Origin of the sequence: Kibdelosporangium banguiense (assembly GCF_017876405.1) — a bacterium.
Lineage (GTDB): Bacteria > Actinomycetota > Actinomycetes > Mycobacteriales > Pseudonocardiaceae > Kibdelosporangium > Kibdelosporangium banguiense.
In genome coordinates this window covers 10,505,944-10,967,316 of sequence record NZ_JAGINW010000001.1, presented here as the reverse complement: position 1 = coordinate 10,967,316, position 461,373 = coordinate 10,505,944, and the positions used below count along the sequence as shown (strand labels likewise).

Annotated in this window: 412 protein-coding genes and 17 pseudogenes (2 of these 429 cut by a window edge); 205 read left to right on the top strand and 224 right to left on the bottom strand. The window is 66.0% G+C overall.

Translation table 11 applies throughout. The annotated features are described in order from the left end of the window. Positions 1-320, top strand: a pseudogene (locus JOF56_RS49130) (IS1634 family transposase) (its annotated part extends 704 nt beyond the left edge of the window); the annotation flags it as partial. Positions 321-672: 352 nt separating this feature from the next. Here JOF56_RS49130 and JOF56_RS49125 read toward each other — a convergent pair. From JOF56_RS49125 to JOF56_RS49120, 4 genes are all read right to left on the bottom strand, one after another. After that, a complete protein-coding gene (locus tag JOF56_RS49125) occupies positions 673-870 on the bottom strand; it encodes a hypothetical protein (RefSeq protein ID WP_209646334.1) in 198 nt (65 codons plus the stop codon). A 610-nt stretch (positions 871-1,480) separates the two neighbouring features. Then, positions 1,481-1,609, bottom strand: coding sequence for a hypothetical protein (locus JOF56_RS59850; protein ID WP_281065603.1), 129 nt, complete (start codon positions 1,607-1,609; stop codon positions 1,481-1,483). Between the two features lie 943 nt (positions 1,610-2,552). After that, positions 2,553-2,822: an nSTAND1 domain-containing NTPase gene (locus JOF56_RS61020; protein WP_372448406.1), complete on the bottom strand. Its 270-nt coding sequence runs from the start codon at positions 2,820-2,822 to the stop codon at positions 2,553-2,555. Continuing rightward, positions 2,759-2,989: a hypothetical protein gene (locus JOF56_RS49120; protein WP_209646333.1), complete on the bottom strand. Its 231-nt coding sequence runs from the start codon at positions 2,987-2,989 to the stop codon at positions 2,759-2,761. Before JOF56_RS49120 ends, JOF56_RS61020 begins: the two co-directional genes overlap by 64 nt. Positions 2,990-3,588: 599 nt before the next feature. Here JOF56_RS49120 and JOF56_RS49115 point away from each other — a divergent pair. From JOF56_RS49115 to JOF56_RS49105, 3 genes are all read left to right on the top strand, one after another. Beyond that, complete coding sequence (locus JOF56_RS49115; RefSeq protein ID WP_209646332.1) at positions 3,589-5,493, top strand: hypothetical protein; 1,905 nt, start codon at positions 3,589-3,591, stop codon at positions 5,491-5,493. 123 nt (positions 5,494-5,616) lie between these two features. Beyond that, positions 5,617-5,841 carry a hypothetical protein gene (locus tag JOF56_RS49110; RefSeq protein ID WP_209646331.1) on the top strand — a complete coding sequence of 75 codons (225 nt, stop codon included), beginning with the start codon at positions 5,617-5,619 and terminating at the stop codon, positions 5,839-5,841. A gap of 280 nt (positions 5,842-6,121) precedes the next feature. Then, positions 6,122-7,060, top strand: a complete 939-nt coding sequence (locus JOF56_RS49105) for a hypothetical protein (RefSeq protein ID WP_209646330.1) — start codon at positions 6,122-6,124, stop codon at positions 7,058-7,060. A gap of 159 nt (positions 7,061-7,219) precedes the next feature. Here the strand turns inward: JOF56_RS49105 and JOF56_RS49100 are convergent, their stop codons facing one another. The 3 genes from JOF56_RS49100 to JOF56_RS49090 all read right to left on the bottom strand — a co-directional run bounded on the left by JOF56_RS49100 (position 7,220) and on the right by JOF56_RS49090 (position 11,536). Continuing rightward, positions 7,220-7,708, bottom strand: a complete 489-nt coding sequence (locus JOF56_RS49100) for a LuxR C-terminal-related transcriptional regulator (RefSeq protein ID WP_209646329.1) — start codon at positions 7,706-7,708, stop codon at positions 7,220-7,222. Then, complete coding sequence (locus JOF56_RS49095) at positions 7,606-8,514, bottom strand: alpha/beta fold hydrolase (RefSeq protein WP_209646328.1); 909 nt, start codon at positions 8,512-8,514, stop codon at positions 7,606-7,608. Before JOF56_RS49095 ends, JOF56_RS49100 begins: the two co-directional genes overlap by 103 nt. A 133-nt stretch (positions 8,515-8,647) precedes the next feature. Further along, on the bottom strand, positions 8,648-11,536 hold the full coding sequence (locus JOF56_RS49090; protein ID WP_209646327.1) for an AfsR/SARP family transcriptional regulator: 2,889 nt from the start codon (positions 11,534-11,536) through the stop codon (positions 8,648-8,650). Positions 11,537-12,054: 518 nt separating this feature from the next. On the opposite strand from JOF56_RS49090, the gene JOF56_RS49085 reads away from it, so the two are divergent. Then, entirely contained in the window at positions 12,055-12,588 is a 534-nt protein-coding gene (locus JOF56_RS49085) for a hypothetical protein (RefSeq protein WP_209646326.1), read from the top strand. Positions 12,589-12,840: 252 nt separating this feature from the next. Here JOF56_RS49085 and JOF56_RS49080 read toward each other — a convergent pair whose 3' ends face one another. Beyond that, positions 12,841-14,052: a hypothetical protein gene (locus JOF56_RS49080; protein ID WP_209646325.1), complete on the bottom strand. Its 1,212-nt coding sequence runs from the start codon at positions 14,050-14,052 to the stop codon at positions 12,841-12,843. A 605-nt stretch (positions 14,053-14,657) separates the two neighbouring features. Between JOF56_RS49080 and JOF56_RS49075 the strand changes: the two genes are divergently transcribed. The 3 genes from JOF56_RS49075 (at position 14,658) to JOF56_RS49060 (ending at position 19,199) form a co-directional block, all read left to right on the top strand. After that, positions 14,658-15,158, top strand: coding sequence for a tyrosine-type recombinase/integrase (locus JOF56_RS49075; protein ID WP_209646324.1), 501 nt, complete (start codon positions 14,658-14,660; stop codon positions 15,156-15,158). A 657-nt stretch (positions 15,159-15,815) separates the two neighbouring features. Next, positions 15,816-17,522, top strand: coding sequence for an alpha/beta hydrolase (locus JOF56_RS49065; RefSeq protein ID WP_209646323.1), 1,707 nt, complete (start codon positions 15,816-15,818; stop codon positions 17,520-17,522). 138 nt (positions 17,523-17,660) lie between these two features. After that, positions 17,661-19,199 carry a sialidase family protein gene (locus tag JOF56_RS49060; protein WP_209646322.1) on the top strand — a complete coding sequence of 513 codons (1,539 nt, stop codon included), beginning with the start codon at positions 17,661-17,663 and terminating at the stop codon, positions 19,197-19,199. Between the two features lie 98 nt (positions 19,200-19,297). On the opposite strand, the gene JOF56_RS49055 is transcribed toward JOF56_RS49060, so the two are convergent. Further along, the gene (locus JOF56_RS49055; protein ID WP_209646321.1) at positions 19,298-19,885 is read right to left on the bottom strand and encodes a GrpB family protein; all 588 of its coding nucleotides are present in this window, start codon (positions 19,883-19,885) and stop codon (positions 19,298-19,300) included. A gap of 260 nt (positions 19,886-20,145) precedes the next feature. Next, the gene (locus JOF56_RS49050; protein WP_209646320.1) at positions 20,146-20,847 is read right to left on the bottom strand and encodes a response regulator; all 702 of its coding nucleotides are present in this window, start codon (positions 20,845-20,847) and stop codon (positions 20,146-20,148) included. Between the two features lie 205 nt (positions 20,848-21,052). Here JOF56_RS49050 and JOF56_RS49045 point away from each other — a divergent pair, with 205 nt between their 5' ends. Continuing rightward, a complete protein-coding gene (locus tag JOF56_RS49045) occupies positions 21,053-21,343 on the top strand; it encodes a hypothetical protein (protein WP_209646319.1) in 291 nt (96 codons plus the stop codon). Further along, positions 21,340-21,570 (top strand): hypothetical protein, encoded by a 231-nt coding sequence (locus JOF56_RS49040; protein ID WP_209646318.1) that lies wholly within the window; start codon positions 21,340-21,342, stop codon positions 21,568-21,570. The genes JOF56_RS49045 and JOF56_RS49040 overlap by 4 nt, the downstream gene beginning before the upstream one ends. A gap of 691 nt (positions 21,571-22,261) precedes the next feature. Here JOF56_RS49040 and JOF56_RS49035 read toward each other — a convergent pair. The 3 genes from JOF56_RS49035 to JOF56_RS49025 all read right to left on the bottom strand — a co-directional run bounded on the left by JOF56_RS49035 (position 22,262) and on the right by JOF56_RS49025 (position 26,228). Then, the gene (locus JOF56_RS49035) at positions 22,262-25,273 is read right to left on the bottom strand and encodes a helix-turn-helix transcriptional regulator (RefSeq protein WP_245378735.1); all 3,012 of its coding nucleotides are present in this window, start codon (positions 25,271-25,273) and stop codon (positions 22,262-22,264) included. Positions 25,274-25,544: 271 nt separating this feature from the next. Then, entirely contained in the window at positions 25,545-25,817 is a 273-nt protein-coding gene (locus tag JOF56_RS49030) for a hypothetical protein (RefSeq protein ID WP_245378734.1), read from the bottom strand. Positions 25,818-26,033: 216 nt separating this feature from the next. Then, on the bottom strand, positions 26,034-26,228 hold the full coding sequence (locus JOF56_RS49025) for a hypothetical protein (RefSeq protein ID WP_209646316.1): 195 nt from the start codon (positions 26,226-26,228) through the stop codon (positions 26,034-26,036). Positions 26,229-26,944: 716 nt separating this feature from the next. On the opposite strand from JOF56_RS49025, the gene JOF56_RS49020 reads away from it, so the two are divergent. The 7 genes from JOF56_RS49020 (at position 26,945) to JOF56_RS59125 (ending at position 34,632) form a co-directional block, all read left to right on the top strand. Further along, positions 26,945-30,676: an nSTAND1 domain-containing NTPase gene (locus JOF56_RS49020; RefSeq protein WP_209646315.1), complete on the top strand. Its 3,732-nt coding sequence runs from the start codon at positions 26,945-26,947 to the stop codon at positions 30,674-30,676. 217 nt (positions 30,677-30,893) lie between these two features. Then, positions 30,894-30,998: a keywimysin-related RiPP gene (locus tag JOF56_RS61015; protein WP_372448329.1), complete on the top strand. Its 105-nt coding sequence runs from the start codon at positions 30,894-30,896 to the stop codon at positions 30,996-30,998. Positions 30,999-31,267: 269 nt separating this feature from the next. Then, entirely contained in the window at positions 31,268-32,935 is a 1,668-nt protein-coding gene (locus tag JOF56_RS49015; protein WP_209646314.1) for an asparagine synthase-related protein, read from the top strand. 12 nt (positions 32,936-32,947) lie between these two features. Then, positions 32,948-33,211 (top strand): lasso peptide biosynthesis PqqD family chaperone, encoded by a 264-nt coding sequence (locus JOF56_RS49010; protein ID WP_209646313.1) that lies wholly within the window; start codon positions 32,948-32,950, stop codon positions 33,209-33,211. A 66-nt stretch (positions 33,212-33,277) separates the two neighbouring features. After that, the gene (locus JOF56_RS49005; RefSeq protein ID WP_209646312.1) at positions 33,278-33,721 is read left to right on the top strand and encodes a lasso peptide biosynthesis B2 protein; all 444 of its coding nucleotides are present in this window, start codon (positions 33,278-33,280) and stop codon (positions 33,719-33,721) included. Positions 33,722-34,082: 361 nt separating this feature from the next. Continuing rightward, positions 34,083-34,352 (top strand): hypothetical protein, encoded by a 270-nt coding sequence (locus tag JOF56_RS49000; RefSeq protein WP_209646311.1) that lies wholly within the window; start codon positions 34,083-34,085, stop codon positions 34,350-34,352. A 124-nt stretch (positions 34,353-34,476) separates the two neighbouring features. Then, complete coding sequence (locus JOF56_RS59125; RefSeq protein ID WP_245378733.1) at positions 34,477-34,632, top strand: hypothetical protein; 156 nt, start codon at positions 34,477-34,479, stop codon at positions 34,630-34,632. Between the two features lie 312 nt (positions 34,633-34,944). Here JOF56_RS59125 and JOF56_RS48990 read toward each other — a convergent pair whose 3' ends face one another. The 3 genes from JOF56_RS48990 to JOF56_RS48980 form a co-directional block, all read right to left on the bottom strand. Beyond that, positions 34,945-35,805 carry an alkaline phosphatase family protein gene (locus JOF56_RS48990; RefSeq protein WP_209646310.1) on the bottom strand — a complete coding sequence of 287 codons (861 nt, stop codon included), beginning with the start codon at positions 35,803-35,805 and terminating at the stop codon, positions 34,945-34,947. A 701-nt stretch (positions 35,806-36,506) separates the two neighbouring features. Continuing rightward, the gene (locus JOF56_RS48985) at positions 36,507-36,869 is read right to left on the bottom strand and encodes a histone-like nucleoid-structuring protein Lsr2 (protein WP_209646309.1); all 363 of its coding nucleotides are present in this window, start codon (positions 36,867-36,869) and stop codon (positions 36,507-36,509) included. Positions 36,870-37,917: 1,048 nt separating this feature from the next. Continuing rightward, complete coding sequence (locus tag JOF56_RS48980; protein WP_209646308.1) at positions 37,918-38,574, bottom strand: hypothetical protein; 657 nt, start codon at positions 38,572-38,574, stop codon at positions 37,918-37,920. 426 nt (positions 38,575-39,000) lie between these two features. Here JOF56_RS48980 and JOF56_RS48975 point away from each other — a divergent pair, with 426 nt between their 5' ends. The 3 genes and pseudogenes from JOF56_RS48975 (at position 39,001) to JOF56_RS48965 (ending at position 41,071) form a co-directional block, all read left to right on the top strand. Then, entirely contained in the window at positions 39,001-39,606 is a 606-nt protein-coding gene (locus JOF56_RS48975) for an RCC1 domain-containing protein (RefSeq protein ID WP_209646307.1), read from the top strand. Between the two features lie 375 nt (positions 39,607-39,981). Further along, positions 39,982-40,470 (top strand): annotated as a pseudogene (locus tag JOF56_RS61010) (IS110 family transposase); the annotation flags it as partial. A 40-nt stretch (positions 40,471-40,510) separates the two neighbouring features. Then, entirely contained in the window at positions 40,511-41,071 is a 561-nt protein-coding gene (locus JOF56_RS48965; protein WP_209646306.1) for a transposase, read from the top strand. Between the two features lie 512 nt (positions 41,072-41,583). Here JOF56_RS48965 and JOF56_RS48960 read toward each other — a convergent pair. The 4 genes from JOF56_RS48960 to JOF56_RS59845 all read right to left on the bottom strand — a co-directional run bounded on the left by JOF56_RS48960 (position 41,584) and on the right by JOF56_RS59845 (position 44,829). Beyond that, positions 41,584-43,665 carry a recombinase family protein gene (locus JOF56_RS48960; protein WP_209646305.1) on the bottom strand — a complete coding sequence of 694 codons (2,082 nt, stop codon included), beginning with the start codon at positions 43,663-43,665 and terminating at the stop codon, positions 41,584-41,586. After that, on the bottom strand, positions 43,662-43,850 hold the full coding sequence (locus JOF56_RS48955; RefSeq protein WP_209646304.1) for a hypothetical protein: 189 nt from the start codon (positions 43,848-43,850) through the stop codon (positions 43,662-43,664). Before JOF56_RS48955 ends, JOF56_RS48960 begins: the two co-directional genes overlap by 4 nt. Before the next feature lie 102 nt (positions 43,851-43,952). Further along, positions 43,953-44,453, bottom strand: coding sequence for an XF1762 family protein (locus JOF56_RS48950; RefSeq protein ID WP_209646303.1), 501 nt, complete (start codon positions 44,451-44,453; stop codon positions 43,953-43,955). Positions 44,454-44,706: 253 nt separating this feature from the next. Then, complete coding sequence (locus JOF56_RS59845) at positions 44,707-44,829, bottom strand: hypothetical protein (RefSeq protein ID WP_281065602.1); 123 nt, start codon at positions 44,827-44,829, stop codon at positions 44,707-44,709. A 21-nt stretch (positions 44,830-44,850) separates the two neighbouring features. Here JOF56_RS59845 and JOF56_RS48945 point away from each other — a divergent pair, with 21 nt between their 5' ends. From JOF56_RS48945 to JOF56_RS48915, 7 genes and pseudogenes are all read left to right on the top strand, one after another. Continuing rightward, a complete protein-coding gene (locus tag JOF56_RS48945) occupies positions 44,851-45,141 on the top strand; it encodes a transposase (protein WP_209646296.1) in 291 nt (96 codons plus the stop codon). Then, positions 45,138-45,842, top strand: coding sequence for an IS3 family transposase (locus JOF56_RS48940; RefSeq protein WP_209646302.1), 705 nt, complete (start codon positions 45,138-45,140; stop codon positions 45,840-45,842). Before JOF56_RS48945 ends, JOF56_RS48940 begins: the two co-directional genes overlap by 4 nt. A gap of 85 nt (positions 45,843-45,927) precedes the next feature. Next, positions 45,928-47,022 carry a tyrosine-type recombinase/integrase gene (locus tag JOF56_RS48935; RefSeq protein ID WP_209646301.1) on the top strand — a complete coding sequence of 365 codons (1,095 nt, stop codon included), beginning with the start codon at positions 45,928-45,930 and terminating at the stop codon, positions 47,020-47,022. Continuing rightward, positions 46,982-48,892 carry a tyrosine-type recombinase/integrase gene (locus JOF56_RS48930; RefSeq protein ID WP_209646300.1) on the top strand — a complete coding sequence of 637 codons (1,911 nt, stop codon included), beginning with the start codon at positions 46,982-46,984 and terminating at the stop codon, positions 48,890-48,892. Before JOF56_RS48935 ends, JOF56_RS48930 begins: the two co-directional genes overlap by 41 nt. Next, positions 48,889-49,188, top strand: coding sequence for a DUF6262 family protein (locus JOF56_RS48925; RefSeq protein WP_209646299.1), 300 nt, complete (start codon positions 48,889-48,891; stop codon positions 49,186-49,188). The genes JOF56_RS48930 and JOF56_RS48925 overlap by 4 nt, the downstream gene beginning before the upstream one ends. A gap of 65 nt (positions 49,189-49,253) precedes the next feature. Then, positions 49,254-49,442 (top strand): annotated as a pseudogene (locus JOF56_RS61005) (integrase core domain-containing protein); the annotation flags it as partial. 32 nt (positions 49,443-49,474) lie between these two features. Beyond that, positions 49,475-49,796 (top strand): annotated as a pseudogene (locus JOF56_RS48915) (transposase family protein); the annotation flags it as partial. 32 nt (positions 49,797-49,828) lie between these two features. Here JOF56_RS48915 and JOF56_RS48910 read toward each other — a convergent pair. Together JOF56_RS48910 and JOF56_RS48905 are read right to left on the bottom strand one after the other, a co-directional pair. Then, complete coding sequence (locus JOF56_RS48910; RefSeq protein ID WP_209646297.1) at positions 49,829-50,722, bottom strand: IS3 family transposase; 894 nt, start codon at positions 50,720-50,722, stop codon at positions 49,829-49,831. Beyond that, positions 50,719-51,009 (bottom strand): transposase, encoded by a 291-nt coding sequence (locus JOF56_RS48905; RefSeq protein WP_209646296.1) that lies wholly within the window; start codon positions 51,007-51,009, stop codon positions 50,719-50,721. The genes JOF56_RS48910 and JOF56_RS48905 overlap by 4 nt, the downstream gene beginning before the upstream one ends. Before the next feature lie 461 nt (positions 51,010-51,470). On the opposite strand from JOF56_RS48905, the pseudogene JOF56_RS48900 reads away from it, so the two are divergent. Together JOF56_RS48900 and JOF56_RS48895 are read left to right on the top strand one after the other, a co-directional pair. Next, a pseudogene (locus tag JOF56_RS48900) lies at positions 51,471-52,228 on the top strand (amino acid transporter); the annotation flags it as partial. 892 nt (positions 52,229-53,120) lie between these two features. Continuing rightward, a complete protein-coding gene (locus JOF56_RS48895) occupies positions 53,121-54,416 on the top strand; it encodes a toll/interleukin-1 receptor domain-containing protein (protein WP_209646295.1) in 1,296 nt (431 codons plus the stop codon). A gap of 6 nt (positions 54,417-54,422) precedes the next feature. On the opposite strand, the gene JOF56_RS48890 is transcribed toward JOF56_RS48895, so the two are convergent. The 4 genes from JOF56_RS48890 to JOF56_RS48875 all read right to left on the bottom strand — a co-directional run bounded on the left by JOF56_RS48890 (position 54,423) and on the right by JOF56_RS48875 (position 61,613). After that, on the bottom strand, positions 54,423-56,738 hold the full coding sequence (locus JOF56_RS48890) for a PKD domain-containing protein (protein ID WP_209646294.1): 2,316 nt from the start codon (positions 56,736-56,738) through the stop codon (positions 54,423-54,425). Between the two features lie 538 nt (positions 56,739-57,276). Further along, positions 57,277-59,496: a transglutaminase TgpA family protein gene (locus JOF56_RS48885; protein ID WP_209646293.1), complete on the bottom strand. Its 2,220-nt coding sequence runs from the start codon at positions 59,494-59,496 to the stop codon at positions 57,277-57,279. Further along, positions 59,472-60,641 carry a DUF58 domain-containing protein gene (locus JOF56_RS48880; protein WP_209646292.1) on the bottom strand — a complete coding sequence of 390 codons (1,170 nt, stop codon included), beginning with the start codon at positions 60,639-60,641 and terminating at the stop codon, positions 59,472-59,474. The genes JOF56_RS48885 and JOF56_RS48880 overlap by 25 nt, the downstream gene beginning before the upstream one ends. 6 nt (positions 60,642-60,647) lie before the next feature. After that, positions 60,648-61,613, bottom strand: a complete 966-nt coding sequence (locus JOF56_RS48875; protein ID WP_307855613.1) for an AAA family ATPase — start codon at positions 61,611-61,613, stop codon at positions 60,648-60,650. A 554-nt stretch (positions 61,614-62,167) separates the two neighbouring features. Here JOF56_RS48875 and JOF56_RS59840 point away from each other — a divergent pair. Then, a complete protein-coding gene (locus JOF56_RS59840) occupies positions 62,168-62,293 on the top strand; it encodes a hypothetical protein (protein WP_281065601.1) in 126 nt (41 codons plus the stop codon). A gap of 476 nt (positions 62,294-62,769) precedes the next feature. Further along, positions 62,770-63,006 (top strand): hypothetical protein, encoded by a 237-nt coding sequence (locus JOF56_RS48870; protein WP_245378731.1) that lies wholly within the window; start codon positions 62,770-62,772, stop codon positions 63,004-63,006. Between the two features lie 30 nt (positions 63,007-63,036). Here the strand turns inward: JOF56_RS48870 and JOF56_RS59835 are convergent, their stop codons facing one another. Then, positions 63,037-63,171 (bottom strand): hypothetical protein, encoded by a 135-nt coding sequence (locus tag JOF56_RS59835; protein ID WP_281065600.1) that lies wholly within the window; start codon positions 63,169-63,171, stop codon positions 63,037-63,039. On the opposite strand from JOF56_RS59835, the gene JOF56_RS48865 reads away from it, so the two are divergent. Together JOF56_RS48865 and JOF56_RS48860 are read left to right on the top strand one after the other, a co-directional pair. Further along, a complete protein-coding gene (locus JOF56_RS48865) occupies positions 63,170-63,355 on the top strand; it encodes a hypothetical protein (RefSeq protein WP_209646291.1) in 186 nt (61 codons plus the stop codon). The genes JOF56_RS59835 and JOF56_RS48865 overlap by 2 nt on opposite strands. Beyond that, complete coding sequence (locus JOF56_RS48860) at positions 63,316-64,527, top strand: effector-associated domain 2-containing protein (RefSeq protein WP_209646290.1); 1,212 nt, start codon at positions 63,316-63,318, stop codon at positions 64,525-64,527. Before JOF56_RS48865 ends, JOF56_RS48860 begins: the two co-directional genes overlap by 40 nt. Here JOF56_RS48860 and JOF56_RS48855 read toward each other — a convergent pair. From JOF56_RS48855 to JOF56_RS48805, 11 genes are all read right to left on the bottom strand, one after another. Next, the gene (locus JOF56_RS48855) at positions 64,498-65,277 is read right to left on the bottom strand and encodes a transposase family protein (protein WP_209642021.1); all 780 of its coding nucleotides are present in this window, start codon (positions 65,275-65,277) and stop codon (positions 64,498-64,500) included. The genes JOF56_RS48860 and JOF56_RS48855 overlap by 30 nt on opposite strands. 404 nt (positions 65,278-65,681) lie before the next feature. Then, positions 65,682-66,440, bottom strand: coding sequence for a class I SAM-dependent methyltransferase (locus tag JOF56_RS48850; protein WP_209646289.1), 759 nt, complete (start codon positions 66,438-66,440; stop codon positions 65,682-65,684). Next, positions 66,437-67,243 (bottom strand): phytanoyl-CoA dioxygenase family protein, encoded by an 807-nt coding sequence (locus JOF56_RS48845; protein ID WP_209646288.1) that lies wholly within the window; start codon positions 67,241-67,243, stop codon positions 66,437-66,439. The genes JOF56_RS48850 and JOF56_RS48845 overlap by 4 nt, the downstream gene beginning before the upstream one ends. After that, positions 67,240-68,415, bottom strand: coding sequence for an amidohydrolase family protein (locus JOF56_RS48840; protein WP_209646287.1), 1,176 nt, complete (start codon positions 68,413-68,415; stop codon positions 67,240-67,242). The genes JOF56_RS48845 and JOF56_RS48840 overlap by 4 nt, the downstream gene beginning before the upstream one ends. After that, complete coding sequence (locus JOF56_RS48835; protein ID WP_209646286.1) at positions 68,412-68,939, bottom strand: hypothetical protein; 528 nt, start codon at positions 68,937-68,939, stop codon at positions 68,412-68,414. Before JOF56_RS48835 ends, JOF56_RS48840 begins: the two co-directional genes overlap by 4 nt. Then, entirely contained in the window at positions 68,902-69,993 is a 1,092-nt protein-coding gene (locus JOF56_RS59830) for an integrase core domain-containing protein (RefSeq protein ID WP_307855612.1), read from the bottom strand. Before JOF56_RS59830 ends, JOF56_RS48835 begins: the two co-directional genes overlap by 38 nt. Positions 69,994-70,296: 303 nt before the next feature. After that, on the bottom strand, positions 70,297-70,968 hold the full coding sequence (locus tag JOF56_RS48825) for a hypothetical protein (protein ID WP_209646285.1): 672 nt from the start codon (positions 70,966-70,968) through the stop codon (positions 70,297-70,299). A gap of 63 nt (positions 70,969-71,031) precedes the next feature. Further along, positions 71,032-79,431, bottom strand: coding sequence for a SpvB/TcaC N-terminal domain-containing protein (locus tag JOF56_RS48820; protein ID WP_209646284.1), 8,400 nt, complete (start codon positions 79,429-79,431; stop codon positions 71,032-71,034). Positions 79,432-79,904: 473 nt separating this feature from the next. Further along, entirely contained in the window at positions 79,905-80,078 is a 174-nt protein-coding gene (locus tag JOF56_RS48815) for a hypothetical protein (protein ID WP_209646283.1), read from the bottom strand. A 24-nt stretch (positions 80,079-80,102) separates the two neighbouring features. After that, positions 80,103-80,474 carry a family 43 glycosylhydrolase gene (locus JOF56_RS59115; RefSeq protein ID WP_245378730.1) on the bottom strand — a complete coding sequence of 124 codons (372 nt, stop codon included), beginning with the start codon at positions 80,472-80,474 and terminating at the stop codon, positions 80,103-80,105. Between the two features lie 152 nt (positions 80,475-80,626). Continuing rightward, complete coding sequence (locus JOF56_RS48805; protein WP_307855836.1) at positions 80,627-80,971, bottom strand: hypothetical protein; 345 nt, start codon at positions 80,969-80,971, stop codon at positions 80,627-80,629. A gap of 469 nt (positions 80,972-81,440) precedes the next feature. On the opposite strand from JOF56_RS48805, the gene JOF56_RS48800 reads away from it, so the two are divergent. After that, entirely contained in the window at positions 81,441-82,682 is a 1,242-nt protein-coding gene (locus JOF56_RS48800; RefSeq protein WP_307855611.1) for an IS4 family transposase, read from the top strand. 95 nt (positions 82,683-82,777) lie between these two features. On the opposite strand, the gene JOF56_RS48795 is transcribed toward JOF56_RS48800, so the two are convergent. The 3 genes from JOF56_RS48795 to JOF56_RS48785 are packed head-to-tail and all read right to left on the bottom strand — an operon-like array spanning position 82,778 to position 84,189. After that, positions 82,778-83,470: an IS3 family transposase gene (locus tag JOF56_RS48795; protein ID WP_209648941.1), complete on the bottom strand. Its 693-nt coding sequence runs from the start codon at positions 83,468-83,470 to the stop codon at positions 82,778-82,780. Between the two features lie 5 nt (positions 83,471-83,475). Next, positions 83,476-83,796: a transposase gene (locus JOF56_RS48790; RefSeq protein WP_209646281.1), complete on the bottom strand. Its 321-nt coding sequence runs from the start codon at positions 83,794-83,796 to the stop codon at positions 83,476-83,478. A 33-nt stretch (positions 83,797-83,829) separates the two neighbouring features. Next, complete coding sequence (locus JOF56_RS48785; protein WP_245378729.1) at positions 83,830-84,189, bottom strand: hypothetical protein; 360 nt, start codon at positions 84,187-84,189, stop codon at positions 83,830-83,832. 13 nt (positions 84,190-84,202) lie between these two features. Between JOF56_RS48785 and JOF56_RS48780 the strand changes: the two genes are divergently transcribed. Beyond that, positions 84,203-85,437, top strand: a protein-coding gene (locus JOF56_RS48780) for an IS3 family transposase (RefSeq protein ID WP_372448287.1) whose coding sequence is annotated in 2 segments (ribosomal slippage) — positions 84,203-84,488 and positions 84,488-85,437 — 1,236 coding nt in all. Because the reading frame shifts where the segments join, the coding sequence is not laid out codon by codon here. A gap of 35 nt (positions 85,438-85,472) precedes the next feature. Here JOF56_RS48780 and JOF56_RS48775 read toward each other — a convergent pair. Continuing rightward, positions 85,473-85,703, bottom strand: a complete 231-nt coding sequence (locus JOF56_RS48775; protein WP_209646280.1) for a helix-turn-helix domain-containing protein — start codon at positions 85,701-85,703, stop codon at positions 85,473-85,475. A 43-nt stretch (positions 85,704-85,746) separates the two neighbouring features. On the opposite strand from JOF56_RS48775, the gene JOF56_RS48770 reads away from it, so the two are divergent. Beyond that, entirely contained in the window at positions 85,747-85,890 is a 144-nt protein-coding gene (locus JOF56_RS48770) for a hypothetical protein (protein WP_209646279.1), read from the top strand. 598 nt (positions 85,891-86,488) lie between these two features. On the opposite strand, the gene JOF56_RS48765 is transcribed toward JOF56_RS48770, so the two are convergent. Further along, positions 86,489-87,553, bottom strand: a complete 1,065-nt coding sequence (locus JOF56_RS48765; RefSeq protein WP_209646278.1) for a DUF3644 domain-containing protein — start codon at positions 87,551-87,553, stop codon at positions 86,489-86,491. Positions 87,554-88,223: 670 nt separating this feature from the next. On the opposite strand from JOF56_RS48765, the gene JOF56_RS48760 reads away from it, so the two are divergent. The 5 genes and pseudogenes from JOF56_RS48760 to JOF56_RS59825 all read left to right on the top strand — a co-directional run. Further along, complete coding sequence (locus JOF56_RS48760; protein ID WP_209646277.1) at positions 88,224-90,137, top strand: trypsin-like peptidase domain-containing protein; 1,914 nt, start codon at positions 88,224-88,226, stop codon at positions 90,135-90,137. After that, the gene (locus JOF56_RS48755; RefSeq protein WP_209646276.1) at positions 90,134-91,393 is read left to right on the top strand and encodes a hypothetical protein; all 1,260 of its coding nucleotides are present in this window, start codon (positions 90,134-90,136) and stop codon (positions 91,391-91,393) included. Before JOF56_RS48760 ends, JOF56_RS48755 begins: the two co-directional genes overlap by 4 nt. Next, entirely contained in the window at positions 91,381-92,349 is a 969-nt protein-coding gene (locus tag JOF56_RS48750) for an alpha/beta hydrolase (RefSeq protein ID WP_209646275.1), read from the top strand. Before JOF56_RS48755 ends, JOF56_RS48750 begins: the two co-directional genes overlap by 13 nt. Before the next feature lie 100 nt (positions 92,350-92,449). Further along, positions 92,450-92,773, top strand: a complete 324-nt coding sequence (locus JOF56_RS59105) for an Lsr2 dimerization domain-containing protein (RefSeq protein WP_245378728.1) — start codon at positions 92,450-92,452, stop codon at positions 92,771-92,773. 48 nt (positions 92,774-92,821) lie between these two features. Continuing rightward, positions 92,822-92,905 (top strand): annotated as a pseudogene (locus JOF56_RS59825) (Lsr2 family DNA-binding protein); the annotation flags it as partial. A gap of 182 nt (positions 92,906-93,087) precedes the next feature. Here the strand turns inward: JOF56_RS59825 and JOF56_RS59095 are convergent. Then, positions 93,088-93,510 (bottom strand): hypothetical protein, encoded by a 423-nt coding sequence (locus JOF56_RS59095; RefSeq protein ID WP_245378727.1) that lies wholly within the window; start codon positions 93,508-93,510, stop codon positions 93,088-93,090. Positions 93,511-93,702: 192 nt separating this feature from the next. On the opposite strand from JOF56_RS59095, the gene JOF56_RS48740 reads away from it, so the two are divergent. Next, positions 93,703-93,972: a helix-turn-helix domain-containing protein gene (locus JOF56_RS48740; RefSeq protein WP_209646274.1), complete on the top strand. Its 270-nt coding sequence runs from the start codon at positions 93,703-93,705 to the stop codon at positions 93,970-93,972. Positions 93,973-94,152: 180 nt separating this feature from the next. Here the strand turns inward: JOF56_RS48740 and JOF56_RS48735 are convergent, their stop codons facing one another. From JOF56_RS48735 to JOF56_RS61000, 3 genes are all read right to left on the bottom strand, one after another. Beyond that, complete coding sequence (locus JOF56_RS48735; RefSeq protein WP_504739851.1) at positions 94,153-95,391, bottom strand: hypothetical protein; 1,239 nt, start codon at positions 95,389-95,391, stop codon at positions 94,153-94,155. 139 nt (positions 95,392-95,530) lie between these two features. Next, positions 95,531-96,403, bottom strand: coding sequence for a tetratricopeptide repeat protein (locus JOF56_RS48730; RefSeq protein WP_209646272.1), 873 nt, complete (start codon positions 96,401-96,403; stop codon positions 95,531-95,533). Between the two features lie 9 nt (positions 96,404-96,412). Then, positions 96,413-96,676, bottom strand: a complete 264-nt coding sequence (locus JOF56_RS61000) for an integrase core domain-containing protein (protein ID WP_209646271.1) — start codon at positions 96,674-96,676, stop codon at positions 96,413-96,415. Positions 96,677-97,499: 823 nt separating this feature from the next. Between JOF56_RS61000 and JOF56_RS60995 the strand changes: the two are divergent. Both JOF56_RS60995 and JOF56_RS59085 read left to right on the top strand, forming a co-directional pair. Next, positions 97,500-98,171: pseudogene (locus JOF56_RS60995) on the top strand (glycoside hydrolase family 68 protein); the annotation flags it as partial. A gap of 76 nt (positions 98,172-98,247) precedes the next feature. Continuing rightward, complete coding sequence (locus tag JOF56_RS59085) at positions 98,248-98,430, top strand: hypothetical protein (protein WP_245378725.1); 183 nt, start codon at positions 98,248-98,250, stop codon at positions 98,428-98,430. Here the strand turns inward: JOF56_RS59085 and JOF56_RS59080 are convergent. From JOF56_RS59080 to JOF56_RS59075, 5 genes are all read right to left on the bottom strand, one after another. Continuing rightward, positions 98,427-99,053 carry a TetR/AcrR family transcriptional regulator gene (locus JOF56_RS59080; RefSeq protein ID WP_245378724.1) on the bottom strand — a complete coding sequence of 209 codons (627 nt, stop codon included), beginning with the start codon at positions 99,051-99,053 and terminating at the stop codon, positions 98,427-98,429. The two genes, JOF56_RS59085 and JOF56_RS59080, sit on opposite strands and share 4 nt — an antisense overlap. Before the next feature lie 95 nt (positions 99,054-99,148). Continuing rightward, on the bottom strand, positions 99,149-100,819 hold the full coding sequence (locus JOF56_RS48715; protein WP_209646269.1) for a substrate-binding and VWA domain-containing protein: 1,671 nt from the start codon (positions 100,817-100,819) through the stop codon (positions 99,149-99,151). Between the two features lie 361 nt (positions 100,820-101,180). Then, entirely contained in the window at positions 101,181-101,927 is a 747-nt protein-coding gene (locus JOF56_RS48710; RefSeq protein ID WP_209646268.1) for a carboxylesterase family protein, read from the bottom strand. 105 nt (positions 101,928-102,032) lie between these two features. Further along, positions 102,033-102,482: a hypothetical protein gene (locus JOF56_RS48705; protein WP_209646267.1), complete on the bottom strand. Its 450-nt coding sequence runs from the start codon at positions 102,480-102,482 to the stop codon at positions 102,033-102,035. Between the two features lie 98 nt (positions 102,483-102,580). Then, entirely contained in the window at positions 102,581-103,675 is a 1,095-nt protein-coding gene (locus JOF56_RS59075; RefSeq protein ID WP_307855610.1) for an integrase core domain-containing protein, read from the bottom strand. 339 nt (positions 103,676-104,014) lie between these two features. On the opposite strand from JOF56_RS59075, the pseudogene trxA reads away from it, so the two are divergent. Next, positions 104,015-104,352: pseudogene (gene trxA, locus JOF56_RS48690) on the top strand (thioredoxin); the annotation flags it as partial. A 54-nt stretch (positions 104,353-104,406) separates the two neighbouring features. Then, positions 104,407-104,670: a metal-sensitive transcriptional regulator gene (locus tag JOF56_RS48685; protein ID WP_209648938.1), complete on the top strand. Its 264-nt coding sequence runs from the start codon at positions 104,407-104,409 to the stop codon at positions 104,668-104,670. Here JOF56_RS48685 and JOF56_RS48680 read toward each other — a convergent pair. From JOF56_RS48680 to JOF56_RS48665, 4 genes are all read right to left on the bottom strand, one after another. Then, entirely contained in the window at positions 104,667-104,981 is a 315-nt protein-coding gene (locus tag JOF56_RS48680; RefSeq protein ID WP_209646266.1) for a hypothetical protein, read from the bottom strand. The two genes, JOF56_RS48685 and JOF56_RS48680, sit on opposite strands and share 4 nt — an antisense overlap. A gap of 76 nt (positions 104,982-105,057) precedes the next feature. Continuing rightward, positions 105,058-105,330, bottom strand: coding sequence for a hypothetical protein (locus tag JOF56_RS48675; RefSeq protein ID WP_209646265.1), 273 nt, complete (start codon positions 105,328-105,330; stop codon positions 105,058-105,060). 9 nt (positions 105,331-105,339) lie between these two features. Continuing rightward, complete coding sequence (locus JOF56_RS48670; protein WP_209646264.1) at positions 105,340-106,029, bottom strand: aminotransferase class V-fold PLP-dependent enzyme; 690 nt, start codon at positions 106,027-106,029, stop codon at positions 105,340-105,342. After that, entirely contained in the window at positions 106,026-106,244 is a 219-nt protein-coding gene (locus JOF56_RS48665; protein WP_209646263.1) for a hypothetical protein, read from the bottom strand. The genes JOF56_RS48670 and JOF56_RS48665 overlap by 4 nt, the downstream gene beginning before the upstream one ends. Positions 106,245-106,738: 494 nt before the next feature. Between JOF56_RS48665 and JOF56_RS48660 the strand changes: the two genes are divergently transcribed. The 6 genes from JOF56_RS48660 (at position 106,739) to JOF56_RS48635 (ending at position 113,287) form a co-directional block, all read left to right on the top strand. Further along, positions 106,739-108,139, top strand: coding sequence for an MBL fold metallo-hydrolase (locus JOF56_RS48660; protein WP_209646262.1), 1,401 nt, complete (start codon positions 106,739-106,741; stop codon positions 108,137-108,139). Next, positions 108,136-108,711 (top strand): rhodanese-like domain-containing protein, encoded by a 576-nt coding sequence (locus tag JOF56_RS48655; protein ID WP_307855609.1) that lies wholly within the window; start codon positions 108,136-108,138, stop codon positions 108,709-108,711. The genes JOF56_RS48660 and JOF56_RS48655 overlap by 4 nt, the downstream gene beginning before the upstream one ends. A gap of 5 nt (positions 108,712-108,716) precedes the next feature. Beyond that, positions 108,717-109,583 carry a sulfite exporter TauE/SafE family protein gene (locus JOF56_RS48650; RefSeq protein WP_209648936.1) on the top strand — a complete coding sequence of 289 codons (867 nt, stop codon included), beginning with the start codon at positions 108,717-108,719 and terminating at the stop codon, positions 109,581-109,583. A 186-nt stretch (positions 109,584-109,769) separates the two neighbouring features. Further along, on the top strand, positions 109,770-111,176 hold the full coding sequence (locus JOF56_RS48645; RefSeq protein WP_209646261.1) for an MBL fold metallo-hydrolase RNA specificity domain-containing protein: 1,407 nt from the start codon (positions 109,770-109,772) through the stop codon (positions 111,174-111,176). Between the two features lie 3 nt (positions 111,177-111,179). Beyond that, entirely contained in the window at positions 111,180-112,418 is a 1,239-nt protein-coding gene (locus JOF56_RS48640) for an MgtC/SapB family protein (protein ID WP_209646260.1), read from the top strand. A 119-nt stretch (positions 112,419-112,537) separates the two neighbouring features. After that, a complete protein-coding gene (locus JOF56_RS48635) occupies positions 112,538-113,287 on the top strand; it encodes a P-type ATPase actuator domain-containing protein (protein WP_209646259.1) in 750 nt (249 codons plus the stop codon). Here the strand turns inward: JOF56_RS48635 and JOF56_RS59070 are convergent. Next, a complete protein-coding gene (locus tag JOF56_RS59070; protein ID WP_307855608.1) occupies positions 113,262-114,359 on the bottom strand; it encodes an integrase core domain-containing protein in 1,098 nt (365 codons plus the stop codon). The genes JOF56_RS48635 and JOF56_RS59070 overlap by 26 nt on opposite strands. 447 nt (positions 114,360-114,806) lie before the next feature. Here JOF56_RS59070 and JOF56_RS48620 point away from each other — a divergent pair, with 447 nt between their 5' ends. Further along, a complete protein-coding gene (locus tag JOF56_RS48620; protein ID WP_209646258.1) occupies positions 114,807-115,019 on the top strand; it encodes a hypothetical protein in 213 nt (70 codons plus the stop codon). A gap of 373 nt (positions 115,020-115,392) precedes the next feature. Here JOF56_RS48620 and JOF56_RS48615 read toward each other — a convergent pair whose 3' ends face one another. Next, positions 115,393-116,583: an aldo/keto reductase gene (locus JOF56_RS48615; protein ID WP_209646257.1), complete on the bottom strand. Its 1,191-nt coding sequence runs from the start codon at positions 116,581-116,583 to the stop codon at positions 115,393-115,395. A gap of 407 nt (positions 116,584-116,990) precedes the next feature. On the opposite strand from JOF56_RS48615, the gene JOF56_RS48610 reads away from it, so the two are divergent. Next, positions 116,991-117,890: an alpha/beta hydrolase gene (locus JOF56_RS48610; RefSeq protein ID WP_209646256.1), complete on the top strand. Its 900-nt coding sequence runs from the start codon at positions 116,991-116,993 to the stop codon at positions 117,888-117,890. A 215-nt stretch (positions 117,891-118,105) separates the two neighbouring features. Here the strand turns inward: JOF56_RS48610 and JOF56_RS59065 are convergent, their stop codons facing one another. Both JOF56_RS59065 and JOF56_RS48605 read right to left on the bottom strand, forming a co-directional pair. Further along, the gene (locus JOF56_RS59065; RefSeq protein ID WP_245378722.1) at positions 118,106-118,303 is read right to left on the bottom strand and encodes a hypothetical protein; all 198 of its coding nucleotides are present in this window, start codon (positions 118,301-118,303) and stop codon (positions 118,106-118,108) included. After that, complete coding sequence (locus JOF56_RS48605) at positions 118,300-119,247, bottom strand: MFS transporter (protein WP_307855607.1); 948 nt, start codon at positions 119,245-119,247, stop codon at positions 118,300-118,302. Before JOF56_RS48605 ends, JOF56_RS59065 begins: the two co-directional genes overlap by 4 nt. 195 nt (positions 119,248-119,442) lie before the next feature. On the opposite strand from JOF56_RS48605, the gene JOF56_RS48600 reads away from it, so the two are divergent. The 4 genes and pseudogenes from JOF56_RS48600 to JOF56_RS60990 form a co-directional block, all read left to right on the top strand. Then, entirely contained in the window at positions 119,443-120,333 is an 891-nt protein-coding gene (locus tag JOF56_RS48600; RefSeq protein ID WP_209646255.1) for an aldo/keto reductase, read from the top strand. A gap of 40 nt (positions 120,334-120,373) precedes the next feature. Continuing rightward, complete coding sequence (locus tag JOF56_RS48595) at positions 120,374-121,243, top strand: helix-turn-helix transcriptional regulator (RefSeq protein WP_209646254.1); 870 nt, start codon at positions 120,374-120,376, stop codon at positions 121,241-121,243. Positions 121,244-121,480: 237 nt separating this feature from the next. After that, positions 121,481-122,077 (top strand): annotated as a pseudogene (locus JOF56_RS61180) (ATP-binding protein); the annotation flags it as partial. A 652-nt stretch (positions 122,078-122,729) separates the two neighbouring features. Beyond that, positions 122,730-122,933 (top strand): annotated as a pseudogene (locus tag JOF56_RS60990) (LuxR C-terminal-related transcriptional regulator); the annotation flags it as partial. A 373-nt stretch (positions 122,934-123,306) separates the two neighbouring features. On the opposite strand, the gene JOF56_RS60985 reads toward JOF56_RS60990, so the two are convergent. The 3 genes from JOF56_RS60985 to JOF56_RS48575 all read right to left on the bottom strand — a co-directional run bounded on the left by JOF56_RS60985 (position 123,307) and on the right by JOF56_RS48575 (position 125,065). Further along, a complete protein-coding gene (locus JOF56_RS60985) occupies positions 123,307-123,393 on the bottom strand; it encodes a hypothetical protein (protein WP_372448405.1) in 87 nt (28 codons plus the stop codon). Positions 123,394-123,428: 35 nt separating this feature from the next. After that, on the bottom strand, positions 123,429-124,049 hold the full coding sequence (locus JOF56_RS48580) for an SDR family NAD(P)-dependent oxidoreductase (RefSeq protein WP_209646251.1): 621 nt from the start codon (positions 124,047-124,049) through the stop codon (positions 123,429-123,431). A gap of 176 nt (positions 124,050-124,225) precedes the next feature. Further along, entirely contained in the window at positions 124,226-125,065 is an 840-nt protein-coding gene (locus JOF56_RS48575; RefSeq protein ID WP_307855606.1) for an NmrA family NAD(P)-binding protein, read from the bottom strand. Between the two features lie 124 nt (positions 125,066-125,189). Between JOF56_RS48575 and JOF56_RS48570 the strand changes: the two genes are divergently transcribed. Then, positions 125,190-125,906 carry a TetR/AcrR family transcriptional regulator gene (locus JOF56_RS48570; RefSeq protein ID WP_209646249.1) on the top strand — a complete coding sequence of 239 codons (717 nt, stop codon included), beginning with the start codon at positions 125,190-125,192 and terminating at the stop codon, positions 125,904-125,906. A gap of 432 nt (positions 125,907-126,338) precedes the next feature. Here JOF56_RS48570 and JOF56_RS48565 read toward each other — a convergent pair whose 3' ends face one another. From JOF56_RS48565 to JOF56_RS48535, 7 genes are all read right to left on the bottom strand, one after another. After that, complete coding sequence (locus tag JOF56_RS48565; RefSeq protein ID WP_209646248.1) at positions 126,339-126,944, bottom strand: dihydrofolate reductase family protein; 606 nt, start codon at positions 126,942-126,944, stop codon at positions 126,339-126,341. Positions 126,945-127,307: 363 nt separating this feature from the next. Continuing rightward, positions 127,308-128,297 (bottom strand): NADP-dependent oxidoreductase, encoded by a 990-nt coding sequence (locus JOF56_RS48560; protein WP_245378719.1) that lies wholly within the window; start codon positions 128,295-128,297, stop codon positions 127,308-127,310. A gap of 145 nt (positions 128,298-128,442) precedes the next feature. Beyond that, positions 128,443-129,513 (bottom strand): alpha/beta hydrolase, encoded by a 1,071-nt coding sequence (locus JOF56_RS48555; protein WP_209646247.1) that lies wholly within the window; start codon positions 129,511-129,513, stop codon positions 128,443-128,445. A 469-nt stretch (positions 129,514-129,982) separates the two neighbouring features. After that, positions 129,983-130,810, bottom strand: coding sequence for an NAD(P)H-binding protein (locus tag JOF56_RS48550; protein WP_209646246.1), 828 nt, complete (start codon positions 130,808-130,810; stop codon positions 129,983-129,985). After that, a complete protein-coding gene (locus tag JOF56_RS48545; RefSeq protein ID WP_209646245.1) occupies positions 130,807-131,103 on the bottom strand; it encodes a hypothetical protein in 297 nt (98 codons plus the stop codon). Before JOF56_RS48545 ends, JOF56_RS48550 begins: the two co-directional genes overlap by 4 nt. A 290-nt stretch (positions 131,104-131,393) precedes the next feature. Further along, positions 131,394-132,008, bottom strand: a complete 615-nt coding sequence (locus JOF56_RS48540; protein ID WP_209646244.1) for a TetR/AcrR family transcriptional regulator — start codon at positions 132,006-132,008, stop codon at positions 131,394-131,396. 36 nt (positions 132,009-132,044) lie between these two features. Continuing rightward, positions 132,045-132,992 (bottom strand): alpha/beta hydrolase, encoded by a 948-nt coding sequence (locus tag JOF56_RS48535; RefSeq protein ID WP_209646243.1) that lies wholly within the window; start codon positions 132,990-132,992, stop codon positions 132,045-132,047. 511 nt (positions 132,993-133,503) lie between these two features. On the opposite strand from JOF56_RS48535, the gene JOF56_RS48530 reads away from it, so the two are divergent. Further along, positions 133,504-133,710 carry a hypothetical protein gene (locus JOF56_RS48530; protein ID WP_209646242.1) on the top strand — a complete coding sequence of 69 codons (207 nt, stop codon included), beginning with the start codon at positions 133,504-133,506 and terminating at the stop codon, positions 133,708-133,710. Positions 133,711-134,006: 296 nt separating this feature from the next. On the opposite strand, the gene JOF56_RS48525 is transcribed toward JOF56_RS48530, so the two are convergent. The 3 genes from JOF56_RS48525 to JOF56_RS48515 form a co-directional block, all read right to left on the bottom strand. Beyond that, positions 134,007-134,390, bottom strand: coding sequence for a hypothetical protein (locus JOF56_RS48525; RefSeq protein WP_209646241.1), 384 nt, complete (start codon positions 134,388-134,390; stop codon positions 134,007-134,009). A 247-nt stretch (positions 134,391-134,637) separates the two neighbouring features. After that, on the bottom strand, positions 134,638-135,207 hold the full coding sequence (locus JOF56_RS48520) for a GNAT family N-acetyltransferase (RefSeq protein WP_209646240.1): 570 nt from the start codon (positions 135,205-135,207) through the stop codon (positions 134,638-134,640). Positions 135,208-135,230: 23 nt separating this feature from the next. Next, positions 135,231-135,932 (bottom strand): alpha/beta fold hydrolase, encoded by a 702-nt coding sequence (locus JOF56_RS48515; protein ID WP_245378718.1) that lies wholly within the window; start codon positions 135,930-135,932, stop codon positions 135,231-135,233. 69 nt (positions 135,933-136,001) lie between these two features. On the opposite strand from JOF56_RS48515, the gene JOF56_RS48510 reads away from it, so the two are divergent. Further along, positions 136,002-136,967: a helix-turn-helix transcriptional regulator gene (locus JOF56_RS48510; protein WP_209646239.1), complete on the top strand. Its 966-nt coding sequence runs from the start codon at positions 136,002-136,004 to the stop codon at positions 136,965-136,967. Between the two features lie 507 nt (positions 136,968-137,474). Next, entirely contained in the window at positions 137,475-139,079 is a 1,605-nt protein-coding gene (locus JOF56_RS48505; RefSeq protein WP_209646238.1) for a hypothetical protein, read from the top strand. 109 nt (positions 139,080-139,188) lie between these two features. Here JOF56_RS48505 and JOF56_RS48500 read toward each other — a convergent pair whose 3' ends face one another. After that, positions 139,189-140,076 carry a tyrosine-type recombinase/integrase gene (locus JOF56_RS48500; RefSeq protein ID WP_209646237.1) on the bottom strand — a complete coding sequence of 296 codons (888 nt, stop codon included), beginning with the start codon at positions 140,074-140,076 and terminating at the stop codon, positions 139,189-139,191. A gap of 99 nt (positions 140,077-140,175) precedes the next feature. Here JOF56_RS48500 and JOF56_RS48495 point away from each other — a divergent pair, with 99 nt between their 5' ends. After that, positions 140,176-140,322 (top strand): hypothetical protein, encoded by a 147-nt coding sequence (locus tag JOF56_RS48495; RefSeq protein WP_209646236.1) that lies wholly within the window; start codon positions 140,176-140,178, stop codon positions 140,320-140,322. Positions 140,323-140,496: 174 nt separating this feature from the next. On the opposite strand, the gene JOF56_RS48490 is transcribed toward JOF56_RS48495, so the two are convergent. Further along, positions 140,497-141,630 (bottom strand): DUF6236 family protein, encoded by a 1,134-nt coding sequence (locus JOF56_RS48490; RefSeq protein ID WP_209646235.1) that lies wholly within the window; start codon positions 141,628-141,630, stop codon positions 140,497-140,499. A 52-nt stretch (positions 141,631-141,682) separates the two neighbouring features. Then, entirely contained in the window at positions 141,683-141,850 is a 168-nt protein-coding gene (locus JOF56_RS48485) for a hypothetical protein (protein ID WP_209646234.1), read from the bottom strand. A gap of 363 nt (positions 141,851-142,213) precedes the next feature. Between JOF56_RS48485 and JOF56_RS48480 the strand changes: the two genes are divergently transcribed. The 3 genes from JOF56_RS48480 (at position 142,214) to JOF56_RS48470 (ending at position 145,678) form a co-directional block, all read left to right on the top strand. After that, positions 142,214-143,353: a sensor histidine kinase gene (locus JOF56_RS48480; protein WP_209646233.1), complete on the top strand. Its 1,140-nt coding sequence runs from the start codon at positions 142,214-142,216 to the stop codon at positions 143,351-143,353. After that, positions 143,350-144,015 carry a response regulator transcription factor gene (locus tag JOF56_RS48475; RefSeq protein WP_209646232.1) on the top strand — a complete coding sequence of 222 codons (666 nt, stop codon included), beginning with the start codon at positions 143,350-143,352 and terminating at the stop codon, positions 144,013-144,015. Before JOF56_RS48480 ends, JOF56_RS48475 begins: the two co-directional genes overlap by 4 nt. An 82-nt stretch (positions 144,016-144,097) precedes the next feature. After that, the gene (locus JOF56_RS48470) at positions 144,098-145,678 is read left to right on the top strand and encodes an MDR family MFS transporter (protein ID WP_209646231.1); all 1,581 of its coding nucleotides are present in this window, start codon (positions 144,098-144,100) and stop codon (positions 145,676-145,678) included. 38 nt (positions 145,679-145,716) lie between these two features. On the opposite strand, the gene JOF56_RS48465 is transcribed toward JOF56_RS48470, so the two are convergent. Both JOF56_RS48465 and JOF56_RS60980 read right to left on the bottom strand, forming a co-directional pair. Further along, the gene (locus tag JOF56_RS48465; protein WP_209646230.1) at positions 145,717-146,232 is read right to left on the bottom strand and encodes a TetR-like C-terminal domain-containing protein; all 516 of its coding nucleotides are present in this window, start codon (positions 146,230-146,232) and stop codon (positions 145,717-145,719) included. Positions 146,233-146,300: 68 nt separating this feature from the next. Beyond that, a pseudogene (locus JOF56_RS60980) lies at positions 146,301-146,357 on the bottom strand (hypothetical protein); the annotation flags it as partial. A gap of 190 nt (positions 146,358-146,547) precedes the next feature. On the opposite strand from JOF56_RS60980, the gene JOF56_RS48460 reads away from it, so the two are divergent. Together JOF56_RS48460 and JOF56_RS48455 are read left to right on the top strand one after the other, a co-directional pair. After that, complete coding sequence (locus JOF56_RS48460; RefSeq protein WP_307855605.1) at positions 146,548-147,375, top strand: NAD(P)H-binding protein; 828 nt, start codon at positions 146,548-146,550, stop codon at positions 147,373-147,375. A gap of 45 nt (positions 147,376-147,420) precedes the next feature. Further along, complete coding sequence (locus tag JOF56_RS48455; RefSeq protein ID WP_209646229.1) at positions 147,421-148,200, top strand: glucose 1-dehydrogenase; 780 nt, start codon at positions 147,421-147,423, stop codon at positions 148,198-148,200. 299 nt (positions 148,201-148,499) lie between these two features. On the opposite strand, the gene JOF56_RS48450 is transcribed toward JOF56_RS48455, so the two are convergent. The 3 genes from JOF56_RS48450 to JOF56_RS48440 form a co-directional block, all read right to left on the bottom strand. Further along, positions 148,500-149,369, bottom strand: coding sequence for a S1 family peptidase (locus tag JOF56_RS48450; protein WP_209646228.1), 870 nt, complete (start codon positions 149,367-149,369; stop codon positions 148,500-148,502). Next, positions 149,366-150,040 carry a poly-gamma-glutamate biosynthesis protein PgsC/CapC gene (locus tag JOF56_RS59055; protein ID WP_245378717.1) on the bottom strand — a complete coding sequence of 225 codons (675 nt, stop codon included), beginning with the start codon at positions 150,038-150,040 and terminating at the stop codon, positions 149,366-149,368. The genes JOF56_RS48450 and JOF56_RS59055 overlap by 4 nt, the downstream gene beginning before the upstream one ends. Before the next feature lie 787 nt (positions 150,041-150,827). Continuing rightward, complete coding sequence (locus JOF56_RS48440; protein ID WP_209646227.1) at positions 150,828-151,418, bottom strand: TetR/AcrR family transcriptional regulator; 591 nt, start codon at positions 151,416-151,418, stop codon at positions 150,828-150,830. Between the two features lie 126 nt (positions 151,419-151,544). Between JOF56_RS48440 and JOF56_RS48435 the strand changes: the two genes are divergently transcribed. The 5 genes from JOF56_RS48435 (at position 151,545) to JOF56_RS48415 (ending at position 154,558) form a co-directional block, all read left to right on the top strand. Next, positions 151,545-152,054 carry a pyridoxamine 5'-phosphate oxidase family protein gene (locus JOF56_RS48435; protein WP_209646226.1) on the top strand — a complete coding sequence of 170 codons (510 nt, stop codon included), beginning with the start codon at positions 151,545-151,547 and terminating at the stop codon, positions 152,052-152,054. A gap of 174 nt (positions 152,055-152,228) precedes the next feature. Further along, entirely contained in the window at positions 152,229-152,951 is a 723-nt protein-coding gene (locus JOF56_RS48430; protein WP_209646225.1) for an alpha/beta fold hydrolase, read from the top strand. Between the two features lie 345 nt (positions 152,952-153,296). Further along, complete coding sequence (locus JOF56_RS48425) at positions 153,297-153,464, top strand: hypothetical protein (RefSeq protein WP_209646224.1); 168 nt, start codon at positions 153,297-153,299, stop codon at positions 153,462-153,464. Between the two features lie 76 nt (positions 153,465-153,540). Continuing rightward, positions 153,541-153,822, top strand: coding sequence for a hypothetical protein (locus JOF56_RS48420; RefSeq protein WP_209646223.1), 282 nt, complete (start codon positions 153,541-153,543; stop codon positions 153,820-153,822). Positions 153,823-154,045: 223 nt separating this feature from the next. Further along, a complete protein-coding gene (locus JOF56_RS48415; protein ID WP_307855604.1) occupies positions 154,046-154,558 on the top strand; it encodes a response regulator transcription factor in 513 nt (170 codons plus the stop codon). A gap of 272 nt (positions 154,559-154,830) precedes the next feature. Here JOF56_RS48415 and JOF56_RS48410 read toward each other — a convergent pair whose 3' ends face one another. Both JOF56_RS48410 and JOF56_RS48405 read right to left on the bottom strand, forming a co-directional pair. Continuing rightward, positions 154,831-155,244 (bottom strand): tyrosine-type recombinase/integrase, encoded by a 414-nt coding sequence (locus JOF56_RS48410; protein WP_209648931.1) that lies wholly within the window; start codon positions 155,242-155,244, stop codon positions 154,831-154,833. A gap of 153 nt (positions 155,245-155,397) precedes the next feature. Then, entirely contained in the window at positions 155,398-155,676 is a 279-nt protein-coding gene (locus JOF56_RS48405) for an integrase core domain-containing protein (protein ID WP_209648930.1), read from the bottom strand. On the opposite strand from JOF56_RS48405, the gene JOF56_RS59820 reads away from it, so the two are divergent. Continuing rightward, on the top strand, positions 155,658-155,783 hold the full coding sequence (locus JOF56_RS59820) for a hypothetical protein (protein WP_281065990.1): 126 nt from the start codon (positions 155,658-155,660) through the stop codon (positions 155,781-155,783). The two genes, JOF56_RS48405 and JOF56_RS59820, sit on opposite strands and share 19 nt — an antisense overlap. Before the next feature lie 110 nt (positions 155,784-155,893). Here the strand turns inward: JOF56_RS59820 and JOF56_RS59050 are convergent, their stop codons facing one another. The 4 genes from JOF56_RS59050 to JOF56_RS48385 form a co-directional block, all read right to left on the bottom strand. After that, the gene (locus JOF56_RS59050; RefSeq protein ID WP_209646222.1) at positions 155,894-156,121 is read right to left on the bottom strand and encodes a transposase domain-containing protein; all 228 of its coding nucleotides are present in this window, start codon (positions 156,119-156,121) and stop codon (positions 155,894-155,896) included. A 170-nt stretch (positions 156,122-156,291) separates the two neighbouring features. Then, on the bottom strand, positions 156,292-156,447 hold the full coding sequence (locus tag JOF56_RS59045; protein WP_245378716.1) for a hypothetical protein: 156 nt from the start codon (positions 156,445-156,447) through the stop codon (positions 156,292-156,294). Positions 156,448-156,783: 336 nt separating this feature from the next. Beyond that, positions 156,784-156,966: a hypothetical protein gene (locus tag JOF56_RS48390; RefSeq protein ID WP_209646221.1), complete on the bottom strand. Its 183-nt coding sequence runs from the start codon at positions 156,964-156,966 to the stop codon at positions 156,784-156,786. 100 nt (positions 156,967-157,066) lie between these two features. Continuing rightward, the gene (locus JOF56_RS48385; protein WP_209646220.1) at positions 157,067-157,681 is read right to left on the bottom strand and encodes a TetR/AcrR family transcriptional regulator; all 615 of its coding nucleotides are present in this window, start codon (positions 157,679-157,681) and stop codon (positions 157,067-157,069) included. Between the two features lie 174 nt (positions 157,682-157,855). Between JOF56_RS48385 and JOF56_RS48380 the strand changes: the two genes are divergently transcribed. The 4 genes and pseudogenes from JOF56_RS48380 to JOF56_RS48365 all read left to right on the top strand — a co-directional run. Then, positions 157,856-159,097, top strand: a complete 1,242-nt coding sequence (locus JOF56_RS48380) for a cytochrome P450 (protein WP_209646219.1) — start codon at positions 157,856-157,858, stop codon at positions 159,095-159,097. A gap of 24 nt (positions 159,098-159,121) precedes the next feature. Continuing rightward, positions 159,122-159,319, top strand: coding sequence for a ferredoxin (locus JOF56_RS48375; protein WP_209646218.1), 198 nt, complete (start codon positions 159,122-159,124; stop codon positions 159,317-159,319). Then, the gene (locus JOF56_RS48370) at positions 159,316-160,500 is read left to right on the top strand and encodes an NAD(P)/FAD-dependent oxidoreductase (RefSeq protein WP_209646217.1); all 1,185 of its coding nucleotides are present in this window, start codon (positions 159,316-159,318) and stop codon (positions 160,498-160,500) included. The genes JOF56_RS48375 and JOF56_RS48370 overlap by 4 nt, the downstream gene beginning before the upstream one ends. Next, positions 160,497-161,708, top strand: a pseudogene (locus JOF56_RS48365) (CocE/NonD family hydrolase); the annotation flags it as partial. The gene JOF56_RS48370 and the pseudogene JOF56_RS48365, both read left to right, overlap by 4 nt. Here the strand turns inward: JOF56_RS48365 and JOF56_RS48360 are convergent. Continuing rightward, positions 161,707-162,050 (bottom strand): annotated as a pseudogene (locus tag JOF56_RS48360) (transposase); the annotation flags it as partial. The pseudogenes JOF56_RS48365 and JOF56_RS48360 sit on opposite strands and share 2 nt — an antisense overlap. 79 nt (positions 162,051-162,129) lie before the next feature. After that, the gene (locus JOF56_RS48355; RefSeq protein ID WP_307855603.1) at positions 162,130-163,935 is read right to left on the bottom strand and encodes an ABC transporter ATP-binding protein; all 1,806 of its coding nucleotides are present in this window, start codon (positions 163,933-163,935) and stop codon (positions 162,130-162,132) included. 380 nt (positions 163,936-164,315) lie between these two features. On the opposite strand from JOF56_RS48355, the gene JOF56_RS48350 reads away from it, so the two are divergent. The 3 genes from JOF56_RS48350 to JOF56_RS48340 all read left to right on the top strand — a co-directional run bounded on the left by JOF56_RS48350 (position 164,316) and on the right by JOF56_RS48340 (position 167,539). After that, positions 164,316-166,073 carry a protein-arginine deiminase domain-containing protein gene (locus tag JOF56_RS48350; protein WP_307855835.1) on the top strand — a complete coding sequence of 586 codons (1,758 nt, stop codon included), beginning with the start codon at positions 164,316-164,318 and terminating at the stop codon, positions 166,071-166,073. A gap of 246 nt (positions 166,074-166,319) precedes the next feature. Beyond that, the gene (locus JOF56_RS48345) at positions 166,320-167,144 is read left to right on the top strand and encodes an MEDS domain-containing protein (RefSeq protein WP_209646213.1); all 825 of its coding nucleotides are present in this window, start codon (positions 166,320-166,322) and stop codon (positions 167,142-167,144) included. Next, positions 167,141-167,539, top strand: coding sequence for an ATP-binding protein (locus tag JOF56_RS48340; RefSeq protein WP_209646212.1), 399 nt, complete (start codon positions 167,141-167,143; stop codon positions 167,537-167,539). Before JOF56_RS48345 ends, JOF56_RS48340 begins: the two co-directional genes overlap by 4 nt. Here the strand turns inward: JOF56_RS48340 and JOF56_RS48335 are convergent. The 4 genes from JOF56_RS48335 to JOF56_RS48320 form a co-directional block, all read right to left on the bottom strand. After that, on the bottom strand, positions 167,502-168,221 hold the full coding sequence (locus tag JOF56_RS48335) for a helix-turn-helix transcriptional regulator (protein ID WP_209646211.1): 720 nt from the start codon (positions 168,219-168,221) through the stop codon (positions 167,502-167,504). The genes JOF56_RS48340 and JOF56_RS48335 overlap by 38 nt on opposite strands. Before the next feature lie 19 nt (positions 168,222-168,240). Further along, entirely contained in the window at positions 168,241-169,530 is a 1,290-nt protein-coding gene (locus JOF56_RS48330) for an IS256 family transposase (RefSeq protein ID WP_245378459.1), read from the bottom strand. A gap of 124 nt (positions 169,531-169,654) precedes the next feature. Further along, entirely contained in the window at positions 169,655-171,283 is a 1,629-nt protein-coding gene (locus tag JOF56_RS48325) for an ATP-binding protein (RefSeq protein ID WP_209646210.1), read from the bottom strand. 207 nt (positions 171,284-171,490) lie between these two features. Further along, positions 171,491-171,745 carry a hypothetical protein gene (locus JOF56_RS48320; RefSeq protein ID WP_209646209.1) on the bottom strand — a complete coding sequence of 85 codons (255 nt, stop codon included), beginning with the start codon at positions 171,743-171,745 and terminating at the stop codon, positions 171,491-171,493. Positions 171,746-171,891: 146 nt separating this feature from the next. On the opposite strand from JOF56_RS48320, the gene JOF56_RS48315 reads away from it, so the two are divergent. After that, positions 171,892-172,374 carry a MarR family winged helix-turn-helix transcriptional regulator gene (locus tag JOF56_RS48315; protein WP_209646208.1) on the top strand — a complete coding sequence of 161 codons (483 nt, stop codon included), beginning with the start codon at positions 171,892-171,894 and terminating at the stop codon, positions 172,372-172,374. Positions 172,375-172,835: 461 nt separating this feature from the next. Here the strand turns inward: JOF56_RS48315 and ahcY are convergent, their stop codons facing one another. The 5 genes from ahcY to JOF56_RS48290 are packed head-to-tail and all read right to left on the bottom strand — an operon-like array spanning position 172,836 to position 181,479. After that, on the bottom strand, positions 172,836-174,299 hold the full coding sequence (ahcY, locus tag JOF56_RS48310; RefSeq protein WP_209646207.1) for an adenosylhomocysteinase: 1,464 nt from the start codon (positions 174,297-174,299) through the stop codon (positions 172,836-172,838). A 21-nt stretch (positions 174,300-174,320) separates the two neighbouring features. Continuing rightward, positions 174,321-177,857, bottom strand: coding sequence for a methionine synthase (metH, locus tag JOF56_RS48305; protein ID WP_209646206.1), 3,537 nt, complete (start codon positions 177,855-177,857; stop codon positions 174,321-174,323). Next, positions 177,854-178,825, bottom strand: a complete 972-nt coding sequence (locus tag JOF56_RS48300) for a carbohydrate kinase family protein (RefSeq protein WP_209646205.1) — start codon at positions 178,823-178,825, stop codon at positions 177,854-177,856. The genes metH and JOF56_RS48300 overlap by 4 nt, the downstream gene beginning before the upstream one ends. 30 nt (positions 178,826-178,855) lie before the next feature. Next, positions 178,856-180,049, bottom strand: a complete 1,194-nt coding sequence (gene metK, locus JOF56_RS48295) for a methionine adenosyltransferase (protein WP_209646204.1) — start codon at positions 180,047-180,049, stop codon at positions 178,856-178,858. A gap of 11 nt (positions 180,050-180,060) precedes the next feature. Then, positions 180,061-181,479: a cytochrome P450 gene (locus JOF56_RS48290; protein WP_209646203.1), complete on the bottom strand. Its 1,419-nt coding sequence runs from the start codon at positions 181,477-181,479 to the stop codon at positions 180,061-180,063. Positions 181,480-181,652: 173 nt separating this feature from the next. Between JOF56_RS48290 and JOF56_RS48285 the strand changes: the two genes are divergently transcribed. The 12 genes from JOF56_RS48285 (at position 181,653) to JOF56_RS48230 (ending at position 202,686) form a co-directional block, all read left to right on the top strand. Further along, positions 181,653-184,982, top strand: coding sequence for a non-ribosomal peptide synthetase (locus JOF56_RS48285; RefSeq protein ID WP_209646202.1), 3,330 nt, complete (start codon positions 181,653-181,655; stop codon positions 184,980-184,982). Beyond that, a complete protein-coding gene (locus JOF56_RS48280; protein ID WP_209646201.1) occupies positions 184,982-188,257 on the top strand; it encodes a non-ribosomal peptide synthetase in 3,276 nt (1,091 codons plus the stop codon). Before JOF56_RS48285 ends, JOF56_RS48280 begins: the two co-directional genes overlap by 1 nt. After that, a complete protein-coding gene (locus JOF56_RS48275; protein WP_209646200.1) occupies positions 188,254-192,585 on the top strand; it encodes a non-ribosomal peptide synthetase in 4,332 nt (1,443 codons plus the stop codon). The genes JOF56_RS48280 and JOF56_RS48275 overlap by 4 nt, the downstream gene beginning before the upstream one ends. A 43-nt stretch (positions 192,586-192,628) precedes the next feature. Continuing rightward, the gene (locus tag JOF56_RS48270; RefSeq protein WP_209646199.1) at positions 192,629-193,696 is read left to right on the top strand and encodes a 3-methyl-L-tyrosine peroxygenase-related protein; all 1,068 of its coding nucleotides are present in this window, start codon (positions 192,629-192,631) and stop codon (positions 193,694-193,696) included. Further along, positions 193,693-194,352 carry a class I SAM-dependent methyltransferase gene (locus JOF56_RS48265; RefSeq protein WP_209646198.1) on the top strand — a complete coding sequence of 220 codons (660 nt, stop codon included), beginning with the start codon at positions 193,693-193,695 and terminating at the stop codon, positions 194,350-194,352. The genes JOF56_RS48270 and JOF56_RS48265 overlap by 4 nt, the downstream gene beginning before the upstream one ends. Positions 194,353-194,411: 59 nt before the next feature. Next, positions 194,412-196,616, top strand: coding sequence for a M28 family peptidase (locus tag JOF56_RS48260; protein WP_209646197.1), 2,205 nt, complete (start codon positions 194,412-194,414; stop codon positions 196,614-196,616). Between the two features lie 25 nt (positions 196,617-196,641). Beyond that, positions 196,642-196,851, top strand: a complete 210-nt coding sequence (locus JOF56_RS48255) for an MbtH family protein (RefSeq protein WP_209646196.1) — start codon at positions 196,642-196,644, stop codon at positions 196,849-196,851. Between the two features lie 29 nt (positions 196,852-196,880). Continuing rightward, positions 196,881-197,969, top strand: coding sequence for a methyltransferase (locus JOF56_RS48250; RefSeq protein WP_281065599.1), 1,089 nt, complete (start codon positions 196,881-196,883; stop codon positions 197,967-197,969). A 429-nt stretch (positions 197,970-198,398) separates the two neighbouring features. After that, on the top strand, positions 198,399-198,935 hold the full coding sequence (locus JOF56_RS48245; protein ID WP_209646195.1) for a winged helix-turn-helix domain-containing protein: 537 nt from the start codon (positions 198,399-198,401) through the stop codon (positions 198,933-198,935). A gap of 59 nt (positions 198,936-198,994) precedes the next feature. Next, complete coding sequence (locus JOF56_RS48240; RefSeq protein WP_209646194.1) at positions 198,995-200,164, top strand: NAD(P)-dependent oxidoreductase; 1,170 nt, start codon at positions 198,995-198,997, stop codon at positions 200,162-200,164. 139 nt (positions 200,165-200,303) lie between these two features. Further along, the gene (locus JOF56_RS48235; RefSeq protein WP_209646193.1) at positions 200,304-201,188 is read left to right on the top strand and encodes an SDR family oxidoreductase; all 885 of its coding nucleotides are present in this window, start codon (positions 200,304-200,306) and stop codon (positions 201,186-201,188) included. Positions 201,189-201,234: 46 nt separating this feature from the next. Beyond that, positions 201,235-202,686, top strand: a complete 1,452-nt coding sequence (locus tag JOF56_RS48230; protein WP_209646192.1) for a DHA2 family efflux MFS transporter permease subunit — start codon at positions 201,235-201,237, stop codon at positions 202,684-202,686. A 41-nt stretch (positions 202,687-202,727) separates the two neighbouring features. Here the strand turns inward: JOF56_RS48230 and JOF56_RS48225 are convergent, their stop codons facing one another. The 4 genes from JOF56_RS48225 to JOF56_RS48210 all read right to left on the bottom strand — a co-directional run bounded on the left by JOF56_RS48225 (position 202,728) and on the right by JOF56_RS48210 (position 207,850). Then, positions 202,728-205,154, bottom strand: a complete 2,427-nt coding sequence (locus JOF56_RS48225) for an excinuclease ABC subunit UvrA (protein WP_245378715.1) — start codon at positions 205,152-205,154, stop codon at positions 202,728-202,730. Then, complete coding sequence (locus JOF56_RS48220) at positions 205,151-205,642, bottom strand: pyridoxamine 5'-phosphate oxidase family protein (protein WP_209646191.1); 492 nt, start codon at positions 205,640-205,642, stop codon at positions 205,151-205,153. The genes JOF56_RS48225 and JOF56_RS48220 overlap by 4 nt, the downstream gene beginning before the upstream one ends. 73 nt (positions 205,643-205,715) lie before the next feature. Continuing rightward, positions 205,716-207,233 carry an FAD-dependent monooxygenase gene (locus JOF56_RS48215; RefSeq protein ID WP_209646190.1) on the bottom strand — a complete coding sequence of 506 codons (1,518 nt, stop codon included), beginning with the start codon at positions 207,231-207,233 and terminating at the stop codon, positions 205,716-205,718. After that, a complete protein-coding gene (locus tag JOF56_RS48210; protein WP_209646189.1) occupies positions 207,233-207,850 on the bottom strand; it encodes a class I SAM-dependent methyltransferase in 618 nt (205 codons plus the stop codon). The genes JOF56_RS48215 and JOF56_RS48210 overlap by 1 nt, the downstream gene beginning before the upstream one ends. Before the next feature lie 140 nt (positions 207,851-207,990). Between JOF56_RS48210 and JOF56_RS48205 the strand changes: the two genes are divergently transcribed. The 3 genes from JOF56_RS48205 to JOF56_RS48195 all read left to right on the top strand — a co-directional run bounded on the left by JOF56_RS48205 (position 207,991) and on the right by JOF56_RS48195 (position 211,250). Beyond that, positions 207,991-208,536: a TetR/AcrR family transcriptional regulator gene (locus JOF56_RS48205; RefSeq protein WP_209646188.1), complete on the top strand. Its 546-nt coding sequence runs from the start codon at positions 207,991-207,993 to the stop codon at positions 208,534-208,536. Positions 208,537-208,637: 101 nt separating this feature from the next. Then, positions 208,638-210,185, top strand: coding sequence for a fused MFS/spermidine synthase (locus JOF56_RS48200; RefSeq protein ID WP_209646187.1), 1,548 nt, complete (start codon positions 208,638-208,640; stop codon positions 210,183-210,185). A gap of 81 nt (positions 210,186-210,266) precedes the next feature. Further along, positions 210,267-211,250, top strand: a complete 984-nt coding sequence (locus JOF56_RS48195) for a LacI family DNA-binding transcriptional regulator (RefSeq protein WP_209646186.1) — start codon at positions 210,267-210,269, stop codon at positions 211,248-211,250. 9 nt (positions 211,251-211,259) lie between these two features. Here JOF56_RS48195 and JOF56_RS48190 read toward each other — a convergent pair whose 3' ends face one another. Both JOF56_RS48190 and JOF56_RS48185 read right to left on the bottom strand, forming a co-directional pair. Next, positions 211,260-211,784: a helix-turn-helix domain-containing protein gene (locus JOF56_RS48190; RefSeq protein ID WP_307855602.1), complete on the bottom strand. Its 525-nt coding sequence runs from the start codon at positions 211,782-211,784 to the stop codon at positions 211,260-211,262. Positions 211,785-211,828: 44 nt separating this feature from the next. Further along, the gene (locus tag JOF56_RS48185; RefSeq protein ID WP_209646185.1) at positions 211,829-213,019 is read right to left on the bottom strand and encodes a cytochrome P450; all 1,191 of its coding nucleotides are present in this window, start codon (positions 213,017-213,019) and stop codon (positions 211,829-211,831) included. Between the two features lie 188 nt (positions 213,020-213,207). Here JOF56_RS48185 and JOF56_RS48180 point away from each other — a divergent pair, with 188 nt between their 5' ends. The 3 genes from JOF56_RS48180 to JOF56_RS48170 all read left to right on the top strand — a co-directional run bounded on the left by JOF56_RS48180 (position 213,208) and on the right by JOF56_RS48170 (position 215,639). Continuing rightward, positions 213,208-213,702, top strand: coding sequence for a pyridoxamine 5'-phosphate oxidase family protein (locus JOF56_RS48180; protein ID WP_209646184.1), 495 nt, complete (start codon positions 213,208-213,210; stop codon positions 213,700-213,702). Then, positions 213,699-214,169: a hypothetical protein gene (locus JOF56_RS48175; RefSeq protein ID WP_209646183.1), complete on the top strand. Its 471-nt coding sequence runs from the start codon at positions 213,699-213,701 to the stop codon at positions 214,167-214,169. Before JOF56_RS48180 ends, JOF56_RS48175 begins: the two co-directional genes overlap by 4 nt. 235 nt (positions 214,170-214,404) lie before the next feature. Then, positions 214,405-215,639 (top strand): IS3 family transposase gene (locus JOF56_RS48170; RefSeq protein ID WP_372448287.1). Its coding sequence is split into 2 segments (ribosomal slippage): positions 214,405-214,690 and positions 214,690-215,639, totalling 1,236 coding nucleotides; the frame shifts between segments, so codons are not numbered across the junction. Here the strand turns inward: JOF56_RS48170 and JOF56_RS59040 are convergent. The 10 genes from JOF56_RS59040 to JOF56_RS48115 all read right to left on the bottom strand — a co-directional run bounded on the left by JOF56_RS59040 (position 215,610) and on the right by JOF56_RS48115 (position 225,667). After that, positions 215,610-216,719 (bottom strand): integrase core domain-containing protein, encoded by a 1,110-nt coding sequence (locus JOF56_RS59040; RefSeq protein ID WP_307855601.1) that lies wholly within the window; start codon positions 216,717-216,719, stop codon positions 215,610-215,612. The two genes, JOF56_RS48170 and JOF56_RS59040, sit on opposite strands and share 30 nt — an antisense overlap. Positions 216,720-216,769: 50 nt before the next feature. Next, a complete protein-coding gene (locus JOF56_RS48155) occupies positions 216,770-217,720 on the bottom strand; it encodes a DDE-type integrase/transposase/recombinase (protein WP_209646182.1) in 951 nt (316 codons plus the stop codon). Between the two features lie 4 nt (positions 217,721-217,724). Beyond that, positions 217,725-217,964 carry a hypothetical protein gene (locus JOF56_RS59035; RefSeq protein WP_245378714.1) on the bottom strand — a complete coding sequence of 80 codons (240 nt, stop codon included), beginning with the start codon at positions 217,962-217,964 and terminating at the stop codon, positions 217,725-217,727. Between the two features lie 98 nt (positions 217,965-218,062). Then, positions 218,063-218,785 (bottom strand): IclR family transcriptional regulator, encoded by a 723-nt coding sequence (locus tag JOF56_RS48145; RefSeq protein ID WP_245378713.1) that lies wholly within the window; start codon positions 218,783-218,785, stop codon positions 218,063-218,065. A gap of 474 nt (positions 218,786-219,259) precedes the next feature. After that, on the bottom strand, positions 219,260-220,687 hold the full coding sequence (locus JOF56_RS48140; RefSeq protein WP_209646180.1) for an MFS transporter: 1,428 nt from the start codon (positions 220,685-220,687) through the stop codon (positions 219,260-219,262). Positions 220,688-220,691: 4 nt separating this feature from the next. After that, positions 220,692-221,900, bottom strand: a complete 1,209-nt coding sequence (locus JOF56_RS48135; protein ID WP_209646179.1) for a cytochrome P450 — start codon at positions 221,898-221,900, stop codon at positions 220,692-220,694. A 133-nt stretch (positions 221,901-222,033) separates the two neighbouring features. Then, on the bottom strand, positions 222,034-223,008 hold the full coding sequence (locus tag JOF56_RS48130) for an SDR family NAD(P)-dependent oxidoreductase (RefSeq protein ID WP_209646178.1): 975 nt from the start codon (positions 223,006-223,008) through the stop codon (positions 222,034-222,036). 29 nt (positions 223,009-223,037) lie between these two features. Next, the gene (locus JOF56_RS48125) at positions 223,038-224,255 is read right to left on the bottom strand and encodes a cytochrome P450 (protein WP_209646177.1); all 1,218 of its coding nucleotides are present in this window, start codon (positions 224,253-224,255) and stop codon (positions 223,038-223,040) included. A 15-nt stretch (positions 224,256-224,270) separates the two neighbouring features. Then, a complete protein-coding gene (locus tag JOF56_RS48120) occupies positions 224,271-225,473 on the bottom strand; it encodes an NAD(P)/FAD-dependent oxidoreductase (protein WP_209646176.1) in 1,203 nt (400 codons plus the stop codon). Continuing rightward, entirely contained in the window at positions 225,470-225,667 is a 198-nt protein-coding gene (locus JOF56_RS48115) for a ferredoxin (RefSeq protein ID WP_209646175.1), read from the bottom strand. The genes JOF56_RS48120 and JOF56_RS48115 overlap by 4 nt, the downstream gene beginning before the upstream one ends. A 101-nt stretch (positions 225,668-225,768) precedes the next feature. Between JOF56_RS48115 and JOF56_RS48110 the strand changes: the two genes are divergently transcribed. The 4 genes from JOF56_RS48110 (at position 225,769) to JOF56_RS59030 (ending at position 229,258) form a co-directional block, all read left to right on the top strand. Beyond that, the gene (locus tag JOF56_RS48110) at positions 225,769-226,398 is read left to right on the top strand and encodes a TetR/AcrR family transcriptional regulator (protein ID WP_209646174.1); all 630 of its coding nucleotides are present in this window, start codon (positions 225,769-225,771) and stop codon (positions 226,396-226,398) included. A 408-nt stretch (positions 226,399-226,806) separates the two neighbouring features. Further along, the gene (locus tag JOF56_RS48105) at positions 226,807-227,466 is read left to right on the top strand and encodes a DedA family protein (RefSeq protein ID WP_209646173.1); all 660 of its coding nucleotides are present in this window, start codon (positions 226,807-226,809) and stop codon (positions 227,464-227,466) included. A 94-nt stretch (positions 227,467-227,560) separates the two neighbouring features. Further along, positions 227,561-228,052 carry a carotenoid oxygenase family protein gene (locus tag JOF56_RS48100; protein ID WP_209646172.1) on the top strand — a complete coding sequence of 164 codons (492 nt, stop codon included), beginning with the start codon at positions 227,561-227,563 and terminating at the stop codon, positions 228,050-228,052. Between the two features lie 51 nt (positions 228,053-228,103). Then, positions 228,104-229,258 carry an integrase core domain-containing protein gene (locus JOF56_RS59030; RefSeq protein WP_307855600.1) on the top strand — a complete coding sequence of 385 codons (1,155 nt, stop codon included), beginning with the start codon at positions 228,104-228,106 and terminating at the stop codon, positions 229,256-229,258. Here JOF56_RS59030 and JOF56_RS48085 read toward each other — a convergent pair. From JOF56_RS48085 to JOF56_RS48075, 3 genes are all read right to left on the bottom strand, one after another. Further along, on the bottom strand, positions 229,233-230,039 hold the full coding sequence (locus JOF56_RS48085; RefSeq protein WP_209646171.1) for an SAM-dependent methyltransferase: 807 nt from the start codon (positions 230,037-230,039) through the stop codon (positions 229,233-229,235). The two genes, JOF56_RS59030 and JOF56_RS48085, sit on opposite strands and share 26 nt — an antisense overlap. A gap of 172 nt (positions 230,040-230,211) precedes the next feature. Then, complete coding sequence (locus tag JOF56_RS48080; RefSeq protein WP_209646170.1) at positions 230,212-230,967, bottom strand: peptidoglycan-binding protein; 756 nt, start codon at positions 230,965-230,967, stop codon at positions 230,212-230,214. A 10-nt stretch (positions 230,968-230,977) separates the two neighbouring features. Next, the gene (locus tag JOF56_RS48075) at positions 230,978-232,873 is read right to left on the bottom strand and encodes a hypothetical protein (RefSeq protein ID WP_209646169.1); all 1,896 of its coding nucleotides are present in this window, start codon (positions 232,871-232,873) and stop codon (positions 230,978-230,980) included. A 507-nt stretch (positions 232,874-233,380) separates the two neighbouring features. Here JOF56_RS48075 and JOF56_RS48070 point away from each other — a divergent pair. Both JOF56_RS48070 and JOF56_RS48065 read left to right on the top strand, forming a co-directional pair. Beyond that, complete coding sequence (locus JOF56_RS48070) at positions 233,381-234,184, top strand: hypothetical protein (protein WP_209646168.1); 804 nt, start codon at positions 233,381-233,383, stop codon at positions 234,182-234,184. Further along, entirely contained in the window at positions 234,148-234,627 is a 480-nt protein-coding gene (locus JOF56_RS48065; RefSeq protein WP_209646167.1) for a prolyl oligopeptidase family serine peptidase, read from the top strand. Before JOF56_RS48070 ends, JOF56_RS48065 begins: the two co-directional genes overlap by 37 nt. Positions 234,628-234,783: 156 nt before the next feature. On the opposite strand, the gene JOF56_RS60975 is transcribed toward JOF56_RS48065, so the two are convergent. From JOF56_RS60975 to JOF56_RS48020, 9 genes are all read right to left on the bottom strand, one after another. Next, positions 234,784-235,050: a substrate-binding domain-containing protein gene (locus JOF56_RS60975; RefSeq protein WP_209648926.1), complete on the bottom strand. Its 267-nt coding sequence runs from the start codon at positions 235,048-235,050 to the stop codon at positions 234,784-234,786. 49 nt (positions 235,051-235,099) lie between these two features. Continuing rightward, entirely contained in the window at positions 235,100-235,642 is a 543-nt protein-coding gene (locus tag JOF56_RS48055) for a hypothetical protein (protein WP_209646166.1), read from the bottom strand. A gap of 13 nt (positions 235,643-235,655) precedes the next feature. Further along, positions 235,656-236,759: a hypothetical protein gene (locus JOF56_RS48050; protein ID WP_209646165.1), complete on the bottom strand. Its 1,104-nt coding sequence runs from the start codon at positions 236,757-236,759 to the stop codon at positions 235,656-235,658. Positions 236,760-236,769: 10 nt separating this feature from the next. Next, entirely contained in the window at positions 236,770-237,105 is a 336-nt protein-coding gene (locus tag JOF56_RS48045; RefSeq protein WP_209646164.1) for a hypothetical protein, read from the bottom strand. Positions 237,106-237,122: 17 nt separating this feature from the next. Beyond that, positions 237,123-237,608, bottom strand: coding sequence for a YbaB/EbfC family nucleoid-associated protein (locus JOF56_RS48040; protein WP_209646163.1), 486 nt, complete (start codon positions 237,606-237,608; stop codon positions 237,123-237,125). Positions 237,609-237,781: 173 nt separating this feature from the next. Then, positions 237,782-238,483, bottom strand: coding sequence for a DUF2637 domain-containing protein (locus JOF56_RS60970; protein ID WP_372448327.1), 702 nt, complete (start codon positions 238,481-238,483; stop codon positions 237,782-237,784). A gap of 154 nt (positions 238,484-238,637) precedes the next feature. Continuing rightward, the gene (locus tag JOF56_RS60965) at positions 238,638-239,015 is read right to left on the bottom strand and encodes a hypothetical protein (RefSeq protein ID WP_209646161.1); all 378 of its coding nucleotides are present in this window, start codon (positions 239,013-239,015) and stop codon (positions 238,638-238,640) included. 26 nt (positions 239,016-239,041) lie between these two features. Then, positions 239,042-240,133 carry a recombinase family protein gene (locus JOF56_RS48025; protein ID WP_209646160.1) on the bottom strand — a complete coding sequence of 364 codons (1,092 nt, stop codon included), beginning with the start codon at positions 240,131-240,133 and terminating at the stop codon, positions 239,042-239,044. A 1,143-nt stretch (positions 240,134-241,276) separates the two neighbouring features. Next, the gene (locus JOF56_RS48020; protein ID WP_209646159.1) at positions 241,277-242,491 is read right to left on the bottom strand and encodes a glycosyltransferase family 4 protein; all 1,215 of its coding nucleotides are present in this window, start codon (positions 242,489-242,491) and stop codon (positions 241,277-241,279) included. A 61-nt stretch (positions 242,492-242,552) separates the two neighbouring features. Between JOF56_RS48020 and JOF56_RS48015 the strand changes: the two genes are divergently transcribed. After that, positions 242,553-243,563, top strand: coding sequence for an NBR1-Ig-like domain-containing protein (locus JOF56_RS48015; protein ID WP_209646158.1), 1,011 nt, complete (start codon positions 242,553-242,555; stop codon positions 243,561-243,563). Further along, complete coding sequence (locus JOF56_RS48010) at positions 243,560-244,399, top strand: helix-turn-helix domain-containing protein (RefSeq protein ID WP_209646157.1); 840 nt, start codon at positions 243,560-243,562, stop codon at positions 244,397-244,399. The genes JOF56_RS48015 and JOF56_RS48010 overlap by 4 nt, the downstream gene beginning before the upstream one ends. Positions 244,400-244,485: 86 nt before the next feature. On the opposite strand, the gene JOF56_RS48005 is transcribed toward JOF56_RS48010, so the two are convergent. The 3 genes from JOF56_RS48005 to JOF56_RS47995 all read right to left on the bottom strand — a co-directional run bounded on the left by JOF56_RS48005 (position 244,486) and on the right by JOF56_RS47995 (position 247,393). Then, the gene (locus JOF56_RS48005; protein ID WP_209646156.1) at positions 244,486-245,391 is read right to left on the bottom strand and encodes a hypothetical protein; all 906 of its coding nucleotides are present in this window, start codon (positions 245,389-245,391) and stop codon (positions 244,486-244,488) included. Between the two features lie 29 nt (positions 245,392-245,420). Continuing rightward, positions 245,421-246,506: an integrase core domain-containing protein gene (locus tag JOF56_RS48000; RefSeq protein WP_209646155.1), complete on the bottom strand. Its 1,086-nt coding sequence runs from the start codon at positions 246,504-246,506 to the stop codon at positions 245,421-245,423. 293 nt (positions 246,507-246,799) lie between these two features. Then, positions 246,800-247,393, bottom strand: a complete 594-nt coding sequence (locus JOF56_RS47995) for a Uma2 family endonuclease (protein WP_209646154.1) — start codon at positions 247,391-247,393, stop codon at positions 246,800-246,802. Between the two features lie 558 nt (positions 247,394-247,951). Between JOF56_RS47995 and JOF56_RS47990 the strand changes: the two genes are divergently transcribed. Beyond that, the gene (locus JOF56_RS47990) at positions 247,952-248,278 is read left to right on the top strand and encodes a DUF6247 family protein (RefSeq protein WP_209646153.1); all 327 of its coding nucleotides are present in this window, start codon (positions 247,952-247,954) and stop codon (positions 248,276-248,278) included. Positions 248,279-248,286: 8 nt separating this feature from the next. Then, positions 248,287-248,541 carry a hypothetical protein gene (locus tag JOF56_RS47985; protein ID WP_209649143.1) on the top strand — a complete coding sequence of 85 codons (255 nt, stop codon included), beginning with the start codon at positions 248,287-248,289 and terminating at the stop codon, positions 248,539-248,541. 114 nt (positions 248,542-248,655) lie between these two features. On the opposite strand, the gene JOF56_RS47980 is transcribed toward JOF56_RS47985, so the two are convergent. After that, on the bottom strand, positions 248,656-248,856 hold the full coding sequence (locus tag JOF56_RS47980) for a hypothetical protein (RefSeq protein ID WP_209646152.1): 201 nt from the start codon (positions 248,854-248,856) through the stop codon (positions 248,656-248,658). A gap of 256 nt (positions 248,857-249,112) precedes the next feature. Here JOF56_RS47980 and JOF56_RS47975 point away from each other — a divergent pair, with 256 nt between their 5' ends. Next, positions 249,113-251,344 (top strand): tetratricopeptide repeat protein, encoded by a 2,232-nt coding sequence (locus JOF56_RS47975; RefSeq protein WP_209646151.1) that lies wholly within the window; start codon positions 249,113-249,115, stop codon positions 251,342-251,344. A 377-nt stretch (positions 251,345-251,721) separates the two neighbouring features. Here JOF56_RS47975 and JOF56_RS47970 read toward each other — a convergent pair whose 3' ends face one another. Further along, positions 251,722-251,889 carry a hypothetical protein gene (locus JOF56_RS47970; RefSeq protein ID WP_209646150.1) on the bottom strand — a complete coding sequence of 56 codons (168 nt, stop codon included), beginning with the start codon at positions 251,887-251,889 and terminating at the stop codon, positions 251,722-251,724. Positions 251,890-251,942: 53 nt separating this feature from the next. On the opposite strand from JOF56_RS47970, the gene JOF56_RS47965 reads away from it, so the two are divergent. Continuing rightward, positions 251,943-253,259 (top strand): hypothetical protein, encoded by a 1,317-nt coding sequence (locus tag JOF56_RS47965; protein ID WP_209646149.1) that lies wholly within the window; start codon positions 251,943-251,945, stop codon positions 253,257-253,259. A gap of 162 nt (positions 253,260-253,421) precedes the next feature. Next, on the top strand, positions 253,422-254,225 hold the full coding sequence (locus JOF56_RS47960; protein ID WP_245380886.1) for an RNA polymerase sigma factor: 804 nt from the start codon (positions 253,422-253,424) through the stop codon (positions 254,223-254,225). A 94-nt stretch (positions 254,226-254,319) separates the two neighbouring features. Here JOF56_RS47960 and JOF56_RS47955 read toward each other — a convergent pair whose 3' ends face one another. Further along, complete coding sequence (locus tag JOF56_RS47955) at positions 254,320-254,526, bottom strand: hypothetical protein (RefSeq protein WP_209646147.1); 207 nt, start codon at positions 254,524-254,526, stop codon at positions 254,320-254,322. 266 nt (positions 254,527-254,792) lie between these two features. Between JOF56_RS47955 and JOF56_RS47950 the strand changes: the two genes are divergently transcribed. Beyond that, positions 254,793-255,026 (top strand): hypothetical protein, encoded by a 234-nt coding sequence (locus tag JOF56_RS47950; RefSeq protein WP_209646146.1) that lies wholly within the window; start codon positions 254,793-254,795, stop codon positions 255,024-255,026. A gap of 380 nt (positions 255,027-255,406) precedes the next feature. Here JOF56_RS47950 and JOF56_RS47945 read toward each other — a convergent pair whose 3' ends face one another. Further along, a complete protein-coding gene (locus JOF56_RS47945; RefSeq protein WP_209646145.1) occupies positions 255,407-255,661 on the bottom strand; it encodes a hypothetical protein in 255 nt (84 codons plus the stop codon). Positions 255,662-255,756: 95 nt separating this feature from the next. Then, a complete protein-coding gene (locus JOF56_RS47940) occupies positions 255,757-256,509 on the bottom strand; it encodes an integrase core domain-containing protein (protein ID WP_307855599.1) in 753 nt (250 codons plus the stop codon). A 577-nt stretch (positions 256,510-257,086) separates the two neighbouring features. Between JOF56_RS47940 and JOF56_RS47935 the strand changes: the two genes are divergently transcribed. Continuing rightward, positions 257,087-257,413 carry a hypothetical protein gene (locus tag JOF56_RS47935; protein ID WP_209646144.1) on the top strand — a complete coding sequence of 109 codons (327 nt, stop codon included), beginning with the start codon at positions 257,087-257,089 and terminating at the stop codon, positions 257,411-257,413. Positions 257,414-257,482: 69 nt separating this feature from the next. Here the strand turns inward: JOF56_RS47935 and JOF56_RS47930 are convergent, their stop codons facing one another. Next, positions 257,483-257,644, bottom strand: a complete 162-nt coding sequence (locus tag JOF56_RS47930; protein ID WP_209646143.1) for a hypothetical protein — start codon at positions 257,642-257,644, stop codon at positions 257,483-257,485. A gap of 105 nt (positions 257,645-257,749) precedes the next feature. Between JOF56_RS47930 and JOF56_RS47925 the strand changes: the two genes are divergently transcribed. Beyond that, the gene (locus JOF56_RS47925) at positions 257,750-258,001 is read left to right on the top strand and encodes a hypothetical protein (protein WP_209646142.1); all 252 of its coding nucleotides are present in this window, start codon (positions 257,750-257,752) and stop codon (positions 257,999-258,001) included. 442 nt (positions 258,002-258,443) lie between these two features. On the opposite strand, the gene JOF56_RS47920 is transcribed toward JOF56_RS47925, so the two are convergent. After that, positions 258,444-258,701, bottom strand: a complete 258-nt coding sequence (locus JOF56_RS47920) for an integrase core domain-containing protein (RefSeq protein WP_245380884.1) — start codon at positions 258,699-258,701, stop codon at positions 258,444-258,446. 56 nt (positions 258,702-258,757) lie between these two features. Here JOF56_RS47920 and JOF56_RS60960 point away from each other — a divergent pair, with 56 nt between their 5' ends. Beyond that, a complete protein-coding gene (locus tag JOF56_RS60960; RefSeq protein ID WP_372448326.1) occupies positions 258,758-258,916 on the top strand; it encodes a DUF5372 family protein in 159 nt (52 codons plus the stop codon). Here JOF56_RS60960 and JOF56_RS60520 read toward each other — a convergent pair. The 5 genes from JOF56_RS60520 to JOF56_RS47895 all read right to left on the bottom strand — a co-directional run bounded on the left by JOF56_RS60520 (position 258,875) and on the right by JOF56_RS47895 (position 261,336). After that, entirely contained in the window at positions 258,875-259,093 is a 219-nt protein-coding gene (locus JOF56_RS60520; RefSeq protein ID WP_307855834.1) for a transposase, read from the bottom strand. The two genes, JOF56_RS60960 and JOF56_RS60520, sit on opposite strands and share 42 nt — an antisense overlap. Then, entirely contained in the window at positions 259,075-259,641 is a 567-nt protein-coding gene (locus tag JOF56_RS60515) for an integrase (RefSeq protein ID WP_307855855.1), read from the bottom strand. The genes JOF56_RS60520 and JOF56_RS60515 overlap by 19 nt, the downstream gene beginning before the upstream one ends. Further along, the gene (locus JOF56_RS47905; RefSeq protein ID WP_209646138.1) at positions 259,638-259,958 is read right to left on the bottom strand and encodes a hypothetical protein; all 321 of its coding nucleotides are present in this window, start codon (positions 259,956-259,958) and stop codon (positions 259,638-259,640) included. The genes JOF56_RS60515 and JOF56_RS47905 overlap by 4 nt, the downstream gene beginning before the upstream one ends. Before the next feature lie 706 nt (positions 259,959-260,664). Then, positions 260,665-261,000 carry a sigma factor gene (locus tag JOF56_RS47900; protein WP_209646137.1) on the bottom strand — a complete coding sequence of 112 codons (336 nt, stop codon included), beginning with the start codon at positions 260,998-261,000 and terminating at the stop codon, positions 260,665-260,667. 15 nt (positions 261,001-261,015) lie between these two features. Beyond that, positions 261,016-261,336, bottom strand: coding sequence for a YciI family protein (locus JOF56_RS47895; protein WP_307855598.1), 321 nt, complete (start codon positions 261,334-261,336; stop codon positions 261,016-261,018). A 150-nt stretch (positions 261,337-261,486) separates the two neighbouring features. On the opposite strand from JOF56_RS47895, the pseudogene JOF56_RS60955 reads away from it, so the two are divergent. Then, a pseudogene (locus JOF56_RS60955) lies at positions 261,487-261,971 on the top strand (DUF998 domain-containing protein). 51 nt (positions 261,972-262,022) lie between these two features. Here the strand turns inward: JOF56_RS60955 and JOF56_RS47885 are convergent. After that, on the bottom strand, positions 262,023-262,346 hold the full coding sequence (locus JOF56_RS47885; protein WP_209646136.1) for an ArsR/SmtB family transcription factor: 324 nt from the start codon (positions 262,344-262,346) through the stop codon (positions 262,023-262,025). Between the two features lie 656 nt (positions 262,347-263,002). After that, entirely contained in the window at positions 263,003-263,509 is a 507-nt protein-coding gene (locus JOF56_RS47880; protein WP_209646135.1) for an integrase core domain-containing protein, read from the bottom strand. A 763-nt stretch (positions 263,510-264,272) separates the two neighbouring features. Here JOF56_RS47880 and JOF56_RS47875 point away from each other — a divergent pair. Next, positions 264,273-267,641, top strand: coding sequence for an NB-ARC domain-containing protein (locus JOF56_RS47875; protein ID WP_209646134.1), 3,369 nt, complete (start codon positions 264,273-264,275; stop codon positions 267,639-267,641). A gap of 399 nt (positions 267,642-268,040) precedes the next feature. Here JOF56_RS47875 and JOF56_RS47870 read toward each other — a convergent pair whose 3' ends face one another. After that, a complete protein-coding gene (locus tag JOF56_RS47870) occupies positions 268,041-268,325 on the bottom strand; it encodes an integrase core domain-containing protein (RefSeq protein WP_209646133.1) in 285 nt (94 codons plus the stop codon). A gap of 32 nt (positions 268,326-268,357) precedes the next feature. Between JOF56_RS47870 and JOF56_RS47865 the strand changes: the two genes are divergently transcribed. Both JOF56_RS47865 and JOF56_RS47860 read left to right on the top strand, forming a co-directional pair. After that, the gene (locus tag JOF56_RS47865) at positions 268,358-268,597 is read left to right on the top strand and encodes a DUF5372 family protein (protein ID WP_209646132.1); all 240 of its coding nucleotides are present in this window, start codon (positions 268,358-268,360) and stop codon (positions 268,595-268,597) included. Positions 268,598-269,225: 628 nt separating this feature from the next. After that, a complete protein-coding gene (locus JOF56_RS47860; RefSeq protein WP_209646131.1) occupies positions 269,226-269,777 on the top strand; it encodes an integrase core domain-containing protein in 552 nt (183 codons plus the stop codon). Positions 269,778-269,785: 8 nt separating this feature from the next. On the opposite strand, the gene JOF56_RS59020 is transcribed toward JOF56_RS47860, so the two are convergent. The 5 genes from JOF56_RS59020 to JOF56_RS47835 all read right to left on the bottom strand — a co-directional run bounded on the left by JOF56_RS59020 (position 269,786) and on the right by JOF56_RS47835 (position 273,217). Next, the gene (locus tag JOF56_RS59020; RefSeq protein ID WP_245378711.1) at positions 269,786-269,980 is read right to left on the bottom strand and encodes a hypothetical protein; all 195 of its coding nucleotides are present in this window, start codon (positions 269,978-269,980) and stop codon (positions 269,786-269,788) included. A gap of 203 nt (positions 269,981-270,183) precedes the next feature. Continuing rightward, positions 270,184-270,504: a hypothetical protein gene (locus JOF56_RS47850; protein ID WP_209646130.1), complete on the bottom strand. Its 321-nt coding sequence runs from the start codon at positions 270,502-270,504 to the stop codon at positions 270,184-270,186. Between the two features lie 185 nt (positions 270,505-270,689). Further along, positions 270,690-271,061: a MarR family winged helix-turn-helix transcriptional regulator gene (locus JOF56_RS47845; RefSeq protein WP_307855596.1), complete on the bottom strand. Its 372-nt coding sequence runs from the start codon at positions 271,059-271,061 to the stop codon at positions 270,690-270,692. An 897-nt stretch (positions 271,062-271,958) separates the two neighbouring features. Beyond that, complete coding sequence (locus JOF56_RS47840; RefSeq protein ID WP_245378710.1) at positions 271,959-272,852, bottom strand: integrase core domain-containing protein; 894 nt, start codon at positions 272,850-272,852, stop codon at positions 271,959-271,961. Positions 272,853-273,067: 215 nt separating this feature from the next. Beyond that, complete coding sequence (locus tag JOF56_RS47835) at positions 273,068-273,217, bottom strand: hypothetical protein (RefSeq protein WP_209646128.1); 150 nt, start codon at positions 273,215-273,217, stop codon at positions 273,068-273,070. Positions 273,218-273,273: 56 nt separating this feature from the next. Here JOF56_RS47835 and JOF56_RS60950 point away from each other — a divergent pair. The 3 genes and pseudogenes from JOF56_RS60950 to JOF56_RS47825 form a co-directional block, all read left to right on the top strand. Beyond that, positions 273,274-273,477 (top strand): annotated as a pseudogene (locus tag JOF56_RS60950) (hypothetical protein); the annotation flags it as partial. A gap of 711 nt (positions 273,478-274,188) precedes the next feature. Beyond that, positions 274,189-274,803, top strand: a complete 615-nt coding sequence (locus tag JOF56_RS47830) for an alpha/beta fold hydrolase (protein WP_209646127.1) — start codon at positions 274,189-274,191, stop codon at positions 274,801-274,803. Continuing rightward, positions 274,800-275,216 (top strand): hypothetical protein, encoded by a 417-nt coding sequence (locus JOF56_RS47825; protein ID WP_209646126.1) that lies wholly within the window; start codon positions 274,800-274,802, stop codon positions 275,214-275,216. Before JOF56_RS47830 ends, JOF56_RS47825 begins: the two co-directional genes overlap by 4 nt. Before the next feature lie 282 nt (positions 275,217-275,498). Here JOF56_RS47825 and JOF56_RS47820 read toward each other — a convergent pair whose 3' ends face one another. After that, entirely contained in the window at positions 275,499-275,648 is a 150-nt protein-coding gene (locus tag JOF56_RS47820; RefSeq protein ID WP_209646125.1) for a hypothetical protein, read from the bottom strand. Positions 275,649-275,796: 148 nt separating this feature from the next. Here JOF56_RS47820 and JOF56_RS47815 point away from each other — a divergent pair, with 148 nt between their 5' ends. Next, complete coding sequence (locus tag JOF56_RS47815) at positions 275,797-276,549, top strand: integrase core domain-containing protein (RefSeq protein ID WP_307855595.1); 753 nt, start codon at positions 275,797-275,799, stop codon at positions 276,547-276,549. Between the two features lie 171 nt (positions 276,550-276,720). Here the strand turns inward: JOF56_RS47815 and JOF56_RS47810 are convergent, their stop codons facing one another. The 4 genes from JOF56_RS47810 to JOF56_RS47795 form a co-directional block, all read right to left on the bottom strand. Continuing rightward, entirely contained in the window at positions 276,721-276,897 is a 177-nt protein-coding gene (locus JOF56_RS47810; protein WP_209646124.1) for a hypothetical protein, read from the bottom strand. A gap of 103 nt (positions 276,898-277,000) precedes the next feature. Next, on the bottom strand, positions 277,001-277,621 hold the full coding sequence (locus JOF56_RS47805) for a DUF4360 domain-containing protein (protein ID WP_209646123.1): 621 nt from the start codon (positions 277,619-277,621) through the stop codon (positions 277,001-277,003). Between the two features lie 54 nt (positions 277,622-277,675). Then, the gene (locus JOF56_RS47800) at positions 277,676-277,984 is read right to left on the bottom strand and encodes a DUF4360 domain-containing protein (protein ID WP_245378709.1); all 309 of its coding nucleotides are present in this window, start codon (positions 277,982-277,984) and stop codon (positions 277,676-277,678) included. Between the two features lie 142 nt (positions 277,985-278,126). After that, on the bottom strand, positions 278,127-278,555 hold the full coding sequence (locus tag JOF56_RS47795) for a peptidoglycan-binding domain-containing protein (RefSeq protein ID WP_209646122.1): 429 nt from the start codon (positions 278,553-278,555) through the stop codon (positions 278,127-278,129). 213 nt (positions 278,556-278,768) lie between these two features. Between JOF56_RS47795 and JOF56_RS47790 the strand changes: the two genes are divergently transcribed. Then, entirely contained in the window at positions 278,769-279,761 is a 993-nt protein-coding gene (locus tag JOF56_RS47790; RefSeq protein WP_209646121.1) for an ArsR/SmtB family transcription factor, read from the top strand. Between the two features lie 429 nt (positions 279,762-280,190). Here JOF56_RS47790 and JOF56_RS59015 read toward each other — a convergent pair whose 3' ends face one another. Beyond that, positions 280,191-280,460, bottom strand: coding sequence for an integrase core domain-containing protein (locus tag JOF56_RS59015; protein WP_245380878.1), 270 nt, complete (start codon positions 280,458-280,460; stop codon positions 280,191-280,193). Continuing rightward, a complete protein-coding gene (locus JOF56_RS59010; RefSeq protein WP_245381311.1) occupies positions 280,408-281,286 on the bottom strand; it encodes a helix-turn-helix domain-containing protein in 879 nt (292 codons plus the stop codon). The genes JOF56_RS59015 and JOF56_RS59010 overlap by 53 nt, the downstream gene beginning before the upstream one ends. A gap of 509 nt (positions 281,287-281,795) precedes the next feature. Here JOF56_RS59010 and JOF56_RS47775 point away from each other — a divergent pair. Further along, the gene (locus tag JOF56_RS47775; protein WP_209646120.1) at positions 281,796-282,218 is read left to right on the top strand and encodes a hypothetical protein; all 423 of its coding nucleotides are present in this window, start codon (positions 281,796-281,798) and stop codon (positions 282,216-282,218) included. A 572-nt stretch (positions 282,219-282,790) separates the two neighbouring features. Here JOF56_RS47775 and JOF56_RS47770 read toward each other — a convergent pair. Beyond that, positions 282,791-283,861 carry an integrase core domain-containing protein gene (locus JOF56_RS47770; RefSeq protein ID WP_209646119.1) on the bottom strand — a complete coding sequence of 357 codons (1,071 nt, stop codon included), beginning with the start codon at positions 283,859-283,861 and terminating at the stop codon, positions 282,791-282,793. A 34-nt stretch (positions 283,862-283,895) separates the two neighbouring features. Further along, complete coding sequence (locus JOF56_RS47765) at positions 283,896-284,363, bottom strand: helix-turn-helix domain-containing protein (protein WP_209646118.1); 468 nt, start codon at positions 284,361-284,363, stop codon at positions 283,896-283,898. A gap of 65 nt (positions 284,364-284,428) precedes the next feature. Here JOF56_RS47765 and JOF56_RS47760 point away from each other — a divergent pair, with 65 nt between their 5' ends. Further along, complete coding sequence (locus JOF56_RS47760) at positions 284,429-284,614, top strand: DUF4873 domain-containing protein (RefSeq protein WP_307855833.1); 186 nt, start codon at positions 284,429-284,431, stop codon at positions 284,612-284,614. On the opposite strand, the gene JOF56_RS47755 is transcribed toward JOF56_RS47760, so the two are convergent. The 7 genes from JOF56_RS47755 to JOF56_RS47720 form a co-directional block, all read right to left on the bottom strand. Then, entirely contained in the window at positions 284,605-285,534 is a 930-nt protein-coding gene (locus JOF56_RS47755; protein WP_209646116.1) for a hypothetical protein, read from the bottom strand. The two genes, JOF56_RS47760 and JOF56_RS47755, sit on opposite strands and share 10 nt — an antisense overlap. Before the next feature lie 139 nt (positions 285,535-285,673). Continuing rightward, complete coding sequence (locus JOF56_RS47750) at positions 285,674-285,892, bottom strand: hypothetical protein (RefSeq protein WP_209646115.1); 219 nt, start codon at positions 285,890-285,892, stop codon at positions 285,674-285,676. 63 nt (positions 285,893-285,955) lie between these two features. Further along, positions 285,956-287,026 carry an integrase core domain-containing protein gene (locus JOF56_RS59005; RefSeq protein ID WP_307855594.1) on the bottom strand — a complete coding sequence of 357 codons (1,071 nt, stop codon included), beginning with the start codon at positions 287,024-287,026 and terminating at the stop codon, positions 285,956-285,958. Positions 287,027-287,303: 277 nt separating this feature from the next. After that, a complete protein-coding gene (locus JOF56_RS47735) occupies positions 287,304-287,525 on the bottom strand; it encodes an AMED_5909 family protein (RefSeq protein WP_209646114.1) in 222 nt (73 codons plus the stop codon). A 1,856-nt stretch (positions 287,526-289,381) separates the two neighbouring features. Further along, positions 289,382-289,783: a transposase gene (locus tag JOF56_RS47730; RefSeq protein ID WP_209646113.1), complete on the bottom strand. Its 402-nt coding sequence runs from the start codon at positions 289,781-289,783 to the stop codon at positions 289,382-289,384. Next, positions 289,780-290,859 (bottom strand): integrase core domain-containing protein, encoded by a 1,080-nt coding sequence (locus JOF56_RS47725; protein WP_307855593.1) that lies wholly within the window; start codon positions 290,857-290,859, stop codon positions 289,780-289,782. The genes JOF56_RS47730 and JOF56_RS47725 overlap by 4 nt, the downstream gene beginning before the upstream one ends. A 994-nt stretch (positions 290,860-291,853) precedes the next feature. Then, complete coding sequence (locus tag JOF56_RS47720) at positions 291,854-292,222, bottom strand: histone-like nucleoid-structuring protein Lsr2 (RefSeq protein ID WP_209646112.1); 369 nt, start codon at positions 292,220-292,222, stop codon at positions 291,854-291,856. Between the two features lie 151 nt (positions 292,223-292,373). Here JOF56_RS47720 and JOF56_RS47715 point away from each other — a divergent pair, with 151 nt between their 5' ends. Then, positions 292,374-292,775: a DUF6308 family protein gene (locus JOF56_RS47715; protein ID WP_209646111.1), complete on the top strand. Its 402-nt coding sequence runs from the start codon at positions 292,374-292,376 to the stop codon at positions 292,773-292,775. A 621-nt stretch (positions 292,776-293,396) separates the two neighbouring features. On the opposite strand, the gene JOF56_RS59000 is transcribed toward JOF56_RS47715, so the two are convergent. Next, positions 293,397-294,791, bottom strand: a complete 1,395-nt coding sequence (locus tag JOF56_RS59000; protein ID WP_245378708.1) for a hypothetical protein — start codon at positions 294,789-294,791, stop codon at positions 293,397-293,399. Positions 294,792-295,063: 272 nt separating this feature from the next. Between JOF56_RS59000 and JOF56_RS47705 the strand changes: the two genes are divergently transcribed. Beyond that, positions 295,064-295,732: an alpha/beta fold hydrolase gene (locus JOF56_RS47705; protein WP_372448325.1), complete on the top strand. Its 669-nt coding sequence runs from the start codon at positions 295,064-295,066 to the stop codon at positions 295,730-295,732. Between the two features lie 120 nt (positions 295,733-295,852). Here JOF56_RS47705 and JOF56_RS47700 read toward each other — a convergent pair whose 3' ends face one another. Beyond that, entirely contained in the window at positions 295,853-296,695 is an 843-nt protein-coding gene (locus JOF56_RS47700; protein ID WP_209646110.1) for an IclR family transcriptional regulator, read from the bottom strand. 81 nt (positions 296,696-296,776) lie between these two features. Between JOF56_RS47700 and JOF56_RS47695 the strand changes: the two genes are divergently transcribed. The 3 genes from JOF56_RS47695 to JOF56_RS47690 all read left to right on the top strand — a co-directional run bounded on the left by JOF56_RS47695 (position 296,777) and on the right by JOF56_RS47690 (position 299,362). Next, positions 296,777-297,538 carry an NADP-dependent oxidoreductase gene (locus JOF56_RS47695; protein ID WP_307855592.1) on the top strand — a complete coding sequence of 254 codons (762 nt, stop codon included), beginning with the start codon at positions 296,777-296,779 and terminating at the stop codon, positions 297,536-297,538. After that, the gene (locus tag JOF56_RS58995) at positions 297,532-297,675 is read left to right on the top strand and encodes a zinc-binding dehydrogenase (RefSeq protein WP_307855591.1); all 144 of its coding nucleotides are present in this window, start codon (positions 297,532-297,534) and stop codon (positions 297,673-297,675) included. The genes JOF56_RS47695 and JOF56_RS58995 overlap by 7 nt, the downstream gene beginning before the upstream one ends. Positions 297,676-297,790: 115 nt before the next feature. Beyond that, positions 297,791-299,362 (top strand): carboxylesterase/lipase family protein, encoded by a 1,572-nt coding sequence (locus JOF56_RS47690; RefSeq protein WP_209646109.1) that lies wholly within the window; start codon positions 297,791-297,793, stop codon positions 299,360-299,362. A 7-nt stretch (positions 299,363-299,369) separates the two neighbouring features. Here the strand turns inward: JOF56_RS47690 and JOF56_RS47685 are convergent, their stop codons facing one another. Continuing rightward, positions 299,370-300,278 carry a cyclase family protein gene (locus JOF56_RS47685; RefSeq protein WP_209646108.1) on the bottom strand — a complete coding sequence of 303 codons (909 nt, stop codon included), beginning with the start codon at positions 300,276-300,278 and terminating at the stop codon, positions 299,370-299,372. 223 nt (positions 300,279-300,501) lie between these two features. On the opposite strand from JOF56_RS47685, the gene JOF56_RS47680 reads away from it, so the two are divergent. The 11 genes from JOF56_RS47680 to JOF56_RS47630 all read left to right on the top strand — a co-directional run bounded on the left by JOF56_RS47680 (position 300,502) and on the right by JOF56_RS47630 (position 313,500). Beyond that, positions 300,502-301,515, top strand: coding sequence for an agmatine deiminase family protein (locus JOF56_RS47680; RefSeq protein WP_245378706.1), 1,014 nt, complete (start codon positions 300,502-300,504; stop codon positions 301,513-301,515). 96 nt (positions 301,516-301,611) lie between these two features. Next, the gene (locus JOF56_RS47675) at positions 301,612-302,463 is read left to right on the top strand and encodes a nitrilase-related carbon-nitrogen hydrolase (RefSeq protein WP_307855590.1); all 852 of its coding nucleotides are present in this window, start codon (positions 301,612-301,614) and stop codon (positions 302,461-302,463) included. A gap of 219 nt (positions 302,464-302,682) precedes the next feature. Beyond that, positions 302,683-304,272: an ABC transporter substrate-binding protein gene (locus tag JOF56_RS47670; protein WP_209646105.1), complete on the top strand. Its 1,590-nt coding sequence runs from the start codon at positions 302,683-302,685 to the stop codon at positions 304,270-304,272. Beyond that, positions 304,273-305,229 (top strand): ABC transporter permease, encoded by a 957-nt coding sequence (locus JOF56_RS47665; RefSeq protein WP_209646104.1) that lies wholly within the window; start codon positions 304,273-304,275, stop codon positions 305,227-305,229. It begins immediately after the preceding gene. Beyond that, positions 305,226-306,098, top strand: a complete 873-nt coding sequence (locus JOF56_RS47660; protein WP_209646103.1) for an ABC transporter permease — start codon at positions 305,226-305,228, stop codon at positions 306,096-306,098. Before JOF56_RS47665 ends, JOF56_RS47660 begins: the two co-directional genes overlap by 4 nt. Then, on the top strand, positions 306,095-307,096 hold the full coding sequence (locus tag JOF56_RS47655; RefSeq protein WP_209646102.1) for an ABC transporter ATP-binding protein: 1,002 nt from the start codon (positions 306,095-306,097) through the stop codon (positions 307,094-307,096). Before JOF56_RS47660 ends, JOF56_RS47655 begins: the two co-directional genes overlap by 4 nt. Then, positions 307,089-307,922, top strand: a complete 834-nt coding sequence (locus JOF56_RS47650; protein ID WP_209646101.1) for an ABC transporter ATP-binding protein — start codon at positions 307,089-307,091, stop codon at positions 307,920-307,922. Before JOF56_RS47655 ends, JOF56_RS47650 begins: the two co-directional genes overlap by 8 nt. 37 nt (positions 307,923-307,959) lie before the next feature. After that, on the top strand, positions 307,960-310,032 hold the full coding sequence (locus tag JOF56_RS47645; protein WP_209646100.1) for a hydantoinase/oxoprolinase family protein: 2,073 nt from the start codon (positions 307,960-307,962) through the stop codon (positions 310,030-310,032). A gap of 49 nt (positions 310,033-310,081) precedes the next feature. Continuing rightward, positions 310,082-311,875, top strand: coding sequence for a hydantoinase B/oxoprolinase family protein (locus tag JOF56_RS47640; RefSeq protein ID WP_209646099.1), 1,794 nt, complete (start codon positions 310,082-310,084; stop codon positions 311,873-311,875). Further along, complete coding sequence (locus JOF56_RS47635) at positions 311,872-312,672, top strand: IclR family transcriptional regulator (RefSeq protein ID WP_209646098.1); 801 nt, start codon at positions 311,872-311,874, stop codon at positions 312,670-312,672. The genes JOF56_RS47640 and JOF56_RS47635 overlap by 4 nt, the downstream gene beginning before the upstream one ends. 6 nt (positions 312,673-312,678) lie before the next feature. After that, positions 312,679-313,500 carry a thioesterase family protein gene (locus JOF56_RS47630; RefSeq protein ID WP_209646097.1) on the top strand — a complete coding sequence of 274 codons (822 nt, stop codon included), beginning with the start codon at positions 312,679-312,681 and terminating at the stop codon, positions 313,498-313,500. Here JOF56_RS47630 and JOF56_RS47625 read toward each other — a convergent pair. The 8 genes from JOF56_RS47625 to JOF56_RS47590 all read right to left on the bottom strand — a co-directional run bounded on the left by JOF56_RS47625 (position 313,497) and on the right by JOF56_RS47590 (position 321,327). Continuing rightward, the gene (locus tag JOF56_RS47625; RefSeq protein WP_209646096.1) at positions 313,497-314,981 is read right to left on the bottom strand and encodes a hypothetical protein; all 1,485 of its coding nucleotides are present in this window, start codon (positions 314,979-314,981) and stop codon (positions 313,497-313,499) included. The genes JOF56_RS47630 and JOF56_RS47625 overlap by 4 nt on opposite strands. Positions 314,982-315,016: 35 nt before the next feature. Then, positions 315,017-316,336 (bottom strand): MFS transporter, encoded by a 1,320-nt coding sequence (locus JOF56_RS47620; RefSeq protein WP_209646095.1) that lies wholly within the window; start codon positions 316,334-316,336, stop codon positions 315,017-315,019. Positions 316,337-316,452: 116 nt separating this feature from the next. Next, positions 316,453-317,136 (bottom strand): GntR family transcriptional regulator, encoded by a 684-nt coding sequence (locus JOF56_RS47615; RefSeq protein ID WP_209646094.1) that lies wholly within the window; start codon positions 317,134-317,136, stop codon positions 316,453-316,455. Positions 317,137-317,169: 33 nt separating this feature from the next. Then, the gene (locus JOF56_RS47610) at positions 317,170-317,376 is read right to left on the bottom strand and encodes a muconolactone Delta-isomerase family protein (RefSeq protein WP_209649142.1); all 207 of its coding nucleotides are present in this window, start codon (positions 317,374-317,376) and stop codon (positions 317,170-317,172) included. Beyond that, a complete protein-coding gene (locus JOF56_RS47605) occupies positions 317,373-318,182 on the bottom strand; it encodes an HpcH/HpaI aldolase/citrate lyase family protein (protein ID WP_209646093.1) in 810 nt (269 codons plus the stop codon). The genes JOF56_RS47610 and JOF56_RS47605 overlap by 4 nt, the downstream gene beginning before the upstream one ends. Further along, entirely contained in the window at positions 318,179-319,015 is an 837-nt protein-coding gene (locus tag JOF56_RS47600) for an FAS1-like dehydratase domain-containing protein (RefSeq protein ID WP_307855589.1), read from the bottom strand. Before JOF56_RS47600 ends, JOF56_RS47605 begins: the two co-directional genes overlap by 4 nt. Beyond that, positions 318,994-320,148: a CaiB/BaiF CoA transferase family protein gene (locus JOF56_RS47595; protein WP_209646092.1), complete on the bottom strand. Its 1,155-nt coding sequence runs from the start codon at positions 320,146-320,148 to the stop codon at positions 318,994-318,996. Before JOF56_RS47595 ends, JOF56_RS47600 begins: the two co-directional genes overlap by 22 nt. 21 nt (positions 320,149-320,169) lie before the next feature. Then, positions 320,170-321,327 carry an acyl-CoA dehydrogenase family protein gene (locus tag JOF56_RS47590; RefSeq protein ID WP_209648918.1) on the bottom strand — a complete coding sequence of 386 codons (1,158 nt, stop codon included), beginning with the start codon at positions 321,325-321,327 and terminating at the stop codon, positions 320,170-320,172. Between the two features lie 223 nt (positions 321,328-321,550). Between JOF56_RS47590 and JOF56_RS47585 the strand changes: the two genes are divergently transcribed. The 3 genes from JOF56_RS47585 to JOF56_RS47575 are packed head-to-tail and all read left to right on the top strand — an operon-like array spanning position 321,551 to position 324,149. Next, the gene (locus JOF56_RS47585) at positions 321,551-322,087 is read left to right on the top strand and encodes a thiamine pyrophosphate-binding protein (RefSeq protein ID WP_209646091.1); all 537 of its coding nucleotides are present in this window, start codon (positions 321,551-321,553) and stop codon (positions 322,085-322,087) included. Then, the gene (locus JOF56_RS47580; RefSeq protein WP_245378704.1) at positions 322,088-322,669 is read left to right on the top strand and encodes a thiamine pyrophosphate-dependent enzyme; all 582 of its coding nucleotides are present in this window, start codon (positions 322,088-322,090) and stop codon (positions 322,667-322,669) included. A gap of 13 nt (positions 322,670-322,682) precedes the next feature. After that, positions 322,683-324,149: an aldehyde dehydrogenase gene (locus tag JOF56_RS47575; RefSeq protein WP_209646090.1), complete on the top strand. Its 1,467-nt coding sequence runs from the start codon at positions 322,683-322,685 to the stop codon at positions 324,147-324,149. 31 nt (positions 324,150-324,180) lie between these two features. Here JOF56_RS47575 and JOF56_RS47570 read toward each other — a convergent pair whose 3' ends face one another. Both JOF56_RS47570 and JOF56_RS47565 read right to left on the bottom strand, forming a co-directional pair. Then, positions 324,181-325,209, bottom strand: coding sequence for a TauD/TfdA family dioxygenase (locus JOF56_RS47570; protein ID WP_209646089.1), 1,029 nt, complete (start codon positions 325,207-325,209; stop codon positions 324,181-324,183). Between the two features lie 155 nt (positions 325,210-325,364). Beyond that, positions 325,365-327,017: an amidase family protein gene (locus JOF56_RS47565; RefSeq protein ID WP_209646088.1), complete on the bottom strand. Its 1,653-nt coding sequence runs from the start codon at positions 327,015-327,017 to the stop codon at positions 325,365-325,367. Positions 327,018-327,123: 106 nt separating this feature from the next. On the opposite strand from JOF56_RS47565, the gene JOF56_RS47560 reads away from it, so the two are divergent. The 6 genes from JOF56_RS47560 to JOF56_RS47535 all read left to right on the top strand — a co-directional run bounded on the left by JOF56_RS47560 (position 327,124) and on the right by JOF56_RS47535 (position 332,774). Next, positions 327,124-327,954 (top strand): IclR family transcriptional regulator, encoded by an 831-nt coding sequence (locus tag JOF56_RS47560; RefSeq protein ID WP_245378703.1) that lies wholly within the window; start codon positions 327,124-327,126, stop codon positions 327,952-327,954. A gap of 246 nt (positions 327,955-328,200) precedes the next feature. After that, positions 328,201-329,034, top strand: a complete 834-nt coding sequence (locus JOF56_RS47555; protein WP_209646087.1) for an ABC transporter substrate-binding protein — start codon at positions 328,201-328,203, stop codon at positions 329,032-329,034. After that, positions 329,031-329,858 (top strand): amino acid ABC transporter permease, encoded by an 828-nt coding sequence (locus JOF56_RS47550; RefSeq protein ID WP_307855588.1) that lies wholly within the window; start codon positions 329,031-329,033, stop codon positions 329,856-329,858. The genes JOF56_RS47555 and JOF56_RS47550 overlap by 4 nt, the downstream gene beginning before the upstream one ends. Beyond that, positions 329,858-330,625, top strand: coding sequence for an amino acid ABC transporter ATP-binding protein (locus JOF56_RS47545; protein WP_281065597.1), 768 nt, complete (start codon positions 329,858-329,860; stop codon positions 330,623-330,625). Before JOF56_RS47550 ends, JOF56_RS47545 begins: the two co-directional genes overlap by 1 nt. Positions 330,626-330,798: 173 nt before the next feature. After that, entirely contained in the window at positions 330,799-331,905 is a 1,107-nt protein-coding gene (locus JOF56_RS60505) for a 7TM domain-containing protein (RefSeq protein WP_209646086.1), read from the top strand. Next, positions 331,902-332,774 (top strand): sugar-transfer associated ATP-grasp domain-containing protein, encoded by an 873-nt coding sequence (locus JOF56_RS47535; protein ID WP_209646085.1) that lies wholly within the window; start codon positions 331,902-331,904, stop codon positions 332,772-332,774. The genes JOF56_RS60505 and JOF56_RS47535 overlap by 4 nt, the downstream gene beginning before the upstream one ends. A gap of 76 nt (positions 332,775-332,850) precedes the next feature. On the opposite strand, the gene JOF56_RS47530 is transcribed toward JOF56_RS47535, so the two are convergent. From JOF56_RS47530 to JOF56_RS47520, 3 genes are all read right to left on the bottom strand, one after another. Beyond that, entirely contained in the window at positions 332,851-333,057 is a 207-nt protein-coding gene (locus JOF56_RS47530) for a hypothetical protein (protein WP_209646084.1), read from the bottom strand. A gap of 330 nt (positions 333,058-333,387) precedes the next feature. Further along, positions 333,388-334,941: a M61 family metallopeptidase gene (locus JOF56_RS60500; protein WP_209646083.1), complete on the bottom strand. Its 1,554-nt coding sequence runs from the start codon at positions 334,939-334,941 to the stop codon at positions 333,388-333,390. Continuing rightward, on the bottom strand, positions 334,938-336,314 hold the full coding sequence (locus JOF56_RS47520; RefSeq protein WP_209646082.1) for a S10 family serine carboxypeptidase-like protein: 1,377 nt from the start codon (positions 336,312-336,314) through the stop codon (positions 334,938-334,940). Before JOF56_RS47520 ends, JOF56_RS60500 begins: the two co-directional genes overlap by 4 nt. Positions 336,315-336,430: 116 nt before the next feature. Between JOF56_RS47520 and JOF56_RS47515 the strand changes: the two genes are divergently transcribed. The 5 genes from JOF56_RS47515 to JOF56_RS47495 are packed head-to-tail and all read left to right on the top strand — an operon-like array spanning position 336,431 to position 343,056. After that, positions 336,431-337,174, top strand: a complete 744-nt coding sequence (locus tag JOF56_RS47515) for a helix-turn-helix transcriptional regulator (protein ID WP_209646081.1) — start codon at positions 336,431-336,433, stop codon at positions 337,172-337,174. Positions 337,175-337,233: 59 nt separating this feature from the next. Then, positions 337,234-338,301 carry an aminotransferase class V-fold PLP-dependent enzyme gene (locus tag JOF56_RS47510; RefSeq protein ID WP_209646080.1) on the top strand — a complete coding sequence of 356 codons (1,068 nt, stop codon included), beginning with the start codon at positions 337,234-337,236 and terminating at the stop codon, positions 338,299-338,301. Further along, the gene (locus tag JOF56_RS60495; protein ID WP_209646079.1) at positions 338,298-340,262 is read left to right on the top strand and encodes an amidohydrolase family protein; all 1,965 of its coding nucleotides are present in this window, start codon (positions 338,298-338,300) and stop codon (positions 340,260-340,262) included. The genes JOF56_RS47510 and JOF56_RS60495 overlap by 4 nt, the downstream gene beginning before the upstream one ends. Next, positions 340,259-341,650, top strand: a complete 1,392-nt coding sequence (locus JOF56_RS47500; protein WP_209646078.1) for a S10 family peptidase — start codon at positions 340,259-340,261, stop codon at positions 341,648-341,650. The genes JOF56_RS60495 and JOF56_RS47500 overlap by 4 nt, the downstream gene beginning before the upstream one ends. Continuing rightward, on the top strand, positions 341,635-343,056 hold the full coding sequence (locus tag JOF56_RS47495) for a S10 family peptidase (RefSeq protein ID WP_209646077.1): 1,422 nt from the start codon (positions 341,635-341,637) through the stop codon (positions 343,054-343,056). The genes JOF56_RS47500 and JOF56_RS47495 overlap by 16 nt, the downstream gene beginning before the upstream one ends. Here the strand turns inward: JOF56_RS47495 and JOF56_RS47490 are convergent. After that, positions 343,037-343,750 carry a helix-turn-helix transcriptional regulator gene (locus JOF56_RS47490; protein WP_209646076.1) on the bottom strand — a complete coding sequence of 238 codons (714 nt, stop codon included), beginning with the start codon at positions 343,748-343,750 and terminating at the stop codon, positions 343,037-343,039. The two genes, JOF56_RS47495 and JOF56_RS47490, sit on opposite strands and share 20 nt — an antisense overlap. A gap of 142 nt (positions 343,751-343,892) precedes the next feature. Here JOF56_RS47490 and JOF56_RS47485 point away from each other — a divergent pair, with 142 nt between their 5' ends. The 7 genes from JOF56_RS47485 to JOF56_RS47455 all read left to right on the top strand — a co-directional run bounded on the left by JOF56_RS47485 (position 343,893) and on the right by JOF56_RS47455 (position 352,836). Further along, entirely contained in the window at positions 343,893-345,467 is a 1,575-nt protein-coding gene (locus JOF56_RS47485) for an ABC transporter substrate-binding protein (protein WP_209646075.1), read from the top strand. Continuing rightward, positions 345,464-346,459 (top strand): ABC transporter permease, encoded by a 996-nt coding sequence (locus tag JOF56_RS47480; RefSeq protein WP_209646074.1) that lies wholly within the window; start codon positions 345,464-345,466, stop codon positions 346,457-346,459. Before JOF56_RS47485 ends, JOF56_RS47480 begins: the two co-directional genes overlap by 4 nt. Positions 346,460-346,467: 8 nt before the next feature. Next, the gene (locus JOF56_RS47475) at positions 346,468-348,393 is read left to right on the top strand and encodes a dipeptide/oligopeptide/nickel ABC transporter permease/ATP-binding protein (protein WP_209646073.1); all 1,926 of its coding nucleotides are present in this window, start codon (positions 346,468-346,470) and stop codon (positions 348,391-348,393) included. Further along, a complete protein-coding gene (locus tag JOF56_RS47470; protein ID WP_209646072.1) occupies positions 348,390-349,151 on the top strand; it encodes an ABC transporter ATP-binding protein in 762 nt (253 codons plus the stop codon). Before JOF56_RS47475 ends, JOF56_RS47470 begins: the two co-directional genes overlap by 4 nt. 16 nt (positions 349,152-349,167) lie before the next feature. Then, positions 349,168-349,551, top strand: coding sequence for a RidA family protein (locus tag JOF56_RS47465; RefSeq protein WP_209646071.1), 384 nt, complete (start codon positions 349,168-349,170; stop codon positions 349,549-349,551). Beyond that, positions 349,548-351,161: a M61 metallopeptidase family protein gene (locus JOF56_RS47460; RefSeq protein WP_209646070.1), complete on the top strand. Its 1,614-nt coding sequence runs from the start codon at positions 349,548-349,550 to the stop codon at positions 351,159-351,161. Before JOF56_RS47465 ends, JOF56_RS47460 begins: the two co-directional genes overlap by 4 nt. Positions 351,162-351,300: 139 nt before the next feature. Continuing rightward, positions 351,301-352,836 carry an alpha/beta hydrolase gene (locus JOF56_RS47455; protein WP_209646069.1) on the top strand — a complete coding sequence of 512 codons (1,536 nt, stop codon included), beginning with the start codon at positions 351,301-351,303 and terminating at the stop codon, positions 352,834-352,836. A gap of 79 nt (positions 352,837-352,915) precedes the next feature. On the opposite strand, the gene JOF56_RS47450 is transcribed toward JOF56_RS47455, so the two are convergent. The 5 genes from JOF56_RS47450 to JOF56_RS47430 all read right to left on the bottom strand — a co-directional run bounded on the left by JOF56_RS47450 (position 352,916) and on the right by JOF56_RS47430 (position 358,364). Continuing rightward, complete coding sequence (locus JOF56_RS47450; protein WP_209646068.1) at positions 352,916-354,250, bottom strand: MFS transporter; 1,335 nt, start codon at positions 354,248-354,250, stop codon at positions 352,916-352,918. A 43-nt stretch (positions 354,251-354,293) separates the two neighbouring features. After that, complete coding sequence (locus tag JOF56_RS47445; protein WP_209646067.1) at positions 354,294-355,106, bottom strand: IclR family transcriptional regulator; 813 nt, start codon at positions 355,104-355,106, stop codon at positions 354,294-354,296. Between the two features lie 105 nt (positions 355,107-355,211). Continuing rightward, positions 355,212-356,405 (bottom strand): NAD(P)-binding domain-containing protein, encoded by a 1,194-nt coding sequence (locus tag JOF56_RS47440; protein WP_209646066.1) that lies wholly within the window; start codon positions 356,403-356,405, stop codon positions 355,212-355,214. A 7-nt stretch (positions 356,406-356,412) separates the two neighbouring features. Continuing rightward, positions 356,413-357,009, bottom strand: coding sequence for a 3-phenylpropionate/cinnamic acid dioxygenase subunit beta (locus JOF56_RS47435; protein WP_209646065.1), 597 nt, complete (start codon positions 357,007-357,009; stop codon positions 356,413-356,415). Positions 357,010-357,011: 2 nt separating this feature from the next. Beyond that, positions 357,012-358,364 carry a Rieske 2Fe-2S domain-containing protein gene (locus JOF56_RS47430; RefSeq protein ID WP_209646064.1) on the bottom strand — a complete coding sequence of 451 codons (1,353 nt, stop codon included), beginning with the start codon at positions 358,362-358,364 and terminating at the stop codon, positions 357,012-357,014. Between the two features lie 167 nt (positions 358,365-358,531). Between JOF56_RS47430 and JOF56_RS47425 the strand changes: the two genes are divergently transcribed. Together JOF56_RS47425 and lhgD are read left to right on the top strand one after the other, a co-directional pair. Continuing rightward, positions 358,532-359,380, top strand: a complete 849-nt coding sequence (locus tag JOF56_RS47425) for an alpha/beta fold hydrolase (protein WP_307855587.1) — start codon at positions 358,532-358,534, stop codon at positions 359,378-359,380. Next, on the top strand, positions 359,377-360,570 hold the full coding sequence (gene lhgD, locus JOF56_RS47420) for an L-2-hydroxyglutarate dehydrogenase (RefSeq protein ID WP_209646063.1): 1,194 nt from the start codon (positions 359,377-359,379) through the stop codon (positions 360,568-360,570). The genes JOF56_RS47425 and lhgD overlap by 4 nt, the downstream gene beginning before the upstream one ends. A 51-nt stretch (positions 360,571-360,621) precedes the next feature. Here lhgD and JOF56_RS47415 read toward each other — a convergent pair whose 3' ends face one another. Continuing rightward, the gene (locus tag JOF56_RS47415) at positions 360,622-361,560 is read right to left on the bottom strand and encodes a 3-carboxyethylcatechol 2,3-dioxygenase (RefSeq protein ID WP_209646062.1); all 939 of its coding nucleotides are present in this window, start codon (positions 361,558-361,560) and stop codon (positions 360,622-360,624) included. A 22-nt stretch (positions 361,561-361,582) separates the two neighbouring features. Next, positions 361,583-362,446 carry an IclR family transcriptional regulator gene (locus JOF56_RS47410; RefSeq protein WP_209646061.1) on the bottom strand — a complete coding sequence of 288 codons (864 nt, stop codon included), beginning with the start codon at positions 362,444-362,446 and terminating at the stop codon, positions 361,583-361,585. Positions 362,447-362,672: 226 nt separating this feature from the next. Here JOF56_RS47410 and JOF56_RS47405 point away from each other — a divergent pair, with 226 nt between their 5' ends. The 3 genes from JOF56_RS47405 to JOF56_RS58975 all read left to right on the top strand — a co-directional run bounded on the left by JOF56_RS47405 (position 362,673) and on the right by JOF56_RS58975 (position 365,030). Beyond that, positions 362,673-363,014: a bifunctional 3-phenylpropionate/cinnamic acid dioxygenase ferredoxin subunit gene (locus tag JOF56_RS47405; protein WP_307855586.1), complete on the top strand. Its 342-nt coding sequence runs from the start codon at positions 362,673-362,675 to the stop codon at positions 363,012-363,014. Further along, positions 363,011-364,207: an NAD(P)/FAD-dependent oxidoreductase gene (locus tag JOF56_RS47400; protein ID WP_209646059.1), complete on the top strand. Its 1,197-nt coding sequence runs from the start codon at positions 363,011-363,013 to the stop codon at positions 364,205-364,207. Before JOF56_RS47405 ends, JOF56_RS47400 begins: the two co-directional genes overlap by 4 nt. Before the next feature lie 94 nt (positions 364,208-364,301). After that, a complete protein-coding gene (locus tag JOF56_RS58975; RefSeq protein WP_307855585.1) occupies positions 364,302-365,030 on the top strand; it encodes a 2-keto-4-pentenoate hydratase in 729 nt (242 codons plus the stop codon). A gap of 18 nt (positions 365,031-365,048) precedes the next feature. Here the strand turns inward: JOF56_RS58975 and JOF56_RS58970 are convergent. From JOF56_RS58970 to JOF56_RS47380, 4 genes and pseudogenes are all read right to left on the bottom strand, one after another. After that, positions 365,049-365,516: pseudogene (locus JOF56_RS58970) on the bottom strand (nitrilase-related carbon-nitrogen hydrolase); the annotation flags it as partial. Between the two features lie 130 nt (positions 365,517-365,646). Next, on the bottom strand, positions 365,647-366,687 hold the full coding sequence (locus JOF56_RS47390; protein ID WP_209646057.1) for an agmatine deiminase family protein: 1,041 nt from the start codon (positions 366,685-366,687) through the stop codon (positions 365,647-365,649). Then, a complete protein-coding gene (locus tag JOF56_RS47385) occupies positions 366,684-368,339 on the bottom strand; it encodes an amidohydrolase (RefSeq protein ID WP_307855584.1) in 1,656 nt (551 codons plus the stop codon). The genes JOF56_RS47390 and JOF56_RS47385 overlap by 4 nt, the downstream gene beginning before the upstream one ends. After that, positions 368,336-369,829 carry an APC family permease gene (locus tag JOF56_RS47380; RefSeq protein ID WP_307855583.1) on the bottom strand — a complete coding sequence of 498 codons (1,494 nt, stop codon included), beginning with the start codon at positions 369,827-369,829 and terminating at the stop codon, positions 368,336-368,338. The genes JOF56_RS47385 and JOF56_RS47380 overlap by 4 nt, the downstream gene beginning before the upstream one ends. A gap of 429 nt (positions 369,830-370,258) precedes the next feature. Here JOF56_RS47380 and JOF56_RS47375 point away from each other — a divergent pair, with 429 nt between their 5' ends. Further along, the gene (locus tag JOF56_RS47375) at positions 370,259-371,632 is read left to right on the top strand and encodes an APC family permease (protein WP_209646056.1); all 1,374 of its coding nucleotides are present in this window, start codon (positions 370,259-370,261) and stop codon (positions 371,630-371,632) included. Positions 371,633-371,679: 47 nt separating this feature from the next. On the opposite strand, the gene JOF56_RS47370 is transcribed toward JOF56_RS47375, so the two are convergent. Both JOF56_RS47370 and JOF56_RS47365 read right to left on the bottom strand, forming a co-directional pair. Next, positions 371,680-372,972: a flavin monoamine oxidase family protein gene (locus JOF56_RS47370; RefSeq protein ID WP_209646055.1), complete on the bottom strand. Its 1,293-nt coding sequence runs from the start codon at positions 372,970-372,972 to the stop codon at positions 371,680-371,682. A gap of 33 nt (positions 372,973-373,005) precedes the next feature. After that, positions 373,006-374,601: a zinc-binding metallopeptidase family protein gene (locus JOF56_RS47365; RefSeq protein ID WP_209646054.1), complete on the bottom strand. Its 1,596-nt coding sequence runs from the start codon at positions 374,599-374,601 to the stop codon at positions 373,006-373,008. Between the two features lie 172 nt (positions 374,602-374,773). Here JOF56_RS47365 and JOF56_RS60490 point away from each other — a divergent pair, with 172 nt between their 5' ends. Continuing rightward, positions 374,774-375,673: an AsnC family transcriptional regulator gene (locus tag JOF56_RS60490; protein WP_209646053.1), complete on the top strand. Its 900-nt coding sequence runs from the start codon at positions 374,774-374,776 to the stop codon at positions 375,671-375,673. A 226-nt stretch (positions 375,674-375,899) separates the two neighbouring features. Here the strand turns inward: JOF56_RS60490 and JOF56_RS60485 are convergent, their stop codons facing one another. Next, the gene (locus JOF56_RS60485) at positions 375,900-377,441 is read right to left on the bottom strand and encodes an FCD domain-containing protein (RefSeq protein ID WP_372448324.1); all 1,542 of its coding nucleotides are present in this window, start codon (positions 377,439-377,441) and stop codon (positions 375,900-375,902) included. A gap of 143 nt (positions 377,442-377,584) precedes the next feature. On the opposite strand from JOF56_RS60485, the gene JOF56_RS47350 reads away from it, so the two are divergent. Further along, on the top strand, positions 377,585-379,615 hold the full coding sequence (locus JOF56_RS47350; protein ID WP_209646051.1) for an NADH:flavin oxidoreductase: 2,031 nt from the start codon (positions 377,585-377,587) through the stop codon (positions 379,613-379,615). Between the two features lie 32 nt (positions 379,616-379,647). After that, positions 379,648-381,006, top strand: a complete 1,359-nt coding sequence (locus JOF56_RS47345; RefSeq protein ID WP_209646050.1) for an MFS transporter — start codon at positions 379,648-379,650, stop codon at positions 381,004-381,006. A gap of 16 nt (positions 381,007-381,022) precedes the next feature. Here JOF56_RS47345 and JOF56_RS47340 read toward each other — a convergent pair whose 3' ends face one another. Beyond that, complete coding sequence (locus JOF56_RS47340) at positions 381,023-382,381, bottom strand: NAD(P)/FAD-dependent oxidoreductase (protein ID WP_209646049.1); 1,359 nt, start codon at positions 382,379-382,381, stop codon at positions 381,023-381,025. 57 nt (positions 382,382-382,438) lie between these two features. On the opposite strand from JOF56_RS47340, the gene JOF56_RS47335 reads away from it, so the two are divergent. After that, positions 382,439-382,897: an Lrp/AsnC family transcriptional regulator gene (locus tag JOF56_RS47335; protein WP_209646048.1), complete on the top strand. Its 459-nt coding sequence runs from the start codon at positions 382,439-382,441 to the stop codon at positions 382,895-382,897. Here the strand turns inward: JOF56_RS47335 and JOF56_RS47330 are convergent. After that, the gene (locus tag JOF56_RS47330) at positions 382,885-384,330 is read right to left on the bottom strand and encodes an amidase (RefSeq protein ID WP_209646047.1); all 1,446 of its coding nucleotides are present in this window, start codon (positions 384,328-384,330) and stop codon (positions 382,885-382,887) included. The genes JOF56_RS47335 and JOF56_RS47330 overlap by 13 nt on opposite strands. Before the next feature lie 126 nt (positions 384,331-384,456). Here JOF56_RS47330 and JOF56_RS47325 point away from each other — a divergent pair, with 126 nt between their 5' ends. Beyond that, positions 384,457-385,857: an NAD(P)/FAD-dependent oxidoreductase gene (locus JOF56_RS47325; RefSeq protein WP_307855582.1), complete on the top strand. Its 1,401-nt coding sequence runs from the start codon at positions 384,457-384,459 to the stop codon at positions 385,855-385,857. Between the two features lie 6 nt (positions 385,858-385,863). Here JOF56_RS47325 and JOF56_RS47320 read toward each other — a convergent pair whose 3' ends face one another. After that, a complete protein-coding gene (locus tag JOF56_RS47320) occupies positions 385,864-386,502 on the bottom strand; it encodes a TetR/AcrR family transcriptional regulator (protein WP_209646045.1) in 639 nt (212 codons plus the stop codon). Between the two features lie 117 nt (positions 386,503-386,619). On the opposite strand from JOF56_RS47320, the gene JOF56_RS47315 reads away from it, so the two are divergent. The 6 genes from JOF56_RS47315 to JOF56_RS47290 are packed head-to-tail and all read left to right on the top strand — an operon-like array spanning position 386,620 to position 393,606. Next, positions 386,620-388,293 (top strand): ABC transporter substrate-binding protein, encoded by a 1,674-nt coding sequence (locus JOF56_RS47315; RefSeq protein WP_209646044.1) that lies wholly within the window; start codon positions 386,620-386,622, stop codon positions 388,291-388,293. Continuing rightward, positions 388,293-389,246 carry an ABC transporter permease gene (locus tag JOF56_RS47310; protein ID WP_209646043.1) on the top strand — a complete coding sequence of 318 codons (954 nt, stop codon included), beginning with the start codon at positions 388,293-388,295 and terminating at the stop codon, positions 389,244-389,246. The genes JOF56_RS47315 and JOF56_RS47310 overlap by 1 nt, the downstream gene beginning before the upstream one ends. Then, entirely contained in the window at positions 389,243-390,106 is an 864-nt protein-coding gene (locus JOF56_RS47305) for an ABC transporter permease (protein ID WP_209646042.1), read from the top strand. Before JOF56_RS47310 ends, JOF56_RS47305 begins: the two co-directional genes overlap by 4 nt. Next, positions 390,103-391,092, top strand: coding sequence for an ABC transporter ATP-binding protein (locus JOF56_RS47300; protein WP_209646041.1), 990 nt, complete (start codon positions 390,103-390,105; stop codon positions 391,090-391,092). The genes JOF56_RS47305 and JOF56_RS47300 overlap by 4 nt, the downstream gene beginning before the upstream one ends. Further along, a complete protein-coding gene (locus JOF56_RS47295; RefSeq protein WP_209646040.1) occupies positions 391,085-391,933 on the top strand; it encodes an ABC transporter ATP-binding protein in 849 nt (282 codons plus the stop codon). The genes JOF56_RS47300 and JOF56_RS47295 overlap by 8 nt, the downstream gene beginning before the upstream one ends. Beyond that, entirely contained in the window at positions 391,930-393,606 is a 1,677-nt protein-coding gene (locus JOF56_RS47290; RefSeq protein ID WP_209646039.1) for a CocE/NonD family hydrolase, read from the top strand. Before JOF56_RS47295 ends, JOF56_RS47290 begins: the two co-directional genes overlap by 4 nt. Before the next feature lie 10 nt (positions 393,607-393,616). Here JOF56_RS47290 and JOF56_RS58955 read toward each other — a convergent pair whose 3' ends face one another. From JOF56_RS58955 to JOF56_RS47280, 3 genes and pseudogenes are all read right to left on the bottom strand, one after another. Then, on the bottom strand, positions 393,617-394,060 hold the full coding sequence (locus JOF56_RS58955; protein ID WP_281065915.1) for an NAD-binding protein: 444 nt from the start codon (positions 394,058-394,060) through the stop codon (positions 393,617-393,619). After that, positions 394,034-394,438 (bottom strand): annotated as a pseudogene (locus JOF56_RS58950) (NAD(P)-dependent oxidoreductase); the annotation flags it as partial. The gene JOF56_RS58955 and the pseudogene JOF56_RS58950, both read right to left, overlap by 27 nt. A gap of 453 nt (positions 394,439-394,891) precedes the next feature. Next, positions 394,892-395,686 (bottom strand): HesA/MoeB/ThiF family protein, encoded by a 795-nt coding sequence (locus JOF56_RS47280; protein WP_209646037.1) that lies wholly within the window; start codon positions 395,684-395,686, stop codon positions 394,892-394,894. A gap of 226 nt (positions 395,687-395,912) precedes the next feature. Between JOF56_RS47280 and JOF56_RS47275 the strand changes: the two genes are divergently transcribed. Beyond that, positions 395,913-397,304 (top strand): alpha/beta hydrolase family protein, encoded by a 1,392-nt coding sequence (locus JOF56_RS47275; protein WP_209646036.1) that lies wholly within the window; start codon positions 395,913-395,915, stop codon positions 397,302-397,304. A gap of 77 nt (positions 397,305-397,381) precedes the next feature. Here JOF56_RS47275 and JOF56_RS47270 read toward each other — a convergent pair whose 3' ends face one another. The 6 genes from JOF56_RS47270 to JOF56_RS47245 all read right to left on the bottom strand — a co-directional run bounded on the left by JOF56_RS47270 (position 397,382) and on the right by JOF56_RS47245 (position 401,300). Next, positions 397,382-398,080: an EndoU domain-containing protein gene (locus tag JOF56_RS47270; protein ID WP_209646035.1), complete on the bottom strand. Its 699-nt coding sequence runs from the start codon at positions 398,078-398,080 to the stop codon at positions 397,382-397,384. Further along, positions 398,077-398,367 carry a hypothetical protein gene (locus JOF56_RS47265; RefSeq protein WP_209646034.1) on the bottom strand — a complete coding sequence of 97 codons (291 nt, stop codon included), beginning with the start codon at positions 398,365-398,367 and terminating at the stop codon, positions 398,077-398,079. Before JOF56_RS47265 ends, JOF56_RS47270 begins: the two co-directional genes overlap by 4 nt. Before the next feature lie 22 nt (positions 398,368-398,389). Further along, positions 398,390-399,091 carry a WXG100 family type VII secretion target gene (locus JOF56_RS47260; RefSeq protein ID WP_209646033.1) on the bottom strand — a complete coding sequence of 234 codons (702 nt, stop codon included), beginning with the start codon at positions 399,089-399,091 and terminating at the stop codon, positions 398,390-398,392. After that, positions 399,091-399,405 carry a type VII secretion target gene (locus JOF56_RS47255; protein WP_209646032.1) on the bottom strand — a complete coding sequence of 105 codons (315 nt, stop codon included), beginning with the start codon at positions 399,403-399,405 and terminating at the stop codon, positions 399,091-399,093. Before JOF56_RS47255 ends, JOF56_RS47260 begins: the two co-directional genes overlap by 1 nt. A gap of 4 nt (positions 399,406-399,409) precedes the next feature. Further along, positions 399,410-399,856 (bottom strand): YbaB/EbfC family nucleoid-associated protein, encoded by a 447-nt coding sequence (locus JOF56_RS47250; RefSeq protein WP_209646031.1) that lies wholly within the window; start codon positions 399,854-399,856, stop codon positions 399,410-399,412. Between the two features lie 130 nt (positions 399,857-399,986). Next, positions 399,987-401,300, bottom strand: coding sequence for a hypothetical protein (locus JOF56_RS47245; protein ID WP_209646030.1), 1,314 nt, complete (start codon positions 401,298-401,300; stop codon positions 399,987-399,989). A 148-nt stretch (positions 401,301-401,448) separates the two neighbouring features. Between JOF56_RS47245 and JOF56_RS47240 the strand changes: the two genes are divergently transcribed. The 3 genes from JOF56_RS47240 to JOF56_RS47230 all read left to right on the top strand — a co-directional run bounded on the left by JOF56_RS47240 (position 401,449) and on the right by JOF56_RS47230 (position 403,184). Further along, on the top strand, positions 401,449-401,709 hold the full coding sequence (locus tag JOF56_RS47240; protein ID WP_209646029.1) for a hypothetical protein: 261 nt from the start codon (positions 401,449-401,451) through the stop codon (positions 401,707-401,709). Positions 401,710-401,958: 249 nt separating this feature from the next. Beyond that, on the top strand, positions 401,959-402,657 hold the full coding sequence (locus tag JOF56_RS47235; RefSeq protein WP_209646028.1) for a hypothetical protein: 699 nt from the start codon (positions 401,959-401,961) through the stop codon (positions 402,655-402,657). Beyond that, positions 402,654-403,184: a hypothetical protein gene (locus JOF56_RS47230; RefSeq protein ID WP_209646027.1), complete on the top strand. Its 531-nt coding sequence runs from the start codon at positions 402,654-402,656 to the stop codon at positions 403,182-403,184. The genes JOF56_RS47235 and JOF56_RS47230 overlap by 4 nt, the downstream gene beginning before the upstream one ends. 1 nt (position 403,185) lies before the next feature. Here JOF56_RS47230 and JOF56_RS47225 read toward each other — a convergent pair whose 3' ends face one another. Then, positions 403,186-404,889, bottom strand: a complete 1,704-nt coding sequence (locus tag JOF56_RS47225) for a serine/threonine-protein kinase (protein WP_209646026.1) — start codon at positions 404,887-404,889, stop codon at positions 403,186-403,188. A gap of 108 nt (positions 404,890-404,997) precedes the next feature. Here JOF56_RS47225 and JOF56_RS47220 point away from each other — a divergent pair, with 108 nt between their 5' ends. The 5 genes from JOF56_RS47220 (at position 404,998) to JOF56_RS47200 (ending at position 410,902) form a co-directional block, all read left to right on the top strand. Then, positions 404,998-405,357, top strand: coding sequence for a DinB family protein (locus JOF56_RS47220; RefSeq protein WP_209646025.1), 360 nt, complete (start codon positions 404,998-405,000; stop codon positions 405,355-405,357). A 1,418-nt stretch (positions 405,358-406,775) separates the two neighbouring features. After that, a complete protein-coding gene (locus tag JOF56_RS47215; RefSeq protein ID WP_209646013.1) occupies positions 406,776-407,147 on the top strand; it encodes a hypothetical protein in 372 nt (123 codons plus the stop codon). Next, the gene (locus JOF56_RS47210; RefSeq protein WP_245378699.1) at positions 407,144-407,761 is read left to right on the top strand and encodes a roadblock/LC7 domain-containing protein; all 618 of its coding nucleotides are present in this window, start codon (positions 407,144-407,146) and stop codon (positions 407,759-407,761) included. Before JOF56_RS47215 ends, JOF56_RS47210 begins: the two co-directional genes overlap by 4 nt. A gap of 947 nt (positions 407,762-408,708) precedes the next feature. Continuing rightward, the gene (locus JOF56_RS47205; protein ID WP_209646024.1) at positions 408,709-409,350 is read left to right on the top strand and encodes a GOLPH3/VPS74 family protein; all 642 of its coding nucleotides are present in this window, start codon (positions 408,709-408,711) and stop codon (positions 409,348-409,350) included. Positions 409,351-409,453: 103 nt separating this feature from the next. Beyond that, positions 409,454-410,902, top strand: coding sequence for an APC family permease (locus JOF56_RS47200; protein WP_245378698.1), 1,449 nt, complete (start codon positions 409,454-409,456; stop codon positions 410,900-410,902). A 308-nt stretch (positions 410,903-411,210) separates the two neighbouring features. On the opposite strand, the gene JOF56_RS47195 is transcribed toward JOF56_RS47200, so the two are convergent. From JOF56_RS47195 to JOF56_RS47185, 3 genes are read right to left on the bottom strand one after another with little or no spacing between them, the layout of a single operon-like run. Further along, positions 411,211-412,560, bottom strand: a complete 1,350-nt coding sequence (locus tag JOF56_RS47195) for a glucose/sorbosone family PQQ-dependent dehydrogenase (protein ID WP_209646022.1) — start codon at positions 412,558-412,560, stop codon at positions 411,211-411,213. A gap of 34 nt (positions 412,561-412,594) precedes the next feature. Beyond that, positions 412,595-412,765, bottom strand: coding sequence for a hypothetical protein (locus JOF56_RS47190; RefSeq protein WP_209646021.1), 171 nt, complete (start codon positions 412,763-412,765; stop codon positions 412,595-412,597). Positions 412,766-412,822: 57 nt separating this feature from the next. Next, positions 412,823-413,308: a DUF6292 family protein gene (locus tag JOF56_RS47185; RefSeq protein ID WP_209646020.1), complete on the bottom strand. Its 486-nt coding sequence runs from the start codon at positions 413,306-413,308 to the stop codon at positions 412,823-412,825. A gap of 468 nt (positions 413,309-413,776) precedes the next feature. Here JOF56_RS47185 and JOF56_RS58945 point away from each other — a divergent pair, with 468 nt between their 5' ends. Next, complete coding sequence (locus JOF56_RS58945) at positions 413,777-414,085, top strand: hypothetical protein (protein ID WP_307855581.1); 309 nt, start codon at positions 413,777-413,779, stop codon at positions 414,083-414,085. Between the two features lie 173 nt (positions 414,086-414,258). Here the strand turns inward: JOF56_RS58945 and JOF56_RS47175 are convergent, their stop codons facing one another. The 3 genes from JOF56_RS47175 to JOF56_RS47165 form a co-directional block, all read right to left on the bottom strand. Beyond that, complete coding sequence (locus tag JOF56_RS47175; protein WP_209646019.1) at positions 414,259-414,951, bottom strand: winged helix-turn-helix transcriptional regulator; 693 nt, start codon at positions 414,949-414,951, stop codon at positions 414,259-414,261. A 54-nt stretch (positions 414,952-415,005) separates the two neighbouring features. Further along, complete coding sequence (locus JOF56_RS47170; protein ID WP_307855832.1) at positions 415,006-415,353, bottom strand: zf-HC2 domain-containing protein; 348 nt, start codon at positions 415,351-415,353, stop codon at positions 415,006-415,008. A gap of 254 nt (positions 415,354-415,607) precedes the next feature. After that, positions 415,608-416,393: a hypothetical protein gene (locus JOF56_RS47165; protein WP_209646017.1), complete on the bottom strand. Its 786-nt coding sequence runs from the start codon at positions 416,391-416,393 to the stop codon at positions 415,608-415,610. 450 nt (positions 416,394-416,843) lie between these two features. Here JOF56_RS47165 and JOF56_RS47160 point away from each other — a divergent pair, with 450 nt between their 5' ends. The 7 genes from JOF56_RS47160 to JOF56_RS47130 all read left to right on the top strand — a co-directional run bounded on the left by JOF56_RS47160 (position 416,844) and on the right by JOF56_RS47130 (position 421,677). Beyond that, positions 416,844-417,539 (top strand): RNA polymerase sigma factor, encoded by a 696-nt coding sequence (locus JOF56_RS47160; RefSeq protein ID WP_209646016.1) that lies wholly within the window; start codon positions 416,844-416,846, stop codon positions 417,537-417,539. Positions 417,540-417,588: 49 nt separating this feature from the next. Then, positions 417,589-418,389, top strand: coding sequence for a hypothetical protein (locus JOF56_RS47155; RefSeq protein WP_209646015.1), 801 nt, complete (start codon positions 417,589-417,591; stop codon positions 418,387-418,389). A gap of 212 nt (positions 418,390-418,601) precedes the next feature. Next, entirely contained in the window at positions 418,602-418,802 is a 201-nt protein-coding gene (locus JOF56_RS60480) for a zf-HC2 domain-containing protein (RefSeq protein WP_209646014.1), read from the top strand. Between the two features lie 109 nt (positions 418,803-418,911). After that, the gene (locus JOF56_RS47145; protein WP_209646013.1) at positions 418,912-419,283 is read left to right on the top strand and encodes a hypothetical protein; all 372 of its coding nucleotides are present in this window, start codon (positions 418,912-418,914) and stop codon (positions 419,281-419,283) included. Next, positions 419,280-419,939 carry a roadblock/LC7 domain-containing protein gene (locus JOF56_RS47140; protein WP_245378697.1) on the top strand — a complete coding sequence of 220 codons (660 nt, stop codon included), beginning with the start codon at positions 419,280-419,282 and terminating at the stop codon, positions 419,937-419,939. Before JOF56_RS47145 ends, JOF56_RS47140 begins: the two co-directional genes overlap by 4 nt. A 129-nt stretch (positions 419,940-420,068) precedes the next feature. Further along, on the top strand, positions 420,069-420,395 hold the full coding sequence (locus JOF56_RS47135) for a hypothetical protein (RefSeq protein WP_307855580.1): 327 nt from the start codon (positions 420,069-420,071) through the stop codon (positions 420,393-420,395). 640 nt (positions 420,396-421,035) lie between these two features. Then, on the top strand, positions 421,036-421,677 hold the full coding sequence (locus JOF56_RS47130; protein ID WP_209646012.1) for a hypothetical protein: 642 nt from the start codon (positions 421,036-421,038) through the stop codon (positions 421,675-421,677). A gap of 409 nt (positions 421,678-422,086) precedes the next feature. On the opposite strand, the gene JOF56_RS47125 is transcribed toward JOF56_RS47130, so the two are convergent. After that, positions 422,087-422,728: an LPXTG cell wall anchor domain-containing protein gene (locus JOF56_RS47125; protein WP_209646011.1), complete on the bottom strand. Its 642-nt coding sequence runs from the start codon at positions 422,726-422,728 to the stop codon at positions 422,087-422,089. A 339-nt stretch (positions 422,729-423,067) separates the two neighbouring features. On the opposite strand from JOF56_RS47125, the gene JOF56_RS59810 reads away from it, so the two are divergent. After that, a complete protein-coding gene (locus JOF56_RS59810) occupies positions 423,068-423,190 on the top strand; it encodes a hypothetical protein (RefSeq protein ID WP_281065596.1) in 123 nt (40 codons plus the stop codon). 241 nt (positions 423,191-423,431) lie between these two features. Here JOF56_RS59810 and JOF56_RS47120 read toward each other — a convergent pair whose 3' ends face one another. From JOF56_RS47120 to JOF56_RS58935, 3 genes are all read right to left on the bottom strand, one after another. Further along, positions 423,432-423,683, bottom strand: coding sequence for a hypothetical protein (locus JOF56_RS47120; protein ID WP_209646010.1), 252 nt, complete (start codon positions 423,681-423,683; stop codon positions 423,432-423,434). A gap of 589 nt (positions 423,684-424,272) precedes the next feature. Beyond that, positions 424,273-424,593, bottom strand: coding sequence for an integrase core domain-containing protein (locus JOF56_RS58940; RefSeq protein ID WP_307855831.1), 321 nt, complete (start codon positions 424,591-424,593; stop codon positions 424,273-424,275). A gap of 66 nt (positions 424,594-424,659) precedes the next feature. Then, positions 424,660-425,328 carry a helix-turn-helix domain-containing protein gene (locus JOF56_RS58935; protein WP_245378695.1) on the bottom strand — a complete coding sequence of 223 codons (669 nt, stop codon included), beginning with the start codon at positions 425,326-425,328 and terminating at the stop codon, positions 424,660-424,662. A 219-nt stretch (positions 425,329-425,547) separates the two neighbouring features. Here JOF56_RS58935 and JOF56_RS47110 point away from each other — a divergent pair, with 219 nt between their 5' ends. Both JOF56_RS47110 and JOF56_RS47105 read left to right on the top strand, forming a co-directional pair. Beyond that, positions 425,548-426,534, top strand: coding sequence for an ArsR/SmtB family transcription factor (locus JOF56_RS47110; RefSeq protein ID WP_209646009.1), 987 nt, complete (start codon positions 425,548-425,550; stop codon positions 426,532-426,534). A gap of 282 nt (positions 426,535-426,816) precedes the next feature. Further along, positions 426,817-427,419: a helix-turn-helix transcriptional regulator gene (locus tag JOF56_RS47105; protein ID WP_209646008.1), complete on the top strand. Its 603-nt coding sequence runs from the start codon at positions 426,817-426,819 to the stop codon at positions 427,417-427,419. On the opposite strand, the gene JOF56_RS47100 is transcribed toward JOF56_RS47105, so the two are convergent. Genes JOF56_RS47100 through JOF56_RS47080 form a run of 5 tightly spaced genes read right to left on the bottom strand, consistent with a single transcriptional unit; the run spans position 427,420 to position 433,187 of the window. Beyond that, a complete protein-coding gene (locus tag JOF56_RS47100; RefSeq protein ID WP_209646007.1) occupies positions 427,420-428,667 on the bottom strand; it encodes a glycosyltransferase in 1,248 nt (415 codons plus the stop codon). 48 nt (positions 428,668-428,715) lie between these two features. Next, entirely contained in the window at positions 428,716-429,969 is a 1,254-nt protein-coding gene (locus JOF56_RS47095) for a glycosyltransferase (RefSeq protein ID WP_209646006.1), read from the bottom strand. A gap of 19 nt (positions 429,970-429,988) precedes the next feature. Beyond that, positions 429,989-430,726: an NAD-dependent epimerase/dehydratase family protein gene (locus tag JOF56_RS47090; protein ID WP_209646005.1), complete on the bottom strand. Its 738-nt coding sequence runs from the start codon at positions 430,724-430,726 to the stop codon at positions 429,989-429,991. Next, entirely contained in the window at positions 430,726-431,745 is a 1,020-nt protein-coding gene (locus JOF56_RS47085; protein WP_209646004.1) for a Gfo/Idh/MocA family protein, read from the bottom strand. Before JOF56_RS47085 ends, JOF56_RS47090 begins: the two co-directional genes overlap by 1 nt. After that, the gene (locus JOF56_RS47080; protein ID WP_209646003.1) at positions 431,742-433,187 is read right to left on the bottom strand and encodes an NDP-hexose 2,3-dehydratase family protein; all 1,446 of its coding nucleotides are present in this window, start codon (positions 433,185-433,187) and stop codon (positions 431,742-431,744) included. The genes JOF56_RS47085 and JOF56_RS47080 overlap by 4 nt, the downstream gene beginning before the upstream one ends. A gap of 300 nt (positions 433,188-433,487) precedes the next feature. On the opposite strand from JOF56_RS47080, the gene JOF56_RS47075 reads away from it, so the two are divergent. The 3 genes in view from JOF56_RS47075 to JOF56_RS47065 are tightly spaced (at most 41 nt apart) and all read left to right on the top strand, a layout consistent with a single transcriptional unit that may run on beyond the window. After that, complete coding sequence (locus JOF56_RS47075) at positions 433,488-444,056, top strand: type I polyketide synthase (RefSeq protein WP_307855579.1); 10,569 nt, start codon at positions 433,488-433,490, stop codon at positions 444,054-444,056. Next, positions 444,053-454,981, top strand: a complete 10,929-nt coding sequence (locus JOF56_RS47070) for a type I polyketide synthase (RefSeq protein WP_209646001.1) — start codon at positions 444,053-444,055, stop codon at positions 454,979-454,981. Before JOF56_RS47075 ends, JOF56_RS47070 begins: the two co-directional genes overlap by 4 nt. A 41-nt stretch (positions 454,982-455,022) precedes the next feature. Next, on the top strand, positions 455,023-461,373 hold the start of the coding sequence (locus JOF56_RS47065; RefSeq protein ID WP_209646000.1) for a type I polyketide synthase. The gene runs 9,573 nt beyond the window's last position; only the first 6,351 of its 15,924 coding nucleotides appear in the window; the start codon lies at positions 455,023-455,025; its stop codon lies beyond the right edge, outside the window.

The following is a 461,373-nucleotide window of genomic DNA, read 5'->3' as shown; positions in this document are numbered from 1 at the left end:
CGTGATCGACACCTACCACCGCTGTTCCGCATCGAGAAGTCGTTTCGCGTGTCAAGCACGACCTCCAAGCACGGCCGATCTGCCACCGCAAACGTGACTCGATCGAGGCACAGCTGACCATCGTGTTCGCCGCCCTCGCCATCAGCCACTGGCTCGAAGACCGCGCGGGGCGGTCGATCAAGAAGTTCGTCCGCACCGCCCGCCGCTACCGCACCGTCGAGATCCAGGCCAGCCCACACACTCTCACCGCCGCCGACCCCCTACCCAGCGACCTGCACCGCGCGCTCGAGCAAATCCACCGCCCATCTGGTGCGCACTAACTTGAGCCAGGTCGGGCTACAAGCGTGCCAGAGCCACGCTCACCCGCAGTCCCTGTGTCGGGCGCGAGGCGATAGCCCGGGACGAGGTGGAGGCCAGCGGTAGCGAGATCGACCCAGACCCGTGCCTGGCCGCAGGTCGGCCTCTTGCATGGCCCGAGGCAAGTACGCCAGGAGGCGTCCGATGCGTCGGGCGCGATCCACCATCGCCTCGATCCGGCCCTGCTTGCGCCATGGGGATGCACCAAACTCGGTCAAACGCGGCTACGGCTCGACGGGCGATACAGTGACCAGCGGCCTGCTCCCAGTAACTCCAGACTTGTTGAGCGGGCGGCGCCACGTCCGCTGCTCCGGTCTATGGGTCCTGGCTGAGCTTGCTCATCACCGCCTTCTTCCGGACCCCGCAGGCTTCCCGATCGGACTTCCGGGCCTCGCAGGCTTCCCGATCGGATTGTGTTGCGTCGGTGCCGCGCCTGATGAGGTAGTCGGCGGTGCGGGTGAGGCTGGCCAGTTCGGTGACGGGGGTGTGGTGCGGGAGGTTGGCGGAGACCATGCGGTCTTCGATGCCGTCGTGGCGAGCGTTGTGGCGGGTGCCGCTGTGCCTTCGACGCCGGAATCCGTGGCACTGGTGGTGGTTGTGGCCGGACCGGCCGGTGACGCCGGATGCCCGCAGGCGGCCAGCGGCATGCCGATCACGATCAGCGCGGTGAGGACGATGTGGCGGAATCTCATTGTGGTCCGTCCAGATGGCGCGGCATGGCGGGTCGGGGCTGCCGCGCATCTGCTGGGCGAACGCACGGTCAACCGCCTGCGGCGACTGACCATCGGCGTTGCTTCTCCTGTGGTGTCGTTTCTGGACCGGCCCGTCCGCCGAAGTGTGTCACGCACCGCAGTTACACCATCAGATCGGCACTTCCTGTGTCGGGGGAGACGTGAGCCTGTCATCGAGATCGCGGTCCTCGTCCGCGACGTATGCTGTCCGAGCTGCCAATTATGAATCCGAGCCCGACCGCCACCATTGTTGCGGGCCATCCCAGCTCTGGACTTAGCGTCGTCCAAGGCGGTACCGACGAGCAGCAACCAGCCGATACTCCTGATTGTCACGCGCGCGTCTTCGGGCATGACTCTGTCATATCCTGATCTTTGCACGTCTTCCAACTCGTTCATTCGTGGTCTCTCCGTCGAAACAGTTTTACGGCAATGCGCGCAATTTCGTCCGCGAAAACCGCCAGGCAGGTTCCCGCCGCTATGAGGCCGACGCCAATCGCGATGAGAAGTACAATGATGTTCATACCTTGGCTCCCCGAAATGACGGTGCAGTCAAGACCTTCCAGGCTCATGTGGCAAACGGCCCTCCGTGACCGTGCAACATTTTATGGTGCCCGTCTTTCTTGAACAATAGTCCTTTGCCGCGCTACGGAGTCCGCTGGCCATTGTGTAGCGAGATTGCCCGAGTGGTCATATCCCGGTTGGCACCGCCGCCGCCGTCGATATCGACGAGGCCCAGTTGGACGTGCGTTGTCGACGTAGGGTCAGTGCCGATGCAGGTCGCGAGGCCGTCCCTGCTTGCCACTCGTCCGTCAGGGCACTTGCCCACGATGCGCCGCGATGATGTGGCCGCTTCCCTTTCTGCGGTCATCCCTGGCGTCAAGCGGGACGGCAGTTTCCGCGGTGTTGGGCATCGTCCAGCCCGCATGGACATCCGGGCGTCGCGTGGTGGCGACTGGTCGTCTACCAGAATCCCTGGGCGAGGATGGCCCGAATGCCGACCAGCGCTGTCGCGATGAACCGCACCCGTCTCTTGCTCCCCGGTCCCGGCATGACGTCGGTCATGAGTAACCCCCTTCGGTTGCACGCCCTTGCCTCCCGCTCCTGGCGAGCAGGTGGCCGAAAGAGCGGTAGAAATCGTGCGGCGAGTGAATCCCCCAATCACCACACGCTCCCCCTGGCGTGGACGACAGCCAACCATGGCTACCGAGCTGCCGGAACCAATTCCGCTGGCGTATAAGCGACATTGACACTTTTTGATCACCTCTGGGTTCGAGGTCCAATGCCACTTAGTTAAGAGCGTTTCCGCAGCTTAGAGCGAGTTTCTAGGAGATCGGAAACAGGGCGCCGCCCGCAACGCCTACGGGTTCCGCAGTCCCGAGAACCAACGCCTACGTACACGCAGCATCACCGGCAACGTGACCGTGCCCGGCTAGGTTCGAAGACTGACGGCCGGCCCACACACCCTCACCGTCGCCGACCTGAGCAACCGGACCCGTGCCAGGGGCAGAGGGTGAACAGTTCCTCGAACTGATCGACCACCAGCAACACATCGGTGATACGTCGGGCTGCCTGCTTTCTTTCCGTTATTGGCGCAACTGCCAGGCGAACCGTTGCACTGCTCCGGCGTCTGGGGCCGGTGGGTCGTCCGGTCGTGGTATCGCCTGTTGCCTCTATCCTACTTTCGCCGGGTTGTCTCGCATTGTTTCCTTGGCGCGTACGCCGACACGAAAACAACGCCAACGGCGGTACATCTGTTTCCAGGCGTCTATATCAAGCGCCGCGATACGGCTCGGGAGGGAGCGCTGGTGAACGGAAAAGACACGCCACGGCAGGTACTCGGACAGTGCGGCCATCGCCGGGGACAGGCCCGGATTGTCCGCCCAGTAAGCAACGAGCGTCATAGTGCCGCTGTACCCGCTGACGGGCCGCACTGTTTCCGGCGATTACTCGCTGGGGGTGAGTAATCGCCGTCCCTGTATTCCGGGATGGCCGCATCCGTGCGCGGAGCGTGGGCGGGGCCCGATGCTGCGACAAGGAAGACCAGAAGTACACGTCTACCGCCGTCGCGCGAATGGGAGGGAAAATCATGAGACAGGTGATGTCCGAAATACTCATTGTCGTCGTCGCGGTCATCATGGTCGGTGGTATAGGCATGAATGCCTTTGCTACTGGGTATGGAAGCGCGGATTCTCCCAGCGCTGATGCGAGTTCGGTGCTTGTCCTGAGGATCGGCAGCGTCGGCATGTTCTTCCGATTGGCGCACGATTGCCTGGTAATCCGCTAATACGGGATGTGTAGTGGGGGTTTGGCCCCCTGTGCGTCATCAATTTATTGGAGTGCAGCCCGCCGCATATTGTGGCGACGAATAAGGAGTAGTTTCATGCCCACTGACAGTAAAATGCAATTTCGTCGTCTGTTCGTGATCCACAGGTCACCCGTTCGCTTGTCCCAGGGTGATCCCTTGCGGGAGACCGGCCCCGGGGTGGAAAGGGTGAAGCCGATGTCCATGAGACTGAAACTGATAACCATCTTGTTAACTCTGTTAACGGCTGTGACCGGGGGTGCGCTGACCGGACCGGCTGCCCAGGCAGGGGACGACAGTGACAACCAGGTGCTGGTGGATTTCTACTTACTCGACAAATCGGGGAAACCGGTGCGACCGAGTCGCGAGGACGGCCTGGAGGTGATCCACCGCACCTCGGAGAAGGACGCGGAGGACGTGCGGTGGAGCGAGGTACTGCTCGACCCGGGCACCTTGGAGGCGATTCCCGGCAAGGCTGGCCGGGTGGAGGTGACCGATGACGGTGCCGGTCATTTGCGGCTGGCGTTCACCGCGCGGAAGCTGCCGTCAGGTAAGGGGCCGGCGCTGGCGGTGGCCTGGCCGACCGGCAAGGGCTATTCCTACGTGGTCATGGACAATGGCGGCCAGGGATACGCCCAGACGCCGGACAAGCCGGTGGTATTCAACTACCAGGCGGCCAAGGACATCGAAGGCCAACTGCGGGCACGAGTGGCCGGTGTCCCCGGCTACCAGCCGCCAGAGGTGTACACCGACGCGTTCGCCCGTGCCGTGCGTGAACTCCGCAAGGTGGGAGACTCCTCGCCCGCGGATGATCAGGGAAGAGTCGGCGAACGCGCGCTGACTGACCTGCACACCGCGTATGACGCGTTCCTGGCCGACTACGGGCCACGGTTAGCCCAGCGGCGGATGGCCACGGCGCGGCATGGTCAGGACGCGCGGCCGTGGCTGGGTGCCACCATCGTCGAGTCGGAGACGGTGCCGTTCTACGACAAGGTCTGGCCCCGCATCGCAAAGGCCACCACCCCAACGGGGAGACAGAGCGGCTATGGCTGGGTGCGGATCGTGTTCGAGTACGACGAGAAGCACGGCAACAAGACGACTGTCGACTTCGAGCAGTACGACAGGGCGATCAGGAACGCGCACCAGGCGGGCCTGCGGGTGATGGGCGAGGTCCTCGACTCGACCGCCGCCGCCCAGCTGACCACCGAGCAGTACACGGAACGGACACGCAACCTGCTCAAGCACTACGGGCGCTCGGCCGGCCCGGGATTGCGGATCGATGCGTGGGAGGTCGGCAACGAGGTCAACGGCTGCTGGGTCGACAACAAGGAAAAGGACATCAACAAGGAAAAAATCGACTGTGCTGAGCCGGTGTCCCCGGGTGACCGGATCCACGTCAAGGCCGGCGCGGCCGCGCGGGCGGTCAAACAGGACAGCCCGACCACGCCCGTCGCCCTGACGCTGTTCTGGGAGCTCGGCGCGTGGGGACCGTCCACCCGGATCCAGGGTGGCACGCCCGCCGAGCAGACGCCCTGGGCATACTCCCCGTTCAACTGGATCGCCCCCGGCTCCGGCAATCTACAATGGACTGACCGCGAGAGTGACAAGCACGACCTGCTGGATGACGCCGACGTCGTGCTGCTGTCGATCTACGCCGACAACGCCCCGTTGGGCATCTCCCTCGACCGCGTCATGTCCACCCTGGACAGGCGAGTGTCGGAACTGTCTGGGAAGCCCGGTCAACACATGCGGGTCGGGATCGGCGAACTGGGCTACTGGTGCGGACACGACGAGCACAGCGACGAAAACGATCCGGTGTATGAATGGTGTAAGGACATGAACCGCGTGTGGCCGCTCGGCAACACCGGTACGGACAACGCCAGCCTCGAGAAGGATCGCGCCTACATGGTCGACCAGTACACCCGCGCGGCGCTGGCCACCGACCACGGTTTGGGCGGCGGCTTCCACTGGTACGCGCTGCAAGAAATGTTTCCACAGAACACCACAACCAGCCTGTGTGCAGCACTCAAGGCAGTCACCGATGCCATCGGTCCCCAGCTGGACAACCAGTCCAACACGGCAACGCCCAGGCAGCCCTGCTGACCTTCAGCGCGAAACGGTGCCCCGCACCGGCGGGGCACCACCATCCATTATGGATACTCAGGCGAAGGCGCGGACGGTGATCCTGTCGCCGACCGGGGCACAGGCGGTGCACCCGGCGGGGAGGTGGCCGTCGCCTGGGCGGCCATCGCCGCGGGGCTGTCCTCCTTTGCCAGCAAGGCGATCGAGGTGGTCATCGCCGCCCACCCGGAGACGTTCTGCCAGGTCTACTGGCTCGGTGACTGTGAGTCGATCCAGCAGCGGCTGGACTGGGCCTGCTCGACGGGCGCCCTGCCCGGCGTGGTCTGGGAACCGAGCGTGATCCAGTCCGGCTGCTCGGGTCACTTCTAGAATTCCCCGGAGATAAGATTGCAGAGCCAGATCGGCGTTGCGGAGGCCAAGCACTCCAGTTCCAGGTCGTTTGTCGTGCCGGCCTCGGTGTCATGCCCTTTCATTTCTATCTCTGTAGCGCGACCCGCCGTATAGGCAATATTGCGGATGTCTTCACCCGTGCCGAGGTGCAGGCTGAACGCTAATCCCGGACCGGCTCGGTCGAACGTATGAGGCTCCGACGCTGACGGTGGCGAGCCTCTTCGAATTGGCGAATGATTCCCGAAGTTTTGGAGGCGTAATGAAGAAAATGTCCGTCGTGGTTATCGTGACGCTGAGCCTGACCCTTCCGTCAATCGGCGCCACGGCATCGGCGACGGCTCTCGCCGATGCCGCTAGGCACTCCCACGCCCGTGTGAGCGGTCATCTGCAGTCCGTAGTGTCGTCATCGGACATCTGTCCGCGGACAGATGGGGAACGGTTATGCGCCGACGCGCCCAGCGTGGAGGGTGTGAGCCGTCGCGGCGTGATCGACCGGCAAGTGCCACATCAGCAGGTCGCCGAGGAGTTGGTCGACCACCTCAACGCCATAGGCTGGCCCCGGGAGCGACGGTACAACAGGTACCGGCAGGGTTCCGAGGAGACCGAAGTGCGATGGGGACGCCCTGAAAGGTCCACCACCTACAAGAACGTCTCGCAGTGCGCCTCGTTTGTCACCAAAACACTGACGCACACGTACTCGTGGGCCAAGCCGATCTTTTTCAAGGAAAATTTCGGCAAATACAGTCCACGCGCGCGCGACTATTACGACGCGATCGCCGATAACGACAACTCGGTGCCACACTTCACAAGAATCAACAAAATCACCGACCTTCAGCCGGGTGATCTCATTGCGATCAAGTATCCGGAGTCAAAAAAACCCACCGGCCACGTCATGCTGGTACGCAGGGTCAAGGGTCGTTATGGCATGGGTGAAGCTCTGGACGGCCGCAGGCCATACGTAGTGGAGATCATCGACACCACCAAGAACGCGCACGGCAGCGCCGGTCCAAGTGGCGACGGTGCCTACCCGGACACTCGGATCAACGGCAGCACGAAGGAAACCGGCGCTGGGTACGGCCACATGTTGTTCTACGCCGATGAGAATGGCACGTTCGCCGGGTACCAGTGGAGCGTTTCCAGCCACCGGATTGTCCGAGTCGACGATCGCCCCGTCGTCGCGGCCAGAATTACTCCCTGACTGTCTACGAAGACGGCAAGGTGCCGCCCAGATCCCTTGCGGCACACTCCGATCTGGAGTTGATATCCGGGGGCCGCGAGTTTTCTCTCGCCCGTACAGCGACCGTGTACCGCTCGAAAGGCATCGACCTGCTCCTGAACCCGGTCCACCGTTCATCGTTCACCGGACTCGGAGGAGGATCGTGACCGAGCCAGGCTTCGATGTTGAAGGCGTGTTCGAGCAGCAGCGAGCCGGGAGTCCTGTGTGGACATCGCTTTCCAGGGTGTCGTAGGTGGACCCGGCCCTGTCGTCAGCTGAGCGGTGTCCGCAGTGGACGAGGCGGATCGGTCCGTCCACTGCGGCTTCACGGGCCAGCACGACGGCCCTGGCTCGGTCGGGCACCCGGAGCTTTCTGAGGACGCCGGATACGCGGTTGGGTATGGTTTTCGGGCTGACGCCGAGTTGGCGCGCGATCACTGGATCGAACACCGCCTCGTCTTGTGCCAGTCGCAGTTGGCGACATGGGCTCTGCTGGAGCGCCTGGCATCTCCGTCCAGGGCTGGTCCTCACCCTGGACGATCTGCATTGGGGAGATGACCTTCTGAGGCTCCGGCGGTGTGCCTGGCGCGGCGGGCGTTGTCGACGATCGCGTCGAGGATCGTGGGCCATGCGCCGGGTGGGAAGTCGTGTCCCATGCCTGGGATGAGCAGGAGCCGTGCACCGCTGATGGCGGCGGCGGTGGCCTCACCGCCGGAGTAGTGGCACATGCGGTCCGCCGTCCCGTGGATGACGACCGTCGGAGCGGTGATCTGTGCAAGTTGGTCGGTTCGATCGCCGGCCGCGCGTACTGCCGTGAACTGCCGGCGTCGGCCTCCGCGATGGTCGGGGTCGCGGCGGAACGAGAGCGCGGTCGCCCGCCTGATCTCGTTGACGTCCTGCTCGAAGCCGGGGGAGCCGATGGTTGCGAACCCTCGCACACGCCGCTTGATGGCCTGCTGCTCGGTGCGGGCGCCTCGGGAGAGCATGTGGCGGAGCAGCAGCCACGGAGAAGTGCGGCCCTTGCCGCGGCGGCCGGTGGTGGACATGAGCGACGCCAGGCTCAGCACCCGCGACGGGTAGCGCGTGGCCATGACCTGGGCGATCATCCCGCCCAGCGACGCTCCGACTACGTGGGTGCGTCTGATGCCGAGCGCGTCGATGAGCCCGATGGCGTCGGCGGCCATGTCGACCAGCGTGTAGGCGGCTCCGGGCAGGTGTGTCGAGCGGCCGGCGTCGCGATTGTCGAATCGAACGACACAGAAGCCGCGCTCGGCGAGCCGCTGGCAGAACTCGTCGGGCCAGTGCACGAGCTGAAAGCCCAGGCCCATGATCAGCAATAGCGCAGGCTGTCGCGAGTCACCGAAGGTCTCGTAGCAGAGCTCAATGCCGTTGACAGAGACGATCCGCTCCGTGGCGCTGATCGGCTGGTGTTGCATGAGTCTCTCCGTCAGTCAAGGGAGGAAGTGCGGTCAAGCCTGTGTTGGTATCGGCTCTGGCGTCAGCGAGAGCGGCATAGCCGCCTCGTGCGGATGGCCGCGGTAGAGCGGCGCCTAATTGTGTGTCCAAACCTTATCCGTGCTGCTCGTGCGGCGTGCCGGTATTCGTAGAGTCCGCCGCTGTTTGACCCATCAACTGGTCGAGTTTAGTGCGGACTTTGACGGCGTCTGGGTAGCCGAGTTCTTCGAAGATCGTCAGGGCTTGCTGCCAGGCAGCACGGGCGGCGGGGTGGTTGCCGGTGGCGAGGTGGGTGTCGCCGAGGCCGGTGAGCGTCCAGCCTTCAAAAGGACGGTCACCGACGTCCCGCCAGTGGTCGAGGGCCTGCTGGTAGTGGGTGATGGCCTGGGAGTACTGGCCAAGGTGGTGGTGGACGTCGCCAAGCCTGATTAGGGTAACGGCTTCACCGTCGCGGTCGTTGAGGTCGTGGAGCAGGTCGAGGGCCTGGTGGCAGTGGGTAAGCGCCCGCCGAGGGTGCCCGAGATGGGCGTGACATTGGCCCAGCAGACTGAGCGCTCGGGCTTCCCCGGCGCGGTGGCCGGTGGCGCGGAAGAGATCTAGGGCGTGCTGGGCGTGGGGGAGGGCCTCGGCGTAGTGGCCCTGTCGCTCATAGGCCCAGCCGAGGCTGTGGTGGGTGCGGGCTTGGCCGAGGCGGTCGTCGAGTTCGCAGTGTAGGGCGAGGGCTCGCTGGTGGTGGGGGAGGGCGTCGTCATGCAACCCCGACCACGCGTAGGCCTGGCCGAGGACGCGGTGGGCGCGGGCTTGGGCGGCACGGTCACCGAGACGGTGCGCGGCGGCCAGGGCGGTCTGCCAGGTGCCGCAGACGTCGCGCCAGTACCCTTGCCGGTCGAGGAAGAGGTAGAGGGTCCAGGGCAGTTGCCAGGCGTGGATGTCGAACCCGGTTCGGGCGGCCTGGTCGATGGCGGCCAGCAGGGTGGCGTGCTCGGCGGTGAACCACTCCCAGGCCTGTTCATCGTCGGGGATCACGCCGGGAGTGACACCGGGTTGTGGGGCCATCGCGGTGATGGGGTCCCAGTGTGGGTCGAGGATGCGGGCAGCGGCAAGACTGGTGTGGAGGTAGTAGTCCAGCACCCGATGTGTCGCCGCGTGTCGCTGGGGGTTGGGTTCCTCCTCAGCCGCTTGCTTGCCTGCGTAGGCGCGGAGCAGGTCGTGGAACCGGTATCGGTCGGGGATGTGTTCGTCCAGCAGGTGTGCCCGGGTGAGCTCGGTGAGTAGCCCGCGTGCTGAGGGAATGCGGATGCCGACCAGGTTGGCGGCTGCGGGCAGGCTGATGTCAGGTCCAGGTTGCACGCTCAACAGCCGGAATAGGCGTGCCGCGGGCGGTGTGAGGGTGTGGTAGGACCAGGAGAACACCGCCCGTAGGTCGAGGTCGGTGTCGCCGAGGTCGAGGGTGTCGAGTCGGGCGCGTTCGTCGGACAGGTCGTCGACCAGTCGGCTCAGCGGCTGGCGTGGGTGGGTGGTCGCGCGGGCGGCGGCGATGCTCAGTGCCAAGGGCAGTCGGGCGCACCGCTCGGTCAGCTCGGTGACCGCGTCGGGCTCGGCCGCTACCTGCTGGTGGCCGAGGCGTGTGGTGAGCAGTGCGACGGCTTCGTTGGTGGTGAGCAGGTCGAGGATCAAGCGGTGGGCGCCATCTCGCGCGGCGAGGCTGTCCAGTCGGTTGCGGCTGGTGATGATCACCACGCAGGTGGGGCTGGCGGGTAGCAGGGGGCGGACATGGTCGGTGTCGCGGGCGTTGTCCAGCACGATCAGCATGCGCCGGTCGGCCAGCTGGCTGCGGTACAGGGCGGCCTTGGCCTCGTCGGTGGAGGGGATGGCCCGCAGGTCCACCCCTAGGGCGTGGAGGAATCCGTCCAGGGCTTGGCCGGCCTCCACGGGGGTTTGCGGGTCGAATCCTCGGAGGTTGACGTGCAGCTGGCCGTCGGGAAACCGGTCGGCGATCCGGTGGGCCCAGTGCACCGCCAGGGTGGTCTTGCCGATCCCGGCGGTGCCGGCGATCGCCGAGATCACCACCGCTCGCGGGACAGTGTCGCGGTCGCCGTCGCGGAGCAGGAGTGCGTCCAAGTCCTGCAGGTAGCTGCCGCGCCCGGTGAAACCGGCGTTGTCGGCCGGGAGCTGGCGGGGCACCGCAGGACCCCTGGGCGCTGGTGGTGCTGGTGTGTTCTGGGCTGGGTACGGGGGTAGCTCCAGGGCAGGGTCGGCAGCGAGGACGGCCGCATCCAGGCGGCGCAACTCGTGCCCCGGCTCGATGCCCAGCTCGTCGACTAGCGCGGTGCGGGCGCGCTGGAAGGCAGCGAGGGCGTCGGCCTGGCGGCCGGACCGGTAGAGCGCGAGCAGCAGCAGTTCCCACAGCCGCTCCCGGAACGGATAGCGGGCGACCAGGGATTCCAGCGTGCCCACGGCGGCGAGGTGCCCGCCCAGGGCCAGCTCAGCAGTGAGCAGATCCTCGGCGGCGGCCAGTCGCGCCTCATCCAGCCGGGTAGCTTCGGCACGCTGCCACGGGCCCGGGCGGCAGTCGGCCAGCACGTCCCCCCGCCACAGTCCCAATCCCGCCCGCAGCGCCTCGGCCGCCGTAGCCGCGTCCCCTGCCGCCAGCGTGTACCGGCCCCGACGGGTCATGTTCTCGAACCGGACTGCATCGACCGCCTCGGCTGCGGTGAGCAGGACATACCCGGGATCCCGGGTAGCGATCACCCCCTCCAGGCCCACGTCGCGCAGTTGGCGGCGTAGGCGAGCCAGATGACTGTTCAGGGTCTTGGTCGCTGTCGGCGGCGCCCGCTCGGGCCACAGGGCGTCGATCAGCGCAGCCCGCGACACAGTCTCGCCAGGGTGTAGCGCCAACCGGGCGATCAGCGTGCGCTGTCCACCACCGTGCAGCACTACACACCCATCCGGCCCGGTCACCTCCACCGGCCCCAGCAAACGAATATCCACACCATCCGGCATCGCGTGCCTCACCCAGATCCGAGCGCAAGAACGCCAATGTATCCGACTCTCCGTGAGGAAACGGCGGTCAGTAAGACCAGAGCGCGCCACTGTCACAATCAGACACTCACGGAACCCATGACAGAGATGTCTACATAGGGTCCTATGCGAGACGTTCGTGGTCGGTCCGAAGAGGACCAGGATCGGCTCGGATCATCGCCCGAAACTGTGAGCTGGTCGGCACCGTCCCCAAAGACCGATGGGAACAGCTCATGCCCGAGCTGTCATACCGTCCCACGTGCTCGTGAACCTCCGTGGCGCCATGAAGTTTGGCAACGCCTCACATCGTCAGTGGGGTCCTAAGAGGACGCTTGTCACCGAATATGGAGAATCCGCGCTGAAACCCGGTTCCGTTGACCATCGGACATGATTTGCTTGAGCCTGTTTGAGCGCAGGATGGCGATCTCGCGCGCGGGGTAGAAACGCGGTGGGGCGTGTGAGAATCTTGGTAAGTGTCGGGCTGGTTTTCACTCGATCAGGTGGAACCGCGAAACGACGAGGAGACGCGGTTCGGCACGGCGCTGGCCGCACGGGCCAGCCGGTGGCAGCGGTTTGGCCTCGCCCCGGACGACACCGAGGTTCTGGCCGTGCTCACACCACTGGTTGTCATGGTCGACGTCGGTCTCCCTACCGCAGCTGGCATCGTTCCGGAACCTACCAAGCTGCAGGTCGCGTACTGGACAACCGGGGGCGAGGCGGCGTTGGAGGGGTACTGGGGCAACGAGTTGGTGATGGACGGTTTCGACGCCAATGATGATGAGGTGCTCGTCGTGCGGGGCCTGTGCGGGGAGCCGGAGCAGTTTGCGGTGTGGACTGCCGACTGGCTGGAACGCCAGCTCGCGCGGCCCGTTGTCCGGCAAGAGTGGCGGCGAGGCGCCGCGGTCGTCTTCCAACGGTGGGTGCTTGCGGACACGGGGGACGTGCTGGCACAACGCGGCAACAGAGGGCTTCGACGGCTTGTGGGCCCACACCGGCCCGACGCAACGATCCTCGTACGCAACTCCGGTGGCTGATGATGTGGGAGAAACGCGGCAAGGTTGGACCGCTTGCTCCTGGCGAAAAGGTGTTGGCCTGCGGCAGAAAGCTGACACAGACGGACCTCACGTCCGGCTCGTCGCCTATCAGAGCGGTGACGGCATGCCTTATGCCTGCGGTCGGCGACGATGTCCAGGGTTCTGGAGTGCGGCACGCGAGGTCTTCTGCGGCTGTTGTCAGCGAGGTTGTGCCTATTGGGGTGGAGGTGAATTGTGCCATCGCACAGCGTGCTACTGGCTCTTGACCACGTCTGCCCAACCGACGATCGTGCCGTCGGTATTGATCCCGACAGCGTAGCTCTCGCGGCCGCCGAGGGTGCCCAGGCCGGTGATCCGGCCGGCCCGGTCCCATCGCACCGCGCGGTAGTGGCCGCTGGCCGTGTCCGCCTGGCCGATGATCGTGCCGTGGGCGTTGATCCCGACAGCGTAGCTGTCGCTGCTGCCGGGCAGCGTGCCCAGGTCGGCGATCCGGCCGGCCCGGTCCCATCGCACCGCGCGGTAGTGGCCGCTGGCCGTGTCCGCCTGGCCGATGATCGTGCCGTGGGCGTTGATCCCGACGGTGTAGCTGGAGTGGCCACTGAGGGTGCCCAGGTCGGTGATCCAGCCGGCCCGGTCCCATCGCACCGCGTGGAGCTGGTCGCCGGCCGTTGTCGCGTGGCCGATGATCGTGCCGTGGGCGTTGATCCCGACGGTGTAGCTGGAGCTGCCGCCGAGGGTGCCCAGGTCGGCGATCCGGCCGGCCCGGTCCCATCGCACCGCGTGGAACTGGCCGCTGGCCGTTGTCGCGTGGCCGATGATCATGCCGTCGTCGTTGATCCCGACAGCGGCGCTGGAGCTGCCGCCGGGCAGCGTGCCCAGGTCGGTCATCCTGCCCGCCGAATCCCACCGCACCGCGCGGTAGCGGTATTGGCCGCTGGCCGTGTCCGCCCAGCCGACGATCGTGCCGTCGGTGTTGATCCCGACAGCGTAGCTGGAGCTGCCGCCGAGGGTGCCCAGGTCGGTGATGCTGCCCGCCTGGTCCCATCGCACCGCGTGGTAATGGTCGCCGGCCGTGTTCGCCTGGCCGATGATGGTGCCGTGGGGGTTGATCCCGGCAGCGGCGCTGTAGCTGCCGCCGGGCAGCGTGCCCAGGTCGGTGATGCTGCCCGCCTGGTCCCATCGCACCGCGTGGGTGTCGCCGCTGGCCGTGCTCGCCGTGCCGATGATGGTGCCGTCGTCGTTGATCCCGGCAGTGTCGCTGTAGCTGCCGCCGAGGGTGCCCAGGTCGGTGATGCTGCCTGCCTGGTCCCATCGCACCGCGTGGCCGGGGCTGGACGGTGGGGGCGGGGGTGGGGGCGGCTGGTCGATGATCGTGCCGGGGGCGTTGCTCCTGGCAGTGTCACGGTTGGTGTGGCCGGGCAGGGTGCCCAGGTCGGTGATCGTGGTGGCAGCGACAGCCCGCACCGGAACACCGACAACCAGCACTGTCGCTATCACTGCTGCGGCCCCGATACCGAAAGCCCGCAGCCCCCATGCGCGACGTCGAGGGAACAGCCCCGCCGCTCCCAATCGTTGAGGATTCCTCACGTTATTCCTCCTTCTAACGGGAAACGTGTGAGCTGGACACCAGACTCACCATTCCCGGCCTGCGAGCCGCCAGAGGTTGGGAACCGCAGCGGTCTTCCCCTGGCCCTACCCGTAGCGGCTTACTGCTGGTTACTCATTGCCCTGGAAAGCGTTGGCCTTATTCGCGGGGTACTGAGACATCATTCATGCCAACACGGCCACCGCTTGAGTGCAGCACGCTCGGAACACGAGCACAGGGGCCACAAGAGGCTGAAAGTGTCAAGTGACGCCAAGTGGCCAAGTGGGATTATCCCGCCACATTGGCAAGATCAATCGTCGGCCGCTCGTACGCAACAGCGAGGACCTGCTGAGCTGGACGGCGCTCCCTGCTCCCTGATGGCAGTGTGATGGTCTGGGTTTCTCCACCAAGGTCGTCGGAAGAGATAAGCCTGCCGCCGGGTCGCGGGCTGGCACGACACCGGTTCCTGCCGACGCTGTCGGCTGTGAACGTCCGGGCGTTGCTGGACAGTTGCGACCGTCCCACCCCGACCTGGGTGCGCAACTTCGCCATGGTGATGCTGCTGGCCCGGTTGCGACTGGGCTCGGCCGAGGTGGCGCGCCTGGAACTGAACGATGTGGACTGGCGCCGCGGCGAGCTCACGATCTGCGGCAAAGTGCGTCGCCACGACAAACTGCCGTTGCCTGTCGACGTGGGTGAAGCGCGCGTTGCCTACATTGCCAACGCCCGACCTCGCATCGAGTGTCGCCAGGTGTTCATCACGTGCCGTGCGCACGTGCGCTGCGAAGGCAAGGGCCGCAAGCAAAGGGCGGTCCCGCTGATCGGCCCGGTCAAGGCCGTTATGCGCGTCTGGCTGACCGAACGCCGAGGACTCCGCGACGAAGAGGTATTCCCAACCCACACCGGTCGGCGCCTCAGTCACGACGCCGTCCAACGCCGCATGGCTATCCACACCGCGAAGGCCGCCGCCCGATGTCCACTGTGAATATGCCGACCATCCTGGGCTTGTCAAAGGCGAGAAGCCCACCACCACAGGAAAAAATCCGCGCTCACCACCGGCCACTGTCCGCATGATCACGGGGTCGGTATAAGTCGACCATGAGCAGTGGGCAGCGGCTGCGCTTGGTCAACTCCTGCTACAGGCGGCCGACGTGGTGGGCCTCCGCCAGGCGGGCGACCCACTCGGCGGCGGTGGCGAACGCGACCCGGTGTCCGGCTTGGCAGGCTCGGATGCCCAGGTGTGTTTGCCGGTGACGGGCGGTCCCGGAAACACGGCGTTCTCTTTGCTCGCAACGAAATCCAGGTGATCGCGTACTTTCCCTCGTGGGAGTTGGCCAACGTGCAGCGCGGGGTGGTCCGGCATTGCCGGTACCCGACACAGTTCGGTGGTGGACATGCTCACGGCGGCGGACGACAGCGGAGCGTTTCGGCCCGGCGCCGTGGACTATGTGACATCGGTCAGCCGGACTGAACCGCGGCCTTGTGCTACCGGGTTGCCGCTGCAGCACACCGATCTGGTGCGCAAAGCCAGGATCTCGAGGTCTTTGTCCTCCTCGGTGGGGCCAGGCAAATGGCTCTCTGGGACGGCAGGTCGTCATGAGCCCAGACTGGTTTCCTACCACGGAGTGTGGGGAGACTGATCATGGACGCTGCACAGAAGTTCTCGGCCCGGCGTAAACCGCTGCTCGTCGCAGGAGTTGCGGTGGTCGCGTTGATCGCCGGTGTTGTTCCGGCATTCGCGACTCCTGTTGCTTCGTCTGCGGTGCCGGTTCCGGAGCGGTATCTCACCCAGCGTATTGAGTGGAAGTCTTGCTTCCCGGAGGAGCCTCCGCCTGGTTTGCCGCCGGGGTCGGAACGGTTGGAGTGTGGTTCGTTCGCCGCGCCGCGCAACTGGAACCGGCCGGAGGACAAGGTCGACGTGGTGGTCGCGGTCAGCCGCCTGCGCCCGGCCAGCGGCGCCAAACCACGCGGCAGCGTGCTGACCAACCCAGGTGGCCCCGGCGGACCGGGACGGCTCCTGCCGCTGGTATTCCTGGCAGCGGACCGGGACAAGCTGCTGGACAATATGGAGGTTGTCGGGATCGACGTACGGGGGACCGGGGACAGCACCAACGTCTCCTGTGGCAACGTCCCCTTCAGCCCGTTGGATCCGAGGGACCGCAGTCCGGCCAACGTCGACCTGATCCTGGACACCATGCGGCTCCTCGCCAGGTCCTGCCAAACCCGCTCCGGTGAGCTGGGCCGCTATATCACCACCGAACAAACTGTGCGGGACCACGATCTGTTGCGGCACCTGCTGGGCCGGGAAAAGATCAGCTGGATCGGGTACTCCGGCGGCACCTGGCTGGGTGCCTACTACGCCACCTACTTCCCGCACCGGGTGGACAAGTTCGTGCTGGACTCGAACGTCGAGTTCACCACCAGCTGGCAGGAGGTGTTCCGCTGGCAGCCACTGGGCTTCGAACGCCGTTTCCGGGAACATTTCCTGTCCTGGGTGGCTATGTATGGCAACGTGTACCACCTGGGCACCACCGCGGAGGCTGTGCGGCAGGTCTACGAACAGGTGCGGGCCACGCTGGCCGAACGGCCGGTGGAGGTGGACATCGACGGTGTGGTGATCACGGTCGACGCGGTGACGCTGGACTCGGTCATCATCGGTTCGTTGTACTCGAAGTATGCTTTTCCGCTGCTGGCCAGATTCCTTCGCGCTGTGCGGAAGGCAACCGGAACTCCCGGGCACGCGATCGCGTTCGGCCAGTCGCGGGAGGCGGCCGCCCAGCTCCAGGCGGCGCAACGACGGCTGCGCGGTCTGTCCCCTCCGATGCCCGGACAGCAAGCCGACGACGCGTTCACCGCGACGGCGTCGGCCATCACCTGCAACGACACCCCCTGGCAGGGCGATCGCGCCAGCCTCATCCGAGAGTCGGAACGCCAAGGACGCCGCTACCCGCTAGTCGGCTGGTACACCATTTTCGAGCCGTGTGTGTTCTGGAAACGTCCGAACCTGTTCCTGCCTCAACCGACCGGTCAAGGCGTGCCGCCAGTGCTCATGGTGCAGTCGACGCACGACCCCGCCACTCCTCTCGAGGGCGCCGAACGAGCCCATCGACGGTTCGCGGGCTCCCGGCTGCTCACTGTCACCGGTGAGGGTGACCACGGTATCTACGCAGGCGGCAACCCTTGTGTCGACAACCAGGTGGAAGCATTCGTGGTCGACGGCAAGGTGCCGGCCGGTGACCTCAGTTGCCCGGGAATGCCGCTACCGGAGCCGGACGCCGATCCACAGTCGGCGAACCCGCTGCAGGCCGTTGCGCGGTTCCACCGCCTAACGGGCCCGCTGCCGAAATAGAACGTTCAGAAGCCAGTCCGAAGAGGACTGGACAGACGTGGTCCACGGTGGACCACTGCCACTCCGAGCGCACCTTGCACGGCGCGTGTTTTTCGGTCCGCTTTCCCTGGGTGCTGTGTCAGCGAGGAGGTCCTCGTGATGAGGCAGTTGATTGTTCGGATGGCCGCGGTGGGTGCAGCGGGTGTGCTGCTGCTACCGGGCGCGGCGTCTGCGGCGGTTGACCCGCCGGTGGTGGTGAGTGTGCCGTCGCCGTACCCGGCGAACTGCAATGGAGCACCGCAGACCGGCACCAACTATTCCCACAGCGAGGTCGAACCGTTCGTCGCGGTCAACCCGGCGCAACCGCGGAACCGCATCGCGGTCTGGCAGCAGGACCGCTGGTCCACCGGCGGCGCGAATGGGGTGCTGGCCAGGGTGTCCTTCGACGGCGGCGCTATCTGGCAGGCCAGCGTTTCGCCGCCGTTCAGCCGCTGCGCGGGAGGCAGTCCTCGCAACGGCGGCGATTACGAGCGGGCCACCGACCCATGGGTCACCGCATCGCCCGCCGGTGACGCCTACTTCATGGCATTGGCGTTCAACAACTCCAACACCACCAATGCGATGCTGGTCGCGCGTTCCCGCGACGGGGGCCGTCGTTGGGGGCCGATCACGACCCTGATCAAAGACGCTGGGCCGGCCTTCAACGACAAGAACTCGATGACCGCTGATCCGCTCGACTCCCGCTACGTCTATGCCGTGTGGACCCGAGGGTTTACGGACGCCGGCGACGAATTCTTCGGTTCGACCTACTTCACCAGGACCACCGATGGCGGTGCCACGTGGGAACCCGCGCGGTCCATTTACGACCCTGGCCCTGGCGGCCTGGCCACCGGCAACCTCGTTGCCGTGCTGCCGGACGGCACTCTGCTGAACCTGTTCACCGAGTTCAGACCCGGCACGAGCGGCAACCTGGCCGTGCTGCGTTCCACCGACAAGGGCCAGACCTGGACAGGCCCCTTCTACATCGACGGGCTGGGCACTGTCGGGGTGATCGATCCACGGGACGGCGCCCCGGTGCGCAGCGGCGACATCCTGCCCGACATCGCGGTCGACCTGCGGCCGGGCCACGACGAGGTCTATGTGGTCTGGCAGGACGCCCGGTTCACCGGCTACCAGAACGACTCCATCGTGGCCGCCAGCTCCCGCGACGGCGGCCGGCACTGGACCGCACCCAAGCGGATCAGCCCGTCGGAGTCCGGGCAGGCTTTCACCGGTTCGGTGCACGTCAACTCCGCCGGGGTCCTCGGCGTCACCTACTACGACTTCACCCACGATTCTGCGGCGGACGAGCCCTTGGTCACCGACTACTGGATTGTGCGCTCCCGCGACGGTGGGGCGACGTTCGACCAGCGCGAGCGCATGACGCCCGCCTCGTTCGATATGCGCCAGGCACCGGTCGCCGGCGGATTCTTCCTCGGCGACTACACAGGCCTGGACAGCGCCGGCGACCAGTTCCAGTCGCTGCACGCGGTGACCACACCAGACGCGCCGGGCGACCCGACCGACATGCACGCTCAACACGCCACCGGCGTCACTATTGGCGCGGGAAACACCGACGAACGGATACGGATGCAACCATCCAGTAACCGACCTCGCCCCGTGATCACCCTCGACAGCGGGCTGGTCACCCGGCACTGAGGGCCGCCCAGCCCGGTTCCCCATCGGGATGGCTGGTGCCACACCGTATACGGAAGCGTCAGGAGCCGGAGCCCGCGGGTCGCGGTCGTTGTTGCCGTCTACATCATCCCTGCCGCGCGGAAAAGCCGGTCGTAAATCTGGCGGACTGCCTTCTGCTTGCGCGCGTTGTAGTCCATGACGTTTCCGCCCCCGGGGACCGCCGCCCGTTTCGTGTCCTCGTAGAGGGCGCGATCCTCGGGGTGGGCGCGCAGCCAGTCGCGGAACATGCGGTGTCGGATGCTCTCTGGGCAGTCCGGGCCGAACACATGCAGGTTGGCGCGAGGGTCGGCGAGTCTCAGGCATCGATGCTCGTGGAAGGACGGTTCTCGAACCGTGAGGACATAGCCGAGGCGTTCGAGCGGGGGAACATACACGTTCTCGTCGCGGGGATCGGCGACAGTGAGGTCGATGTCGATGACGTCTTTCGCGGCGAGTCCCTCGACGGATGTGGATCCCGTGTGCTCGATGCCCAGCACAGCGTCACCGAGCGTTGCGCGGATCTCCACCGACAGGGCCTGGTAGCGGCGGGGCCACTCTGGGTTGTACGGGACGATCGCGACTGTCTCGGGCGCGGGCGGCCCAGTGACCCAGGGGTTCTCGGACAGGTTGGGGTCGTGGTGTCGGGTGATCTCCTCATTGGTGGGCACTCGTCGCAACGTAGCAGCGTTCGGCCGGGGCACCGATCCCTTGTGCGCACAGACCGCAGCACAGAGGCCAGCCCACCGAGCACATGTTCGATCAGAACGCGAAAGCCAGGAGAGCCACTGGTCAGGTCGTGTTCCGGACATTCACTCCGTCCGCTTACATGGCCAGCGCTCGTCACGGCAGAATGATCGGCCGTGCTGCTGCGATTGGCTTACCTCGGCCTGACCAACACCTTTACCGTGTTCAGCACTGCCGTGCAGCGTCACGACTCCGTTCGGGCCTGTCCCGTTGTCAGGTGGGCGCTGTCCAATGGATCCGCCAGCGCGTCCATCCCGGCCTTGCGGGCTAGCACGATAGCCCTGGCCCGATCGGGCACACGCAGTTTCCTGAAGACGCTGGAAACGCGGTTGCGTACGGTTTTCGGGCTCACGTCGAGCCGTCGCGCCATCTCGGTGTTGTTCAGCCCTGACACCATCAGCTCCAGCACCGCTCGCTCGGATGCGGTGAGTTCAGGCAATGCCAACGGGCCCGATGCGACAGAGAAGTAACCCACGAACCGTCGCGCGATCACCGGACCGAACACCACCTCGCCATCTGCCGCGGCACGCACAGCCCGATACAGCGCGCTCGGTGCCGTGTCCTTGAGCAGGTATCCCTTCGCGCCAGCACGAATGGCTGCGAGTACGGCGTCGTCGTCGGCAGACGTCGTCAGTACCAAGACGACCGCCTCGTGGTCACCCAGGTTGATCTGACGCGTGACCTCGACTCCTGGTGTGTCGTCGAGGTTCGGATCCATGATCACGGCATGGGGTCGCAGGCTGGCTACCAGACCCATTGCCTCGGACCCGGATGAGGCCTGGCCGACCACCGTCAGATCGTCGAACACATCGAGCAACGCGCACAGTTCATCCCGGAACTTCGGATCGTTGTCGACGACCAGCAACCGGAGGCACTCCACAGTCATAGTGCGACCATCAAGCAAGGGTGTGGAGCCGGACATCGGCAGAATCACCTACAGAAGTGCGGCTTCGTCTGTGGACGAGATGTGCCGGGTTGCGTGAGCCGCAGCCGATGTGCAGCCCCATCACAACCGGCTGTCGCTGCACTGGTTGACACCACGAGTCGAACGACTCACTCCACGTTTCCCTATCGCCCAAGGAGCACAACCAGTGTCCACGACTCCATCAGGAGGCTTGAGCCTCTCCCGGCGCGAGTTCGCCATGCTCGGAGCCATCGCCGCCGGCCGCGGCGAAATCACCGGCAGCTGCGAACCCGACTTGTTCATCGACAGCCTGGCCTGCAGCGACCAGAGCGCCGCCCACCACCTCGCGCACGCCGGCCTCGTGCATGCCACGCGCCCGGCCGAGGTGGGACAGCGCGTTCCCGCCGAACTCACCACCTCAGGCCACGCCGTACTCGGGACGCTGGCAACCACGAACCGGGACCGGGAGGCCGCGTGACCATCGCGCCGCTCAACACGCCGTCAACGTTCGATCCAGCCTGGAAAGGGACCAACGAGATGTACGAGATGTTGCTCTACGAAATTCTGGCCAGAACCCGGATGCGCGAAGCGGAGCAGTTTGCCCACCACCACCGGGTAGCGCGTCGGCTGCACTCCAGCCGACGATGGTGCCGGCTGGCCAAGTGGGCCAAGCAGAAGGCCGAGCGGGCTGAGCGCTCGCTGTGACCGACAACTGTGTGTGCGCATCGCTCTCCCGGATCGGAGAGCGATGCGCTTCGAAACCACACACTCAACTGGGCCCGCACCAATGTTGTCCGGTCTTGAAGAACGTGGGTTTGCCTGTCCTCCGACTGTCGACTATGGACATCGCTAAGACCGCTACCCATGCGATACCGGCCTCGGCATGGTGCGGCTGAGTTTCTCCCTCGACGAGACGCTCAGTCCTCCACAATGGACTTTCTGGTGCTCGGCTTGTGCAGCGCTCACGAAGCCCCGAGATCTTGGACGCGCTAGCCGCCCAGAATGCTGCGGGTCAGTGACTGCCGCTCGGTCTGCCCTGCCGCGGAACCACGTGCCGCTCGATCGCCTCCAACATCCCCGCCGGGCGGCATGATAGGCATCCACCCCACGCTGCAGATTGACCAGCTCCCAGGACGGAAAGTGCACGATCACGTTCGGCATCTACGCTAACGGCCGACCGACATGACCAGTGACCCGCCCCGCAGGCCGGTACGAACCTGGCCCAGTCCCGCACCGACCACAGCAGGCTGGCGAATCCTCAACGTCTCATGCCCTTCTTTCCATCCCTTGGCCGGTGCTGGCGTGAAGTGCGCACCCCCTTGCGCACCCCTTGCGCACTTCACGCCCTCTCCCCTCCCGGTCGCGTCTGTCGAGGAGTTCAGTGTGCCTGCGAGCATTAACGAAAGACGTCCGGGACATTGCCTACATCGCCATTGACCAGTGCGCTGACCACGCCGGCCCGGGATGTGACGCCGAGCTTGGCGATGATGTGCTCAGCATGGTGGTCGACGGTTCGAGGACTCAGGTACAGCTTCGCGGCGATCTGCCGGCTGGTCATCCCCGTGACCAGCAAATCGGCCACCTCCCTCTCCCGGGAGGTCAGCGCGGCAGACCCGACGGCATCGCGAGGGTTACGTTGTCCCGTAACGCCGCGCGGCACCCGACGACCCAGCCTGCGCAGTTCGCGAACAGCCCGCTCCTGCAGTCCGTTGGCGCCACAGCGAGCAAATAGCACGCGAGCCTGTTCCAGTTCGTCCAGTGCGCGAGGGCGTTCTCCGGTGGTGGCTGTCGCTGTGCCGGCCAGCAGCCAGGCTCGGCCCGCGTCGAGGCGATTGTCGCTCTTGATGAACTCTGCGGCGGCCGTCCGGGCCGCTGTACCAGCGTGTGCCGGGTCGCCGGAGGCGTACAAGACTCTGGCGCGCGCAAGTCGCGCGAACGCCCTGCGGCCCGGCAGCGCCACCAGGCTGGCGGCCGTTGCTTCGGCGCGCGCCGCCCATTGTTCGCCTTCCGCCACGCGGTCCAACGCTAGGGCGGCGGTGGTGAAGAACTCGAACCAGGCCGGGCGGCGAGCCGGATCCACCAACGGTAGCACTGGGTCTCTACTGGCGATGTCCAGAATGGACGAACACCCAACGGGATCATCGGCCATCAGATGAGCATGCGCGAGAAGCTTGGCCGTCCACAGTGACAACCAGTCGGCAGGAGGTCCGGCTAGGCGGCACGCTTCCTCACCCAACCGCAGGGCCTGCTCGCTCTCTCCGGTCAACGCCGCCACCTGGCACCGCATTGCCAGCGCGAACGCGTGCAGCCAGGGACTGCGCACCAACAATGCCGCTTCCTCAGCGTCGACGAAGCACTCTTTCGCCTGCACCAACAGCCCCTGCCACAGCAACACCCTGCCGCGACTGACGAGCAGCCTGGTCAGCAGAGAGTTCTGACCAGTAGCCCGGGCCACCGCGAGGCCACGTTCGAGATGCCGCCTTGCCACGCCACAGCGCTCCAGATCGTGCTCGACCCAACCTAACCACACCAGACCGTTGAGCCGCTCCGCCAGCTCACCATCGGTCAGCCCGTCGACCAGCAGGGCCGCATGGCTACAGTGCTTGAGCGCAGCTGAGATGTCCTCGGCGAGATAGTCGGCGTAGGCCGTGAAACTGGCTGCGGTCGCCCGTGCGGGGCGATCCTCATGGCGGCTGGCAAGCAGGTATGCGCTGCCGGTCCACGTGCGGCTGTCGGCGACATCGCCACGCCGAAGACTCGCTTCGGCCAGTCCGAGCTGCAGGGCCGTCGCGGCGCCGTCCTCCAGGCGGGGCAGCCCTCGCAGCTCCGCCAGCAGCAGGGCACTTGCCTCGTCAATCCGGCCCAGAAGATGTTCGAGCGTGGCGCAGAACGAGACCGCCCGTACTCGTCGATCCGCTGCCGCGCGTGGCAGGAGTCGCAACACCTCATGCAGGACATCCCGGGCCTCCCACAGCTGGCCGCTGATCCCGAGGAACCTAGCCATGTCCGTGAGCAACTCCAGGCGACGTACGTCGCCCTCGCCCTCGTCGGGTAGCAACCTCAGCGCCACGGACAGCCAATGCGCGGCGTCGGCCGGTGCCCGGCCAGCCACGGCCTTGGCGGCGGCGACCAGCACCGCGATCGCCTCGTCATTCCCAGTGAGCGCCGCGTGCTCGACGTGAGGCGCGCGCTGCACCATCGAAGCGCCTCGCTCTGCTAGGGCGTTCCACGCCCTGGCATGGGCTTGTACCAACCAACCGACTCCGGCGTCTTCGTACGCGGCGGCACGCACTATCGGGTGGCGATAGGACAAACGGCCTGGGGCCGTCGATTGGACGAGATCACGGGCGACCAGGTCGTCCAAAGCGCTGTCGGCCTCCTTCCGGCTCAGCCCTGCGACCGCAGCCATGAGATCAGGTTCGAAGGGATCACCGGCTACCGCGGACGCGTGGGCGACCAAGCGGACCCGCTCGGGCAACATCGCCAGTTCGGCTTGCAGACTCGCGCGAACAAGGGAGGGAACACCATCGAGCGACACCACACCGGTTCGTGATTGGACAGTCGGCGAAGCACCCGACCGCGATTCCTCCCCTGCCATCGCAGATAGCTGCACTTCGGGAACACGAGCCAGCGCTTCCAGATAGAACGGGTTGCCACCGCTGGCTTGGTGCAGGACCCGGCACCGCGCCTCATCGACATCGGGCCCGAGGAACTCGGCGACCCTGTCGAGACTGAGCGGACCGAGATTGACCCTCCGAACCACCCCTTCCCGCGTGGCGTGGGTGAGCACGGCGGCGAGCCGGCCAGGTCGCTGGCGGGGACGGTAGGTAGGTACCAGCACGACGGGCGCGCTCGGCGGGTGGCGGAGCAGATACCCCAGCAACTCGAAAGACGCGTCATCTCCCCAATGCAGGTCGTCCAGGGTGAGGACAAGCCCAGACGAAGATGCCAGGCGCTCCAGCAGGGCCCGTATCGCCAAGTGCAACCGGTAACGCTCAACTCCGAGGACCAAGCGCTCGTGCCCGGCCTTCGTAAGATCCCGTGGCACCGAGACACCCGGAAACACCATTGCGAGCTCACCCACTAGATCGGCGCCAAGCCCAGCGAGATCAGACGGGTCGAGCGAGGCGACACGGTCACCCATCGCATCGAGAAATACCCCGAACGAATTGTGACGTTCCAGCTCCGTGGCATGACCTGCCAACACCACCCAGCCCCGGCGATTCGCCGTCGCACACATCTCACCCAATAGCCGGGACTTGCCGATGCCTGGCTCGCCCACCACCTCAATCACTTGAGCGAGCTCGTCGCGCGAACGATCAAGCACGTGCTCGAGCAACTCCCTCTCCCGATCTCTCCCCACCAGACGACGGGCACTGTCTCTTAGTGCTACGCCACCGCTACGCATGCCTTCCCCCTATTCCTGTCGAGCGCACTTCTTGTTCCCCCTCTGTGATCGCACCTCAATTTCAACCTCGACCTAGCTGTGGCGGGGCTGCATGGCAGCTGTGAGCCATACAGTTCCGTCACAGCCAGATGCTGTTGCAGTGACAGCAGAACAACTCGGGCCCTATCCTTCCGAGTCCAACTCCGGCGCTTTCCCTTCGCGGAATGGCCAGAAATCTCTCGAAAGTGTGAGAAGAAGGAAGCTATTCGACTGTTCGCGCCTCGGTGACGTGTCAGGGCGGGGTAGCCCATGTTGCCAGCAGGGCGTGGCCGACGCCGGTGAGTTCGGCGGGCACGAGCTGGCCGACTTTCGCCGCGATGGTGGCGCGCACAAGGCCGGCGTGCGCGAGGTGCCGGGAGGCGCTTTGGTCACAACAGGGCAGGCCGTCGATGAACAGATCGGGTGCGCAACTGCATGTGATGGTGGCGCGACCGGCGGCGATCGCGCGGAGCATGGCGAGCTCACGTCGGGAGAGAGTGGGGAAGTCTGGCAGCATGACGGACATTAACCGTGCTCCTTTTGTATTTCTTTTGCGGAAAGTAATCCGTGTCGAAAACGAGGTTTCGGGTGAGGTGTCGCTGCAGTCGGAACACACCTTTGCGACACCTGGCTGGTGCCGGACTGCGGACGACAAGGAACAGGTCCTGCAGGCCTGGATGGGGAAGTGGCAAGAGGTCGAGTGTCGGTGTTTCCGGCGGCGAGCGGGTGTGTCCGTTCGTGGCTAGCCGGCGGACTGCGCGATCCAGTTTTCTGTCGCAGTGAGGGAGCGCTCTGTCCGCTCCAGCCTTCTGGTCGCTCGCTTGGCGGCACGCTGCCATCGCCGGTGGGACCGCAGCAGGCGGGCTAGGCGCTGCCGACTGGCCAGTTGCTCCGCCTCGTACATCCGCGTCCTGACCAGGTCTTCGTAGGGCAGCATCTCGATACTCCTTTCCCGTCTGAATCAACAGCTGGTGGTGCTGCTGAGACGGGCGGTGTATTCCCGTGGCGATATCCTGACAATCGTTTCGATCAGTGCTGGTGAACTCTCGCACTATTCGAGGGTGGGGCGGGCGTCGAGTGCGTACCCCCAGTTTCGCGCACTCGACGCCCCGTTTTCGGGTGGCCGTACCCTCTTGCGGCCTGTGCCCCGGCATGCGTCGACTGACCGTGAGAAACATCCGTCGAATTGCCTGCCTTTACCCAATCCCTAGGAACCCGACGGCCGCTCTCTTCTCATTTCACCGTCACCGATTGCCGTGTGACCACACCGCACCACTTGTCGCGCGTCGAACGAGTGACGTCACTCCCGATCACGGAAACGCACCTGACTACTCACCTTGTGACCAGACGATGACCGTTGAGCCGGGCAGACCGGCGAGCCGGGACGTGGTGGAGGAGTAGTTGATCGACCATCTGTTGATCAAGCTCGCTCGGGAGGGCTGCGTCCCGTCAGGGCGCATGACGCGATGTGTGGTGTGTCCGTCCGGTGGCTGGTGGGGTACCAGATTGGCCATTGGCACTCATGCGCCGTCCTTGCATGGTTGTCGTGGTGCATGTGGGTAGTACAGTCCGGTGGAGTTGTTCAGGGTCGGTTGCTGGACGCTGGACAATCAACTCAGGACAACCTGCTGGGGTCTTGAGGGGGTGGATCAGGTGCCCCGCCCGGAGCGTGCGCTCGACTCGCGCGATGATCCGGTGGTGCGGTTCGCGGCCGACTTGCGTCGCCTGCGGGACAAGGCGGGAAGTCCGGGATATCGCGAGCTGGCGCGGCGCGCGCACTATTCACCGGCGACGTTGTCCGAGGCGGCGAGTGGTCGCAGGCTGCCGACTCTCGCGGTGACGCTCGCCTATGTTAGGGCCTGCGACGGGGACGTCGCCGAATGGGAAGAGCGGTGGCATGCCGTGGCGGCAGAGCTGGCCGCGGCACAGCGGCACGACGCCGAAAGCGACACCACGGCCGCCGGGGAGGATACGCCCTATGTGGGTCTGGCGGCGTTCCAGTCCGAGGATGCGCAGCGGTTTTTCGGCCGCGAACGCCTGCTCGACGAGCTGACCGGGACACTGTCGCGCCGGCGGGTGGTGGTGCTGGTCGGCTCCTCCGGATCGGGTAAGTCCTCGCTGCTACGTGCGGGCCTGGTGACCACCGCGCGGGCCGGCGGGTTGATGGGCACGGTGGGGTGGCCCACGGTGTTGTTCACCCCAGGCGCCCGGCCATTGCGCGAGTGCGCGATCCATCTCGCCGGCCTGCTGGGAGTGTCCCCGGGGGCGCTGCTGACCGACTTGGCTGCTGATCCGGGCAATCTGGGCATGGCCGCGCGTCAGGTCCTGGCCAGTCGGCCGGAAGGTTCCGAACTGCTGGTGGTGATCGACCAGTTCGAGGAGCTCTTCACGCTCTGCCCCGACCGGCAGGAGCGAACCCGGTTCATTTCGATGCTGGTGACCTCGGCCGAAGCGGCCGACAACCGGATGCGTGTGGTCGTGGCGGTGCGAGCCGACTTCTACGCCCACTGCGCCGACCACTCCGACCTGGTCGAGGCGTTGCGCGAGGGCCAGGTACTCGTCGGCCAGATGACGCCCGACGAGCTGCGGCGGGCGATCACGCAGCCAGCGGTGGACGCGCGGTGTGCGGTGGACAGCGCGCTGCTGGCCACGGTGATGGCGGAGGCCGCCAGCCGCCCCGGCGTGCTGCCTCTGGTCTCGCACGCCATGCTGGAAACCTGGCGACGGCGCCGCGGCAACACCCTCACCCTGGAGGGATACCAGGCGGCCGGCGGCATCGACGGCGCGCTCGCCCAAACCGCCGAGTCGGCGCATCACGCGCTCGACGCACACCAGCGGTACCTGGCCAAGGCGATCTTCCTCCGGCTCACCGCGCCGGGCGAGGGCACCGAGGACACCAAGCGACGCATCGGCCGCGACGAACTCGACCACAGCAACCCCAGCACAGCGGTGGTCCTGGACACCCTCGCCCGCGAACGACTGCTCACCCTCGACGAGAACACCATCGAGATCACCCACGAAGCCCTGATCCGCTCCTGGCCCCGGTTGCGAACCTGGGTGGCTGAAGACCGCGACGGCCTACGCATCCACCGCCAGCTCACCGACGCCGCCACTGCATGGGAAGCCCTGGACCGCGACCCCGGAGCCCTCTATCGCGGCACCCGCCTGGCCCTGACTCGCGACTGGGCCAACACTCCCCATCACCGCGCCCAGATCAACGCCCTCGAACAGGAATTCCTCGACGCCAGCGACCATGCTGCCCGCCGTCGCACCCAGCACCAGCGCCAGTTGATCGCCGCACTCACCATCCTGCTGGTGCTGGCACTGGCCGCAACCGTGGTGGCAATCTACCAACGCCAGACCGCCCTGGACCAACGCCGGACCGCCCTGGCCGGCAAGCTGACAGTCCAATCCGCCACCGCGGTCGCCGCGGGGCAACCGGATGTGTCGATGCTGCTGGCCGTCGAAGCCTTCCACCAGGACCCCACCCTGGTCGGAGCCCGTAGCGCGCTGCTCAGCAGCCAAAGCCAGCACTTCACCGCCCGGCTCACCGGCCACACCGGTGAAGTCCAAGGAGTGGCGTTCAGCCCCGATGGCCGGACCCTGGCGACTGCCAGCGTGGATATGACGGTGCGGTTGTGGGACGTGGCCAGCCACACCGTGACCGCCACCCTGACCGGCCACACCAGCGCCGTCTTTGGGGTGGCGTTCAGCCCGGACGGCCGGACTCTGGCCACCGCCACCAGGGACGCGACGGTGCGGTTGTGGGACGTGGCCAGCCGCAAGGAACTTGCCACTCTGACCGGCCATACCGACTATGTCTTTGCGGTGGCGTTCAGTCCGGATGGCCGGACTCTGGCCACTGCCAGTGGGGACGCGACGGTGCGGTTGTGGGACGTGGCCAGCCGCAAGGAACTTGCCACTCTGACCGGCCATACCGACTATGTCTTTGCGGTGGCGTTCAGTCCGGATGGCCGGACTCTGGCCACTGCCAGTGGGGACATGACGGTGCGGTTGTGGGACGTGGCCAGCCGCAAGGAACTTGCTACCCTGACCGGCCACACCAGCGCCGTCTTTGGGGTGGCGTTCAGTCCGGATGGCCGGACTCTGGCCACTGCCAGTGGGGACATGACGGTGCGGTTGTGGGACGTGGCCAGCCGCAAGGAACTTGCTACCCTGACCGGCCACACCGACTTGGTCAGCTGGGTGGCGTTCAGTCCGGATGGCCGGACTCTGGCCACTGCCAGTGGGGACGCGACGGTGCGGTTGTGGGACGTGGCCAGCCGCAAGGAACTTGCCGCCCTGACCGGCCACACCAGCGCCGTCCTTGGGGTGGCGTTCAGCCCGGACGGCCGGACCCTGGCCACCGCCGGAGGGGACAACAACGCAGTGCTATGGGGCATGAACGGCCCGATACTTACCCCTTACCCAGCCGCGCTCGTATCGGACGTAGTGTTCAGCCCAGATGGCCGGATCCTGGCCACAGCCAGCTACGACAAGACGGTGCGGCTGTGGGACGTGGCCAGTCACACCGTGATCACTAGGCTGACCGGCCACACCGGTGAAGTCGTGGGGGTGGCGTTCAGTCCGGATGGCCGGACCCTGGCGACTGCCAGCTTGGACAAGACGGTGCGGCTGTGGGACGTGGCCAGCCACAACATGATCACCATCCTGGCCGGCCACACCGGTGAAGTCCGCGGCGTGGCGTTCAGCCCCGACGGCCGGACCTTGGCCACCGCCAGTGGCGACAAGACGGTGCGGCTGTGGGACGTGACTGGCCGCAAGGAAATCACCGCCCTGCCCGGCCACGCCGACTTGGTCAGCCGGTTGGCGTTCAGTCCCGACGGCCGGATCCTGGCCACAGCCAGCTACGACAAGACGGTGCGGCTGTGGGACGTGGCCAGTCACACCGTGATCACTAGGCTGACCGGCCACACCGGTGAAGTCGTGGGGGTGGCATTCAGCCCGGACGGCCGGACCCTGGCCACCGCCACCAGGGACAAGACGGTGCGGCTGTGGGACGTGGCCAGCCGCACCGTGATCACCACCCTGACCGGCCACACCGGTGAAGTCTCCAGGGTGGCGTTCAGTCCGGATGGCCGGACTCTGGCCACCGCCGGTGGCGACAAGACGGTGCGGTTGTGGGACGTGGCCAGCCACAAGGAACTTGCCACCCTGACCGGCCACACCGATCATGTCTTTGGGGTGGCGTTCAGTCCGGACGGCCGGACCCTGGCCACTACTGGCAGTGACAGCACAATACGGCTTTGGGATCCTGATCCGGTTCGGGTCATCGCCCATAACTGCCAGTTGATCGGCACCGTCACCCGAACCCGATGGGAACAGCTCATACCCGAGGTGCCGTACGATCCCACCTGCTCCTGAGTCCTCCAACGCGCCGTGAGCAGACAGGCAGGCCAACCCTGGCCATTCAAGATCCGGTAACCACGGGCAAGCTTTGGCACATGGTTGTCATTGACGTACTTTAGCCGCTTTGCAGCATTGCGCGTTCGCAACGATGCGACGAGGGTAGATGTGAATTTCGTTCAATAGATCGCCAGTCTCAATATTTAGCTCCACCGATCAAAGGAGGTAAAGGCTCATGCGCATCTATGAACGCCCAACTCTATCTCGCGTTGGCAAATTCACCCAGAAGACCGCAGGAAGTTCCGGCATCAGGAAGGAGCTCATCGGGAACCGTCTATAGACGCCAAATTCCTTATTGGGCGTAGCTGGTTAAGGATGGGTACCGTCTAGATCGCCAACCGTAGCAAATGTCTTCAGCCAAATGTGGAGGCTTTTACAGTGCCGGACCCCGGCGTGTCGTGGTTTGTTGCCTTACCCGATTGCGAGCCCGCTCGTCTCATCGCCAGGAAGTTGCGGGAACAGGTCGATGACCTACGGGAGATTCGTCATTCGTCCGGCCGACCGTGGCTCCTGGGGAGCTGGACGACTCGCGAGGCAACCTCGGCCGAGGTGAGCGCCGGAAAGATCACCGTGATCGGCGAGCATCGGGTTTCCTCGGACCGGCTCGCTTGGATGTTCAGGGACACGAGCATCCGCACGACGAGTTCATCGTCCTGGATGCCCGCCGGAAGCTTTCACCTGCTCATGTCGTTGGACGGAACGGTCCGGGTACGGGGCACCATCTCGGGAGTGCGACGAGTGTTCCACGCTCGAGTCGGCGGGCTGACCATCGCCAGTGATCGTGCAGATGTGCTGGCCGCCCTCGCCGGTGGCGGGATCGACGAGGAACGGCTCGCGGTTCGCCTGTTGTCTCCTATCGCGCCGTGGCCGCTGGTATGGCGGCCATTATGGCGCGGCGTCGAGGCTGTGCTTCCCGGCCACGACCTGGAGTTGGATGGTTATGGGGACTGCTGGCAGGTTCGCTACTGGACGCCTCCACTCCCCACGCTGTCGCTGCAGGAGGGTGCGCGGGCGCTACGTTCGGCGCTGACCGAGGCGGTTGACGTCCGTGTCCGTGACGACCCAGTGGTGGCGTCCGATCTGAGCGGTCTCGACTCCACGTCGCTGTGCTGTCTGGCCGCACGGACCGTGGTTCGACTCGTTGCGGTCACTGCGGCCAGCCCGGACGTCATGGACGACGATGTGCGATGGGCGCGGCTGACGGCTGCGGCGCTACGCACAATGCTGGACACTGCCAAACACGATGTCGTCCACGACGTCATCTCCGCCAACGACATTCCGTTGACCTATCACGGGATTCTCGATGCCGACGACCATCTCGACGAGCCCTGCCACATAATCACGGACCGGTCGTGTTTTCTCAGGCTCGTCGAACACGGTGCCGCACACGGTGCCCGGGTCCGCCTTGCCGGCGTAGGTGGAGACGAGGTGCTGGATACTGGGATGGCCTGGTTGCATTCGGTGTCGCGGACGAACCCCACAGCCGCGATCGGCCTCGTGCGGGGATTCGCCGCGAAGTACCGCTGGCCGCGACGCCGGCTGGTGACCAAGTTGCTCGACAACCGCTCATACCGGCGGTGGCTGGCCGGACTGCCGCGGGACATCGCCGCCCCTGTCGACCTGGACGATCCGCCGCTGGACTGGGGCACGGTGCCGTCGCTACCTCCGTGGGCAACACGAGAGGCAGCACGCGTCGTCAGGGATGCGCTGTTCGATGCGGCACGCACCGCTGACCCGTTGGCGAACAGCCGCGGAATGCACAGCACCCTGGACACCATCCACGTCGGCTCGCTTGTCGCCCGGCAGTTCCAGCAGATGGCGGCGCGACATCAGGTCACACTCGCACTGCCATACCTCGATGACGCGGTCGTGAACGCGTCCCTGGCGGTGCGCCCCGAACAACGGCTGACCCCTCGGCGTTACAAGCCGCTCATCGTGGAGGCGATGCGCGGCATTGTTCCCGCCGAAACCCTTGCCAGGACCACGAAGTCCGAAACCGGAGCCATCGTCGAACAGGGCTTGCGGGAACACCGCGACCAGATCCTCGATATCGCCGAGGGTTCCCTGCTCGCCGAGCGAGGGCTGGTCGACGCCGACAGGATGCGCCAGATGTGCCTGCGGCCGCCACGCTCGGATATGTCGCACACAACGCTCGAGTCGACCATCGCGTGCGAAATGTGGCTTCGCACGGTCACATCCAGGACAGCACCAACCTGACGGGAGGTACCTATGGCGTTCACTCTCCGAGACAACGTGTCGGCCGTGGAAACCGACTACGGAATGGTGTTGCTGGACGAGGACAGCGGCGACTACTGGAACCTCAATCCTTCGGGCGCGGTTGTTCTGCAAGCGCTACTGGATTCGGGAAACCTGGATGCGGCCACCATCGAGCTGGCCCAGCAGTTCGCCGTCGATCACGCGACCGCCCTTGAGGACGCACGAGCCCTGCTGACGGCTTTGCGTTCCGCCCGGCTGGTGACCGAACACGACTGAGGGACCAAGACGGTCTTCGCCAGTCCACTGTGGGAATACAGAACCAGGAAGAGTAGGGCGCAGCCGATGACTACGCCGGAAACCATTTCCCACGATCCGCGGTCGGTGCCATGGAACCGGCGCCTCCTCGTGCGCCTGGTGGCCGGGGTGGCCCTGCTGCTCTCCTCCCTGTCACCCCGGCGCATCCGGCACCTGCTGGGTGCGATCCGCCGCGGCGCGAGCCCGGCAACCTACTCCGAGGCCAAGGCGGCGAGGGATCTCGTTGTCGCGGTCAGCCTGGCTTGCACCGGCCCGAAGTCATGCCTGCCCCGTTCGATCGCCACCGCGCTACTGTGCCGGCTACGAGGTTTTTGGCCGACGTGGTGCGTCGGAGCGCGGAAGATACCGCCGTTCGGCGCGCACGCCTGGGTCGAGGCCGAAGACAGGCTCGTCGAGGAACCGTATCCAGCCGGCTACCACGTCGTGCTGTTCTCCGTGCCGCCCCTCGAGCCTGAAGGGCCGACGCGATGACCGCGTCCGAGACCTCTGCAAACCGGCACAAAATCGGGCCCGGCTGCGCGACGTGCTGCACCTGCTGACCGGTCACCACGGCTGGATCGCACTCGGGTGGCGAGTGGGACAAGCTCGGTGGCCGAACTTGTCGCCTTCCTGCTGTACATGACCTATCTCGCGATGCCGTTGAGCGCCGTGGTGGACGCGGTGACCACCATTCAACAGCGGCTGACCAGCGATGCTTGGCACTGATCCCAGCCAGCGACTCCGCGCTCTTGTAGGTGGTTCTGCCGATGTTTCGGCTCCACACCGCTGCCTAACGTTCCGGGCACGCCGTCCAATCCGCGTGTTCGTCGGGGTCGAATGAGGGGAGACGGGCGTGAGAAGCCGCAGGCTGGGGGTGGGCGGCCAGGCTGAGATCGGGTACCGGGCGATGCTGACCCGGTCGCGGTGGCAGCCGGAAGACCTCGCGCGAGCGCTGGGGTGGCCGTTGGAGCGGGTCACCGCGGTGCTGGCGGAGTTGTGTGCCGAAGGGCTGGTGATGATTCCGCCGTCGAAGCCGGTGCTGTTCGTGCGGTACAGCCGTGTCTCGCGCTTCCGGCGTTGGCCGCCCGCCGCCTCGGCATTGGCTGCACGCCCACGGCGGTAGCCGTGGAAACGTTTGTCTCACTGCACGAGCAGACCACCGGCCGTCTCGATGACGCCATTGTACCGCTCGAAAAGGCCGTAGCGTCTGGTCAGAACACCAAGTAGGCCGTTGGGATCATGGTCCAGTGATCGTGTCACTGGAGTACCAATTGACCCGGCGACTGCTGTCCGTCCCCGTGGTGTTGCTGCGCCGCGACACCGCCAAAGACGCCGAACTGCTCGTGCTTCGGCACGAGAACTCCGTCGCCAGATCACCGGCCAGGTCCGGTACGAGCCAGTAGATCGTTTCTGGTTCGCCGCGCTGTCCTCGCTGTTGCCCCGACGCTGCTGGCACGACATCGTCCCTGTCCGACCCGCCACGATCCTGGCCTGGCATCGCAGATTCATCGCTAAGAAGTGGGACTACAGCGCACGCCGACGCCTCACCGGACGGCCACCCACCCATTCGAGGATCAAGAAGCTCGTCCTTCGCCTAGCCAACGAGAACCCACGTTGGGGGCATAGGAGGATCCCAGATCCGTGCATACGAGACAGTCGACACGGCACGCGGTCAGATGGGTCTGATGTGGATAGAGATGAGGTGGCGCACGGATCTACTGCCAGCCATCGACAATCGGCGACCTGTTTGCCGCGTTGTTGATGCCGGGCAGGTCGTAGGAGGCCTCGATGGTGCGCAGGACGGTGTAGTGGTCGATCCGCTTACTGTAGGTGCCGGGCTTGACGTGTGCGCCGACGAACACGGTGAAGATCTGGTTCACCGGAGTGCCGCAGTCCTCGTCGAAGGTGACGATCAGCAGGCTGTTGTGCGTTTTGGCCCACTGCACGTAGCCATCGAGGTGATTCTTGAGCCAGGTGTCACCCGTCCCGATCGGACAGTCGTGCATGTCGTGGCACATGTCGGGCGTGACGAATGAAACGGTCGGCAGTTGTGTGTAGTCGCTCGGGAACCTCGAGTACCGGAGGTTGCTGGAGGCCGGGACATTGCTGAAGTCCACCCAGCTGTTGTGTTTGCGCCGGTAGGTGCCGCTTGAGCAACCGGTGTAGCCGTCCGACGGCATCGCCTCGGAGTACCCTTTGAAGGTCTTGCCCGCGCCGGTCAGTTGCGAGGCAAGGTTGGTCTTGCTGCCGAGGTTGATCGGGCAGCGGTCGTCGGTGACGCCCTGTGTCGAGCCGGAGAATATCGCGATGTAGTTGGGCTGGCTGGGATGGGTGATCGCGAACGACTGGCTGAACTTCGCGCCCTGTGTGGCAAGCGAGTTGAAGTACGGCGCGCTGGAGCTGCCGTTGATCGACGAATAGTTCTTGTTCTCGAACATCACCATCACGATGTGGTCGAAGCGGGGCACAGCCGCGGCAACCGGTTGGATGCCCGGTCCTGCTGTGGCGTCATGCGAGGCGGTCACCGCCGTCAGGGTCGCGGCCGCGATGGCGACCACTATGCGCGTGCGGAACATGAACCCTCCTTGGAATCAGGGAATCTCCCATGGTTCCATGGTCACGCCGACAGTCGGTACACGCCAAGAGACAGAAGTATGTGTTCAGGGCGGATTCCTGGCATCCCTCGGCAGGAGCAACCGGCACCGGACAATCACCGTCCCGTGCGCCCAATTGTCCAGTCCGAACTGGACTGGTTTGACGTACTTGCGCCAAGTGCGATACATCGCCATCGCGCCTAGTCGTAGTGCAATCGTGATGGCACCAGGATGGGTCTGACCAGAACGGATGGAGTTTCCGGCACCTACAGGGTTCGGTGGACGCGATCACACGTGGCGGTCGCTGATGCCCATATTCCACCGATCGCTCGTTGACGAACGCGCCGGTCGAGGCACCGTGGCCAGGCAGCGCATCCTCACCGAACGGAACTTGTCGGTGGTCTACGTGATCTGGGCGAGGGATGCGAGCATGGGACGGTCAGCGTGTGTTCGGGCGACTGGTGATCGGGAACGGCAACGTGTTCGACACCCAGAGGGCTTGGCCCGGTTCCGTCCCACACGAGCAGATGCATCTAGCGATGCGGAGTACCCCGGGGACGCGCACCTGGGCTCCGCAATGACGGCGCGGGCAGGCACTTGACGGCCTCGAGGTTCCCGGACTGTCAGCGGCGAATAGATCCACTTGTCTGGCGGTTCGGATTTGGGCTGGTCGAGGATCGAAGCTATTTCTTCTTGCCTGTGCTGGCGTGCGCGGTTTCGAACGCTTCGATGACGTTGCTGGGGATGCGGCCGCGGTCGGAGAGCTCGTAGCCGTTCTGTCGGGCCCAGTCTCGGATGGCCTTGGTTTGCTCGCGGTTGGCTGCCGGTGTTGTGGCTTTGGGCGAGGTACCGCGCTTGACTCGGCCGCCGGTCCGGCGAGCGTGGTCGACGAAGTCGCCGAGTTGGTTGCGGAGTTTGGCGGCGTTGGTGGCGGTCAGGTCGATCTCGTAGGCGGCGCCGTCGAGTCCGAAGGTGACGGTGGTGATGTCGTCAGACGCGGTGCCGTCCAGGTCGTCGACGAGTTGGACGAGAACTTTCTGAGCCACTGCGTTGCCTGCTTTCTCTTCAGGACGGGCGGTAACGCCCGACATTGAACGGGGATAGCTCAAGAGAGCATAGGTTCGTGTAGTGCTCGTAGATCAACACCTGCATGGCCTCGGCGTGGCGTGAAAGGCTTAGCGAGTGCATCCCAGCGCGACGAGTTACCGCACACAGCACGAGTTGCGTGCGTGGCGCGTCGGCCACCTTGTGCGCGGCGATGCCGTAGACGAACGCGAGGAATTATCGTCTCTGGTCGTGACAACCGGGCAGAGCCCTGAAGATCGACCGGACTGCCTCACGGGCAACGTCGTCGGCGATGACGAGAAAGCCGCCCCGACGCCCCGTCTCGAGGTCCACCGACGCCTGCGTTTGGGCGGCATTCTCAACGAATTCCACTATGCCGCTTGCCCCTGCACGGATGACGTTTCGGTAGGCGCAAGGTCAAGGTTGCGGAAACTGCGCACGGGCGCTCAACACCGGCGCCGACTTTGTGGTGCTCGTCGTGCTGGATCACGGGCTCGTCTTCGGACTGAGTGGGAGGAGGTTATTGCTCTGTGGAGTTGGTCGGCATCTGGCCGGCGGTCAGGAATGTGACGGGCGGGACTGTATGGCGTTGGCTACGGGGTGGGGGAGTGGTGGCGATTGTGATTGCGGGGAGTTGTTCGGCTGGAGAGGGAGCGGTGGCGCTCGTGGGTTGAGTGTTGATGGGTGTTGGTGTCGGGATGGTGTTCAGGGCGCGGCGTGCGGTGTTGATCCACAGTGTCCACATGGCGTGGTCGCGGTGATCGGCCATCTGGGACTGTAGGGCGGAGAGGATGCCACGGGCCCGGGCTGCCAGTACGGGATGAGCTGCTACCTCGGACCACGGTGCTGTCGCTGTGGATCCGCCGCGGACGGCTCTTCGGACGTGCTCGGTCAGATCCGGGTGAGCCAGCCCGAGCCAGTGTTCGATCGTGGTCGAGTGGTCACGCATAAGGTCAACTCCAGGCAAGAAGGGGTCGATGGGGCGGCAGCGGTACCGCTGTTGATCATTCTTACCCCGTCCTACGCGGTTCAACACGTAATGTTCCCGGTTCGATTCGCACCTTCGCCAGAACCTGTACCGCTCGAAAGGTTATCGCTGCACGTCAAGCGGAGTAACTGCTGTGTTTCCTTGATCAGGCCCCTGAGGGCCGGGTGCGGAGCAGGCTGCGAACCCTGACCGATCACCGGCGGATCCGCACCCGCACGGTCTCGTTGGCATTGCGCCGCCGCGTACCTGGTCGTCGGTAGCGTCGTCAATGACGACCGACATGTGGTTTGACGTGCAGCGATGACTTTTCGGGCGGTACAGGCCTCGTGCGAGATGTAGAGTTTCACTCGCGACTGCGGGCGGTCGTCGAGATCGAGCGCGAAAAACGACAGCCGATCCAGCTCGCCCCGCGTCAACGCGCTCGCGACCACCGCGTCGTACGCGCGGTTGATACCCAGTCGGCTCAGTCCCTCGGCTACCAGCCTGCCGGCGTGCGTGGGACCAGTTACCTGCGGGTTGAGGTATATCTTCCGCAGTGCCCGGCCGATGAGTTGGGCAAGGACCAGTTGGAGCGGGGTGTCGTCTGCCACGATCATGATCGTGGCAGACGATAAATCAGCGATCAAACCCAGATCACCCGTCTCGACATCCGCCGACACCAACGGCTGGGCGGCGGCATCCTCAACGAATACCACCACGCCGCATGATGCTGCACGGAGGAGATTTTCGACAAGCGCAGGTTCGCTGGACCCAGACGCGGGAGTGTCCCAGGAGCCAAACAAGTGGCCAACTGTACTCATTGGAGTTGTGGGCGCAGGCTGAACTCTGTACCAAGCTCTGGGGCACGCTGGCATTAGCGCACAGCGCACGTGCCGGCTCAGGTCGCGAGCAGAGCGGGCTGTTGACGGGCTAAGTGACGCCATGGAGGTCTTACAACGGACCTGCTTGTCCTCACAGGTGGTGTGCGCTTCACCAGGCACGGGATTCACAACGCCTTTAGCCGACGATGAGCCCTGGCGGGGCGGAAACATGGGGTGGAAGGAAGTGTGATCGTGGTTCGGACATGTGTGCACGGTCGCAGTGCGTGGTGGGGGTCGACGGCATTCGGTCGTGGTCTGAGTCGTGTGGTGGCGTTCGCGTCGGTGGCTGTGCTGCTGGCGATCGCCCCGGCGGCGGCGGATCCTGCCACATCGAGAACTGTCCTGGCCTGGGGCGAGAACTGGGGGCAGCTGGGGGACGGCACCGACACCAACCGCAGCGTCCCGGTTCCGGTGTGTGCGGTCGGAGAAACCGCCCCGTGCCACCGCTTCCTCTCCGGGGTCACCAAAATCGCCGCCGCGGGCGGCCACAGTTTGGCGCTGACCTCCGGCGGGCGGGTGCTGGCCTGGGGTGCCAACCAAGAGGGGCAGTTGGGGGATGGCACCCTTATCGACCGCAGCGTCCCGGTTCCGGTGTGTGCGGTCGGAGAAACCGCGCCGTGCCACCGTTTCCTCACCGGGGTCACTGGGATCGATGGCGGTTATCTCCATAGCGTGGCCACCGTGTCCGGCGGGCGTGCCCTGGCCTGGGGCGACAACCAACACGGGCAGCTGGGGGACGGCACCAACACCAACCGCAGCGTCCCGGTTCCGGTGTGTGCGGTCGGAGAAACCGCCCCGTGCCACCGCTTCCTCACCGGAGTCACCAAAATCGCCGCAGCTCTTCGCCATAGCCTCGCCATCGTCGGATAGGACGCCGACAGCCTGGCCAGCTGCCGCCAACCTGCGCGGTCCCAGAAGTCGGCTCATGGTGTTCACCCTGTACCGCTCGAAAAGTCATCGCTGCACGTCAGGCCACACATCGGCCATCGTCGATGGCGGCCTCCGAGTTGGGCCAAGCCGGGCCAGTCATGGCATAGCCAGTTCATCGTGCTGTGGTCGCCCACCGCGAGAGCAGACGGAACGTCTTGCCTCGCGAACAAGGCATGAGCTGCCCGACGAGGTCGGCCAGCGTTGTGTCGCTACGCATCCACGCCCCGCATGCTCGAAGGCCTTATCAGGGAACATCACTATGCCGCTTGATGCGATGAAGGAGCGGGGCCTCCGCTCCCCGGTGAGTCCCAGCGGATGCTGGGGTTGCTGAAGTCTCAACGACGAAGGAGGCCCCTGGTGGAAGCCTACGAGGATAAGCAGTTCGTGGGTATCGATCTGCATCGTCGCCGGAGCGTGATCGTGCGGATGAACGCTGCCAGCGAGGTACTGGAGTCGACCCGGATCGTCAACGACGCCGAACGGCTGACGTCGGTATTGGGCCGGTGCGGGGAAGCACCGGAGGTGGTGATGGAGGCAACCTATGGCTGGTACTGGGCCGCGGACGTGATCGCCGGAACGGGTGCGCGGCTGCATCTGGCGCATCCGTTGGGGGTCAAGGCATTCGAGTACCGGCGGGTCAAGAACGACGAACGCGACGCGACGGACTTGGCTGACCTGCTAAGGATGGGCCGCCTGCCCGAGGCGTGGATCGCCCCGCCCGTCACCCGGGAGTTGCGGGAGCTGGTGCGTCACCGCGCGAAACTGGTTGCGCTGCGGTCGCACTGCAAGGCCGAGATCCACGCCGTGCTGGCCAAATGCGGTATCCAAGTGTCCATGACCGACCTTGTTCGGCGGCGCAGGACTCGAACTGCTCACGCGGGTCACGCTGCCCGGGGTCTACCGGGGCCGGATCGACTCGCTGCGACGGGTCATGGACACACTGGACTTCCAGATCGAGGTCTTCGCCGGGCTCACCCGGGCGCGGTTGTCATCTCATCCTGGTTATGTGGCAGTGCAGAGCATTCCCGGGATCGGCCCGACACTGGCCGCGGTGTTCGTCGCCGAGATCGGGGATGTCCACCGCTTCACCGGCCCCGAGCAGTTGGCCAGCTGGGCCGGGCTGACCCCGAAACACCACGAGTCCGACACCCACGTACACCGCGGCCGGATCACCAAACAAGGCTCACGATTGGTGCGCTGGGCGGCGGTGGAATCGGTGCAGGTGCTGCCCACAACCAGCACGATCGGCGCGTTCCGGGCCCGCATCGGCGCGAAACGAGGCCGCAACATCGGCGTCGTGGCCGCCGCCCGCAAGCAGATCGGCCACGTCTACTACGCGCTGCGCGACCACCACGTACGGGCCCTGCACCGCACACAGCCCCCTCCGAAGACGTGTGCGGCATGAGCCACACACGGGTAGCAGGTCGGCGCGGGTCGTGCAGGTCATGACCCCCACCCGGCGCGGTCGCCGCTCTGATCGACCCCACCGACCAGCACAGCGCACCCCATCATGCCACCCCTGCCGGCGGCGAAGGGATGACCGGCAGCCGCTACCGCCTACCCGGGCCGGAGCACCGGCCCTGATGAGCGCAACGCCCACACCACCAGACAACCAGGAGCACCCCCACCCCCTTCTTCCCGCCTCACACAGCATGCGCCGCCCGGCACCGGCATCAAGGCCCTCCGGCCGCTAACGCGGTCGAGCTCCGCCCGAGCCTTGACCCCCGACGCCTCACCCCGGCGCGCCCACAACCCAGCGGAGAAGACCACAACAAAGTCAGCAGCACCCCTTGACCGGCCCCACTCCTTCAGGGATGACCTGCAGCGATGACTTTTCGAGCGGTACAGGTTCATGGCATCGACTTGGGCAAGTACACGGCATAGGCCCTGTACCGCTCGAAAAGTCATCGCTGCACGTCAAGCGACGCAACTGTGCTTCTTGATCAGGCCCTGAGGACCTTGGTGCGGAGCAGTCTGCCAGCCCTGACCGATCACCGGCGGATCCGCACCCGCGCGGTCTTGTTGGCATTGCGCCGCCGCGTACCCGGTCGTCGGTAACATCGTGAATGAAGACCGGCATGTGGTTTGTGGTTTGACGTGCAGCGATGACTTTCCGAGCGGTACAGCGTTCCACCTGCAACACCTCGCCAACACGCGTACCCTGAAACGAAAGAGCACGCCCGCCACACCGACGAGCGCCGTGCTCGTCTCAACTCCACAGTGGAGACACGCAGCCAGACCACGGGATTCCACGCCGTACCAAGGTGGAACCACACGGGTACGTGTAGTAGCGTAACCGGTATGACTTCCCCAATCCGGGGAAATCTCACCGTGCCACGTGTCCGAATCCCCCCTCGGACACAACCCATACCCCCACGGGTCGAGGACTACCTCGGCCCGTGTTGTTCGTTTTCCAGGCTGATATGTCAGCTTCAGGCCAAGTCGTTGGTAGACCTCGGCCTTGTCGTCCGGGTCGGCGTCGGTGAGCACGCTTCGGATGTCGCCGAGCTGGTTGATGACCATGCTGATCTCCTCTCTGGTCATGATGGCGGCTTGTTCTTTGCTGGTGCGGATGGTGGTGTGTGCTACAGCTTTCTGGGCTTGGACTTCGGCGATCCATTGGGTGACCAGGGCTGGGTCTGCTCCGGCGTCGAGTGCGGCGCGGTAGCGTCGCAGTTTCTCGTCACAGTCTGCGACGGTTCGTTCCGCTGCGTGTAGTCCCGGGTCGATCGCTGTTGGTGCTTGGGCCTCGAACAGGCTGTTGATGGTGTCCTCGAGCCGGTGGGGCGCGAAGGAGGCCGCGAGCCAGTGGTCGAGGGGGCCGAGTAGTTCTCGTTCGGCCAGGTAGACGTTGCGGGGGTGTTGGACGTGGTTGACCAGGGCGTACTCGTTGGCGTAGCGACAACGGTAGTAGAGCTCGCCGCGGGTTTGCTGGCCCTGCATCCGCCGGCCACACAGCTCGCAGTAGACCAGTCCGCGCAGGACGTACCGGTGGTGGGTTTTGGTGCGTTCGCGGGTTTTGCGGTCGGCTCCTCGGGCGGCCATGATTTCTTGTACGCGATCGAACAGGGCGACCTCGATGAGTAGTTCGTGTACGACTTTGTCTGACCAGACCCAGGCTTCTGGGGCGTTCCAGCGCTGTTTGGTGATGTGGCCGAGGCCGACGTCGTCGACGTCGAGGAGGACTTCGTCTGTGCGTTGTTTGTTCCAGACTTGTCGGCCGGTGTAGCGGGGGTTGCCGAGGATGGCTCGGATCGCGCTCTTTGACCAGCCGACTCCGCTGCGGTGGGGGTTGCGGGCCCGGTCGTGTGCCGAGGGGCAGGGGATGCCGTCCCTGTTGAGGCCTTCGGCGATGGCGTAGCGGCCGCGGCCGTTGGCGTATTCGATGAAGATCCGCCGCACGATCGGTGCGGTGACCGGGTCTGCTTCCAGTCGGTGCAGTCGTTTGCCGTCGGCGGCTTTGGCAGGGTTGGGATGCGGGCCGGCATCGGCGATCAGGTATCCGTAGGGTGGGCGCCCGCCAAGGAATCGGCCTTCGACTTCGGTCTGGGCTTTCATGGCGGCGCGGACCCGGATTTTGAGCCGGTTGCGTTCTCCTTTGGACATGCCGCCGAAGACTGACATGACCAGGTCGTGTGCTTCGGATTCCGGGTCGATGGGGCCGCCGACCTCGGGCACCCACAGTTGTACTCCATAGTGGACGAATATGGGGAACGTGAGTCCGTATTGGTTGCCGTAGAAGGCGCGTTGTGGTTCGCCGATGACCACGGCGTCGAAACCCCGGTCGGGGTCTTTCAACGCGGCCAGCAGCGCGGCGGCTTGTGGTCGGCGTTTCCAGGGAAGTGAGCGGGACTCGCCGATGTCGAAGAACTCCGCGACGATCTCGCCGTGGCGTTCCACCAACGCCTGGGCACGCCCTCGTTGCCAGATCCGTGAGGCCTCCGGGTCTTGCTGATCCTCGGTGGAGACCCGGCCTTTGAACGCGAACCGTATGGTCATGCCGCCCGTTTCCCTTCGGTTGCTTGGTGAGCGTTGAGCAGCAGCCGCAGCAACGCCGTCGCCACGCTCGGAGTGATCACTGGCGGGACGTCTGGTAGCTGAACCTCGACCTCGCGCCGCCGAAACGGAACCACAACACCGTCCGGCGCGGACTGCTCTGCAGGTCCGTCGTTGGCCTGAGTCACGACTGGCCCCCTGTTTCTCGGTCTTTCAGCTGGTCAGCCCCCGGTCCAGCCCCCGGTCCAGCCCAGCTGTACCACCGAAACCAGCTGCACCACAACATGTTCCTAGGCCGCACTGGCCACGATGGACTCCATCGTCGGCAGATCGCACCGACTGGTCCGGATCTCCCACCGGGTCCGCTCGACCTGGTCGACGCCGTGGGACTGGCGGGTCCGGCCCGGCGAGTGCCATCCCGGCCTCGCGCGGAGGCAGGCGACCGGCTGCAGTCCCGCGGCGCGCAGGCTGGCGCCGGATTCACCTTCCTGGGAGTAAGTGATCATTCGCTGGTAGCCCATCGCCCGAGCCGCGCGCCATGCGGCGCCGTACAGCATCGAGTTCGCGTTGGACACGCCAGTGGTACACGTTCGGGTGACCTCAACGGTGTGTCCGTCATCCAGATGCCGCGCCACAGGACGCCCCACGGTGGCCACGCCCACCAATCCGCCGTCGTCGGCGACACCGACGGCGAACTTCATGCCTCGTGGCGGACGATGATGCCGGTGATGCGCCTGGATGAACGCACACGCCTGCCGAAACGTCACCGGCACGATCACGAGCCGGCTCATGCCGGTAGGGTCGTATCGTGCGGTCGTAGTCCGGTCCCGGACTCACTGTCCTGACTGGAGTCTGAGTCTGGCCTCTGGAATCTCTGCGGTGTCCGCACCGGTTACCTCCACGGCTTGGGTTTGCCTGACACTCCTAAAGACCGAAATTTGACCCGAAATTGGACATTGGACATTGACACGACTTGTTGGAGCCGTCGGGCTGGAGGGTGTCCCGCCCATCACGCGCACCCATGTGAGCGATCAGGCGGTCACGTCAGAAGGCCGAGCGCATCATCATGAGCATCTCGTGGTGGAGCAGGTCGAAGGGCAGGTTCACGACGCCCGAGATGTCCAACAAACGAGTCAGGCTGAGGTTCCCCCAAGATCGTGGAGGCATGGACTATGAGGATCATGTGTCATGCCGGAAAAGAGGCGACAGTTCGACCGGGAGTTCCGTGAGGGAGCGGTCCGGATCGTGCGGGAGACGAACAAGCCGATCGCTCAGGTGGCGGCTGATCTGGGGATTAACCCGGGAACCCTTGCTAACTGGGTGAAGCAGGACAAGATCAACCGCGGCGAGAGCGAGGGCCTGAGCGGTGACGAGCGGGCCGAGTTGGCTCGTCTTCGGGCGGAGAACGCCGAGTTGCGGATGGAGCGCGATGTCCTCAAGCGATCCGTGGTCCTGTGGGTGAAGGAGGCGACGCGGTGAGCCTGGCCGTGTTCATCGCCGACCAGAGGACCAGCCATGACGTGCCGCACGCGGTCGCTTGCCGGGCTTTGACCGTGTCGGAGTCCTGGTTTTACAAGTGGCATCACCGCCAACACCGGCCCACACCGAGCGAGCAGCGGCGCGTCGAGTTGGACGCGGCGGTGGCCGAGGCGTTCGAGGCCGCGCATGGCTTGCATGGTTCTCCGCGTGTTCTCGTCGATGTACGCGCTGCCGGGTGGACGGTGAGTGAGAAAACGGTGGCGAAGTCGATGGCCCGCCAGGGATTGGTCGCCAGGGCGAAGAAGCGGCGGAAGAACCTGACCCGGCCGGATAAACGAGCAGTGCCGTTCCCGGATCTGGTGAAGCGGGACTTCACCGCGTCGGCGCCGAACATGAAGTGGGTCGGCGACATGACCGAAATCCCGACCGGCGAGGGTAAATTCTACCTCTCGACCGCGATCGACCTGTTCTCCCGCCGGCTGCTCGGCTACGCCACCAGTTGTCACCCCGACGCCGAACTCGCAGGTGAGACCATCAAGATGGCCGTCGCCGCCCGTGGCGGGAAGGACCGGATCGCCGGCGTGGTCTTCCACTCCGACCGCGGTTCGACCTATACCGCGCACGATTTCACCGCACTCTGCCGCAAGCTCGGCATTCAGCAATCGATGGGTCGGACCGGGTCCTCCCTCTTAACCGGCTAATAGTCGCGTTTGGGCTGGTCAGCGACACGCCGCAGTAGGGTGACTTGCCTATCGATTGGGGTCACCGCTGGTACGTCTGTTCCCTATGGACAGCGAGGCCGATCTGCGGCTGGAAGAACGCGACGGTGGGTGGGTGTTGGCTGGGCCTGCCGCGTCACGGTTCGAGCTGGTGGATGAGTACCTGGCGCATCTGGTCGACCGGAATTATTCCCCGAAGACGGTGCGCGCCTACGGGTATGACCTGCTGGCGTTCTGCCGGTGGCTGGTTACCGATGGACAGCCGCCACTGCTGGAGGTGACAACGCAGGTGCTGCTGCGGTTCCTGCGCGCCTGTCGGGAAGCCACGGTCCCGGGACGGCCGGGACCGAACGTGGTCCGGTTGTCCGGCCGCCGGATGGATCGGTACGCGGCCACCACGATCAACCGTCGGCTGGCGGCGATCTCGGGGTTGTTCGCGTTCGCCGCGATGCGCGACCCGGACGTCACGAATCCGGTGCCGAAGGGGCGGGAAGCGCGCTGGCGAGCCCAGGGCGAGCGCAGCGGAATGCTGGCGCATACCGTGCGCCGGCCGAAAAACCGCTCGTCGTTGCGGCTGCGCGAAGCCCGCCGGCTGCCGGCGGCACTGTCGCAATCGGACGCCGCGGAACTGCTGGCAAGCTTCCGGTCGTGGCGGGACCGGGCGATCGCCGGGCTGATGCTGTATTGCGGACTGCGCTCGGCCGAAGCGCTGGGCCTGGACGTCACGGATGTCGATATCGGTGGCCGATGGCTGCGGGTGATCGGTAAAGGCCAGCGGGAACGCCGGGTTCCGCTGGACACCGACGTCGCCTCGGTGATCCAGGTCTATCTGCTGGCCGAGCGGCCCGAATCCGACAGCAGCCGCCTGTTGCTGGTGGGCAAGGGGCCGCATCGGGGTCAGCCGTTGACCGCCGCGGGGCTGCGCACGATCTTCCGCTACCACCGCGGCCTGTCCGGCGTCCTCGGCGGTCATCCGCACGCGCTGCGCCACACCTTCGGGACCGCGCTGGCCGAGGCGGGAGTCGATCTCGCGGTCATCCAGGCCCTGCTCGGTCACGCTCATGTCGATACCAGCGCTCGCTATATCCATCTGGCCCCGGCCCACGTGAAGGACGCCTTCGATGCCGCACGCGATCGCCTCCGTTCCCAGCCCCGGCACTGATCCGCACACTGCCTACCTGGATTACCTGCACCGGACCGGGCGCGGCAACACCGCCTACTCCGGTGCGGCACGAGTGTTTTTCCGGCGCTGGCCGGACCCACGACAGTGGGCGCGAGAGCCGTTGCCGACTCGGTTGGCGGCTGATTCGGCGACGCGGCCGATCATCACGTTCCTGATGTTGCACCGGGCGCTGCAACCGGGCTATGACTATCTGCTGGAGCGCAAGCTGTCCAGCATCTGGCGGGAGATCACCGACTCGCCCCTGGCACCGGACCTCGATCGGTTCATGACCGCGGCCGCGGAGCTGGGGTTCACCGAGCGGGTCCGGTTCGCGACCGGCTCGCAGGTCCCGGTCCGGTTGCTGATCCAAACAGGACGGCGCCTGGATCGAGTCACCGTGGCCGATCTGGCCGCGTTCAGCACCGCCTGCCGCGACCGGCAGGAACGCACCGGCAAGGGCCACAAGCATTACCTGGCAGCGGTGAGCAACACCCAGCGGGTGCTGTTCCATCTCGGCATCGTCGAGGAACTGCCTCGCGCGGGCGGCCCGGTCCCGTTCGCGCAACGGCTCGCGAATGTCCGGCCCCCGATCCGGGAGACGCTGATCGCCTACCTGGACCGCAAACGGGCGACATGTCAACCGAAAACGGTGTCGGCGATCGCGACCCGGCTCAAGCACTTCGGGATGTTTCTCGCCGAGGTCGATCCCGGTCTGGACTCGGTCGCCGCGCTGGAGCGCCGCACCCACATCGAGCCCTACCTGACCGCACTGGTCGATGCGGTCAATCCGCACAGCGGTGAGCTGATCACGGTCGCGGACCGAGCACGGCGAGTGCTGGCGGTGATGGGATTTCTGACCGACATCACCGAGTGGGACTGGCCGCAAGCCCCACACCGCAAGCTGATATTCCGCGACGACATCCCCAAACTCCCGCAGACGCTGCCTCGCTACCTACCGGTCGACATCGACCGGCGGCTCACCGAGGCACTCACCACGCGGCCGGGCAACCCGCTGGCCGCGGCCGCGCTGCGACTGCAACGCTGCTGCGGACTGCGGATCGGTGAACTGCTCGACCTGGAACTGGACTGTGTTCACGAAGTGCCCGGCCACGGCAGCTGGCTGAAAATCCCGCTGGGCAAACTGGACACCGAACGGATGGTCCCCATCGACGAGGAAATCCTCGACCTGATCGACCACGTCATCGCGATCCGCTCGCACGGCCGGCCGATGCCGCACCCCCGCTACCGGCGCCCGGCCCAATTCCTGTTCACCCACCACGGCCGGCGACTGTCGCAGAGCGCGGTGCGCGCCGAACTCGACCGAGCCGCCCAGACCGCTGGGCTGGCCCATATCACCCCGCACCAACTGCGTCACACTTACGCCACCGCCCTGGTCAATGCCGGCGTCTCGCTGCAGGCGCTGATGGCGCTGTTGGGTCACGCCTCGGCCGAGATGAGCCTGCGCTACGGGCGACTGTTCGACAGCACCGTCCGCGCGGAATACGAACGCGCCCTGCAGTTGGCCAAACAGCAGACCCACATCCCGGCCACCGGCCGAATCAGCCTGCCGCTGACCGACATCACCCGCGGAGCCGACTGGAAATCCACGCCACTGCTCAAATCCCGACTGGCCGGCGGGTTCTGCCTGCGCGCCCCCGCCCAAGGCGCGTGCGCCTACGCCAACATCTGCGAACACTGTCCCAGTTTCCACACCGAACCCAGCTCGCTGCCGATCCTGGCCGCCCAACGCATCGACGCCGAAGCACTCGCCCGCGACGCCGAACAGCGAGGCTGGATCGCCGAAGCCGAACGACACCAACGACTCATCGCCCGCCTGGACACCCTGATCACCAAGGCACACACCGGATGACCACCGCCAGCACCCTCCAGCGCGTCGAACGCGCCTGCACCGACCTGCACCACGCCGGTCACGCCGTCACCTTCACCGCCGTGGCCGCCAGCACCGGCCTGAGCCGAACCACCCTCTACCGCAACCCCAGCCTCCGCGCCGTCGTCGACCAACACCGGCACCGCTCCACCACCAGCGGCACCCTCACCAGCCTCACCGACGAACTCACCACACTCCGCACCGCACTCGACGCCCTGGCCACCCGAGTACGACACCACGAAGAACAACTCCGCCGACTGCGACCCCGACAACACTGAAACATTAACCGGCCAATAACCGGAAACCACCACTATTAGCCGGATAATGTTTCGACAACGCCGCGGCCGAATCGTTCTTCTCTACACTGGAACACGAGGTGCTTTCCCGTCATCATTTCAAGACCAGAAAAGAAGCGCAACAGACTATTGTGAAATGGGCCGTCGACTTCTATAATCGACGACGTCGCCACAGTTCTTGTGGCATGCAATCCCCGATCGACTACGAGACCACTGCGGCCAACCGGGCCGCATAGAGGAGTCCTCCACGATCAGGGGGGAAGCTCACGGTGGCGGGACGGCGCCGATTGGGGATCGTGCGGTGTTCACGGCGCATCGTCGGTTCACCGTGTGGACCAAGGCAGGCCTGTGGCGAAGGCTGCATCAGACGGTGCTGGACGAACTGGGGAGCCAGGGTTTGATTGACTGGTCCTGGACGGCGCGTCTGGCAGGACCAAGAAGGGAGACCCATGACCGGTCCCAGTCCGGTCGATCGCGGCAAGCCCGGCTCGAAGATCCGTCTGTTGTCCGACAGGGCTGGCCGACCGTTGTCGGTGGCTGCGTCCGCTGCCAACACCAACGACGCCTTCGCGTTGAAGCCCTTGGTGATAGTGAGCTTCCCCCCTGATCGTGGAGGACTCCTCTATGCGGCCCGGTTGGCCGCAGTGGTCTCGTAGTCGATCGGGGATTGCATGCCACAGGAACTGTGGCGACGTCGTCGATTATAGAAGTCGACGGCCCATTTCACAATAGTCTGTTGCGCTTCTTTCCTGGTCTTGAAATGATGACGGGAAAGCACCTCGTGTTCCAGTGTAGAGAAGAACGATTCGGCCGCGGCGTTGTCGAAACAGGACCCGGTCCGACCCATCGATTGCTGAATGCCGAGCTTGCGGCAGAGTGCGGTGAAATCGTGCGCGGTATAGGTCGAACCGCGGTCGGAGTGGAAGACCACGCCGGCGATCCGGTCCTTCCCGCCACGGGCGGCGACGGCCATCTTGATGGTCTCACCTGCGAGTTCGGCGTCGGGGTGACAACTGGTGGCGTAGCCGAGCAGCCGGCGGGAGAACAGGTCGATCGCGGTCGAGAGGTAGAATTTACCCTCGCCGGTCGGGATTTCGGTCATGTCGCCGACCCACTTCATGTTCGGCGCCGACGCGGTGAAGTCCCGCTTCACCAGATCCGGGAACGGCACTGCTCGTTTATCCGGCCGGGTCAGGTTCTTCCGCCGCTTCTTCGCCCTGGCGACCAATCCCTGGCGGGCCATCGACTTCGCCACCGTTTTCTCACTCACCGTCCACCCGGCAGCGCGTACATCGACGAGAACACGCGGAGAACCATGCAAGCCATGCGCGGCCTCGAACGCCTCGGCCACCGCCGCGTCCAACTCGACGCGCCGCTGCTCGCTCGGTGTGGGCCGGTGTTGGCGGTGATGCCACTTGTAAAACCAGGACTCCGACACGGTCAAAGCCCGGCAAGCGACCGCGTGCGGCACGTCATGGCTGGTCCTCTGGTCGGCGATGAACACGGCCAGGCTCACCGCGTCGCCTCCTTCACCCACAGGACCACGGATCGCTTGAGGACATCGCGCTCCATCCGCAACTCGGCGTTCTCCGCCCGAAGACGAGCCAACTCGGCCCGCTCGTCACCGCTCAGGCCCTCGCTCTCGCCGCGGTTGATCTTGTCCTGCTTCACCCAGTTAGCAAGGGTTCCCGGGTTAATCCCCAGATCAGCCGCCACCTGAGCGATCGGCTTGTTCGTCTCCCGCACGATCCGGACCGCTCCCTCACGGAACTCCCGGTCGAACTGTCGCCTCTTTTCCGGCATGACACATGATCCTCATAGTCCATGCCTCCACGATCTTGGGGGAACCTCACTATATCGAAGAACTCCGCCACGATCCGGCCACGCCCGGCGATCACACCTTCCGCCGCCTCACGCTGCCACGCCGCCGAGGACACCGGATCCTGATATTCCACCGTCGAGGTCCGGCCGTAAAACGCGAACCGCACCCCACCCGTAGCGCGCTTCGACACCGGCCTCGCACGCCGACGAGCACCCTTCGCCCATGACACCAGCCCACTTTCGCCGACCTGCATAACCATCGCCTCCACATCGCGTTCGGCCGATCCAGAGACGGACAGCCACATCCCCATATGACGGGCGGTACGGCGGTCTCAACCTGATGGAGCAACCCCACCAGATCAAAGCGGCATCCCCGGCAGGTTGTAACTGCCCGTCGGTCGCTGTCTGGATAGGTTGCTTGACCTGCGCGGATGACATTTTCGGCAGGCGCAACGTCAGCCATGGCCGGCCTGATCAACATCGTGCCGCGCTATCTGCCGTCCTACGGCATGGCCCGGAGTGGGGGCGCGCGGTGCGCCCGGTCGTGCTGGTCTACACCGCGATCAGCATCCTCATCACGATCATGTTCGGCGCCGACGTCAACTCCCAGGCAGGCGCCTACGCCACCGGGATCCTCGCGATGATGGTGTCCGGCTCCATCGCCGTGACGATCTCCGCGATCCGCCACCGTCAGAAGCCCGCGGCGATCGGCTTCATGGTGCTGACGTTGGTGCTGTCGTACGCGTTTGTGGAGAACATCATCGAGAAGCCGGACGGCATCGCCATCTCTATGGCCTTCATTGCCGGTGTCGTCGTGATCTCGTTGGTATCGCGGGTAAGCCGTACCACCGAGCTGCGGGCCGATCGCATCGAGTTCGACGACGACGCCCGGCGATTCATCACCGACACGCTCGCCCACGACGGCCAGGTCAACATCATCGCCAACAAGCGGCAGACCGGTGACAGCGGCGAGTACCTGGCCAAGGAGCTGGAACAGCGCGGAATGAACCCAGTGCCCAGCGACGCGGACGTGTTGTTCCTCGAAATCGACGTCACAGACCCGTCCGAATTCAGCGGTGTTCTCAAAGTCCACGGCCACGAGGTCGCTGGACACCGAATCCTGCGTGCCCAAAGCCCAGCCGTGCCCAACGCGATCGCCGCAGTCCTGCTCGCGTTGCGGGACGCCACGGGTGTCCGGCCTGATCTCGCTTGCCGAACCCGGCCCGTCTGGCAGTACCGAACCGTCCCGGCTTTGTCAGCGCTGCTTTCCGCCCGATCCGGCGATTCCCGGACCCCACTACGCTCAGCTCCCACCGGGCCGCTGCGACAGCCCGACGAGGAGGTCTTGCACCTCCTTCGGTCCTCAGCGCCTCACGGCGCACCAGCGCCTCGTGGCGCACGGTCTCTCACCTCCACTCGAACCGACAGCGCTTCCCGGCGCAAGCCACTCGTTGACAGTCCCAATTTGGGAACGGACCCGTTGTCCGTGCCGTCCAAGGGCTCGGGGAGTGGCGAGGGTCGTCACTGTATAGATCAAGTCGGTCACTCATGGTAATATTCGTTGTGTGTCGCTGTTCGCAGGATCCAGTGGCTGGAGGCACAGCAGGGCAGGTCGACCGTCGGGAATGGGGCAACAGGTGGGGCACCGGCCCGGGGCATTCGCTGAGCAATTGCGGTGCACTCTACTGGCAGCGGTGTTGTCATTGTCGGAACTGGCCAATCGCATTCACTTCAGTAAGGGGTTACCTCGGCAAGATCGAGACAGTACGCTCGCCTCCAGGATTGATCTGGTCCGGCGTTGTGGCGCCGCGGTCGACGCGGGCGGGAATCTTGCCGGGTTAGCCGAACAGGCTGACCGGGGGCGTCTCTACTCCGCCACCATCCGATTCGATCTGCGCGGTATCGCACGCACTCTCGCTCGCTGGCTGTCCTACCGTGCGGTGCGTGAGTTGCAGCCGCGCTTGACCGTGGCACTGCACGCGCCACTACGTTGACACAACGAACGGGATCAACCGAGGGGCAATGCCGGTTGCTCAAGGTGATTTTCCGTTGGATGCAGGCGTACCGACCGAGGTTCCGCAGAAGGTGATCATGTGGGAAGTGTGTTCGTCAACTACCGGACGGGAGATGGGGACTGGGCCGCTACCCTGATTGCGCGAGAGCTGATTGAGCGATTCGGCCGCGAAAAAGTTTTCTTCGCCAGTAAAACGATCCGTATCGGTGAGGATTTCCCGCAGGTGATCCTTCCTCGGTTACGTCAATGTGAGGCGTTCCTGGCCGTCATCGGGCCGGACTGGCTTTCTGCCAAGGATCGAAACGGGCAGCGCCGCCTTGACAACCCCGACGACTGGGTGCGCAGGGAGATCGCCGAAGCGCTCCAGCATGGCCTGAGGGTGATCCCGGTGCTCCTTGATGGCGCCGATCGCTTGGCCGCGGAGGACCTCCCGGACGAGATCAGCGGGCTGGCGCTGCGGCAACACCTCCACTTGCGGCACCGCAACGACGATTACGACATGGCTCGGCTGGTCAACGAGCTTGCCGAGTTCGTTCCCGGTCTCGGAGCGAAACCGGCTGAGGAAAAAACAGCGCGAAAGTGGATCGGGCTGCTTCGGTGGCGCTGGCTGGCCTCGTTCGCCGCACTCGGGCTGGTGGCCACCGTTGCTCTTTCCAACGCCGGGAAACTGTTTGAGAAGGAAGCCGACCCTGCGGGAGCCCCCGTCCTCGAGGTTGAGTACTTGTTCGGAGAGAGGTCTTTTCTTGAAAGTTCGAACTTTCTCGTCGGCCGCTCTTGGGCGATACCTGGCGAACATGCGATAAATGGACCGTCGGTCACCTGGGAAAACGCATGGAAGATCGCGCGGACCGCAGGTGTGGAAGTCGGTCATGCCAGGCTGAAGTTGGCGATAAAGTCACGCCAGGCCGGTGAGGTCATTATTACCGGGATGTCCGCACGCGTTCTCGGAAAGTCCGACCCTCCTGCTGGAACAGTTCTAGTGGAGGCTCCGCAGGGTGGGGATCCAGTGCCCACTATCAATGTCAGGTTCGAAGTGGATAGCCCGGACACGCGGGCCCGTAGCACGACGGACCGCACGAGCTTCTATTTTGACGACCGGAGCATCGTCATGAGCGGCAACCAGATCATGGTGGTGGGAGTTACAGGTTCTTCCAGAAGTCTCCGATACCAGTGGGTGATCGACGTGGAGATGGTGGTGGACAGAAAGCGAAGAGTGGAAACTGTGGCCGCTGAGCGGCCACTGGAGGTCACCGGACCGGCGCGGCGGTACTCGACGGCTTATTCACTGGTGGACAGCGACACCGGGCAACTGTCCGCCGCCAACCCGGCCGGTCTGTGTCGCGGTGATTGTGTCGCCAACTTCATGGAATGGTGAGCGTCCTCATCGGCCCGGCTCGCACTCGATTCCCTTGCACTCTAGTGGATCGCCGGACGTGGTATTGCGCCCGCCGTTGATCACGTTGCTTCCGGGGTAGACGATGATGCCGTATTGCGCATTGTCGCTGGCGTGGTTATTGGACACGATGACGTCGGCAATGGGATCTGCATCAGCGTCCCTGAGCAAGTCGAAACCGTTACCCGGCCCAACTGGACTTCCTTGCCACCTGTGACCGTTGCCCGTAAAAACGTTGTCGGAAATGACGATGGATTTCCCGTCTGTGTCGAGGATATGTATGTCCAGTCCCGTCCAGTTGTTGTTGATGAATTTGTTTCGGACCAGCTGGCTGTCCAGGCAGAAACCGCAGAAGAGGCTGAGTCCGGTCCATTCTGTGTTCGAGAATTCACTGTTGGAAATCGAGAAGGACAGGCCGGACATTGATGTGCTTTGTTGGAACGAACTCTTCTCGACTGTCAAATGTGTCGCCGACACAATGGATATTCGCACACGAGGACTGTTTTTCAGGGTGACGAACTTGCAGGGGTAGCCGATTTGATCCATAGTGAGATCAGTGTTGTCGATGACCACCTCGGAAGCTGGCTCCTCGTTAATGCAGCTGATTTTTTCCAGTCGCAGGTAACTGTTCACTATGACGCAGGAGCTGTCGTGTGAGCATCCCATGGTTCCCCCGCCGTCTTTTCCGGAGATGTTTGATCCGGTTATCCTGACCGAGGAGCCGTGATCGAACGCGAGCGGGCTGGAGCTGTCGCTCAAGGTGACTGTCCGGAGTTGTACGTTACGTGCGCGGTCCGCTGTTATGTCGAAATCATGCGCATCTGCCACCGTGAGATTCGAAATGGTGACGTTTTCGACACCAGGCATGCCTATCCCAACGTCGAACCCCGTGATCATGCCATTGCGGATCGTGATGTTCTTGCCAACGGCTATGATTCCCGTGTTGCTTTCCGCGGGTTTCCCCGTGGTGATGGTGTGACCGTCGAGATTCAGCTCGACGTTGTCGGCCGCGATCCTCAAGGCGACGTTCTCCGGGCAGACCAGATCCCGCTTGAGCGTGGCGTGGGCTGTGATGATGTCTCCGCATCGAACCTCGCGTGGTTCGGGTTCGACCTCGAACTGTGCTGTCCGCTGCGCGGTGAAGGATCCGGCCGTCACGACGAGTGCCACGGTGTAGCTACCGGCTGCACGGAAGACATGGTGAAGTTCGGGGGCACTCGATGTGGTTTCGACTCCTTGCCCGCCGGTCACCGTCCACTGCCGGCCGTCGGGTCGCCTGCCGACGAGGTCGGCGCTGAACCGCACGACCTGTCCGATCCGGGGGTTCGCCGGATCGACCTTCAGCCGGGCGATTTCCGGTGGGGCATCCGGCGATTCGATGATCACCCCGACAGATGCCACCGGGGCCCGTTGTCCCGTGGTCAAGGTTGCCGTCGCCCTGACTGAGTAGGTACCTGGCGCACGCCAGCGATGGCGAACTGTCGTCCCCGTCGTCTCGGCGCCGTCACCGAACGTCCATCGGGCGGACGAGACACCGGCGGTGCCGGATGCCACGACAGCGAACTCGAGTTCTTCGCCGACCGTTCCCCGGTGCCCTGGTCTGACCACAATGGACACGGCGGTGCTGCCTGGCGATCCGCCAGTCGAGGCAGGGGCTACGCCCGAGGGCTGGGAGCCGGATCCGGTGTCCGTGACCGAGGGGGTCGCACCGGGATTTGCCGGATCGTACTTGTTGATCGCGCGAATCCGGCCGTCCAGTTCCAGCACACCGGCACGTTCACTGTCCGGATCGTTGAAGAAGACGACACCGTCACGGACGAGCAGCTCGAACCGGGTAGGACGGTCGAACAGTTGCCGCTCGACGACGATACGCATCTCGGTCAGGTCGACGATCCACACTCGACCGGATGCGTAGTCCGGCACCACCGCGTGGTTGCCGGCCTCCACGGCTGGACCGAGATCCAACCCGGTGTGGCCGAACGACAGGGGTGTCGCACAGGATTCGGCACTGAACTCGCATACCATCAGCACGCCCTTGGGGCTGACGGAAACGAGCAGCCGGTGTTGATCGGGGGAGCCGCTGACCGCCGCGTTGTCGTCCGGCGCCAGATCCATCGGTGCGGACCGTTCGACGTTTCCTGTTGCCGGATCCAGGAGCTCCGCAGTGCGGCGAGCAGGATCAAGCACTGCCGGTTGGTCATCAGCCAACACGAGGCGGCCCTCGCCCGGGGCGCTCGCGTGGGGGCGTGAATGGCGTGCGCCGGCGGCGAACCAGACGAGGTCGCCGGTCGTCCGGTCCAGCATCCAAAGCCGGCCGTCCTGGTCTGCCACTGCCCCTTCTGCCGTCGCCAGCGTGTGCAGTGCGCCCTGGCGGGCAAGTGTTCGCGGGTCTGTCTGAGCCAGTAGTCCCCGCTGTGAATCCAACGCGTACAACGAATGAGGCGTGGGTAGCACAGCGACGTGATCACCGGCTCCATCGATGGGAGTGATCGGCTGAGACGACTCCAGGGTCGCGCCGTCGACTCGGATCACCGATCCGGCCGTGCGGTTGAGGACATAGGCGTTCGCCCCCTGTTGCGCGACGTGAAGCGAGTTGCCCGGCGGGGCGATCGGCACCTGGGCGGCCACCTCGGCAGAGGCGCCGTCCAGCAGGGTCAACTGCCCTGGCTGGTTGGAGATGAGCCAGGCGGCCGCAGTGTGCATCCTTATCGTGGGTGAGCGGTAGCCCTTGTCGAACCCCACTATGATCAAGCCGATCACAAGAACGGTGGTTACGACGAGCCCGATCCCGGCACGCAGCTGCCTGGGAGGGAGTCGGCGGATGACGTTCGGCCACATGCGATCACCTGGTTTCCAGCACTGTGAACGATCTCCGATGCTGCCGGGCCGTACGCCATCCGGCGACCAGCGGTCGCGGGCTGAGCCTGGCCATCAACCACTGCAGTGACAACCGTGCGAAAAGCTGCCGACGCAGACGAGCCTCCAGTGCCCAAGCCTGTCGCACGGCATCGCTGTCTGGTTCGTCCGCTGAATAAACCGCTCTCGTCGCGAACTCCGCCAGGTCCACAACAATGCCGCCGACGGCGGGGCCGAGGGCTTCTGTGGCGTGCTCAGCTGCCTCGAACGCGGTCAGCGAGGCCGGCGTCCTGACGCCATGCTCGGCCAGCCGGTCCATGGCTTCTCGCCATGCGCCTACCACTCGCGCCGAGTTGCCGCTTTTACGTCGGCGGTACCACCGTCGGCGGCACTTCTCCGCCAACACGACCACCGCCACAAAGATGGTCAGGGACAACAGCAGGACTACCGCGACCACCGCTGATCGCAGCACGTTCACCCAGCCGTTTTCAGGGCGGTCAGCTGCGGGATGTGGCGGCTCCGCACGGTGTGGTGCCACTCCTGGGTTATTGGACTGTGACGGGCCCGGCGCGGGGTTTTCCGGCTCTCGGCGCTGGGTGGATTCCGTGGCTGGATCGGTGGGTTCAAAGGCGATCCAGCCATGGCCGGCGAAATGAACCTCCGCCCAGGCGTGCGCATCATTGGTGGTCACGAGGTGTTCGCCGGTGGGCGTGCCGTGCAGCCGGTATCCGACCGCGACCCTGGCCGGAAAGCCTGCTGCGCGAGCGAGAACGGCGAATGCTGACGCGTGCTGCTCGGCGTAGCCCTCGTCGTCGTGTGGCAACGTCGCGGTCAACATCCTGGTGAGCGTGGCGTAGGAGTGTCCTGGCGGTGCGTTGAGCTGATACGGCAGGCCACGCAGGTGTCGTTCGATCGCCGTCAGTTTGCCGTAGGCAGTCGGTTCGCTTGCGGTGATTTGCTGTGCCAGGGCCAGCAATCCCGATGGTGGGTCCGGCAGCGTGCGGTAGCGCAGATACTCCGGTAGGGCGGAAGGCAGAGCGAGTGGCAGATCGTCGTCGCGATCACTCACTTCCGCTTCGAGGTCGTAATCGATTCCTTGCATGCTCGGTCGTGTGGTGACGAGGACGCCTGACGTGTCGCTGAACCCAATCTGGCTGCGGACGTCGCCGGCCAGGTGAAGCCGGGTCGGCCAGCCAATGACAGGGAGGAATGGTCCAGGCAAGCCGGTGACGGAAACGTGGACCGACACCTTCCGGGTATGGGTCATCGCGGAGTCGACGGATAGTCGATGACCAGCGACAAGGAAGCGGTCCGCCGCGGTCCACGTCACCCCGTCGAACTCAGTCAAGGCGGCAGTCCTTATGCGGTCGACCGGCTTGCCGTCGACGGTGACGGTGAACAACCGACGGGGCGGGTTCTCCCGTAACTGGACTTTCAATGCCGCCAAGGGGGAACGCGCGTCGGTGATCTGCATCGGCTGCTGGTACAGCGTGCGGATATCAAAACGGTGGTCGCCTGAAGCCAGTGGCAGTGCCTGGCCGGCGAGTATGCCCAGGGAAACGATGACCGCGATTGTCGGCACACCGAAGGCGAAGGCGCCGGCCATTGCTCGGCGGGGTCGATCAGCACGAAGCAGAATCAGGAGAAGCACGGCAACGAGCAAGACCGCGACGCCGGTCGTTTGGTTGCCGGACTGCCTGCCCACGAACAGCAGCGCGACGACGAACGCAGCAGCCGGCGGCGCTGAGGGTGCGATCGCCGACCGGGTTCGGAGGCTGAGCCTGGCGGCGGTGAACGCGGCAGCCCAAGTGATCAGCAGCGGGGTGACGAGCAGGTCGCTTCGCACGTCCGCAGGGACGGCGACGGTCAGCATTCGCGCCCAGCCACCCACCACACCCTCGGCGAGCTCCACGCCGGTACGCCGGGTGGGCAGGCCGTACTCGGTGGTTTCACCGAACACGCCATAAACAGCCAACAGAAGGAAGCCCACGACGGCTACAAGCAGAGTACGGCCAAATCCCCAGCCAAGCCGGGAGACTATTGCGGCTGCCACCACTCCGCCGAGCGACGCGGCGGAAACCTGCGGCAGGTATTCAGCGGTTGCGAAGAAATGCCCGTAGGGCAGGCTCCCGGCGAACGCTGCTGCCACGCAGCAGATGAGCTCGATCGATCGGGTGAGGTTCACGGCAGTGCCAGTTGGTTCCATCTGACCGCGAACTCCGTGCTGGTACGTGCATTGACCGTGATGATGCCGGGCAGCGTGATCTGCTGACCTGGCTCTCGGTGTCCGATTTGGACGAGTACGACGGTGAGAAACCGCGGCCTTACCGAGATGAGGACTTCGAGCTGATCCGGGTCCGGCGTTCCGGTCACCACACCGAGAACGACCTCTTCGTCAGCGGAGACCACATCGCCGACGAGGTCGCTCATCGCTGCCAGACCGTGATCCGTTGCGGAACTTCGCGTAGTCGCGAGCAGATCCAGCAAGGTCGTGACACTGCTGTCCTGTGGTCGCTCTGCTTGCTCGGTGCCGGTCGCCGGATCGGCGGTGGTACGAAGATCGACCGGAAATCCGGCTCGATTCGCGGCCACACACAGGGAAGCCGCTGCCCGCACCGCGCCTTCGAACGAGTCTTCACCGTATGGCTCGGCGCTGGTGTCAAGGATGATCAAATGCCGTGCTTCATCGGGTACCACTGTTTGGCGGACTATCAGGGTTCCCGTGCGGGCACTCGACTTCCAGTGGATGTGGCGCCGGTCGTCACCGGCCTCGTACATACGCAGGCTATGGAAGGCCACGCCTTCCGGCGGTGAATTGTTCGACGTCGGCCCTTCCAAGTCCCGCCGGCCACCCATGGGCATCGGGGCCACATCGTGGATGCGAGGGTGTACATACAGGACGGTTTCACCGCCGTGAGAGCGCTCGGTACGCAGCAACTGCAGTGGGTCGGAGTGACTGATCATCAGTGCGGGGACGACATAACGGCCGCGCCGAGTAGCCGGCAACGGATAGACCGTCTTGAAGGCACTTCGAGCGGTCAGGCTCGGCACGGGCACAGCCACGCTGCGATTCGCGATGTTCTCCGTCACCACAAAGGGCGGGCTTCGGTGATATCCCTCGTTCTTCACCACCAGCACTCCGCACGCCACTTCTGTCTCCGTGACCCGCTGTGGACGAATCTCCCTGGTGGCGGCCAGTCTGGGTCTCGTCGCCATCCACATCACCGCTGTCAGTAGCGCCGCGGCGCAAGACAGGCCAAGTGTGACCAGCTCCGGATAGTCTGCCCACACCCCGGTCGCCACGAGCACGATCGCGGCTGCGCCGACCCATGAACCCGTTCTCGTGATCATGACAGGTCACCGGCGTACCGGAGATCTGGGAACCGGCGTGCTGGTCAGGATGTCCTGAACGACTGATTCCGGCGTCTGCCGCTGAATCTTGGCCTCAGCGGTCAGAAACAGCCGGTGGTTCAGTACCGGGACAGCGACGGCCTTCACGTCATCGGCCGTGACGAACTCCCGGCCCATGGAAACGGCGTGGGCCTGCGCGGCGGTCGCGAGCGCAATACTGCCCCTGGGGCTGATGCCCAGCCTGACATCCGGATGTCGCCGGGTCGCCCTGGTGATCACGACGATGTAGCGTTGAAGTGGCTCCGAAACGTGCAACTCGTGCACAACTCTGATCATCTTCTGCAGATCGCCGAGTTCGATCACCGGCGGCAGTTCTTCCGGCCTCCGCCGAGCGAGCCCGTCGGCGACAACGGTCATCTCATCCGCGACTTCCTCGGGATACCCGAGGGGAATGCGCATCAGAAACCGATCGAGCTGGGCTTCGGGCAGTGAGTACGTGCCGAGATGGTCGATCGGGTTCTGCGTCGCGATGCACAGAAACGGATCAGGTACGGCGTAGGTGTCGCCATCCACCGTGACCTGACGCTCGGCCATCACCTCCAGGAGAGCCGACTGGGTCTTCGGCGAGGCACGATTGATCTCGTCACCGATGAGAATGTTGGCGAACACCGGTCCCCGCCGGAACTCGAAGCTGCCACTGGCCTGGACGTAGATCTGTACACCGGTGACATCAGAGGGCAGCAGATCCGGGGTGAACTGGACTCGCCTGACCGACGCGCCGTCAATCGACCGGGCAAGTGCCTTGGCCAGCGACGTCTTCGCCACGCCAGGCACGTCCTCGATCAACAGGTGGCCTTGGGCAAGCAGGCACACCAGAACCAGCCGGACGGCTTCCGGCTTGCCACGGATGAAACTCTCGATGTTGCCCAACAGTTCGTGAAAGCGCTGCCGAAGCAAGGTCGCGTGGGACACGTCATCCCCCAATGACCAGGCTTGCGCGAGTGTGCGGCTTGCCGTGGCTGCCAATCCGGTCCATCCGGCTGAGACTCATCGTTCTGCCCTCACCTTCGCCCGTTTTCCGGTATGACACGGGGTTCGGCTCGTCAGCGTGGCAAGTTCGCCGGCGACGTCCAGTGCCTGTAACGTCACCACGCTGGATTCAGTTCTGTGCCTGCTGTCCCTATTGGATCTTGCTGGCTCTTTTGCTGTGGCTTACTCGCCGTGCGAACAGGTTCAACGACAGGCCGGCGTCGGCGAGGTTGCCTCGGCTCCATGTCAAGGAGTCTCGGTTGCTCGCCGCCGAAGTTCCAGACGTTCCTGTTTCCTCTTGTGATGGCGATGTTCGACTCGTTCCGCTGCGCACCGCGCATACCCAAGTTGGCACCACGGCACATCCGCGTCCACCGGTTCCCAACGGTTGCCGCCAGTCAACGCAGCCGGTACGTCAACTCGGATCACCGGACACAAGCCGGTTGGCCTGTTGTCGCTGTATCTGGGGTGCGCGACGGAAGCGAGGAGGAAGGAACATGGGGCGATCACTCGTATTCGTCGCCGCGATCGCGCTGGTGTGGCAGGGCGGTGAGGAATGTGCGGTCGGGCTTGTCAACGGCGTTGCCGGCGAACATGCCCGACTTGACGCTGCAGGACTGTGAGCTGGTGTCGTAGGGCCAAGATCTCGATGTCCTTTGTCGGTGCTGCTGGTCGGCAGTAACCGGAGGAACGTGACCACGCCAGTGAGAGCGAGGTAGGGGAGTCGCAGCAGCAGCGGTCCACCACATCCCAGACCGGTGTCGCCCGGTTCCTGTCGGCCAGGCGCCGGGCGACGCGCCGACGAATAGGCGCGCCAGGTGCATGCTGACAGAGCACCCAGGCGGTCTGCGGTGATTCCACAGTTTTCGGTATCGGCGCCGGAAGTGCCGCGAGAGCAGGGCTGCAACAAACTTCGGGTGCCCTGCTGCCGCGGTCCGGTGTGGCAGAACGTCTCATTGTGTGCGCTTGCCGAAAATGTCATCCGTGCAGCTCAGGCGGCATGGTGGTACTCGTTGAGGATTCCTCCCAACCTGTACCGCTCGAAAAGCCATTGCACGAGGTCAGGAGGGCCAAGAGCAACTGCTGAGACCATGGTCCAGTGATCATGTCGCTGCTGTACCGACTGACCCGACGACTGCTGTCCGTTCCGGCGGTGTTGCTGTGCCGTGACGCCGCCAAGGACACAGAGCTGCTCGTGCTCCGCCACGAGAACGCCGTCCTCCGCCGCCAGATCACCGATCCCGTCTGCTACGAGCCAGCAGATCGTCTCTGGTTCGCCGCGTCCTCAATGGACTCATCAACGAATACCGATACGCCGCTTGACGTGCAACGATGACTTTTCGAGCGGTACACGTTGGTAGCCGGCTCACCGGACGCTGACGACCGCGACCGCGGCCACCGTCAGCACGACGATGATCACGGACAGGCGGAGCGTGTGCCCCCAGCTGTCCATGCCCGCGCGGATCAGCTGGCAGATCTCCTTGATGACCGTCCTGTTCATGGGTGCGCTCTTTCTCTCGCTGGAGCGTGACGTGCGCACGGTGCGGTCCGGCGGAGTTGTTGCGTATTTGTTCGCGGAGACAACCGGGTCGGTCGTGTACAACCAGGGTTGTCTCGCGAACAACTCGCCTGAGCTGGAGGGCAGATGGCGCGCCGGAAGCCGGGGCATCCCTGGGCGGCACTGAAGGGCGACGACCCCGCGTTGCACGAGCTCGCCGGCTACCTGCGTGGCCTGGTCGACCACGCGGCGATGACGATGGCCCGGCTCGCGGCGGAGTTGGGGTGCAGTTCGGCGACTGTGTCCAAGCGGCTCAACGGTGCCCTGTTGCCGGACCGGGAGTTTGTGATCGACTTGGCGCGCGCGTGCGTTCCCGACCCGCGTATTCGCGACCGACGGGTGGCGGAGGCGACGACCCGCTGGGAGCAGGCACGACGGGACGAGGGGCGTCGAATCCGCCGGCGGGACGATCACCTCGCCGATCCGCGGACGCTGATCATGAACTCGCAGACCGCCGCCGTGGACGCTCAGCAACGCCTGATCAAGGCCCATGACGAGCTGAGCGAGCTGTACGGGCAGCTACTGGCGAGCGTCCGCGCCGAGCAACAGACCACCAAGCTCATCTGGGCGCTGAAATGGACGCTCGCGCGCGTCGTCGACAGCGTGACCCAGCTGTCCGCCCAACGCGACAACGCACTCGCGCAGGCGAAAGCCACCGAAGCCGAACGGGACGCCGTCGGGCGCAAGCTCGCCGCCGCCATCCAGGCCCAGGAGCGAACCGAGGACCAACTGGACCGCGCGACCATCGAGCACCAGCGGGCCCAGGAGCTGGTCGCCACCGCCGAAGCGGAGATCAAATCGCTGCGTGGGATGCTCCGCTCTGAGGAGATGGTCTTCGACGTGACCGGTGCGGTCGGCGACGAGGTGCTCGACGGCATCAACGCGGACCTGGACTGGACAAACGAACTGCTCGACGAGCAGGCCGCCGAACTCGCCCGGCTCGCCACGCAGATCCAACACCGAACGCCCGATCCGGACGCGGTCCTGCGGTGGCGGCAGACTGAGCGGATTGTCGACACTCTGGAGCGTGTCAACTCGTTACGGGACTCGGCCGGCCGGCAGCTGTGTCTGGAACTGCTCTCCGCGCATTTGGGTTATCCGTTGCCCATCCAGGAGTTCCCGTCGCCCCGGATGCACTTGTTCGGCATTGTCCTCCAACTGCAGCGGAAGCCGGACGAGTTCCGCCTGTTCGTGGACGTGGTGAGCGGCATGGAACCCGGCAGTCTCGCGGTTCGCGCTCTACGGGACCTGCTGGACACTGAGCCTTTTTCATCCTGCGGTGACCTCGTAGTTCTGTAGGACGTGGATGGCCTTGGCGAGTCGGCCGATGCGATGCGGGCTGACACGGACTTTGTGCAGGATGCGCCAGTACTTGAGCTGGGCGTTGGCGCGTTCGCCGGGGCCGCGCAGCCGAGCGTGAGCGCGGTTGGCATCCTTCTGCGACTCGGGTTTGTTCTTGCCCTTGTACGGGGTGATCACCTGTTGGCTGGTCTCGTCGTAGCCGTGGTAGCCCTTGTCACCCAACGCGATCAGCCCCGCATCGCGCAGCGCGGCGAGGATGTTCCAGATCCGGGCGGCCGCGGTGTCGTGCGTGCTGCCCGGCAACTCGCCGGACACCCACAGGATCGTCCCATCCGGAGACGCGATCACCTGCAAGTTCACCCCATGGCGCTTGTGCTTGCCGGAGTAGAACGGCCGGTCGACGGCGATCCGGTCGATCGGGATCAGCGTGCCGTCGATGATCACGTACGCCATCTTCTCGCGTTTGGCCTTCCGCAACGCCGCCCGGAGCTTGGGCGCCCGAGCAGCCAGCAACTCGACGGTTTCGTTGACATACCGCCAGCAGGTCGCGGTGGAGATGTCGAACCCGGCGCCGACCTGCGCGAACGGTTCACCCTTACGCAGATACACCAGCACCGACAGCGCCTGCTGGCCTGGGTTGAGCTTGCGCCACGCCGAGCCCAGCTCTCGGCGGTGAGCGCGGATGAGATCGGACACGAAGGTCAGGGTCTGACGTGACAACGGCAGCGCGGCACGGTAAAACAGCATCTGAAGCCCTTGGTTGTACGGACATGGATCTTGGTCGATTGCTGTCCTACCAAGGGCTTCGTCACGTCCGCGGTAACGACACGCCGATGAACATCACCTTGTCACCTCGGATCCCTTACCCACCAACATATCCACACCAGGATGAAAAGCGCTCACTGTCAACTGGTAAGCAGGGAACGCGCGCGGTCCAGGCCGATGGACTCGCCGAGGTTTACATACGCAGCTGTTAGTGGCACCCGGTTTGCCTCATGTTCGTGCGCATACTAGTGTCCCGCGTCAGAATTTCTAAAGATTATTTTGACGCGGGACACTAGTCACGTGATGACCTGCCGAGACCGCACGGCGAAGTCCGCACCGGGCAAAGCTCCGCCCGGGAACGACAGCGACCATTCGGTCAGACCCGCCTACCTGGCAGGAATCGTCGCCCAGGTTGAACACATCTGCATAGGAATTCGGTGCTCGATCCCGCTGGAAAGTTGCCTCACGGCCGCGGCTGCCGCCTCCTCACTCAGTAGACCCAGCTCGACCATCCGCCGGGATTCCAGTGAACTGCGCGACACCATGAAGTCACCCCACCCGCCGTCTCCTGCGCGCCCGGTGAACCCCACGACCTGACTCTCGCACTGCAAACCGGCATCTGTCAGGATCTGAGGCACGCGAAGCCCGAATTGTGCGTCCGCCCCTGCATGGGTCACCATTTGCCGGAGTGCTTGACTGTAATGCCGCACGGTTTCGAGGGCGATCTGGTCGCATGCAGTCAGGTCGACGAAGTATGGCTCCTCAATGAGTAGGTGACCGCCAGGTTTCAGTGCGGCGATCAATCGCCGAACCACCTGCGTCCGATCTGAAAGATATGTGAGGACGCTGCGGACGTGAACGAGATCCCAGGTCCGGCATCCGATCTCGTCGGACTGTACGTCGAGAACGCGTACGTGCAGCCTCCGGCCGGGAGTGAGAAGTGTGACGTCCACATCGGTGGCGGTGACACGCCCCTGAGAGATCCGGTCGGCCAGCCACCTGGCGATCGAACCTGCCCCAGCGCCGATCTCGAGGCATTCCAGATCGTTTCGCGGGATGATCTTCTTCAGTATCGATGTCGTGATCGGATCCAGGAGTCGTTCATAGTTCTCAAGCTGAGAAACGTATTCGTCAGTCGTGTTCATCTCGGTAGAGTCCGCCCGAGGCGCGCGAGATCACTCAGCCACTCCAGCTTCGTCGCGCTGGCGCCGGGGTCATTGACCCATTCTGGGTCCAGCCAACGAATTCCATCGGGAAGTGGTTCGACAGTCTCGTACGACTCGCCTTCCGCCAGCCATGCGGTGATCGCCTGTCGTTCGGGCTCGTCCCGGGGCATCCGGAGGTATACCGCCGTCCACTGACGACGACGCACGGAGTGCGGGTTGGCGTGCCATGTTCGCAAGTCGAATGCAAGAATATCGCCTGGCCGCATCCCGACCACCACTTTTTCCTGCGCCTCAAGGTCAAATCCGTCAGACCTCCCGTCGAGCGTGACACGACTCGCTCGATGCGAGCCTCTGGCCAAGTGGAGCGCCCCAGCGCCTGGCCGCAAGATGTCCAGGTAGGAGACGAATTTGATACCTGGCACATCCAGGTCCGCATCGCGATGCCACGATGCCTCGCCGTAAAATGACACAGCGCCTGCGCTCACCGGGTCGAGAAAGACATGATCTCCCATGAGCAGTTGGGCAGTTCCGACCAGTCTTGGGTCCTCGACCAAACGACGAGAGAATACACAGCCAGGACGTAACAATGGTAGATAGTGTCCGTCAATGGCACGCAGTTTGGGAGTATGCAACAATTGCTCACCGAAAGCTGCGGCGAGTTCGCGGTCTATTTCCGTCTCCAGCTCCGTCACTTCCGCACGCGAAAGCACATCCTTCATGAGCAGGAAACCATCGCGTTCAAACACTGCGCGAGAGGACTCTTGCTGGTTGCTAGTGGTCATGCCGGTCCGTCCAGTAGATCGCGGGCATTCAGGCCCATGATCTTGATCGCGACTTCTTCGGGCATGTCGGTCAGTCGATCCAGATATAGACGAGGCTGTGCGAGTCCTTCAGGATGAGGAAAGTCCGACCCGAACAGAACGTTGTCCTCGCCGACTGCCTCAAGTGCGGTATGAGGTTCTTCATACGGATCAGGGACTAGATAGAGGTGTCGTTTGATGATTTCGGCAAGCGGGTCGTCCACGATGAACCTGGCGGATGCGGTCGAGTCGCCCTGCCGGCGCTGCTGCGCCACAAACGGTTCGAGGGCAAGCAACGGCTTCACCCATGACGTGCCGTTCTCCACGCTTACGACACGAAGCTGGGGGAAGCGTCCGAAAAGATTGTTCACGGCCAGATTGAGAAACATATCCTGCATGGGCCGCGCCCCGAAACACGTAAAGGCCTGGAAAGGGGTTAGCTCCCTGTGCGATGGCGCCGGATGCTCGCCCCATTGCGTGCCATACCAGCGGGTGTAACCAGATTGGGTGATATGAAATATCACCGGCACTCTCGTTGTGTCAAGCAAGCGCCAAAAGTCGTCGTAGTATGGGTCAGCAGGAGACCTCTGGTCGATGAGCGGCCCTGGTCGCAGTAGAATCGTACGAGCACCAGCCGTGAGCACTCGATCAAGTTCCTCGACAGCCCACTGCTTGTCACAGAGGCTGAGAACGGGTGCGGCGAACATGCGGCCGGTCGAACAGAATCCCCATTCTTCATTCAGCCACAAATTATAGGAAGTGAGATTCGCGCACAGCGCCTCCTGATCGTCCAGCATTTCATTCTCGACGACAAGGCCCAGGTTCGGATAGATCAGGCAGTGCGCAACTTCCTGCGCATCCATCGCCGCGATACGGGCCGCGGGATCACGGTAGATTGGCTGGTTCGTCGGCTCCAGAACGACGTCTTGGTCATCTTCGAACAACGCGACGCCATCGCCTGGCCGATGCGCTTGATCAATCGCATCAGGCACGAACGTCAGCGGACGATTTCCGAACCACCACGCTCGATCGCCACGGTGTTCTCGCACATGCACGGCTCGGTCCCGCACAGCGCCGGGGAGATACCTTGTGAAACAGTCGTCCGGTTCGTAGATATGTGTGTCTGCGTCGAAGATCGTCGGCAGGACCTTCATGCAAGTGTCTTTCTCGCTAGATCAAGATAGAATCCGACGACTGTAAGGATGGACCGTTTCGCACGCACTCGCTCGATATCGTGGAACGCACGCGGCGCCGGCTCGATGACGAAGACTTCGCCAAATCCGGGCCGCACGGGCAGCAACGGCCCGTCGCGGGTTCCCCGCATCCTCAGTTCTCCGCCAGTCCGGCTCCCTGGGCTGACCCCGAGCATACAACGAAAGTGGAAACGATCCTGGCTCATGCCGTCATGGTCTTCGACCACGTCGTCCGGCTGCAGCCGATGCGCGACAAGATCCTGCAGGACGCCATTCAGTCCGACAGACTCCAATGTCGGTGTCAACGTTCTGTTGAAGAACTCCCGAACCGGTTCGGCCAGCCCAGTGGCGTGTACAAGTTCGTCGATATCGGCAATCTCCTGTTTCGACGAGTCTGCAACAAATCGTTTCCAACGTTGTGGGTGCCGAAAACTCCATCCGTGGTGGTCAAGCGGCGTGGTGATACTCGTGGAGGACGCCGCCAAGTCGATCTTGTCGTCGGATGTCGAGGCGTTCGAATGCGTGTGGTTCGGTGATGGGTGGCGGAAGTGGTCGTTGTGGCGCTGCGCTGTGTAAGGCGCGGTGGGGTCGGTGCTGGTTGTAGAAACCTTCGTACTCGCGGAGTGCGTGGAGTAGGTGTGTTTGGTTGAGGATGAGGGTGCGGTCGAGGAGTTCGGTTCGGCAGGTGCGGATCCAGCGTTCCATGATCGCGTTCATGCGTGGCACACGAATACCGGTGGTGACGGTCGTGATCCCGCTGTCGGCGAGGACTGTGTCGAATGCGGTGGTGTATTTGCTATCGCGGTCCCGGATCAGATATTTCACTGCGGAGGCGCCGGCGTCCTGGAGGTCCATCATGAGGTTTCTGGCCAGTTGGGTGGTCCACGCCGCTGTGGGGTGAGCGGTGGCGCCGAGGATGCGGATGCGGCGGGTGGCGTGTTCGATGACGGCGAGGACGAACAACCTGGTGCCAACGAGTGTTCTGGTTTCGAAGAAGTCGGCGGCGAGGATGGCGTGTGCTTGGCTGCGCAGGAACGTGGCCCAGGTTTGCTGGTCGCGGCGGGGTGCTGGGTCGATGTTGTTGGTTTTGAGGATTTCCCAGACGGTGGAGGGCGCGATTTTGATGGCCGAGGTGGCGAGTTCGCCGTGGATGCGGCGGTAGCCCCAGCTCGGGTTCTCGTGCGCGAGTCGTAGGACGAGGGTCTGGATGCTGCGGACGGTGGGTGGTCTGCCTTCCCGCTTCGGCCGGGATGCTCGAGCATGGCGACGGCGGAGGAGGTCGCGATGCCAGCGCAGAATGGTGTCGGGCGAAACGGTCAAATGGAACGTGCGCAGTGTGGGCCTGGGGATGCGGTGTAGCAGGGCGGCGAGGAAGGCGCGGTCGGGTGGGGTGAGTCGTGGTTTGGGGACTTGGCGTTGCAGGATGGCCAGTTGATGGCGCAGGATCAGGATCTCGATGTCCTTGTCGGTGTTGCTTGTCGGCAGCAGCCGGATCAGCGCGAATACGCCGGTGAGGGCGAGGTAGGGGAGTCGCAGCACGATGAAGCATCCTGGTGCGTGGCCTACCGGCGATACCTGGGGTGTAGAAGTTCGCAGGTCAGTGCCTGTGGATGTAGTTTTCGGCACTCACAAGGCCAATCGCAGTAGCACGGTCGGTCATCCTGCCCTGGCGATCGTGGCCACGAGAGCGGACGGAGCCGATGTCGACGGAACAGCAGCTGATCAGCACGGATGAGGTTTTCGGCATGCGTAACCTCCAGCGAAACCATCGAGATGGCTGAGCTTTCCGCCCTGGATGCCATCCTGCGGAACGCTTCTTACGTCAGGCTGAATTGCCCTGGCTCAGCTTCGAATGAGCAGGGCGGCGAGTTTGTCGATTCCTTCAGCGGTGCGGCCGAGCAGGGTCCGCCGGACCAGCAGGTCACGCTGGCCGGTCTCGCAGTCGTTCTCCAGAATCCACAGGCTGGTCTCGGCGTCGAGGCGTAGCGACTCCGGCCAGGTTCGTACCTGCTCGCGGATGGCCGGAAGGATCTCCGGGGCGTTGCGGACGAGCACGTATTCGGGTCCTTCGGGGAGGCGTTGCCGGTCGAGGTCGATGCCGCCGCGGAAGGCGACGTCCATCAGTCGGGCTCCCGCGAAGTCGTTGCCGTGGTAGGCGTTGCGGGTGCGGCCCAGCCGCTCGGTCGACCAGGGGACGGCGCTGAACGTGACCGTCCTCAGTAGACCGGTGAAGACGCAGTCGATGAACTGGGCTTCATGGCATCGCAGGTTCTGGATGGTGACGTCGCGGAACGAGCACCCGATGAAGGTCGCCCGGCCCGGCAACACGTTCTTCACCCGACAGCCGTCGAAGACGCACTCCACGTACTCGCTGGGCTCGAACCCGCCGCCGAACTCCCCGCCGGCCACCCTGGTCCGGCTGAAGTCGCAACGGACCAGGGTGGCGGCGGCCACCACGAGTTCGCGCAGCCTCCGGTTGGAGAAGTCCTCGTTCTCCAACCGGAGCCCGCTCAATATCAGCCTCTCCGGGGACGAGACGTTCGGGCCGGTGTCGATCTCAGTCCCTCCCGGTGTCGGTCATCGGCGACCCCCGCCACGCTGGATGATCGATGGTAGCCGCCCCGGGCCCCGGTAGAGCACGTACGGCACGGTGCGATACACGCCGCCCTTCTTGATCCACTTGGGCACGAACTGGCGCATGGTGGTGAGTTCGACCTTCACGCCGGTGACCCTGTCGCGATAGTCCGGACCGCGGCTGGCATTGTAGTCGAATCGCGCCGTGCCGTCCGGCATCCGGATCTGTAGGAGGTCTTTTTCGGTCGCCCTGTGTAGCGCGGTGCCGAGCCATCTGCGCGCGTCCCCCCATTTCCCGGCGTTCAGTTCTTTCGTGTATTCCCCTTGCTCGGCCGGGCTGAGATGGTTCCTGATCAGGTCGGGCCACCCGCGGGCCAGTTGCCGGTCGACCGCATCCCTGACCAGGCCGACCGACTCCTTCACACCAGGCTGCTCGAGCAGGGTCGAGGCACGGCCGACGATCACCGTGCCGAGGACTGGCCCGACGAAATGTTGTGTGGTCGCCGAGTGGATGGCCTCCAGCGCTCCATTGGCGCAGGCGTCGGCGCCCACCCGCTCGCAGAACCTGCGGTCGACGATCGCACCCGCGATCGCGGGGGCAATCGGCGTGTTGTAAACGCCCGGCTGGGTGAGGGCTCGCCGGGCGTCGTACCGCGACGGGACCTCGTCGATCGCCTTGTCGTACTCCTGGAGCCAACTCTCTTCCGGCGTGGTGCCACTGGGATCGGTCAGCCGGACCGGATTGTTGTACGTGTACGTGTAGGACGCCAGGTTGGCCGGCTGGTAGACCCCTCCGTTCAGCGTTCCGTTCAGGTAGGTGCCGAGCATCGGGTCGGGCGTCTGCCAGAGGTTGGTTCTCGGGTTGTAGTAGCGGGCGCCGTAGTAGTAGAGGCCGGTTTCCTCGTCGAACTCCTTGCCGTTGTACTGGTAGGGCACGGGTGGCGCCTTCGTGCTTTCCTGCACCCAGCTTTCACCGAAGGCGAAGAACTCCTGATGCGAGGTGAGCTTTCCGAGTGTGTCGGTGACATAGCCGGCTGAACCGAGGTGGTCGGTGTGGAAGTAGAACTGCTCGTCTTCGAGCTTGGCCTCGACTTTCTTGGTCACCAGCCGGGTGTCGCCCGCGAACATGTGCTTGAACGACTGCCCGTTCACCTTGCTGAAGCTCAGGCTGGGCGCGATGTGTTTGTCCTTGCCGTCCTTGACAATCCGGTTACCGGAATCGTCGTAGACGAACCGGACGACCGGATCGGCGTGCCCATCGCAGGAGCTGGGTTGCTGTTTGACCGTCGAGTGCTTGTTTTCGTGGACGCACGCGAGTCTGTTCTCCTCGTCCCACACGAACTGCGTCCGTTTGTCCGATGTAGACGCTTCGGCCACCGGCCCGGTGAACGCCTGGACGTCGTGGTTCTTGGTGGCGATGTCGATCAGGTTGCCGTTGGCGTCGTACTTGTTGGTGTCCTGGCCGATCTTTGCGGGCGCGTGCGGCCGGCCCTGCTCGTAGGTGTAGCGCAGCGAGTACGTGGTGTCGTGCTGTGGGTAGGTGGTGCCAGTGGTGCCCACCAGGTCGTGCTTCTGCACCTTGCTGGTGGTGTTGTGGATGCTGTCGTAGGTCAGGTCCAGCTTGTACTTGTTGAGCTTGTCCGAGGTGTTGCGGTACTCGCCACTGGCCGTGGTGAGCTGGTTCAGGTCGTCGTAGCCGAACGTCTGCTTGCTCGGTCCGCCGATTCCCTTGGCGGGTGGAACGGCGACGTCGTTGGCCAGCTGCGTGACGTTGCCGACGTTGTCGTACTGGTACAACAGGTTCTGGAACTCGCGTCCGTCCGGCTGCTGCGACTTCGATGTGGCCAGCCGCCGGTCTTCCGCGTCGTAGCTGTAGCTGGTACGGACGCCGGAACCGGTCTCCGTCAGTACTTTCTGTTCGAACTTGTCGTAGTCCTGGCGGGCCAGGTACGTGTAGTTCCTGTTGTCCTTGACACCTGTCGCGGTGGTGACCTGGCCGCCGCTGTCGTAGCCGTAGGTGACCTTCTCGCCGTCCGGGTAGGTGGTGTCCAGGACCCGGTTGAACGAGTCGAAGCGGGTCAGGGTGGTGAAGGACGACGCGGCCTCCAGCGCACTGCCGCCGAGGGTGCGGGTCTGCCTGGAGACTTCGCCGAGCGGGCCGTAGCCGCGGGTGACAGTGCCTGCAGCGTCGCGGATCTCGGTGATCCGGCCTGCGCCGTTCTCCGGGGCGCCGAGCGCGCCGTAGGTGTACTTGACGTTGTTGCCGGTGAAGATCGGGTACCGGATCCCGGTGACCCGGGTGAAGTCGTAGTCGTACTCGATCGCCGTGTGTTTCCCGCGCAGGTTCGGTGTCACCTTGGTGATCACGTTGCCCGCGAGGTCGTATCCCGTCTCGGTCCTGCCGGAGTCCGGGCTGTCGATCACCGTGCGGCGGCCGAAGTTGTCGTACGCCGCCTTGGTGGCGTTGCCGCGGTCGTCGGTCACGGTCGTGATCTGGCCGAGCGGGTCGTAGCCGTAGCTGGTCCAGATCACCGGCTGACCGCCGGTGGGGTTGAACTCCTTGACCGCCGTGGTCAGCTCACGCACATCAGCGTACGTGCGGCGCTGTTTGCCGTTGGCGTCCGTGGTGATCGTCTCGAATTGGGTCGCCCCGGCGCGATCCGGCCCGAACCCGTAGGCCGTCGTCGAAGCGGTGTCGTCCGGAAGCGCCACCCGGGTCGGGCGATCGAGCACGTCATAGCTCGTCCGGGTCGGCCGAACACTGTCGACGGCTGGGTTGAACGCGAAGTTGCCGTCTCCCTTGGGTTCGGTGACCGGGTAGAACTGCTCGACGGGCCGGCCGAGGAAGTCGAACACCTGCTTGCCGGAGACGGTCATCGCGGGCTCGGGTGCCGCGCCGGGCTGTGGCGGGATGCTGGCGTCCTTCTTGGTCTGCACCGCCCGGCCGAGGCCGTCGACGAACTGGACGGTGTCGATGGTGTCGTCGCGCACTTCGGTTGCGGTGTTGTCGATGTGTCTGCTGACCGCGTAGGGCACCTCGGCGTCCGGGTGGTATTCGAAGTCGATCGTGACCCGGTTCTCGGGGATCTCGTTCGGGCCTGCCACGAAGTCGATGCGGCCCACCCGGTCGTAGTTGTAGTGGACTCGTTGGAAGTTCTCGTCGACCGTGCTCTCCGGCAGGCCGTACTTGTAGTTGTGCGTGATCACCGAGCGGAGGTTGAAGCTGTCCACGACGGTCTCGACGTGCACGCCAACGACCGGGTCGTAGCCGTAGTCGAGCCGGTATCGCTGGCCGGTCTTGTTCGCAGGGCCAACGATGGCCTTGAGGTTGCCGTTGCCCAGGTACTCCAGGTCGCTGACCGCTTTGGACCCGTCGGCCAGCAGCGCACGGGTCTGGGTGACGTCGCCAGTCTTGCAGTCCACTGTCGACTGACGGTTGCGCATCACGGACTTCGGCGCGATGGCCACCACCTGGATGGTGTTGGCGATACCCACGATGTTGCGTTCCCGGCAGGCAGGGTCAGCCGCTGTGTAGCCGGTACGGGTCTCCACGTCATCGGCGGCACCGGCCTCGGCGGCATTGAAGACCCGAGTGGTGTTGCCGAATTCGTCGTAGTCGAACTCCGTGAAGGTCGATTTGCCCGCAGTGGGCTGGCCTTCGTAGAACCGCTGCTCCGATCGCGACAACTGGGGGAACACTGTGGCTGTGGTGCTGTGCGGGTCGGCGGGTTTGCCGGTGCTCACGTCGCGCAGCGTGTACGTGTTCACCGTCTCGGTAAACAGCCGGCCGACGGCGTCAGTGGTGATCGACCGGGCCGCCAGGCCGCGGACGTAGACGTTGTCGTTGCGGTACTCGTTGGTCACCGTGCGGAACACCGCGTCACCGGCACCGGGGTCCCGCTGCTCGCTGAACACGCGGCCGTAGCCGAGGAAGTCCCGCTCCAAGCGGTCGTAACGGCCGTTCTGGTAGTGGAATGTGGACAGCTGCACGTCCTGGCCGTCCCCGCGGTGGCCGTCGAACAGCCTGACGCTGGACAGCACGAAGCGCGACTGGGGCAGGTCCTTGGTGTTGCCGTCCCGGGTGTAGTCCAGATCGAACCTGCTGCCCAGCGGGCGGGTCACCGAGCGCAGCAGGTTCGTGCGGCCGGTCCGGTTCTCCGCCACGATCAGCTCACTGTCGCGAGTGGACCGGACGTGGTCGGTGTACCCGTCGCCGTTGACGTCGCTCAGCGCGAGCTCGGACCGGCCGATGCCGGTCGAGACGTCGGCGCCCGGGTTGAACACGACACAGCCGCCGGCGAAGATGCCCAGGCAGAACCCGAAGACGAAGTACGCGCCCGCGCCGAGGCTGGCGTTCTTGTCGGCGCTGATCCCGCCGAGACTGCCCTGGAACACTGTCGGCGCCAGGAATCCGTTGCCGGTGTTGATGGCAACCGCCAACGGAGTGCCATCCCGCGAGAACACCCGGTCGGCCAGGCCGTCGCCGTTCATGTCGGTCAGGCTTGCTTCCGTTTTGGACGTTCCGGTCGCGGCCGAAGCACCGCCGGCCAAGCCGTAGAAGTCGGTGTTGAACCCGAGATTGACCGCCGAATTGCGGGTGTTGGCGTCATTGAGCGGCCCGCCGGGCCACGGTTCGGGTGCGGCGAACCGGTAACCGAGGTTGAGTGCGGCCGTACCGTTCTCGAAGACACGGTCGGGCAGGTTGTCGCCGTTGATGTCCAACAGGTCGAACGCGGCATCGGACTCACCACCACCGGTGCTGCCACCGATCCCCAGGCTGGGCATCTCACTGCCGTTCTGGGCGGTGGTGGTGGACTTCTCGGCGGACGGCGCGGAGTCCCCTCGGCCGTTGGCTGCCGTGCGGGCAGGGCTGCCCGCGTTGGCCGACGCGGTGAACGCCCTCGAGTCGCTCTCCCGGACGTTGGTGGTACCGAGGCTGCCGCGGGTGCTGCCCAGACCGCCGGTCATGTCCGAGTACTGGATTCCGGCCGAACCGACCACGTCGGGGAAACCATCGCCATTGAGGTCAAGGAAGTCCACCTCGCCGCTGCTGCTGCCCCGGGCCACGCTCGCCCCGGCGCCGATAGGCACGCCCGGCAGACTCGCCCCGAACGTGGTCGAGATCTGCCTGCTGCCCGCCACCCGCGAAACGCCCGTCGCACCGGTGAAGTCCGAGTCACGGGCCACGTCGATCCGATCGGTGCCCAGCCGGGAAGCCGCGGCACCGGCGCCGGCGACCCAGGTGTTGCCGTCCTCACTGCCCCACCGGCCCTGGGCAGGCCTGGGTGCGAGCACGATCGCGTTCGGCGGCGTCACCCGGCCCTCGAAGCCAGGAACATCCGATTCCTTGGGCGCGGCCGGGATCCGGTTGCGGTAGTTCTGGTCGATCGCCAGGTCGCCCTGCACGATCGGAGTGGTGGCCCGGTCGCGGTTGCCGTTGTACCCGATCGCCGCCCAGCCGCGGTACGGCTGCGCGAAAGCATCCTGTTCCGCCGAGGCGTGCAGGGCGCTGGGCACCGGGTCGAAGGTGACGCCGTCTGTGCTGACCGACGCCGACTGCGTGGTCAGCCGTCCGGGCAGGCTGGTGTCCAGAGTGGAGAAGTCGAAGAACAGCTCGTCGCCTTCGTTCGCGTTCACCTTGACGCGTAACGACTCCGGCTCCGGAATCTGCCCGTTGCGGATGTCGATGACCTTCTTGGCCAGCAACGCGCCCCGGCGCTTGACGGTGAACACGACACGGGAGTCCCGGTTCTGTCCATCGAGAGCCAGTTCAGGCTGCACAGTCAACTCGCCCGTGTGGGTCGCGGTGTACGAGCCTTGCGGCGAGGTCAGTGTGTCGACTGGGTAGATGTCCAAATCGAACGGCGGGGTGATCTTCATTGTGGGGTTGCCGTTCTGGTCGACGACAGGAACATCCCCTTCCGCCCCCGTGTAGTGCGCGGACGGAACCCAGTGCAGCGCGCCCGCGTCGATCGGCGAATCCGCCCGCAACCGCCACGACAATGTGTCATTCGCGGTCACCGGAATGTCCACATTGATCGGAACGGTTCCGCCCGTGGCCGCGGGCAGGTTGCCGGTGAACACGTCCCTGCCGTTGCGCGTGATCACCACCGCTACGTCGTCGGTGGTCGGACCGACCTTGGACACGTCACCGGACAGGTGCAGCGTCCCGGTCACCGGTGCGGTCACTGTGGACGGCCGTCCGCCAAGGGTGAAGTCGCGTGAGGCGAGGTAGCGGTGGTTGTCCAGGCCGTTGACGTCCGTACCAGCCGGGATGCTGGTGTAGGTGATGTCCGGGTCCCATGCGACCTGGTCGAACTTCCCATCCAGCATGGACTGGACTCGGAAGTAGACCCGTTCGCCGCGGCGCACCTGCACAGCGTCCACTCCGGACGGTGTGTACTGGGCGTGGTCGTCCGGCATGATCCGCTGTGACCACAACTCCGTGTTCTCGTGCTGCACCGCAACCCGGACGCCATCGGCTTTCTCGTCCGTGCCGGCGTTGTCGGTCAGCTTGACCCCACCGGCGATCCGGATCGTGCCGTCGTAGGGCGCGATCCACCTTCGCACGCTGTCCAGCAGCGGGAACGCGTCCACCTGACGCTCGAACTCACGAGTCTGATCACCCACAATGGTGCCGTTGGCACCGCCGGTACCGATCGGGACCGGGGTGTCCTTGCTGTTGGCGCTGTAGGCGGGATTGCCGTTGGCGTCCAGGTATCCGAACAGCACACTGCCGTTCGTGACCAGGTCGGTCAGACCGTCGCCGTTGACGTCCAAGAAGTATCGATCGGTCCGGGTCGTGGTCGAGACGTGGTCAAGTTGCGCGGCCACACCGATGTACGACTCGACACCCGTGGTGACCGACCGGGTCGACTCCGACGAGATCCCCGGCAGGTTCGTCAGCTTGATCGGGGTGTCGCCGAACTTCGGCTGCCCGCCCGGCCCGGACAGGTTCGGCCGGTAGAACACTCCCGATCCGGTGCGGAACACCTTGTCCGGCAACGAGTCCCCGTTGACGTCGGTCAGCGCGAGCAGGCCTTCGGACGACCCCGCGTTGAAACCGGCCTTGCCACCCGCCGAACCGGACTTGCGAGCCACAGCCGGGTTGAACCCCACGTAGAGGTGTCCGCCCGCGCTGCTGGACGTGCTGGCCGCCACCGCACTCGCCTGACCATCGGGCACGCTGGCACCGAGCGAGTCGTTGTGCGTGGTCCAGCCCGCCGCGTCGGAGAACGCCCGGTACTCGCCCTTCTCGGTGCGGATGTCGTCGAAGTAGTCGAACGTGTGGGTGTTGAAGATCCGCAGATCCTCGCCGTACTGGGAGACCTGGTGCAGCAGGGTCTTGCCGAACGCGCCGGTGCGGTAGTCCAGCTCGTAGGCACGGATCGGCTTGTCGTCGATGAAGACCTCGATGCGGCGTAGCAGGTCGGCCGTGACCTGTTTGAATCCGTTGCGCGCGTCGATCTCCACGTCCTGGCGCCGAGACTCACCACGCTCCCGGTCACGGATGAACGTGACCGAGTACCGGCCCTCGACCTTGCCCTGACCGGTGTACGTGATCCGCTTCGGATAGAGGTCGACACCCGGGACCGTGCCGCCGTTCACGCCCGCATCGGCGACCTGGACATTGTGGTAGCGCATGAAGTTGTCGTTGGTGTCCCGCACCTCACGCAGCGCCCAGACCGCGATATTGCCCGCGTCGTCAGTAAGCGTCGTCTTGTCGCCGACGCTGTCGGGCGTACCACCGAAAATTGATCTCGTGCCGTCCTTCGCGGTGACTTCCCACCAGTAGCCACGCGGGTTGTCGCCGTGCCGGACGATTTTGCCGAACTGTCCCTCTGTCCTCGTGTGGAACACTTTCTCCGCAGTGCGAGCCTGCAGTTCAGTGCGGTGTGCGACCGGCGTCAACTGTTCACCGTTGAGCAGATAGGTCTCGGTTTCCAGACCGCCGTGATAACGCGGCACGCCCCACCGGGTGTCGATCGTGATCGATTGCAGCGCCATATCCCAGCCGACGCCGGCCCAGCTGTTCTGCGCCGAAGAGCTGTAGGACAGCGCGACACTCGGCTGGACACCGCCTCGCCCCGGCGGCACCTCGATGGGATAGTCCAACCGGGCCTCGCCGGTGCTGCTCGTCGTCGGCGGCTCGATCAGATTGATCTTCGAACTCGGGTCCGCCGCCTGGATACCCTTGAGCTGGTTGGGATTGAACGACGCGCCTTCCGGATGCGAGGGCACGTCGACCACACCCTCACCTGGTGTTCCCGCCGCCAGAATCGCTTGGTCGGCGGGTTGCGCGGCGGATGGCACCAGTCCCGCCACCAGGGCCAGGACCACCCCCAGCGTCACGGTCTTGCGGTTGATTCCCGACAATTGTCGACGCTGACGCCAGGTGGTCATGATCCCGAGACCTTTCGTCCGGTACTCCCATGAGGATCTTCGTGATCAGCCACGTCAAATTAGCGGTACCGGACAGACTGTCGCAATCGTCCGGCATACCATCCGGCGACCATTCACCGAATTCACGCCACTAGCCCAAACGCTTGCGGCACAGGCGTCCAAGATACCTACACCAATAGGATGCAATGAACGTAAGCTGGACAGCTCCACGACATTTATGCCGCCATCCTCGGCACGACCAGTAGGCGGCTGAATGGAGCACACCGCGAAGATTCCCAATTTTCCTTCATCCCACCTGATGCTGCGATTTGATCATCGCCCGAGTCAGGTGTTGGCGCCACTCCAGGGCGGGTGTTCGCTGATGCTGGCGATGTGTTGGCCTCAAGGGCGCCTCTGGCGCTACATCGACGAGCGCGACGCGGCGGGCGTGTCCCGGCTGGTACTGGAGGCTGACGTCACGGGCGCGCCAGCAGCTACATCATCGCCGCCGCGGACACGATGATGAACCGGGCGTCGGGGGAGTTGCTGCGGGAGGTCTTCCCGGAGACACCCCTCGACAAGGAGATCAGCGAGTTCGAGACGCTGCTGTCCATCGACCGGGCCCGCGAGGACTTGGCTTCAACCCGCAGCACTCCTGGCGTGACCACGTCGGGCCGTGATGATGACCGCCATCATTTCGCCAGCGGGGTGACGCTTTCGAGCGTCGGCACGACTTTGGCCATTGTGCCGTCCGGGTTGAAACGCAGGCGGTCGATGGTCACCTCGCGGTGAGTGCCGTCGCCGCCGGGGATGGCGAAGCGGTGGTAGGCGATGTACCAGTCGTCGGTTCCCGGGACCTGGACGATGCTGTGGTGCCCGGTGCCCGGTGCCCGGTGCCCGGTGCCGAGGATGCCGAGTGACGGGTTCTTCTCGAGGATGACGCCGCGTTGGGTAAGGCCGTCGAGCATCGGGCTCGTGGCGGTCGCGTAGCCGACGCGGTAGTTCTCGCTGCCGGTGTCGTCGATCGACCAGGTGAGGTGGTAGGTACCGGCGCGTTTGGTCATGAACAGGCCTTCGCGGAACCCGTCCAGCCCGTTGATCTTTGATCTTCGTGGCGTCGAACGAGATCATGTCGGCGTTCAGCGGCACCACGTAGGCCTCGCCGTTGCCCCAGTACGGGTAGCTCCGGCCGTCGTCGTCGGTGAAGACCGCGGGGTCAATGGGCTGGCCACCGCCGGTCGGGTTCGCCCCGATCAGCGGTTTGCCCAGCCCGTCGGTGAACGGTGCGCTTGCCGAAAATGTCATCCGTGCTGGTCAGGCGGCGTGGTGGTACTCGTTGAGGATGCTGCCCAAACGTGGGCGTCGGCGGACGTTGAGACGGGTGGTCTGGGTCTTGGCTGGGGATCGGCGATGGCAGTGGTCGTAGTGGTCGGGCGTTGGTGATGCCTTGGTGAGGTCGGTGCGAGTTGTAGAACTGCTCGTATTCGCGGAGTGTGTGGAGTAGGTGTCGTTGGTTCCAGACGAGGGTGCGGTCGAGTAGTTCGTGTCGGCAGGTTTGGATCCAGCGTTCGACGTGAATCGCCCCGAGTTTGGTAGAGACTCGTTACTGGGGTCAGGCAACCAGACTGGTCAGGTCGCCTAGCTCGTACAGGGTCTCAAACTCGGTCGGTGGCCGATAGCCACAGGCTTCATGAAGCCGTTGATCGTTGTACCACTCCACCACGCGGCGGTAGCGATCTCGACCTCGTTCTTATTGTGCCACGGTCCTTGCGGTTTGATCAACTCTGTTTTGTAGAGACCGATGGTGGATTCCGCGAGCGCATTGTCGTACGCGTCACCGACCGTGCCGATGGACGCGTTGATACCCGAGTCGACGAGATGCTGGGTGAACCGAAAGGACGTATATTGACTCCAATGCCGCTTAGTTAGCATGACGGGACTGTTTGGCGGGTTTTGACTTTGTCGAATTTGTGCGGCGTGTCGCGGTTGGTATCGGCGGGTTGTTGGTCGGTTCTCGGTAGAATTTGTTTGTGATTGAACAACGCGCAGAGCGTTTGACTGATCGGATTTCGCTTGGAGTATTGACCCGAACGGTTTCGCGGGACGTGGTCGATGAGGTCTTGGCGGAGACCGGTCGCCAGGAGAAGCGGTCTCGCCGGCTCCCTGCTCATGTCGTGGTTTATTTCGTGCTGGCGATGGCGATATTTCGTGACGGGTACGAGGAAATTCTGCGGAAGTTGGTGAACGGTCTCCGGTTTTTGGGGAATTGGCGAGACTCGTGGACCGTGCCGACCTCGGGCGCGGTGTCACAGGCTCGCGATCGACTGGATGACCTGCCGCTACGAAAGTTGTTCGAGCGTATTGCGCAACCGCTGGCCAAACCCAGTACTGAGGGCGCCTGGTTGCGGTCGTGGCGGCTGATGGCGATCGACGGAGTGCAGATCGATATACCGGATACCGACGTGAATCTGAAGGAATGGGGAAAGTACGAAGGTGGCACCCGTCGGCCCTTTCCCCAGGTCCACGCGGTCGGTTTGGGTGAGTGCGGCACCCATGCGGTCATAGCGACCGCGTTGGGCACCATCTACGACGGCGAACGCAAGCTGGCCGAGCAGTTGGTGGGCTCAGTCACGCCGGACATGCTGGTCCTGGCCGATCGCGGGTACTTCAGCTTTCAGTTGTGGCAGCACTACTTGGTGACCGGCGCGGCCCTGCTCTGGCGCGTGCCCGCGGGCATGAAACTGCCGGTCGCCGACGTGCTGTCCGATGGCTCGTATCTCTCGGTCATCAATTCCAAGAAGACTCGCAGCGCCGGCTATCGCATTCCGCTGTCAGCCGTCAGCGATCCACGCGACGCCACCCATATCCCGGTCCGCGTGATCGAATACACCATCTCCGGTGAGGGAGTCGCGCAGTCGGAGACGTTCCGGCTAATCAGCACGATTCTCGATCCGAACGACGCCAGCGCGCTCGAACTCGCTGCCGCTTACCAGCAACGATGGGAGTACGAGATCGCGCTTCGCGAAATCGAGACCCAACTGCTGGAACCGGGCAAGGGACTTCGGTCAAAAACACCAAAGCTGGTCCGGCAAGAGTTCTGGGGACTGCTCCTCGCCCACTACGCCATCCGAACACTCATGACCGAAGCAGCTGACATCGCAGAAATCGACCCGGACCGACTATCCTTCCTTCGAACCCTGAACATCGTCCGTCGCCAGGTCACAAACCAGGCGGGATTTTCCCCCCGAAACGATCACCCAGGCACACCGTGACGCCATCACTGAAATACTCGAACGCGTCACCAAAGGCCGCCGCAAACGAACATATCCCCGCGTTGCCAAACGCGGAAACCGTCACTCATTCCCCATCAAGCAACCCCACCACCACGGCAGAACGTTCCACCCCACGCCGACCCTACGGCCACCGCTGACCGCCTAACTAAGCGGCATTGATATTGACTCCCGGCATCGGAATGGTGAATCAGTTTGTCTTCACCGTCCACCCGGCGATAGTCGCGGTGCGACAGTCCTCTGTCGATGGCGTCGAGGACCAGGTCGGTTTCCTTGGACGTGCTCGCCCGCCAGCCGACGATTTTTCGGGAGAAGACGTCGATGGCGAACGCGACGTAGACGGTGCCCGCCCAGGTGGCGACGTAGGTGAAGTCCGCCACCCACAACCGGTTCGGCGCACCAGCCGCGAACTGCCGGTTCACCAGATCCGCGGCCCGCACACCGCCGGGGTCCTGGATCGTGGTGCGTACCGTCTTGCCGCGCACCGCGCCGGCCAAGCCGAGTCGGCGCATCAGCCGCTCGACCCGGCCGCGCCCGACCTCGACACCTTCCCGTGTAAGTTGGCGCCAGATTTTCCGGGCGCCATACACCTGATAGTTCTCGTCATACGCGCGCCTGATTTCCTTCATGAGTTCCTCGTCCCGGAACGCGCGTCGTGATGTCGGTCGCGACCGGGCGGCATAGTAGGTGGACGGAGCGATCTTGATACCGAATTCGGTCAGCACGGCACAGATCGGCTCGACTCCGAACCGGTCCTTGAATTCCGTGATGAACGCTACGAGCGTGGCGGTCGAGGGTCGAGCTCCCTCGCGAAGAAAGCCGACGCCGCCTTCAAAATATCGTTCGCCCGACGCAACTCAGCAACTTCCCGCCGCAACCGCGTCAACTCGGCCGACTCCTCACTCGACGTCCCCGACCGCGCCCCAGCATCGACCTCGGCCTGACGCACCCATTTACGCAGCGTCTCGCCCGACACGCCCACCTTCGCCGCCACCGAGCAGATCGTCTCCCACTCCGAGGAGTAGTGCTCTACCTGCTCAAACACCAACCCAACAGCACGCTCACGAAACTCACGTGAGTACCTCTTCCCAGCCATGATCCACATCCTCACTCAACGAGTGAGCCTCCATCAAACCCGGGGCGGTTCAACGATCGAGTTCATCCTGGGCATCTGAACACCGCTCAGGACGACCTGGATGTCGGCGTTGGCGAGGATGGCGTTGAACAGGTGAGGGAATTTGCCGTCTCTGTCGCGGATCAGGAATCGTGCTCGGTAGCCGGCGTCCTCGAGATCCATGACGAGGTTGCGGGCGGCTTGGGTCACCCATGCCTTGGTCGGATGTGGTGTGGCACCGAGGATGTGGATTCTGCGATGGGCGTGTTCGATCGCCGCCAGCACGTACATGCGTGTGCCGGTGAGGGTGACGGTTTCGAAGAAGTCACAGGCCAACAGGGCGTCTGAACCGCCCCGGGTTTGATGGAGGCTCACTCGTTGAGTGAGGATGTGGATCATGGCTGGGAAGAGGTACTCACGTGAGTTTCGTGAGCGTGCTGTTGGGTTGGTGTTTGAGCAGGTAGAGCACTACTCCTCGGAGTGGGAGACGATCTGCTCGGTGGCGGCGAAGGTGGGCGTGTCGGGCGAGACGCTGCGTAAATGGGTGCGTCAGGCCGAGGTCGATGCTGGGGCGCGGTCGGGGACGTCGAGTGAGGAGTCGGCCGAGTTGACGCGGTTGCGGCGGGAAGTTGCTGAGTTGCGTCGGGCGAACGATATTTTGAAGGCGGCGTCGGCTTTCTTCGCGAGGGAGCTCGACCCTCGACCGCCACGCTCGTAGCGTTCATCACGGAATTCAAGGACCGGTTCGGAGTCGAGCCGATCTGTGCCGTGCTGACCGAATTCGGTATCAAGATCGCTCCGTCCACCTACTATGCCGCCCGGTCGCGACCGACATCACGACGCGCGTTCCGGGACGAGGAACTCATGAAGGAAATCAGGCGCGCGTATGACGAGAACTATCAGGTGTATGGCGCCCGGAAAATCTGGCGCCAACTTACACGGGAAGGTGTCGAGGTCGGGCGCGGCCGGGTCGAGCGGCTGATGCGCCGACTCGGCTTGGCCGGCGCGGTGCGCGGCAAGACGGTACGCACCACGATCCAGGACCCCGGCGGTGTGCGGGCCGCGGATCTGGTGAACCGGCAGTTCGCGGCTGGTGCGCCGAACCGGTTGTGGGTGGCGGACTTCACCTACGTCGCCACCTGGGCGGGCACCGTCTACGTCGCGTTCGCCATCGACGTCTTCTCCCGAAAAATCGTCGGCTGGCGGGCGAGCACGTCCAAGGAAACCGACCTGGTCCTCGACGCCATCGACAGAGGACTGTCGCACCGCGACTATCGCCGGGTGGACGGTGAAGACAAACTGATTCACCATTCCGATGCCGGGAGTCAATATACGTCCTTTCGGTTCACCCAGCATCTCGTCGACTCGGGTATCAACGCGTCCATCGGCACGGTCGGTGACGCGTACGACAATGCGCTCGCGGAATCCACCATCGGTCTCTACAAAACAGAGTTGATCAAACCGCAAGGACCGTGGCACAATAAGAACGAGGTCGAGATCGCTACCGCCGCGTGGGTGGAGTGGTACAACGATCAACGGCTTCATGAAGCCTGTGGCTATCGGCCACCGACCGAGTTTGAGACCCTGTACGAGCTAGGCGACCTGACCAGTCTGGTTGCCTGACCCCAGTAACGAGTCTCTACCAAACCCGGGGCGATTCAGTCGGCTTGTGAACGGAGGAACTGGGCCCAGGTGCTGGTCGCGCGTTCGGGTGCCGGGTCGATGCCGGCGTCGTTGAGAATCTGCCACACGGTCGAGGCGGCGACCTGCAGGCCCAGGGCAAGGAGTTCGCCGTGGATCCGGCGGTAGCCCCAGTTCGGGTTTTCCTTGGCCAGGCGCAGAACCAGGACTCGAATAGACCGGATGGTGCGCGGTCGGCCCGGGCGCATTCGGTCGCGACATCCTGGCGTGGCGTCGGCGGAGCAGGTCGCGATGCCAGCGCAGGATCGTATCCGGGCGCACCAGCAGACGGATCCTGTGCAAGATCTGGCGCGGGGACCGATGCACGAGCGCGGCAAGCAACGCCCGGTCAGCAGGACTGAACCGCACTCTGGTGTCGCCGAGTTGCCGTTGTAGTACTCCGATCTGGTGTCGCAGGGCGAGGATCTCGATGTCTTTGTCCTGGTTGCTCATCGGGATCAGGCGAAGTAGGGCGAAGGTGTTGGTCAGGCCGAGGTAGGCCAGTCGCAGCAGCACGGCCGACCATCCTGCCGTGGTGACTGCATGGCTTGCGGGCGGTTGGAGTCGATGTCGGCAACACGATCTGACCAGCACGGATGAGGTTTTCGGCAAGCACAAGGTCGGGCCGCTTCCTTCAAGCGCTGACTCGTTCGGTACACGCTTGCTACGGTAGACGCACAGCTCTCCCTATTCATCTGTGTCCCCTTTGCGGCAGTAGCATCAGACTGGTTATTCGAGCGACAATTATCGCAAAGGGTGCACGTGTGGTGCCTAATTTTGATATGTGTGAGGGTAGTCAATATCGATGATGTGTTTCCGCTGGAACTTGTTCCTGCGGGCCGAAACCCGAGCCGAGGGAAGTCGAGGCGGCAGGTGCACGAGCGCGTCCTGATAGGTACGCCACGGACCCCGGACACCTGGATGAGCGAAGCCCGTTAGTGCCTGCATGGGAATATTAGCGCCGTCGGTTTGCCCCGAGTCAGACGTGACATATTTAAGCAGCAGGTGCCGGTCTGTCCCGGTACTGCCTCCACCATTCTCCAACCGGCTTCTCTTGGAGAGCTCGCTTCAATATATCCAAGGCTTTCGGGGAGTAACACCAGGTATTGAAGAAGAACTTGGCGAAGTCCTCTTTGTCCTTGATGCCGAGCAGCGTGATCAGGGCAGTTGTCTGGTTGGTAGTGACTTCGAGCTTCTGCGCGAGACCGCTGAACCGCAGGTTGTAGTAGTCCAGCTCCGAGACTCGCTTTACCGCCACGACACTGGAGTCGACTGTCCCCTCAGGTACGAGGGTCACAGGGACCCCTTCTTTCTTCGCGATCCGCAGGCTGACCGTCGGCCCCGTACCTTCGGTGACGAACCTGACTGCGGCGATCCCGGGGAAGAGCGCGTCGAGGTCGATTACTCCACGTCCGATCTGGCCGCTCAGTTTCTGGAGTGCCGTTTCGCTGGGCTGAAGCTTCTCACCTTGCATGGCGCCGTCCACGATCGACAACGCGCGCAGTCTTGCTGCGACCTCTGCACGTCGGCGCCTTCCTGGTTGCAGCAGACGGGCAACTTCCTGAATCTCCTCGGTGAACAGGGCAATCGGATCCAGGGGTGCGACGGTGGCGATGGGAAGCACCCTGTCCGGCAACATGTCCCGTAGGTCCTCGTTGAACACTATCTTCAGCAAGTCCCTATACAGTGTGATCCCGGACTGGGCCTGCAGGTAGAGGTGCCCTTCGCTGATGTCCACCAGGTGATGCTGTGCCGCGTCGCGAAGGCCGTTGATCGACTGCAGCGTCAACGCCTGCTCTTCGGTGAGAAACTGAAGTCCTTCCGTCGAGAGGCTTCGACGCACGCACTGGTCGAAGCCGATGGTGTTCTTCTCGCCTGGGTCACGAATTCGCCCGCCACGATGCAAGATCGATGCCTTCAGCAGCATCTCGAACGAGTGGTCCAGGAGCATCAGAACAGCGTCGGTGCGCCCAACGTCCCAGGGGCGGTTGAAATGCTCAATGCTCAAGGTCAACGAGCTGAGTGACTTCTCCCTGAGCAGCCGAGCTTCTTTCAACATGCCCTCCCTTCCTCGGAGCCTCGACTGTAATAGTCCATTCGGGACGTTTCTCCTCGATGTTTCACGCAATGCGCAGGTTCACCCGAACGGCGGTATGCCCATAACAATTGGATCAATCGATCTAGCAGGGACGGGCTGGCTCAAGTGGGGCGATTGAACCCGGTGCCCACGTCGTCCAGAGTGGACAGCTGTCAGCAGGTACTCGTGTCGCTGTGCTCCACTACCTGGCTCTGCTTCCTCACTGATCGAGGCCATGCAGACAGCAGGCTGATATTGGCGCTCTATAAGAAAACATGCGGTCGAAGCCGGCGGCCCGTCAGATCGGGAGCGCACCCGAAGCAGGTGAAAAACATGGTCGATGAGTTCCACCCGGGGCTCAAGCGGCTCACACGAACGGCCGCTCACAGTGATACTGCGGCTGTCCGAAAGACGCCAAGAGGGACGGGCCGCCGCATCCGGACTGCGCAACAACCAGCCAAATGGAAAGAAGGTGCCATTGCCACGGTCGTGTGCATCGGTGACCAGGGTTGGCCTGCGCTCCTGTACTGTTCGAAGTCATCGCCTCCCGTAACGGCCGATTTGATCGTCGCGACAACGTGAACAGCGGCAGACGACAAGGTGGGATACGCCGGTACGTTTGCCACGGTCATCTTCGTCGGGGAGGGGTCCTGTGCAGCATTCTCCAGCGATCCACCACACGATCGTGGCTGTGGACATCGCTGACTTCACCAACCCCGTGCGCACCGAGCTGCACCAGGCCGCGATGCACAACGGTCTTTACGGCGTGCTGGAAACGGCTTTCAACAGAGCGGGTGTCCGGTGGGAGGCGTGCAAACGGGAAGACCGTGGCGACGGCGTGCTGATCCTTGTGCCTTCGGAGTTCTCCAAGACGCTGGTGGTCGATCAGTTACCGAATCTGCTGGTCGCGGGGTTGGTCAGGTATAACGCCGTGCACGCGAGGGAAGCGCGCATGCAGCTGCGGATGGCGGTGCATTCCGGCGAGGTGTACCACGAGGCGGAGGGCAAAGTCTCGAGTGCGCTGAACAACACCTTCCGCATCCTTGAGGCGGAGGCCGCGAAATCGTCGCTGCGTGATACCGGCGGTGTGCTGGCGATGATCGTTTCCGATCCGTTCTTCCAGGATGTGATCGCCGCTGATCCTGCTACAGGACCGGCACATTTCCAAGAGATCCCGGTGGCGGTCAAGCACGCCAGGACACCGGCGTGGCTGCGTATTCTCGGCACTACCGATGACCAAAGCCGCCTTCTTCCAGTATTCCCGGAGATCGCGTTGCGTCGGCTGCGGAAGCTCATCGGAACAGTTGTGGTGCCGGGGCTTCCATTGTTGTTCGCGCAGGCGGTCGGGCATCGGGGGCCATCTGTGGGGCGCGAAAGCACCGTGTGGGACGCGGTGGAGTATCTACTCGACCTCAATGCCGAGCCAAGTGGTCTCCCTCGTCTCATGACGTTCGTCGAACTCCTGGCGGACGAGTTGGGCGGAGCCATCGGGCGCAGCCTCAGGGCTTGGAATGACGAGCAAGCACGGTATCTCCGGCTGGGACCCGATATAGGGCGCTTGCGAGCTTCGGCGGATCGTCCCGTCGGGATCGAAGGAGCCGACCGTACACGTATGCCCTGGCGTGCACGAATCTTGTCGGCTGACGGTCGTGTACTTGGCGGTGGTGTCCTGCTCGGCCCAGATCACGTGCTGACGTGCGCGCATTTGCTTGAGCCGGTCGGTGGTGACGCGGCCACGTTGCTCGTCGATTTCGTCGGACTGCCGAACAGTCCGTCCGTGGTCGCTCACGTCGCGGTGGACGGTTGGAATCAACCTGACCAGGCAGGGCACGGCGATGTGGCGCTGTTGGTGCTCGATGAACACATGCGCGTGGACCTTGGTGCCACGCTTCATCGCAATCCGTTGTCCGGTAACAGGTCCGTGCGCGTCTACGGCTTCCCGAGGTTTGAACCCTTCGGGATCTCGGCCCCGGCGAGGCTGGCTGGAGGCGATGACGAATGGGTCCTGTTGACTGACGTCCAGTCAAGGATCGTCGCCGGATTCTCCGGCGGCCCGGTGGTGGACGAGGAGACCGGACGGCTGCTCGGCATCGTCACCGGGGAGCCAGGCGAAGGCGCCAGCCTCGTGCGAATGCTCCCCGCCGAGACAATTGTCCGCTACCTGCCGCGCGTCGCCGACTGGGTCAGCCCGGAGCCTGTGCCGCCTGCCAAGCCTGTGACCTCCGCATTGCGGGCACGGATCCTCTGTCTGTCCGATGAACCGGCCGTATCTGGGCGGCCGATGCGGATCTCGTTCGCTGTGATGCCCAATAGGCCCACGCGTCCGTTGGACCAACCGGTGCGGCTCAGGGTCCTGCTCGATGCCGTGCCCGCGACGGTCCGGCCCGTCAGCCGGGTCGCCGTCCTGGCGGGCTACCGCACGACCACCCCGGTGGAGTTCGAGGTCGTACCGGAAGAGGACGGCATCCTGCCCTTGGTATTCCGGGTCTACCGGGACTTCGACAGCCACCTGCTGCTGGAAATAAGCACACAACTCCCAGTGCAGCGTGCGGAGGTGCCGACGTGACCAGGGAACTGCCGGCTGAGGTCACGATCGACCACACTGATGGCCTGAGCCGGGTGGCTGGGGCGTCCTACAACCGGGCCCGGACCATCAATCTACGATTCATCGAACTGCCCTCCGGGCAGGGATATCTGGTCCAGGCATGGGGCACGGCATTCCCGGAGGACGGCGGCGGGGGATACCAGGGCCGGTTGCTACGTCCCGTGGAAGACGTCAACGCCAGCATCGACGTGCTACGAAAGGCGTGGCAGTCGTCCGTGATCGAGCACAAGTATGCCGACCCAGATACCAAACGGATTCACCACCCGTTCGCCGACGGCTGGAATCTCGCGTCCCGTGCGTTGCTCGACCGGGTCGCTTTGCCGCTCGCCCGCGCCGGGTACAACACGTTCAAACTGCTGTTCGGCGGTCGAGACGAGGGATTGCAGACTATCCGGGCGTTGCTGCTCGCCGCGTTGTGCAGGGGCGCGAACGTGATCAGCATCGAGTCGGACACCCTGATGGTGCCATGGGGAATGCTGTACACCGCGCCGGTCGGGGAGCCGGCCTATCCGGCAGAGAACAGTTGGTCATTCGACGGGTTCTGGGGCTACCGGCACGTCATCGAACACACCTTCACCAGGATCGGCGACTTCGACAGCCGCATCCACCTCGACGACCGCCAAGTCGTAGTCGGCCTGAACATGGACCACAACGTCGACCAGCAGTACCCCAGGACTCCGTACATAGCGCCGATCATCGACTTCTTCACCGAGCGGGCCAAGGTGGTCCTACGGCGCAACAAGAACGAGCTGGCGGACGCGTTCCAGGATCCGCTCTTTCCCGACCACATCACCTTCTTCGGCTGCCACGGCAAAGTCGCGGCGTTCGAGAATCCCTACCTGCAACTCGGTGACTCCGAGAAAATCTATGGCGCGGACATCCTTGCCTGGCTGGCCGACGCACCATTGGCGACCCGGCCCTTCGTGTTCGTCGGTGCCTGCCAGGGCGGCCAGGTGTGCTCGGCGTTCTATTCCGCGTTCGGCAAGGCACTGCTCAACAACGGTGCGCGCTGCTTGATCGGACCACAGGTCGACCTGCCGCCCGCGTTCGCCTGCGAGTACTCCCGGCGGTTGTTCACCGATTTCCTGGAACCAGGCGCCAAACTCGGGGATATCGTCCGGTCGCTGGCTCGTACGTTCGTCGATGAACACTCGAACCCACTCGGCCTGATGTTCTCGCTCTACCGGGGGATGGACGTGCACCTGTGGACCCAGTGATCCTGGATCTGGACGAGAAAGGCGATTTCGTCGACCCTGAAAACGGCAAGCCGGTGTCCTCGGCCGCTGTGCCCGGGTTTCTTGCTAGCTGGTTGCTGGTTCCGCCGAGCGCCACTGACATCGTGGTTTTCGTGCATGGCTGGCGCAACACAAGGCACACTGCCGAGCGTCGGGCCCGCAAGTTCTTCGAACTCGTGGAAACCCATTGTGGCAATGGATATCCTGCCTTGCAGCCGTGGTCGGGTCACTATGTGATCATTCGCTGGCCGTCGATGAGCAGCGCGTCACAAGCCGGATACCGCCGGATCCGCGACCGCGCGCATGCGATGACCACCGACGGACGGGCCGCGGACGCCCTCGGGCAACTGCTCGGCTACCTCAACGCACAGCGTCAACTTCCTGGCAGTCCAACGACTTTGCGCAACCCCAACGGTCAGTACCTGCACTGCGTCGGCCACTCGTTCGGCGGCCGGTTCATCGTGGAAGCCGTCCAGGCCGCCGCGGACAAGCGGCCACCCTTACTCGGCTGGAACCGCGGCAATCCACAGTATCCGTACACAGTAGACACACTGCTGATCTTTCAGATGGCGGCGGCCCCGGATATCTTCACTGGGCGATTCGACCGCGTCCTGCATGACGCGCCCATCAACGGGCCGATCGTGCTGACCACCTCACGTTCCGACCGCGCCACCGGCCTCTGGCACCGTAAAGCCGAAGGTGCACCCGGTATCGGTCACGTCGGCGCGCTGGAGCCGAAACAGCACATCACCGCCACCACCCTGCGTGAGACAACCAGCGCCTACCAGCACGCCGAGCTCGACCAGCGGATTGTGAACGTCGACGCCAGCTGGCGATACCGCCGCGGCCACTTCTGGCGTCCCGCCGGAGCCCACTCCGACATCTGGTATCCGGAATCCGCGCATCTGTTGCTCTCCCTCGCAGATCTGGCCCGCTGACCGCAAGTCCGCCCCGTTGACTCCGCGTGATCCGGCTGAGCGGATGGACCCTGACGGTATCGATGTGTAGAAGTCGCAGGCGACAATGCTGTTTGCTTGCGTGGCAAGGAATTCTCGCCGTGTCGGAGCGTTGCCGCGTGGCGCGGGGTCGATGCTGGCCGCGTGCAAGATGTTCCAGACGGTGGATGCGGCGATGGTGTGGCCGAGCGGGGTGAGTTCGCCGTGGATTCTGCGGTGTCCCCATCGGCTGTTCTCGTTCGCGAGCTGTAGGACGAGTTGGCGGATCGCTGATGACATTACGACTGTCCCTTCGGACATGATGGCGACGTACGAGATCGACTTGACGCCGAACAATGCCGCCAAGCTCTGCAACCAGCTCGATGACTTCGTGCAGACTGCCCGCCGTACTGGTGGCCGTGTCTAGCGCGGTACCACACCCGGCGCTGCCAGGCCGGCTGCCAACCGCGAGCAGACCAAGGCGATCCGCGACTGGGCTCGCCAGAACGGGTATGAGTTGTCCGACCGCGGCCGCATCCCGGCCAACGTCATCGAAGCTTTCGAGCAGGCTCACGCAGGCAAGGCAAGAAGTAGTGCAAGCGGACTCCCGCGTTCGGTGCGAGCGGTGAGCCCTCAGCTGAGGTCCGTCTCGTGCAACCCGGGCATCCTGGTGAGAGGCAGGCCCGGGCGCTCGGTGGAACGCCCGTGGACTCTGAGTGAGTCGGGCGGCCACACCGCGGGCTACTTGGTGAAAACCTCCACAAGCCGTCCGAACTGGCCAGTGACGATCAGCGCAACGATTACGACCAAGAAACCCAGGTTTCTGACGGTTTTCTCGTGCCTTTCTAGGTTGTCACCGAGATTGCGGAACAATCTGCGGAAGCGGCCAGCGGTTGGAGGTGTCGGTACCGGCTCGTCAGCCACCACCTGCTCGAAGGTCTGGGCGGCCGCCACCGGGTTGCCCTCCAACAACACTGTGAAACTCACGGCGACCAGGCCGTCGAAGTACTCGCCAGCTGCGCGGGAGTCTCTGCTGCGGATCGCCGCCCGGCGGAGCAGTGTCGCCAGCCGGTAGTACGTGTTGCCCACAAGCTCAGCATCACCTGCTTCTAGACGACGCTGCGTGCCAGCCACACACCGCTCAAGGATGGCTGCAAGTTCCATCCCTGTTTTGTGTTCCGGGCTTCGCCAGCGAGAGGCTCGTGCGCCGGTGCGGAACCGGAACGGAGCTGTGTCGTGCAGCTGTCGCCTCCGGCAGAGGAGACAATAGGTCTCCAGGAAGCGATCCTGAAGGAAAGGCATGCCGCACACGAACAGCGGCCGTCAGATCAGTAGCGCACCAAGCAGGTGAGACACATGGTCGACACAGAGAAACTCTCGAAAGCCCCGACATCCTACACGGTCAGGGAAGTAGTCAAGGTATTGCGGTGCGACGCCGCGACCCTGTACCGAGCCATCCGCGAAGACGCCTTCCCCGCGGTGCGAATCCGCACCCGCTACGTCGTCCCAGCCAAGGTCATCGACCAGATGATCGCCGAAGCCATCGAAACCGGCAGCATGGTCGACGTCGCCAAGATCGCAGCCGAACGCCGCGTCGACCGCGAACTCAAACGACTCGGCCACTAATCCAAACAGGACGCGTTTTGGGCTCGTCAGGTTTGGACAGTCCACGTGAGCCACATCCAGTTGCCACCCTAGGCCCTCACGACCATGCTTTTTGGCTTTATATATGGTAAAGCGGTAGACGGGTGAATAGTGTGCAAGATCGTCTCGGACACATCATTGCCCCATGAACCAGATTCCCGTTCATGGGGTGCTGGTTCCGCGGAATACCGTGCCGCGATGCCAGGCAAAGTACGGCTCTGAGCGGTCGCTGTGGGCCGTGCAACGCCGTCCATCCAGGTGTTGCAGCTGCTGTCGGAGCCGGCTCTCAGGTAGGCCAGCTAGCGATGTGGTTCTGACATGGCCGTGCTCGTCTACGGTGATCCAGCCTGATTCGTAGAGGGCGTCGCAGCCGAAGCTGCAGGCCAGCATCGCGACGTGGTTAAGGTCTCGGCGCTCGTCGTCGCTGCAGACGGCTCGTCTCTTGACGTGGGCAGCGACCAGGAACCCCATTGGGTATTCGTGACCACACAGTGCGCAGGCTGCCTGTGCGCGGTCTCCGGCCAGCAGGTTCCGCAGCTGGGCCTGTTCCTTCCGGATCTTGACCTGCGCCACACCGTCCAGCACGGCGAAAGCCGGGTCGCTGCCTGTTTGTAGTCTGATCGACGTGCTCAGGGTGACTGTGGCGGGGTTGTCGGTGAACTGTGCGCCGGGCAACGTGGCGAGCACAGCGCCCACGAACGCGCTGCGATGTCCCAATTCGTCGACGTTCACTCGCACTGACCGCAGCCCCGCGAGCTTGTCCAATCCCTTTTGGACCTCGCCGATGCCCACCGGTTGACCAGTCGGCGACCGGCCTGTGCGCACCAATGCCGTGTCCCCGTGCACGGCCAGCACCATATTCGGATTCCCCGAGACGGTGCGGATCTCGTCGCCGATCAGGGACCGCAACAGCTCGCCAGCATTTGGCCAGACCTGTGACCCACCAGCAGGTGGTGCAGCCAAGTCGGCAGCAAGTAGGCCTGCGTCACCGGGTCCGTATCCCGGTACGTCCAACCGGAGTTGCAGTCGCTTGCGGTTGTTACCTTCCTTCTTCGCTCCTGCAGGCATACCGATGCGTCCTTGGGCGCTGGTGATGTCCAGCCTCAGCCGTTCGATGTCCGTCACTCCAGCCAGCTCCAATGGACCTGCCAACAGAGTGCGCTGGCTCTCCGGCTGTGCAGAGAGGTTGGCTGAGGCCACCAGCGCGGTCAGCAACACCGCCTGCCTGTCACGAAGCCGATGCAACAGCAACAACAACGCCGGGACGTACTGGTGATTGCGCGCCAGCCCGTCACGGCCTTTTCCGCCGGCACTCTCCAACACCAGACTCATGTGAGCCCCGTCAGCTTCAACCGCGAACTCGGCGTTCAACTCGACGCCATCGTCATCCCATGCGCGCACGTCGCCCAGAGTGACACAAGCCACCGACAATCCCGCTCAGGCCCGAGTCAGCTGTGTCTGCCTCTGCGATCCCTTGCCAACGTACGCTGGCCTGCGCGACCGTCCTGACCTTGCTGATTCGGCCACGATCTGGTCCGGACTACCGAACCCGTACTGGAGTCATGACCGCTTCACCGGATTGCTGGGGGAAGACTCCGGTGACAATCGCGGTTTCCTGGTATCCGGCCTCGTTCAGCAGTTGACAGAGGGAAGCCTTCTCGCTGCGATATCTGGCCTCGTGCAGTTTCGGGTCGGCTTCACTACAGGCTTTCCACACCGCGATAGCTTCTCGGGACACCCTGACCGATTCATCGATCTGCCCAAGCATTCGCCGCGTATTGCCGAGATGCGACAGCATGTTGGCGTACTCCGGCCGGAAGCGATCGGGCTCGGCCGTAGCAAGCTCGCGATAGAGCTCCATCGACTCCTGCCGGTTGGCCAACGCTTCCCGGTAACGCCCCAGCCGCTGCAAGTCGCAGCCCATCCCGCCGAGCGATTTCGCCAGGTCCGCCTGGTAGCTGTCCGGCTCGCTCTCGGTTAGCTTGCGATAGAGGGCCAGTCCTTCCAGGTCGGACGCCAAGGCTTCGTCGTGGTGGCCGACCTGCAGCAAGCTGATGCTGAGATTCTGCAAGGACTGCGCCAGGCTGGATGCGTAGCGGTCAGGTTCGGCCGTGGCCAGTTTCCGCTGGATGGTGACAGCCTGGCGGTGGTAGGCGAGCCCCTCGGCGTGACGGTTGACGTACCATAGCTCCACGCCATGGGATTCGATCGCTGTCGCCAGGCTGGGCAAGTAGCGGTCAGGTTCAGCGTCCGCCAATCTCCGATAGATCACCAGCGCTTGCTCTCCGATGGCGAGTGCTTCGTTGTGGCGTTCAAGTGTTGACAGCCCGTTGCCGAGACTGAGCAGCGACTCGGCAAGATCCGCCCTGTCCTGCTCGGGTGCGCTCGTGACCATGTACCGCTCGAAAGTCATCGCTGCAGGTCAAGCGGCGTATCGGTATTCGTTGATGAGTCCATTGAGGATAGGAGTGCGTAGCAACGTGTGGACGTTGTTTTCGTCCGCTCGGTCGGTTTGGTGGTGACGTTCGGGTGGTCGCTGGTCTCGGGCCTGGTGGGGCCGGTGTTGGTTGTAGTGCCGTTGGTATTCGGTGAGAACCTCGCGCGCGTGTGCTTCGTTGAGGATCAGAACGTGGTCGCATACTTCGCTGCGGAGGGTTCTGATGACCCGTTCGCAGTGTGCGTTCATCTTCGGTGCCTGGGGTGCGCTGGTGAGGATGTTGATGTCTTCGGCTTGGAAGACGGCATCGAAGCTGCCCGAGTACTTCGTGTCGCGGTCGCGGAGTAGAAATCGGAGTTTGTCCTGGGGTGCCTCGGTGACGGTGAGGTTGCGGGCTTGTTGGGTGGTCCAGTCCTGGGTGGGGTGTGGGGTGACGCCGGCGATGTGCAGCCGTCGTGTGCCGTGTTCGAGGAATATCAGGGCGTAGAGGCGTGTGCCGAGTGCGGTGTCGAGGTGGAAGAAGTCCGCGGCGATGATGCCGTGAGCTTGGGTGGCCAGGAACTGTTTCCAGGTGGGACCGGTACGGCGTGGCGCGGGGTCGATGCCGGCCGTGTTCAGGGTCTCCCGGACCGTCGATGCGGCGATCTGATGTCCGGGTCCGACCAGTTCGCCCTGGATCCTTCTGTGTCCCCAGCGCGGGTTGTCGCGGGCGAGGTCGAGGATGAGCTTTTTGATCGCCGAGTGGGTGGGTGGCCGTCCGGTGGGGCGTCGGCGTGGACTGTAGTTCCATTTCCAGGTGATGAATCTGCGGTGCCAGGCCAGGATCGTTGCGGGTTGGACTGGGAGGGTCTCGTGCCAGCGGCGGCGGGGGAGTAGTGGACAGGGCGGTGAACCAGAAACGGTCTGCGGGCTCGTAGCGGACGTGACCGGTGATCTGGCGGCGGAGGACGGTGTTCTCGTGCCGGAGCACGAGCAGTTCGGCGTCTTTGGTGGTGTTACATCGGAGCAGCACTGCGGGGACGGACAGGAGTCGTCGGGTCAGTTGGTACAGCAGTGAAATGATCACCGGATCATGATCCCAGTGGCTTCACAGTGGTGTCCTGACCAGGCGCTACGGCTTTTCGAGCGGCACAGGTGGGAGGACCTCGGGAACGTGTTCGCCGACGGCACGTCACTGGGCAGTCGTGAGTGGTCGGGATCCGCGATCCGCAGGCCCGACGGCTCGGTCTCGGTCTTCTACACCGTCGCAGGCGAGCGCGGTGAAGCACGGCCGACGTTTCACCAGAAGGTCGCGGAAGCCCGCCCGAAGCTCAGCATCGATGGTGGGTCAGTCCACTTGGAACGCGACGTCGAGCACCATGTGGTCCTGCGCTCCGACGGCGATATCTATCTGCCCGCGGACGAGATCGACGGAGCTCCCGGCCGGATCAAGGCTTTCCGTGACCCGGCGTGGTTCCGCGATCCCGCCGACGGCCAGGAGTATCTGCTCGTCGCCGCCTCCACCCGGTGGGATGATCACTTCGCCGGTGCCGTCGCGATCGCACGGGCGAACCCCGACGGCTGGGAGCTTCTTTCACCCCTTGTGGTCGCCGACGGGATCAACCATGAGATCGAACGACCACATGTCATCGTCCACAAGGGACTGTGCTATCTGTTCTTCTGCACCAGCCGCCATGGGTTCCACCTGGCTCAATGCGCGCCGACAGGGCTCTACGGCTTCGTCGCGCCGACATTGCAGGGACCGTACGAAGCGCTCAACGGCTCAGGCCTCGTCGTCCAAAACCCTCCGACGCGACCCGATCAGGGCTTATGCCTGGTTCGTGTTGCCAGACCTCCGCGTTGTCAGCTTCGTCAACTACCTGTCCACCAACGGCGTCGACCTCCGGCACGCGGCAGCCGAGGAAGCACGCGCCCAGTTCGGCGGAACAGCCGCACCCGTTCTCTCCCTCATCCTGACCGAAACCGACGCCACTGCCATCCTCGGTCACGACGACCGTCCCTAAGGTCGTTCCTGGTCGGTGGAGCCGGTGTGGAATCCCTGTCCCGTGGCGGCCAGGTACGCGCGAGCGGTGTCGATGAAGGTGCGGAATGGCTCGGTGGGCTGCCATTGCTCGTAGGCGGTCTGGGGCGCCGCCATCGCGACGTTCAGTTGGAGCCGGGCTGAGGGCAGTCGCTCTGCCGGCGTTCGCTGCTCGACCCAGCTGCGCAGGTCCTCGCTGATCCACCGGCTTCCCTTGCCGAATGTCGCAGCCATGGTGGGCGCCGACGCCTTGATCCGCCGGAGCGCGACGAACGAGTCCTCGATGGATGCCAGCCCCTGCAGAACGGTGGCCGTGATCGCTTGCCAGAGGGGTTCGGTGTCGGCGTGCTCTGCCCGGATGCGAGCCCACGTGGCGCGTTCCTGCGGGTCCGGCTGGGTGATGGTGTCTTCCTTGGCGGGAAAGTAGTTGAAGAACGTCGCTCGCGACACGTCCGCAGCCACGGCGATCTCGTCCACGCTCACCGACTCGTATCCGCGTTCCGCGAACAGCTTGAGAGCGGCGTCGCGGATCGTGCGGCGCGCTTGGAGCTCTTTGCGTTCCCGTAGGCCGAGGGGCGCGGCATCCGTGTCTGGACCGGTGCTCATGTGCCCACGTTAGCACTTACTTGGACTCTAGGCATATATTGGACTTTAGTCCAGGTTTGACTGTGGTTGATCGCGGACTCGATCGAGCAGGCCTGTCACTTGCCGGAGATGAAGCGGGACAGGGCGGTGAAGAAGATCTCGTTGATCTTGTTCGGGTCGGTGGTCGCGAACGTCTGGCCGCCGGTGGCCTTGGAGATCGAGGTCAGTTCGTCCTTGTCGACGTCCGGGCCGATGCCGATGAACACGATCGGCAGCGGGCGGTTGGGGTCCTGCAGCTTGCCCAGTTCGGCGAGCAGGGCGTCCCGGTTGACGCCGCGCCCGTCGTCGTCGTTCTTGCCGTCGGTCATGATCACCACCACGTTGATCCGGCCGGGTTCCCAGTTCTGCCGCGCCGACTGGTACGCGGCCAGGGTGGTGTCGTACAGGCCGGTGCGGCCGGTCGGTGTGGCCTTGATGCCGCGCAGCTTTTCCAGCAGGCCGTTGGGCAGCAACTCGGGCAGCGGCAGGACTGGCACCACTTCGCGGTAGTCCTTGTCACCGTCCAGCTCCGCGGAGAACACCCAGATGCCCAACTTGGTCCGCGGGGTGAACAGCCTGATACCGCCCTCGGAGGCCTCCAACAAGGCCTGCATCCGGGTCTTGCCGGAACCGGGGATGACACCGTTCATCGAACCCGACACATCGATCACGACCTGGATGCGCCCATCCTGACTGATGCCGGCCCACGTGTTGAGCACCTGGTCCAGCTGGACGGTCTGCGGCGGCGGTACCGGCCGCAGCTGCCGGACGACGGTCCGGTTGTCGGCTGGCGGGGTGCCCGGAACGCGGCCGTCCGGGAGGCGTAAACCGTTGGCGGCCAACGCGTCCTGGACACCGGCGGCCAGTAATGTGGTGCGGAACTTCGCTGCCGCGACACCGACATCGTCCGACGCGGGCAGCACCGCGTACGGGAAGTCGAGCGACGGAGCGGCCGGTTCAGGGTAGACCGCGACCAGCTGCTGGTCCTTGCGTTTGGCGTTGTTGTCCAGCAGTTCGTGCTCGGAGGTGGGGAACGCGGTCAGCGGTGGGGCGCCCGCGTTGCCGGCTGCCCTGGCGAAGAGTTCGGATGCGCTGGATGCCGCGTTCGGCGAGACCTTGCGCAGCACGGCGACGTTGTTGGCGGCTGGGTCCGGCGTCAGCGCTGTCACGCCACGCGCGGCGATGAGTGCGGACACGCCCACAGCGTCCACTGCCGGGTCGACCATGCCGACGTTCAGATCAGCGCCGCTCGCACCGAGGACGTCGGCCCAGTTCAGCTGTTTGTTGGGCCACCCGCGGGTTTTCGCGGCCGGTTCGGCCAGCGCCATCACCACCGGCGAGCTCGCGATCGACGAGCCGGTGTCGGGTACTGTCGTGGCGCCCTTCTCCCGGGCCCGGCGCAACCACACGGTCGAGTCTGGGATCCACACCGCCGGCACGTTCCTCGCATTCGGCAGAGCCAGCTGATCAGCGGTCGTGGCCGAGTCATTGATGACCATCTCGACCCGGTAGCAGGTGTCCAGGTCCTCTGGTTTGAGGCCGCGGGCGACCTGGTCGACCACAGGCGCGATATCCGGCGCGACCACCACAGGAAGCATGACCGGATTGGCGCACGTGGCCTGCGAAGGCTCCCGCAGACGGTCCACAGCGAGCCAAGCGACGCCCGCCACCAGCGCCCCTGCCAACACGATGCTCAGCGTCAAGACGACCTTGCGTCGGTTGCGCTGCTCACCGTCATGCCGACCCATTTCATCAACCCCGCATGGTTTCGCCGACTTTTCCGGCCGATCATGGAACTTCCCTGGAATGTACTGTCTCCAAGGGCGTAACAGAATGCGCCATGCGCAGTAATATCGTTTCGTCAACAATTTTCGCCGGTCAGCGCTTGGCTGTTGCTGATCGCGCGATGTGTCCAGCGTAAAGCGGCGTGTCGTAGAAGATGTCAAGTCGGCAACTTTTACCACTTAATATGAGTACGGAGAATTTTTATGAGTACATTGCATCAATGCGGGTGACGAATAAAAGGGGTTTCCGGTGTGACGTCAGGATCTGGTATCTACCTTGGGTGGAGGGATGCGCTGACTGTATCGACTCCGGTGGTGGGAACGCTCATCCGTGCTGCCTGCGACAGTTGACGAGCCATCGCAGGATGGATGTGTCCTCGTATGTGGGCCCGAACGCGGCGTGGTAGTCCGGTTCGGAGAACGCGTTGTTGCCGAACTCGGTGTACCGGACCAGATTTGCTGCCTTGTCGGGGCTGACACCGGCGGCGACGTATGCGTTCCGTAGCAGGGTGGCTGAATCGCGTCCGAAGGCTACGGGAAGGAGATGGTCGTTGAGACCGTGTGTGATCCAGATCGGGGTTCGATCGGTCGCGATGCGGGCGGCTTGATCGGTGCTGACGCGAAATCCACCCGTGATCAGCGGCGCGCTGAAGAGTCCTGGCTGTGTTGCCATGGCTTCCCATGCGAGGGTGGACACGGTGGAGGCGTAGACGCGGCCGGTGTCGATGCTGTGGGACTTCATGAACCACTCGACCAGCGCGACCATGTCCGCTGCCTCCGTGGTAGCCCCGACCCGTCGGTTCTGTGGTGCCAGGACGATGAAGTCCTCCCTGGTGCCAGTCCATTTGGGACTGAGCCAGGTGGTGGCGGGGATGTCGGCTGCGATCTGGACGCCGATGTTGTCGCCGTCCCAGCCCATGCCGTGTCCTGGCAGGATCACGACTAGGGGGTACTGGTGGCGGGGGTTGTAGTGCCGTGGCAGGTGGTAGGCGTAGGGGAGCGTGGTGCCCTCCCGGACGTATGTGCCGGGAGTGAAGTCGTCGACGAGGAGGTTGACTGTCCTGCCGGTCAATCCGTGGGCGGCCGGGGATCCCTTGGCGATGACTCGCCCTGGACCACTGCCGTGGCCGGGCGTGCACGTCCTTGTTCTGGACGACCTGTGTCGGCAGGGCCGGGTTCACACTTTGACCGAACAGAGTACGGTCGGGCACTTGGAGACGATGACGGTGTTGCCGCCGGCGTCGGTCGCCGCGAGCTCGACGATGACGAACCTTCCTGTCGCGGACCTGCCGTTCGAGCGCAGGGCGGGCGAGTCGTTCGTGTAGACCTTCGTGATGGTTCGCTTGGCGCGCTTGGAAAGATCTTCGATCGGGTTGTAACGGAAGTTGTAGATGCTGTCGGTCACGGTGAACGTGTTCTTCTCGAGAGTGAGGGCGTCGACCACGGCCGGGTATTCGACGGCCACTGCGGTGACTTTCTGCCCGTACGTGTAGACCTGCGTGATCGCCGTGACGCTTCGGATCCCGGTCAGCGCGCTGTTGGCTGCTGCGTCCGCAGGCGACGCCACGGCGAGTGCGCAGGCGAATCCCGTGGCGATCAAGGACATGGCAATCCGGCGAGTGGTCACTGGTGCGCTCCGTCCAGATCCGGCGTCGTTGCTAAATCGGACTAGCACGGATTCTGGGCTCTCAGTGGTGCGCCTGCCGAAAATGTCATCCGTGCTGGTCAGGCGGCGTGGTACTCGTTGAGGATGCCGCCCAATCGTGGGTGCCGGTGGATGTGGAGTTGACTGATCTGGGCTGGATCGGTGATCGGTTCTGGCAGTGGCTGTAATGGTCGGGCGTTGGCGATGCCTTGGTGAGGTCGGTGCGTGTTGTAGAACCGCTCGTATTCGCGGAGTGCGTGGAGCAGGTGTCGCTGGTTCCAGATCAAGGTGCGGTCGAGCAGTTCGTGTCGGCAGGTTTGGATCCAGCGTTCGGCGATCGAGTTCATCCTGGGCATCTGAACACCACTCAGCACGGCCTCGATGCCGGCGTCGGCGAGGATGACGTCGAACAACTGAGGGAACTTGCCGTCCCTATCGCGGATCAGAAACCGTGTCCGGCAGTGGGTGTCCTCGAGGTCTATGACGAGGTTGCGGGTGGCTTGGGTCACCCATGCTGCGGTGGGATGTGGTGTGGCGCCGAGGATGCGGATGCGGCGTTGAGCATGCTCGATCACGATCAGCACGTACATGCGGAGGCCGGTGAGCGTGACGGTTTCGAAGAAGTCGCAGGCTAACAGGGCCTCGGCCTGGGAGCGGAGGAATTGGGCCCAGGTGCTCGACGCGCGTTCGGGAGCAGGATCTATGTCGGCGTCGGTGAGGATCTGCCAGACGGTAGATGCGGCGACTTTGATGCCCAAGACGAGAAGTTCGCCGTGGACGCGGCGATAGCCCCAGCTTGGGTTCTCCTTCGCCAGGCGCAGGACCAGGGCTTGCACGGATCGGATGGTGCGGGGCCGGCCCGGGCGTTTCGGTCGGGACATGCTGGCGTGGCGTCGGCGCATTAGGTCGCGGTGCCAGCGCAGGATCGTATCCGTGCGTACCAGCAGGCGGAGTTTGTGCAAGGTGTGGCGTGGTAGTCGATGCAGGAGCGCGGCGAGTAACGCCCTGTCAGTTGGACTGAATCGTACCCTCGTGTCGCCGAGTTGCCGTTGCAGTACTGCGATCTGGTGTCGCAGCACCAGGATCTCGATGTCCTTGTCTCGGTCGGTCATCGGGAGCAGGCGAAGCAGGGCGAAGGTGTTTGTCAGGCCGAGGTAGGCTAGTCGCAGCAGCACAGCCAGTCATCCTGCCGGGGGACCGCGAGCCGTGAGTGGACGGAGTCGATGTCACCATGGGGCAGCATCTGACCAGTACGGATGAGGTTTTCGGCAAGCGCAGGGTCATTGTCACCGGGGATGGATCAGAGTATCTGGCTACGTAGTGCCATTAGTCGGCTGTTGGCCGAGTATGCGGCGCGCGGCGCGCAACCGTTTCGTGGCCTCGTCGGCGACAGATGCCAAGTCCATGTGTTCGTCACCTCCAGCCGTGATAGTACCCCTGGGGGTATCATCGAGCGCTGGGAACAGGACGGCCTTGTTGTTGCATACCGTAGGGGGTATGAGAGAGGAGTGATTGTGGCCACGGTGGAGCTGACCAAGGAGAACTTCGACGGGGTCGTCAGCCGTCCTGGGACGGTACTGGTCGACTTCTGGGCGTCGTGGTGTGGTCCGTGCCGCATGTTCGCGCCGCTGTTCGAGCGGGCGTCGGAGCAGTACCCGGACATGACCTTCGGCAAGGTGGACACCGAGGCGCAGATCGAGCTGGCGCAGGCGTTCGGGATCTCCTCGATCCCGACGCTGATGGTCGCCCGGGACGGGGTCGTGGTGTACGCGCAGCCGGGGCGCTTCTGGCGGCCGCGCTGGACGAGCTGATCGGCAAGGTCCAGGAACTCGACATGGACCAGGTGCGCGCGGCTCGCGGAGGGCGGGTAACTTGTACCCTTGGGGGTATCCTCAGGGAGGTCACAGTGGAGCTCGGTGAAGACGTCGTCGCGGACGTGATCAAGCGCCTGCGGCGCGCCCAGGGGCAGGTCGGTGGCCTCATCCAGATGATGGAGAACGGCCGGGACTGCAAGGACGTGATCATCCAGCTCGCGGCGGTGTCACGCGCGCTGGACCGGGCCGGATTCAAGCTGATCGCCAGCGGTCTTGAGCAGTGCGTGACCGACGACTCCGAACAGGGCGTGGCCAACCGCGCCCAGTTGGAGAAACTGTTCCTGACGCTGGCTTAGCCTGTCAGACAGCCGGGCGGCAAGACGAACCAGCGCAATGTCTCGAAATCCGGCGGCAGTCCCGTGGGGCCGTCGTCGGTCACGTCCGGGCGCCCGATCAGCAGTCGTTCGGCCTCTTTCAGCTGTGTCGCGAGTGCGGGCTCGCTGGTTCGCTTAGTGATGATGGGACCCGGTGTACCGGGCGTGATCGCCCGTAGGTCGGGTATCCGCTCCGCGGTGATCGTGGCGGTTCGGTGACACCACAACCCGGTTCTGGGGTCGAAGACGTAGTCGGACAGCAGGCGGTGTCCGTGTCGCGCGATGAGATCCACGGCACCAAGGTAGTCGTGGACGTCGTCGGTGATGAAGTAGTTGAAGTTGAGCCGGACCCAGCCTGGCTTGATGCCGTCACGCCCCCAGCGCCACTTCGTGTTCGAAGGCGTGGGCGTGTTCGGTATCGATCGCCAGCAGCCGGTGACCGTAGGGTCCGGCGCAGGAGCAACCGCCGCGGGTCTGGATGCCGAACAGGTCGTTGAGCACCGCGACGACGAAGTTGTGGTGCAGATACCGGCCCCGGGCCCGGATTCGGAACGACACAATGGACAACCGGTCGGACTGGTGGTTGCCGAGGATCTCGATGCCCGGATTCGCCGCCCACCGCGCGAGGGCGTGCCGCCACAACCGTTCTCCTCATGGGCCTGGATGGTCTCGGTACCGACGGCGTCCTTCACGGCGAACACAGCCCGGCGCGGATGGACTCGACGATCGCGGGAGTCCCGCCTTCCTTGCGGGCAACGGGATCGTCGAGATAGCGGTGTCCGAGTGGGACGACGAACGCGACCGTGCCACCGCCCGGAGCCGTGGGCACGGCGTTGGTGACCAGTTGCGCCGTATCACCAGAACACCCGGGGTTTGCGGACCGCCGACGAACTTGTGTGGTGACAGGAAAATCGCGTCCTTGTGGTCTCGGCGGCCGGGTGTGCTCTCCCGCATGCGGATCGACACGTAAGGCGCGGCCGCCGCGTAGTCCCAAAAGGACAATGGGCCGTGCTCGTGCAGGAGGGCGGCTATGCGGTCGGCGTCGGTCGGGACGCCCGTGACATTGGAGGCTGCCGAGAAACTGCTGATCCGCAGTGGACGATCGGCGTAGCGCCGCAGTTCCCGCTGAAGCTCGGCGATGTCGATGTGCCCGTCGGCGTCCTCGTCGATGACGACGACCTCGGCGATCGACTCTCGCCAGGGCAGCTCGTTGGAGTGGTGTTCGTACGGCCCGACGAATACCACCGGCCGTTCCGCCGCGGGTATCCGATCACGCAAGTGGTACCGCGCGTCCAGGGCCGCGGGCAGCCGCAGTTCCAGAATGCCGACCAGCTTGTTCACCGCGCGGTGGCCCCGGAACCGCAGAAGATCACCAAGTCGCCCTCGGTTCCGCCGACCGAGTCGCGAATCAGGCGGCGAGCCTGCTCCCGCAGGCGGGTAGTGCGCAGCCCGGTGCCAGAACTCTCCGTGTGGGTGTTGGCACAACAGGGCAGCACCTGCCGGCGGATGAACTCCTCGATGAAGTCCAGCGCCCGGCCGGACGCCGTGTAGTCCACGTAGGCGACCCGCCGGGGCCATAGGGACCGACGAGAACCTCACCCTCGCCGATGAGTGCCTGTCGGATCCGGTCGATCATCGCGATTGGCGAGGTATTCACCGGTGACTCCTCTTCGTGCGGCGCTCGGTTCAGGATGCGCTGCCTGTGGCCTTGCCGGATGCGGCCGATCGGCCCCGCGCGGACAGGTCTTCCGTCCCTGGCCTCCACGGCAGTTCGAGGTGTTCGGTGGCCACCGACCAGGCGCGGCGGCCAAGGTGACGCCGGTCGCCTGGCTGGGATTGGCTCAGCGGTCATCGCGGTCACGTGCGTGGCCGGTTCGAGAAGCGCCGCAACTACCCCCAGGGGTATTTGGGGAACCTGAGCGGCGTGCGCTACGCTGAACCTTAGGTACCCCCCAGGGTATCTGAAAGAGTGTGGTGCCGGTCTTGGGTCGACTGCAGATCCGCGTCGGAGACCGTGGCACCAGAAGCGTTACGAAACCTAAGGATGAGCATGTCGATTGACGTCGAGGTCGTCGCGACCTCCTCGCTGGGCGACCGCAGCTATCTGGCGCACGACGGGCAGGTGGCGGTAGTGGTGGACCCGCAACGGGACATTGACCGGATCGTGGAGCTGGCCGGCCGGTGGGGAGTACGGATCACCCACGTCGTGGAGACGCACCTGCACAACGATTATGTCTCTGGCGGGCTGGCGCTCGCCCGGCTGACAGGTGCGCGGTACGCGGTGGCGGCTGCCGACAATGTCGCGTTCGAACGTCTTGCGGTCAGCGACGGGGACGAGATCGTGGTGTCCGACCAGATGCGCTTGAACGTCATGGCCACGCCGGGGCATACGTTTCACCACATGTCCTGTGTCCTGCACGGCCCGGCGGGGCCGGTGGGTGTGTTCACCGGTGGTTCGTTGTTGTTCGGCACGACGGGGCGCACCGATCTGCTCGGCAAGCAGTACGCTGGCACCCTTGCCTACCATCAGCACGCCTCTGTGCGCAGGCTGGCCGACCTGCTGCCCGATGGCGCCCAGGTCTGGCCCACGCACGGGTTCGGCAGTTTCTGTTCGGCCACCCAATCTGATGCCCCGGCCTCGACGATCGGCCGGGAAAAGGGCACGAACCCCGCCCTGCGGCTGGAAGCCGACGACTTCGTGACCCGGACGCTGGCGGGGCTGGACGCCTATCCCGCGTACTACGCCCACATGGGCGTCGCGAACGCTGCCGGACCCGGCCTGATCGACCTCACCCCGGTGCGGATCGCTGACCCCGAGGAGTTGCGTACTCGTATCGGCGCCCAGGAGTGGGTGGTGGACCTGCGCTCCCGCAAGGCATTCGCGCATCGGTATCTGACCGGCACGCTCAGTTTCGGCATTGACGGGCCGATGTCCACCTGGCTGGGCTGGATGGCGCCGTGGGGCGCGCCCATCACGCTGCTCGGCGAGTCGCCCGAGCAGGTCGCGGAGGCCCAGCGGGAACTGGCGCGAATCGGTATCGATCGGCCCGCGGCGGCGGCCACCGGCGCTCCCGAACAGTGGGCCGGGAACGAGCACGATCTTGGGGAGCTGGCCGTGGCCACCTTCGCTGAGCTCGCCGCCGCACGAGCCGGGCAACTGCCACATTGGCTGCCGCACCCGGACGTCCTGCTGGACGTGCGGATGACCAACGAATGGAGAGACGGCCACGTTGACGCCGCTTTGCACATTCCGTTGCCCGAACTGCCGGAACGGCTCGTCGAGATCCCCGACGGGGTGGTGTGGGTGCATTGCCAGTCGGGCTACCGGGCGTCCATCGCGGCCAGTGTGCTGGCGCGGGCCGGGCGCCAAGTCGTGCACATCGATGACCTGTACGACACCGCTGCGAACGCCGGCCTCACCATCGTCCGCACGGCGGGAGCAAAGGCGTGACCAGTCCCATGAAACTCGACGTGGCCGGGCTGCGACGATTGGTCGAGTCCGGCGGCGGTCCACGGCTGATCGACGTGCGTACGCCCGGTGAGTTCGAGAACGCGCACATCCCCGGCTCCTACAACGTGCCGTTGGACCTGTTACGAGAGCATCGGGACGAGTTGCGTCACCACCTCGACGAGCAGGTCGTGCTCATCTGTCGATCCGGGCAACGCGCGGCACAGGCCGAACAGGTCCTGGCCGCCGCCGGTCTGCCCAACCTCCGGCTGCTGGATGGCGGCATGACCGCGTGGCAGGCTGCGGGCGGTCCCGTGCGGCACGGCCGGCCGCGGTGGGACCTCGAGCGTCAGGTGCGTCTGGTCGCCGGCGCGATCGTGCTCACCGCGGTCCTGATCGGGTTGGTCGTTCCGCCGGTCACCTGGCTGGCCGGTGCCGTCGGCGCCGGGCTGGTGATCGCCTCGCTGACCAACACCTGCGTGATGGGCATGCTGCTGGCCAAATTGCCGTACAACCGTGGCTCGCGGCGCAATTACGATGCCGTGGTGGCGGCGTTGCGCGACGAGCGGGCGTGAGCGCGATGCTGGCACTCACGTTGGCCGCGGCGGTGCTGGTCGGGCTGGCCTTGGGGGTGCTCGGTGGTGGCGGCTCGATCCTGACCGTACCGATCCTGGTGTTCCTGGCCGGCTTGGAAGCCAAAGCGGCGATCGCGATGTCGTTGTTCGTGGTCGGTGTCACCAGTGCGGCCGGCGTGATCTCGCATGCTCGGGCTGGGCGGGTGCGCTGGCGCACCGGCCTGGTGTTCGGCGCCGCCGGGATGGCCGGCGCATACGGCGGCGGGCGTCTCGCTCAATTCATCCCCGGCACATGGTTGCTGGTGGGCTTCGCCCTCATGATGATCGCCACCGCCGTTGCGATGATCCGCGGCCGGCGCACGAACACACATGCCACGACACATGGGGAACTGCCTGTCGGACGGGTCATCGCCGAGGGCGTGGCGGTGGGTGCCGTCACCGGACTGGTCGGCGCGGGTGGCGGTTTCCTCGTGGTACCCGCTTTGGCGCTGCTCGGCGGATTGCCGATGTCTGTCGCGGTGGGCACCTCGCTGGTCGTGATCGCGATGAAGTCCTTCGCCGGGCTCGCCGGGTACCTCGCGACTGTCCACATCGACTGGACACTCGCGCTGGCCGTCACAGCGGCGGCGGTGGCAGGCAGCCTGCTCGGCGGCCGGCTGACCGGCCGAATCCCCGAACATCTCCTGCGCAAGGGTTTCGGCTGGTTCGTGATCGTGATGGGCGGTTTCGTTCTTGCCCAGCAGATGCCCGTATCCATGTGGCACGCGATCGCCGCTGGACCGGCGATCTGGATCACCCCGGCCGTGGCCGCCCTGGTCATCTCGGTGACCGGGGTTGTTCGCCGTCGCAAACAACGGTCACCTCGCCACTGACACGACACGTTGTCATGTCGAAGACATGATGGTCGGCGGACAGGTCCCGTCGCACGCGGCACCGGACAACACGGTATGCCCGGTTCCGCGGTCGCCGCCGGTATCCGTTCGATAAGGTCCAAAGTCCTGATGTTTCGGGTCGGATGCTCCTGCCAGCGGTGATCGGTCTGGCCGCAGGCTCACGAGATGACCATTCAAGTGGACACCCCGCCCGCGGTGACCTTTCTCGGCGGCGTCGGCACCGTGACCGGCAGCAAGTTCCTGTTCACGGCCGGAGATTCCCAGGTTCTCGTCGACTGTGGCTTGTTCCAGGGCCTGGCGTCACTGCGGCGGCGTAACTGGCGGCCGCCGCCCATGAACGTGGACAGGCTCAAGGCAGTCGTGTTGACGCATGCCCATCTCGATCATTGCGGCTACCTGGCTGTGCTGGTGCGCAACGGATGGCGTGGCCCGATCTATGCGATGCATGGCACGGTCGAGTTGGCGCGGATTGTGCTGGCGGACAGTGCGCAGCTGATGATGGAGGACGCTGGGCTGGCCAATGCGGGAGGTTGGTCCAAACACCACCCGGCGCTGCCGTTGTACGACACGGATGATGTCGGGCGAACTGTGCAGTTGTTCCGTCCGCTGGACCATGGTGTCAACCGGCGGATCGCCGATGGGGTGGAGCTGGAGTTCGGCAGGGCCGGGCACATCCTGGGGTCGGCGTGGGCGCACCTGACGCTGACCTCGGGCGGTGTCAGCCGGAGTGTGGTGGTCAGCGGCGACATGGGCCGGCCGGCGCATCGGGTCTTGTTGCCGCCGCAGCCGCGTCCGGATTGTGACGTGCTTCTTCTGGAATCGACCTACGGGCAACGCACGCACGACGACGGGCAGGCGATCGAATTGCTGGCCGAGATGATCCGCAAGACGGCGCAACGTGGTGGCAGTGTGCTGATTCCCGCGTTCGCGGTCGACCGGACCGAGGTTATCCTGGTCGAACTCGCCCGGCTGGTACGCGAGGGCGCCATTCCCGATCTTCCGGTGTACGTGGACAGCCCGATGGCCCTGGCGTCGTTGCGGGTGTACCGGCAGGCGCTGGCCAAGAGCTGGCCGGAGATCCGGCCGGAACTGTCCGAGATGGACGATCCGTTCGACCCCGGCCATCTCGCGGAGCTGCGCACGGCCGGAGAGTCGATGCGAGTGAACCGGCCGAGTAGGCCTTCGATCGTCATCTCGGCCTCGGGGATGGCCACCGGTGGCCGTGTGCTGCACCACTTGGAGGCGATGCTGCCCCGCAGCAAGCACACAGTTCTCATCGTGGGCTACGCCGCTGCGGGCACTCGGGCCCGCCGACTGGCTGAAGGCGCGCGGGAGATCAAGATTCACGGTCGCTACGTCCCCGTCAAAGCGGAAGTCGTTGTGGTGGACGCGTTCAGCGCGGACGCGGACTCAGATGAACTGGTGGCGTGGGCGACCAGTGGCCCGGAGCCCTTGGTGACCTACCTTGTGCACGGTGAGCCCGAAGGTTCGGCTGCGCTTGCCGAGCGGCTGAGCGTCGAATACGGCTGGTGCGCTGTGGTTCCGCGCGACGGCGAACACGTACTGGTGTAGGCGATGGACGTCACCGAGACCTTCGGAGCGTTGGCCCACCTGGGCACAGCGCTCGCGATCGGCTTGTTGCTGGGGCTGGAACGGGAACATGACACAGCGTCGGACAGCAACCGGCCTGCGGGTTCGCGGACGTTCCCGCTCATCACCCTCGCTGGTGCGGTATCCGCGGCGTTGTCGCCGGTCGCACTTGGGGTCGGGCTCGCCGCGGTGTCAGCGCTCGTTGTGGCGTGGTACCGGCAAGGAGCCCGTAGTGAGCAGGCAGATATCGGGGCCACCACCGAGATCGCGGCCATCGGCACGTATCTGCTTGGTGCGCTGGCATGGTTCCGGCCCGAGCTGGCAGTACCCGCGGGTGTTGTCGCCGCCGTGTTGCTCGCGGCCAAACGTCCACTGCATCGGTTCGCGACCCGTCTGGTGAGCGATCGGGATGTGACTGACGCGATGAAGTTGTTCCTGGTCGCTTTCGTCGTGCTGCCCTTGCTCCCGGATCAGCCGCTCGGTCCTTACGGGGTGTTGAACCCGGCCAGGGTCTGGGTTCTGGTCATCGCGATCACCCTCATCGGCTGGGCGGGCTATCTCGACACTCGCTGGTTCGGGCAGCGATGGGGTCTGATCGGCGCCGGGTTCGCCGGCGGCTTCGTCTCGGGCTCCGCCACTACCGCGGTGCTGGCCCGCAAGTCCGCGACCGCAGGAGCCTCGCTGGTGCCTGGCCTGCTCGCCGTGAACATCGCCATCCTCGTTCAGCTTGTCGCGGTCACCGCGGTTGTGAGTCCGCCTGTGGCGTATCGCCTCCTGCCGGCCGCGGCCGCCGGGATCGTGGTCCTGCTCGCGGAGATCGGCTGGCTCGTGTGGCGCAACCGGCCACGGGACGAGCCGGAGGACGTCGATCCGTTGCTGGCACGTCCGATGTCGTTGCGTTCGGCGTTGTCGCTGGCCCTCGTCCTGCTGGTCGCGACCCGCGCGGCAGCCGATTGGCTGGGAGGTGGGGGAGTTGTCGCGGCGGCCGCGGCCGGTGGCCTGGCCGACGCGCACGCGTCCGCAGTCGCGTCCGCATCCCTCGCGCCGCACGCCATTCCGGTCGGTACGGCCGTCCTCGCTGCCGCGGTTGCCCTGGTGACGAATCTCGTCGTGAAACTTGCTCTCGCGGGCGGGCTCGGCGGTGGAGAGTTCGTGGCGCGGCTGGCCTGCTGGCTGGCGACACCTGTGGCCGCGGTGGCAGTGACTGTTGTCGCCGTTTCCTGAACGGGTCTTTCCGCGAACGGGCGGCGTGACCGGACAAGGCCGAAAGACCCTGCTGTCAGCGCAGGAGGCCCCTAGTCGCGGTGATCGGTTATCGCGACGCTGAGGACATGGTGACACCAGTGAGATCTCCGCAGAGGCAAGAGGATGCCCACCGGCTGAGCGTGCCGGAAACCGTCGCGTCGTGGGGAACTGATCTGCGGCATGGCTTGTCGTCGGCCGAGGCGGCCCGGCGCGCCGCTGAGTTCGGGCCGAATGTACTGCCGGTAGAGGATGATGGTGGTGCGTTGCTGCGCTTTCTCCGGCAGTTCCACGATCCACTTGTCTACGTGCTGATCGTGGCCGCGGTCGTCACGTTGAGCATGGCGCAGTTCGTGGACTCGGGCGTGATCTTCGGTGTTGTGCTGCTGAACGCGGTCATCGGGTATGTGCAGGAATCCCGGGCCCGGTCGGCGTTGGACGCGCTGGCCCGGATGGTGCCTGCCAAAGCCGGGGTGATCAGGGACGGTGTCCCAGGCAAAGTCCGGGCCGAGGAGCTGGTTCGTGGTGATGTTCTGGTGTTGCAGGCGGGGGACAAGATCGCGGCTGATGTCCGGTTGGCCGCGGCGGATTCGTTGGAGGTGGACGAGTCCGCACTGACCGGCGAATCGGTGCCCGTCGCCAAGACCGAGGACGTCCTGCCCGATGACGTGGAGCTCGCGGACCGGGTCAACACGGCGTACTCCGGCACGGTTGTCACACGTGGTGCGGGGCGTGGCGTCGTCGTGGCGATTGCTGCGGACACGGAATTGGGCCTGGTCAACAAGCTGGTAGGGGTGCGCTTGCCGAGAATGTCGTCCGTGCTGGTCAGGCGGCGTGGTGGTACTCGTTGAGGATTCCTCCCAACCGCTGGTGTCGGCGGATGTCGAGACCGGTGATCTCGGCCTGGCTTGTGATCGGCGATGGCAGTGGCCGTAGTGGTCGGGCGTTGGCGATGCCTTGGTGTGGTCGGTGGTTGTTGTAGAACCGTTCGTATTCGCGGAGTGCGTGGAGTAGATGTCGCTGGTTCCAGATCAAGGTGCGGTCGAGCGGTTCGTGTCGGCAGGTTTGTATCCACCGCTCGGTGATCGAGTTCATCCGTGGCATTTGGATGCCGCTCAGAATGACCTGGATGCCGGCGTCGGCGAGGATGGCGTCGAACAGGTGAGGGAACTTGCCGTCCCTGTCGCGGATCAGGAACCGTGTCCGGGAGTTGGCGTCCTCCAGGTCCATGACGAGGTTGCGAGCGGCTTGGGTCACCCAGGCCGCGGTCGGATGTGGTGTGGCGCCGAGGATGCGGATCCGTCGGCTGGCGTGCTCGATCACGACGAGCACGTACATGCGGATACCGGTGAGGGTGACGGTTTCGAAGAAGTCACAGGCCAGCAGGGCGTCGGCTTGGGAGCGGAGGAACTGGGCCCAGGTGCTGGATGCGCGTTCGGGTGCGGGGGTGATGCCGGCGTTGGTGAGGACTTGCCACACGGTGGAGGCGGCGACTTTGATGCCGAGGACAAGGAGTTCGCCGTGGATGCGGCGGTAGTCCCAGTTCGGGTTCTCCTTCGCGAGGCGGAGGAGCAGGACTCGGATGGATCGGATGGTGCGTGGTCGGCCCGGGCGTTTCGGTTGTGACATCCTGGCGTGGTGTTGGCGGAGTTGGTCGTGGTGCCAGCGCAGGATGGTGTCTGGACGGACCAGCAGTCGGAGCCTGCGCAAGGTCTGGCGTGGTAGTCGATGCAGGAGCGCGGCGAGTAACGCCCTGTCAGCCGGGTTGAATCGCACCTTGATGTCGCCGAGTTGCCGTTGCAGTACTGCGATCTGGTGCCGCAACACGAGGATCTCGATCTCCTTGTCCCGGTCGGTCATCGGGAGCAGGCGAAGTAGGGTGAAGGTTTTGGTGAGGCCGAGGTAGGCAAGTCGCAGCAGCACGGCCAGTCATCCTGCCGTGCTGATCCCTGAGCGTATGCGGCGACGGAGTTGATGTTGGTGACACCGCCTGACCAGGACGGATGAGGTTTTCGGCAAGCGCACCCTTCGGCGGTGCTGCACAGCTATTCCGCTGGGCAGCACCGCTGCCATTTGGGTCAACTCATGCCAGGGCCAGGCGGACCTCGCCGATGTCCAGTTTGGTCTGCACTTGCTGCACGGTGTGGCCGATGATGTCCCGATACCGCAGTTCCTCACGTGCTGGCGCTCGACAAATCCCGTAGTGGACCGGCTTTGGTCCACTGTGGACTGGGGTAGGGTCGTGGCCTGCGGGCGTAGAAAGACGTAGGCCGGAGGCAGGTTGCGCCAAATGGTGCGGCCGGGAACGACTTCTTCGAAGTGATCGATCAGCAAGCGTTTCAGGCGCCGTGCGGCCGGGAGGGAGACGGCATGGCGGTAGGTGAAGGTGGTGAAGGCGCCGGCCGGTCCGAGCACGGTGGTGGTGGCATTCATCAGTTGCTGCTGAAGTTCGGCGCCGAAGATCGCCCAGGGCAGGCCACTCACGACAACGTCGGCCTGGCGCAGTCCTCGTTCGGCGAGCAGCCGGGGCAGGTGCACAGCATCGTCCTGCACGATTTCGGCGCCGGGGCAGCGTGTGCGTAGCTGTGCCGCCAGACGTGAGTTGGCCTCGATGGCAAGGTGACGGCCGCGGCCGCCGAGCCTGCGTTGGATCTGCGTGGTGAACGGCCCTGTGCCCGGGCCTAGTTCGATGACGACAGGGTGACCGTATTCGGGCACAGGGCTGGTGATCGCGTGGGCGAACTGGGCGCTATGGCCCCGATCCGGGCGGGACTGCGCAGCCACTGGCCGAGCAGCAGGGCGTGGTCGTTCGTCGGTCGCCGGGTCGGATTGGTGTCGGGCTCCATCGTCAGATCGGGGATCTCCTCGATCCGCGCATCTCCAGCCCCGCACCTGAACGTTGCGTGCATCGAAATCCCTGTCTCGCCTGGCGCGGTGTTGTTTGGTTAGCGGCCGGTTAGCGGATTGGTGCTTCGACACCCGTCATGGCGAGGTCCTCTGGAGGTAGCCGTTCGCCCTTGATGCTGATCTGTGCGATAGCGGCGTTGAGCTCCTGGAGTTCGTCGCGGCTGAATGTGATCTCTTCGGCGCCGATGTTCTCCAGCAGGTGGGACAGCCTGGTGGTGCTGGGAATCGGCACGATCCACGGCTTTTGGGCCATCAGCCAGGCGAGGTCGATCTGGGCGGGTGTGGCCCCCTTGCGGACGGCCCAGTCCTGCAGCAGTTGCACCAGTGCCATGTTGGCCGGCATGTTCTCCCTGCTGTTGCGGGGCACCGCCGCGCGGTAGTCGCCCTGCGCGAACCGGGTGTAGGGGTTGATCGTGCTGGTCGTGAAGCCCATGCCCAGAGGCGACCAGCAGACGAAGCCGATCCCGAGTTCCTCGCAGAGCGGCAAGACCTTTGCTTCCGGGCCGCGCCAGAGCGTGGAGTACTCGTTCTGGATCGCGGTGAGTGGCTGGACCGCGTGTGCCCGGCGGATGGTTTGCAGACCTGGTTCGGAGAGGCCGAAGTGCAGCACCTTGCCTGCGGTGATGAGGTCCTTCACCGTGCCCGCCACGTCCTCGATCGGGACTGTGGGATCGACCCGGTGCTGGTAGAGCAGGTCGATACGGTCTGTCCTGAGGCGTTTCAACATGCGGTCGACGGCTCGGCGGATATGGGCGGGACGGCTGTTGAGGCCGCTTCCTCCCGCTCCGGTGTCCGGGTCGATGTCAGAACCGAACTTGGTCGCGATGACCACATGGTCGCGGACGGGTTGGAGTGCTTGGCCGAGGATCCGTTCCGACTCGAGCGGGCCGTACACCTCGGCGGTGTCGAAGAACGTCACGCCCTGGTCGACCGCGGTCCGGACGAGTGCGACCATGTCCTTGCGGCTGGTGACAGGCCCGTACATAGTGCCCGGCAGGGTCTGGCAGCCCAGACCGATGCCGGAGACTTTCAAGGACCCGAGCCTGCGGCGACCGGTCTGCGTAACGGCCGCGGTCACCCGGTTACGACCGCCGGCAGGGCCGCCGGTGGTGGACGGTGCTGCTTGTGCCGGTGACACGGCCACCGCTGAGGTGGCGGCAAGTCCGGCCACGCCCAGCAGAAAGCGGCGACGGCCGGGCTCGGTCGAGTCGCCGTTGGGCGTGCTTTCCTGTTCGTGCATGGGTTTCATCCCTCATCTCGTCTGTCGGAGTTGGACGGACTGCAGTGCGGCTGGCTCGGTCGAGCGTCCGAAGTAGACTATGCTCGAACGAACGCGTGGACATCTCGTCCGGCGCGGGATCCGGGCACGCCATGACTTCGGATGACGCCCAGGCTCATTCGCCAGATGTGTATCGCGGCTCTGGCGATGCCGGACGGTCGATGTGATTCAAACAAGCGGCCCGTCAGGCTGGGAGGCTCTGTCGATACCGGGAACGGCAGAGCCCCCGCCGCAGGGGGATCTCGGGTGCGAGGGGGCTCTGAGAGTATCTGGTTCGGTGTCGTGGTCCCGGCTGGAATGGCAGTACGAAGTGGACGTGAGTGCTCACGTCTGCTCGGTCGGTTGGCTGCTACTCATCGGAGGAGACCGTGCGTACACCTGTGACGTTCAAGAGCAACAATCTGGCTGTCGCCGGGATGTTGTACCTGCCCGACGACTATGACGGTCGCCCGCGGGCCGCCGTCGTGGTGGGGCACCCGGCCAGCGGTGTGAAGGAGCAGACCGCCGGCCGCTACGCCGAAGAGCTGTTTCGCAAGGGTTTCGTTGCGCTGGCTTACGATGCGGCCTACCAGGGCGAGAGCGAGGGCGAGCCGCGCGGTCTGGAGGATCCCTTCCAGCGCGCTGAGGACGTCCGCGCCGCGGTGTCGTTCCTGACCACGCGCAGCGAGGTCGACTCGGAGCGCATCGGCGGTCTGGGCATCTGCGCCTCGGGTGCTTATGTTCCCTATGCCGCGCAGACTGACCGGCGGATGAAGGCCGTGGCCACGGTCAGCGCCGTCGATCCCGGCGCCGAGCTGCTGTCTGATCCCGTGGTTCGTGACGGTCTGCTGGACCAGGCCGGGGTGCTGCGCACCCTGGAAGCCCGCGAAGGCACCGCCTACGAGTCGAACCTGATCCCCGCCACGCAGGCTGAGGCAGACGCCCTGCCTGCCGGGACCATGTTCGCGGAGACCTACGGGTACTACCGCACGCCGCTGGGCCAGCACCCGCGTTCCACCGGCTGGGCGGTGGCCCGTTTCGATCTGGTCGCCCAGTTCGAGCCATATCGCAACAACAGCTGGCTCGCGCCGCGCCCGCTGCTGATGATCGCCGGGACCGAGGCCGACACCCGGGTGTTCAGTGAGGACGGTGTGGCTCGCGCCGGCGAGAACGCGGAACTGTTCGACATCGATGGGGCGACCCACGTCGACCTGTACTACCGCGATCAGTACGTCGCGCAGGTCGTGGACAAGCTCGTCGATTTCTACAGCACACACCTCAAGCACTGACCAGCCTGGCCGGCAGGTCGGGACTCGCTGCAGGTGTGAATGCCGGCCAAGGTGCGGCGTGTGCGCCTGGGAGGACGCGTTCCGGGCGCTCCGACGACAATGCGTTCAGCGTAAGAGCTGGTGGCCGCACCGGTCGGTGTGCGGCCCCACCAGCCAGGCTTTCTCCAACCCAAACAGGAACGTCAGCACGCGCAGGACGCCTGGGGCTGGTGGGGTCAGTGGTCGGCTTCCTGCAGTTGGTCCTTCGCGGCGGGGATCACTTTGAACGCGATCAGTCCGGCGATGGCGGTGAGGGCGGCGGCGGTGAGGGCGGTGACCTGCATGGCGCTGGTGAAAGCATGCTGTGCGTGCTGGAGCAGCTCGGGGAACCGGTCCTTCAGGGCGTGGGTCGCGGCGGCGAGTGATTCGGTCACCGGTCCCCGGATGTCGCTGGGCAGGTCGTCGGGGAGTCGCAGGTGCGCGGAGTAGAGGGCGTTCTGCAGCGACCCGAGCACGGCGATACCGAGAGCGATGCCCAGTTCGTAGCCGGTTTCGCTGATCGACGCGGCCGCGCCGGCGCGTTCGCGGGGCACGACGGTGACGATGGTGTCGGTGGCGGCGGTCGCTGCCGGATGACGAACACCATCCCGGCGGCGAGCCCGAACAGGGCGGCGCCTACCACCGCGAGGTTCATCCCGTCCGCGGCGACGGTCTTGATGGCGTACACCAACGGCACGATGGCCAGGAACGACACCAGCGCTGAGCGCAGGTCGATCGGTGCCCGTGCCGGGTTGCGGTACTCGGTCAGCAGCGGAACGCCGAGCGCGACGACAACGACCATGACGGGGATGTTGATCAGGAACACCGAGCCCCACCAGGAGTGTTCCAGCAGCGCCCCGCCGACGAGGGGACCGATCGCGCCTCCGCCGGTGGCGCCGGCGGACCAGATCGCGATGGCCCGGGTGCGTTGCCGCTGATCCAGGAAGGTGGCCCGGATCAGCGACAGCGTGGAGGGCATGATGGTGGCGCCGCTGATGCCCAGCAGCGCGCGGGCGGCGATCAGCAGCTCCGGTGTCGGCGCGAACGCCGCGATCGCCGACGACACCCCGAACCCCACCGATCCGATCAGCAGCAGTCTCTTGCGCCCGATCCGGTCGGCGAGGTTGCCCATCGTGACCAGCAGCCCCGCCAGGGCGAAGGCATAGGCGTCACCGATCCACAGCAGCTGCGTCCCGGACGGGTTCAGACTCTCGGTCGGCGACGGGATCGCCAGGGCCAGAACGGTGCCGTCCACCGCCAGCAGCGTGACCGCGAGGGTGAGCACGACCAGCGCTCCCCATTGACGGGGTCCGGCCAGGGCGGGTGGCGTAGCGTTCACAAGATCTCCAACAGGGGCCAGTGGGTCGTGGGCGCGCGCAGAGAAGGAAAGCGGCCGCAGAGAAGGCACCGAAGTGGACAGTCCTGCATGCGCACCACAAAGGTCAGACGTATCCATCAGACGTCATCGCGTCCGGGTGAGACAGGGACTGAGAGAGCCTCCCTGCATCGGCGCTGGTTCTGCACGCTGTGAGGTATGAGCGTGACGATGCTGACGTTGAACAATGGAGTCGTGCTGCCCGTGATCGGGCTGGGGGTGTTTCAGTCCGAGCCGGAACAGACCGTTGCTGCTGTCGCGGAGGCGTTGCGGGTCGGGTACCGGCACATCGACACCGCCGCCGGGTACTTCAACGAACGCGAGGTCGGGCAGGCGATCGCCGACTCCGGGATCCCGCGTGACGAGTTGTTCATCGAGAGCAAGGCGTGGATCACCGATTACGGCTACGAGGAGACCCTGCACGCGTTCGACAAGTCCGCCCGCAAGCTGGGTGTGGACCGGCTGGACATGTTCATCCTGCACCAGCCGTTGCCGACCGCGTTCGACCGGACCGTGGCCGCCTACCGTGCGCTGGAGACCCTGCACGCTGAGGGCAAGGTCCGCGCGATCGGTGTCAGCAACTTCACCGTCGAGGAGCTGAGTCGGTTGTTGGATGTCGCGACGGTCGTTCCGGCGGTGCATCAGATCGAGATCCACCCCTATTTCCAGCAGAAGGACCTGCTGGCGTTGCACGCCGAGCACGGCATCCTCAGCCAGGCCTGGTCCCCGATCGGGGGGATCACGTTCTACTGGGGGAGTGAGGGCGGTGCAAGCACTCTCGAGGACGTCACGATCAAGGCGATCGCTGCCGCGCATGGAAAGACCCCGGCGCAGGTGATGTTGCGCTGGCACGTCCAGCACGGCCGATCCGCGATTCCGAAGTCGGTCCGTCCGGAAAGGATCGCGGAGAACTTCGCCGTGTTCGACTTCGAGCTCACCGCTGACGAGCTGGCCCGGATCGATGCTCTCGATGAGGGTGTGCGGCGCGGGCCTGCTCCCGAGACGATCACGCTCGAGTCGCACGGGCATTTCATCATTCCCGAGGCGTGATCTCGGGCGGGCTGTTGGGAGCGGACGTAGATTGCCAGCTATGGACAACCGAGGGAACTTGCGGGAGTTCCTGATTGGCCGGCGTGCCAGGATCACGCCGGAGCAGGCGAAGCTGCCTGCCTGGGGCGGCAACCGGCGTGTTGCGGGGCTGCGGCGGGAGGAAGTGGCGATGCTGGCCGGGGTCAGCGTCGACTACTACATCAAACTCGAACGCGGCATTATTGGCGCGGTCTCCGAAGGTGTGTTGAACGCGGTCGCCCGTGCGTTGCAATTCACCCCTGCCGAGCGTGATCACCTGTTCCACCTTGCCGGCGTGACCGCGACCATCCGGCCCGGCGGCACCCGATCGACCCCGTACGTCGCCCGCCCTGCCGTACGGCGCGTCATCGACGCGATCGTGGACGCGCCTGCGTTCGTCACCACCCAAACCGGTGACGTGCTCGCTGCGAACGCGCTCGGTCGGGCGACATACTCGCCCCTCTACGACGGCGAGGAAACCGCGACGCCCAACACCGCCCGGTTCCTGTTCCTGAACCCCCGTGCGCGGGAGTTCTTCCCGGAATGGGAAGACAACGCCGCCGACGCGGTGGCGAGCCTGCGCGCGCATCAGGGACGCAACCCCCACGATGAGCGGGTATCCCACCTCATCGACGACCTCAACCGGGACAGCAAGGAATTCCGCACCCTGTGGCGGGCCCACGACGTCCGCTACCACGACACCGGCTACAAACGCCTCCACCACCCTGTGGTCGGCGACCTCACTCTCACCTACGAAGTTCTCGAACTCCCGGCAGACCCCGGACAAAGCCTCGTCGTCTACGGCGCGGAACCCGGCTCCCCCACCGCCGACGCCCTACGGCTACTCGCCAGTTGGACCGCCGAGCACACCCACGCCGACACCCACGACTGAAACTCGCGAAACCGTCTTCTACTACTCCCGAAGGGTTTGGCCCGTCCTGGTCGGAAACTTGGTTACCGGTTCTGGCCTGGGTTTTCATGCGGCGGGTCGGTATTCGTTGAGTAGTCCGCCGAGACGCTGTCGGCGTCGGGTCGTGTCGATCTGGTCGCGGCCGCGCTCGGATTGCGGGACCACGGCGGCGGGGCGTCGCTGCGGACGCTGGCCGAGCAGCTGGCTGGTCGGCGGCTGATGCTCATCCTGGACAACTGCGAGCATCTGTTGCCGGCGTGCGCGATCCTGACCGCCGCGCTGCTGCGCACATGCCCACGACTGAGGGTGCTCCTGACCAGCCGTGAACCACTGACCATCAGAGGGGAGACGGTCTATCTCGTGCCGCCGTTACCGGCCCCGAACCCACGCCACCTGTCCAGCCTCGTCGAGGTGAGCCGGTGTGAGTCGGTGGCGCTGTTTCTGGCTCGCGCCGAGGTGGCGGTGCCCGGTTTCGGTCTTACCGCCGACAATTACATCGCCGTGGCCGATCGGTTCTCGCTGCTGAGCCGGGCCCGGCGCGACGCGCCACGGCGGCAGCGGACGCTGCGGGCGTGTGTGGATTGGTCGTTCGAGCTGTGTGCCAAGCCGGAGCGGGTGTTGTGGGCGCGGTTGTCGGTGTTCGTGGGCGGGTTCGAGCTGGACGCCGTCGAGGGCGTCTGCGCCGACGACCGGCTGCCCGATACGGACATGCTCGACCTGGTGACCGGCTTGCTCGAAAAGTCGATCCTGATCCGGGCCGACCAGGGCGATGGGTCGGCCCGGTACCGGATGTTGGAGACCATCTGCGGCTACGGCCAGGAAAAACTCATCGAGGACGGGGAGCAATCGCTGCTGCGGCAGCGGCACCGCGACTGGCACCAGCAACTGGTGACCCGCGCCCGTGGCGAGTGGGTCAGTGACCGGCAGGCCTACTGGCTGGCCCGGCTCGGCCGTGAGCACCCCAACCTGCGCGCCGCCGTGGAGTACTGCCTGGCCGAGTCCGGCGAGGCCGAGGACGCGCTGCGTATCGTGGCGACCCTGCCCCTGCACTACTGGTGGACCCGGGGCCTGTTCGGCGAGGGCCGGCGGTGGCTCGACCGGGCACTCGCCCAGGCCACGGGTGCCAGCGCGCTGCACGCCCGAGCACTGCTGGTCAACAGCCAGTTGGCGCTCGCGCAAAGGGACGCCGATACCGGGGCGCGGCTGCTGGACCAGGGCGAGGATCTCGCCCTGTACCTGGATGACAGCACCGAGATCGGCTACTCCGCCTACCTTCGGGGCATTAGTGCGCTGCTTGCCAACGACCTGCCCCGCGCGATCGAAACCCTGGAACGGGCCCGCACGATCCTGTCCACACAGCCGGAGCCCGACCTGGACGTGCAGATGAACATGCTGACCTCGCTCGGGGCGGCCACCGGGCTCGCCGGCGAGCGAGCGCCAGCCCGCACCACCGTCCCCGGCCGCCGCCATGCCGCTGACCCGCCGCGAACGACAGGTCGCCGGCCTGATCGCACAGGGGCTGACCAACAAGGACATCGCCACCACGCTGGTCATCGCCCAGCGCACCGCGGAAGGCCATGTCGAGCGCATCCTGACCAAGCTGGGTTTCAGTAATCGGGCTCAAGTGGCCGCCTGGGTCGTGGCACAACGCTTCGGCGATCACGAGACCTGACGCGACGCGAGGGCCTGCGCGAACTATTGGTCAACGCGCTGTGCGGCAAGCTGATCCTCGCCGCCGGGCACGAGCTGGTCAACGACGGAGATCTGATCGCCAGGTGGGCGCCAGAAGGCAAGTCGTGACCGGCCAGGGAGATCTCCAGCCATCCGGGGCGGGCGGCTCGCCCACCCCGGATGGCATGGCGGGCCTGATCTCGCCGAGACTGGACGCATAGTTCGCGTGTTCGTCGTCGTCGACGACGAACTGGTGCTCTCGGGGTTTCGTCTCATTCTGGACGCCGCCGGGGTATCGAGGTCGTGGCGACGATGACGGGCGCGCAGGCGGTCAGAGAGGCAAGTCTGCAGCACCCGGACGTCGGGATGCTGTGTCAGCGGAGGCCGGCTGTCCAGCCGCCGTCGACCGTGATCTCCGCGCCGGTCGTGTACGAGGCCGCATCGGAGATCAGGAAGGACACCGCTTCGGCGATCTCCTCCGGGACGCCGATCCTGCCTAGCGGGGCCGGGGGAAGTTGCCTTCGCCGGGCTGGACGTGGCACTCGTTCATGGGGGTGAGGGTCGCGCCGGGGTTGACCGCGTTGACCCGGACCTTGTGGGGCCCGAACTCCGTGGCGGCGATCTTGGTGAGGCCGCGCACGCCCCACTTGGATGCCCCGTATCCGGAGACACCGGGAAACCCGGACAGGCCGGGGACGGAGGCGACGTTGACGATCGAGCCGCCGCCGGTGGCCTTCATCGGTTCGATGACCGTCTTCAGGCCGAGGAAGACACCGCTCAGGTTGACCTTGAGCGACCTTTCGAAGGATTCCAGTGTCTCGTTCTCGATCGGTGTTCCCGGTGCTCCGGTGGCGATGCCGGCGTTGTTGACCAGGCCGTCCACCCGGCCGTAGCGTTCGACGGTCGCGTCCACCACGCTCTTCCAGTCGTCTTCGCTGGTGACGTCGTGGTGGAGGAACAGGCCGTCGATGTCGGCGGCGGTCTTGGTGCCCTGCTCGTCGAGCAGGTCGGTGACCACGACCTGTGCTCCGTCGCGGGCCATGCGGGCGGCTGTGGCTGCTCCGATTCCGCGGGCGCCGCCCGTCACTATCACTACTTTGTCCTGCAGGCCAGACATGGTTATCCCTTTCTGTTGGTCGTCGATTCATCGAGTTGAATCAACTGGTTCGTGGAGGTAAGTCAGCAGAAGCGCCGCCTTGCCGGGCCCTGCTTCGAGCGTCATCGGCCAGACGGTGCCCGTACGGGTTAGGCACCTCCCTGGCTGTTGCCCGACACGCTGGTGGTCAGGAACGGTTACCTGTTCCAGACGCCGGTGGCGGCGGCCTGTCGTGCGTAGTCGGAGAAGTCCTTGGGTTTGCGGCCGAGGGCTTCTTCGACGCCGTGGACGAGGTGGGCGTTGTGGCCGTCCATGCTGTCGGTGAAGCCGTGCGCGAACGCGTCGGCGAAGTCGTCCGGGAAGCCGCTTTCGCGCAGCGTCACAGGGAATTGCTCGACGGTGAGCGGGGTGTAGGTGATCTCGCGGCTGGTGGCCTTGGACAGTTCCTCAGCTACGTCGGTGAAGCTGAGCAGACGGGGGCCGGACAGCTCGTAGATGCGGCCGGTGAGCCGGTCGTCGGTGAGGGCGGCGACCACGACGTCGGCGATGTCGTCGACGTCGATGAACGCCTCGCGGGCCTCAGGCAGGGGGAGGGCGATCTCGCCGGCCGGCACGGCCTGGAGGAAGAAGCCCTCGCTGAAGTTCTGGCTGAACCAGCTCGGCCGGACGATCGTCCAGTCGGCGCCGGAGTTCTTCACGCCCTCCTCCAAGGCCGCGGCGAGCGCATCGCCGCGGCCGGAGAGCAGGACCAGCCGCTGCACACCGGCGGCCACTGCCGCCTGGGAGAAGGCTTCGACCTGCTGGGCGGCGCCGGGCAGCGTGATGTTGGGGTGGGTGATGTAGACCCGGTCGACGCCGTCGAGGACGGCCTGCCAGGTGCGAGCGTCCTCCCACAAGAAGGCAGGTTCGCTGTCGAGGGCGCCGATGCGTACGGGGTGGCCGAGAGCTGTGAGCCGTTCGACGACCCGGCGGCCGGTCTTGCCAGTGCCACCGATTACGAGGGCGAAAGGACGGGGTTGGGTGGATGGCGTGGACACAACTCTCCTCACTGACGGGATACAAACGTGCTGGTCATGACCGTTCACTGGACGGCATATTAAGACTATACGGCGTGAAGTTAAGTATCGGCAAATAGGTTGGATAACGGTGTAGAGTGGGGGTATGGCAGAGACTGGGACCATCACGCGACGAGAACGGCTGCGTTTGGAGACGACAGCCGAGATCAAGCAGGTGGCGCTGCAGCTGATGGCCTCAGGCGGCCCTGGGGCGATCACGCTGCGCGCCATCGCTCGGCAGATGGGCATGACGCCCAACGCCATCTACGGCTATTTCGCCACCCGAGACGACCTGGTCACGACCCTGGTCAACGACGTCTACACCTCACTGGCCGACGCAGTCGAAGCGGCTGTCGCGTCTGTCCCCGTCACGGACCCTGGTCGGCGTATCCAGGCGTGGGGCCATGCCTACCGCAGTTGGGTGTTCGCCAACATCGAAGGCTTCCGGCTCGTCTATGGCGACGCCGTTCCCGGCTACGTTCCCCCGGCGGGCGGTGCCGCCCCCGAGGCCGAACTGCGGTTCTGCAAGAGCTTGACCGAACTGGCCGCTGCCGCCTGGCCGAACGCCGAACACCTCTACGCCGACAGCGACTTCCAATGGTCCGACTTCGACCCCGCCCTCCTGGACGAAGTCCGCCCCCACCTTCCCGGCCTGCCGCCAGCCGCGGTCGCGCTCGCGCTGCGCATCTGGGGCCACCTGCACGGCTTGGTGATTCTCGAGATCCACGGACACCTGCGCGGCGGCACGAAGACCATGGACAAGCTCTTCCGGGAAGAACTCATCCAGCTCGTCAGGTCGTTGGGTCTTCCTGCACCGGGCTGACAGCCCGCGCTCGAGCCAGGCGCCCCTCGCCGCTCGGCCCGTCCTGCGCTCCTGTGCGGCATTCGCCCCGCCCCGGAGCAGGACAATGTGTCACACGTATGACTGCTCGCAAGCGCCGATCACCGGCATAAACGCACGCAGTTGCCCGGCGCGTTGCTCCCCATCCCCACCGCGGCAAGGAAAAGGCTGGGGGCGGCCCGGGCGAGCGGGAGACAGCAGAAGTGGGAGCGGACATCGCGGTCCGCCCTCACTTCCGTATCCTCTGAGCGTCCTCGTGATCGCCCGGCGGAGCAATCGTGCAGATTGTCGGAGTGCTCCGTGGCGCTGTTTCAGTGCTGGTGAACTCGGTACCGCAGTCAGACAAGGCCGCCCTCGCGAGGCTCAGCCGTTATCAGTTCCAGCGTCTGGTTCTCTGCCGGGCGGGAATCCGCGTCACCGGGAGCATCGATGATTGCCGGCACGTTCGCTGGTCCGTCCACCCGGGTAGAGCAAGATGCTGAGCTCGTCGAGCAAGCCGTCTCGCAGGAAGACGCCGTTGATGGTCGAGCCGCCCATCAGGGTGAGGCGGGTGACGCCGAAGTCCTCGGACAGCGTCTGCAAGGCTGCGGCGATATCGCGACCGTCCTGTCCGGCGAACACGCAGGACACGCCAGCGTCGCGCAGATGCTCCAGGTAGCGCTCGGAGACATGAGGCCCCACCACAGCGAGGAAGTCCATGCCGGTGGCCTCGGTCGTTGGGTATTGGGTGCGGCCCGCGGAATCGAAGACGACCATCAGCTGCTCGGCTTTGCGGGGAGCATGGTGTGTTTCGGTAGTGCTGGTAATGGGGCCTGTGTGGGTGAATTCGGCGCCTCCGAGCAGCTCGATCGCCGTCGTGCTACCGATGGCGGCAGCTTCGCCACCGAGCAGTGCCGCCAGCTCGCCGTAGACGGCGTTCGAGCGCTCGAAATCCCAGCCTTCGTGATGGCGGCTATAGCGACCGACGTCCACTCGTCCATCCACAGAACTCAACATGTGGCAGGTCACGTAGGGCCTCATCAAGTCTCCATCTTTCTTCACTCTGGGGCGGGATAGTCCACTGTCATGCCGGACGAAGCCGTACAGCCGTGCCGCATCGACAGGGCCAGATATGGACCAAACCCACGCAAACCGGCCATTAACGGCGCACAGTTACTATACGGCGTTTAATTTTCGGCTTCCTTCTAGCACGTCCTGTTCATCAAGATTGGCGGCGCACGGTAGGTTTGCGGCACTTTCAGGTCTCAAATCCGGACCGGCAACAGGCGCCCCACACGTAAGGGTCGTTCCGATGGCAGGAGCCGCGGGAAGCAGGCGCTCCCGGCTCCGCCGCTCGGCGCCGATGGCGACGCACTTCCGAATCTATTGAACAAGCCGGGCGCGTCAATGCGATGGAGCGGAGTCCTCCTTCATGGTCAGGACGATCTTTCCGGTGGTCCGGCCTTCTTCGCCGAGCAGGTGTGCTTGGGCAGCGTCACGCAGCGGGAAGGTTGCCGCGATGACGGACTGGAGCTGCCCGTCCTGCACCATGCATGAGATGGCGAGCATGGATGCGTGATCGGCTTCCACCAGCACCGTCTTCACGGACACCTGGTGTTGCCTCGCGTACTCGAGGTCTTCCTCGCTGGCTCCGCCCAACAGGGAGATGAGTGTTCCGCCGGGCTTGATGATGGACAGCGATCGTCGCGTGACCTCGCCCGAGAGGGTGTCCAGGACGACATCAACGGGCGCTACTACGGTGGTGAAGTCGGTCTCGTGGTAATCGATCAGCTCATCTGCCCCGAGGGTGCGGAGCAGGTCATGCTTACCGGCGCTGGCGGTTCCGATCACGTACGCGCCGCGAGCCTTCGCGATCTGGACGGCGACATGGCCGACACCGCCCGCCGCGGCGTGAATCAGTACACGCTGCCCCGGCTGGATCTTCGCCGTGTCGACGAGCGCCTGGAACGCCGTCAGTGCCACCAGAGGCAGAGCGCCCGCCTGGACGTGATCGATCCCCGGCGGTTTCGCCACGAACGCTCTGGCCGGCCCGACCACGTACTCCGCGTGCGACCCCACACCCTTCGGATACGGCAGCATCCCGAACACCTCATCGCCAGGTTCGTGGACCGCGACCCCGAGCCCGACTTCCTCGATCACACCGGAGACGTCCCACCCGAGGATTCGGGGCATGTGGTTGAGGAACATGTTCCCGTAGCGATGTCCCCAGTCTGTGGGGTTGATCCCGGCAGCGTGAACGGCGATGAGAACCTCGCCAGGCCCAGGAACCGGACGGGGCACCTGAACCTGATGCAGGACGTCGACCGACCCCAGCACCTCCTGCTGCACGGCGGTCATCATCGGCGTACTGGAACCAGTTGTCGCGTCATCCATACGTTTGTCCGTTCTGAGTGATACTCACCCGGGATCGGGTCGGGTCTTACATGCGCGTCGCGAACGCCGCGTCAAGGCGTTGACGCCGCACGTCACGGGCATGCACCACCACGAGGTCGCCGAAGCTGTTCCCGGACAGGTCAGGTCAGCGGGGCCCGACGTATCGAGCTGACCAGGCCTGGACCGCCGAGAAGAGGACAGGAGCGGTCAGCTGCTGGTTGATGGAGTGCCCGGCCGCGGGGATCACCACGGCCCGCATGCGTGCGGACGGCGGGAACTGGGGAGCTTCCTGAGCCTGCAGGGCGGCGGAGCTGGAGCAGTCGGAGCCGGTGCCGCCGCACACCACCCGGTCTTGCTCGCCGACTGCGATCAAGACCGGGTCCTTGATGTGTCGGTAGATATCGGACGCCTGAGATGTCTCGGACGTGGATGGCGCACTGCCCAGCGTCATGACGTCCGGCTGTGCCGCTGTTTCGTCCAGGGCGACGGTGGCCGGAAGCATCGTGGGCCGGTAGTAGAACCAGTCGGCGCGGGTGCCGGGCTTGGTGGTGATGTAGCCGTCGTCCAGCCCGAGGTGCGCGAAGCGCGGATCCTGATTGGCGCGGTGCATGTCGCGCTCCTGCGCGCGCATTGCCGCTTCGTTCTGCTTGGTCGCGATTCCCGTGAGCACGACGCCATCGATGTCGCGCGGGTACTTGACGGCGATGTCGGTGGCAATAGCCGAACCGAACGAGTGGCCGACGAGGACGACTCGCTTGAAGCGGCGGTCGTCGATCTGGCCGGCACGCAGTTTTTGGAGCACCTGGTGGACGCTCTCGGTGTGGGTGTCGGGACGGAACTCGGCACTCGGCGGCTGCGAGCTTCGCCCGGTGCCCAGCCGGTCGATCGCCAGGGTCGCAATCCCGGCTCGGGTCATGGACTCGACATAGGAAGGCACACCCGGCGCGGGAGCCATCGACCAGTACCTCTGATCGTAGGTGCCGCCAGGAACCAGGACCTGCACGGTGGTCACGGGCTTGCGGGACGGTACGCACAAGGTGCCAGTGAGGCGCTGGTTGGCCGGTTCACCCGTCGTCATCGACACCGGGAGCCTAACCTCCTCGCATTGCGCCGGAGCGGCTTTCGCCGGAGCGGCCGAGGCCGGCGTGGTGGCCACGACGGTCACGGCCAGCGCTGCGAGGGCCAGCGCGGCCGTGCCAGTACGGAGTTTCAACATGGCGTCCTCCTCAGTAATTAGGCGTTGTGCTGAATCGGGTTCTGACACCGGGAGACCAGGCCGTGCTGCGTTGCCGAATGCCTCCCCACCGCAATGGGGAGGTTGGGCATCAGCCGGCCTCGACGCCTGGTTCCCTTGACACTTCATTCCCTATACGGCGTGCAGTTTTAGCCGTCCAGGCAGAAGCATTACACCGTACAGTCATCTGTGGTGGGCATGGACGCCCTGCCTCAGCGCCCCGTGTCCTCCCGTCGGCTGAGTCGTCCGGCCCGCCCGGCACGTCTGTGCCAGAAAGCGATGAGTTTCCCGGGGCAACAACAACGGCCATTCCCCGGAGCGGTTCACCATCGACATCGAGCAGGACGTCCTGGACGACCTCACGGCCCGCCTGACAGCCACTCGTTTCGCGGCCGACCAGGACAACGAGGGCGAGTACTACCGCCTTTCCACGCGATGCCAGGGACGTTGATCAGACGTCCCAGATTCCCGTTGCGGCGGTCTCGCGGGCGTAGACGGTGAAGTCCTTGGGTGCCCGGCCAAGTGCTTCCCGGACGCCATCTCCGAGCTCCTCGTCCGCGTGAGGCGTCTCCATGATCATCAAGTCCGCCTCGTCCTCCGGGACGCCTTGCGCGATGAGCTTCTCGCGGTACTCGGCGCCAGTGAGCGGAGCGTAGGTGATGGTCCGGCCCGTCGCTCGGGAAATCTCTGCCATCACGTCGCCGAAGCTCAGCACTCGCGGTCCGGTCAGGTCGTAGGACTTGCCCTCGTGCCCGGCCTCGGTGAGTGCGGCGACGACCACGTCTGCGATGTCATCGGCGTCGACGAACCCAAATCGCGCGTGACCGACCGGCTGAGCGAAGGTGCCGGACCTGATGTCTTCACGAAAGCCCAGCATAGAGTTGGTCTCAAAGTCCTGGTTGAACCAACTCGGGCGAACGAGGGTCCATTTCGCGCCCGACTCCTTGACCGCGTTCTCTGCGGGGGCAACGATTTCGTCGGCGCCATGCCCGCTCAGCAGCACCAGCCGTCTGACCCCCGCAGCGACGGCAGCACGGGAGAAGTCTCCGATCTGCTCCGCCGCCTCCGGCGTCATCAGGACCGGGTGCACGATGTAGGTGCGGTCGGCGCCTTCGAACATCGCCCCCCAGGTCGACGGGTCCTCCCAGGAAAAGGACGGCTCACTGCGGCGCGAGCCGACCCGAACCGGCACGCCCGCCTTGGTGAGTCGTTCGACGACTCTGCTGCCGGTGGTACCGGTTCCGCCGGTGACCAGAGCAATCGGGGCTTGCGTGTTCATATGTTCTCCTTTGTTTTAAGTCGAGCACTGCGCTTGTGGCATGGACCCTGACCCGCCAGGGGCGCACCACCGCTTTCTGGGGTGCTCGTCACGTCGGTCATTCGTGACGAAGTGATGTCGCACCGGTCGGCGCGCGCCACGTGTGCTGCGGGCAAGGTTCCGGCGGCGAAGGCGATTGGGACGACCGAGAACACGATCATTGCGATCGCGGCGAGGTCGAAGGCGATCAGAATGAGTCCGGGAAGGTCAGTCTCGCGGGCGCATTCCTGAACCGACATCAGCAGTGTGTTCACGATTGCCGAACCCGGCCGCGAGCAGTCAGCCACGGTGGTCGACGCGAAGCCCGCATCGGTCAGGCGATCGCGGACCTCGATGACCTCTTCTTCCGTTGCGTCGTCATCGACTCAGGCGCTTGCCTGTAACGTACCGATCCCTCCACTTCGGACAATCCGGTGCTCTGCGCGTCGAAGAGCGGATCGGCGAGAACCGCATGGGGCACAAGGCTTGGCGGACCCGTCATGCGCTGGACCACGCCGGTGGGACCAATGGACACTGCGCACCGCAAGGATTGTCCGTTCGGTTGTCACAGCATCCCCTTCATCGTTCGCCGCGCCAGATCGACGACGCGGTTCATTTCCTCTCGATCGACTTCACCCACCATCGGGTTCCCATGAGTCGTGGTGTGCAACACGGCACCGGTAAGCATGACCGACAGCTTCGCCACCTCGTAGAGATCAGGCTCGTCCTCGACCGAGCGCCCGGCCGTCTCAAGACGGGAGAGGACAATGTTCGCCATCATGTCCAGGGCTTCGCCGAAGTTCGCCATTGACTTTTCAGCCCATGCCGGTTCTTGCTCGATCAGCTTCATCCGACGCTCGAGCAACACACGTTCAGCCTCCGTCTTCGGGCCGGTTCCCGCGCACAGTTCGACCAGATCGGACAGAAGCCCGTCGGTGCCGCCGGCCAGGAACCGAGCGACCGACTCCGGGGACGGCTGCGGCCATCCTTCGCCGATCAGCGCCGCGTCCCGGCTGGTGAAGTAGTTGTAGAACGTCCGCGGTGAAATCAGCGCCCGCTCACAGATCGCCTCCACCGTCACCGCGTCGCTGCCCATCTCCAACGCCAGTTCGACCGCGATGGTCTCGATGTTCAGCGTTGTCGCGCGACGACGCGCCGCACGAAGATCACCGCCAGTCATGGGTAAGTCCCTCCACCAGTTACAGAATTCGGTCGTTCAATCCTGTCTGAGAGACTCCACGAACGACACTGTCGCCTCCATGATCTGACGTTCCGCGGTCGCCCTGTCGATGCCGGGCGCGCCGTCATCGGGCTGCGTGTAGTCGCCAAAGTGCGCGTGCACACCGCCCTCGACCGCGACGTACCGGGTGTCTGCGGGCAGCAACGCTCGACTGTCATTGATGTTCCCGGTGTTCGCGAACGGGTCGTTGGTGCCGTACACCGAAATCACTGCCACGTCGGACTTTGACATGTCCACGGTCGGATAGGACGCCCAGATCAGCAGACCGTCGATGTCCGGGTTGTCAGCGGCGACGGAAACCGCCGCGTTCCCACCCATCGAGTACCCACCTACGACCCAGGTGCCGATGTCCGGCGCAGCCTCGATGGCCTGCGCGGTCGCCTGCGCGCCGTTGAGGGCCATTCCGAGAGGTGCGGTGGGCACGACCACGCGCGCCCCGCACTCGACAAGCGGCGTGAGTAGTGGGAAGTAGGCTCGTGGATCGACCAGCATCCCAGGAAGGAAGACAACGCCCACAGTGCTGGCCTTGCCGCGCGGGCGTAGCTCCCAGGCGTCCCATCGCTGTGAGACCTCGACGGTGTCAGTCGATGCTGCCGCGACGACTCCCGCGTCATTGGCCGGGAACGGCCGCAGATAGGCCACCACGGCAAGCACCAACACGAGAATGACCACCCCCGCGATCCGTCCAACCGTGCGCAGTCGTCCCGTCCTTCTCGGTCGTACGCACCGCACCAGCAGCACGACCCCGGCGATCCCGATTGCGCCGAGCAGCACCGGATACGCCGGATGGCTGGCTACCAGCGCTGACCACGCAATGATGGCGACGGCGATCGTCATCACGACAGCCGCCGCTCCGGGGACGGCTCGCATCACGATGACGGCCTTCGGAGGCTGACGTCTTGTGGTCGGTGTCGTGTCGTTCATCTCGGATCATCCGTCCATGCATGGCAGTTCACCGCGTCGCAATCCAGTCATTCACTCGCCGGGTCTGTGCTGTCGCCGAGCGGTGACGAACCGCATTCAAGTCTCACCCCGATTGCCGACCACTTGGTTCACTATGTGCATTAATTGCACTGTACGCACATCTTGCAGAGTGTGCAACAGTCGTCGTGGTGTTCGCGCCATGAGCGTTCGCCATCGGTCCACAGTGGTCGGCGATCGGTTGGGACGTGCGCGCGGCGAGGACGCGTTATTTGGGTTGGTGCTGTCGACGATGGTGTGTCGAATTCGTGATGCACTACCGCACGACCATGTGGTCGGCGACCGGCATCGTGGCGGCGCTCATCGTCGTAGCGCTTGTCCTGCTCCTACTGTCCAGCGATACCAAGAAACCCGAGCCGCCCGATAGCGGTGGCGAGACCGACCTGTCGGCCGACATCGGTCAGTTCGCGCTGGGATATCCGCGGAGCCTGGGTATACGCAGCCGTCACCTGCTGTGCACACGGCGATCGGCGACGGCGTTCGCCACGTCCTCGACGGAAACCCGCTCGACGCCACGAAAGCACTGGCCTCCGTCGGCTACACGAACCACAAGCGTGTCCACACCGCGACCAAACGCGCCTTCAACGAGATGTCCGACAGCGCGGCCTGGCCACGCGGTTGGGCTGAGCCCTGGTGGACACCGTCTCTGCCGTCCACTTAGGATCAAAGCCCCGCATTCGAAAGCAGATCTGGACGACGAGTCTCTCAGTATCGATCTGTTCCTGACTGTTTCCGGCTCGGTGCTCGTGATCGCTGGCGCGCACCGCAAGGCAGCACTGGACATGCGGACCGACATGGCTCATACGACCAACAGCGTCTTCCAGTCGGTGCACGACCTGTTGGTACACAACCCAACCGACGTCAGCTACCAGTCACGCGCAGTTGGCAGAACGCGCTCATTGCGGCATAGAGGGCGTCATTGTCGCCGATGCGCTGTGGCATGTTCATGCACTCGACTCACAGCTCCCCAGAGGTAGAACGCTGGGAGGCCTCGCTGCAGTCCGGACCGATAGATCCCCACTCCTGGCGCCGGAATCGCATCACTGAGGTGCTTAGCCTGGGAGGCCTGGGCTTTGCGGAACAGTTTCCGGCCGTGAAGCAGGAGCCGTTGTCCGCAGTGGCTCGGACTCCCGCCTTGGTGCCTCCATCGGGTCTCAACGGCAACAGGTAGATCGCTGATGCCTTCAGCTCATCGGCCGACAACGGATCCGATCGCAGGTGTGTCGCCTTCTCCAGCAATGTGGACACAATGGTGACGTAGTAGCGGATGTGCTGGCGCTTGATCGCGTCAAGACCAGCCAGTCCCCAGCGATCAAGGTGCAGCCACCAGACGTCATACATGACGAAGTCGTCGTCGTGAAGAAGTACCTGGTTGGGTCTGTGATCGTGCGGGAACTGGAACACAGCCCCTAGTTCGATCCTTGACCCGACCACAAGCCGCAGCGTCGCCGGGTATGACCTCGATCAGACCTCGTCTACCGGCGGGCTCTCTCTTCGGCAGAGGGTGTTGCCGATGATCATTCGTTGATGCTCGATCAGCGGCATGAGGGTGCGAAACCTGGAATCGGGTGCGGCCAAGTAAGCGAGGTCATGCCGGATCGACCACCCGGCTGACGATCCACGCGTGCTTGCCGACCTGCCGGTTGCGGGTGAAGCCGAACTGCTCGAAGAGTTCGACGGTCGCGCTGAACAGGAACCGGCCTGGCGCCTGACGGTCGGCGGTCATCTCGGAGATGGCCTCGACGAGACCGCCACCGGCCTGGGAGATCTGGCCCAGCGCGCCTTCGAGTGCCGCTCGTGCGATGCCCTGGCCGCGGTGTTTGGGATCGACGTAGAAGCACGTGATCCGCCAATCCGGACGTGGTGGGGCGTCCTTGTCGTACTCGCGCTTGTGTTTGATGGCAGGCAGTTCGTCAGGGCTGCCGTACTGGCACCATCCCTGTACGAGGCCGTCTTCGTCGAACACGAGCGCGGCATGCGTCTGGTCGGTCCGGACCCGGTCGTGCTTGACCGTACGGCGGCTGTCGCTGCCTTTCTGGCCGCGTTCCGGGTGGTAGCCCATGCACCAGCAGCCGCCGAAGATCCCGTGATTGCGCTCGACAAGCTCCGCGAACGCAATCCACGTAGAGGCGTTCAGAGGCTGGATCGTGTACGACACACTTGACTCCTTTCGCTGGCGAGTCAGGCTGCGTCCGCCGCCGCGGCGAGGATCCGGGCCAGTTCGGCAGGCCTGGTGTACATGGGCCAGTGGCCGGAGTCGATGTCGACGAAGTCGAGGTGCCTGGCCTTCCCGAGTTCGGCCACGTCACCGGCGTTGATCCACTCCTTGGCCTGGGCCGAGGTGAACTCGGGGCACACGACCACCGTCGGCACGTCGAAACGCCGCTCGTCGGTCAGTCGCACGACACCCGTGGCCACGTCCCCGGGCACGGGGATCGCGGCCGCCTCGATGGCATGCTTCGCCGCCTCGTCGAGGTCCACCGAGTCCGATTCCTCGAACGGGCCCCAGCCGGGGAACGGCATGACACCGTCGCGGAGCGGGAAGAAGTCGGCGTAGGGCTTGCCGTCGGCGACTGGGAAGCCACCGATCAGGACGGTCTTGGCGACCTCCGCCGGCCGCGCGTCGGCGGCCAGCCACGCCAGGGCAGCGGCGGCCGAGTGCCCGACCACCATGGGATTGCCGGAGGCCGAGTCCACGGCGTCGAGCACAGCCGTCAGCTGGTCGTCGAGTGTGGCTGAGGCCTGGTTGGGCAAGGTCAGTGGCACCGGGCGGGGGCCGAGCGACCGGAGCTCGGAGGCTACGTCGTCCCAGGCGGACCCGTCGAGCCACAGGCCGGCGACGAGCACGATGTCCATGATCAGTTCCTTTCTCAGTGCGGTCAACGCAGCACCCTAGAGCCAATTCCGGACAATGTGCTTCCGGTTTCCGAGTCGCCCGCTTAGTCTGCCCGAGTGCCGCGAGATCCCAGCCCCACCGCCCGGGCGCTGCGCGCCCTGGAGATCCTCCAGACCCGCCCCGGCACGACCGCGGACCAACTCGCGCGGCGGCTGGGTGTCACGGAACGAGCCGCCCGCCGGTACGTCGAGATCCTGCGTGAGGCCGGGATCCAGGTCGAGTCGGCCCGCGGCCGGCATGGCGGGTACCGGCTGCGGCGGGGAACGAGATTGCCGCCGATTGTGTTCACCCAGGCCGAGGCACTGGGACTGGTCATGGCGGTGCTCAACGGCCAGCCGGCCGCCACGGACGTCGACGACCCCGTCGGTGCCGCCCTCGGCAAGGTCGTCCAGGCACTGCCCGAGAACGTCGGACGGCAGGCGGCCACCCTGCGCGACCACGCCTCAGCCGCACCCGACAGGCATTCGGCCCACCCGGACCCCGCCACCACCAGCGCACTCATCAGCGCCGTCGCAGCCCACTGCCGAGTGCTGATCACCTACCGGAGCGAGACCGGCAACCAGTGGGAGGCCGAGGTGGACCCCTGGGCCGTCGTGGTCCGCCACGGCCGCTGGTACCTGCTGTGCTACTCCCATCGTGCGGACGCGATCCGCACCTACCGAGTCGACCGTGTCCGCACAGTCGCGCAGACCACACACGAGTTCGAGCCACCCGACACCCTCGACCCAGTCGCCGCACTGGAGGAAAACCTCGGCGCAGGATGGGAATTCCCCACCCGCGTCACCTTCGACGCGCCGCTGTCCGAAGTGGAACGCTGGATCCGGCCTCCCATGGGACGCCTCGAACCGGCGGGGAACAGGTGCGTACTCATCGGCAGCACCAGCAACCCAGCGATGTACGCACAGGAATGGCTGGCGAGCGTGCCATTCGACTTCCGGGTCGACAGGGGAGACGAGCTACGTGCGGCCGTCGCCGCAGTCGCGACACGCTTCGCCGCAGCCCTCGCACCCGAGGACGTGTAGGGACACCTGCGCCTATGTCACGAGTGGTGCGCCGGGAACGGAACCACTACCCCGGACGGGTGGGATGCCATGGGCGTGAAACGCGGCGAGTAGTCGCGCGTGCCGGCCGAAGTGCCTGGCACACCACCAGCCCTGCCGGACGCGCTGTGAGGTGTTGCCGACGTTGAGGAGATCCACGTAGCGCGGTCGGAAGTCGTCCGATGGAGTGTTCCCGGGCGTAGTTCGATATACGAGGCCGCGACAATCGACCAGCGGCAGAAGAGGACGTTCCACGGCAACGGGTCCCGTCCGTGAATCGCAACGGACGAGACCGTTCAGGTTGCTGTGCGGCCGGAAGGGAGACGGCATTGTGCGTGTGACTTCACGGGCAGCCACCCAACACTGACGGGACAGCAGGCATTGGACCCGCTCCCTGCGCGATCAAACCGCAACCTCCGAGCGTCGCCTGCACTGATCTGGGGCTGGGCTGTGTCACGGCCGTGATCACCGCACCGCAGGCTGTACCTCATGCGAACTGGGGTTTTCCTGCGCTGGGTGGCGCATCCGCTGACCGTCGGGGCCACTGCGGTGCTGCTGCTCAACGACCATGTGCTCAAGCAGGCGTGGCCGGGAGTCGTCACCGGCAAGCTCAGCGACGTGGCCGGGCTGGTGATGGCACCGCCGGCGCTCGGACTGCTGTTCGGCTTGTTGCTTGCTCACCGGATCGGCGCCGCCGCCGCGGTGCTGCTGACCGGAGTCGGATTCTCGTTGGTCAAGCTGACCCCTGCGGGCGCTGAGGTCGCATCGGCGGCATGGTCGGTGGTCAACGGGCCTTCGGTCATCCTGGCTGATCCGAGCGACCTGTTCGCGTTGCCCGCGCTGGGTCTTGCCTGGTGGGCCTGGTGCCAGGTGGCGGTGGCCCCGCCACTGCCCGACAGTCTGGCTTTCCGGTTGCGGGTGATACTCGCGGTGCCGTTCACGGTTCTGGCGATCACCGCGACCTCGGCGCCCGGCGACACGCTCCCGTCGGTCGACTCCGTGAGAGGCCCCGGCGAGGGCGACGTCGAGAAGGGCGCGCAGGTGGTGATCGAGGTGGGCTGGCAGGTTTACGGCTCCCGGTCGGGCGTCGACGACTGGACGCTTCTGTCGGACGCGCCATCCGGGCCGCTGTCAACGCGCCAGCGGCAGATCGAAGCCTGCGTGCCCCATGACGCCGGGCACTGCTACCGGGTGCATGGTGGCAGTGGCCTCAACCCTCGTGAGTCGCCGCCGCACAGTGGCCGCCTGCTCGGCGTTGACGAGACGATTGACGCTGGCCAGACCTGGCATACCGCCTGGGAGGTGCCCGCCGGCCGGTGGCCGTTCGTCCTGCGCCAGCACCCAACTCCTGGCGGGGTGACCCGCGACGACGAAGTGGCCAGCGTGGACATCCTGGTCCGCGCTGTCCCCGGTGGACACGAGGTGATGGTGGCCAACGGCGCGGACGGGCTGGCGGTCCGCAGCATCGACGGCGCTTGGCGCCGCGTGCCGGTCGTAGACGCCGCGACCGGGCTGGACATCCGGCCGGCGCCACTCATCGCGTTCGGCCGGGCGATCGGAGACGACATCATCAAAGCCGGACTGATCACCCTGTTGGCGCTGCTGATCGGGATGTCGGTGGCGGCTGGCCGCGCCCGTGCCCGTGCCCGGATCGGATTCGGGCTCACAGCCGTACTGGTTTCACTCGGCGTTCTCGTCCTGGTGGCAATGCTGATCATCGGCATGGTGGGATTCCTCCGCGCAACCTCCAGGACGTCGACCGGAACCTGGCTGGCGATTGCACTGTGTCTGGTCGGCACGGGCACCGTTCTCACGCTGACTCAACGGGTACTGCTCCGCTCGCGCGCGGCGATGGTCGCCGCCGCCGCTGTACTGACCGGACTGGCGTTCGTCGGACCCATGCTCGGCTGGACGGTGGGCTACCCGCAGGAGCGCGGCTCTGCCATTGGACTAGGTCTGATCGTCGCAGTGGTGAGCCTGTTCGTGGTGGTCACGGTCGGCTGGTGGGCTGGCCGGGACCCGATCCAGCGGCTTGATCCAGCAGTAAAGGGCCGACCAGGTGCTCGTGCGGATACCAACGAGCACTCGCCTTAGGACGCCGCAATCAGGTTGCTGCGGGACCACCAGCTCATATCAGTTCGCGGTGTAGTGCCGCTTGCCAGACTGTCGACATACGCTCGTCGGCAGGACAGTGCATCAGGTGTCAGGTTGCGGATGCCATGTATGCCGCCAGGATGTAGTTCGGGTGTCGGTCAAGGTTCTTGCGGGCTCTGTCGTAGCGCATGGTCGTGCGTGGGTCGGCATGCCGAGCCGCGATCTGAACGTCACGAAGGTCGACGCTCGCGTCGAGCATCGTGGTCACGAAGGTGTGGCGCAGCATGTGTGGATGCATTCGCGGCAGCCGTACCACCGATACCTCGGACAGTCTGTGTAGCCGTCGGGTTGCGCAGTGTCTGTCCATGCGCACGCCTCGCAGGTTGAGCAGGATCGGGCCGAGGTCGCGTTCGCTGACGGCCCGGTCGATCGCCCGACCGACCGCCGGCGGCACCAGCACGATCTTGCCGCCCTTGCCGGCCACCCTCAGAACGCGGTGTCCATGTTCCTCGCCGACGTCGCTGATGTCCGCGGCGCAGGCTTCGAAAACCCGCAATCCCAGCAGGCCGAGCATCGCCACCAATGCGAAGTCGAACCGGTTGGCCGATTCCCGCGCGGCGGTCAGCAGCGCCTCGAACTGCAGATGCGACAGGCCGAGTGTCGGCGATTCGCTAGGCACCACCGGGCGCCGCACATACTCGGCCGGCGAGTGTTCGAGCACCGTGTCGATGACGCAGGTGCGGTAGAAGCCGGTGACGACTGACATCCTGCGCGACACCGTGGAAGGCTTGAACCGCCGGACTTCCTGCATCCACCGCACGTACAGCTCGATCTGCGCTCGCTCTGCTGCCAGCGGTGCGAGCTCGCGCTCCTGGCACCAGGCGAAGAAGATCCGCAGGTCCGACTCCGAATGCGTCCGCGAGACGCCGGTGTAGCGGCCGAGGTAGGCCAGGGCCGCCAGTCGTAACACCGTGTCGTTCAGGTTTGAGGGCTCCATGACGTCTCAGGCTGAGCACGGACGCGCCGAACACCAATCCAGATGGCGGAGTGGAGACGGCGTTGTGCGTGTCTCCACCGACCGACCAGGCTTGCTGGCATGACGGACGCGGACCGGCTGCACGAGATGATGCGGGAGCAGTGCGAGCCCAAGTCGAACCCAAACCCGAGGCACCTGCGGTACTCGAACGCAGTAAGCGCCTTGCGATGGATCAACAACGACCTGGCCAAAGAGAACCAAGCCTGAAACCAATCGAGGTGACGGGTTCGGTCACACCGCACGTCGCGGCATGAGGGCGCATAATGAACTGGCCGTCGTCAATGACCGATGCGTAGGTGCGTGTGTATGTCGCGCAGAGACTCACGCGATGCAGAGCCGGCGTGGTCTGGGCGCGCCTCCGCGCATGGCGCCTTTGCCTTGTCATCGACGAGAGGTGTATCGAAACGGTATTGCCGCAGTTCGAACTCGTCCCAACAGCTTGCTGGGCGTGAGTTGCTCGTCCGTGCTCAGGTAGTGCAGGTACGAGAGGGGAGTGTCGTCGAGGATCTCTTCACGCTTTCGGCGGCCGTCGCGTGCGGAACGCCAGACGCCGAGTGCGAACGCGCCCAGTCCGATACCTGCGCTGGCGGCCGGCGGCGGCTGGAAGGCGAGGAGCGCGAGTGCGCCAGTGGCGACGGACGGGGTCGCCGCTTGGATATTCACTGCGCCCAGCGTGGTATTCAACCAGCCGTGATGGCGCATCGCGCGTTCAAGCTGCTCCAGCTTGGGCCGGATTCGCGTGTCGTAACGCGCCTGCAGGTGATCGATCAGGATTTGTCGGTCCGCGATATCCTCGAGTTCGGTCGCTTCCTTGACCATCCCAGTGACCGCTTCTCTGAACTCGACGCGCCGGTCAGCATATTTCTCACGAAATCGGATGATCTCGCGCGGTGGTATGTCGTCGATTCCTCGTGGCAGCGCGGTGGTGATGGCAATATTGAGCAACAAGACCTTCTGTTCTTCAGGGGAGACTGGCAAGTTTGGCTGGTTCAGCATTCCGGCGACGAGGCGCTTGGCGGCCATGGTGCTGGCTGCCTGCTCGAACTCGTTGTCGGCGACCAGGCAGCTTCCTCGTTCTCGTGCGAGCTGTCGTCCGAGTACCAACAGATAGGCGTGCGCGAGTGTGGGGTTCATCCGCAACCTGCCGTGCTCTAGTTGGCCTAAACCGCTGTCGATCAGGCGTTCGACCAACGAATTGGACATCTTCCAGGCCGCGACACCGTTGGCCATGTCGTATTCGTCAGGACTTTGACGACGGTCGCCTGGGTTGACGTCGGCCAGAACTGATTCGAACTCCCGGCCTGCCCGCTCCAGTTGCCTTGTCTTGGGAGTTATATGGCCGATGAAGCCTGCGGCTGCCAGTTCGATCTCGGCTTGGGACAAGCTCGGTAGTGTCGACTCCGCGTCATCGGCGGAGAAACGGTCGAGACGATCCCAATGCAAGGCCGCGTTCTTCAACCAGGCCGCATCCCGGAAATGAACGTGTGGATAGTACAAGCCAAAGCCGCTGACCACGCCAGTCCTCCTCGCTGCCACCGATGAACGTCTCCGCATTCTTCGACGAAGCTCACCTTCCAATAGATGCAGTAGGACGCGACATCAAGATATGCCTCCCGATCTGCGCCGCGCAGGTCGTGTCGATCATGCGGGCAGGACCGAGCATCGGCTCCGCCAGCCAGCGCGAGACGGCCTCGTAGAAGCGCTGCCCCGCGGGCGACTTGTCAAATTCAGTCATGTCGATCATCGTTCACTACCAGGCAAAACCAGCAACATCATTTCACATGCGATCTGCAACGTGCTCATCGGCAGAAGAGCGCGTTTCGATGGGCTGGTGGTTTCAGCAGCCAGGGCTCAGATGTAGCTCGATGGTGTTCCGGCATGTGGCCACGGGACGTCAGGGACCTTGTGCGTTATCGGAGCGCGGAGTCTTCGATACCGCGAATGCAGTAGATGCGGATGGCGCGGCGGGGTGACTCGCCCGTAGGTCTGCACCGTGCACACTGGACGTGTGACGGCAGGAGGTAGGGCGAGAGGTACGTCGAGACGCGTCGCATGTGAGGAAGCGATTCTGGCGCCTCGTTCTGTCCTGGCGTCCTGGGTGGGAGACGTCATCGCGGCGGTGGTTGTCGTGGTCGCCACGTTCGTGCCGTACCCGGGTGACGAGTTGCACCCGACTGGGTGGGCGATGATGCTGTTGGTGATCGCGTCCGCTGGTGTCCTGCCGTTCCGGCGGCGCTGGCCGGTTCCGGTCCTCGCGGTGAGTCTCGGGTTCTACGCGGTGGCGGCGCTCACGAGCGCGCTGTCACCCAGTGTCACTCTGACCGTGTGCATCGCCGTGTTCGGGGCGGCGAACCGGTCCACCCGGCGGGCGACGATGGTGATCGGCGGATCTGTGGTCGTCGTGATCGTGTTGTTGGGCATGCTCGCGGCGAGCGGGGGTGTGCTCGATCCGCTGGTGTTCCAGTTCGCCCTTGCCGTCGCGTTCGCTGCGGCCGCTGGGGACGGGGCGCGGACGCGGAGGGCTTACATCGAGGCGATCACCGAACGCGCGGAGCGTGCCGAACGGACTCGGGAAGAGGAAGCCGGCCGCCGGGTCACCGAGGAGCGGTTGCGGATCGCCCGTGACCTGCACGACGTGGTCGCGCATCAGATAGCCGTGGTCAGCCTTAACGCAGGCGTGGCCTCCTCGACTCTGGATGCCAATCCTGAACGGGCCCGGACGGCGCTGGGCACGATTCGGCAGGCGTCGCGCACGGCTCTGGGAGAGATCGGTGGTCTGCTCAGCATGCTCCGTGCCGACGACCCTCGCGACGACGGGGCCCCGCAGTGCGATCTGGACCATCTCGGCCCGCTCCTTGCGCGGTTCCAGGAGACCGGGCTTGACGTGCGCACACATGTCGATGGGGACCTCTCCTCGGTGACGGGCGCCGTCGGGCTGGTTGCGTACCGGGTGATCCAGGAGGCCCTCACGAATGCTCACAAGCATGGCGCCGAGAACCGGGCGCAACTGCTGCTGGAAATCTCAGACAGGACCGTCCGGATCGTCGTCACCAACCCGGTGCGGGACATGGCGACGGTCCAGAACAGTACGGCCACGGTACCGGCCGGTTTCGGGGTCGGATTGATCGGGCTTCGTGAACGCGTCACATCAGTGCGCGGCGTAGTGCATGCAGGCCCGGCACCGGGTGGATGGACGGTGACGGCGGCGATCCCGTTGCCGGAGAAAGGATCAGCGTGACCCGCGTACTCATCGCCGACGACCAGCCCCTCATCCGGCAAGCCGTTACCGACATCCTCGCTGGCGAAGAGGACATTACCGTCGTGGGGCTGGCCGTCAACGGTGCTGACGCCGTCAGACAGGCCGTCGCGGTATGGCCGGACGTGATCGTGATGGACATCCGCATGCCCGAAATGGACGGTATCGAGGCCACGAGGCGCATCTGCGCGGACACGGCGCTCGCGCATGCGCGAGTGCTGATCCTGACGACCTTCGAAGAGGACGACAACCTCGTCGGTGCACTGCGAGCCGGCGCGAGCGGCTTCATCGGAAAGGGATCCGAGCCGGACGAGATCGTCCGTGCTGTCCGCGCGGTCCACGCCGGCGACGCCCTGTTGTCGCCGACCGCGACGCGCAGCCTGATCACCCGCTACGTCCAGACCTCGGGCGGTCATCCCCTCGCCACCGTGCCTGAGCTCACCGAACTCACCGAGCGTGAGCACGAGGTTCTGCTGCTCGTGGCACGAGGGCGGTCGAATCAGGAGATCGCCGCTGAGCTGTACATCTCACCCCACACCGCGAAAACCCACGTGAACCGGGTGATGGCCAAACTCCACGCACACGACCGCGCCCAGCTGGTGATCATCGCCTATGAGACAGGGCTCCTCACGCCAGGGCGATGACGCTTGTGTACCGCGACCGCAGTACACAAGATGACGCGCCAAGGCGACGCGCCTCGCGGCACACACGGCCGACGATGGAAGAGTGACTCGATCAACCCGCCCCGCACCTGACGCCATCGTCGCCGCGGAGACCGCACGCACTCGCCACGTTCTTCCCGTCTTCGCCGGGCTTCTTGTGGCAATGCTGCTTGGCTCCCTCGACCAGACGATCTTCTCCACAGCGCTGCCTACGATCGTCGGCGAACTCGGCGGAGTGAACCGCATGCTGTGGGTCACTACCGCATACCTCGTCGCCTCGACCATCACAATGCCGATCTACGGCAAGCTCGGTGACCTCATGGGCCGCAAGAGCCTGTTCGTCGGTGCCCTGACGATCTTCCTGGTCGGCTCGGTGATCGGTGGACTCGCGCAGGACATGACCTGGCTGGTCATCGCTCGCGCCGTACAGGGTATCGGCGGCGGCGGGCTCATGATCCTCGCCCAGGCGATCATCGCCGATGTCGTCCCGGTGCGTGAACGGCCCCGGTACATGGGACTCATGGGCGCGGTGTTCGGGCTTTCCGCCGTGGTCGGTCCGCTGCTGGGCGGGTGGTTCACCGAAAGCGCTCACTGGCGATGGGCGTTCTGGATCAACATCCCTCTCGGCATCGCCGCGATCGCCCTGGCGGCGGTCTTTCTCAAGCTGCCCCGCCACGACGGCAAGGTCCGCTTCGACCTCTGGGGTGTCGTCACGATGGCGATCGCCGTGACTTCGATCATCCTCATCGCCTCCTGGGGCGGCACCGAATACAAGTGGGACTCGCCGACCATCACCTGGCTGATCGTCAGCGCCGGCGTGTTCAGCGCCCTGTTCGTCGTCGCCGAGTACAAGGCGGCCGAACCGATCATCCCGCTGGCGTTGTTCAGGAGCCGCAACTTCGTCATCGCCACTGTCGCCGGCCTGTTCATCGGTATCGCCATGTTCGGTGCGATCGCCTACCTGCCGACGTACCTGCAGATGGTCACCGGTGTGAACGCCACCGCCTCCGGGCTTATGCTGTTGCCGATGATCGGCGGGCTCATGGTCGGTGCGGTCACCACCGGCCAGCTCGCCGCGAAGACCGGGCGGTACAAGTGGATGCCCATGGCCAGCATGGTCGGCCTCGGCGTCGGGCTCTGGCTGTTGTCCACTTTGACCGTCGACACCCCGCAGTGGCTCCTGCTCAGTTACCTCTTCGTCCTCGGACTCGGCGTCGGGCTGGGGATCCAGATCCTCGTCCTGGTTGTGCAGAACTCGTTCCCGGACTCGCAGGTCGGCACGGCGACGGCGTCGAACAACTTCTTCCGTGAGATCGGCGGCTCTCTGGGCGGCGCCATCGTGGGAGCCCTCTTCTCCTCCCGGCTCACCGATCTCCTCGCGCAGCGCATGCCCACGGGGACCGGGAACACGGGGGACCTCAACTCACTCACCCCCGCCGCGGTTCGAGGCTTGCCCGATGCGATCCGCGACACCATCGTCGGCGCGTACAACGACGCCCTCACACCGGTGTTCGCCACCCTCATTCCCATGGTCCTCGCCGGCTTCATCCTTGTCGTGTTCATCAAGGAAACACCCTTGCGTGCCACGATCGAGACGGCGGAACCTGGTGGCGACACCGCCGAGAAAGCCCGGGCAGCGGTGTAACCGGCCGCTGCTGTTCTTTCGCATCGCTTGATGGAGTCTCACAGGTCTGGGAACGCACCAGCCTTGGGTACGAGCCCCAATGATCGGACGAGTCGGGTCATTTGCTCGCGGAAGAGCTTGTCGCGGCTCGGTTTTGGGGTACGGAGGTGTCCGTAGATCTCCAGCGACACCAGGCCGTGTACCTGGCCCCAGATGTACACCGAGAGTGCCACGCCCGCGGGCGGGAGGTCTGGGAACGCCGGGCGGACCAAGTCGAGTAGGTCGGATTCGAAGTCTGACCACTGGATTTCGCTGTCGGCGTAGAGGTATGCGGCGCTCGGCCAGGCTGCGGCGGCGAGGGCGGTCAGTCCTGTGCAGAACCGCAATTCGGCTTCCAGGGCCGCGCCGCCCGTGGGGGCGATATATCCAGGGACGGCCTCGCCGAAAATGAGGCGGAATCCTTCCGGATTGGCCAGCGCCCAGTTCCGGACGGCGTGGGCCCATGATTGAACCTGGGCACCCGGATCCGGGTCGTTGGTCGAACCCTGTGCGGCATCGGCGAGCGAGGTGTACACGTCCGGATCAGTGCCGTGACCAGGTCGTCGCGAGTGGAGAAGTAACCGTAAATGGCGTTGGGGAACATTCCCATTTGACGGGCGATGGCGCGCAACGTGATAGCGCCAGGGCCAGCTTCTGCCATCAGTTGCAGCGCCAACTCTTGATCTCGGCTGTGGTCTCGATCCGCAGTCGATCGCGCCGCGTCGGCTTGCTGCTGGTCATGCGGCCAATCTACCGCGTCGCCTCGCTGAAACACGCAGACAGCCTGTCTGCTGTACAGTAACTGTACGGCGTACAGAACAGATTTTGGTTTACGCGACAGAAGGAGAGTTGTGTCTAGTCCACCTACCCGCCCACGCCCCATTGCCCTGGTCATCGGCGGCACCGGGACGACCGGCCGCCGCGTCGTCGAACGGCTCGCCGCTCAAGGTCACCCGGTTCGGATCGGATCACGCAGCGGCCAACCGCCATTCGTCTGGGAAGACCCCGATACCTGGAAAGCGGCGCTCCATGGGGTCGACCGGGTCTACGTCGTGCACCCCGATCTCACCCAACCGGCTGCCGCCGAGCAGATCGACGCCTTCTCCCGGACAGCGGTGGCCTGCGGTGCCCGGCGTCTGGTGCTGCTGTCCGGCCGTGGCGATGCGACCCTGCACGCTGTCGAGGACGGCCTGAAGAACTCCGGCGCCGACTGGACTGTGATTCGGCCCGGCTGGTTCAACCAGAACTTCAGTGAGAGTTTCTTCCTGGAAGCCATCGTGGCCGGCGAGATCGCCCTGCCGGTCGCCGGTGCGGGGGAGGCGTTCGTCGACGCCGACGACATCGCCGACGTGGTGGTCGCCGCGCTCACCGACGATCGCCACATCGGCAAGATCTACGAACTTTCGGGCCCGCGCCTGATGACGTTCGCCGAGGTAGCCGCGGAGTTGTCCAAGGCTGCTGGGCGTGAGATCACCTTCACCCCGCTCACGTTGGAGCAGTTCCGCGCCGTCATGGTGGCGAATGGCTTGCCGGAGGAAGTCGCGGACGGGTTCGCCGAAAGCCTGGGCGGCAAGACCTCCTACCTGGTGCACGGTGTTGAACAAGCCTTGGGCCGCAAACCCAAGGACTTCTCCGACTACGCCCGCGAAACCGCAGCCACGGGCGTCTGGAACGTCTGACCGCTGGCTCGACTCAACGACTCTACGAACAACAGGAGGACCATCATGTCTGGTCTGCAGGACAAGGTAGTGATCGTGACAGGTGGCGCCCGCGGGATCGGCGCTGCGGCGGCCGCCCGCATGGCCCGGGACGGGGCCCAAGTGGTGGTCACCGACCTGCTCAGCGAGGAAGGCGAGAAGACCGCCATAGAGATCGAAGGCGTGTTCCTTCAGCACGACGTAACCAGTGAGGACGACTGGCAGAGCGTAGTGGCGGCGACGGTCGAGCGCTACGGCCGAGTGGACGGTCTGGTCAACAACGCCGGGGTCGCCACCGGCTCGCCGATCGAGAGCGAAACGCTGGAGCAGTTCGAACGCGTGCTGAAGATCAACCTCACGGGAGTCTTTCTGGGGCTGAGGGCGGTCATCGAACCGATGAAGGCGGCAGGCGGCGGCTCGATCGTCAACATCGCCTCCATTACCGGACTGATCGGGCTTCCCGGCGTTTCCGGCTACGGAGCGTCCAAGTGGGGCGTGCGCGGCCTGACCAAAATCGCGGCGACGGAGCTGGGCCAACACCGGATCCGAGTCAACGCCGTGAACCCCGGCGTGATCTACACCCCGATGACCATCGAGCGTGACGCTCAGCTTGGCGAGGGCAACTTCCCCCTGGCCCCGCTGGGACGGATCGGCGTGCCAGAGGAGATCGGCGAAGCGGTGTCCTTCCTGATCTCCGACGCTGCCTCGTACACAACCGGTGCGGAGATCACAGTGGACGGTGGCTGGACGTCCGGTCAAACCATGATGACGCAACACCTCGACACCACCGACGAGACCGCTGCGTAACTTCCCGGCCACTGCTACAACGCCTGTGCCCCCAGCTCAACGCGAGCGGGGGCACAGGCACGTCGTAGCGCTGGAAGCCAGGCGCAGGCCTCGGCGTTCGTTGCACCGCCCGATATCCGAATCCAGCTGCCGTCGGCGCACGAGCCGGATCGCTGAGGCCGTGCGCGGTCAACAAAGTGGGCGACCCGGTTCACCGGCCCTCAGTTTGGTCATTGCGTAGTCCGATCGACCGTTCCGAGGAAATCCGCCCAGATGTTGATGTTGCCGGGTGGAGGCGCCGTCAGCGCCCCCGGGTTTCCCTATCGCTGTGCGGCTTTGGCCTCGCTCATGGTGTCCCACAGCACCTTGGAGCCGATATAGGTGTAGACGCCGGGTCCGCCTTGGGCGGCGCAGCCTTCGCCGCGGGAGACGATGCCGATCTGGATGTAGGTCTGGGTGCCCGGCACGGTACGGAAGAGCGGGCCGCCGCTGTCGCCTTGGCAGGAGTCCTTGCCCTCGACACCGGCGCAGACTTCCGTGGCCCTGTTGTACGCGTCGAGGCCGATCTCCTTGGGGTAGGCGATTTCGCACTCGTTGTGGGACAGGAAGGGGACGTCCACTTGGCGCAGCCGGTCGGGAAAGTGGGGCTGTGCGGTGTCGGTGTTTCCCCAGCCGATGACTTTGGCCTTGGTGCCGGGGCGGATCAGTCCGTCGGTGCCCCGGGTCGGCAGTTGGATCGGCGTGATGCCGTCCACGGGTTTGTCCAGGCGGAGCAGGGCGATGTCGTAGCCCGGTTGTTTGCCGTACAGCGGGTGCGAACTGATCTCCGTGACGTTGCGGACTTCGCCCTGCTGGCTGTTGCTCAACACGGTGCGGCCGACCACGACCTCCAGGGTCGCCGGATCGCCGCCGACACAGTGTGCTGCGGTCATGACTGTCGCCGCTCCGATCAGACTGCCTCCGCAGACCGCCCGCTCAAGGGGACTGCCGGGGCCTTTGTCCAGTAGCGCGGCCATGAATGGGTAGGCGTCGTTGGGTACGTCGGTGCCGCCGATGATCTGCGGCTGGACGTTGCCGTTGGGTGGGGGTGGCGGGGCGGCCTGCGCGGGTGCGGCCGTCGCGACCAGCGCCAGGGCGAAGCCGGTCGTCAGCAGGGTGACGGCCGTTCTACGGGCAAGCGGGAATCTCATGGAATTCCTCCAGTGGGAATGCAGACGAACAAAGCGGCAGTGGTCCGTGGCTGTGCCCCGTGCCCGGACGCCCCGCTCTTGTTGGCTGTGCCCGTTGAGCATCCAAGACATCCAAGTGGGCAGCCACCCTCAGAAGAAGGGAGGTGCCGGGCCGACCGGATGGATTGCGTGTATCTATCGTCTCGAATTCGAGGCGACCGCTTCACCGCATGTGGACCTGGTACGACGATCCGTCGAGGGTTCGGACTGTGGCAAGCGTGATCCGCCTGTTGCTCGGTCATCGTCTGTCCTTTTGGGTGTGTGGTGGGACGTTGAGCAGGACGCCAGAGAGCAGGACGACGTAGGACAGCAGCGTGACAAACGCTAGTGGAGATCAGCGTGGCTTTGATGGGCTGGCGGACGCATTGGTAGGCGATCAGGCCGGGCACGATGAAGCCGAGTGTTCCGTGGGCGAACAGGAATGGCCGGTCCCGCAGCAGGAACGGGAAGATGGTGAGCTGGAGGAACACACCGAGCAGCAGGACGGTGGCGAAGAGTCTCTTGCCATGGAGGATCACGAACCGTTGCAGCAGGCGGGCGCGGAAGTAGGTCGCGATGGTGACTCCGGCGATGATCCACAGTCTGCGTGGGTCGGTGATGAGGGCCAGGCCGAGCCAGCCCGGTGTGATCATCCCACCGGGGAGAAGGTGGAGACCAGGTAGCAGCCGAGCGAGAACACCAGGCCGATGGCGATTCCGAGCACGGCCATGTCGGCCGTCACGGTGGCGGCCAGCACGGCTCTCCCGTCTTTTCCAGGTGGTGCAACAGGTTTCGCCTTGGCCGTGGATGTTGCCGATGGCCACAAGCGGCGCGTCGTCGTCGATGTGGACCACTATGGTCCGCAGGATCTCCTCGACAGGCCGGTTTACGCCGCCGAGGTTGAAGATCGGGCTGTCCCATTCTGTACCGCTCGAAAAGTCCGCTGCACGTCAAGCCGCGTACCGGTACTCGTTGATGAGTCCATTAAGGACCCGGGTATGTGTCTTGGTGCTGTCCTGGCGTAGCGGCACGGCGGGGGACGGATTGCTGTCGTCGGGTCAGTTAGTACAGGAGCGACACGATCACTGGAGCTTGGTCTCAGCGCGTCAGCTGATGGCCTGACCAGGCGCCACGATGTTGCGAGCGGTTCAGGCGCTGGTGACGTTGTGAGCCAGCTTCTGAATGCCCAGCGCCTTATGCGGTCCGAGGCGATGCTTGACGCAACGTCCTCAGGTGATCTTTGACTGTCGGGATTGTTGCGGACGCCCTGCCGACGACGTTGACTGCCGGTGGAATGCGGACGTGCGGCTGTGCGGGCGACGACGGAGATAGTGCGGATGATGTCGGTGTGGCGGGGAACCGGTAGACCGGTGCTGCGTTGCGCCGTTTGCCATAACCTCGGTCGTGGTCGTCATTGGCGCGGCACCGCATCATGGCGCTTCACGAGGTGTCGGTACGCAGCCCATCCAGCAACAGCCCCACTACGCGGTCGGCTTGCTGACGCCCGGCGGGGGTGTCGGGCAGTTCCCAGACTCCGCACAACGCCAGCAACAGGTCATCGGCGCCGATGTCGGAGCGGATCGCTCCAGCCGCGGCCGCTCGCTCCAGCAGCCGGCCCAACGCCTCAGTCGTCTCGCTGTAGGCGTCTTCCATCAGCGCCTGCTCGCCATCGATCAGCGCGGCGCGGAATGCTTCGGCCATACCGGGCCGAGTGCTGGCGTAGCGGCCCATCTTCATCAGCCATTGGGCCAAGGCTTCGCTCGATGACAGCCGGGCGGCCAGTTCGTCGGCCCAGCGCCCCAGCTCCTGCATCTCGTGCCGGTAGATGGTCAGGAACAACGCTTCGCGGGTGGGGAAATGCCGGTAGAGGGTGGCGATGCTGACACCAGCCCTTCGCGCGACCGCCTCCATCGCCAGTTGCCGGTTCGACTCGGCCAGCAACTGCAACGCCGCGCTGAGCAGCCGTTCACGGTTGCGCTGGGCGTCGGCGCGCAGCGGGGCGCGCCGCGCCACCTCGGTCCGGTCGTTCATTGTTCCTCCTAGCCAGGGCGCTCACCCCACCCCGAAAACGTAGGGCCCTACTCTTAGGGTAGCGTGACAAGAAACGTAGACCCCTACGTTTCTGTTCGAACTTGCTGGATCTCACTAGGGAGCCCCATGGTCAGCATCGAAGTCCTGCCCGCGACGTCGGCCACCTGGAACGACGTGATGGAGACCGCCCCGGCGTTTGCCGCCGATGCAGGTCCTCTGCTTGAAGCCGGCAGCAAGATTGTCGCGACCCTGCGCAAGGACGGCTCGCCGCGGATCAGCGCGATCGACATGCGACTGGTGGAAGGCCACGCAGTACTGATGCTGATGCCTCATTCCCAGAAGGTTCGCGACATCCGCCGCGATCCGCGGGTGGCGGTCCACGCCAGCTCGCACGCTTCAGCCGATATGGCCAGTTGGCCGGGCGACGCCAAACTATGCGGGCGCGCGGTCCAGGCCGACCCCGTCACCGCGGCGAGGCTGCGTGACGCCATCGGTGCGCCCGAGGAGGTCGCGGGCGACCCGGTCTTCGTCGTGGACATCACCGAGGTCGTGATCACTCGCCCTGCCCCGGGCGGTGACCAGGTGGAAGTGATCTTGTGGAAGGGCGGGGACGTTCGCCGGATGCAGGCCCGCTGAGACCGCGCCGCCGCCAACCCTGCCGCGGAGACGGCATCCGCGGACCCCGGAGGGGCAGGCTCACGGCCAGCAATGCCTCCCGCGTCGCGGTGACCTACTCGTCAGTTTGAATCAATCGATTGACTCAATAACGGGCGTTCGGACAAGGATCGTCCTGCGAAGGAGCAAACGAACATGGCCACATACGTTCTGGTCCACGGCGGCGCACACGGCGGCTGGTGTTACCAGCGGGTCACGCGGCTCCTCCGATCAGCCGGTCACGAGGTGTACACCCCGACCATGACCGGCCTAGGCGAGCGGGCCCACCTGCTGCGGCCGGACATCGACCTCGACTTCCACATCAACGACATCACCACGGTGCTCGAGTACGAGGACCTGCGTGACGTGATCCTGGTCGGTCACAGCTACGGCGGCATGGTCATCACCGGCGTCGCCGACCGCGCGACCGACCGCATCGGCCACCTCGTCTACCTCGACGCCGCCAACCCGATCAACGGCGAAGCCCTCGCTGACATCACCCCTCCAGATGCGATCAAGGCCCTCCGCGAGGCCGGCAAGATCGTTGACGGTGTTGAACTGGTGCTCTGGCCTGGCACCGAGCCGATCCCGCACTATGGACTGACCGACCCGGATGACATCGCCTGGACCACGGCGCGGCTGACCCCGCACCCGTACCGGTGTGTCACACAACCACTGCGATTGACCAACGAGGCCGCGTTGTGGGAGATCCCGCAAACCTACATCGTCTGCACCGACACCCTCCCTTACCGCGACCCCGCCCGCATGGCCAACGCCAAGGCGGCGGGCCGGCTCTGGGATATCGACACCGGCCACGACCTCATGATCAGCGAGCCCGAAGCCGTCGCCGACCTCCTCCTACGAGTACCGACCGCCTGACCTGTTGTCTCCCGATCATCGAATGCGGGAGACGACAACGGCGGTTCTCTAGGGACACCGGCCCGGTTCGGTCGACCGTCGGGCCATTGACTCATGTCAGCCTCGGGCTGGGAACGCGATCAAGGGACATCGAGTTGATCGAGGTGATGCGGGCGGTCTGCCCGTAGCTCCGCCAGATCGGGTGTTTACTGTGGAGGTGGTGGGTGCGCCGTCGATGATTGCTCGTCGGGGTGAGACGGCGTCCACTCAGCAGAAGGGCGACCGGGAAGCAACATCGAAACTCCAATCGGCGGGGACGCTTGATCGGCGTTAAGTTGCTTCAGGTTCTGGCACACAGAGAGTCTCATGAGGACAGTCTTGCGTGGCGACTTCGGGGAAGCAGAGAAGCGAGCGGCGATTCAATTGGGCCTGCGGTCGCACATGCGCGACGCCGTCATGGCTGAGGCGACACTTGCCGCTCATGAGGCCGCGCGGTCGCGAATGGAAACAGCCCTCGCCAAGCTTCCGCAGTGAGCCACGGACGACAGCCAGGCTTCCCGGTGAACTTGGGACTCGCGCATGCCGTTTGTGCCCTGCTTGAGGAAACCGCGTGCATGCGCGCAAGGAAGTGAACGAAGAGCCTGACATGGCTCCGTCCGTCTTCGATGATCTGAGTGGCCACTACGGACTGAGATTTCTACTATCTGTCCTGGACAGGGAAGCCGGATGGCGCAACCATGAACTGGCCGCGTCCAAACTGCAGACCTTGATGCGCTGGAATCAGCAGTGCATCCTTCTGGCCAAAGTGGTCTTGCTTGGTCGTGACGGAAGGTTGCTGATGCCAACGAAGTTGCCGTTACAGTTCAGCAGGACCAGCAGCTCTATCCCTTGACGTACCACTTGGGCTGCGGTTGACAGCGGAAGCAACGATCGCCGACGGGTGGGGAACGCCGGTCGCGTGGCTGCGGCGTGCAGAAGAGTACTTTCATCAGCGTTCCAACGCCGCTGTCGCTGCCGCGTGCCGAGCTTTGCTCCGACATGCAGGTGCGCCTGTGAGGTAGCGGCGCACAGGCCAAGACGGCGTTCCGGATGACCTCCGAGCGATCGGTGTAACGGTGCGGGAACATGAGGTTTTGCAACTACTCGTAGAACGCCTGACCAACAACGCCATCGCGAATCGCCTGCACATCTCACCTCGCATGGTCGAGAAACACGCCGCCAGCCTCATTATCAAGACGGACGTGGCCGACCGGGTGGAGCTTAAGCGAGTTTGCAACATCGAGTTGTACTGGTCTGTCAACTTACATCGAGCGCGGCACCGAGCCAGCGAAACAGGAGGGCGTCGAGATCTGACGGAACCACCCGATGCGAGGCAGAGGCATGAGGTTGTCCAAGATGCCTCTGCAATGTGGGTAAGTCTGCTGTGGCAGGCGCACTTGATCGGCCATCAAGTGCGCCAGGTTCTCGTGCGAATAGTCTCAAGAGGACTGTCTACCTTGTCTTGGACTGCTGGCTGTCGTCGGGATTCTGGCTTTGGTAGGCGGGTTCCTTGGTTGCTCTGCGCCGCCGATGGGCGGCATGGGAGTGGGAGAAAATTGGGAGAGTTCGTTCTGCCTGTATGTGCCTGAGTTGCTGTAAACTGACCTCAATGGACCTGCGTTGTGCAGGGGATTCTCTGTTCCTGCAGGTGGCAGTCCTTTGTGGACTGGGGGTCAAGGGGTCGCAGGTTCAAATCCTGTCGTCCCGACGGTCTTGACCAGCGGGTTTACCTTTCGAGGTAGACTCGCTGGTTGCGTTTTGGGCTGTTGTGGTCGCATGCTGTTTGTGCAGCTACCTGCTGAGATGTTCGTGATCGTGTTGTCTCTGGTGGTCGTGGCGGGCGGGTTGGGTTGTCGGTGCGTCAAGTGCTCTGTGGCTGACCAGCGCTGATGGCTGGGGTGGTCGCGATGTGGTCGCGCAGGGTGAGGTCGGCGATTTCGAGTGCGGTGGATATGGCGTTGACGGCGTCGTGGGCGACGTGGCGGAGTAGATGGGCGTAAATCTCGGTCGTTGTGGAGAGCGTCGAATGCCGCATGGTTTTGGAGGCCATGGCGAGTGGGATTTGGGCGCTGAGCATGGTGGTGGCGGCGAAATGCCGGAGGTCGTGTACTCGGATGCGGGGGAGTCCGGCTTGGTCGGTGAGTTGGCGGAAATGGCGTAGGACGTATTCGGGTCTGAGTGGTTGGCCGTTGCGTCGGGTGAAGACGAGGTCGCGGCCGGGTTGTCGCTGGGCTTGCTGGCGGAGGGCTGTGGTGACGCGGTCGGAGAGGGCGATCCAGGCGCGGCTGCTGTGTGTTTGGGTGTGGTGAAGACAGGGGTGGTGTTGTTGATGTTGGACAGGGTGTGGCGGACGAAGAGGACTCGGTCGTCGAGGTGGACGTCTGCCCTGTGGGGTTTCAAAAGTGTGCTCAGGGCTCTGAGCAGGGGCTTATGCTGCTGCGGGTTTGTACTCGTTGATGAGGCCGCCGAGGATGGGTTGGCGGCGAATTTGGGTGGGACCGTCCTGTGGGATGAGGCGGCCTGGTCGCGGCGGGACGAGTTGCAGCGCCCGGTGAGGGCGGTGGGTGTTGTAGTGGGTGACATACCGCGCCAGCACGGTGTGCAGGTGACGTTCTCCGATGATCAGCAGTCGGTCGGTGACCTCGCGCCGTCCTGTGCCGACGAATCGCTCGGCATAACAGTTCGCCCGTGGACAACCGGGCGGAATCGCGGACTCGCATCGCCAGCCTCCCTTTCGGGAACGCCGCCCGGGCGACCAGCACGGTCTGCTCGGGCACCACCGGCCACGCACGCGGCTGGACCGACATCACCTGATCCCTCCCGCGGCCGGCACAGGGACCGGCCACACAAGATCATCATCCGCCCACAACGATCACCATACGAAAGCACCCTGACCAGCATCTTCAGAATTAGGCAACAGAGTCTCACAGGTTCTCCGCGACATCGTCACAGGAGTCCCGATGGAACAGGGCAAGAGCGAGGGTGAAATACACCATGAACCTCGCCGACAGCGCCCCAGGTCGGCGATCCCGCTTGCCGCACGCGGCCAGCGCACCGTCCACCAGCTCCGCAGTCACGCAGTGGGTGAGCACGCCCAGCCTGACCTTGTCAGACAGCCCGATCCATGAATGCACGACCAGAACAACGATCACGCTGCCGGCGCGTCACCACGCTCCCGAACAACTACTACGCACCGCAAACAACGGCATTACGCGACCAGGCGCCGATGCCATCGCAGGACGGTGCCCGGCGTCACCAACCGGTGCCCGCGTAGCCGGTCGGAGAGTCGGCGCACCAACGCGGCGAGCACCGCGCGGTCGGCCTAGTCCAATCGCGGGTGTGGGTTCGCCTGGCGCAGCACCGCGACCTCGTGCCGCAACACCAGCAGCTCGACGTCCTTGGCCGCGGAAGACCGGCCGAGCAGAACCAACCAGCCGACGAGCCGGATGAAGATCAGGTACAGCAGTCGCAACGCCACGCTTCGCGATCATGCCCCTGCGGTCCATGGTGCACGATCACCGCAGCTCAGCAGCCCAGTGCAGAGTTCTGGCACCCCACACCCAACGACACTGGCTCGTCGTGGAGCAACTGCCCGGCTACGCCCACGACCTCAACCCGATGGAAATGGTCTGGGGCAACGTCAAAGCCACCGAACTGGCCAACCTCTGCCCCGACACCCTTCGACGAAGCCCACACCGCCGCACAGGCCGGTCTGGAACGCGTCGGCAGCAGCTACCGGCTGTGCTTCAACTTCCTCGACCACACCCGCCTCCGCTTATGACAATCCTCACTCAAATACCGAAAGATCTTTAAGTCAGTTGAGTGCAGTTCGATGCGGACGGACCCCGTTGCAGCACAACAGATTCTCTTCCACCCGCTCCTTCTCGTCCACTCTCTTGATACCATCAGACTGCGGCGTCTCTATGCCCTGGTGTTCCTCGAACACTGCACCCGCTGCCGACGTCACCGCCTCACCGGTAAACGGGTCGCCTAACACGCCCGCACCTTGGCCTGCAACCGGTTCCGATCCAGTCCAATGGAGACAGTGCTGTGTGTCGGCGCCGAAGGCGTTTCCTGACCCTGTACCGCTTGGACAGTCATTGCTGCATGCGTGCCGCGTTGTGGGTGGGGCGGCGTGGTGCGCGGAGGCCGAGGGTGCGTCGGCCTGCCTCGACGAGGTGGTGGTGCAGGGCGTCGTTGTCGTCGAGGTTGACGAGTCCTGATCCGGCTGCGGCGGCGATGCCGGCGAGTGCCATGGTGGCGTTGACGAGGCCGGCCGGACCGGGGCTGACGGCGGCGAGAAGATTCAGTTGGCGGTTGATCAGGTCGCCGGATTCGTGGTGGGAGCGCAGCATCGCGATCGCGCCGGCGTCGGCGGTGAGGACGGCGACCACGGCGCGGTGCCGTACGGCCATGTCGGCGTATTCAGTGAGCAGGTGCTCCGCCCGCATGTATGGGGTGCGTTGAGCCTCTGCGGTTTCGATGACCACGCGCAGCTCGTGCAGCGTCGGCTCGACCACTGCGGTGAGGAGCTCTTCGCGGGTGCGGAAGTGGTGGTAGACGGCCGCCTTCGTGATGCCCATTTCGTTGGCGATCATCTGCAGGGACGTGCCCGCGAAGCTGTGTTCGGTGAACAGGCGGACCGCGACGTCGACGAGGCGCTGCCGGGTGTCGGGCACATCGGACGCTTTACGGGCGGCTCTGACAGCCACATCTGTTCCCTTCTCTCGAGCGGGCACCCCCGGACCTTAGCTTGCCGAACGGCAAGCTACAAACCTGTCGAACGGCAGGTGATCGACGTCACATCCGATGGCTCGACTGCCTGTCGATCGGCTAGCGGATGGCCCGATGGTGGCCGCCGCTCGAGACCGCAGCGAGGGAGCCCCATGACCGACACATTTGCCGGTATCACAGGCGAAACGGCACCGTCCATTCCCGACTATCCGATGCCCAGGCAGGCCGGCTGTCCCTTTCAACCGCCCGCACCTGTGCGGCAGCTGACCGCTGCGGAACCCATCGCGAAGGTGCGGATCTGGGACGGCAGCACGCCGTGGATCATCACCCGCCATGCCGACCAACGGGCTCTGCTCAACGACCCACGCGTCAGCATCGACGAGAAGCTGCCCGGATTCCCACACATGACCCGCGGCCGGGCGGACGCTGCGACGACCACCCCGCCGATGGTCGCCAACACCGACGCGCCCGCCCACACGCGGCTGCGCCGGATGGTCAACGGCCGGTTCATGGTCAGGCGGGTCGAGGCCCTGCGGCCCGGCATTCAGAAGATCACCGACGAGTTGATCGACGCCATGCTGGCCGGTCCGAAGCCGGCCGACCTCGTCACCGCGCTGGGGTTGCCCGTGCCGACGCTGGTGATCAGCGAGCTGCTGGGCGCGCCGTATGCGGACCACGAGTTCATCCAGCGCAACAGCAATGTCGCGGTGAGCCACAGCGCGACGGTGGAGCAGTCGCGGGAGGCAGGCGCCGCACTGTCGGGCTATCTCGGCGGATTGATCGAGCAGAAGATGACACGTCCGGCCGACGACATGCTCTCAGAGCTGGCTGCCCGGATCAAAGCCGGTGAGATGACGCCCGCCGAAGCGGTCGTCATGGCTATCGCCGTGCTGATCGCCGGCCACGAGACCAGCGCGAGCATGATCTCCCTCGGTACGTTGGCCCTGCTGCAGAACCCCGACCAGTTGGCCGTGCTGCGTGACACCGACGATCCGACGGTCGTCGCCGCGGCGGTCGAGGAACTTCTGCGCTATCTGTCCATTGTGCACACGGGGGTGCGCCGGATCGCGGTGGAGGACATCGAGATCGGCGATCAGATCCTGCGGGCCGGAGACGGCCTCATCTTCGACCTGTCCGCGGCGAACTGGGACGCCGGCACGTTCCCCGGCCCCGAGCAGCTGGACCTGAGCCGGGCCGCCCGCCAGCACCAGGCGTTCGGGTACGGCCCGCACCAGTGCCTCGGCCAGTCGCTGGCCCGCGTGGAACTCCAGGTCGTGTACGGCACGCTCTATCGCCGCGTGCCCACCCTCCGCCTGGCCACCTCGATCGACGAGATCGAGTTCGCGTTCGAAGGAATCGCCTACCGCCTGCGGTCGCTGCCCGTCACCTGGTGACCGAACAAACACAGGAGAAAGCTCGTGCGTGTCATTCTCGACGAACCCAAGTGCGTGGCATCCGGCCAATGTGTCCTCGCCGCTCCCCACGTGTTCGACCAGCGCGACGACGACGGCGTGGCGATCGTGCTGGACGAGACACCCGCCCAGGAGTTGCACGACGGAGTGCGGGAGGCCGTGGCGATCTGCCCGGCAGCCGCGATCCGGTTGGCGGAGAAATGAAGCGGATCGTGGTGGTCGGCGCATCGGCCGCCGGACTCTCGGCCGTCGAAACACTCCGCCGGGAAGGCTTCCAGGGCGTGATCACCCTCGTCGGCGACGAACCTCACGCCCCCTACGATCGGCCGCCATTGTCCAAGCAGCTCATGGCCTCGCCGTGGGAGCCGGACCGGTTGACACTGCGCTCGCCCGCGGAGTTGAGCGCACTCGACCTCGATCTTCGCCTCGGCGTCATGGCGACAGGACTCGATCTGGATGCGCAGCAGGTGCAGCTGTCCGTTGGCGGGCATGTGTTCTATGACGGGCTGATCGTGGCCACCGGGGTGCGTCCGCGTCGCCTTCCCGGCCTGGGCGCGCACGTGCTGCGCTCCCTGAACGACGCACTGGCCCTGCGCCGGGGGCTGGGCCCGGGGCGGCGTCTGGTCGTGGTCGGCGCCGGATTCCTCGGGGTGGAGGCCGCGGCCGTGGCACGAGGCCTGGGTTGCGAGGTCGTTCTGCTCGAACCCGCGCCGGTGCCGCTTGCCCACGCCGTCGGGGAACAGGTCGGACACATGTTGTCGCAGGCCCACCGGGAACACGGCGTCGAGCTGCGGACCGGGGTCACCGTGTCCGCTGTGGCCGACGGCGGGGTCCGGCTTGCCGACGGGGAACTGGTGGCGGCCGATGAGGTCCTGCTCGCCCTGGGCGCGGTGCCGAACACAGAGTGGCTGGAAGGCAGCGGTCTGCGCCTGGCCGACGGCCTGGTCTGCGACGAGTACTGCGCGGCCGCCCCGAACGTGTACGCAGCCGGAGACGTGACTCGCTGGCACAACCCGTTGTTCGGCGTGCCCATGCGCATCGAGCACCGCACCAACGCCGCCGAGCAGGGCATGGCCGCCGCGCGCAACCTCCTACACCCCGAAGCGCGACGACCGTTCGCTCCGGTGCCCTACTTCTGGTCCGACCAGTACGACATGAAGATCCAGGCGTACGGCTACCTACGCGGCCACGACGACATCGCGATCGTGGACGGCAACGTCACCAAGCGCCGGTTCCTGGCCGCCTACCGGACCGGTGACCGGCTGGCCGGGGCACTCGCGGTCGGCATGCCACCGAAGGCCCTTCGCGGCTGGCGCCAGGCCATCTCGGTCGGTGCCAGGTGGAACGACATCATTGGCACGGCAACAGGAGTCACAACGTCATGAACCTGACCAGCCGCATCCTGCAACGAGCACTGAAACTGGATCCACCGGTCACGCGAGATCTTATCGTCCAGCGCGACCTGCGAGTGCCGATGCCCGACGGTGTGGAGTTGCTGGCCGACCGATGGGCACCGCGATCCGACGGTGACACGTTGCCCGTGGCCTTGCTGCGCAGTCCGTACGGTCGGAGTGGGTTGATCGGCAACGCCACGGCCAGACCACTGGCCGAGCGCGGCTTCCAGGTGCTCATTCAGAGTGTCCGTGGCACCTTCGGCTCGGGCGGGGTCTTCGACCCGTTCCGGCAGGAACGCGAGGACGGTGTGGCCACAGTGGACTGGGTGGTCAAGCAGTCGTGGTTCGCCGGTTCCATTGTGCTCGTCGGCGGCAGTTACCTCGGGTACGTGCAGTGGGCGATCGCCGACCGGCTGCCACCCGAGGTCAAGGCGATGATCCCGCAGATCACCGAATCCGCGCTCACGCTGGAATACCTGCGCGAGGACGGGTTCTCGCTGGAGACACCGTTCGGCTGGGGCCTACAGGTCGACGGACAGGAACGCCGCGGAGCGCTGCTGCGCCAGTTCACGCAGGCCCGCAAGAACCGCCGGGCGCTACACACTCTTCCGCTCAACCAGTCCGACGTGGCCGCCGCCGGACACCGAGTGGACTACGTGCAGGACATCCTCGCCCACGGCGCGGACTCACCACGGTGGGCCGGCGTCGACCACCGGCACCGCGTCGCCGAGGTGACCGTGCCGGTCAGCATGTTCGGTGGCTGGCACGACGTCTTCCTGCCCGGCCAGCTGCGCGACTTCCAGGTCCTGCAGGACGCCGGGCGGGCACCCCGGCTGACGGTCGGTCCGTGGACGCATCTGGCCACGGACGGCAGTGTGCTCACCGAGTCGATCGCGTTCGGACTGGCTTACGCACGCGGTGAGCGACCAGCGGAGCGTGCCCCGGTGCGGCTGTATGTCATGGGGCAGGAAACCTGGCGCGGCTTCGACTCCTGGCCGCCGCGAGGCTACCTGCCGCGCCGGCTGCACCTGCGCGCCGGCGGCGCCTTGTCGGCTGAGCCGCCCATCGAGTCGGAACCCGACCGGTATCGGTACGACCCAGCCGACCCGACACCCGCCGTGGGCGGGGTCCGGATGACCGGCGGCGGGCGGGTGGACAACAAGAGCCTGGAAGCCCGGCCGGACGTGCTGACTTACAGTCCAGGACGGCGCCGGGGTAGCGCGCCGGGGTCCAGGCGTGTTCGGGGATGGCGCCGATCGCGCGGAGGACCGGTCGGGTTTTGGTCAGCACGAAGGAGAATTGGGCGCCGGTCTTCACTACTGCGGTGATGGTCTTGTGGTTGCCGAACGCGGAGTCGCCTCGGCAGAGGATGGTGGTCGCGCCGGCGGTTTTCGCGGTGGTGATGGCTTCGGTGAGCATGCTGGCCGCGCCTTTGCCGGACCCGGTTTTGCCCGCGCGTAGCCGGATCCCGGTCAGTACCGGGCGGCTGCGCGGGTGGAGATGGTGGTGACCAGTGGTGAGAGTCCTTTGCGCAGTACCTTGTACCGCTCGAAAAGTCATCGCTGCAGTTCAGGCCGCTTGCGGTCGAGAAAGGTGAAGGTGCTGGCGCTTGCCATGGCTTCAGCGGCGGTCCGCCCCAAGGAGTTCGGCGTAACGGTTGTTGCGCGCGAGGAGGTCGTCATGGGTGCCTTGCTCGACGATCTGGCCGTGGTCGAACACGATGATCTGGTCGGCATGGCGGACGGTGGAGAGACGGTGGGCGATTGTGATGATCGTACGGTCTGCCCTCATTGTGTCGAGAGCTTCGGTAATGGCGCGTTCGGTACGGGTGTCGAGCGCGCTCGTCGCCTCGTCGAGCAACAGAATCGGTGGATCGCGCAGGAGCGTCCGTGCCAGTGTCAGACGCTGCTTCTCGCCGCCGGAGAACCGGTAGCCCCGCTCGCCGACCACCGTGCCGTAGCCTTCCGGAAGCGCGGCGACCATGTCGTGGATCTGCGCGATCTTCGCCGCCGCGACCAGTTCGGCGTCACTCGCGTCCTCTTTGGCGAAGCGGAGGTTCTCGGCGACAGAGGCGTGCAGCAGGTAGGGCTCCTGTGTGACGACGCCGAGCATTCCTGCCAGTGAGGCGAAACTGAGGTCCCGGATGTCAACGCCGTCGATGGTGACCGAGCCGGAGTCCACATCGTACAGTCGGGCGAGCAGGTACCCCAGTGTGCTCTTGCCCGAGCCGGTCGCCCCGACGATGCCCACCCGGGAACCGGCGGGGATCTCCAGATCGATCTCTCGCAGTACCGGCGGCAGATCGTCCGCGTAGCGGAAGGTGACTCCCTTCAGCCGGATTTCCCCGCGCACTTGGTCCGGGGCCACGACGACGGGATCCTTCGCCTCCACGATGTCGACCTCGCGGTCCAGGTAGTCGAAGATCCGCGCGAACAACGCCATCGAGGACCGGTACTCGACACCCAGGAGCAGCAGCGCCTCCAGCGGCCCGATCAGCGCTGCCTGCAACGCGATCATCGCCACCAGCGTGCCGGTGGTGACCGACGAGCCGGTGCCCATCAGGATTCCGCCCAGCAGGTACGTCAATGCCGGCATGGCTGCGATGAGCACGTCCACCAGCGAGTACTCCCACTGCCCTGCGGTATGCGAGCGAACCTCCAACCGGGCGACATCCCGGGATGTCCGGGTGAACCGTTCGACCAGTGATCGGGACTGGCCGGTGGTTTTGCTCAGCACGATGCCGGACACCGACAGCGACTCCTGGACGAGGGAGGACATGTCCGCGAGCCGTTCCTGCTGTCGCATGGCGACCTGCAGGCGTAGGTTGCCGATGCGCCGGTTGATCCAGATCGAGAATGGCAGGGCGAGGAACGAGAACAGCGCGAGCTTCCAGTCCAGCACGAACATCGCGACCGCCGAAACGGCCACGGTTGCGGCGCTGCTGGTGAGTTGCGTCGCGGAATGTGTCACCAGGGACTGGACGCCGCCGATGTCGTTGGAGATACGCGACTGGACCTCACCGGTTCTCGACGCGGTGAAGAACCTCAGCGAGAGCTTCTGGAGGTGACTGTAGACACGCACCCGAAGGTCGTGCATCACGGCCTGGCCGACTCGGGACGCGATAAGGGTCTCCACCACCTGGATGGCCGCCGTCACGGCCGCGATCCCGATCAACGCCCCGACGAGAGCGACGAGCAGCCCCAGGGCACGGTTGGCCAGCGCGTCGTCCACAATGGCCTGGATCACGAACGGCGTGCCGATTCCGACGACCGAGGTGACCGCGATCAGCCCGACCAGTAAGACCAGCCACCACCGGTACGGCACGAAGATCCGTAACACCCGCTTGCGGTCGACCTTGACCGGTCCATCGGCCAGGTCGTCGTCGATTGCGTCCGCGAGATCCGCCCACGAGGAGCTATTGGCCACAGGCATCTCTTTCCGAATACGCATGAAATGTTGCCGGCGCGCACCCTACAACGGGACCGCGGCGAAACTCGCGCGATTTTCCGAACAGCCGACTGGTGGGGTGAAGGCAGCCACCTGGCGTGGGCCGTCCGGTCGATCAGCGGAATGAATCGCCTGGAACGAAACCATGACCAGCGGTATTGCGTGTTTCCCAGTGCGGTTCGTCGCGGGCCGGTTCGCATTCGTGACACGGTGCTTCTATGTCCATATAGGACAATAGGGTGATTCCCGACGGATGGCGGGGTTCTCTGGCCGATCGACAGACGCGCTGCGGGCGTCCAAGGCGACAGCATGGCTGTATGAATCCAACAACGAGACGGTCCATCGGGATATCCTTGGCCGTGGTTGGCGTGCTGGCCGGCGGAGCGGTCGTCGTCAGTGCGGCGCCAAGTCTGGTCGCGGACTTGCGTGCGGATGTGAACCGCGACGGCGTCGTCGACATCGGTGGCCAATCGGATGTGGCGGGCAAGCAGACCTGGACTCCGGGCCGGGGCGCGGTCTTTCTGCCGAACATCGGCGACAAGCATCGCCGTTGTCCCATCAAGGATGCCAACGGCAACCCGCTGCCGGATGACAAATTGGCTGAATGCAATGACGCCTCGGATGACATCGCGCATGCCCCCGAGAATCTGGCCCCACTGAAGACGGTCCCACTCGGCAACGCGCCGTCGGACGCATGGGGGACGATAGCAACAGTTGGTTCGGGACAAGACAAGGTCAGGCTGTTCGTCAACCGGGCAGGCGCGTGGACCAGGATCGCCGGCACCGATCGGGTCACCGCCGACGAGCTGCGTTCCGGGGTGAACCTCGGTATCGATGCCAAGGACGTCGTGCGCGACAGTAAGATCTGGGACGGGCGTATCACGGTACGATTCACCGTCAATGATGGTGAGAAGACGACTACGGATGATGTGATGCTCCGTGTCTCCCCGGTACTGACACATCATCATCTTCAGCAGGCTCAGGAAGTGCTGGCATCCGAAGGAACTGACGACCGGCCCGAACAACAGCGTTTCGTCAAGGAGTTGGCGGATCGGGTCAAGGCCGCCGGGATCGACGCACCGCTGCGACTGTTCGGCCCGGACGATCAATGGGTCCAGGACTTCTTCGAGCCAGCCTACGTGACCATGCCGGGCGCGGGCGGAAAACCTCGGGGGCTACGCATCGCGATCCGGTCGGCCCAGCCCGGCAGGCCGGCGGGCAGGCAGGTGTTCGAGAAACTCCGCGGTCCCGGGATTGGGGCGGTCCAGATCGCCAGCCAGGGCGACGGCCAACGCAGTGTGGATTCGACGGGCAACCTGGAGACGATTCCGCCCTACGAGCACCAGGGCACGAGCTTCCCGGCCGGCCGGATCATCATGGGCGACACCGGCCCGGACGGTGAAGGTCCTCCCGATCAGGCAATGCAGACGTTCCTGCGATCGCAGGACTATCAGGCGCCGCTGATCCTGGACACCTCCTGGCTGGCGGTTGGCCATGTCGACGAGTTCGTCCAGTTCCTGCCCGCCGCCAACCAGCGAGGCTGGACGATCGGTGTGGCGGATCCACAGGCAGGCCTTGAGGTACTCCGCGCGGCACAACGAGCCGGACACGGCTCCGCCCGGATGTTCTCGCAACCCGAGGCTGGTGCCGAGACCATCGACCAGGTATTGGGCAATGACACGCTGCTGAGCAACAACGCACTTGCGACACAACGTATCGAGGCCAACCTCCAGACGCTCAAGCGCGAGACCGGTGTCCTTGACGACGAGATCGTCAAGGTGCCTCAGTTGTTCACTGCCGAGGCTCAGTCCCGTGTGGCCGGCCGGAAGCGACAAGCGGCGAAAGTGAACCTGAACGGGCTGGGAGCCTATGTGCCAGGGGCGGTCAACGGCATTGTGCTGAACCCCAAGCGCTATGTCGCCCCGCAGCAGTGGGGCCCGGTTGTCGACGGCCAGGACATCTTCGCCAACGCGGTGAACGCCGCCTACGGAAAGCTCGGCATGACTGTCCACTATGTCGATGACTGGAGCAGCCATCATACCTTGGGGGGCGAGGTCCACTGTGGAACGAACACATTCCGGGATACCAGCAGGACCTGGTGGCCCGTGGGTAGCTAAGCTTACATTCTAAGGGGTCGCGCCGGTCAGCCGCACGACCTGCTCCGCATTCGACCGTCACGGACGGCCAGTGGGCCCAAACGATCTGCCGCGGCGCAGAATCATGACAATGGCCACTGGCCGCCCGCCCGGGTAGTTCCCACCGTGGTCGCGGGTGCGTACTTTCTAACGATGGCGAGAGGGAGTACTGGTGAGCCGGCTCCGGCCGTTCCAGTCGAACGGTTGGAGCACGGTTCTCACTCATGTATGGCATTCACCGATGTCGAGGCCCGCTGGCAGGTGCTTACCGCCTACACGCGGACGGGTCTGGTCCGGGGAGAAAAGGTGCTACTCGTCCTGGGCCACAGCGATTTAAGCGACGACGATGCGGTAGCGCGCATGGATGACGGTAGTGGTCATGTGGAATCTGCCCGCGACAGCGGCCAGTTGATGATCACACGCAACACGTCCTTCTACATGCCGGACGGCTCCTTCGACAAGGAGCGACAGCTCGAAACCGCCCGCACCGAGTGCGACCGGGCCTACCGCGAAGGTTGGCCGGGAATACGGGTGGCGGCCGACATGAACTGGGCTCTGGAGCCCGGCGTGGACAGCGAAGAAGTGGTGGACTACGAAGCGTCCCTGGAACCGTTGTTCGCTGATTCCCGCTACGTCGCGATCTGCTGGTATGACCAGCGGCGGTTCAGCGACTACACAGTGGGCGCGATGCGCGCGGTCCATCCGCTCCAGGTCATGGAGCGCCTCGACGCGGTCGACGTCACCCAGACCCGGGACGGAACACGGATCGCGGGCTCCGCGGAGCTGTCCACCCGAGGAGAGTTCACCGAGGCACTGCGCGAGGCGCTGAAGCAGCAGCCCGATACCCACGCGCCCTTCCACTTCGAGCTGGACCTGACCGACCTGACCTTCATGGAGGCGCACTGCGCCTGGCAGCTGATCAGCTTCGCCACCTCACTGCCGGAGGGCAGCAAGGTCACCGTCCGCTGCGGGTCGCTGCTCGAATTGGTCTTGCGCGGGCTCGGCTCCGCTGACGTGCCCCAGTTGCAGCTGAACGTGGCGGAGGAATCATGAGCGAGGACTGCCTGCTCAGGCTCAGTTTCGCCCGTTCTGACCTTCCGCTGGTGCGGGCCAGGGTGGCCGAGAGCCTGTTCCGGGCCGGGGTGAGCGAACCGGTGCGGGGTACCTTCGTCCAGGCGGCGCTGGAGATCGCGTGCAACGCGGTCGTCCACGGCGGGGGTTCGGGCCACTTGGCGCTGGGCGTGGTTGACGGGGAGCTACGGTGTGAAGTCACCGACCAAGGCCCCGGCCTGCCCGCCGACGTATCGTCACAACAGCCGTCCACTTGGAACAGTCCGGGCTTACGGCTGGCCGAGGCACTCACCGGGGGACTCAGACTGCGCAACGGCCCCGGGGGCCGAGGCACTGCCGCTACTCTGGTCGTTCGTCTGGAGCCTGTTTCGAACTGAGCCAGACGGAGGCCAGTTGGGTGCGGTTGGTGAGCCCCAGCTTGGTCAGAATGCGCTGTACGTGTCCCTCGGCGGTGCGCTGTGCGATCGTCAGAGCGGTGCCGATCTGCTTGTCCGTCAAGCCCTGAGTGACCAGTTCGGCGACCTCCTTCTCCCGCGGCGTCAGCCGAACATCGGATGACTCACCGGCCACGGCGGGCGTCTTCCTGGACAATTCACCCCGGACGGGGGCCCTGGATTGATCCTGCAGGGCGTAGGCGACGACGTCATCGCGCGAGAGTTCGCCGCCGCGCTGGAAGGCCTGCTCGAAGCCGCGGTCGCCCAAGGTTTTGCGGGCCTGCCGTTCGCTCGCGCGGATCTGGCCAGCTTGACGACGCTGCAACTCCAGTGGACTGTAGCCGACGTCGTGCCAGATCCGCTCGGCCGCGCCCTGCAGCACGGCGGCACGTTCGGCATCGCCCGCGCTGGCGGCAATGGCGGCCAGCAGGTCGAGGGTCTTGCCCAGACTGGGCCGGTCGTGGATGACGTACGTGAGCCGCAGGCATTCCCGGGCGCGCGCGGTGGCGCTGTCGTACTCGCCCAGCACCCACCGCGCCATAGCAAGAACGCGCAGCGCGTGCGACCGGACCCACTGCTCTCCACGCGCCTCGCAGATGGCGATGGCCTCGAGAGAAATTGTCAAGACCTGTGGATGAAGATCGTTAGGCGGCGGTGGGTGGGGCGTGGTCGTCGGGTCGTTCGACGAGTTTGCCGTTGTCGAAGCGGCTTCCGGCGCGGACGAGCGCGACGAGGTGGGGTGCGTTCACGGCGCGCCAGCGGGCCTGTGCTGACTCGATGAGCTTGAAGGCCATGGCGAGGCCTGCGGCGGCCGAGCCGGGGCCCTTGGTGACCTTTGTGCGGTGGCGCACGGTGGCGAAGGTCGACTCGATCGGGTTGGTGGTGCGCAGGTGGATCCAGTGCTCGGCCGGGTAGTCGTAGAACGTGAGCAGTTCCTCGACATCGTCGGTGATCTTCGCGACGGCCTTGGGGAATTTCGCGCCGTACAAGGCTTTGAACGCGGTCACGGCGTCGAGGGCGTGGCGACGGTCTTCGGCGTTCCAGATCTCGGCGAGGGCCTTCTTCGCGCCGGGATGGGCGGATTTGGGTAGCGCGGCGAGGACGTTGGCGATTTTGTGGAACCAGCAGCGCTGCTCGGCGGTTTCGGGGAAGACCTCACGTAGCGCGCTCCAGAACCCGAGCGCGCCGTCGCCGGCCGCGAGGATCGGGGCGCGCATCCCGCGGCGCTTGCAGTCCCGCAGCAGATCCGCCCACGACTCGGCCGATTCGCGGTACCCGTCGGTCAGCGCGACGAGCTCCTTGCGGCCGTCAGCGCGCACTCCGATCATCACGAGCAGGCAGAGTTTGTGTTCCTCCAGACGGATGTTGACGTGGATCCCGTCCGCCCACAGATACACGAAATCCACAGTGGACAGATCGCGCTCGCAGAACGCGCGCTGTTCGGCTTTCCACTGCTCGGTCAGCTTCGTGATCACCGGCGCGGACAAGCCCTTCGCTGAGCCGAGGAACTGGCCCAGCGCGGGCACGAAGTCCCCAGTAGACAGGCCATGCAGGTACAGCAGCGGCAGCACCTCGGTGATCTTCGGGGTCTTGCGCGCCCAGGGCGGCAGGATCGCCGAGGAGAATCGTTGCCGCTCGCCGGTGTCGGGGTCGACGCGCTTGTCATTCACGCGCGGCGCGGTCACCTCTACCGCACCCGCGCTGGTGAGCACCTCGCGCGGTTCGTGGTAGCCGTTGCGCACCACCAGGCGGTGGCCGTGCTCGTCGCACTGGCCGGCGTAGACGGCGATGTAGGCATCGACCTCGGCTTGCAGAGCTTCGGCCAGCATCCGGCGGGCGCCCTCCCGAACGATCTGGTCGATCAACGATGCCGAATCGCCTACCGGCGGCCGGTCATCGTCACCGGATGCGGGGCCAGGGACTACGGTGAGCATGGGCGTACCTTCCCGAGCCAGCGCGCCAACGCTGGCCCTGATCAGAACTCCAGACCTTTCAGATCATCCTCGGGAAGGTGCGCCCATCCAGGTCACCTCGCCGAGAACCATCCACAGGTTCTGATCATTGCTCGGCCTCGACGCACAGCGGCACGGCCTGCTCGGGTGTCGCGTGGAAAACGAGTGTGCAGGCAAGTTCGATCCGGCTGAGAACGACGAAGCTCAGCAACTCGCTCCCGGCGTGCTGCCAGTCGGGAAGGTAGTCGGCCATCGGTATGGGGATCGGCTGGCCCTCAGCCCCCTGTACGGGCTGGCCAGGCGGGGCGCCGGCCAGCAGCACGGCGGCCGAGCGGGTAAGGATCAGGAGAAGGAGGCCATTCGTCCAGTACGACTTGCCCCGCGCATCGCTCCGTTTCGCACCCTGGAGCAGGGCCCGGTGACACCAGCGCCGTACCTCGGCGGAGTGCGCTCCACGAGGGATCCAGTGGCACCACAGGGTCTCGGCTAGATGCAGGCCGTGCTGGGCCTCGCCCGGGGTGGTGACGCAGTAGGTCAAGGCAGCACGGAAGTTGTCCAGCTCCGTTCGGAGATCCTCCGCGATCTCCGGCTGGCGCGGGCCGAACCACTGCCGCTCGTAGTCCTCAGCCCTGTGCAGGTAGTGGTCTCGATGCCGGCCGCGGGCGGCGGACACCTTGCCGAGCTCGGTCAACTTCTCCAGACCGTAGTCCCGCAGCGAGCTCAGCAGCCGGTACCGCAGCGTGTCGTCGTGACGCTCGCCGACCAGGATGGACTTGTCCACCAGCCCAGCGACAATGTCGACAATGTCGGCAGGCTCGATGTCCTCCCCGGCGCAGACCGCTTCGGCCCCGCTCAGATCAAAGCTGCCGGCGAACACCGACAGCAGCGCCCACACCACCTGCTCCTGCTGGGTACACAGCTCGTAACTCCAGTCCATCGTGGCGCGCAGCGTCTGGTGGCGGGACAGCGCGTCGCAACTGCTCTCGGTGAGTAGCCGGTAACGGTCATCCAGCCGCTCGACAAGCTGCTCGATGCTGTGGGACCGCAGCCGCACGGCGGCCAACTCGATCGCGAGCGGCAGGCCGTCCAGCCGCAGGCACAGTCGGGCTACATGTTCCAGATTTCCGGCGGTCATCGTGAAACCCGGGACCACAGGGGTCGCGCGATCGACGAACAGTTGAAGGGCCGAAAAGGCTTTCGCCGCGCCCCTGCCCCGAGCCAGTTCCGCCGGCGTCGGGACTCGCAGCGGGGGCACCTCCAGCAGCTGTTCCCCGGTGAGATTGAGCCGGTGCTGGCTGGTGGCCAGGACCCGCACCCCCTCCGACGCCGAGAGGATCGCGTCTACCAGTGCCGCACAGGCGTCGAGCAGATGCTCGCAGTTGTCCAGAACCAGCAGCAGCCCCCGCCCCCGCAGGTATTCGATGATGTCATCGAGTATCTCGCCGCTGGACTCGTCGCGGATCCCGAGAGTCTCGGCGACGGTCTGGGGCACCAGCGCGTCGTCATCGAGCGTCGCTAGTGATACCAGCCAGACACCGTCGGGAAACGCGCGTGAGAGTTGCGCTGCCATCCGCAGCGCCAGCCGGGTCTTGCCAACACCACCGGGACCGGTCAGCGTCAGCAGCCTGCTGACCGACAGCAGTCGCCTCGCCGCCGCCAACTCCTGCCGCCGGCCCACGAAACTGGTTGTCTCTGCGGGAAGGCCGACAACGCGCAGCGTCCCGGATCTGTTCACCACCCTCACTCACGCCCCATCCAGCCGACATCGGTCGACAACAGACCCTGACATGCTGCTCTGTTGATGAAACGTGGGGGCGGCTTGTCAGCGCCATACCTCTGAGCTGCACTGTAGGGGTCCCTAACACGAACGGTGTTTCCGGCTCTGGTTGTCAGTAGGTCTCAGCGGCCGGCCAGCGGTCACTGAAAGTGAACGAGAACGCGTTCAACGCGGGCTTCCACCACATAGCCCACAGGACCTGCCCGGTCCCTGTCGGGTCCAGAGCGTGATCAGCACAGGTAGCAGGGCAATGGCCCCAGGGGCACCGACAGCAAACCAGCCAAGGACGATCGCGTTGACGGCGATGAGGACGGCGAGCGGTTGGCGCGGCCGCACTGTGAGCACACCCTTGAGGAGCCCAGCCAACCCGGCTTCGGTCAGGTCGGCCGATTCCTGGCCGAACGAGGCGATGGCGACCATCACTCCCGCTATCGGCCTTCCGGCCGTAAGCCCGACCAGGTCATGCCAGGCCCTGCCGGAACTCGCTGGATCACTAACTAGTTTTGCCACAAAATGATATGGTGCGGTTGGCAGTGAACTTTCGGGAGCGGCGGGTCGGGCGTGACATGTCTGAAGCCTCTGGATCTGATCCAGCGCTGGGTGACCACCTCATCCAGGTCATGGACCTGCTGCGGCGGAGCCTGATCCGAGCCGCGCGGTCGGCTGGTGGGCTGTCGGCGTTGACGGAGGCGCACGCCACGTTGCTGCGGGTCCTGATCGTCGGCGGTCCGCTTTCGCCGGCGCAGGTGGCTGCGAAGTTGCGCCTGGCTCGTCCGACGGTGAGCAACCTGGTGCGAGAACTGACGGCCGGTGGGTTGATCGAACGTCAACCGTCCGCCGTGGATGGACGCTCTGTGTTGCTGGCCCCGACCCAACGTGCCCGGACGCAGTTGGACACCTTCAGCCGCGGGCGGAGCATGGTGCTGGCTTGTGCGCTGGGCGAGATCGCGGCGGACGACCGGGACAGGCTGGCAGCCGCGCTCCCGTCGCTTTCGCGTTTGCTGGAACGGCTGGAGACCGTAGCGGAGGAGTCCGGCACGGACGGCTAGGGGCGACGATGGACCAGATCAAGGTGATGCGCAGCTTCGTCAGTGTCGGGGAGCACGGCAGTTTCAAGCACGCCGCACGCCACATGGGCGTCTCCGATTCGCTGGTGTCCCGGCTCAAACCGACCAGAGTCCCGGGACCGTGCGGCTCCTCGACCTCGACGGGGCGGGGCCCGACAGCATTACGCCCTTTGACCACAAGGACGCCAGAAGGGTGTGGGCCGCCCGACAGGATGCCCGGCGGGCGGTGTTCGCCTATCTCAGCTACCACATCCACGACCGTCTACATTCGACACTCGAATACCGAACCCCGCGCGAAACCCGCGTAGGCTATTGTCAAGGTCTCGCCCTCGTGGCATGAAACCCAAGGGTTCGGTTCATGGGACAACCTTAGTCCTGTGACCAGCCGCGGCGCAGCTTTGACAAGCTGTCACCAGGCGAGATCTGACAAAGGCTGCTGACTTCTAATAGCGATAGTGATCGGGTTTGTAAGGGCCAGCTGGGTCGATGCCGATGTACTCCGCTTGGTCTTTGGTGAGGGTGGTGAGGTTGCCGCCGAGGGCGACGAGGTGGATCTGGGCGACCTTCTCGTCGAGTTGTTTGGGCAGGCGGTAGACCTCGCGGTCGTACTCGGAGTGTTTGCTGAAGAGCTCGATCTGGGCGATCACCTGGTTGGAGAAACTGTTCGACATCACGAAGCTCGGGTGGCCGGTGGCGTTGCCCAGGTTCAGCAGGCGGCCTTCGGACAACACGATGATCGAGCGTTCGGAGGGCAGGACCCATTCGTCCACTTGGGGCTTGATGTTGACACGGCGGATTCCGGGGATGCGGGCGAGACCGGCGATGTCGATCTCGTTGTCGAAGTGGCCGATGTTGCCGACGATCGCCTGATGCTTCATCCGGGACATGTGATCGGCGGTCACAACGTCCTTGTTGCCGGTTGTCGTGATGATGATGTCGGCCCGGTCCAGGATGTCGTCGAGCCGTTGGACTTCGTATCCGTCCATGGCGGCTTGCAGGGCGCAGATGGGGTCGATCTCGGTCACGATCACACGAGCTCCCTGGCCGCGCAGAGACTCTGCCGCGCCCTTTCCGACATCGCCGTAGCCGCAGACGACCGCGACCTTGCCGCCGATCAGGACATCTGTGCCGCGGTTGATGCCGTCGATGAGTGAATGCCTGATACCATAACGATTGTCGAACTTGGACTTCGTGACAGCGTCATTCACGTTGATCGCGGGGAACAGCAGGTCGCCGGCCGCTGCGAGCTGATACAGGCGCATCACGCCAGTCGTGGTCTCCTCGGTGACGCCGCGAATGCCGTTGGCCATTGTGGTCCACTTGCCTGAATCGGCGGCCAGTGACTTCTTCAACAACTCCAGGAAGACTTGCCATTCGGCCGAGTCGTCATCGGTGGCGTCAGGAACCACGCCGGCTTTCTCGTACTGCATGCCCTTGTGCACCAGTAGTGTGGCGTCGCCGCCGTCGTCGAGCAGCATGTTGGGGCCTTGGCCGTCCGGCCACGTCAGCATCTGTTCGGTGCACCACCAGTACTCGGGCAGCGATTCGCCTTTCCAAGCGAACACGGGCACTCCCGCTGGTTCGTCCGCGGTGCCAGTCGGTCCGATCGCGACTGCGGCAGCGGCATGGTCCTGTGTGGAGAATATGTTGCAGGACGCCCACCGTACTTCCGCTCCGAGCGCGGTCAGGGTCTCGATCAGCACGGCTGTCTGCACAGTCATGTGCAGTGATCCGGAAACGCGGGCTCCGAGTAGGGGATTGACGCCGGCGTACTCCCGGCGCAACGCCATCAGACCGGGCATCTCGTGCTCGGCCAGTCTGATCTCCTTGCGGCCGAACTCGGCCAGTGACAGGTCCGCGACAGCGAAGTCGATGCCGTTGCGGGACTGCAGCCTCTCGGTGGACATGGTGCTCCCTGGTGCGAAGGGTCAGTGGTTGGATGAGGTGTTGAAGTATTTGGCCTCCGGATGGTGCAGCACGATCGCGTCGGTGGACTGCTCCGGATGCAGCTGGAACTCCTCGGAGAGCTTGACGCCGACGCGTTCGGGCTCGAGCAGTTCCACGATCTTGGCGCGGTCCTCCAGGTTCGGGCAGGCGCCGTAGCCGAGGGAGAACCTCGCTCCACGGTATCCGAGTTCGAAGAACTCCTCGATGTGATCCGGGTCCTCATCGGCCACCGGCCGCCCGGTCGCCCACAGCAGTTCGCCGCGCACGCGCCGATGCCAGTACTCGGCGAGTGCCTCGGTGAGCTGGACGCCGAGGCCGTGAAGTTCGAGGTAGTCGCGGTAGGCGTCGGCGGCGAACAGTTCCGCGGCCGCGTCGGCGATCGGCTGACCCATGGTGACCAGCTGGAACGCCACCACATCGACCTCGCCCGCGTCCCGCGGGCGGAAGAAGTCGGCCAGGCAGAGCCTGCGTTGCGTGCGCTGCCGCGGGAAGGTGAACCGGGTCCGTTCTGGCGCGTCGATGGTCGGCTCGGACAGGATGACCAGGTCGTCGCCCTCGGCGACGCAAGGGAAATACCCATAGACGACTGCAGCGTGGGCGAGGACTCCTTGTGTGGCAAGGCGTTCCATCCAGGCCCGCAGCCTCGGTCGTCCTTCGGATTCGACAAGCTCCTCATAGGACGGTCCCGTCCCGGTGCGTGTGCCGCGCAGTCCCCACTGGCCAAGGAAAGTCGCGCGTTCGTCGAGCATCGCGGCGTAGTCGGCGACCGGGATACCCCGCACCACACGGCTTCCCCAGAACGGCGGCGCCGGGATCGGGACACCAGTGGCCACAGTGGACCGCTCGGCCACCGGTTCGGCCGCCTCGTCGGCTTTGCGTGCCTCCGCGATGCGCAACGCTCGTTCCCGGCGAGCCTTACGTTCAGCCGCTGCGGCTTCGGCTTCCGGGTCCACCAGCGGGGATTCGCCGCGTTTGGCGGCCATGATCGCGTCCATCAACCGCAGGCCCTCGAACGCATCCCGGGCGTAGCGGACATCACCGAAGTACATCTCGGTCAGGTCGTTCTCGACATAGGCCCGGGTCAGGGCGGCGCCGCCGAGCAGGACCGGCCAGCGCGCGGCCACACCCCGGGAGTTCATCTCCTCGAGGTTCTCCTTCATGATCACGGTGGACTTGACCAGCAGCCCGGACATGCCGATCACGTCGGCGCGGTGCTCGGCCGCGGCGTCCAGAATGGTGGTGATCGGCTGCTTGATGCCGATGTTGACCACCTCGTAGCCGTTGTTGGACAGGATGATGTCCACCAGGTTCTTGCCGATGTCGTGCACATCGCCCTTGACCGTGGCCAGCACGATCCGGCCCTTGCCCGCGTCGTCGCTCTTGTCCATATGCGGTTCCAGATACGCCACCGCGGCCTTCATCACCTCCGCGGACTGCAGCACGAACGGCAACTGCATCTGCCCCGACCCGAACAACTCCCCCACCGTCTTCATCCCGGACAGCAGCGTGTTGTTGATGATCTCCAACGCCGGCCGCTGGGTCAGCGCCTCCTCCAGATCGCCGTCCAGGCCGTTGCGCTCGCCGTCGACGATCCGACGCTCCAGCCGTTCGAACAACGGCAGCCCCGCCAACTCCTCGGCACGCGACGCCTTGTTCGACGAGGCCGTGACGCCCTCGAACAGCTCCATGAACCGGGTCAGCGGGTCGTAGCCCTCGGATCGCCTGTCGTAGACCAGATCCAGCGCGACCGTGCGCTGCTCGTCGGGGATCCGGGCCATCGGCAGGATCTTGGACGCGTGCACGATCGCGGTATCCAGGCCCGCTTGGACGCATTCGTGCAGGAAGACCGAGTTGAGTACCTGGCGGGCGGCCGGGTTGAGCCCGAAGGAGACATTCGAAAGGCCGAGCGTCGTCTGCACGTCGGGATAACGCTGCTTGAGCTGCCGGATCGACTCGATCGTCTCCGCGGCGTCCCGCCGTGACTCCTCCTGACCGGTGGCGATGGTGAAGGTCAACGTGTCGATGATGATGTCGCAGGCCCGCATCCCCCACCGGCGGGTGAGGTCCTCGATCAGGCGCGTGGCCACCGCGAGTTTGGTGTCCGCGGTACGGGCCTGGCCGGTCTCGTCGATGCACAACGCGACCACCGCGGCGCCGTACTCGGTGACCAGCTCCATCGTGCGGTGATACCGGGACTCGGGCCCGTCGCCGTCCTCGAAGTTCACCGAGTTGATCGCGCACCGGCCGCCGAGCTGCCGCAGCCCGGCTTCCAGGACGTTCACCTCGGTCGAGTCGAGCATGATCGGCAGCGTGGACGCGGTCGCCAGCCGGCCGGCGATCTCGGTCATGTCGGCCACGCCGTCGCGGCCGACGTAGTCCACACAGAGATCCAGCAGGTGAGCACCATCGCGGGTCTGGTCACGCGCGATCTCCACACAGTCCTCGAACCGGCCAGCCAGCATCGCCTCACGAAACACCTTGGAGCCGTTGGCGTTGGTCCGCTCGCCGATCATCAACACCGAGGTGTCCTGCCGGAACGGCACGGCCTGGTAGAGCGACGACACGCCCGGCTCCGGCCGCGGCCGCCGGTCTCGGGGAGTGAGATTCCGGACCGCGTCGGAGACTGCCCTGATGTGCGCGCTGGTGGTGCCGCAGCAGCCGCCGACCAGGCGCGCGCCGAACTCCGTCACGAACGTCGCCAACGCCCCGGCCAGCTCCTCGGGCCCCAGCGGGTAGACCGCGCCGTCCGGCCCGAGCTGCGGCAGGCCGGCGTTCGGCATCACCGACAACCCGATCCGGGCGTGCTTGGCCAGGTGCCGCAGGTGCTCGCTCATCTCGGCCGGACCGGTCGCGCAGTTCAACCCGATCAGATCAATCCCCAGCGGTTCCAACGCCGCCAGCGCGGCACCGATCTCCGAGCCGAGCAGCATCGTGCCGGTCGTCTCCACGGTCACCTGCGCGATCACCGGGACCGCACGGCCCTCACGGTGCATCGCGTGCCGGGCGCCGATGATCGCGGCCTTGGTCTGCAACAGGTCCTGCGAGGTCTCCACGACCACCGCGTCGATACCACCTTCGAGCAGACCCCGCACCGAGTCGGTGTAGGCGTCACGCAAATCGGTGAACTTCGCGTGCCCCAGAGTCGGCAGCTTGGTACCCGGCCCCACCGACCCCAACACGAACCGCGGCCGCTCCGGGGTACTGAACTCGTCGGCCACGTCCCGCGCGAGCCGGGCGCCTGCCAGCGACAACTCCCGAATCCGGTCCGGGATGTCGTACTCGGCCAGATTGGCCAGGTTCGCGCCGAACGTATTGGTCTCCACCGCGTCCGCACCGGCCTCGAAATAACCCCGGTGCACCCCGCGCACCACATCCGGCCGGGTCACGTTCAAGATCTCGTTACAGCCCTCAAGACCAGCGAAATCGTCCAACGACAGGTCATGCGCCTGCAACGCGGTACCCATCGCACCGTCCGCGACGACAACACGCTCCTGCAAAGCGTTCAACAGGCTGCTCATGACGCATCCGAGACGGCAGTGACAAGCTCCGGACCGTATGCGTCGCTCAGGCGCCGGGAGAAGTCCTCGGCTGAGTACACGTACTCCTGTGCTCCGGTGCTTTCCAGGACCAGAGTCGCGAGCGTGCAGCCGACCTTGGCTGAGAAGACTTCGTCGAGGCCCCACGCCATACCGCCGAGGAAACCCGCGCGGAAGGCGTCGCCGACACCTGTGGGATCTACTATGGACACAGCGGGAGCGGCTGGGATCCGGATCGCCGGACGATCCGCGGACTCGAGCAGGACACCATGTTCGGCCAACGTGGTGACCCACAGGCCGACCTGGTCCAATACCTGGGTCTTGGTCCACTTCGACTTGGACAGCAACAGCTCGTGTTCGTACTCGTTGGTGAACAGCACGTGCGCGCCCTGGGTGAGAGCCCGGATCTCCTCGCCGTCCATGCGGGCGAGCTGCTGGGACGGGTCGGCGGCGAACCGGTAGCCGCGCTCGCGGCATTCCTGGGTGTGCCGGATCATCGCGCGTGGATCGTTCGGAGCGATGTGCACCAGATCGACGCCACCGGCCCTGGACACCACCGGTGCGAGTTCGATGGTGTGCGCCTGCCTCATCGCCCCGGCGTAGAACGACGCGATCTGGTTCTGGGCCTCGTCGGTGGTGCAGAGGAAGCGGGCGGTGTGCAGTTCAGGCGCCACGTGTACACCATGGGTCTGTACGCCGTGCCGATCGAGCCACGACCGGTAGTCGTCGAAGTCCGTGCCGGCCGCGCCGACGAGCACCGGATTGAACCCGAGGGCGGCCAGGCCGAATGCGATGTTCGCGGCGACCCCGCCGCGCCGCACCACCAGTTCGTCGACGAGGAACGACAGCGAGATCCGGTCGAGCTTGCCGGCGATGAACTGGTCGCCGAACCGGCCCGGGTAGGTCATCAGGTGGTCCGTGGCGATCGAGCCGGTGATGAGAAGGCGCATGCGTGGGGTCCAATCGGGTGCTGGGGTGGTTCACTCGGTCGCTGCCTGCTTGAGCGCGTCGGCTCGATCTGTGCGTTCCCAGGGGAGATCGATGTCAGTGCGGCCGAAGTGGCCGTACGCGGCGGTCGCGGCGTAGAGCGGACGCAGCAGGTCCAGGTCGCGGATGATCGCCGCCGGTCGCAGGTCGAACACATCGTTGACGGCCTGCCGGATCCGGACTGGGTCCACGGTCTCGGTGCCGAAGGTCTCCACGAACAGGCCGACCGGGTTGGCTTTGCCGATCGCGTACGCCACCTGGACCTCGATCCGCTGTGCCAGGCCTGCGGCCACCGCGTTCTTGGCGACCCAACGCATCGCGTAGGCGGCCGAGCGGTCTACTTTGGATGGATCCTTCCCGGAGAACGCGCCACCGCCGTGCCGGGCCATGCCGCCGTACGTATCGACGATGATCTTGCGCCCGGTCAGGCCGGCGTCGCCCATCGGGCCACCGACCACGAAACGACCGGTCGGGTTCACCAGCAGCCGCACACTGGACGTGTCGAGGTCCAGCCCGGAGATCTCCGGCTCGACGACCAGCTCCCGGATGTCGACGCCGAGCAGCTGGTCCAAGTCGATCCCATCCGCGTGCTGAGTGGACACGACGACGGTGTCGAGCCGGACGGGCTGGTCATCGGCGTATTCGATGGTCACCTGTGTCTTGCCGTCGGGGCGCAGGTACGGGACGTGGCCCTGCTTGCGGACAGCCGTCAGCCGCCGGGAGAGCCGATGTGCCAACGCGATCGGCAATGGCATCAACTCAAGCGTGTCGGTGCAGGCGTAACCGAACATCAGACCCTGGTCGCCCGCGCCCTGGCGGGCGATGGTGTCCTCGGCGTCCTCCACACGGGTCTCGTAGGCGGTGTCCACACCTTGGGCGATGTCCGGTGACTGTGCGCCGATGGCGACGTTCACACCGCAGGACAGGCCGTCGAACCCTTTGGCGGACGAGTCGTACCCGATCTCGACGATCTTGCTGCGGACCAGGCCGGGAATGTCCACGTACGCGTTGGTGGTGACCTCGCCGGCGACATGCACCTGGCCGGTCGTCACCAACGTCTCGACAGCCACGCGCGACCGGGGATCCTGGGAGAGCAACGCGTCCAGGACGGTGTCACTGATCGCGTCGCAGATCTTGTCCGGGTGGCCCTCCGTCACCGATTCGGATGTGAAGAGTCGGCTCGTCATGACAGTCCTCTCTAGGCGGGCAGATCGATGACATCGGTCAGTGACCCGGTGACGGTGTGCCTGGGTGGTACCGCCGCGCCAGGGGAAAGCACCAACGCCTGGACCGGTTCGGCCGGCACGGTGGAGATCCGGACCACTGGGTCGATCACCGTGTCGCCGGCAAGGGCCAGCGGGGCCTGCTGGAGAATCCTGGTCAGCACGACCTTGATCTCCAGCAGCGCCAGACTGCGGCCGATACAGCTGTGGGTGCCCAGGCCGAATGGGAAATAGATGTGCTGTGCGGGCCGGTTGTTCTGCCAGCGGCCGGGGTCGAACCGCAGTGGATCGGGGAACGAGTCCTTCTCCCGATGCGTCACGAACGCGCTGACCACGACCATCGCACCGGCCGGTATCCGGTGACCGTCGATGCTGGCACCTTCGGTGGCGTAACGGATCGCGAAGCTGGCCGGTGGTATCAGCCGCAGGCTTTCCTTGACCACGAAGTCCAGCACTGGCATGTCGTCGAACAATTCCGGGGCAGGTGCGACGGTGCCTGCCGTTCGAGCGATCTCCTTGACCAGTCGCGCACGCCACTCCCGGTGCTGGTCGAGCAGAACAAGTGTCCAGAACAGCGCGGACGCGACACTGTCATGGCACAACGCGGTGTACGCCTCACCGATGATCTCCGACTCGGACAGGGAATCGGCGGCGTTCTCATCCCGGCTCGAAAGCATGCCGAGCAAGTCCGGGGCGGCCAGTTGGTCCTGGCGTGCCTTCACTAGATCGCGCAGAGTCTGCTCGACCTCGTCGGCCAGCTTGGACATTCTGCGGAAAGGCGTGCCGGGAAGAGGTTTCTGCACCAGCGAGGTCAGCGGATGGCTGGCTGCCTTGGCCAGGGCAGCCATGGCGTCGTGCAGCCTGCCGGCTTTGGCGCGATCGTCCAGTCCTGCCATTGTGGACAGTGAGACCCGGGTGACCAGAGTCGCGAACTCCTTGTGCAGATCGATGGCCTCGCCGGGCTGCCAGTCTCTGATCATCTCGTCGGCCATGGTGACGATGGTTCCGGTGTACACGCGAACATGTCGCGGCGAGAAGGACGTTTGCATTGCCTGCCGGTGACGGCGGTGAACCGCACCGTTGAGTCGCAACAGCCCGCTGGTCAGCAGCATCATCGGCGAGCCGGGCGGCAGCCGCAGATGCCGGAACGAGTCGGAGTGGAACTCCTGCCTGGTAAGGACTTGGCGTGCCTGCTCAGGTCCGAGAGCGAACACAGTGCGGGGCCGTCGCGCGGGCACCGCGCTCAGGACACCGTGCTGCTCGCGGACCTCCCGTAGGAACGCCAACGGGGATCGAAGCAGGTTCAGCCCGGTCAGCAGCGACCGGATGCCCAGGGGATCATTGTCTCCGGGCATCGGGTCGCGGTGGGCTTCCAGGGATCGGGGAGCTGGCATGACTGCCCTTCTGGGCTTGCGGAAGTGCCCTGGCCAGGCAGCATCCCGGTGTGGCAACGGCCAGACCCTTGCTACCGGATGGCCGCCGCCGTGCCGGGCAGTCCGGACAGAATGCGGTTAGAAGAAGCGGTGTGCGCGGACTTTCTCACACGAATCCGTCAAGAACCCCTCATGTGTTCGACAGGACTGCCGAGCGGCCGCACGCGCCGCTGGCACCGTTGCCCTCGTCCGGCGAGATCCACTCGGCACAGGAGGCTCCGGCGATGCCCAGTCCCACGGCGAATCCGCGGCAACAGGCGATGGCCCTGCTGCACGAGGTCGACCCCGCCGTTCCAGGGGCCACGCTGGGGATTGCGCTTCGCATCGCGGACACAGTGGACACTGAGAAGCTGACTTCGGCGGTGGCCGGACTGGTTCGACGGCATGACGCGCTCCGGACTCGGCTGGTACGGGACAATGCGGGCTGGCGGAAGGTGGTCGATCCGGCGGAATCCTCCTTTGACCCGCAACGATACTGCTCAGTTGTCTTTCTGCCGCCGGACATGACGGCGAGCGCGCTCACCCAGGAACTGACCCGACGCTGCCGCGTGGTGCTGAGTGTCACCGAAGGGCCGCTGTTCCGTGCGGAGATCGTGCACGCTGAAGGATTCCCGCGAATCCTTGTGGTCGTTGTGCATCACGCGGTGGTCGACCTCTGGTCGGTCGGCGTGCTCGTCGATGAGCTCGGCGCGCACCTCGCCGATGTTCCGCTCTCTCCAGTCGCGCCGGGCGAGGTGCAAGAAGCAGGTCCCCGTCGGCTTGATCGTGCCTGGGCCTTCTGGAAGGACCTGCTCAGTCATGGTGTGGATGCGCTCCAACTCCCGGCGGCGCCGCACCTTGACGACACACCGGCCGAACGCTCCAGCCACGCCCGGACTTCAGTACACGCTCGGTTGGCACTCGGCCGTGAGCGGACCAGTGTCCTGACGGCACTTTCCCGGGAATGCGGTGTGACTCGTTTCGCGGTCCTGCTCGCGGTGAAAGCACTGGTGCTGGCCAGACTCAGCGGCGCGGTCCGGGTGCCGGTCGCTGTCCCGCTGCATGGCAGGTCCAGCGACTCGATCCGTGCGGTCGACTATCGCGTGTCCACAGTGGCGCTGCCGGTGAATACTTCAGCCGCCACCGTCGGCGACCTGATCGAACACACGTCGCGCGTTCTGCGCGGTGCGATGGCGCATCAGAAGCTGAGCTATCCCGAGCTGGTCGCGATGTCGATGGCCGACGGAGGGCCGGAGATTCCCGTGCCGGACGTGGCATTGCTGCTGCAGCAGGACACTCCTGGCGCGCCGAAGGGAACCGCGGCCGGCCTGCTCGGCGTGGGAACGCTGGAGGTCCACGGTCTCGAGTTCGACGTCGCCGTGCCGCCGCCCAGCATCGGCCCGTTCGGCCTGGCGACCTTGCTGACCGAACATGAAGGCAGTTTTGTCGGCAGAGTCGAGGTCGACCCCGCCCGATACCAGCCGTGGCTGGCCGCGCGTGTGTGCGAGGCGTTTCTCGCGGTAGTCGACACCATCGATCGCGGTGCGAAGACACCCATTGATGACGTAACCGCCGTGAGCAAGGCGGACGCCGAACAGCTTGCGCAGTGGGCGATTGCGGAACCGCCGCCCGGCGACGAGATCTTGATGCACGAACTTGTCCTGGGCTCGGCGGCAACGCACCGCGACGAGACAGCAGTCGTCGCGCGTGACGGTGTCCTGACCTATGGGGAACTGACGGACCAGTCCGCAGCCGTCGCTGCGGCATTGCATGAGCGTGGTGTCGAAGTCGGTGACGCTGTGGCTGTCCTCCTGCCTCGGCGGCGTTCACTCCTGCCCGCCCTGCTCGGCATTCTCAGAGCCGGAGCCACCTATGTGCCGCTCGACGCCACCTCACCGGCTCAGCGCCTGGAAGCGGTCGTCACCGACGCCAAAGCCAAGTTCGTGGTGGCGGACAAGCAACTGGACGACCATCTGCGCGGTTCGCCTGTCCGGGCACTGATCCTCGACGAGATGCTACGGCAGTCCGCGAGGCCCGCCCCCGCGGTGGAACTCCATGGTGAGAACGCCGCGTACATGCTGTTCACCTCCGGCTCGACCGGCCGCCCGAAAGGCGTGGTCATCCCGCACCGGGCGGCCGCGAACTTCCTGAGGTGGGCAGTCACGGCGTTCACGCAGGACGACCTGGCGGAAACGTACGCCGTCACCCCGGCCACGTTCGACCTGTCGATCTTCGAGTTGTTCGCCCCGCTCGTGGCGGGAACCAAGGTCCGCCTGCTCGACAGCGTGCTGGACCTGCTGGATCCAGGTCCTGTCACGCAGGGCGGCACGCTGCTCAACACCGTGCCGTCGGCGGTCACCACACTGGTTGGGCGGGATGCGTTGCCGACGAGTCTGCGAGTGGTCAACCTCGCCGGTGAACCACTGACCGCGTCTCTGGTTCATGGTGTTCACGAGCGAGTGCCGGGCGTGCGCTTGTTCAACCTGTACGGTCCGAGCGAGACCACGACCTACTCGACCTACGTCGCCCTTGCCGCGGATGTGGTCGACCCCATCCCGATCGGCCGGCCAGTGGGCGGCACCAGCCTCGCAGTCGTGGACGGGAACATGCGCCCGGTTCCGCCCGGTGGCGCCGGCGAGCTCCTGATCGGTGGGGTGGGGGTCGGGCTCGGATACACCGAATGGCGGTCGGGTACCGCGGCCCGATTCCTGCCGGACCGCAGCCGTCCAGGGGAACGCCTCTACCGGACCGGCGATCTCGTGCGCTGGCGGCCGGACGGCGTGCTGGACTTCCTCGGGCGGGTCGACGATCAAGTCAAGCTGCGCGGCTTCCGGATCGAACTGGGGGAAGTCGAGTCCGCCCTGCGCGCCACAGTCCAGTTGCGGGAAGTCGCGGTGCTCGCCGAAGGCGCGGGCAACGATCGCAAGCTCGTCGCTCACCTCGTTGCCGCCGGCACGGTTCCCGATCCAGCGGCCGACTGGGTTCGCGGTCTGCGGCAACGCCTCCTGCGACGGCTACCCGCGTACATGGTGCCGAGCGCATTCACTGTCTCTGAGGCACTGCCCAGGAACGCACACGGCAAGCTCGACCGCGCAGCGGTTCGGCAATTGCCTGTCGTGGCTGTGACATCGGGCGAGCGAGTCGCTCCTCGGACAGACGCTGAACGGCGCGTGGCCGCCTGCTGGCGGGCCGCACTGGGCACGACCGAGCTCGGTGTGACGGATGACTTCAGCGATGTCGGAGGCCACTCGCTACTGCTGACGACGCTCGCACATCTGCTGTCAGTCGAGTTCGACGTCGCTGTGGACCTGGCTGCGCTGTCCCGCCGCCGGACCGTCACCACGCAGGCCGAGCTGATGGCGGGCCTCCAACACCAGCCAGTGACGGCCGCTCGGAACACCCCGGTCGCCCGCGTCGACCGCTCCAGGTTCGTCACGCCACCTGAGCCGTCCCCGCGTATTCAGTCCCACGCCAAGGAGTCCTGATGATCGACCGACTGCCCGCGGGCGCGCTGGTCTTCCCGGCGTCGCCCGGACAGGAACGGTTGTGGTTCCTCGACCAGGTCAACCCGGACGCAGACCGGGCATACGTACTGGCTGTCCGAGTGGACCTACGTGGTGAACTCGACCCTGTCGCCTTGCAGCGTGCGGTGAACACCGTGATCGACCGGCACGAAGCACTGCGCACTGGCCTACGGCACGTGGACGGCCGACTTGTCCAGGTCGTCCTGCAAGGGGTGACGGCACCTCTGCGTCAGGTCCGGGACGCGCGCCCGGACGACTTGGACACGTTGCTGCGGGCCGAGGCCGTGCGGCCTTGGAACCTCGCACAGCCACCGCTGGTGCGCTGCCTGCTCGCAGCCGTCGCCCCCGGACATCACGTGTTGCTGCTGTGTGTGCATCACGCTGTCTGCGACGGCATGTCCTTGCAGGTCGTGCTGGATGAGGTGATGCAGGCACACGCTGGGAACCCGTCAGCGGAATCCGAAGCGCCGTACCAGTTCGCGGACTACGTGCTGTGGGGCCGGGACGGGCATGGCGACCTTGCCGACGAGACGCAGGCCAAACAACACGCCCAGCAAGTGGAGTTCTGGTCGGGGTCCCTGCGGGACGCTCCGTTGGTCCTGGACATTCCGACCGACCATCGTCGGCCGCGGCTCCAGTCGTTCTCGGGGGCACGACTGCCCGTCACCTTGGACTCCTCGACCACAGACCGCCTGCGAGGCTGGGCAACCAGGGCCGGTGTGACGCCCTACACCGTCCTGCTGACAGCTCTTTCCGTGGTGCTGTCCCGGGCAAGCGGTCAGGACGACTTGATCATCGGGCTGCCGGTGGCCAACCGGGCGCGGCCCGAGTTCGCGCGGACAGTCGGCTACTTCGCCAACACCTGTCCGCTGAGGGTGGACATGCGTGCCAATCCCAGCCTGCCGGATCTGGTCACGACCGTCCAGCGGTCGCTTGACGACGTGCTCCAGCACTCCACACTGCCGCTCGGGGAGATCGTCGAGGCACTCAGCCCGGAGCGGTCGACCGGTCGCAACCCTGTCTTCCAGGTCATGTTCGGCCTGCAGCAGGGTGTCCAGCGAATCTACCGGCTGCCCGGACTGGTCGCCGACGTGTCCGAAGTGGATACCAGGGCGGCCCGGGTCGACCTGTCCTTGTTCCTGTTCGAGGACGAGAACGGGGAACTTGCTGGCTTCCTGGAGTACGCCGACGCCCTGTTCGATCCCGGGACGGCCGAGGTACTGGCTTCCGCGTTGCAAGAAGTGATCACGCGGATCCTCAGCGACTCCCCGGCAAGCGTCGCCGCCACTCCTCTGGTCGCAGACGCTTGCGCGACGGACCGGACCAACGATCTGACGGACTTGCCCGAACCACCGTCGTGGGACCTCGCCTGGCCGCGCGTCCTGCACTACGACACGCAACAGGCGTCCCGGATCGCGGTACAGGACAACGACATCAAACTGACCTACCGCGAACTGGCCCAGCTCATGGACAGCGCGGGTGCGTTGTTGCGCCGCGCCGGTGTCCGGCCTCGCGACAGAGTCGCCGTCCAGGTCGAGCGGGGCGTGCTCCCGGTTCTCGCGATGCTTGCCTGCTGGCGCGCGGGAGCGGTCTATGTTCCGATCGACCCGAGAGCGCCGATCGTCCGCACCGAACTCATCCTGGCCGAGGCCCAGCCCGTCGCCGTGGTCACCGATGATCCCTGCGCGTTGCCCAAAGGACTGCAGCACCTGGCGATACCAGCGCATTCCTTGCTGCATGCGCCGTCCCAGAGCACCGCGCCCGTCCCGGTCCAGCCGGACGCCGTCGCCTATCTCATGTTCACCTCGGGATCGAGCGGCCGGCCCAAGGGAGTCGCGGTCAGCCACAGCAACCTCGCGAAGTTCCTGCAGGCGATGACCGCGCGGCTGGAGATGACGCGGCGTGACCGGATGCTGGCGCTGACCACGACTGCGTTCGACATCTCGCTGTTGGAGCTGCTGGGGACGCTCATGGTCGGCGGCTCGGTCCACGTGGCGCCCGCCTCGGCACAGCGGGAGCCCACCGAGTTGGCGCGCCTGCTGGACGACCCGGCCATCACCTTGGCCCAAGCCACTCCGGCGGCCTGGCGAATGGCGCTGGGGGCGGGCTGGCGTCCCAGGCACGGGCTTCGAGTGCTTTGCGGTGGGGAAGCGATGTCCGCCGATCTGGCCGACGCGCTCGCCAACGGCGCCGATGTGCTGTGGAACCTCTACGGGCCGACGGAGACGACGATCTGGTCCACCGCGGCCCGGGTCGGGCGTGGCGAAACGGTCTCACTCGGACGCCCGCTGGACGGAACCCGGCTGTTGGTCGTTGACCGTGACCTGCGGCCGATCCCAGTCGGGTTCGTCGGTGAACTGCTGATCGGCGGACTCGGCGTCGCCGCTGGATACCTCGACCGGCCCGCGCTCACCGCCGCGCGTTTTCTCCCTGATCCCCACGGATCCGGGCAACGGCTGTACCGAACAGGCGACCTCGTCAGGGAACGGCACGACGGAACGCTGGAGTTCGTCGGCCGAGCCGACGATCAGGTCAAGGTACGCGGTCATCGCATCGAACTCGGCGAAGTGGAAAGCGTGTTGCGTGCGTGCGCTCACGTGTCGGACGCTGCGGCGGCGATCCAGTATCGCGGCGGCGAGGCGGCAGTCGTGGCCTATCTGGTGGCCGACGAGACCGCGTGTACGGATGAACACGAGTGGGTCACGCAGATACGTCAGACAGCCGCCCGCGTTCTTCCCGCGAGCGCAGTTCCCGGTGAGTTGTACTGCGTTCCGATCATTCCCTTGAATCCCCACGGAAAAGTGGACCGCCGGGCACTCGCCGGCACAGGCCGCCGGATCGGCACGGTCGCCGATCGGGTCGCACCTCGCGGCGACGTGGAAGTCAAGATCGCCACGATGTGGCGCGACCTGCTGGAGGTCGACGAGGTCGGCGTCACCGACGACTTCTTCGCGCTGGGCGGCCATTCCCTGCTCGCGGCGAATCTCCTGCAGAGCATCGACCGGCACTGGGGTGTCCGGGTGCCGGTGGCGGACTTCTTCGTCGAACCGACCATCGCCCGGCTCGCGGCGTCCCTCACACAGCTCATCGGCGAAGTGGGCACCGCCGGTGCCGGCGAGACAGGTGCTCCGCCGGTCATCGAGATGGCCGGCACCGATGACTGGTCCTTCACGCCTGTCCGACCCGAGCCCGCCGCTGTCACCACGCGCCGGGCTGCCAAGGAGGCAACTCCGTGACCACTGTCGACAATCGCTCCTCATTCTCCGGCGCTCTGCAGCTGGCCATTGCGCGGCACGGTGCTGTCGCGGCCGAGCCGTTGTCCGCCGAGCAGCGAAGGCTGTGGCTGCTCGGCGGGATCAGTGGTGCGCGCTGGGCGACTGTGCTCGGCCGGTACCACACCGCCGCCCCCGTGGACCCGGCCGAGATCCAGCTCAGGCTGGGGGAGGCAGCGGCCCGTCACGAGGCATTGCGCAGCGTTTTCACCACGGTCCAAGGGCGTCCGGTCCGGCTCGTGCTGCCTACGATCGACACGGCGTTCCGGCTGGCCGACCTGAGTGCTACCGACTCGCACAGCCGCACACACATCACCACCGCGCTGAACGAACCGTTTTCAGTGGAACACGGCCCACTCCTGCGCGTCCTGCTCCTGCAGGCCGGTGACCACTCGGAAATCGTCCTGGTGGGTCTCCGCCTGGTGCTTGACGAGACCTCGTTGAACCTGCTCGCCGGTGAACTGCTGGCCGCGCCCGGCTCGGCCGGCGGACCACCGCTCAGCACCGTGATCGAGGCAGGCGAGGCACGACTGCGGCAGCCCGATGTCGCCGGCCGGGTCGCTGAATGGGGCCGCTGGTTGTCCGCGCCGGCAGCGACCGAGATCCCGGGCGAACGCCAACGACCCGCGATCAAGAACATGGAGACCGGCAGCGTTGTCGTGACGCTGCCCCACAACAGTCAGCAGACAACAGATGACTGGACCGCCACAGCGACGGCCGCGTGGCTAGGCCTGCTGATGCGCTACCAAGCCACGACAGAGGCGATGACGGCCGTACGGATCACACGTCCGGCATCCGTGAGCCAGGTCGTCGGTCCGTTGGACGGGATCCGGCCCGTACGCGGTTCGCTGGAGCCCGGCGGTGCCCTGCGGGATCTGCTTCCGGCAGTCACCCAGCAGATCCGAACCCCCACAGTGGACGTTCCGTTCGCGCACCTGCTCGATGTCGTGCCGCCACGCCGCGACGTCAGCCGTGCCCCTTACGTCCAGACACTCGTTCATGTGGCCGGCGACAACGACAGCGGTATCATTTCGGTTCCACCAGGCGCGGGCACGACCGACTATGACATCGAACTGACCGTCTGGGTTGCCGAGTCGGTGATCCGGCTGCAACTGGACTACGACCGGCAACTGTTCTCCGAAGACCAGGTCCGCACGATCGCCACGCAGTTCGGGACTTTGCTGAACCTGCTGGCTGACGGCCCGGACGGTGTCGCCTTGGACAGCGTGTCCCTGCTCGACGAGAAGAGCGCCGTGCAGGCGGTCCTCGCCGGCACCGGTGATCGAGTGCCGATCGAAGCCGTGTCCCTGCTTGACGTGTTCCGCAGGCAAGCCGGCCGGACACCGGACAACCCGGCAGTGCGCATGGGTGAACAGACCCTCACCTACGCCGAATTCGGCACCCGGGTCCAGCTGATCGCGGCCGAACTCGTGCGCCGCGGCGTTGAGCCGGGCCATCGCGTCGCGGTCTGGCTTCGCCGCAGCCCGGACGCGATCGCCGGTTTCCTCGGCGTGCTGGCGGCCGGTGCGGCCTTCGTACCGGTGGACCCTGCCCATCCCGAAGACCGGGTCCGATACCTGCTCGACGACTCCGACCCGGCATTGGTGCTCACCGAGACCGCCGTACACGCCGCACACGCCGTGGGCGACGTGGGCAAGCCGGTCGTGCTTATCGACCAGTTGACCGCTGCGGTACCGGAAGTCACGCTCCCGGAACCGCTTGGTGAGGATGCCGCGTACCTGATCTACACGTCCGGCAGCACGGGCAGGCCCAAAGGTGCGCTGGTACGTCACGAGAGCGTGGTCAACAACGTCCGATGGCGGCAACGCCAGTGGTCGCTGACCCCGTCGGACGTCGTCCTGCACAACCACGCGTTCAGCTTCGACCCATCAGTCTGGGCGATCTTCTGGCCACTGAGCACCGGGGCGTGCGTCGAGCTCGCGTCCGAACAGGACATGAACGATCCCTCCGCGCTCGTCAGAGTGGTCCGCGACGGCAAGGTCACAGTGATCGGAGGCGTTCCTTCCTTGCTGGGTCTGTTGCTGGACCACCCGGCAGCGGGCGAGTGCACTCAGGTCCGGCTGGTGCTCAGCGGCGCCGAACCGCTGACGCCAGCACTGTTGAACCGCATCGCCGCCACGTGGTCAGCGCAGGCCGCCAATCTCTACGGACCCACCGAAGCCACGATCGACGCGGCCGCGTATCGGATACCGGCGGACGAATATCCCGTACCCGTGCCGATCGGCCGGCCTGTCGACAACGCCGGCATGCATGTCGTCGACCCTGCCCTGCAACCGGTTCCCGCAGGCATACCGGGGGAGATCGTCATTACGGGCGCAGGTCTGGCCACGGGATACCACCGCCGGCCGTCGCTCACGGCCGCACGATTCCTGCCCGATCCCTTCAGCGGCGTCACGGGCGCGCGGCTCTACCGCACAGGAGACCTCGGCCGTCGGCTGCGTGACGGCACCGTGCAGTTCCTCGGCCGGGTCGATGACCAGGTGAAGATCCGGGGGCATCGCATCGAACTGCCCGAAGTCGAGAACGCGGTACGCGTCGCCGCGGACGGAGCGGAAACCGTCGTCGTGGCGCTCGACGCGGGAACCGAACGTGCCCGGCTCGCGGCGGCAGTCGTCACGACCCGCCACACGGTCGAGGATCTGCGCACGGCTCTACGGGCAGAGCTGCCCGAGTACATGATCCCGGAACGCGTTCACCTGGTCTCGGAGCTCCCACGCACGCCGACCGGCAAGGTGGACCGGCTGGGTCTTGCCAGGCAACTGGCCGAGACGTCCTCGCCGCACGAAGTGCGCACGGCTCCCCGTACCGAGCTGGAGCAATCGGTCGCCGACGCCTTTCGCCGAGTACTGCGGATGGACCAGCTCGACGTGCACGCGGACTTCTTCGAACTCGGTGGCACGTCGATGATGATCGCGAGGCTGTCGGAGACGCTCAGCGCGCAGCACGACGTCCAGATCCCGCTGCACGAGTTCTTCCAGACGCCCACTGTGGCCGGTGTGGCGGAGACGATCTCGGTCTATCGCAGGGATGGCCTGTCCGGGGTACTCGCTCGCAGGCATGCCGCGATGCTGGAAGCAGACGGCACCCTCGACGACGCCATCACCCCGGAAGGCCTGCCGCGGGCAGACTGGCGCGACCCGAGCCGTGTCCTGCTCACCGGTGCGACCGGATACCTGGGCCTGCACCTTGTGGAGCAGTTGCTCCGGCGGACCGCCGCCGAGGTCGTCTGCCTCTGCAGGGCCGATGACGAAGAGCATGCGTTGCAACGGCTTCGTGAAGGCTTCGCGCTCTACGAGATCTCCGTCGAGGATCAGCTTCACCGTGTCCGGTGCGTCGTGGGCGACCTCGCCGGGCCGTTGCTGGGCCTGCCCCAGCAGGTCTGGGACGAACTCGCCGGAACTGTCGATGTGATCTACCACAATGGTGCCCTGGTCAACTTCGTCTACCCGTACTCCGCCTTGAAAGCGCCCAACGTCACCGGGACGCAACGGATCATCGAACTCGCGTGCACCACCCGACTCAAGGCTGTGCACTACATCTCCACAATTGACACGCTGCTGGCCACCCACAGCCCGCGGCCCTTCCTGGAGAACGACGCCCCCTTGCACTCCGCTGTCGGAGTGCCCGCCGGTTACACCGGCAGCAAATGGGTCGCCGAGAAAGTCGTCGACGCCGCACGACGGCGAGGCATCCCGGTCACCGTGTTCCGGCCAGGGCTGATCCTCGGTCATACCGCCACCGGTGCCGTGCAGACCATCGACTACCTGCTTGTGGCGATGCGCGGGTTCCTGCCGATGAAGATCCTTCCGGAGTACCCGCGGATCTTCGACATCGTCCCGGTCGACTATGTCGCCGCCGCGGTGGTGCACATCTCCCGTGAACCGGAGGCACTGGGCGAGTTCTTTCACCTGTTCAACCCGGCGCCCGTGCCGTTGAGCACGTTCTGCGACTGGGTGGCCAGTTACGGCTACGAGTTCGACATCGTGCCGTTCGCCGAAGGCCGCCGCCGCGCACTGGGCACTGAGCCCGGGCATCCGCTGTACCCGTTGGTGCCCCTGATCCGCGACGCCGATCCGGAGCCGCACCGGGCACTGGATCCCCGCCATGCCAACGAAGTAGAACCCGCCCGGGAATGCGCTGGCACCTTGCGGCTACTGGCAGGCAGCGGGATCGGTTGCCCGCCGACCACCGAGCAGGCCGCCCATGACGTCCTGGACTACCTGGTGCGAATCGGTTTCCTGCCCGCGCCTGCCGCGATCGCCGCCGAATGACCGGGATGACCGAGCAGCCGATGAGGCGCGGAAAGGAACCACAGTGGACCTCGAGTATCTGACCCGAGTCGTCGCACTGCCATTTCGGCTGGGGCGTCCCGAGGACCTGCCTGTCGGACTGGCCGCGGTGCGCGAGGAAGGCTCGGCATCGGCCCGTAAGGCGTGCCATTACCTGACAGCGGCCGAAAACGGCGACACCCAGGCGTTGCTGGAAGCCGCGAGACGGGCTCGCCGCCATCTCGGTGAGCCGGCACACGCACCCGTCGGAGCCGATCCAGCCGAGTCGGAGGCCAACCGGGACAACGATCTCGCCTTCGGCATCGTCCGTCACCACGGATCCGCCCTGCAACTGCTGGTCTACGCGAGTACGACAGCGTTGACCGGCATTCTGGAGGTCGCTGCCGATCAGGGATCCGCCCTGGACGAGGTCACCTGGGCAACGCTGGTCGATGGATTCGACATGACGTTCGGCTGGATCGCCGACCCGCATCGCAATCCGCGGCCTCGCCAGGTGCGTCATCCGGGCCGTGCTGCACCGCCACAGCCCGACGACGCACTGCGTCGATGGGTGCGTGGACACCACGTCTTCATGGTGTTGTCGCAAAGCTGCTCGCTCGCCGTGTCCGCCTTGACCCACTGCGCGATGACGGATGACTTCCTCGGCGCGGAGGCGGCAGCAGGTGCCGCGACCAGGCTCATGCACGCCTGCCGTGCGGCGTTGCGATACGCGGGGGACGCCAACGAAGCGCAGTACAACTCCGAGATCAGACCGACCCTGATGCCACCCGTGGCGCCGCCGAAGATGAGCGGGCTGCACTGGCGTGACCACGAGGCACTCGTCCGGGTCCTGAAGTCCAGTACGTACGCCTGGCGCTGGCTGGGGGAGTCGCACCCGCACTGTGTCGACGCGTTCCGGTCGGCTCTCGACGAGGCCTATTCGGCGCATCAGGGCGTGTGCCGGCACTTCGTCGGCGACCAGTCGCCCAGCCTGCTGGCCACGGCGAGGTCGACGCGGGCGGCCACGAGCGTTCTCGAGCAGTTCCGCCAGATCCGCCTGCAGTCGGTGCCGGAACCGACCACCGCCAATCCTGCCGATGGGAGTGCCCAGTGATCCACAACGTGGTCGTGGACGACGCGGTCCGTCAGTACATCGACGACGTGAACCCCGCGTTGGACGAGCTGGCCGGACAACTGCGGGCGGAGACCCTGCGGCTGCCGCTGGCCACGATGCTGGTGCCTGCCGAACAGGGCCGGCTGCTCGCCTTCCTGGTGTCCCTGACCGGCGCGCGGTCGGTGATCGAGGTCGGTGTGTTCACCGGTTTCAGCACCCTGTCGATGGCCCGTGCGCTGCCCGGCGACGGCGTGATCACAGCGCTGGACATCAGCGAGGAGTGGACGGCGATCGCCGAACGCTACTGGGAGAAGGCCGGTGTCCGCGACAAGATCAAGCTGGAGCTACGCCCCGCGGTCGAGAGTTTGGACGCCATGATCGCCCGTGGCGCCGCGGACACAGTCGATTTCGTTTTCGTCGATGCCGACAAGGAAAGCTATGAGCTCTACTACGAACGTTGCCTGACGTTGCTGCGTCAGGGCGGCCTGATGTTGCTGGACAACGTGCTCTGGTCGGGCCTGGTTGCGGATCCGGACGTCAGCGATCCCGAGACCGATTCGCTGCGATCCATCAACGCCCGGCTGGTCGGCGACAACCGGGTGGACAAAGTGGTCCTTCCGGTCTTCGACGGCCTGACTCTGCTGCGCAAGCTGTGAAGGGCGGGACACGGCGGCTCTGGCGGCTCGGAATCCACTGGGGGCCAACCATTGTGGCCGTGAGTGCCGCCGTGCACGGTACGTTCGCGCTCCGGCCGCCACGAGCAGCGGGATGGGACACGCCGTCAACGCGGTTCTCCTCGGCACGTGCCTGTCGTCATCTGCCGGCGATCGCGTCCTCGCCGCATCCCACCGGATCACCGGAGAACGATCGGGTCCGTGAGTACGTTCTGCGGGAGCTCAAGGAACTCGGCTTCGACGTCGAGATCCAGGATGCCTTCGCCACCAATGATCTCGGCCCGACCCCGTACGGGCCTCGCTACCTGACTGCCGGCCGTGTCCGCAACATTATCGCGCGGCGACCCGGCGCCAGCGAAGGCCGGGCCGTTCTGTTGATGACGCACTACGACTCCGTCGCACAGGGATCGGGCGCGAGTGACCCGGGAGCACCATTAGCCGCGATGCTTGAGGCCTTGCGGGTTCTGGCTGCGGACAAGCAGCCGCGCAACGACCTTGTTGTTGTGGTGAGCGACGGCGAAGAGGCCGGACTGCTGGGTGCGAAGGCTTTCTTCGACGAGCATCCGCTTGCTCGCGATGTCGTTGTCGCGTGCAACTTCGACGCACGCGGCACGTCCGGCCCGGTGCTCATGTTCGAGGCCGGGCCGAGCAACAGCACTGTGATCAGGGAACTCGCCCGTAGCGGCGCACCGGTGTTCGCGAGTTCACTGTTCGACGAGATCTATCGCCGGATGGACAACGCGACCGACTTCACGATCGCCAAACAGCGCGGGACAGCAGGACTGAACTTCGCGCACATCAACGGTTTCGTGCACTACCACGGACCACATGACGATATCGAGCACGTCGACCTGGGCAGTGTGCAGCACCATGGCGAACTCATGCTCTCGGTTGCCCGGCGGCTGCTGGCGCTGGACACCGCCCAGGCAAGTAGCTCATCGGATGATGTCTTCTTCACGCTGGGTGCCGGCAGACTGGTGAGATACCGGACCGCGCTCGCGTTGCCTCTGGCTGTGGGTGCGACGGCTGCTTGGGCAGCTGCGGCCGCAGTCGTGTGGCGGCGAAACCGCTTCACAGCAAAGCAACTCGGCACAGCGGCGGCCAAGATCGCCGGAAAGCTTGCGCTGAGCGCCGCCAGTACGACGATGGTCATGCAGACGATCGGTAACCGCAATCCCGAGTTCCGGCGTCATGGTGACGTCAAGGACTCCCATGACATCTATCTGGCGATAACAGCCAGCGCTGTCGGCGCTGTCGGCGCACTGCCTACAAAGGACGCAGCTCGTATCGTCGTGGCGACAGCACCGCTGGCGGTAGCATCTGTCGCGTCAGCCTTGCGCATGCCCGGGGCGACCTATCTGAGCACTTGGCCGCTGCTGGGTGGCGTGGCTGCCCTGGCCGCGTGCGCGATGAAGCAGCGTGGGCTTGGGTACGCCGTGGTGCGCTCAGCTGCGGCGCTTCCCGCGGCCATGATCCTGGTTCCGCTGTCCCGCTTGATGTTCCATGGCCTGACACCCCGGCTCAGCGGGGCCGCAGCGGTCGTACTTCACCTGTCGGGGGAACTCGCCGCCGTCGCGATGCCGCACCGCATCCGGTCCGCGGTACGCTTGGCGGCGTTCGGCCTCAGCACCATGGCAGTGGTACGCCGCCTGACCGGAAAGGCTCCGCAGGGCCCGCGGCCGGAGAACCTCAGCTATCTGCTCGACGCAGACCAGGCAACCGCTCGGTGGATCAGCAGCGACGACCAACCCACCCTGGCAATTCGCACACACCTGGGAACCAGCCCGGACCGGGTGTCTCTCGAACGGTATTTCCCGGGTTGGCGGCGTGAGTTCCTGTCGGCACCCGCCATCGCGCACGACATCCCGGAGCCAACCGTGCAGGTTGTGCGCAGTGAACGCGTTACCGGTGGGCGCCGGGTCGAACTTGTCGTCGGCTCCCGCCGGTCCGCGCGCCAGATCTCGATAGCGATCCGGGAAGGCATGGTGCGCGGCTGGCGGGTGGAAGGCAGACCCGGCCCGGCTTCGGACGCCGGACATGGACCCTGGGAGCTGTGGCTGCATGCCATGCCCGACCGTGAAGTCCACATCGAACTGGACCTGCCGGAGTCCCCCGTGGACATCCGCGTGCTCGATCGCACGGACGGACTGCCCGATGGCGGACCGGAGATCCCTCATCCCGCGGCTGCGCTCGATGTCGAGACGTGGGGCAACGCCACCATCGTCAGCCGCGTCGCCCGGATCTGATCGTACGAGAGGAGGTTTGTGAAGGATGTCAGCTTTTCTCGGTGACGATGGCTCGGTCGCCTGCCAGACCGTTGTCAACCACTTGGGGCAGTACTCGATCTGGCCGGCCGGCCGCGAGGTTCCGGACGGCTGGCGGGCAAGCGGATTCTCGGGAACCCGCGACGCCTGCCTGGCCCACATCGACGCGGTCTGGCCCGAACCGATTTCCGCCTACAGCAAGTACAAGGGCGAATGACCACCCACTTCCAAGGAGCCGTTCACACGATGACTGCGACCTTTGACAAGACTTCTCCCGCCGTTGCCGGTGGCCCACCGGTGGGTGACAGTCCACTCGACATGGCGGGGCTGTCCTGGATCCTGTTCGGGCACGCCGCTTTCCAGTATCTCAACGCGGCCAGCGAGCTGGATCTCTTCGAACTGGTACGGGACAACCCGGGGCTGACCCGGGCCGAGATCGGCGCCAAGCTGCAGCTGGCAGAGCGGGCTACGGATGTACTGCTGCTCGGGGTCACCTCGACCGGCATGCTCACAGTGGACAGCGGGCGCTACCACGTCGCGGCAGTCCTGGAACAGTTGATCGACACCGACGACTGGCAGCGTTTCAAGGACACTGTCGCGTTCGAACAGTACGTCGTCTACGAGGGCCAGCTCGACTTCACCGAATCGCTGCGGACCAACAGCAATGTCGGACTGCGCCGCGTGCGGGGCACTGGCCGCGACCTCTATCACCGGCTCAGTGAGAACCCGCACATGGAGTCGGTGTTCTACCGGTACATGAGGTCCTGGTCCGAGCTGGCCAACCAGCACCTGGTCGAGAAGCTCGATCTGAGTGCCACCACGAGGCTGCTTGACTGCGGCGGTGGTGACGCGGTGAACGCCATCGCGCTCGCGGAGGCGAACCCCCACCTCTCGGTGACTGTGTTCGAGATCCCGCCGACCGGTCCGATCACGGAGAAGAAGATCTCCGAGGCCGGTCACGCCGACCGGATCTCGGTCATCACGGGCGACATGTTCAGCGACCCGTTCCCGCAGGGGTTCGACACGGTCATGTTCGCCCACCAACTCGTGATCTGGACGCTGGAAGAGAACACGACGTTGCTGCGCAAGGCATACGAGGCTCTGCCGGAGGGTGGCCGTGTGGTCATCTTCAACTCGATGTCCAACGACGAGGGGGACGGACCGGTCGTCGCCGCCCTCGACAGCGTCTACTTCGCGGCGTTGCCTGCCGAGGGCGGGATGATCTACTCCTGGGCTCAGCACGAGAAGTGCCTGAGCGAAGCGGGATTCCGTGATTTCCAGCGGATCCCGTTCCCCGGGTGGACGCCGCATGGAGTCATCATCGCCACAAAGTGACATAGCGCCGTGCCGGTTTGCCGTGAGTCCGATCCGGGCTCACGGCACCTGCGCGCGCATTTCAATGTTCTTGTCGAACCTGCCGACAACCCGGGTATCCCTGCGTTGATGCGCAGTGAAAGAAAACGAAAAGATTTGTTTGCAGAGGCTGTTGCCTGCCGTCCTCGTCACTGCCTGTGTGCATTTTGGCCCATTCTCATGGTGGATCCGGAGCGCGTCTCACCCGTGTGGGCTAGATCATGGGATGTCTGGTTCATGGCGTGATGACCGATTGAGGCCAATGGGGTAAAAGGCCACCGCCTCCTTGAACCGGCAGATCTCTATGAGTTAACTGGACTCTGAGCCAGGAGGGCGCGCGGCAATGAGGCCGCCGGGATCGAGTTCGCTCGTCGAATATCTCATTGCTGCTGTCGCCAGGGGGAAGCAGACATGACCGAGTCGTTCAGTGACCAGCGCGTTGTGCTCGTCCGATGGCCGGCGGAATCAGAGTTGCGCCAGCGACTCAGTGATGCGGGCCAGTTACGTCTGCTGGTCCTGGAGTACGGGGTGGATCCGCCGTCCAACGTCGACCTGCAGGAAGACTGGGTGCGCCCGCCGGTCACCCGCGACGACCTACGCGTGCGCATGGCCAATCTGCAAGCCCGCCGGCACCTGGAACGCACGCCGGACATCGACTTGAACGGCATCCTGCGGTACGAGTCGAAGTCCATCGTCCTCTCGCCGACCGAGACCCTTCTGTTGAGCAGTCTGGTGCGCTCGTTCGGCAGCGTGGTGCACCGCCAGAAACTTCTCGACGAGCTGAGTTGCTCCTCCGACGGCCGCAACGCCCTCGACCTGCACATCATGCGTCTCAGGAGGCGGATCGAGCCACTGGGCCTGGCGATCAGAACCGCCTGGTCGCGGGGATACGTCCTCGAGCCACACCACACCGACGATGCCGACGAATCACCGGAAGCCACCGGTTGACCGGCCCTGTCGCAGCCCATCCCGTGGTTCAGCCCGGTCCGCGCGCGGACCACTTGTGCATGCCGGAGGCCCGCACCTTGTTGTCCGCACCTGAGACCGCACTTGACCTGCACAAGCGGCCTTGTCGTACACCGGATCTGCCAGTCCTCGACCAGACCGTGCGCCGATGGCCGGCCGTTGACTGCAGGCTTGTCCTCATCACACACCTTCTCGACACCGCGGTGCCCTACGTGCGTGCCCTGGCATCTGTTTTCGACATCGAGTGCGTGTTGCCGGTGCCGTACAGCACACGTCTTGGCGCGGTACAACAGCTTGGCGAGGTCCCGGTGCGCTTGACGGAGGACACCGGTGAACTCGCGCGAGAAGCGGTGGACATGGTTTGCGGAGCTGCCGCAAGGTCAGGCAAACCTGTTGTCCTGCAAGAAGTCGGCGGGTACGCGGCGTCCAGTGCGCATCGGATGGCCGCGGCCGGGGTTCAGGCCGTGGTCGAGGACACCATGCAGGGACTCTGGCGATACGAGTACATGCAGCCCCTGCCCTTACCGGTGTTCACCATCGCCGACAGCCCGTTGAAGGCGCTGGAGGACATCCAGGTGGGCAGGGCGATCGTGGCGACCACGGACCGATTGGTCCGTGCGATGCAATTCCAGCTGCTGCACGAGAAGAACGTTCTCGTTCTTGGCTACGGCAAGATCGGCACCGCCGTCGTCGACCACCTGCAGCGAATGGGTGGCCAGGTCAGCGTGTACGACACCGACAGCATTCGCGTTGCCGCGGCAGCGATGCGGGGTGCCCGCGTCGGGGAGCGCGATCGGCTCATCGCCGAGGCGGACGTGATCATCGGTGTCTCCGGTCATCGGTCGTTGCACGCTCAGGACATCCCGTTGCTGCATGACGGCGTCGTGCTGGTCAGCGGGAGCAGCAAGCAGGTCGAGTTCGACGTCGAGGCCCTGTACGCGAATGCCTGCCTGCGGCAGACAGCCGGCGAGACCACCGACTTCGAGCGCGCCGGAAGGATGATCCATCTGATGAACGCGGGGAAACCGGTCAATTTTCTCGATCAAAGCGTTCTCGGTCAGGTCCTCGATCTGGTCTGTGCGGAGCTGTACCTCACCACGGCCTGTGCCGCGAGCGGCCAGTCGGCACCCGGTGTGCACAGGCTTCCCGGCGATCTGCAGCACGAGCTGGCCGCGATGTGGGTCAGTCAATACAAAGTGGACTCCAGATGATCCGGCGCGGCCGGGGCGCCCCTCGAACTCCGGCCGCGCTGCTGACGACGCTCAGGGTACCCCTCTAGCCGCGAAGTCATACGATTGACTAACGTCATTCCTATGACTGATCGAGGGGACTCATCCGCGGAGGGGCGACATGCATGAGGGAACCAGGCCACTGGCGGGCCGCGTCGCGCTGGTCACCGGCGCGACCCGTGGGTGTGGCAGAGGGATCGCGATCGAGCTTGGCGCAGCCGGTGCCGCTGTCGTGGTCACCGGCCGGAGCGTGGACGGCCGGCCATCGGAGATGGCCAGGCCGGAGACGATCCAGCAGACCGCCGCCTTGATCAACGATGCCGGCGGCACCGCGATCGCGATCCAGGTCGATCACACCAGCCAGGAGGAGGTCGCCAAGCTGGCAGCGACCATCCATGAGACGTACGGCCGGCTGGACGTCCTGGTCAACGACATCTGGGGAAGCGACAGCTTCGCCCACTTCGGGGTGCCGTTCTGGCAACGACCATTGGGCACCGGGCTTCGCACGCTCGAACTCGCCGTCACGACACACTTGATCACCAGTTGGCACATGGTCCCGTTGCTGGTGCGCAACGGTTGCGGGCTCGTCGTGGAGGTGACCGACGCGGCCGAAGGGCACAACGGCTACCGTGACGACCTCTTCTACGACCTCGCCAAGCACTCGGTGCGGCGGCTCGGGTTCGGCCTGTCGGCCGAACTGCGGCACTACGGCATCGCTGCCGTCACCGTTACGCCGGGCTTCCTGCGCTCGGAGGCCATGCTCGACCATTTCGGTGTCACCGAGGAGAACTGGCGGGACGCGATCGTGCAGGACTCGTCCTTCGCCGCATCCGAAACACCCCGGTATCTCGGCCGTGGGGTCGCTGCTCTCGCGGCGGACAAGAACGTCATGGCCAAGACCGGTCAGTTGTTCGCGAGCTGGGACCTGGCCGAGATGTACGGCCACACAGACGTCACGGGCCATCGGCCCAACTGGCGGCGGGCGTTCCACGACTCGCTGAGCTGACTCCGCACCACTTCATTCGTATGACTTCACTTGGGACAGGGAACTCATGACCAACAGTGAGACAAACGGTGCGGCGGTCGGGTCAGCACCCAGGACAGGCGCTGCCGGCCGCACCTTGTTGATCCTGCTGTGCCTCGCACAGTTCATGCTCATTCTCGATGTCGCGGTCGTGGCGGTGGCCGTACCGTCGATCCAGGGCGAGTTCGGGGTGCCGACCGCAGACATCCAGTGGGTGAGTACCGCCTACAGCCTCGCCTTCGGCGGCTTCCTGGTCAGTTCGGGCCGGGCGGCCGACCTGTTCGGGCCGAAGCGGATTCTGCTGGTGGGCATCACGGTCTTCACCATCGGGTCTGCCCTTTGTGGGTTCGCCGGTGACGCTCTGATGCTGTTCATCGCGCGCGCCATCCAGGGATTCGGCGCCGCACTGGTGTCGCCGGCCGCACTGACTCTGGTGACGACCAGCTTCGGCGAAGGAGAGGGGCGTAACAAGGCACTCGGTATCTGGGGTGCGGTCTCCTCTGGCGGCGCGATCGCCGGGCAGTTGCTCGGCGGTGTGCTGACCGACCTGGCCGGCTGGCGGTCGATCTTCCTGATCAACCTGCCGATCGGGCTGGTGGTGGCGATCGCGGTGATCAAGATCGTGCGGCGCGATCCGCCCCGCGGGGAGGGCAGGACGGACGTGTTCGGGGCGAGCCTGCTCACCGCGGGTGTCGTGCTCCTGGTCGCGGCGGTGTCGCAGTTGGCTGAACACGGCGCGAGCGCGCTTGTGCTGATCGCCGGGTCCGCGGGCATTCTTGTGCTGGTCGCGTTCGTGCTCTACGCGCTGCGCGCGAGCAACCCGATCATCAGGCTGTCCATGTTCCGCAACGGCAACGTCCGTTACGGCAACCTGATCTGCGTCCTGACTTCAGGTGCCGCCACTGTGTCGGTGTTCTTCAGCTCGCTGTACCTGCAGCGCGTACTCGGGTACAGCCCGCTGCAGGCAGGGATGGGTTTCGCGCCGGTCACACTGGTGATCCTGGTCATCTCGTCGCGGACCGGGAGCCTGGTCCAGCGCTTCGGCGTGCGCACGCTGTTGCTGGGCTCGGCTGTGCTCACCGGGGTCGGCGCCGTGCTGCTGAGCCTGGCACCGGCCGACGGCAACTACTGGGCGCACGTCCTGCCCGGACTGGTGATCAGCGGTGCCGGCGCGGCACTCAGTTTCGCGCCCGCGATGATCGTCTCGACGACAGGGGTGGCTGACAACGAGCAGGGACTCGCGTCCGGTCTGCTGAGCACATCACAGCAGATCGGCGCCGCCCTGTGGCTGGCCATTCTCAACACGGTCGTCGCGTCCGTGATCGCGTCCGCGCCGGACGGCACCAGCCGGGAGGCGATGACCTCGGGATTCCAGGCCGGTTTCCTCTGGCTCCTGGTGGTCCCGGTCCTCACTGTCCTCTGTGTACTCGCGTTGCCGAGGACCCGGACCACGGACCAGGCGGCCCCTGCCGGTCACTGACTGGTCGCCGGGGTGTGGTCCGCGACCGCACCCCGGCACTGTCATGCCAGCAATTTGCGCAGGTAGCCGGCGGTCACACTGTCTGCAGTGCTCACGTCCTGGGGCGCGCCCGCCGCCATGACCAGTCCGCCACGGTCGCCCGCCCCTGGGCCCATGTCGATCAACCAGTCCGCGCAGGCGGCCAGGTGCAGGTCGTGCTCAGCGACCACGACGGTGTTCCCGCGCTGGAGCAGATCGTCGAACGTGGCCACCATCCGTTGCACGTCGGACGGGTGCAGCCCGGTGAGTGGTTCGTCGAGCAGGACAAGACCGGGCTTGCGGCCACGGTTGGTGCGGCGCAACGCGTTCGCGAGCTTCAGGCGCTGCGCCTCGCCGCCGGACAGGTCCGTCGCACTCTGCCCCAGCTCCAGGTATCCCAAGCCGACCTTCTGCAGGGCGCGCAGTGTCTCTGCCAGGGACTGGGGTTCCTCGAAACGTTGCGCCGCCTCGTCGACCGTCAGGTGCAGCACCTCATCGATCGCCATGCCGAGGTAGGTCACGCCGAGCACGGCGTCGGTGAAACGGCGGCCCTGGCAGACGTCGCAAGTGGCCCAGACATCAGGCAGGAAGTGCATGTCCACCAGGCGCTTGCCGTAACCGGTACAGGCCTCGCACCGGCCTCCGGCCGCGTTGAAGGAGAACGCGGTGGCGTCGAGACCGGTGCCCGCAGCCTGTGGTGTCGACGCGAACAGTTGCCTGATCGAGTCGAACGCCTTCGTGTACGTGGCCGGATTGGATCGCGGCGTGCGGCCGATCGGACTCTGGTCGACGACCTCGACCCACCGGATCGGCTCGAGCCCGGTGATCTCGCGGACCGAGTCGTGGTGTTCAGCCGCCAGCGCCTCCGTGACAGCCGGCGCCAAGGCCAGGTGCAGCAGCGAGCTCTTGCCGCTGCCGCTGACGCCGGTCACGCACGTGAGCACGCCCAGCGGGATCTCGATCCGGTCAGCCCGGACGTTGTTGGCGTTCACGTCATGCAGCACCAGCGTTCCCGAACGCTCCAGCGGCCGCCCGCTCGCGCGCTGAACGCGTGGCGTGTCCGAGGTGAGATAGCGGCCGGTCGGCGACTGGGGGTGCGCACGCAGGTCGGCCGGTGTTCCGGCGAACATGACCTGACCACCGTGCCTGCCGGCGCTGGGGCCGAGGTCGATCACCCAGTCGGCCAGGGCGATGACGTCGGGGTCGTGCTCGACCATCAGCACGGTGTTCCCGGCGTCACGCAGGCCGTGCAGGATCGGTGCCAGGTTCTGCTTGTCCTCCGGGTGCAGCCCGGAGGAGAGCTCGTCGAGGACGAAGACGATGCCGCTGAGTGCCGTGCTGAGCTGCGCGGCGGTCCGGGCACGTTGCAGTTCACCGCCGGACATGGAGGGTGCCGGCCGTTCGAGCTCCAGGTGCCCGAGACCAAGCCGTTCCAGGAGATCGGCGCGTTGCCGGAGTTCTGGCAACAGGACCTCCCCGATCTCGCGTCGTACTCCGGTCAGGTGCCGTTCCAGCTCCTGGGACCACGGTGCCAGCCGGCCTACCGGCACACTCACCAGATCCCGGTAGCTCATGCCGTTGAGCGTGACGGTTCGTGCGGCGGTACCGAACCCGCTGCCGTCGCACGACCGGCAGGGGGCCTGCCGCATGAACGGGACGTAGCGTTGCTTGGCGTTCTCCGTTCCCGCCGCGCCGAACAATCTCTCGACCTCGGCGATCGCACCGAGCATCGGCTTGTTGTTCTGGTAGATCCACTCCGCGTTGGAGTTCTTGTTCGGGACCTTGATGCTGATCGCGATCGGTTCGTCGCCCGTGCCATACAACACGCTGTCGCGGAACGTCTCCGGGAGCTCACGCCACGGCAGAGACAGATCCACGCCCTGGCGCTCGGCGAGGAACGGCAGCGCCGTCTGCTCAGTGGAGCGGAGTTTGGCGAACCACGGTGACGCCCCGTCGAGCAAGGGCAGGTCGGGATTTGTGACGATCAGATCGGCATCGGCGTGCAGCGAGCCGCCTGCCCCGTGACATTCAGGGCAGCCGCCTTCCGGGCTGTGCTTGCTGAAATGCGACGCCGCGACATCGGTCTCACCGTCTATTGTGGCCAGTCGGGAGTACAGTAGCCCGAGGTAGGCGTCGATCCCGGTCATAGTGCCCACAGTGGACCGGGAACTTCGGTTGAGCTTGCGCTGGTCCACCGCGAGCGTGGCACCCAGACCGTCGATCCGGTCGACCTGGGGACGGTCTCGTGGCGTGATGTACTGCCGGACGAAGGGGGACAGCCCTTCGAGGTACCGCAGTTGCGCCTCGGCATGGATGGTGTCGATCGCCAGTGAGGTCTTGCCGCTGCCGCTCACCCCGGTGAACGCCACGATCCTGCCGCGTGGAATCCGGACGGTGATATTGCGGAGATTGTGCGTGCGAGCTCCGGAGACCTGGATCCACTCGGTCAATGCCGGCTCCGGAAGGTGAACATCTTCTCGGCGTCGATCCGGGCGTACGCCGCCGGCGCACCCCAGCTGTACCAGTCCTGGCCGTAGACCTCCAGGCAGTAGTCGCGGAACGGGCCCCCGGCCGCGGAGCCGAGATCCACTTCATGGGCGGTGCCGTGGACTATCACCGCGAGCGCCTCGCCGCGGGTGTGTGTCGCGCTTATGGCAGGCCTGCGGCGCAGGTGACGGAACCGGACCGAGTCGTGCGAGGAACCGAACCAGAACTGACCACGGTAGAACAGTCCGTCGACGGGGGCCACCCGTGGTTGCCCGGCCGCCGTCACCGTGGCCACGTTGAGAACCTGTACACCGGTGAGTAATCCAGACAGTTCCTCCGCGCTGATCCGGCTGGGATCGGACATGATGCTGCGCAGGTGAGCGCCCGCGCGGCCGTGACTGTCGTCGATCAACGCCTGCGTCCTGCGCAGGTCTTCCGGTGTCTCGTGCACCCGTAACACTCCACTCGGTTCGAGCGCGGACGGCTGTCCGCGAGTGCAGTGTAACGAATGACGTGTTGGGGCTTCAGCGAATGCGGTCATGCCCGGTACTCGCCGCAGGACCGCACCAGTGGCCGAGGACCGATCGGAGATCGGGTGTGGCCGCCGAGTTGCCCGCCCAGGCGACGTAACCATCAGGGCGGACAAGGATCGCTTCCGGCCAGTCGTGCCGGTCCGTGCGGCCCGCTTCCACGATCGTCACCCGGTCAGGCCATGCCGCCCGCACCGCCGCCGCGCAGATCCCGCCTGGTGACTGATCCAGCAACACGAACTTGCCTGTGTGGAAAGCGGTGTAGAGGCGGGCCGGCGAGCCGTTGTGACGTGAACGCACCGTTGCGTCCGGCAGCCGCCGGCCCACCAGATCGTGGTCGGCATCCCGGCGTGGCTTCGGATACCGCAGCGTGAATCCGGAAAGCTGCGCCACCACCGCCTTTTCCATCGGCGGTAGCTTCGCGGCACGCACGCTCAGCCAGCGAAGTGCCCGTGCCGGCGGCGATTGTGATGTCTCGAACTTGTACAGCATGTCGGTCTTGCGAAGGGTGGCCCTGGCGATGGGCAGGCGCTCGGCTTCGTAGCTGTCCAGGACGCTTTCCGAGGCCCAGCCGTGCACTCGTCCGGCCAGTTTCCAGCCCAGGTTCATCGCGTCCTGTATGCCGGTCTGCAGTCCTTGCCCACCGGACGGAACGTGGGTGTGCGCGGCATCGCCGGCGAGCAGGATTCGCCGGGCCCGGTAGGTGTCGCTGAGGCGTTGCTCGCTGCGGTAGCGCGACATCCACTCGGGAGAGTGAATCCCCGGGTCGAAGCCCAGCAGCGCCAGGCAGCTGTCGGTGAGTTCCGCGACGGTGACCGGCTCGTCGACGCCGGCCTTCATTCGTTCGTGGTCCAGCACGATCAACCGGTACATCCCGTTGCCGAAGGGGAAGACCGCGACCATGCCACGCCGTCCGGTCCGGGCGTGGACTTCCGGCTCCGGCGGGCTGGCGAGCGCTACATCGGCCACGATCAACGAACTGTCATAGGGGGAACCGGAGAACTTGATGCCGGCGAAGGAGCGTGTGACGCTCCGGATACCGTCACAGCCGACGACGTAGTCCGCTTCCTCGATGTGCACGCCGGCCTCGTCGGTGACCTCCACGGACACACCAGACGTGTGCTGCTGCATCCCGGTCACCTGCGCGCCACGGACGACCTCGGCACCCATCTTTACCGCTCGGTTCTCCAGCAGCTCTTCGGTGGTGCTCTGCGGTATGACGAGCATGTAGGGAAAAGGGCTGTCCAGACAGCGATAGTCCAGCCAGCTCCGGCCGTCACCCAGCGGGGCGAGTGTCCATGGCAGACCCGCGGCCACGAAGTCCCCGGCATGGCCACGAATGTCCAGCAGTTCCAATGATCGGGGCAGCAGGCCGAACGCCCTCGACCAAGGCGAGCGCTCGTCTCGCCGCTCCAGAACGCGGCAGCTCACTCCAGCCAGAGCGAGCTCCGCCGCCAACGTCAGGCCCGTCGGCCCCGCACCGATCACCAGCACCTGAACGGTCTTGGCCATCAGAGCCGCTCCTGCGCTGGCTTGCGGGACTGCGTCACCACGAATGTGCCTGGGACCACCTCGGCGCGTTCGGCCAGCAGCCCGGCCCGCTGCACCATCTGCTGCAACTGCTGCCGGTCGGCCAGCCTGGGCAGCCGGCCCATGATTTTCAGCGTGGTGGCCATGAGCCAGCCAGGTGGCGCGTGCTCGGCGATGACGCACAGCCCGCCGGGGCGCAACACTCGTGCCACTTCACGCAACCCGGCCGCCTGATCGGTCCAGTGGCCGAACGAAGTCGTGCTGAGCACCAGATCGACGGTTGCGTCCGAGTGAGGCAGATCTTCGACCTGAGCGACCCGCAAGTCGTGCTCAGAGCCGGCCAGCCGTCTCCTGGCGATGGCCAGCATCCGGTTCGCCGGGTCGATGCCTAGCAATGCCGTGCCAGGCCACTCGGCAGCCGCTGCTTCCAGCAGAACGCCGGTCCCGCAACCGATGTCGAGCACCCTTTCCGGGCAGATCCCGGCCTGCCGTGCCCATTGGAGGACGACTGTGTGTGCGGTCTCGCAGTCCCGGCCGAACTTCTCGTCGTAGCGGTCGGCGATCCGGTTGAAGGTGCGAACGTGCCCGTGGTCCGGCATGCGTCACTTCCCGAGAGAGTCGAGGTCGGGCCGAGCGTATGAGGGGCCTATCGGCCGGCCCAGAGATGCGACAGACCGTTGTTATATACCTGCCAGTCCGTCGTACGTATGATGCGTTGTGGCAGAGGGAGATAACGAGCATGGCCAGACCGCGCAGCCCAGTGACGGACGAGGACATCGCCGCAGCTGCTGCCGCAAGACTGGCACGGCACGGCCTCACTGCGTTGACTCTCAAGCAGGTTGCGGACGACGTGGGGCTCGTACCCGCAACCCTGTTGGTGCGATTCAGCTCCAAGGCGCAACTTCTGCTCGCCACGACTCGGTGGAGCAGGGAACGTATGCAGGCGATGCTCCGCGACTCTGTCACCGGAGTGAACGACGGCCACGCTGGGCATCTGGTATCCACATTGGTGAAGCTGACCGGTGTCGACGAGCCCGCCTCGATCCGCACAGTCGTCCGGCTGCGGGATCTCGGTATGTCGTTCAAGCAGTCCGCGGCGGATTACGCGACCGCGATGCGGCACGAACTCCGATGTCTGCTCGACGCCGACCGTGTTTGCGCTACTCGGGTCGAGCCCTTGGCAGAACGGCTTTTCCTGCTGTACAGCGGTCTTGCGGTGGTTGAGCCGCCAGTGAGGACCGGCCAGGCGAGCGCTGTGCTCACCGCCTGCCTGGCTTCTGGTTGATAGATTCCCGACGTATCCCGGTCATCGACGATGGCCCCAGCCATATCTTCGGCTTCGTTCGGCAGTGCCAACGGGTATCTGGCTCGACGATCGGAGAATCCATGGCGGCTCAAGACCAACTCCAAGAACAGGCAAGCAGGCCTGTGGGGCAGCAGGTACCCCGCCGGCTGCCGGCGTGGGCAGCCGCCGTGCTGGCGTTCGGGTCGTCCGCGGCAGTGCTTTTGCTGGAAGTCCTGGCTGCCCGGTTGGTCGCGCCGTACATCGGGATCAACCTCCAGGTCAATTCCGCGGTGATCGGCATCGCGCTGGCCGCCATCGCGCTCGGGGCGTGGGCAGGCGGCCGTCTGGCCGACACTCGGGATCCGGCCAAGCTCATCGGACGCTGCCTGATCGCCGGCGGGATCTGCACCCTGCTGGTCCTTCCCCTGCTCCGCTGGGTGGGTGGATCACTGCAGGCAACAAGCCCGATCGCCGTGATCGGCTTGGCGTCCCTCACTATCTTCGTGCCGTGCCTGCTGTTGTCGATGGTCAGCCCACTGGTCGTCAAACTGCAGCTCAGCAGCCTGGAGCGGACTGGCAGGGTGGTCGGCAGACTGTCGGGGATCGGCACGCTCGGCGGCATCCTCGCCACGTTCCTGACCGGCTTCGTGCTGGTCGCGACGCTGCCCAGTAGCACGATCCTGCTCATCACCGGAGGGATCCTGGTGGTGGGAGGGCTGATCACCGAGATAGCGTTCGCTCGCAGGCGGGCCGTCGTCGCCGCCGCATTCATGGCGGCAGGTCTAGGCGCCGCCGTGCTGACGGTCGTCGCGCCACAACCGTGTCAGGTCGAGTCGGCCTACAACTGCATCCGGACCGTCGCCCATCCGGAGAAAGCCGACGTCAAGATCCTCAAACTGAGCACGTCCGAGCACAGCCACGTGGACATGACCGACCCCGGCCGGCTGCACATGGGCTACGTCCAGGCGCTGGCCGCGGCCGCCGATCTGATCAAGCCTGGTCAGGCGCTCGACGGACTGCACATCGGCGGGGGAGCGGGCACGTTGCCGACCAACCTGCGGCTGACTCGTCCGGGCGGTGTGCAGACGGTGTACGAGATCGATCCTGGTCTTGTCGACTTCGCCAAGCGCGAGCTGCTGTTGAGGCCGGACGACAGGTTGCGCGTCGAGGTCGGCGACGGCCGCATGGGACTACGCCAGCAGGCCACTCAGAGTGTCGACCTCGTTGTCGAGGACGCCTTCGGAGCACACAGCCCGCCCTGGCACCTGACCACCCGGGAAGTGGCTCTGGACGCGCAGCGTGTCCTGCGGCCAGGCGGCCTGTACACGATGAACATCATCGACTTCCCGCCGTCGGAGTTCGTGAAGTCGGCTGTGCGCACCGTACAGGGCGTGTTCAAGCACGTCGTTCTCATCTCCTACAACGAGATCATCGACACCACGTCCGGTGGCAACGTGATCGTGGTGGCCTCCGACACGCCGATCGCGCTCGAGGATCTGCGGCGGAACCTCGCAGCACGGGACGGAAGCGGCCTGCTGATCGTCGCCGACGAGGCCCGCGCCGCTGGCTACACCGAAGGTGCGGGCGAGCTCACCGACGACTTCGCGCCCGTCGACCAGTTGATCACCGTGCCCTTGCGGTACTGGTGACCGGCCCGTCGCGGCGGTCCGAGGAGCGAAGATGACCGGCTCACGTGGTACGAACCACTACCTGTCGCATACCATCTGACCATGGTGTCGAAGCGCCCCACTGGTATCGAGGTCGCCCGTGAGGCAAGCGTGTCCCAGTCGACGGTGTCGCTTGTCCTGTCCGGGCACGCTGACGGACGCGTGTCCCCGGCCACTCAGCAGCGAGTGCGTGACGCAGCCGACAAGCTAGGTTACCGTCCGCACGCGGCGGCCAGATCGCTGCGCATGGGACGTTCGTCCATGTTCGTCCTACTTGTACCAGAGGTCGAAAACCCGTTCTATTCCCGGGTTCTCGAAGGCGCGGAGCAGGCGGCCGCCGAGCACGGCTACGTTGTAGTGCTGGCTTCGGCCCAGTCCAAGTCCGCCTTCATCGACGCCACGGGCACAGTGGACGGCATACTGACCTGCTCCTACACCATCCCGCCGCCGGCTGACTGCTCCGCCTATGTCCCCATGATCGCTCTCGACTCGAAGACCATGCCCGGCGTTCCGTGCATCAGTCTCGCCGTGGGTGATGGCATGAAAGAAGCCGTCAATCACCTGCGCGACCTTGGGCACGACCACATCGCGCACATCCGGGCCAAGCAGTCCACCGCGACGTTCCAGGCCCGTAACGCGGCCTTCAAGCGGGCTGCGGAGGGCATTTTCTCCACGCAACTCGCGACGCCGTTGTCGGCGTCGGACGCCCAGTCGGCGGCGGCCGAACTGCTTGCCAAACGCAAGGAGATCACGGCGGTCGTCTGTGACGACGACATCCAGGCCGCGGGCGTGGTCCGCGCCGCGATGGCGGCTGGTCTGTCCATTCCGGACGACCTATCCGTGATCGGGTTCGGCGACACGCACATCGCCCAGATGCTGTACCCGGCCTTGACGTCGGTCGACCTGCCGGGCGAAGAGCTCGGCCGGGCGGGTATCGCCGGGCTGCTGACCATCCTCGCCGGTGAACAGCCCAAGTTCGTGACCAGGCTGGCCACCCGACTCGTGTGCCGTGAGAGCACAGGCGCGCCGAAGCAACGAGTCAGGTAGCCACGCCTGCTATTCGGGTCCGGGCAGTTCCGACTGGTTTTCGGAGTACTCGAGCACGTAGCCCCGGCCCCACACCGTCCTGATCGCGAGATCCAACGGCCAGATCCGGCGGCGCAGGCGCATGATGTGCAGGTCGAGCGCACTGCGCGAAGGGTTCTGCTTGCTCGACAACCACTCCATCATGGTTTCCCGCCGCACGACCTGCTCGAACGATGCGGCCAGAACGTTGGCGAGGCTGGCGCCGGTCGGCGAAAGCACGAGCGACCGCGACCGGAAATGCAGTACCCCGTGCGCGTCCACACGAGGGGTGCAGTCGGCTGTTAATCGGGCGCGTAATACGGATATCCGTGCGTGTACATCGCTTTCGCTGACCGGCATGCGGACCCAGTCCTCGTAGGCATCGCCGGACACCGGGGCCATGTGGCCGCCTTCCACGACGAGTAGTCTGGGCACACCCTTGGCGCGGCAGTGGATTCGCCGTTCCGACTCCTCGGGCCAGCGAATCAGGGCAACTCCGCTTTGTTCTGCCTGCACTCGCACCTTCTCCTTATGGGGATTGGGTTTCGGGTTCGGCTGCGCTACCAGGTGACCGGCAGGGCCTTCGGGCCGCGGACGACCAGACCGGTCTTCCATTCGATCTCGGTTTCCGGCACAGCCAGCCGGATCCCGGGAAAACGGCGCAGCAGACCGGCGACCGCGCTCTGCAACTCGACTCGCGCCAGCTGCGCGCCCAGGCAGTGGTGGATGCCATGGCTGAACGTCACGTGGCCGTTGTCGGTCCGGGTGATGTCCAGCGAATGCGGATCGGGAAACACGTCGCCGTCCCGGTTGGCCGCCTCCAGAGAGGGGATCACGATCTCGCCCGCGCGGACAAGTACGCCACCGACCTGGACATCCTCCTTGGCGGCAAAGGGAATCCCGCCGATCGTCAACAGTGGGACGTACCTCAGCAGCTCCTCGACCGCCTGCGGAACGAGCCCCGGATCGTCGCGTAGTTTCGCCATCTGCCGAGGATGGCGTAGCAGGGTGAGCAGGAAGTTGGAGATCTCCGAACCGGTGGTCTCATGTCCGGCGACGATCAACCCGAAACCGAATTCGACCAGTTCCTTCTCGGAGAGCTTGTCCTCGTTGTCCCGTACCCGTACCAAGGCTCCGAACAGGCCGTCGGTCGGGGTGCGCCGCTCGCGTTCGATCAGTTCCGAGAAGTAGTTCTCCAGCTGCTGCCGGGCTTTGATGATCTCGTCCACCGGCACGGCGTCGGTCGCCACCACCACGTCGAAGAACGGCTCGAATCGGTCCCTGTCCTCGTAGGGAACGCCGAGGAACTCGCAAATGACCACGCCCGGCACACGTAAGGCGTAAGCCTGGACGAGATCGACCGGGGGAGTCTCGCCGGCCAGGTCGTCAAGCAGCGAGCCGACGATCTCGTGGACCCGGGGACGGAACTCCTCGACCCGCCGGACACTGAACGCCTTGGTCACCAGCCGCCGCAACCTGCTGTGGTCAGGCGGATCCTGGTACCCGATGCCGTCGAGGCCCAGCTGCTCCCAGAACCGCGGCTTGTCCGGCAGGACCGACTCGGAGCGGCTGAAGCGGCGATCGCTGAGCACGAACTTGACGTCGGCATGTCGCGTCGCCAGCCACGCTTCGCCGCCGAACGGCATGGTCACCCGGGCGGGCGAGTCGCCGGCACCGAGCGCCGCATAACCAGGATCGATGTCGAGCCCGGCCCCTGTCCCGAAAGGAAAACGTGGCGCAGGTGCGTGCATGAACAGCACTCTCCCCAGAGTCGTCGTACATGGCCGGTCGACAGCTTAAGTGGTACGTATGACGAAGTGCAACGTATGATTAGTGTATCGTATGACTACGGTCGAATCGACTGCGCGATTCGCTCTGATGAGACACGGTCACAATCGCATCGGCGACGCGCTTACCCCGAGACTTCAGAAGGGACAGCATGCCCACATCGCTACCGCCGGAGGTGCGCGAGATCCTGGAGCGCGTCCTCGTGTGCGAGTTGTCAACGGTGGCGAAGTCCGGTACGCCGGTGACATGGCCACTCGTCTTCGGGCTGACGCCGGGTGCCGACGAGTTCGTCCTGAGCACGGCGATCGCGTATCCGGCGAAACTGAACCACCTGCACCGCAACGACAAGGTGTCGTTGCTGTTCTCCGATCACACTGGCAGCGGGCTGCGCGGCGCCTCCCAGGTGCTGGTCCAGGGCCGCGCCGCGGCACCGGATGAAATCCGTGTGGTGGAAGGACTGGAGGACTTCTGGGAGACGTTGTTCCGCAAACAACCAGACTCCCTGCACAGCGTGCTGGACAAAGAGACACGTGAGTACACGCCGGCCGCGTACTACCACCGGATCCGGATAACCGTGCAACCGGAACGTGTCTGGACCTTCAGCACCGACGAAACGGGTCAGCGAGTCGCGGAGCGTGTCGCATGAGTGCGTGGAAGGAACTCGATCTCTACCTGCATCTGTTCACGAGTCCAGTGCTGAGCTTCGTCGACGAGGACGGCTATCCCTTCAGCCTCCGCCTCCGCCCGCGGCACGACAGGGACGCCGACTTGATGCGCCTCGACCTGCCGCAGGCCGTGACTCCAGTCGCGGGACCGGCATGGTTGCTGTGGCATCGCCATGACGAAGACATCGCCGACATCGCCGCCCTGGCGATTCAAGGAAAACTGACGAAGGACGACGATGGCTGGACCTTCAAACCGGAGCGCGTAATCCCCGGTCCAGGACTCGGTCCAGGCGGCTGGGGCGAGGCGATCCAGGCCATGACCGACAACGCTGCCCGATACGTCGAGCAACGTGGATTGACCCAACCAGACCGGATCCCATGGGAAGGTCTCGAGGCGATCGCGCGTAAAGTGCTGGCCGAACAGAATAGAACACCCTTCAAAACCTGAACATTCTGAGTGTGGAACTCTGGGCCGGGTAGCGACCAGACCAGCTGCCCGGCCCAACCGTGTCTGCGGCTCTCCAAGATGCAGTTCTGTGCGGCGCCAGCGTTGCGCTTGCCGAAAATGTCATCCGCACTGGTCAGGCAGCGTGATGGTACTCATTAAGGATGCCGCCCAAACGTGGGTGTCGGCGGATGGTGAACCGCCCCGGGTTTGATGGAGGCTCACTCGTTGAGTGAGGATGTGGATCATGGCTGGGAAGAGGTACTCACGTGAGTTTCGTGAGCGTGCTGTTGGGTTGGTGTTTGAGCAGGTAGAGCACTACTCCTCGGAGTGGGAGACGATCTGCTCGGTGGCGGCGAAGGTGGGCGTGTCGGGCGAGACGCTGCGTAAATGGGTGCGTCAGGCCGAGGTCGATGCTGGGGCGCGGTCGGGGACGTCGAGTGAGGAGTCGGCCGAGTTGACGCGGTTGCGGCGGGAAGTTGCTGAGTTGCGTCGGGCGAACGATATTTTGAAGGCGGCGTCGGCTTTCTTCGCGAGGGAGCTCGACCCTCGACCGCCACGCTCGTAGCGTTCATCACGGAATTCAAGGACCGGTTCGGAGTCGAGCCGATCTGTGCCGTGCTGACCGAATTCGGTATCAAGATCGCTCCGTCCACCTACTATGCCGCCCGGTCGCGACCGACATCACGACGCGCGTTCCGGGACGAGGAACTCATGAAGGAAATCAGGCGCGCGTATGACGAGAACTATCAGGTGTATGGCGCCCGGAAAATCTGGCGCCAACTTACACGGGAAGGTGTCGAGGTCGGGCGCGGCCGGGTCGAGCGGCTGATGCGCCGACTCGGCTTGGCCGGCGCGGTGCGCGGCAAGACGGTACGCACCACGATCCAGGACCCCGGCGGTGTGCGGGCCGCGGATCTGGTGAACCGGCAGTTCGCGGCTGGTGCGCCGAACCGGTTGTGGGTGGCGGACTTCACCTACGTCGCCACCTGGGCGGGCACCGTCTACGTCGCGTTCGCCATCGACGTCTTCTCCCGAAAAATCGTCGGCTGGCGGGCGAGCACGTCCAAGGAAACCGACCTGGTCCTCGACGCCATCGACAGAGGACTGTCGCACCGCGACTATCGCCGGGTGGACGGTGAAGACAAACTGATTCACCATTCCGATGCCGGGAGTCAATATACGTCCTTTCGGTTCACCCAGCATCTCGTCGACTCGGGTATCAACGCGTCCATCGGCACGGTCGGTGACGCGTACGACAATGCGCTCGCGGAATCCACCATCGGTCTCTACAAAACAGAGTTGATCAAACCGCAAGGACCGTGGCACAATAAGAACGAGGTCGAGATCGCTACCGCCGCGTGGGTGGAGTGGTACAACGATCAACGGCTTCATGAAGCCTGTGGCTATCGGCCACCGACCGAGTTTGAGACCCTGTACGAGCTAGGCGACCTGACCAGTCTGGTTGCCTGACCCCAGTAACGAGTCTCTACCAAACCCGGGGCGATTCATGGCGAGTTGACCGATCTGGGCTGGTTCGGTGATTGGCTGTGGCAGTGGTTGTAGTGGTCGGGCGTTGGCGATGCCTTGGTGGGGTCGGTGGTTGTTGTAGAACTGCTCGTATTCATGGAGTGCGTGGAGCAGGTGTCGTTGGTTCCAGATCAGGACGCGGTCGAGCAGTTCGTGGCGGCAGGTCTGCACCCAGCGTTCGACGATCGAGTTCATCCTGGGCATCTGAACACCACTCAGCACGATCTCGATACCGGCGTCGGCGAGGATGACGTCGAACAGCTGAGGGAACTTGCCGTCCCGGTCGCGGATCAGGAACCGAGCTCGGCGGCCGGCGTCCTGGAGGTCCATGACGAGATTGCGGACGGCTTGGGTCACCCATGCCGCGGTCGGATGAGGTGTCGCGCCGAGGATATGGATCCGGCGCTGAGCATGCTCGATCGCCACCAGCACGTACATGCGTGTGCCGGTGAGGGTGACGGTTTCGAAGAAGTCGCAGGCCAGCAGGACGTCGGCTTGGGAGCGGAGGAACTGGGCCCAGGTGCTGGAGGCGCGTTGGGGTGCGGGGTCGGTGCCGGCGTCGGTGAGGATCTGCCACACGGTCGAGGCGGCGACCTTCACCCCGAGGACGAGGAGTTCGCCGTGGATCCGGCGATAGCCCCAACTGGGGTTTTCTTTGGCCAGGCGCAGGACCAGGACTCGCACGGATCGGATGGTGCGCGGTCGGCCCGGGCGTTTCGGTCGGGACATCCTGGCGTGGCGTCGGCGGATCAGGTCGCGGTGCCAGCGCAGGATTGTGTCCGGGCGGGCCAGCAGTCGGAGTCTGTGCAGGATTTGGCGTGGTAGTGGGTGCAGGAGCGCGGTGAGTAACGCCCTGTCCGCCGGATTGAAGCGCATCCTGGTGTCGCCGAGTTGGCGTTGCAGTACTGCGATCTGGTGGCGTAGTGCGAGGATCTCGATGTCTTTGTCCCAATCACTCATCGGGAGCAGGCGAAGGAGGGCGAACGTGTTAGCGAGGCCGAGGTAGGCCAGTCGCAGCAGCACAGCCGGTCATCCTGCCGTAGGACCGCCTGCCATGAGGGAGCGTGCCGACGTCATCGTATGTAGCGTCTGACCAGCACGGATAAGGTTTTCGGCGAGCGCAGGGCGTGCGTCTCGTTGACGATCAGAACGTGGTCGCAGAGCTCGGTGCGGAGGGTTCTGATGACTCGTTCGCAGTGTGCATTCATCCGCGGCGTCTGGGGTGCGGTGGTCACGATGTCCATGTCTTCGGCCTGGAAGACGGCGTCGAACGCCGGAGAGTACTTTCCGTCTCGGTCGCGAAGCAGGAATCGGAATGAGTGTGTGCCGAACTGGGCGGTGAGGTTGCGGGCTTGTTGTGTCGTCCATTCCTGGGTCGGGTGTTCGGTGACGCTGGCGATGTGGAGCCGCCGCGTGTCGTGCTCGAGGAAGACCAGGGCATAGAGGCGTGTGCCGAGTGCAGTGTCGACGTGGAAGAAGTCCGCGGCGATGACGCCGCGGGCCTGGTTGGCGAGGAACTGCTTCCAGGTGGGGCCGGCTCGACGTGGGGCGGGATCGATGCCGGACGAGTTGAGGATCTTCCAGACGGTCGACGCGGCGATCCGATGCCCGAGCCGAGCCAGTTCTCCCTGGATTCTTCGGTGTCCCCAGCGCGGGTTGTCGTGAGCCAAGCGAAGGACAAGCTGCGTGATCGCAGCGTGAGTGGTCGGTCGTCCGCTCGGACGTCGGCGCGTGCTGTAGTCCCATTTCCATGCGATGAACGTGCGGTGCCAGGCCAGGATTGTCGCGGGTTGAACCGGGAAGACGTTGTGCCAGCGGCGTCGGGGCAGCAGTGAAGACAGTGCGGTGAACCAGAGCCGATCTGCTTGTTCGTAGCGGACGGGGCCGGTGATCTGGCGGCGGAGGACGGCGTTCTCGTGCCGGAGCACGAGCAGTTCTGCGTCCTTGGTGGTGTCACGGCGCAGCAGCACAGCGGGGACAGACAGCAGTCGTCGGGTCAGTTGGTACAGCAGCGACACGATCACCGGATCATGATCCCAACGGCTTGACTGTGGCACCTGACCAGGCGCGATGACTTTTCGAGCGGTACAGGGTCAGCCCATTTGGCAACACCAGGTCGATGTGAGCGCCCGGTGTCCAATCCGGCATTCGCCGCCCTTCCCGATGTGCCAGCGTCAGAGACACCACACCGTCGGCGACGACCGTCTTGGCCGTGACGACCAATTCGACGTTCCTTGCCACCGCCATAGGGATCGCTGCCATGATCATCGGAGCTCCTCAAGGTCTGTCAGGAGCCTGAGAATGACCGGGCCATGGCGGGGATCACCACTGGCTTCTCATTCAATGAGAGACGCGCGCCCTTTGTGTCAACCGCCGCGCATGGAGCGGGAGATGCCGCGGGCCGTGGCCAGCAGCGCGGGAATCTGCATGCGGGCGGCGTCATCGTTGGGTACCACCACGCCCAACGCTGCCACGGTGCGGCCGCTCAGACCGCGCAGCGGGACGGCGATGCCGGTAGCGCTCTCGTCGATGAAGCCGGCGCAGAACGCGTAGCCGTTGCGACGGGTCTCGGCCAGGAGAACGCGCAGTGCTTTCGGCTCGGTCACGGTATTCGGGGTGAAGGCCCGCAGCGGGCCGGCCAGGACCGACTCCTGTAGTTCGCTTGCGCCGCAAGCCAACAGCACCAGCCCCGACGAGGAGGCGTGTATCGGCAGCCGCCCGGCGATGCGGGTCACGTTGACCACCGCTCCCGGTGCCGACAGCCGCTCGACGAACAGCACCTCATGGTCCTGCAGCACACCCAGCTGAACATGGTGGCCGACGACGGCGTGCAGGGCCTCTATGAACGGCATCGCGGCCTCACGCAATCCCAGGGTGGGGGAGGCTCGTGAGGCCAGTTCCCACATCCGGACCCCGATCCGTACCCGCTTGCTCGCGTCCCTGCGCAACCAGCCGTAGGACACCAGCTCGTTGATCAACCGCGAGGCTGTCGCCACCGGCAGCCCTGCCCTCCTCGCCAACTCCGACACCGTCAAGGCCGGAGTGTCCACACCGAACACCTCGAAGAGCCGCACAGCACGCGAGAGCATTGACTCACCACTCGATGACCGCGCCATACCGCACAGTGTGCGCCAAATTCGAAGTCGACGAACGACAACCGGGCAAATACGCCGGACACCCCGAAGACGATCTACGGCCGCGAGAACGCCATCACACCCGGCTGCCGACCCGAGCAACCACAACAGCTGTGATTCGCCGACGTACGTTGTGGTGTGGGAGATCAACCCCGTCTCGCGGGTACCTGTGGGGAGATCAACGCGGAGATCGTCGTGTCGACCCTCGCGTTCGCGTTCGCGGTCGGGACGGCGTTGGCGTTGTTGGTGTTCGCGTTGGTGGGGCGACGGGTGCCCGAGCGGGTCGCGGTGTTTCGCAGGCACAGGCGTAAGGTCAGGATCGCCGACGAGGTCGTGATGATCGTGCTAGCGGGCGCGCTCGCGTGGAATCTGACCTCCGCGCCACAGCGGGCACTACCGGACTACACCGGTCTCTGTGGGTGGCCAATGTCAGTGTTCCTTGGGGTGACGTCGGCCGGTGGGGAGGGTGAGGGCGGCGAGGATGGCAATGGTGAGTACGCCCGCGCAGATCCAGAAACCGTAGGTGAACCCGGCCTCCGCGGGGACGTGGTGGGTCGTGGTGGCGGCGAGGACGGCGGCGAGCACAGCGGTGCCGATGCTGCCGCCGATGGTGCGGGCGAGGGTGTTCATGCTGGTGGCGACGCTGGTCTGGGACGGCGGGACGGTGGCGAGGATGGCGTTGGTCATGGCGGCGGAGGCCAGGCCGAGCCCGATACCCATCAGGGTGACCCCGGTCAGCACCTGCCACGCCGCGTGGTGCGCGACGGCGAGCAGTACGAAAGACGCCGTGGCCATGACGGTGCCGATGACCAGCGGGAGTTTGGCGCCGAAACGCCGGTCCAGGGCGCCGGACAGTGGGGCGAAGACGACCATGGCGACGGTCGCGGGCAGCAGGAACAGACCGGCCTCGCTGACGGTTCTGCCCAGGCCATAGCCGGTGGTGGTGGGGAGTTGGAGCAGGAGTGGTGTGAGCAGGAACGAGCCGAACGAGGCGACGCCGAAGGCGGTGCCGGTGATGAGGGTGGTCCACACGCCGCGGCTGGTGAGCATGCGCATGTCGACCAGCGGCGCGCGGACCCGCAGTTCGACCACGACCCATGCGGTGAGCGCGACTGCCGCGCCGCCGAAGAGGCCGAGTGTCAGCCCGCTGGCCCAGCCCCAGCTGCTGCCCTTGCTGAGCGCCAGCAGCAGGCACACCAGTCCGATTGACAGCAGCAGTGCGCCGGGTACGTCGACCCGGCTGCGGGCGCGTACGGGGGATTCCGGTACGCCCAAGGCGATGCCCACGCCCGCGAGGACGATCATGATGAGGGGGATCCAGAACAACCAGTGCCAGTCCAGGGTGGTCACGATCGGTCCGGCCAGCACCGCGCCGAGACCACCGCCGGCGCCGAGCAGCGCCGACAGCAGGCCGACTGCGACGCCGACGCGGTTGGCCGGTAGTTCGTCGCGGACGATGCCGAACGCCAGCGGCAGGACCGCGCCCCCCGCTCCTTGCAGGACTCGGCCGATCACGAGGACGGCCAGGTTCCCGGCGAGTGCGGCGACCAGAGCCCCGGTGGCAAGCACACCGAGGACGATGAGAAGTATCCGGCGCCGGCCGAACATGTCGCCGAGCCGGCCCGCGATGGGGGTCGCGACGGCGGCGGTCAACAGGTAGGCGGTCACCAGCCAGCTGATCTCGGCGGTCGAGACGTTCAGTTCACCGGCGATGACCGGCAGGGCCGGGGCGACGAGCGATTGCAACATCGCGAACACCAGCCCGGCCAGCGCCAGGACGCTGAACACCAGTGCCGGCTTCGCTCGCCGCGGCACCAGCGGGGTCGGCTCGTGGTGGAGTGTTGTGTCGGTTTGCATCGGTTCACCAGGTGACGGGGAGTGCGTGCACGCCGTAGGCGGACATGTCGTGCCGGAACTTGATGTCCTCGAACGGGATCGCGAGCCGGAGGCCGGGCAGTCTTCGCAACAGGGCCGGCAGCGCGATCTGTAGTTCCGCGCGTGCCAGTTGCTGCCCGAGGCACTGGTGCGGGCCGTGACCGAAAGCCAGGTGCCCCCGGGTATTGCGGGTGATATCGAGGACGTCGGGATGATCGAGGAAAGCGGGGTCCCGGTTGGTGGCGGGGAGATTAACGGTCAGCAGGTCGCCCGCCCGGACTTGGTGGCCGCCGATGGTGAGGTCCTCGGTGGCGACGCGGTGGATCTTGTCCTGGACGATGGTCAGGTAACACAGCAATTCCTCGACGGCGTTGGCCATCACGCCCTCGTCGTCGGTGTCGCGGATGCGGGCGGCCTGCTCAGGGTTTTCCAGCAGGGCCAGGGTGGACAGGCCGATCATGTTGGCGGTGGTCTCGTGCCCGGCGAACAGCAGGATCATGCTGTTCATGGCCGTTTCCTCGCGGCTGAGCTCACCGGTGGCGACGCGGTCGGTGAGCAGGCGGCTGATGAGGTCGTCGCCCGGGTTCTTTTCCTTGTGTGTCACCAGGTCGAGCAGGTAACCGAAGAGTGCCTTGTGTGCGGCGGCCTTCTTGTCGGCGGTGGCGGTGACGGAGATCAAGGTGTTGCTGTGGCTCTGGAAGAGCGCGTGGTCGTCGTAGGGGACGCCGAGCAGGAGTGAGATCACCAGCGACGGGACGGGCAGCGCATACGCGCGAACGAGGTCTGCCGGCGCCCCGGTGCCGATCATCTCGTCGAGGAAGCCATTGGCGAGCTCTTCGATGTGCGAGCGCATCGCTGTGACTCGTTTGACGGTGAAGTCACCGGCGAGCATGCGCCGCACTGCGGCGTGGTCGGCGCCATCCATCCGTGGGAACGCCGCTGGTACGCCTTCGGCGTTCGTCCGCAGCGCTGGAAACCGGCGGGCGTCAGCGCTGATCCGCGGATCGGCGAGAACCGCGCGGACGTCCTCGTAGCGGCTCACCACCCATGCGGTGCCGCCGTTGTGCAGCCTGACCTGTTGCAGACCGTCGGCCTGGCGCCAGGCCGTGTATTGCTCGGACGGGTCGAACGGGCAGCGCCGGGAGCGTGCTGCTGGGAAGACAGGCAGATCGGTTTGGTCGGTTGGGATACTCATGAGAACAAGGCCTCCACAGCGAGATGAGCTGCTACCAGCGGACGTTGTGTTCTTGACTCCGGCTGCTGAGATCGCGGCGCATGTTCCCGGCAGGGCCGATGCGAAGTCGCCGGCCCTGCCGGGCGCGAAATGCCTACTCCGTGACCAGTTGCGGCTGGGCCGCGATGGTGCGCAGCAACTGCGCCATCTCCTCGCCGGGATTGGCGGGGATCGTGTAGCCGGTCTCGTCGCGGATCTCGGAGAGGTGATCCCGAACGTCCTCAATAGACAATTGTGGGTGGTAGTAGCCCTCGGTTCGTCCGGTGAAAAACCGGGCGACCTGGCCGGCACCGGCGGTGTAGATCTCTCCAGTGACCGGGCAGTCCTCGTGAGCGAGGAAGGCCACCACGGGGGAAACCAGTGCGGGGTCGAGCTTGTCGACAACGGCGTTCATCATGGCCATGGTGGCGGGGGCGAGGCGAGGGCCGGAGCCGTCGTCGGCGTCGCGCAGGGAGTGGGTGAGCATCCGGGTGGCGGCGATCGGGGCGATGGCGTTGACCTTGATGTTGTGCTCGGCACCCTCCATGGCGAGGACCCGGGTGAGGCCGGCTACTGCTCCCTTGGCGGCGCCGTAGTTGCTTTTGTTTGTGCCGCCCAGCAAACCGACAGCGGAGGTTGTGTTGACCACGCGGCCGTAGCCCTGCTTGCGCATGGCGTGCCAGGCGGGCCGGGTCACGTGGAACAGGGCCTTGACGTGTACGTCGAGGACCGGGTCCAGCAATTCGGGAGTGACGTCCTCGAACAGCGCGTCCCGCAGGATGCCCGCGTTGTTGACGAGAATGTCGACGCGGCCGTAGGTGCTGAGCGCGGCGTTGACGAGCGCCTCGCCGCCTTCCGGAGTGGCGACGTTGCTGGTGTTGGCGACCGCGTCACCGCCGAGCTCGCGGATCTCGCGCGCGACGGCCACAGCAGGAGCGGCGTCCGAGCCGTCGCCGGAAAGCGAGCCGCCGATGTCGTTGACGATCACTTTGGCACCACGGGAGGCCAGTAGCAACGCGTGGTGTTTGCCGAGCCCGCCGCCCGCTCCGGTGACGATGGCGACTTTGTCGTCGAACCTGAGGTTGGTCATGGTGTCTTGTCCTTTCGCGGTCGTCGGGTTCACCAGGTGACGGGCAGTTCGTGGACGCCGTAGATGCTCATGTCGCTACGGAAGCGCAGGTCCTCCAAGGGCACCGCGAGCTTCAGCCCAGGGAGACGGCGCAGCAGGAGGGGCAGGGCGATCTGGAGTTCGGCGCGGGCGAGGGTCTGGCCGATGCACTGGTGCACGCCGTAGCCGAAGGCGATGTGCCCGCGTGCCGGGCGGTCGAGATCGAGGATCTCCGGCCGGTCGGTGAACGTGGGGTCCCAGTTGCCGGCAGGCAGGTTCATGATCAGACCCTCACCGGCGCGGACGAGCTGCCCGCCGATCTCGACGTCCTCTTTGGCCACCCGGGCGACCAGGCTGTGCACGACTGTGAGATAACGCAACAGTTCCTCGACGGCGTTCGCGATCACGCTCTCATCGTCGGTGTCCCGGACCGTGGCTGCCGCGTCGGGATTCTCCAGCAGCGCCGCTGTTCCGAGGGCGATCATGTTGGCGGTGGTCTCATGTCCGGCGAAGAGCAGGATCTGACCGTTCATCGCGGCTGTCTCGCGGCTGAGCTCACCGGTCTGGACGTGCTCGCGGATGAGGCGGCTGATCAGATCGTCGCCCGGTTCCTTCTCCTTGCGGGCCACCAGTTCCATCAGGTAGCCAAAGAACTCCCGGGAGGCTTTCGCCTTCTCCTCCCGCGAGACGGTGACCTTCATCAGAGTGGCGCTGATCGTCTGGAAGAACTCGTGGTCGGCGTAGGGCACCCCGAGCAGCAGGGAGATCACCAACGAGGGAATGGGCAGTGCATAGTCGGTGACGAGGTCGGCCGGCTGTCCTTTGGCGATCATCTTGTCGATGAAGTCGTTGGCCATGTCCTCGATCTGCGGGCGCATCGCGTTGATCCGCTTGACCGTGAAGTCCTTGGTGAGCATGCGGCGCAGCCGTGCGTGCTCCGGGTCGTCCATCCTAGGAAAGGTCTCCGGCGCGTTGGGCCCTTCGTGATTCCCGTGACCTTGCAAGATGCCAAGGACTTCCGCGCTGATCCGTGGATCGGTCATGGCGGTCTTGATGTCCTCGTACCGGTTCACGGCCCAGACCGTGTGGCCGTTCCAGTTCACCCGCCGCAGGCCTTCCTCCTCGCGCCACTGTGCGTACTCGGCAGGCGGGTTGAACGGGCAACGCGCGGAACGTTCGCCAGGAAGAACCGGCAGTTCTGTGGTGTCGTTCGTGGTAGCAGCACTCATGAGAACCTCCTGAAGTTATGCGGCGGTCGTGTTGGTGATGGCGGTGGTCCATGGCGTGGCGGCGGCGATGAGCGCACGCCAGGCGCGGAGGATCTTGGGTGGTTTGCCGGCGGCGAGGACGCCGACGAGGCGATCGCCTGTGCGGTAGGCGACGAGGAGTTGCCGGCCGGTCAGGTCGCTGTCAAGAACGAGCGTCTCGTCGTGGTCGCGGAGATGTCCGTAGGCCTGGACCTTGATGTCGTACTGGTCGGACCAGAAGTAGGGAACCGGCGCGAAGGGGCGCCGTTGGTCGGGATCGAGCAAGTTGCGGGCCACGGCCATGGCTTGTTCGGCGGCGTTGGTGCGGTGCTCGACGCGCATCGCCGTGCCGAACAAGGGGTTGTGCCAGCGCGCCACGTCACCGACTCCGTACACGTCGGGCGCGGCAGCGCAGTACTCGTCGCAGACGAGTCCGTTGTGGATGGTCAGTCCGCTGCCGGTCAGCCATTCGGTGTTGGGCACGGAACCGACGGCCACCAGCACGTCGTCAGCCGGTAGCACGGTCCCGTCGACCAGCCGCACCCCGGCCACCTCGCCGCTGGCGTGGACGATGTCGGCGACCGCGGTATTGGTGCGGACCTGAACGCCGTGCTCGTGGTGCAGGTTGGTCAGGAACCTGCCCGCCGCCTCGCCGACAGCCAGCGCCAGCGGCACTGGGCCCGACTCCACCAAGGTCACGTCCATTCCGAGGCCGCGGGCGGTGGCGGCCACCTCGGCGCCGACGAAGCCCGCGCCCACGATCACCAGACGCCGCCCCGGCCGCAGCCGTTGCTTCAGCGTCAGCGCGTCGGGCAGGGTGCGCAGCGTGTGCACCCCGGGGACGTCGTCGGTGCCGGGCAGGCGGTGGGCACGGACACCGGTCGCGACGATCAGGGCGTCGTAGGACACACAGGTGCCGTCAGCCAGCCTCACCACTCGTCGCCCGGTGTCCAGCCCAGTCGCCGGGACACCAAGCCGCAGCTCCAGCCCCAGTGCGTCGATGTCAGTCGCCGAGCGCAGAGCGAGCCGGTCCGGCGTCCACTGCCCGGCCAGTAACTGCTTGGACAGCGGCGGCCGGTCGTAGGGCAGCTGCAGTTCGTCACTGACGAGCGTGATCGCGCCTCCGTATCCGGCCCGGCGCAACGTTTCTGCCGCAGTCAGACCTCCGGCCGACGCGCCGACGATCGTGATCCGGTTCATGACTCGGCCAGGCGAATCGCTGCGGCCGGGCACACCATGGCCGACTCGCGGACCGCGTCGTACGATTCCGGCCTGGGTGTCTCATCAAGCAACACCACGATGCCGTCCTCGTCACGCTGGTCGAACACCTCGGGCGCGAGCAACACGCACTGACCGGCGGCCACGCACTTGTCGGCCTCAGCGCTCACCTTCATCTGGGTAGCCTCCTCACGCGTTAAACGACATATGCGTGTCGTTTCCTCTGGGGCGAACGTAGCACAGGTGACATGGCCGTGTCAGTTGGTAGGCTTTACCGGTGGTCAGCAACGTTGAACGACACCCACGGGCGGATGCCGTGCGCAACGCCGAGCGAATCCTGCGCACCGCGCGTGCGGCCTTCGCCGACGATGGCCCGGACGTGTCGCTCGATGAGATCGCCCGCCGCGCCGGGGTTGGCCTTAGGACACTCCACCGCCATTTCCCGCAAAAAGGCGATCTCGTCCGGGCCATCCTCGACCGGAGCGTTGCTGAGGACCTTGCTCCCGCGATCGAACGCGCACTCGCTGCAGAGGACCCGCTGCGAGGCCTCACCGCGTTGATGGAAACCGCCGTGGCCATGGTGGCTCGCGAGCAGAACACCATCGCCGCTGCACGGAATGCCGGCTCGCTGACCGCCGACCTCTCCACGTCGTACTTCGAGGCGCTGACCCGGCTCGCTCAGCGAGCCCAGCAGGCAGGCATGCTGCGAGCCGACCTCGTGCCCGGAGACCTGCCCAGGATCATGGCCATGCTCGTCAGCGTGCTGTGGAGCATGACCCCGGACAGCGAGGGCTGGCGCCGCTACCTGGGGTTTGTCCTCGATGGACTGTCGCCCGTCGGTGCGACCACGCAGCCTGCGGCGGTGCCCTTGCTGAAGTCGCGACGATCGGGCGACGGGCTTCTCTGACCTCGGCGTCCACCCACCCGGTAGAACACCGGTTCGCGCCGGGCGGCATGGCTATGTTTCCGGCTGCGACCTTACGGATCGCGATCCGCTGTCGGCGGCCTCGCCACAACCTTGAAATCCCGCGGCGACTCCGGTGTCAACCGGAATCCCAGGCGTCGCATGGGGTTGTTGTCCATGATGGGTGCTGTCGCGATGTTCAGCTCCGGCCAGTGCGGCGGCGTGACCTTCCGTGCGGCGGGATGAGGGACGTCGTCGTCGCCACTCAGGTCGATACATCACGCCTCGTGGCGAAGTGCTGGCGACTAGTAACCAACTTCAGGGTCGATCTCAGGGCAAACCCTGATGCGGCCCTCTGTAATCGACACAACCATGTCAGTTAGATACGCAATCTGCATGGGAGTGTTACTTATGTCGTTCGTCTCTAATGTGCTGGACTGGTTGCAGGCGTTGCCGCAACCCGCGCTGGTAGCGGGCAACGGGCTGGTCGCGTTCGGCGAGGCCATCATCGGCGTTGGGTTCTTTCTCCCGGGTGAGGCGGCCCAGCTGCTCGCCGCGGCCAGCGTCAACTCGGTGCCGGAGTTCCTGATCCTGTGGGCGGTGGCCACGGTCTGCTCGGTCGCGGGCAACACGGTCGGGTTCGTGATCGGGCGCCGTGTCGGCCCGGCGTTGCGTGAGACCAAGCTCATCAGGAAACACGGCGGGGAAGGCTGGGACAAGGCCACGAGCCTGCTCCGGAAACACGGCACCTGGGCGGTGTTCATCGGTCGATTGATCCCGCTCGTGCGTAGCTTCGTGCCCGCGGTGGCCGGTGGGGCAGGCATGTCCTACCGCATGTTCCTGCCCGCGGTGGCGGCAGGCGCGGCCGCATCAACAGCAGTGACCCTTCTGGTCGGTGTCGCGATTGCCGCGGGCCTGAAAAGCGCCAACGACGTGCTCCTCATCGTCATCCTCGGGTTGCTGCTGGCTCTCGTGGCTACTTTCGTAATCCGCAAGCGCCGCAAGCAAGCCAAGGCCAAGAACGCGGCTGCGGGCCAGGACCCGGATCCGGAGCTCGAGGCAGCCCGCTGACCGGCACCACGACTTTCAAAGGTGGACAGAGCCAAGGACAAACACGAGCTATCGCGAGAGTCCGTTCCTGACCGGGCATCACTGTCCTAATCGGATGGAGGTGGACGCGCCGGACCTGTTCGTCGAGGGTGAGCTGCCGGCGGACCTGGCGGGTGTGTTTTACCGTAACGGTGCGGAACCGCTGTATCCACCGACCGACGAGGACTACCACTGGTTCGACGGCGACGGCATGGTGTACGCCTTCTTCATCGAGGACGGCCGGGTGTCGATGCGCAACCGGTGGGTGCGCACCGACAAGCTGCTGCTGGAGATGACGGAGAAGCGGCGATTGTTCGGCGTGTTCGGCAATCCCGCGACCACCGATCCGCTCGCGCACGGCACGCGCTACAACACCGCGAACACCAACATCATCCTGCGCGGCGGGAAACTGCTCGCGCTGATGGAGGGCGCGCCACCGGTCGAGCTCGACCCGCGCAGCCTCGACACGATCGGCGAGGAGCACTACGGCGGCGTGATCACCACGACGTTCTCGGCGCTGCGCTTGCCGAAAATCTCATCCGTGCTGGTCAGATACTGTACACGGTGAATCAGCAGCGTCCACTTACCGTTCGGCGGTCCTACGGCAGGATGACCGGCCGTGCTGCTGCGACTGGCCTACCTCGGCCTGACCAACACCTTCGCCATGCTTCGCCTGATCCCAGTGAGCAACCGGGACAAAGACATCGAGATCCTCGCGTTGCGCCACCAGATCGGAGTACTGCAACGGCAACTCGGCGACACCAGGGTGCGGTTCAGCCCGGCTGACCGGGCGTTACTCGCCGCGCTCCTGCACCGACTACCACGCCACCTCTTGCGCAGGCTCCACCTGTTGGTACGCCCGGATACGATCCTGCGCTGGCACCGCGACCTGCTCCGCCGACGCCACGCCAGGATGTCGCGACCGAAACGACCGGGCCGACCGCGCACCCTCCGGTCTATTCGAGTCCTGGTCCTGCGCCTGGCCAAGGAGAACCCGAGCTGGGGCTATCGCCGGATCCACGGCGAACTCCTCGTTCTCGGCGTCAAGGTCGCCGCATCTACCGTGTGGCAGGTTCTCGCTGACGCCGGCATCGATCCCGCTCCCGAACGCTCGTCGAGCACCTGGACCCAGTTTCTCCGCTCCCAAGCCGAGGTCCTCCTGGCCTGCGACTTCTTCGAAACCGTCACCCTCACCGGCGCACGCATGTACGTGCTGGCCGTGATCGAACACGCCCACCGCAGGATCCGCGTCCTCGGCGTGACACCACATCCGACCGCGGCATGGGTGACCCAGGCAGCGCGCAACCTCGTCATGGACCTCGAGGACGCCGGCTATCGAGCGCGATTCCTGATCCGCGACAGAGACGGCAAATTCCCGCACCTGTTCGACGTCATCCTCGCCGACGCCGGCATCCAGGTCATCTTGAGCGGCATCCAGATGCCCAGGATGAACTCGATCGTCGAACGCTGGGTGCAGAGCTGCCGCCACGAACTGCTTGACCGCACTTTGATCTGGAACCAGCAACACCTGCTCCACGCACTCCGCGAATACGAGCGGCACTACAACAACCACCGGCCACACCAAGGCATCGCCAACGCCCGACCACTCCAAACACTGCCATCACCGATCACCGATCCAGCGCACATCACAACTCGACATCCGCCGACGCTCAAGTTTGGGCGGCCTCCTGAACGAGTACCACCATGCCGCCTGGCCTGGATGGACGACATTTTCGGCAAGCGCAGGGTCAGTCTTTGCGTGCGACGCCGCTGAGTATCCACCGGGGTGTGCCGGTGTCGCGCTCGGTTGACGGTAACGGGCGCCAGTCCTGGGCGACGACCAAGCCGGGGTCGATCAGAGTGAGACCGTCGAAGAAGACGCGGATCTGTTCGCGGGAACGCAAGCCGTTGCCGGTCCGGTTCGTGAAGCTGCGGTAGAGCTCCTGCGCCTGGCTGAGCTCCGACATCCGGTTGTCGGTGGAGGCGTGCGAGATGACGAGGTAGCTGCCGCGGGGCAGCGCGTCGCGCAGGGTGCGAACCGCGTCGAACGGCTGGTCCTCCTCGGGCAGGAAATGCAGTACGCCGACCAGAATGACCGCGATCGGCTGGTCGAAGTCGATCAGGCGCCGCAGATCCGGGTCGTCCAGCAGGGCTTCGGGGCGGCGCAGGTCCGCGTCGACCACGACGGTCTGCGGGGTGTCGGCGAGCAGGGCCCGGGCGTGTGCGAGGACCGTGGGGTCGTTGTCGACGTAAACCACAACGTGGGAATCAGGCCAGACCGTCTGAACGACCTCGTGCACGTTGTTGCGAGTGGGTAGTCCGGTGCCGATGTCGATGAACTGCCGGATGCCCTGCCGTGCGACGAACCGCACGGCTCGCCCGAGGAACGCCCGGTTCGCCCTGGCCATGTCCGGTGTTTCCGGCGCGAGCTGGAGGATCTGCTCGGCGACCTTGCGGTCGCAGGCGAAGTTGTCCTTGCCGCCGAGGAAGTAGTCGTAAATGCGCGCGATATGCGGTGTTTCATCCTCGAAGTCCGGTAGGCGTTCCTCGCGCATGGCGGTCACAGTACTCCTTCGAGGTACGGCGATGGCCCGAGGACAGTTTGCTGACATACTTGCAAATGCTTTCTTCTTGGGCGCCGTCCGGTCATCCCGGATCTGGTCACCTGCCTGACCATTCATGGGATGGGAGGTTGATTCAACCATTCTGCAGGCGAGTGGGAGAAATTCAGATGACCCCGTTGTGCCAGGACCATGCGGCTGGCGCTCTGTGGCTGTACTCGGCGCGGCTGTCACAGTGCAACCAGGATTGGACATACGAGCCAAGGCCGGAGAAGCCACAGCTTTGCGCCGCTTGGTAGACAGCGTAGGTGGTCAGGCTGGCCACGGCGATGTCGGCAGTGCCGCCGTAGGTGTGCGTGCTGTCGTCCGGGCCACGCAGCCGTGCTCGGTGATCGGAGCTGTGGAAGCCGTCGCGCACCTCGGTCTCGCGCCCGTCAAGCTTGTGCCGCAACGCTTCCAGTTTGTACATCAGCCGGCGCACGTTCTCCCGCACGGTGGCCTCATCCACCGTGCCTCCGGCGAATCCGCTGCCGTCCGGGGAGGCGAACTGGGACCACTCGAAGTGGGCTGTCGATCCGTCCGCGGTGGCCATGGCGCTCAGCCGGCCATGCGTCGCCTGATCGACCACCCCGCTGGCGGGCAGCCCGTGCGCTTGCTGGAAGCGGCGCACCGCCGCTTCGGTTGGCGCGTCGAAGTACCCGCTGACGTCCAGGAAGGCCTGCCGGGAACCGTCAGACGCCCAGCCTGCGACCCGGATCTGCAATTCCCGGACGTCCGCACCGGACATGCCGGCGCGCAGGTCCCGCGCCACCGCCGCATGGGTGGCGCCGGTGCTCACCAGGCCGGCACCGACGGAGACGATGGTCAGAGCGCGCAGCACTGTGCGGCGCGGGTACGACGATCTCTGTTCGTGGTCAGGCATGCCCGGCTCCTCACCCGAAGCAGTTGGCGAAGGCCAACCGCTGCCAGCCGACGTTCTCGGCGACGTTCGGCCCGCCGGATTGGGGAAGGTGGAGATCTTCCAGGCGAACGGTGTTGCGGTTGAACCCCGTCGTCGTCCACTGCCCGCCAGCGGCATAACCGACCGCGCCGTTATTCCTCAGGCGCACCGCCTTGGCGGCATCGTTGCGCACGTCCACCAGAACCGCAGTGCGCTGGCTGGCCGGTACCGCGCTGTTGATGAACGTGCAGTTCTCCACCAGGCAACCGTCGCCCGTCGCCAGATCCGGCACCACGGACGCCCCGACGCGCACGCCCGGCCCGTGCACAGCGTTGAACACGCAGTCCAGCACCTCGATCGTGCCGTCGATGCTCACCACCAGCCCGACGCAGTCCCGGTTCTTGCCGTCCGGGTGCAGGTTGGCGAACGGCCGCTCATTGCCATTGAATCGGCTGGGATAGTTGGGAACCCCGTCCGGCGCGGCCGGAATCATCTGCTGTCCATAGTGGAACTCGAGGCCGACGACCCGCACGTTGCCGGTGATCTGGGACGGCGTGCGCTGGCCGTAGACCCGGCCGCTGAGCGTGCAGTTGCGGACCCGGTTGCTGTCGCCGTTGATGCCGAACGCCCGCTGGTACTGCATTCCACCGAGGTAGACGCTGAAGTCCCGCTCCACTGTCAGGCCGTCGAGGATCACGCCGGCGGCGGGGTTCGCCCGGCCGATCGCGGTGTGACCGGGATCGCGGACGTAGCACAGCTCGCCGGTACCACTGGTTCGCCCTCGTATCAGTAACCCGGTGACTCGCGCGTTGCCGGCGATGCGCAGCGCGTCGGACCCGCCGGTGTTGTGCGCGTTGTCGATCTCGTAGTACGGCTTGCCGACCACACGCATGTCCCACCGCGGCGACACCTCGATCGCGGTGAACGTGTCGGCGGCGGAATGCGCCCGCAAGTCGACCACCGGCAGATACGGGGTCATCACGTCGACACGGGCCTCGAACCGGCCGCGGGCGCAACCACCCCGGATCTTGAACGCGCCGTACCCGCCGCCGATCGCCTTGATCGTCTCGTCGACGTGCCAGTCGCTGGACTCCTGGATGGTCAGCAGCCCGAGGTCGAGCACGCCGGTCGCACCCGCCGACCACTGGGTCAGCAGCGTGATCCCGCCCCACACCGTGGACGACGCGGGGTTTCCCTTGGGGCTGAACACGAACAGCCGGCCACCGATCGGCGTCGGCACCGGGTCGGCGTCGTCGTCCTCCTGCCACACCTCTGGCGGCGTGAGCTGCGTCCAGGTATGCGTGTCGTCCAGTCCCAGCGTGGCGAAGCTGCGGGCCTCCCAGATCTCGTTGTACGGGTCGTAGGCCGACGGGACGGCGGTCACGCTCCCGATGGTCAGTGGACGGCCACCCCGCCACACCCGGATCACCCGGTAGAGCGGCTGGTTCACCCCGGCGACATTGCGGGTGGTCACCCAGATTCCGGTCGGCTGCCCCGCGTTTGTCCCGCCGTTGTCGCGGATGTTCGGGCAGCCGGCCGTGCTCGCGTTGTAGTCGCTGGCTCCGCTCAGGAAGACCTGGGCGAAGTCACTCGGCTGATTGAGTACGTCCAGATCGGTGAAGTGCCACGGCAGGTTCGGGTCCCGCGCGGTCATCGACCAGCCGTCCGGAACATTGCTGTTGGTGCCGATTCCCTTGCCCAGTTGCTGCCCGAAGTTCGCCTGGCGGGCCATGATGAACTGCCCGATCACGAATCTGACCGTGTCCGGCGCGGTGATTCCCGACGCCAGCGCCCGCGCCCGCGTGAACGTCCGCACCCGGGTGTTCCAGGTTTTGCCGTCCGCCGTATCGACACCATCACCGCTGACGAAAATGTCCGTGACTGCCACGGCGACCTCCCGCTGCGCGATTCCCCAGCAGCGGCAACGTATCCCCGCGCCCGACCACGACGCCATACGTCCGGACGAGCGCGCCGGGCGCCCACTCCCACCATCATCAACCACTGATCGACTGGGGTCGGCTGAGATGGCCGGACCCGCTTCATCAGCGCCTAAACCTCATTGATCTGTGTTCATTCTCACGCCCGCACCTAGGGGTGGCCTGGCGGCACGGCCCAACGAGACCGCGTAGCCGGACTGACGACGGTGTCCTGGGGGTGGTTTATCGCCAACAAAGTCCGTAACTTTCCATCTTGTGTCCGTCTGCGGAGACAACATCGCCGAAGCCGGCACACACCCCATCAGATAGCCAGCTCACACCCCCACCAACGGGTGCGCCACGAGTCCGGACTCTCGCGCGCCATGCGCTCGACGAGTTCGCGCCACGACCGGTCCTGTCGCATCCCAGGCTCTCCAACTGCTCCGGCCTGCACGGAGAATTGAGACCAAGGAGTCAGCATGGCCCTGTTGATCAATCGTCGCACTGTGCTGGCCGCGGGCGCGGGTGCGGCCGCCGCCGGTCTGGCGCTGCCTGGCGTCGCGACCGCCGACAGCGACAGAACCAACAGCGTGGGTTTTGTCCTCAACGCGGTGACGCTTGACGGTGGTGAGCAGGTCACCGCGGTCACCCTCGACACGTCCCGGCTCGGGCCGATCGACCCGGCGAGCCTGACTGCCGGCACCTTCAGCGTGCATGCCACGGCCACCAGTCCGATCGCCACCGGCGGCCAGGTCGTGGGATACGACCTCGACCGGACGGTGACCGCCGCCCAGTTGGACCGCCGCGGGAACATCGTGCTGTCACTGAGCCACGCCGAGGGCCAGCCCGGCGGTGGAACCCTCGGCTACATCGGGAGCAAGGCCCGTAACGTCCAGCTCGATCTCGTCTACACCATTACGCAGAACGCCCCGATCGTCCTGCGTCACGGCCGGCCGGTCACCATCGCGCGTTTCGTGCAGGGCCGGCTCGCCAACCCCGAGGTCGACGCCTTCAGCTATCACGTCTCCGGCTCCGGCATGAAGTATCGGCTGTACACACCCACCCGGCACGGCAGGCGCCCTCTGGTCGTCTGGCTGCACGGGGAGGCGAGGGTGCCTCGCTGCCGGATGACTACTACGACAACGAAACCACGCTGCGCGCCAATCGCGGCGCGCTGGGTTTCGCTACCCGTGAGGCACAGCAGATCTTCAACGGCGCCTATGTCGTGGTCCCGCAGAGCACTTCCATGTGGTTGCAGGACGGTCCTCGCTTCGCCCCGCTGATCCACGAGATCGTCCAGGATGTCGTCCGCAGGCGGTCGGTCGACCCTGACCGCGTCTACGTGGCCGGTTGTAGCAACGGCGGTTACATGAGTCTGAAGATGACCACGGTCTATCCCACGGTGTTTGCCGCCTCCGTGCCGATCTGCGGAGTGGTCGCACCCCGGCAGGCAGGCGCTCCGCCGTTGGTTCCCGACGCCGAGCTGTCCGCGATCAGCACCCCCACCTGGCTGGTCGCCTCCCGCGACGACACCACGGTGAACCCGCAGGCCAACACCGTCCACGCCCACGACCTCATCCCCGGTTCCCTGATGACCCTCTACGACCACGTCGTCTGGAACGGCTACCAGTTCCCCGGCCACTGGTCATGGATCTACGTCGCCCGTAACGACCCGAGCATCAACGGCACCCGTATCTGGCAGTGGATGGCCCGTCAACAACGCTGACCCGAGCCGCGCGAGCACCTCCGGCAACGCACCAACCGCCGGAGGTGCCACAGCGACCGACAGAACCCAATAGCCTCGCTCCAGACCCAGATTCAAGCTTGCCGGAGAGGCGAAAGTCGTCGACCCGGCGGCATGCCGGGGCGGACGTGGTCGTGGTCAGTGCGGCGGACCTTGTCGGGCGGGGAGATCAGACGCTAGGCGGGGCGAGCGAGTCGCGCATGATGAGGGTGGCGGGCAGGACGATGTCGGAAAGATCGGTCTCCCGTCGATCTGGCGCGGCAACAGGTCTGCCGCGGCCTTATCCATCTCGTAGGCCGGTTGGGTGATCGCCGTGATCGGCGGTTCCACCAACGGGTACAGACTCATGTCGTCGAAGGCGAGAACGCTGACATCGGTCGGAATCTTGAGACCCGCCGCGCGGATCGCCGCGTGTTCAGCGCCTAGCGGCGATGGACACGTCGGCGTTGATCAGTCAGTCGGGCTGTGTTGCGGGCGGGTTTTCGTCGTTCCAGCCGCGGGTGGTTTCGAAGACAGAGCCGTCGGGCCAGGTCAGACGGCGGCGTGCGATCTTTGGCATGTGCGGTTTGGTGGTGTGCCACCGGAAGGCTGGTGGTTGGCTGTCGGCGGTGTTGAAGAAAGGGCCGGTGTCGACGATGGCCATGTGCGAGGGGGAGTGGACCAGCCAGGGGCTGTCAGCGGCCATCGCGGCGTCGACGAGTTCGAGTGCCTGGGCGTTTGCGGGGCCGGTCACTGTGCCTTCCCGGCTGGTCAGGCTGGCCCGGCCACCGCCGGCGATGGACAGGACGATGTCGATCGGGACACCGATCACGCCGCGGATGATGTTGCGGAAGAACCGGCGGACCAGTCGTTTGCCTTTGATAGTCCCGTCTTTGCGTCTGCCTGGCACTTCGAAGGAGGGCCTGACCTCGTCCAGGTAGACCACTGCCACGGGTTCACGCCACTGGCTCTCGGCCAGGGCACGGACCCGCTGCCGAATCTCGGGTTTCGGCTTCATTGGTGACCAGCCCTCAGATGTCCAGGTTCCTGCGGGTGTTGGCCGCGTTCTGATTTCCGCCGATCGAGCTCTCGTCGAGGATCGGGCCGTCCTCGTGGGCCTCGTCGAGAGCCTCGCGCCCGAGACCCTTGCCCGCGCCGATGCCTGCCTTGATGCCCGCGCCGGTCAGCAGCGGGGTGAGTCCGGCCTGGGTGCCCAGCGCTGTCGTGATCACCCTGCGGCTGGGCTGGAACACAGTCCGTCCGCCGGACTCGACGAATTTGCCGACGCGGAACCGCTCGGCGAGTTTCTCGATCCTGCCGGAGTACTTGACCAGGAACTTCATGAACTCGTCGAGCAGTTTGCCGAACACACCGAGGTGTTTGGTCACCTTGGCGAGCACGCTGGCCGCCTTGGCGATGGACGCGGTCATCGCCGCCGCCACCGAACCACCCAGTGAGATCACCGACGCTGCCAGGGCCGGTAGCCAGATGGTGATCAGCCAGGACACCAGTTCGGAGATGAGGGCCTTGATCACCTCCTCGATGACGACCATCACCGTCGACCACATCTGCAGTGTCTCGGCGACGGACCCCGCACTGGACCCGACGCCGCGGATGCCGGCCGAGAAGTCGCCCAGGGCCTCGCGGGCCGCGTTGCCGGCGTCGTCCACCCAGTCCTTCAGCGCGGTGTCACCGGTCGTCTCGAAGTCCTTGGCCAGTTCCTCGAAACCCTGGGCGATGGTGATGAAGTTGTCCGAGGCGTGCCCGATGGCCGGGCCGTCCCCGCTCACTTGATGCAACGCGTCCTGTAGCGGCTGAACCAGCTCCAGCAGCATGTTCAGCCCGTGACTGACCAGCCAGCCGACCGGGTCCATCGCGAAGAACGTCACGTCTGCCGCCGCGCTGCCCACGAACTTCGCGCCGTCGGCGGCCAACTGGCGTGACGACGCGGCCAAGTCGTCGAGATCGTCGGCCTGGGTCGCCTCCTGGGCGTGCTGCGCGATCGACTTGCCGGCTTTCCAGACCGTGCCCACCACCGGGGTGGCCTCCGCCGCCCGATCGAGGTTCGCGCTGGTGCTCTCGTCGTACCGCGTGGCGTTCAGGCGATCGGCGATGCTCTGCTTCGGTTCGGTCACGACGTCCTCCTCAGCGCGGGCCGTCGATCGCGGCTTCATGCTGGCCGAACGTCATCACCGTGTCGTCCTCGTTGCCCTGGTAGACAGCGGCGCTCTGCGAGATCTTCGAGGTGAGCGCGTCCACGCCCTGCTTCATCTCCGCCAGCAGCGACCGCAGTTCCGACAGCCGGTCGGCGTACGACTTCTTCGCCCACACACCGACCAGGCCCCAGGCCTCGTTGGTCACGTCGGCCTGGTCGATCAGTGCGCCGAACTTGTCGGCTTCGCCGTCGTAGTAGCCGAGTTGGTTCGCGTACGCCGTCAGCGCGGCTACGTCGACCTGCACCCCGGATCCGGGAGTGGACATCAGCATGGCCCCCTTCGTCACCGCTTGCGGAAGATTGAGTCCTGGCTGTAGTCGTCCTCGTCGTCCGATGCCGACCTGCGCGGTGCGCTTGGTTGGCGGTGATGGGACGACGATTCCTCGGTCGCGGTTCCCAGGGCCTCGGCCTGCGCCTGACCGACCTGGTTGATGGTGTTGAGGCCGAACGCGGCACCAACGGACTCGTCGACGATGGATGCCTGCCGGCGGACGGCCTCGGCGACCGCCGTACGCAGCGTCTCCATGATCGTGGCCGCCAGCGCCGGCGCTGCCTGGCGCATCGCGTCCGGGGTCAGTTGGATGTCGGTCACCGCGCCGCCAGCGCCTGCGACAACCCGCACGGTACGGTCAGGAGACGTCGCGACGACCTCCAGCCGTGCTACCTGTTCCTGCATCTCCGCGACACCACCGAAGTTCACCTCGGCTTGCCGGATCCTGGCCTGGAACCGCTCGAACTCGGCGGCCAGCCGTTCCAGATCAGCGGACACAACCACTCCTCGATCCAATGACAGTCGTCTCGACAGCATGGCAGACACGTCTGCCCCGCACGGCCGGAATGCCAGTTTCCCGTGCCGTCGACACACTGGACCGGGCACCGTGCTTGACCGATCGTCAAGTACGAAGGGGAGTTGTTTGCCTTGGCCGAGGGCCAATTGGATGGTCAATTGGCGACGTGTCGACCTTGGCTAGTGTGCGCCTCCTCTGATCTTGTAGGTGACAGCGGCTCGTCTGTGTTGGTGGTCAAAGCTTCTGCGATGTCGGGTCGGCTCATACCTCGAACGATTGTGGTGAGTGCTCTGGCCTTGGCGGCTCCGATGCGCAGTTGTTTGCGCACTGTTTCTGCTGACGCGGGTCTGCCACATCGGGCCCAGTGGTTTTCGTCGATACGTATCGCAGCTGGCAACAAGTCGGACACAGCTACATGCACTGGATTGCTCGGTTGTGCCCTCTCCACATGCTCGGTGTCCGTCTCACGCGGCTCGGGTTGACCTTGAGCTTGAGGGCGGTGTGCCAGCAGTTCGACGGCCAGCAACAACGCCACTGGTGGCCGGCCGGCTACCAGTACTGGCTGCCATTCCAAGGATGGTGCAGAGGCAATGTTCGCTGCCAAGGACACCAGGACACCTGACGCGAACGATGACCAGGCGGCAACTCGTGCCCGGTAAGAACTGTCATCGTGACGCGTCTTGAGCAATCCGACCGACGCCAGTACCAGCAGTCCGTCGACTGACAAGGGCCACAGTGCCGCGCTGACCGCGTCGGCGCCGCCTTCGAGCGCGAATGCGCGCTGATGCTGATATGAGGCATACGCTGCCACTGCGGCGACGAGTAGTGCGCATATGCGTCTGAGCAATGTATCCACACTCGACTGTCCAAGACGGACCTGTTGCCTCTTTGGGCCCGTCACGGCTGTGCACCTTCTGCGCCAGGCAACAGCAACTCACCGCGGAGAACCACTGTGGGGGTTTGGATCGTGTTTTTTTCGGACACATCATTGCCCCACGGCTTACTCCCGATCACAGCGGGACGAGACCGTGGGGTTTTCTGCGCACTGAGTGAGACGGCGTCGTCGTGCGGCCGCGGCGACGAACTCGGACAGGAATGCCGGGCTTGTTGCTCGTGGCGATGCGCTTGCCTTGCCGGCGTAGCTGGACGGTGACTGTTGTCGTGTCGCACATGATGGTGGCGCCACGGGCTTGTAGGAAGGCCTCGACGTTATCGGCGGTCTCGCCAGGCTGGTGCCCTCGGTGACTGAGCTGAGCCGCGATCTCCGCGATTAGGTGATCCTCACGGCGGTAAAGGCTCCCCGGTCTGCCAGTACGGCGGGTGCGGCTGCTGCGGTAGCCGTGGCGGCATCGGTAGCCCGCGCGGCCGTGGACCCAATGGGAGTCCATTCGGCGCCCACACAGTGCACACTGGATCAAGCCGGACAACCTGTAGGTACGAGTGCTGCCATCACTCCCGACCCGTGGGCAGATACCGACTGCGCCGCGACGAAGTCTTCCTCGGACACCAGAGCCGGATGAGTCGCAGTCTGAGAGATCACCCACTGCCCGGCGGCATTTCGCGCTTGACCGAAGCGGCCGGTCTTCGCGGATCGCTGGCTGCGGTCGCTGGAGGTGCGGTTCCAGACCTGTCGCCCGGTGTAGCGCGGGTTCCGCAGAATCTCGATCACCGTCCTCAGTGACCATTCGCCGGTGGTTCGGTGCCGGTTTCGTACCGGGTCCGTCCCGGACGGGCTGGGCACACCGCGTTCAGTGAGCTCGCGCGCGATGCTCGCTGCGCTTCGTCCGGCCAGGCGTTGTGCGAAGATCCACCGCACATGCCGCGCCGTGACCGGATCCGGAGCCAGTGTGCGCAACCGCCGCCCCCACGACGCATGCACCCGATTCGGATGCGGCCCAGCGTCGACCAACATGTAGCCGTAGGGTGGCCGGCCGCCGAGGTAGCGTCCCTGCTCGGTCACCTGGGTGCGCATCGCCGCGATCGTGCGGTGCCGGGCTCGCAACACCTCACGCTGCGACTGCGCTCCCAACACCATCATCAACACCCGATGCGCCGGGCTGCCTACCTCGACCGGGCCACTGGCCTCGGGCAACCACACGGCAACACCGTGTTCCGCACACAACTCCAACAGCTCATCGAACTGTCCCGCCCCGAACGCCCGCTCAAACTCACCCACCACCGCATCAAACCGACGCTCCCGCGCCGTCAGCTCGGCCAGCAACGCCGATGCTTCCGGCCGATCCTGCCACACCACTCGCCGCGAACACCCCACATCAAAGAACTCCGCCACAATCACACCTTGCCCCGTGATCACCCCTCGTGCCGCTTCGATCTGCCAGCCGCGCGAGGTGACCGGGTCTTGAAACTCCGCAGTGGACGTCCGGCCGTAGAACGCGAACCGCAGACCGCCCGCCACAATCCGGTCGCACGACCCGATCTTCGCGCCGACCGAGCCGAGCCACGACTCCAAAACACCGCCAGCCATCGAGTCCGTCAAGGTGACCACCTCCCGCCACCTGGAGACCTCACCCCGGCGCCATGCATGACGAGCTACTGCTGGGCATCACCCAAACAGCCCACCGGCGACCTTTTCTTGGGCTCCTCGCTCATGATGACTCGCCTGGCTTGCCGACGTAGGTGGACGGTGATCCTGATCGACTGGCGTGTGGTCGTCGCTGACTCATCAACCGCCTCCCATACACCAACCGATGCCTCGTTGCCGAGAACGGCCCGCGCATCGCCGTGTTCTACATCAAGGTCTAAAATCGGCTTCTCGCTCCGCTCACCGCCGTCGACCAACCCGAGGTCCCGCCCGAGTCACGTCAGGTCCTACGCATGCTTGATCCTCACGTCGACAGCTACATCGACCGCTCCCGACTCACACAGCGGTCTGCAGCCAAGACAGCCGAGTCTGCATCGGACTGGAAACGTCACCGGCCGTAACATGCCGCTATGGCCGCGTGTACCCGGCTCCTTCGGCGAAACGTCGCGCGTTTCCGAGCGCGGTGTCGATGGAAGAAGTCCGCGGCGATGATGCCGTGAGCCTGGCTGGTCAGGAACTGTTTCCTGGTGGAACCGGCCCGGCGTGGAGCTGGACCGATGCCGGCCGAGTTCAGGATCTCCCACACCGTCGACGCAGCGATCTTGTGGCCGAGACCGGCCAGCTCGCCTTGGATCCTTCTATGTCCCAACGTGGATTGTCGCGGGCTAGGTCAAGGACGAGCTTCTTGATTGTCGAGTGGGTAGGTGGCCGTCCGGTAGGGCGTCGGCAGGCACTGTAGGTCCACTTCGCGGTGATGAATCTGCGGTGCGAGGCCAGGATTGTTGAGGGTTGGACGGAGAAGATCTCGTGCCAACGGCGTCGGGGGAGCAGCGAGGACAGGGCGGCGAACCAGAAACGATCTGGCGCTGTTGCCGGACCTGGCCGGTGATCTGGCGACGGAGGATGGCGTTCTCGTACTGGAGCACGAGCAGTTCGGCGTCCTTGGAGAAGTCGCAGCGCAGCAGCATCGCAGGGACCGACAGTAGTCGTCGAGTCAGTTGATACAGAAGTGACACGATCACCGCAGCATGATCCCTACTGCCTTCATTCAGGTGTCCTGACCCGGCGAGATGGGTTTTCGAGCGGCACAAGGTAAGCGCGCGTCGGTCACACGAGGTCGGGCTGCCGGATTCCGAGTTGTCCCAGCAGCGACGAGACCACCGAATCCCACGAGTAGCGGCTCGTCAGGTGTTCTCGCAGTGCGTGGGCGCGGGCGAACGCCGCCGCGCGGTCGTCGAGCACAGCCTCGATGGCGCGGGCCCATGTCTCGGCGTCTTCGGCGTCGTCACCGGATACCGGCACCACGAACGGACGCGCCGAGTCCGGCCCGAGCTCCTCGCCGATCAGCAGGCCAAGGCCGCTGGTGCTGCTCACCAGCACCGGCGTGCCCGCGGCGATCGCTTCCGCACCGGCCAGGCCGAACCCCTCGGTGCGCGACGGCATCAGCGCGAGACTCGCGGTTCGTTGAGCAACAGCCAGCCGTGTTCCGTCGCTCGTGTACGGGCGCACGACGACGTTCAGCCCTGGATGTCCGGCCCACCGGAGCACTTTGGACCGCACGGCCGCCGAAGTGCCGGGGCGTGCGCCGTACACCACGAATTCCACCCCGGTCGTGCTGGGTCCGCGCCGCCGCGCCGCCAGCCCCACCGCCCATGCGGCGAGGTCGAGACCCTTGAGCGAGGAGTCCTCGACCCGGCCGGACAGCAGGATCTTCACCGGCGCGCCCGGCGGCGGTGTGCGCCGCACAACGGGACCGGCGTCGAAGCCGGGCACGAACCTCAGGGGAGGTGGGCCGTCGAACGCGGACAGCTCGGTCAGGTACCTGTTATGCAGCATGGGGCCGATGGCCACCGCGCGGTCCGCGGTCTTGGCCAGCTCCAGTTCAAGCGCGGTCCGGTGTTCGGCGCGATCGCCGGCGTCTTCGCCGCGCCGGTTCTTGTGCCATTCGATCTCGTCCGGCGCGACGTGGAGGAAGTGCAGCCTCGTCGCGGTGGGGAAGTGGTCCTCGGCGATGCCGCGGGCCACCAGCCCGGTGAACCTGCCGTGGCCGATGACGAGGTCGGGCACGACCCCGCCGGGCATGTGCGGACGCCGGGCGAGGGCGAAGTCCCTGGGGCCGGGAGACGCGGGGACGAGCACGACACCCTGGCGTTCCGCCTCAGCGATCTCCTGGTGCGTCGATGGGGAGACCCGGCAGAACACCCGCAGGCCGGCGCGGGCCAGCGCGGTGCAGAATCTCTGGTTGAGCATGTCGATCCCACCGGTCAGCGAGTGCCAGGCGGTGCCGACGGAGAGGACATTGACATCCGGTTGTGTGCTCATGCCGCACAGCGTGCGCTGAGCGCATTTTTCCGCGCGAACGTAACCACAGGGGAGGGTGCCGATGAGTCCTGGCAGCCGGGGCAGGCCCAGGGCGGCCGCGCACACGCCCATGGTCGTGATGAAGGAGCTGTCCGCGGCGATGAGACAGCTGAGGTCGGCGGCAGGATGCGAGCGACTGGAAGACGCGGTGGAGGTGCTCAATGCCGTGATCGCCGAGCTGTACCCGGATTCCGGTGACACCCGGCCGGCCGGGAGCACCTCGTCGCTGCCGCATCCGCTTACGGTGCGGTACGTGTCCGGCATCGAGACCGGCAACACGACAAAGGCCCCGGTGCCCGCCTGGCTGCGGTCGGTCAGCGCGTACCGGCGTGAGCAAGTGCGCGGAAGTCAGGTCCCCGCGTGGCTGGTGCACGCTTACGACGTGGCGTTCCTGGCAGACGGCTACCTCGTGGACATGTACCGCTGGGCGGTATCGCTGCAGGCCGATCAGTCTGCGGACCCACCGCGTGCTCCGGCGCACGCCCAGTTGGCGCAGATCGGGCCGGACGGGTTCGACACCGAGGTCGCGATGTTCTTCGAGGGCCCCGAGAGCATGCGTGTTGCGGTGCGGGACATGTGCGCGGCGATCCGTCGCTATCCAAGTGCCCCCGCCGCAGCGTCGGACTGGCTGCCGGACCACGAGGACCGCTGCGGCAACGTGGTCAACCCGGAACGCGATCTGCCTGAAGGGCTCGCGGTGCGGCCGGGAACGTTCGTCCTCGGGTGGTGGCGGCTACGCAACACGGGCGTTCGGCCATGGGTGCACAAGGTGCTCTACCGCGCGGGAGGCGGGGACGCGGGCCTACGCACACCGCCGTTCGTGCCAGTACCGGACGCGCCGCCGGGTGGCGAGGTCGACACCGCGGTGCCGATCCGCGCACCAGAACACCCCGGCACCTACCGGCTGTGCCTGCGGCTCGGCTGGCCCAACGGGGTCTACTGCTACCCGAGCACCCTGGTTGGGGCGATCATGAGCCTCATCGTCCTGCCCGAGCAGTACGCGGGCTGCGAAACACCGTGGCGGACAACATGACCGAGCCGGCTGCCCTGCTCGCCGACACCCGCCGGGCACTCGGCCTCTCGCTCGCAGGCTTCGCACAACGCCTGCGGAACCGCTCCGGGCCGAAGCTGACCCGCCAGTGGCTGAGCCGGCACGAACAGGGCAGTCCGGTGCCGGAGCGACTCCTCCGTGCCATCGCCGAGACGTGCGCGGCCGATGAGATGCTCGACATGGCCCTGCGCACGCGGTGGCGACGCCTGCTCAGCGGCCCGGACCCCGTGATCACGGTCCCCGACCGCAGGCGGCGGTTGCACGAACTGGCGCGCCGGGTGCCCAGGAACCCTAGATGGCCGCTGTACCAGCAGCTCGCGCGTGAGCACGGCGCGACCCTCGACGCACTGCTCGCCGAGGCGCGCGATCTCCTCGCGATGCCACCGCAGGACGACTGGCGACCGGTTGCGGGCGACGCCATCACGTTGGTGCGGCAGGAAAGCACGCTGGGCGTCGCGCTGGTCCGCGGTGAGCTGTTCGTGCTCGTCGCGACGTTGCGCAACAGCGGTACGGTGCCGTGGCGCCAACGGCTGCTTACCAGGCTGGGCCCGCCAGTCACATCCAGTCTGGCGTTCACGCCACCCGTCCTGCCGATTCCGGACACGCTGCCAGGGCAGACGTGCCGCATCGTGATCCCCGGCCGCGGGCCCTGGTTTCCCAACCAGAGCCTCGTCACTTATGCCATGACGTTCCCCGACCTCGCGCCGTGCCTACCGGGCAGCCTGATCCTGATGGTCGACGCGAGCACCCAGGACGACGTGGTGAGCCACCCGGTTCCTGTGGACATCACCACGCGTTTCCGCGACCTGCGGGGCTGACCTTGATTTTCGCGCGACCAGCAGACTGGAGGTGACCACATAGGTCGTCTGTGGTCGTAAGCTCGTCGTCTCCCTCGTTGCTGTGATCACGTGACTATCGGGCCAGTGTGCCAACCGCCGCCGTCACGCCAGTAGTGCTGATACGCCCCGTCGGTTCGTTCGGCGACAAGCTCAAGGTTGGTGCCGTATGTGCTCTGGAGAAGGCTGACGACGCGGCGTACCTGCGCACCGAAGACCGCCGACAGGTTCCACGCGCCTGGAACGGCGTTGTAACGCCACCAGTGCTCGATCCGGTCACTCACGGCCACACAGAGTTCGAAGTTGCCGACACCCGTCTCGTTGCCCGCGCCGTACGTTCCCTCGATCAGGCACGGGGCACTGGAAGCGTTGTCGCCGAAAGTGTTCTCAAGCGTCCAGCCGGACGCGCCGTACCGGTAGTGGCGCATCGCCCCACTGGTGACCGTGCCCACGTAGTGCAGTTCGCCCCCGCCAAGCCGACTCTGCACCAGCGAGGGACCGCCGAACGCGAAGTCCGCGCCGAACGTCGCCCGCTGGTACCACTCACCAGGCTCCCGGGTCCACGGCGCGCTGTTGTGCTTGGTCCAATGCTCCGCCTGTCCGTACTGATTCACCACCACGACCTCGAAGTCGCCGGGCGCGCCACGGTCGCTCTGCACGAAGCCCGGAATGCCGACCGGATCAACGGGACCGAAGATCGTCGCGTCGTTCCACCACCCCGATGACTGGTCGAAGTAGACGTGACGCAACTGGTGGTATGTCGAGCGGTACACGAGCTCGAAGTTGCGGTTGAAGGTGCTCTGTACGACTGCAGGACAGTCGCGCCATGGGTCGACGGAGCGCACCACGCCCACCTTCAACCACGGCGTCTTCGCGTCGGAGTTCTCGCGGTACCAGTGCTCGTGGTTCATACCGATCTTCACGAACAGCTCGAAGTTGTTGTGCAGCGCGCCGTTGCCGCCCTGCACCAACACTGTACCGCTCGAAAAGTCATCGCTGCAGGTCAAGCGGCATATCGGTATTCGTTGATGAGTCCATTGAGGACGCGGGTGCGTAACAACGCGCGGGCGTTGGCTTCGTCTGCTTGGTCGGGCTGCTGGTGACGTTCGGGTGGTCGCTGTTCTCGGGCTTGGTGAGGCCGGTGCCTGTTGTAGTGCCGTTGGTACTCGGCGAGAACCTTTCGAGCGTGTGCCTCGTTGAGGATCAGAACGTGGTCGCACACTTCACTGCGGAGGGTTCTGATGATCCGTTCGCAGTGGGCGTTCATCTTCGGCGCCTGGGGTGCGCTGGTCAGGATGTCCATGTCTTCGGCTCGCAAGACGGCGTCGAAGGCGGCCGAGTACTTCGTATCGTGGTCGCGGAGCAGGAAGCGGAGCGCGCTCAGCCGCGCACTGATATCGGTGGTGAGGTTGCGGGCTTGTTGTGTCGTCCAGTCTTGGGTGGGGTGTTCGGTGACGCCGGCGATGTGCAGCCGTCGTGTGCCGTGTTCGAGGAAGACCAGGGCGTAGAGGCGTTTGCCGAGTGCGGTGTCGATGTGGAAGAAGTCCGCGGCGATGACGCCGTGGGCCTGGCTGGCGAGGAACTGTTTCCAGGTGGGACCGGCTCGGCGTGGAGCGGGATCGATCCCGGCCGAGTTCAGGATCTCCCACACGGTCGAGGCGGCGATCCGGTGTCCGAGTCCGATCAGTTCGCCCTGGATCCTTCTGTGGCCCCAGCGTGGGTTTTCGTGGGCCAGGCGAAGGGCGAGCTTCTTGATCGCCAGGTGGGTGGGCGGCCGTCCACGGGTTCGTCGGCGGGTGCTGTAGTCCCATTTCCGGGCGATGAGCCTGCGATGCCAGGCCAGGATCGTTGCTGGTTGGACAGGTACGAGGTCGTGCCAGCGGCGTCGGGGAAGTATCGAGGATAAGGCGGCGAACCAGAAACGGTCCGCTGGCTCGTAGCGGACTTGGCCGGTGATCTGGCGGCGGAGGACGGCGTTCTCGTGCCGAAGCACGAGCAGTTCGGCGTCCTTGGCGGTGTCCCGGCGCAGCAGCACCGCGGGGACCGACAGCAGTTGTCGGGTCAGTTGGTACAGCAGTGACACGATCACTGGATCATGATCTCAACGGCTTGTTTGATGTCCTGACCAGGCGCGACAGCTTTTCGAGCGGTACAGGATCCGCACCCGCGTGGTCTAGCAGGCATTGCGCGGCCGCATGCTTGGTCGTCGGTAGCATCGCCAATGAAGGTCGACATATGGTTTGATGTGCAGCGAAAACTTTTCGAGCAGTGCCACCTCCTGGACAAGCGAATGTTGGTGACAAATTTCGTCAACAGATTGACGAATTAATAACAGAGGGCATCCTCCTGTTGTTCTACTGTCTGACCCAACGCCGCTAACAGCTACTTGGACAGGGCTGCTAGGGACAGATCGACAGGGAACGGTACTGGCAACTTTAATTGCTCGTGGAAAATCCCGGTAAGTGTGTAAGTGTAGGTGGCGGGGTCGAGTTCGTAGACGTAGGCGACTGGTCGGCCGCCGTCGTTCTCGATGCGCCAGAAGTGGCGGATCCCGGCCTCGGCGTACCGGCGGGGTTTGGTCTCGCGGTCGCGGATCTCGGAGGACTTGGAGACCACCTCCACCACCAGCACCACATCTGCAGGCAGATAGTACGTCCGGTCGAGCTCCGCCGCGGCTGTGGCGGAGACGACGGAGACGTCCGGGCATGGCCGCTGCCGGTCGCCGAGGACCACGTCCATCTCCCGGGTCGCAGTCAGCTCGTCGGGAGCTTGCCGGGCCAGTTCATCGCGCAGACGCTCGACCACACGCCGATGGAACTCCGTCTGCGGACTCATGACGATCAGATCTCCATCGATCAGCTCGATACGCTTGAGCGCGTCAAGTTCCCCATACGGGCCATCCAGACTGAGCCGATCGAGGTCAGCCGCAGTCCACCCGTCAGGCGGCACGTAAGGCCACTGAAGTCCGACTGTCACAGCCCCCAGCCTAACCGCGATACCACCGTCTGTCCCTCGCTCACTGACCTGTCCTCGCCGTTCCGCGTCAAGCTGATTGGCGACTCATCGTGTCACGGGCAGGACGAACCGCCCCAGGTTTGATGGAGTGATTGATGTGCCCCAGGGCGGTTCAACCTCATGCATGTCTCTTCTGTGCGCGGCGCTGCCTGGTCCGGCTGAATATTGACCCCCTGGTTCTGAACGCTTACGCGACGTCGGTGGGGTGCCGCCCGGTTGTATCGAAGGTGCGCTTGCCGAAAATGTCATCCGTGCAGGTCAGGCTGCATAGTGGTACTCGTTGAGGATGCCGCCCAGACGTGGGTGTCGGCGGATGTTGAGTTGGCTGATCTGGGCTGGTTCGGTGATTGGCTGTGGCAGTGGTTGTAGTGGTCGGGCGTTGGCGATGCCTTGGTGGGGTCGGTGGTTGTTGTAGAACTGCTCGTATTCATGGAGTGCGTGGAGCCGGCGGTTGGCGTGGCAATGACGGCGAGCGTCGAATCAGCCGCAGCGGGCGAGCCCCGCGAGTATGCTGCCTGCATGACTGCCGCAGTTCCGTTGCCGCCGCCGGCGCCGGCGCCGTCCGACCCTCAATCCATCCGGCAGCAACTGCCGCCCGTGCTGGTCGCGACCTTCGACGCCGAGTGGGCACTGGTCTTGGACCAAGCGAAGGCGAGCAAGGAGCTTGCGGGTCTGTACAACCTGCTGAACAAGTGGCGACACATCGCCCACATGGAACAGCGGGACCCCGGCTCGTACAGTCGGTTGCTCGACAAGGCCGAGGAGATACTCCGCACCGGGCGCAATGAGAACGCGGGTTCGATCGACGAACTGCGGGCCAGCATCGCAGCGCGCATCGGCAAGTAGGCGCCGGCTTGTACCACGTCGTCCCCGACCCGGCGGTTTTCGACCAAGTCGCCGCCATACCGTCAGCAGCTCAAGCGGAATTCCTGAGAATTCTTGATGTACTGGAAATCACGCCGTGGAACGGCGAACCGCAACACGAAGCCAACCCGGACGGTGCCGTGCGCCGTTGGACATTTGGTGAGAATCGAGCGGGTCAAGTCGTCTACCTGATCTTGGAAGATCTACAGGAGGTCCACATTCTCCTTGTGCTGTGGCTTGGCTGACCTCGACACCTGTCGCCCGACTTGACACTTGGTCAGTTATCGCATTTTGTCAGGAGCGCTTACCTGTTGAAGTCCTCATCGCGTGACCCATTGGGGGCTGTGACGCACGCAGTGCTATATCAGGTCGGCCTGGTGCAACCGGACCAGGAAGGGGATCACGCCGCTTGCGCCCAGGGTGGCGATCAGCAGAAGCTTCAGGACAGTGACGGCGCGCTGGCCACGACGATGTTCGGTAACGGTAAGCGTCACGCCGGTTGCCGCAGTGATGAGGGTAAGCAGCACCACGGCGGCGAAGGTGATCAACGGTGTCCACATAGGCCTGTCCTGTCTGGGAATCGATTCTCCCGAATCCGGGCCGCTTAAAAGCCCGTGGGGCGGAGTTCACCAGCCCGGCCTGCCAGCCGGTCAGGGCTGCGGACACACCCGAACAACGCGCCGCGCGGGCTACGGGGAAACCAGGGCGGATTCGGTCCAGTTAGTTCAGGGCTACGGTGTCCGGTGCCTGTCCGGCGAGCCTCACCGGACAGGCAGGGCCTAACCAAAGAAGTGGACCAAGAGACCAGCTGGAGAAATGGATCCGAGGGACATCGAGACGCTGGCGCAGCTCGCCGAAAGGCTCGGTCAGCTACGGGGCAACCGGTCCTACCGTGCGCTGAGCAAGGCCGCCACAGGCTTACCGGTGCACGATGGGCGGCAGTCCGCGTTGCCGTCCAGCACCATCAGCGACCTGCTCAACGGCAAGTCGGCGCCTTCGCGTGACACCGTAATTATCTATCTGACGGTGTGCGGGCTTGACACCGTCGAGGCGCAGCGGCCCTGGCTGGACGCCTACAAACGCGTCGCGCAACAGCATCAACGACGCCCACCCACCACGCTCCGGGTCCGCGATGCACGCCCACGGATCTTGGGCGTGCATGCCGCCATCCAGGCCACCGAACAACCCAGCTACCGCGAGGCTGGAGACGAGTTGCCGGTATACGTGCCGCGCGACCTAGACGCCGAACTGCGGACGAGGATCACCGCGGCCAGTCAGCAAGGTGGGTTCGTGCTGTTAACCGGTGGATCCTCGGTCGGCAAGACCCGAGCACTGTTCGAAGCCATCAAGACGGTGGTGCCGGACTGGTGGCTGCTGCACCCCGCCGACGCTGACACGATCGGTCAATTTGCCGCCGCGCCGACAGCGCGGACCGTGGTGTGGCTCGACGAGTTGCAACGCTACCTCGACCACTCCACAGGCCTGCCGGGAGCAGCGGTCCGCGAGCTGATCGGGGCGGGTGTGGAGATGGTTGCGACGCTCTGGCCCGGCGAGTACGCCATCCGCACCGCGCCGCCCGCCGTTGGGCAACCCGACCCGCACGCCAACGACCGGGAACTGCTTGGTCTGGCCGAGCTCGTCGCCGTGCCGGAGGAGTTCAGCGCAGAGGAGCGGCGCCGGGCGGAACAGCTGGTCGCCGATCGGCGGATCCGTATCGCCCTGAACACCCCGGACGCCGGGTTCACCCAGGTGATGGCCGCTGGACCGCAGTTGGTGCAACATTGGGAACAAGCACCAGCTGAACACTGCTTCGGCAAAGCTGTGGTCACCGCCGCTCGCGACGCCCGGCGCGTCGGCGCCAGAGCCCCGGTCACATGCGAGTTCCTGGCTGCGGCCGCGCCGAGCTACCTCACCCCCAACCAGCGCGCCACCGCGCCGGCCGACTGGCTTAACCAGGCTTTGACCTACGCCACCAAGTCCCTACACGGCGCCGCCGCCGCCCTCAGCGCCGTCGACGCCGGCATGGGCATCGGGCAAATCGCCGGCTACCAGGTCGCTGATTACCTCCACCAACACGCCCTGCGTGTCCGGCGCACCACCCGCCTGCCCGACACCGTCTGGCAAGCACTCGTCGAGCACCATCACCCCGACGACGTCGACCGCCTGACGGTCAGCGCCCACAGCCGGGGCCGCCACCAGGAAGTCGAAGCCCTTTATCGACGTAGCATCCACAACGGCGATCCGAAAGATCTTGGCCCGCTGGTTGAGCTGCTGGTGGATCAGGGCCGTGTCGATGAGGCGATCACCTTCCTGCGCACTCACGCCAACAGCGGCGACACACAGGCCGCGTACCGGTCGGCGGAGCTGCTGGCTAAACACGGCCGTGTCGATGAGGCGATCATTTTGCTGCGCACCCATGCCGATAACGGCGACCTGGAGGCCGCGTACCGGTTGGCGGAGCTGCTGGCCGAACACGGCCGCACCGACGAACTGGCCCAGCGCGCCGACAACGGCGACACGTTCGCGGTGGGTCGGCTAAGCGGCCTGCTCGCGAAACAGGGCCGTGTCGATGAGGCGATCGCTGTGCTGCGCACCCATGCCAACAGTGGCGACGTGTATGACGTCCTTCGGTTGTCCAACCTGCTGACGAAGCAGGGCTGTGTCGATGAGGCGCTCACGTTCCTGCGCACCCACGCCGATAACGGCCACGCAGAGGCCGCTAGCCAGTTGGCCGTCGTGCTGGCCAAACAGGGCCGCACCGACGAACTGGCCCAGCGCGCCGACAACGGCGACCCGAACGCCGCTTACCAGCTGGCCGTCCTGCTAGCGGATCAGGGCCGGATCGACGACGCGGCCGCACTCCTACGCACCCACGCCGATATCGGCGACACACAGGCCGCCTACGGGTTGGCCAAGCTGCTGGCCGACCATGGGAGGGTTGATGAACTGACGGCGGAGATGGTGGCCGGAAATCAGGGGGCAGCGGCCGCCCTTCGGGCAATGAGACGCAAGCATCAGCACGGTCTGCGGTACCAGGCACGCTCTTGAGGAATGGGTGAGGCTCGCCGCGCCCTGGACGAGTAACCGACTTGTCTGATGCAGGCGCGGATCTCAAATGCGGCGGACCAGTAGGCGGTGCGTATAGCGTCTACCTACCTCTGGCTGGCCAGCGGCATATCGAATCCAATGACCAGGTAGGAGTCCATGTCCGGCCAGGTCCACGCCGGTGACAGGCCCATCGCTGACCGGCCAGGCCAGCACGACGGTGCCCCGCGTCGGTCCTCCAGTGCTGCACCACGGCCACCGGCTCGACCAGCGCGCGATCGCGCCGTGCCAGCCCGCGTGCTCACCAGGTCCGACGTGGCCGCGTCCGGCCACCACTCGATCAGCAATTCCCGCGCCGACCGGAAGCCGGTCGTGGCCAGTCAGTCCCGGATCGCCGACACAGACCACCACGCGCCCTCTCCGTCGCTGTCCATCGGCGCGGGCAACCCATTGCGCCGCACCAACTTCCGCAGACCGCGCTCGTCGACCTCGAGCAGCACGCGCAACTGCGTCGCGTTCGTCTTGTGCACGTACCTGGTGCCGCCCATGCCCCTTCTCATCCCCTCGCACGCACAGTGACTGGTTACTGCATGCATACGCCGTGCTGCAACCCGTAGACGGCCTGTGGCGTAGGGGACAGCGGGAAACCGTGCCCGTGGTGGCCCCGATGCCGGTCTGCGCCTCCGGGAAGATGGGTGCGGTGAAGCCGCTCGCCGCGCTCAGCCGTGGTCTTCGCCGCCGCCAGCGGGCGACCGATCTCTCGCGCGCCGACATCGTCGACGCTGAGCTCGCCTCGATGCACCGCAGCCCGGCTGACGGCGTACCGGTCTGGTCGATCGACTACCGCGGCCGCGGCGGGTTCATCGCCACCGGCCCGCCCAGCGACGGCGCCACGCCATGCCGGTTCTGGGGCACGGCACCAACCGCGCGGGCAGCCGCGCACGTGCTGTCCTGCTACTTCCACGATCAGCCGCCGCAGGTCGTCTTCGACCCGCCCCTGCCGGCCACGCCGCCACCGCTGTTCGAGGCGTGGCGAGGCGCTGATCTGTCCCTCGAAGGCCCGTCGATCCCGGAGCTGCTCGCTCGGCGTGGCCCCGTCTACGACCAGCACGTCGCCGCCTGCCGCACGGCCCGGGACCTGTTGCGCCGGCACGGCGATATCCAGTCCTTTCTCGCCCAGCGCGCGGTCGACCTCAACGCCACCGACCCGCAATTGCCCAGCGCGCGAGCGCTGGACTCGGTCGGGACGCTGGTCAACGGCGACCAGGGCGGCGTCGCGCGCACCGTGCAGTGGGTGCCGACGCGGCTCGTCGTGGCCACCCACCACCCGACCTGGGGCCAGTTCGGTGGCTTCCGCAACCACAGCCCGTACAACATCGCCTCGGGCCTGCTTCGCAGCAACGACCTCGACGCCTTCACCACCAAGCTGTTCACCGACGCGATCACCCTCGAACGCATCCCCGCCTGGGCCGGCCCGATCTACTGCATCAGCGACGGCGGCAACCACCGCATCCACACCGCGCGCATGCTCCAGCTGCCCTGGCTGGCCGCCAGCGTGCAGGTCGCAGCGATCGCCCCCGCCTGGACCACGGCCACCATCGTCTTCCGAGAACCCCACAGCGTGGAGAGCCAGCACCGCCCCCTCACCACGCGGGTCGCCGAACGCACCCAACTGATCGCCGGCCTGATCCGCCGCAGGGTCATCGACGGCGAGCTCGTCGACGCCGAGGGGCAACGCTATCCCGTGCTGCGCTGCCGATACCTCCCCGCCACCTGGCTGCTGCGGACACCGACCGACGCCACGCAGGTCAACGCCATCTACGAAAACCGGTACCCCGGCGCCCTGGCCCAGCTGGGCATCCCCACCGAGATCGGCACCGACCCCACCGCGTGGGCCCGCTGGCTGACCACGCCGTAAACCACGCCGTGGCATCGGCCTGCTCATCCACCATGGCTCCGCCTCGCTCGGCAGGGTGAGCGCGGTAACGCTTCCTGCCGGCAGGCCGACACCCCTACGACCAGTCCACAACGCACAGTGGCTGATCTCGCACAAACCACCAGAGGGGGTGTTGTGGCGCACATGGTTCCGGTGGCGCACAGGCACAACAGCCACGCCCTGGTGCACCGGGCACAGGCGGGCGACCGCGCCGCGCTCGAGCAGGTGTTTGCCGCGGTGCGGCCCTGGATCGTGCGGACATGCCGTGGGCGAGGGCTGGACGCCGACACAGCCGAGGACATCGCCCAGGACACATGCCTCACAGTCCTGACCCGGCTACCCCAGTACCGCGGCACCGCCCTGGCGCATTTCCGGGCCTGGCTACAGGCCATCATTGCTCGTGCCCTGGGGGCACACGCCACCAGCGACCCACCGCCCTCGCCGCTCCTGGCCGACCCAGGCACGGACGTCAGCCCCGCACCCGAGCACTACGTGCTGGGCGTGGAGGCCTACGCCCAGCTGCTCGGCATGATGCTCCAGCTACCGACGCTCCAGCGGCGGATCCTGTTCCTGCACTTCGTGCACGGACTCGACACCAAGACCACCGCAGCATTCCTGGACATCACCGACAACCACGTCCGCGTCGCGGTCCACCATGCCCGGCGCCGCCTACGCACCCTGCTCACCACCCCCACCGCCGGCACCGCCACGACCTACACTCACATTGCTCGGCTCACCGCCGACGACCCGGCCGGCACCACCTTCGTCCCCATCTCCGCGGCCGCAGCCGCTCGCAACCCGGTCGATGTACCGCGCGGTCCCAGCACATGCCCGCGATGCTGGGCCGAACTCACCCCAACCCACACCGACTGGGCCTGCGCATGGTGCGGCAGCTCCGGACAGTCCGCGGTCACACCCGCGGAAACGCACATCGCCGGTGCCGCATAGGTCCCGACCACATCAAGCGCCGACATCGAGTTCGGCGCACTGCCGATCCGCTTCCTTCCGGAGCGGTCGGCGCGGGTGCGCTCGCTCGGGCTGTTCAGGCGCCGTTCTTCGTTGCGGGAGCAGCGGTGACGGTGGTCTTCTCTGTGGGCGGTAGCTCGATCTCCTCGGTGGTCGACCACCACTCGTATGACCAGCTCTGGTGGACCCGGATGCGATCTGCCCAGGGGAACACTGTGCCCGCCAGCCCTTGAACGGCACCAGTGAACGCGGCAACTGCGGTCTCGACCCGGTGGGTATGCACGTTCGCCCGCAGGCCCGGCGGGATCCGATCTCGAACGACAGCTTCGGCACTCGCGGAGTGTCCACGGCAATCTCGCTCAACGGCCGCTTTCCGCGACGTCTATCAGTGTCGTGGAAATGTAGGGATGTCGGCGAAGTGCTCCTGCGCTCGCGCCGAGCGAGAGGCCGAGCGTCGGGAGCCGCCTGACGCTCGCGGAATCGCGATTGCGGGTTCACGCTGGGGGTTCACTCGATCGTGGAGGTGTGGCCGCGGCTATGGTCGCGGCCATGACCGACGCAACGAGCGGGACGGTTACGGGGGATGGGGCGTCACACGGCCATCCGCGAGTGCTGATGACACCGGAGCGCCTGCGCAAAGAGATGGCCGAGATCGCCCGGTGGGCGCCTCGTTCCACGATCACGATTGCCGACCCCGCAGATCCTGATCGTGTCTTCGTGGTCACTGGTTTCCGCACGAATCTAGAGACTGGCGAGGTTGAGCTGATCGTGCGGGAGCGTTGAAATCGGTGGCACCGCCGCATTCCCTCGGTTGCCATCACCCGATTGATCGTCCATTCACGACGCGACCAGCTACTGACGGCATCGCGTCTTGAGGTTCGTGAGTTCGCCTTGACCGTGCGGAGGGCCGCCCCGCTGGTGATCGCGGCTCTAGTTGTCCGACCTTGGTTGGACACATAGAGGGCACTCGTACCCGCACAGGCACGCGGCACAGACCTGACCGGCGCTCAAGGCTTGAAATGATCAGAGTTCAGGTCACCGCATACCCCCAGCGAACAGGATCGGGTCGAGCCGGTCGTGCGGGATGAGCACGCACCTGCGGAATGGGTGATGGGCGGGGATCTGGAAGGCTTTTGCGCCGGCCTCGCTGGCGGGCCGACGTGCTACTGGTGTTGTTCGGTCGCCCGGGCGACTCGTTCGTGGTGGGCTTGGGTGTCGGCGGCGACCTGGAGCTGGTGGGCGAGGGCGCGTTCGCGGTTGTCGAGGTCGGCTTCGGTGCATCGTTGCCGGCGCCAGGCCAGGTAGGGCGCGACGAGCCCGCCGCCGCCGATCCCGATGCGCAGCCCGATCCTGACGGCCTCGAACCGGGCGGTGATCAGCGAGGCGTCCGGTTGCGCGGGCGGGAGATGCGGGAGCACCGCGCAACTCCCGCGGCGGCAATACCAGCCAGTAACACTGCGGGCACTCGACCCGATCTCCGCCTTGCGCTTGCCGAAAATGTCATCCGTGCAGGTCAGGCTGCATAGTGGTACTCGTTGAGGATGCCGCCCAGACGTGGGTGTCGGCGGATGGCGAGTTGGCTGATCTGGGCTGGTTCGGTGATTGGCTGTGGCAGTGGTTGTCGTGGTCGGGCGTTGGCGATGCCTTGGTGGGGTCGGTGGTTGTTGTAGAACTGCTCGTATTCATGGAGTGCGTGGAGCAGGTGTCGTTGGTTCCAGATCAGGGCGCGGTCGAGCAGTTCGTGCCGGCAGGTCTGCACCCAGCGCTCGACGATCGAGTTCATCCTGGGCATCTGAACACCACTCAGCACGACCTCGATGCCGGCGTCGGCGAGGATATCGTCGAACAGCTGAGGGAATTTGCCGTCTCTGTCGCGGATCAGGAATCGCGCTCGGCAGCCGGCGTCATCGAGATCCATGATGAGGTTGCGGGCGGCTTGGGTCACCCAGGCCGCGGTGGGATGTGGTGTCGTGCCGAGGACCCGGATTCTGCGGTGGGCGTGTTCGATCACGGCCAGGACGTACATGCGTGTGCCGGTGAGGGTGACGGTTTCGAGGAAGTCGCAGGCCAGCAGGACGTCGGCTTGGGAGCGCAGGAACTGGGTCCAGGTGCTGGATGCGCGTTCGGGTGCGGGGTCGATGCCGGCGTCGGTGAGGATCTGCCACACGGTCGAGGCGGCAATCTTGATGCCCAGGACGAGTAGTTCGCCGTGAATCCGGCGGTAGCCCCAACTGGGGTTCTCCTTGGCCAGGCGCAGAACCAGCACACGAACAGAACGGATAGTGCGTGGCCGGTCCAGGCGTTTCGGTCGGGACATCCTGGCGTGGCGTCGGTGGAACAGGTCGCGGTGCCAGCGGGATCGTATCCGGGCGGGCCAGCAGACGGAGTCTGTGCAGGATTTGGCGTGGTAGTCGGTGCAGGAGCGCGGTGAGTAACGCCCTGTCGGCCGGGCTGAACCGCACCCTGGTGTCGCCGAGTTGCCGTTGCAGCACTGCGATCTGGTGGCGCAACGCGAGGATCTCGATGTCTTTGTCCCGGTCGCTCCTCGGGAGCAGACGAAGTAGGGCGAAGGTGTTGGTCAGGCCGAGGTAGGCCAGTCGCAGCAGCACGGCCGGTCATCCTGCCGTAGGACCGCTTGCCATGAGGGAGGGCGCCGACGTCATCGTGTGTAGCGTCTGACCAGCACGGATGAGGTTTTCGGCAAGCGCAGGCTCGTGGTCGATGTGGGACGAGAGCTGCTCGCGTTCGATCCGGATCGGCCACTGTGGACTTCGCCGGTGCCGGCGGGGGCGCAAGTCACTGCCGTCGGACCGAGCAATGGCGAGACGGACAAGCCTCACAGGGTGGTCGTCGAGACGCCGACAGGCACGACCGTGCTCAACGGTGACACCGGTGCGATGCTCGGCCCGCTCGCCCCCCTGCCGGGCACCGGCAACGGCGCCGAGGTCACGCCGGACACGGGGTGGTACCGGGTCCACCGACTCGACAAGCGGACCATCGAGCTGGTCCGGGTCGACCTCGGCGCGCTGACTGTGGTGACGCGCAGCGAGCCGGTGCCGTGCGGGATCGATCTCGCAACCGACCCACCCCTACTCAGCGCGGCGAGCGGCCGGCTGTTGGTCACGTGCTGGGCCGGCAACGAGGCCACCATGACGGTGCTCGGCCACTGAGACGAACCCCGCCAAGATCGAACACTGCCACCGCATCAGCCACCGCCGGATCGGTTCGTGGCAAGGAACTCACCTGGCGGGTCCTGGGTCGCGGGCGTCGACGAGCACCACGGCCGCGACATGCTCAGCCGCCAGCGGATACAACCGCACCGTCATCGGGTTCACCACGGCCTCCGTCATACCCGACAGTCCCGCGATTGTCCCGCGAACCGCACAGTCCCCGGTGCTCATGTGCCGTTCGTATGCGGTACCGCTGTGCCGTTCGGGCGATGGACTGGGGTCCAGATCAAGCTACACAATAACTGGGAATTCAGCGCCTTGAGGCAGGAGAACACGATGCTCCGAGTCGTGACGAAGCTGTTCACCGCGATGATCGTTGTGGCGGGCCTGGCCGTGTTCACTCCCCCCACGGCTGCCGCGACCACCAGTGGTATGTGGTTCAGGTCCGGCTCCTGGCCGACCAACGAGCAGTGCCAGCCGATCAAGGACGAAGTCTCGGCCGGCGGCAACCTGACCAACCCCCGGTTCGGCGAGCCGTGCTCACACGACTCGGCCGGCTACTACTTCAAGAGCTACCAAGAGTTCTGACGAATCCGCCAGGCCAGACGAGGCAGTCAGGCCACCAAGTCGGCAAAGCCCTTGATGTGATTATCCTTCTGTCGCAAGAGGATTAATCACACCAATGGCTCCACTCACGATCAACCAGGGACGTGGGCGTCAAGAACGGCTGTTGGTCGCCAGGATCGCCGTTGCCTCCTCGAGGTCCATGTAGCGCAGGCGGGCTTCGGACATCTCGTCGGTCCACCGTTCCGCGATGTCGTAACGTTCCATCGGGGGGGGGTATCCAACAGCTTGCGGCCGGGGAACACCTCATAGCCGTCGAGCAGGTCGACATGTTCCTGCATGCCTTCCTGGAAGGGGTTCTCGCGGCGCAGCACGTACTTGAGGACGGGCACCTCGTCCCAGAGCCTGCGGCCATCCGTCACGATCTCCAGAACCCTGTAGGTGCCGACAATTGCGTCCGCCCAGGTCAGGCGGCGTGACGGTATTCGTGGAGGAGGCCGCCGAGTCGATCGTGTCGTCGGATATCGAGATGGTTGAGCGCGTCTGAGTTTCTGATGGGTTCCGGTCGTGTGCCTTGTGGTGCTGCGGCGTGGAGGGCGCGGTGAGGTCGGTGCCGGTTGTAGAACGTTTCGTATTCGCGAAGTGCTCGCAGTAGGTGTGTCTGGTTGAGGATCAGGGTGCGGTCGAGGAGTTCGGTTCGGCAGGTGCGGATCCAGCGTTCCATGATCGCGTTGGACCACATCGTCAACTACACCCGATCCCGATGATCGGTACCGGCGGGTGCGGGTGACGCACCGGTTCCATCCCCTGTCCGGTCGCGAGTTCGAGTTCGTTGTGCACCGCCAGAACTGGGGTGAGGATCGGGTCCTGTACCGCTCAAAAACTCATCGCTGCAGTTCAGGCAGCTTGGCGGTACTCGTTGATGAGGCCACCGAGTAGGCGCTTGCGGAGGACGTGAGTGTGGCTGTGGCGCAGGAGTTTCGGCGGCTGGGCTGGTGCTTCGGGTGGTTGCTGGTCGCGGGCTTGATGTGGGCGATGCTGGTTGTAGTGTTGCTGGTCCTCGGCGAGGACACGGTGGGCGTGGGTCGCGTTCATGATCAGGATGTGGTCGAGAATTTCGCGGCGCAGGGTGCCAATGACTCGTTCGCAGTGGGCGTTTGCTTTGGTGCTTGTGGTGGTGTCTTGAGGATTTCGATGTTGTCTGCCTTGAAGACGGCGTCGAACGTGCGGGTGTATTTGGTGTCGCGGTCGCGGGTGAGGAATCGTAGGGATTCCATGCGGGTGCCGAGTTTGTTGGCCAGGTTGCGGGCTTGTTGGGTGACCCATTCGCCGGTGGGGTGCGTGGTGACGCCTGCGATGTGGAGGCGGCGGGTGCGGTGTTCGAGGAACAGCAGGGCATAGAGACGCTGCAAGCTGATGGTGTCGATGTGCAGAAAGTCGCAGGCGATGATGCTGTTTGCTTGCGCGGCAAGGAATTCTCGCCATGTCAGGCCGTTGCGGCGTGGTGCCGGGTCGATGCTGGCCGCGTGCAAGATGTTCCAGACGGTCGATGCGGCGACGGTATGGCCGAGCCGGGCGAGTTCGCCGTGGATCCTGCGGTGTCCCCGTCGGCTGTTCTCATTCGCGAGCCGCAGGACGAGCTGACGGATCGCGGCAGGTGTCACGGGTCGGCCCGGTGTCGTGCGTCGGCCGTGTAGTCCCATTTCCGGGCGGTGAGTCGGCGGCGCCAGGACAACAGGGTTGCCGGTGTGACGGGAAAGACCGATGCCCACCGGCGGCGGGAGATGAGCCTGGATAGGGCGCTGAGCCAGAGCCGGTCCGCGGGCTGATAGCGCGTGCCCTGCCCGAGGTGGCGGCGCAGGATCGTGTTCTCGTGTCTCAGGACAAGTAGCTCGGCGTCTCTGCTGGTCTCACGGCGCAGCAGCGCTCCGGGAATCGAGAGCAGGTGCTGGGTCATGCGGTACAGCAGCGAGACGATCATGCACGGATTGTCTCAACCAAACAGCAGGCCCGTTGACCAGCAGCGATGAGTATTTGAGCCCCACAGGTTGGCGATGACGCCGGCGATGTGCAGTCGTCGTGTGCTGTGTTCGAGGAAGACCAGGGCGTAGAGGCGTGTGCCGAGCGCGGTGCCGATGTGGAAGGAGTCTGCCGCGATGATGCCGCGGGCCTGGGTAGCGAGGAACTGTTTCCAGGTGGGGCCGGCTCGGTGTGGGGCGGGATCGATGCCTGCTGAAGTTCAGAATCTCCCAGATGGTCGATGTGGTGATCCGGTGGCTGAGTCCGGCGAGCTCGCCTTGGATCCTTCGGTGGCCCCAGCGCGGGTTGTCGTGGGCCAGGCGAATAACGAGCTTCTTGATGGCCGCGTGTGTGGGTGGCCGTCCAATCGGGCGTCGGCGCGCGCTGTAGTCCCACTTCCTGGCGAGGAACCTGCGGTGCCAGGCCAGGATCGTCGCGGGTTGAAGGGGGGATGTCCTGCCAGCCGCGTCGGGCGAGCAGCGAGGACAGGGCGGCGAACCAGAACCGGTCTGCCGACTCATATCGGACTTGACCGGGAATCTGGCGGCGGAGGACAGCGTTCTCGTGCCGGAGCACGAGCAGTTCAGCGTCCTTACTGATGTCATGGCGCAGCAGCACCGCGGGGACGGACAGCAGCCGCCGGGTCAGTTGGTACAGCAAAGACACAATCACCTGACCATGATCGCAACGGCATTCTTGGCGTCCTGACCAGGCGCTACGGCTTTTCGAGCGGTACAGGCTGGCTCATTGCCGAGGTCGTCGTCGAGGTCGACGCGCTGCGCTCGCCGCAGGTGGTCGATCGCGCGGCGCTTTGCCACGGAGGTCAGCCAGGCGCCGGGATTGTCCGGAACACCCTCGGCCGGCCACTGCGACAAGGCCGCGACCAGCGTGTCCTGGGCCAGTTCCTCGGCGAGCCCGACGTCGTGGACGAGCCGAGTCAGCCCGGCGATGATCCGGGCCGACTCGAGCTTCCAGACCGCCTCGACGGTCCGTGCGACGTCCATGGGCTCAGCCGCGGGTCAGCTGAACACTTGCTGGATGATGGTCGTGCCGTCCCCGCCGATCGCGGCGGCCCGCCGGGTCAGCTCGATGGCCTCCTCCCGCGAGCTCACCTCGACGAGCGCGAACCCGCCTGCGGCCTCCTTGGCCTCGGTGAACGGCCCGTCGGTGACGGTGAACTCGCTGCCCAGGCTCGTGACGTGGATGCCTCCCGGTTCCAGGCCTCCGGCGGCCAGCAGGACGCCCGAAGCGGACAGCTCCGCGACGAACTTGCCCATCTCCTCGTACTGCTGCTCGTCGGGGGTGCTGCCGTCGCCGAACGTCGTCATCAGGTAGCGCACGGGGTTTCTCCTTCGCTCGACTTGCGCGGCGGGGTGCCGTGCCCTGTCGTCGGCTGAGCCTCGCGACAGGGAATCCTACCGTTCCCTGTCACATTGGCCGGATCGACGTGGGGATGAGGCAATCAGACCTGATCAGCGAAGGAAGATCCGATGACCACCGTCACGGCCCCCGCCACCACCACTGCGACCGTCACCCCGGACACCCACACCCTGCTGGCCGGCCTGATCGCCGCCGGACCACTCTGGGCCACCGTGTCGCTCGCCCAGGCCGTCACCCGCGCCGGGGTCGACCTGACCCGCCACCCGCTGAGCCAGCTGAGCACCGGCGAGCTCGGCTGGCTGCAGATCGCGAACTTCGTGCTCGCCGGCCTGCTGACGTCGCCGGCGCGACCGGGCTGCGTCGCGTGCTCGCCGGGCGGCCCGGCGGCCGGTGGGCGGCCCGCCTCGTCCGCGTGTACGGCCTCGGCTGGGTCACGGCCGGCCTGTTCGTCGTCGACCCGGGCAACGGCTTCCCGGTCGGGTCGCTCCCGGCGACGTCGATCAGCTGGCACGCCGCCGTCCACCTGGCCGCCGGGCAGGTCTCGTTCATCGCCCTGATCGCCGCTTGCTTCGTGCTACGCCGCCGAAAAACTTGACTCAAATGTCGAAGTTCTAGGGGCCTAGTTGATGGGCCTAGTTGATCTAGGCTAGACGTCTGCCGTGGCGGTGCCGATCAGGGTTGCGGCGTCGATGTCTGGCTGGCCGACTCGCTGGCTGTCGTTGTCGAGCAGGGCCATCCCGAGCGCGGTCGCGTGGTGCAGCACTCGGTTGCGTTCGCGGTGGCTGGTGATGAGGCCGGCCTGGCGCAGGACGGTGGTGTGCTGGCTGGCGTTGCCGGCGGAGATTCCCAACCGGCGGGCGATGGTGGTGGTGGTCGGGGACCCGCAGATCTCCTCCAGCACCGTCGCACGGGTGGCGCCGATCAACGCGGCGAGTGCGCCGGGCTCTGGATGGGGGGGTGAACAGCGCATTGGGCTGCTTGGCCACGGAGTAGACCACCACGGGCGGGAGCGTGGGGTCGAACATGGTCACGGGTCCGCGAAGGCAGAAGTAGGAGGGGACGAGCAGCAGGCCGCGCCCGTTGAGGTGCAGTGCCTGGTCGCGGCGGTGCGTGGGTAATCGCAGTTCGCCGGAGCTCCAGCTCATCGTGGGGCCCAGGCTGGCCAGTAGGCCCTCGACCCCGCCGCTCGCCAGGGCACGCGTGCGGAGCTGCCGGTCGCGCTCAAAGGCCGCCTCGATGGTGCGCCGGTATGGGTTGATCGCCAGGTGGTAGCAGGTGCGCATGGTGTCGGTGAGCTCGGTGAGCAGGGCGGGCTCGCCGCTGGCGAGCCGGCCGGCGCTGTCCGGCAATGGTTGCGTCTGGGCGAGGTGCCGCAGGTCGTAGCCGAGGGAGCCCCTGGGTGTGGTCCGGATGGCCTCCAGCCCGTGCTCGAGACCCTGGCTGGCTGAGGAAGTCCGGGAAGTAGCCGACCGGTGGGGTGAGCGCCAGCAGCAGGCGCAGCCGGTCGCCCAGCGCGGCCTGCCGGATCGCCGCCGTCGCGGTTCGGCGCCAGTCCCGGAAGAGCAGGTCGCCGGGTTGGGGGCGGAGCAGGTGCAGGTGTACCGCTCGAAAAGTCATCGCTGCAGGTCAAGCCGCGTAGTGGTACTCGTTGGTGAGTCCATTGAGGACGTGTGTGCGTCGCAGCGTGTGGGCAATGGTGCTGTCTGCTCGGTCGGGCTGCTGGTGACGGTCGGGTGGTCGCTGTTCTCGGGCTTGGTGTGGCCTGTGCTGGTTGTAGTGCCGCTGGTACTCGGTGAGGACCTCGCGCGCGTGTGCTTCATTGAGGATCAGAACGTGGTCGCACACTTCGCTGCGAAGGGTTCTGATGACTCGTTCGCAGTGGGCGTTCATCCGCGGTGCCTGGGGTGCGGTGGTGAGGATGTCGATGTCTTCGTCTTGGAAGACGGCATCGAAGCTGCCTGAATATTTCGTGTCGCGGTCGCGGAGCAGAAATTGGAGCTTGCCCTGAGGGCCGTCGGTGATGGTGGTGAGGTTGCGGGCTTGTTGCGTGGTCCATCCCTGGGTCGGATGGGCGGTGACGCCGGCGATATGTAGCCGACGTGTGCCGTGTTCGAGGAAGACCAGCGCATACAAGCGTTTGCCGAGTGCGGTGTCGATGTGGAAGAAGTCCGCGGTGATGATGCCGTGAGCCTGCGTGGAACTGTTTCCAGGTAGGGCCAGTTCGGCGTGGCGCGGGCTCGATACCGGCCGAGTTCAAGATCTTCCCAACCGTCGATGCGGCGATCGGATGTCCGAGCCCGACGAGCTCGCCCTGGATCCTTCTGTGCCCCCAGCGTGGATTTTCCCGGGCCAGGCGAAGGACAAGCTTCTTGATCGTTGCATGGGTGGGTGGCCGTCCGGTGCGTTGTCGGAGTGCGCTGTAGTCCCACTTCCAGGCGACGAATCTACGGTGCCAGGCGAGGATCGTCGCGGGTTGGACGGGGAAGGCGTGCCAGCGGTGGCGGGGGAGTAGCGAGGAAAGGGCGGTGAACCAGAAACGGTCCGTTGGTTCGTACCGGACTTGACCAGTGATTTGGCGGCGGAGGACTGCGTTCTCGTGCCGGAGCACGAGCAGTTCAGCGTTCTTGGTGCTGTCCTGGCGTAGCAGCACGGCGGGGACGGACAGCAATCGTCGGGTCAGGTAGGTGGTACAGCAGCGACACGATCACTGGAACATAGTCTCAGCGCCTGATCTGATGGCCTGACCAGGCGCTACGACTTTTCGAGCGGTTCAGGCCGGAGGCTTCGAATGGCACACCATCAATCCCTGCTACCAGACATTACCGCGAATGGCTGCTGATTTCGGGCTGGTCACGTGCTACGGCTGGATCCCAGCCCCAGCACTTGGAGTCAGTTGATGTCACCCTGGAAGCGCGGGTCAGGACGGCGTGCTCCCGCGCCGCTCGACGTCGCCGGCGGGTTCGTGCCCCGGCCGGAGCTGACCGACACGATCGTCCGCTTGCTGCTCACGGACAGCTTGATGCAGTCGGGCTGGGGCCTGAAATGGCGGAGCGGCTTCACCATTGAAGTAACCGGGGCAGCCGGTTGCGGCAAGACCGCTCTCGTCAGCGAGGTTTGCGCGCGCGATGACGTCAAGGCGGCGTTCAGCCGGATCGAGTGGGTCGACGTGGGCCAGGAAGTCCGTGGTCGCGCGGCAGTCGCCGAGATCATCGACACCACCAGCGCACGAGTCGGCGGGCAACCACCGGGCATAACCAACCCCCGGCAAGCCGGACTTCGGCTCGAGAAGGAACTCCAGTCCCCAACCGGCTGGTCGCTGCTCATCGTCGACGACGTCTGGACATCCGAGCAGGTGGACCCGTACCTGAACGTCAGAAACAACTACACCCTCCTGGTCATCACCGGGATCCCCGACCTGCCGCTGCGCTACGCGCCAACCGTCAAGGTCGACCAGATGAGCCAGGCGCAGGCGCGCGAGCTGCTGACCGGCGGCCTCACCGATCTCCCCCGCAAGCTGGGCAAGCACCTTCTTGAGAGGATCGGAAGGTGGCCGCTTGCCCTTACCCTCGCGAACGCGGCCCTCCGCCGTGCCGCCCGCGAGGGTGCCGGCATCACTTACACCGCAACACGTCTGCTAAGGCGGCTGCAGGAGCTGGGCCCGTCAGTACGGGATATCACCGAAGCGGCACGGCGTGACTGGACAGTGGCCGCGTTGCTCGGATCGTCGCTCGGAATGCTGGGTGCCCACCGGGACCGGGTCGTCGAGCTGGCGATCTTCCCGGAGACCACGGAGATCCCGCTGAATCTGGCCGCGCTGCTGTGGCAGCGGACCGCAGGACTGTCCAAAGAGGACAGCTTCCGGCTCACTCACGACCTGGCCGAGCTGTCCCTCGTGACTTGGCGCGCCGGCCGGTCCACCCTGCGAGTGCACCACCTCATCCGCACCTGTCTCCGCCAGGAATGCGGTCCAACCCGGCTAACCGAACTGCACAACGTGCTGCTTGACGCCATCGCGTCGACCCTGACCGTGTCGACGGTGACCGAAGAGCGTGCGGTCCCGTGGTGGACCTTGTCCAAGTCAGCCGAATACCTGTGGCGCACACTGACTTATCACCTGCGCGGCGCAGGTCGGACGGACGAGTTGCACACCCTGGTCACCGCACCCCACTGGGTCATCGAGAAGATACGGACATTCGGTTCGGTCGCCGTCGCTGCGGACCTGGCACTCGCGGACACCGCGGCCGCCCAGGAACTGAGCAGGTTCCTCGACCAGTTCGGCCAGCTCTTGGTCCCCGGCACTCCCAGCCACGCCGTGATCAGCGCACTCGCCCACCGGCTTCCCGCTTCCCCCGCGCTGGAAGAACTTTGCCGCGCCGCCGAAGCCGAAACCGCTGGGCTGCCACGACTCGTACCGCTCAGGGACCTTCCTGACCCGCCAGATCCAGCGTTGATCCGCGTCCTGAACGGACACGACGACTACGTCTGTTTCGCGTTCACCCCTGACGGAACGAGGCTGGTTTCCACCACGAGCGACGGCATACGAGTCTGGCATCCAGCGAGCGGGCGCCTCATCCAGCACATCGCGGACACCGTCGCCGACGACATCGTCGTGTCACCCGACGGTCGGTTCGTTGCCGTAGAAGCCGATGGCAACACGATCGAGTTGCGGGACACGGAAACCTGGCAGGTTCGCACTGTCCTGCGTGGACATCTTCAATGGCTGTGCTCCTTCTGCTTCATGGCCGACGGCCGCACGTTCGTGAGCACGAGCAATGACAACACACTTCGCGTCTGGGATGTCGGGACTGGAGAACAGCTCACCTCGATCGAGACACCCGAACCACTGAGAGAGTGTGCCGAGACACCGGACGGAAGCCTGCTCAGCCTGGACGACGAAGGGCTGAAGCGATGGGATCTCACGTCCGGAAGCTATACCGGCCTGCTGACCATCGAGTCGCTCGACGAAACCGGGCTGGCAATCAGCCCGGACCAACGCTGGGCGATAACCTTCGACGACGGGCTGAAAGTCCACGACCTGAACGAGATCACCAACCCACCCAGGACTCTCCGCCATCTCACAGAGCTCACCGCCGCAGTCTTCTCGCCGGACAGTACTACTCTCGCCGTTGGCGACGCGGATGGATTCATCGTGCTGTGGAATAGCACTTCGTGGCGTCCGATCCGCGAAATCTCAGGGCACGGAGATAGTGTCTTCGAACTCGCTTTCGCTCCTGACGGGTTGTCGCTGGCCTCAGCAAGTACTGACGGAACGGTGCGACTATGGAATCCCGCGCTGGCTCGCCGGAAGATCACTGACAGAAAGGCAGTAGACGACGAGACCAGGATTTTCGCCGCGGCACTGGACGGATCCTGGCTGGCGGCCGCGAGATCCAGATCCGTCGCCGTCTACGACACCGCCTCCGCCAGAGTTCACGAGATACTGGAGTTCTCCGATCCTGTTTACGGTCTCGCAACTACGGCCGGTGGAGCCTTGGTCGTTGAACTGTTCGCCGAGGTCCAAGTTCGCGCTCCAAACGACGGCGAGCACACCTCTCGATCACTTCGTCACACCCTGGACCTGGGGATCGGCTACATGACTGCCAACGGTGACCTGGTCTGCGTCACAGACTCCGACGACCGCGTGATCGTGTGGGACGTGGCAACCTGGCAACCGCCGGTGTTCATCGAGGTCGCCGAACCAGGCCCGCGAATCGTAGACCGGCAGGTGGCCGAGGCGAACTCCATGACCAACCGGCTCGCGCACCAGACCAGGACAGACCCCAAACGGGGTGCCTGCGTGAGCGTGAAGATCGCACCCGACAGCCAATGGCTCGCCATACTCGCCGGGAAGACTATATATGTCGTACGACCGAAGACGGCGGAGAACATCGCCACTCTGGCTTTCGCCCAACAGGTGGACGGCATTCAGATAACACCGAACGGCCGCCTGCTTGCAGTCCGCATCAACAAAACCATCCAGTACTGGAACACGAGCTCATGGAAAAAGGAGACCGAGTTCACCGATCACAACAAAGCCACTTCAGCACACAACGGCACCTGGTCACCGGATTGTTCAGTCACCGTTGCCACGTCAGCAGACCGCACACTACAAATCTTCGACAGCGCCGACTGGACATGCCTCACGAAACTCCGCATTGACGACGAACTGAGGAGCTATGTGTGGCTGGACAACAACCGTCTGGTGGCGATCGGCGGGCATGGGTTCTACTGGTTGACCTACCACCCCGGGAGCCGACGGAGCTGATGCAGAAGCGGACAGGATCTGACCAGCACGGATGACGTTTTCGGCAAGCGCAAGGTTGCGGACGTGCTGCACACGGTCGGTGTTCACCTCGATGTCGAGCTGGTTCGCGAAGACGATCATTCTGGACTATCGAACTGCCGCCATCAACGCCGGCTGGCCGCCACGTCGGGCCGCAATGGAGTCCAGCCAGTAGGGCTGGAGGCACGTGGCACGTGATGCTGCCGTTTGCCGGGTACGCGTTGCCGCAATGGAGTCCGGCCGGTAAGGCTGGAGGCACGGCTCGGCTGATTCGGGCCGTATGACCTGGGAAGATACCTCGGCGTGGGCGAGCGGTGGCCACAAACGGTCGAGCGTGCCTGTCCTGGTCGAAAACTCGGTTACCGGTTCTGGCCTGGACTTTCATGCGGCGGGTCGGTACTCGTTGAGCAGTCCGCCGAGACACTGGCGGTGTCGGATCGTGTCGATCCGGGCCGGGAACGGGGCCGTGTTCGGTTCGTCGTTGGGAGCGCGCAGAAGCATTCCGTTGCCTTGGTGGCTGCGCCCGGCGTTGTGATGGGTGACGTAGGTGTCGAGTACGTGGTGTAGGTGGCGTTGTCCGGTGATGAGGATCCGGTCGGTGCATTCTCGACGGAGAGAGCCGATCCAGCGTTCGGCGTAAGCGTTGGACCGAGTCGTCGAATGCACCCGATGGTGCCGGTGAGCAACGACTTGTGCGGGTGACGCATCCGTTTCACCCGTTGCGCGGGCGGGAGTTCGAGTTCGTGGCGCGCCGCAGCAACTGGGGTGAGGATCGGGTCTGTTTCCACGATGAGCGCGGCGAGTTGAAGTCCCTGCCTGCGGCCTGGACCGACGTGGTGGAACCGGATCCGTTCGTGGTGATGGCGGCCGGCCGTTCGCCGTTCCGCATCCAGGACCTGCTCGCGCTGGCCGACGTGCTGGTGAACCTGCGTCCCTGACCCGTCCGCGCTTGATCCACGTGTCAACCTGTGGGGTTTCAGAACTCTGCGCCGAGGTCGTGACCTGCGCGATCCATGCTTTTGATGCTGAGGCATGATCGTGTGGCGTGGGCTTGCGACTGTTGTACCTGATCTTCATCCGGCTCAGTGACTGGCTCGTCCTGCTCGGCCGGTCCTCGGCATCCAAGGACGTGGAGTTACTCGTCCTGCGGCACGAGATCGCCGTGCTGCGGCGCACGAACCCACCGTCCACGCGTGGATTGGGCCGACCGCGCGGTGCTCGCCGCACTGGCGCGGCGACTACCCGGCCTGCTCCGGAGACAGCGGTCGGTCACACCAGGCACCCTCCTGCGCTGGCACCGTCGCCTGGTGGCCAAGAAGCGGACCTATCCCCACCGGACAGGACGCCCTCCGATCGACCGCAGCATCGTCGCGCTGATCCAACAAATGGCACGAGAGAACACTGGTTGGGGACATCGCAGGATTCAGGGCGAGCTGCTCAAGCTCGGTCAGCGCGTGTCCGCATCGAGCGTCCGCCGCGTGCTCAAGCGTTTGCGGATCCCGCCAGCCCCGACCCGGGATTCGGACACGTCCTGGCGGCAGTTCCTGCCGCACCCAGGCAACCACGATGCTGGCCTGCGACTTCTTCACCGTGGACTGCGCAGCCACTCTCAAGCGGGTCTACGTGTTCTTCGTGCTCGAGGTCGCCACCCGCTACGTCCACATCCTCGGCACCACAACACATCCCGACGGACCGTGGACCACCCTACAAGCCCGCAATCTCCTGATGGACCTGGGCGACCGAGCTGACGGCTTCCGGTTCCTGATCCGCGACCGGGCCGGGCAGTTCACCACGTCATTCGACGGCGTCTTCGCCAGCGCCGGCATCAAGGTTGTCAAGATCCCGCCCGGTTGCCCGAGAGCGAACTGCTACGCCGAGAGATTCGTCGGCACAGTACGACGCGAGGTCACCGACCGACTGCTGATCATCGGCGAACGCCACCTGCACATCGTGCTGGCACGGTATGTCGTCCACTACAACCAGCGCCGCCCTCATCGAGCCCGGCAACTCATGCCGCCACGACCAGACCGCCCCGTTCCCCACCCGAGTCATGCCCAGGTTCGCCGCTGCCAGATCCTCGGCGGCTTGATCAACGAATATGAACCTGCAGTTGCCTGACAAGCAGGTCACGCCCCATGAGACCGGCTTCTGAAACCCCACAGGCTGAACCGCACTCTGGTGTCGCCGAGTTGGCGTTGCAGTATTCCGATCTGGTGGCGCAACGCGAGGATCTCGGTGTCCTTGTCCTGGTTGCTCATCGGGAGCAGACGGAGCAGGGCGAAGGTGTTCGTCAGGCCAAGGTAGGCCAGTCTCAGCAGCACGGCCAGTCATCCTGCCGTGCGGATCGCCAGCTCTTGAGACGGACGCGGCGACGGCGACACAAGCCGGGCTGACCAGGGCGGATGAGGTTTTCGGCAAGCGCACGGTCGACGGCTACCGACTATGTCCCATCCGCCGCATTCGCTGGGTCCCTTGTGCCCCCAACGCCACTTTCGGTGCGTATCCCGGCCCGTCCGGCACAAAATCAGCAGTTCTTGCCGACCGCTTCCATCAGTTTTCCGAAGCCGCGACCGTAGTGGGTGTCGCGGTCACCGGTGTGCACCTCGCGGTTCTGTCGTCCGCCGGTCCAGCGGATGAAACAGCCGGGAGCGTTCGCGACGAACGATCCGACGTTGTGCACGTAGTCGCCCGGCAGGTCCTTGTAGGTCTGGCGAAACGGGTCGAAGGTGACCGGCGGACCGCCGTAGTTGTACTGCTTGTAGAGGCAGATGATCCCTCGGCAGTCGTCGCCCGGATCCCGCGGCTTGGCGGCTGCGGCAGCCGTGCCCGAGAAGCCGATTGCCACACCAAGGGAAAGAATTGTGACAACTGCCGCAGATTTTGCACGTGGCTTGAACAAAGAAACCCCCGAACAATCGGAATATGTTCTGAAAACAACATTACCGAATCACGTACAACCCACGCCAGGGGTTTCAAGCTCAGCTGAAACCAAGTTTGTTGTGATGGATGAGCAGCCGGTGAGCAGTGCGCTCAATACCGCCGGTCCGCTGGTGAAAGTGGGCCGAGCAGATCGTCCAGCCGGTGCAGTTGCCGCTCGCCCGCCTTGGTGAGCGGCACGATGTTCCGGCGGCGGTCACCCGGGTCTGGCGTGCGCTCGACGAATCCCTGTTCGGCGGGCTCGTTGATCGCCCCGACCACGTCACCTCGGTCCATGTTGCCGTGCCGGCCGATCTCCGCCTGGCTCGCCGCGCCAAACTCGTGCAGCGCCGACAGGATCCGGTAGTGGTACCCCCGCGCCCCCGCCTCGGCGAAGCCTTCCGACGCCAGCCGGTGTGCGTGCACGGCGAGCTGCGTGATCAGGAAGCTCGGCTTCGCAAGCAGTCGCTCTGGGACCTCCACCACACCGGCCAGCCTACATCGTTGACGCGACCAAACGACCAGCCGGAATCCACCACGTCGCCATGTACCTCGGCGACACATCATCATTGAGCTACAGCAACCAGTGTTCCGTCCACATCAGACCAGTCCGACGCACACTCGCCGAGAACGCCATTGTGCCCCAGCTGATCTGTGTCCGCGCACCGTACTACCACGTTTGCCTGCAGTGCGCATCCGCATCCGTTACGTGGTGCCAGCCAAGGTCATCGACCAACTGGGCACTGGAGCCAACAAAGACCGGCAGCATAGTTGACGTCGCCAAGATCGCAGCCGAACGCGGTGTCGAGCGCGAACTCAAACGGCTCGGCCACTAACGTCGACATGACAAGTCCTCCGCGCTAATCCACTGGCAAGTGGAGGATTCGATTGAGTTTCGTCGGTTTTGGACGGTCCACGTAGGTCACATTTGGTCGTCACCTGGGTACTCGCGTCTCTGATTTTGGCTCTATGTATGGTAAAGTGGTAGACGGGTGAATAGTGCGCATCGGACACAGAATTGCCACACGAGGTCCAGTTCACCGGCAGGCGAACTGGACCTTCGTTTGCGCCCGCAAGCATCGGTCTCGGGTTCAAGGGTACAGCCGTTGGGGCCGTATGTGAGTAATGTCGTGCTTGCTCGAAGATGCGTGACCGCGTCGTCCGGCGACAACGGTCCCGGCATGCCCTGCGTGAGCAGGAACGCGACGATCCCGGCGATGAGCGTGTCCTCTCGAACGTAGAGGATCTTCGGAGCGTCCGGTGGGCGTTGTTTGCTGCTGGTGTGGCCGTGCCGACACCGGTAGCCGGCATGGCCGTGGACCCAGTGCGAGTCCATCCGCCTGTCCTGGTCGAAAACTCGGTTACCGGTTCTGGCCTGGACTTTCATGCGGCGGGCCGGTACTCGTTGAGTAGTCCGCCGAGACACTGCTGGCGTCGGATCGTGTCGATCTGAGCTGGGAACGGGATCGTGTTCGGTTCGTCGTTGGGAGCACGCAGACGCATCTTGTTGCCTTGGTGGCTGCGCCCGGCGTTGTGGTGGGCGACGTAGATGTCGAGTACGTGGTGTAGGTGTTTTTCTCCGGTGATGAGGATCCGGTCGGTGCATTCTCGACGGGCGGAGCTGATCCAGCGTTCGGCGAAGGCGTTCATCCGTGGCGCTTGCGGTGCGGTGAGCAGGATCTGGATGCCGATGGAGGTGAAGATCGCGTCGAAGGCGGTACCGAACTTTGCCTCATCACGGTCGCGAATGAGGTGTCTGAATTGGTGGCCGGCCGCTTCCAGATCGCTGGTAAGTTCGCGGGCTACCTGAACCACCCAATCGGTATTGGGATGTTCGGTGATGCCGAATAGGTGGACTCTGCGTGTCTTGATTTCGATGACGAACGCGACGTACAGCCGCTTCAGGGTCACGGTGTCGATGTGGAAGAAGTCGATCGCAAGCAGGCTGTCGGCCTGGGCTCGCAGGAAGGTGCGCCAGGTGTCACCGCGGCGGGTGGATGGCGGGACTCCATTAGCCCGCAGGATTTTGCGGATGGTCGAGGCGGCGACCCGGTGGCCGAGGCGACGTAGCTCGCCCTGGATGCGCACCACGCCCCAGGTCCGGTTCTCCCTCGCTAGGCGCACGATCAGGGCGGTCAGTTCGTCGCCGATCGGTGGACGACCCTGCGGTTTTGGCTGTCGCCACCGTGCGGCGATCAGTTTGCGGTGCCAGCGCAACAACGTTCCCGGCGTGACTATCCGGTAGTTGCGTAGGGGCCTTGGGAAGTATCCGGGCAAGTGCGGCCAGGATCGCGCGATCCGGCCAGGACAGGCGAGGTCTCGGGTTGTTCCGTCGCAGCACAGCGACCTCATGCCGCAAGGCAAGTATCTCCGCGTCCTTTGACGCTGACGATCGAGCGAACAGGGTAAGCCAGGACAGCACCTGGACAAAGAGCCGGTAGACCAGACGAACAGACACGATCGCCGATCATCGGACGTCGCGATTGCCCAGGTCAAACCAGATGGCCGCATTCTCGACCAGGACAGGCGTTCTCGTGCCGGAGCACGAGCAGTTCGGCGTCTTTGGTGGTGTCACGGTGCAGCAGCATCGCGGGGACGGACAGCAGTCGTCGGGTCAGGTGATACAGCAATGACACGATCACTGGGCCATGATCTCAACGCTTGCTTGGTGTCCTGATCAGGCGCTACGGCTTTTCGAGCGGTACAGGATGCGGCTGGGGCGGTGACCGCGTTCGAGGAATTGTTGGCTGATCGGCTCCGGGTGCTGGGTGCCGACCACCCCGACACCCTGGTTACCCGTAACAACCTCGCCCACTGGCGGGATCGGTTGTCGGACAGCGCCCGCCTCATAGTGCCGTGTTGTTGGCGCTCTCTGAAATTGGCTCTGTCCCTGATTGCATGACCTGCGGCCACCCGCTGCCATTGCTGTCGCTGACGGTACACGCCCGCGTACACCCCACAGCGGCCGTCGATTCGAGATACCCGGACATCGGGCCACAATGGACAATGCGCCGTCCACTGCCAATCTGTGCGGAGACTGAATCCGCTGAGCCAGCGTCCACTGACACCCGTCAGCCGAACGAGACTTTCGCGGGGACTCGAACCCACGACTTCCTGGACCACAATCAGGGCCACCACCCCTCCCGACCTCCGCTGTTAGACAAAATCCCAGGTGAGAGCTGTTGGTGTGCGTTGGTCTGCGGAGGTGTCCGGGCACGTCGACCGGTAGCTCGTCTCCCAGATTTCTCCCACGAAGGATCCGGGTCAGCGGTGAAAGACCTTCGTTAAATGTCCACATCACGCCAGGGCGCTGCTGCGCCATGCCTACCCCTGTCGTCACCCGGCATCAAGTAGGACAGTGGGAAAGACTGGACACCGTGGAGACGCGACCTTCGCTGGAAGCACTCTACGGTCGACGCCTCCGCAGTGGGCCCCATCTCGGCTCCCGACATTTCGAGCGCGGCGATAGGTGCACGACTTCGCCCGATCGTGGCCAGCGCTGTCGCAGTGGAACCGTTCGCACACTGACCAAACGAGGTGGTGAGAGCGAATGCGTTGGCAAAAAAGAATTGTGACGAGTTGTGCGGCAACGCTGACGATCGCTACGAGCGGGGTGGGGATCGCCACCGCCGCCCCATCGGCCGTCCCGGCCGAGGACCGCGAAGTACAGTTCGTGGTGGAGGACACGACCACCTACGGCACGGTGCATGTGCCGGCTCACCGGCCTGGTGCCACGTTGGTGGCGGCGCTGCTGCTGCCTGGCAGCGGTCCTACCGACCGAGACGGCAACGTGCCCCCGGACTTTACCCCCGCGACGCTGCGGTTGATCGCCGAGACGCTCGGGCAGGACGGGGTGATGAGCCTGCGTTTCGACAAGTACTTCACCGGGCTGACCGGTGGCGGGAAGTATCAGGACGATCCGAGCCGCATTGACATGGGCGCCTACACCCGGCAAGCGGTGGCCGCCTATAACGCCCTGCTGGCACAGCCCGAGACCGATCCCCACGCGCTGCTGATCGCCGGGCACAGCGAAGGCGGACTGCAGGCGCTGCTGGTCGCCCGGGTGGCGTGGCCGAAACCGGCGGGATTGGCCCTGCTCGCGCCGCAGGACCTGCGCGTCCTCGACATGGTCAACTATCAGCTCGCCGCTCTGATCGACCAGGCGGTAGCGGTCGGCATCCTCACCCGCGAGCAGGGCGAGGCGAACAAGGCGGGGGTTTGCAGGTGATCGCGGACTTCCGCGCCGGTCGTCCGCTGGACATCTCCGGGCTGGCGCCCTGGATCGCCAACATCCTGCATGTCATCTTTCATCCATACCATGTGCGGTTTGTTCGCAGCGATGACGCGATCTACCCGCCGGACGTGGCGCGGCAGATCAAGCACGGTACCCGGGTGATGGTCACCTGCGGCACTGCCGACACCAACGTCCCGTGCTGGACCACGCCCCCGCTGCTGGCCGCCTTGAAGCACACCAGCGGTCCCGGACTGAAGGTGCTGGCCGGTTTGGACCACCTCTTCCACCCCGCGGGCACCCCCGTCGGCGAGCAGATCCTCGCTCCAGCCGCGCGGCAGGCGCTGCACGAGTTCGCCCGACCAGGACACCGCATCGAGGCCGCCGCGCGGCTCTGGCCTGCAAACTGAGCCTAGGTTCGTCGCCCGGATGAGCCGAATGAGACCCAAAATGAGACCTACCGTGGACGCCAGCGACGTCATGTTGTTCGCTTCGCTGGCGTTTCTGCTGGTCATCGTTGCGGAAGCGGAGGGATTTGAACCCTGCGCTTGCCGAAAACCTCATCCGTACTGGTCAACCCTCTGCGCACGGGTGACGTCGATGCCGTCCCCTCACGGCTGGCGGTCCCCACGGCAGGATGACCGGCCGTGCTGCTGCGACTGGCCTACCTCGGCCTGACCAACACCTTCGCCCTACTTCGTCTGCTCCCGAGGAGCGACCGGGACAAAGACATCGAGATCCTCGCGTTGCGCCACCAGATCGCAGTGCTGCAACGCCAACTCGGCGACACCAGGGTGCGGTTCAGCCCGGCCGACCGGGCGTTGCTCGCCGCGCTCCTGCACCGACTACCACGCCAAATCCTGCGCAGACTCCGTCTGCTGGCCCGCCCGGATACGATCCCGCTGGCACCGCGACCTGTTCCACCGACGCCACGCCAGGATGTCCCGACCGAAACGCCTGGGCCGACCGCGCACCATCCGTTCTGTTCGTGTGCTGGTTCTGCGCTTGGCGAAGGAGAACCCGAATTGGGGCTACCGCCGGATCCGCGGCGAACTACTCGTCCTGGGCATCAAGATTGCCGCCTCGACCGTGTGGCAGATCCTCACCGACACCGGCACCGACCCCGCACCCGAACGCGCCTCCAGCACCTGGGCCCAGTTCCTGCGCTCCCAAGCCGACGTCCTGCTGGCCTGCGACTTCCTCGAAACCGTCACCCTCACCGGCACACGCATGTACGTCCTGGCCGTGATCGAACACGCCCACCGCAGAATCCGGGTCCTCGGCACGACACCACATCCCACCGCGGCCTGGGTGACCCAAGCCGCCCGCAACCTCATCATGGATCTCGATGACGCCGGCTGCCGAGCGCGATTCCTGATCCGCGACAGAGACGGCAAATTTCCTGACCTGTTCGACGTCATCCTCGCCGACGCCGGTATCGAGGTCGTGCTGAGTGGTGTTCAGATGCCCAGGATGAACTCGATCGTCGAGCGCTGGGTGCAGACCTGCCGGCACGAACTGCTCGACCGCGTCCTGATCTGGAACCAACGACACCTACCCCATGCACTCCGCGAATACGAGCAGTTCTACAACAACCACCGACCCCACCAAGGCATCGCCAACGCCCGACCATTACGACCACTGCCAGAGCCAATCACCGTTCCAGCCCAGATCACCCGGCTCGACATCCGCAGACGACCACGGTTAGGAGGAATCCTCAACGAGTACCACCACGCCGCTTGACCAGCACGGATGACATTTTCGGCAAGCGGAGGGACAGGACAGCGATAGGAGACGATGACACAGCAGGCACGGCCACGCTCCGAAGGTCACGGTGGCGTAGGAACCTTCATGATCAACGGTTCCGTCGTGCCTGCTCCGAACCGCCTGATCTTCGGTGTGTCGCAACGCAAATCAGCAGGTCAAGCCGCCGATATTCGACTTTGCCTCAGCCCTGGCGATGAACGTGTTCGGCTTGTAGCAGGACGCCTTGGCGACGTGTCCGCCAGGGGCCGCCGTCGTGAGGCTCACGGAACAAGGTCCCGCCGCCAGCGCGGGTTCGACGGCCACGACCATTCCGCTGACGGCCACCGCGACCCCAACAGAGTTGTCCGCATTGGTTCTCCCACTTCGGTTTCCCCTTCGAGGTGTCTGCGGGGAGACCTGGTCGGGCCGCCCCGCCTACACTTTTCCGTTACGGGCAACGCCTCCACGCGAAGTGGTAGACCGTGGCAATGAAAGCGTCGGTCGGGTCCATCGACATGAAGCTCGTCGTCGTCTTCGGATCCGACGTGCCCGCGTTGACCCGCAGCTCGGTGTTGATGTTGAGGTTCCTGGGCTCGCACGGCCGTATGACGGGCAGCTCGATGTCGACAGTGTCCGTGGCCTGCCAGTTGTCGCTCAGCGGGCCTTGCCAGGTGTGGCTCTTGTACATTGTTTCCGGCATGCCCTGGAAGGAGTAGTTGCCTCTCAGTGTGCCTGTAGCGCCGCGTTCGAGGTGGGCGAAGCCGCGGTAGTCGACTCGGTCAATGGCGAAGGCGAAACCCTGCGGCACGTTCACTCTGAGGTTGAGCTGGCAGAACTTCCGGAAGTCTGTCGGCCTGGCACCGACACCGACTGCGGCGAGGTAGTTGCTGTAGATCGCGATGAACGCCGTGTGGTCCGGTGACACCTCCACCGCGGCCGTGCCTGGGGAGCAGCCAGACCCGTTGACGGTGACCACATCGATGGTGACCGCACCGGGCGGCGGCGTGACCGCCGATGGGACGACGACGGTGGACATCGCCATCACAGCGGCAACAATAGTGTTGATCATTGAACACACACCTTCCGACTCGTGCGCTGAGCAGCGGCGGAGAAGTTGGTGGGATCAGCACTTCTTCCAGGAGAAGTGGTACTTGGTGCTGACACTGGCATCGGTCGAGTCCATCGACATGAAGCTCGTCGTCTTCCTGAAGTCGGCGGAACTCGTGATCACGCGCAGCTCGGCGTTGATGTTGAACAGCCTGCGCTCACCGCAGGGCGCGTAGACGATCGACGCCACGTCCGTCCTGTCGGTGGCCCGCCAGTTGTCGCTGAGCGGGCCGTTGAAGGTGTGGCTCTTCGTGGCGGTCTCCGAGTTGCCGGAGAAGTAGTAGTTCGCGGCCGTGCCGGGGCACCCGGTTGGAACGGCCCCCAAGACTTGGGCGGTTCGGTGACCAGCTAACCGACGGCACCGTCCGGCAACGCATTCCGGCGGTGCCCGACAGCCATCGATACGCGTGCAAAGCGCCGACCGACGTATTGGTGTGCGCGGACGTGATCAGAGCCCACCACCGGGTCTACGGCACCCGGACGCAGCTGGAGCCGGAAATTGGCTGGTGCACCATCTTGCTCCGTGTCTCCGGCCCGTACCGGCCGTCCACCGCCGCGCCCACGGCCCGCTGGACCTCCTTCAGCGCTCTCTCGGTCGCCCCTCCGAAGTCGCTGTCGACCCGCAAGCCCTTGCCGTAGCACAAATTCATGCTGTACTGGAGCTTCTCCACGGCCGGGCTGTGCGCACCCCGGCCCATCTCGCAATCCACCGTAAACGGCTCCAGACGGGCGGGTACCCATGCTCCCGCGTAGCTGGCGACCCAGTCGCACCAGACGGCCGTCGTGCCCACGCCCCCGCCAGACGGTGTGGCAATCGCGGGTGCGGTCAGCACGCCGGCCGCTACCACGGCCGCCGCACAGGCTCTGGCCAGCACTCGAATCATCGGACGTCTCATCGGGCCTCATCTCCTACGGTTGATCTGCACAGGTGACAAGTAGGGCTTAGTCGTAGAGCACGGTCGCGGTTTCATCACGACAGCCCCCAGCATGTATCTCGGTCCACCCCACCGGCCTCCACCTGGGTGACCAGTCACCTGGATGCAGAGTGCTAGCGCCGGCTCGAGCCTTCAACGACATTCGGCGTGGCCCGAAACATGGTGGGTAATCGCATGCTCAGGATCTGTTTCACGAGCGACGACATCGCGCGAACCCGGATCGCGCCCGCGCCGGATCCGTTGTGGGAACTGGTCATGAGCCTGCACATGCTCCGGCCTCAGCCCGGCGACCTGCTCTTCCGCCACTGGCGACGAACCATCGGCCCCGCGATCCGGCAGGCCGGCCTCGGCGAGCGACTACGCCTGCTGCTCGCGCTCACCCCAACCGTTGGCTACTTCCCGGACTTCCTCAACCCCTACGCGGCCATCCACGGCCTCGAACCCGGCCTGGAAGCCGTCCGCTCCACCCCCAAGACCGCCATCCACCACGACCTGCAGCACCTCGCCCAGTCCCGCCCGCTCCCCCGTGGAGCCCGCCTGCTCGCCACAGGCGACCCCCGCACACTGACCGAACTCACCGACACGATGCGCACCTGCTACTCACTGACGATCACGCCCTACCAGCGGACCATCGACTCGGCCGTCAGCCAAGACCGCCAGATCCGGACCACCGCACTGTGCACCGGCGGCGTCGAGGGACTACTGGCCAGCCTGCGCCCGGTGATGTACTGGAACTCCGGCCAACTCTGCCTCCCCACCCATCCCCGCGACCAGGAAGTGCACCTCGATGGACGTGGCCTGCTGCTCATCCCGTCCTACTTCTGTCTCACCGGCCCTGTCACCCTGTTCGACCCCGACCTTCCACCGGTCTTGGTCTACCCGGTGGCTAAACCACCCGACGCACTACCGATCGGCCAACGCCCGCCCGGCGCACTTAGCGCCCTGATCGGCGCCACCCGCGCGGCCATCCTGGAAACCCTCGCAGCCCACCCCACAACCACCACCGACCTCGCCCGCCGCATCGGCGCCAGCGCCGCCACAGCCAGCGAGCACACCACCATCCTCCGCCAAGCCGGCCTGATCACCAGCGACCGCGACCGCAACCGCAAGCTGCACAGCCCTACAGCCCTGGGCCTGGCCCTGCTCAACGCCAACGACCGGACTTGACTTCCACAATCCGCAGGCAATGGGTAAGGGCAACCGATTGCGTACCAACGGGTTGCGGCAGCTTCCCAGTCGCCGACTGTCTGCAGTGCGTATGGTGTGGGCGCTGTCGTCCTTGTCGTCGGAGTGGTTCCGCTGCACTTCCACAGCCAGTACGCGAGTTCGGCGATCTGCCAATCAGCGGCGCCACCGGTGGGCGCGCCCGCGATCGTCCGTTCGACCAGGGCGCGCTCGCGGGCCGGTTCACCTTGCAGCCAGGCCGCTTCGGCTCGTGCAGCGGCGACCGGCCCGGTCCGTTGTAACTCGCCGGTCCGGTTGGCCATGGCCAGCGCCTCATCCACCAGGGCATGGATCCTCGCAGGCCGCAATGCGTTACCAGACCACAAACTTGAGGACAAACCCTGCGCTTGCCGAAAATGTCATCCGTGCAGGTCAGGCGGCATGGTGGTACTCGTTGAGGATTCCTCCCAATCGCGGGCGTCGGCGGATGTTGATACTGATGATCTTGGTCTGGTCCGTGATCGGCGGTGGTAGTGGTTGTAGCGGTCGGGAGTTGGCGATGCCTTGGTGAGGTCGGTGGTTGTTGTAGTGCCGCTCGTATTCGCGAAGCGTGCGGAGTAGGTGTCGTTGGTTCCAGATCAAGGTGCGGTCAAGGAGTTCGTGGCGGCAGGTTTGTATCCACCGCTCGACGATCGAGTTCATTCTCGGCATCTGGATGCCGCTCAAGATGACCTGGATGCCGGCGTGGGCGAGGATGGCGTCGAGCAGGTGGGGGAATTTGCCGTCTCTGTCGCGGATCAGGAATCGCGCTCGGCAGTGGGCGTCCTCGAGGTCCATGCAGAGGTTGCGGGCGGCCTGCATGACCCATGCCGCGGTCGGATGGGGTGGCGCCGAGGATGCGGATCCTGCGGTGGGCGTGTTCGATGACTGCCAGTACGTACATCCGTGCACCGGTCAGGGTGACGGTTTCGAAGAAATCGCAGGCCAGCAGGACCTCGGCCTGGGAGCGGAGGAACTGGGCCCAGGTGCTCGACGCGCGTTCGGGCGCAGGGGCGATGCCGGCGTCGGTGAGGATCCGCCACACGGTCGAGGCGGCGACCTTGATGCCGAGCACGAGGAGTTCGCCGTGGATGCGGCGGTAGCCCCAACTCGGGTTCTCCTTCGCGAGGCGGAGGACCAGGATTCGTGCGGATCGGATGGTGCGGGGCCGGCCTGGGCGTTTCGGTCGGGACATCCTGGCGTGGCGTCGGCGCATAAGATCGCGGTGCCAGCGCAGGATCGTATCCGGGCGCACCAGCAAACGGAGTCTGTGCAAGGCCTGGCGCGGTAGTCGATGCAGGAGTGCGGCGAGTAACGCTCTATCGGTTGGGCCGAATCGCACCCTGGTGTCGCCGAGTTGCCGTCGCAGCACTGCGATCTGGTGCCGCAACACGAGGATCTCGATGTCCTTGTCCCGGTCGGTCATCGGAAGCAGACGAAGCAAGGCGAAGGTATTGGTCAGGCCGAGGTAGGCCAGTCGCAGCAGCACGGCTGATCATCCTGCCGTGGTCGGCGGCCATGAGTGCGGGTGAAGCGGCTGTTGGTCAAACAGTGCTTGACCAGGACGGATGGGGTTTCCGGCAGGCGCAAGGCCATGGAACAGCAAAGTCTTCCACAAGCAGGCACCTCGGTGTTTCGGGCTCGGCCGAAACACGTTGTGCTCTCGCTCGCTGGTCCTGGAGGCTCACCCTAGCGGTCTCACCGTCGTGCGATCTGGACGGAGAGGGTCCTGTTTGAAAGGGGGCAGCATGAATCGCAGAGCTGGGCAGTGCGATGTGAGTGCGTTCGTTGCCGCCTTGAGGCTCGCTACGAGCCGTGGAAAGCCGTTGTCTCCAGCTTCGAAAGCATACTGCTCGAGCGGATTCCTCGCGACAAGCTTGGTCGGCCTAAACGATTTGGGCTGACGTGCGGGACAATCCTGGTCATTAGTGTCACCTTGCCGCCTTCTCAAATGGCAGACGCTTTGGCGGCACGTCAACATTTTGAAGAGGAGGATGAATGCTTCGACGATTGACTCAACTGTTCGTCACGACGGCACTGGTCGCGACTGGAACGCTGGTCCTCACGGCGTCACCGGCGGCCGCCGCGGGCGGCTGCACCCCGCCCCCGCAAAATGGAACCATCGGTGCATGTATTGATTATTCCGGGGGTTCATATGCGCAGGCTGATTTCTATCTCAACGTCAATCCGGACTGGTCGCGTTACCAGTACACAGTGGTCATGTACCAGAATGGCGTTCCCTACACTCTTACCGACGGAATGCCGGACTTCACTAGTACAGGCCGTTACTGCTGCTGGTACAAGCATGTCGCGGCCCTGCCCCAGCGGTGGATCACCTTACGTACGAGGGTGAACGTGTACATGCAAAATGGTGCATTCCACTACGCTATCGACAGTCCGACGATCTCGGTTCGTGCGTGAGCGTCTCGTTGTGATGTCATGACAGACAGCCAACGCCCACGAAGGGGAGTCAGTCCCGTGGGGATACCGGCTTGAATTGATGCGTCGTCGTGGGCGCAGACGGGAATGCGCTCGCCGCGTGGCAGGTCTCCAGGATGGCTGGGGTATGCGGTCACGTTGCGTTCGTCGTGGGCTTGCCTGCCATCCCGTCGACCTCCCGGGGGCTACCACAGGGGCCCCAGGGGCGCAGAGCCCGAGTGGCTCGGTCGGCGACCGACTGGGCCGGCGGGATGATGAGCAGTCCGGCCACAGCCAGGCGGCCCAGTCGGTCGCCGGTGCTAGCGTCGAGGGCTGCACCCCTGGGGCCACTGTGGTAGGACTGCGTCAGGTCGACGGGATGGCAGGGAGCCCCTCCTTGCGGGGAGTCCACAGAGGACTCGAGCCAAGATCAATCCCACGCTTTACTCCCGCAAAATGACCACAAACGACCATAACCGACCATCTACACTGGACAGTCGCTAATGCAAATGTCGCAGCTAGACGTGCATGCCTGTGCTGGTCGAAAACTCGGTTGCTGGTTCTGGCCTGGACTTTCACGCGGCGGGTTGGTATTCGTTGAGCAGTCCGCCGAGACTCGGTCGGCGTCGGATTCTGTCGAGCCGGGCAGGGAACGGGGTCGTGTTCGGTTCGTCGTCGGGAGCGCGCAAAAGCATTCGATCGTCTTGGTGGCTGCGCGCGGTGTTGTGATGTGCGATGTAGGCGTTGAGCACGTGACGTAGGTGGCGTTCGCCGGTGATGAGGATCCGGTCGGTGCACTCTCGGCGGATGGATCCGATCCAGCGTTCGGCGAAGGCGTTCATCCGCGGGGCCTGTGGGGCGGTGAGCATGATCTTGATGCCGATGGAGGCGAGGACCGCGTCGAACGCGGCGCCGAACTTCGCATCGCGGTCACGAATGAGATGTCTGAATCGGTGCCCGGCCTCCTCTAGGTCGCTGGCAAGACCGCGGGCTAACTGAGCCACCCAGTCTGCGGTTGGATGCTGGGTAATGCCGAGTAGGTGGACTCTGCGTGTCTTGATTTCGATGACGAACGCGACATACAGCCGCTTCAGGGTCACGGTGTCGATGTGGAAGAAGTCGATCGCAAGCAGACTGTCGGCCTGAGTACGCAGGAAGGTGCGCCAGGTGTCATCGCGGCGCGTCGGTGGCGGGACCCCGCCGGCACGTAGGATTTTGCGGATGGTCGAGGCGGCGACTCGATGGCCGAGGCGACGCAGTTCGCCCTGGATGCGAACCGCGCCCCAGGTCCGGTTCTCCCTCGCGAGGCGCAGGATGAACGTGGCCAGTTCGTCGCTGATCGGCGGACGGCCCGGCGGTTTTGGTTGTCGCCACCGCGCGGCGATCAGCTTGCGGTGCCAGCGCAACAACGTTCCCGGCGTGACCAGCCGGTGGACGAATAGCGCTCTTGGGAGCATCCGGGCAAGCCCGGCGAGAACCGCGCGATCCGGCCAGGACAGGCGAGGTCTCGGGTTGTTGCGTCGCAGCACGGCGAGCTCGTGGCGCAAGGCGAGTATCTCCGCGTCCTTCGACGCCGACGATCGAGCGAACAGGGCGAGCCAAGACAGGACCTGGCCGAAGAGCCGGTAGATCAGACGAACAGACACGACCGCCGATCATCGGACGTCACGATCGCCCAGGTCAAACCGGGTAGCCGCATTCTCGACCAGGACAGGCGATCTGCAGGCCCAGGGCAAGGAGTTCGCCGTGGATCCGGCGGTAGCCCCAGTTCGGGTTTTCCTTGACCAGGCGCAGAACCAACATTCGAATAGACCGGATGGTGCGCGGTCGGCCTGGGCTTTTCGGTCGGGACATCCTGGCGTGGCGTCGGCGGAGTAGGTCGCGGTGCCAGCGCAGGATCGTGTCCGGGCGCACCAGCAGACGGAGCCTGTGCAAGATCTGGCGCAGGAACCGATGCACGAGCGCGGCAAGCAACGCCCGGTCCGCAGGACTGAACAGCACTGCGGTGTCGCCGAGTTGCCGTTGCAGTACTCCGATCTGGTGCCGCAGGGCGAGGATCTCGATGTCTTTGGCCTGGTTGCTCATCGGGATCAGACGAAGTAGAGCGAAGGTGTTGGTCAGGCCGAGGTAGGCCATTCGCAGCAGCACGGCCAGTCATGCCGTGTTGATCCCTGAGGGTATGCGGCGAACGGAGTTGGAGTTGGTGACATGGCCTGACCAGGACGGATGAGGTTTTCGGCAAGCGCACCGTCGTCACCGAACTGCACATGTCCGGCCGGCAGGACGTGCCCCTCCGCCTGCCCGGCGGCCCGGACACCCAAGCCTGGCTGGCCGAGCTCGGCCCGTGGGGCAACACCCGGGTCACCGGGTCCGGCCGCCCGCCGTTCCCCTATCCCTGAAGCAGCAACGGAACCAGCCGCTCGGCGACGTCGCGGTTGCCAGGAGCTACCTTGAGATCCACTTGCACCACGTCACTCAGCCGAACCCGGAACATATCCTCGTCACTGCTGGCGGGTCGGCCGGCCACCTTCGGACCGTCGTACTCGACCCCAAGCGTGAACGCGGCCAGCGCGACGTCCATGGACGTGCCGTTCGGCAACCGGACAGTGCAGTCGCCAGCCGCCTTGACGCCGATCACTTCGTGGCCGAACTTCTCCTTCATCAGCGAGCACAGCCGCAGCCCCTGGACCGGGGTTGGCAGGTCGAACAACCCTGCGGCGGTGAACGGGACCGGGGTGAACGCGACTGTCCCATCCGGACTGATCGCCGGCAGGGAATCGGCCGGCTTGGCCAATGCCGGCACCAGCTCTTCGATCAGGCGTCTGATCGCTGGGGCAGCCACCTTCTCGCCGGTGCCGCCCACTCGAAGAATCGGCGTCTGGGTGCTGTCGGGCCAGGCGGGGCCAACCGATTCGGCGATGGCGACGTCGAACGCGGTGATCCGGCCGGAGCTGGGCAAGGCCTGAACCGGCTTGCCCGCGATCGTCTCGGTCGGTTCAAAGCCCTGGTCGAGCTCGAGCCGGATGTCGACATATAGCTCACTTGCGGAAAGCGCACAGGAGGCGACCAATCCCGTGGGATCCGGCGTGACTTTGATCGTGCTCGCACCGAGTGCCTGCTGCAACCTTTCCGGTGGCAGTGCCCCACACAGCGCCCTGGACGCGACCGGCGCCAGCATGTAACTGAGCGCCTGACTGCCCACTGCCCCATTCGGTGCCGACGGTGCCGACGGTGGCGGCGCGGGCGGCGGAGGCTGCGGGACGGGTGAACTGCACCCGGCCAGCACGACGACAACCGGCAGCGCAAGAAGTCTGATCATGTGTCCCCCCAAGGACGATCAGGACGAGTCTCGCACACCCAGCCACGTGGAGATAGCGTTGACAGTTGACTTTTGACGTCCATCGGTGCGCGGAAGACTTCGATCGAATATCGGGCGAGGGCAGCGAGTTCGGATGTAGTCAGGCCGATGACGGAACGGGCGATGACGTACTGGCCGTCACGTCAGCGCCGAACAACAGCGGGTCACCTGAGCCCAACGCGATGGGCAATCCGGCGTCCAGCAAAGAACGCAGGGCACCGAATCCAGCGTCGCCACGCCAAGCGGCGGATAGGACGTCGGGCAGATCTGCAGCGCGACACCGTTCGGCAAGGAAGGCCACGGTCTTGGCATCACGCATCGCCGTGAGACCATGACCGACGTGTGGGTTCCAGAAGTCGGCTCTATGGCTGTGACCTGCGCGTCAGGCTGCTCTGGGTTCGTATTCGTTGATCAAGCCGCCGAGGATGGGTCGGGGGCGAACGTGGGCGTGGCTCGGGTGTGGAATCGGGTGCTCAGGTCGTGGCGGCATGAGCTGCCTGGCCCGGTGAGGCCGGCGTGTGTTGTCGTGGGTGACATACCGCGTCAGAACTGTTCGCAGGTGGCGCTCACCGACGATGAGTAGGCGGTCGGTGACCTCGCGCCGTACTGTGCCGACGAATCTCTCGGCGTAACAGTTCGCGCGAGGACAGCCCGGCGGAATCTTGATGATCTCGATATCGGTGCTGGCGAAGACGGCGTCGAACGAGGCGGTGAACTGGCCGGCCCGGTCGCGGATCAGGAATCGGAAGCTGTCAGCCCTGTCGTCCAGGTCTATCAGTAGATTGCAGGCTTGTTGGGTGGTCCACGGCCCGTCGGGATGTGTTGTGGTGCCGAGGATGTGGACGCAGCGGGTGGCGACCTCGAGCGCGAAGAACACGTAGACCCGCTTCAACGTGACGGCGCAGTCCACGGTGAAGAAGTCGCACGCCAGCATCGTGGTCGCCTGGGTGCGCAGGAACCGCCGCCACGATGTGTCGGAGTCCCGGGTTGGTGCCGGCGGGATTTGCAAGCGTGTGAGCATGCGGCGGATGGTCGACGCGGACACGCGGTGACCGAGTTGGAGCAGTTCGCCCTGAATCCTGCGATAGCCCCAGCTGGTGTTCTCTCGTGCCATTCGTTCGATCAACGCGACGATGGTGTGGTCAACGGGAGGGCGTCCTGTTCGTCGTGGATAGGTCCACTTCCTGGCCACCAAACGTCGGTGCCACCGCAGGATCGTGCCTGGTGTGACCACTCGATGTCTGCGCAGCAGATCGGGTAGTCGCCGTACCAGTGCGGCGAGTATGGCGCGGGCAGCCCAGTCGAGTCGTGGGCGTGGGTTGGTGCGGCGCAGCACAGCGACCTCGTGTCGTAACACCAGCAACTCCACGTCCTTGGACGCCGAGGACCGGCCAAGCAAGACCAGCCACCCACCGAGTTGAACGAAGATCAGATACATCAGTCGTAGCCACACGTTCCACGATCATGCCTTGCCGTCGAACGGCGCATCACCGCAGTTCAAGACCGCAGGGCGGCGTTTTGGAACCTCACAGCCTTGCACCGCTTGACTCAATCGACGAGATGCCAGATCACAGGCATTGCGTCAACTCTTGACACGGTACAGGACAGCACGGAAACGGGGAGGCGCCAACCACATTACGCTTCTGCGCCCTGTTTCCCGTTACAGCACAACAAGACATACAACATCGCCGCGCGACCAGCCGTATATTCACTGTATACTATGGACATATCTACTGTGGAATCTCTGGATTCCTGGCCTCCTCCGCGAACTCGTCCGCCTTCTCCTGCTCAAGCCCAGCGCAGGCCAGCGCTTCCCAGTAGTGATCGGGGTCGCTTTCCGACACCCGCCGGTACATCGCCGCCCGAGCTTCATAGAAGGCCCGTTTCTCGTCGAGACCGGCATCGTCCGCAGGCTGCACCGGTAACACCGAGTTCGCCTGCGATAGAGTCACGGGGTCGCCCGTGCGTCCCGAGCGCCGTAGACTCACCAATGGTACCCCCTTCTGCTTGTCAGGGGTCGCGAGGAGGCACGGCGACAGGTTCCGGGCGCCAACCTTGGAGATGCCCGCTGCCGTGCACCGCAACACGCGCCGTCGCCCAAACCGAGATGGTCACGGTCGGGTCATGATCCGCGAAAACATCTACAATCACCGTCCGTTCGGACGGCGACCATACCCACCGGAAGTTAGTATCTTACCGGTCGAACAACTCGTGCGGGTTAACCCAAAAGAGTCATTCGGTTGTCCTCCCATGCGCGCGCGTCGCCGGCCACGCTCAGGCATCTGGCCCGTCCCACGATCAGTGCGAGCAACGAATCCGTCAGGCGTTCGGGGACGAGAAGTTCACGATCGCGTTGCGTGAAGGAATCTGCCTCGCCACCTACCAGGCCATCGCCTACGCACTCGAGTCACGGCGAACTATTGGGCCGGAATCCTCGATGATCTTCCGGGCCGCTTCGCGGGCCTTGCCGCGACCACACCGGACACCAAATCCCACGTTTCGCTGGGGCTGACTGGTCGATGTGCTGGGGCACGTTGAGGTGCAGACCGACCTCCACGGAGGCACGACTGTACTGACAAATCGGGGACAGGACGGGCAGTACAGAGCGGGGTGATCCCAGTGTGCCGCGCCCCGCACCTGGGCTGCCCGTCTCTTGTGGCTTGCGAGCCCTCCAGCGAGGGAAGGCTCGCAAGCCACGTCCATCAGTCATCGAGGCACAACAAGCCAACGACTACCTCATGGAACGTCACGTAGACGACGTCATCTGCAGTCTCGAAGGCAACGATGTGCAGCGTGGCCGGGGCGGCAACCTATCGGGGTCGGCGGGACACAGTTCGTGGATCGCGAACGCGTCGTCCGCGCCAGGGATCCTCGGCTGCTGAGCTCGCCGATGGTAAAAGCAGTGGGAACGGCGACGTTCTCAACCTCACCGTCCGGAGATCGGTCTGGCACCTGGTGTCACCGCGACGATCTCAGTGACGGCGAAAGCAATCGACAATGCGATGTACAAAAAGGACATAAACGTGGTTTGTCCATACGTGCCACCGGAATGGCACCAGATGTGTCCGACTACATAGCGGCGCGCGACGGATCGGTTGAGGTTGCGCGCACCTACACGTTGGCGGCAAGTCTGCCGAGGGAACAGGGGGCTCGGCTCCGCTGGCCAGCCCGCGTTCCTGCCAAGTGCGGCCGGGAAACGAGGACAGCCAGCGCAGCAGCTTGACGACCCCCGCGCCGCCGTCCCGCCCGGTTGGCTTGGCCTCGGGAAGAAACGGTGGGGAGGTCAGCCTCCAGACGGTTTCCTCCGGCGTCTGCGCGGTATGCGGCCACCACTGCTCGGCGGGACGGGGCGGGAAGCGCTCCCGCTGCCGAACAACACGCTCAACGGTTGCGGGTCATAGCCCGGCACCGGCGTCACGGTAGTTGTCAAGTCCAATTGAGACGGTTTGTGCCTATGAGGTTGGCTGTGGTTGTTCGATGGGTTGGTTGATCCAGGCCACCTCGGGCAGCTTGGGCGGCCGGGGTCGACGGGCTGGGCTGGTCGTCAGACGGGGTGGACACGTACACAAGGATCTCCGATCCCGCCCTTGGTCAGGAACCCCGGTACTCACACCGGGTGTCTCACACGAGCCTGGCAAAGAGGGTCAAGGCCCTCCGGCCGTAACGCGGTCGGGCTCCGCCTGAGCCTTGACCCCGACGCCTCACCTCGGCGCGCCCACAACCCAGACAGAAAGACCAAAACAAGGTCAGCAGCACCCCTTGACCGGCCCCACTCCTGCTGCTCCGAAAATTTCCGGAACCTACGAGGTCAGGCCGCGTGGCCTTCCCGAGGGGCGATGGTGACCCGATAGCCGAGAGCCTCCAGTTGCCGCACAGCGCGGCGTCGCGCTTGTTCCTGCGTGGTCTTGCGCAACGCGGCCCCACCCGGATCGTCATAGAGCTCGCCGGTGGACAGTAGATACCAGGCGATCACCAGGATCTTGTGGGCAACCGCCATGATCGCCTTCTGCTTACCCTGACGACGCATCACCACCCGGTAGTAGGCAGACAGGTAGGTGCCCTTGGTCTTGACCGCCGCCCACGCGCACTCGGTGAGCGTCTCGGCCAGCCACGGCGACCCCTTGCGCGGCTTGGCCGATCCCTTCCGGCCGGCGGACTCCCGCTGTCCCGGGCAGCGTGTACCGCTCGAAAAGTCATCGCTGCACGTCAAGCCGCGTAGTGGTATTCGTTGATGAGTCCATTGAGGACGCGGGTGCGTAGCAACGTACGGGCGTTGACTCCGTGCGTTCGTTCGTGCTGTGGGTGAGGTTCGGGTGGTCGTTGTTGTCGGGCCTGGTGGGGCCGGTGTTGGTTGTAGTGCCGTTGGTACTCGGCGAGGACGTGTCGGGCGTGTGTCTCGTTGAGGATGAGCATGTGGTCGCAGACCTCGTTGCGGAGGGTTCTGATGAGGCGTTCGCAGTGTGCGTTCATCTTCGGTGCTTGGGGTGCGCTGGTCAGGAGGTTGATGTCTTCGGCTTGGAAGACGGCGTCGAAGGCGGCCGAGTATTTGCGGTCGCGGTCGCGGAGCAGGAAGCGGAGCGCGCCCAGTTCTGTGCCGAGATCGGTGGTGAGGTTGCGGGCCTGTTGGGTTGTCCAGTCTTGGGTGGGGTGTTCGGTGATGCCGGCGATGTGTAGTCGTCGTGTGCCGTGTTCGAGGAGCACCAGGGCGTAGAGGCGTTTGCCGAGCGCGGTGTCGAGGTGGAAGAAGTCTGCCGCGAGGATGCCGCGGGCCTGGTTGGCCAGGAACTGTTTCCACGTGGGACCGGCTCGGCGTGGGGCGGGATCGACGCCGCCGGACTTCAGGATCTCCCACACTGTTGAAGCAGCGATCTTATGCCCGAGCCCGGCCAGCTCGCCTTGGATCCTCCTGTGCCCCCAACGCGGATTTTCGTCGGCCAGGCGAAGGACGAGCTTCTTGATCGCTGAGCGGGTGGGTGGTCGTCCAGTGGAGCCCCGGCGTGCGCTGTAGTCCCACTTCCAGGCGATGAATCTGCGATGCCAGGTGAGGATCGTTGCGGGTTGGACGGGGAAGATCTCGTGCCAGCGGCGTCGGGGGAGTAGCGAGGACACCGTGGCGAACCAGAAACGGTCTGCTGGTTCGTATCGGACTTGGCCGGTGATCTGGCGGCGGAGGACGGCGTTCTCATGTCGGAGTGCAAGCAGTTCGGCGTCCTTGGTGGTGTCGCGGTGCAGCAACATCGCGGGGACGGACAGCAGTCGTCGGGTCAGGTGATACAGCAATGACACGATCGCTGGGCCAGCGATCTCAACGCTTGCTTGGTGTCCTGACCAGGCGCTACGGCTTTTCGAGCGGTACAAGGTTCACCGGTCCCAGAGTAGCCCTTGATACGCCCACAGCGAGCCGTACATGCTCACCGCAATTTGCGCTCTGTCCCCGTGCTCGTATTCGAGCACGGGGCAACGTGCAACAACGACTTTTTGAGCGGTACAGGTTGGTGCGGGTGTTATGTCCGACCGACCGCACCGCGTCGTTCGAGTGGGACGACTATTCACGGATCCCATTTCTGGCCATATTCGGCAACTGTCACGTATTGGACAAATGCTTCGGGGGCGGTTGTGACCATGTGCGCGTACGGTATCGCCATGCTGCCGAACCGGACTCGGGCCGCGATCGTGCAGCCACCGTGCGCCCCACCGGCTTTCGTAGGCGCAACGCGAAGCCCTCGAGCAAACATATCTCCATGATCGAACCGCGAACGAAGTCGCCACCGTTTCTTGGCACGCCCCCACACATGGTCACGTTGAGAATCCACGAGGCCGTTCGCGCATTGAAATCCAGTGATAGATCGTGATCTTCATGGCTCGCAGACCGAACAGCTGGTCCAGCCGGTTGGAGGCGTGCTACATCGTGTTGTGCATAGCCGCACTGCCGACCCTGCTGATTCTGGCCATACTGCCGTCGTTGATCATGTAGCTCAAGATCGTCGCCCCACCAGCCCAGCGCATGGAGCCAACACCCGCACGTTGCTCCGCACCGGTATCCTCAATGGGCTCGTCAACGAGTACCACTACGCCGCTTGACGTGCAGCGATGACTTTTCGAGCGGTACAAGGTCCGTTGCCGGAAAGATCTTGAAGGGCAATCAGATTCTTGACCTGCGTGCGCTCGAGGGCTTCCTGATGCGGCACCCAGGTGCGATGACTCCAAGATGGAAATAAGGCTGCCCGGCGTTGCATTGTGGCGAGCGCCGGACAGTCTCGCATTCGCGGTCTCAAGTGGACTATTTAGCTTTGGCCTTCTTGCCGCTGTGAGCATCCTCGAACGCCTCCAGGACGTTGGACGGGATGCGGCCCCGGTCCGACAAGTCGAAGCCGTTCTTGCGGGCCCATTCGCGGATGGCCCTCGTTTGCTCGCGATTGGCCGCTGGCGTAGCCGCGCCCTTGATGCCGGTCCCCCGCTTGACCCGGCCGCCGGTCCGACGGGCTGCGCCGACGAAGTCGGCCAGGTTCTTCCGCAACTTTTCGGCGTTGCCGCCGGTCAGGTCAATCTCGTAGCTGGCCCCATCCAGGCCGAAGGTGACGGTGCTGATGTCCTCAGCGACTGAGCCGTCCAGGTCGTCCACCAGCTGAACGGTGACTTTCTGAGCCATTAGATTTATACCTCGAATCGTTCAAACCGCTACACGTAACGAGCTCGTGCGGCGGGTAGATAATCCATCTGTAGTTGAGGCGATCATACGGGTAAACATCCGACATGCAACCTCAACCCGCTGGCCAGGGTAACCCGGGAAGCGAGAATTTATGCCGCCGGACTCACGAACCTACGCCTCCCGGCATGAGCTTCTGGACAATTACGTCCGTGATTCCCGCCGGGCCAGGTCGATTTCTGCGTTGCGGCGGTACTTCGCGCAGGACGCCACAGACGGCGAGCTCTACACCGGTCGGCATTTTGAACGCTTCACCGGCGGCGACGTCGGATCGTCGGAAAATCGGATCACGCCAGCCGATGTCTTGGCCCTAACGTTCCTGAGCATCAAGGAAGGGCTGCCCGGCGTGACGGTGGACGTTCCGGAAGTCCATGCAGCAGAGATTTCGAACTTGCTGGCTGAGATTCCGGCAGAGTTGCCGATGCATGAGGCCGAGTGGGTTCACTTCGACACCGATTCGCCGGCCTACAAGCTGTGGAGCCTTCTGTGTCAGTGAGCCTTTCCGCGTAAGTGTGTCTCACGCTGGGCATCGCGGCATCGCTGGCGGCCAACATCGCGGCAGCCGAACCCACCCTGATCGGCAGAGCCGTGGCCGCCTGGCCGCCGATCGCGCTGCTACTGGCCTACGAACTACTCATGAGTCAAATCCACGTAGCCAGCAAACACCCTGGCACAGAAGACATCGCGCACCCGGCATCTGCTCTTGCCGTTGCGCTGCCGCAATGGGCACCGTCCACGGCACACGATCATGCCGCCTTGCCGTCGATCACGGCACCTACGGCAACGCCTCGGCAGGACGGCACGGCATCGACAACCACCGGACCGACCAACAGCCCGGCCGCGGCAGACGTGTCGGCACTGGCGCCGATCCTGGTGGCCGTACCCGACCGGGACGAGAGCTCTAGTGAAACAGTCCGGCAAGCGGCTCGGCAGCGATACCTCAAGACCGTCGCCGACGGTTTGCCGTGTACCGGCAGAGAACTTGCCGACATGTTCGGCATGAACGAACGCTGGGGCCGCTACCAGGTCCGCGCTGCCCGACGCACCCTCACCACCGCCGATTCGGCACCCCGCCGGGGTCTTGAACACTGGAGGGGAGCTGGACCCATGACGAACATCAGTAGCGAGCCACACTCGCAGGTCGATAGCGCCGTGTTCCATAGCCGGAACCCGCACGACCCAGCCTTGCACGTGCCGGTTGGCACGCTCGTGGCGTGGTGGAGCGACGCACTTCACCGCACCGTCCACGCGGACCCACACCGGACAGCCGGTCGATGTCGAAGATTGCTGGACCGAACTCGTGGTAGGCACCCGGCTTGCCCGAGAGGTCACAGCAGGCCGATGGGTGACAGTGGCCCAACTGTTGCGGGCCCACGCAGTCAGGGACTGGCACCAGGTCGGTACCGCCCTGAATCTCACCGGCCCAGAGGCAGCCGCCGGATTCACCAGCTGGCTGGACGGTCAGACGCACCTGTACCGGCAGACAGGGATTGGAATGGCCCCAGGAGAGGCCGAAGATCTCGCCCGCCTGGCTGACGCGATCGCAGCATAGGTGACCTAGACATGCCGTCGTTGCCGCCATCGACGTGCGCTTGCCGCCGTGACGGCAACGACGGCAAATCAGCCGAGCTGAACTCAGCGGCGCGGCACTCCGTTCTCTCGCTCGAACACAAGCACCGCAACGGACAGAGAACTGCGACCCCTGATCTCGACCTTGGATGTCGGCGTCGGCAAGGATGGTGTCGAACAGGGGAGGGAACTTGCCGTCCCGATCGCGGATCAGGAACCGGGCGCGGCGGCCAGTGTTGTCGAGGTCCATGATGAGGTTGCGGACAACTTGGGCCACCCATGCTGCGGTCGGATGTGGTGTGGCGCCGAGGATGCGGATCCGGCGCTGCGCGTGTTCGATCACGGCTAGCACGTACATCCGGGCGCCGGTGAGGGTGACGGTTTCGAAGAAGTCGCAGGCCAGCAGGACCTCGGCTTGGGAGCGCAGGAATTGGGCCCAGGTGCTGGATGTGCGATTGGGCGCCGGGTCGATGCTCGCGTCGGTGAGGATCTGCCACACGGTGGATGCGGCGACTTTCACGCCCAGGACGAGGAGTTCGCCGTGGATCCGGCGGTAGCCCCAGTTCGTGTTCTCCTTGGCCAAGCGTAGGACCAGGACTCTAATGGACCGTATGGTGCGCGGTCGGCCGGGTCGTTTCGGTCGGGACGCCGTGGCGTGGCGTCGGCGGAGCAGGTCGCGGTGCCAGCGAAGGATAGTGTCCGGGCGTACCAGCAGGCGGAGTCTGTGCAACGTCTGGCGTGGTAATCGGTGCAGGAGTGCGGCGAGCAACGCCCGGTCGGCTGGACTGAACCGTGCCCGCGTGTGACCGAGTTGCCGCTGCAGCATTCCGATCTGGTGGCGCAATGCCAGGATCTCGATGTCTTTGTCCCTGTCGCTCATCGGGAGCAGTCGGAGCAGGGCGAAGGTGTTGGTGAGGCCGAGGTAGGCAAGTCGTAGCAGCACGGCCGGTCATCCTGCCGTAGGGCCGCCGAACGGTAAGTGGATGGTGCTGATTCACCGTGTACAGCATCTGACCAGCACGGATGAGATTTTCGGCAAGCGCAGGGTCCGCACGGTCGTCCACAACGGATTATCGTTGACCGCCCGGGTCGAGGAAGGACAGTCATGACTGAGCATGGCTACGCTCAGGCCGAAGACGGCACACATCTTGCCTGTCAACGGCGCGGTGCCGGGCGGCCGCTCCTTCTACTGGCTGGCCAAGCCAACAACCACACGTGGTGGGACCGTGTTCGTGCGGATTTTCTGGATGCACGATCACGATGGACTACAGGGGGACTGGAGCGAGCGACAAACCCGATGTGCCGTACTCGACGCGAGGTTTCGCGGATGACGCGATCGCCGTTCTGGACAAACTCGGTGTAGATCAGGCAGATGTCTACGGCACGTCCATGGGTGGGCGGGTCGCGCAATGGGTCGCCGCGGTCTATCCGCATCGGGTGCGACGGCTGGTCCTCGGCTGTACATCGGCTGGAGGTGTGCATGGCATCGAGCGGACCAACGAAGTCCGGCGCGCGCTGGTTCGGCCCGATTCGCGGACCGCGCTCGTGGACATGATGTACACGCCAGGATGGCGTGCGGAGAATCCCGGTCCGTACACGACTCTCGGCGATCACGGCATGCCGCCGCACGCCGTGCGCGGTCATCTCCTGGCGAGCAATTCCCACGACGCCTGGGACGTTCTCCCCGACATCGCCGCGTCCACACTGATCCTTCACGGTGACGACGACGTGCTGGCACCGGTGGCCAACGCTCAGTTGCTCGCAGAGCGTATTCCGCAGGCGCGAGCGCACATTTTCGCGGGCGCGCGGCATGCGTACTTCGAGGAGTGTAGGCCATTGTCGAGTTCCCTCGTCGTGGAGTTCCTCGGACAGTCATGCCGTTGAGGCATGTAGCCATCTCAGTTTTCTATCGTTCAATGGTCTCCGTCGAGGCGAACGAACGAGACGGTGTCCTCTTTGGATTGATATTGGGAAATCGTCCAATGTGGTCGTCGCCAACGTCGATTACTGTCGGGCGGGCGCAGCCGCGTTTGTGAGGTGCCCGTACGTGCTGGCGGCGGCGTCGCCTGGGAACTCGCTGGAGAGGCGTTCGGCGACGGCTGCCGTGGCGGCGCGAAGGCGGTGTGTCCAGTCGGGGAGGGTCGCCCGATCCGCCCGCCCGGACGGCCACGACAGCGTCAGGGCGCCAAGGGTTCCACCGAGCCTGCCGCGGATGGGCGCCGAGAGCGAGGTGAGGCCCGGAACCCGGGTGCCTTCGGACTCGGCATACCCGTTGGTGATGACGTAGTGGACCCGGTCGGCGAGTTCGGCGGCCGGGAATGGGCGGAGATGGTCGGGGATGCCATGCAGGTAGCTGAGCAGGGCGTCGTGGCCGTACCGATCCTCCATCGCGGCGAGAAACACCAGGCTTGTGGCGCCCCGGCCGATGGTGATCGGCCGATAGAGCACCTCCATGTACCTGATCCCGTGCTTGCTCGGGATGGTCTCGATACACATGAACTCGGCGGAGTTCACGGGGACGTAGATGCCGACCGTTTCGCCGCCGCATTGTTCCTGGAGGGTCAGCATCGGCCCGGTCGCCGCGAGCCGGATGTGTCCATGTGGATCGGCGCGTGCCGCGAGTTCGTGAGCGAGGAAACCGATGGCGTAGCGGCCGTCACCGATTCGAGCGACCGCGCCTCCCTTCTCGAGGGCGCGCAGCAAGCGATGTGCCGCGGTGTTGCTCAGTCCTGTCGCCGCCGCCAGTTCGCCTGGGGGCAATGGCGTACCGGCTCGGCCGAGGACGTGCAGCAACCGCATCGCCTTCTCCACCGACTGGACAGAGTTTCGATCACGGGTCTCGGGCACCTGTCCATGGTCCGCAATGCGGACAGTCGTGTACAGCGGCCGCTGGCTCGGATACGTTGCCGGTCGGCTGTGGAGGTGAGCGTGCGGGCGCACGGGTTCGTGCAGGTGGGTGGTCCTGAGCAGGAGTCGTTCTTGGACGTGCCGGTTCCGGAGCCGGGGCCGGGCGAGTTGCTCGTCCGGGTGCGGGCAGCCGGGGTGAACCCGGGGGATTGGCGGCTGAGGGAGGGCGCCTACGGCGACACGCGTTCCGCAGTGCTGGGCCGTGAGGTTGCCGGGACCGTAGTGCGGCTCGGTTCCGGCGTGAGCGGTTTCGCGCCTGGCGACGAAGTGTTCGGTGGTTGCCCCGGAATGGTCGGTGGGTGGGCCGAGCAGGCCCTGATCACGGCTGGGTTCGCCGCACATCGGCCGGACGGGGTTTCGCCGGAGGCCGCTGCCGTGCTCCCGGTCGCGGCCGGCACCGCGTATGACGCCTTGGAGCAACTTGCCCTGCCTGAAGGGGCGACACTGTTGGTGAATGGGGCAGGTGGTGGCGTCGGTGTGCCGCTGCTGCAACTCGCCCGGCTGCGTGGGATCCGTGTCATCGGGATGGCAAGCCGTGCCAAGCACGATTTCATCGCCGGGCTCGGCGCGGTTGCCGTGGCGTATGGGGACGGTGTTGTGGACCGGATTCGGGCTGTGGCGCCAAAGGCCATCGACGGTGTGTTCGACCTGGTCGGTGGGGACGCTCTGCGCACGGTCGCGGCTCTGGTCCCGCCGGACCGGTTGTTCTCTGTCGCGGACAAGTCGCTGGTCGGGCAACTCGGTGGGCGAGATGTGACGCGCGATCGGAGTACCGGGTGCTGACTGAGCTGGCCCGGCTGGTGGCCGCGGGCGAACTGGACTCGCATATCACCGAGGTGCGGTCGCTCGACGAGGCCCGCGAGGCCCTTGCCCTGGTCGAGCGGGGGCACGCACGCGGGAAAATCGTCTTGGTGCCGTAAGGCCCTCCGCATGGCGGAGGATAATCGAGCGTGCCGTTGCCATTGTGCGTGACGTCTTGGACAGTGCTGGTCGAACGAGTGCGGAGCCCTCGATTTTGATCGGAAGGACACGTGCATGCGTCGGTCGCGCCGGGGATTTCTGCTGGCCTCTTTGCTGGTTGCCGTGCTGCTGGCCTCCGGTGGAGCCGCGCTCATCGGCTTTGGTGGTGGCGAGCCCGATGACGGACCGACTGTCACGATTTCAGGTGCGGAGGCAAAAGCGACGACCGCATTGGGCGCAATGGCCGGCCTTCGATCCGGAAGTGTCCTTTCGTTCAGGGGAGTTCGATTCGGCTTGTCCACCGAGGGCGAGCGCCGTTGGCGACCGCCCGAGCCGTCCGGAAAATGGACGGATACGCTGACAGCGACGCAGTTCGCCGCGCAGTGCCCATCGGGCAACAGTGTGGAGAAAGGCGCGAGCGAGGACTGCCTGTTCCTCAATGTCTATGCGCCGGAGAACGTGGCGAGTGGATCACGGGATCTGCCGGTCATGTTCTGGATACACGGCGGTGCGAACGCGAGCGGCAGCGCGAGCGACTATGACCCCAGCCTGCTCGTCCAGCAGGAAGGCGTCGTTGTCGTCACGACCAACTATCGCGTCGGTGTACTCGGTTTCCTCGCGCATCCGGCGATCGACGGGGAAGGGCATCCCGCGGCCAACTACGGCCTGCTCGACCAGCAAGTCGCGCTTCGCTGGGTGAGGGACAACATCCGCGCGTTCGGCGGCGATCCCGGGAACGTCACGGTTTTCGGCGCGTCGTCAGGCGGTTTGAACATCCTCAACCACATGATGTCCCCGGGTTCCGCGGGGCTGTTCCAGAAGGCCGTTGTCCAGAGCGGGGCGTATCAGCCGGACACTCCGGCACTGTCCGCTTCGCAAGAACGGGGCATCGCGTTCGCCGATCGGATTGGCTGTGCCGACCAGTCAACTGGGTGTCTGCGCGGGAAATCGCTGGCCGATGTGCTGGCGAACCAGGGCAAGACCAACACGGCGTCGAGTGCGTTCAATCAGTCTTCCGTAGACGGCGACGTGATCCCGCAAACACAGCGATCCGCGTTTCGTCAGGGCAAGTTCCACAGAGTGCCGGTCATGCAAGGGGTCACGCGATTCGAAGGACGCGCCATCCCTTCGCAATCGCCAGATATGTCAGCCCGGGACTTCGACGACGTCGCCGCCAACTACGCCACGACCGCCTCGAGAGCATTGAGCAAAGTGCTGGCCGAGTACCCGCTCGACCGATATCCGGACCCGTTCCAGGCGGCAAGCGCTGTGGTGACCGATGCGGCCTTTGCCTGCCCTGCGCTCAACAGCAATCGGGTCATGTCCGTACACACCCCGGTCTTCGCCTACGAGTTCGACGAAGGCTCGGCGGACCCGGCCGCGTCCGGCCACTACGCGGATGTCGAGTACCTCTTCCAGGTTGCATGGACGGCAAAAGCCGAATCGGAGATGGGGCGGACCATGCGGCACCATTGGGCGCAGTTCGCTCGGACAGGTAGTCCGGGAGACTCGACCTGGAGGCCGTTCACGTCACAGGACGGATACGTGCACGCCATTGGTTCGGGCGCGGGCAAGGACTTCAACGGCGAGCATCACTGCGGATTCTGGGGCGCACAGTCCGCCATTCCGGCCAACAGCCGGATCTGAGTCCGGCTCAGAAGACACAGATCGGGTTGACCGCTGCTCCGGTGGCTCGCGGCAGCCGGATCGGCGCGACCGTGAACAGGAATTCCCAGCGGGTCCGGCGTTCGCAGGTCGCGGCGAGCCGCTCGACCTCCGGCCAGTCGAGCAGGACCAGTCCCATCGAGGGCATTCCGATGTGATGCAGCGGCATCCGGATCACGTCGCTGGGATAGGGGATGAACTCCACGCAGTCGCCACCGTAGACCGCCACTTCGCGCTCGTGTATCCATTCCAGACAACGTGCGCCCAACCCGGCTCGTTCGTCCGGCGACTGCGGTCCGTGTACGGCTTCCCAGCGACGCAGGCCCATACGGACGAAGAGGGCGTCGCCGCTCTGGACACGCACACCGCACTGTTCCTCAGCCGCCTCGAGATCCTCGACCTCGATGAGGCGGTCTGGTTCGAAATACTCCACACCTCGCGCCCGAGCCAAATCGAGCAACACACCCCGAGTGAATATGCCATCGCGCATCGCGTATATCGAGCCAAAGGCGAGCCCGTCGTAGCGTTGGATGTCCTCGACGCGACGGCCGTTGTACAGGTGACCGTTCCATGTGGAGTGACAGACCGCGTCGAGGTGGGTCATGGTGAACCCGTGCGGCTCGATTCCGACGTAGTCCGTGGCGTAGTTGGGTCCCGGGCCGACGAACAGCACGCGGTGGTCGACAGCCTCGCTCGTGATCGGATCCGGGGTGGCGGTGAGGTCGCGCCCGATCGACACGGTCTCGCCGGATCGGACGAGTGCAGCAGCCGCGCACCGTTTTTCCGGCGTGATGTAGTTGAGCGTCCCGAGCTCATCGTCGTCGCCCCACCGTCCCCGGTTGGAGACGCGTTCGTTGAGGGCAAGCAGTTCCTCGTCAGTCATCTCGCGGTCGCGCATGCCACGGATGCTAGGCCGCCATGCGCAGTGACCGGCAGCTGTAATCCGCATTGCGGATGACCGGACTGCTTTGCTTGCATGCCGCGGTTACCGCCATGGACCATGCACAAAGCACTGGTTTTCGCAGCTCACGAGCTGAACCGGGCTGGTTCCGCAGCGCATGTGTTCCGCATTGCGCGCGATGACAGGCAGATCCTTGAGTGAGGTCTTGACCATGATCAGAATGCCCGCTGAAGCAGAGCCGCACGAGCGTACGTGGATGGCGTTCCCACCGCCGAACGAGACGTTTGGTGAGGAGGGTTCACCCACGCTTACCGAAGCCCGCCGGGTGTGGGCCGACGTGGCCAACCTCGTGGCGCGCCATGAACCGGTCACCCTGGTGGCCGGTATAGGGCAGGGGCGCATCGCGCGGTCTCTGGTCCGGCCTGACATCGATGTCGTCGAGGTCGCGCTTGACGACGCGTGGATGCGGGACATCGGCCCGACCTTCGTGCATGATCCTTCGTCGCCGACCGGGTTGACGGCGGTCGATTGGCGGTTCAACGGCTGGGGCGCCCAATCATGGGCCGCATGGGACCGTGACCGGCACGTCGCGGCCGGAGTCGCGACGCTGTCCGGTCACCCGTGTCAAGAGTCCACATTGACCACTGAGGGCGGTGGGTTGCATGTGGACGGTGAAGGGACCGTGCTGCTGACCGACACCGTGCAGCTCGACCACGCACGCAACCCGGGGTGGAGCAGGGAACAAGTCGAGGCCGAAGTGCACGCGCGCCTGGGTACGACCACCGCGATCTGGCTTCCACGTGGGCTGACGCGCGACTACGGCAGGTTCGGTACCCGTGGACATGTCGATGTCGTGGCCGCGTTCCTCCGCCCGGGGATGGTGGCCGTGCACAGCCAGACGAACCCCGCGCATCCCGATCACGAAGTATCGCAAGAGATCATCGAACTCCTGGTCACGAGTACCGATGCCTGCGGCCGACGGCTCCAAGTGGTCGAACTGCCCGCGCCCACGGTGCTGGCGGACGGGGGAGAGTTCGTGGACTACTCCTACATCAATCACTACGTCGCCAACGGCGTGGTCGTGCTGTGCGGATTCGATGATCCGCACGACGCTGTGGCCGCCGATATCCTGCGCCGCGCCTACCCTGCCCGGACGGTGGAACTGGTCGATGCCCGGCCGGTCTTCGCCTACGGCGGCGGGGTCCACTGCATCACCCAACAACAACCCCGATGATGTTGTGAGGAAGCCATGCGCCTGATCACCTCGGAACCACTGCCGTCACCGGCACGCGTGCATCCCAGCACTCGGCCGTTTCTCACCGTGGGAGTGGTGCAGACACGCTGGCACCCGGATCCCGCCGAGCACCGAGTCGTGTTGAACGACGGTATCCGCATTGCGGCCGAAGCCGGAGCGGACGTCGTGTTCCTGTCCGAACTCACCCTCGCCCGCTACCCCGCGGACCGGATTCCCGACGGCGATGCGACCGCGTCCGCCGAGGACCTCAGCACCGGTCCCACCTACACCTTCGCGGCAGCCACCACAGCAGAGCACGGCGTCGCGGTGCACGCGTCGCTGTTCGAACGCGCCGATGGCCCCGACGGGCTCGGGTACAACACCGCGATCCTCATCGCCTCCGACGGAACACTGCTCGGCCGGACCCGGAAGATGCACATTCCCATCACTGCCGGCTACTACGAGGATCGCTATTTCCGGCCTGGCCCGGCCGATGGCGAGCCCTACACCGTAATCGATCTTCCCGGCAGCCACGCGGCGCGCCTGGGCCTGCCAACATGCTGGGACCAGTGGTTTCCGGAACTGGCCCGGCTCTACTCGCTGGGCGGAGCGGAACTGCTCGCCTACCCGACCGCGATCGGCTCCGAGCCCGATCACCCCGACTTCGACACCGAACCCTTGTGGCGCACGGTGATCGTCGGAAACGGGATAGCCAACGGCACCTTCATGGTGGTGGCCAACCGCTGGGGAGACGAAGGCACGATCACCTTCTACGGCTCATCCTTCGTCTCCGACCCCTACGGCCGAATCCTGGTCTCTGCACCACGCGACGCCGACGCGGTCCTCGTCGCCTCGCTCGACCTCGACCAATGCCACGACTGGCTCAACCTGTTCCCCTTCCTCACCACGCGCAGGCCGGAGTCCTACGGACGGCTTGCCGAACCGTAATCCGCATTGCGGATTTCGTTGCCAGATGGCTTGCACACTGCTGTAACCACGATGAACCATGCATGGAAGCGCTGGTTTTCGCAGCTCACAAAGCTCAACCGCGCTGGCGCCGAAGCACTTGTTCCGCATTGCGCGGCGCGGGGGAGACCCTGAGACTGCGATACGAGAGGGCCGACGATGGTGGTACGCAGGCGCGGAGTTCTTGCCCTTGGCTGTGTGATGACGATGCTCGTGGCCACCGGCTGCGGTGGCGGCGGCAACGCCGGCGGGAACGTTGGCCAGATCGAGCTGGTCAGTTCCACGCCGGCCGGCCAGCGCCCCGTGGACCTGGTGAAGTGGGCACTGTCCTTTGGGGAGCCGCTGTCGCTGGATCCCACCAAGGCTTTCGGTGAGTCGGAAGAGACAGTGGTGTCCAATCTGTGCGAGGGCCTGTTGCGCATCGCGCCGGACTACTCGGTGCAGCCCGGCCTCGCCACGAAAGCCGACTGGACCGGCCCGACGACATTCGTCGCCGATCTCCGCGGGGACGTCAGGTTCTGGGACGGTACCCCGCTGACCGCCGACGACGTCGTCTACTCGATGCAACGCAACCTCGATCCGGATGTCCAGAGCGCGTACGGCTATGCCTACGAGTACGTCGACACGATCCAGAAAACCGGTCCGCTTCAGGTGACCGTGACGTTCAAGCAGCACGACACCCAGTTCCGCAACGCCATGGCGTCCCATGGGGGAGCGGTCGTGCAGAAGCTGTTCGGAACCCGGATCGGCAAGGATCTCGGCACGCCGGCCGGTGGCCTGATGTGCACCGGGCCGTATCGGCTGGTGAAGTGGTCGCCGGGCGACAAGATCACGATTGCGAAGAACGACGGCTACCGGGACGGGGCGCCGAAGGCGGGGACGCTGGAGTTCCAGTTCCTCACCGACAGCGCGACCCTGACCAGTGCCCTGCTGGCGGGCCAGATCGACGGCGGCTTCAACGCCCCGGTGGCGAGCGTGAACGCGTTCGCGAACTCGAATCAGGGCAAGCTGCTGGCCGGGCCGTCGAGCATGTTCGTCGGTTTCTTCCCGACCGCGTCGCAGGGTCCGGCGATCGACCCGAAGGTTCGCCAGGCACTCGACCTCGCGATCAACAAGGACGCCTTCATCAAGCAGGCCCTGCGTGGCTATGGCGGGCCGCTCAAGACGATGACGCCGCCGATCGTCTGGCAGAGCATCCCCGGGCACGAGACGCTCAAAACCGCGTACGACAACCTGCCCTCCCACACCCAGGATCTCGCCAAGGCGAAGGCGCTGATCGCCGAGGCGAATCCGGCTAGGAAGTCGCTTGTCTTCGCCACGAAGGGCGGTGACGCGCTGGCATTGCAGTCCGCGACGATCGTGCAGTCCGCGGCGCGTGAGCTCGGCTTCGACGCGGAGCTCAAAACGTTGCAGCCCACCGACTTCGACGCGTTCTTCTTCGACGCGAGCAAGCGCGCGTCCGTCGACTTCGTTGTCACACCCGGCTGGATCGAGGTTCCCGGCCTCTTCTACTACGCACCGCAGTACGTGCTCCCCAACGGGTTCTTCAACTACACCGGCTACGACAAACCACAGGTGACGAAGCTGCTCCAGGACGCCCGCACCTCGGTCGACCCCGGCGAGTCGGCCCGGCTGTTCGCCGAGGCACAGGCGATCTTCACGGCGGACGGCGTCATGGTCCCGTTGGCGGGGATCCATGTACGCGTGTTCCTGAACAACCGCCTCACCGGGATCACGACGTCGTCGGCGTTCCTGACCTCGGCGTGGGCGGCCAACCTGGGCGGGTCGTAGATGACGGCCACCATCCGGTTCACGATGCGGCGACTCGCCGGTGTCGTGGTGACCCTGTTCGTCGCCAGTGTCGTGATCTATGCCGCGCTGGCGATCGCGCCCGGCGACCCGGCCGCGGCGCTCGCGGGCGGAACGGTGCCCAACCCGGAGGTGCTCGCGTCGATCCGCACCGAGTACCACCTGGACGATCCCTTTTGGACACAGTACTGGCATTGGCTTTCCGGGCTGCTGGGCGGTGACCTCGGCAGGTCGATGGTCTTTCGCAGCGACATCGCCGACCTCCTGGCCGGCCGGGTCGTCAACACGCTGATGCTCGTCTGCTACGCGGGCCTGCTGACTGTGGGATTCGGCGTCGGCCTTGGTGTGCTGGCGGCGCTTCGCGGTGGCCGCGTCGACACGAGCGTCACGGTCGGTACCAGCGTCGCGATGGCCGTGCCGACGTTCGTGCTGGCGATCGTGCTGATCTGGATCTTCGCGACCCACTTGTCGTGGCTGCCTGTCTATGGTTCCGGTGACGGTTTCGCGGACAAACTGCGGCATCTGACGTTGCCCGCCATCGCGCTCAGCTTCAGCTACGTCGCCTACGTCGCAAGGATTACCCGCGCGGCGGTATCCAGCGAACTGCATTCCGAGCACGTCGATACCGCTCGCAGCCGCGGCCTGCCGTACCGCCGCATCATCCGTCACCATGTCCTGCGCAACTCGGCGGGACCGATTCTCACGATCTCGGGAACGGTGGTGGCCAGTCTGGTCGCCGGCACGGCGGTCGCCGAGGCGGCGTTCGGCGTCAACGGCCTCGGCTCGCTTCTGGTTCAGAGCGCCCAGCGCCAGGACCTTGCGGTCGTGCAGATCCTGTCGATGCTCATGGTCGGCGTCTTCATCGTCGTAAACACCGTCGTCGATGTCGTCAACGTCGCGCTCGATCCACGTCTCGCGAGGGGAGGCCGCAACACATGAGCATCGCACAGGTAATGATGAGGCCTGGGCGCCGAGGCGCGATCGCGCGCCGGATGGCCGCGTTCGGACCACTTGCGACAGTGGCGGCGGTCTGCTGCTTCCTGCTGGTGCTCGTGGCGGTCTTCGGCTGGCTCATCGCGCCTTATGACGCGACCGCGATCGACCCTCTCGCGATCTTCGACCCGTCCTCGCCGGCCCACTGGCTGGGCACCGACGACACCGGGCGCGACATTCTCTCCCGGCTGATCATCGGAGCCGGGCCCAGCCTCGCCGGTCCGGCGCTCGTGGTCGTCCTGTCCGCCATCGGCGGCACGCTGCTGGCGATTCTCGCCGCCTGGCACGGTGGCTGGGTCGACGCCATGATCGCTCGCTTCATCGAGGTCACGTTCGCGGTCCCGGGGCTCATCCTGGCCGTTGTCGCAGCCGCTGTCTTCGGTACGGGCTTTCTGGCGCCGGTGATCGCGCTGTCGATCTCCTATGTGCCTGTGCTGGCCCGAGTGCTGCGGGCCGCCGCGTTGAAGGAACGCAGCCTGCCGTACATCGAGGCCCTCCGGGTCCAGGGTGCCTCGGGGTGGACGATCTGCGTGCGGCACCTGTTGCCGAACATCCTGCCGCTGATCGTCGTGCAGTCCGCGGTCGCCTTCGGTTACGCGATGCTCGATCTCGCGGCGGTCTCCTACCTCGGGCTGGGCATCCAGCCTCCGGCGCCGGACTGGGGCGTCATGGTGGCCAACGGCCAGCCGTCGATCATCGGCGGATATCCGGAGCAGTCGCTCTATGCCGCCCTCGTCATCGTCCTGGCCGTGGTCGGTTTCAACCTCGTCGGCGAGCGGCTCGCGCGTCACTTCGACATCGAGGGGCGCACATGACAGAACCGCTTCTGCAGATCGAGGATCTGCGACTCGAACTGCCGGTCGCGGGGGAGATGAAGACCGCGATCCATGGCATCGGCCTCGAAGTCCGAGCGGGGGAAGCGGTCGGGCTGGTCGGCGAGTCCGGCTCGGGCAAATCACTGACGGCACGCTCGATCATGCGCCTGTTGCCACACGGTGCTCGGCTCAGCGGAGACGTCCGGCTCGGCGGTGTCTCGGTCCCTCCCCTCGATGACAACGGTCTGCGCCGGATCCGCGCCCACGACGTCGCGATGATCTTCCAGGACCCTCGCGCGCACATCAATCCGGTCCATCCGATCGGCGACTATCTCGTGGAGGGCTTGGTCCTCACCCGTGGGATGAAGCGGCGCGACGCGGAGCGCAAAGTGGTCGATCTCCTGCGCGAGGTCGGTATCGCTGACGCCGAGCGGCGGATGCGCCAGCGACCGTGGCAGTTGTCGGGCGGACTCCTGCAGCGGGTGATGATCGCGGGCGCCCTGACAGCCGAGCCGAGTCTCATCCTTGCGGACGAGCCGACCACGGCACTCGACGTCACGACCCAGGAAGAAGTGATGGCGATCCTGGACGAGCAGCGCCGCGAGCGGGCACTCGGGTTGCTGTTCATCACGCACGACCTTGAGTTGGCCGGCGCTGTCTGCGATCGGATCGCGGTCATGTACGCGGGCAGGATCGTCGAACAGTTGCCCGCGACCCACTTGCGTGACGACGCAGCACATCCGTACACCGAGGCATTGCTCGCGGCCAGGCCGAGCCTCGACGTACGGCGTCAGCGTCTCGTCGCGGTTCCGGGGCGTCCGCTGTCGGCGTTCGAGGCAGGCGAAGGCTGCCCGTTCGCGGCGCGTTGCCCGCGTGCTGAAGAGCGCTGCCGTCAGGAGCGTCCGGTTCTGCGCCCGGTTGGTGAGTCCATTGTGGCCTGCCATTTCAGCGAGGACATCCGCGCCGCCCACACCCGCGAGGAGTCCGCCCATGCCTGAGGCCCTTCTCGAAGTCCGCGAACTGACCAAGAGTTTCCGCGTGCGCCGTGCCGCTTCTGGCCGTGAGGACGTCATCGCGGTCGACGGTGTGTCGTTCTCGGTGCCCGTCGGTGGTTCCGTCGCACTGGTCGGCGAATCCGGGTCAGGGAAGTCCACCTGTGCACGGATGATCGTCGGGCTGGAACGGCCTTCCGCAGGCGAGATCGTCGTCGAAGGGGAGACGTGGCCGGCCGGGCACGTGAGCACGCGTGAACGCCGGCGTCGCGGCGGCCTCGTGCAGATGGTCTTCCAGGATCCGTACCAGTCGCTCGACCGGCGCCAGTGCGTGCGTGACACCATCGAGGAGTCACTGCGGCTGCATGCACCCACGCTCGGAAAGGCCGCGCGCAGTGCACGTGCCGACGAGTTGATCGACCAGGTCGGGCTCGACACCCGGCAGGCCGCGGCGCTGCCGCGGGCGCTCTCGGGTGGGCAGCGTCAGCGAGTCGCGATCGCCCGTGCGCTCGCGGCCGAGCCCCGGTTGCTGATCCTCGACGAGGCGGTCGCCGCGCTCGACGTGTCGATCCAGGCGCAGGTGCTCAACCTGCTCGCCGATATCCGTGAGCGGACCGCGGTGGCCTTCTTGTTCATTTCGCATGATCTTGCCGTGGTACGCCAGGTCTGCGACACCGCGGTCGTGCTCCACCACGGCCAGGTTGCCGAGACGGGGCAGGTCGAGCAGATCCTCGACGCCCCGCAGGCGGACTACACGCGGCGGCTGATCGCTTCGATTCCGCGAGCGGGCTGGCGCCCGCGGCGCCGGATCGTCGCGGCTGTAGGTGACTGAGCCCGTGGCAGAGAGTTGTGTTTCGAAGGGAAGCAAGATGTCGTTCAGAATCGCAGTCGATGCCGGGGGCACCTTCACCGACGTCGCCGTGTCCGGAAAGGACGGACGGCTCGTACTGGGCAAGAGCCCGACCACGCGCGATCGGATCTTCGAGGGGCTCCGTGCCGGGCTGGAGATGGCGGCCGAACAGATCGGTCTTCCGGCCGCCACCATTGTGCAGCGATGTGATCTGTTCGTCTACGCGACGACGCACGCCACCAACGCGATGTTGACCGGCCATGTGGCGAAGACAGCATTCCTGACCACAAAAGGGTTTCCGGATACCCTGGTGTTGCGTCAGGGTGGGAAGCAGAGCGCGTACGACTTCACGCAACAGTTTCCCGCGCCGTACATCCCGCGCCGGCTCACCTTCGAGATCGACGAGCGAGTCGACACGGAAGGCGGGGTGGTCGCCCCGCTCGACGAGGCAGCGACGCGCACTGTCCTGAAGCTGCTTGGCGACCAGGGGGTCGAGGCTGTCGCGGTGTCCCTGATCAACGCGGTCGCGAATCCCGTCCACGAACAAGCGGCCGGCCGATTGATCGAGGAACTGCTGCCCGGTGTCCCCTACACCCTGTCCTCGGCACTCAACCCGATCGTCGGCGAGTATCCGCGATCCTCGTCGGCGGCGATCGATGCATCGATCAAACCGTTGATGCAGCGGCACTTGCTCGGCGTGCGCGACGACCTTCGCGCCGCGGGCTTCGCCGGCGAACTGCTCGTGGCCTCGTCCTCCGGCGGGACGATGCACCTCGAGGATCTCGTCGAACGTCCCATCTACACACTCAAGTCCGGTCCGTCGCTGGCGCCGGTCGCCGGCCGCGAGTACGGCTCAGGGCAGATCGGCAGCGAGGACATCGTCGTCGCCGACACCGGCGGGACAAGCTTCGACGTCAGCCTCCTGCGTGCCGGGCGGATCAAGTTCACTCGCGACACATGGCTCGGACCGAAGTACACCGGCCATCTGACCGGGCTGTCCTCGGTGGACATTCGTAGCGTCGGGGCGGGCGGCGGTTCGATCGCCTGGATCGACCCGGGCGGCCTGCTGCGCGTCGGACCCGAAAGCGCCGGGGCCGATCCAGGTCCGGCCTGCTACGGTCGCGGCGGGGAACGTCCGACGGTCACCGATGCGGCGGTGGTGCTCGGCTACATCGACCCGGACTTCTTTCTCGGCGGCCGAATGAGGATCGACGTCGACGCGGCGCGGCGGGTGCTTGCTCCGCTGGCCGCCGAACTCGGTGAATCGTTGGAGCGCACGGCGTTCGGTGTGATCACCGTGGCGAGTGAACTGATGGTTCTGGCGATTCAGGACATCACGATCAGCGAGGGTGTCGACCCGCGGGAGAGCCTTGTCGTCGCTGGAGGCGGTGCCGCCGGCCTGAACATCGGACCGATCGGCCGTGAACTCGGTTGTCGCCGAGTGCTCATCCCACGCACGTCCGGCGCATTCAGCGCGTGCGGCGGGCAGTTCTCGGACGTGGTCTCGGAAACGTGGCGCAGTCACGAGTTCCTGTCGGCCAGTGGCTCGGTCGACGCCGTCAACGCCGTACTCGACGGGATCGACGCCGAGCTCGACGACATCGCGCAGCGCCTGCGCGACCGCGGGTTCACCCGGTTCCAGCGTCAGTACCTGGTCGAGGCCCGATACCCAGGCCAGTTCTGGGATCTGGAGGTCGAACTCGACTCACCCCGGCTGAAGAGTGACGCCGACGTGGAGTCCCTGCGCCGCGCGGTCGGCGCGGCGCACGAGCGGGTCTTCGCCGTAGCGGGTGAGGGCGACGTCGAATGCCTTGTGTGGAAGGGAAGGCTCACCGCGAAGGTGGAACGTCGAACGCCCGGCACAGGTGCCGTGACCACACAAAGCACGCCCGAGCCATACCGCACACGAACGGGATACTTCGGTGACGACCGCGCTCGCGACGTGCCGGTCTTTCTGGGTGACTCGCTCGCGCCAGGGAACCGGATCGCCGGGCCTGCGCTGATCCTTGAGCCCACCACGACCATCGTCGTCTATCCCGGCAGCGATGTCGAGCTCACGAGCGAGGGCCACTACCTGATGGAACTCGGCTGAGTCCGCTGTGCACAGTCAGTTCCCGGATTCACACCAGGAGGAGGCAGCCATGCCACTCACGCAAGCGGACTCCCGTACGATCGACCCCATCCTGCTGGCGGTCATCGCCAATCGCTTCGAGGCGATCGTGCGCGAGATGACGCACACCCTGCAGAAGGCGGCGTACTCGACCCTCATCAGCGTCTCCCGCGACTTCTCCTGCGCGATCGTCACGGGCGACCATCAGCTGCTCGCGTCCGCGGAAGGCCTGCCGGTACAGAACTACGGCGCGGACATCCAGACGAAGTCGATGTGCGACCTGCACGCGGATCTGCGACCGGGAGACGCGTTCCTGCACAACGATCCGTATCTGGGCAACTCCCACACGCCGGACCTCGGCGTGCTCGTGCCGGTCTTCGCCGGAGACCGGCACCTGTTCACAGCGGTCGCCAAGGGACACGTCGCGGACTCCGGCGGACCGACGCCGGGCAGTGAGTCGATCGACGCGGCGGACGTCTACAGCGAAGGCACGCTCGTGTTCCCCGCGATCCGCGTCGAACGTGACTACCAGGAAATCCACGACATCACCCGCATGGCGCGTCAGCACGTGCGCTTTCCTGAGCTCTGGTACGGCGACTACCGCGCGATGCTGGGAGCGGCCCGCACCGCGGAGCGGCGACTCGGTGAGCTGGTCGACAAGTACGGCGCCGACGTGATCGAACAGGCGGCGGCCGAGTGGCTCGACTACTCGGAGCGGATGATGGCCAACGAGGTGCGCAAGCTGCCCGGCGGCCGGATCACCGCAGAGTCCCGGATGGACCCGCTGCCGGTCGCGCCGGACGGGATCCCCCTACGGGTCGAGATCACAGTGGACGAACAGGCCGGCTATGTCGACGTGGACCTACGGGACAACATCGACTGCTTGCCCGCGGGCATCAACGCGTCGGTGGCCGCGACCCTGAGCGCGGTGATGCAGGGTGTGTCCAGTGTGGTCGATTCGGGCGTGCCGCACAACGCCGGCGCGTTCCGGCGAGTGCGGGTGCTGTTGCGCGAGAACTGCATCGTCGGCATCCCGCGCTTCCCGGCCTCCTGCTCGATGGCGACGTCGATTCCCACCAACCGGTTGATCAACCTGGTGCAGTCCGCGTTCGCGCAGCTGGGCGAAGGTTGGGGAATCGCCGAGGGCGGCATCGGCCTCGGCGTGTCGTACCCGGGGATCACGGGCTTCGATCCTCGACGCGGTGCGGACTACCACGCGTTCTTTCCCGCGGGTAACAACGGCGGGCCTGCGTCGCCGCACGCCGACGGCTGGGTGACGTACACGATTCCCTGTGTCGCAGGTCTGCTGTACCGCAACAGTGTCGAGATCGACGAGCGGCAGTTCCCGCTGCGGTTCCGTACGCTGCGAATCATCTCGGGGAGTGGTGGCGCCGGGCGTTTCCGTGGTGGCCCCACAGTGGAGGTGAGCTATGGTCCCACTTCGGCCTCGATGGCCGTTGAGTCGATGGCTGACGGTTACGAAAGCCCCGCGCGGGGTGTTCGTGGGGGAGCGGACGGATGCCTGGCCGCCAGCTACAAGGTCGGCATCGACGGGACCAGACAGCCGCTTGCGTCGTCCTTCTCCGTCGAGCTCGCACCGGGCGAGTACGTGACCGGCCACGCCTGCGGTGGTGGCGGCTACGGAGATCCGCTGGAACGCGACCCGCAGGCCGTTCTCCAGGACGTCGAAGAGCGCTGGATACCGTTCGATGACGCACTCGACATCTACGGCGTTGTGCTGCGCCCGAAGAGTGGCGGCGGATACGAGGTCGATGTGGAGTCGACGGCCGACCTTCGCGCCCAGCCGAGCACTGCCGGACCATGACCCACGCTCGCGTTCGCCGGGATCGCAACTCGGTCGCCTCGGTCGAGAAGGCGATGGGTCTGCTCGTCGAACTGGCCCGCGCACGTCGGCCACTGCTGCCCTCCCGTCTTGCGGAGCTTTCCGGCATCAGCCAGACGGGCGTGTACCGGCTGCTGCGAGCCTTGGAGAAGACACGGGCGGTCGAACGCCTGTCGAGCGGCGAATACGTGCTCGGGTTCCTCACACATGAGTTGTCCACTGCTTTCGATGGACATGCACGGGTCAAGCTGGCGGCCGCGGGCGCGATGCTCGAGTTGCGTGAGACCTGCGGCGGCGAGACCGTAGGTCTCTACGCCCGGGTTAACATCGCGCAGTTCGCCTGCATCGAAACGCTGCCAGGACACGCACCCGTCCGTCACGCGGAGCTGCTCTACCGGCCGATCCCCATCGCACATGGCGGCACGAGCCTCGTACTGCTCGCGGACACTTGGAACCGCTACGGCCAGGCCTTCGTCGAACGCTATCTCTGCGGACTGCGCCCAGAGCTGAGGCCTGAGCCGGTGAGCGAGCACCTCAAGCAGATCGAACGGGTGCGTGACCAGGGGTACGCCGTCTCACATGGGCGCCGTGTACCTGGCGTCAGCGCCGTCTCGGCTCCGCTGCAAGGCGAGTTCGGTCAGCTACTGGCCATCCTCACGTTATCAGCTCCGACTGCGCGGCTGAACGACGTCGCGGTCAACGCGTGGCAGCCGAAGCTCATGGCGGCAGCAGGGGAGGTGGCCGCGAGTCTGCGCGCCCGAACCTTCGAGACAGGGTGAGCTGTGATGGCAGAGGCCCGGACACAAGCGTTCGACACAGATCGGGGCGCACTCGTCTTCACCGGTGACAACCGGGAGGCAAGCACGACCATCGAGGAGCGGTGGACGATGGGCGGAGTCTGCCACGGAGGGTTTCTGCTGGCCTTGATGGTCGAGGCACTTCGGCACGGACTACGCCATACGCGCCTGGTCACCGTCAGCGGGCACTTCCTCGCGCCCGTCCGGCCGGGGGAGGCGAAGATCAGTGTCCATATGCGAAGGGAAGGCAAGTCCGCTTCGAGCGTCGTCGGGACGCTGACCCAGCAAGCACGTCCGCACGTCACGTGCACCGCGACGTTTGTCGACGAAGCACTCGCCGAACATCCGGTCTCGCTTCTCGCCGGGCGGCCGGAGCTGCCCGGCGCATGTTCCTGCGTCGAACTGCCGACTGTCCTGCCGGGACGGCGGATGGCACCGATCATGAACGAGGTCGAGGTCCGCTTGTCCACAGCGGACGCCGGCTGGCTGGACGGCGCACCGAGTGGGATGCCGCGGATGGCCGGCTGGATCCGGCATCGCGGCGGACGGGAACTCGACGACGCCTCGCTTGTCCTCGCATCGGATCTGCTTCCGCCCGCCGTGCGCAATCTCGGCGTGAGCGGCTGGCTGCCGACCATCCAGCTGACCGTCCACATCAGATCGGCTCCAGAGGGGACCTGGCTGGCTGCCGCGGCTGAGAGCACCGCCGTCTCCCCACGCTTCCTCAACGACGTGGTCCACTTGTGGGACGCATCCGGTGCGCTGGTGGCGGATGCGTACCAGCTACGGGCGAGCCGCGGTCGTTCCTAGTGACATACCGTGTGGTTGCTCCCACCGTCGATCATGCGCATGAACAGGGGATGCCATTTCCGGCAGATGTCCAGTTCGGTCAGGGTGAAGTCCATGGGGTCGCAAGCGTAGTCCCGGTCGTAGTCGCCGGGCAGGTTCAGGCCGGGTACCGCGGGAATCCAGTCTTCGCGCAGCAACTGGTCAGGGTCGCCGTACTTCGCGGCGATCTCCCTGATTCGCAGATCGTCCAGTGCCTTGAGCCTGCCGTTCTCGATGACGACGAAGTCCCCGTCCGGGGTGCCCTCCGCGATGTACGTCGGGTAGTTGAGATGCACGTGCCAGTGTCCCACGACCTTGCCCTCGCGGGCGGCCTGCCGTTCGGTGTCGGCTGAGATCACCGTGCCGAATCCGATGTGGATGATCCCGCTCCGGGTACGTTCGTAGAGGCCGCAGTTGTACCCGCGCGCGTAGCCTTCACGAGGGCGGTGCACTTTGGGATTGGTGCCGATGGACGCCTCCCACCACTGCATGATTCCCGGAGTGTTGTAGCCCGGGTACTGCACGTCCTCGTTCTGTCGCATGACTGTCCGGAGCTTTTCGCCGAACTCGCCGCCACCCCGGATCTCGATGATCTTGGAGCTCTTGATGTGGAGTTCCATGCGTGGGTAGGGCGCGATGTGGTTCATCGTGCCGGCGATGACACCTTCCCCGTCTTCCTGCGGGATGTGGAAATGTGGCCGGCCCCAGATGTGACCGGGCAGGTATGTCTCGCCGTAGGCGACGTTGCCGGAGTAGGCCTTCTCGACGTGTTCGCGGTTGTAGACGGTCCTTTCCTTGTTCCAGTAGGAGTCGTGGTTGGTGAACCGCAGGTCGGTTCCCTCGGGATCGGTGATGTGCACCGTGCGTGCCCGGCGGACGGCCTGCCAGGTCCATTCGTCGATCGCGGTCAGCAGTTCGGCGGGTAGCGCGTGCGCCGCGGAGGCCACCATTTCCGGTGTGATGAACGGGAATCGCTGGATCCTGGTCTTCCGCTCGCGCAGGATCGGGCCGCCGTACCCCATGATGATCTTGTCGTAGGCGCCGATCCGGTCGAACTCCTCCCACTCGTCCATCCAGCGGGCCAGTTCCGGCGTGCGGGCCAGGTAGTACTCGACTTCGTCATGGCCCTCCCAGATCGGGACCGGGCCCTTGTCCTCGATCTCGATCTTGTAGTCGACCTCGAACTTCTCGAAGGTCAGCCGGGCGGCCTCGACGACCATCGGATGGTGCCAGTTGGTGACCCTGAGCAGGACCCGTTCACCTTTTCGCAGGTCCCAGGCCGGCCACAACCCGGGACTGTAGGGGCGCCGGGCGACGTTCTCGAAGTACGGCAGCAGCTCGTCGACGCTCTCGACCGGCTTGAGATGCGGGCATCGCGCGGCCGGGACTCGTTCCGGCCGGATCTTGTCGTTTCCCGGCTCGTAGGGAAACGACGGGCCCTGCTCGTCATCGACGTAGCGCACAGATTCTCCTCGTGTTCTTTGGACAGCGACAGAGCTCAGCGAGTGGCCTCCGGCTCCGCGGCACGAAGTTCCCAGGGCTCGTGCGCGGTCTCCCAGGCGAACCGCACAGCGATTCCCGCGATGAGGCAGATGACCACGACATAGAGGACGATCGGCCAGATGGCGCCGCCTGACCACGCCAGCAGCGCGGTGGCGATCGCCGGCGTCGGAGCGCCGACGAGGATCGCCGCCAGGTTGTACCCGAGTGACGCACCGCTGTAGCGCACGTTGGTGCCGAAAAGCTCCGCGAAATAGGCGCCTTGTGGCCCGAGTATGGCGCCCTTGGCGATGAAGTAGACGATGAGGCCGGCCGCGACGGAGACGAAGGTCGCCCCGCCGACCAGCCAGAAGAGCGGAAAGGTCAGCAGCGCCACGAGTGTGACGCCCGTGAGGTAGACCGGCTTGCGTCCGAAACGGTCCGACATCGCGCCGAAGAAGAGCGTGGCCGCTGCCCCGAAGACACAGCCGATCATCACCGCGGTGATGTAGACCGTGCGTGGAATGCCCAGGTCCTTGGTCGCGTACGACAGCAGGAAGACCGTCGCGATATACGTGGAGGCGTTGTTGGGAATGTAGGCGGCCGCTGCGAGCAGGACGTTACGTGGTGAGCGACGGATTACCTCGATGACGGGGAAGCGGGCCTCACTCCCGGTCTTGCGCACCTCGCGGAACGCCGGTGTCTCCGTCACAGAGGTGCGGATGAACAACCCGATGGCGACGAGCACGATGCTGGCAAGGAACGGGATACGCCATCCCCACGCGAGGAACTGGTCATCCGGGAGCGAGGTCACCGGGATGGCCACCGCCATCGACAGGAACAGTCCGGCGAAGGCTCCCATCGACGGCCAGCTCCCGTAGAAGCCGCGGCGGTTCTGTGGGGCGTACTCGACAGCGAGCAGGACCGAGCCGCCGAGTTCGCCACCGATGGCGAACCCCTGCAGGATGCGCAACACGACGAGCAGGATGGGCGCGGCGACCCCGATCGAGGCGTAGGTCGGCAGGGCTCCGATGAGCGTCGTCGAGATGCCCATGGCCAGCACGGTCAGGATCATCATGGTCTTCCGGCCGACCCGGTCGCCGTAGTGACCGGCGATGATTCCGCCCAACGGCCGGGCGAGGAATCCCACCGCGAACGTCGCGAAGGCCGCGAGCGTCCCGGTAAGCGGACTGAATGCCGGGAAGAACAGCTTGTTGAACACCAGGGCGGCAAAGGTGCCGTAGATCAGGTAGTCGTACCACTCCAAGGTCGTCCCGATGACACTGGCGGCCAGCACTCGGCGTACGTCTTTGCTGGTGGGAGGCACTTCTGACGGCATGGCGAATCCTGTTCTGCGTTGAACACGAGCCCGCGGCGACGGATCTATCTATAGAATATAGCGGATTCTATAGAAGCTGTTGTGCGAGGTCAACGGGCTGAGAGGGCGTATCTGGGTCAGGGCACGTGGGGGATCAGCGACTGGGCGGCCAGCAGGATGTGATCGCGCATCGCGGCCGCGGCCTGCGCGGGGTCGTCGCCGTCCAGAATGTCGATCAGGCGCTGATGCTGGTCGAACGACCACTCGGAACGGTGCGGGATGTTGCGCAGGGAGTGCGACGGCAGCATGTTCCACAGCCGCTCGATCGCCTCGACCATCTGCCGGGAGCCGGACGCCTCGTAGATACGGAAGTGGAACCGCATGTTGAGCCGGGGGATCGGCGCGGTGTCCTGCACTCGCAGAGCCTGGCGCATCTCCTCGTGGGTGTCCTGGAGATCCAGCACCAGGCGCTTGAGGTCGTTGCGCGACAACCGCTCCAGCGCCATCGACACCGCGGCGGGCTCGAGGATGCCGCGTACGTGGTAGAGCTCTTCGATGTCGGCTCGTCCCAACGCGATCACGGTGGCACCCCGGCGGGGCGTGATCCGCACCAGACCCTTGGCTTCGAGGATGAGCAGTGCCTCGCGGATCGGGGTGGCACTCACGCCCAGTTCAGCGGCCAGTTTCTCCTCGAACAGCCGCTCACCCGGCGCGTAGCGGCCATCGAGGATCGCCTGCCGGATCGCCTGTGCCGCCCAGTAGCGCTTGGTGGCTCCGGCCGGCTGAGACGAACCGGCACCGGTCGCGGGTGGGACGGACACGCACATCAGTCTAGGGGACAGGGCTGAAAGCGATCATGGTCGGCACGCGGCGCCGAGCGCGGAAGGATGCGTGGCCAGCGGTGTCACGGTGATCGTCAGGTACGGGAAGAGCGGCAGGTCCCACAGGACGCGGTGCAGTTCCTCGTTGTCGGCGACATCGAACTCGGTGTCCGCTCTCGCAGCGAACTGGCCGCCCGCTTCCGCACCGACGGTTGAGCTGGTCGACGTGAGGGCCCTCAATGGGTCTGCTTGGCGGCGGCCAGGATGGCTTGGGCCCGGAGGACCACGGGCCGATCGATCATGTGCCCGTTGTGGACCGTCACTGCCCCGCCGGCCGCCGCGTCGATCACGGCGTGGGCCCATTCGACTCGCTGGTGCGACGGAGTGAGGCGTTGGTTGGCCGCATTGAGCTGGCGGGGGTGGACGCAGAGTTTGCCGGTGAACCCGAGTCTGATCGCGTGGTCGAGGTCTGTGCGCAGCCGGGCTTCGTCGTCGATGGCGGTGGTCACGCCGTCGATGGGGGCGGCGCGTCCGGTGGCGGCTGCGGCGAGGACGACAGAGGATCGCGCGTGGTGGAGTGCCTCGTGAGACTGATGATCGACACCGAGTTGTGCGGCGAGGTCGATGCTGCCGAAGGCAGGGCGCACGACCGACGGTGCGGCGCAGATGGCTGCTGCCTGCACGATGCCGAGGGCAGTCTCGATCAGGGGGATGATCCCGCCTGACACCCGCCGGGAAATGGCATCGAGCTGCGTCCGGTCTTCGGCCTTGGGCACCATGATCGCGTGGGCCGGCCCGCCAGCCGCGTCGATGTCGTCGTCGTGCCAGGGGGTACCGGGTGCGTTGATCCGTACAACCGCCTGATGACCTTCGGCCAGCCAGGCTCGGACATGGTCTCTGGCTTCGTCCTTGTCGCCTGAGGCGACCGCGTCTTCAAGATCCAGGATCATGACGTCCGCGACGCTGGCGGCGGCTTTGGCGAATCGATCGGGTCGGTTGCCCGGTACGAACAGAAACGTTCGTGCGGTCGCGATGAGGTCGTTCATCGGGCAAGGCTCCGCAGGGTTCCGGTGGCGGTTCGGCGGCCGTAGCGGTCGCGCACGATGGTGGTGGTCTGATCGTGGTCCCTGACGGCTCGGGCCACCAGGCCCTGGCCGTCGAACAGTGGGGATGTCAGCCGGTACTCGAATGCCTGGTCGCCGTGGCATCCCCGTGCTCGGGCGGCTTCCGTCATCGCGAGTGCCTGGAGCGGGCCGTGCGTGAGCAGTCCTGGATATCCTTCGATGTCGCGGCAGTAATCGCGGTCGTAGTGGATTCGGTGGGCGTTGTACGTCAGGGCTGAGAAGCGGAACAGCAAACTCGGCGAAATGTCGATCGCCCACTCGTCATCGGCGACCTGCAGCGCCGGGCCGTTGTCGTTTGTGGTGGGGGAGCCGGACGTGGCGTCCCGGTAGACGATGTCCTGTTGTTCGTCGATTACCACGAGTCCGACTTGAGAGACTTGGTGTTGCACGACAACGAAGGTCAGTGCTCCGGTTCGCCCGTGTTTCTCATGGACTGACAGGACTCTTGTTCGTTTGGTGGCAGGGTAGCCACAGCGCAGTGGTCCCCGGGTACGGACGCGGCCGCCTGCCCACATGCGGCGGCGGCCGGGTCCCGGTGGTGCGGGCACCGTGTTGCGGACCGGGTGCCCGTCCGGGCCCAGGTCCGCTTGGGCGGGCCGATCGAGCAGGTAGACCCAATGCCACAGCAACGGCAGGCCGTGGCGCTCCAGATGCGGGACGGGGACATCGAGCAACGCGCCCAACGCCTCGGCTGGCTCGGGTAGCAGGACTTCAGTGCGTTCGGCCTCCTCGATCATGCCGGCAGTTCTTTCCACGCAGCGAATTCGGCCTTGATCGTGTCGTTGTGCTGACCCAGCGCGGGTACGGGGCCCATCGCGGGTTCCTGCCCGGTCGCCTCGACTGGTGGAAGCAGCGCCCGCATGACCCCTGTGGGTGTTTCGACTTGACGCCAACGGTTTCGGGCATCCAGTTGTGGGTGCCGGGTGAACTGTTCGGGTGTGCGAAGCCGGGCATTGGCGATACCCGCTCGGTCAAGCATCTCGATGACCTGGTCGGCGGCGAGGCGGGCGAACGCGTCCTGAAGGATCGACGTCAGTTCGTCAGTGTTGGCCACGCGATCGGTGTTGGTGCGGAAGCGGGAGTCGTCGGCCAGATCCGGCCGGCACAGCACCTTCCGGCAGAGGGCGTCCCATTCGCGCTCGTTCTGTACGCCGAGAAAGACTTCGCCATCGCTGGTCCGGTAAGGACCGTAGGGCGAGATCGACGGGTGGCGTGCTCCGGATCGTCGAGGGGCTCCGTTGCCATACACGGAGAAGTAGGCAGGCTGGCTCATCCACTCGCCGAGCGCGTCGATCATCGACACATGCAGACTCGCGCCCGCGCTGGTGCGTTCGCGGTCGTACAGTGCGGTGAGGATACCGGTGTAGGCGTACATTCCCGTGGCGATGTCGGCTATCGAGATCCCGGCTTTCGCCGGAACCTCGGGTGTGCCGGTGGACATCACGAGCCCGGTCTCGCACTGCACCAACAGGTCATAGGCCTTTTTGGACCGGTACGGCCCGTGTGGCCCGTACCCGGACACCGAGCAGTGGATCAGCTCGGGCCGAGTCGCCCGGAGGGTGTCCGCGTCGAGCCCGAGACGTTCGACCGCGCCGGGGACGAGGTTCTGCACGAACACGTCCGCCCGGTCGACCATTGCACGTAGGACCGACCGGTCGTCGGGCTTCTTGATGTCGAGCTCGATACTTTCCTTGCCGCGGTTGAGCCAGACGAAGTAGCTCGACTGTCCATGCACGGTCTGGTCGTAGGCGCGGGCGAAGTCGCCTACGCCAGGGCGTTCGACCTTGATGACCCGTGCCCCCAGGTCGGCGAGCTGGCGGGTCGCGAACGGCGCGGCCACGGCCTGTTCGAGCGCGACGACCGTGACGCCATCAAGTGGGCGGTGCATGTGTTTCCTTTACGTGGCAGGTCAGGAAGCGACGGGGTGGCGCTTGATCAGCTGTCGGGCGATGACGGTGCGCTGGATCTCGTTGGTGCCCTCGCCGACGATCATCAGCGGTGCGTCCCGGAAGTACCGCTCCACGTCGAATTCCGTGGAGTAGCCGTAGCCGCCGTGGATGCGGACGGCGTTGAGCGCGATCTCCATGGCGGTCTCCGAGGCGAAGAGTTTCGCCATTCCGGCTTCCAGGTCGGCGCGTTGCCCGGAGTCGTAGCGTCGGGCAGCATAGTGCACGAGCTGACGGGCGGCCTCGAGTTTGGTGGCCATGTCGGCGAGGTAGTTGCCGATGGACTGGTGTTGCCAGATGGGTTTGCCAAAGCTCTCACGCTCCTGCGCGTAGCGCAGCGAGTCCGCCAGCGCGGCCTGGCCGACGCCCAGCGCGCGACTGGCGACCTGGATACGGCCGATCTCCAGGCCACGCATCATCTGTGCGAACCCACTGCCTTCGACCTCGCCAAGCAGCGCGGACGCGGGCACGCGGAAGTCATCGAAGGCGAGCTCGCAGCTTTCCACGCCTTTGTAGCCCAGCTTCGGCAGGTCCCGCGAGACGTGGAAACCGGGACCCTTCTCCACCAGGAGGATGCTGATGCCGTTGTGCGGGGGAGTGGCCGATGGGTCGGTCTTGCACAGCAGCGCGACCAGGTGGGACATGCGGGCGTTGGTGATCCATGTCTTCGAGCCGTTGACCACATAGGACTCGCCGGCGCGCCGCGCTGTGGTTCGTATCGCCTGCAGGTCCGATCCGCCACCGGGTTCGGTCAGCGCCATCGTCGCCCGGATCTCGCCGGTGGCCATCCTCGGCAGGTAGGTGTCCTTCTGCTCCTGTGTGCCGTAGGTGACCAGCAGTTTGGACACGACGGTGTGGCCGCCCATGGCACCGGCCAGGCTCATCCAGCCCCTGGCCAGTTCCTCGGTGACCGCGGCGTAGCACTGGGCGGAGACGTGCACCTCGCCCCATGGCTCGGGGATCGCCAGCCCGAAGATGCCCATCTCCTTCATCTGGTGGATGAGTGTTTCCGGGTACGTGTCGGCGTGGTCGAGCTCCTGCGCGACGGGCCGCACTTCCTGGTCGACGAACTCGCCGACCAGGTCGACGATCGCGGCTTCCTCGTCGGTCAGCCCGTCCATCATCCCTGGTTCCTCTCTGGCGCCGGTCCGGTTCGGAACTATCATCGATGTTGATGTCATGGCTTGTGAAATACCGATTCGTTATATTTTCATGTCTGGTTGTGATAGCGGGAGTGCGCGGATGGAACTCAGGCAACCAGGCGGTCGGCCATGCCGGTGAGACATGTGCCAATCACGATTTTCTATTGTTCAACGGTCTGCATCACTGTCCATGATGGCTCGTATGAGTCAGCCAGAACCGGCCGTCCCGCCGTGGCAAGGGGCGATCTTCCAAGCCCTCAAGAAGGGCGGGATCGAACAGGTCGCCTATGTGCCGGACGCAGGGCACTCCCACGTCATCCGCGAAGCACAACGAGATCCCGCCATCCGCGACGTTGTCCTGACCGCCGAAGAGGAGGGCGTGGCGCTGGTCAGCGGCGCGTGGCTCGGCGGGCAGCGTGCCGTCCTGCTCATGCAGAGCAGCGGGGTCGGCAACTGCGTCAACATGTTCTCGCTGCTGCAGACCTGCCAGTTCCCCTTCCTGGCGCTCGTGACCATGCGCGGCGAGTACGCGGAGTTCAACCCCTGGCAAGGCCCGATGGGACGCGCCACCCAGCAGGCGATGGAGATCATGGGGATCACGGTCAACCGGGTCGATGATCCAGGCGAGGTCGAAGACGTCGTCAGCGCTGCCGTGGACTCGGCCTTCGAGGCGAACGAACGAATCGCGGTCCTCCTGGGACAGAAACTTATCGGCCGCAAGAAGTGGGAGCGCGAGTAGATGACCACTATGGACGTTCGCGTCGATCGCCGCCGTTTCGTCGCCGATCTGATGGCGCGAATCCCCGATGCCTTGGTGGTCTCCGGCCTGGGGTCCGCCACTTACGACCTGTGCGCCGCCGGTGAGCGGCCTGGGAACTTCTACCTCTGGGGCGCGATGGGCGGTGCCCTTCCGCTGGCCCTTGGGCTCGCTGTGGCTCAGCCGGATCGATCGGTGGTCGTCATCACCGGCGATGGCGAGCATCTCATGGGCATCGGCGCACTGGGCACGGTCGGCGCGATCCTGCCGCCGAACCTCACGATCGTCGTGCTGGACAACGGGCACTTCGGTGAGACCGGGATGCAGGCCAGCCACACCAGTCTCGGCACCGATCTCATCACGGTCGCGAAAGGTTTCGGTATCCGCAATGTCGTGCCGGGCAACGACATCGGCGCACTTGCACGGCATATCAACGGTCGCAAGGCGACGACATACGCGCATGTGCCGATCAATGCCGACGAGCCGCCACGTGTACTGCCACCCCGCGACGGAGTCGCGATCAAGAACGCTTTCCGTGCCGCACTCGGCTTCGGCACCTTCTGACGGCGAGGTGGCCATGCTCAGGTATCCGATGTTCATCGAGGGTCAGGCACACGATCCCGCGGGTGGCGAATGGTTTCCCAGCGACGATCCGTACCGCGGCAAACCATGGGCCGAGATAGCGAAAGGCGACGCCCGGGATGTCGACGTGGCCGTGGAAGCGGCATATCGGGCCCTGACTTCGGGTCCGTGGCCGGAACTCACCGCCAGCGGGCGTGGTGCTGTCCTGCGCCGTCTCGGCGACGCCGTCGCCGAAAACGCCCGCAGGCTGGCCGAGATCGAAGTACGCGACAACGGCAAGCTGATCAACGAGATGTACGTGCAGCTCAGCTATGTGCCGCAATGGTTCTACTACTACGGCGGGCTGGCCGACAAGATCGAGGGCAGTGTCGTCCCGCTGGACAAGAAGGGCTATTTCACCTTCACCCAGAAGGAGCCCGTCGGCGTGGTCGGCATCATCACACCATGGAACTCGCCCATCCTGTTGCTGGCCTGGAAGCTTGCTCCCGCCCTGGCCGCAGGGTGCACGGTTGTGATCAAACCTTCTGAGTTCACCTCCGCGTCGACCATTGAACTCGTCAGGATTCTGCACGAGGCAGGCTTGCCCGAGGGCGTGGTCAACGTGGTCACCGGATTCGGCAACGATGTTGGCGCATCGCTGGTTGACCATCCGTTGGTCCGCAAGATCAGCTTCACCGGGGCGGACACCACGGGACGTCATATCGGGGCAGCGGCCGCACGGGGTCTCAAACGCGTCAGCCTCGAACTCGGCGGGAAATCCCCCAACGTGGTGTTCGCCGACGCGGACCTCGACGCCGCCGTCAACGGCGCTGTGTCGGGCATCTTCGCCGCCACCGGCCAGACCTGCATCGCAGGCTCTCGTCTGCTGGTCGAGGAAAGCGTGCACGACGAGGTCGTCCGCCGGGTCGTCGCCCTCGCGGCAACGGCTCGCATGGGCGACCCGATGGACGAAGCCACTCAGGTCGGGCCGATCACCACGCTCGCCCAGTACGACAAGGTGCTGGAGTATATCGCGATCGCCCAGCGGGAAGGTGCACGCCTGGCACTGGGCGGCAATGCCGCGACTCGCCCCGGCTGGTTCGTCGAGCCCACCATCTTCACCGGCGTGCATAACAGCATGCGCATTGCGCAGGAAGAGGTTTTCGGGCCGGTGCTGGCTGTGATCCCGTTCGTCGGCGAGGACGATGCCGTCACCATCGCCAACGATGTCCGGTTTGGACTCGGTGCGGGCGTCTGGACCAGTGACATCGGCCGTGCATTCCGCATGGCGCAACGGATCCATTCCGGCACAGTCTGGGTGAACACCTACCGCGCCGTCAGTTACCTGGCTCCGTTCGGCGGCGTCAAGGACTCCGGCATCGGTCGCGAGAACGGCATCGCGGCCATCGACGAATACCTCGAGACCAAGTGCGTCTGGATCAACACCGGAGCCCTCAGCGGCAACCCCTTCGTCCTCCGCTGAACCCCTGCGCCACCGCGACCGGAAGCTGTGTCTACGCGGTGATCTGCTGGGGGATGATGCCTCCGTCGGCGATCGTGCCGCGGGTTCCGATGCCGAACTGGTGCGGGAGGTCGCGTGCGGTGGGCGTGCGAAGCCAGAGGCGGAGCAGGTGTCGTTTGAGCTCGGGGTCGTCGTGGTCCTCGTACGAGGTCCGGGAGTGCAGGATGGTGTAGTTGGAAAGGACCTGGATGTCGCCCGGGTGGAATTCCATGTCGAGCCGGATGCCGTCCTCGTGGGCGATCTGTTGCATGAGAGTGAGTGCCTCGTCCTGCTCCGCGGTGAGCGGCGCGACACCGTCGAATCGTTGGGCCGCGTAGATGGCCGAGCGTGACATGTAGGTGCTGAGCCGACCGTCGTGCACCGTGTAGGCGGGTGAGAGGTAGTACGGCCGCTGCCAGGTTTCCGGCTGTTCGCCGCGGTAATCGAAGGCGAATGGCTTGTGCAGGAGGGGAACGAGGTCGGGCCGGCGCCGAAGCAGTTCATTGTGCACCGTGACCGCACTGGACAGTGTGCTCAGCCCGCCGGACTTGGCTGTTTTGAGGCAAAGCAGCCCGACCGCGTCGGAGTGGTCGGTGTGATAGGCTAGTCGTTCATTGGTGTGGTATCCACGCGCTTCTGGTTGCTTCAGTTTCTCGCCGGTGTCGCGCACGTGACCGAGCAACTGTCCTCTGGCGTTCTGGCTGACCGGGCGCCCGAGCGCCGATCCCATGACCCAGAAGGCAATGGACGCCTGCTCTTCGGTGTACCGCTCGACTGGCACCCCGCGAATGAGGAAGAAGCCTCGCCCGTCGTCAAGTTCCCGGCCGAGTTCACGCAGCCGGTCGCCGAGGCCGCGCAACGGGCGGTACCCGGGCTGAATGTGAGCCAATGGAACTCCGGACCAGAACCCAACCTGCTCGTCGATTTCCTCGACATCCGCCTCGGTGAGATGGTGGAGCCACTCCTCCGGCTTCTGCAGATCTCGCGCATACCACGCGCTCGGGCCGTCGGAGATTTCGAACGTAGAACGCCCTGTGGTCATTGTTCAGCTCCTGTAGGCATGATCGGCCAAGGAAAGTGCGAAGCGGGACACGTCCCCGCGTATCCCGCCGGTTCCCAGTGACACAAACGAATCTATGAACTCACGAAGGGCGTCGCAAGCGGGGTTTCCAGTCATCGAAAGAGATTCGAGCGGGATCAGGCACCGGGTTCGACGGCGGATCCGAACCCGACGGACTCCTGGAGTGCGTACGCCGCCCTCAGCAGGAGTGCGTCCGCACCGTGCCGCCCGACGAGTTGCAGGCTGATCGGCAGCCCGTCGACCTTTCCGCAGGGAATGGCCAGGGCCGGGTGCCCGGTGTAGTTCGCCGGTTTCGTGTTGTAGGTCGATGGCCATGACATCCAGTTCCGGTCACGGATGTCGTGCTCGATCGCGGCAAGGCGGCCAGGCGGATCCTCGTCGATCGCCGGAGCCACATCGCGAACGGTGGGCATGGCGAGGATGTCGACTTCGGCGAAAGCGGCATCGTACGCGCGGACGATCGCCGGCCTGACGTTGTGGGCCTTCGCGTATGCCGCGCCGTGGAAATCCTGGTGTGACAGGATCGCGACGAGCTGACTGAATATGGATCTGGGCGGAAACTCGGCCAGATGATCGCGCCACAGCTGATCCATGGCGGTGATCTCGGGTGCCGGGTAGTAGGTTTTGGCGCCTGCTCCGTAGAAAACGGTGTCAACCGTCGCTCGAGAGCCTTCAAGGGCGAGTGCCGCGTATATTTTGCCGATCGACCTGTGTTCCGGGACCGACACCGTGCTCACGTGGGCACCCTCGTTGCGGAGGGCTTGAACAGCCTTCAGGACACCTTCGCGGACATGCGGATTGACGGGCTCGTCGAAACCTTCTTGGAGCACACCGATCCTTGTGCCCGCGACCCCTGTCGTGAGAGCCGACAGCACCTCCAGCTTCACCGGGATGTCGCGGCCCTGCCGCGGATCGAGGCTGTCGAACCCCGCGGTGCTTTCCAAGGCGCGGGCCATGTCCTGCACTGTGGACGTCAGCGGGCCGATGTGGTCGAGACTCGGCTCGAACCCGAATCCGGCACCGAAATGGGAAATCAGGCCGAACGTCGGCTTCAGGCCGAGGACACCGCAGTAGGCGGCCGGAATTCGGACAGAACCTCCCTGGTCCCCGCCGAACGAGATATCGACATCACCGATGGCGACGGCCACGGCGGACCCGGACGACGAGCCTCCGGTCGTATGCAACGGGTTGTGTGGATTGACCGGATGCTTGAGGTCATCCATGAACCCGCTCATGGAATTCTTGCCGATGACCCGCCCGCCGGCCGCCAGCACTCGCGACACCACCGTCGCGTCGCACGTGGACACCAGGCCGTCCACCGCGCTGGAGGCAAAGGTCTGCGGAAGCCCCGCCACGCTGATGTGGTCCTTGAAACCCACCGTCCGGCCGGCGAGCAGCCCCTCCTGCAGGCCACCGAATTCGCACTTCCACAGCCAGGCGTCATAGGGATCCTCGTCAGCCGTGGGAATGCGGCCGCACGTTCGCCCGGGAAAGCCGACCGGTGGGATCTGCTCGTCCATGGGTGTCCGGACGAAGTCATGGATCGCACGCAACTGTTCTTCGGCCGCCTCGCGATATATCGAGGCTTCCGCCTCGTCGAGGTGGACGCCGAGCATGTCCGCGAGTTGCTGAATCCGCTTGAGACTGGGCGCGCTGAACACCGTCGCGATTTCCCTTCTGAATACCGGCGAACCGCCTGTGTTGTTCGGGAAGATGCCCGGCGGCCGAGGATCGCAGACGCGCAACGGCACCGACAACCCGGTTTTCACTCACCGAAAGGCTTTTCGGGCCGACGACTCGACCTTGTCGATGGTTGCCTGCGCGTGTCTCCGCCTGTTAGCGTCAATTCCTCATAGGACTGTCGAAGGTGAGCCGATGATGACAGCGGTCAGCGGAGATCCGGGAAAGTCCGTTGCCAGGAGAACCCTGGCGATCCTGGGCGCCTTCGACCTGACCCACCCCCGGCTCTCGCTCTCCGAACTCGCCCGGCGCACCGGGCTTCCGCTCGCGACCACCTACCGGCTGGCCAGTGAACTGGTCGCCTGGCGCGCGCTCGACCGGGACGGGAACGGTGGCTACAGCATCGGCATCCGGCTGTGGGAGGCCGGCCTGCTCGCCCCGGTCGCCACCGATCTCCGGGCGGCCGCCACGCCCTTCCTGCAGGCACTGCAGTCGCGCACCGGCGAGAACGTCCAGCTGGCGGTTCGCGACGAGTTCGGCGGGCTCTACGTGGAGAAGCTGTCCGGGGACCAGGCGGTGCCGATCTTCTCCAGGGTCGGGACACGGATGCCGATGCACGCCACGGCTGTCGGCAAGATGCTGCTCGCCACGGCCGAGCCGTCGTTCGTCGAGGCGCACCTCAGGCAACCGCTGGTCCGGTTCACCAAGCACACGATCACGGATCCCGGCGTGCTGCGCCGGGATCTGCGCCTCGCCGCGGCGCAGGGTTACTCCCTGACCAGGGAGGAGACCATGTACGGCGCGAACTCCGTCGCCGTGCCGATCCCATCCCAGGACGGATCGCCGACCCTCGCGCTCGGGATCGTCGCCAGCAGTTCGGGCACCAACGCCGATCTCTACAAGCTGGTGCCGCTGCTGCGCGTCCAGGCGGACCGGATCGCCCGCCGGATCGCCGAGCCCTCGCGTGAGCTGCCCGGTCAACGGCAGGCGCCGCCGCCGCTGCCTGGCGTCACCAACGCTTCCTGAGTTCCACTTCGGAAACTCTTTCAGTGAGTAAAAACCTGGTTGCCGACTGTTTTGCGGACTCATAGTGTTCGATGAGTTGTCGGAATTCACAGGATGTCCGGAAACAGAATTCTCATTCGACCCCTTCGTTAGTTCATCGCCACCAATGGGAGCTGGTTGATGTCCAGGAAACGGTCGGCGTTCGGTTCGACGGTCCCCATGGAATACCGCTCCGTGGGCTTACACAGACCGTCGAGGAGCAAGGTCATGCACATTATCTCCACTCTTTGTGGCAGGCGTGGGTCAGCGGTGGCCGCCATCGCCACGGTGGCCCTGTCGCTCGCCGCCTGCACCAGCGGACCGGCGAACGGGGACACCACGGCGGACGGCATCGGGCTGGTCAAGTCCGGGAAGCTGACCGTCTGCACCAAACTGCCGTACAAGCCTTTCGAGTTCCAGGACAACGGGAAGGTCGTCGGCTTCGACGTGGACCTGATGGACCTGTTCGCCAAGGATCTGAAAGTCGAACGGGAAACAGTCGACATCGACTTCCAGCAGATCTGGTCCGGCGCCGCTTTCGCGGCCCGAAAATGCGACCTCGGCGCCTCCGGAATCACCATCACCCAAGCCCGACAGAAAACAGTCGCCTTCTCCGATCCGTACTTCGACTCCACCCAGGCACTGATTGTGCCCAGCGGCTCCGCGGCGACCGATCTGGCCGCGCTGAAGGGAAAGAAGGTCGGTGTGATCACCGATACCACCGGTCAGGAGTACGCGAAGAAGTACGCCGGAGAGAAGGGCTACACCGTTGTCGTTTTCGAGGACCACGCGTTGATGATGAACGCCGTGAAGGCCGGCAACGTCGACGCCGTGATCGACGACAACGGCGTGGCACGCGACTTCACCAGGTCGAATCCGGACACCAAGGTGGTCACCGAGTTCGACACCGGTGAGCAGTACGGCGTCGCGGCCAAAAAGGACGACCCGAATGCGACGAAACTGCTCGGGCGGCTGAACGCGGTGATCGGCAAGGCGAAGTCCGACGGGACCTACGGCAGGATCTACGAGAAGTGGATGGCCGCCAAGTGGACCTCCAAGTGACCACCGCGACCGGCGTCGCGCTGCCTGCCAGGCGCGGCATCAGCCCACGCCAACGTGCGCGCCGGTCCCGTCTCATCCAGTACAGCATCCTGCTGCTTCTCGGTGTCGTCGCGGCGCTGGTGGCCGACTGGCCGCAGATCGGCGACGTCTTCTTCCAGCCCACGCTGATCGGGGATGCCCTGACCCAGGGCATCGGCCGCGCCCTGCTCAACACGATCGTGTACACCCTCGGCGCGTTCCTGCTCGGTCTGTTCGCCGGGACCGTGCTGGCGCTGATGCGGCTGAGCTCGGTCGGCCCCTATCGGTGGATCGCGACCGCCTACATCGAGTTCTTCCGCGGTCTGCCCGCGATCATCGTGTTCATCGCGCTGAGCCTTCTGCCGCTGGCCTTCCCCGGTCTGCGGATCCCGTTCGAGCCGTACGGCACAGCGTGGCTGGCGCTCGGCCTGGTTGGCAGCGCGTACATGGCCGAGACCATCCGCGCGGGGATCCAGGCGGTGCCGAAGGGACAGGTCGAGGCGGCCCGGTCGTTGGGCATGCCGCCCAGCCTGGCCACGCGCAGGATCGTGCTGCCGCAGGCGTTCCGGATCATCCTGCCGCCCCTGACCAACGAGCTGATCCTGATGACGAAGGACTCGTCGCTGGTCTTCATCCTGGGCCTGTCCGACGCGGGTTTCGAGCTGACCAAGTACGGCCGGGACCTCGCCAACACCGAAGCCAACCTGACGCCCCTGGTGGTGGCCGGCTTCGCGTATCTGCTCATCACCCTCCCGCTGTCGGTGGTCGTCCGGCGCATGGAGAAGACCTCGGCAAAGGCACGCTGATGACACCGCCCACCACGACGCTGGTCGAGATCACCGGCCTGCGCAAGTCCTTCGGCGACAACCATGTCCTGCAGGGAATCGACCTGACCGTCGAGCAGGGCGAGGTTGTCTGCGTCATCGGCCCGTCCGGCTCTGGCAAGTCCACACTGCTGCGCTGCGTGAACCTGCTGGAGTATCCCAACGACGGACTGGTGATGGTCCGCGGCGAGAACATCGCCGACCTGAACAACAATCTGGACGAGGCCCGCCGGCACATCGGCATGGTGTTCCAGCAGTTCAACCTCTTCCCGCACCTGCCGGTGCTGGACAACTGCACGATCGCCCAGATGACCGTGCTCAGGCGCGAGAGGCCGGAGGCTGAACGGGTCGCCCGCGTGAACCTTGAACGCGTCGGTCTCGGCGCGAAGGTCACGGCCTACCCAGCACATCTGTCCGGCGGTCAGCAGCAGCGGGTCGCCATCGCGCGAGCGCTGTCGATGTCGCCGGCACTGATGCTCTTCGACGAGCCCACTTCCGCACTGGATCCGGAGTTGGTGGGCGAGGTGCTCGCCGTCATGCGCACGCTCGCGGAGGAAGGCATGACAATGCTGATAGTCACCCACGAGATGGCCTTCGCACGTGAGGTGGCGGACCGGGTCGTTTTCATGGACGGCGGCGTGATCGTCGAACAGGGCAGTCCGCACGAGGTGATCAGCAACCCGCAGCAGGAGCGCACGAAGACATTCCTCAAGCGTGTCCTCGATCCCACCAATGTCACCACCGCCTGATGCGACAGCGTTACCGATGACCCCGCCTCGGCCAAGCCGGCCACCAGGTCGAGCATGTTCGCTGTGGTAACAAGCAAAGGCGCGTGTGGCTTCTCTCTTTGTGATCCAGCGAGTTCTTGCAATGCCGCAGATCGGAGATTGGGTGTCTGAAACTCAGCACGTGACGGTTCGGCGTGGCCGGCTTTCCGGCCGTCGTCAAGGTGGTTGCCGTCGCGATCGGGGCCGTGGTCCTGGCGGGAGGACTGCTGTTCTCGCCCGACAGAAGCGTGAACGGTCCCAACATCATCGGTGAACAGGAGCTTGTCCGAGTCGTCGGGCCGCTCGGCAAGACGGCCGAGGTCAAGGCGATCATCGATTCCGGTGCTGGGGCGTCCTCCATGGACACTCAGCTCGCCGAGAATCTCGGGTTCGATCTGGACGAAGCGCCGAGGGTCACGGTGACCTCGTCGCTGGGCAAGGAGCGGCGGCCGCAGGTGGAGGCCAAGGTCAAGCTGGCAGGTCTCGAGCGGTCGGCGAAGATCAACGTCAACGACCGGTCCCGGCGGGACGCACCGGTGCTCATCGGCCGGGCTGAGCTGGTCAACCTTCAGGTGCGCATCGGCAAACAGATGCTGACCACGCCGGATGGCAAGGCCGCGCCGAACTCGCTCGGCGTGCTGCTCACCCCGTCCCCGAGCATCGGCGTCGAGTCCCTGCTTGCCCTGCTGCCGCTGGCCGTGCTGCTCATGGTCGTCCTGCGGGTGTGGATCGGAATCAACACCCTCGGCACCTTCAGCCCGGTGCTGCTCGCCCTGGGCTACACCCAGACCGGTCTGGTCGCTGGTCTGATCACCACCATGGTGATGGTCGCCGTCGGCTTTGCGGCGCAAGCATTGCTGCATCTGCCGCGGGTGGCCAGGCTCGCGGTACTTGTCGGGATCGTCGTGCTCGTGCTGCTCGGACTGAGAGAGCTGATGACGACCGACGGCGCGTCGGTACTGGTCGGCGCGTCGCTGCCGGTCGTGGTCACCGCGGTGATCATCGAAAGGTTGTGGGAGCAGTGGGAAGCCGACGGGGTGAAGGCCGCGGCCGCCAGCGCCGCACTCACCATCGGCTCCGGGATCGTCGCGGCGTTGCTGATGGTCACGCCCATGGTGCGACACCTGGGCGAAAACGCACCGCTGTCCTTCGCCGCGGCCTGCCTCATCTGGTCGTTCGTCGCGGGCACCTACCGTGGCCTGCGGTTGACCGAGTTGGCGCGCTTCAGCCCGGCCGCGCGTGCGCAGGAGGGTGCCCGATGACGTCTCTCCTGCGCGGCCGGGATCCCATCATGGGCATGAACGCCCGGAACAAGCTCATCGCCAAGGTGAATCCCAAGGACGCGATTCGCCTGGTGAACAACAAGTACGAGACGAAGCAGGCACTGGTCGACGCCGGGGCGCCGACCTCGCCGACGGTGCGGCTGGTGAAGTCCCGCCGGGAGATCAACGACATCGACTGGGCCGAGATGCCCGATATCTGGGCGATGAAGCCCAACCAGGGACTCGGCGGCTCCGGCATCATGCTCGCGGCAGGACGCCAGGAGCCGGACTGGCAGTCACCGTCCGGCAAACCGCTGCCACGGGCCAAGATCGCCAGCCACCTGGCGAGGATCCTCGACGGAGACTTCTCGCCGCGGCTGACCGACTGGGCGCTGTTCGAACCGCTGATCCGGACTCATCCGGCGTTGGCCCGCCTGTCGTTCCAGGGGTTGCCGGACATCCGGGTGATCTGTGTCCGTGACGAGCCTCGGCTGGCGATGCTGCGCCTGCCGACCAAACACAGCGGTGGGCGTGCCAACCTGCACCAGCGCGCCATCGGCGCTGCCGTCGACCTCGACACCGGCCGGGTTGTCAGGGCATGCGTCGGCAGCCAGCCGATCGAATCGCACCCCGACACCGGTTACCCGTTGATCGGCGCGGTCGTTCCACAGTGGACGACCGTGCTCGACGCGGCCAGTCGTTGTGCCGCGGCCACCGGGCTGCGTTACCTGGGAGCCGACATCGTCGTCGACAAGACCCGCGGCCCACTCATCCTCGAGGTCAATGCCCGGCCCGGCCTGCAGATCCAGAATATCAACGGTCATGGCCTCATCGCGTCCATCGAGCTTGGTGAAGGTGCCCCGCGTTGAAATCAGATTCCGTCCGCAGCGGACTGTGGTTGGCAGGACGTCTCCTCGCGGCGTTGGCCGGTGCCGCCCTGCTCACCTACAACGTGCTCACCGCCACACCGCCTTCTGAGTCACGAAGCAACGCGGCACCGGCGGCCCCGTCCCTGTCGAGCACGTCGAGCACCACGCCGGCAACTCCGAGCTCCGCAACGACTTCGGCGAGCCTTCCCTCTACCTCGGCATCGACGCGGCCCCGCAGTACCCCGAAGAAACTGCCGACCGGCAGTGACAGCTCGCCGTCCACAAAGGAGCAACAAGTAACGGAAAAGACCTTCCACCGGCGGAAACAGGCCGACCATCAACGGAAACGGACCACCCACCAGCAGGGGACGACATCGCGGACGTCGGCGACGGAGACTACGAAGTCTGCCTGGAAACCGATCCCCAGTGCGCCGACGAGGATCCGGTCATCTCGTAGCGAGTGGCCGCTCGGCAATCTCTGGAACCGTTATCGGTAAAGGTGTGTGCTGTCGGGGGTTGTGGAGCGTATGGCCAGGAGCCCGACAACGAGACCGAGGAGGACTGCGACAAGGACGATTCTCGATGAACTGGCCTTCGACGAACCGGCGGCGCATCAGCAAGGAGCCCATTGGTACGTCGATGTTTCAGCGCCGATAGGAGCGTAATCCACGGTCAGTGTCCGCGTTCCGCGTTGTAGCTTGAGGACTATCGTGCCGACGCCTCGGGAGACATCGGAACCCGTGGGGCCGGCCAGGATGCGGTCACCTTCGGCGACGCCGGCCGTTTCGGCCGCGGAGCCCGCGATCAGGCCGGTGACGACGCGCGATTCGAGACTCGTGATGGCGAAACCCAGCTCCGACATGTGGTCTGGAACCTCGGTCAGGGTGAACCTGGGACCCAGTGCGTCCGGCGGGGGAACGATGCGCTGACCTGTACGCATGGCTTCGAAGTCGCTTCGAGCGGTCTCGCCGAGCTCGGCGGCGACCAGGTCGAGCCAGTCGGGAACACTGACGGTCCCACCGGCTCGCTGCCGGTCGAGCACTGTCAGGACAAGGTTGTCCAGGCTGCGCGCGCCCGCGGTGGCCGAGCGGATCTTCGCGTCCAGATCGATGAAATAGAAAAGGCCCCGCTCGTAGGGAACCCGTTGCGCCCGTTGGTCGGCCCAGTACATTTCCGCGGCCTGTGCGCTGGTGAGTCCTTGCAGCGGGTTGGTGCAGTAGCGGCGAGCGCGTTCGTTGAGCAGCTGTAGGAATTGCGCGTCGTCGAGCAAACCGGCTCGGTGGGACAGCACGATCGAGTAGTACTCTGCGGTTCCCTCGCTGTACCAAGAGGTTTCGCCGTGATCGCCGTCCAGCTTCGGCCAGTTGTGCGCGGTTTCGTGCGCCAGCACGGCAGCGAGTTCGTCAGCGGTGGGCGCCTTGCAGTCCTGGTACCCCAATACAAAGGACCGCGTCATTGCTGTGCCCGCGATGCCTGGATAGGGGTGTCGCCGGACGAAGACCTGGTGCCCGGGCTCGGGTTCCCGGAAGAAGTCGCACATCACCTGGTAGATCCGTCCGGTCCGGCTGGCCACGGCGGCAGCGTCGAACCTGGGCTCGGTGAGCCAGTACATCGTCAGCCCGGCAGCGTGACATCGGCTTACGGGACCGGCCATGAAGTAGGCGAAGGCGACGCTCTGCAATGGACCGGTGAAGGCGGCAGTTCCTTCGCCGAAGCTGGAGACTCCGTGTCCTCGCCACTCGATCGTGATCGCGCAGGGGCCAGGGAAGTCCGGGAGGGCGAGGAAGGTCACGCCCGCTCCGCTGACACCACCGGCCTCGGCGCGTAGATCGAACAACGGGCCGTTTTTGGTGTTCCCGGTCACGATCCGGACAGCTGCGAAGTAGGCGATGGTCACGGGACCGGAGGTGTCGCGATCGGCGAACCAGCGCCGATAGGTGAACGACCCGGTGGCGGGTTCGTCCTCCTCGTGGAGCGTAAGCGGGCCCAGCGCGTCGGTGACCCGCAGGTCGGCTGCACGAACCGGTGCTCCGGGGATGCCGACGATCACGGCGGGCAACCGGCATATGGTCCTGTTGGCCGGGATGGCAGGCGTGTCGAAGATGTACTCGACATGGAACCCGTCGGCCGCGGGCGTGAGCGTCAGAGCGAGGGTCGGTGGCGTCACGGTTGGCCTTCGAGGGTCGCGTCGATGACGGCCCGGATAGCGGCACCGGCTGTCCGTAGCGTGTCGTCGTCATCGAGCGAGTGGCCGGCGGCAAGCGCACATATGTCCAAACTCGACGGCGGCAAGCCGCTGTGACGCAACGCGAACACACTCGCGGCCAGCGGGGTCGACAGGTCGAAATAGCCACCCAGGAGCAGTACGCGGGACTTGGGCCTGGCCCGGATGAGCTCGGCGACGTTCGGTGTCGGATTGGTGTAGAACTCGGGCCTGGGGTGATCGTTTCGCCAGTCGAAGGCGAAGTGGATGTCAAGCGACAGCGACACGTAGGTGCCGTCGACACCGGCCCCGGCCTCGGCTCGGAGGTAGTCGGCGATCTGGTCGGACAGGATCACGTTGGAGCGGCCGATGCCCAGTGCGGGATCGTCGGCGGCAGGCGGACGGTCGTCCGTGGCAGGCGGCGGCATCGGGCCCGTGACCCTCGTGTCGAGGCGTCCCACCAGCTCATCGCGGTCTGCCAGCAGTGTGCGCAGGAACTTCTCGCTGTCGATACGGAGATCGTCGGCGATGACGGTTTCCTGCGGCAGCCCGGTCAGTTCGGCCAGAAAGTCGGCGACGGCGGCACGGTCCGCGGCCGGCAGCGCCGACCCCAGGTGCAATGCGCGAAGGTAGTCGGTCTCGGCGAAGCGCTGGGTCTCATCGAACACCGTGACGGCATCGTGGGCGTGGGCCGAGGCGCACTTGTGCTGCCATGCGGCGACTGCGATGGCCGGGAGCTGGAACACGTGGGGCAGGTCGTTGCCTGGTGAAGGCCACGAGGCGCTGGCGTCCAGCATCGGCGAGACGAACACGAGGCCCGCTACACCGAGGTCGGCGATCCTCGCGCACAGTGTCGCGAGCCGGAAGCCGCCGAAGCTCTCACCGACCAGGTAGACAGGGGAGTCCGAGCGCTTGTGCTCGGCCAGCCAATGCCGGATGAACTGCTCCACGGCAGCCGAGTCGCCGTGGATCGACATGTACGGCGTGGCCCCGCCTTCGCGGAGCTCGCGGCTGAAACCCGTGCCGACCGGGTCGATGAAGACGAGGTCCACGCGGTCAAGCAGACAGAACTCGTTGGGGATGATGGTCCGCTGACCGGAGACGGGATCGCCGACGAAGCGTTTGGGGCCGAACGCCGACATGTGCAACGGCGACGAGGACGCGCCGGGACCTCCGTTGAACAGGAACATCACCGGTCTCGGTTCGCCCGTGACGACCTGGTAGGACGTGGCGGAGATGACCGCGTTGGGCGTGCCGTCGTTCTCGGCCAGGACCAGCTGCTCCCACTGTGCCGTGTAGTCCAGCGTCACGCCGCCGATGGTCGCGGTGTGCCTCATGCGGTTGAACCTCCCCTGGCCGGATTCAACGCACGGTAGAGAAGTTCAACAGTCAGTGCAAGGCGTGACCTCAACACTTTGTTGACTTCGTTGATTGTCGCTGACATTTTGGGCGGATGACAGCGAAGACGGGCGGCAGCCGCGAAGGCTCCGGCAAGGCCGAGAGCGGCGAGCTGAGCTTCACCGAGGCCGAGGTGATTCACGCTGCCCATGTGGTGAGCCTGATCGCGCCGATCGTGCCCGCGCTCGCGCAGGCCCTGCGTCCTCGTACCGAGGTCGTCCTGCACGATCTGACGAAGATGCCGAACACGATCGCCGCGATCGCCGGGTCGATCACCGGCCGCCAGGTCGGCGGGCCTGCCACTGACCTGGGCCTGCGCACTTTCAGTTCGGGGTGGAGCGAGCACCTGATCGGCTACCCCACGGAGACCGCGGACGGTCTGGTGATGCGGTCGTCCAGCATCTTCTTCCACGCTGAGTCCGGCAAGCCGGTGTGTTGCCTGTGCCTGAACACGGACGTCGACGACCTGCGGCGGGCGCAGGAGGTGCTCGCCGTGCTGACGGCCACGACAACCATCTCCAGCACCGCCGACGGGCCTCCCGGTGCGCCGGTCGAGACCTTCCCCGTTTCAGTGGACGAGCTGGCGGCGGGCATCCTGCGGGACGCGATCGCCGCCATCGGTGTGCCGGTCGAGCTGATGAAGAAGGCGCACAAGGTGGCGGTCGTCCGGGAGTTGGACGGCCGCGGGTTCTTCACGATCAGGGAGGCTGTGGACCTCGCCGCGCAGCGTCTGGGGGTCAGCCGCTTCACGATCTACAACTACCTGAACGAGTTGCAGGGCACCGACAGCAAGGGTTGACATGCTGTTGATTAGCTCTACTCTTTGTTGAGATTTGCCGTCGGGAGAATCGGGGTGCTGTGACTGAGTACTTTCCCGGCAAGCCGTCTGGGAGTTATCTGGACACGGCGTCGATCGGCTTGGTGCCGGAGCCGGTGGCTCGTGCGGTGACCGAGTGCTATGAGGCTCTGGGGCTCGGGATCCGGGGGGCGTCGCGGTGGCGTCCGGTTGTCGAACGAGCGCACGAGAGTTTCGCGGCAGAGTTCGGCGTCGGTGTGGACGAAGTGGCGTTCATGGCGAGCACGGGCGAAGCGATCAACGCGATCGCACACGCGGTGCCGTGGCGCCCGGATGACGAAGTGCTTGTGCTGTCCGATGATTTTCCCACGGTGGTGCTTCCGTGGCGTGAACTTGGCGATGAGGTCCGGGTGGTACAGGTCGAGCCGCTCGCCGGTGACGACAGGCTCGGCGCTCTGCTCAGTGCGATCGGCCCTCGGACGCGTGTGGTGGCCGTGTCGCACGTCAGTTCGTTCACCGGAACGACAGTGGACCTGGACGTACTGGGTACTGCTTGTGCGAAGGCCGGCGCCCTCTTGGTATGTGACGGCGCACAGGCCGCGGGCAGTATCCCGGTAGGACTCGACGCTGTCGATTTCTACATCGCGACCGGATACAAGTGGTTGCTTGCCGGGTTCGGTGTCGCGGTGGTGATCGGCAAGCAGCCCAGCCTCGCCAAGCTGAAACCCATGCTGCTTGGCCATGGCAACCCACCGCCGACACCGCGGCTGACCTACGGGCATCTCAACCTTCCAGGCGTCTACGCGCTCGACGCTGCGGCTTCGGTGCGCCGAACCATTGGCCTGGAAGCGATTCACAGTCGTGTCGGGCAACTGGCCCAGCGGGTGCACGCCGAGACCGCGCACCTGGGCCTGGCGCCGGTGGCGGATCCCAGGCGTACCGCGGGAATCGTCAGCCTGTCCGGACTCGCGGACGTGACCGCCGCTGTCGAGCAGCTGGCGACGGTGGGGGTGACGGTCGCGGAGCGGGGTGGATATCTGCGGATCTCGCCGAACTTCTACACCTCGGACGCCGAGATCGATCAGCTGCTGATCGGCTTGAAAGGGCTGCGGCCGGGAGACGCGAGGTGACTGTGATCCAGGAGCGGTTCATCGTTGTCAGCAACGGCGAGACGGTCGGCCGGATCACCGCGACTTCCGACGGTCCTGTCATCGATGTGGACTACGCCGTTGACAACAACGGCCGTGGCGCCAAGCTGCGAGAGCGCATTCGACTGGACGGGCAGGGAATTCCGCTCGACTGGAGCATCGACGGGACTTCCCTGATGGGAGGCTCCGTCCACGAGGTTCTGTCCACAGAGAACGGTAAGACACAGTGGACGAGTCAGGCCGACCAGGGATGCGTCGAAGCGGATTCGCCTCGCCTGTACGTCGCCAACGACACCAGCCCGTACGCCTCCGGTATCTATATGCGCGCGGTGCTTGCCTCAGGCCGGAGTCTCGAGGTCCTGCCCTCCGGGCGGCTGCGCGCCGAACACCTCCGCCAGGTGGACCTCGATGGGGCCACGGTCGACGCCTATGTCCTCAGTGGAGTGAAGCTGCTTCCGGAGTTCGTGCTGCTGGGCGGCGAACACCGGCTGATCGCATGCCTCGGTGGTGATCTGATGATCAGTGAGATCGCCGTCCGCGAGGGCTACGAGCACCACTACGCGACCTTGGTCGCGCTCGGCAGCGCACTGACTACTGAACATCTCGCCCGGGTACAGCAACGGGTCAGGCATCGATTCGATGTCCCCGTACGTATTCGCGACGTGCGTGTGTTCGACCCGTTCACGAAACGCCTGACCGAAAGGATGTCGGTCACGTTCTTCCGAGGCAAGATCACCGGAGTCGGGCACGCCGCGCACCCGGGGCAGATCGAGATCGACGGTCAAGGTGGCACGGTGCTCGCCGGTCTGCACGACATGCACGCGCACAACTCGGCGTGGACCGGGCTGTTCTACCTCGCGGCTGGTGTCACCACGACGCGGGACATGGGAAACGACAACGACATGCTCCTGGAGCTGTTGCCGCGGTTCGACAGCGGCGAGCTTGCCGGGCCGACGGTGGTCCCGTCCGGCATGATCGAGGGGCGGAGCCCGTTCTCGGTGCGGCTGGGCATCATTCCGGACACGCTCGACGAGGCGCTGGACGCGGTGCGGTGGTACGCCGACCGCGGCTACCACCAGATCAAGATCTACAACTCGATGAACCCGGACTGGGTGAAACCGCTGACGACCGAGGCACACCGCCTCGGGTTGCGTGCGGTGGGACACGTTCCCGCCTTCGCCACGCCGGACCGGATGATCGAGGACGGCTACGACGAGATCACCCACATTAACCAGCTGATCCTGGGGTGGCTGCTCGAACCGGACGAGGACACCCGGACTCCGCTCCGGCTGACCGCGATGGCCCGGGCCAAGGACCTTGATCTCAGCGGGCCACGAGTGCAGCACACCGTGGAGCTGATGCGGCAGCACGACGTCGGGCTGGACACGACGACGGTGATCCTGGAGCGGCTGATGTGCGGCCGCGCCGGGCAGGTCCACGCCAGCGAGGCGGCATACCTCGACCACATGCCGATCGGCTACCAGCGTTACCGCAAACGGACTTTTGTGCCCGCGAAAAGCGCGGAGGACCTGGCCGCCTACGACGACTCGTTCCCGAAATTGCTGCACACCATGGCCATGCTGCACGCCGAGGGAATCCCGCTCTGGCCCGGCACCGACGACGGGACCGGCTTCACCGTCCATCGTGAACTCGAACTGTACGTCGCAGTCGGGATGGACCCGGCTGACGTGCTGCGCATCGCGACCTACGACTGCGCCGAGCATTTGGGCCGTGCGGATGTCAGCGGAAGCATCGAACGCGGCAAACGCGCGGACTTCGTTCTGGTGGACGGTGACCCCACCCAGAACATCAATGACATCCGCAAGGTGCGCATGGTGGTCAAGGGCGGTGACGTCCACTTCCCCGCGGAGATCTACCGCGAGCTGGACATCGAGCCGTTCGAACTTCCTCCTCCCGTGACGATTCCAGGGGCTGATTCATGAGCGTGGTATGCCGCGAGGGCGTGTTCGGTGGCGTGGCCGTCGAATATGAGGCCAGAGTGGACGAACTGATCGTGCCCGACTCCACCGGCAAACCAGGTGCGCGATACGTCTGCACCAGCTATTTCATGCCGGGAAAGCCTGAGCGGCCGGTGATTTTCGCGTTCAACGGCGGGCCGGGATCGTCCTCGGTGTGGCTGCACCTCGGGCTTGGCCCGCGGCGCGTCGCCGACGCCGATCTGCTGACTCCCCGGACGGCACCGCCGTTCGGGCTCGTCGACAATCCCGACTGCGTGCTCGACAGCGCGGACCTGGTGTTCATCGACCCGCCCGGCACCGGATTCAGCCGGGTGCTGAGCGAGGAACAGGAATCCGACTTCTACAGTGTGACCGCGGACGCGATCGCCACGATCAGATTCATCAAACAGTGGGCACGTAAGAACAAGCGGGAGAACGCGCCCAAGTTCCTGCTCGGCGAGAGCTACGGCGCGGTTCGCGCCGCCACAGTCGCCGGTATGAGCATCGGCGGGCCGACGACCACGGGCAGCCTGGAATCACTCGCCCTCAACGGCGCTATCCTGATCGGTCCGGCACTGTCCCTGAGCGACAGTGCCGGAGATCTCGGCTACGCGACGGTACTGCCATCCCTGGCAGCAACGGCGTGGTACCACGACCGGGTGCCGACTCGAACGTCCGGTGTGGACGAACATATCCAGGCAGCGGCAGCGTTCGCCGCCGAGGACTACCTCGTTGCCTTGTTCGCCGGTCAGCAACTGGACAGCGAGCGGCGTGATGCCGTCGCGAAGCGTCTGCACGAACTGATCGGGCTGGCGCCTGAGACGATCGTCGCGCACAACCTGAGGTTCACCGCGGCGGAGTTCGCTCGGCTGCTGCTCGGTGAGCAACAGGCCGGCCTCTACGACAGCCGTTACCGATTGCCGCTGGCCGGGGCGGGCGACCCGGTGGGCGACGATCCCGCGATGGGGCAGTACGTTCCCTCGTTCGCCGGTGTGATCGAGAGTTACCTGCGGGACGAGCTCGGTTGCGAAGTGGACGACGACTACCGCGTGATCGAGTTCGCCAAGGTCTACGGGCGCTGGGACTACGGCGGCGAGCCTGGTGCACCGCCCAGGAACTACACATCCGATCTCGCGACGGCGATGCGGCGCAGCCCGGACTTTCGGCTGATGCTGGGCGTGGGCGTCTACGACCTGGTCACGACAGTCGGCGCTTTGCGATACACCGTCTCGAGAGTCGCACTCGACCCGGCGCGGGTGCACGTCCGTGCCTACGAGTCGGGTCACATGCCCTATCTCGGGCGTGGGTCCCGGGAACAGCTGGTCGCGGATCTGCGCGATTTCGTAAGGGAGCCAACGTGCATGAGCCGGTGACAACCTTCCACCAGGGCGTGTTCAACGGCCTGCGGGTGGATTACAACGCAGTCCTGCGGGAGACAGTGGTCCCGGACGGGAACGGGGTGCCGTCCGTGCGGTTGGCGTGCACGGAATACGTTGCTGTCGAAGGTGATCAGCGGCCGGTGATGTTCGTCTGCAACGGCGGGCCGATCGTCGCGGCGACTCCGTTGCACATGGCGGCGCTGGGGCCGCGCCGGATCGCCTACCCGGACGACATCCACGCCGATCCATCAGGTTTCCGGACAGTGGACAACGAATACTGCCCGCTGGACGTGGCCGACATCGTGTTCTTCGATCCGGCGGGCACCGGCTACAGCCGAGTCCTCGACGGTGTCGATCCAGGGAAGTACCACGGGGTCGAGGCCGATGCCCAGCAGATGACCGCCTGGATCGAGACCTGGCTGCGTGAGCACGACCGGCTGGGTTCTCCGGTGTATCTGGTGGGGGAGAGCTACGGCACGATCCGGGTCGCGGTCGTGGCACGGATGCTCGCGAACCTGCCGAATCCCGTTGCTGTGCAAGGCGTTGTCCTCATCAGTCAGGCCGCCAACATCATCGAGACCTCCTCACGCCCGGCAAACATCCTCAGCTACGTCGTCTCATTGCCGACGCTGGCCGCGATCGCCTGGTATCACGGCAAAATCGACACAACGGGCCGGAGCCTGGACGACGTCGTCGCGGAGGCGTCCGGCTTCGCCGCCACGGAGTATCTGGCCGCGCTGTACCAGGGAACCAGGCTGCCTGCCGCCCAGCGAGAGCCGATCGCGCACCGGCTGACGTCGCTGACCGGCATTCCGGCGAGCCGGTGGCTCGAACGAAACCTCCGGATGCCCAAACACGCCTTCCGGGTCGAGCTCCTGGCCGAGGAGGGCTTGGTGCTCTACATGTACGACGGCCGGTACGCCGGGCCGCCGGCCCCACCGCCTCCTGACGAGGACGGGAAGTCGTTCGCCGCGACCGTGATGGGGCCGCAGCCGACCGGCGTCGGTGCCATCGAGAACGCGATCGGCCCGGCGATGGCGGCGCACCTGCGGGACTTCCTCAAGGTCGGCTGGCCGGAGGACTACCGTGACGCGGACCCGGCCGCCGCGAACTCGTGGATCTGGGGGCAGGCGACATCGCCGTTCGGGGACTGGCCCTACATGGCCGAGTTGTCCACGGCCATGGCGAAACTGCCGGAAATGCGGCTGCTGATCTGCACGGGCGCGTTCGACCTGTCGACCACCATGGGCGCGGCCGAGCACGCCGTGAACCAGTCCACGTGGCCGGTCGACCGCGTCCGGACCGAGACCTACGCCGGTGGCCACATGATGTACAGCATCGAGGCGAGCCTTCGTCAGCTGACCGACGACCTTCGCGAGTTCATCCGGCCTCGTCCTTGATCTCGTTGAGGTAGTTGTAGATCGTGTAGCGGCTGACCTCCAGCCGGGCGGCGGCCAGGTCGACCGCCTCCCGGATGGTGAAGAAGCCGCGCTGTTCCAGATCACGCACGACAGCCAGCTTGTGCCGCTTCTTCATCGCCGCGGGCGGGTGGCCCGAGGCCGCGATCGCGTCTCGCAGGATCCCTTCGGCGAGACTGTCCACTGTGGCAGGGAAGTGCTCGCCGGACGCATTGAGCGGTCCGTTGTGGATGGTCCTGATGGCGGTCAGGTCCGCGAGTGTCTCCTGGGCGGCGAGCAACGAGCTGATGTCGGTGTTGATGCACAGGCAGGCGATCGCCCGGCCGGAGCTGCCGTGGAAGAAGATGCTCGACGAGCGCAACGGCGTGCCGTCCGCCGTAGCCGCCCGGTACCCGATCAGGTGATCCTTCCAGCCGGACTGGAAGGTGCGCAGCCCCAGATCGGTCGCGGGCCCGCCCACCTGACGGCCGGTGATCTCCCCGGCGATGGCCGCGATCGACCCGGGCAGCCTGGTCAGGTCGTGCAGGACCACCTCGCTGCGGGGCGCGAACGCCTGGGCCAGGGCGCGCACGACAGGACCGACGACCGCGACGACGGTGCGTGCCTCGGCTCGGTCGTCATCGCTGTGCGGCTGGCCGGCGGTGACTCCGTCGCCGGGCGTCGGATCGGCTGACATGCACAGAATGTGGCAGAGAATGTCGAGAATAGTCAACAGTCTGTGTAAATCGGCGCCGGAACCAAATCTTTACGGCAGATACTTCCACTACAAGTTGAAATACTCTACTTTCCTTGGCACGACGATGTCACCGGAGGTCCCCATGAAGCGCCAGACCAAGTGGAAAGTCTCAGCCGCGGCCCTGTGTCTGGCTCTGGGGACGGCAGCCTGTTCGCCGTCCGTGGGAAGCGCCTCCGGCGCGGCGGCCTCGATCACCGTGCTGATGACGGCGGACGTGCCGAACCTCGACCCTGCGATGATCCCGAGCGTCGACAGCACTCAGCTGAACTACTTCCTGTTCGACCGCCTGATCGATGTGGACGACGCCACCGGCAAGGTCTCGTCCAACCTGGCCGGTGAGTGGAAGATCGAGCAGACCCACGCGCGTTTTGTCATCAAGCAGGGCATCACGTGCAGCGACGGGACACCGCTGACGGCGGCGACCGTCGCGGCGAACCTCAACAGGATCAAGGACCCGGCAGTGAACTCGCCGACCGTGACGACCTATCTGGGCAGCAAGGACTACACGGTCACGGTCGACGAAACCGCCAACGCGGTCGACATCACGCTGCCCACGCCCCAGGGCTTCCTGGCCAACCAGCTTTCCGGCGGGCCGAGCATCGTGTGCGACTCGAGCCTGAAGAACCCGGACTCGATCAAGAGCCGGCCGATCGGCTCCGGGCCGTACGTGCTGAAGGAGACCGTGGCAGGCGACCATTTCACGCTGGAGCGCCGGGACGGCTACACCTGGGGCGCGGGCGGCGCCACAACGGCCGAGCCGGCAATGCCCAAGACCGTGGTGATGAAGATCGTCACCGACGAGAACACCCGGGCGAACCTGATGTCCAGTGGTGACGCGAACCTCACGATCATGAGTGGCGGCCGGCTCAACCGGTTCAAGACCGGCGGCTACACGGTGCAGAAGCTGCAGGGCACCTCCTACGATCTGGTGTTCAACCAGCGGGCCGGTCACCCCGGCGCCGATCCTGCGGTCCGTAAGGCGCTCGGCCAGGCGATCGACCGCAAGGAGTTCGCCTCGATCCAGAGCGAGGGGCAGTCCGAGCCGTTGCAGGGCCTGCTTGAGACGGGCCGGCCCTGCGTGGATCCCGCTGCCACCGGTCCGAGCATCCCGCCGAGCGACCCGCAGGCGGCTGTGGCCGCGCTCACCAAGGCGGGCTGGACGAAAGACGGCTCCGGAGTGCTGCAGAAGGACGGCAAGCCGCTGGCACTCACCCTGGTGGCCAGTGACGTCAACCGGGCGGCCACGGAATACCTCCAGAAACGCCTGACCGACCTCGGCGTCCAGATCAAAGTGGACGGACGGCCGTCGGAGCAGGCGTCCGGTGTGCTGTTCGCCGGCACGGAATGGGACGCGGTCGTGGTGGGGATGACCGCCGCCACCCCGACCGGGCTGGCCTTCCTGCTGCGCGGCCCGGTCAGCCCGCAGGGATCGAACTTCGCCGCGGTGGACAACAAGGAGTTCGCCGACCTCGCGACCCAGGCCAGGACGCTCGGCCAGCAGGGCTGCCAGATGTCCCAGGCGGCGGAGAAGTCGTTGTTCGTCAACTCCGACGTACTGCCGCTTGTCGCTGTCGGCCCGTCGGTCGTCGGCAAGGGCATCAAGTTCGACGCCGCCCGCAACGTGGTCATGCCCACCTCCTTGCGGACCGGGGCATGACCACCACCGCCGAGGCGCCGGTCGCCCGGTCACGAGGCTGGCGCGAATCCCCGTGGACTGGGTTCCTTCTGCGGCGGACGGGCTCGTTCGTGTTCGCCCTGTGGTTCGTGCTCACCGCGGTGTTCTTCCTGACCAGGGCGATCGGCGGCGACTCCGTCCGGGCGGCGGCCGGTCTGACCGTGACCCCGGAGTACGTCGCGGCCCGCCGGGCGGCGCTCGGCCTCGACGATCCGATCCTGACGCAGTACTGGCACTTCCTCGTCCGGATCGTCCACTTCGACTTCGGCGAGTCGACGGTGAGTGGTCAGCCGGTGCTGGCGAGCATTCTCGACCGGGTGCCGTACACCTTCCAGCTCGGGCTGTACGCGTTCGCGCTGGCCGCGATCGTCAGTGTCCCGTTGGGAATGTGGGTGGCCACGCGCACTCAGTCGGGCCGCAACCGGGCGCTGGACACCGGATTCAACTCGGTGACCGGGTTCTTCGCCTCGGTGCCGGACTACTTGCTGGCCGTCGGCCTGGTGCTGGTGTTCTCGGTCGGCCTCGGGGTGTTCCCGGCCGCGGGCGGGGCAGGGCCGAGCGCCTTCGTGCTGCCGGTGCTCACTGTTGCCTTCGGACCGATCGCGGTCATCTCCCGGCTGGTCCGGGTGGAGACCTCCCGTGTGCTGCAAGAGGACTACATCCGCACCGCGCGGTCCAACCATCTGCGCCCGGCCACAGTGCTGTTCCGCCACGTGTTGCCGAACGTGCTCACCGCGACCCTCACCTACGCCGGGATGCTGCTGGCAGCGTTGCTCGGTGGCACGGTGATCACCGAGAACGTGTTCGCCTGGCCCGGGATCGGATCGCTGCTGGTGAAGTCGTTGCGGCTGTACGACTATCCGACCGTCGAGGGGGCCGTCGTGATCACCGCGGCGACCGTGCTGATGATCAACCTGCTGGTCGATCTGCTGCTGGCGGCGGTGGATCCGAAATCCCTGATCGTCAGGAGCTGATGTCCGACATGGCCCCTCAGAAGCAGCGGCACTGGCTCCGGGCCGCACTGCGTACTCCCGGCGGTGCGGCCGGTGCCGGGCTCGTCGCCGCCCTCGTCCTGACTGCGATCTTCGCGCCGGTCCTGTTGGGCGGCACGGCTGTGGACTTCCGCCCGGCACAGGCCAATCTGGGTGCGTCCTGGCAGCATCTGTTCGGCACGGACGAGCTTGGCCGTGACATCCTCGCCCGAACCCTGGTGGCCGTACGGCTTTCCCTGCTCACCGCAGCAGGAGCGGTGATCATTGCGACTGCCGGTGGGGTGCTGCTCGGCGCGCTGGCCGCTGTGCTGGGCAAGGTCGCACGGCAGGTGCTCTACCAGGTGACCTCCGCCGCCACGGCTTTCCCACCGGTGCTGGTCGGCGTGCTGGTCGCGGTCATGCTGGGCCGATCCAGCTGGGCGGCGATGATCGGTCTGGCGGTCGCCGGAATTCCCGGCATCGCCAGGGTGACGCTCAACCTGTCGACTTCGGTGGCCGGTTCGGAGTTCGTCACCGCGGCGAAGGTGATCGGCGTGCCACGCGGCAGGATTCTTCTTCGGTACATTCTCCCGTCGGTCGCCGGGCCGCTGCTGACGTCCCTGGTGCTGTCCATCGGGTCGGCCATGCTTTTCCTGTCCGCCATCAGCTTCCTGGGGCTGGGCACCCAGGCTCCGGGCTTCGACCTGGGCAGCCTGATGACCAGCGGCCTGGCCAACGTCTACACCCTGCCGATGGCCGCGGTCGGGCCCGGCTTGGTGATCGTCCTGGTCGGAGTCGCGTTCAACCTGCTCGGTGAGGCGCTGGGCACGGGAATCGACCCACGGCAGCGGGCAGCGATCTCGTCCCAGGGACGGGTGCCCAAGGGGGACAAGCAATCCGCGACGACCAGGACCGCGCCGAGGCCTGCGAACCAGGACGCTGTGCTCGCCATTGAGGACCTGCGCGTGACCATCGACAAAGCCGGGGACACGGTCGAACTGGTCAGAGGGGTGGATGTCTCGGTCGGGCGCGGCGAGATGCTGGGCATCGTCGGTGAGTCGGGCAGCGGGAAGACGATGACGCTCAGCGCGATGTCACGCCTGTTGCCGCCTTCGGTGACCTACAGCGCCGACCGGCACGAGTTCGCCGGAGAGGACCTGCACCTGGCCGACGAGGCACGGTTGCGCCGCGTGATCTCCAACCGGATGCCGATGATCTTCCAGGACCCGATGTCGTCACTGAACCCGGCACTGAGGATCGGCACCCAGCTCGGGCAGAAAGTACTCGCGCACAACCGGACCAGCCGTGCCGAGGCGCGTAGTCGCGTCGTGCGCGTGCTCGAATCGGTGCTGATCCCGCTCCCGGCCAAGCGGGCCAGACAGTACCCGCACGAACTGTCCGGCGGGATGCGGCAACGAGTGATGATCGCGATGGCACTGCTCGGCGAGGCCGAGGTGATCCTGGCCGACGAACCGACCACCGCGCTGGACGTCTCGGTCCAGAAACAGGTGATGGACCTGCTGACGGCCATCAACCGGGAAAAGGGTGCGGCAGTCGTGCTGGTCTCGCACGATCTTGCCCTGGTCGCCCAGGTCACCACCCGGATCGTGGTCATGTACGCGGGCCGGATCGTCGAAGAAGGCACCACGGCGGACATCGTCGGCAAACCACTGCACCCGTACACCCAGATGCTGCTGGGTGCCGTGCCGGACCTGTCGCGTGGCACGGACGAACCATTGACCGCCATTCCCGGCGTGCCACCGAAACCCGAGGAACTGACAGGTGGATGTTCCTTCGCGCCGAGATGTCCACTCGCGACTGATCGCTGCCGTGCCGAAGAACCTTCTCTGCAACGAGGTCCGGACGGTCGTGCAGCGGCGTGCTGGCTGGTCAATGACGCCGTTCCGGCCCCGTCGGCGGCAAGGAGTGCGGTATGAGCGAGCTCGCGGCCACCGGGCTGTCGGTCCGGTACGGATCCGGCAGACGCGCCCACATGGCGCTCTGCGATGTCACAGTCGCGTTGAACCGAGGGGAGTCACTCGGCCTGGCCGGTGAGTCAGGCAGCGGAAAGTCCACATTGGGCAAAGCGCTCGTCGGGCTGCTGGATCCGTACGCGGGTGAGGTGAGCTGGGCGGGCAAGCCACTGTCGGCGCTGCCGCGGCGCGGGCCGGGCTCCCGTTCACGAACCCTGCAGCTGGTCTTCCAGGACCCGAACTCGTCGCTCAACCAGCGCATGACTGTCGGCGCGACGATCGCCGAGGCGTTGGTGGTCAACCAGATCGAGGCCGACGTACCCGTTGAGGTGGCCCGGCTGCTGGAAGTGGTCGGACTGGATCCCAGGGACGCGGGCCGTTATCCGTACCAGTTCTCCGGCGGTCAGCGACAGCGCATCGCACTGGCCCGGGCACTGGCGGTCCGGCCCGAGGTGATGATCTGTGACGAGATCACCAGCTCACTGGACGTCAGCGTGCAGGCCCAGATCCTCAACCTGCTCAGGGACATCCACCGGGAGACCGGGATGGGCCTGATCGTCATCTCGCACAACCTGGACGTCGTGCACTACCTGTGCCGCACAGTCTGCGTGCTGCGCAACGGAGAGATCGTCGAGCACGGGCAGACCGAGCAGGTGTTCACCGATCCACGCGACGAGTACACCCGCGAACTGCTCGCCGCGGTACCGAGATTGCCAAGTTAGGGACAAGGGGACAGGCATGCCGAAGATCAGCGTCAACACCGGCTCCGCGCTGGGAGCCTACTCGTCCGCAGTCGTGGCGGGAAACCACTGCTACGTCGCGGGCACAGGCGGCTTCCTGCCGGGCACGACCACCATTGTGGACGGTGGCGTCGATGCCGAGATCCGCCAGACCATGGAGAATCTCAAGGGCACGCTGGAGCAGGCGCGGTTCAGCCTGGAGTCGGTGGTCTCGCTCACCTGTTACCTCAAGGACATTGCCGACTGGGGCCGGTTCAACGAGATCTACCGTGAGTACTTCCCGTCCGAGCCTCCGGCTCGTGCGGCCGTCGCGGTCAATGAGATGCCTGCCGGGGCCAACATCGAGGTGACCGCGGTCGCATGGCGAGAGGACATGGCGTGAACCAGCCGCAGATCGTCCTGACACTGAAACCGTCCGCCCAGCTCGACCGCATCAGCGTGACGACAGTGCTGTCCAATGTGTCCGCGACGCCGGACAAACCCTTCCTGCAAACGCCGATCGTGATCGCGAGTGTCCGGACTGTGGTCTACGGCGACGGTGACGTTGTCGCCTCCGACGCCGCGGGCCCGCTGCCGCTGACCATCACCGAGGACCTGTCGGACACCAGTGGATTCGGCCAGTTCAGGTTGTTCACCGCAGGCCGCACGAGCGAGGGCGACATCACCTTGCAGTACAGCGCACCGATCACGCCCGCGCTGTCGCCACGCCGCCCTGGGCCGTCCTACGACCTACGCGGCCACGATGGCGGTTTCGCCGGCGCGGGCTTCGGGTTCCTGATCCTGCCCAAGGACGACGAACGCGTCTACCAGATCGCCCTGAACTGGGACCTTCGTGAACTCGCCGAAGGCGCCCGGGGCGTCTCGACCCTGGGCGACGGCAACGTGATCACCACCGGACTGGTCGAAAGGCTCTACAGCACCTTCCTTGTCGCCGGCGCACTGCACTGTGCACCGGAGAACGCGGGAAGCCTCGCGTTCAACGCTTTCTGGCTCGGGACACCGAACTTCGACGCACCCGCGACCATGGCATGGACTGTGCGGTCGTTCGACGTGCTCCGGGAGTTCTTCGACGAGCGGGATCTGCCGCCGTACTACCTGATCGGCAGAGCACATCCGAACCCTCGGGACGGTGGCGCGGCCACCGTGAACGGATTCATGATCGAGTACGGTCCGGTCGAACGCCCGGACGCCGCGCTGAGGTTCATGTTCACCCACGAGATGTTCCACCATTTCGTGGGCGTGCTGGACGGTCCGTACGGCACCAGTTCCTGGTTCGGCGAAGGCCTGGCCGAGTTCTACAAGGTGCGCCTGCCGCTGCGGGCGGGACTGCTGAACGCGGCCGAAGCCGAGGCGGAGATCCGTTCGATGACCGACAGCTACTACGAGAACCCCCGCAACCGGCTGCCGAACGACGCGATCGCGGCCGAATACTGGAAGGACTCGTTGGTCCAGAACCTGGCCTACCACCGCGGCATGATCTACTTCGCCGACGTGGACGCCAAGGTCCGGGCCGCCTCCGGGCAACAACGGTCCCTCGACGACCTGCTACTGGCCATGTTGGACAGTCGCCGCAATGGCACAGGTTACGACGAGGCGGCCTGGCGCCGTGTCTTGCGGGCCGAACTCGGCGACAGCGGCATCCAGGACTTCGAGGCAATGCTCGCCGGCGAGTTGATCGCCCCACCCTCGGACGCCTTCGGTGCGGACTTCGAACGCACCACCGTCGACGTAGTCCAGTTCCAGCTCGGCTTCTCCGACCGCTGCCTGCTCGACACACCGCGAGTCATCAAGGGCCTGATCCCCGCAAGCGCCGCAGCCAAAGCAGGGCTGCGTGAAGGTGACGTCGTCGTCCGCAACGACGACGCGGAACAAGCCCGCAAGAACATGGCTCCGGTATTTCACCTCGACGTGCGGCGAGGCGACGAGGTCATCCCGATCCACTTCAGCACACAAGGCGAGCTGGTAGGCAAATACGTCTGGACCAGAAGGTGACGGCGCAAGTCGCCGTATTGCCCTCTTATCCGAGACACGTGGGAGACCGGAACAAGACGTCCGTCGGTTGGCAATCCCAAGATCGGCTTGGCAGGGTCGGCCGGGCCTCTGGGAAATCGACGAATGGAGGGACGGACTCTTGCATCCGATCACGCGCGCGTTCATCGCGCTCGTCAGCGGGGCTCTGGTGCTCAGTGCCGGTCTGACAAGCGCTCAAGCAGCGGAGATCGAGGCTGTTCAAGTCGCGGCCATCGACTGGAAACCGTGTCCTGAGGACGCGACGGCCGAGTGCGGGTCGCTCAGGCTGCCGATCGACTACGCCAGGCCGTCAGCGGAGAAGTTCGGCCTGGCGGTCGCTCGGCGCAAGGCGACCGATCCGGCGAAACGAAAGGGGATCATGCTGATCAACCCGGGTGGACCGGGTGGCTCCGGGGTCGATTTCGCCCTTGAAGCCAAGACCTTCTTCAGTGCCGACATCCAGTCCCGGTTCGACATCATCGGCTGGGACCCGCGCGGTGTGGCCCGTAGCCAGCCGGTGAAGTGCTCGCAGGACGTGCTGATCAAGGCGCCTTCGTCGTACCCGGCCAACCAGGCGGAGTTCGACGCGCTGGTCAAGTTCAACCGGGAGCTGCGGGCGGACTGCCGCAAGCGCAGCGGCGCGATCGCCGATCACGCCGACACCGGCGCGACCATCCAGGACATGGACGCGATCCGGCGCTCGCTCGGTGAGAAGAAGATCAACTATTACGGCGTGTCCTACGGCACGCTGATGGGCCAGCAGTACGCCGAGCGGTACGGCGACAAGATCCGGGCGATGGTCATCGACAGCAACATGGACCACAGCCTGGACAGGTGGGGCTTCGCGGCAACCGAGGCGGCCTCCGCGGAAAGCTCGTTCAACGAGTGGGTGAAGTGGTGCGATCGCACGGTTTCCTGTGCGCTGCACGGCAAGGACGTCGCCAAGGTGTGGGACGGCCTGCTGGCCAAAGCCGACCGCGGCGAGGTGGTGAATCCGGACGAGCCCACGCAGAAACTCACCGCACGCGACATCATCGGTGCGGCGTTCGGCGTGTTCTACAGCCCGAACTGGAAGCAGTGGGCCGAAATCGTGGCCGAGCTGGACAACCAGAAGCCGGCGTCGCAGCGGCGGGCGTTCTCCGCCGACGAAGAGGTCAACGATGTGTTCCAGGCCGCGTTCTGCGCCGACTGGAGCATGCCTGTACGCACCTTCGACGAGTACAAGATGCTGGCGGCGACCGAGAACGCCATCGCGCCGCACATGCGCGGCGGCGCATTGGGACACACCGCGATCACCGGGTGCATCGGCCTGCCGGAGAAGGTCAACAACCCGCAGCGCCGGCTGAACATCAAGAACTCACCGAAGATCCTGATGCTCAACGCCCTGTACGACCCGGCGACCCCGTACTCGTGGGCGGTCAATGCGCACCATCAGTCCCGTGACAAGACCGTGCTGCTGACCTACGAAGGCTGGGGTCACGGCGTGTACGGCCGCAGTGAGTGCACCACGGTGCCCATCGACGAGTACCTGGTGACTCTGAAGACGCCGCAGGTCAAGCGTTGCGCGGCTGTGGAGCCAGCCGTCGCGGCGCTGAGCGCGGGCAAGAGCAGGCTGCCTGCCGGGCCGAAGCCGGGTATCCCTGGCTGGATCCGCTAGCACCAGCACACCTGACACTCACCTGACACCGGGCGGCAGGCGAGCATCGTCAAACGCCCGCCTGCTGCCCACGGGCCTCTCATGTGCTGGGTTGCTCCGCGAGGTGCGGGTCCTGCGTGCGGCGGCTCGAGATGCCGAGTACGACAACACACAGTGCCGCTGTCAGAAGGGGTATCGCGAAGAGCCGGAACACGCTGTCCGGCGACCAATGGGCGGCGAAGAGGTAGCCGACGAAGATGGGCGAGACGATCGAGACCAGACGGCCCGCGCCGATCATCCACCCGGTTCCGGTCGCGCGTGCGCGTGCCGAGTAGACCTGTGGGCTGAGGGTATAGAAGCCGACGATGCCGGCGGTCGTCAGCAAGCCGAGCACGGCCGCGATGATCATCGCCGTGGTGGTCTGGTGGAGGATGACGGCGAACACGACGAAGGACAGGGCAGCGACCACGAGAGTGCCCACCAGCAGTCGCCGGACACCTACGTACACAGTCAGCAGGCCGAACGCGACGCAGCCGACGATGCCGCCGAAGTTGGCGATGGTCCCGAACGTCACGCCCATGGTGGTGTCCCCGGTGACGGTGGCCATGATCTTCGGCGTCCAGGTGTTCGCGAAGTAGTAACCCGCGGTCAGTACGCCGTAGCCGAGCCAGAGCATGATCGTGCGCAACGCCATCCGGCCGGCGAACACCTCCCGGACGACACCTTGCTCAACGGTCTGCTGCTCGAGGCCCGGCAGTTCGGTCAGGCGAGGGCGGCCCATCCTGTCGAGGATGTCGTTGACCCTCTTCAGCGCGTTTGGGGGCCGCTTCGAGAGCAGGAATTCGAGTGACTCGGGAAGGTAGCGGATGCTGACGAGCAACATCAGCGCCGTGATCACCGCGCCGGCGATGAAGACGGACTGCCAGCCGAGCAGAGGGATGAGCGGGCGGGCGATGAATCCGCAGAGGGTGGCGCCGATCGGGAAGCCCGCGGCGTAGATGCCCATCGCGACACCGCGTCGCTTGTCCGGGGAGAGTTCAGCGACCAGGACGTTGAGGTTGGCGACCATGCCGCCCACGCCGAGCCCGGTGACGACCCGGGCCGCGAACAGCCACCACACGCCGGGGCTCAGGACGGAGGCGACCATGCCGATGGTGATGATGGCAACGGCGATGATCGTGAGAGGCCGGCGGCCGATCCGGTCCGCGACAGGTGTCAGCAGGATCGAGCCCGCGGCCATGCCGAACAAGCCGGCGCTGAGCAGGTAGCCCAATGCGACCTCGCCGATTCCCCATTCCTTGGACAGCACTGGTGCGGCATAGGCCATGACTGCCACGTCATAGCCGTCCATGAAGATGAGCATGAGCACGATCGAGATCGCGAAAATTTGATAGCGACTCATCGGGGCGCGCCTGATGGTGTCAAGAATGGTCATACCGCACATCCTTGTTGCGGGTCCGGAGCGCCTGGCTCAGAATTCAGTCGGGATTCATCGCCCACAGGTGCGAGGGTGCACCGAATTGGCGGGAGAGTTTTGTGGAACTCGCGAGCAGTTGTTCCGCCAGCCATTTTCGTGGCCCGGCGTCAATCCGGTCTTGCGGACCTGTGATGGTGAGGGCGTAGCAGATCTCACCGTTGGCGTCCCAGACCGGAGCGCTGATGGCGTCGTAGCCGGGCATTTCCGTCAGCGCCTGCATGGCGTAACCGTCCCGCCGGACGGCGGAGCGGATGGATTCGATGTGCCGGACCGCGTCCGGCCCAGTGATTCCCTCATCCGCGAGTTCCCGCAACGCGGGCCGATTCGTCATGCCCGGGTCGAGGTAGCCGATGAACACGTTGCCGCCGCCGGTGTGCAGGATGGACGCGACGCCGTTGCGCAGGTCGAAGATCCCCCAGGGGGTGCCTGCCTTGTTGAAGACGATCACCGGGCCCATCTCGGTCCAGATCGCCACCGCGACCCCGAGACTGGTGTGTTCCCGCAGCCGCAGGGCCTCCTCTCTGATGACCTCGTACTTGTCGAGCGAGGTCATCGCGGACATGCCGAGCGCGGCGAGACTCGGCCCCAGCGCGTACGCGCCCCGGCTGCTGGACATGACCATGCCGGTCCGCACGAAACTGGACAGGTAGTTGTGTGCCTGGCTGGGCGAGATCCTCGCCCGGCTGGCGACGTCTTTCAGCGCCACTGGTTGCGGGCCTTGTTGGATGGCGACGAGAACGCGGTAGCCGGTTTCGATCGCCTGAATGCCCTTGGACTCTTTCCCCGCTTTCGCCGGAGTCAACAGCGGAACCACCTGTCCTTACGAGTCGGGCCGAGGTAAGACAGCCGATTTTACCGTACGGGTCGCTCGGTGGTTTTTGCCGTCGTCGTCAGTGCGGGCAAAGTGCTTGACTGTCATTTATGCATGACCGCTCCATTCTTGGGTTATCTTTCCACGCCTTGTCTCGAAGAGGTCGTGCGTGCGGAATCGGCTGCCGTCACCGCGGTGAATGAGTAGCCGGACCATGATGAGACCGGCCTCGCCGGCGAACTGCTCGATGACGATGTGCCGCGGGCCCCGCGATCGCGCGGTGACTGTCTTCACGTAGGCATCCAGCCCGTGGACTTCGCCGCCGTCGATTCCGTGCCAGATGAACGAAGCGTCGGCCACTTCGCCGAGCAGCTCGGGTGTGTCCGCGTTCCAGAGCTCTACGAACCGCCGAACCAGTTGTCTGTCGTTGCTCACTACTGCGTGCGTCCGGCGGTCGGCGAGCACCTGGACGACGGCACCGAAGTGGTGATCGCCGAGCCCTTCGGCAAGCGCCTCGCCGAACGCCTCGACGAGAGCCGCAACGTTCGCCGACGACATCTCCAGCCCGGCGGCCAGTTCGGCGAGCAGCCGCATGTCTTTGTCGATCAACCGAAGGGGCGCCCCGCGGTTGTCGGACAGGTCGGCGCCGAGGATCTTCTCCGGGATCGAGTCCAGCACCGCACTGCGAGCCGGGCCGTGCTGCATCGCCTGGGCGAGCAGTGGGGCGTCGACCCCTGCCTTGGCGGCCATCAGCAGTGCTTCGAGGGAGATCAGGTACGTGCCGTAGAGGACCTGCTGGTTGACCAGCTTGCCGACCGTGCCGCATCCCGGTCCGCCGAGGTGGGTGACGTGGTTCGCGAGCACCGCGAACAGCGGTTGCAGCTCGGCCACGGCCACCGGATCACCCCCGACGAAGAACGTCGCATCCGGTGGGCGGCCGGTGACCGGGGCGTCGACGAAGGCGACGCCCCGGGACGCGCACTCCCCGGCGAGGCTCAGGACGAGCGCGTGGGAGTTGGTGCTGCAGTCGACGACGATGCGCGGCAACGAATCGGCGCTCAGGATGCCGTCGGGCCCAGCAACACATTCCCGGACCTGGCTGGGCTCCCGCACCATCATGAAGACGATGTCGCGGCCCGATGCCAAAGCGCTTGCGCTGCCGGCCGTGACGGCGCCAGCGTGCTCGAGTTCAGCGCACCGTGCGGGGTCGATGTCGAAGACGGTCAGCTCATATCCCGCTGCGAGCAGGGCCCGCCCCATGAGGGTGCCCATGAAGCCGAGACCGATGAGACCAACGTTCATACCGTGCTCACAGGAAGATGCTGAGGTTCTTGGACAGCACGACGCTCTGGTCGAGCAGGATCGTACGGCCCGCGATCCGCCACTGGGCCGGTCCGGTACAGCGCAGCAGGTCCTCGCGTTCACCGACCCAGAAGTCGGTTTCGCGCTCCAGGCGATTGCGGTAGCAGATGAAGTTGGACCGCACCTCGAACTCGTCGGGATCCTCGGTCTGGCGGACCACCACGTTGGAGACGATGTGGCGGGTGCGCGAAGGCGGGTCCTCCGACCAGTGCATGCCGGTCAGGAACTGGTTGACCCGCCAGCCAAGCGTCTGTTTGTTGTCGTCGAACAGCGCGACATCACCGCGCTGCGAATTTTCCTTGTCCGCCTCCCGTCGCAGCCGGTTGCGACGCGTGGGTGCCCAATAGCGGATGTCGTCAGCCATCAGCGTGTACCACTCGGCGAACTTCCGGTCGTCGAGCAGTTTTGCCTCCATGTAGAGGAACTGCTCGATTTCCAGCTGCAGGCGAGGACTGGCGAACAGATCGACCGGAGGGACGACGGGGGTGATGGACTCGCGGCCGGCGGGAGCCGAGGGGGAGCGGCCAGCGGTGCTCTCGGACATGTCTACCGTCCCTCCGACGAAGAGGTGGCGATCGCCGGCTCGTCCGCGCCGATCGCCGGGTACTTCTCACTGGTCATGAATTCCCGCCACCGCCGGTAGAAGTTGCGGTGCGACTCTTCGGCCACATAGGACTCGGTGATGATGCCGGGAAATCTCGGGTGATCGCGCAAGCCGCGCCCCATACCCATCTGGTAGTTCAGTGGGACGTCCCGCACCGCCGGCCCGATGAGATTCGCGCTGATCTCGCTCCAGTTCTCGCCGTCGTCGGAGTCTGCGACGCCGAGCGGCCACACGTGCATGTTGTTCATGATGGCCCGCTTGACCTCGGCCGGGGCCGCCTTGTCCACGACGCAGTAGCGCCAGTACTGGAAGGTGTCCGGCGTGACGGGATGCCAGATTCCGATGCTGCTGTGGCAGAACACGCGGGTGAGGAACGAGAAGTTCGGGAACACGTTGCCCGCGCCCAAGGACGGTCCATCCACGCGCTCAGCGCCGAGCCGGTCTCGGACCTCGGCCGCGGTGTCGCGGTAGTACTGCGCGACCAGTTCGTAGTCGGCTGACGGCACGTAGGGCGCGTCGTCCATGCCGTTCTTGCGCCATCCCGCCAGCCCGTGCCCGGCGCGGCTGCTGTACTGGAAGCCAGGCTTGAGCGGGTTGGGGTCTGCCTCGTGGTCGGCGTCGCGCCACGACATGGAGGCCGACACGTGGGTCAGGAAAGCGTGGTAGTTGTCGCCGGCGAACTGTTCGGCGCCCATCTTCCAGTTTCCCCGGTGGACGATCTTGTGGACGCCGCCGAGCACTTCGATGCCGCCTTCGCGGCGGTCGACGAGAGCGTCGAGATACCAGGCCATGTCCCCCAGGTACTCCGGCAGGCTCGGGGCGTCCTCGTCGAAGTTCGCGAAGATCAGGCCCTTGTAGGTCTCCACCCGGGGGACCTGGACGAGACCGAACTTGCCGCGGTCGAGCGCGTCACCGTAGGCGGCCTGCTGCATGGGAACGTTGTTGAGGGCCCCGTCAAGACCGTACGACCAGCCATGGAACGTGCAGGTGAAGGCTCGCGTGTTTCCGCTGTCGGCCCGGCACACCTTCATGCCGCGGTGCCGGCAGGCGTTGAGCACCACCTTTGTCCCGCCGTCGTTCTGGCGGACGACAAGGACGGGATTGAGTCCCATGTAGGTGGAGATGAAGTCGCCGCGCTTGCGCAGCTGGCTCTCGTGACCGACGTACAGCCACGTTCGCATGAACAGGCGACGGCTCTCGAAGTCGAAGAGTTCGCGGTCGTGGAAGATCTCCGGACTGACCAAGCCGTCGTCCGGGCGGACCAGACCGCCGATGTCGTGCTCGGACCAGCTCATCGCGGCCGTCTCCTTCGTCGTCTGCGCCAGAGGGATCGACGGCAACGCTAGGTCGGCCGGCCGGTCGCGAGGTATCCGCGATTTCACCTGGTGGCACCACCGCCGCGAGGTACCGAAGGATGAAACAGGCATTGGGAATACCGCGGTTGCGCTGATAGCCCTGGGCTGTGAACACAACTGCCCTGTCGATCGACCCGCAGAGCCTGAGCAGGTTCGCCGACACGCCGAAGTTCCGCATCCACTACTACGAGTCGGGCCAGGGACATCCGCTGGTTCTGTTGCACGGCAGCGGTCCTGGAGCCAACGGCTGGACCAACTTCCAACACAACATCCCGCACCTCGCCCGGACCAACCGCGTCATCGCCGTCGACATGCCGGGCTGGGGGCAAAGCGACACCCAGACCAGCGAGACGGGCTACGACCACCCCGCCGCGTTGATCGCGCTGCTTGACGCCTTGGACATCGACCGTGCCGCCCTGATCGGCAACTCGTTGGGCGGCACGACCGCGATCGAGGTCGCGTTGCGCGCCCCGGAACGCGTCAGCCACCTGGTCACGATGGGTGCTCCTTTTCCGGGCAAGAACTACTTCTCCGCGGGCAACGGCGCCTCCGAAGGCCAGAAGATCCTCGACGAGGCCTACCGGACGCCCACGGCCGGGAACATGAAGCGCCTGGTCGAGATCATGTGCTTCGATCCGGCGTGGGCCACCGACGAACTCGCCCGGCAACGTTCCGCCGCGGCCCAGGAACGGCCCGATCACCTGCAGAGCTATCTCGCCAGGCCGTTGCCTCGGCCCTACTTCTCACTCGGTGCGCAGATGGGCCGAATCGAGGTCCCCACGCTGGCCATCCACGGGCGTGACGACCGGGTGGTGTCCTACGAGCACAGCCTCAGGCTCGTTTCGACGCTCCCGCAATCCCGGCTGCTGCTGATCAACCGGTGCGGACACTGGGTACAGATCGAGCACGCCGCGGAGTTCAACCGGGTCACGGCCCAGTTTGTCGCCGGGGCATGAGCGAGCACTACGACTTCTGCGTGATCGGTGCGGGAATCGTCGGCGCGGCCACCGCGTGGAACCTGTTGCGGCGCAATGCCGGGGCCAGCGTGCTGCTCCTGGAGAAGGAGCAGCAAGCCGGCGTACATCAGACAGGCCACAACAGCGGCGTCATCCACGCTGGGATCTACTACGAGCCCGGCAGCCTGAAAGCCAGGCTGTGTCGCCGAGGTGCCGCTTGGACCAAGACGTTCGCCGCTGAGAACGGCATCCCGTTCCGCGAGTGCGGAAAGCTCCTTGTCGCGACTGACGAAACCGAGCTGGCACGGATGGAGCAGCTGGTCGAGCGCGCCACGAGGAACGGCCTCGACGCGGAGCGGCTGGACGCGGCCGCGCTACGCGAGCGGGAACCGCTGATCGACGGCGCTGCCGCGTTGTTCATCAAGGAGACCGGGATCATCGACTATGGACAGGTCACTGAGGCGCTTGTCCGGCAGGCTCAACATATGGGTGGCACGGTCGTCACCGGCGCGCGGGTCGTGGAAATCGCCGAACGGGCTGACGCCGTCACCGTTTCCTGCGCGGCGCGGACCTGGCAGTGCCGGAAGCTGATCGCGTGCGCGGGTTTGCAGTCCGACCGGGTCGCCCGGCTGGCCGGCTTGCCGACCGACTTCCAGATCGTGCCCTTCCGCGGGGAGTACTACCGGCTGCCGCCGGCCAAGGCCGGCCTGGTGGCACATCTGATCTATCCGGTTCCGGATCCGGATCTTCCGTTCCTCGGCGTGCACCTGAGTCCGACGATCGGCGGCGACTTGACCGTCGGGCCCAGCGCTGTGCTCGCGCTGGGCCGTGAGCGGTATTCCACCTTCGGGTTCGACGCGCGCGATGTGTGGGAGATGCTGCGGTTCCGGGGGATGCGGAAGGTCGCCAAGGCGAACTTCGGTACGGGTCTGCGGGAGATGCGCAACGCCGCGTGGAAACGTGGCTACCTGCGCGCCTGCCGGAAGTACTGCCCGTCGCTGGAACTTTCGGACCTGGAATCGAAGTTCTCCGGGGTTCGGGCCCAGGCGGTCATGAACGACGGCACCTTCGTGCACGACTTTCTCCTGCGCACGACGCCGCGCATGGTGCACGTCGTGAACGCGCCGTCGCCCGCTGCCACCTCGGCGTTGCCGATCGGCGAAATGATCGCCGAACGAGCCGCTGCCTGAGCGAGGGACTTCCGCCGGAGCGGGGTTGCCGCCCGCTCCGGCACAGGTCTGCTACGTGACAGGCCGAGCGGTGGTGACCGCGAAGCCGGCGATCAACTCCAGGATCGGTCTGTAGTAGGAACTGGTGACGCGGTAGGCGCCAGCCGTGCTGAGGGCGCTGTAGGCAGCCACCCACGTGCGAACCTCGTGTACGGAATGCCCAGCAGCCTCGGTCATATCCGCTGCCCGGTAGTCATCGAAACGACGCGTCACCCCTGAGGCGCAGACCTGAAGGAATGCCCTGTCCCACTCCGGATTGAGATCCTGGATGTCCGCCTCACCCGCGGCGAAGGCCACTGCGGCAGCCTTGACCCGCTGCTCGCGCTGGGCGCGGACCTCCGGACTGGGATTGCGTCCGTTCAGCAACAAAGCCCGTTGCTGCTCGGTCGCCGTGTTCAGCTGAGGCACGGGCGGATCGTGCGACAAGCCGCCCGAACCGATCAGCAGCACGCGCTTGTCGAGGGTCGTGAGGTAGCGTCCGGCCGCCTCACCGAGCAGGCGCACCCGCTGCATCGGCGCGAAGGGCGGCGCCACGGAGTTCACGAAGACGGGGATGACCGGCTTGGCGGCCACCGAACCGAACAGCAGCTCCAATGGCTGAACCGCGCCGTGATCGACTTGCATCTGCAGCGAAACCGAGGCGTCGACGCCCGCGGTGATGACCGCCTCGGCGAGCTCCGCGGCCTCGGCTGGAACCCGGTAGGGGGTCGTGTCGCTGCCGAAGTCTCCGACCCCGCAAGCCGCCAAGCCGATGCAGAACTGGGGCATCAGTTCGTAGAAGAAGCCGTTGTAGTGGTCAGGGGCGAAGGCGACGACGAGCTCGGGGTCGTACTCGTCGACGAACTCACGCGCCACCGACACCGCGGCCTCGACATCGGCACGAATCTCGTCCGGTGGCTCCCCGGCACTGAACAGAGGGCTGTGTGACATGCAGACGAGCGCCAGGCTCATCGTCGGCTCCTTTTCGGATTCGTCAGGCGGAGCACGCCTTGATGATGCTGCCTTGGGAAGGGTCGACCTGGGCGGCGTCGAGTGCCAGACCGATGTTGACCGCCGTGCGACGGATGGCCGGCGCGGCGCGCCGGGGATCGAAGTCCGTGAGCGACCCGGCGACCGACACGGCGGCGACGCAGCCGTCACGACGGGTGAGAATGGGTGCGGCCCCGCAGGTCAGGCCGATGGCGGCCTCCTGGTTGTCCAGAGCGAAGCCTTCGTTTTGCACTCGCCGCAACGCATGGATCACAGCAGGCGGGCTCGCCAGCGTGTAGGCGGTGATCGGCCGGAGGTTACGCGTGACGTTATCGAGCACCACACCGCTGCTGTGCGCGAGAATGGCCTTGCCGACGGCGGTACTGATCGCCGGGCATCTCGCGCCCACCCGTGACGGGGTCTTCGTGCGCCGGTGCCCGAACAGCTTCTCGAGGTACAGGACGTCGGTGCCCTCAAGCACGGCGAGGTGCACGGTTTGACCCGTGGTCGCGAACAAGTCCTGCAGGAAGGGCATGGCGGTCTCGCGCAACTGCTCCGTGGGGCCGGATTCGCCTGCGCCCGAGGCGATCGCCGCCAGCATGACGAGTCGTTCGCCGAGGGTGTAGGTATTGCCCGACCGGGCCACCAGGCCGGCTCCTCGCAGTGTGTTGAGCATGCGCAACGCGGTGGACTTCGACAGTCCGGTCCGCTCGGCGAGCTGGGTCAGGTTCAGCCTGGGGTCCTCCGGCTCGAAGGAGTTGAGCAGGGCGATCGCCCGATTCACGGTGTTCGTGGTCCCGGCGTCCCGATGGGAGCCGCCGATGGTGGTCTCGTGCCCGGTCGCCGTCTGCAACACCTCAAGAGTCATCGTCGACCCCTTTGAGATCATGTGTGACTGAGATAATTTTTGACTATGGAAAATAATTTTTCTTTGTCAAACGTGATGGGAGAGTAGCTGCTGAACAGGCATGGTCACAAGCCACGCCGGACCGCGGGTCGATGCCGCCCGGGTTTCACCCTGCGACACGAGCGCTGGCCCAAGCCGGTACGCGGGTGTGCCATGGGTCCGGACAACGACAGAGGAGGGACCGCCCGTGTCGCAGGAAATCAGGGTGGCCGCCGTCGACGACATCGATGAAGGCGACGCGATCACTGTCGACGCGAAGACCGCCGGAACGCCGGACGACATCGCGATCTTCCACAGCGGCGGCGGCGGCTTCTACGCGCTCGACGACACCTGTACCCACGAGACCGCCTCGCTCGCCGACGGCTGGATCGAGGGCAAGGAGGTCGAGTGCCCGGTGCACGCGGCCAAGTTCTGCCTACTCACCGGCAAAGCTCTCTGCCTGCCGGCCACACGAGCTGTTCGGACTCATCGGGTCGAGGTCCGGGACGGCGCTGTGTGGCTCACGCCGAACCTCGCGGTCGACGCATGAACACCGTGCTGGTCGTCGGCGGCGGCCTGGCCGGCTTGAGCACCGCTCGCCGGCTGCGTGAGCTCGGCTTCGAAGGCTCGGTGACGATCGTCGACCCCGCGCCACTGCCTTACGACCGGCCACCGCTGAGCAAAACCTTCCTCCTCGGCGAGACAACCGAGGAGGGGCTGCTGCTCGCTTCCGCCGAGTGGTACGCCGAAAACAAGGTGGAGGTGCTGAAGGACAGCGTCGTTGCCCTGCGCCCCGACGTCGAGCTCGTCTCAGGGGAGACCATTCGTGCGGATCGCGTGGTGCTGGCAACGGGGAGCCGGGCACGCCGGCTGCCGATCTCCGGTGCCGATCTGCCTGGAGTCCGGTCGCTGCGCACCGTCGCAGATGCCCGGCGGCTTCGCGAGGATCTGCAGCCGGATCGCGAACTCGTCATCGTCGGGGCGGGACTCATCGGAGCCGAAGTGGCATCGACCGCACACCGGCTCGGTCTGCGAGTCACACTCGTCGATCCGGTGGAAACGCCGCTCGTGCCCGCCGTTGGCCGGGACCTCGCCACCTACCTGCACGACATGCACCGCAAGGCCGGGATCCGGGTCATCACCGGACAGGCCGGCGAGATCAGACGCGACGGCTCGCGCTATGCCGTCGTCCTGGCAGATGGCACCGCTCTGCAGGCGGACACCGTCCTGTCCGCGGTCGGTGGTGTCCCCGACATCGGTCTGGCCTCGGCCGCAGGCTTGGCCACCTGCGACGGAATCGTCGTCGACGCCAATGGGCGCACCTCGAACCCGGCGGTCTACGCGGTCGGTGACTCCGCTCGCGTGCGACTCGCCGACGGCACCCTGACCAGGCGCGGCGAACACTGGGAAGCGGCGCGCCAATCCGGGGAGCGGGCCGCCGCCGCCATTCTCGGTGCGCAGGTGGAACCGCAAGTGTCGTCATGGTTCTGGTCGGACCGGCACGGAGTCCATGTCGAAGCCTTCGGACGCCTCCGCGGCCTCGGTACCACCGTGCTGCGCGGCCGGCCCGGCGGCCCATGGGCCGCACTGCACATCAACGCGGCCGGATATCTCGTTGGCGCCGCGGCGATCGACGACAGCACGACAGTACGCGCCGCCCGCCGCATCGCTGAGCGACGCCGCCAGGTTGATCCCGCCGAGCTCGCAGATCCCACGACCAATCTCAGAAAACTGGCCCGTTGAAAGGACGCCCATGTCGAATACCCGGTCTTCGGGCGTTGAGGAGGCCGCTCAGCGGTTACTCGAAGCTTCCCGGACCCGCACTCCCTGCGCACCCGTGCGTGATGTGCTTCCGGACGGCAACGCGAGGACAGCGTACGCGGTACAGAAAATCCTCACCGATGTGGCGCTGGCCGGCGGGCGGCGGATCAGCGGGCGCAAGATCGGGCTGACATCGCCGGCGGTGCAGCGGCAGTTGGGGGTGGACCAGCCGGATTTCGGGGTGCTCTTCGAGGACATGGCGGTCCCGGCCGCCGGAGTGGCTGATCCAGGCCTGTTGCTACAGCCGAGGATCGAGACGGAGATCGCTTTCGTCCTCGGATCGGATCTCGACGGACCGGACCTCGACGAGGTCGCCGTTCGAGCGGCGACTGAGTACGTCGTGGCGGCGCTGGAGATCGTGGACAGCCGGATCGCCGGTTGGGACATCACCTTCGTCGACACCGTCGCGGACAACGCGTCGAGCGGGTTGTACGTGCTGGGCGCGGAGCGCCATGCGCTCGACGGGCGTGATCTGACCGGAGTGCGGATGGAGTTGGCTGACGGCACCGGCGTTGTCGTCAGCAAGGGCGTGGGCTCGGCGTGTCTGGGTGATCCAGTGCGGGCCGTGCTGTGGCTGGCGCGAACCTGTCAGGCACTGGGATCACCGCTCCGGGCGGGAGAAGTCGTGCTGTCCGGGGCCTTGGGGCCGATGGTCGAAGCCGGGCCGGACAGTGAGTTCACGGCGTCGCTGTGCGGGCTGGGGACGGTGTCGGTCGGGTTCTCGGGACGAAGGGAACGGGGATGAGGCCAGTATGTCGGCGCCGTTGAGCGAGTAGAGCCGGGCGAGTTCGGGAAACCACTGGTCCCAGCACGTCGGTAGCCCCAGGCGGGCTTCATGGTCGCCGGGAAGATCGACGACGGTGTAGGGCTCGCCGTCGGTGGGGCCGGGCCGGAAGTAGCGGTTCTCGTAGTAGCCGGCGGTGATGGGGATGTGCATTTTCCGGGTCCGGCCGAGCAAAGAGCGGTCGGGTGCGACGAGGATCGCGGTGTTGTACCCGAGTCCGTCAGGGCCGTCGGCGCGTTCGAACAGTGACGCGTGCACGGCGATACCGTGTTCGGCTGCTGCGGCTGCTGCGAACGCGTAGGTGGGGCCGGTCGTCAGGTCCTCCGCGGACGCGGTCGCATCGCCATCGGGGATCCGGTCCGCGGGGTAGCGGGCGAGGGTGAGTTCGGAGAGGAACACGACGTGTGCTCCGGCGTTGGCGGCGGTGCGGATTCCGTCGTTCAGCATGGCGAGGTGTTCGGCGGGGTCGGCGTGCCAGCGTGTCTGTACCACGCCAACGGTGAGCGGCGGCCGGGTGCTGGGGCGCACACGCGCTGGTGACTCATGTGGTGCGGAGGTGATCAGGCGCATGGCTTCCTCACAACGTCGATCGGGGCTGTTGTTGGGTGATGCAGTGGACCCCGCCCCCACTGGCGAAGATCGGCCGGGCATCAACAAGTTCTACCGTCCGGTTCGGGTAGGCGTTGCGAAGGATGTCGGCGGCCAGAGCGTCGTTGGGGTCGTCGAAGGCACACAGCACTACGACGCCATTGGCGACGTAGTGATTGATGTAGGAGTAGTCCACGAACTCTCCCCCGTCCTCCAGCACCGTGGGCGCGGGCAACTCGACCACCTGGAGCCGACGGCCACGAGCGTCGACACTCGTGGCCAGCAGTTCGATGATCTCTTTGGATACTTCGTGATCGGGGTGCGCCGGGTTTGTCTGGTGGTGCACAGCCACGACACCCGGGCGCAGGAGCGCGGCCACGATGTCGACGTGCCCGCGGGTGCCGAATTCGCCGTAGTCACGTGTCAGTCCACGCGGAAGCCAGAGAGCCGTTGTCGTTCCGAGGCGCGCGTGTACTTCGGCCTCGACCTGTTCCTTTGTCCACCCCGGGTTGCGTGCGTTGTCGAGCTGCACTGTTTCCGTCAGCAGCACAGTCCCTTCACCGTCCACGTGCAGGCCGCCGCCCTCGGTGGTCAATGTGGACCTGTGGCAGGGATGACTGGCCAGGGCGGCGACTTCGGCCGCGACATGCTTGTCACGTCCCCAAACGGCCCACGATTGGGCGCCCCAGCCGTTGAACTGCCAATCGACCGCCGTCAGCCCGGTCGGCGAATGCTGGTCGTGGACGAAGGTCGGGCCGATGTCCCGCATCCACGCGTCATCGATCGGGATCTCGACGACGTCGACTTCGGGCCGCACAAGACACCGCGCAGCACCTGCCTGCCCTACACCGGCCACGAGGGTGACCGGTTCGTAGCGCGCCACGAGGTTGGCCACCTCGGCCCACACCCGGCGCGCCTCGGCGAGCGTCGGCGAGTCTTCCTCCCCGAACGTCTGGTTTGGTGGCGGGAACGCCATCCACGTACGCTCGTGCGGCTCCGCCTCAGCGGGCATTCTGCTGTCGCGCTTCATCGCGCAACCCGGGGCAGTGCTGCAGAGGCGGCTTCCGCCCGGTGGACCACTTGGCCGTCCACGACGGTCAGTTCGACGGGTGACTCGGCGAACTCGTCGGGGGAGGCACTGAGCGGATCGAGGACGAACGCGGCGAGGTCGGCGCGGAAACCCGGCGCGATCCGGCCGCTGCAGTCGGCCAGTCCCGCGGCGGCCGCAGCCTGCGTGGTGTACCCCTCCAGCGCCATCAATGCGGTGAGGCCCTGGTCGGGGAGCACCGGGTCGATGTCCGCGTGTTGTGCCGGGCGGCGCAGCTGGGCTGCGGCGATGATGCTTCGAGGATCGAAGTGTGCGATGGGCCAGTCGGAGCCGAGGGTGAGCCGGGCGCCGTGCGTACGCAGGTCGCGGCAGCGGAACGCGCGGCCCGCGCGCTGGCTGCCCAGTCGGCGTGACCAGTTGTCGGACTGGTCGGCGCATGTGTAATGCGTGCAGTGGGTCGGCTGCATGCTCGCAGTCACGTCGAGGGCCTGGAACCGCGGTAGGAGCTCGGCGGGCATGGTCTCGAGGTGCTCGATGCGATGGGGCGTCCGGGATGGGCGGGGCAGGCCTGCCAGAGTGTCGAGCACGTACCGGATTCCGGCGTCGCCGATCGCGTGCGTCACCGTCGGCACGCCTCGGCGGGCCAGGAAGTTCACCGCGGCGGTGTATTCAGCCGGATCCGGCCAGAGCGGTGCAGTGCATTCCCCTTCGCTGTCGGGTTCGGCGAGCCAGGCGGTCCCGCCGTCGATCGTGCCGTCGATCATGAACTTGGCGCCGTCCACCCGCCAGCGGCGTCCAGCCCGACGCTGCTGATCGAGGACGTGGTCGAGGTCGGCGGAGGTGGATCCGGGCATGACGAACGGAGCGAACCGCCATCGCACTGGCAGATCACCACTGTCCTCGGCCGCTTTCATCAGATCGTGTGCGTCGCCCTCGAAATCCATGGCGTTTCCCGCGGTGATGCCGGTCGCCGCCATGCCGTGGAGAAGCTTCAGCAGGCGGGGGAGCCGCTCGGCTGACGTCTCGCTCGGCAGTACGTCCTGCACCAAGGTCATGGCTTCGCGCTCCAGCAGGTGTCCCGTGGGGCACCCGCTGGAGTCGCAGACGATGCGTGCGCTGGAGGCGAAGTCGCGCGTCCCGTCCACACCTGCGATCTCCAGGGCCCGGGGACTGACAAGTGCGGAGTGCGCGTCGAACGACCATAGGAACACCGGGACGTGGGGACCGACGGCCCGCACGAGAGGCTCGGCCGTGACGGGTGTTCCGTCGAAGACAATGGGGTTGAGACCCCAGCCGAGCAGCCACTCGTCGCGCGTCAATCGTTGTGCGGCGTTTCGCAGCGTGACGATGAGACCGTCGACCGAAGTCACCTCGGACAGATCCACTCCCCGGGTGAGGGCGAGCCCCATGACGGGATGGGCATGACCGTCGACCAGTCCAGGAGTGACGGTGGCGGAGCCGAGATCGATGACCTCGGTCCCTTCACCACGCCAGTCCCGGATGTCGGCCCGGGTGCCGGTCGCGGTGATCCGGCCGCCGGCCACGGCGATCGCCTCGACCGGCTTCGCTTCGTCCGTCAGGGTGTGCACACGGTCGGCCAGCACGATCAGCTCCGCGAATCCGCCTCCTGTCACAGTGCGTCCTTTCCCACGTCGCCCGCGTCGCCCTCGCCGATCCGTGCGTAGACGTCGGGACGACGCACCCGCAGTCGCAGGGCGATGACGGCTCCGGCCACAAGGGACAGTGGCACCAGGCTGAGCAGTACGGCGTTCACCATCGGCCCGGACTGGGTGAAAAGTGCGATGTGGTCGACGACCAGATAGGTCGCGGCAGCGAGCAGGATCGCCGACACGGTCCCGGCGATGACCGCGCGTCGTGTCATGGCAGCGCGGTTGCGACGTAGGAAATACACGACGACTGCGACGGCGGTCAGGGTTTCCAGCACCAGGATGCCGACCACGCCGGGGGAGTTGACCCACAGCAGCAGCCCCTGGTAGGGATCCGCTTTCGCCACCACGAAGGCGAGAATCACCACCAGTGCGAGGACACTTTGGACGATGCCGGCGCGGTTGGGTGAGCCGTGCCGCGGGTGCAGCACGCCGACCCACGCGGGGAGGACTCCCTCGGCGGACAGGACGAACATGTACCGGGTGATCGCGTTGTAGAACGCGATCTGTGCGGCGAGGACACTGGTCACGATGAGCAGGTTCATCGCCGTGCCGGCCCAGCCACCGACATAGCGTTCGATGATGCCGAAGAACATTCCCGGTGCGTTCGTGGTCGCCACGCCGACCGCGTCAGCCGATCCGTAGGCCTGGATCGCGGCCCAGGTGACGAAGGCGTAGAAGATCGCCATGAACCCGACTGCCAGATAGGTCGCGCGTGGGATCGTCCGCTCGGGACGACGGGCCTCCCGGCGGTACAAGGCGGTCGATTCGAAACCCATGTAGGCGGCGAAACCGATCCCGATGGCGGCAGCCATGCCGGGGGCGAACGCGGCGGAGGGCGTGAACGAAACCCCGTCCAGCCCACCGGCACCACCCTTGAACAGGACACCGAAGGCCATCAGCGCCAGGATTGCCGTCTCAGCCACCAGGAGGACACCGAGCACCTTGGCGTTCACCTCGATGCCGAACCAGCCGACAAGCAGGACGAGAGCGACCGCGGCCACCGCGACGACAGGCCATGGCACCGTGATACCGAACAGCTCCGCCAGACTCTGCCGCACCTGTACCGCGAGCAGACCGTAGACGCCAATCTGCAGTCCATTGTAGGAAAGCAACGCGAGCAGCGCAGCCGCCAGCCCCCAGGTCCGGCCGAGACCTTTTGAGACATACGAATAGAACGCGCCGGCACTGCCGACGTGCTTGGTCATGGTGGTGAAGGCGGTCGCGAAGGTGGCCAGGACCGCACCGGCGATCAGGTAGGCGACCGGTGCCCCGACCCCGCCGATCGAGATCGCCAGTGGCGCGACGCCCGCCATCACGGTGAGCGGTGCGGCCGCGGCGACCACCAGGAAGACTATGGATCCCGTACCGAGCATCGAGACCTTGACGCGCTCCGGGGAGCCGCTCTGAGCCTGGGGTGCGTCGTGAGCGGGCGCAGGCTGGGGATTGGATGTCACCGTTCTCGATCCTCTCTGGGCCGCCGGACAGCTAGACGAATAGCATTCGGATAGCGTGGGTAGCGCCGAGCCGACCGTCAACGAGCTGTTGCACTCAATGGAACGACCCGTAACCACGGTCTGGCGCAGGGCGCGAAGGCGTCTTCGGGCTCATCCGGGAGCGTCTCTCGCTGACGAAGCCGGCCTGCCCTGTTCCAAACTCAGTCGTACTGGTGGCATGGCTGAGCAGATGTTCGGCACCGTCCGGCCGCGTGAGCCATGTCTTCGCTCATCCAGCGGGACAACCCATCAGATTTGCCGGACCTCCGCCGCGAACTGCCCATGGTGTGGATTGACGCTGTCCACGAATCGCTCAACGATGCGCCTACTCGTCGTCCTGCATAGGCCTGGCCGAGGGCAGCGAAGACATCCGATTCGAAGGGACGATCCATGGCGCAGACCTCCCTTCCGCCCGCGGGGAACGAAGCCACCGGCGGTGGCCTGAAGCCGCTCCTCGGTGTCACGGCAGCGATTCTGCTCACCCTGTCCTGCATCACACCGGCGTCGAGTCTGTTCATCATCGTCCCGTCGCTGCTGACGACTCAGGGATCCGGTGTCGTCCTCACGCTGCTCGCCGGTGTTGTCGTCTCCATCGGCGTCGGTGCCTGTTACGCGGAGCTGGGCACTCGCACTCCCAGTTCTGGCGGGGAGTACGCGATGGTCACGCACACGCTCGGGCGTCGGTTCGGCTGGGTCACCTTCGTCCTCGCGATGGGCATGATGATCGTGATTCCTCCGATCATCGCCCTGGGGACCGCCGACTACCTCGCTCCCATCGTGAACCTCGACCGTCCCCTGACGGCGGCGATCGTGATGCTCCTGGCGATGGGAGCCGCGCTTCTGAACCTCCGGGCGAACGCCTGGGTGACGAGCAGCTTCCTGGCGATCGAGACCATCGCCGCGGCGGTCGTCGCCTATCTCGGTTTCAGCCACGCCCAGCGTCCGATCACGGAGATCGTTGCGCCGCAGGCTCTCGACGGATCGGCTCTGACCCCGTTCACGGCAGGGATTCTGATCTCAGGTCTCGCCGTCGCGATGTTCGTGACCAACGGGTTCGGAACGGCCGCCTACCTCGCGGAGGAGATCGTCAATCCCCGGCGCAACGTCGCTGTCGCGGTGTTCGGGTCGCTCCTTGCCGGTGCGGTGATCATCGTTGTTCCGACGATCGGCCTCGTGATCGGCGCCGGCTCGGTCACCCAGTTCGCTGGTCACACGTTCCCCGACTTCGTGACCGAGTGGGCCGGAACCCGTGTCTCGGCCGCGATCAGCGTCGGCGTCGCGATCGCGATCCTCAACGCTGTCATCGTGATGGTGCTCCAGAGCGGTCGTGTCATCTACGCGTCCGCGCGCGACAAGGCCTGGCCGGAAGCAGTCAACCGGGTTCTCACCCGCCTGCATCCCCGCTTCAACTCTCCGTACGTCGCGACGATGGTCATCGCGATCCCCAGCGCGCTGCTGGCAGCGTTCGCCGGCATCGAGGCACTGCTGGGTGTCACGGGAGTGATGGTGTCCCTTGTGTACTTACTGCTCGCCCTCGCCGCACTGGCCGCCCGACGAAAGACGACCAAGGGCTGGCGGATGCCGCTCTGGCCGGCTGTGCCGGTGTTCGTGATCTGTGCCGTCGGTTACGCGATCACTCAGTCCGCGGTGCGGGACCTGATCATCACCGGATGTGTTGTCCTCATCGCTGTCGCCTATGACCTGCTGTACCTGCGGCCGCGAGGGGCGACTCGGTTCATCGTCGACCCGAAGGACGACCGGTAAGTCCGGGACAGCGGACTCCGGTCGTCCTCAGTGGACCGTCAGAATGATCACCTCAGTTGTTCGTCGATTCGGCGTGCCGCGCTGATCCCGGTCTCCAGTGCGCCGTCGATGAAGCTGCCCCAGCCGTCAGAGTAGATGGACCCTGCCATGTGGACACGCCCTTCCGGGGCGCGGAGTCCGTCGAAATGCTTGGTGAGTTGTCCGGGTCGCAGCATCGGCCAGGTCTCGCGAGAGTACTCGTCGGCGCACCAGTCGTGCCCGAACGACGAGATCACCTCCGCGTCAGGCAGCCACAGCCGAATCGCGCTCTCGACTCCCGCCCGGTCCTCCGGATCGATTCGACCGCCGTCGGGCCCGAAGCACGCGACGATCGTCTCGCCCGGACGGCTGTATTCCGCCTGGCACATCGTGAAGATCTCAGTCGGCGGTGCGATCGCCAGGAAGGGTCGCAGCTCGCCGCGCAGGCGCGCCCACACCTTCGTCCCGCGAGACATCTGCCCTTCAGCGATCATGGCGCGCTTGGCGGGATTCAGATCGGGTGAAAACACGATCGAGCCGAGAACCGAGAGCGGGACAGTCACGATCGCGTGCTGGGAGCGCACGATTTCGCCATCCGCGGTGCTGATCGACACGCCGTTCTCGTCCTGCTCGACCCGGGTGACGACGGCGCCGAGGCGGACTTCGGCGGTGATGTCGTGGCGCATCCGCCGAGCCAGCTCGGACGTCCCTTCGACGATCTTGTATCCGCCCGCGACATCGAAGTGGACATCCCAGTCGCCGCTGGAGAACGCCCACCAGCGAAACGCCTGGCTCATGGCGCCTTCGGCGGGCAACCCGCTGAAATCCGTGGCGATGAGTCCTTCCAGCAGGTCACGCTCGGCCCCGGTCAGGCCGATCCGATCCAGGTGTTGCACGACGGACTCGTCGTCGACTGTCCTGATTCGTTCGCTTCCGAGTGCCGACGTCGGCCGGGGAAGGTACTTCACCGAAGATCGCATGACGTCCCGGACGCGGTCCCCGGCGAAGTCCCTCAACTCTTCGAACGTGCCGGAGTGCAGGCGTCCGCCCGCGATCCAGTAGGCGATCTCCGCGACAGCCGCGCCAGGCTTGACGGTGAGCTGGTACCGGTCGAGTTCGGCCCAGATGTGGGCCTGATACCAATGCACGTACGTGCCGCCCAGCTCAAGGTTCGAGCCCCAGCGGTGCTCGGTGAGAGCACGTCCTCCGATGCGGTCGCGGGCCTCGAGAACCAGCGCAGACCGGCCCAGCCAGCCGAGCTCGCGAGCTGCCACCAGGCCGGCGAAGCCGGCGCCGACAACGGCCACGTCAGTCGTGGTCACCATTTCTCCTCCGCGACAGTCGATCCGTGGGCCCTACCACCGGCGGGCGGATCCGTTCGTTCGATACTCGGGCCAGGGCATGTCGATCGGAGGTTCGAAGTCAGCCGGGAGGAGGGCGGGCATCGGGTCGGCGCCGCGCCGTTCGTGGAACTCGGCCTTCGCGCGATCGAGGACCTCCGGCCGCGTGAACAGGTCGAGGAACGTTCCCGCGACGGTCTTGCCTGCGACGACGATGGTCGGCCCGGTCGTCTCCGGAATTCCCCCGAGTGCGTTCATCACCCACGGCGGGTAGGCGCCCCTGCCCGCATCCGGGCGGAGAGCCGGGCGAGCGACATAGAAACGCACCGTGGGCGCGTAGTGGGTCATCTCGACGTAGTCGTCGCTCGTCCAGTTCTGTTGCCAGGCTGGCATATGCGCTCGCAACGCGGCCTCCGCGTCCTGAGGGCTGATCAGCAGTTCCGTTTCCTCGAGGAACGGCCGCTCCATCGGCTCGATACCGAGACTTCGCTGGATCTGTCGGGCGGTCGCGATCGCCTCAGGCCCGTATGCCGGTGCGCCCACCTCCGCCAGGTTCTCGTAAAGCGCCTCAGCCAACGTGTGGTTGGTCAGACCGGGACGGCTGCGAGCGATCCATCGCTCCTCCAGACTGCAGTGCGCCATCTCCGCGGCATTGCGTGCGTTGCGGTCGAGGACCTCCAGTACTCGCTCGGCCATTTCGATGTCCGGTGTGCGCCACGAGAACTGGATCCGTGCCACGCGCGCGGGAAGGTTGTCCGCCGTCGCCTGTCCGTCACTCAGGATGGCGTCGGAGAGGCTCCAGCCACCCGCGCTGGGCAGCATCGCGTCCTGCATGATCCGGGACGCCGAGTACATCTGCACGAGCGCCGCGTTCGCCCCGGGAGCGCGGGCGGCCGAGTGTGAGGCGGGAATCGGCGAGTGGGGGTCGGCCGAGATCTGCCAGGTCTCCGGGTGATCGCAGAGAAAGCTGTAGACCTTGCTGTAGTACGCACCGCATTGCGTGTCCCAGCGGGCGGTGTTGCACAGCGGAAGCATGTAGAACGGGTGGAAGCTCACGATCGCGTCCACATCGTCGTAGTACCCGCGCAGTCCATGAACGACCTTGGAGCCGTGCATCTTCTCGGCGGGCTCTCCGGTGTACTTCAGCGTTCCGGGTATGCCGTGCGCCTGCATCGTGTGCTTCGTCGCCAGAAGACCTGCCAGCGTGGAGATCCCCAGCACCGAGTGCGGATCGGTGTGCCCGGGCGCGAACCGGCTGAGACCGTCTCGCGGGGTCTCTGTCGTGGCGGCTGCCTGACAGTTGCCTGGAACCGCGTCGTATTCGGCATAGGTGAGCAGGGTGGGCCCGGATCCGTTCGACCAGCGCGCACTGAACGCGGTGGGCATTCCACCCGACCCGGCTTCGACGTCGAAACCCTCGGCGCGAAGCCGCTCGACGTACCACGCGGCGGAGTCGTACTCCCGCCATGCGGGTTCAGCCAGCTCCCAGATGTCGGTGTGCCAATCGGTGAGGCGTTCGAGGTTGACGTCGATCCACTCACGCGCGGTCTTCTTGGCGGTGTCGGGCGCGTTCATCTGATCAACCTCCAGGACGTCGTCAATCGCCGACATGCTGCCCTGCCCGGCCCTCACTGTCGAACGCCGATTCGCCCCGAAGGGCCGAAGTATCTGCAAATCTGTGGGCCTGATGCCGCATATTCGCCACACGGTGCTTGCCCGTGACATCGCATGTCGAACAATCGCGGTTTGCCCCAGGCGAAAGACTCCACTTACCCTCGGGCTCGTGGACCACCTCACCGAGCACGCCGTGACGATCCTGCGTCGCGACGGCCGGGCGTCCTACATCGAGATCGCCCGCAGGCTGAACTCGGATCGCACGATCATCGCGAGCCGGCTCGCTCCGCTGTTCCAGGATGGTTCACTTCGAGTTACGGCGGCAGTTCACCCGCGCTTCCTCGGGCTCAACGTGCTCGCGCACGTCAGCGTCCGCGTCATGTCGAGCGTCGACACCGTGGCGAACGAGCTCATCGACATGTCCGAGCCGGTGTTCATCTCGGAGACCACGGGTCGCTTCCAGCTCGTCCTCGAGCTGCACCTCGCCGGCCTGCAGGAGTTGCACGACATGATCCAGCGGATCAGGGGTGTGCCGCGGGTGACGGACGTCGAGGTCGCGCTCTACGAGCACATGATTGCCAGCTTCTTTCTCGGCGAGGAACCGGAAGGGCTGGCGAGATCGATCGATCCGGTCGATCTCGCGATCATCCGGGAGCTGCAGGAGGACGGCCGGCTCGCTTACGCGGAACTGGGCCGGCGGGTCAACGTGTCCACGAGCACGGCTCGTAGCCGCGTCCAGAGCCTGCTTGAATCCGGGGTGATGCAGATCGGTGCCGTGCACGGCCGTGACGCCGCAGGCAGCGACCTGGTGTTCGGACTCGGTGTGGTGGTTCGAGGCAGTACCGACGCTGTCGTGGACTTGCTGCTCACCGAGACGGGCCTCGAACTGCTCGCCCGGGCCGTTGGCCGGTACAGCGTCATCGCGACTGTCGCGTTCTCCCGTGTTGCCGATCTACAGCGCCTTTTGCTGGAGCTGAGGGAGATCGACGAGGTCCAGTTCGTCGATCAGTGGCTGCACGTCCGCATTCTCCGCGAGCAGTATCACCACGATGCCGTCCAGGCGGGGTAGGAACTAGAACATGTCTCAGACCTCTCCGCACGCCGTCACCGATCCTGCCACTGCGGGGGCGGGATCGGGCGGATCTTCCCCGAGTCGGGTTCTTCCAAGGCGCCTATGTCAACGTCTACGTCTCCAACGAGCAGGTAGCCGCGACGATCGCTGATCCGCACCCTGCCCTGACCGGCAGGCATCCGTGGTGCCGGGCGCCCCAGACAGGCATGCCTCCGGGGCGTCGTCACCCTTGGTGCCGCTGTTTCCCGGACGGAAGCTGGGCGAGCATGTATGCGACCGCGTCGTTCATCTTGATTCGCCACAGTTCGACGGCCGCCTCACCGTCGCCCGCGTCGATGGCGGCGAAAATCCTTTGGTCGTCACGCACGATGTCGTCGATGGGGTAGGCGTAGTCGAGCCCCATGACGGCGATGAACATGCGCAGATGGTCCGCGAGAATTTGCAGCATGGGGGCGATGCGCACCAGTCCGGAGGCCTCGGCGAGAGTGTTCTGGAAGTCGATGTCGGCTGCACCGGTTCGGTAGACGTCGCCGATCGAAGCGTAGTTCTTCAGCTCGTCAAGGGATCGGATCACCGACTGGCGGGCCTCGGGGGACCATCGGACGGCCGCGCGGATCACCATGGCGCCAAGCGCACGCCGAGCGGCATATGTCTCGATCACATCGTTCGTCGTCGGTACCGGGACCACCGCCGCGTGTCCCGTCGTGACGGTGAAGAGCCCATCTCTCTCCAACAGTCGCATCGCCGTCCGCACCTGGCCGCGAGTCGTCCGCAGCCGGCCGGCCAGATACCGGTCGGTGATGCGGTCACCGCCCGCGAGTAAGCCGTCCGCGACACCCTGGCGGATCGTGACGATGATCTGATCCGCGAGGGCTCGTTCCGGCCCGTGGTGACGGATCGCTGATCGGGTGGGCCCCCGGACGCCGTTCGGATCTGTTGTGCTGGGGACCACCCAGGCGAATTCCCGGCGAGGTGCCCTCGCCCATTTGCGCAGTTCGGTCTCCAGTTCCTGCAGGGAGTGCGGCGGGAGGAATGCCGCCCAGTTGACGAAAAGCGAGAAGAGGGACTGCCAATCATCGGCATTCCGGCACGCCCGGCCAAGGGCGACTTCGGTGGGGAGTGGAGCCGTCTTTGATGCGACGGCCATGATGGCGGTGTCCGCCTCGACCGTGCTTTTCACCGTTGCCCAGAAGGTATTCACGTCTGCGGTCTCAGTGATCTGATCGCGGATCAGATCGGCCGCCAGAATCGTTCGCAGTGACCGTCGCAGTCCGGGCCCGGCATGCGCGGGCTGGGACGACTCCGCGTTTCTCGCGAGCTGGAAGACGATGACGGCGTAGTCCGGAGTTACCAGGAGACCGACGAGCCCTGGGCGGGACCCCTGGATCTCGGCAGCCAGTTCGTTGGTCAGGTCCGTAGTGGACCTCATGGGATCCCACGTGCGCGCCACATAGGACTGACTGACGCCGAGGGCGTCAGCGATCGAGCGGCTCGACCATTTGGTGATGGGCATCCACAGCGGCGCGGTGAGGATGGCTTTGCGTGTCTCTTCCATCGTCTGGCGGTGCTGGGCGGGGTGGCTCAGCCGGGCGATGCCGCCTGCCTGATACCGGGCGGTCCATTTCGCGGCGGTTTGTCTGGTCACGTTGTGTACCCGAGCGGCTCGCGTGGGGCCTAAGGACAGCGTGTCCAGTACGAGCCGGGCTCGCCGCCGCACTTCGTCATTTGAATGGTGCGCCAGCGCTTCGAGAGACGGATCGTTCATCAGGAGTCAAGAGTGTAACTCGTTGACTCGATACCGGTGCGACTTCGGTCACAGGACTTCCGGGCGGAGCGCCGCCGCCACATTCTTTTCCCACGTTCAGCGAACCTGCACCACTCGGACGCCGCGTCCCCCGGGAGAGGCAGATGACGGCAGACCCTTTGACAAGTCCGTTCACCCTCAAGAACCTCACGCTTCGCAACCGGATCGTCAGTACGTCACACGAACCCGCCTACGGCGAGGACGGCTTGCCCGGCGACCGATACCGCGCGTACCACGTGGAGAAGGCGCGGGGCGGGGTCGGGCTCACGATGATCGGTGGCAGCGCGATCGTCAGCCCGGACAGCGCCCCGGCATTCGGCAATCTGCAACTGTTCAAGGACGAAGTCGTTCCGTTGCTCCGACGCCTCTCCGACGATGTGCACGAGCACGGCGCCGCTGTGATGACGCAGTTGACCCATCTCGGCCACCGGACGAGCAACTACACCCACGACTGGCTTCCTGCCGTGTCGGTCAGTGCCGTCCGTGAATCCGCGCACCGCGCGTTCGCACGCCCTGCCGACCGGCTGGATCTCGAACGCATCGCAAGCGACTTCGCCGAGGCGGCCGTGCGGTGCAAGGAAGGAGGCCTGGACGGTGTCGAGCTCATGGCGTACGGGCATTTGCTGGATGCCTTCTGGACTCCGGCCCGCAATCGCCGCGAGGACGAGTACGGCGGAACCTTCGACAACCGCATGCGGTTCCCGCTCCAGGTCGTCCGTTCGATCCGTGCGGCTGTCGGCGAGGACTTCATCGTCGGTGCTCGCATGACCTTCGACGAGGGCCGCAGCGACGGTCTGCAGCCCGGCGAAGCACTCGAGATCGCGCACTCGCTGACCGCCGCCGGGATCGACTTCTTCAGCGTGATCAAGGGTTTCATCGACACGGACGCCGAACTGGCCAGGGTGATCCCGCCGATGGGCACCCCTGCGGCGCCACATCTGGAGTTCGCGGGATGGGTCAGAAAGAACGTCGACGTCCCGGTCATGCACGCCGCGAAGATCGGGGACGTGGCGACCGCCCGGTACGCCATCGCCGAAGGACTTGTCGATCTGGTGGGGATGACGCGGGCGTTGATGGCGGATCCCCACCTGCCGAACAAGATCACGGCCGGGCGGACGGACCGGATCCGGCCGTGTGTGGGCGCCAACATGTGCATTGACGGCATCTACACCTCCGGGGCCGCTCACTGCGCCCACAACCCGTCCACCGGCAGGGAACTACGCCTGCCACATCGGGTCGCGAAGGCTGCCGCGCCGCAGAAAACCGCTGTCGTCGGAGGCGGGCCCGCAGGGCTGGAAGCGGCCAGGACGCTCGGCGAGCGCGGGCACGACGTCGTTCTGTTCGAGGCGAATCCCAGTCTGGGTGGCCAGATCGCGCTCGCCGCGCGCTCGCCCCGGCGGCGTGATCTGATCGGGATCGTCGACTGGCGGATCGCGGAGTGCAAACGGCTCGATGTCCACTTCGAACTGAACCACTTCGTGGAGCCGGGCGAACTGGCCAGTGCGGGTTTCGACACCATCGTGATCGCGACCGGTGGCTTGCCGGACATCGGCGTGGCCGAAGGCAGCGGGCTCGCAGTCGACTGCTGGGACATCATGTCGGGAACGGTGCGGCCCCACGGGGACGTGCTCTTGTACGACGACCACGGCGGACATCAAGCGCTCGACGCGCTCGAAGCCCTCGCGAGCACGGCGGCGTCGATCGAGCTGGTCACTCCCGAGCGCACCGTCTCCCCGGATGTCGGGGCACTGACGATGGCCGGCTATCTGCAGATGCTGGCTGATCACGACGTGACGATCACCCCCGCGCGGCGCCTGGCGCGCATCGAACGAGCCGATGGGCGGCTGAAGGCGACCTTCGTCGTCGACGGTGCTCACCGAGCCATCGAACGGTACGCCGACACGATCGTGATCGAGCACGGAACGATGCCGGTGACCGACGTCTACGACGCTCTGGTGGACGCGTCGATCAACCAGGGTGAGATCGACACCAGGGATCTGCTGGCGCTGGCACCCCAGTCGCCGGTTCACAACCGGGACGGCCGGTTCCGTCTCTACCGCGTGGGTGACGCGGTGAGCAGTCGCAACATCCACGCCGCGGTGCTCGATTCCTTCCGCCTGTGCAGCGCCATCTGACCGCCATCCGATCAACGACGAGGAGTTCCGGAATGTCGACGAATGTCCTTGACGACGCACCATTGACGGGCTTTCACAAGCGGCTGGCGGTGTACTCGGCCGGCGGGCCGTTCCTGGACGGCTACGTGCTGAGCATCATCGGTGTGGCCATGACCCAGATAACCCCGCAGCTCAGGTTGTCGGCGTCCTGGGAGGGGCTGATCGGCGCGTCGGCGTTGATCGGGATCTTCCTCGGTGCCTTCGTGGGCGGCTATCTGACCGACAAGTTCGGGCGTCAGCTGCTCTACACGATCGACCTCGTCGCGATCATCGTCTGCTCGGTCGCCCAGTTCTGGGCCGACGACGTGTGGCTGCTGTTCCTGATGCGGCTGCTGATCGGCATGGCGGTCGGCGCCGACTATCCGATCGCGACCTCACTGCTGGCGGAGTTCGCACCCCGCCGCTACCGAGGGCCACTGCTCGGCGGTCTGGTCGTGATGTGGTTCCTCGGCGCGGCTGTGGCCTACGTCGTCGGTGAAGTGCTGCTGCACAACGGAAGCGAGGATGCGTGGCGATGGATGCTGGCCAGCGCCGCCCTGCCTGCGACCATCATCGTCCTGCTGCGGTTGGGCACTCCGGAATCACCACGATGGCTGGTGAGCAAGGGCCGTCTGGAAGAGGCTCAGGCGGTGCTGCACAAGGTCTACGGGCCTGACGCGCGACTGTCGGACCTGCCTCGCGAGGAACAGGAGAACACCGACCTGCGCAAGGTGATGCGGTCCGGTTACGGCGGACGGTTGTTGTTCATCTCCGCGTTCTGGACCTGTTCGATCGTGCCGCTGTTCGCCGTGTACGCCTTCGGGCCCCGTATTCTCGGCGCGCTGAATCTTGAAGGAGGGCTGGCCAACATCGGGGCCGCGGCGATCACGGTGCTGTTCCTGGTCGGCTGTGTCGCGGGGATGCTTGCGATCAACCGGCTGGGGCGTCGCGCGTTGATCATCCACAGCTTTGCCTGGGCAGGACTGGCCCTGTTGGCGCTTGGGGTGTTCCCCGACGCGCCCGTAGCGGTGATCATGACGCTCTTCGCGGCGTACGCGGTGCTGATCGGCGGCACGCAGATCCTGCAATGGGTGTACCCCAACGAGTTGTTCCCCACCGAGATTCGCGGTTCCGCCGTCGGTGTCGCGTCCTCGCTCAGCCGGATCGGTGCCGCCGTCGGCACCTACCTGGTACCGGTGGCTCTCACCGGTTGGGGCATCGGCGGGACCATGCTGGCGGCCGCGGGAATCACCCTCTTCGGGGCCGCGATCTCGGTCTTGTGGGCGCCGGAGACGCGTGGCCTCGCCCTGCACGAAGCCGCCATGATTCAGAGCAAGGGCACCAAGGCCGCCACCGTCCACACCGGACCGTAAGCAGCCCAACGGCGTTCTATGGCCGGCGAGCGATGAAGTCGGCGGCTCTCGCGATGGGGGAGGTCCTGCCGCCGGCGGATTCGTGCCGGTCAGCCAGCCGGTACGCCAGGTACAGGCCACGCACGCCCAGCCACCGCAAGGGTTCCGGTTCCCAGGTCTTTGTCCGGTGCGCCACCCAGGGAAGCCGTGTCAACGGCGTTTCGCGGTGCAGCACGAGATCGGCGAGGGTGCGCCCGGCGAGGTTGCTGGCCGCCACGCCGTGGCCGGTGTAGCCACCTGCCAAGCCGAGTCCACTCGCGTGGTCCAGTTCCACTGTGGCGCACCAGTCGCGCGGCACGGCCAGCACACCGGACCACGCATGGGCGATGTCGATTCCGCGGGTCGGCGGGAATAGGTCTGCCAGCGTCTTACGGAGTGCGTTGATGGTGGCTGGAGACGTGTGGCCGCTGTCGTCGAACCGAGAGCCGTACCGATAGGGAATCCCACGGCCGCCGATCGCGATACGCCCGTCTGCGGTGCGCTGGGCGTAGATGTAGCCGTGCGCGGCGTCACCGAGGGTTTCGGCGCCGTGCCAGCCGATCTCGGTCCAGGATGCCTCGTCCAGGGGCTCGGTGACGATCATCGAACTGTTCATCGGGAGCCAGTCACGCCGGTAGCCGGGTAGGCGTGTCGTGAAGCCTTCAGTGGCACGGAGCACGATGGGCGCGGTGACCGTACCGTGCGGAGTCGTCACGAGACCGGGCGAGATCCGAGTGACGACTGTGTCCTCGTGGATTGTCACGCCGTGGCGTTCGACGGCGTCAGCGAGTCCGCGGACGAGTTTCGCCGGCTGGACACGTGCGCCGTGCGGGTTCCACGCTGCGGCAAGGCATTTCGTCAGCCGGATGCGGTCCACTTGTTCGGCGCTGGTCAGCAGCCGCGTGTCCGGATCCTCGGCTGCGTGGAGCCGCAGTCGTTGCTCCTGCGCGGGCGTGCGGGCGATCTCCAGGACGCCGCCCTTCACGATGTCGGCGTCGATCGATTCCCGCGCGGCGACGGCGATGACCTCGTCGACAGTCTCGTTCACCGCGGCCTGCAACTGCCGGACGGGTCCGGCGCCGTGCAGTTTCGCCCAGCGACGTGCCGAACCGGGGAGCAACCCGGCCAGCCATCCGCCGTTCCGGCCGGAGGCGCCGAATCCGGCGAACTCGGCTTCGAGTACGACGATCCGCAGTGCCGGATCCGCCCGGCTGAGGTAGTACGCGGTCCACAGACCGGTGAACCCAGCGCCAACGACGCAGACGTCGACGGTGCGGTCGCCCGGTAGCGCCGGCCGGCGCTGGGGCTGTGGGCCTAGTTGGGCGAGCCAGTGGGACACGCTGCCGTTGACTGTCATGTCCACCTTTCGGATGTGGATTCGGTGACCGCGGGTCGTGACTGAGATGATGCGCGCATGAGCAGGACGTTTGCCGTCAACGGAATCGATGACGTGTCCCGGCGGATCATCGAGCAGCTGCAGGAGGACGGGCGCCGCTCGTACGGTGCCATCGCCAAGGTGGTGGGGCTGTCCGAGGCCGGTGTGCGGCAACGCGTCCAGAAGCTGATCGAGTCCGGTGTGATGCAGATCGTCGCGGTCACCGACCCGATGAAGGTCGGCCGGTTCCGTCAGGCGATGGTGGGTCTGAAGGTGCAGGGTCCGGTCGAGCCGGTGGCGGACGCGCTGTCGGCGATGCCGGAGGTCGTGTACGTGGTGACCTGCGCGGGATCGTTCGACCTGCTCTGCGAGGTGGTGTGCGAGGACGACGAGCACCTCGCCGAACTGATCTCCGAGCGGATCCGGTCCAACCCGAACATCAATTCCACCGAGACGTTCGTCTACCTGCGGCTGAGCAAGGACGCCTACCGCTGGTGACGGTCCGTCACCGGGGTGACGGGCGTGATCGCTCCGGCACGGTTCTCGATCTCCGTAGCGGCGCGGAACAGGATCTCCTCGCCGAAGCGGGGGCCGATGAGCTGCACGCCGGTGGGCAGACCGTCGGCGATGCCCGTGGGCAGGGCCAAAGCCGGAACGCCCAGGAGCGGCACGGCGAACTGCGGCCACTGCGCCGCGACCAGGGCTCGCACGCGATCGACGCTCGCGACGTCGGCCCCTTGCTCGGCCGGCGGCTCGGCGGAGACCGGTGTCAGCAGGATCGGCCAGTCCTGGAGGAACTGGCCGAGCGACCCGATCAGGGTCCCGCGCCGTGCCCATCCCTCGGTGTAGGCGGTCAGGCTGACTTGGACGCCCCATGTCTCGGTGAACACCTCGATGCAGTACTCCATCGCGCGCTGTGCCGCGGTGTCAGCGAGTTCGTCCATGATGGACTTCAACGTGTGCAGGTCGGGGAGCGTGAGCAGTTGCCAGAGCCGGTGTGCCTCGGCCAGCAGCGGAACCTCGACTTCCTCGACGAGGTACCCGGCCTCGGAAAGCCATGCGGCCGCCTTGTCGAGAGCGGCACTGACATGCGGATGGGCCGGAGCCACGCCCACGTCACGAACGACTCCGACGCGGTACGGACGGCCTGGCTGTGGGCCGGGACCCGTCGGCACGGACGATGAATCGTTCGGCTCGAGGGAGGTCATCACCGAAAGCGCGAGACGCAGGTCGGATACCGATCTTGCGATCGGCCCCTGGACCGCCATCAGCTGAACCGACAGGGGTATCTCGGGTGACGCCGCGTCGGCCGGGCCTGTCCAGTTGGGGACCCGGCCGACGGTGGGCCGGATGCCGGTCACACCGCAGGCATAGGACGGATAGCGGATCGAGCCGGCGATGTCGTTGCCGTGCGCCAGCGGCAGCATTCCCGCGGCGACGGCAGCGGCCGATCCGCCGCTCGAGCCACCGGGCGTCCATTGTGTATCCCAGGGGTTGAGGGTCCGGCCGTGCAGGTCGTTCTCGGTGAACCACCGCATGGAGAACGCCGGGGCGTTGCACCGCCCCACGAAGATCGCGCCTGCCGCACGCAGGTTCGCCACCACGGGTGAGTCCGCCGCCGCAATGTCGCGGGCGAAGGCGACGACGCCGTCGGATGTCGCCGAGCCCGCCTGTTCCATATTGATCTTGATCGCGGTCGGCACGCCGTGCAGCGGCCCCAGGGTGTCACCCGAGGCCACGGCGTCGTCGGCCGTTCGCGCGGCGGCCAGTGCCTCGGCTTCCGAGATGTCGACGAGCGCGTTCACCGCGGGATTGACCTCACGGATCCGGGCGAGGCACGACTGGGTGGCCTCGGTCGCGGAGATCTCGCGGCTGCGCACGCTCGCGGCGATCCGCTCAGCGGTCCACTGCCACAGGTGGTCGGTAGGCATGACGACTACTCCTTCCGCAGTGCGGGTGACTGCATTCGTAGATATTGACGTCAGCAAGTGCTGGATGCGTAGAATCGTGTCATGTTTACAACGAGATTAGTAGGGAACAATGGTTCGCATACCACTGTGTACGAGCGGCGCGCGCCCAGCCGGGCGGTGGTCGACGCGGCGCTCGCGGGAGCCGAGCATCGCGTCTTCTGGCAGGAAGACGCCGGCTCGGCAGGTGGGCACGATCAGCTCGCCGGCTCCCATCGGGCGGACCTGACCGTCGTGGGAGGCGGGTACTGCGGACTGTGGACGGCCTTGCTCGCCAAGCGCCGCAACCCGTCGGCACGTGTGATCCTGCTGGAGGCGGAGACCCTGGGCTGGGCCGCGTCCGGGCGCAACGGCGGCTTCTGCGAAGCGAGCCTGACCCATGGGGAGCACAACGGGCGCGCCCGATGGCCTGGGGACTACGACGAGTTGGAACGCCTTGGCATGGCCAATCTCGACGCGATCGAGTCGGACGTCAAGACGCTCGGTCTGGACTGCCAGTTCGAGCGCACCGGGACGCTGACTGTGGCCGTGGAGCCACATCAGGTGCCATGGCTGTTGGACGACGACGGTGGTCAGTGGCTGGACACCGATTCCGTGCGGGCCCAGATCGACAGCCCCGCGTTCCTTGCCGGGCGCTGGTCCCGCGACGACTCCGCCCTGGTCCACCCCGTGCGGCTGGTGGCCGAGCTGGCGCGGGTGGCAAGTGAGCTCGGTGTGGAGATCTACGAGCACTCGGCGGTGCTCGGGCTCGACTCGGCCAGACACGGGCCGGTGAAGGTGCGGACGATGCGAGGCACTGTCCACAGCGACCGGGTTGCGCTGGCCACCAACGTCTTCCGTCCGCTGCTGTGGCAGGCCCGGATGATGACCGTCCCGGTGTACGACTACGTGCTGATGACCGAGCCGCTCGACGCGTCCCAGCGTGAAGCGGTGCGCTGGCACAACCGGCAGGGGTGGCACGACCTCGCCAACCAGTTCCACTACTCCCGCATGACCGCTGACAATCGCATCCTGTACGGCGGATACGACGCCGTCTATCACGCGGGACGCCGAGTGAGCGCCGAGTTCGAGGACCGTCCCGAGACCTACCGGCGGCTGGCTTCGCACTTCCTCACGACCTTTCCTCAGCTCGAAGGGATCACCTTCACGCACCGGTGGGCCGGGGTGATCGACACCTCGACCCAGTTCTGCGCCTTCCACGGCCTCGCCCGCCGTGGTCGCGTCGCGTACGCCGCCGGCTTCACCGGCCTCGGCGTCAGCGCCAGCCGGTTCGCCGCGGAGGTGATGCTGGATCGCCTTGCCGGACAACGGACCCCGCGCACCGAACTAGCGATGGTCCGGCGTACGCCACTGCCGTTCCCGCCGGAGCCGGTGGCTAGCGCCGGTATCCAGCTGACCCGATGGGCGCTCGACCGCGCCGACCACCGCGAGGGGCGCCGCAACGCGCTGCTGCGGGTGCTGGATTCGCTGGGCCTGGGCTTCAAGTCCTGAGCCTTGTCAGGTGCTTCTGAACTGAGGGGTGTGCGCGGATCGGGCCCGCCGCGCGGTGGCCTCGGTGTTCGGTGCGAGCGTTGTGAGCAGATCGACCAGCCGCTCCACGATCGGAGTGACCGTCGCGCTGTTCCAGAGTTCGGGATCTTCGAGGCTGGCCACGTAGAACCCGCGCAGGACAAGGTGCATGACGTCGGCGAGGAAGTCGGGATCGTTCGCCTGTACGTCTTGCGCGGCGTCGCGGAACAGGTCGCGTTGCTGACGGCCGTCTTCCCTTAGGACGTCAACCATGTCGCCGTCCGGGCCGCCGCGGCCGATCAGCTCCATGAAAAGCTTGCGTAACACAGGGTCGTCGTCGGTGGTCGTGCACGCCCAGCGGGCCAGCCCCAGCAGGCGCGGCGAGCCGGTCGTGTCCTCGAGGACTCTGTCCAAATCGGATGACCAGTCGCGCAGGGCGTGCTCCATCGCGTTGCGTAGGAGCGCCGACCGGGTCGGCAGGTAGTTGGTGACCAGCGTCGTGGAACCGCCAAGGAGCTTGGCCACCGCCCGGATGGTCACTCCGTCGATGCCTTCCGCTTCCACTATCTGCAGCGTGGCCTCGGCGATTTTCGCCAGGCGTTGATCAAGATCGACGTCAATCGGCATGAGGAGATGCTACAGCGTGATACGACGGTGTTGTACATCACTGTTCTATCACCTACTCTCGCTGGAACCCGGACGCGCGGCGCCGGTTGCCCGACACCTCGGCAAGGAGGGAATCGGATGAGAATTCACCGCCAGGGGCGGACGAAGATCCTTCGGAACGCACGCACGGTATGGACAGCGGGGGCAATCGGCGTCCTGGTCATCACGAGCGTCACGGCATGCGGAACCAGCAGCGGTGACGGCCCGACGACCACGGCGATCAGTCTGACGTCGACCACGCCCGCCGCGACCGGCGCGGTGGACAAGGTCACGTGGGCACTGCCGGCCGGCGAGCCGACCACGCTGGACCCGGCGAAGGCCGGTGACTACTCGCCGAACACCGTGACGGTGAACCTCTGCGAGAGCCTGTTACGGCTCAAGCCGGACTTCTCGGCCGGCCCAGGCCTGGCCGAGTCGTACACCCAGCCGGACCCGCACACGATCGTGTTCCGGATCCGGTCAGGCGTGAAGTTCTGGGACGACACGCCGCTGACCGCCGCGGACGTCACCTACAGCCTGCGGCGCAACATGGATCCCGAGGTCGGGGCGGTCACCGCCTCCGGTTTCCATGCGGTCACCTCGATCGAAGCCAGCGGCCCGCTCGAGGTGACCGTGCGGCTCTCGGTCCCGGACGCGCAGTTCGTCAACAACATGGCCGGGCTCGCCGGCGCGGTCAGCCAGCAGAAGTTCGCGGAGAAGGCCGGACGGAGCTACGGAACCGCGCAGGGTGGTCTGATGTGCACCGGACCGTTCAGCTTCGGCTCGTGGACGCCCGGTGACTCGATTGTGATCAAGCGGAACGACGCCTACTGGGATCCTGCGCTGAAACCGAAGGCCGCCCAGTTCAGCTTCCGGTTCGTCACCGATCCCAGCACCCTGACCAGCGCGCTGGTCGCGGGCGAGATCGACGGCACGTACGAGGCGCCGGTGGCGAGCCTCGACGCCCTGCGTGCCTCGTCCGGCAAGGTCTACTTCGGACCCAGCACCCAGTCGATGGCCATCGGCCCGGCGACGGACTCCGGTCCCGCCGCGGATCCTCGCATCCGGACCGCGATCGATCTGGCGGTCGACAAGACCGCGATCATCAAGACCGCCCTGCGTGGCGCCGGCGCACCGCAGAAGACCTTCACGCCACGGCTGGTGTGGGACGCGAGCCCCGCGCGCAAGATCTACGAGGACGGCTACGCGGCGCTGGAAGACACCTCGAAACCGAACCTGGACAAGGCGAAGCAACTCGTCGCCGAGGTCAAACCCACCCGACCGCTCGTGCTGGCGATCGGTGTCGGAAGCCCGGCGCTCACGCAGACCGCCACGATCGTGCAGGCGTCGGCCAAGCAGGCCGGACTCGACATCGAGATCAAACAGCTGCAGCCCGTCGAGTTCTCCGAGCTGTTCTACGACCCAAGCCGGCGCCAGGGCATCGATCTGGTCGGCACGATCGGCTACTTGGAGGTTCCGGGCGCGCTGTCCTACGCGCCGCTGTTCACCTTGCCGGGCGGCCTGTTCAACTGGAACAACTACCACGACGCAGGCGTCACCGCGGAGATCGAGGCGGCGAGCGCCGCGACAGATCCGGCCAAGACCGCCGAGCACTTCGTGAAGGCGCAGGCCATCTACGCGCCGGCCCGTCTGCAGGTGACGCTCGCCAACGTCCACGAAGTGCTGTATCTCAACAACCGCATCACCGGTCCGCCGTCGTCCTTCGCCTACATCAGTTCGCCGTGGGCGGCGAGTGTGGGAGCGGCGTCCTGATGCGGATCGCGCTGTTCGTGCTCCGCCGGGTGGCGGCACTCGTGGTGACCCTCCTGGTCGCGAGCGTCGCCATCTACGGGGTGCTCGAGATCGCGCCGGGCGACCCGGCGGCGCTGCTCGCCGGCGGGCACGTCCCCGATCCGGCGACACTGGCGGCGATCCGGCGGGAGTTCCACCTGGACGACCCGTTCGTCGTGCGATACGTGCACTGGCTGGGCGGGTTCGTCACCGGCGACCTGGGCCAGTCGATGGTCTTCCGCGACAGCGTGGCGCACTTGCTCGGCAGCCGTGTCGTCACCACCCTGATGCTGGTGGTCTACGCGGGCCTGCTCATCCTCGTGCTCGGTGTCGGGCTCGGGATCCTTGGCGCGTTGGGCGGCAAGCGCGTCAACACGGCGGTGACCGTCGGCACGACCGTCGCCATGGGCGCTCCCACGTTCGTGATCGCGATCGTGCTGATCTGGTTGTTCGCCACCACACTGACCTGGCTGCCCGTCTACGGGACCGGGACCGGCTTCGGCGACCGGATGCTGCACCTGACGCTGCCCGCGATCGCGCTGAGCTTCACGTTCATCGCCTACGTCACAAGGATCACGCGCGCCGCGGTCGCCGAGGAGCTTCGATCCGATCATGTCGATACGGCTCGCAGCAGGGGAATACCGGGCCATCTGGTCATCCGGCGGCACGTGCTTCGCAACGCCACCCCATCCATTCTCACGGTGTCCGGGGTGACGATCGCCGGGCTCGTCGCGGGCACCGCGGTGGCCGAGGACGCGTTCGGCGTCAACGGCATCGGCTCGTTGCTGGTGCAGAGTGCCGCCCGGCAAGACCTTGCCGTGGTGCAAGCGATCTCGCTGTTCGTCGTGGCCGCGTTCGTGGTCATCAACACCATTGTGGACATCACGAACGCGGTGCTCGATCCCCGCCTCGCCCGATCGGGGGCGACAGCATGAGCCAGTTGGCGTTGCCGCGGCGCAGAATGCCTGGGCTGCCGCGATTCGGTGCGGTCGGCGCAGTGACCGTCACGGCCTCGGTCGTGTGTGGCCTGTTCGCCCTTGTCGCGATCTTCGCGCCGTTGCTCGCACCGCACGACCCTTACGCGCTCGACGCCCTGAACGCCTTCGCGTCCCCGTCGGCGTCCCATCTGCTCGGCACGGACGACACTGGCCGGGATCTGTTGTCCCGCCTGATCTACGGTGCCAGGCCCAGCCTTGCCGGTCCCGCACTGGTGATCGTTCTCGCGTCGACTGCCGGGACAGTGCTCGCCATGCTCGCGGCCTGGTTCGGCGGCTGGATCGACGCGATCGTGTCGCGTATCGCGGAATCCCTCTACGCGGTGCCCGGTCTTGTACTCGGAGTCGTGGCGGCGGCTGTGTTCGGCAGCGGCTTCTTCGCGCCGGTGATCGCGCTGTCGATCGCCTATCTGCCGGTGATCCTGCGCGTGATGCGGACCGCCGCGCTGCGGGAACGCAACCTTCCGTACATCGATGCCCTTCGCATGCAGGGCATGGGCGGCATGCGCATCTGCCTGCGGCACCTGCTGCCCAACATCCTGCCACTGCTGCTGGCCCAGAGCGCGGTCGGATTCGGCTACGCCATGATCGACCTTGCCACGATCTCCTTCCTGGGCCTGGGAATCCAGCCACCGGCGGCCGACTGGGGTGTGATGGTCGCGGCCGGGAAGGCGTCCATTCTCAACGGCCAGCCCGAGCAGTCGCTGTACGCGGCGCTCGTGGTGATGGTCGCCATCGTGGCCTTCAACCTGGTCGGTGAGCGGATCGCCCAGCGGCTGGAGGAGAGGGACTCGCGATGACGGAACCGCTGCTGGTGTTCGACCGGCTCGGGGTCGATCTGCCCGTCGGGGTCGAGTCGAAGCCGGTGATCCACGACGTCAGTCTCACGATCGCTGCGGGTGAGGCGGTCGGTCTGGTGGGGGAGTCCGGGTCGGGGAAGTCGATGACGGCGCGAGCCGTGCTCAGGCTGTTGCCGGCCGGGGCGCGGGTGCGGGGCGAGATCCGTTTCGACGGACAGCCGGTTCAGGCGATGACGCCACAGGTGTTGCGGCGTTACCGCGCCCGCGACGTCGCCATGGTGTTCCAGGACCCGCGGGCGCACATCAATCCGGTTCGGACAGTCGGTGACTTCCTGTGTGAAGGGCTGGTCACCACCCGCGGTGTCAAACCACGGGAAGCCGAGCGGACGGTCACCGGACTGCTGCGAGAGGTCGGGATCCGTGACCCGGAACGCAGGCTGTGCCAGCATCCGCACGAGCTGTCCGGCGGTTTGCTGCAGCGGGTCATGATCGCCGCGGCGCTCGCCGCCGAGCCCAGGCTGATCCTGGCCGACGAGCCCACCACCGCTCTGGACGTCACGACCCAGGAGGAGGTCGTGGCTATCCTCGATGAGCTGCGTCGCGAGCGCGGCCTGGCGATGCTGTTCATCACGCACGACCTCGAGCTCGCCGCGGCGATCTGTGACCGGACCGCCGTCATGTACGCCGGGTCTATTGTGGAGGATGCGCGGTCCGCCTTGCTGCACACGGAATCGATGCATCCGTACACGACCGCGCTGCTCGCGTCCCGCCCGGACGTGGCCAGGCGGGGCGAGCGGTTGAGGACCATCGTGGGCCGGCCGCTGTCGGCGTTCGAGGTACCGGACGGCTGTGCTTTCAGCTCCCGCTGCCCGCACGTGGTCGACCAGTGCCGTGTGGAGACACCGCGGCTGCGGACTGTGGAGACAGGCCGGGTGGCCTGTCATGTCGCCGGGCAGCTCGACCGGAAGGAGGTTGCCGATGTCTGAGTCGTTGTTGTTGCGGGTGCGTGGTTTGCGCAAGGTGTTCTCGGTACGCCGAGCGGGAGCGCTCGGCCGTGAACCGTTTGTCGCGGTCGATGGCGTCGATCTTTCGATTCCCGCGGGTGGTGCCGTGGCGGTGGTGGGGGAGTCCGGGTCCGGGAAATCGACCTGTGCGCGGATGGTGGCCGGACTGGAAAGGCCTACCGGTGGCGAGATCCACTTCGATGGTGAGCAGTGGCACCACGGCCGGAGATCGGCCAGGCAACGCCGTCACCGGGCACGGACTGTCCAGCTGGTGTTCCAGGACCCGTACCTGTCGCTTGACCGTAGGCAGCGGGTGCGCGCCTGTCTTGGCGAGTGTGTCCGCCTGCATTTCGCCATGGGCAAGCTGGAGCTGGCCGAACGCGTGTCCGCACTGCTCGACCAGGTCGGCTTGGACGACCGTCAGGCCGACGCCTACCCACGGGCCCTGTCCGGCGGGCAACGGCAGCGGGTGGCGGTCGCACGGGCCCTGGCTGCCCAGCCCAGGCTGCTGATCCTGGACGAGGCGGTCGCGGCTCTGGATGTGTCCATCCAGGCGCAGATTCTCAACCTGCTGGCCGACATCCGTGCGGAGACCGGGATCGCGTTGCTGGTCATCTCCCACGATCTCGCTGTGGTCCGGCAGATCAGCGACACCGTTGTCGTCATGCGGCACGGCAGGGTCGTGGAAGAGGGCCCCGTCGATCGGGTGCTGGAAGCCCCGGAACACCCGTACACCAAGCGCCTGCTCGACTCCGTGCCACGGCCAGGATGGCGGCCCCGCCGGCGTGAATTCGTATCCCAGACCCAGGAGACAGGCGCATGACCGACATCAGGCCAAGGATCGAGTTCGAGCGGATGCCCGCGGCGCCGCGCAGCGAGTTCGCGCAGGAACACCTGGTGCGGATGCGAGACGGCGTCCGGCTGGCCACGGACGTCTACCTGCCGGATGGCGACACCACCCAGGGCGCGACGGTGCTCGTCCGTCTCCCTTACGACAAGAGTGGCGACTACACGTTCATGCCGGAGATCGCCCGGTACATGACCGCGCGGGGTTACCGTGTCGTCGTTCAGGATGTCCGGGGCAAGTTCCGCTCCGAAGGCGAAGCCCTCCTGTTCGTCAACGAGGCTCACGACGGTTACGACACAATCGAGTGGATCATCCAGCAGTCGTGGAGCAACGGAATCGTCGGCATGTGGGGCGACTCCTACTACGGGTTCACCCAATGGGCGGCTGTCTCGACCGGGCATCCTGCCCTGCGTGCGATCGTGCCACGGGTGACCGGCACCGACCTGGCGCAGATGCCGCTGCCGGTTCCCGGAGTGCCCACAGTGGACGTCCAGATGGGCATCATGCGCGTGTACCCACTGATCCACTTCCTCGGCAACGACGACGTGAACTGGGACATGGACTGGTCGCGCCGCCCCTACTCGCAGACGGTCGAGGAGTTCTTCGCCGCGGTCGGACAGCGGTCGCCCTCCTACGACCTGATGTTCCCGAACCCGGTGATACTGCGCCGGTTTCCCGCAGGCCACCCCTTCGACGCGCCGCCGGTACCGGTGCTGATGACCATCGGCTGGTGGGACAACTGCGCGCCATGGCAATGGGCCGACCACGAGGAGATCGCCCGGCGGCCGGGCTGGGCGAACTCGGAGTACCTGCTGATCGAGGCGATAGACCACGAGAACTACCGGCATGCCGACGCGCCTGTCGCACCGGAGCACGATCACGCCGTCGACGCCGAAGCCCGAGCCCGGATGATGCCGCGCTATCTCGACCCCGCTCTGGAATTCTTCGACATCTTCCTGCTCGGCCGTGGCCGCCCGCAGGACATTCCCCGCGTACGCTGGGAACTCGCGGGCGGTGGTGCCGACCGTTGGCGCACTGCCGAATCATGGCCGCCGCCGGAAACCCGTCGCACCACCCTGTACCCCTCAGCGGGGATGCTGTCGGCGCAAGAGCAACCGGAATCCCAGTGGGTGTCCTGGGTCCACGATCCCGACGACCCTGTCCCGTCCGCGATCCCGAACGCCTTCGCCTTCCTGCACTCATATCCCGACGAACGCGCCACCGCCGACCGTGCGGACGTCCTGACCTTCACCGCGCCGGCGGCCGACGCTCCGCTCGACTTGGTGGGTCCGGTGGCGTTCCAGGCCACGATCGCCTCCGACGGCCCCGAGATGGACCTTTTCCTGCGGCTTCTCGATGTCGCACCGGACGGCTCCGCACACCTCATCGCCCGCGGCCAGACAACCCTGCTGACTGCCACCACCCCAACCCAAGTCACTGTCAACCTGGGCCACACCGGCTACCGGCTGCGTGCCGGTCACCGGCTCAGGCTGACCGTGGCCAGCAGCGACGCACCCGAATACGTTGTCGCGCCCGGAACAGGCGCCGATCGCTGGTCGGCCGTCGAAACCGTGCGCAACCGTCAACGGCTGCTTCTCGGCGGTCTCGACGGTGCGCACCTCACGCTGTCCGTGAGCACGGATTCGTGATGGGGCCGAGTCATTCGCGGAAGAGCACGCCGTTCCTGGCTTCGTAGTAGCGGGCGATCTCGGTGTGGTCGGGCGGGGTGTCGGCGTAGGCACGTGAGGACTGTGCGACCACCTGTGCGGCGTCGGTCACGGGTGTGTCCAGGCCCGTCTCGGAGGTGAGGGTGCGGGCGATGCCGAGGTCTTTGAGCATCAGGTCCATCGCGAAACCTGAGTCGAACTTCCCGCTCAGCACGTGTCGTGGGTACTTGAACTCGCTTGCCTGGCTGCGGCTGGTGGAGGCGTTGATCACCGCGAGCATGACCGCGGGCTCGATCCCAAAGCGGCTCGCGGCACTCAGGATCTCGGCGGCCGCGGCGATATTGGTGGCGGAGAGCAGGTTGTTGAGCGCCTTCGCCGCGTCGCCCGCGCCGGGACCGCCAACATGATGGATGCTCGCGCCGATGAGGCCGAGCAACGGCTTCGCGCGCTTCACGGCCGTGACGTCGCCGCCTGCCATGATCGCGAGCTCTCCTGTCCTCGCCCGGGGCACGCCGCCCGAGACGGGCGCGTCGACGTAGTCGATGCCGCGCTTCGCCGCCAGTTCGGCGAGTCTGCGGGTGCTCGACGGTTCCGACGAACTCATGTCGATCACCAGTCCGCCGGCGGGCAGGCGTTCGAGGAGCGCGCCCGGTCCGGTGAGCAGGCCTTCGACGATCCTGCTGTCGGGCACCATGAGGATGACCGTCGTGACGCCATCGGGCAGCGGGTCGAGTGTCTCCGCGACGGTGACGCCGGTCGACTCGGCAAGCCGGTGCGCGGCTTCGGCGTTGACGTCGAAGACCACGACTGGCTCGTTGCCGCGTTGCGCTTGCCGAAAATGTCATCCGTGCTGGTCAAGCGGCGTGGTACTCGTTGAGGATGCCACCGAGTCGTGGGCGTCGGCGGATGTCGAGTTGACTGATCTGAGCTGGATCGTTGGTCGGCTGTGGCAGTGGTCGTAATGGTCGGGCGTTGGCGATGGCTTGGTGTGGCCGGGGGGCCGTGGTGTGGGAATGTTGTGTTGTGTGGGAGGACGGTGGCGCGGCGGCCTCGGCTGACGGTGATGAGGTGCCAGCTCCACGAAGTCGATGAGGTCGACGTCCGCGTCGAACTCCTGCCGGAGCTGCTCGCCCGCCTGCCCACGTCGGGAAGGGCGACGAACTCGCCAGTGTCGAGACTGCCGACCACGAATTCGCCGTCTTCGGGCCGCACGACGAGCGGCCGGAGCCGCAGCCGGCTGGTCATGTCCACTGTAGACAAAAGGGGATCACCTGCCGCCGCGGCCGGGGCACTCCGGCCAGAACTCCAGGTCGGTATAGAAGTTGTGGTCGTAGACCAGCGGGCTCTGCCGGAACGTCCGGCGGGCGGTCTGGGTGGGCATTCCGGTGAGATGGCAGATCTCCTCCAGCGCGGCGAACTGCCCGCTGACGATCGCGGTCGGCGCGATGACCGCGTGCCCCGGTGGTGTGCGCATCCGTTGCCTGCCATTGCCGTCCGGATCGAGGATCCACGGATGCGCCTCGTCCGCGCAGCGGAAGCACGGCGTCCGGTATGGCACGAACAGGCTGGTCAACGTCTGCGGCCCGGCGTACTGCGAGATTATCCACGGCGTACCGGTCAGCAGCGCGGCGTCGTTCGTCCAGAGTTCGATCTCCGGGTAGGGCAGGTCCGCGCACAGGATGAACAGGTCGGTGTCCATCAGCGAGAGCACGTCCTCGATGGAGCTGACCTTGACCGAACGGCCGGCCACCTCCACATGCCGGTTGATCCCGCGCGGACGCCGTACCGCAGCGTCCACTTTGGGCATTCCCACGTCGTCCTCGGCGTAGAGCGGCTGGCGGTTGAGGTTTCCGGTTTCGACTACGTCGAAGTCCGCGCACAGCAACGATCCGACGCCGACGGCTGCCAGGCTCATCGCCACCGCGCTGCCCGTGCCACCGAGGCCCAGCAGGGTGACCCTCGACTCCTTGAGCAGGCGTTGCTGCTCGTACGGCGAGGGACGATCTTGATCTGCTTCATCGTGTTCACCTCCTCTCGTCGGTTGCCAGGTGTGCGGGCACACCTGAAGGAACAGGAGGTCAGTTGGCCGTCCGGCCGGCCGCGCTGCCCGCTTGCCAAAGCGGATCAGGGCTTGCCGCTCATGTTGGTGACGAGGCCTGAAACGGCGCTGACGCGTTGTCCGCGACGCTGGAAGCGCGCTGAAACTGTGACAGGTTTCACGGCAAAGGTGTCTGTTTCGACCTGGCTGCTTCGACGTGTCAATGACCGAGTTCGACAGGAGGACACTCATGAGACGTCGGCTGTATACGCTCGTCCTGCTGGTACTTGCCAGCCTGGTCAGCATCACGGGCACCGCTCCCGCGACGACGACCGTGCCGGGACGGCATACGTACACCGGCACCATCAACGGTGCCGACTACCGGGTCGAGACGCCGGAGCGATGGAACGGCACGCTGATCCTGTTCAGCCACGGTTATGTGCCGGAAGGTATCCCGATCCCGCCGGGAATTCCGCTCGCCAACCGAGTTGAGACCGAGCAGTGGCTGCTCGACCACGGCTACGCGCTGGCCGGATCCGACTACAGGGGGCGCGTCGGCATGGTGCTCGACGACGCGCTCGAGGACCAGCTCGCACTGCTGGACTGGTTCGATTCGAACATCGGGGAGCCCCGGCGAACCATCTCTTCCGGCTTCTCGATGGGCGGCGGCATCGCGACGCGGCTCGCCGAGCGCCACCCGCATCGGTTCGACGGCGTGCTGGCTCTCGGCAGTCTCCAGGACGCGCAGGCGAACCTGAACCGCGGGCTTGACGTCACGTTCGCAGTCCGCACCCTGCTCACCGACGACCAGCGACTCGAGCTGGTCAAGGCGCGCAACCCCTTGCACAGCGCACAGGTGCTGCAGCAAGGCGTCCAGCAGGCCCTGACCACACCCGAGGGGCGGGCGAAACTGGCGCTGATCGGCGCGATCGGTGGCCTGCCGATCTGGGCGACCGCCCATGCGCCACGGCCGACCGACCTGGTTGAGGCGATTCGCCAGCAGGCGTGGTGGACCGAGGCGGCCTTCGTCGCCACCCTGGGCCCCACAGGCAGGGTCGACGTCGAACGGCGTGCGGGCGGCAACCCGTCATTCAACGTCGGCGTCGACTACGCCCAGCAGCTTGCCCATTCGGGTCTGCGTGACTTCGTCGAGCAGGCCTATCGAGGGGCCGGCACGGACCTGCGAGCCGATCTGCGGCGACTCGCCGATGCACCACGCATCGCGCCAGACCCACGGGCAGTGGCTTGGATGTACCGGTACGGCGTGTCCGCCGGAACTACGCCGACGCCGGTCGTCACGCTGCACGGCATTGCCGAGGGGATCATCACCTCCGACGCCCGCTGGTACGGCGAGCAGGTCCGCCGGCACGGCCATCCTGAGCGGCTGCGCCAGCTCTACGTCGATCGTGGCGACCACGGCGCGTTCAGCGCGGCCGACGAAATCCTTGCGCTGCAAGGGTTGCTGACCAAGGTCGAAACCGGCCGGTGGCCAGACCTGCGTACGAACACACTCAACGCCCGGGCCGCGACCTTCACCCAGCAACAACAAACCGTGTTCGACATCTACACCTTCGCCGACAAGGTGATGCCGCCGGCATTCACCGATCAGCAACCACCTCGCCAGCTCCGCCCATCGCGTTAGCCGGCGTCACCCGCTGCCAGTTGGCCGAACCAGCCAACTGGCAGCAGTTGGCCGCTGAACCCCGCCGGCTCAGCCGGTTACTCGTCCAGTGGCTGAGGGTTGCCGTGCTCGTCGTTGCGGGTCACGCCGCGACCGCCGGTCGGATAAGCGGTCCAGATGCTGCCGTCGGGGTTGAGGATGACTTCGATGTCGACGCCGTCGCGGGTGCCGTTGACGACCCAGCGGCCGTTGTCCTGCAGGCGTGGTGGGGTGTCGGGGTTACGGGCGACGTCTTCGATGTGCCCGACGATGGTGGCGTCGAGCTCGGGTGCCGCCGGGTCGTTCTCGTCGGGCAGCCAGCGTTCGGGGAACTCGGTCTTGCCGGGGATGCCGGTGCCGGGGAAGTGGCCGCCGCCTACGCCGTTCGCGTCGCCGTCCATGATGTGGGTGCGGCGGCCCTGGCTGAGGTTGATGTTCTGGATCGGCGGCGGGGAGCCTTCGACGGTTGACCATTGGTTGGGGCGTTCGGTGGGAGTGTTGCTGGTACCCGCACGGCCGTCAGGAGGCGTACCTGCGTCGGCTGCCGCGTCGGTGGCGTCCTGGGCGCTGGTGACGCCCTTACCTGCGTCGATGTTTCCGCGCTGCTGCGACGGTTTGCCCGTGGTGGTGTCGGTGTCGCCCGGCTTGCTCGACGGGGAGTCGCCGCCTCCGCCTGGTGGGCGTTTGTGCAGCATGAATCCGGCTAGCAGGACTAACAGCGCCAGGACGTGTCGCGCGTGGGCCCGCAGCGCGCTCACGACGGGTCGACCGCCAGTTGTGCCAGCACGCCCTGTGGGTCGCCTAGGAAGGCGTAACCTTCCTGGCCCGCGGGAAAGCGGCCGAGCAGGTCGGCCAACTGTTCGTACTCGGCGACGGTGACGACCACCCTGCGGCGTACCAGCGACGCGGCCAGCCCGTCGACCAGCTCGGCCCATTCGCCGGCCGTGCCCAGCCTGCGGTACTGCGCGACGGTGTCGGCCGGGAGACGGTCGGCGACCGACTCCAGCAGGGCGCGTGAGTCGGTGTTCAGCTTGACGAGGTCCACTGTGCTCCTAGCGGGACTGCCCTCAGCTGTTGAGGAGCTTGTCGAGGTTGGTGAGGCTGTTGATCAGGCCAAGGGTGTACGTGGTGATCCGGCCGACCCACTTGACGACCGCCGCCGCTATCTGCGACGCGATGACCGGGATGGTGACCACGAAGATCGCCTCCGCCACCCACACGATCACCCTGGCCACCAGATCCGCGATCAGGTCGCGGACAATCTCCCTGGTCAGCTCGACCAGTCCGCCCGCGCCCTCGGTCGCCACCGCCATCGCCGCCGAGATCGCGGCCAGCCCGCCGAGGGCGTCGACGTTGTTGACCATCAGCGCGCGGTAGGCGTCGGCGGACTCGCCGTGCCAGTCCGGGGTGTCCTTGTTGAGGTGGTTGCCCAGCTCGTCGCACATCGCGTGCAGCTCGGTCGCCATGTTGTTCCAGGTGGCGGCGTGCGAACGGACCACGTCCGGCTTGCCGGTCAGCTCGTCGAGGATCTCCCGCAGCGGCTCGAAGTACTCCATCGCCCAGCCGATGCCGTTGGCCAGCAACGCACTGATCGGGTCCATGACCGTTGCGGCGACCTCGACGCCGAGACCGAGACCGGCCAGCGCGTCGTCCACCCAGCCCTCGGAACGCACCGCGTCGACCAGGCCTTCGATGCTGTCGGCCAGGCCGGACCCGGTCCATACCTCGCGGCTGGACTCGACCGGCGCGACCAGTCCTCCGTCGGCCATTACCGCCCTCCGGGCATCGAGGCGAGCGTCGAGGCGCTGGACTGGTCGGTGGTGTCGTACATCTGGGCGCTGGTGCGCAGCCCGGCCGCGACGAGTCGCAGATTCTCCGCGACCTTGGCGATCAGCTCGTCCTGCCGCGTGTGCTTGCCCTCCAGCACAGCGGAAATCCAGCTGCACAGCAGGCCGTAAGCCTGGTCGTCCTGAGCGATGTGAGCACTGGCGGCCTTGACCGCCTCGAAGCGGGCGAGCACCGCCTCGATGTTGGCCGCGTGTGTGCGGATCTGGTCGGTGGCGACTGCGAAACTGTCGGGCATGCCGTTACCGCTTCCTCAGGTAGGACTGCGTGTCGAAGTCGCCGCCGTCGTCGTGGCTGTCGTCGGCCTCTGGCGGCGTGCCCCGCAGGTGCCTGCCCACCTGCTCGGCGATGGCCCGTCCAGCGGCCGAATCGGGGCCCATCGTCTCGGCGATGACCTCCTGAGACTGGCGCGCCACCTGTCCGCGAGCCTGCTGCAGCAAGGACATGACCGCCTGGGCGACGGCATCCGGCGCGGTCCGCTGGATCCGCTCGGTCAACCGCAGACCAACCAGCGCGCCGGTGGAGTCCACCGTCACCTCGGCCAGTCCGCCGGGGTCGGACGCGGTCACCCGGACCTGCTGCAGCCGGTCGCTCATGGCCTGCGTGTCGGCGGCCAGCTTGTCGATCCGCCCTTTCCAGGACGCCACGCGCTCACGCGCGGCGTCTGGATCGAGAATGCCCCCACTCATGGGTTCCCCGTCCTCCGTGGCCAAGACAGTTCGGGAGTTTAGTGATCCCCAGGCCCCGCCACGCGCGAAATGGCCGCATTGACTCGGCCGTCCTGGAAGCCGAGCGTCGGCCAGCTTGCTGGGTTCGAGCTCATGTTTCCCGCGTAGTACGCCAGCCCTGGTATGAGGTGTTGGTTTCGCCTTCGCCGGCGAGGTGGTGCAGTTCGCGGCGCAAGCGGTCGACGAAGTCCGAGCTGGTCCAGTCGTCTTCGGCCCACCACAGCCCGACCTTCGCCACGAAGCGGGCGGTCTCGTGTTCGCCGTCGTGCACGGTGATGACGTAGTAAGCGTCCTCGTTGCGCTGGTCGTAGCTGTCGTAGAGCGCGACCCATGTGCGGTCGGCGTCGAGTGTGTTGGGCTGGTCGAACTGGGGGAAGGTGAACGTCATGGTGCGGCCGCCGGGATGAGGTTTGATGTCGACCGGCTCGATCTCGGTGATATGACTCAACATCGCCGCATACGACCGGAAGACCGGGTAGATCGACTGGGTGATGTCCCTGTCGTCGGACATCGCGTCGAGGATGTCTTCGTGGCAGTACTCGTAGACGCGACGGTCGTCGCCGTCGGTGCGGATCGCCAGCGTCGAGTTCACGCCGTCTCTCGACAGCGCGACGATGACGAAGCCGGCCCTCTCCAGCAGTTCCCGCGAGCCGTCGTTGCCATGCCCACGCCGTCCCAGCACATAGGGGATGGACGCGACGTAACTGTCCCGCGGCGACCATCCTTCGCTGTCGAAGCTGGCGAAGCGCACCGTCGGGAGGGGACGGTGGGGCATCCAGCCGCCGAGCGTGCGTTCCTGAGCGCGAAACCATTCGGGTAGCGCTGGATCAGTGGCGCTCTCGTTCCATCGATAGAAAACGATGTTGGGAAACTTCTCGACGAAGGCGGTCAGCCCTTCCTGGTCGGCCGGCTCCGACGACGAGCCGGCGATCCAGACGCGCGTTGCGTCGCTCTTACCGAGCGTGCGCGCCTGGGCGAGCCGGACCAGGTCCGGCGTCGCGACGCGATCGGCGTGCTCCGTGAACAGCCACTCGATGGAGAAGGCGGGGTGCAGCATGTAACGGCTGACCATTGCGGGCGTCATGCGCAGCGCGTCGAAGGTGTTGCTGGTGAACCGCGGCAGCCCGGGACGAACGAGGTACGAATCGCCCCGGCCGATGTGCCCCACGCAGGCTTGCGCGCGCAGCCACAGCTCCTGGGTCTCCCGCCAGTCCTCCTCGGTCGACAACTCGCCGAGGTGGTGTCCCCAGTCGGCGTTGCCGACCAGCCAGTGCCAGCCCCGCTGGGCGCAGTGGTTGGCGATCACGGTGCCGCGATTCCAGTTCGCGATCCCCATCAGATCGCCGCAGTTGTCAAGCGACGAATAGAGGATGTCCACGCGTTCGAGGCGCTCGCAGAAGGGCACGCCGAGGGACCCCAGCCGGGTCGCGACGATCTCGAGATGCTCCAGCGACGAGTCCTTGTCGAAACCAGACGGTGTCGGTCACCTCGGAGGCGACGATGCGCAGCCGCCGCAACCCCGTGCAGGCCCTCAATAGCTTGAGGTCGCGCGCGTGCGTCACCACCAGCTCCTCGACTGCGGCCAGCTCCGCGGCATTGAACGGTGGCTGATGTCCGATCGCCGCGGCCAGCGCGCCCGCAGGCACCCGGCGTCGCCGGTCTCCGTGTTCACGGCGCAATTCATATCAGCCGAGCTGTGCCTGAACGGCCGTAGCGCCATGGCAGGCCGGGATTGCTTCCCCTTGGGGCGCCTGATCGGACCTGGCGTGCTGCAATGGGTGTCCGCGGCCGCGCCGAATTTCGACGATGCGTGAATACGGCGATCCACGGATTCGGATCCTCCGCTGAGCGCCGCGCGGCCTTGGCGGGACTGGATCTGGAGAAGCTGCGCGGCCTGCGCGACGCTTCGATCCGAATTGGAGCGACCGCGCACGAGGTGTTCGAGGACGTCGACGCGGTCTTCCAACCGCGGGAAACGGCCAGGGTCGCCCGGCTCGAAGCCGACTACACCGGCTCGCAGTGGCCGCGGGCGGCTGTTTTGCTCCGACCAGCAGGTGCGGATGATGGCCGGGGCGCGCCAGGCCACCGGGATCGGCAACGCGGACCGGATCATCAGCAGGCTGCAGCGGCTCACCGGCCGCGGCCATGGCGCCGTCTTCGGCACGGTGACCCATTCCTCGCAGCCCCATCCGGCCCCGGCGGGAGGCTCCTACAGCTTCGACTTCCGGATCACCTTCCACCCGGACCCGGCCGTCGTGGACTCGCCCAAGACCGGCTTCGTGCAGACGTGCCGGCTGGTGGAACCCGGCACGAACACGAACAAGGAGTACATGGAACCGCAGAACAGCCGCCGCAACGCCAACCAGGAAGCCATCGATCGCGTCCACGGCAGGCGATATGGTTTCTACGGCATGAACAACGACGGGACGGCCATGAACAACGTGACCTACGGCAGCGCACCGGCCGGCCCGGTCGACGCGACCTTCTACGACGGGCCGGGGGACTCGATGTTGAACGTGTCGTTCAACTTCGAGACGGCCATCGTGTCGATCGAAGGCCCGCAGGCAAACCTCGTGTACTCCGTCGTCCACTGGGGATTCGATGTGGACCGTTCGGGCACGATGACCGCGCATGCGACCACCGTCGAGGACCGGCCGACCGCCGGGCTGGCCACCGCGGCGGCAGCCTGGAACGCCCAGGCCGCCGGCCCGCTCGCCGGTCGTAACGATCCCAACCAGCAAGCCCTGCCGGCGTTCCGATGATCAACGAACTGATCTCCGACTCCGCGGCCGGCCTCACCTTGGAACAGTCCGAGGCTTGGCGTGGCAACCGGCTGTCCGCTGGGCAGGCCGCCGACGGGGTGACACAGTTGCGGGAGACCCATGACCACACTGGGTTTCACCTGTTGATGGCCCTGCGGCGGGACGATCCCCCGGGTTACCGGGAGATTCCGGCCGGGGCACGTGCGGCTGTCCTCGCCGGTGCGCTTGCGCATGTCCAGTGGCTCAACGACTTCGGCTACCTCGAACCGGGCGGGTCGTATGTCGGGCCTGCCGGCGCGGCGTTGCTGGAAGCGGGGAATCCGGCCCGGCCGTACCTCGTCGAGCTTCTGGGCGACCACTCCCCGGCACCCCTGCGCGGATCGGAGGAAGCCACGATGGCGAAGATGTTCGGCTACCGCCGCTGCGACTTCGCGTACCGGTTTCTGACCTTGCTCACCGGCCAGGACCTCCCGTTCGACCCTGACCCCGCCCGCCGGGACGAGCTGATCACCGCGTTGCGGAAGTAAGTCAGTACGGCTTCACCGTGGGCACCTTCGGTATCAGGTCGGCATAGCCCAGGGTCCGGTCATAGATCTGCAGCCAGGTGCCGTCGTTGTACGCATTGGTCAGAATGTTGTTAACCTTGTCACGCAAGGGTTTCTCGTCGTGGCCGAGACCGATGCCGTACTCGACGGAGATCACGGTGGAGTAGGTGAACACGGTGTACCTCTTGCCGGCGACTGATGCGTAGGCGGTCAGTATCGCGTCGTCCGAACTGATCGCGTCGGCGCGCTTGTCGTTCAGTGCGTTGAGGCATTCGTCCAGTGACTCCAGCAGCACGATGCCGGACGGTTCGACCTCGCCGGCAGTTTGCAGATACTGCGCGGCGAACGTGCCGCCCACCGCGCACACCTTGCGCCCGCGCAACGAACCGGGCCTGATACCTTGCTCGTCTTCCTTGCGCACCAGCAGGCTCGGCCCGCTTGTCAGGTACGGCCCGGCGAAACTCACGCGCCGCTTGTTGTCGTCGGTGATCGGATAGCTGCCGATGACCATGTCGACCTCGCCGGTGGCCAGGGCGTTCTCGCGCTGCGCCGGGTCGGCCGCCTTGAAGGTGATCCGGTCCTCGGCGAAGCCCAGCCCGGCGGCGATCCGCTTGCCGATCTCCACGTCGAAGCCGGTGAACGACTGGCTGACCGAATCCCACCAGCCGAGTCCCGGCTGGTCACCCCGGACGCCGATGATCACCGAGCCCCGTTCGGTCATCCGGTCAAGCGCTGACTCGCTGGTCTGCTGCTGCGACAACACGATCCACAGCACCGCAGTGGCGGCGAGCGCGACCACCAGTGCCAACGCGACCACGACCTGGCGCCGCCTGCGCCGTGGCGCCAGTTGCGTCCCGGGGATCTCTCGCGTGATCGGCCGGGTCGGCTCGGCACCATGGCGCAGCAGGGCGACGGCCCCGGCGGCAGTGAGTCGCTTGGCGGGGTCCTTGCGCAGCAGGCCTTCGATCAGCGGTCCCAGCGCCCCGGGCACCGGGGGAGCATCTTGGGTGAGCACGGCGGCGAACACCGACTGCACGTCGTCCCGCTGGAACGGTGACTTGCCGGTGATCGCGTAGAACAGGGTTACGCCCAACGCCCACAGATCGCTCGGCGCCCCGGCCTCCTGGCCGTTGATCCGTTCCGGTGGCAGGTACTGCGGCGAACCGATCAGCTGGTTGGTAGCGGTGAGCGCCGTGCCGCCCTCGACCACCGCGATGCCGAAGTCGGTGAGCACCACCCTGTCCCCGTCGAGCAACACGTTCGCCGGCTTGACGTCCCGGTGCAGAATCCCCTTGTCATGGGTGCTCGCGAGCGCGGCGAGCAACTGCCGCGCGATGTCGGTGACCCGGCGCTCCGTCAACGGGCCGTCCCGCTCGACGACCTCGGCGAGCGAGGGGCCGTCGATCAGCTCCATCACGATCCACGGCCGACCGGCCTCAAGAACCACGTCGTGCACAGTGACGATGTTGGGATGCCGTAATCGCGCGCTCGCGCGTGCCTCGCGGAGCGTGCGCTGGAAAGCAGGTGCGGACTCCTCGACGGCGCCGAGGAGAGTCACCTCCTTGATCGCCACCTCGCGTTCGAGGAATTCGTCGGTGGCCCGCCACACCGTACCCATGCCACCACTGCCGAGCCGGTCACGCAGCCGGTACCGGCCGGTGACAAGCCGGCCATCGTGATCGACCATGTGAAGAAGATACGCACCCCGCCCCAGCGGATGTGAGACCCGATCAGGCGTATGGGCCGCAAGCCCTTATAAGGCAATTCCAAGGTTGGCTGAAAGTGTCGCTGAGCTGTGCTTGGTCTGCTGGTGCCAGGCGCCGCGACCTGGCTCGGCGGCGCCAGCGCGCGGCGGCCGGAGCAGTCGAGACGTTCGGCAACCCGGCCGTGCTGGAGCAACGGTTCGACATCCCCCACCGGGCGGCAGCTGGCCACCATCAGCATGCTCGAGATCCTGGTGCACGGCTGGGACATCGCCAGCGGCGCAGGTGTGCCCTACAAGCCGGACGACGCCGTCGTCACGGCGGTGCGGGAGTACGCCATGACGGCGATCAGCGAGGCGCCGCGTGGCGGTCCGTTCGGCCCGGTCGTCTTGGTGGCGGTGGAGGCGGATCCGTTCACCGCGTTGCTCGGGCATCTGAGCAGACGCGGGTGAGGTGAGTCGTGCGCGGACAGGGCGTTCGTGGTGCACTGTTCGCCGCTTTCCCTGTGTGCCAGTGAATCTGAGGCACACAGGTCAGCGCGTCGGCGCTGCCTTCGTCCAACTGGCACCGGAGACCTGGTACGGACCCGACATACCGCTCGAAAGTCATCGCTGCACGTCGAGCGGCGTGACTGTAACTGTGCTCGTTGATGAGGTTCTGTGGCCGCTGGTGCGGAGCAGTCTGTGAGCCCTGGTGCGGGTATCGGACCTGCCGATGATCTGGCTGAGGAGGACGGCGTTTGTGGTGACGGGGCACGAGCAGTGCCTGCGGTCTCGTCTGCATCGCGCCGCCACGTACCCGGTCGTCGGCGGCGTCGTCAACGAAGACCGATACGTGGTTTGACGTGCAGCGACGACTTTTCGAGCGGTACAGGATTCAGCCGAGGCTGCCGGGCAGACCTCCGTGGCAGGCAACCCAAACCGTGCGGATCGCGGTCGGCAGGTAGGTCGTCAGCTGGCCACAATGAGCCAACGTCAACAATCCGCCAGGCGCCGCGAGCCCTGGCGACTCGTCTTTGCATGTGGCGGTTACCGGTTCGGATCGCACATGCGTGCCGTGAACGAGTCGGCTTCTGTGTTGGCCGTTTCCCGTGGTGGTGGGCGGTTTTCGTGCGCCCGGCGGCGGACGTGGATGACAACGTGAGGGTCTCGCTCGCCTAGCAGCGAGACCGTTTCTGGGGGTACTGGGGAGTCGGTCGTGGACGCTAGCGTCACACGCATGACGCTGCTGCGGACGTTCGAGGACGAGGAGTACTGGGCGTCGTACGACACGCTCGTGCGATTCCTGGGACTCCGATGCTGACAGGGAGCCGTTTCCGGCCGCGGAGTGGCCGTCAGCGCGCTCAGTTAGAGTCCCGGTGACTTCGGCGGCTGGGACCACGTGATGGAGACGTCCTATCGCAGCTTCACCGGGTCGGTAGGGCTGACATTCCTGATGGAGCAGCTTCGGTAACCGGCGTCGGAAAATCTTGGCGATAGCACGTCATTGTCCAACGATTTGACATGTAAAATTCCCGAGCATCAACCAACCATGGAAATCGAAAACCGAACTATCTTTACGTCGAGCCGCCAGGCCCACCCCGCTCGGTCGGGTGATAACCGGGACGGCTCCTTGCGGTTCGAGCTGGGTGGCGTGATCGCGCACGTCGGAACTACTCCATATCTTGCGAAAGATCGTTTGATGCCAACGGAGGGATTGATACCGTTTGTTACCGACAGGTATCGATGTTGCCTCGCAAAAGTAGGTACTTGTATCGTCACCGCGGCATAGCTTGACCCATCAAGCGGTCCTTTTCACGTGTAGTGGTCGGGGAACCGTCAGGTGCGCCATCCTGTGCGTGCCTGTATTAACACGAGGAGAAACGTTCGCGATGAATATCGACAGGGCGCTGAAAGAGGCGATGTCCGTTGCCGGCGCGGTGGGTGTCGCGTTGGTCGACTATGAGAGTGGGATGTCGCTGGGCACGCTGGGCGGTGGTGACTGGTTGAACCTGGAGGTTGCCGCGGCAGGCAATACCGAGGTGGTGCGGTCGAAACTGCGGGTGATGTCCGCACTCGGGCTCAACGATGATATCGAGGACATCCTGATCACTCTGCACCGGCAGTATCACCTGATCCGGCTGCTGCAACCGGCCAAGGGCACCTCGACGCTGTTTCTGTATCTGGTCCTGGATCGGGAACGGGCGAACCTCGCGCTGGCCCGGCATCAGCTCAAGCGCATCGAAGCCGACTTGGTGGTATGAGCGAGATGCAGACCAAGATACGCACGGATCTCCAGGATTCCTCTGCGCTGCCCACGCGCAGGCACACATCGACGAGACGGGACCTGTCGCCGCCTGGGCCGATGGTGACGCCGCCGTCGGGCGCCGCCGAGGCGCTGACGCTGGCCGAGGCGGCGGTGACCGAGGCGCTGGGAGACATCCGCGGCCGCGTCGATCGTGTCATCGGGTTGCTGGTGGCCACTCGGGACGGGCTGGTGCTGGGCAGCGCCACCCGCGGCATCGAGGAGGGCAGTGTCGCGGCGATGGCGGCCGCGGCGGTCGGGCTGGCCGCCCAGTTCACCGGGCAGGCCAACCTCGGCGCGCCGCGCGCGGCGATGTTCGAAGGCGCGTCCGGCTACGTCGCCGTCTTCCCGGTCGAGGGCTCCGTCCTGCTGGTGGTGTTCGGCGAGCCCGACATCACCACGGGCCTGTTCAACATCGCCGCCAGGCAGGCGCTATCCCTGCTCCAGCAGGCCATCCTCCGCCTGCGGGTGCACACCGTCCGGGCCGTCCGCCGCGCCTACTTCGAGCAGCCAGCGCCCGCTGACGCCGAGCACGCGAACGAGCACGACCCGAGTCTGGTACGCGAGGAGTAACAGCCGCGGCGGTTGTTCGTCTACTCAGGATCTGTCGCGGGACCACGACCTCTGATTCGAGATAGTCGAACGTCTCCTCGTAGCCGCGAAGCGCGCTTCTGCGGATGAGCGCGGCATCCGAATGTCACCCCGTGGAACCGAGGCTGATTGTCGAATTTGAAGCCGATCTCGTCCCGGAACGCCGGCAGTTTCGCGACCGTCCTCCGTCAACGGCGGAGGCGGTCGCGGGAAACGGTGAATTGGATGGCACGTGAATCATTTTCGCGTGCTGTCGACGACGCCGGCAAGGTCGCCGGTTGGGATGTTCGTTGCCCACTACCTCGTCACAAGCTCTCGATAAGGGTCTTGCTCAGTAGTAGGCAACTGATCAGGCATGGCTGTGATTTGCCAACATAACAGCATTCCCTCCTGTGCGTCGCCTGCTCTCAGCCCACTCGCGCTGTTGAGGATGAACTGTTTCCCAGTACATGCTTCGGTAATGTCATGCAGACAACTATAGATGTAGAATGTTGAGCGTTGGATTAACGCCTGTTTTTTACGCCCTGAATGCACGATCACCCGGTCACCCCATCAATCGACCCGGGTCTTTTCTTTAGCCCTGCGTGCACCTAAGCTGAACGTCTCGATAATCGAGGGAGACTTTCAGTGCTCAGCGTTCACACGCCATCCGGCGTCAAATCTGTGCCACGACGCCACCCCGTCCTCTCGCTCGAGGCGACTTAATACGACGCCATGACGTCGTGCGATCGTCCGCGCGCTGATGCCGGTGGCGTTACTCGGTGAGAGCCCACAGTTGGACAAACAGGTCGACCGAGACAGCGCTTGCCGCAGTCAGTCCACAGTGCACGGACGGGGCGTAGATCAACGTCCTGGACAGAGACGTGCCCCGCCGCTCATGCGGCGTCACCTCACCAGGATCGACCTCGATTCGAGTAGCTGAACGGAAGGTGGCTCGAGCGGTGCTGCTGCTCGCCGACGAATACTTCTTCTCCACACACGATGCCGCGTCCGGACGACGCCGGCTCAGTGAACACACAGCCGCCCTGGGACTGGCCGGTGCGCTGCTGGGTGAACTACTGCTGTCGCGCAAGATCACCATCACCGGTGGCCAGATCACCGTGATCGATCTCCGCCCTCCCGAAGACCCCTTGGTGGGCACCATCCTGCGCCAACTGGTCGGGGACAGTGAGGTTACCGACGTCCGGGACTGGTTGCGCTACCTGGCTCAGAACACATACGAGCTGGTCGCGAAGCGACTGCTGCTCGCCGGCCGGGTCCACCGGCAGACATCGTGGCAACCATGGAGGCAGGCTACGTACCCGCCGAACGACCCGAACATCGCGGTACTGACCGCGGCCCGGCTGACAACGCGGTTGACCAGGCACGAGCCACTGACTACTCCTGACGCCGTGCTCGCTGGCCTGATGGTGGCGACCGGCGTGGAGAAATATCTCGTGCTCGATGCTCCTGCCGAGGTCAGCGGCTACCTTCGACAGGTTCTCGCCACTGCGCTGCCGCCACCGTTTGCCGAACTGATCGACGAAACCGCGGCCGCTGTCGGCGACGCCGTATTGAGTCACCGCGCATAGCCCACCGTCCCAAGCCCGGCTCTTCCCCTCGGAGTTTCATCTCATGCCCGCTCCTGCTTCCGGACATTCCACCCGCGCTCGCAGTGCCAGCATCACAAGCGCCTTGGCCGCAGATCGACTCGGCGTGCCATCCGTGATCTTCTTCGTGCTGTCCGCCATAGCCCCGTTCACCGTCGTGGCCGGCATCGTCACCACCGGCTACGCCGTCACCGGCCTGATCGGAATCCCCCTGGCGTTCATCGCCATCGCCATCGTGCTGGCCCTCTTCTCCGTCGGGTTCGTGGCCATGGCCCGGCACGTGGTCAACGCCGGCGCCTTCTACGCCTACATCAGCCAAGGCCTCAGCCGACCGCTAGGCGTCGGTGCCGCCTGGGTCGCGCTGCTGGCCTACAACACGCTGCAAGTAGCCCTATACGGCGCTATCGGCGTCGCTGCCGCGCCACTGCTCCGCGACTGGTTCGGCCTCGACGTGCACTGGGGCGTCATCGCCCTGACCGCATGGGCGCTCGTAGCCGTCCTTGGGCGCCAGCACGTCGATCTCAACGGCAAGATCCTCGCCATCCTGTTCTGCTCCGAAATCACCATCCTCCTGATCTACAGCTTCGCCGAGGTGGCCAACCCCGCGAACGGACACATCACCGCAGACACCCTCGCACCAGGCCACCTGTTCGGGCCAGGCATCGGCGCGCTGCTCGCCCTGGCGGTCCTGGGATTCGTCGGCTTCGAATCAGCCGTCGTGTTCAGCGAGGAAGCCAAAGACCGCACCCGCACCGTCCCCACCGCCACCTACGCCTCGATCGCCATCACCGGCGGCCTGTACGCCCTGGCTTCCTGGGCGATGAGCGTGGCGACCGGCCCCGATAAGATCGTGAACGCCTCCCGCACCCTGGGCCCAGAACTGATATTCCAACTAACCGACGCACACCTCGGCACCGCCATGGTGGACATCGGCCGCGCCCTGTTCGTCACCAGCGTCCTCGCCGCCCTGCTCAGCTTCCACAACACCACCGCCCGCTACATGTTCGCTCTGGGCCGCGAACGCGTACTACCCGCGATCCTCGGTACCACCTCACGCTCCGGCACACCCCGCGTCGGCTCCCTCATCCAAAGCCTCATCGGCCTCATAGTGATCATCACCTACCTCGCCGCCGGCTGGGACCCCTTGGTGCAGCTGTTCTTCTGGGGCGGCACCTCCGGCGCACTCGGGATTCTCACCCTCATCGCCGTCACCTCGATCGCCGTGATCGTGTTCTTCGCCCGCCACCCATCCGAGGAAACTGCGTGGCGTCGCATCACCGCCCCAATCCTGGCCGCCTTCACCATCGCGGCCGTGCTCTACCTGGTGCTGAACAACCTCACCACCCTGCTCGGCGTGTCACCGGACTCTCCGCTCCGCTGGGTCATCCCCGGCACCTACCTCAGTATCGCCACCCTCGGCGTGATCTGGGCTCTGCTGCTGCGAGCAACCCGCCCAGCCGTCTACGCCGGCATCGGTCTCGGCCCGCGAAGCGCCACGGCACCAAACAGACTCGGCGTGACACCACACGTCTGACAACACCCGAGCACCACGTCAGTGCGATGACACCGAAGGACTCCACGGCCCACCAAGATCCTGCGCCGACCACCCACTGGCCGTCCATCTGCTAGCTGCGGGACCACTATGGATTGACGATCTGACGAATCGTCGCAGGGAGGACACTCGAGAGCCAGTCCATACCGTCGGACGCGGCAGCTGAGCTCGGTCGTGGAGTCGCCGAATGCGCCCCAGGCAACCAGGATGGTTGTCCAGATCAGATTGTCTAGGCAGTGGAACTTGACGGTCGAGCGGCAAGCCCTGATCCGGCAGGGCCATCACAGCCGCTAGGCTCGCCGGAACTCGAGGATCGAACCGGGATTCCGCAGCTTGTTCGTGGGTTTCCCGGAAGGATCCTTGGTGTGGCCGGCGCTGTCGGTGGCGACGTAGACCCGTTTGCTATCGGGGCTGATCGCGGTGTCGCGGTACCGGTTGGTGGTCCGCCACAGCGGCTTGACGGAGGTCACCTCCGTGCCGTCTGGGCTGAGAGCCAACCGGTACACGGTGCCATCCTTCAGCACAGGCATGAGCAGTGCGCCGGAGACGTAGTCGAGGCTGGCAGGAGCGACTGTCGGCCAGCAGAGGTGCCAGATCTTACTTTCGGCACACGTCGGGTCCTTGAAGTTGTGGTCACTGGGCACCGTGTGGAACGTCCTGATAGGAGCCGCGAAGTCCCGGCCGCGCCAGTCGGTTTTCTTGTTCCGCGGCACCGACGGCGGGATCGTGTAGTCGTCGAACGTCAGCTCCTCGCAGTCCGGCGCCACCGACCAGTTGCCGTAGACATAGGCCTTGTCGTCAGGGAAACCAGCGACATGAGGCCAGCCATAGTTCATACCACGGCTGATGATGTTGACCTCGTCGTCGGTCTTGGGCCCGTGCTCGCTGGAGTACAGGGTTGCGTTGGAGCCGAAGACAAGGCCTTGCGCGTTGCGGTGGCCGTAGCTGAAGACCTGGCTGCGAACGCCGGCGAGAACCGGGTTGTCGGCCGGAATCGAGCCGTCCTGGTTGAGCCGCAGGACCTTTCCTTGGTAGGCAGTCCAGTCGCGAGCCCACACCTTCGCGGCGGTCGGCAGTCGCTGCGCGAGGTTCGGCTCGCACTTGGCCGCGAACTGGTTCGCGCCCTGGTCGCCGATGGTGTCGTACAGCTTGCCGTCCGGGCCCAGCGCAAGCCGGGCCGACTGGTGGTCGACGCCGCCGGGCAGTCCGATGATCACGCCGACGGGGCGGACCAGCTGCTGTGACCGGACGTCGTAGGTGTAGCGGGCGATCTTGGTCCGACGCACGACGTCTGGGCCGGGGTCGGCGTCGTAGGTGTAAGCGACGAAAACGACATCCTTCCCGTTGAGCAGACCGGGGTGCAACGCCATGCCCAGGACCCCGTCCTGGGCCGAGTGGATCGCGTCGGGAATCGTCACCGCGGTTTTCTGTGCACCGGTCCGGGGATCGATCCGCACGACCCGCAGGCCGTTTTTCTCAGTGGCCCAAATGAATCCGTCCGGTCCCCAGGTGATCTCGTACGGGTCGGCAAGCCCGGTCGTCACGACCCTGCTGACGACGGCCTCGCCGGTTTCCGCGGCAACAGCGGCAACCGGCGAGGCCGCAAGGATCAATGTCAACGCAAGTGCGAGGCGTCTCACGCGCCCTCCCAGATTGTTCGACGGAACGGAATGATCAACAATTCTCCGGGACCGACGTCGATTCCGAGGCGACCGGCTGGCGAGTCTTGCGCAGCGCGATCATTCCGATCATGGCGAACACCACGACAATCGTGGCGCCGATCCCGCAACGGTGCAGTCCGGAGGTGAATGCTTCCCGAGCCGTGACAAGCAAACTGTCGGTCAACGAGCCGGAAAGCGTCTGCCGAAGAGGGCCTCATCATGCACCCGGCGCTATGCGCAATCACGCCACTGGCGTTCGTCCGCCATCCTCCACACCACCGTTTGTGCGGGGCGACCCGGCCGGTTCCCCGGTGTGGGGCGCAAGGTAGGCGCCGAGCCGGTCGCGGACGGCGGTGGCGTCGGCGGTCGGTGGGGCGGATTGGCCGACCGGTTCCCCGGCGAGTACGGATTTGGTGAACGCCACGACGTTCTCGGGGGCGGGAACCATGTCCGAGCCGTACCAGGCCAGCATGAGGAGATCTTCCCCGCAGCGGGTTTCCATGCCCACAGCCCACCCGTGGCTGCCGTCCCAGGTCAACGCCACGTCACGGGACGGGTGCCGGAACAGCCGATCGCTGAGGGCGATGTAGGCGGTGGCTTCATCGGCCAGTTCGGCGTACGTGCTTTCCGGTCCGACGCCAAGCGCATTGGCGATGCGATGCACATAGTTCCGCAGCCCGTACTCCGCCATGTCGGCACCGTCGTGGATGTCTGTCTGCGGGCTCACCGGCCGACCACAACGCCATCCGGGGCTGGAGCGTGAGTGCGTACCGCGTCGCCCAGCGACCGGTAGCCGATGAGCTCGCAGCTGGCTCCGGTCAGATCCAGCACTCGCCGCGCCTAGGCGAGGCAACACAACCAAGCGACATGCGACTCCGTCCACATAGCTCGCCAGCCCTCGGCTACGAAGACAGCAAACCATGGCTACCTACACGCCGGTCACAACTCTGTTGGCGTATAAGCGACATTGACACCTGTTGGCCACTTCACGGGCTCCTGCGACGGGGCGGTCGCGGTCGACGGGGCGACCGACGTCGAGCCGTTCCTCAACCACGCCACCCCCGCACATGACCTCGATGGATAGTTGGGATAGGACAGTCAGTGGAGGCCGGGGACCAGGTGCTGGCGTGGGGTGAGGTGGATCTGGCGGTAGACGCCGCGGCAGGCGTCCGAACCCAGGACTCCGAGAAGCTCGGTGCCGGTGGCGTCCGCGGAGACATTGACCCCGTCGACGGCGTATGTCGACGCCGAATACCGCGATGCCGCACAGGTCGGCGGTGGCCGTGGCCGCGGCTGGGTGTCCGTGCACTGTGGTGTTCGCCAGACGGTAGCCGTTGCCGCCGGTCCGGTCCTCGCCCCGGTAGGGGTTCAAGGCATCGCCAACGCACGACCACTACAACCACTGCCACGGCCGATCACCGATCAAGCCCAGATCACCTGTATCGACATCCGCCGACGCCAGCGGCTGGGCGGCATCCTCAACGAGTATCACCACGCTGCCTAGCCTGCCCGGATGACGTTCTCGGCTAGCGCAAGGTTTTGAACCCCACACGCTCCTCGACACCCCCTTTGGCCTGCTTCGCCGCCGGATGTGTCGCGACGGTCGCCGCCCGGAACCTTCACGTGGGCGTCCGCATGGTCACCTACCGCCCCAGTGGATCAAGGAGCTATGGCGGATCACACTCGTGGCAATGGTGAACTAGCTCGGGTCACCCGGGCGAAACGACTCACGCCGAGCCACGAGATGGTCGACCGCACCATGTCTCGGTGGCCGCGTATCTGGATCGATGACGACTGTACTGCCTGGAGCCAGGTGGTGTGGCCAAGCCATATGTTCGTCAGCGCGGACAGGGTGCTGGCAATCTGCACGGCGACGGGCACACCCGGATCGTGATCGCGTGCCTCGACGTGCTCGGCGGACAGGACGAGCCACCAGTGGCGAGGTGGCGGGGTATCTGTCAGGACGATCTGTACCGCGACGGGGCGCTGCGGGAGGGTGCCGGTGTCGATCTCGTTGCTGATGTCGGTGATCAGCAGGGCGGCGTCAAGGTCGCCGTTGCGTGGTGGTGGCAGCCAGCGTTGACCCCATGCACCGAGTTGGTCGATGAGCGGCCGCAGCTCCAAACCCGCCGTGGTGAGCCGATAATGGGGTGCTCCCTTGGGCTGTACGGATTCCGTCACGAGATTGGCGCGCCGCAGGTGGTTGAGCCGGGCGGACAGCACCGCAGGCGATATTCCTTTGAGACACCGTGAGATCGTGTCGGCCGACCGGTCACCTCGGAGCAGCTCGCGGACGATCAGGACTGTCCAGCGCTCGGTGAGCAGTTCGGCGGCCCGGGCCACCGGGCAATACTGGTCGTATGGGTTCATCGATGTTGTTCAGGTGGTCTTGGGACTACGGCTCGGACTAGGGATGTGCCGCTGTCAGCGGCCGGGCGGATGCAGGTCCCGTTCGTGTGACGGCATCTTGGCCGCGGGCATGACCTTGACTCGTCGCAGTTTGTGTGGTCTGGGCTCAGACTCGTTGGTCGACATTGAGCTGATGGTGGCTGGTTTATTTGCGGTTGTGTGATGCCTCGCCGCAGTGTGCGCGGCATGCAGCAAAGGTGGGTTTGCCCGCCAGGGATGTGGCTTCCCGGGGCTGGTTGTCGAACAGGTCGGTGCAGTCGGCGAGGATTTTGTCCTTTCCGTGATCTCATGCTGGCAGTGCGGGCACCCCGCGGCGTGCCGGCGGAACTCGGTGTTTTCCCGTTCGCCGAGCACGCCGAGCACGTACGCGCCGACCGTGACGGTGTATGGGCATGCGTGTGTCACCGTGCCTTCTCCATCTCGTTCCGTCGCCCGGTCGCCTCTGTATTCCCGTGCTGTATTGACAGTTCGTTGTGTGTCCTGTGTGGAATATGGTGGACGAGCGGCGGCTGACAGGGGAGGACAGCCGCCGCCCGCCCTCGGGCGGCGACCCTGCGCGACGGGACGCGAAACGGTCGCCACGGATCTGCGGGAGTACCAGTCTGTGGGAGTCGGGGTCAGTGGCTGGGCCGCGTCGACGGCGGCGTGTCGCTGGGTTTGCCCGTCGGGTGTGCCTGACCGGGACCGGTGGGGTGCGTGGTGGGTTGGCCCGTCGGGTGTGCGGCCGAGGATTGCCCGGGCTGGTTGCCGAGCAGGTCGGTGCAGTACACGGAGACCTTGTCCTTGCCACCGGCGGTCGTGATCAAGACGGTGAACGCGGGATTGTCCAGCGCCTTGCCCTGCTCGGCCCCCGCACCGGCGGTGTAGGCCTGGCAGAGACCCACCAGCGACGGCGACGGCGAGCCGCTGTTGCCAGCGTTCTTGTCGCCGCTGTTGTTGTCAGCGGCGTTCTTGCCTGGAGCGTTCGGGTCAGCCGCGTCCGGCGCCCCGCTGGAGGCGACCGACGAGGTGGAGGTGACCGAGACCGTGCCCAAGGGCGGCACCGTCGGGCTGTCACCATGTTGGGTGGGCAGGTTGCCGGTCGCGGCGGCCACCGTGACACCACCGGTGGCGACCGCCGTCACGGCGATGGCCGCGACCTTCACCGTGAGCAGCTTCGCCAGCGCGGTCTTGATGAGCATCGAACGTCTCCGTAGCTGAGGGACAGAAGCGAGACGAGCGGCCCGAAACGCCGCCAGCACAGCCTGCTCACCGGCGAGCTCACCCTCCTGCGCCGGGGCGGACGCCGCCGCGAGCAGCTCGCGCAGCGCATCCGATCCAGCGGCCCGCGCCCGGACCGGCTCACCACGAAGTAGGTGTTCGGCGGTGTGCCGGTCGATCCGGCGGGAACGGTGCGCGCTCATCTCACGTCCTTCAGCGTCAACGCCTTCGATCCTGTCACTCCAGCCGGCGCACTCTGTCCAGTCAGGACGCTTCATGCTGGTCAACGCAGCGAGCCTGGGCTTGACGCGGCGGCGGATCGTAGTGGGAGAGCCCGGGAGCTACACCAGCCACGATGCTTAGTCAAAGTGGACACGTGGAGCGTTGGCTCGCGGCGGCCAACAGCGAGCTCAGTTCGCCGATAGCCTGCGGGAATTCGTGGACTCGTTGTGCCTTGATGTCGTTGGCCAGGGAGGGCAACGATCCTAAAGGGACGGTTCGTTTCGATTGCAGTCGGTCGGCTCCCACGAAACCCGCAAGCGATCTCCGCTCGACTCCCCCGAGGGCGTGCACGTTACTTGCCAACTGCTCATCGGGCCTGTGTCGATCTGACATCACGGCAGGGGTTCCGCTGAGCCGGGGGATGGCTCAGGATGTCGCGGGTGCACAGTGCGGCCGCGTTGAGTGATGGTGGTGAGGTTTCTGGTGTCGCTGGGCTACGGCGAAGCCGGACAGCCAGGTGGTCCACAACGGACTCTCGGGAGGAGGTCCTGACCAAACGGAGGCAGAAACAGGCTGACGCCGCGGAATTGGCAGCGGCATTGCCAGAAGCGCAGCGTGGCAACGAGAACGCGTTCCGGGTGCTGTACCGGGCTGTTCAACCGGCGTTGCTGCGATACTTGCGGGTACTGGTGAGTGAGGACGCCGAGGACGTGGCGTCCGAGGCCTGGCTGCAGATCACGCGGGATCTGGCATCCTTTCGCGGGGATGTCGACGGGTTTCGTGGCTGGGCCACGACGATCGCCCGCAACCGTGCGATGGATCATCTGCGCCGTCAACGCCGGCGGCCGATCGTGGCCGGGCCGATCGAAGACCTGCCTGAGCGGTCCGGGCCGGAGGACACCGCCGAATCCGCGGTGGACGCGGTGGGCACCGACGCGGCGCTGGCGTTGATCGCGCGGCTGCCGCGGGACCAGGCCGAGGCCGTGCTGTTGCGCGTAGTGGTCGGGCTGGAGGCCAAGGCCGCTGCCCGGGTACTGGGCAAGCGCCCCGGCGCGGTGCGCACTGCGGCCTACCGCGGTCTGCGCAAGCTCGCCGACTACCTCGAGCACCCTGGTCGATCAGCATGAAGCCGGACCAAGTGACACGATCGAAGGCGTTGACGCTGAAGGATATGAGATGAGCGCGCACCGTTCCCGCCGGATCGACCGGCACACCGCCGAACACCTGCTCCGCGGCGGGTCAGTTCAGACGCAGGCTGGTGGATCGGGTGCTCTGAGCGACCTGCTCGCGGCAGCGGCCGCGCCGGCACGCGAGAGCGAGCTCGCCGGTGAGCAGGCTGTGCTGGCGGCGTTCCGGGCCGCTCGTCTCGCTTCTGTCCCTCAGCTACGGAGACGTTCGATGCTCATCAAGACCGCGCTGGCGAAACTGCTCACGCTCAAGGTCGCGGCCACCGCCGTGACGGCGGTCGCCACCGGCGGTATCACGGTGGCCGCCGCGACCGGCAACCTGCCCACCCAACATGGCGACAGTTCCACGGCCCCGCCCATGAGCACGGTCTCCTCCACGACCGGCCCGGTGACCCCAACCCCGTCCATCGACCCGGGCCAGACACCGGATACTGCTGACAAGAACACCAACGGCAAGAACGCCGCTGACAACAACAGCGGCGACAAGAACGCTGGCAACAGCGGCTCGCCGTCGCCGTCGCTGGTGGGTCTCTGCCAGGCCTACACCGCCGGTGCGGGGGCCGAGCAGGGCAAGGCGCTGGACAATCCCGCGTTCACCGTCTTGATCACGACCGCCGGTGGCAAGGACAAGGTCTCCGTGTACTGCACCGACCTGCTCGGCAACCAGCCCGGGCAATCCTCGGCCGCACACCCGACGGGCCAACCCACCACGCACCCCACCGGTCCCGGTCAGGCACACCCGACGGGCAAACCCAGCGACACGCCGCCGTCGACGCGGCCCAGCCACTGACCCCGACTCCCACAGACTGGTACTCCCGCAGATCCGTGGCGACCGTTTCGCGTCCCGTCGCGCAGGGTCGCCGCCCGAGGGCGGGCGGCGGCTGTCCTCCCCTGTCAGCCGCCGCTCGTCCACCATATTCCACACAGGACACACAACGAACTGTCAATACAGCACGGGAATACAGAGGCGACCGGGCGACGGAACGAGATGGAGAAGGCACGGTGACACACGCATGCCCATACACCGTCACGGTCGGCGCGTACGTGCTCGGCGTGCTCGGCGAACGGGAAAACACCGAGTTCCGCCGGCACGCCGCGGGGTGCCCGCACTGCCAGCAGGAGATCACGGAGCTGACACCGGCCGTTCGCTTCCTGGAGAAGCTCAAGTCTGAGATGCACGCAGCCAACGGGAACGCCCCCTGAGCGGCAGGGGCATAGCCCCGTCAGCATTTCGACTCACCTGTAGTGGTGGGAAATCGTCAGGCGCGCCGTCCGTCGCGTGCCCGAACGAACATGAGGAGAGAGTTTCGTGATGAATATCGACAGGGCGCTGAAAGAGGCGATGTCCGTTGCCGGCGCGGTGGGTGTCGCGTTGGTCGACTATGAGAGTGGGATGTCGCTGGGCACGCTGGGCGGTGGCGACTGGTTGAACCTGGAGGTTGCCGCGGCAGGCAATACCGAGGTGGTGCGGTCGAAACTGCGGGTGATGTCCGCACTCGGGCTCAACGATGATATCGAGGACATCCTGATCACTCTGCACCGGCAGTATCACCTGATCCGGCTGCTGCAACCGGCCAAGGGCACCTCGACGCTGTTTCTGTACCTGGTGCTGGATCGGGAACGGGCGAACCTCGCGCTGGCCCGGCATCAGCTCAAGCGCATCGAAGCCGACTTGGTGGTATGAGCGAGATGCAGACCACAGCGCCCACGGATGCTTCGGATTCCGCCGCGCTGCCCACGCGCAGGCCCGCCTCCGCGCGGCGGGCTCCTGCGCCGGCTGGGCCAATGGTGACGGTGACGCCACCGCCGGACGACGCCGAGGCAAGGACGGTGACCGAGGCGACGATGACCAAGGCGCTGCACGAGATCCGCGGTCGTGTCGAGCGGATCATCGGGTTGCTGGTGGCCACTCGGGATGGGCTGGTGCTGGGCAGCGCCACCCGCGGCATCGAGGAGGGCAGTGTCGCGGCGATGGCGGCCGCGGCGGTCGGGCTGGCCGCCCAGTTCACCGGGCAGGCCAACCTCGGCGCGCCGCGCGCGGCGATGTTCGAAGGCGCGTCCGGCCACGTCTGCGTCTTCCCGGTCGAGGGCTCCGTCCTGCTGGTGGTGTTCGGCGAGCCCGACATCACCACGGGCCTGTTCAACATCGCCGCCAGGCAAGCGCTATCCCTGCTCCAGCAGGCCATCCTCCGCCTGCGGGTACGCACGGTCCGGGCCGTCCGCCGTGCCTACTTCGAGCAGCCAGCGCCTGCCGACGCCGAGCACACGGAGGACCTCAGCCCAGGTCTGGTGAGTGAGGAGCAACAGCTGCAGCGGCAGGGTGTTCCCACCGTCCACTGAGGATTAGCAAAGAAACTGCGGCTTGCTTCCCGCGTGGGATAATGGTTAACAACATGCGTGGGCTTCTGGTGCCGTTCAACGATACTGGATTTGCCTGCACTTCAAGACGATTCCGAGAGGCGGCCGAGCGTGACGACTGACCGAGGGGAGTGGGTGCCGACGACGATCGCTCACATCCAGCATGTCGGCCACAACCATGTGCACGGTGGAGGCTGCGGTCACGTTGCCATCCCGCATGGCGATCACATTGACTACGTGCATGACGGCCACTTGCATCGCGGCCACGACGGGCACTACGACGAGTGCGAGCAGACCGAACACGCCACCCACAACAGACACCACCACAAACACGGCGAGAATTGCGGCCACGTCACGGTGCCGCACGACGATCACGTCGACTACGTGCACGACGGCCACCGCCATGCCGCACACGGAGACCACTACGACGAGCACTGATCCCAGCGGTCGGTATCACCACCCTGCCTACACCTACTCTCTGGACTGTATCCGGGGAGAGCACAGCGCAGCGGCAAACTCGGAGCAACGCCTCAGCGCCTGCTCAAACATCCGACAGTCCAGGTGACGGTGCTTAGGTTCGTTGGTTTCCGCCACGGCGGCGATGAGATCCCGTTTCTCGGGGCGCCCCTCGGGCGTGTACGCCCGTCGCGCAAACGGGTGTGGATGTGGACAGGTGGTATTCCTGTGTATTCGCCTGGGATGCCACCTGACCACGTACCGTCCCCGTTGACGAGTGATTTCGCAGCGCGATGGGTAGCGCTCACACACGATTTCCCCGTCGGAACCTCAACTTGATCCCCATGGTGATTTCCCAGCACCGGCCTGTCACGGCCCCCGCCCCGGGGGCGGTGCCACCGTGCCGGGGTTGTCTGGGACGGACGCACCGTCCGGTACGGGCACGCCGTCCGGTTGCTGGCCTACGCCGAACCGTTGCTTCGCCCGCTGCCCGAGGTAGACCGTCCGTCCCGACATGTTGCTGGCTCAGTGGGGCGACGCAACATGATCATCACTCAGCTCAGTTCTGACGGACCGGCCAGCCGACCGTGCCAGGAGATGGGGCGCAGGGTAGGTGAGAGGGATGTGCGTCCACCCGCTGCACACTGCCCTGGACGTCCGCTGTGACTCGCTGCGTCGGGCGATTGAGGCGCTGTCGCATCGTCCGTTGGCTGTCGACGCGCTGCGGTGCGCCGTGAGCCAGACCAGACAGTTGGCCGTGGAGTTGGCGGAGTTGGCAAAAGCGCTGGCCTGCCACACAGACACCAATGTGGACAGTTCCGGCCTGGTTGATACCCGCGCCGATGCCGGTTCGGTCGACCAGACGATCCACAAGATCGTCGAGGACCTGCGCACGATGTCCCGGCATCTGATCAGCGGCAGCCTGTTGCTGGAACTGGCTGATGACGACCTCGCCCACCTGCGGAGCAGTGCTGGCCGATGCGCCGAATCCGGTCGCGATGCCCACCGGCTACCCGTCGGAGACGACATCACGGCTGCCTCGGCGAGCATGTCCTCAATGGAATACGGCAGGTTCAAGAAGTTGTGGCGCTCGTCGATGATGGCGTCGCACGCAAGGATGGGGTCCTTGATCGTGGCTGACTCAGCAGAGATCGCCGGCCGCTACCGTGGACGGGTGACCGCGCTGACCCACGACCGCCACGCCGGCGAGATCCTCACCGAGACCAAGCTGCTGACTCCGCCCTTGACGGCGCCGACACCGTAGCCACCGTGCCTACCTGTCCGGTAATCGCGACAGGATCTGTCCTCAGACCCCGGCACGTTGCCAGCGACGAACAACCCGTACACCGCCTGCCACGAACCAAGGCCGGTGAAACGTCCCGCCACGGCGCACCGACCCGCACTCGCTATCGGATAACCGTCGATGAGTTGCCGTTCGTCCATGTTGGCGGGCGGCCAGGCTTTCTTACCTCTCGGCAGCAACGGTTCCAGCGCCGCCCACTACACATCGGTCAAGTCCGCCCGCCCGTCACCGCTACGCTGGCCACGAGATCTCCGGTTGATGGTCTTCGTGGTCGATGAACCATCTACCGGAGACCTCATCTAGTTGATCAACGACACGCCAGCACAGTCACCACTCGCGTTGTCGGCTGGCCGGCCCTTTGAAACCTGGCCTAGCTGCGGCGGCGCCTCCTGGACAGGACCAGTGTGCCGGCACCGGCCAGCAGCAAAGCCCCGCCGGCGAACAGGTACAGGGCGCCGTTGAACCCGGTGTTCGCCAGCCCGCTGTCACTGGACGTCTGCCCGGCGGCGGCCGAGGTCGTGGTCACCACGGTGCTGCTGCCCGACGAGGTCGACGGTGAGGCCGTCGTGGACGTCGAGGTGCTCGTCGACGTCGTGGTGCTGGTCGTGGTCGTGGTCTTCTTCTCGCCGCACACGAACCAGTGGCTGATCTCGGCGGGCTTCCCGCTGGGCACGAGCGGGGCGTGCAGGTCGTTCCACGGCAGCGCGCCCAGGTTCGGGTACTTGTTGTACGCCGGGCCGCCCTTCACCACGACGCCGGTGATCGTGTAGTCAGCGGGGGCTGCGGTGATGTCGATGTAGGTGTTCTCGGCGATGTCCGAGGTCACCTTGATCTCCGTGCCGGGCAGCCCGGCGGCTTCACACGTGGTCACATTGCCTTCGACGGCGGCCGCCCGGGCGTCACCCGACTGCGGCGGGTCTTGGGGGGCTGCGCTCGCCAAGGCGGCACCCCCGAACGACACGCCGACGGACAATGCGAGGACGGTCAGCGCGCGGCGGAAGGTGCGCTCCATGTGGGGTCTCCTTGACTACGGACAGACGGCTGGATCATGAGGACTCATCGGTGTAACGCGTACCTGCGTATCAACTATCGACCCGGCCGTTAGCCACTCGTTACCACTCCACTTCGGACGCCGTACAACTGTCCACACAGGATCTCCTGTTCTAGGCCCAAAACAGCTATTCTGCGGAAAGTTTGATCTTTGAGGGACGGATTCAACCGATCGTCGCAGCAAGTCTTATATGGACAATACTGTATCGAAGGCTTCGGCGGGAGTGCGCCAGTTGAGCTCCGCGGCCACGTTCACCAGGTCCTCGCCGTCGTGTAGGGAGACATCCCCGCCGCCACCGACATGGCGCAGGAGTGCTCGGACTGGGCCCAGCGGCGAGGCGACCAGCACATGCTGGCCTACGCCGTCTTCGTCCGGGGACTCGTCGCACGGTTCAGCGGCATCCCCGGCACGCGCAGGCCCTGAGTACTAGTCCTTCTGCGGCTCAACGAGCCAACCAGAGCCATACCCTTTGCCGTAGTCCTTTAGATCTTGGGCAGGATCTTCCGTCGTCTCTTCTTTCTTTTCTTTCTTTGGTTTCTCGTCCGCCAGGTCTTCTCATCTCTCTTCGCGGGGAACCACTTGTCACACAAGAGAAATGTCTTCAGCTCGACGCCTTCGGGAAGCCGCAGCTTGGGTGCGAAGACGCCGCCAGCGACCCAGGCCGTCATCGGCCCAGCTGCGGCCGGGATAATGATGGTTCAGTCCGGAGCCACGCGAGATCGTTCACATCCAGCTCCGGGACACCGTCGGCATGCCGGGCGGCCAGCTCGCGCATCTGTGCCTCGGTCGGCCCGCCGGTCCACTGGACGTCATACCGGTCCGCTGGCCGGAAGTAGCGGACGATCGTCCACACACCGCTTTCTGTGGTGAGGATCGACGACAGGCGCCGAGCGTCGCGGGTCCGCCGCGTGCTCATCATCGCTCCTCCTTGGGCTCGTCGATCTGGTCCTCAACGGTCCAGCCGAGGTCCGTGCACATACAAGTCACAGCGCTCGCCACATTGGGAACGTCACAGGACGTCCGGTCCTCTCTGTGGACGATGCGCCGACCCTCGGATAGATCTCCAGACAGGCGGCTGGTCGCCGGCACTGGACGCAGACCGTGCCGAACATCGGGTAGACACTGGGCGTGACGATGTTGATCACCGGGCCGCCAGCCATCCGATGGCACGCCCCACGATGGTGCCGCCCCCGACGCTGCGCTTGCCGAAAACGGCGCCCGTGCTGGTCACGCCGTGTCAGCGACATCGGCTCGGTCTGCTTATGGGCGCGGCGATCGCTGCGGCAGGATGACCGGCTGTGCTGCTGCGACTGGCCCTACCTCGGTGTGACCAACGCCTTCGCCATGTTCTGTCGGCTCCCGATGAGCGACCGCGACAAGGACACCGAGATCCTCGCTCTGCGGCACCAGATCGCAGTGCTACAACGCCAGCTCGATGACGCGCGGATGCGGTTCACTCCGGCTGACAGAGCCCTTGTGCGTGCCGAAAACTACGTCCACGCAGATCAGGCAGCATGTCGGTACTCATGAATGACTCCGCCGAGGCGGTCCTGTCGATGTATCGCGAGGTGCTTGATCTGGTCGGGTTCAAGTGCCTGAGGCAGGGCTCGCAGTGGTGATGCGGCGGCGAGCGATCGGTGGGTTCGGTGCAGGTTGTAGTGCCGTTCGTACTCGCGAAGTGCGTGCCGGAGGTGGGTCTCGTTCCAGATCAGCATGCGGTCCAGCAGTTCGGTGCGGAGCGTCTTCACCCAGCGTTCCGTGATCGCGTTCATGGGGGGCATCCGGACACCGGTCAATACCGTCGTGACCCTGGCGCTGCTGAGGATTTCGTCGATCAGCGCGGGGTACTTGGCGTCGCGGTCGCGGATGAGGAATCTGATCTGCGTCTGGGGTTACGGAGTTTCGAGATCCATGAGCAGGTTGCGGATGGCCTGTGTCACCCAGGCATGCGTGGGGTGCGCGGTGGTGCCGAGTATGTGCACGCGCCGGCCAGCGTGATGGATGGCGGCGAGGATGTACTGGCGCGCGCCGGTCAGGGTGACGGTCTCGATGAAGTCCATGGCCAGGATCGCTTTGGCCTGGGAACGCAGGAAGTCGGCCCACGTGACGGTCACCCGGTGCGGGGCCGGGTCGACGCCGGCCGTCTTGAGGATCTCCCACACGGTGGAGGGAGCGATCGAGATGCTGAGGAGGGCGAGTTCGCCGTGGATGCGACGGTAGCCCCAACACGGGTTCTCCTTCGCCAGGCGCAGAACCAGGACTCGGATGGATCGAACGGTGCGGGGCAGACCCGGGCGTTTGGGCCGGGATGCCTTGGCGTGGCGTCGACGGAGTAGGTCGCGGTGCCAGCGCAGGATGGTGTCGGGGCGTACGAGCAGGCGGAGTCTGTGCAATGTCTGGCGTGGTAGTCGGTGCAGGAGGGCGGCGAGCAGTGCCCGGTCGGCTGGACTGAATCGCGCCCGCGTGCCACCGAATTGCCGTTGCAGCACTTCGATCTGGTGGCGCAACGCGAGGATCTCGATGTCTTTGTCGCGGTCGCTCATGGGGATCAGGCGAAGCATGGCGAAAGTGTTAGTGAGGCCGAGGTAGGCGAGTCGCAGTAGCACGGCCGATCATCCTGCCGTGGCGATCCCAGCCCCGAGAGTCGACGGAACTGATGCCGACGCGGATAGGACCTGACCAGCACGGATGAGGTTTTCGGCAAGCGCAGGGTCAACCCCCCAGTTACGAGATCAGTATGGTCGTTGTTGTCAGGTTCCGACTGACCACTGGGGATATACATGTTGAACTTGATATTCGAGCGCGAGGATCTGCAACGGGTTCGGTTGGCCGGTAGGGCCGACCCGATGTGGGAACTGGTGCTTAGCCTGCAGAAGGCGCAGATGGGGAATTTGCCGGCTCCCTTTGCCAGGTGGCGGCAAGACATCTCCGTGGGGGTCACCGGCAACAGGCTGGATTCGCTGCGGCTACTGGGATGCATGGTTCGGGCGAAGGGGAGTTTCCCCGACTTCCTTACCCCGCCCCAGTTGGTGTCCGACATAGACGAGGGCTGCGAGGCCTTGCTCGCCACACCGCGAGACCGCCTGTCCGTCGATCTCGCGACGGCGTTCGCCGACCGGCAGCCGCCGTCGTGGGTCAAATCCCTGGCCGGCGGCGACCGTTGGCACATCGACAACACAGTCCGGGCAGTCCACACCGTGTACGACGCGCTGATCGGTCCCTACTGGACCCAGGTCAGGGAGTTGTTCGCGCATGAGTGGTCTCGGCGGACGCGGGAACTGGCGGACCAGGGCGTTGGTGCCTTGCTCGGCAGCCTGCCCGGCGTCATGAGCTGGGACGGACGCGTGCTGAGAACCGGGTATCCAGTGGACAAAACCGTCCACCTCGCCGGCCGAGGACTCGTGCTGTTGCCATCGTACTTCTGCTGGGGCAACCCGGTCACCTGGATCGACCCGGGACTCCCGCCGGTACTGGTCTACCAGGCGCACAGTGGGTTCTCCATCGACCGGCAGGGCCTCGATCTCCCTCCACACCTGGTCCCGTTGCTCGGGCGCACCCGTGCCGAGTGCCTGCGCATGCTGCTGGTCCCGCGCACCACGACCGAGTTGGCTGAGCGGCTGAATGTCTCGGTGGGCGCGGCCAGCAAGCAGGCCTCCGTGCTGTGTGCTGCGGGGTTGGTCACCAGCGGCCGGCACGGCAAGACGGTCGTGCACAAAGCCACGATGCTGGGCATCGCGCTCCTCGTCGGCGCCACGCCGGAGAACTGACGAATCCTTTTCCTCCCGAGGAAAAGCATCGCGGCCAATGTGGCGTTCCCGGGAAAAGCATTGCAGTTGGTGCGACGTTTCCGTTGTCATGTTCGTCAGTGATCAAAACGACGGCCTCCCAACCTGCGCGGTCCGCACTGACGGGCTGGTGGGCAGGGGATTGCGGTGAGCGGGAGGGGAAGGCGCGGAAAGTGCGCGCCTGGACGATGACGTCCGCCGTCCCGCGATATGTGCCGACCGGCCTGACTCGGTGATGGGCAGATTCAAGATGGAGTACATGTGATGTCGGTGGACGCCACCCGGGAGGTGCTCGTCACGTGCGCCGTGACCACGGCGAACGCTGATAGATGGTTCGACACGATCGACCGGGTCGCACCCGCGAACCTGCGGCGGGGCGTGCAGTATCGGGTCGTCTTTCCCGATCATGCCCGGCATACGCTCAAGGAGCGGGTGGCCGGCCTGGTCGAGCTCGGAGCGCATGTCCGGACGGTGCCCGCAGTTCCGCTCAACGCGATGGTGATCGACGGAGTCCGGGCGGTGCTGCCCACGACGCAGGGCAGCCCAGCCGACGGCGCCGCGGTCAGCATCGAGAACGTCGTGGCCGCGGCCATCGGCGTATTCGAGCACCTGTGGCAGACCGGAACACCGTTCTCCTCGCGCGACGCGCCGGACAAGGTCAGGCTGAGCAGGCGGGAACGCAAGGTGCTGAAGATGCTCGAGGCCGGCTACCCGGATGAGTCGATCGCGGTTCGGTTGGGGGTGTCGGTCCGCACCGTCCGGCGAATGATCTCCGCCATGATGGACCGGCTGGGCGCACGCAGCCGGTTCCAGGCCGGAGCACGGGCGGCGGACTTGGGCTGGCTCAACGACGACGATCCACTGTGATCAGGAGAGACTCCTGGTTCGCCGAGGAGGTCGCGCCACCCAGTCCTCGAGGATGCGCACGGCGTCGCCCAGGCCGTCCTCGGCACGGACGAGCGCGCTCACCTCGGCCGCGCGGCGGCGCATGGCGTCGTCGTTGAGCACGACCTTCAACGACTCGTCGAGACGCTCCACGGTGAACTTCCGGTAGGGCACGGGTTTGGCCGCCACACCGAGGTCGTGCACCTGCCCGGCCCAGAACGGGCAGTCGCCGAAGGCGGGAATGGTGATCTGGGGGATACCCGCGCGCAACGCTTCACCTGTGGTGTTGCAACCGCCGTGATGGATGATCGCGGCCGACCGGGGGAGCAGCCACGGGTAGTGCACGTCGTTGATCTGGAAGACGTCGTCGGGCACGTCGGCCGGAGCACCGCCCACCACGACCAGTCGCTTGCCATGGGACCGGATCACGTTGAGCACCCGCTCCATCGTCTCCCCCGGCCGGTGTACGGGCCAGACGCTGCCGAAGCTCAGCACCACGGGCGGGTCGCCGCCCTCGACGAAGTCGACGAGCGCGGCGGGCGGAGTCCAGTTGCGCTCCAAGAACCAGAAACCGGTGATGTGGGTCTGGGCTGGCCAGTCGCCCGGTCCGGGCCACAGCGCCCGCGTGACCGGCAGCAGCATCGGGACTTCGCGGCCGAGGTCCCCGTACGGCGCGCCGAGCCGGGGCTTCGGCGACCGCATGGCCTTGTGGAACGGACGGAACATCGCGTAGTCCAGCAACCCGGAAAGCGTGTGGGTGAACCGGTTGTAGATCGGGCCGAGCCGGACCTTGGGGGCGAACATCGCGGGCCACCGGGTCGTCGGGTGGATCGGCCAGAAGGCCACCGAGGCCCACGGCGGGCCGTTCACCTCGTCCATGCCGACACGGCACAAAATGCCGTTGACGATGAGATCGGCGCCCTCGGTCGCGGCGGCCGCCTGGTCGGCGAGGTCACGCAGTTCGTCCGCGGACAGCCTTGGGACCTTGCGGACGGCCCGTGCGAACGACGCACCTTTCTGGATCGCCTCGGCGAACGCGGGGTGGGCGAAGTACGCCGCCGGGCTGACCGGCATCTCGCGGTGGTCGAGTCCCGCTTCGGCGATGAGGTCCCGGTAGTCGCCGGGAGCGGCCAGCGTCACGGTGTGCCCGCGGGACATCAGCGTTCGTCCCAGTGCGACGAACGGCTGGATGTCACCGCGAGTCCCGAGAATCACCAGTGCGACATGCATGTGAACTCCCGTCAGAGAGTCAGAGTGAGGGTTGGGGTAAGGGCCGGGTCAGCCCGCGTCGACGTCGCTGCGGGCCGCTCGCCATTCCCGGACCCACTCCTCGAGGATCTCGGCCGCGTTCTCGACACCCCGTTCGGCGCGCACCGCCTCGCCCACCTCGGTCGCCCTGCGACGCAGCTGCTCGTCGGCCAGCGCGGTGCCCAAGGCGCGGTCGAGGCGTTCCGCGGTGAACTTCGGGTACGGGATGGGTTCGGTCGCCGCCCCGAGCCTGTGCGCGTGCGCCGCCCAGAACGGGCTGTCACCGAAGGTCGGCACGACGATCTGCGGGGTACCGGACCGCAGTGCCTCTCCTGTGGTGTTGCAGCCGCCGTGGTGGATGACCACCGACGAGCGCGGGAACAGCCACGGGTAGTGCACATCGTTGACGCGGAAGACGTCGTCGGGCACGTCGTCGGGCCCACCGCCGACCATGACCATGCGCCGACCGTGCTTGCGGACCACGCCGAGCACCTTCTCCAGGGTCGAGTCGGGCGCGTGCACGGGCCAGATGCTGCCGAAGGTCAACGTCACCGGCGGCTCACCCGCGTCGATGAAGTCGACCAGCTCCTGCGACGGCGTCCATTGCCTGTCCCAGAACCAGTACCCGGTGATGTGCGACAGCTTCGGCCAGTCCTTGGGTTCGGTGAACATCTCCCGGGTGACCGGGCACAGCAGGGGCACCGCACGCCCGAGGTCCCGGTAGGGCGCGCTGGACGGGAGCGGCGTCAGGTTCGCGTGCTCGCGGTACGGGCGGACGAGGATCGACTCGAGCAGGCCGGCCAGCCAGTGGGTCAGCCGGTTGTAGATGCGCCCCAGCCGAATCCGAGGCGCGATCATCGCCGGCCACTGGGCGGTCGGGTTCAGTGGCCACCAGGTCACGGAGCACCACGGCGCACTGCCGTCGTCCTCGAACACGATGCGGCTCAGGATGCTGGTGACGACGAGATCGGCGCCCGCCACTGCGGCGGCCACCCTGGACGCCAGTTCGGCGGTGGCCTCCGCGCTCTGTTTCGGCACCGCGCGCGCGGCCTTGAACAGCGATGCGCCTTTCTGCAGTGCCTCGGCGAGCGCGGGGTGGGCGGTGAAGTCGCGCGGGCTGCCGGGCAGCTCGGTGAACCCCAGACCGGCCTCAGTGACCAGGTCGTGGAAGTCCGCGTGGGTGGCCACGGTGAGGTCATGACCGCGGGCGACCAAGACGCGGCCCAGGGCGATGAACGGCTGTACGTCGCCCCGAGACCCCGTGACTACGAACGAGATACGCATGGTGTCTCCGTGAGTTGGATTAGTAGCTGGGGACGTACCTGTCGAGGATGCGGTCGAGGTAGGTCACGTCGGTCATCGACCGCATGGGGGGCAACAGGGCAAACAGCTTCTCGATCGACACCCGGGTCAACGCCGGGACGGCGTCGACCAGTTCGTGCTGTGGGACGAGGTCCATGCGCCGCTCGATCTCGCGCACGATTGTCTCCACCGGGTGAGGTACGCCGCTCGCCACGTTGACCACTTCGCCGAACGCCCCCTGCACGAGCAACCCGTCGATCGCCCGGACCACGTCCGCGACGTCCACAAGGTCGCGGTGTGCTCCGCGGTACACCCGGACAAGGCCCGTCCGTACCTGGCGGACGATGGCCGGCAGGAGTTGGTGCGGGCGCTGCGCGCGGCCGACGACGTGACTCAGCCGCAGGATCAGCCAGCGAGCGCCCGAATCGGCGACGGCGTGTTCCAGATCGAGCTTGTGCCTCCCGTACGGCGACTCGGGCCGCATTGCGGAGTCCTCGCTTGCCGGGGTCTCGGTCGGCCCGTACATCGCGTGGGACGCGGTGGACAGGAACACCACCGAGCGGCCGTCCCGCGCGCAACGCTTGGCGGTCTCGCACACCAGGTCCAGCTCGCGCTGGAACTCCTTCCCCGTGTCCACATGGGTGCTCGACACCCCAGCCGCCAACACCGTCGCTGTCGGATGCCGGTCGGCGATGGCCGTGAGGTTGCCCGCGATGAATCCCCTCCCGACGATCTCCATCAGACCGGTGTCGCCTCACTCCGGTGGGCGATGGCGGCGATCCCGTCGAGCAGTTCCGCCGTACGCACCGAGGCGGCCGCCCACTGCCCGTGGTCGGGGTCGGATCCCGTGCGCCGGGCGTGCCGCACGGCGGCGGCGAAGGCGGCGGCCGATGCGGCGAACTGGTGCTCGGCGGGAAAGGTTGTCTCTTCGGTGTGATCCTGTTCGTCGATGCGCACCACGGGTGCGTGGGTGGGTGGTGGTGTGAACGCGCGATCGACCGACAATCGGCTGGTACTGCCCCACAGCATGTAGTGCGACCGGTAGCTGTGCTCGAAGCCGAAGGTGAGCGTCGCGGTCTGTCCGGTCGCCGAGCACAGCACGGCGCTGCCCCCGACGTCGACTCCGGTCGAGGGATCCTGCCGCAATGCCGCACCCGCCACGGTCAGCTCCTCGCCGAGGAAGTACTGGGCCAGCCGCACCACGTACACCCCGACGTCGAGTAGCGCGCCGCCGCCGAGCTCCGGCCGGTAGCGCACGTCGTCGGCGGGCAGCGGCGGGAAGCAGAACGAGGCGTCGACATGCGTGAGCGCGCCGATTCGCCCGTCCCGCACCATGTTCGCGACCTGCTTGTGCAGTCCGTGGTGGAGGAACGCGATGTTCTCGCGCAGCACGACTCCCTTGCTCGCGGCGAGCTTCGCGAGGTCGGCCGTGTCGGCCGCGCAGGTGGTCAGCGGCTTCTCGGCCAGGACGTGTCGGCCCAGGATGATGGCTTCACGGGCCCAGCGGTAGTGCAACGCGTTGGGGACGGGGAGATAGACCGCGTCGATGTCGTCGCGTTCGAGCAGGGCCTGGTAGTGGTGGACCGCGGCACCGCCAAACTCGGCGGCGAACCGCTCGGCCTTCTGCCGGTCACGGCTGGCGACGGCGACGAGCTCGATCGTCTTGTCGTCCCGCAGCACGGGGAGCATTCGCCTTCGCGCTATCGAGGACGCGCCGAGCACGCCGATCCGCACCGCGGACGAGTCGGAGCCGGTCATCCGGCTGCCCTCTTCGGTTCACGGAGCAGGCTGTGCAGGCACGTGATCAGGCTTCTGGCCTGGATGTTGACGTAGTGGCTGTGCTGCATGAGGCCAGCCAGCTGGTGCAGTGTCATCCAGCGGAAGTCGTTGGGCGCCTCGATGTCCCGGTCCGGCGGAACCTCGACGATCACGTAGCGGTTGCGCGTGTGGAAGAAGCGTCCGCCCTCTTCGGACAACACGGTGTCGAAGTGGATGAGGTCGGGTGGTGCGCTCAACACCTCGTCCAGCAACGGAGGGCGCGCCTCGGGAGGCAGGTGCGTATAGTTCTCCGGTGTGCACTGGACCGTCGGCGCGAGCTCCACGACGTCCAGGTAGCCCGGCTCGACTCGGGCGTTGACCAGGGCGTGCACCACACCACGGATCCGCTTGATCAGGAAGGCCACGACGCCCAAGTTGCGGGACTCGATCATCGGCTGGGTCCAGCTGAGCACCTCGCGGTTGCCCGCCTGCACGTCCACCGCCATGACGTCGAAGAACGTGCCGGTCTCGTGGGAGATCCGATCCTCGGACCGGTGCCAGCCCTCGACCCCGGTGAGGTCGACCAGCTTCGTCTCCACGTCCTCGCGGACCCGGGAGTCGGTGATCCAGCTGCGGATTTGGCTGGAGGTGTGCAGGGTGCCCTGGTCCTCGCTGATGGACCTGATCAGTCCCGACCGCAGCGGCTCGGCGTCGAACGGGAAGATCGCGCACAGGCCGACGCCGGAGAACGGCAGGCACGACAGCACGGTCCGGGCGTCCATGTTGATCAGGTCGTCGACGGTGAGCAGGTCGTGGAGCTGGCCGACGGACAGCCAGCAGAAGCCGTCGAGGACTTCGACGTCGCCCGTCGCCTCGACGATGATGTTGCGGTTTCGCTTGCGGTAGAACCACGAGCCCTGCTCGGACTGCAGCACGTCGGCCAGGACGTGCCTCGGCTCGGCGTCGAGGAAGTAGTCCAGGTAGGGAACGGCGCTGCCGCGATGCACCCCGGTGTAGTTGCTCCTGGTCGCCTGCACCGTGGGCGAGAGTTGCACGCGGTTGCAGTTGCCGGGCTCCATCTTGGACTGCATCAGGCAGTGCAGGATTCCGTCGAACTCTTTCACCAGGATCCCGAGAATGCCGATCTCAGGCTGGTTGATGATCGGTTGCGACCATTCGGTAACCGGCCGGTTCTCGGTGCGTACCTGCAGGCCACGCACGGAGAAGAACTTTCCGGTGTGGTGTACCAGATTTCCGGTCTGTTCCTCGAATCGCCAGCCGGAGAGCTCGCTGAAAGGGATTCTGGTGACCTGGGACTCGTCCTTTTCGACGCACTGGGAGAACCACTGGTGAAAGTCGCCGGCGGTGGTGATCGCACCGTCGTCTGCCAGTGCGGAGCTGGCGATTCGGACCGGCAGAGCCATGTCCCTGATGTGCAGCATCACGGGAAGGTCGGACCACCATTCTGGTTTTCGGGTGCGCGCCGTTTTACACGGTTGCCGCGTTGACGAATTCAGCCACCGATGAGGCCGGGATAGTTGCCACGATAGCCACAGATATCGCGGGTTGCGAAGACTTTGACCACTTGTGGACAGTGGCATTCCGTCATGATCGCGCGTCGCTGTAACGTCCCGGGAAGGGGGAGCCATCGCGACATCGACGTCGAAGTATTCGCCCGTGAACTACGCGGATGCCCGCGTTCGGGGCGACCTGGGGACAGCTTCTATCGAATCGGGGTTCGCGTGCGCCACGATCAGGACGATCGTTCTATCGCGGTGATCGGTCTGGCATGCAGGTTGCCGGGAGCGGGGTCGCCTGCTGCCTTCTGGCAGGTCCTGCGCGACGGCGTCGACGCCGTCACCGAAGTTCCGGACGGCCGCTGGCCGGCCGGCGACGAGCCGTTCGCCGGTGCCCGGCGCGGTGGTTTCCTGGACCAGGTCGATGGGTTCGACGCGGGCTTCTTCGGTATCTCGCCGCGCGAGGCGGCGGCGATGGACCCGCAGCAGCGACTCGTGCTGGAACTGGGCTGGGAGGTGCTCGAGGACGCGGGCATCGCGCCCGACCGGATCGCCGGGCGGCGGACCGGGGTGTTCGTCGGCGCCATCGGCGACGACTACGCCACGCTCGTGTTGCGTGGTACGAAGCCGATTGTCGGTCACCACACTTTCACCGGCCTGCAGCGCAGCATGATCGCCAACCGGCTTTCGTACCGTCTCGGTACGCACGGGCCAAGCCTGGTGGTCGACACCGGGCAGTCATCCTCCCTCGCCGCTGTGCATCTGGCCTGCGAGAGCCTGCGCAGCGGCGCCGCCGACCTCGCCATCGCGGGCGGCGTGAACCTCAACCTCGTGTCCGACACGTCGGTGAGCCTGTCCCGGCTGGGCGCGCTGTCACCGGACGGCCGCTGCCACACGTTCGACGCCCGGGCCAACGGATACGTGCGCGGCGAGGGTGGTGGGCTGGTCCTTCTCAAGCCGCTGTCCGCCGCGGTCGCAGACGGGAACCGGGTCTACTGCGTGATCCGCGGCAGCGCGGTCAACAACGACGGCGGCGGCGACGCGCTCACAACACCGAGCCAGGCCGCTCAAGAGGATGTGCTGCGTCAGGCCTACGCGGCGGCGGGTATCGACGCGGCGGCCGTGCAGTACGTGGAATTGCACGGTACGGGGACGCCGGTGGGTGACCCGATCGAGGCCGGTGCGCTCGGCGCCGTGCTCGGGGGCGCGCGTCCGCAGGCACGTCCGTTGCTCGTCGGCTCGGCGAAGACCAACGTCGGCCACCTCGAGGGCGCCGCCGGGATCACCGGCCTGATCAAGGTCGCCCTCGCGTTGCGGGCGGGCGAACTCCCGCCCAGCCTGAACTTCGTCACGCCGAACCCGGCGATCGCCTTCGACGACTGGAACCTGCGGGTGCAGCACCAGTTGTCGGCATGGCCCCGGCCGGACACGCCGCTCGTGGCCGGTGTGTCGTCGTTCGGTGTGGGCGGCACCAACGTGCACGTCGTGCTGGAGCGTACATCGATCGATTCGTCCACTGTGGACGACGAGCCTGCTGGTGTCTTACCAGGACCGGTGCCGTGGGTGGTGTCCGGCACATCCGCCGAGGGCTTGCGAGGGCAGGCCGCCCGGTTGCGTGAGTTCGTCGCCGAGTCCGTGGCGGGGATCTCTAACATCGGCTGGTCGCTGGCATCGTCCCGGGCCGCGCTCGGCCACCGCGCGGTCGTCGTGGCCGAGGATCGCACGGACCTGCTGAACGGCCTCGATGCCATTGCGGCAGGCGAACCCTACCCGAACGTGGTGACCGCGGCGGCCTCGGCCGACCAGGTGGTGTTCGTCTTCCCCGGGCAGGGATCCCAGTGGGTCGGGATGGGCGCCGAACTGCTGGCGTCGTCGCCCGTGTTCGCCGAGTCCGTCGCCGAGTGCGCGGACGTGCTGGCGCCGTACCTGGCCTGGGATCTCGTTGATGTCTTGCGGGGCAACGAGAACGCCGCGTCGCTGGAACGCGTCGAGGTCCTGCAGCCGGTGTTGTGGACGATGATGGTATCGCTGGCCCGGATGTGGCGGTCGCTCGGCATCGAGCCCGCCCTGGTGGTCGGTCACTCCCAGGGTGAGATCGCCGCAGCCTGTGTCGCAGGTGCGCTGTCACTGGCCGACGGCGCGCGGCTGGTCGCGGGGCGCAGCGCGGTCGTGGCCAGTGAACTGAGCGGCGAGGGCGGAATGCTCTGGATCGGCGCCACGACCGCCCGCGTGGAAGAGTTGCTTGCCGGCCGGGACGGGGTGTGGGTGGCCGCCACGAACGGCCCGTTCGACACGGTCGTCGCAGGTGGTCCCGGCGAACTCGACGAGATGGCTGCGACCTGCGAACAAGTGGGTCTGCGGGCTCGGCGCGTCGCGGTCGACTATGCCTCACACACGCCGCACATGGAACGCCTGCGTGAGCAACTGCTGGACCTCGCTCGTCCCGTAGTGCCGAGGTCTGGCGCGGTGATGATGTACTCGACCGTGACCGCCGCCCTGGTGGCAGGGGAGACCCTCGACGCCGAGTACTGGTACCGCAACCTGCGGGAACCGGTTCGTCTCCACGAGACGGTCCAGGCCGTGCTCGACGCGGGCCACACCTTGTTCCTCGAGGTCAGCGCGCATCCGATGGTGACCGGCGCGATCGAGGAAACCGCTGCGGCACAAGGCATCGATGCCACTGCCGTCGGCACCTTGCGCCGCGACGACGCGAGCGCCACGCGGATCACGATGTCGCTGGCTGAACTCTGGGCACACGGCCTCACGCCGGACTGGGGCACCGTCTTCCCCGGTGCCAAGCGGGTCGACCTGCCCACCTACGCGTTCCAGCGTGCGCGCCACTGGCTGGATGGAGCGGAACCCGTCTCGTACGAAGCGCCACCGGAGCCACAGCGTGCCACGGAGGTCGCGGCACCGGCGGCGCCGGAAGCCGATGTGGCGCACGTGGTACGGACCCAGGTCGCGGCCGTACTGGGGTACCAGTCGACGGCTGACATCGACACCCGCCGTACGTTCAAGGAACTCGGTTTCGACTCCTTCACCCTCGGTGTCCTGCGCACCCGCCTCAACAAGACGCTCTCCACCGCGCTGTCCACGGCGGCGCTGTTCGACCACCCCACCCCGGGCAAGCTGGCCGAGTACCTCGCCCCGGCGAACCCTTCCGCCTCCGCCGCCGTTCGTACGAACCCGGCCGACGAGCCGATCGCGATCATCGGCATGAGCTGTCGTTTCCCCGGTGGCGTGCGCTCGCAGGAAGACCTGTGGCGACTCGTCGCGAGCGAGGGTGACGCCATCTCCGAACTGCCCGCCGACCGCGGCTGGGATCTTGATCGGCTGTACGCCACCGACGGTCCCGGCACGACGCCCGTCCGTGGTGGCGGCTTCCTCGATGGGGTCGCGGAGTTCGACCCGCGGTTCTTCGGGCTGTCGGCACGTGAGGCGCTGGCGATGGACCCGCAGCAACGCCTGCTGCTGGAGTTGGCGTGGGAGCTGTTCGAGCGGGCGGGCATCGACTCGGAATCCTTGCGCGACAGCAGAACCGGTGTGTTCGTCGGCACGATGGACCAGGAGTACGGGCCACGGCTGCACGAGGCGCCCGCCGGGGTCGACGGCTTCCTGCTGACCGGCAAGACGACGAGCGTGGCCTCCGGCCGTATCGCGTACCTGTTCGGCCTGACCGGACCCGCGATGACCATCGACACCGCCTGCTCGTCGTCGCTGGTGGCGCTGCACCAGGCGGTGCGGTCGCTGCGCCAGGGCGAGTCGACTCTGGCGTTGGCCGGTGGCGTCACCGTCCTGTCCACACCCGGGGTGATCACCGAGTTGAGCCGTCAGGGCGGTCTGGCCCTCGATGGCCGCAGCAAGGCGTTCGCCGCCGCAGCGGACGGGATGGGTGCGGCGGAGGGCGCCGGTCTGCTGCTGGTGGAACGGCTGTCTGATGCCGTGCGCAACGGGCACGAGGTGCTGGCCGTTGTGCGGGGCAGCGCGGTGAACCAGGACGGTGCGTCGAACGGCCTGACTGCACCGAATGGGTTGTCACAGCAGCAAGTCATCCTCCTGGCGCTGGCCGACGCCAGGCTTGAACCGTCCGATGTGGACGTCGTGGAGGCGCACGGCACCGGGACCCGGCTCGGCGACCCGATCGAGGCGCGGGCACTGTTGGCGACCTACGGGCAGGACCGGCCCGCGGACCGCCCGGCGCTGCTGGGATCGGTGAAGTCGAACATCGGGCACACCCAGGCCGCGGCCGGTGTGGCCGGTGTGATCAAGACGGTCATGGCGATGCGGCACGGGGTCGTGCCCGCGACCCTGCACATCGACGAGCCGACCGCGGAAGTCGACTGGGCCGAGGGCGCCGTGGAGCTGGCGACGTCCGGCACGCCGTGGCCGGCCCGGGACGGGGTACGGCGGGCGGGCGTGTCGTCGTTCGGGATCAGCGGCACCAACGCCCACCTGGTGCTGGAACACACACCTACGGACCCGCCGCCCGTGCAGCCCGAAGAACCGACAGGCGTACTGCCGTGGGCGGTATCTGGACACTCGGCAGCGGGTCTGCGGGCGCAGGCAGCGTGTCTGCGCGATGGTGCTGCGGGCACTGTCGCCGACATCGGGTGGTCGCTCGTGTCGACCAGGACCGGGCACGACCATCGGGCTGTGGTGCTGGCCGAGGACCGTGCCGGGTTCGCCGCTGGGCTCGACGCCCTGGCGTCCGGCACGCCGTCGCCGGACGTGGTGTCCGGGGTGCGGTCCGCCGATCAGCGCGTCGTGTTCGTGTTCCCCGGCCAGGGGTCTCAGTGGGCCGGGATGGCGACCGGGTTGCTGGCTTCCTCTCCGGTGTTCGCCGAGGCGATCGGCGAGTGCGCGGCGGCGTTGGCGCCACACGTGGACTGGGATCTCCTCGATGTGTTGCGCACTGGGGATTTCGAACGGGTGGACGTCGTGCAGCCCGCGTTGTGGGCGGTGATGGTGTCGCTGGCGAAGCTCTGGCGTTCGATGGGAGTCGAGCCGTCGGCGGTGGTCGGGCATTCGCAGGGTGAGATCGCCGCGGCCTGTGTCGCGGGTGCACTGTCCCTTGAGGACGGTGCTCGGCTGGTTGCTTTGCGTAGCAAGGTGATCGCCGGTGAGCTGGCTGGTCTGGGTGGCATGGTCTCGATCGCGGCGTCCGTCGAGCGGGTGCGTGAGCTGCTCACCGGTGATGACGTGCACGTGGCTGTCGTGAACGGACCCTCGTCGACCGTTGTCGCCGGCCCCCCGGAAGGGCTCGCCGTTGTGCTCGCGGCAGCGGAACGTGCCGGCCTGCGGGCCAAGACCGTGCCGGTGGACTACGCCTCACACACGCCCCAGGTAAGCGAGGTACGAGCCGTGCTACTGGAGCTGGCGGCGCCGATCCGGCCGCAGCGGTCCCAGGTGCCGATGTACTCGACGGTCACCGCGGCCGAGATCGACACGCAGGACGCCCTCGATGCCGAGTACTGGTACCGCAACCTGCGGGAACGCGTGCGCTTCCACGACACCGTGACATCCCTGCTGGCCGCCGGGCACACGGTGTTCCTCGAGGTCAGCCCGCACCCGGTGCTCACGACGGCGGTCGACGAGACCGCGCACGCCGTGGACCGGGACGTTCTGGCCACCGGGACCCTCCGCCGTGACCACGGCGGCACCGCGCACCTGTACCGGTCGCTGGTCGAGCTGTGGGTTCGTGGTGTCGTCCCGGACTGGTCGGCTGTGTTCCCCGGCGCCCGCCGGGTCGACCTGCCCACCTACGCGTTCCAGCGTGAGCGCTACTGGCTCACCGGGTCGAGCGGCGGCACCAGCGAGGCGTCTGTCGAGATGCCTGCCGCCGAGGTGCCCGACGGCCTGCCAGGGCAGGTGGCCGCGGCAGGTGCACGTGCGCAGCAGCACCGGATCGTGCTCGACGCGGTGTGCGGGTACACCGCCGTGGTGCTCGGCTGGTCCACATCGGGTGAGGTGGAGGTCGGGCGGGCGTTCCGCGAGTGCGGCGTCGACTCGCTGACTGCGGTCGAACTGCGCAAGCACCTGGCAGCCGCCACCGGGCTGGCGCTCTCGCCGACCGTCGTCTTCGACTACCCGACCCCGGAGGCCTTGGCGGAGTATGTGCTGGCGCGGCTGCTCGGGGAGGAGAGCGGTGACGACCAGGTGGCCGTCCGTCCCGATGCGGGGGAGCCGATCGCGATCGTCGCGGCGAGCTGCCGGTTCCCGGGCGGCGTCGCTTCGCCGGAGGAGCTGTTGGGGTTGCTGTTGTCCGACCGCGACCCCAACACCGGGTTCCCCGTGGACCGCGGCTGGGACCTCGCGCAACTGCACCACTCAGATCAGGGTCGGCCGGGCACGTGTTCCGTGCGCAGCAGCGGTTTCCTGCACGACGCGGCCGACTTCGACGCCGGGTTCTTCGGCATCTCCCCGCGTGAGGCAACCGCGATGGACCCGCAGCAGCGCCTGCTGCTGGAGACGTCATGGGAAACCTTCGAGCGCGCGGGCATCGACCCGGATTCGTTGCGGGGCAGCAGGACCGGGGTGTTCGCTGGTGTCGTCGCGCACGGTTACGGCAGTGGTGCCAACGACGTCGGCGACGTCGAAGGGTACGTGTTCACCGGCGCCACGGGCAGTGTGGCGTCGGGCCGGATCGCCTACACGTTCGGGCTGACCGGTCCGGCGATCACCGTGGACACCGCTTGCTCGTCGTCGCTCGTCGCCCTTCACATGGCGGTGCGGTCACTGCGTCAGGGGGAGTGCGACCTCGCGCTCGCCGGCGGCGTCACGGTCATCTCGACACCGCGCGTGTTCTCCGACTTCAGCAAGCAGGGCGCATTGGCGCCGGACGGCCACTGCAAGCCGTTCGCCGCGGCTGCCGACGGCACCGCGTGGTCCGAGGGCATCGGTATGGTGCTCGTCGAACGGCTGTCCGACGCGCGCCGCAACGGGCACCAGGTGCTCGCGGTCGTGCGGGGCAGCGCGATCAACCAGGACGGCGCGTCCAACGGGCTCACCGCGCCCAACGGGCCCGCGCAACAACGGGTGATCCGGCTGGCGCTGGCGGACGCAGGTCTCCAACCGTCCGATGTGGACGTCGTGGAGGCGCACGGCACCGGAACCTCGCTCGGCGACCCCGTCGAGGCCCAGGCACTGCTCGCGACCTATGGCCAGGGACGGCCCACGGACCGGCCGCTGCTGCTCGGGTCGGCCAAGTCGGTGATCGGGCACTCGTCCGCCGCTGCCGGGGTCGCCGGAGTGATCACCATGGTGATGGCGATGCGGGCGGGCACGGTACCGGGAACCCGGCACGTCGACCGCCCGACCCCGCACGTGGACTGGACGTCCGGGGCCGTCGAGTTGGCCACCGGGAGCACGCCGTGGCCCGAGACCGGTCGGGTTCGGCGCTCCTCGGTGTCCTCGTTCGGGGTGAGCGGGACCAACGCGCACCTGATCCTGGAACAGGCCCCCGAAGAGGACTCGTCACCCGAGCCCGCGTCGGTGGCGCTCCGGTCCGAGACCCTGCCGTGGGTGCTGTCCGGACAGACGCCTGCGGGACTCAAGGCGCAGGCCGTGCGATTGCGGCGGTTCGCGGCGGATGCCGAAGCCGACGTCGCTGACATCGGATGGTCGTTGGTGTCCGCGCGAGCCGGACTGGAGCACCGTGCCGTCGTCCTGGCCGACGACTGTGCCGCGTTCCTCGCCGGGCTCGACGCGTTCGCCTCCGGCGCACCCGCGCCGCAGGTCGTGACCGGTTCGTCCGCGAACCGGGCCAGGGTGGTCTTCGTGTTCCCCGGCCAGGGTTCTCAGTGGGCCGGGATGGCGACTGACCTGCTGGCTTCCTCTCCGGTGTTCGCCGACGCGATCGCCGCCTGTGCGGAGGCGTTGGCGCCGCACGTCGACTGGGATCTGCTCGATGTGTTGCGTACCGGTGCTTTTGAGCGTGTGGATGTTGTGCAGCCCGCGTTGTGGGCGGTGATGGTGTCGCTGGCGACGCTCTGGCGTTCTGTGGGCGTTGAGCCGTCGGCTGTGGTTGGGCATTCGCAGGGTGAGATTGCTGCGGCGTGTGTGGCGGGTGCGCTGTCTCTTGAGGACGGTGCTCGGCTGGTTGCTTTGCGTAGCAAGGTGATCGCCGGTGAGCTGGCTGGTCTGGGCGGCATGGTGTCGATCGCGGCGTCCGCCGAGCGGGTCCGTGGGCTGCTCGCCCGCGAGGACGCGTGGATCGCCGCGGTCAACGGTCCGGTGTCCACAGTGGTCGCGGGCACACCCGACGCCATGGCGGCGACCATCGCGGCCTGCGACGCGCAAGGCCTGCGGGCAAAGGTGATCCCTGTCGACTACGCGTCCCACACCCCGCACGTCGAGCGAGTCCGGACGGCCCTGCTGGACCTGGCGGCCCCGTTCACCCCGGCAACCGGGGACGTGCCGATGTACTCCACGGTCACCGTGGGCCCGATCGACACGGCGGGCCTGGACGCCGAGTACTGGTACCGCAACCTGCGCGAGCGGGTCCGGTTCCACGAGGTCGCCGAGGTGCTGCTTGACGAGGGTGACGTGGTCTTCCTGGAGGTCAGCCCGCACCCGGTGCTGTCGACCGCGATCCTGGAGGCGGCACACGCCCGGGACGTGGAGACCGCGGTGGTCGGCACCCTGCGCAGGGATGTCAACGGTCCCACGCGGTTCGTGACCTCGATGGCCGAGCTGTGGGCGCACGGCGTCGGCGTCGACTGGGGACGCGTGTTCCCCAGCCGTGGCCGCGTTAACCTGCCCACCTATGCCTTCCAGCGCGAGCGGCACTGGCTCGAGCCCGCCCCGCGTACCTCCGGGACGGCCCTCGACGGAGATTTCTGGGACCTGGTCGAGCGCAGCAGCCTGGCCGACCTGGCCACGACACTCCAGTTGGACGAACAGGCCTCCCTTCCCGAGGTCCTGCCGGCTCTGTCCGCCTGGCACCGGGCGCGGGCCGAGCGGTTCACCATAGACGCGCTGCGATATCGCGTCGACTGGAAGCCGTTGCCACACCTCGACTCTGGCGCGCTTGCCGGGACCTGGCTGGTTGTCGGTGAGGACACCGAGCGGACCCGGGTCGTGGTGGCCGGTCTTCGGGCGCTCGGCGTTGACGTGGTCCAAGCCGGTCCGGACGAGTGCTCGGGCCACCCCACCGTCACCGGTGTGTTGTCGCTGCTTGACGGTGTCGGTGCGACGCTGAAGGTGCTTCAGGCGGGGCTCAACGCACCGTTGTGGTGTGTCACGCAAGGCGCCGTCACCGCGGGCGGAGACCCGGTCACCTCGCCTACCCAGGCACAGGTGTGGGGACTCGGCCGCGTGGCAGCGCAGGAGATGCCCAACACATGGGGCGGCCTGATCGACCTGCCGGCCGAGATGGGCGCCCGGGTGGTCGAGCGGCTGTGTGCCACGCTCGCCGCCGCCACCGAGGACCAGGTGGCGATCCGGGCTTCCGGTGTCTTCGGCCGCCGGCTCGTCCACGCTCCACTCGGGGATCGTGCCGAGAAGTGGGCCGACGGCTGGACGGCAGGCCGTGGCACGGTACTGATCACCGGCGGGACCGGTGCGCTCGGCGGGCACATCGCCAGGAAACTGGCCACACTGGGCGCTGAACACCTCCTGCTGGTCAGCAGGCAGGGCGGCGACGCCGCCGGGGCCGCTCAACTGCACGACGAGCTGACCACCGCGGGCGTGGCGGTGACGGTCGCGGCATGCGATGTCGCCGACCCGGCGGCGCTCACCGACTTGGTCGCCGCGATTCCTACCGAGTACCCGCTGACCGCAGTCGTGCACGCGGCTGCGGTGCTCGACGACGCTGCGGTCACCGCGCTCACCCCAGAACGTATGGACCACGTCCTGCGGGTGAAGGCAGGTGCCGCATGGCGTCTGCACGAACTGACCGAACACTTGGACCTCACCGCGTTCGTCATGGTGTCCTCGGTCGCAGGCACTGTCGGCATGGGAGGCCAGGGCAACTACGCGCCAGGCAACGCCTATCTGGACGCGCTCGCCGAATACCGCAGGGCACGGAAACTGGTCGCCACCTCCATTGCCTGGGGCACTTGGGCGGACGGCATGGCGGAGCAGGACGAGGTGACCGCGACCCGCAGGCGCCACGGCATCCCACCGATGGCCCCGGAGCGAGCCACCGCCGCACTGGAAGCGGCACTGGCCTACGACGACACCGCAGTTGTCGTGGCCGATGTGGACTGGAGCCGGTTCGCGCACGCCTACACAGCCGCTCGCCGTGGCCCGCTGCTCGACGAACTTCCCGAGGCACGAGCAGCACTCGCCGAGGCCACGCAGCAGTCGGGCGAATCGTTGCGGGACAGGCTCGCCGGGCTGCCCGCCCGTGACCGCGACCGTGAGCTCCGTGACGCCGTCCGCGCGCAGGTGGCGGCTGTGCTCGGGTACGACTCGGCCGCCGCGATCAGCAACCGCAGGCGGCTCCCCGAGTTCGGCATGGACTCGGTCACCGCGGTCGAGCTGTGCAACCGGCTCGGCTCGGTGACCGCGCTCCGCCTGCCGCCGACCGCGGTGTTCGACTACCCGACCGTGGCCGAGCTGGCCGACCACCTCGGGACACGTCTGTTCGGCGAGGTTTCGCCCGCACCGGGTGCCGCCGAGCTGGACGCACTCGGCAAGGTGCTCGCCGACTTGCCGGCCGACGACCCGGCCAGGGCCGGGATCGCGGACCGGCTGCGGCACCTGGTGCGCACCGCCGCGCCGGAACAGCTCGACACGGCTTCCGACGAGGAGATCTTCGGCTTCATCGAGCAGGAGTTCGGGATCTCGTGAACGCCCGCGGCGACGCCGTTTCCCCAGTCACCGACCCACCCGAAGGCAGCCCCATGAACGATCAGGCCAGGCTTCGCCGCGTCCTCACCGGCGTCACCGCGGAGTTGCGGGACACCAGGGACCGCTTGCGCGCACTGGAGTCCGCGGCTGGCGAACCGGTCGCGATCGTGGGCATGAGCTGCCGCTTCCCAGGCGGCGTGTGCACTCCGGACGAACTGTGGGACCTCGTGTCCGGCGGCGTGGACGCCATCGGCGAGTTCCCCTCGGATCGTGGATGGCGCCTCGACACGCTGTTCGACGTGGACGGCGGTTCCGGTACGTCCTATGTGGACAAAGGCGGGTTCCTGCTCGACGCGGGTGAGTTCGACGCGAGGTTCTTCGGGGTGTCGCCGCGTGAGGCGTTGGCGATGGATCCGCAGCAGCGATTGTTGCTGGAGACGTCGTGGGAGTTGCTGGAGCAAGCGGGTATTGATCCGGAGTCTGTGCGGGGGAGCCGGACCGGTGTGTTCGTCGGCTCCAGCTTCCGCGACTACGGCGCGCGGCTGCCCACGATCCCCGAGGAGGTCGAGGGCCACGCGATGACCGGGGTCGCGGGCAGCGTGGCGTCCGGCCGGATCGCCTACACGTTCGGCCTGACCGGACCCGCCGTCACCGTGGACACCGCGTGCTCCTCGTCGCTGGTCGCCTTGCACCTGGCGGCGCAGGCGCTGCGACAGGACGAATGCGGGCTCGCGATCGCGGGCGGTGTCGCGGTGATGTCCAGCCCGGACCTGTTCACCGAGTTCAGCAGGCAGCAAGGGCTGTCGAAAGACGGGCGGTGCAGGGCGTTCGCGGCGTCCGCGGCGGGCATGGGTGCCGCTGAAGGCGTCGGGCTGGTGCTGCTGGAGCGGCTGTCGGACGCGGTGCGCAACGGACACCGGGTGCTGGCCGTGGTGCGTGGCTCCGCGGTCAACCAGGACGGTGCGTCCAGCGGGCTGACGGCGCCGAGCGGTCCGGCCCAGGAACGGGTGATTCACGCCGCGCTGAAGGCTGCCGGACTGACCACCGCCGACGTGGATGTCGTGGAAGCGCACGGAACCGGCACGGCACTCGGCGATCCGATCGAGGCGCGGGCGCTGCTGGCGACCTACGGGCAGGACCGGGCGGAGGCCGCGCCGGCGCTGCTCGGCTCGGTCAAGTCGAACATCGGGCACACTCAGGCAGCCGCCGGTGTCGCCGGGGTGATGAAGATGGTGCTGGCGATTCGGCACGGTGTCGTGCCCGCGACCCTGCACGTGGACGAACCGACCCCGCACGTGGACTGGACGTCCGGCGCGGTCGAACTGGTGCGGGAGAACACGGCCTGGCCGGAGATCACGCGGTCGCGGCGTGCCGCGGTCTCGTCGTTCGGTGTGAGCGGCACCAACGCGCACGTGATCCTGGAACAGGCACCCGAGCCCGAACAGTCTGCTGTGGACGCGACGCTGCCCGCGCTGAGGACGGACGTCGTGCCGTTGATGGTGTCCGGGCGTACCGCCGGTGCCTTGCGCGGACAGGCAGCCCGGCTGCGTGAGTTCGTGGCCGCGGGCACGGCGGAGCCTACGGACGTCGGCTGGTCGTCAGCGGTGACCCGCGCCGGTCTCGAACACCGTGCGGTGGTCCTGAGTGCGGACATGTCTGGCCTGCTGGCGGGCCTGGACGCGGTCACGGACAGCGCGCCCGCCCAGGACGTGATCAGCGGAGTCGCCCCGGACGACCGGCCCGACGTGGTGTTCGTGTTCCCCGGCCAGGGCTCGCAGTGGGCGGGCATGGCGACCGGATTGCTCGACACCTCACCGGCGTTCGCCGAGTCGATCACCCGCTGCGCCAAGGAGTTGGCCGCCCACGTCGACTGGGACCTGATCGAGGTGCTGCGGGGCGGCTCGCTGGACCGGGTCGACGTCGTGCAGCCCGTGCTGTGGGCGGTGATGGTGTCGCTCGCCGAGGTGTGGCGTTCGCTGGGAATCACCCCCGCCGCGGTGATCGGTCATTCGCAGGGAGAGATCGCGGCCGCGTGCGTGGCCGGCGCGCTCTCACTCGCCGACGGGGCCCGCCTGGTCGCCCTGCGCAGCAAGGTGATCGCCGACGAGCTCGCGGGCATGGGCGGGATGGTGTCGATCGCGGCCGGGGTGTCGCAGGTGGCGGCACTGCTCGACGGGCGGGATCACGTCTGGGTCGCCACGGTGAACGGGCCGTCCGCCACCGTCGTCGCGGGTGCTCCTGACGCGCTCGCAGACGTCATGGCCGCGGCCGAGGAACAGGGACTGCGGGCCAAGGCGGTCGCGGTCGACTACGCGTCACATACCCCGCACGTCGAGCGGATCCGGGACCACCTGCTCGCGCTGGCGGCGCCGATCACCCCACGGGCCGGGGACGTGCCGATGTACTCCACGGTGACCGCCGCCAAGGTGCCCGAGGAATCCTTGGACGCCGAGTACTGGTACCGCAACCTGCGTGGCCAGGTTCGGTTCCACGAGACCGTGGACATGTTGCTGGCCAAGGGCGAGACCGTGTTCCTCGAGGTCAGCCCGCACCCCGTGCTGGCAGGCTCGATCGACGAGGCCGGGCACACCGCGGGCACCGACGTACGCACCGTGGGCACGTTGAGGCTCGACCATGGCGGGCCACGCCAGGTGCTGACGTCGCTGGCGCAGCTGTGGACCGCCGGTGTGACACCGGACTGGGCCGCCGTGTTCGGTACTGGTGCGTCCACTGTGGAGCTTCCGGCCTACGCGTTCGAACGTGAGCACTACTGGCTGCACGGGACGGGCGGGGCCGGGGACGTCGCCGCGGCCGGATTGTCCGTGGTGGACCACCCGCTGCTCGCAGCGGGCGCCGCGCTGGCCGACGGCAGCGGATACCTGTTCACCGGTCGCCTGTCCACCACCACGCACCCATGGCTGGCCGATCACGTGGTCGACGGCAGGACGCTGGTGGCGGGCACCGCGCTGGTCGAGCTGGCGATGCTGGCAGGCGAACACGCCGGGTGCGACCAGGTCGACGAGCTGATCCTGCACGCTCCGCTCGTGTTGCCCGCATCGGGTGCCTCGGTGGAAATCCAGGTCGCTATGTCTCCTATGGACCACCCGGATCGGCACACGGTCCGGGTGCACTCCCGTCCGCACGGCGAAGCCGACGCGGAATGGACCTGCCACGCCACCGGCACCCTGACCCGCGCGACCGAGGGCGAACCCGCGGCGACTGACACCACGTGGCCGCCTGCCGAAGCGGTCGCTGTGCCGCTCGAAGACTTGTACGAAACGCTCGCCGCCTCCGGCTACCAGTACGGTCCGGCGTTCCGCGGGGTCCGTTCGGTGTGGCGGTACGGCGACGAGGTGTTCGCCGAGGTCTCGCTGCCCGAGCCCGCGCTGCGCGACGTCGCCCGCTTCGGCGTGCACCCGGCTCTGGTGGACGCTGCCCTGCAGAGTCTGCTCGCGGTGGTGCCGAGCGGGGAACGCCTGCTGCCGTTCTCGTTCACCGGGATTCGCTGCCACGCCACGGGGGCCACGACCGCCCGCGTCCGGCTGGTGCGCACCGGTCCGGACACGGTGTCAGTGCGGCTGACCGACCACAGTGGACTTCCTATTGTCACCGTCGATGAGATCACCTCGCGCAAGGTGGAGTTCTCGTCCGCGCGGCCGGACTCACTGTTCGAACTGACTTGGTCCCCGCTCGCCGTCTCCGCACCGGTCGACGGCCCGGTCGTGGTTCTCGGTACTCCCGCAGCGCCCACGATCGCCGCGCTTGCGGCGACAGTGCGTACCGGTGACGGACCGGCGGCGGTGCTGTTGCCCTGCGGGCAGGGCGCGGACGCGGACGTGCCCGACACCGCGTACGCCACGGTGGCCACGGTCCTGACAGTTATCCAGGATTGGTTGCAGCACGAGGAACTGGCGCACCTGCGGCTGGTCCTGCTGACCTACCACGGCGTGGCCGTCTCCCCGGACGAACAGGTAGACCCCGCCCAGGCTGCGGCACGAGGCCTGCTGCGCTCGGCGGCCGCCGAACACCCGGGACGGTTCGTCGCGGCGGATGTGGACGACGACACCGTCGCCGACCTGGCGGCCCGTTTCGCTGCGGCGGCGGATGAACCGGAGATCGCGGTACGGGCCGGAGTCGCGCTGGTACCCCGGCTGGCCAGGGTCGGCCAGACCGAGTTGGCCGTGCCTGACACTGAGGCGTGGTCGCTCGACCTGGACACCGGTGGCTCGCTGGAGGACCTGCGGCTGATGTCGTGTCCCGCGGTCGAGAAACCGTTGGAGCCGGGTGAAGTCCGGGTCGGGGTGCGGGCGACCGGGGTCAACTTCCGGGACGTGCTGGTGGCCTTGGGCGTCGTGCCCAACACCATGTCCCTGTTCGCCTGCGAGGGCTCGGGCGTGGTGCTCGAGGTCGGGTCCGGCGTCACGGACCTTGCCGTCGGTGACCGCGTGTTCGGGTTGTTCTCAGGCTCCTACGGTGGTCCGGTGGCAGTGGCCGATCGCCGGATGCTGGCCAGGATGCCTGCCGGGTGGTCGTTCGCCGAGGCCGCCACGGTTCCCGCCGTTTACCTGACGGCGTACTACGCACTGGTCGACGTGGCTGGAGTTCGTGCGGGGGAATCGCTCCTGGTGCACGCGGCGGCCGGTGGTGTCGGCATGGCGGCGGTGGGGTTGGCCCGGCACTTCGGTGTCGAGGTGTACGCCACTGCCAGCGAGCCGAAGTGGCCTGCCGTACGGGATCTTGGTGTGCCGGGCGAGCGGATCGCGTCGTCGCGGTCGCTGGAGTTCGGCGAGCGGTTCGCTCAGGTGGACGTGGTGCTGAACTGCCTCGCCCGCGAGTTCACCGACGCGTCGCTGGGGCTGGTGTTCCGCGGCGGCCGGTTCGTGGAGCTGGGCAAGACCGACATCCGTGCCGCCGACGAGGTCGCCGCCCGGTGGCCCGGTGTCACCTACCGCGCGATCGACCTCGCCGACGCCGGTGCCGGCCGGCTGGAGTCGATGCTGGCCGAGCTGCTGCCGTTGTTCGAGCAGGGTGTGCTGTCTCCGTTGCCGGTGACGGCGTGGGATGTGCGGCGGGCGCCGGAGGCGTTCCGGTACATGAGTCAGGCCAGGCATGTCGGCAAGGTCGTGCTGACCGCCCCGTCGTCCATTGTGGATGGAACGGTGCTGGTCACCGGCGGGACCGGCGTTGTCGGTTCCGCTGTCGCCCGGCACCTGGCCCGTGCCCATGGTGTGCGTGAGGTCGTGCTGGCCAGCAGGCGGGGTGCAACCGCGCCCGGTGCCGATGCAGTGGTCGCGGACCTGGCCGCGCACGGCGTGGCGGCACGGGTCGTCGAGTGTGACGTCGCGGATCGGGATGCCGTTGCCGCGCTTGTGGCCGATATCCCGGATCTCTGTGGTGTAGTGCACGCGGCCGGTGTGCTGGACGACGGTGTGGTCGCCACGTTGTCGCCGGATCGGCTCGACACAGTGTTCGAGCCGAAGGTGGACGCGGCGTGGCACCTGCACGAGCTGACGAAGGACCGCGACCTCGGGCTGTTCGCGTTGTTTTCCTCTGCTGCGGGTGTGTTCGGCGCCCCGGGGCAGGGCAACTACGCGGCCGCTAACGCCTTCCTGGACGCGCTCGCATACTGTCGTCGTCGCCAGGGGCTGCCCGCTCATTCGCTCGCGTGGGGTTTGTGGGCCGACCGCAGCGCGATGACCGGTGGGCTCGGACAGTCCGATGTGGACAGGATGGTCCGGCAGGGTATCCGGGCGCTGGACACCGACGACGCGCTCGCCTTGTTCGACACGGCCGTACGCATGCCCCGCGCCTGCCTCGTCCCCGTCCGGCTGGACCTGACCGGCAGCGCACCGCACAATCTGCTGCGCGGCCTGCTCCGCGCACCCGCCCGCCGAACCGCCGTCAACGCACGCGTGGTCGCCACGGTCATCGACGAGCAGCAGTTGGTCGATCTGGTCCGTACCAACACCGCTGTGGTGCTCGGCCACCAGGATTCCGGCGCGGTCGCGACCGACCGGGCGTTCAAGGACCTGGGCCTCGACTCGTTGACCGCCGTCGAGCTGCGCAACCGGCTCGGCGCCGCGACCGGCCTGCGGCTGCCGGTGACCGTTGTGTTCGAGCACCCGACCCTGGTCGCGCTGGCCCGTGAGCTGCGCAGGCGGCTGGCACCGGATGACAACAGCGCCCCCGTCGTCTCCGCGTCCATCGCGAGCGCCGACGACGACCCGATCGTGATCGTCGGCATGAGCTGCCGGTTCCCCGGCGGGGTGCGGTCGCCTGCCGACCTGTGGGACCTGCTGGTCGAGGGCCGTGACGCGGTGGCGGGGTATCCGGCCGACCGCGGCTGGGACGTCGACGTGGTGCTCGACCGGGAATTCGTCAGGGAAGGCGGATTCCTCACCGACATGGCCGATTTCGACGCCGAGTTCTTCGGCATCGCGCCACGTGAGGCGTTGGCCATGGACCCGCAGCAGCGTCAGTTGCTCGAGACCACGTGGGAGGCCTTCGAATCGGCGGGCATCGACCCCGCCTCCCTGCACGGCACCCAGACCGGCGTCTTCGCGGGCCTGATCTACAACGACTACGCCTCCCGGTTCCCGAACCTGCTGCCCGGGCTCGAAGGCTTCCTCGGCAACGGCAGTGCGAACAGCGTCGCCACCGGCCGGATCGCCTACACACTGGGGCTCAACGGCCCGGCGATCACCGTCGACACCGCCTGCTCGTCGTCGCTGGTCGCCATGCACTTGGCCGCGCGGGCGCTGCGCGATGGCGAGTGCGAGCTTGCGGTCGCGGGCGGGGTGACGGTCATGTCGACTCCGCGGCCGATCGTCGAGTTCAGCCGGTTCCGCGGACTGGCCACGGACGGCCGCTGCAAGGCGTTCTCCGCGTCAGCCGACGGGATGGGCTTCGCCGAAGGGGTCGGCATGGTCGTCCTCGAGCGGCTCTCGGCCGCCCGTGAGGCCGGCCACCAGGTGCTCGCGATCCTGCGGGGCAGCGGCATCAACCAGGACGGCGCCTCCAACGGCCTGACCGCCCCCAGCGGGCCCGCGCAGGAACGGGTGATCCGCCGGACGCTGGCCGGCGCGGGCCTGGCACCGTCCGATGTGGACGTCGTGGAGGCGCACGGCACCGGTACGCCGCTGGGCGACCCGATCGAGGCGCGGGCGCTGCTGGCGACCTACGGCCAGGAGCGCGACACCCCGCTGTGGCTGGGCTCGGTCAAGTCGAACATCGGCCACGCCCAGGCCGCGGCCGGGGTCGCCGGAGTGATCAAGATGGTGCTGGCGATGCGGCACGGCACCGTGCCGCCGACGCTGCACGCCGACGAGCCGACCGCACACGTCGAGTGGGGCCCTGTGCAGTTGGCGGTCAAGGCACAGCCGTGGCCGGAGACAGGCCGCCCACGCCGCGCGGCGATCTCGTCGTTCGGGATCAGCGGCACCAACGCGCACGTGATCATCGAACAGCCCGAGCCGGTCGCGGCGCCCGCCGTGGACAATCGGGACGGGTGGCTGCCGTGGGTTCTCTCGGCACGGAACGCGGACAGCCTGCGCGACCAGGCACAGCGCCTTCTCGAGCGGGTGCACGCGGACGACACGCTCCGCGTGCGCGACGTGGCCCACTCGCTGGTGACTACCAGAACCGTGTTCGAGCACCGCGCGGTCGTCGTCGGGCGCGACCGCGACGACTTCCTGCGCGGGTTGTCCGCCATCAGCCAGGGCGAGTCGGCTGCGGGCGTGGTCGCCGGTGTCGCGGCCGAGTACCGCAAGATCGCGTTCGTCTTCCCCGGCCAGGGCGCGCAGTGGGTCGGGATGGCGGGCGAACTGCTGGACTCGTCGCCGGTGTTCGCCGAGTCGATCGCTCGCTGTGCGGTCGAGCTGGCCGCCTACGTTGATTGGGATCTGGTCGAGGTGCTGCGGGGAGGCTCGCTGGAGCGGGTCGACGTGGTGCAGCCCGCGTCGTGGGCGGTCATGGTGTCGCTGGCAGAGGTGTGGCGTGCGCACGGTGTCGATCCGGACGCCGTCGTCGGTCACTCCCAGGGCGAGCTCGCAGCCGCCTGCGTGTCCGGTGTTCTGTCGGTGCCCGACGCGGCGCGGATCGTGGCCCTGCGCAGCAAACTCATCGCGGCCAAGCTCTCCGGCGGGGGCGGCATGATGTCGCTGGCACTGCCTGTGGCTCAGGCTGAGGAGTTCATCCGGCCGTGGGCGGACCGGATCTGTGTCGCGGTCGTCAACGGAACTGGCTCCGTGGTCGTCGCGGGTGAGCCGGACGCGCTCGACGAACTGCTGGAAGTGGCCGGGCGCAAGGGCGAACGTGCCCGCCGCCTGCCCGTGGACTACGCGTCGCACACCCCGCAGATCGAGCCGTTGCGGGCACCGCTGCTCGACCTCGCCGCCGTGACTCCGGGCGATGCTGTGGTCGCCCAGTACTCCTCGGTGACCGGGCAGCTCCTCGACACGGCAGACGGCGAGTACTGGTACCGCAACCTGCGGGAGACTGTCCGATTCGACGAGGCCACCCGAGCCCTGCTCGATGCGGGACACGATGTGTTCGTCGAGGTCAGCCCGCACCCGGTGCTGACCGCTGGCTTGATTGAGACTGTGGCTGAGGCTGTTGTCGGAAAGGCGGCGGAGCGGTCGGGTGACGTGGTCAGCACCGGCACCCTGCGCCGCGACGACGGCGGCCAGGACCGACTGCTGACCTCGTTGGCCGAGCTGTTCGTGACCGGCGTGGCCGTGGACTGGTGGCCCGCCATCAGCGGCGGCCGGACCGTGGACCTGCCGACCTACGCATTCCGCGCGCAACGCTTCTGGCTGGACCCGCTGCCCGCCAGCGGCAACGGAACCGACGACCGCTTCTGGTCCGCGGTACGGGAGGAGGATCCGTCGGCCCTGGCCGAGACGTTGCGGGTGCAGGACCCGGACCTACGGTCGTCGCTGGCGGCGGTGCTCCCCGCGCTGACCGCGTGGCACCGGGACAGCCACGAACGATCCGTCGTCGAGTCCTGGCGGTACCGCGTCGACTGGACGTCGGTGCCCGCGGGCTCGTCGGAGCTCTCCGGCACGTGGCTGGTGGTCGAGTCGGACGTGCCGAACTCCCGGGCGGACGCGTTGATCGCAGGCATGGAGCGGCACGGCGCCAAGGTGCTGCGTGCCACGGTGGCCACCAACGACCCCCTCGACCTGCACGACCACGTGCGTTCCGTCGTCGGGGACCGGCCCGCGCTGACCGGCGTCCTGTCGTTGACCGGGTGGGACGAACGCCCGCACCCCAGCGCCGACCTCGTACCGGTCGGATTCGCTCGCACCACGGCGCTGATCCAGGCCCTGAGCGCGATCGACGACACGGCCCCGCTGTGGTGCGTGACCACGGGCTCGGTCCTCCCGGACGGTCTGGGCAGCCCCGAGCAGGCGATGCTGTGGGGACTCGGCCGGGTGGCCGCGCAGGAACACCCTGGCCGCTGGGGTGGGCTGATCGATGTCGAAGCCGACCTGGACGAGCGGGCGGTCGCCGCGGTGTGCGGCCTGCTCGCCGGCGGGCACGGCGAAGACCAGCTCGCCGTGCGGGCGGGCGTGGTGCTCGCCAGGAGACTGGTCCGGGCGACTCGGCCCGCCGCGACGGAGGAGTGGACACCGACCGGGACAGCGCTGGTCACCGGCGGCACGGGTGCCTTGGGAGGCCACGTCGCCCGCTGGCTCGCGAGTCGCGGCGCCCCGCACGTGTTGCTGCTCAGCAGGCGGGGCCCCGACGCCGACAGCGCGGCGAACCTGGTGGCCGAGCTGACCGCGGCGGGTACCGAGGTGACCGTCCTTGCCTGCGACGTCGCAGACCGCGCCGCCGTCGCCGACGCGCTGGCCCAGGTTCCGGACGAGCACCCGCTGACGGCCGTCTTCCACACCGCTGCCGTGCTCGACGACGGTCCGCTGGACTCGCTGACCGCGTCCAGGGCGGACCGGGTGCTGCGCGTGAAAGTCGGTGCCGCACGCATCCTCGACGAGCTGACCGCACACCTGGACCTGTCCGCGTTCGTCCTGTTCTCCTCGACCGCGGGCACATTCGGTGCGGCGGGCCAGGGCAACTACGCGCCGGGCAACGCCTATCTCGACGCGTTCGCGCACCACCGCCGCGCGAGGGGCAAGCGGACCACCTCGATCGCCTGGGGCGCCTGGGACGAAGGCGGCATGGCGGACCACGACGAAGTGGCCGCGTTGCGCCGCAGGCACGGCGTGCCCGCGATGTCGCCACGGCGGGCGACGACCGCGCTCGGCCACATGCTCGACGACGACGAGACCATGCTGGTCCTCGCCGACATCGAGTGGGATCGCTTCTTCCTCGCCTACACCGCCGCGCGCCCGAGCCCGCTGCTGCACGACCTCGCCGAGGTCCGCCGTCTGCTCGCCGAGACGGAGAACTCGTCGTCGGCCGGCCCTTCCGTGGCGGACAAGCTGGCCACGGCGACCAGGCCGGAACGAGACGCGATCCTCCGCACGCTGGTCCGAGGCCACGTCGCGGCCGTGCTGGGGTACAGCGGGCCGGAGGACGTGCCGGTCGGCCGCCCGTTCATCGAGCTGGGCCTCGACTCGGTCACCGCGGTCGAACTGCGCAACCGGCTCGGTGGCGCAGTAGGCCGCACGTTGCCCGCGGGTCTCGTCTTCGACTACCCGACCGTATCGGGACTTGTCGGCTACCTGAGCGACGTATTCCACGACGGCGGTGGCACACAAGCACTTCTGGCCGAGCTGGACAAAGTGGACAGTGCGGTCGCCGCGCTGCCCGACGACGACCCCGCGCGACGAGTGGTGGCGGAGCGCATGGAGGTCCTGCTGCGCCGCATCGGCCGGGACGGACCGCCCGCGCGCCAAGTCGAGGCGACGACCCACGACGAGCTCTTCGCGCTCATCGACAACGAGCTTGGCATGTCGTAGCCGTTCCGGCCCCGACACATCGACACACCCTGGATGGATTGATGGCGAACGACGAAAAGCTCTTCGAGTACCTCAAGCGGGTGACCGCTGAGCTGCGGGAGACCCGGGACCGGCTGCGCGTCGCGGAGTCCGCGGACGTGGAGCCGGTGGCGATCGTGGGGATGAGCTGTCGTTTTCCTGGAGGGGTGTCGTCGCCGGACGAGCTGTGGGACGTCGTGGCCGGCGGGGTGGACGCCGTCGGCGAGTTCCCGAAGGACCGGGGCTGGGATCTCGACTCGCTGTTCGCCGCGGGCGGCGGATCTGGTACGTCCTATGTGGACAAGGGTGGGTTCCTGCTCGACGCGGCTGAGTTCGACGCGGGGTTCTTCGGGGTGTCGCCCCGTGAGGCGTTGGCGATGGACCCGCAGCAGCGGTTGCTGCTGGAGACCTCGTGGGAGCTGTTCGAACGGGCGGGTATCGACCCGGAGTCGGTTCGGGGCAGCCGGACTGGGGTGTTCGTCGGCTCCAGCTTCCACGGCTACGCGGGTGACCTCGTCTCCGTGCCGGAAGACGTCGAGGGCTACCTGGTCACCGGTCGGGCGGGCAGCGTGGTCTCGGGCCGTATCGCCTACACACTGGGACTTGAAGGACCAGCTGTCACGGTGGACACCGCGTGCTCGTCGTCGCTGGTGGCGCTGCATCTCGCCGCGCGGTCGCTGCGCGCGGGCGAGTCGTCGCTGGCCATCGCGGGCGGCGTGATGGTGATGGCGACGCCTGAGGTGTTCGCCGAGCTCAGCAGACAGCAGGGGCTGTCGCGGGACGGCCGGTGCAAGGCGTTCGCCGCGTCCGCCGACGGTGCCGGAATGGCCGAGGGCGTCGGTCTGCTGTTGGTGGAGCGGTTGTCCGACGCGGTGCGCAACGGGCACAAGGTGCTGGCCGTGGTCCGAGGTTCCGCGGTGAACCAGGATGGCGCGTCCAACGGGCTGACGGCGCCGAACGGTCCCGCGCAGCAGCGGGTGATCCGGGCGGCGCTCGACGATGCCGACCTCGCGGCGGGCCAAGTCGACGTCGTCGAGGCGCACGGCACCGGCACGAAGCTGGGCGACCCGATCGAGGCCGACGCGCTGCTGGCCACCTACGGCCAGGGCCGCCCGGTGGACCGGCCGGTGCTGCTCGGCTCGCTGAAGTCCAACCTCGGGCACACCCAGGCCGCGGCGGGGATCGCCGGAGTGATCAAGATGGTGCTGGCGATGCGGCACGGCATCGTGCCCGCGACGCTGCACGTGGACGAGCCGACCCCGCACGTGGACTGGACGTCCGGCGCGGTCGAGCTGGTGACCCAGAACGTCGGCTGGCCCGAGACCGGACAGCCCCGCCGTGCGGCGGTGTCCTCGTTCGGTGTCAGCGGCACCAACGCCCACGTGATCCTCGAACAACCGCCGGTCGCCGACGAGTCCATTGTGGATGATACGCGGCCGCCAGTGCTCGGCGCTGCCGTCTTCCCGTGCGTGGTCTCCAGTCGGTCCGAGAAGGGACTGCACCGCCAAGCCGCCCGGCTGCACGAGTTCACCACCGGTCAGTCCACAGTGGACGTCGTGGGCGCCGGCTGGTCGTCGGTCTCAACCAGGGCGGGGCTGGAACACCGCGCGATGGTCGTGGCCGGGGACCAGGACGAGTTGCCGGCTGGGCTCGACGCGGTCGCCACGGCCCGCCCGGCGGCTGGTGTGGTGACGGGTGCCGTCTCGACCGAGCCGGGTGGCGTGGTGTTCGTGTTCCCCGGTCATGGCGCGCAGTGGGCCGGGATGGCGGCCGAACTGCTTTCCTCGCCGGTGTTCGCCGAGTCGATCGCGGAGTGCGCGGGCGCGTTGGCGCCGCATGTCGACTGGGACCTGGTGGAGGTGCTGCGGGACGCGGACGCGCTGGAGCACGTCGACGTGCTGCAGCCCGCGCTCTGGGCGGTCATGGTGTCCTTGGCGCGGGTGTGGCGTGCGCTCGGGGTCACGCCTGCGGCGGTCGTCGGCCACTCCCAGGGCGAGGTCGCGGCTGCCTGTGTCGCCGGTGCGCTCAGCATCGCCGACGGGGCGCGCGTGGTGGCGTTGCGCAGCAAGGTGATCGCCGAAGAGCTGACGGGGATCGGTGGCATGGTCACCGTCGTCGCGGACGCGGACCGGGTCAGCGAGCTGCTCGGCGAGGACGTGTGGATCGCGGCGCGCAACGGCCCTGACTCGACCGTCGTCGGCGGTACCGAGGCCGCGCTTGACCGGCTTGTCGCCGATGCCAAGCGCGCTGGGATCTGGACCTGGTTCCTCGACGCGGACTACCCATCGCACACCCCCATGATCGACCCGATCGGCCCCCGGCTGGGCGAACTCCTGGCATCGGTGACTCCGGGCGCCGGCGAGGTCCCGATCTACTCGACCGTCACCGGCGGCCCGATCGACGGTACCGGCTTGGACGCCGACCACTGGCTGCGCAACCTGAGCGAGGTCGTCCGGTTCGAGGAGGCCACACAGGCCCTGCTCGACACTGGCCACACCACCTTCCTCGAAGTCAGTCCGCAACCGGTGCTGACCGCGGCGGTCGAGCGAATCATCGACCGTCACGCGCCCGCGACGGCGCCCGCCTGCACGGTCGCGGGCACGCTGCGTCGCGACGACGGTGGCCCACGGCGCCTGCTGACCTCGCTGGCCGAACTGTGGGTCCGGGGTGTGACGCCTGACTGGACCGCGGTGTTCGGCACCGGTGTGTCTACTGTGGATCTTCCGACCGCCGTGTTCGACCGCAAGCGGTACTGGCTGCACGGCGACGGCGCGGCGGGAGACGTCGGCGCGGCCGGTTTGTCGGTGCTCGGCCACCCTCTGCTGACCGCGGGCGTCGCGCTGGCCGACCGCGACGGATTCGTGTTCACCGGCAGGCTCTCCAGCCGGACCCACGCCTGGCTCGCCGACCACGCGATCACGGGCCGCGCGCTGCTGCCGGGCGCCGCGCTCGTCGAGTTGGCGCGGCGGGCGGGCGAGCATGCCGGATGCGACCGGCTGGATGAGGTCGTGCTGCAGACACCGCTGTTCCTGCCGTCGGACTCGGCGCTCGACCTGCAGTTGCGGGTCGACGCGCCGGACGAGCACGGTGCCCGGCAGATACGGGTGTTCTCGGCGCCCCCATCGGTGGACGCCGAACAGGACTGGGTCTGCCACGCATCCGCCGTCGCCGCCCCGGCCGTCGCCATCCCGCCGTCCGGTTTGGACGGTGAATGGCCGCCCTCGGACGCGTCACCCCTTGACGTGACCGGAATGTACGACCTGCTTTCCGACGCGGGGTACTACTACGGCCCGGCGTTCCGCGGTGTGCGCGCGGTGTGGCGTCGGGGCGATGAGGTGTTCGCCGAGGTCGAGCTGCCTGATGTGGTGAGTGCCGACGCCGAGCGGTTCGGCGTGCACCCGGTGCTGCTGGACTCCGCGCTCCAGGCCCGGCTGCTGGTCGCGATGGACGACCCGGAGCCCGCGCAGATGCTGCCGTTCTCCTTCAGCGGTGTCGGTCACCACGCCACCGGTGCGACGGCCGCGAGGGTGCGGATCGCCCCGGCCGGCAACGATGCGTTGACCGTGACGATGACGGACGCCACCGGCCGGCCGATCCTCGGCATCGACACCGTCCACTCGCGACTGTTCGAGCCGGGTGCCGAGGCTGCGCCGGACTCGCTGTTCGAGGTGACCTGGCGCCGGTTCCCCGTCCACGCCGAGGAGCCGGCCGCGACCGCGTTCGTGGCCACCGAGGCGGACGTCGCGGAGCTGCGGAAGGCGATCAGCGCGGGCTCGCCACCACCGAAGATGGTTTTCCTGCGGGTCGAGCCGGGCACGGGCGAAATGCCCGCCGCGACCCGTGCGACGACCGCTGCAGTCCTCGACGTGCTGCGTGCCTGGCTGGCCGCCGACGAACTCGTCGACACGCGACTGGTCGTGCTGACCAGGATGGGCGCGGCGGTGGCCGTCGGCGACGTGGTCGACCTCGACGCGGCTGCGGTGCGTGGTCTGGTGCGCTCGGCCGTCACCGAGCACCCGGACCGGATCATGCAGATCGACGTCGACGGTGTTCCCAGCCAGGACACCGCCAAGGTCGCCGCCGCCGCGCTGGCGTTCGGCGAACCGGAAGTGGCGGTGCGGGCCGGTGTGGCGTCGGTGCCCCGGCTGGGCCGGATCACCCCGAGTTGGCCCGCCGTGCCGGAGACCGGCGCGTGGTCGCTCGACCTGGACACCGGTGGCTCGCTGGAGGATCTGCGGTTAGTGCCGTGTCCCGCGGTCGAGGTGCCGTTGGAATCTGGCGAGGTTCGGGTCGGAGTGCGGGCGACCGGGGTGAACTTCCGGGACGTGCTCGTCGCTCTCGGTGTGGTGCCGAGCAGCGGGGCCGAGTTCGGGTGCGAAGGCGCCGGTGTGGTGCTGGAGGTCGGGCCGGAGGTCGTGGACCTGGCCGTCGGTGACCGGGTGATGGGAATGCTGGCCAGGTCCTACGCGGGGCCCGTGGCCGTGGCCGATCGCCGGAAGCTGGCCAGGATTCCCGCGGACTGGTCGTTCGCGGACGCGGCCACGGTGCCCGCGGTGTTCCTGACCGCGTACTACGCGCTTGTCGATGTGGCAGAGGTTCAAGCGGGACAGTCGCTGTTGGTGCACGCCGCCGCGGGCGGTGTGGGGATGGCCGCGGTGCAACTGGCCCGGCATCTCGGTGCCGAGGTGTACGCCACCGCCAGCGAGCCCAAGTGGTCTGCCGTGCGGGGCCTTGGTGTGCCGGACGAGCGGATCGCCTCATCGCGGACACTCGAGTTCGGCGCGCGGTTCGCCGGCGTGGACGTGGTGCTGAACTGCCTGACCGGTGAGTTCGTCGATGTGTCACTGGACCTGCTCGGTTCCGGTGGCAGGTTCGTGGAACTGGGCAAGACGGACATCCGCGACGCCGACGAGGTCGCCGCGCGGCGACCGGGCGTGTGGTACCAGGCGATCGACCTCAATGATGCCGGTCCGGACCGGATCCAGCAGATGATGGTCGAGCTGCTGCCGTTGTTCGAAGCGGGTGTGCTCAGCCCGCTGCCGGTGACGGCGTGGGACGTCCGGCAGGCGCCGGAAGCGTTCCGGTACATGAGCCAGGCCAAGCACACGGGCAAGGTCGTGCTGACCGCGCCGTTGTCCATTGTGGACGGAACGGTACTGGTGACCGGCGGGACCGGTGCTGTTGGTTCCGCGGTCGCCCGGCACCTGGTGCGGTCCCGCGGTGTACGGCGCCTGGTACTGGCCAGCCGTCTGGGCGTTGCTGCGCCTAGTGCTGCCGAGCTTGCCGACGAGTTGGGCGCCGCCGTCCGCGTCGTCTCCTGCGATGTCGCCGATCGTGCCGCGCTCAAGGACCTCCTGGCCGAGATCCCGGACCTCACCGGTGTGGTGCACGCGGCGGGTGTGCTGGACGACGGTGTGGTATCCGAACTGTCGGCCGAGCGCCTTGACACGGTGTTCCGGCCCAAGGTGGACGCGGCGTGGCACCTGCACGAGCTGACGAGGAATCGCGATCTGGGGCTGTTCGCGGTGTTCTCGTCCGCCGCGGCGGTGTTCGGTGCTGCCGGGCAGGGCAACTACGTGGCGGCGAACGCGTTCCTCGACGCCCTCGCGCATGTCCGTCGTGGCCAAGGCCTGGCCGGTCACTCGCTGGCATGGGGCTTGTGGGGTGAGCGCAGTGCGCTGACGGGCGGTCTCGGACAGTCCGATGTGGACCGTATGGCGCGCAGCGGTATTCGCCCGCTCGACACCGATCACGCCCTCGCCCTGTTCGACACCGCCGTGCGGACCCCGCTCGTCAGCCTTGTCCCGGCTCACCTGGACATGGCACAGGCACGTGCCTCGAACCCGTCACCGTTGTTGCGGGGTTCGGTGCGTACCCCGGTCCGGCGCGCGCGTGTCGCAGTCGAGTCCGGTGAGCTGGCCACCCGCCTCGCCGCGTTGCCCGTCGCGGAAGGTGACCGCGTGCTGATCGAGATGATCCGCGCCGAGGCCGCGATCCTGCTGGGGCACGCCGTCGAGGACGTCACCGCCGACCGGCCGTTCAAGGACCTGGGTTTCGACTCCCTGACCTCCGTCGAACTGCGCAACCGGCTGGGCGCTACCACCGGCCTGCGGTTGCCCGCGACCCTGGTGTTCGACCACCCGTCACCCGCCGTGCTGGCCTGGCACCTGCGCGGCCTGCTCGCACCCGATTCGGCGGAACGCCCGGCGCCCGCACCAGTCCAGACCTCGGTCCGGGCAGGGGCCCCGGCGGATGACGCCATCGCGATCGTGGCGATGAGCTGCCGTTTCCCCGGCGGCGTCGACTCCCCGGCCGACCTGTGGCGGTTGCTGCTCGACGAGCGGGACGCGATGTCCGGGTTCCCCACCGACCGC

Coding starts and splice junctions, on each gene's coding strand:
- JOF56_RS59035 (WP_245378714.1), bottom strand. CDS start 217,964: ATGATCATGGCAGCGATCCCTATGGCGGTGGCAAGGAACGTCGAATTG.
- JOF56_RS48935 (WP_209646301.1), top strand. CDS start 45,928: ATGGACAGCGAGGCCGATCTGCGGCTGGAAGAACGCGACGGTGGGTGG.
- JOF56_RS48540 (WP_209646244.1), bottom strand. CDS start 132,008: ATGACTGGCGGTGATCTTCGTGCGGCGCGTCGTCGCGCGACAACGCTG.
- JOF56_RS59080 (WP_245378724.1), bottom strand. CDS start 99,053: ATGAGCACCGGTCCAGACACGGATGCCGCGCCCCTCGGCCTACGGGAA.
- JOF56_RS59850 (WP_281065603.1), bottom strand. CDS start 1,609: ATGAACATCATTGTACTTCTCATCGCGATTGGCGTCGGCCTCATAGCG.
- JOF56_RS47080 (WP_209646003.1), bottom strand. CDS start 433,187: ATGCTGCACATCAGGGACATGGCTCTGCCGGTCCGAATCGCCAGCTCC.
- JOF56_RS47340 (WP_209646049.1), bottom strand. CDS start 382,381: ATGACAGTCAACGGCAGCGTGTCCCACTGGCTCGCCCAACTAGGCCCA.
- JOF56_RS48555 (WP_209646247.1), bottom strand. CDS start 129,513: ATGTTGAAACTCCGTACTGGCACGGCCGCGCTGGCCCTCGCAGCGCTG.
- JOF56_RS48245 (WP_209646195.1), top strand. CDS start 198,399: ATGACCGAGTCGTTCAGTGACCAGCGCGTTGTGCTCGTCCGATGGCCG.
- JOF56_RS47645 (WP_209646100.1), top strand. CDS start 307,960: ATGTCGTTCAGAATCGCAGTCGATGCCGGGGGCACCTTCACCGACGTC.
- JOF56_RS47750 (WP_209646115.1), bottom strand. CDS start 285,892: ATGCGTGATGCCAAGACCGTGGCCTTCCTTGCCGAACGGTGTCGCGCT.
- JOF56_RS47225 (WP_209646026.1), bottom strand. CDS start 404,889: ATGGTCGATCACGATGGCCGGCTTGTCACCGGCCGGTACCGGCTGCGT.
- JOF56_RS47990 (WP_209646153.1), top strand. CDS start 247,952: ATGACTGCCGCAGTTCCGTTGCCGCCGCCGGCGCCGGCGCCGTCCGAC.
- JOF56_RS48195 (WP_209646186.1), top strand. CDS start 210,267: ATGGTGTCGAAGCGCCCCACTGGTATCGAGGTCGCCCGTGAGGCAAGC.
- JOF56_RS47655 (WP_209646102.1), top strand. CDS start 306,095: ATGACAGAACCGCTTCTGCAGATCGAGGATCTGCGACTCGAACTGCCG.
- JOF56_RS49035 (WP_245378735.1), bottom strand. CDS start 25,273: ATGCGTAGCGGTGGCGTAGCACTAAGAGACAGTGCCCGTCGTCTGGTG.
- JOF56_RS48715 (WP_209646269.1), bottom strand. CDS start 100,819: ATGGGTCGGCATGACGGTGAGCAGCGCAACCGACGCAAGGTCGTCTTG.
- JOF56_RS49010 (WP_209646313.1), top strand. CDS start 32,948: ATGGCGTTCACTCTCCGAGACAACGTGTCGGCCGTGGAAACCGACTAC.
- JOF56_RS48105 (WP_209646173.1), top strand. CDS start 226,807: ATGTCGTTCGTCTCTAATGTGCTGGACTGGTTGCAGGCGTTGCCGCAA.
- JOF56_RS47290 (WP_209646039.1), top strand. CDS start 391,930: ATGACCGACATCAGGCCAAGGATCGAGTTCGAGCGGATGCCCGCGGCG.
- JOF56_RS48130 (WP_209646178.1), bottom strand. CDS start 223,008: ATGACCAACCTCAGGTTCGACGACAAAGTCGCCATCGTCACCGGAGCG.
- JOF56_RS47095 (WP_209646006.1), bottom strand. CDS start 429,969: ATGCGTATCTCGTTCGTAGTCACGGGGTCTCGGGGCGACGTACAGCCG.
- JOF56_RS48070 (WP_209646168.1), top strand. CDS start 233,381: ATGGCCCTGTTGATCAATCGTCGCACTGTGCTGGCCGCGGGCGCGGGT.
- JOF56_RS47125 (WP_209646011.1), bottom strand. CDS start 422,728: ATGGAGCGCACCTTCCGCCGCGCGCTGACCGTCCTCGCATTGTCCGTC.
- JOF56_RS47905 (WP_209646138.1), bottom strand. CDS start 259,958: ATGATCGTCTCGCTGCTGTACCGCATGACCCAGCACCTGCTCTCGATT.
- JOF56_RS48550 (WP_209646246.1), bottom strand. CDS start 130,810: ATGAACACGCAAGCCCCGATTGCTCTGGTCACCGGCGGAACCGGTACC.
- JOF56_RS47685 (WP_209646108.1), bottom strand. CDS start 300,278: ATGCGCGACCGCGAGATGACTGACGAGGAACTGCTTGCCCTCAACGAA.
- JOF56_RS47975 (WP_209646151.1), top strand. CDS start 249,113: ATGGATCCGAGGGACATCGAGACGCTGGCGCAGCTCGCCGAAAGGCTC.
- JOF56_RS47250 (WP_209646031.1), bottom strand. CDS start 399,856: ATGAGTGGGGGCATTCTCGATCCAGACGCCGCGCGTGAGCGCGTGGCG.
- JOF56_RS49100 (WP_209646329.1), bottom strand. CDS start 7,708: ATGGCCCACGATCCTCGACGCGATCGTCGACAACGCCCGCCGCGCCAG.
- metH (WP_209646206.1), bottom strand. CDS start 177,857: ATGAGCAGCCTGTTGAACGCTTTGCAGGAGCGTGTTGTCGTCGCGGAC.
- JOF56_RS47345 (WP_209646050.1), top strand. CDS start 379,648: ATGTCGACGAATGTCCTTGACGACGCACCATTGACGGGCTTTCACAAG.
- JOF56_RS47305 (WP_209646042.1), top strand. CDS start 389,243: ATGAGCCAGTTGGCGTTGCCGCGGCGCAGAATGCCTGGGCTGCCGCGA.
- JOF56_RS48315 (WP_209646208.1), top strand. CDS start 171,892: ATGTCTGAAGCCTCTGGATCTGATCCAGCGCTGGGTGACCACCTCATC.
- JOF56_RS47580 (WP_245378704.1), top strand. CDS start 322,088: ATGACCACTATGGACGTTCGCGTCGATCGCCGCCGTTTCGTCGCCGAT.
- JOF56_RS47320 (WP_209646045.1), bottom strand. CDS start 386,502: ATGCCGATTGACGTCGATCTTGATCAACGCCTGGCGAAAATCGCCGAG.
- JOF56_RS47310 (WP_209646043.1), top strand. CDS start 388,293: ATGCGGATCGCGCTGTTCGTGCTCCGCCGGGTGGCGGCACTCGTGGTG.
- JOF56_RS47165 (WP_209646017.1), bottom strand. CDS start 416,393: ATGAGCGCGCACCGTTCCCGCCGGATCGACCGGCACACCGCCGAACAC.
- JOF56_RS47470 (WP_209646072.1), top strand. CDS start 348,390: ATGAGCGAGCTCGCGGCCACCGGGCTGTCGGTCCGGTACGGATCCGGC.
- JOF56_RS49125 (WP_209646334.1), bottom strand. CDS start 870: ATGGTCTCCGCCAACCTCCCGCACCACACCCCCGTCACCGAACTGGCC.
- JOF56_RS49095 (WP_209646328.1), bottom strand. CDS start 8,514: ATGCAACACCAGCCGATCAGCGCCACGGAGCGGATCGTCTCTGTCAAC.
- JOF56_RS48960 (WP_209646305.1), bottom strand. CDS start 43,665: ATGACCATACGGTTCGCGTTCAAAGGCCGGGTCTCCACCGAGGATCAG.
- JOF56_RS48820 (WP_209646284.1), bottom strand. CDS start 79,431: ATGACCACCTGGCGTCAGCGTCGACAATTGTCGGGAATCAACCGCAAG.
- JOF56_RS47585 (WP_209646091.1), top strand. CDS start 321,551: ATGAGTCAGCCAGAACCGGCCGTCCCGCCGTGGCAAGGGGCGATCTTC.
- JOF56_RS47930 (WP_209646143.1), bottom strand. CDS start 257,644: ATGAGCACCGGGGACTGTGCGGTTCGCGGGACAATCGCGGGACTGTCG.
- JOF56_RS48430 (WP_209646225.1), top strand. CDS start 152,229: ATGGCCACATACGTTCTGGTCCACGGCGGCGCACACGGCGGCTGGTGT.
- JOF56_RS48140 (WP_209646180.1), bottom strand. CDS start 220,687: ATGCAAACCGACACAACACTCCACCACGAGCCGACCCCGCTGGTGCCG.
- JOF56_RS48660 (WP_209646262.1), top strand. CDS start 106,739: ATGTCGATTGACGTCGAGGTCGTCGCGACCTCCTCGCTGGGCGACCGC.
- JOF56_RS48880 (WP_209646292.1), bottom strand. CDS start 60,641: ATGATCACGAGAACGGGTTCATGGGTCGGCGCAGCCGCGATCGTGCTC.
- JOF56_RS47720 (WP_209646112.1), bottom strand. CDS start 292,222: ATGGCTCAGAAAGTCACCGTTCAGCTGGTGGACGACCTGGACGGCTCA.
- JOF56_RS49115 (WP_209646332.1), top strand. CDS start 3,589: ATGTCCATGAGACTGAAACTGATAACCATCTTGTTAACTCTGTTAACG.
- JOF56_RS47980 (WP_209646152.1), bottom strand. CDS start 248,856: ATGTGGACACCGTTGATCACCTTCGCCGCCGTGGTGCTGCTTACCCTC.
- JOF56_RS47590 (WP_209648918.1), bottom strand. CDS start 321,327: ATGGACGGGCTGACCGACGAGGAAGCCGCGATCGTCGACCTGGTCGGC.
- JOF56_RS48175 (WP_209646183.1), top strand. CDS start 213,699: ATGAGTGCGTGGAAGGAACTCGATCTCTACCTGCATCTGTTCACGAGT.
- JOF56_RS48300 (WP_209646205.1), bottom strand. CDS start 178,825: ATGCGCCTTCTCATCACCGGCTCGATCGCCACGGACCACCTGATGACC.
- JOF56_RS48120 (WP_209646176.1), bottom strand. CDS start 225,473: ATGAACCGGATCACGATCGTCGGCGCGTCGGCCGGAGGTCTGACTGCG.
- JOF56_RS47665 (WP_209646104.1), top strand. CDS start 304,273: ATGACGGCCACCATCCGGTTCACGATGCGGCGACTCGCCGGTGTCGTG.
- JOF56_RS48045 (WP_209646164.1), bottom strand. CDS start 237,105: ATGTCCACTCCCGGATCCGGGGTGCAGGTCGACGTAGCCGCGCTGACG.
- JOF56_RS47350 (WP_209646051.1), top strand. CDS start 377,585: ATGACGGCAGACCCTTTGACAAGTCCGTTCACCCTCAAGAACCTCACG.
- JOF56_RS49090 (WP_209646327.1), bottom strand. CDS start 11,536: ATGCCGGATGGTGTGGATATTCGTTTGCTGGGGCCGGTGGAGGTGACC.
- JOF56_RS48790 (WP_209646281.1), bottom strand. CDS start 83,796: ATGGCTGGGAAGAGGTACTCACGTGAGTTTCGTGAGCGTGCTGTTGGG.
- JOF56_RS48080 (WP_209646170.1), bottom strand. CDS start 230,967: ATGCCTGACCACGAACAGAGATCGTCGTACCCGCGCCGCACAGTGCTG.
- JOF56_RS48145 (WP_245378713.1), bottom strand. CDS start 218,785: ATGCTCTCGCGTGCTGTGCGGCTCTTCGAGGTGTTCGGTGTGGACACT.
- JOF56_RS47440 (WP_209646066.1), bottom strand. CDS start 356,405: ATGAACGTTGGTCTCATCGGTCTCGGCTTCATGGGCACCCTCATGGGG.
- JOF56_RS48845 (WP_209646288.1), bottom strand. CDS start 67,243: ATGACCACTAGCAACCAGCAAGAGTCCTCTCGCGCAGTGTTTGAACGC.
- JOF56_RS48770 (WP_209646279.1), top strand. CDS start 85,747: ATGCCAGCGCAGGATCGTATCCGGGCGCACCAGCAGACGGATCCTGTG.
- JOF56_RS48280 (WP_209646201.1), top strand. CDS start 184,982: ATGATCGACCGACTGCCCGCGGGCGCGCTGGTCTTCCCGGCGTCGCCC.
- JOF56_RS47925 (WP_209646142.1), top strand. CDS start 257,750: ATGCTCCGAGTCGTGACGAAGCTGTTCACCGCGATGATCGTTGTGGCG.
- JOF56_RS48560 (WP_245378719.1), bottom strand. CDS start 128,297: ATGGATGACGCGACAACTGGTTCCAGTACGCCGATGATGACCGCCGTG.
- JOF56_RS48100 (WP_209646172.1), top strand. CDS start 227,561: ATGGAGGTGGACGCGCCGGACCTGTTCGTCGAGGGTGAGCTGCCGGCG.
- JOF56_RS47465 (WP_209646071.1), top strand. CDS start 349,168: ATGCCGAAGATCAGCGTCAACACCGGCTCCGCGCTGGGAGCCTACTCG.
- JOF56_RS48570 (WP_209646249.1), top strand. CDS start 125,190: ATGGCAGAGACTGGGACCATCACGCGACGAGAACGGCTGCGTTTGGAG.
- JOF56_RS47860 (WP_209646131.1), top strand. CDS start 269,226: ATGCTGGCCTGCGACTTCTTCACCGTGGACTGCGCAGCCACTCTCAAG.
- JOF56_RS48435 (WP_209646226.1), top strand. CDS start 151,545: ATGGTCAGCATCGAAGTCCTGCCCGCGACGTCGGCCACCTGGAACGAC.
- JOF56_RS47575 (WP_209646090.1), top strand. CDS start 322,683: ATGCTCAGGTATCCGATGTTCATCGAGGGTCAGGCACACGATCCCGCG.
- JOF56_RS47500 (WP_209646078.1), top strand. CDS start 340,259: ATGAGCGTGGTATGCCGCGAGGGCGTGTTCGGTGGCGTGGCCGTCGAA.
- JOF56_RS47300 (WP_209646041.1), top strand. CDS start 390,103: ATGACGGAACCGCTGCTGGTGTTCGACCGGCTCGGGGTCGATCTGCCC.
- JOF56_RS48290 (WP_209646203.1), bottom strand. CDS start 181,479: ATGCCAGCTCCCCGATCCCTGGAAGCCCACCGCGACCCGATGCCCGGA.
- JOF56_RS48340 (WP_209646212.1), top strand. CDS start 167,141: ATGAGCGAGGACTGCCTGCTCAGGCTCAGTTTCGCCCGTTCTGACCTT.
- JOF56_RS47390 (WP_209646057.1), bottom strand. CDS start 366,687: ATGAAGCGCGACAGCAGAATGCCCGCTGAGGCGGAGCCGCACGAGCGT.
- JOF56_RS48730 (WP_209646272.1), bottom strand. CDS start 96,403: ATGACTTTCGAGCGGTACATGGTCACGAGCGCACCCGAGCAGGACAGG.
- JOF56_RS47900 (WP_209646137.1), bottom strand. CDS start 261,000: ATGGACGTCGCACGGACCGTCGAGGCGGTCTGGAAGCTCGAGTCGGCC.
- JOF56_RS59095 (WP_245378727.1), bottom strand. CDS start 93,510: ATGGAACTTGCAGCCATCCTTGAGCGGTGTGTGGCTGGCACGCAGCGT.
- JOF56_RS48425 (WP_209646224.1), top strand. CDS start 153,297: ATGAGGACAGTCTTGCGTGGCGACTTCGGGGAAGCAGAGAAGCGAGCG.
- JOF56_RS47640 (WP_209646099.1), top strand. CDS start 310,082: ATGCCACTCACGCAAGCGGACTCCCGTACGATCGACCCCATCCTGCTG.
- JOF56_RS47775 (WP_209646120.1), top strand. CDS start 281,796: ATGCTTCGACGATTGACTCAACTGTTCGTCACGACGGCACTGGTCGCG.
- JOF56_RS48240 (WP_209646194.1), top strand. CDS start 198,995: ATGCCGGAGGCCCGCACCTTGTTGTCCGCACCTGAGACCGCACTTGAC.
- JOF56_RS47090 (WP_209646005.1), bottom strand. CDS start 430,726: ATGGAGATCGTCGGGAGGGGATTCATCGCGGGCAACCTCACGGCCATC.
- JOF56_RS47545 (WP_281065597.1), top strand. CDS start 329,858: ATGACACCGCCCACCACGACGCTGGTCGAGATCACCGGCCTGCGCAAG.
- JOF56_RS48135 (WP_209646179.1), bottom strand. CDS start 221,900: ATGAGTATCCCAACCGACCAAACCGATCTGCCTGTCTTCCCAGCAGCA.
- JOF56_RS47795 (WP_209646122.1), bottom strand. CDS start 278,555: ATGAGACGTCCGATGATTCGAGTGCTGGCCAGAGCCTGTGCGGCGGCC.
- JOF56_RS47960 (WP_245380886.1), top strand. CDS start 253,422: ATGGTTCCGGTGGCGCACAGGCACAACAGCCACGCCCTGGTGCACCGG.
- JOF56_RS47330 (WP_209646047.1), bottom strand. CDS start 384,330: ATGCCTACCGACCACCTGTGGCAGTGGACCGCTGAGCGGATCGCCGCG.
- JOF56_RS47175 (WP_209646019.1), bottom strand. CDS start 414,951: ATGAACCCATACGACCAGTATTGCCCGGTGGCCCGGGCCGCCGAACTG.
- JOF56_RS48250 (WP_281065599.1), top strand. CDS start 196,881: ATGACTGCGACCTTTGACAAGACTTCTCCCGCCGTTGCCGGTGGCCCA.
- JOF56_RS47450 (WP_209646068.1), bottom strand. CDS start 354,250: ATGACCATTCTTGACACCATCAGGCGCGCCCCGATGAGTCGCTATCAA.
- JOF56_RS48320 (WP_209646209.1), bottom strand. CDS start 171,745: ATGGTCGCCATCGCCTCGTTCGGCCAGGAATCGGCCGACCTGACCGAA.
- JOF56_RS48495 (WP_209646236.1), top strand. CDS start 140,176: ATGACGGACGCGGACCGGCTGCACGAGATGATGCGGGAGCAGTGCGAG.
- JOF56_RS47690 (WP_209646109.1), top strand. CDS start 297,791: ATGCGTCGGTCGCGCCGGGGATTTCTGCTGGCCTCTTTGCTGGTTGCC.
- JOF56_RS48855 (WP_209642021.1), bottom strand. CDS start 65,277: ATGCTGTTTTACCGTGCCGCGCTGCCGTTGTCACGTCAGACCCTGACC.
- JOF56_RS48055 (WP_209646166.1), bottom strand. CDS start 235,642: ATGAAGCCGAAACCCGAGATTCGGCAGCGGGTCCGTGCCCTGGCCGAG.
- JOF56_RS47140 (WP_245378697.1), top strand. CDS start 419,280: ATGAGCGAGATGCAGACCACAGCGCCCACGGATGCTTCGGATTCCGCC.
- JOF56_RS47335 (WP_209646048.1), top strand. CDS start 382,439: ATGAGCAGGACGTTTGCCGTCAACGGAATCGATGACGTGTCCCGGCGG.
- JOF56_RS48565 (WP_209646248.1), bottom strand. CDS start 126,944: ATGAGGCCCTACGTGACCTGCCACATGTTGAGTTCTGTGGATGGACGA.
- JOF56_RS59055 (WP_245378717.1), bottom strand. CDS start 150,040: ATGATCACACCGGGCTGGCTCGGCCTGGCCCTCATCACCGACCCACGC.
- JOF56_RS49060 (WP_209646322.1), top strand. CDS start 17,661: ATGAGGCAGTTGATTGTTCGGATGGCCGCGGTGGGTGCAGCGGGTGTG.
- JOF56_RS59115 (WP_245378730.1), bottom strand. CDS start 80,474: ATGACCAAACGCGCCGGTACCTACCACCTCACCTGGTCGATCGACGAC.
- JOF56_RS48990 (WP_209646310.1), bottom strand. CDS start 35,805: ATGTTCCGCACGCGCATAGTGGTCGCCATCGCGGCCGCGACCCTGACG.
- JOF56_RS47490 (WP_209646076.1), bottom strand. CDS start 343,750: ATGTCAGCCGATCCGACGCCCGGCGACGGAGTCACCGCCGGCCAGCCG.
- JOF56_RS48255 (WP_209646196.1), top strand. CDS start 196,642: ATGTCAGCTTTTCTCGGTGACGATGGCTCGGTCGCCTGCCAGACCGTT.
- JOF56_RS48020 (WP_209646159.1), bottom strand. CDS start 242,491: ATGAGCACACAACCGGATGTCAATGTCCTCTCCGTCGGCACCGCCTGG.
- JOF56_RS47970 (WP_209646150.1), bottom strand. CDS start 251,889: ATGGGCGGCACCAGGTACGTGCACAAGACGAACGCGACGCAGTTGCGC.
- JOF56_RS47275 (WP_209646036.1), top strand. CDS start 395,913: ATGAGACGTCGGCTGTATACGCTCGTCCTGCTGGTACTTGCCAGCCTG.
- JOF56_RS47155 (WP_209646015.1), top strand. CDS start 417,589: ATGAGCGCGCACCGTTCCCGCCGGATCGACCGGCACACCGCCGAACAC.
- JOF56_RS48945 (WP_209646296.1), top strand. CDS start 44,851: ATGCCGGAAAAGAGGCGACAGTTCGACCGGGAGTTCCGTGAGGGAGCG.
- JOF56_RS47670 (WP_209646105.1), top strand. CDS start 302,683: ATGACGATGCTCGTGGCCACCGGCTGCGGTGGCGGCGGCAACGCCGGC.
- JOF56_RS47535 (WP_209646085.1), top strand. CDS start 331,902: ATGACGTCTCTCCTGCGCGGCCGGGATCCCATCATGGGCATGAACGCC.
- JOF56_RS48840 (WP_209646287.1), bottom strand. CDS start 68,415: ATGAAGGTCCTGCCGACGATCTTCGACGCAGACACACATATCTACGAA.
- JOF56_RS47920 (WP_245380884.1), bottom strand. CDS start 258,701: ATGGAACGCTGGATCCGCACCTGCCGAACCGAACTCCTCGACCGCACC.
- JOF56_RS47110 (WP_209646009.1), top strand. CDS start 425,548: ATGTTGAACTTGATATTCGAGCGCGAGGATCTGCAACGGGTTCGGTTG.
- JOF56_RS47790 (WP_209646121.1), top strand. CDS start 278,769: ATGCTCAGGATCTGTTTCACGAGCGACGACATCGCGCGAACCCGGATC.
- JOF56_RS47480 (WP_209646074.1), top strand. CDS start 345,464: ATGACCACCACCGCCGAGGCGCCGGTCGCCCGGTCACGAGGCTGGCGC.
- JOF56_RS47230 (WP_209646027.1), top strand. CDS start 402,654: ATGATCAACGAACTGATCTCCGACTCCGCGGCCGGCCTCACCTTGGAA.
- JOF56_RS47255 (WP_209646032.1), bottom strand. CDS start 399,405: ATGCCCGACAGTTTCGCAGTCGCCACCGACCAGATCCGCACACACGCG.
- JOF56_RS47950 (WP_209646146.1), top strand. CDS start 254,793: ATGACCGACGCAACGAGCGGGACGGTTACGGGGGATGGGGCGTCACAC.
- JOF56_RS47605 (WP_209646093.1), bottom strand. CDS start 318,182: ATGAACGACCTCATCGCGACCGCACGAACGTTTCTGTTCGTACCGGGC.
- JOF56_RS48235 (WP_209646193.1), top strand. CDS start 200,304: ATGCATGAGGGAACCAGGCCACTGGCGGGCCGCGTCGCGCTGGTCACC.
- JOF56_RS47805 (WP_209646123.1), bottom strand. CDS start 277,621: ATGATCAACACTATTGTTGCCGCTGTGATGGCGATGTCCACCGTCGTC.
- JOF56_RS47375 (WP_209646056.1), top strand. CDS start 370,259: ATGGCGCAGACCTCCCTTCCGCCCGCGGGGAACGAAGCCACCGGCGGT.
- JOF56_RS48380 (WP_209646219.1), top strand. CDS start 157,856: ATGACCGACACATTTGCCGGTATCACAGGCGAAACGGCACCGTCCATT.
- JOF56_RS47145 (WP_209646013.1), top strand. CDS start 418,912: ATGAATATCGACAGGGCGCTGAAAGAGGCGATGTCCGTTGCCGGCGCG.
- JOF56_RS47120 (WP_209646010.1), bottom strand. CDS start 423,683: ATGAGCACGCGGCGGACCCGCGACGCTCGGCGCCTGTCGTCGATCCTC.
- JOF56_RS49120 (WP_209646333.1), bottom strand. CDS start 2,989: ATGACGCTCGTTGCTTACTGGGCGGACAATCCGGGCCTGTCCCCGGCG.
- JOF56_RS48370 (WP_209646217.1), top strand. CDS start 159,316: ATGAAGCGGATCGTGGTGGTCGGCGCATCGGCCGCCGGACTCTCGGCC.
- JOF56_RS47875 (WP_209646134.1), top strand. CDS start 264,273: ATGTCACCCTGGAAGCGCGGGTCAGGACGGCGTGCTCCCGCGCCGCTC.
- JOF56_RS48525 (WP_209646241.1), bottom strand. CDS start 134,390: ATGTATGACGTCTGGTGGCTGCACCTTGATCGCTGGGGACTGGCTGGT.
- JOF56_RS48765 (WP_209646278.1), bottom strand. CDS start 87,553: ATGTTGAAAGAAGCTCGGCTGCTCAGGGAGAAGTCACTCAGCTCGTTG.
- JOF56_RS48185 (WP_209646185.1), bottom strand. CDS start 213,019: ATGCACGCACCTGCGCCACGTTTTCCTTTCGGGACAGGGGCCGGGCTC.
- JOF56_RS59015 (WP_245380878.1), bottom strand. CDS start 280,460: ATGAACTCGATCGTCGAGCGGTGGATACAAACCTGCCGCCACGAACTC.
- ahcY (WP_209646207.1), bottom strand. CDS start 174,299: ATGTCCACCGAGAGGCTGCAGTCCCGCAACGGCATCGACTTCGCTGTC.
- JOF56_RS48885 (WP_209646293.1), bottom strand. CDS start 59,496: ATGGAACCAACTGGCACTGCCGTGAACCTCACCCGATCGATCGAGCTC.
- JOF56_RS48950 (WP_209646303.1), bottom strand. CDS start 44,453: ATGAGCCGGCTCGTGATCGTGCCGGTGACGTTTCGGCAGGCGTGTGCG.
- JOF56_RS59810 (WP_281065596.1), top strand. CDS start 423,068: ATGGCGCAGGAGTGCTCGGACTGGGCCCAGCGGCGAGGCGACCAGCAC.
- JOF56_RS59845 (WP_281065602.1), bottom strand. CDS start 44,829: ATGCCTCCACGATCTTGGGGGAACCTCAGCCTGACTCGTTTGTTGGAC.
- JOF56_RS47085 (WP_209646004.1), bottom strand. CDS start 431,745: ATGACCGGCTCCGACTCGTCCGCGGTGCGGATCGGCGTGCTCGGCGCG.
- JOF56_RS47410 (WP_209646061.1), bottom strand. CDS start 362,446: ATGACTCTTGAGGTGTTGCAGACGGCGACCGGGCACGAGACCACCATC.
- JOF56_RS47475 (WP_209646073.1), top strand. CDS start 346,468: ATGGCCCCTCAGAAGCAGCGGCACTGGCTCCGGGCCGCACTGCGTACT.
- JOF56_RS47885 (WP_209646136.1), bottom strand. CDS start 262,346: ATGCGCTGTTCACCCCCCCATCCAGAGCCCGGCGCACTCGCCGCGTTG.
- JOF56_RS47400 (WP_209646059.1), top strand. CDS start 363,011: ATGAACACCGTGCTGGTCGTCGGCGGCGGCCTGGCCGGCTTGAGCACC.
- JOF56_RS48615 (WP_209646257.1), bottom strand. CDS start 116,583: ATGCACGAACAGGAAAGCACGCCCAACGGCGACTCGACCGAGCCCGGC.
- JOF56_RS48215 (WP_209646190.1), bottom strand. CDS start 207,233: ATGGCCAAGACCGTTCAGGTGCTGGTGATCGGTGCGGGGCCGACGGGC.
- JOF56_RS47215 (WP_209646013.1), top strand. CDS start 406,776: ATGAATATCGACAGGGCGCTGAAAGAGGCGATGTCCGTTGCCGGCGCG.
- JOF56_RS48085 (WP_209646171.1), bottom strand. CDS start 230,039: ATGCGCGAGGAACGCCTACCGGACTTCGAGGATGAAACACCGCATATC.
- JOF56_RS47715 (WP_209646111.1), top strand. CDS start 292,374: ATGCCGCCGGACTCACGAACCTACGCCTCCCGGCATGAGCTTCTGGAC.
- JOF56_RS48230 (WP_209646192.1), top strand. CDS start 201,235: ATGACCAACAGTGAGACAAACGGTGCGGCGGTCGGGTCAGCACCCAGG.
- JOF56_RS48650 (WP_209648936.1), top strand. CDS start 108,717: ATGCTGGCACTCACGTTGGCCGCGGCGGTGCTGGTCGGGCTGGCCTTG.
- JOF56_RS47520 (WP_209646082.1), bottom strand. CDS start 336,314: ATGAGGCACACCGCGACCATCGGCGGCGTGACGCTGGACTACACGGCA.
- JOF56_RS47680 (WP_245378706.1), top strand. CDS start 300,502: ATGCCCGCTGAAGCAGAGCCGCACGAGCGTACGTGGATGGCGTTCCCA.
- JOF56_RS47555 (WP_209646087.1), top strand. CDS start 328,201: ATGCACATTATCTCCACTCTTTGTGGCAGGCGTGGGTCAGCGGTGGCC.
- JOF56_RS49050 (WP_209646320.1), bottom strand. CDS start 20,847: ATGACTGTGGAGTGCCTCCGGTTGCTGGTCGTCGACAACGATCCGAAG.
- JOF56_RS48210 (WP_209646189.1), bottom strand. CDS start 207,850: ATGCCGGACCACGGGCACGTTCGCACCTTCAACCGGATCGCCGACCGC.
- JOF56_RS48440 (WP_209646227.1), bottom strand. CDS start 151,418: ATGAACGACCGGACCGAGGTGGCGCGGCGCGCCCCGCTGCGCGCCGAC.
- JOF56_RS47485 (WP_209646075.1), top strand. CDS start 343,893: ATGAAGCGCCAGACCAAGTGGAAAGTCTCAGCCGCGGCCCTGTGTCTG.
- JOF56_RS49105 (WP_209646330.1), top strand. CDS start 6,122: ATGAAGAAAATGTCCGTCGTGGTTATCGTGACGCTGAGCCTGACCCTT.
- JOF56_RS48500 (WP_209646237.1), bottom strand. CDS start 140,076: ATGGAGCCCTCAAACCTGAACGACACGGTGTTACGACTGGCGGCCCTG.
- JOF56_RS47570 (WP_209646089.1), bottom strand. CDS start 325,209: ATGACCACAGGGCGTTCTACGTTCGAAATCTCCGACGGCCCGAGCGCG.
- JOF56_RS47660 (WP_209646103.1), top strand. CDS start 305,226: ATGAGCATCGCACAGGTAATGATGAGGCCTGGGCGCCGAGGCGCGATC.
- JOF56_RS60965 (WP_209646161.1), bottom strand. CDS start 239,015: ATGGACTCCCATTGGGTCCACGGCCGCGCGGGCTACCGATGCCGCCAC.
- JOF56_RS49005 (WP_209646312.1), top strand. CDS start 33,278: ATGACTACGCCGGAAACCATTTCCCACGATCCGCGGTCGGTGCCATGG.
- JOF56_RS49030 (WP_245378734.1), bottom strand. CDS start 25,817: ATGTCCGTCATGCTGCCAGACTTCCCCACTCTCTCCCGACGTGAGCTC.
- JOF56_RS48775 (WP_209646280.1), bottom strand. CDS start 85,703: ATGCGCCCGGGCCGACCGCGCACCATCCGGTCTATTCGAGTCCTGGTT.
- JOF56_RS59840 (WP_281065601.1), top strand. CDS start 62,168: ATGGGGCGATCACTCGTATTCGTCGCCGCGATCGCGCTGGTGTGGCAG.
- JOF56_RS48850 (WP_209646289.1), bottom strand. CDS start 66,440: ATGAACACGACTGACGAATACGTTTCTCAGCTTGAGAACTATGAACGA.
- JOF56_RS48015 (WP_209646158.1), top strand. CDS start 242,553: ATGAGTCCTGGCAGCCGGGGCAGGCCCAGGGCGGCCGCGCACACGCCC.
- JOF56_RS47650 (WP_209646101.1), top strand. CDS start 307,089: ATGCCTGAGGCCCTTCTCGAAGTCCGCGAACTGACCAAGAGTTTCCGC.
- JOF56_RS47210 (WP_245378699.1), top strand. CDS start 407,144: ATGAGCGAGATGCAGACCAAGATACGCACGGATCTCCAGGATTCCTCT.
- JOF56_RS47235 (WP_209646028.1), top strand. CDS start 401,959: ATGGCCGGGGCGCGCCAGGCCACCGGGATCGGCAACGCGGACCGGATC.
- JOF56_RS48640 (WP_209646260.1), top strand. CDS start 111,180: ATGGACGTCACCGAGACCTTCGGAGCGTTGGCCCACCTGGGCACAGCG.
- JOF56_RS48620 (WP_209646258.1), top strand. CDS start 114,807: ATGGCGGTAGGTGAAGGTGGTGAAGGCGCCGGCCGGTCCGAGCACGGT.
- JOF56_RS48580 (WP_209646251.1), bottom strand. CDS start 124,049: ATGTCTGGCCTGCAGGACAAAGTAGTGATAGTGACGGGCGGCGCCCGC.
- JOF56_RS47160 (WP_209646016.1), top strand. CDS start 416,844: ATGTCGCGGGTGCACAGTGCGGCCGCGTTGAGTGATGGTGGTGAGGTT.
- JOF56_RS47105 (WP_209646008.1), top strand. CDS start 426,817: ATGTCGGTGGACGCCACCCGGGAGGTGCTCGTCACGTGCGCCGTGACC.
- JOF56_RS47315 (WP_209646044.1), top strand. CDS start 386,620: ATGAGAATTCACCGCCAGGGGCGGACGAAGATCCTTCGGAACGCACGC.
- JOF56_RS48890 (WP_209646294.1), bottom strand. CDS start 56,738: ATGCTGGACCGGACGACCGGCGACCTCGTCTGGTTCGCCGCCGGCGCA.
- metK (WP_209646204.1), bottom strand. CDS start 180,049: ATGACGAGCCGACTCTTCACATCCGAATCGGTGACGGAGGGCCACCCG.
- JOF56_RS48600 (WP_209646255.1), top strand. CDS start 119,443: ATGAGCGTGACGATGCTGACGTTGAACAATGGAGTCGTGCTGCCCGTG.
- JOF56_RS48535 (WP_209646243.1), bottom strand. CDS start 132,992: ATGAACGACACGACACCGACCACAAGACGTCAGCCTCCGAAGGCCGTC.
- JOF56_RS47560 (WP_245378703.1), top strand. CDS start 327,124: ATGATGACAGCGGTCAGCGGAGATCCGGGAAAGTCCGTTGCCAGGAGA.
- JOF56_RS48865 (WP_209646291.1), top strand. CDS start 63,170: ATGGGTGCGCTCTTTCTCTCGCTGGAGCGTGACGTGCGCACGGTGCGG.
- JOF56_RS48330 (WP_245378459.1), bottom strand. CDS start 169,530: ATGCTCACCGTAGTCCCTGGCCCCGCATCCGGTGACGATGACCGGCCG.
- JOF56_RS47630 (WP_209646097.1), top strand. CDS start 312,679: ATGGCAGAGGCCCGGACACAAGCGTTCGACACAGATCGGGGCGCACTC.
- JOF56_RS48455 (WP_209646229.1), top strand. CDS start 147,421: ATGTCTGGTCTGCAGGACAAGGTAGTGATCGTGACAGGTGGCGCCCGC.
- JOF56_RS48930 (WP_209646300.1), top strand. CDS start 46,982: ATGCCGCACGCGATCGCCTCCGTTCCCAGCCCCGGCACTGATCCGCAC.
- JOF56_RS48205 (WP_209646188.1), top strand. CDS start 207,991: ATGGCCAGACCGCGCAGCCCAGTGACGGACGAGGACATCGCCGCAGCT.
- JOF56_RS47435 (WP_209646065.1), bottom strand. CDS start 357,009: ATGTCCGAGAGCACCGCTGGCCGCTCCCCCTCGGCTCCCGCCGGCCGC.
- JOF56_RS48125 (WP_209646177.1), bottom strand. CDS start 224,255: ATGAGTGCTGCTACCACGAACGACACCACAGAACTGCCGGTTCTTCCT.
- JOF56_RS47620 (WP_209646095.1), bottom strand. CDS start 316,336: ATGCCGTCAGAAGTGCCTCCCACCAGCAAAGACGTACGCCGAGTGCTG.
- JOF56_RS48595 (WP_209646254.1), top strand. CDS start 120,374: ATGGACAACCGAGGGAACTTGCGGGAGTTCCTGATTGGCCGGCGTGCC.
- JOF56_RS58935 (WP_245378695.1), bottom strand. CDS start 425,328: ATGCTTCGCCTGATCCCCATGAGCGACCGCGACAAAGACATCGAGATC.
- JOF56_RS48450 (WP_209646228.1), bottom strand. CDS start 149,369: ATGAGATTCCCGCTTGCCCGTAGAACGGCCGTCACCCTGCTGACGACC.
- JOF56_RS59835 (WP_281065600.1), bottom strand. CDS start 63,171: ATGAACAGGACGGTCATCAAGGAGATCTGCCAGCTGATCCGCGCGGGC.
- JOF56_RS49065 (WP_209646323.1), top strand. CDS start 15,816: ATGGACGCTGCACAGAAGTTCTCGGCCCGGCGTAAACCGCTGCTCGTC.
- JOF56_RS48645 (WP_209646261.1), top strand. CDS start 109,770: ATGACCATTCAAGTGGACACCCCGCCCGCGGTGACCTTTCTCGGCGGC.
- JOF56_RS48065 (WP_209646167.1), top strand. CDS start 234,148: ATGTGGTTGCAGGACGGTCCTCGCTTCGCCCCGCTGATCCACGAGATC.
- lhgD (WP_209646063.1), top strand. CDS start 359,377: ATGAGCGAGCACTACGACTTCTGCGTGATCGGTGCGGGAATCGTCGGC.
- JOF56_RS61000 (WP_209646271.1), bottom strand. CDS start 96,676: ATGAACGCACACTGCGAACGGGTCATCAGAACCCTCCGCAGCGAAGTA.
- JOF56_RS47635 (WP_209646098.1), top strand. CDS start 311,872: ATGACCCACGCTCGCGTTCGCCGGGATCGCAACTCGGTCGCCTCGGTC.
- JOF56_RS47595 (WP_209646092.1), bottom strand. CDS start 320,148: ATGCACCGCCCACTTGATGGCGTCACGGTCGTCGCGCTCGAACAGGCC.
- JOF56_RS48345 (WP_209646213.1), top strand. CDS start 166,320: ATGGCATTCACCGATGTCGAGGCCCGCTGGCAGGTGCTTACCGCCTAC.
- JOF56_RS48115 (WP_209646175.1), bottom strand. CDS start 225,667: ATGAAGGTGAGCGCTGAGGCCGACAAGTGCGTGGCCGCCGGTCAGTGC.
- JOF56_RS48925 (WP_209646299.1), top strand. CDS start 48,889: ATGACCACCGCCAGCACCCTCCAGCGCGTCGAACGCGCCTGCACCGAC.
- JOF56_RS48180 (WP_209646184.1), top strand. CDS start 213,208: ATGCCCACATCGCTACCGCCGGAGGTGCGCGAGATCCTGGAGCGCGTC.
- JOF56_RS48200 (WP_209646187.1), top strand. CDS start 208,638: ATGGCGGCTCAAGACCAACTCCAAGAACAGGCAAGCAGGCCTGTGGGG.
- JOF56_RS47755 (WP_209646116.1), bottom strand. CDS start 285,534: ATGATCAGACTTCTTGCGCTGCCGGTTGTCGTCGTGCTGGCCGGGTGC.
- JOF56_RS47515 (WP_209646081.1), top strand. CDS start 336,431: ATGACAGCGAAGACGGGCGGCAGCCGCGAAGGCTCCGGCAAGGCCGAG.
- JOF56_RS47415 (WP_209646062.1), bottom strand. CDS start 361,560: ATGAGCCTGGCGCTCGTCTGCATGTCACACAGCCCTCTGTTCAGTGCC.
- JOF56_RS47430 (WP_209646064.1), bottom strand. CDS start 358,364: ATGAGCTGGTCCGAGCACGACATCGGCGGTCTGGTCCGCCCGGACGAC.
- JOF56_RS60485 (WP_372448324.1), bottom strand. CDS start 377,441: ATGAACGATCCGTCTCTCGAAGCGCTGGCGCACCATTCAAATGACGAA.
- JOF56_RS48740 (WP_209646274.1), top strand. CDS start 93,703: ATGGTCGACACAGAGAAACTCTCGAAAGCCCCGACATCCTACACGGTC.
- JOF56_RS47100 (WP_209646007.1), bottom strand. CDS start 428,667: ATGCATGTCGCACTGGTGATTCTCGGGACTCGCGGTGACATCCAGCCG.
- JOF56_RS48485 (WP_209646234.1), bottom strand. CDS start 141,850: ATGACTGAATTTGACAAGTCGCCCGCGGGGCAGCGCTTCTACGAGGCC.
- JOF56_RS48505 (WP_209646238.1), top strand. CDS start 137,475: ATGCGAACTGGGGTTTTCCTGCGCTGGGTGGCGCATCCGCTGACCGTC.
- JOF56_RS47130 (WP_209646012.1), top strand. CDS start 421,036: ATGTGCGTCCACCCGCTGCACACTGCCCTGGACGTCCGCTGTGACTCG.
- JOF56_RS48010 (WP_209646157.1), top strand. CDS start 243,560: ATGACCGAGCCGGCTGCCCTGCTCGCCGACACCCGCCGGGCACTCGGC.
- JOF56_RS47365 (WP_209646054.1), bottom strand. CDS start 374,601: ATGTCGGCGATTGACGACGTCCTGGAGGTTGATCAGATGAACGCGCCC.
- JOF56_RS61015 (WP_372448329.1), top strand. CDS start 30,894: ATGCGCATCTATGAACGCCCAACTCTATCTCGCGTTGGCAAATTCACC.
- JOF56_RS47295 (WP_209646040.1), top strand. CDS start 391,085: ATGTCTGAGTCGTTGTTGTTGCGGGTGCGTGGTTTGCGCAAGGTGTTC.
- JOF56_RS48860 (WP_209646290.1), top strand. CDS start 63,316: ATGGCGCGCCGGAAGCCGGGGCATCCCTGGGCGGCACTGAAGGGCGAC.
- JOF56_RS47260 (WP_209646033.1), bottom strand. CDS start 399,091: ATGGCCGACGGAGGACTGGTCGCGCCGGTCGAGTCCAGCCGCGAGGTA.
- JOF56_RS48905 (WP_209646296.1), bottom strand. CDS start 51,009: ATGCCGGAAAAGAGGCGACAGTTCGACCGGGAGTTCCGTGAGGGAGCG.
- JOF56_RS49025 (WP_209646316.1), bottom strand. CDS start 26,228: ATGCTGCCCTACGAAGACCTGGTCAGGACGCGGATGTACGAGGCGGAG.